The 449003-nt window shown below is 70.7% G+C and carries 437 protein-coding genes, 5 tRNA genes, 1 pseudogene and 1 riboswitch (1 of these 444 running past the window's edge); of the genes and pseudogenes, 270 read left to right on the plus strand and 173 right to left on the minus strand.

Annotated elements, in window-relative coordinates:
• Positions 1-41: 41 nt before the first annotated feature.
• The 4 genes from ACY34M_RS06235 to ACY34M_RS06250 are packed head-to-tail and all read right to left on the minus strand — an operon-like array spanning position 42 to position 3749.
• Entirely contained in the window at positions 42-713 is a 672-nt protein-coding gene (locus ACY34M_RS06235) for a response regulator (RefSeq protein WP_462716589.1), read from the minus strand.
• Positions 710-2020: a sensor histidine kinase gene (locus ACY34M_RS06240; protein ID WP_462716588.1), complete on the minus strand. Its 1311-nt coding sequence runs from the start codon at positions 2018-2020 to the stop codon at positions 710-712. Before ACY34M_RS06240 ends, ACY34M_RS06235 begins: the two co-directional genes overlap by 4 nt.
• On the minus strand, positions 2017-2820 hold the full coding sequence (locus ACY34M_RS06245) for an ABC transporter permease (RefSeq protein ID WP_462716587.1): 804 nt from the start codon (positions 2818-2820) through the stop codon (positions 2017-2019). Before ACY34M_RS06245 ends, ACY34M_RS06240 begins: the two co-directional genes overlap by 4 nt.
• Positions 2817-3749 (minus strand): ATP-binding cassette domain-containing protein, encoded by a 933-nt coding sequence (locus ACY34M_RS06250; RefSeq protein ID WP_462716586.1) that lies wholly within the window; start codon positions 3747-3749, stop codon positions 2817-2819. Before ACY34M_RS06250 ends, ACY34M_RS06245 begins: the two co-directional genes overlap by 4 nt.
• Positions 3750-3854: 105 nt before the next feature.
• Here ACY34M_RS06250 and ACY34M_RS06255 point away from each other — a divergent pair, with 105 nt between their 5' ends.
• Complete coding sequence (locus tag ACY34M_RS06255) at positions 3855-4403, plus strand: GNAT family N-acetyltransferase (protein ID WP_462716585.1); 549 nt, start codon at positions 3855-3857, stop codon at positions 4401-4403.
• Here ACY34M_RS06255 and ACY34M_RS06260 read toward each other — a convergent pair.
• Together ACY34M_RS06260 and ACY34M_RS06265 are read right to left on the minus strand one after the other, a co-directional pair.
• Entirely contained in the window at positions 4400-4996 is a 597-nt protein-coding gene (locus ACY34M_RS06260; RefSeq protein WP_462716584.1) for an NADPH-dependent FMN reductase, read from the minus strand. The two genes, ACY34M_RS06255 and ACY34M_RS06260, sit on opposite strands and share 4 nt — an antisense overlap.
• Positions 4997-5023: 27 nt before the next feature.
• Entirely contained in the window at positions 5024-6577 is a 1554-nt protein-coding gene (locus ACY34M_RS06265) for an MFS transporter (RefSeq protein ID WP_462716583.1), read from the minus strand.
• 104 nt (positions 6578-6681) lie between these two features.
• Here ACY34M_RS06265 and ACY34M_RS06270 point away from each other — a divergent pair, with 104 nt between their 5' ends.
• The gene (locus ACY34M_RS06270) at positions 6682-7329 is read left to right on the plus strand and encodes a TetR/AcrR family transcriptional regulator (RefSeq protein WP_462716582.1); all 648 of its coding nucleotides are present in this window, start codon (positions 6682-6684) and stop codon (positions 7327-7329) included.
• Here the strand turns inward: ACY34M_RS06270 and ACY34M_RS06275 are convergent.
• The 6 genes from ACY34M_RS06275 to ACY34M_RS06300 all read right to left on the minus strand — a co-directional run bounded on the left by ACY34M_RS06275 (position 7326) and on the right by ACY34M_RS06300 (position 14459).
• Positions 7326-8837, minus strand: coding sequence for a type IV secretory system conjugative DNA transfer family protein (locus ACY34M_RS06275; RefSeq protein ID WP_462716631.1), 1512 nt, complete (start codon positions 8835-8837; stop codon positions 7326-7328). The two genes, ACY34M_RS06270 and ACY34M_RS06275, sit on opposite strands and share 4 nt — an antisense overlap.
• Positions 8838-8842: 5 nt before the next feature.
• Positions 8843-10255, minus strand: a complete 1413-nt coding sequence (locus ACY34M_RS06280; protein ID WP_462716581.1) for an ATP-binding protein — start codon at positions 10253-10255, stop codon at positions 8843-8845.
• Positions 10256-10315: 60 nt separating this feature from the next.
• Positions 10316-11875 (minus strand): SCO6880 family protein, encoded by a 1560-nt coding sequence (locus ACY34M_RS06285; protein ID WP_462716580.1) that lies wholly within the window; start codon positions 11873-11875, stop codon positions 10316-10318.
• Positions 11872-13236: a hypothetical protein gene (locus tag ACY34M_RS06290; RefSeq protein ID WP_462716579.1), complete on the minus strand. Its 1365-nt coding sequence runs from the start codon at positions 13234-13236 to the stop codon at positions 11872-11874. Before ACY34M_RS06290 ends, ACY34M_RS06285 begins: the two co-directional genes overlap by 4 nt.
• The gene (locus ACY34M_RS06295; RefSeq protein WP_462716578.1) at positions 13226-14032 is read right to left on the minus strand and encodes a hypothetical protein; all 807 of its coding nucleotides are present in this window, start codon (positions 14030-14032) and stop codon (positions 13226-13228) included. Before ACY34M_RS06295 ends, ACY34M_RS06290 begins: the two co-directional genes overlap by 11 nt.
• A 118-nt stretch (positions 14033-14150) precedes the next feature.
• The gene (locus tag ACY34M_RS06300; RefSeq protein ID WP_327662290.1) at positions 14151-14459 is read right to left on the minus strand and encodes a hypothetical protein; all 309 of its coding nucleotides are present in this window, start codon (positions 14457-14459) and stop codon (positions 14151-14153) included.
• Between the two features lie 345 nt (positions 14460-14804).
• On the opposite strand from ACY34M_RS06300, the gene ACY34M_RS06305 reads away from it, so the two are divergent.
• Positions 14805-15815: a C40 family peptidase gene (locus ACY34M_RS06305; RefSeq protein WP_462716577.1), complete on the plus strand. Its 1011-nt coding sequence runs from the start codon at positions 14805-14807 to the stop codon at positions 15813-15815.
• 196 nt (positions 15816-16011) lie between these two features.
• Positions 16012-16737 (plus strand): phosphatase PAP2 family protein, encoded by a 726-nt coding sequence (locus tag ACY34M_RS06310; protein WP_462716576.1) that lies wholly within the window; start codon positions 16012-16014, stop codon positions 16735-16737.
• A gap of 124 nt (positions 16738-16861) precedes the next feature.
• Here the strand turns inward: ACY34M_RS06310 and ACY34M_RS06315 are convergent, their stop codons facing one another.
• Complete coding sequence (locus ACY34M_RS06315; protein ID WP_462716575.1) at positions 16862-18448, minus strand: FAD-binding oxidoreductase; 1587 nt, start codon at positions 18446-18448, stop codon at positions 16862-16864.
• Positions 18449-18801: 353 nt separating this feature from the next.
• On the opposite strand from ACY34M_RS06315, the gene ACY34M_RS06320 reads away from it, so the two are divergent.
• Entirely contained in the window at positions 18802-19650 is an 849-nt protein-coding gene (locus ACY34M_RS06320; RefSeq protein WP_462716630.1) for an SCO4651 family lipoprotein, read from the plus strand.
• Between the two features lie 149 nt (positions 19651-19799).
• Entirely contained in the window at positions 19800-19988 is a 189-nt protein-coding gene (locus ACY34M_RS06325; RefSeq protein ID WP_462716574.1) for a hypothetical protein, read from the plus strand.
• 96 nt (positions 19989-20084) lie between these two features.
• Here ACY34M_RS06325 and ACY34M_RS06330 read toward each other — a convergent pair whose 3' ends face one another.
• Positions 20085-20444, minus strand: a complete 360-nt coding sequence (locus ACY34M_RS06330) for a metal-sensitive transcriptional regulator (RefSeq protein ID WP_462716573.1) — start codon at positions 20442-20444, stop codon at positions 20085-20087.
• 207 nt (positions 20445-20651) lie between these two features.
• On the opposite strand from ACY34M_RS06330, the gene ACY34M_RS06335 reads away from it, so the two are divergent.
• On the plus strand, positions 20652-21272 hold the full coding sequence (locus ACY34M_RS06335; RefSeq protein ID WP_306321513.1) for a DUF47 domain-containing protein: 621 nt from the start codon (positions 20652-20654) through the stop codon (positions 21270-21272).
• A 9-nt stretch (positions 21273-21281) separates the two neighbouring features.
• Entirely contained in the window at positions 21282-22280 is a 999-nt protein-coding gene (locus ACY34M_RS06340; protein WP_462716572.1) for an anion permease, read from the plus strand.
• A 204-nt stretch (positions 22281-22484) separates the two neighbouring features.
• On the opposite strand, the gene pstB is transcribed toward ACY34M_RS06340, so the two are convergent.
• The 12 genes from pstB to mshD all read right to left on the minus strand — a co-directional run bounded on the left by pstB (position 22485) and on the right by mshD (position 36487).
• Positions 22485-23261, minus strand: a complete 777-nt coding sequence (gene pstB / locus ACY34M_RS06345) for a phosphate ABC transporter ATP-binding protein PstB (protein ID WP_462716571.1) — start codon at positions 23259-23261, stop codon at positions 22485-22487.
• A 46-nt stretch (positions 23262-23307) separates the two neighbouring features.
• A complete protein-coding gene (pstA, locus tag ACY34M_RS06350; protein WP_462716570.1) occupies positions 23308-24390 on the minus strand; it encodes a phosphate ABC transporter permease PstA in 1083 nt (360 codons plus the stop codon).
• Positions 24387-25397, minus strand: coding sequence for a phosphate ABC transporter permease subunit PstC (gene pstC, locus ACY34M_RS06355; protein WP_462716569.1), 1011 nt, complete (start codon positions 25395-25397; stop codon positions 24387-24389). The genes pstA and pstC overlap by 4 nt, the downstream gene beginning before the upstream one ends.
• Before the next feature lie 120 nt (positions 25398-25517).
• The gene (pstS, locus tag ACY34M_RS06360; RefSeq protein ID WP_462716568.1) at positions 25518-26648 is read right to left on the minus strand and encodes a phosphate ABC transporter substrate-binding protein PstS; all 1131 of its coding nucleotides are present in this window, start codon (positions 26646-26648) and stop codon (positions 25518-25520) included.
• 224 nt (positions 26649-26872) lie between these two features.
• The gene (locus ACY34M_RS06365; RefSeq protein ID WP_462716567.1) at positions 26873-27313 is read right to left on the minus strand and encodes an NUDIX hydrolase; all 441 of its coding nucleotides are present in this window, start codon (positions 27311-27313) and stop codon (positions 26873-26875) included.
• Positions 27310-28347: a CHAD domain-containing protein gene (locus tag ACY34M_RS06370; RefSeq protein WP_462716566.1), complete on the minus strand. Its 1038-nt coding sequence runs from the start codon at positions 28345-28347 to the stop codon at positions 27310-27312. The genes ACY34M_RS06365 and ACY34M_RS06370 overlap by 4 nt, the downstream gene beginning before the upstream one ends.
• Positions 28328-30745 carry an RNA degradosome polyphosphate kinase gene (locus ACY34M_RS06375; protein WP_462716565.1) on the minus strand — a complete coding sequence of 806 codons (2418 nt, stop codon included), beginning with the start codon at positions 30743-30745 and terminating at the stop codon, positions 28328-28330. Before ACY34M_RS06375 ends, ACY34M_RS06370 begins: the two co-directional genes overlap by 20 nt.
• Positions 30746-32199: 1454 nt before the next feature.
• Positions 32200-33144 carry an ABC transporter permease gene (locus ACY34M_RS06380; RefSeq protein WP_462716564.1) on the minus strand — a complete coding sequence of 315 codons (945 nt, stop codon included), beginning with the start codon at positions 33142-33144 and terminating at the stop codon, positions 32200-32202.
• Positions 33141-34145, minus strand: coding sequence for a hypothetical protein (locus ACY34M_RS06385; protein WP_462716563.1), 1005 nt, complete (start codon positions 34143-34145; stop codon positions 33141-33143). The genes ACY34M_RS06380 and ACY34M_RS06385 overlap by 4 nt, the downstream gene beginning before the upstream one ends.
• Complete coding sequence (locus ACY34M_RS06390) at positions 34142-35038, minus strand: ABC transporter ATP-binding protein (protein ID WP_462716562.1); 897 nt, start codon at positions 35036-35038, stop codon at positions 34142-34144. Before ACY34M_RS06390 ends, ACY34M_RS06385 begins: the two co-directional genes overlap by 4 nt.
• A complete protein-coding gene (locus tag ACY34M_RS06395) occupies positions 35035-35445 on the minus strand; it encodes a GntR family transcriptional regulator (RefSeq protein ID WP_462716561.1) in 411 nt (136 codons plus the stop codon). Before ACY34M_RS06395 ends, ACY34M_RS06390 begins: the two co-directional genes overlap by 4 nt.
• Before the next feature lie 106 nt (positions 35446-35551).
• A complete protein-coding gene (gene mshD / locus ACY34M_RS06400; RefSeq protein WP_462716560.1) occupies positions 35552-36487 on the minus strand; it encodes a mycothiol synthase in 936 nt (311 codons plus the stop codon).
• 203 nt (positions 36488-36690) lie between these two features.
• On the opposite strand from mshD, the gene ACY34M_RS06405 reads away from it, so the two are divergent.
• The 3 genes from ACY34M_RS06405 (at position 36691) to ACY34M_RS06415 (ending at position 42398) form a co-directional block, all read left to right on the plus strand.
• Positions 36691-38505, plus strand: coding sequence for a bifunctional metallophosphatase/5'-nucleotidase (locus tag ACY34M_RS06405; protein ID WP_462716559.1), 1815 nt, complete (start codon positions 36691-36693; stop codon positions 38503-38505).
• Between the two features lie 108 nt (positions 38506-38613).
• Entirely contained in the window at positions 38614-41094 is a 2481-nt protein-coding gene (locus ACY34M_RS06410; RefSeq protein ID WP_462716558.1) for an LPXTG cell wall anchor domain-containing protein, read from the plus strand.
• A 107-nt stretch (positions 41095-41201) separates the two neighbouring features.
• The gene (locus ACY34M_RS06415) at positions 41202-42398 is read left to right on the plus strand and encodes an LmeA family phospholipid-binding protein (RefSeq protein ID WP_462716557.1); all 1197 of its coding nucleotides are present in this window, start codon (positions 41202-41204) and stop codon (positions 42396-42398) included.
• A 6-nt stretch (positions 42399-42404) separates the two neighbouring features.
• Here ACY34M_RS06415 and ACY34M_RS06420 read toward each other — a convergent pair whose 3' ends face one another.
• From ACY34M_RS06420 to ACY34M_RS06440, 5 genes are all read right to left on the minus strand, one after another.
• Positions 42405-43805, minus strand: coding sequence for a sensor histidine kinase (locus ACY34M_RS06420; RefSeq protein ID WP_462716629.1), 1401 nt, complete (start codon positions 43803-43805; stop codon positions 42405-42407).
• 17 nt (positions 43806-43822) lie between these two features.
• Positions 43823-44560, minus strand: coding sequence for a response regulator transcription factor (locus tag ACY34M_RS06425; RefSeq protein WP_462716556.1), 738 nt, complete (start codon positions 44558-44560; stop codon positions 43823-43825).
• Between the two features lie 85 nt (positions 44561-44645).
• Positions 44646-45662: a S1C family serine protease gene (locus ACY34M_RS06430; RefSeq protein ID WP_462716555.1), complete on the minus strand. Its 1017-nt coding sequence runs from the start codon at positions 45660-45662 to the stop codon at positions 44646-44648.
• Positions 45663-45806: 144 nt separating this feature from the next.
• The gene (locus ACY34M_RS06435) at positions 45807-46829 is read right to left on the minus strand and encodes a LacI family DNA-binding transcriptional regulator (protein ID WP_462716554.1); all 1023 of its coding nucleotides are present in this window, start codon (positions 46827-46829) and stop codon (positions 45807-45809) included.
• A 53-nt stretch (positions 46830-46882) separates the two neighbouring features.
• A complete protein-coding gene (locus ACY34M_RS06440) occupies positions 46883-47710 on the minus strand; it encodes a response regulator transcription factor (RefSeq protein ID WP_462716553.1) in 828 nt (275 codons plus the stop codon).
• A gap of 250 nt (positions 47711-47960) precedes the next feature.
• Between ACY34M_RS06440 and ACY34M_RS06445 the strand changes: the two genes are divergently transcribed.
• The 11 genes from ACY34M_RS06445 (at position 47961) to ygfZ (ending at position 55360) form a co-directional block, all read left to right on the plus strand.
• Complete coding sequence (locus tag ACY34M_RS06445; RefSeq protein ID WP_462716552.1) at positions 47961-48788, plus strand: alpha/beta hydrolase; 828 nt, start codon at positions 47961-47963, stop codon at positions 48786-48788.
• Positions 48789-48825: 37 nt separating this feature from the next.
• Positions 48826-49080: a MoaD/ThiS family protein gene (locus tag ACY34M_RS06450; protein WP_462716551.1), complete on the plus strand. Its 255-nt coding sequence runs from the start codon at positions 48826-48828 to the stop codon at positions 49078-49080.
• A gap of 7 nt (positions 49081-49087) precedes the next feature.
• Entirely contained in the window at positions 49088-50266 is a 1179-nt protein-coding gene (locus ACY34M_RS06455) for a hypothetical protein (RefSeq protein WP_462716550.1), read from the plus strand.
• A 107-nt stretch (positions 50267-50373) separates the two neighbouring features.
• Complete coding sequence (locus ACY34M_RS06460) at positions 50374-51111, plus strand: LmeA family phospholipid-binding protein (RefSeq protein ID WP_462716549.1); 738 nt, start codon at positions 50374-50376, stop codon at positions 51109-51111.
• A gap of 202 nt (positions 51112-51313) precedes the next feature.
• A complete protein-coding gene (locus tag ACY34M_RS06465; RefSeq protein ID WP_350962106.1) occupies positions 51314-51394 on the plus strand; it encodes a putative leader peptide in 81 nt (26 codons plus the stop codon).
• Positions 51395-51512: 118 nt separating this feature from the next.
• Positions 51513-52358, plus strand: coding sequence for a sulfurtransferase (locus ACY34M_RS06470; protein WP_425831240.1), 846 nt, complete (start codon positions 51513-51515; stop codon positions 52356-52358).
• A gap of 32 nt (positions 52359-52390) precedes the next feature.
• The gene (locus ACY34M_RS06475) at positions 52391-52678 is read left to right on the plus strand and encodes a DUF1416 domain-containing protein (protein ID WP_306321487.1); all 288 of its coding nucleotides are present in this window, start codon (positions 52391-52393) and stop codon (positions 52676-52678) included.
• 75 nt (positions 52679-52753) lie between these two features.
• Positions 52754-53062 (plus strand): DUF3099 domain-containing protein, encoded by a 309-nt coding sequence (locus tag ACY34M_RS06480; protein ID WP_462716548.1) that lies wholly within the window; start codon positions 52754-52756, stop codon positions 53060-53062.
• A gap of 233 nt (positions 53063-53295) precedes the next feature.
• The gene (locus tag ACY34M_RS06485) at positions 53296-53868 is read left to right on the plus strand and encodes a heme-binding beta-barrel domain-containing protein (protein ID WP_462716547.1); all 573 of its coding nucleotides are present in this window, start codon (positions 53296-53298) and stop codon (positions 53866-53868) included.
• A gap of 39 nt (positions 53869-53907) precedes the next feature.
• Positions 53908-54345, plus strand: coding sequence for a Fur family transcriptional regulator (locus tag ACY34M_RS06490; protein ID WP_462716546.1), 438 nt, complete (start codon positions 53908-53910; stop codon positions 54343-54345).
• A gap of 34 nt (positions 54346-54379) precedes the next feature.
• On the plus strand, positions 54380-55360 hold the full coding sequence (ygfZ, locus tag ACY34M_RS06495) for a CAF17-like 4Fe-4S cluster assembly/insertion protein YgfZ (protein ID WP_462716545.1): 981 nt from the start codon (positions 54380-54382) through the stop codon (positions 55358-55360).
• Between the two features lie 23 nt (positions 55361-55383).
• Here ygfZ and dtd read toward each other — a convergent pair whose 3' ends face one another.
• The gene (dtd, locus tag ACY34M_RS06500; protein ID WP_462716544.1) at positions 55384-55809 is read right to left on the minus strand and encodes a D-aminoacyl-tRNA deacylase; all 426 of its coding nucleotides are present in this window, start codon (positions 55807-55809) and stop codon (positions 55384-55386) included.
• Between the two features lie 262 nt (positions 55810-56071).
• Between dtd and ACY34M_RS06505 the strand changes: the two genes are divergently transcribed.
• On the plus strand, positions 56072-56617 hold the full coding sequence (locus ACY34M_RS06505; protein ID WP_462716628.1) for an RsiG family protein: 546 nt from the start codon (positions 56072-56074) through the stop codon (positions 56615-56617).
• Between the two features lie 168 nt (positions 56618-56785).
• Positions 56786-58078: a GNAT family N-acetyltransferase gene (locus tag ACY34M_RS06510; protein ID WP_462716543.1), complete on the plus strand. Its 1293-nt coding sequence runs from the start codon at positions 56786-56788 to the stop codon at positions 58076-58078.
• Between the two features lie 49 nt (positions 58079-58127).
• Here ACY34M_RS06510 and ACY34M_RS06515 read toward each other — a convergent pair whose 3' ends face one another.
• A complete protein-coding gene (locus ACY34M_RS06515) occupies positions 58128-58313 on the minus strand; it encodes a hypothetical protein (RefSeq protein WP_462716542.1) in 186 nt (61 codons plus the stop codon).
• Between the two features lie 166 nt (positions 58314-58479).
• Here ACY34M_RS06515 and ACY34M_RS06520 point away from each other — a divergent pair, with 166 nt between their 5' ends.
• Positions 58480-59415, plus strand: coding sequence for a winged helix-turn-helix domain-containing protein (locus ACY34M_RS06520; RefSeq protein ID WP_462716541.1), 936 nt, complete (start codon positions 58480-58482; stop codon positions 59413-59415).
• Positions 59416-59440: 25 nt separating this feature from the next.
• Here ACY34M_RS06520 and ACY34M_RS06525 read toward each other — a convergent pair whose 3' ends face one another.
• Positions 59441-59632, minus strand: coding sequence for a hypothetical protein (locus ACY34M_RS06525; protein ID WP_462716540.1), 192 nt, complete (start codon positions 59630-59632; stop codon positions 59441-59443).
• Positions 59633-59845: 213 nt separating this feature from the next.
• Here ACY34M_RS06525 and ACY34M_RS06530 point away from each other — a divergent pair, with 213 nt between their 5' ends.
• From ACY34M_RS06530 to ACY34M_RS06565, 8 genes are all read left to right on the plus strand, one after another.
• The gene (locus ACY34M_RS06530) at positions 59846-60733 is read left to right on the plus strand and encodes a winged helix-turn-helix domain-containing protein (RefSeq protein WP_462716627.1); all 888 of its coding nucleotides are present in this window, start codon (positions 59846-59848) and stop codon (positions 60731-60733) included.
• Entirely contained in the window at positions 60682-61518 is an 837-nt protein-coding gene (locus ACY34M_RS06535) for an HAD family hydrolase (RefSeq protein ID WP_462716539.1), read from the plus strand. Before ACY34M_RS06530 ends, ACY34M_RS06535 begins: the two co-directional genes overlap by 52 nt.
• 97 nt (positions 61519-61615) lie before the next feature.
• Positions 61616-62503, plus strand: a complete 888-nt coding sequence (locus ACY34M_RS06540) for a winged helix-turn-helix domain-containing protein (RefSeq protein WP_462716538.1) — start codon at positions 61616-61618, stop codon at positions 62501-62503.
• A gap of 175 nt (positions 62504-62678) precedes the next feature.
• Positions 62679-64850, plus strand: a complete 2172-nt coding sequence (locus ACY34M_RS06545; protein ID WP_462716537.1) for a phosphotransferase — start codon at positions 62679-62681, stop codon at positions 64848-64850.
• Positions 64847-65479 carry a TetR/AcrR family transcriptional regulator gene (locus ACY34M_RS06550; protein ID WP_462716536.1) on the plus strand — a complete coding sequence of 211 codons (633 nt, stop codon included), beginning with the start codon at positions 64847-64849 and terminating at the stop codon, positions 65477-65479. Before ACY34M_RS06545 ends, ACY34M_RS06550 begins: the two co-directional genes overlap by 4 nt.
• A gap of 103 nt (positions 65480-65582) precedes the next feature.
• Entirely contained in the window at positions 65583-65993 is a 411-nt protein-coding gene (locus ACY34M_RS06555) for a helix-turn-helix domain-containing protein (RefSeq protein WP_462716535.1), read from the plus strand.
• Positions 65994-66015: 22 nt separating this feature from the next.
• Positions 66016-66642, plus strand: a complete 627-nt coding sequence (locus tag ACY34M_RS06560; protein WP_462716534.1) for a hypothetical protein — start codon at positions 66016-66018, stop codon at positions 66640-66642.
• Positions 66643-66780: 138 nt separating this feature from the next.
• The gene (locus tag ACY34M_RS06565; RefSeq protein ID WP_462716626.1) at positions 66781-67119 is read left to right on the plus strand and encodes a DUF2516 family protein; all 339 of its coding nucleotides are present in this window, start codon (positions 66781-66783) and stop codon (positions 67117-67119) included.
• A gap of 72 nt (positions 67120-67191) precedes the next feature.
• On the opposite strand, the gene ACY34M_RS06570 is transcribed toward ACY34M_RS06565, so the two are convergent.
• The 3 genes from ACY34M_RS06570 to ACY34M_RS06580 all read right to left on the minus strand — a co-directional run bounded on the left by ACY34M_RS06570 (position 67192) and on the right by ACY34M_RS06580 (position 71001).
• Positions 67192-68676: a PP2C family protein-serine/threonine phosphatase gene (locus tag ACY34M_RS06570; protein ID WP_462716533.1), complete on the minus strand. Its 1485-nt coding sequence runs from the start codon at positions 68674-68676 to the stop codon at positions 67192-67194.
• A gap of 300 nt (positions 68677-68976) precedes the next feature.
• Positions 68977-70038 carry a C40 family peptidase gene (locus ACY34M_RS06575; protein WP_462716532.1) on the minus strand — a complete coding sequence of 354 codons (1062 nt, stop codon included), beginning with the start codon at positions 70036-70038 and terminating at the stop codon, positions 68977-68979.
• Between the two features lie 153 nt (positions 70039-70191).
• A complete protein-coding gene (locus tag ACY34M_RS06580) occupies positions 70192-71001 on the minus strand; it encodes a class I SAM-dependent methyltransferase (protein WP_462716531.1) in 810 nt (269 codons plus the stop codon).
• A 169-nt stretch (positions 71002-71170) separates the two neighbouring features.
• Here ACY34M_RS06580 and mshA point away from each other — a divergent pair, with 169 nt between their 5' ends.
• Together mshA and ACY34M_RS06590 are read left to right on the plus strand one after the other, a co-directional pair.
• Complete coding sequence (mshA, locus tag ACY34M_RS06585) at positions 71171-72514, plus strand: D-inositol-3-phosphate glycosyltransferase (RefSeq protein ID WP_462716530.1); 1344 nt, start codon at positions 71171-71173, stop codon at positions 72512-72514.
• On the plus strand, positions 72507-73007 hold the full coding sequence (locus ACY34M_RS06590) for a type III secretion system chaperone family protein (RefSeq protein ID WP_462716529.1): 501 nt from the start codon (positions 72507-72509) through the stop codon (positions 73005-73007). The genes mshA and ACY34M_RS06590 overlap by 8 nt, the downstream gene beginning before the upstream one ends.
• Before the next feature lie 13 nt (positions 73008-73020).
• Here the strand turns inward: ACY34M_RS06590 and ACY34M_RS06595 are convergent, their stop codons facing one another.
• From ACY34M_RS06595 to ACY34M_RS06605, 3 genes are all read right to left on the minus strand, one after another.
• Positions 73021-73212, minus strand: a complete 192-nt coding sequence (locus tag ACY34M_RS06595) for a hypothetical protein (RefSeq protein WP_462716625.1) — start codon at positions 73210-73212, stop codon at positions 73021-73023.
• Between the two features lie 68 nt (positions 73213-73280).
• Positions 73281-73559, minus strand: a complete 279-nt coding sequence (locus tag ACY34M_RS06600; RefSeq protein WP_462716528.1) for a hypothetical protein — start codon at positions 73557-73559, stop codon at positions 73281-73283.
• 30 nt (positions 73560-73589) lie between these two features.
• Positions 73590-74849, minus strand: a complete 1260-nt coding sequence (locus ACY34M_RS06605; RefSeq protein WP_462716527.1) for an MDR family MFS transporter — start codon at positions 74847-74849, stop codon at positions 73590-73592.
• Positions 74850-74984: 135 nt separating this feature from the next.
• Here ACY34M_RS06605 and ACY34M_RS06610 point away from each other — a divergent pair, with 135 nt between their 5' ends.
• Positions 74985-75746, plus strand: a complete 762-nt coding sequence (locus ACY34M_RS06610) for a phosphoglyceromutase (protein WP_462716526.1) — start codon at positions 74985-74987, stop codon at positions 75744-75746.
• Between the two features lie 223 nt (positions 75747-75969).
• A pseudogene (locus ACY34M_RS06615) lies at positions 75970-76234 on the plus strand (NUDIX hydrolase); the annotation flags it as partial.
• 282 nt (positions 76235-76516) lie between these two features.
• Here ACY34M_RS06615 and ACY34M_RS06620 read toward each other — a convergent pair.
• On the minus strand, positions 76517-77044 hold the full coding sequence (locus tag ACY34M_RS06620; protein WP_462716525.1) for a hypothetical protein: 528 nt from the start codon (positions 77042-77044) through the stop codon (positions 76517-76519).
• Between the two features lie 437 nt (positions 77045-77481).
• Here ACY34M_RS06620 and ACY34M_RS06625 point away from each other — a divergent pair, with 437 nt between their 5' ends.
• Positions 77482-78027, plus strand: a complete 546-nt coding sequence (locus tag ACY34M_RS06625) for a GNAT family N-acetyltransferase (RefSeq protein ID WP_462716524.1) — start codon at positions 77482-77484, stop codon at positions 78025-78027.
• A 356-nt stretch (positions 78028-78383) separates the two neighbouring features.
• On the opposite strand, the gene phoU is transcribed toward ACY34M_RS06625, so the two are convergent.
• Positions 78384-79064 carry a phosphate signaling complex protein PhoU gene (phoU, locus tag ACY34M_RS06630; protein WP_462716523.1) on the minus strand — a complete coding sequence of 227 codons (681 nt, stop codon included), beginning with the start codon at positions 79062-79064 and terminating at the stop codon, positions 78384-78386.
• A 196-nt stretch (positions 79065-79260) separates the two neighbouring features.
• Here phoU and ACY34M_RS06635 point away from each other — a divergent pair, with 196 nt between their 5' ends.
• Positions 79261-80544, plus strand: a complete 1284-nt coding sequence (locus tag ACY34M_RS06635; protein WP_462716522.1) for a sensor histidine kinase — start codon at positions 79261-79263, stop codon at positions 80542-80544.
• Positions 80541-81221, plus strand: a complete 681-nt coding sequence (locus ACY34M_RS06640; RefSeq protein ID WP_306321454.1) for a response regulator transcription factor — start codon at positions 80541-80543, stop codon at positions 81219-81221. The genes ACY34M_RS06635 and ACY34M_RS06640 overlap by 4 nt, the downstream gene beginning before the upstream one ends.
• 68 nt (positions 81222-81289) lie before the next feature.
• Here ACY34M_RS06640 and ACY34M_RS06645 read toward each other — a convergent pair whose 3' ends face one another.
• On the minus strand, positions 81290-81943 hold the full coding sequence (locus ACY34M_RS06645; RefSeq protein WP_462716521.1) for a copper chaperone PCu(A)C: 654 nt from the start codon (positions 81941-81943) through the stop codon (positions 81290-81292).
• A 633-nt stretch (positions 81944-82576) separates the two neighbouring features.
• Between ACY34M_RS06645 and ACY34M_RS06650 the strand changes: the two genes are divergently transcribed.
• The 11 genes from ACY34M_RS06650 to ACY34M_RS06700 all read left to right on the plus strand — a co-directional run bounded on the left by ACY34M_RS06650 (position 82577) and on the right by ACY34M_RS06700 (position 94725).
• Positions 82577-83059, plus strand: coding sequence for a CarD family transcriptional regulator (locus ACY34M_RS06650; protein WP_266712542.1), 483 nt, complete (start codon positions 82577-82579; stop codon positions 83057-83059).
• A gap of 280 nt (positions 83060-83339) precedes the next feature.
• Positions 83340-84089 carry a 2-C-methyl-D-erythritol 4-phosphate cytidylyltransferase gene (ispD, locus tag ACY34M_RS06655; protein ID WP_462716520.1) on the plus strand — a complete coding sequence of 250 codons (750 nt, stop codon included), beginning with the start codon at positions 83340-83342 and terminating at the stop codon, positions 84087-84089.
• On the plus strand, positions 84079-84591 hold the full coding sequence (gene ispF, locus ACY34M_RS06660; protein WP_462716519.1) for a 2-C-methyl-D-erythritol 2,4-cyclodiphosphate synthase: 513 nt from the start codon (positions 84079-84081) through the stop codon (positions 84589-84591). Before ispD ends, ispF begins: the two co-directional genes overlap by 11 nt.
• A 185-nt stretch (positions 84592-84776) precedes the next feature.
• The gene (locus ACY34M_RS06665; RefSeq protein WP_462716518.1) at positions 84777-85346 is read left to right on the plus strand and encodes a GNAT family N-acetyltransferase; all 570 of its coding nucleotides are present in this window, start codon (positions 84777-84779) and stop codon (positions 85344-85346) included.
• On the plus strand, positions 85346-86809 hold the full coding sequence (locus ACY34M_RS06670; protein WP_462716517.1) for an ABC transporter substrate-binding protein: 1464 nt from the start codon (positions 85346-85348) through the stop codon (positions 86807-86809). The genes ACY34M_RS06665 and ACY34M_RS06670 overlap by 1 nt, the downstream gene beginning before the upstream one ends.
• A complete protein-coding gene (locus tag ACY34M_RS06675) occupies positions 86809-88527 on the plus strand; it encodes an ABC transporter permease subunit (protein ID WP_462716516.1) in 1719 nt (572 codons plus the stop codon). The genes ACY34M_RS06670 and ACY34M_RS06675 overlap by 1 nt, the downstream gene beginning before the upstream one ends.
• A gap of 119 nt (positions 88528-88646) precedes the next feature.
• On the plus strand, positions 88647-89933 hold the full coding sequence (locus tag ACY34M_RS06680) for an MDR family MFS transporter (RefSeq protein ID WP_462716515.1): 1287 nt from the start codon (positions 88647-88649) through the stop codon (positions 89931-89933).
• Positions 89934-89937: 4 nt separating this feature from the next.
• Complete coding sequence (locus ACY34M_RS06685; protein WP_462716514.1) at positions 89938-90342, plus strand: PPOX class F420-dependent oxidoreductase; 405 nt, start codon at positions 89938-89940, stop codon at positions 90340-90342.
• Positions 90343-90500: 158 nt separating this feature from the next.
• Positions 90501-91898, plus strand: a complete 1398-nt coding sequence (gene cysS / locus ACY34M_RS06690) for a cysteine--tRNA ligase (RefSeq protein WP_462716513.1) — start codon at positions 90501-90503, stop codon at positions 91896-91898.
• Positions 91899-91993: 95 nt separating this feature from the next.
• Positions 91994-92944 (plus strand): 23S rRNA (guanosine(2251)-2'-O)-methyltransferase RlmB, encoded by a 951-nt coding sequence (gene rlmB / locus ACY34M_RS06695; protein WP_462716512.1) that lies wholly within the window; start codon positions 91994-91996, stop codon positions 92942-92944.
• A 113-nt stretch (positions 92945-93057) separates the two neighbouring features.
• A complete protein-coding gene (locus ACY34M_RS06700) occupies positions 93058-94725 on the plus strand; it encodes a DoxX family protein (RefSeq protein ID WP_462716624.1) in 1668 nt (555 codons plus the stop codon).
• 95 nt (positions 94726-94820) lie between these two features.
• Here the strand turns inward: ACY34M_RS06700 and ACY34M_RS06705 are convergent, their stop codons facing one another.
• The 4 genes from ACY34M_RS06705 to ACY34M_RS06720 form a co-directional block, all read right to left on the minus strand.
• Positions 94821-95576 carry a nucleotidyltransferase family protein gene (locus ACY34M_RS06705; protein ID WP_462716511.1) on the minus strand — a complete coding sequence of 252 codons (756 nt, stop codon included), beginning with the start codon at positions 95574-95576 and terminating at the stop codon, positions 94821-94823.
• Positions 95577-95639: 63 nt separating this feature from the next.
• A complete protein-coding gene (locus tag ACY34M_RS06710) occupies positions 95640-96098 on the minus strand; it encodes a hypothetical protein (RefSeq protein WP_462716510.1) in 459 nt (152 codons plus the stop codon).
• Between the two features lie 261 nt (positions 96099-96359).
• Positions 96360-97496 carry an ABC transporter ATP-binding protein gene (locus ACY34M_RS06715; protein WP_462716509.1) on the minus strand — a complete coding sequence of 379 codons (1137 nt, stop codon included), beginning with the start codon at positions 97494-97496 and terminating at the stop codon, positions 96360-96362.
• Between the two features lie 361 nt (positions 97497-97857).
• Positions 97858-99264, minus strand: a complete 1407-nt coding sequence (locus ACY34M_RS06720) for an RNA-guided endonuclease InsQ/TnpB family protein (protein WP_462716508.1) — start codon at positions 99262-99264, stop codon at positions 97858-97860.
• A 184-nt stretch (positions 99265-99448) separates the two neighbouring features.
• Here ACY34M_RS06720 and ACY34M_RS06725 point away from each other — a divergent pair.
• A tRNA-Thr gene (locus ACY34M_RS06725) sits at positions 99449-99524 on the plus strand.
• Between the two features lie 234 nt (positions 99525-99758).
• Here the strand turns inward: ACY34M_RS06725 and ACY34M_RS06730 are convergent.
• Entirely contained in the window at positions 99759-101189 is a 1431-nt protein-coding gene (locus ACY34M_RS06730) for an NAD(P)/FAD-dependent oxidoreductase (protein WP_462716507.1), read from the minus strand.
• A gap of 117 nt (positions 101190-101306) precedes the next feature.
• On the opposite strand from ACY34M_RS06730, the gene ACY34M_RS06735 reads away from it, so the two are divergent.
• From ACY34M_RS06735 to ACY34M_RS06750, 4 genes are read left to right on the plus strand one after another with little or no spacing between them, the layout of a single operon-like run.
• A complete protein-coding gene (locus ACY34M_RS06735) occupies positions 101307-102065 on the plus strand; it encodes a DsbA family protein (RefSeq protein ID WP_462716506.1) in 759 nt (252 codons plus the stop codon).
• Between the two features lie 38 nt (positions 102066-102103).
• A complete protein-coding gene (locus ACY34M_RS06740; RefSeq protein ID WP_462716505.1) occupies positions 102104-102985 on the plus strand; it encodes an aminoglycoside phosphotransferase family protein in 882 nt (293 codons plus the stop codon).
• Between the two features lie 42 nt (positions 102986-103027).
• Positions 103028-103504, plus strand: a complete 477-nt coding sequence (locus ACY34M_RS06745; protein ID WP_462716504.1) for an N-acetyltransferase family protein — start codon at positions 103028-103030, stop codon at positions 103502-103504.
• A gap of 53 nt (positions 103505-103557) precedes the next feature.
• Complete coding sequence (locus ACY34M_RS06750) at positions 103558-104466, plus strand: bifunctional helix-turn-helix transcriptional regulator/GNAT family N-acetyltransferase (protein ID WP_462716503.1); 909 nt, start codon at positions 103558-103560, stop codon at positions 104464-104466.
• A 7-nt stretch (positions 104467-104473) separates the two neighbouring features.
• On the opposite strand, the gene ACY34M_RS06755 is transcribed toward ACY34M_RS06750, so the two are convergent.
• Both ACY34M_RS06755 and ACY34M_RS06760 read right to left on the minus strand, forming a co-directional pair.
• Entirely contained in the window at positions 104474-105481 is a 1008-nt protein-coding gene (locus ACY34M_RS06755) for a zinc-binding dehydrogenase (RefSeq protein ID WP_462716502.1), read from the minus strand.
• Positions 105482-105531: 50 nt separating this feature from the next.
• Positions 105532-106716 (minus strand): NAD(P)-binding protein, encoded by a 1185-nt coding sequence (locus tag ACY34M_RS06760; protein WP_462716501.1) that lies wholly within the window; start codon positions 106714-106716, stop codon positions 105532-105534.
• 208 nt (positions 106717-106924) lie between these two features.
• On the opposite strand from ACY34M_RS06760, the gene ACY34M_RS06765 reads away from it, so the two are divergent.
• The gene (locus tag ACY34M_RS06765; protein WP_462716500.1) at positions 106925-107590 is read left to right on the plus strand and encodes a pentapeptide repeat-containing protein; all 666 of its coding nucleotides are present in this window, start codon (positions 106925-106927) and stop codon (positions 107588-107590) included.
• A gap of 30 nt (positions 107591-107620) precedes the next feature.
• On the opposite strand, the gene ACY34M_RS06770 is transcribed toward ACY34M_RS06765, so the two are convergent.
• The 3 genes from ACY34M_RS06770 to ACY34M_RS06780 are packed head-to-tail and all read right to left on the minus strand — an operon-like array spanning position 107621 to position 110044.
• Complete coding sequence (locus ACY34M_RS06770) at positions 107621-108121, minus strand: hypothetical protein (protein WP_462716623.1); 501 nt, start codon at positions 108119-108121, stop codon at positions 107621-107623.
• A 35-nt stretch (positions 108122-108156) separates the two neighbouring features.
• The gene (locus tag ACY34M_RS06775; protein ID WP_462716499.1) at positions 108157-108792 is read right to left on the minus strand and encodes a response regulator; all 636 of its coding nucleotides are present in this window, start codon (positions 108790-108792) and stop codon (positions 108157-108159) included.
• Between the two features lie 16 nt (positions 108793-108808).
• Positions 108809-110044 carry a sensor histidine kinase gene (locus tag ACY34M_RS06780; RefSeq protein ID WP_462716622.1) on the minus strand — a complete coding sequence of 412 codons (1236 nt, stop codon included), beginning with the start codon at positions 110042-110044 and terminating at the stop codon, positions 108809-108811.
• A gap of 352 nt (positions 110045-110396) precedes the next feature.
• Here ACY34M_RS06780 and ACY34M_RS06785 point away from each other — a divergent pair, with 352 nt between their 5' ends.
• From ACY34M_RS06785 to ACY34M_RS06800, 4 genes are all read left to right on the plus strand, one after another.
• Positions 110397-110963: a GlcG/HbpS family heme-binding protein gene (locus ACY34M_RS06785; protein ID WP_462716498.1), complete on the plus strand. Its 567-nt coding sequence runs from the start codon at positions 110397-110399 to the stop codon at positions 110961-110963.
• Positions 110964-111176: 213 nt separating this feature from the next.
• The gene (locus ACY34M_RS06790) at positions 111177-111776 is read left to right on the plus strand and encodes an ankyrin repeat domain-containing protein (RefSeq protein ID WP_462716497.1); all 600 of its coding nucleotides are present in this window, start codon (positions 111177-111179) and stop codon (positions 111774-111776) included.
• On the plus strand, positions 111773-112906 hold the full coding sequence (locus ACY34M_RS06795; RefSeq protein ID WP_462716496.1) for a YncE family protein: 1134 nt from the start codon (positions 111773-111775) through the stop codon (positions 112904-112906). Before ACY34M_RS06790 ends, ACY34M_RS06795 begins: the two co-directional genes overlap by 4 nt.
• Before the next feature lie 51 nt (positions 112907-112957).
• Positions 112958-114367, plus strand: a complete 1410-nt coding sequence (locus ACY34M_RS06800; RefSeq protein WP_462716495.1) for a M1 family metallopeptidase — start codon at positions 112958-112960, stop codon at positions 114365-114367.
• A 37-nt stretch (positions 114368-114404) separates the two neighbouring features.
• Here ACY34M_RS06800 and ACY34M_RS06805 read toward each other — a convergent pair whose 3' ends face one another.
• Positions 114405-114980 carry a TerD family protein gene (locus ACY34M_RS06805; protein ID WP_462716494.1) on the minus strand — a complete coding sequence of 192 codons (576 nt, stop codon included), beginning with the start codon at positions 114978-114980 and terminating at the stop codon, positions 114405-114407.
• Between the two features lie 180 nt (positions 114981-115160).
• Between ACY34M_RS06805 and arfB the strand changes: the two genes are divergently transcribed.
• Entirely contained in the window at positions 115161-115586 is a 426-nt protein-coding gene (arfB, locus tag ACY34M_RS06810) for an alternative ribosome rescue aminoacyl-tRNA hydrolase ArfB (protein ID WP_462716493.1), read from the plus strand.
• Between the two features lie 92 nt (positions 115587-115678).
• Here the strand turns inward: arfB and ACY34M_RS06815 are convergent, their stop codons facing one another.
• Positions 115679-116269, minus strand: a complete 591-nt coding sequence (locus ACY34M_RS06815; protein WP_462716621.1) for a flavin reductase family protein — start codon at positions 116267-116269, stop codon at positions 115679-115681.
• 307 nt (positions 116270-116576) lie between these two features.
• Between ACY34M_RS06815 and cdgB the strand changes: the two genes are divergently transcribed.
• Positions 116577-118262: a diguanylate cyclase CdgB gene (gene cdgB / locus ACY34M_RS06820; protein WP_462716492.1), complete on the plus strand. Its 1686-nt coding sequence runs from the start codon at positions 116577-116579 to the stop codon at positions 118260-118262.
• 111 nt (positions 118263-118373) lie between these two features.
• Positions 118374-119312, plus strand: coding sequence for a carbohydrate-binding protein (locus tag ACY34M_RS06825; RefSeq protein WP_462716491.1), 939 nt, complete (start codon positions 118374-118376; stop codon positions 119310-119312).
• Positions 119313-119390: 78 nt separating this feature from the next.
• Here ACY34M_RS06825 and ACY34M_RS06830 read toward each other — a convergent pair whose 3' ends face one another.
• The 3 genes from ACY34M_RS06830 to ACY34M_RS06840 form a co-directional block, all read right to left on the minus strand.
• A complete protein-coding gene (locus ACY34M_RS06830; protein ID WP_462716490.1) occupies positions 119391-120308 on the minus strand; it encodes a 1-phosphofructokinase family hexose kinase in 918 nt (305 codons plus the stop codon).
• Positions 120309-120412: 104 nt separating this feature from the next.
• Positions 120413-121549, minus strand: coding sequence for an N-acetylglucosamine-6-phosphate deacetylase (gene nagA / locus ACY34M_RS06835; RefSeq protein ID WP_462716489.1), 1137 nt, complete (start codon positions 121547-121549; stop codon positions 120413-120415).
• Positions 121549-122502: an ROK family protein gene (locus ACY34M_RS06840; RefSeq protein ID WP_462716488.1), complete on the minus strand. Its 954-nt coding sequence runs from the start codon at positions 122500-122502 to the stop codon at positions 121549-121551. The genes nagA and ACY34M_RS06840 overlap by 1 nt, the downstream gene beginning before the upstream one ends.
• Before the next feature lie 168 nt (positions 122503-122670).
• Here ACY34M_RS06840 and ACY34M_RS06845 point away from each other — a divergent pair, with 168 nt between their 5' ends.
• From ACY34M_RS06845 to otsB, 3 genes are read left to right on the plus strand one after another with little or no spacing between them, the layout of a single operon-like run.
• Complete coding sequence (locus ACY34M_RS06845; RefSeq protein ID WP_462716487.1) at positions 122671-123915, plus strand: ABC transporter substrate-binding protein; 1245 nt, start codon at positions 122671-122673, stop codon at positions 123913-123915.
• A 10-nt stretch (positions 123916-123925) separates the two neighbouring features.
• Positions 123926-124153: a DUF3263 domain-containing protein gene (locus ACY34M_RS06850; RefSeq protein ID WP_462716486.1), complete on the plus strand. Its 228-nt coding sequence runs from the start codon at positions 123926-123928 to the stop codon at positions 124151-124153.
• Positions 124154-124201: 48 nt separating this feature from the next.
• Positions 124202-125032 carry a trehalose-phosphatase gene (gene otsB, locus ACY34M_RS06855; RefSeq protein WP_462716485.1) on the plus strand — a complete coding sequence of 277 codons (831 nt, stop codon included), beginning with the start codon at positions 124202-124204 and terminating at the stop codon, positions 125030-125032.
• Here otsB and ACY34M_RS06860 read toward each other — a convergent pair.
• From ACY34M_RS06860 to ACY34M_RS06870, 3 genes are all read right to left on the minus strand, one after another.
• Positions 125009-126394, minus strand: a complete 1386-nt coding sequence (locus tag ACY34M_RS06860; protein WP_462716484.1) for an alpha,alpha-trehalose-phosphate synthase (UDP-forming) — start codon at positions 126392-126394, stop codon at positions 125009-125011. The genes otsB and ACY34M_RS06860 overlap by 24 nt on opposite strands.
• An 86-nt stretch (positions 126395-126480) precedes the next feature.
• Positions 126481-128307 carry a DUF7927 domain-containing protein gene (locus ACY34M_RS06865; RefSeq protein WP_462716483.1) on the minus strand — a complete coding sequence of 609 codons (1827 nt, stop codon included), beginning with the start codon at positions 128305-128307 and terminating at the stop codon, positions 126481-126483.
• A 38-nt stretch (positions 128308-128345) separates the two neighbouring features.
• The gene (locus ACY34M_RS06870) at positions 128346-129293 is read right to left on the minus strand and encodes a glucosyl-3-phosphoglycerate synthase (protein WP_462716482.1); all 948 of its coding nucleotides are present in this window, start codon (positions 129291-129293) and stop codon (positions 128346-128348) included.
• Positions 129294-129454: 161 nt separating this feature from the next.
• A riboswitch (SAM riboswitch) is annotated at positions 129455-129609 on the plus strand.
• 18 nt (positions 129610-129627) lie between these two features.
• On the opposite strand from ACY34M_RS06870, the gene thrC reads away from it, so the two are divergent.
• From thrC to groL, 4 genes are all read left to right on the plus strand, one after another.
• A complete protein-coding gene (thrC, locus tag ACY34M_RS06875) occupies positions 129628-130935 on the plus strand; it encodes a threonine synthase (protein ID WP_462716481.1) in 1308 nt (435 codons plus the stop codon).
• A gap of 50 nt (positions 130936-130985) precedes the next feature.
• Positions 130986-131261: a MoaD/ThiS family protein gene (locus ACY34M_RS06880; protein ID WP_385770164.1), complete on the plus strand. Its 276-nt coding sequence runs from the start codon at positions 130986-130988 to the stop codon at positions 131259-131261.
• Positions 131262-131720: 459 nt separating this feature from the next.
• Complete coding sequence (locus ACY34M_RS06885; protein WP_030576453.1) at positions 131721-131927, plus strand: cold-shock protein; 207 nt, start codon at positions 131721-131723, stop codon at positions 131925-131927.
• 298 nt (positions 131928-132225) lie between these two features.
• Complete coding sequence (groL, locus tag ACY34M_RS06890; protein ID WP_462716480.1) at positions 132226-133851, plus strand: chaperonin GroEL; 1626 nt, start codon at positions 132226-132228, stop codon at positions 133849-133851.
• 155 nt (positions 133852-134006) lie between these two features.
• On the opposite strand, the gene ACY34M_RS06895 is transcribed toward groL, so the two are convergent.
• The 6 genes from ACY34M_RS06895 to ACY34M_RS06920 all read right to left on the minus strand — a co-directional run bounded on the left by ACY34M_RS06895 (position 134007) and on the right by ACY34M_RS06920 (position 140253).
• Positions 134007-134294 carry a hypothetical protein gene (locus ACY34M_RS06895; protein WP_462716479.1) on the minus strand — a complete coding sequence of 96 codons (288 nt, stop codon included), beginning with the start codon at positions 134292-134294 and terminating at the stop codon, positions 134007-134009.
• Between the two features lie 61 nt (positions 134295-134355).
• A complete protein-coding gene (locus tag ACY34M_RS06900) occupies positions 134356-135549 on the minus strand; it encodes a hypothetical protein (protein WP_462716478.1) in 1194 nt (397 codons plus the stop codon).
• 5 nt (positions 135550-135554) lie between these two features.
• Positions 135555-136409 carry a hypothetical protein gene (locus ACY34M_RS06905; protein WP_462716477.1) on the minus strand — a complete coding sequence of 285 codons (855 nt, stop codon included), beginning with the start codon at positions 136407-136409 and terminating at the stop codon, positions 135555-135557.
• A gap of 144 nt (positions 136410-136553) precedes the next feature.
• On the minus strand, positions 136554-138089 hold the full coding sequence (locus ACY34M_RS06910) for a PTS transporter subunit EIIC (RefSeq protein ID WP_462716476.1): 1536 nt from the start codon (positions 138087-138089) through the stop codon (positions 136554-136556).
• A 55-nt stretch (positions 138090-138144) separates the two neighbouring features.
• Complete coding sequence (murQ, locus tag ACY34M_RS06915; RefSeq protein ID WP_462716475.1) at positions 138145-139095, minus strand: N-acetylmuramic acid 6-phosphate etherase; 951 nt, start codon at positions 139093-139095, stop codon at positions 138145-138147.
• A gap of 228 nt (positions 139096-139323) precedes the next feature.
• The gene (locus ACY34M_RS06920) at positions 139324-140253 is read right to left on the minus strand and encodes a MurR/RpiR family transcriptional regulator (RefSeq protein WP_462716474.1); all 930 of its coding nucleotides are present in this window, start codon (positions 140251-140253) and stop codon (positions 139324-139326) included.
• 93 nt (positions 140254-140346) lie between these two features.
• Between ACY34M_RS06920 and ACY34M_RS06925 the strand changes: the two genes are divergently transcribed.
• On the plus strand, positions 140347-140727 hold the full coding sequence (locus ACY34M_RS06925; protein WP_462716473.1) for a hypothetical protein: 381 nt from the start codon (positions 140347-140349) through the stop codon (positions 140725-140727).
• On the plus strand, positions 140724-140990 hold the full coding sequence (locus ACY34M_RS06930) for a DUF4031 domain-containing protein (RefSeq protein WP_462716472.1): 267 nt from the start codon (positions 140724-140726) through the stop codon (positions 140988-140990). The genes ACY34M_RS06925 and ACY34M_RS06930 overlap by 4 nt, the downstream gene beginning before the upstream one ends.
• A gap of 3 nt (positions 140991-140993) precedes the next feature.
• Here ACY34M_RS06930 and ACY34M_RS06935 read toward each other — a convergent pair whose 3' ends face one another.
• Positions 140994-142229, minus strand: coding sequence for a Cmx/CmrA family chloramphenicol efflux MFS transporter (locus tag ACY34M_RS06935; RefSeq protein WP_462716471.1), 1236 nt, complete (start codon positions 142227-142229; stop codon positions 140994-140996).
• Positions 142230-142418: 189 nt separating this feature from the next.
• Positions 142419-143075, minus strand: coding sequence for an HD domain-containing protein (locus tag ACY34M_RS06940; RefSeq protein ID WP_462716470.1), 657 nt, complete (start codon positions 143073-143075; stop codon positions 142419-142421).
• A gap of 273 nt (positions 143076-143348) precedes the next feature.
• On the opposite strand from ACY34M_RS06940, the gene ACY34M_RS06945 reads away from it, so the two are divergent.
• Positions 143349-145406 carry a HelD family protein gene (locus tag ACY34M_RS06945; RefSeq protein WP_462716620.1) on the plus strand — a complete coding sequence of 686 codons (2058 nt, stop codon included), beginning with the start codon at positions 143349-143351 and terminating at the stop codon, positions 145404-145406.
• A 169-nt stretch (positions 145407-145575) separates the two neighbouring features.
• Here ACY34M_RS06945 and ACY34M_RS06950 read toward each other — a convergent pair whose 3' ends face one another.
• Positions 145576-146280, minus strand: coding sequence for a copper homeostasis protein CutC (locus tag ACY34M_RS06950; protein WP_462716469.1), 705 nt, complete (start codon positions 146278-146280; stop codon positions 145576-145578).
• A gap of 245 nt (positions 146281-146525) precedes the next feature.
• Between ACY34M_RS06950 and ACY34M_RS06955 the strand changes: the two genes are divergently transcribed.
• On the plus strand, positions 146526-148826 hold the full coding sequence (locus ACY34M_RS06955) for a heavy metal translocating P-type ATPase (RefSeq protein ID WP_462716468.1): 2301 nt from the start codon (positions 146526-146528) through the stop codon (positions 148824-148826).
• A gap of 70 nt (positions 148827-148896) precedes the next feature.
• Positions 148897-150027, plus strand: coding sequence for a glycosyltransferase 87 family protein (locus tag ACY34M_RS06960; protein ID WP_462716619.1), 1131 nt, complete (start codon positions 148897-148899; stop codon positions 150025-150027).
• A gap of 78 nt (positions 150028-150105) precedes the next feature.
• On the opposite strand, the gene ACY34M_RS06965 is transcribed toward ACY34M_RS06960, so the two are convergent.
• Entirely contained in the window at positions 150106-151749 is a 1644-nt protein-coding gene (locus ACY34M_RS06965) for a DNA repair helicase XPB (protein ID WP_462716467.1), read from the minus strand.
• Positions 151750-151812: 63 nt separating this feature from the next.
• On the minus strand, positions 151813-154269 hold the full coding sequence (locus tag ACY34M_RS06970; RefSeq protein WP_462716466.1) for a helicase-associated domain-containing protein: 2457 nt from the start codon (positions 154267-154269) through the stop codon (positions 151813-151815).
• A gap of 1192 nt (positions 154270-155461) precedes the next feature.
• Between ACY34M_RS06970 and ACY34M_RS06975 the strand changes: the two genes are divergently transcribed.
• Positions 155462-156580: a hypothetical protein gene (locus ACY34M_RS06975; protein WP_462716465.1), complete on the plus strand. Its 1119-nt coding sequence runs from the start codon at positions 155462-155464 to the stop codon at positions 156578-156580.
• A gap of 16 nt (positions 156581-156596) precedes the next feature.
• On the opposite strand, the gene ACY34M_RS06980 is transcribed toward ACY34M_RS06975, so the two are convergent.
• Entirely contained in the window at positions 156597-157559 is a 963-nt protein-coding gene (locus tag ACY34M_RS06980) for an ABC transporter substrate-binding protein (RefSeq protein WP_462716464.1), read from the minus strand.
• 99 nt (positions 157560-157658) lie between these two features.
• Between ACY34M_RS06980 and ACY34M_RS06985 the strand changes: the two genes are divergently transcribed.
• Positions 157659-158336 (plus strand): HAD family hydrolase, encoded by a 678-nt coding sequence (locus ACY34M_RS06985; protein WP_462716463.1) that lies wholly within the window; start codon positions 157659-157661, stop codon positions 158334-158336.
• Here ACY34M_RS06985 and ACY34M_RS06990 read toward each other — a convergent pair.
• Positions 158333-158593: a hypothetical protein gene (locus ACY34M_RS06990; RefSeq protein WP_462716462.1), complete on the minus strand. Its 261-nt coding sequence runs from the start codon at positions 158591-158593 to the stop codon at positions 158333-158335. The genes ACY34M_RS06985 and ACY34M_RS06990 overlap by 4 nt on opposite strands.
• Before the next feature lie 197 nt (positions 158594-158790).
• Here ACY34M_RS06990 and ACY34M_RS06995 point away from each other — a divergent pair, with 197 nt between their 5' ends.
• Entirely contained in the window at positions 158791-159174 is a 384-nt protein-coding gene (locus ACY34M_RS06995; protein ID WP_385769608.1) for a cold-shock protein, read from the plus strand.
• Positions 159175-159202: 28 nt separating this feature from the next.
• Here ACY34M_RS06995 and ACY34M_RS07000 read toward each other — a convergent pair whose 3' ends face one another.
• The 4 genes from ACY34M_RS07000 to ACY34M_RS07015 all read right to left on the minus strand — a co-directional run bounded on the left by ACY34M_RS07000 (position 159203) and on the right by ACY34M_RS07015 (position 162698).
• Complete coding sequence (locus ACY34M_RS07000; RefSeq protein ID WP_462716461.1) at positions 159203-160075, minus strand: 1,4-dihydroxy-6-naphthoate synthase; 873 nt, start codon at positions 160073-160075, stop codon at positions 159203-159205.
• On the minus strand, positions 160072-160728 hold the full coding sequence (locus tag ACY34M_RS07005; RefSeq protein ID WP_462716460.1) for a futalosine hydrolase: 657 nt from the start codon (positions 160726-160728) through the stop codon (positions 160072-160074). The genes ACY34M_RS07000 and ACY34M_RS07005 overlap by 4 nt, the downstream gene beginning before the upstream one ends.
• Before the next feature lie 8 nt (positions 160729-160736).
• Complete coding sequence (locus tag ACY34M_RS07010; protein WP_462716459.1) at positions 160737-161216, minus strand: DUF2771 domain-containing protein; 480 nt, start codon at positions 161214-161216, stop codon at positions 160737-160739.
• A gap of 78 nt (positions 161217-161294) precedes the next feature.
• Positions 161295-162698: an MFS transporter gene (locus ACY34M_RS07015; protein ID WP_462716458.1), complete on the minus strand. Its 1404-nt coding sequence runs from the start codon at positions 162696-162698 to the stop codon at positions 161295-161297.
• Positions 162699-163000: 302 nt separating this feature from the next.
• On the opposite strand from ACY34M_RS07015, the gene ACY34M_RS07020 reads away from it, so the two are divergent.
• From ACY34M_RS07020 to ACY34M_RS07030, 3 genes are all read left to right on the plus strand, one after another.
• On the plus strand, positions 163001-163927 hold the full coding sequence (locus ACY34M_RS07020; RefSeq protein ID WP_462716457.1) for a DUF3027 domain-containing protein: 927 nt from the start codon (positions 163001-163003) through the stop codon (positions 163925-163927).
• 171 nt (positions 163928-164098) lie between these two features.
• Positions 164099-167308, plus strand: coding sequence for a sacsin N-terminal ATP-binding-like domain-containing protein (locus ACY34M_RS07025; protein ID WP_462716456.1), 3210 nt, complete (start codon positions 164099-164101; stop codon positions 167306-167308).
• Positions 167309-167470: 162 nt separating this feature from the next.
• The gene (locus ACY34M_RS07030) at positions 167471-168376 is read left to right on the plus strand and encodes a DUF5707 domain-containing protein (protein WP_462716455.1); all 906 of its coding nucleotides are present in this window, start codon (positions 167471-167473) and stop codon (positions 168374-168376) included.
• A gap of 28 nt (positions 168377-168404) precedes the next feature.
• On the opposite strand, the gene ACY34M_RS07035 is transcribed toward ACY34M_RS07030, so the two are convergent.
• Complete coding sequence (locus ACY34M_RS07035; RefSeq protein ID WP_462716454.1) at positions 168405-170804, minus strand: HAD-IC family P-type ATPase; 2400 nt, start codon at positions 170802-170804, stop codon at positions 168405-168407.
• Positions 170805-170834: 30 nt separating this feature from the next.
• A complete protein-coding gene (locus ACY34M_RS07040) occupies positions 170835-171119 on the minus strand; it encodes a DUF2530 domain-containing protein (RefSeq protein WP_462716453.1) in 285 nt (94 codons plus the stop codon).
• A 241-nt stretch (positions 171120-171360) separates the two neighbouring features.
• On the opposite strand from ACY34M_RS07040, the gene ACY34M_RS07045 reads away from it, so the two are divergent.
• Positions 171361-172815: an NCS2 family permease gene (locus tag ACY34M_RS07045; protein WP_462716452.1), complete on the plus strand. Its 1455-nt coding sequence runs from the start codon at positions 171361-171363 to the stop codon at positions 172813-172815.
• A gap of 25 nt (positions 172816-172840) precedes the next feature.
• Here ACY34M_RS07045 and ACY34M_RS07050 read toward each other — a convergent pair whose 3' ends face one another.
• Positions 172841-173029 (minus strand): ribbon-helix-helix protein, CopG family, encoded by a 189-nt coding sequence (locus ACY34M_RS07050; protein ID WP_462716451.1) that lies wholly within the window; start codon positions 173027-173029, stop codon positions 172841-172843.
• Between the two features lie 176 nt (positions 173030-173205).
• Here ACY34M_RS07050 and ACY34M_RS07055 point away from each other — a divergent pair, with 176 nt between their 5' ends.
• The 3 genes from ACY34M_RS07055 (at position 173206) to thpR (ending at position 176036) form a co-directional block, all read left to right on the plus strand.
• Complete coding sequence (locus tag ACY34M_RS07055) at positions 173206-173643, plus strand: MarR family winged helix-turn-helix transcriptional regulator (protein ID WP_462716450.1); 438 nt, start codon at positions 173206-173208, stop codon at positions 173641-173643.
• A gap of 100 nt (positions 173644-173743) precedes the next feature.
• Positions 173744-175084, plus strand: a complete 1341-nt coding sequence (locus tag ACY34M_RS07060; protein WP_462716449.1) for an MFS transporter — start codon at positions 173744-173746, stop codon at positions 175082-175084.
• Between the two features lie 394 nt (positions 175085-175478).
• Positions 175479-176036 (plus strand): RNA 2',3'-cyclic phosphodiesterase, encoded by a 558-nt coding sequence (thpR, locus tag ACY34M_RS07065; RefSeq protein ID WP_462716448.1) that lies wholly within the window; start codon positions 175479-175481, stop codon positions 176034-176036.
• Between the two features lie 138 nt (positions 176037-176174).
• Here the strand turns inward: thpR and ACY34M_RS07070 are convergent, their stop codons facing one another.
• The 3 genes from ACY34M_RS07070 to ACY34M_RS07080 form a co-directional block, all read right to left on the minus strand.
• Positions 176175-177167, minus strand: a complete 993-nt coding sequence (locus ACY34M_RS07070; RefSeq protein WP_462716447.1) for an aldo/keto reductase — start codon at positions 177165-177167, stop codon at positions 176175-176177.
• Between the two features lie 61 nt (positions 177168-177228).
• Complete coding sequence (locus ACY34M_RS07075; RefSeq protein WP_462716446.1) at positions 177229-177822, minus strand: Uma2 family endonuclease; 594 nt, start codon at positions 177820-177822, stop codon at positions 177229-177231.
• Between the two features lie 72 nt (positions 177823-177894).
• A complete protein-coding gene (locus ACY34M_RS07080) occupies positions 177895-178599 on the minus strand; it encodes an SGNH/GDSL hydrolase family protein (RefSeq protein WP_462716445.1) in 705 nt (234 codons plus the stop codon).
• Between the two features lie 68 nt (positions 178600-178667).
• Between ACY34M_RS07080 and ACY34M_RS07085 the strand changes: the two genes are divergently transcribed.
• Entirely contained in the window at positions 178668-179669 is a 1002-nt protein-coding gene (locus ACY34M_RS07085; protein ID WP_462716444.1) for a YncE family protein, read from the plus strand.
• Positions 179670-179714: 45 nt separating this feature from the next.
• Here the strand turns inward: ACY34M_RS07085 and ACY34M_RS07090 are convergent, their stop codons facing one another.
• Positions 179715-180494 (minus strand): TetR/AcrR family transcriptional regulator, encoded by a 780-nt coding sequence (locus ACY34M_RS07090; protein WP_462716443.1) that lies wholly within the window; start codon positions 180492-180494, stop codon positions 179715-179717.
• An 85-nt stretch (positions 180495-180579) separates the two neighbouring features.
• Here ACY34M_RS07090 and ACY34M_RS07095 point away from each other — a divergent pair, with 85 nt between their 5' ends.
• Both ACY34M_RS07095 and ACY34M_RS07100 read left to right on the plus strand, forming a co-directional pair.
• Positions 180580-181521 carry an ATP-binding cassette domain-containing protein gene (locus ACY34M_RS07095; protein WP_462716442.1) on the plus strand — a complete coding sequence of 314 codons (942 nt, stop codon included), beginning with the start codon at positions 180580-180582 and terminating at the stop codon, positions 181519-181521.
• Entirely contained in the window at positions 181521-182321 is an 801-nt protein-coding gene (locus ACY34M_RS07100; RefSeq protein WP_462716441.1) for an ABC transporter permease, read from the plus strand. Before ACY34M_RS07095 ends, ACY34M_RS07100 begins: the two co-directional genes overlap by 1 nt.
• 127 nt (positions 182322-182448) lie before the next feature.
• Here ACY34M_RS07100 and serC read toward each other — a convergent pair whose 3' ends face one another.
• Both serC and ACY34M_RS07110 read right to left on the minus strand, forming a co-directional pair.
• Positions 182449-183567 (minus strand): phosphoserine transaminase, encoded by a 1119-nt coding sequence (gene serC / locus ACY34M_RS07105; RefSeq protein ID WP_462716440.1) that lies wholly within the window; start codon positions 183565-183567, stop codon positions 182449-182451.
• A gap of 77 nt (positions 183568-183644) precedes the next feature.
• On the minus strand, positions 183645-184547 hold the full coding sequence (locus tag ACY34M_RS07110; RefSeq protein ID WP_462716618.1) for a LysR family transcriptional regulator: 903 nt from the start codon (positions 184545-184547) through the stop codon (positions 183645-183647).
• Between the two features lie 195 nt (positions 184548-184742).
• Between ACY34M_RS07110 and ACY34M_RS07115 the strand changes: the two genes are divergently transcribed.
• Entirely contained in the window at positions 184743-185705 is a 963-nt protein-coding gene (locus ACY34M_RS07115) for an EamA family transporter (protein ID WP_462716439.1), read from the plus strand.
• Between the two features lie 6 nt (positions 185706-185711).
• Here the strand turns inward: ACY34M_RS07115 and ACY34M_RS07120 are convergent, their stop codons facing one another.
• Positions 185712-186368 carry a DUF4232 domain-containing protein gene (locus tag ACY34M_RS07120; RefSeq protein ID WP_462716438.1) on the minus strand — a complete coding sequence of 219 codons (657 nt, stop codon included), beginning with the start codon at positions 186366-186368 and terminating at the stop codon, positions 185712-185714.
• A 312-nt stretch (positions 186369-186680) separates the two neighbouring features.
• On the opposite strand from ACY34M_RS07120, the gene ACY34M_RS07125 reads away from it, so the two are divergent.
• Genes ACY34M_RS07125 through ACY34M_RS07160 form a run of 8 tightly spaced genes read left to right on the plus strand, consistent with a single transcriptional unit; the run spans position 186681 to position 196862 of the window.
• Positions 186681-187487 carry a TIGR03084 family metal-binding protein gene (locus tag ACY34M_RS07125; protein WP_462716437.1) on the plus strand — a complete coding sequence of 269 codons (807 nt, stop codon included), beginning with the start codon at positions 186681-186683 and terminating at the stop codon, positions 187485-187487.
• Entirely contained in the window at positions 187484-189304 is a 1821-nt protein-coding gene (locus ACY34M_RS07130) for an acyclic terpene utilization AtuA family protein (RefSeq protein ID WP_462716436.1), read from the plus strand. Before ACY34M_RS07125 ends, ACY34M_RS07130 begins: the two co-directional genes overlap by 4 nt.
• Positions 189301-190899 carry an acyl-CoA carboxylase subunit beta gene (locus ACY34M_RS07135; RefSeq protein ID WP_462716435.1) on the plus strand — a complete coding sequence of 533 codons (1599 nt, stop codon included), beginning with the start codon at positions 189301-189303 and terminating at the stop codon, positions 190897-190899. The genes ACY34M_RS07130 and ACY34M_RS07135 overlap by 4 nt, the downstream gene beginning before the upstream one ends.
• Before the next feature lie 8 nt (positions 190900-190907).
• Positions 190908-192770, plus strand: a complete 1863-nt coding sequence (locus ACY34M_RS07140; protein WP_462716434.1) for an acetyl/propionyl/methylcrotonyl-CoA carboxylase subunit alpha — start codon at positions 190908-190910, stop codon at positions 192768-192770.
• Complete coding sequence (locus ACY34M_RS07145) at positions 192767-193948, plus strand: acyl-CoA dehydrogenase family protein (RefSeq protein ID WP_462716433.1); 1182 nt, start codon at positions 192767-192769, stop codon at positions 193946-193948. Before ACY34M_RS07140 ends, ACY34M_RS07145 begins: the two co-directional genes overlap by 4 nt.
• A 36-nt stretch (positions 193949-193984) precedes the next feature.
• Positions 193985-195547, plus strand: coding sequence for a 4-coumarate--CoA ligase family protein (locus ACY34M_RS07150; protein WP_462716617.1), 1563 nt, complete (start codon positions 193985-193987; stop codon positions 195545-195547).
• The gene (locus tag ACY34M_RS07155; RefSeq protein ID WP_462716432.1) at positions 195547-196296 is read left to right on the plus strand and encodes an enoyl-CoA hydratase family protein; all 750 of its coding nucleotides are present in this window, start codon (positions 195547-195549) and stop codon (positions 196294-196296) included. The genes ACY34M_RS07150 and ACY34M_RS07155 overlap by 1 nt, the downstream gene beginning before the upstream one ends.
• Positions 196284-196862, plus strand: a complete 579-nt coding sequence (locus tag ACY34M_RS07160) for a TetR/AcrR family transcriptional regulator (RefSeq protein ID WP_462716431.1) — start codon at positions 196284-196286, stop codon at positions 196860-196862. Before ACY34M_RS07155 ends, ACY34M_RS07160 begins: the two co-directional genes overlap by 13 nt.
• A 51-nt stretch (positions 196863-196913) precedes the next feature.
• On the opposite strand, the gene ACY34M_RS07165 is transcribed toward ACY34M_RS07160, so the two are convergent.
• A complete protein-coding gene (locus ACY34M_RS07165; RefSeq protein WP_462716430.1) occupies positions 196914-198026 on the minus strand; it encodes a citrate synthase 2 in 1113 nt (370 codons plus the stop codon).
• Between the two features lie 280 nt (positions 198027-198306).
• Between ACY34M_RS07165 and pdxH the strand changes: the two genes are divergently transcribed.
• Positions 198307-198945, plus strand: a complete 639-nt coding sequence (gene pdxH / locus ACY34M_RS07170; RefSeq protein WP_462716616.1) for a pyridoxamine 5'-phosphate oxidase — start codon at positions 198307-198309, stop codon at positions 198943-198945.
• An 81-nt stretch (positions 198946-199026) separates the two neighbouring features.
• Here pdxH and ACY34M_RS07175 read toward each other — a convergent pair whose 3' ends face one another.
• Complete coding sequence (locus ACY34M_RS07175; RefSeq protein ID WP_462716429.1) at positions 199027-199893, minus strand: alpha/beta fold hydrolase; 867 nt, start codon at positions 199891-199893, stop codon at positions 199027-199029.
• A gap of 549 nt (positions 199894-200442) precedes the next feature.
• Positions 200443-201135 carry a metal-dependent transcriptional regulator gene (locus ACY34M_RS07180; protein ID WP_462716428.1) on the minus strand — a complete coding sequence of 231 codons (693 nt, stop codon included), beginning with the start codon at positions 201133-201135 and terminating at the stop codon, positions 200443-200445.
• Positions 201136-201390: 255 nt separating this feature from the next.
• Here ACY34M_RS07180 and ACY34M_RS07185 point away from each other — a divergent pair, with 255 nt between their 5' ends.
• Positions 201391-202155 (plus strand): SIS domain-containing protein, encoded by a 765-nt coding sequence (locus ACY34M_RS07185; RefSeq protein WP_462716427.1) that lies wholly within the window; start codon positions 201391-201393, stop codon positions 202153-202155.
• A 57-nt stretch (positions 202156-202212) separates the two neighbouring features.
• Here ACY34M_RS07185 and ACY34M_RS07190 read toward each other — a convergent pair whose 3' ends face one another.
• A complete protein-coding gene (locus ACY34M_RS07190; RefSeq protein ID WP_462716426.1) occupies positions 202213-203586 on the minus strand; it encodes a PAS domain-containing protein in 1374 nt (457 codons plus the stop codon).
• A 140-nt stretch (positions 203587-203726) separates the two neighbouring features.
• Between ACY34M_RS07190 and ACY34M_RS07195 the strand changes: the two genes are divergently transcribed.
• The gene (locus ACY34M_RS07195) at positions 203727-204257 is read left to right on the plus strand and encodes a DinB family protein (protein ID WP_462716425.1); all 531 of its coding nucleotides are present in this window, start codon (positions 203727-203729) and stop codon (positions 204255-204257) included.
• 309 nt (positions 204258-204566) lie between these two features.
• Here ACY34M_RS07195 and ACY34M_RS07200 read toward each other — a convergent pair whose 3' ends face one another.
• The 3 genes from ACY34M_RS07200 to ACY34M_RS07210 all read right to left on the minus strand — a co-directional run bounded on the left by ACY34M_RS07200 (position 204567) and on the right by ACY34M_RS07210 (position 207760).
• The gene (locus tag ACY34M_RS07200) at positions 204567-206138 is read right to left on the minus strand and encodes a transporter (protein ID WP_462716424.1); all 1572 of its coding nucleotides are present in this window, start codon (positions 206136-206138) and stop codon (positions 204567-204569) included.
• Complete coding sequence (locus ACY34M_RS07205; protein WP_462716423.1) at positions 206135-207001, minus strand: ABC transporter ATP-binding protein; 867 nt, start codon at positions 206999-207001, stop codon at positions 206135-206137. The genes ACY34M_RS07200 and ACY34M_RS07205 overlap by 4 nt, the downstream gene beginning before the upstream one ends.
• Before the next feature lie 72 nt (positions 207002-207073).
• On the minus strand, positions 207074-207760 hold the full coding sequence (locus ACY34M_RS07210; protein ID WP_462716422.1) for a bifunctional DNA primase/polymerase: 687 nt from the start codon (positions 207758-207760) through the stop codon (positions 207074-207076).
• A gap of 302 nt (positions 207761-208062) precedes the next feature.
• Here ACY34M_RS07210 and ACY34M_RS07215 point away from each other — a divergent pair, with 302 nt between their 5' ends.
• The gene (locus ACY34M_RS07215) at positions 208063-209451 is read left to right on the plus strand and encodes a transcriptional regulator (RefSeq protein ID WP_462716421.1); all 1389 of its coding nucleotides are present in this window, start codon (positions 208063-208065) and stop codon (positions 209449-209451) included.
• A gap of 176 nt (positions 209452-209627) precedes the next feature.
• Positions 209628-211226 (plus strand): hypothetical protein, encoded by a 1599-nt coding sequence (locus tag ACY34M_RS07220; RefSeq protein WP_462716420.1) that lies wholly within the window; start codon positions 209628-209630, stop codon positions 211224-211226.
• Between the two features lie 43 nt (positions 211227-211269).
• Here the strand turns inward: ACY34M_RS07220 and ACY34M_RS07225 are convergent, their stop codons facing one another.
• Positions 211270-212553: an ABC transporter substrate-binding protein gene (locus ACY34M_RS07225; RefSeq protein WP_462716419.1), complete on the minus strand. Its 1284-nt coding sequence runs from the start codon at positions 212551-212553 to the stop codon at positions 211270-211272.
• Positions 212554-212670: 117 nt separating this feature from the next.
• Here ACY34M_RS07225 and ACY34M_RS07230 point away from each other — a divergent pair, with 117 nt between their 5' ends.
• Together ACY34M_RS07230 and purU are read left to right on the plus strand one after the other, a co-directional pair.
• Positions 212671-213171 carry an SCO4402 family protein gene (locus tag ACY34M_RS07230; RefSeq protein WP_462716418.1) on the plus strand — a complete coding sequence of 167 codons (501 nt, stop codon included), beginning with the start codon at positions 212671-212673 and terminating at the stop codon, positions 213169-213171.
• 81 nt (positions 213172-213252) lie between these two features.
• The gene (purU, locus tag ACY34M_RS07235) at positions 213253-214125 is read left to right on the plus strand and encodes a formyltetrahydrofolate deformylase (protein WP_462716417.1); all 873 of its coding nucleotides are present in this window, start codon (positions 213253-213255) and stop codon (positions 214123-214125) included.
• 74 nt (positions 214126-214199) lie between these two features.
• Here purU and ACY34M_RS07240 read toward each other — a convergent pair whose 3' ends face one another.
• Entirely contained in the window at positions 214200-215468 is a 1269-nt protein-coding gene (locus ACY34M_RS07240; RefSeq protein WP_462716416.1) for a maleylpyruvate isomerase N-terminal domain-containing protein, read from the minus strand.
• Positions 215465-216043: a sigma-70 family RNA polymerase sigma factor gene (locus ACY34M_RS07245; protein WP_462716415.1), complete on the minus strand. Its 579-nt coding sequence runs from the start codon at positions 216041-216043 to the stop codon at positions 215465-215467. The genes ACY34M_RS07240 and ACY34M_RS07245 overlap by 4 nt, the downstream gene beginning before the upstream one ends.
• A 412-nt stretch (positions 216044-216455) precedes the next feature.
• Here ACY34M_RS07245 and ACY34M_RS07250 point away from each other — a divergent pair, with 412 nt between their 5' ends.
• Positions 216456-216836: an STAS domain-containing protein gene (locus ACY34M_RS07250; protein WP_462716414.1), complete on the plus strand. Its 381-nt coding sequence runs from the start codon at positions 216456-216458 to the stop codon at positions 216834-216836.
• A 134-nt stretch (positions 216837-216970) separates the two neighbouring features.
• Positions 216971-217468 carry an EF-hand domain-containing protein gene (locus ACY34M_RS07255; protein WP_462716615.1) on the plus strand — a complete coding sequence of 166 codons (498 nt, stop codon included), beginning with the start codon at positions 216971-216973 and terminating at the stop codon, positions 217466-217468.
• A gap of 96 nt (positions 217469-217564) precedes the next feature.
• Here the strand turns inward: ACY34M_RS07255 and ACY34M_RS07260 are convergent, their stop codons facing one another.
• Positions 217565-219118 (minus strand): class I adenylate-forming enzyme family protein, encoded by a 1554-nt coding sequence (locus ACY34M_RS07260; protein WP_462716413.1) that lies wholly within the window; start codon positions 219116-219118, stop codon positions 217565-217567.
• A 147-nt stretch (positions 219119-219265) separates the two neighbouring features.
• Between ACY34M_RS07260 and ACY34M_RS07265 the strand changes: the two genes are divergently transcribed.
• The 4 genes from ACY34M_RS07265 (at position 219266) to ACY34M_RS07280 (ending at position 223420) form a co-directional block, all read left to right on the plus strand.
• Complete coding sequence (locus ACY34M_RS07265) at positions 219266-220468, plus strand: amidohydrolase family protein (RefSeq protein WP_462716412.1); 1203 nt, start codon at positions 219266-219268, stop codon at positions 220466-220468.
• 10 nt (positions 220469-220478) lie between these two features.
• Positions 220479-221618 (plus strand): acyl-CoA dehydrogenase family protein, encoded by a 1140-nt coding sequence (locus ACY34M_RS07270; RefSeq protein ID WP_462716411.1) that lies wholly within the window; start codon positions 220479-220481, stop codon positions 221616-221618.
• A 2-nt stretch (positions 221619-221620) separates the two neighbouring features.
• Entirely contained in the window at positions 221621-222478 is an 858-nt protein-coding gene (locus ACY34M_RS07275; RefSeq protein WP_462716410.1) for an acyl-CoA dehydrogenase family protein, read from the plus strand.
• Positions 222479-222964: 486 nt separating this feature from the next.
• A complete protein-coding gene (locus tag ACY34M_RS07280) occupies positions 222965-223420 on the plus strand; it encodes an ATP-binding protein (RefSeq protein ID WP_462716409.1) in 456 nt (151 codons plus the stop codon).
• Between the two features lie 82 nt (positions 223421-223502).
• Here ACY34M_RS07280 and ACY34M_RS07285 read toward each other — a convergent pair whose 3' ends face one another.
• Positions 223503-224429, minus strand: coding sequence for a cyclase family protein (locus ACY34M_RS07285; RefSeq protein ID WP_462716408.1), 927 nt, complete (start codon positions 224427-224429; stop codon positions 223503-223505).
• Between the two features lie 101 nt (positions 224430-224530).
• Between ACY34M_RS07285 and ACY34M_RS07290 the strand changes: the two genes are divergently transcribed.
• The 5 genes from ACY34M_RS07290 to ACY34M_RS07310 all read left to right on the plus strand — a co-directional run bounded on the left by ACY34M_RS07290 (position 224531) and on the right by ACY34M_RS07310 (position 229250).
• Entirely contained in the window at positions 224531-225445 is a 915-nt protein-coding gene (locus ACY34M_RS07290; RefSeq protein WP_462716407.1) for an SDR family NAD(P)-dependent oxidoreductase, read from the plus strand.
• Between the two features lie 15 nt (positions 225446-225460).
• On the plus strand, positions 225461-226657 hold the full coding sequence (locus ACY34M_RS07295) for an acyl-CoA dehydrogenase family protein (RefSeq protein ID WP_462716406.1): 1197 nt from the start codon (positions 225461-225463) through the stop codon (positions 226655-226657).
• Entirely contained in the window at positions 226654-227703 is a 1050-nt protein-coding gene (locus tag ACY34M_RS07300; RefSeq protein WP_462716405.1) for an alcohol dehydrogenase catalytic domain-containing protein, read from the plus strand. The genes ACY34M_RS07295 and ACY34M_RS07300 overlap by 4 nt, the downstream gene beginning before the upstream one ends.
• A gap of 157 nt (positions 227704-227860) precedes the next feature.
• Complete coding sequence (locus tag ACY34M_RS07305) at positions 227861-228502, plus strand: SnoaL-like polyketide cyclase (RefSeq protein WP_462716404.1); 642 nt, start codon at positions 227861-227863, stop codon at positions 228500-228502.
• A gap of 124 nt (positions 228503-228626) precedes the next feature.
• The gene (locus tag ACY34M_RS07310; protein WP_462716403.1) at positions 228627-229250 is read left to right on the plus strand and encodes a flavin reductase family protein; all 624 of its coding nucleotides are present in this window, start codon (positions 228627-228629) and stop codon (positions 229248-229250) included.
• Here the strand turns inward: ACY34M_RS07310 and ACY34M_RS07315 are convergent.
• Positions 229239-230618 (minus strand): MFS transporter, encoded by a 1380-nt coding sequence (locus tag ACY34M_RS07315; protein ID WP_462716402.1) that lies wholly within the window; start codon positions 230616-230618, stop codon positions 229239-229241. The two genes, ACY34M_RS07310 and ACY34M_RS07315, sit on opposite strands and share 12 nt — an antisense overlap.
• 19 nt (positions 230619-230637) lie before the next feature.
• On the opposite strand from ACY34M_RS07315, the gene ACY34M_RS07320 reads away from it, so the two are divergent.
• Entirely contained in the window at positions 230638-231636 is a 999-nt protein-coding gene (locus ACY34M_RS07320) for a GlxA family transcriptional regulator (protein WP_462716401.1), read from the plus strand.
• 78 nt (positions 231637-231714) lie between these two features.
• Here the strand turns inward: ACY34M_RS07320 and ACY34M_RS07325 are convergent, their stop codons facing one another.
• Both ACY34M_RS07325 and ACY34M_RS07330 read right to left on the minus strand, forming a co-directional pair.
• Complete coding sequence (locus ACY34M_RS07325) at positions 231715-231996, minus strand: hypothetical protein (RefSeq protein ID WP_462716400.1); 282 nt, start codon at positions 231994-231996, stop codon at positions 231715-231717.
• Positions 231993-232289: a hypothetical protein gene (locus ACY34M_RS07330; RefSeq protein WP_462716399.1), complete on the minus strand. Its 297-nt coding sequence runs from the start codon at positions 232287-232289 to the stop codon at positions 231993-231995. The genes ACY34M_RS07325 and ACY34M_RS07330 overlap by 4 nt, the downstream gene beginning before the upstream one ends.
• 167 nt (positions 232290-232456) lie before the next feature.
• On the opposite strand from ACY34M_RS07330, the gene ACY34M_RS07335 reads away from it, so the two are divergent.
• Positions 232457-232741, plus strand: a complete 285-nt coding sequence (locus tag ACY34M_RS07335) for a GntR family transcriptional regulator (RefSeq protein ID WP_462716398.1) — start codon at positions 232457-232459, stop codon at positions 232739-232741.
• 75 nt (positions 232742-232816) lie between these two features.
• Here ACY34M_RS07335 and ACY34M_RS07340 read toward each other — a convergent pair whose 3' ends face one another.
• From ACY34M_RS07340 to ACY34M_RS07350, 3 genes are all read right to left on the minus strand, one after another.
• Positions 232817-233656 carry an enoyl-CoA hydratase/isomerase family protein gene (locus tag ACY34M_RS07340; RefSeq protein ID WP_462716397.1) on the minus strand — a complete coding sequence of 280 codons (840 nt, stop codon included), beginning with the start codon at positions 233654-233656 and terminating at the stop codon, positions 232817-232819.
• 28 nt (positions 233657-233684) lie between these two features.
• Positions 233685-235907, minus strand: coding sequence for an acetate--CoA ligase family protein (locus ACY34M_RS07345; protein ID WP_462716396.1), 2223 nt, complete (start codon positions 235905-235907; stop codon positions 233685-233687).
• A 192-nt stretch (positions 235908-236099) separates the two neighbouring features.
• Positions 236100-237272, minus strand: a complete 1173-nt coding sequence (locus ACY34M_RS07350) for a flavin-containing monooxygenase (protein ID WP_462716395.1) — start codon at positions 237270-237272, stop codon at positions 236100-236102.
• A gap of 197 nt (positions 237273-237469) precedes the next feature.
• On the opposite strand from ACY34M_RS07350, the gene ACY34M_RS07355 reads away from it, so the two are divergent.
• The 3 genes from ACY34M_RS07355 to ACY34M_RS07365 all read left to right on the plus strand — a co-directional run bounded on the left by ACY34M_RS07355 (position 237470) and on the right by ACY34M_RS07365 (position 239311).
• Positions 237470-237922 carry a DoxX family protein gene (locus ACY34M_RS07355; protein ID WP_462716614.1) on the plus strand — a complete coding sequence of 151 codons (453 nt, stop codon included), beginning with the start codon at positions 237470-237472 and terminating at the stop codon, positions 237920-237922.
• Positions 237919-238341 carry a Zn-ribbon domain-containing OB-fold protein gene (locus ACY34M_RS07360; protein ID WP_462716394.1) on the plus strand — a complete coding sequence of 141 codons (423 nt, stop codon included), beginning with the start codon at positions 237919-237921 and terminating at the stop codon, positions 238339-238341. Before ACY34M_RS07355 ends, ACY34M_RS07360 begins: the two co-directional genes overlap by 4 nt.
• Positions 238342-238420: 79 nt before the next feature.
• Positions 238421-239311, plus strand: coding sequence for a GNAT family N-acetyltransferase (locus tag ACY34M_RS07365; protein WP_462716393.1), 891 nt, complete (start codon positions 238421-238423; stop codon positions 239309-239311).
• 94 nt (positions 239312-239405) lie between these two features.
• Here ACY34M_RS07365 and ACY34M_RS07370 read toward each other — a convergent pair whose 3' ends face one another.
• Positions 239406-240071: a pyridoxine/pyridoxamine 5'-phosphate oxidase gene (locus ACY34M_RS07370; RefSeq protein WP_462716392.1), complete on the minus strand. Its 666-nt coding sequence runs from the start codon at positions 240069-240071 to the stop codon at positions 239406-239408.
• Between the two features lie 23 nt (positions 240072-240094).
• Positions 240095-241264, minus strand: a complete 1170-nt coding sequence (locus ACY34M_RS07375) for a thiolase C-terminal domain-containing protein (protein ID WP_462716391.1) — start codon at positions 241262-241264, stop codon at positions 240095-240097.
• Between the two features lie 104 nt (positions 241265-241368).
• Between ACY34M_RS07375 and ACY34M_RS07380 the strand changes: the two genes are divergently transcribed.
• Positions 241369-242568, plus strand: a complete 1200-nt coding sequence (locus tag ACY34M_RS07380) for an acyl-CoA dehydrogenase family protein (RefSeq protein WP_462716390.1) — start codon at positions 241369-241371, stop codon at positions 242566-242568.
• Positions 242568-243050: a nitroreductase family deazaflavin-dependent oxidoreductase gene (locus tag ACY34M_RS07385; protein WP_462716389.1), complete on the plus strand. Its 483-nt coding sequence runs from the start codon at positions 242568-242570 to the stop codon at positions 243048-243050. The genes ACY34M_RS07380 and ACY34M_RS07385 overlap by 1 nt, the downstream gene beginning before the upstream one ends.
• 107 nt (positions 243051-243157) lie before the next feature.
• Here the strand turns inward: ACY34M_RS07385 and ACY34M_RS07390 are convergent, their stop codons facing one another.
• Positions 243158-243805 carry a TetR family transcriptional regulator gene (locus ACY34M_RS07390; protein WP_462716388.1) on the minus strand — a complete coding sequence of 216 codons (648 nt, stop codon included), beginning with the start codon at positions 243803-243805 and terminating at the stop codon, positions 243158-243160.
• A gap of 163 nt (positions 243806-243968) precedes the next feature.
• On the opposite strand from ACY34M_RS07390, the gene ACY34M_RS07395 reads away from it, so the two are divergent.
• The 3 genes from ACY34M_RS07395 (at position 243969) to ACY34M_RS07405 (ending at position 247879) form a co-directional block, all read left to right on the plus strand.
• Positions 243969-244730, plus strand: a complete 762-nt coding sequence (locus ACY34M_RS07395; protein ID WP_462716387.1) for a VOC family protein — start codon at positions 243969-243971, stop codon at positions 244728-244730.
• 158 nt (positions 244731-244888) lie between these two features.
• Positions 244889-247288, plus strand: coding sequence for an outer membrane protein assembly factor BamB family protein (locus ACY34M_RS07400; RefSeq protein WP_462716386.1), 2400 nt, complete (start codon positions 244889-244891; stop codon positions 247286-247288).
• Between the two features lie 81 nt (positions 247289-247369).
• Positions 247370-247879, plus strand: coding sequence for a hypothetical protein (locus ACY34M_RS07405; protein WP_462716613.1), 510 nt, complete (start codon positions 247370-247372; stop codon positions 247877-247879).
• A 1-nt stretch (position 247880) separates the two neighbouring features.
• Here ACY34M_RS07405 and ACY34M_RS07410 read toward each other — a convergent pair whose 3' ends face one another.
• The 3 genes from ACY34M_RS07410 to ACY34M_RS07420 form a co-directional block, all read right to left on the minus strand.
• On the minus strand, positions 247881-248657 hold the full coding sequence (locus ACY34M_RS07410; protein ID WP_462716385.1) for an enoyl-CoA hydratase/isomerase family protein: 777 nt from the start codon (positions 248655-248657) through the stop codon (positions 247881-247883).
• Entirely contained in the window at positions 248654-249112 is a 459-nt protein-coding gene (locus tag ACY34M_RS07415; RefSeq protein WP_462716384.1) for a Zn-ribbon domain-containing OB-fold protein, read from the minus strand. Before ACY34M_RS07415 ends, ACY34M_RS07410 begins: the two co-directional genes overlap by 4 nt.
• Positions 249113-249194: 82 nt before the next feature.
• Positions 249195-250343 (minus strand): lipid-transfer protein, encoded by a 1149-nt coding sequence (locus ACY34M_RS07420; protein ID WP_462716383.1) that lies wholly within the window; start codon positions 250341-250343, stop codon positions 249195-249197.
• A 111-nt stretch (positions 250344-250454) separates the two neighbouring features.
• Here ACY34M_RS07420 and ACY34M_RS07425 point away from each other — a divergent pair, with 111 nt between their 5' ends.
• Positions 250455-252035, plus strand: a complete 1581-nt coding sequence (locus tag ACY34M_RS07425) for a FadD3 family acyl-CoA ligase (RefSeq protein ID WP_462716382.1) — start codon at positions 250455-250457, stop codon at positions 252033-252035.
• 37 nt (positions 252036-252072) lie between these two features.
• Here the strand turns inward: ACY34M_RS07425 and ACY34M_RS07430 are convergent, their stop codons facing one another.
• Both ACY34M_RS07430 and ACY34M_RS07435 read right to left on the minus strand, forming a co-directional pair.
• On the minus strand, positions 252073-252438 hold the full coding sequence (locus ACY34M_RS07430; protein ID WP_462716381.1) for a PH domain-containing protein: 366 nt from the start codon (positions 252436-252438) through the stop codon (positions 252073-252075).
• Positions 252439-252517: 79 nt separating this feature from the next.
• Positions 252518-253951 carry an MFS transporter gene (locus ACY34M_RS07435; RefSeq protein ID WP_462716380.1) on the minus strand — a complete coding sequence of 478 codons (1434 nt, stop codon included), beginning with the start codon at positions 253949-253951 and terminating at the stop codon, positions 252518-252520.
• Between the two features lie 119 nt (positions 253952-254070).
• Here ACY34M_RS07435 and ACY34M_RS07440 point away from each other — a divergent pair, with 119 nt between their 5' ends.
• Positions 254071-254664, plus strand: a complete 594-nt coding sequence (locus ACY34M_RS07440) for a TetR/AcrR family transcriptional regulator (protein WP_462716379.1) — start codon at positions 254071-254073, stop codon at positions 254662-254664.
• Positions 254665-254736: 72 nt separating this feature from the next.
• On the opposite strand, the gene argS is transcribed toward ACY34M_RS07440, so the two are convergent.
• Positions 254737-256497: an arginine--tRNA ligase gene (gene argS, locus ACY34M_RS07445; protein WP_462716378.1), complete on the minus strand. Its 1761-nt coding sequence runs from the start codon at positions 256495-256497 to the stop codon at positions 254737-254739.
• Between the two features lie 192 nt (positions 256498-256689).
• Between argS and lysS the strand changes: the two genes are divergently transcribed.
• A complete protein-coding gene (gene lysS, locus ACY34M_RS07450) occupies positions 256690-258456 on the plus strand; it encodes a lysine--tRNA ligase (RefSeq protein ID WP_462716377.1) in 1767 nt (588 codons plus the stop codon).
• A 57-nt stretch (positions 258457-258513) separates the two neighbouring features.
• On the opposite strand, the gene ACY34M_RS07455 is transcribed toward lysS, so the two are convergent.
• From ACY34M_RS07455 to ACY34M_RS07465, 3 genes are all read right to left on the minus strand, one after another.
• Entirely contained in the window at positions 258514-259842 is a 1329-nt protein-coding gene (locus ACY34M_RS07455; RefSeq protein ID WP_462716376.1) for a DUF2637 domain-containing protein, read from the minus strand.
• Positions 259843-260003: 161 nt separating this feature from the next.
• Positions 260004-260810 carry a DUF3558 family protein gene (locus tag ACY34M_RS07460; RefSeq protein ID WP_462716375.1) on the minus strand — a complete coding sequence of 269 codons (807 nt, stop codon included), beginning with the start codon at positions 260808-260810 and terminating at the stop codon, positions 260004-260006.
• Positions 260811-260958: 148 nt separating this feature from the next.
• Positions 260959-261861, minus strand: a complete 903-nt coding sequence (locus ACY34M_RS07465) for a DUF3558 domain-containing protein (protein WP_462716374.1) — start codon at positions 261859-261861, stop codon at positions 260959-260961.
• Between the two features lie 201 nt (positions 261862-262062).
• On the opposite strand from ACY34M_RS07465, the gene ACY34M_RS07470 reads away from it, so the two are divergent.
• Positions 262063-263256 (plus strand): RtcB family protein, encoded by a 1194-nt coding sequence (locus tag ACY34M_RS07470; protein ID WP_462716373.1) that lies wholly within the window; start codon positions 262063-262065, stop codon positions 263254-263256.
• Between the two features lie 68 nt (positions 263257-263324).
• On the opposite strand, the gene ACY34M_RS07475 is transcribed toward ACY34M_RS07470, so the two are convergent.
• On the minus strand, positions 263325-264950 hold the full coding sequence (locus tag ACY34M_RS07475) for a recombinase family protein (RefSeq protein WP_462716372.1): 1626 nt from the start codon (positions 264948-264950) through the stop codon (positions 263325-263327).
• 203 nt (positions 264951-265153) lie between these two features.
• Here ACY34M_RS07475 and ACY34M_RS07480 point away from each other — a divergent pair, with 203 nt between their 5' ends.
• Together ACY34M_RS07480 and ACY34M_RS07485 are read left to right on the plus strand one after the other, a co-directional pair.
• A complete protein-coding gene (locus tag ACY34M_RS07480) occupies positions 265154-265924 on the plus strand; it encodes an SDR family NAD(P)-dependent oxidoreductase (protein WP_462716371.1) in 771 nt (256 codons plus the stop codon).
• The gene (locus ACY34M_RS07485; protein ID WP_462716370.1) at positions 265911-266096 is read left to right on the plus strand and encodes a hypothetical protein; all 186 of its coding nucleotides are present in this window, start codon (positions 265911-265913) and stop codon (positions 266094-266096) included. The genes ACY34M_RS07480 and ACY34M_RS07485 overlap by 14 nt, the downstream gene beginning before the upstream one ends.
• A 1-nt stretch (position 266097) precedes the next feature.
• On the opposite strand, the gene ACY34M_RS07490 is transcribed toward ACY34M_RS07485, so the two are convergent.
• Positions 266098-266901 carry a DUF6597 domain-containing transcriptional factor gene (locus ACY34M_RS07490; protein ID WP_462716369.1) on the minus strand — a complete coding sequence of 268 codons (804 nt, stop codon included), beginning with the start codon at positions 266899-266901 and terminating at the stop codon, positions 266098-266100.
• Between the two features lie 89 nt (positions 266902-266990).
• Between ACY34M_RS07490 and ACY34M_RS07495 the strand changes: the two genes are divergently transcribed.
• From ACY34M_RS07495 to ACY34M_RS07505, 3 genes are all read left to right on the plus strand, one after another.
• The gene (locus tag ACY34M_RS07495) at positions 266991-267644 is read left to right on the plus strand and encodes a TIGR03086 family metal-binding protein (RefSeq protein WP_462716368.1); all 654 of its coding nucleotides are present in this window, start codon (positions 266991-266993) and stop codon (positions 267642-267644) included.
• A 65-nt stretch (positions 267645-267709) separates the two neighbouring features.
• Complete coding sequence (locus ACY34M_RS07500; RefSeq protein ID WP_462716612.1) at positions 267710-268801, plus strand: LLM class flavin-dependent oxidoreductase; 1092 nt, start codon at positions 267710-267712, stop codon at positions 268799-268801.
• On the plus strand, positions 268798-269442 hold the full coding sequence (locus ACY34M_RS07505; protein ID WP_462716367.1) for a CE1759 family FMN reductase: 645 nt from the start codon (positions 268798-268800) through the stop codon (positions 269440-269442). Before ACY34M_RS07500 ends, ACY34M_RS07505 begins: the two co-directional genes overlap by 4 nt.
• Before the next feature lie 98 nt (positions 269443-269540).
• On the opposite strand, the gene ACY34M_RS07510 is transcribed toward ACY34M_RS07505, so the two are convergent.
• Both ACY34M_RS07510 and ACY34M_RS07515 read right to left on the minus strand, forming a co-directional pair.
• Positions 269541-270755, minus strand: a complete 1215-nt coding sequence (locus ACY34M_RS07510; RefSeq protein WP_462716366.1) for a glycosyltransferase family 4 protein — start codon at positions 270753-270755, stop codon at positions 269541-269543.
• Positions 270756-270872: 117 nt separating this feature from the next.
• A complete protein-coding gene (locus tag ACY34M_RS07515; RefSeq protein WP_462716365.1) occupies positions 270873-271439 on the minus strand; it encodes a hypothetical protein in 567 nt (188 codons plus the stop codon).
• A gap of 206 nt (positions 271440-271645) precedes the next feature.
• Here ACY34M_RS07515 and hemL point away from each other — a divergent pair, with 206 nt between their 5' ends.
• The 7 genes from hemL to ccsB all read left to right on the plus strand — a co-directional run bounded on the left by hemL (position 271646) and on the right by ccsB (position 279360).
• A complete protein-coding gene (hemL, locus tag ACY34M_RS07520) occupies positions 271646-272971 on the plus strand; it encodes a glutamate-1-semialdehyde 2,1-aminomutase (RefSeq protein ID WP_462716364.1) in 1326 nt (441 codons plus the stop codon).
• Positions 272968-273660, plus strand: coding sequence for a histidine phosphatase family protein (locus ACY34M_RS07525; protein WP_462716363.1), 693 nt, complete (start codon positions 272968-272970; stop codon positions 273658-273660). Before hemL ends, ACY34M_RS07525 begins: the two co-directional genes overlap by 4 nt.
• 166 nt (positions 273661-273826) lie before the next feature.
• On the plus strand, positions 273827-275074 hold the full coding sequence (locus ACY34M_RS07530; protein WP_462716362.1) for a polysaccharide deacetylase family protein: 1248 nt from the start codon (positions 273827-273829) through the stop codon (positions 275072-275074).
• A 66-nt stretch (positions 275075-275140) separates the two neighbouring features.
• Complete coding sequence (locus ACY34M_RS07535) at positions 275141-275761, plus strand: TlpA family protein disulfide reductase (protein WP_462716361.1); 621 nt, start codon at positions 275141-275143, stop codon at positions 275759-275761.
• A gap of 6 nt (positions 275762-275767) precedes the next feature.
• The gene (locus ACY34M_RS07540; protein ID WP_462716360.1) at positions 275768-276532 is read left to right on the plus strand and encodes a cytochrome c biogenesis CcdA family protein; all 765 of its coding nucleotides are present in this window, start codon (positions 275768-275770) and stop codon (positions 276530-276532) included.
• A gap of 3 nt (positions 276533-276535) precedes the next feature.
• Entirely contained in the window at positions 276536-278275 is a 1740-nt protein-coding gene (gene resB / locus ACY34M_RS07545) for a cytochrome c biogenesis protein ResB (RefSeq protein WP_462716359.1), read from the plus strand.
• Complete coding sequence (gene ccsB / locus ACY34M_RS07550) at positions 278272-279360, plus strand: c-type cytochrome biogenesis protein CcsB (RefSeq protein ID WP_462716358.1); 1089 nt, start codon at positions 278272-278274, stop codon at positions 279358-279360. Before resB ends, ccsB begins: the two co-directional genes overlap by 4 nt.
• A gap of 57 nt (positions 279361-279417) precedes the next feature.
• Here ccsB and ACY34M_RS07555 read toward each other — a convergent pair whose 3' ends face one another.
• From ACY34M_RS07555 to ACY34M_RS07565, 3 genes are all read right to left on the minus strand, one after another.
• Positions 279418-280011 (minus strand): TetR/AcrR family transcriptional regulator, encoded by a 594-nt coding sequence (locus tag ACY34M_RS07555; protein ID WP_462716357.1) that lies wholly within the window; start codon positions 280009-280011, stop codon positions 279418-279420.
• 149 nt (positions 280012-280160) lie between these two features.
• Entirely contained in the window at positions 280161-280619 is a 459-nt protein-coding gene (locus tag ACY34M_RS07560; protein ID WP_462716356.1) for a nucleoside deaminase, read from the minus strand.
• Between the two features lie 5 nt (positions 280620-280624).
• A complete protein-coding gene (locus tag ACY34M_RS07565) occupies positions 280625-280906 on the minus strand; it encodes a PLD nuclease N-terminal domain-containing protein (protein WP_462716355.1) in 282 nt (93 codons plus the stop codon).
• An 87-nt stretch (positions 280907-280993) separates the two neighbouring features.
• On the opposite strand from ACY34M_RS07565, the gene ACY34M_RS07570 reads away from it, so the two are divergent.
• Entirely contained in the window at positions 280994-282451 is a 1458-nt protein-coding gene (locus tag ACY34M_RS07570) for a menaquinone biosynthesis decarboxylase (RefSeq protein WP_462716354.1), read from the plus strand.
• A complete protein-coding gene (mqnP, locus tag ACY34M_RS07575) occupies positions 282451-283356 on the plus strand; it encodes a menaquinone biosynthesis prenyltransferase MqnP (RefSeq protein WP_462716353.1) in 906 nt (301 codons plus the stop codon). Before ACY34M_RS07570 ends, mqnP begins: the two co-directional genes overlap by 1 nt.
• Here the strand turns inward: mqnP and ACY34M_RS07580 are convergent.
• On the minus strand, positions 283353-283973 hold the full coding sequence (locus ACY34M_RS07580; RefSeq protein WP_462716352.1) for a rhomboid family intramembrane serine protease: 621 nt from the start codon (positions 283971-283973) through the stop codon (positions 283353-283355). The genes mqnP and ACY34M_RS07580 overlap by 4 nt on opposite strands.
• A gap of 81 nt (positions 283974-284054) precedes the next feature.
• On the opposite strand from ACY34M_RS07580, the gene ACY34M_RS07585 reads away from it, so the two are divergent.
• Complete coding sequence (locus ACY34M_RS07585) at positions 284055-284738, plus strand: UbiX family flavin prenyltransferase (protein ID WP_462716351.1); 684 nt, start codon at positions 284055-284057, stop codon at positions 284736-284738.
• A gap of 11 nt (positions 284739-284749) precedes the next feature.
• Here the strand turns inward: ACY34M_RS07585 and ACY34M_RS07590 are convergent, their stop codons facing one another.
• Complete coding sequence (locus ACY34M_RS07590; protein ID WP_462716350.1) at positions 284750-284884, minus strand: hypothetical protein; 135 nt, start codon at positions 284882-284884, stop codon at positions 284750-284752.
• A 148-nt stretch (positions 284885-285032) separates the two neighbouring features.
• Between ACY34M_RS07590 and ACY34M_RS07595 the strand changes: the two genes are divergently transcribed.
• Both ACY34M_RS07595 and mqnE read left to right on the plus strand, forming a co-directional pair.
• Positions 285033-285488: an Lrp/AsnC family transcriptional regulator gene (locus tag ACY34M_RS07595; protein ID WP_462716349.1), complete on the plus strand. Its 456-nt coding sequence runs from the start codon at positions 285033-285035 to the stop codon at positions 285486-285488.
• 72 nt (positions 285489-285560) lie between these two features.
• Complete coding sequence (mqnE, locus tag ACY34M_RS07600; RefSeq protein WP_462716348.1) at positions 285561-286724, plus strand: aminofutalosine synthase MqnE; 1164 nt, start codon at positions 285561-285563, stop codon at positions 286722-286724.
• Positions 286725-286860: 136 nt separating this feature from the next.
• Here the strand turns inward: mqnE and ACY34M_RS07605 are convergent, their stop codons facing one another.
• Positions 286861-287397, minus strand: a complete 537-nt coding sequence (locus ACY34M_RS07605; protein WP_462716347.1) for an N-acetyltransferase family protein — start codon at positions 287395-287397, stop codon at positions 286861-286863.
• A 180-nt stretch (positions 287398-287577) separates the two neighbouring features.
• Between ACY34M_RS07605 and ACY34M_RS07610 the strand changes: the two genes are divergently transcribed.
• From ACY34M_RS07610 to ACY34M_RS07625, 4 genes are all read left to right on the plus strand, one after another.
• Positions 287578-288156 carry a DoxX family protein gene (locus tag ACY34M_RS07610; protein ID WP_462716346.1) on the plus strand — a complete coding sequence of 193 codons (579 nt, stop codon included), beginning with the start codon at positions 287578-287580 and terminating at the stop codon, positions 288154-288156.
• A gap of 101 nt (positions 288157-288257) precedes the next feature.
• A complete protein-coding gene (locus ACY34M_RS07615) occupies positions 288258-288563 on the plus strand; it encodes a DUF4229 domain-containing protein (RefSeq protein WP_462716345.1) in 306 nt (101 codons plus the stop codon).
• A gap of 383 nt (positions 288564-288946) precedes the next feature.
• Positions 288947-290266 carry a dicarboxylate/amino acid:cation symporter gene (locus ACY34M_RS07620; RefSeq protein ID WP_462716344.1) on the plus strand — a complete coding sequence of 440 codons (1320 nt, stop codon included), beginning with the start codon at positions 288947-288949 and terminating at the stop codon, positions 290264-290266.
• Positions 290267-291188: 922 nt separating this feature from the next.
• A complete protein-coding gene (locus ACY34M_RS07625; RefSeq protein WP_462716611.1) occupies positions 291189-291803 on the plus strand; it encodes a TetR/AcrR family transcriptional regulator in 615 nt (204 codons plus the stop codon).
• Positions 291804-291815: 12 nt separating this feature from the next.
• Here ACY34M_RS07625 and ACY34M_RS07630 read toward each other — a convergent pair whose 3' ends face one another.
• The gene (locus ACY34M_RS07630; RefSeq protein WP_462716343.1) at positions 291816-292676 is read right to left on the minus strand and encodes a MaoC family dehydratase; all 861 of its coding nucleotides are present in this window, start codon (positions 292674-292676) and stop codon (positions 291816-291818) included.
• A gap of 280 nt (positions 292677-292956) precedes the next feature.
• Entirely contained in the window at positions 292957-294279 is a 1323-nt protein-coding gene (locus tag ACY34M_RS07635) for a 3-oxoacyl-ACP reductase (protein WP_462716342.1), read from the minus strand.
• An 88-nt stretch (positions 294280-294367) separates the two neighbouring features.
• Between ACY34M_RS07635 and ACY34M_RS07640 the strand changes: the two genes are divergently transcribed.
• A complete protein-coding gene (locus ACY34M_RS07640) occupies positions 294368-295681 on the plus strand; it encodes an acetyl-CoA C-acetyltransferase (RefSeq protein ID WP_462716341.1) in 1314 nt (437 codons plus the stop codon).
• Positions 295682-295749: 68 nt separating this feature from the next.
• On the opposite strand, the gene ACY34M_RS07645 is transcribed toward ACY34M_RS07640, so the two are convergent.
• On the minus strand, positions 295750-296589 hold the full coding sequence (locus tag ACY34M_RS07645; RefSeq protein ID WP_462716340.1) for a helix-turn-helix domain-containing protein: 840 nt from the start codon (positions 296587-296589) through the stop codon (positions 295750-295752).
• A gap of 221 nt (positions 296590-296810) precedes the next feature.
• Between ACY34M_RS07645 and ACY34M_RS07650 the strand changes: the two genes are divergently transcribed.
• On the plus strand, positions 296811-298223 hold the full coding sequence (locus ACY34M_RS07650) for an MFS transporter (protein ID WP_462716339.1): 1413 nt from the start codon (positions 296811-296813) through the stop codon (positions 298221-298223).
• A 130-nt stretch (positions 298224-298353) separates the two neighbouring features.
• On the opposite strand, the gene ACY34M_RS07655 is transcribed toward ACY34M_RS07650, so the two are convergent.
• Positions 298354-299166 carry a helix-turn-helix domain-containing protein gene (locus ACY34M_RS07655; RefSeq protein ID WP_462716338.1) on the minus strand — a complete coding sequence of 271 codons (813 nt, stop codon included), beginning with the start codon at positions 299164-299166 and terminating at the stop codon, positions 298354-298356.
• 49 nt (positions 299167-299215) lie between these two features.
• Here ACY34M_RS07655 and ACY34M_RS07660 point away from each other — a divergent pair, with 49 nt between their 5' ends.
• A complete protein-coding gene (locus tag ACY34M_RS07660; protein ID WP_462716337.1) occupies positions 299216-299665 on the plus strand; it encodes a DUF2000 family protein in 450 nt (149 codons plus the stop codon).
• A 34-nt stretch (positions 299666-299699) separates the two neighbouring features.
• On the opposite strand, the gene ACY34M_RS07665 is transcribed toward ACY34M_RS07660, so the two are convergent.
• Both ACY34M_RS07665 and ACY34M_RS07670 read right to left on the minus strand, forming a co-directional pair.
• Complete coding sequence (locus ACY34M_RS07665; RefSeq protein WP_462716336.1) at positions 299700-300014, minus strand: AzlD domain-containing protein; 315 nt, start codon at positions 300012-300014, stop codon at positions 299700-299702.
• A complete protein-coding gene (locus ACY34M_RS07670) occupies positions 300011-300742 on the minus strand; it encodes an AzlC family ABC transporter permease (protein ID WP_462716335.1) in 732 nt (243 codons plus the stop codon). Before ACY34M_RS07670 ends, ACY34M_RS07665 begins: the two co-directional genes overlap by 4 nt.
• 97 nt (positions 300743-300839) lie before the next feature.
• Between ACY34M_RS07670 and ACY34M_RS07675 the strand changes: the two genes are divergently transcribed.
• Positions 300840-301442, plus strand: a complete 603-nt coding sequence (locus tag ACY34M_RS07675; RefSeq protein WP_462716334.1) for a helix-turn-helix domain-containing protein — start codon at positions 300840-300842, stop codon at positions 301440-301442.
• A 152-nt stretch (positions 301443-301594) separates the two neighbouring features.
• On the opposite strand, the gene ACY34M_RS07680 is transcribed toward ACY34M_RS07675, so the two are convergent.
• Positions 301595-301798 (minus strand): cold-shock protein, encoded by a 204-nt coding sequence (locus tag ACY34M_RS07680; protein ID WP_003998944.1) that lies wholly within the window; start codon positions 301796-301798, stop codon positions 301595-301597.
• A 312-nt stretch (positions 301799-302110) separates the two neighbouring features.
• On the opposite strand from ACY34M_RS07680, the gene ACY34M_RS07685 reads away from it, so the two are divergent.
• The 7 genes from ACY34M_RS07685 (at position 302111) to ACY34M_RS07715 (ending at position 309296) form a co-directional block, all read left to right on the plus strand.
• Positions 302111-302962: a menaquinone biosynthetic enzyme MqnA/MqnD family protein gene (locus ACY34M_RS07685; protein ID WP_462716610.1), complete on the plus strand. Its 852-nt coding sequence runs from the start codon at positions 302111-302113 to the stop codon at positions 302960-302962.
• 236 nt (positions 302963-303198) lie between these two features.
• On the plus strand, positions 303199-304875 hold the full coding sequence (locus ACY34M_RS07690) for a serine/threonine-protein kinase (protein WP_462716333.1): 1677 nt from the start codon (positions 303199-303201) through the stop codon (positions 304873-304875).
• A 3-nt stretch (positions 304876-304878) separates the two neighbouring features.
• Positions 304879-305553, plus strand: coding sequence for a prepilin peptidase (locus tag ACY34M_RS07695; RefSeq protein ID WP_462716332.1), 675 nt, complete (start codon positions 304879-304881; stop codon positions 305551-305553).
• Positions 305554-305631: 78 nt separating this feature from the next.
• The gene (mqnC, locus tag ACY34M_RS07700) at positions 305632-306831 is read left to right on the plus strand and encodes a cyclic dehypoxanthinyl futalosine synthase (protein ID WP_462716331.1); all 1200 of its coding nucleotides are present in this window, start codon (positions 305632-305634) and stop codon (positions 306829-306831) included.
• 14 nt (positions 306832-306845) lie between these two features.
• On the plus strand, positions 306846-307442 hold the full coding sequence (locus ACY34M_RS07705) for an imidazolonepropionase-like domain-containing protein (RefSeq protein ID WP_462716330.1): 597 nt from the start codon (positions 306846-306848) through the stop codon (positions 307440-307442).
• Positions 307443-307600: 158 nt separating this feature from the next.
• Positions 307601-308296, plus strand: coding sequence for a demethylmenaquinone methyltransferase (locus ACY34M_RS07710; RefSeq protein WP_462716329.1), 696 nt, complete (start codon positions 307601-307603; stop codon positions 308294-308296).
• Between the two features lie 145 nt (positions 308297-308441).
• A complete protein-coding gene (locus ACY34M_RS07715; protein WP_462716328.1) occupies positions 308442-309296 on the plus strand; it encodes a hypothetical protein in 855 nt (284 codons plus the stop codon).
• 19 nt (positions 309297-309315) lie between these two features.
• Here the strand turns inward: ACY34M_RS07715 and ACY34M_RS07720 are convergent, their stop codons facing one another.
• Positions 309316-309618 carry a PASTA domain-containing protein gene (locus tag ACY34M_RS07720; protein WP_462716609.1) on the minus strand — a complete coding sequence of 101 codons (303 nt, stop codon included), beginning with the start codon at positions 309616-309618 and terminating at the stop codon, positions 309316-309318.
• A 159-nt stretch (positions 309619-309777) separates the two neighbouring features.
• Entirely contained in the window at positions 309778-310281 is a 504-nt protein-coding gene (locus tag ACY34M_RS07725) for a GNAT family N-acetyltransferase (protein ID WP_462716327.1), read from the minus strand.
• A 96-nt stretch (positions 310282-310377) separates the two neighbouring features.
• Here ACY34M_RS07725 and ACY34M_RS07730 point away from each other — a divergent pair, with 96 nt between their 5' ends.
• Both ACY34M_RS07730 and ACY34M_RS07735 read left to right on the plus strand, forming a co-directional pair.
• Positions 310378-311670 carry a geranylgeranyl reductase family protein gene (locus ACY34M_RS07730; protein WP_462716326.1) on the plus strand — a complete coding sequence of 431 codons (1293 nt, stop codon included), beginning with the start codon at positions 310378-310380 and terminating at the stop codon, positions 311668-311670.
• A gap of 74 nt (positions 311671-311744) precedes the next feature.
• Complete coding sequence (locus tag ACY34M_RS07735; protein WP_462716325.1) at positions 311745-312071, plus strand: putative quinol monooxygenase; 327 nt, start codon at positions 311745-311747, stop codon at positions 312069-312071.
• 167 nt (positions 312072-312238) lie between these two features.
• Here ACY34M_RS07735 and ACY34M_RS07740 read toward each other — a convergent pair whose 3' ends face one another.
• Positions 312239-313072, minus strand: coding sequence for a C40 family peptidase (locus ACY34M_RS07740; protein ID WP_462716324.1), 834 nt, complete (start codon positions 313070-313072; stop codon positions 312239-312241).
• 710 nt (positions 313073-313782) lie between these two features.
• On the opposite strand from ACY34M_RS07740, the gene ACY34M_RS07745 reads away from it, so the two are divergent.
• The 16 genes from ACY34M_RS07745 (at position 313783) to recQ (ending at position 332996) form a co-directional block, all read left to right on the plus strand.
• Entirely contained in the window at positions 313783-314142 is a 360-nt protein-coding gene (locus tag ACY34M_RS07745) for an NADH-quinone oxidoreductase subunit A (protein ID WP_007383963.1), read from the plus strand.
• Between the two features lie 34 nt (positions 314143-314176).
• Positions 314177-314731 (plus strand): NuoB/complex I 20 kDa subunit family protein, encoded by a 555-nt coding sequence (locus ACY34M_RS07750; RefSeq protein ID WP_462716323.1) that lies wholly within the window; start codon positions 314177-314179, stop codon positions 314729-314731.
• A complete protein-coding gene (locus ACY34M_RS07755) occupies positions 314728-315480 on the plus strand; it encodes an NADH-quinone oxidoreductase subunit C (protein ID WP_462716322.1) in 753 nt (250 codons plus the stop codon). Before ACY34M_RS07750 ends, ACY34M_RS07755 begins: the two co-directional genes overlap by 4 nt.
• A complete protein-coding gene (locus ACY34M_RS07760; protein WP_462716321.1) occupies positions 315480-316814 on the plus strand; it encodes an NADH-quinone oxidoreductase subunit D in 1335 nt (444 codons plus the stop codon). The genes ACY34M_RS07755 and ACY34M_RS07760 overlap by 1 nt, the downstream gene beginning before the upstream one ends.
• Positions 316811-317671 (plus strand): NADH-quinone oxidoreductase subunit NuoE, encoded by an 861-nt coding sequence (gene nuoE / locus ACY34M_RS07765; protein ID WP_462716320.1) that lies wholly within the window; start codon positions 316811-316813, stop codon positions 317669-317671. The genes ACY34M_RS07760 and nuoE overlap by 4 nt, the downstream gene beginning before the upstream one ends.
• Positions 317671-319038 carry an NADH-quinone oxidoreductase subunit NuoF gene (gene nuoF / locus ACY34M_RS07770; protein ID WP_462716319.1) on the plus strand — a complete coding sequence of 456 codons (1368 nt, stop codon included), beginning with the start codon at positions 317671-317673 and terminating at the stop codon, positions 319036-319038. Before nuoE ends, nuoF begins: the two co-directional genes overlap by 1 nt.
• Positions 319035-321536: an NADH-quinone oxidoreductase subunit G gene (locus tag ACY34M_RS07775; RefSeq protein ID WP_462716318.1), complete on the plus strand. Its 2502-nt coding sequence runs from the start codon at positions 319035-319037 to the stop codon at positions 321534-321536. Before nuoF ends, ACY34M_RS07775 begins: the two co-directional genes overlap by 4 nt.
• Positions 321533-322921 (plus strand): NADH-quinone oxidoreductase subunit NuoH, encoded by a 1389-nt coding sequence (gene nuoH / locus ACY34M_RS07780; protein WP_462716317.1) that lies wholly within the window; start codon positions 321533-321535, stop codon positions 322919-322921. Before ACY34M_RS07775 ends, nuoH begins: the two co-directional genes overlap by 4 nt.
• The gene (nuoI, locus tag ACY34M_RS07785; protein ID WP_462716316.1) at positions 322914-323549 is read left to right on the plus strand and encodes an NADH-quinone oxidoreductase subunit NuoI; all 636 of its coding nucleotides are present in this window, start codon (positions 322914-322916) and stop codon (positions 323547-323549) included. Before nuoH ends, nuoI begins: the two co-directional genes overlap by 8 nt.
• The gene (locus ACY34M_RS07790) at positions 323546-324382 is read left to right on the plus strand and encodes an NADH-quinone oxidoreductase subunit J (RefSeq protein ID WP_462716315.1); all 837 of its coding nucleotides are present in this window, start codon (positions 323546-323548) and stop codon (positions 324380-324382) included. Before nuoI ends, ACY34M_RS07790 begins: the two co-directional genes overlap by 4 nt.
• The gene (nuoK, locus tag ACY34M_RS07795; protein ID WP_462716314.1) at positions 324379-324678 is read left to right on the plus strand and encodes an NADH-quinone oxidoreductase subunit NuoK; all 300 of its coding nucleotides are present in this window, start codon (positions 324379-324381) and stop codon (positions 324676-324678) included. Before ACY34M_RS07790 ends, nuoK (ACY34M_RS07795) begins: the two co-directional genes overlap by 4 nt.
• A 13-nt stretch (positions 324679-324691) precedes the next feature.
• Positions 324692-326611: an NADH-quinone oxidoreductase subunit L gene (nuoL, locus tag ACY34M_RS07800; RefSeq protein ID WP_462716313.1), complete on the plus strand. Its 1920-nt coding sequence runs from the start codon at positions 324692-324694 to the stop codon at positions 326609-326611.
• Between the two features lie 5 nt (positions 326612-326616).
• Complete coding sequence (locus ACY34M_RS07805; protein WP_462716312.1) at positions 326617-328215, plus strand: NADH-quinone oxidoreductase subunit M; 1599 nt, start codon at positions 326617-326619, stop codon at positions 328213-328215.
• Positions 328212-329861 carry an NADH-quinone oxidoreductase subunit NuoN gene (nuoN, locus tag ACY34M_RS07810; protein ID WP_462716311.1) on the plus strand — a complete coding sequence of 550 codons (1650 nt, stop codon included), beginning with the start codon at positions 328212-328214 and terminating at the stop codon, positions 329859-329861. Before ACY34M_RS07805 ends, nuoN begins: the two co-directional genes overlap by 4 nt.
• Positions 329862-330041: 180 nt before the next feature.
• Positions 330042-330848, plus strand: coding sequence for a dioxygenase family protein (locus tag ACY34M_RS07815; RefSeq protein ID WP_462716310.1), 807 nt, complete (start codon positions 330042-330044; stop codon positions 330846-330848).
• 171 nt (positions 330849-331019) lie between these two features.
• Positions 331020-332996, plus strand: a complete 1977-nt coding sequence (gene recQ, locus ACY34M_RS07820) for a DNA helicase RecQ (RefSeq protein ID WP_462724107.1) — start codon at positions 331020-331022, stop codon at positions 332994-332996.
• Positions 332997-333105: 109 nt separating this feature from the next.
• Here the strand turns inward: recQ and fahA are convergent, their stop codons facing one another.
• The gene (gene fahA / locus ACY34M_RS07825) at positions 333106-334389 is read right to left on the minus strand and encodes a fumarylacetoacetase (protein WP_462716308.1); all 1284 of its coding nucleotides are present in this window, start codon (positions 334387-334389) and stop codon (positions 333106-333108) included.
• 279 nt (positions 334390-334668) lie between these two features.
• On the opposite strand from fahA, the gene ACY34M_RS07830 reads away from it, so the two are divergent.
• The 3 genes from ACY34M_RS07830 to ACY34M_RS07840 all read left to right on the plus strand — a co-directional run bounded on the left by ACY34M_RS07830 (position 334669) and on the right by ACY34M_RS07840 (position 338148).
• Positions 334669-335937, plus strand: a complete 1269-nt coding sequence (locus ACY34M_RS07830; protein WP_462716307.1) for a carboxylate--amine ligase — start codon at positions 334669-334671, stop codon at positions 335935-335937.
• A gap of 49 nt (positions 335938-335986) precedes the next feature.
• Complete coding sequence (locus ACY34M_RS07835; protein ID WP_462716306.1) at positions 335987-337189, plus strand: FAD-dependent oxidoreductase; 1203 nt, start codon at positions 335987-335989, stop codon at positions 337187-337189.
• Between the two features lie 158 nt (positions 337190-337347).
• A complete protein-coding gene (locus ACY34M_RS07840; protein WP_462716305.1) occupies positions 337348-338148 on the plus strand; it encodes an HAD family hydrolase in 801 nt (266 codons plus the stop codon).
• Between the two features lie 101 nt (positions 338149-338249).
• Here ACY34M_RS07840 and ACY34M_RS07845 read toward each other — a convergent pair whose 3' ends face one another.
• Both ACY34M_RS07845 and ACY34M_RS07850 read right to left on the minus strand, forming a co-directional pair.
• Entirely contained in the window at positions 338250-340256 is a 2007-nt protein-coding gene (locus tag ACY34M_RS07845) for a CocE/NonD family hydrolase (RefSeq protein ID WP_462716304.1), read from the minus strand.
• 9 nt (positions 340257-340265) lie between these two features.
• Positions 340266-341762, minus strand: a complete 1497-nt coding sequence (locus ACY34M_RS07850; RefSeq protein ID WP_462716303.1) for a peptide MFS transporter — start codon at positions 341760-341762, stop codon at positions 340266-340268.
• A 215-nt stretch (positions 341763-341977) separates the two neighbouring features.
• Here ACY34M_RS07850 and ACY34M_RS07855 point away from each other — a divergent pair, with 215 nt between their 5' ends.
• The 4 genes from ACY34M_RS07855 (at position 341978) to ACY34M_RS07870 (ending at position 346368) form a co-directional block, all read left to right on the plus strand.
• Positions 341978-342988: a polyprenyl synthetase family protein gene (locus ACY34M_RS07855; RefSeq protein ID WP_462716302.1), complete on the plus strand. Its 1011-nt coding sequence runs from the start codon at positions 341978-341980 to the stop codon at positions 342986-342988.
• A gap of 253 nt (positions 342989-343241) precedes the next feature.
• Positions 343242-344483: a LolA family protein gene (locus ACY34M_RS07860; RefSeq protein ID WP_462716301.1), complete on the plus strand. Its 1242-nt coding sequence runs from the start codon at positions 343242-343244 to the stop codon at positions 344481-344483.
• 66 nt (positions 344484-344549) lie between these two features.
• A complete protein-coding gene (locus ACY34M_RS07865) occupies positions 344550-345503 on the plus strand; it encodes an ABC transporter ATP-binding protein (RefSeq protein ID WP_462716300.1) in 954 nt (317 codons plus the stop codon).
• Complete coding sequence (locus ACY34M_RS07870) at positions 345490-346368, plus strand: ABC transporter permease (protein ID WP_462716299.1); 879 nt, start codon at positions 345490-345492, stop codon at positions 346366-346368. Before ACY34M_RS07865 ends, ACY34M_RS07870 begins: the two co-directional genes overlap by 14 nt.
• 19 nt (positions 346369-346387) lie before the next feature.
• On the opposite strand, the gene ACY34M_RS07875 is transcribed toward ACY34M_RS07870, so the two are convergent.
• From ACY34M_RS07875 to ACY34M_RS07910, 8 genes are all read right to left on the minus strand, one after another.
• Positions 346388-347995, minus strand: a complete 1608-nt coding sequence (locus ACY34M_RS07875) for an SLC5/6 family protein (RefSeq protein WP_462716298.1) — start codon at positions 347993-347995, stop codon at positions 346388-346390.
• A gap of 229 nt (positions 347996-348224) precedes the next feature.
• Complete coding sequence (locus ACY34M_RS07880) at positions 348225-348674, minus strand: VOC family protein (protein ID WP_462716297.1); 450 nt, start codon at positions 348672-348674, stop codon at positions 348225-348227.
• Positions 348671-349693 (minus strand): EamA family transporter RarD, encoded by a 1023-nt coding sequence (gene rarD / locus ACY34M_RS07885; protein WP_462716296.1) that lies wholly within the window; start codon positions 349691-349693, stop codon positions 348671-348673. The genes ACY34M_RS07880 and rarD overlap by 4 nt, the downstream gene beginning before the upstream one ends.
• Before the next feature lie 126 nt (positions 349694-349819).
• The gene (locus ACY34M_RS07890) at positions 349820-350917 is read right to left on the minus strand and encodes a 2-oxoacid:ferredoxin oxidoreductase subunit beta (RefSeq protein WP_462716295.1); all 1098 of its coding nucleotides are present in this window, start codon (positions 350915-350917) and stop codon (positions 349820-349822) included.
• A complete protein-coding gene (locus tag ACY34M_RS07895; protein WP_462716294.1) occupies positions 350910-352856 on the minus strand; it encodes a 2-oxoacid:acceptor oxidoreductase subunit alpha in 1947 nt (648 codons plus the stop codon). The genes ACY34M_RS07890 and ACY34M_RS07895 overlap by 8 nt, the downstream gene beginning before the upstream one ends.
• A gap of 254 nt (positions 352857-353110) precedes the next feature.
• Positions 353111-353770: a LuxR C-terminal-related transcriptional regulator gene (locus ACY34M_RS07900; protein WP_462716608.1), complete on the minus strand. Its 660-nt coding sequence runs from the start codon at positions 353768-353770 to the stop codon at positions 353111-353113.
• A 199-nt stretch (positions 353771-353969) separates the two neighbouring features.
• A complete protein-coding gene (locus ACY34M_RS07905) occupies positions 353970-355388 on the minus strand; it encodes a sensor histidine kinase (RefSeq protein ID WP_462716293.1) in 1419 nt (472 codons plus the stop codon).
• A gap of 168 nt (positions 355389-355556) precedes the next feature.
• Positions 355557-356750 carry a sensor histidine kinase gene (locus ACY34M_RS07910; RefSeq protein WP_462716292.1) on the minus strand — a complete coding sequence of 398 codons (1194 nt, stop codon included), beginning with the start codon at positions 356748-356750 and terminating at the stop codon, positions 355557-355559.
• Positions 356751-356967: 217 nt separating this feature from the next.
• On the opposite strand from ACY34M_RS07910, the gene ACY34M_RS07915 reads away from it, so the two are divergent.
• From ACY34M_RS07915 to ACY34M_RS07975, 13 genes are all read left to right on the plus strand, one after another.
• Positions 356968-357366, plus strand: a complete 399-nt coding sequence (locus tag ACY34M_RS07915; protein ID WP_462716291.1) for an NADH-quinone oxidoreductase subunit A — start codon at positions 356968-356970, stop codon at positions 357364-357366.
• A complete protein-coding gene (locus tag ACY34M_RS07920; RefSeq protein ID WP_462716290.1) occupies positions 357357-358007 on the plus strand; it encodes an NADH-quinone oxidoreductase subunit B in 651 nt (216 codons plus the stop codon). The genes ACY34M_RS07915 and ACY34M_RS07920 overlap by 10 nt, the downstream gene beginning before the upstream one ends.
• Positions 358004-359014, plus strand: coding sequence for an NADH-quinone oxidoreductase subunit C (locus tag ACY34M_RS07925; protein ID WP_462716289.1), 1011 nt, complete (start codon positions 358004-358006; stop codon positions 359012-359014). The genes ACY34M_RS07920 and ACY34M_RS07925 overlap by 4 nt, the downstream gene beginning before the upstream one ends.
• The gene (locus ACY34M_RS07930) at positions 359011-359979 is read left to right on the plus strand and encodes a complex I subunit 1/NuoH family protein (RefSeq protein ID WP_462716288.1); all 969 of its coding nucleotides are present in this window, start codon (positions 359011-359013) and stop codon (positions 359977-359979) included. The genes ACY34M_RS07925 and ACY34M_RS07930 overlap by 4 nt, the downstream gene beginning before the upstream one ends.
• A complete protein-coding gene (locus ACY34M_RS07935) occupies positions 359979-360674 on the plus strand; it encodes a NuoI/complex I 23 kDa subunit family protein (protein ID WP_462716287.1) in 696 nt (231 codons plus the stop codon). Before ACY34M_RS07930 ends, ACY34M_RS07935 begins: the two co-directional genes overlap by 1 nt.
• On the plus strand, positions 360671-361306 hold the full coding sequence (locus ACY34M_RS07940; RefSeq protein ID WP_462716286.1) for an NADH-quinone oxidoreductase subunit J family protein: 636 nt from the start codon (positions 360671-360673) through the stop codon (positions 361304-361306). Before ACY34M_RS07935 ends, ACY34M_RS07940 begins: the two co-directional genes overlap by 4 nt.
• Positions 361306-361701: an NADH-quinone oxidoreductase subunit NuoK gene (nuoK, locus tag ACY34M_RS07945; RefSeq protein WP_462716285.1), complete on the plus strand. Its 396-nt coding sequence runs from the start codon at positions 361306-361308 to the stop codon at positions 361699-361701. Before ACY34M_RS07940 ends, nuoK (ACY34M_RS07945) begins: the two co-directional genes overlap by 1 nt.
• A complete protein-coding gene (locus ACY34M_RS07950) occupies positions 361698-363725 on the plus strand; it encodes an NADH-quinone oxidoreductase subunit 5 family protein (RefSeq protein WP_462716284.1) in 2028 nt (675 codons plus the stop codon). Before nuoK (ACY34M_RS07945) ends, ACY34M_RS07950 begins: the two co-directional genes overlap by 4 nt.
• Before the next feature lie 6 nt (positions 363726-363731).
• Positions 363732-365306, plus strand: a complete 1575-nt coding sequence (locus tag ACY34M_RS07955) for a complex I subunit 4 family protein (protein ID WP_462716283.1) — start codon at positions 363732-363734, stop codon at positions 365304-365306.
• Positions 365303-366838, plus strand: a complete 1536-nt coding sequence (locus ACY34M_RS07960; RefSeq protein WP_462716282.1) for an NADH-quinone oxidoreductase subunit N — start codon at positions 365303-365305, stop codon at positions 366836-366838. The genes ACY34M_RS07955 and ACY34M_RS07960 overlap by 4 nt, the downstream gene beginning before the upstream one ends.
• Before the next feature lie 83 nt (positions 366839-366921).
• Entirely contained in the window at positions 366922-367377 is a 456-nt protein-coding gene (locus ACY34M_RS07965) for a large conductance mechanosensitive channel protein MscL (protein ID WP_425830677.1), read from the plus strand.
• A 186-nt stretch (positions 367378-367563) separates the two neighbouring features.
• Positions 367564-368427, plus strand: coding sequence for a zinc metalloprotease HtpX (htpX, locus tag ACY34M_RS07970; protein WP_462716281.1), 864 nt, complete (start codon positions 367564-367566; stop codon positions 368425-368427).
• Positions 368424-368816 (plus strand): YccF domain-containing protein, encoded by a 393-nt coding sequence (locus ACY34M_RS07975; protein ID WP_462716280.1) that lies wholly within the window; start codon positions 368424-368426, stop codon positions 368814-368816. Before htpX ends, ACY34M_RS07975 begins: the two co-directional genes overlap by 4 nt.
• Here ACY34M_RS07975 and ACY34M_RS07980 read toward each other — a convergent pair.
• A complete protein-coding gene (locus tag ACY34M_RS07980; RefSeq protein ID WP_462716279.1) occupies positions 368813-370072 on the minus strand; it encodes an APC family permease in 1260 nt (419 codons plus the stop codon). The two genes, ACY34M_RS07975 and ACY34M_RS07980, sit on opposite strands and share 4 nt — an antisense overlap.
• Positions 370073-370267: 195 nt before the next feature.
• On the opposite strand from ACY34M_RS07980, the gene ACY34M_RS07985 reads away from it, so the two are divergent.
• Entirely contained in the window at positions 370268-370540 is a 273-nt protein-coding gene (locus ACY34M_RS07985; RefSeq protein WP_327666150.1) for a GlsB/YeaQ/YmgE family stress response membrane protein, read from the plus strand.
• Between the two features lie 95 nt (positions 370541-370635).
• Here ACY34M_RS07985 and ACY34M_RS07990 read toward each other — a convergent pair whose 3' ends face one another.
• Complete coding sequence (locus ACY34M_RS07990; RefSeq protein ID WP_462716278.1) at positions 370636-371124, minus strand: YajQ family cyclic di-GMP-binding protein; 489 nt, start codon at positions 371122-371124, stop codon at positions 370636-370638.
• A 226-nt stretch (positions 371125-371350) separates the two neighbouring features.
• Between ACY34M_RS07990 and ACY34M_RS07995 the strand changes: the two genes are divergently transcribed.
• A tRNA-Tyr gene (locus tag ACY34M_RS07995) sits at positions 371351-371432 on the plus strand.
• 128 nt (positions 371433-371560) lie between these two features.
• Here the strand turns inward: ACY34M_RS07995 and ACY34M_RS08000 are convergent.
• Both ACY34M_RS08000 and ACY34M_RS08005 read right to left on the minus strand, forming a co-directional pair.
• Positions 371561-373591: a hypothetical protein gene (locus ACY34M_RS08000; RefSeq protein WP_462716277.1), complete on the minus strand. Its 2031-nt coding sequence runs from the start codon at positions 373589-373591 to the stop codon at positions 371561-371563.
• Between the two features lie 50 nt (positions 373592-373641).
• Positions 373642-374883 (minus strand): ATP-grasp domain-containing protein, encoded by a 1242-nt coding sequence (locus ACY34M_RS08005; RefSeq protein WP_462716276.1) that lies wholly within the window; start codon positions 374881-374883, stop codon positions 373642-373644.
• A 268-nt stretch (positions 374884-375151) separates the two neighbouring features.
• On the opposite strand from ACY34M_RS08005, the gene ACY34M_RS08010 reads away from it, so the two are divergent.
• From ACY34M_RS08010 to ACY34M_RS08020, 3 genes are all read left to right on the plus strand, one after another.
• Complete coding sequence (locus ACY34M_RS08010; protein ID WP_462716275.1) at positions 375152-377107, plus strand: RiPP maturation radical SAM C-methyltransferase; 1956 nt, start codon at positions 375152-375154, stop codon at positions 377105-377107.
• Positions 377104-377667 (plus strand): DUF5825 family protein, encoded by a 564-nt coding sequence (locus ACY34M_RS08015; RefSeq protein WP_462716274.1) that lies wholly within the window; start codon positions 377104-377106, stop codon positions 377665-377667. Before ACY34M_RS08010 ends, ACY34M_RS08015 begins: the two co-directional genes overlap by 4 nt.
• A gap of 120 nt (positions 377668-377787) precedes the next feature.
• A complete protein-coding gene (locus ACY34M_RS08020) occupies positions 377788-378000 on the plus strand; it encodes a hypothetical protein (RefSeq protein WP_462716607.1) in 213 nt (70 codons plus the stop codon).
• A 35-nt stretch (positions 378001-378035) separates the two neighbouring features.
• Here ACY34M_RS08020 and ACY34M_RS08025 read toward each other — a convergent pair whose 3' ends face one another.
• A complete protein-coding gene (locus ACY34M_RS08025; protein ID WP_462716273.1) occupies positions 378036-378692 on the minus strand; it encodes an SDR family oxidoreductase in 657 nt (218 codons plus the stop codon).
• A 117-nt stretch (positions 378693-378809) separates the two neighbouring features.
• Positions 378810-380060 (minus strand): amidohydrolase family protein, encoded by a 1251-nt coding sequence (locus ACY34M_RS08030; protein WP_462716272.1) that lies wholly within the window; start codon positions 380058-380060, stop codon positions 378810-378812.
• A gap of 261 nt (positions 380061-380321) precedes the next feature.
• Between ACY34M_RS08030 and ACY34M_RS08035 the strand changes: the two genes are divergently transcribed.
• The 9 genes from ACY34M_RS08035 to ACY34M_RS08075 all read left to right on the plus strand — a co-directional run bounded on the left by ACY34M_RS08035 (position 380322) and on the right by ACY34M_RS08075 (position 385480).
• A tRNA-Thr gene (locus ACY34M_RS08035) sits at positions 380322-380394 on the plus strand.
• A gap of 34 nt (positions 380395-380428) precedes the next feature.
• A tRNA-Met gene (locus ACY34M_RS08040) sits at positions 380429-380501 on the plus strand.
• A gap of 93 nt (positions 380502-380594) precedes the next feature.
• The gene (gene rpmG, locus ACY34M_RS08045) at positions 380595-380759 is read left to right on the plus strand and encodes a 50S ribosomal protein L33 (RefSeq protein ID WP_003948671.1); all 165 of its coding nucleotides are present in this window, start codon (positions 380595-380597) and stop codon (positions 380757-380759) included.
• A gap of 96 nt (positions 380760-380855) precedes the next feature.
• Positions 380856-381308, plus strand: a complete 453-nt coding sequence (locus tag ACY34M_RS08050) for an FAS1-like dehydratase domain-containing protein (protein WP_462716271.1) — start codon at positions 380856-380858, stop codon at positions 381306-381308.
• Between the two features lie 5 nt (positions 381309-381313).
• Positions 381314-381742, plus strand: a complete 429-nt coding sequence (locus ACY34M_RS08055; protein ID WP_462716270.1) for a MaoC family dehydratase — start codon at positions 381314-381316, stop codon at positions 381740-381742.
• Between the two features lie 138 nt (positions 381743-381880).
• Positions 381881-382435, plus strand: coding sequence for a TetR/AcrR family transcriptional regulator (locus ACY34M_RS08060; RefSeq protein WP_462716269.1), 555 nt, complete (start codon positions 381881-381883; stop codon positions 382433-382435).
• An 81-nt stretch (positions 382436-382516) separates the two neighbouring features.
• A complete protein-coding gene (locus ACY34M_RS08065; protein ID WP_462716268.1) occupies positions 382517-383953 on the plus strand; it encodes a DHA2 family efflux MFS transporter permease subunit in 1437 nt (478 codons plus the stop codon).
• Between the two features lie 28 nt (positions 383954-383981).
• Positions 383982-384362 carry a DUF3291 domain-containing protein gene (locus ACY34M_RS08070; RefSeq protein ID WP_462716267.1) on the plus strand — a complete coding sequence of 127 codons (381 nt, stop codon included), beginning with the start codon at positions 383982-383984 and terminating at the stop codon, positions 384360-384362.
• 62 nt (positions 384363-384424) lie between these two features.
• Positions 384425-385480: a UDP-N-acetylmuramate dehydrogenase gene (locus tag ACY34M_RS08075; RefSeq protein ID WP_462716266.1), complete on the plus strand. Its 1056-nt coding sequence runs from the start codon at positions 384425-384427 to the stop codon at positions 385478-385480.
• 17 nt (positions 385481-385497) lie between these two features.
• On the opposite strand, the gene ACY34M_RS08080 is transcribed toward ACY34M_RS08075, so the two are convergent.
• On the minus strand, positions 385498-386130 hold the full coding sequence (locus ACY34M_RS08080) for an NAD(P)-dependent oxidoreductase (protein ID WP_462716265.1): 633 nt from the start codon (positions 386128-386130) through the stop codon (positions 385498-385500).
• 108 nt (positions 386131-386238) lie between these two features.
• Here ACY34M_RS08080 and ACY34M_RS08085 point away from each other — a divergent pair, with 108 nt between their 5' ends.
• Positions 386239-386844, plus strand: a complete 606-nt coding sequence (locus tag ACY34M_RS08085) for a TetR/AcrR family transcriptional regulator (RefSeq protein WP_462716264.1) — start codon at positions 386239-386241, stop codon at positions 386842-386844.
• A 40-nt stretch (positions 386845-386884) separates the two neighbouring features.
• Here the strand turns inward: ACY34M_RS08085 and ACY34M_RS08090 are convergent, their stop codons facing one another.
• Positions 386885-387907: an adenosine deaminase gene (locus ACY34M_RS08090; protein WP_462716263.1), complete on the minus strand. Its 1023-nt coding sequence runs from the start codon at positions 387905-387907 to the stop codon at positions 386885-386887.
• Positions 387908-388030: 123 nt separating this feature from the next.
• Complete coding sequence (locus tag ACY34M_RS08095; RefSeq protein WP_462716262.1) at positions 388031-389278, minus strand: pyridoxal phosphate-dependent aminotransferase; 1248 nt, start codon at positions 389276-389278, stop codon at positions 388031-388033.
• A 201-nt stretch (positions 389279-389479) separates the two neighbouring features.
• On the opposite strand from ACY34M_RS08095, the gene ACY34M_RS08100 reads away from it, so the two are divergent.
• The 3 genes from ACY34M_RS08100 to nusG all read left to right on the plus strand — a co-directional run bounded on the left by ACY34M_RS08100 (position 389480) and on the right by nusG (position 390883).
• Positions 389480-389552, plus strand: a tRNA-Trp gene (locus ACY34M_RS08100).
• A 107-nt stretch (positions 389553-389659) separates the two neighbouring features.
• Entirely contained in the window at positions 389660-389938 is a 279-nt protein-coding gene (gene secE, locus ACY34M_RS08105) for a preprotein translocase subunit SecE (RefSeq protein WP_399227942.1), read from the plus strand.
• Positions 389939-390016: 78 nt separating this feature from the next.
• Positions 390017-390883 carry a transcription termination/antitermination protein NusG gene (nusG, locus tag ACY34M_RS08110; RefSeq protein ID WP_462716261.1) on the plus strand — a complete coding sequence of 289 codons (867 nt, stop codon included), beginning with the start codon at positions 390017-390019 and terminating at the stop codon, positions 390881-390883.
• 75 nt (positions 390884-390958) lie between these two features.
• Here nusG and ACY34M_RS08115 read toward each other — a convergent pair whose 3' ends face one another.
• Genes ACY34M_RS08115 through ACY34M_RS08135 form a run of 5 tightly spaced genes read right to left on the minus strand, consistent with a single transcriptional unit; the run spans position 390959 to position 394578 of the window.
• The gene (locus tag ACY34M_RS08115) at positions 390959-392218 is read right to left on the minus strand and encodes a tyrosine-type recombinase/integrase (RefSeq protein WP_462716260.1); all 1260 of its coding nucleotides are present in this window, start codon (positions 392216-392218) and stop codon (positions 390959-390961) included.
• Positions 392218-392412, minus strand: coding sequence for a helix-turn-helix domain-containing protein (locus ACY34M_RS08120; RefSeq protein ID WP_462716259.1), 195 nt, complete (start codon positions 392410-392412; stop codon positions 392218-392220). Before ACY34M_RS08120 ends, ACY34M_RS08115 begins: the two co-directional genes overlap by 1 nt.
• The gene (gene repSA, locus ACY34M_RS08125; RefSeq protein WP_462716606.1) at positions 392409-393782 is read right to left on the minus strand and encodes a replication initiator protein RepSA; all 1374 of its coding nucleotides are present in this window, start codon (positions 393780-393782) and stop codon (positions 392409-392411) included. The genes ACY34M_RS08120 and repSA overlap by 4 nt, the downstream gene beginning before the upstream one ends.
• A 47-nt stretch (positions 393783-393829) precedes the next feature.
• The gene (locus ACY34M_RS08130; protein WP_462716258.1) at positions 393830-394039 is read right to left on the minus strand and encodes a hypothetical protein; all 210 of its coding nucleotides are present in this window, start codon (positions 394037-394039) and stop codon (positions 393830-393832) included.
• Complete coding sequence (locus ACY34M_RS08135; RefSeq protein ID WP_462716257.1) at positions 394036-394578, minus strand: hypothetical protein; 543 nt, start codon at positions 394576-394578, stop codon at positions 394036-394038. The genes ACY34M_RS08130 and ACY34M_RS08135 overlap by 4 nt, the downstream gene beginning before the upstream one ends.
• Before the next feature lie 165 nt (positions 394579-394743).
• Here ACY34M_RS08135 and ACY34M_RS08140 point away from each other — a divergent pair, with 165 nt between their 5' ends.
• The 15 genes from ACY34M_RS08140 (at position 394744) to tuf (ending at position 414633) form a co-directional block, all read left to right on the plus strand.
• The gene (locus ACY34M_RS08140) at positions 394744-395514 is read left to right on the plus strand and encodes a GntR family transcriptional regulator (protein WP_462716256.1); all 771 of its coding nucleotides are present in this window, start codon (positions 394744-394746) and stop codon (positions 395512-395514) included.
• Positions 395515-395527: 13 nt separating this feature from the next.
• A complete protein-coding gene (locus ACY34M_RS08145; protein ID WP_462716255.1) occupies positions 395528-396049 on the plus strand; it encodes an N-acetyltransferase family protein in 522 nt (173 codons plus the stop codon).
• Positions 396050-396851: 802 nt separating this feature from the next.
• Entirely contained in the window at positions 396852-397286 is a 435-nt protein-coding gene (gene rplK, locus ACY34M_RS08150) for a 50S ribosomal protein L11 (protein WP_040252631.1), read from the plus strand.
• Positions 397287-397363: 77 nt separating this feature from the next.
• On the plus strand, positions 397364-398095 hold the full coding sequence (gene rplA / locus ACY34M_RS08155; RefSeq protein ID WP_306320947.1) for a 50S ribosomal protein L1: 732 nt from the start codon (positions 397364-397366) through the stop codon (positions 398093-398095).
• A gap of 176 nt (positions 398096-398271) precedes the next feature.
• The gene (locus tag ACY34M_RS08160) at positions 398272-398970 is read left to right on the plus strand and encodes an SCO4651 family lipoprotein (RefSeq protein WP_462716254.1); all 699 of its coding nucleotides are present in this window, start codon (positions 398272-398274) and stop codon (positions 398968-398970) included.
• A 74-nt stretch (positions 398971-399044) separates the two neighbouring features.
• The gene (locus ACY34M_RS08165; protein WP_462716253.1) at positions 399045-400004 is read left to right on the plus strand and encodes an SCO4651 family lipoprotein; all 960 of its coding nucleotides are present in this window, start codon (positions 399045-399047) and stop codon (positions 400002-400004) included.
• 266 nt (positions 400005-400270) lie between these two features.
• Positions 400271-400801, plus strand: coding sequence for a 50S ribosomal protein L10 (gene rplJ / locus ACY34M_RS08170; RefSeq protein WP_462716252.1), 531 nt, complete (start codon positions 400271-400273; stop codon positions 400799-400801).
• Positions 400802-400918: 117 nt separating this feature from the next.
• A complete protein-coding gene (rplL, locus tag ACY34M_RS08175; RefSeq protein WP_385755860.1) occupies positions 400919-401308 on the plus strand; it encodes a 50S ribosomal protein L7/L12 in 390 nt (129 codons plus the stop codon).
• A 585-nt stretch (positions 401309-401893) separates the two neighbouring features.
• The gene (rpoB, locus tag ACY34M_RS08180; RefSeq protein WP_462716251.1) at positions 401894-405379 is read left to right on the plus strand and encodes a DNA-directed RNA polymerase subunit beta; all 3486 of its coding nucleotides are present in this window, start codon (positions 401894-401896) and stop codon (positions 405377-405379) included.
• Between the two features lie 96 nt (positions 405380-405475).
• Positions 405476-409375, plus strand: a complete 3900-nt coding sequence (locus ACY34M_RS08185; protein WP_462716250.1) for a DNA-directed RNA polymerase subunit beta' — start codon at positions 405476-405478, stop codon at positions 409373-409375.
• 118 nt (positions 409376-409493) lie between these two features.
• Positions 409494-410015 (plus strand): DUF1707 and DUF4190 domain-containing protein, encoded by a 522-nt coding sequence (locus ACY34M_RS08190; RefSeq protein ID WP_462716249.1) that lies wholly within the window; start codon positions 409494-409496, stop codon positions 410013-410015.
• 261 nt (positions 410016-410276) lie between these two features.
• Positions 410277-410648, plus strand: a complete 372-nt coding sequence (gene rpsL / locus ACY34M_RS08195) for a 30S ribosomal protein S12 (RefSeq protein WP_003948652.1) — start codon at positions 410277-410279, stop codon at positions 410646-410648.
• A 2-nt stretch (positions 410649-410650) separates the two neighbouring features.
• Positions 410651-411121, plus strand: a complete 471-nt coding sequence (gene rpsG / locus ACY34M_RS08200; RefSeq protein WP_111663838.1) for a 30S ribosomal protein S7 — start codon at positions 410651-410653, stop codon at positions 411119-411121.
• Between the two features lie 39 nt (positions 411122-411160).
• A complete protein-coding gene (gene fusA / locus ACY34M_RS08205) occupies positions 411161-413287 on the plus strand; it encodes an elongation factor G (protein WP_462716248.1) in 2127 nt (708 codons plus the stop codon).
• Between the two features lie 152 nt (positions 413288-413439).
• Positions 413440-414633 carry an elongation factor Tu gene (tuf, locus tag ACY34M_RS08210; RefSeq protein ID WP_399227927.1) on the plus strand — a complete coding sequence of 398 codons (1194 nt, stop codon included), beginning with the start codon at positions 413440-413442 and terminating at the stop codon, positions 414631-414633.
• Between the two features lie 114 nt (positions 414634-414747).
• Here the strand turns inward: tuf and ACY34M_RS08215 are convergent, their stop codons facing one another.
• From ACY34M_RS08215 to ACY34M_RS08230, 4 genes are all read right to left on the minus strand, one after another.
• Positions 414748-416736, minus strand: a complete 1989-nt coding sequence (locus ACY34M_RS08215; protein WP_462716247.1) for a PIG-L family deacetylase — start codon at positions 416734-416736, stop codon at positions 414748-414750.
• 115 nt (positions 416737-416851) lie between these two features.
• A complete protein-coding gene (locus ACY34M_RS08220) occupies positions 416852-418345 on the minus strand; it encodes an ADP-ribosylglycohydrolase family protein (protein ID WP_462716246.1) in 1494 nt (497 codons plus the stop codon).
• 109 nt (positions 418346-418454) lie between these two features.
• Positions 418455-419801: a carbohydrate-binding protein gene (locus tag ACY34M_RS08225; protein WP_462716245.1), complete on the minus strand. Its 1347-nt coding sequence runs from the start codon at positions 419799-419801 to the stop codon at positions 418455-418457.
• Positions 419802-419869: 68 nt separating this feature from the next.
• Complete coding sequence (locus ACY34M_RS08230; protein WP_462716244.1) at positions 419870-420877, minus strand: LysR family transcriptional regulator; 1008 nt, start codon at positions 420875-420877, stop codon at positions 419870-419872.
• Positions 420878-421391: 514 nt separating this feature from the next.
• On the opposite strand from ACY34M_RS08230, the gene rpsJ reads away from it, so the two are divergent.
• The 31 genes from rpsJ to truA all read left to right on the plus strand — a co-directional run bounded on the left by rpsJ (position 421392) and on the right by truA (position 438927).
• A complete protein-coding gene (gene rpsJ, locus ACY34M_RS08235; RefSeq protein WP_003948644.1) occupies positions 421392-421700 on the plus strand; it encodes a 30S ribosomal protein S10 in 309 nt (102 codons plus the stop codon).
• A 17-nt stretch (positions 421701-421717) separates the two neighbouring features.
• Positions 421718-422362, plus strand: coding sequence for a 50S ribosomal protein L3 (rplC, locus tag ACY34M_RS08240; RefSeq protein ID WP_422408941.1), 645 nt, complete (start codon positions 421718-421720; stop codon positions 422360-422362).
• An 8-nt stretch (positions 422363-422370) separates the two neighbouring features.
• Positions 422371-423024, plus strand: a complete 654-nt coding sequence (rplD, locus tag ACY34M_RS08245; protein WP_462716243.1) for a 50S ribosomal protein L4 — start codon at positions 422371-422373, stop codon at positions 423022-423024.
• Positions 423024-423443, plus strand: a complete 420-nt coding sequence (gene rplW / locus ACY34M_RS08250) for a 50S ribosomal protein L23 (RefSeq protein ID WP_462716242.1) — start codon at positions 423024-423026, stop codon at positions 423441-423443. Before rplD ends, rplW begins: the two co-directional genes overlap by 1 nt.
• A gap of 38 nt (positions 423444-423481) precedes the next feature.
• A complete protein-coding gene (rplB, locus tag ACY34M_RS08255; RefSeq protein WP_306320967.1) occupies positions 423482-424318 on the plus strand; it encodes a 50S ribosomal protein L2 in 837 nt (278 codons plus the stop codon).
• 12 nt (positions 424319-424330) lie between these two features.
• Positions 424331-424612, plus strand: a complete 282-nt coding sequence (gene rpsS, locus ACY34M_RS08260) for a 30S ribosomal protein S19 (protein ID WP_018528354.1) — start codon at positions 424331-424333, stop codon at positions 424610-424612.
• Between the two features lie 42 nt (positions 424613-424654).
• The gene (gene rplV, locus ACY34M_RS08265) at positions 424655-425002 is read left to right on the plus strand and encodes a 50S ribosomal protein L22 (protein ID WP_385755885.1); all 348 of its coding nucleotides are present in this window, start codon (positions 424655-424657) and stop codon (positions 425000-425002) included.
• Positions 425002-425838: a 30S ribosomal protein S3 gene (gene rpsC, locus ACY34M_RS08270; protein ID WP_306320969.1), complete on the plus strand. Its 837-nt coding sequence runs from the start codon at positions 425002-425004 to the stop codon at positions 425836-425838. The genes rplV and rpsC overlap by 1 nt, the downstream gene beginning before the upstream one ends.
• Before the next feature lie 5 nt (positions 425839-425843).
• Positions 425844-426263, plus strand: a complete 420-nt coding sequence (gene rplP / locus ACY34M_RS08275; RefSeq protein ID WP_306320970.1) for a 50S ribosomal protein L16 — start codon at positions 425844-425846, stop codon at positions 426261-426263.
• Positions 426263-426487, plus strand: coding sequence for a 50S ribosomal protein L29 (gene rpmC, locus ACY34M_RS08280; RefSeq protein ID WP_017949657.1), 225 nt, complete (start codon positions 426263-426265; stop codon positions 426485-426487). The genes rplP and rpmC overlap by 1 nt, the downstream gene beginning before the upstream one ends.
• The gene (rpsQ, locus tag ACY34M_RS08285) at positions 426487-426771 is read left to right on the plus strand and encodes a 30S ribosomal protein S17 (RefSeq protein WP_266713085.1); all 285 of its coding nucleotides are present in this window, start codon (positions 426487-426489) and stop codon (positions 426769-426771) included. The genes rpmC and rpsQ overlap by 1 nt, the downstream gene beginning before the upstream one ends.
• Before the next feature lie 103 nt (positions 426772-426874).
• On the plus strand, positions 426875-427243 hold the full coding sequence (rplN, locus tag ACY34M_RS08290) for a 50S ribosomal protein L14 (protein WP_003974257.1): 369 nt from the start codon (positions 426875-426877) through the stop codon (positions 427241-427243).
• A 2-nt stretch (positions 427244-427245) separates the two neighbouring features.
• On the plus strand, positions 427246-427569 hold the full coding sequence (gene rplX, locus ACY34M_RS08295) for a 50S ribosomal protein L24 (protein ID WP_016645174.1): 324 nt from the start codon (positions 427246-427248) through the stop codon (positions 427567-427569).
• Positions 427569-428126, plus strand: coding sequence for a 50S ribosomal protein L5 (gene rplE, locus ACY34M_RS08300; protein WP_306320972.1), 558 nt, complete (start codon positions 427569-427571; stop codon positions 428124-428126). Before rplX ends, rplE begins: the two co-directional genes overlap by 1 nt.
• Positions 428127-428131: 5 nt before the next feature.
• Complete coding sequence (locus ACY34M_RS08305; RefSeq protein ID WP_003948630.1) at positions 428132-428317, plus strand: type Z 30S ribosomal protein S14; 186 nt, start codon at positions 428132-428134, stop codon at positions 428315-428317.
• Positions 428318-428528: 211 nt separating this feature from the next.
• Positions 428529-428927, plus strand: a complete 399-nt coding sequence (rpsH, locus tag ACY34M_RS08310) for a 30S ribosomal protein S8 (RefSeq protein ID WP_018528360.1) — start codon at positions 428529-428531, stop codon at positions 428925-428927.
• Between the two features lie 24 nt (positions 428928-428951).
• Entirely contained in the window at positions 428952-429491 is a 540-nt protein-coding gene (rplF, locus tag ACY34M_RS08315; protein WP_450816576.1) for a 50S ribosomal protein L6, read from the plus strand.
• Between the two features lie 3 nt (positions 429492-429494).
• Positions 429495-429878 (plus strand): 50S ribosomal protein L18, encoded by a 384-nt coding sequence (gene rplR / locus ACY34M_RS08320; RefSeq protein ID WP_326020847.1) that lies wholly within the window; start codon positions 429495-429497, stop codon positions 429876-429878.
• Between the two features lie 68 nt (positions 429879-429946).
• A complete protein-coding gene (gene rpsE, locus ACY34M_RS08325; RefSeq protein WP_306320975.1) occupies positions 429947-430549 on the plus strand; it encodes a 30S ribosomal protein S5 in 603 nt (200 codons plus the stop codon).
• Positions 430549-430731 (plus strand): 50S ribosomal protein L30, encoded by a 183-nt coding sequence (rpmD, locus tag ACY34M_RS08330; RefSeq protein WP_030567278.1) that lies wholly within the window; start codon positions 430549-430551, stop codon positions 430729-430731. Before rpsE ends, rpmD begins: the two co-directional genes overlap by 1 nt.
• A 2-nt stretch (positions 430732-430733) precedes the next feature.
• The gene (gene rplO, locus ACY34M_RS08335; RefSeq protein WP_462716241.1) at positions 430734-431189 is read left to right on the plus strand and encodes a 50S ribosomal protein L15; all 456 of its coding nucleotides are present in this window, start codon (positions 430734-430736) and stop codon (positions 431187-431189) included.
• Positions 431190-431431: 242 nt separating this feature from the next.
• Positions 431432-432745: a preprotein translocase subunit SecY gene (gene secY / locus ACY34M_RS08340; RefSeq protein ID WP_462716240.1), complete on the plus strand. Its 1314-nt coding sequence runs from the start codon at positions 431432-431434 to the stop codon at positions 432743-432745.
• A complete protein-coding gene (locus tag ACY34M_RS08345) occupies positions 432745-433392 on the plus strand; it encodes an adenylate kinase (protein ID WP_462716239.1) in 648 nt (215 codons plus the stop codon). The genes secY and ACY34M_RS08345 overlap by 1 nt, the downstream gene beginning before the upstream one ends.
• Positions 433393-433512: 120 nt before the next feature.
• On the plus strand, positions 433513-434349 hold the full coding sequence (gene map, locus ACY34M_RS08350; protein ID WP_462716238.1) for a type I methionyl aminopeptidase: 837 nt from the start codon (positions 433513-433515) through the stop codon (positions 434347-434349).
• A gap of 356 nt (positions 434350-434705) precedes the next feature.
• Positions 434706-434927 (plus strand): translation initiation factor IF-1, encoded by a 222-nt coding sequence (infA, locus tag ACY34M_RS08355; RefSeq protein WP_003948620.1) that lies wholly within the window; start codon positions 434706-434708, stop codon positions 434925-434927.
• Positions 434928-434985: 58 nt separating this feature from the next.
• Positions 434986-435099, plus strand: a complete 114-nt coding sequence (rpmJ, locus tag ACY34M_RS08360) for a 50S ribosomal protein L36 (protein WP_003974245.1) — start codon at positions 434986-434988, stop codon at positions 435097-435099.
• A 209-nt stretch (positions 435100-435308) separates the two neighbouring features.
• Complete coding sequence (rpsM, locus tag ACY34M_RS08365) at positions 435309-435689, plus strand: 30S ribosomal protein S13 (RefSeq protein WP_306320981.1); 381 nt, start codon at positions 435309-435311, stop codon at positions 435687-435689.
• A gap of 65 nt (positions 435690-435754) precedes the next feature.
• On the plus strand, positions 435755-436159 hold the full coding sequence (rpsK, locus tag ACY34M_RS08370; RefSeq protein ID WP_003948617.1) for a 30S ribosomal protein S11: 405 nt from the start codon (positions 435755-435757) through the stop codon (positions 436157-436159).
• 159 nt (positions 436160-436318) lie between these two features.
• A complete protein-coding gene (locus ACY34M_RS08375) occupies positions 436319-437341 on the plus strand; it encodes a DNA-directed RNA polymerase subunit alpha (protein WP_003966937.1) in 1023 nt (340 codons plus the stop codon).
• A gap of 167 nt (positions 437342-437508) precedes the next feature.
• Positions 437509-437994, plus strand: a complete 486-nt coding sequence (gene rplQ / locus ACY34M_RS08380; RefSeq protein ID WP_462716237.1) for a 50S ribosomal protein L17 — start codon at positions 437509-437511, stop codon at positions 437992-437994.
• Between the two features lie 78 nt (positions 437995-438072).
• Positions 438073-438927, plus strand: a complete 855-nt coding sequence (gene truA / locus ACY34M_RS08385) for a tRNA pseudouridine(38-40) synthase TruA (protein ID WP_462716236.1) — start codon at positions 438073-438075, stop codon at positions 438925-438927.
• A gap of 21 nt (positions 438928-438948) precedes the next feature.
• Here the strand turns inward: truA and ACY34M_RS08390 are convergent, their stop codons facing one another.
• Entirely contained in the window at positions 438949-439800 is an 852-nt protein-coding gene (locus tag ACY34M_RS08390; RefSeq protein ID WP_462716235.1) for a hypothetical protein, read from the minus strand.
• A 297-nt stretch (positions 439801-440097) separates the two neighbouring features.
• Here ACY34M_RS08390 and rplM point away from each other — a divergent pair, with 297 nt between their 5' ends.
• From rplM to glmM, 3 genes are all read left to right on the plus strand, one after another.
• Positions 440098-440541: a 50S ribosomal protein L13 gene (gene rplM, locus ACY34M_RS08395; RefSeq protein ID WP_356374853.1), complete on the plus strand. Its 444-nt coding sequence runs from the start codon at positions 440098-440100 to the stop codon at positions 440539-440541.
• Between the two features lie 42 nt (positions 440542-440583).
• On the plus strand, positions 440584-441099 hold the full coding sequence (gene rpsI, locus ACY34M_RS08400; protein WP_462716234.1) for a 30S ribosomal protein S9: 516 nt from the start codon (positions 440584-440586) through the stop codon (positions 441097-441099).
• A 100-nt stretch (positions 441100-441199) separates the two neighbouring features.
• On the plus strand, positions 441200-442558 hold the full coding sequence (glmM, locus tag ACY34M_RS08405; RefSeq protein ID WP_462716233.1) for a phosphoglucosamine mutase: 1359 nt from the start codon (positions 441200-441202) through the stop codon (positions 442556-442558).
• 4 nt (positions 442559-442562) lie between these two features.
• On the opposite strand, the gene ACY34M_RS08410 is transcribed toward glmM, so the two are convergent.
• Both ACY34M_RS08410 and coaA read right to left on the minus strand, forming a co-directional pair.
• Positions 442563-443513 carry a DUF389 domain-containing protein gene (locus tag ACY34M_RS08410; RefSeq protein ID WP_462716232.1) on the minus strand — a complete coding sequence of 317 codons (951 nt, stop codon included), beginning with the start codon at positions 443511-443513 and terminating at the stop codon, positions 442563-442565.
• Positions 443514-443529: 16 nt separating this feature from the next.
• A complete protein-coding gene (coaA, locus tag ACY34M_RS08415) occupies positions 443530-444543 on the minus strand; it encodes a type I pantothenate kinase (RefSeq protein ID WP_462716231.1) in 1014 nt (337 codons plus the stop codon).
• A gap of 175 nt (positions 444544-444718) precedes the next feature.
• Between coaA and ACY34M_RS08420 the strand changes: the two genes are divergently transcribed.
• On the plus strand, positions 444719-444964 hold the full coding sequence (locus ACY34M_RS08420) for a hypothetical protein (RefSeq protein ID WP_462716230.1): 246 nt from the start codon (positions 444719-444721) through the stop codon (positions 444962-444964).
• Positions 444965-445002: 38 nt separating this feature from the next.
• Positions 445003-445374 (plus strand): holo-ACP synthase, encoded by a 372-nt coding sequence (locus ACY34M_RS08425; RefSeq protein ID WP_462716229.1) that lies wholly within the window; start codon positions 445003-445005, stop codon positions 445372-445374.
• A 59-nt stretch (positions 445375-445433) separates the two neighbouring features.
• On the opposite strand, the gene infA (ACY34M_RS08430) is transcribed toward ACY34M_RS08425, so the two are convergent.
• The 3 genes from infA (ACY34M_RS08430) to ACY34M_RS08440 form a co-directional block, all read right to left on the minus strand.
• A complete protein-coding gene (gene infA / locus ACY34M_RS08430; protein WP_462716228.1) occupies positions 445434-445661 on the minus strand; it encodes a translation initiation factor IF-1 in 228 nt (75 codons plus the stop codon).
• Positions 445658-446452 carry a GNAT family N-acetyltransferase gene (locus ACY34M_RS08435; protein WP_462716227.1) on the minus strand — a complete coding sequence of 265 codons (795 nt, stop codon included), beginning with the start codon at positions 446450-446452 and terminating at the stop codon, positions 445658-445660. The genes infA (ACY34M_RS08430) and ACY34M_RS08435 overlap by 4 nt, the downstream gene beginning before the upstream one ends.
• 168 nt (positions 446453-446620) lie before the next feature.
• Positions 446621-448066: an NAD(P)H-hydrate dehydratase gene (locus ACY34M_RS08440; protein WP_462716226.1), complete on the minus strand. Its 1446-nt coding sequence runs from the start codon at positions 448064-448066 to the stop codon at positions 446621-446623.
• Positions 448067-448234: 168 nt separating this feature from the next.
• Between ACY34M_RS08440 and alr the strand changes: the two genes are divergently transcribed.
• Positions 448235-449003 carry the 5' portion of an alanine racemase gene (gene alr, locus ACY34M_RS08445; protein ID WP_462716225.1) on the plus strand. The gene runs 398 nt beyond the window's last position, so the window shows 769 of its 1167 coding nt (coding positions 1-769); it begins with the start codon at positions 448235-448237; the stop codon falls past the right edge of the window.

A 449003-nucleotide genomic window follows, 5' to 3' on the forward strand; every position in this document is an offset into this window, starting at 1 on the left:
ATGGGAAACCCCCGTGCTTTCGAGCACGGGGGTTTTCTGCGTTATGCAGGTTCCACAAGCTTCGCGTCGTACGCCATGATCACCGCTTGGACCCGGTCCCGTGCTCCCGTTTTCGCCAGGATGCGGGAGACGTGGGTCTTCACCGTCGATTCGGCGAGGTGGAGGCGTTCGGAGATTTCGGTGTTGGTCCAGCCTTGGGCGATGACCGTGAGGATCTCGCGTTCGCGCTCCGTCAGGGAGGCGATACGCGGATCCGGTTCCGGGGGAGTGGCCGCAGCTGCCGGGAGATGGTGGACGTATGCGTCGAGGAGGCGGCGGGTGAGGCTTGGGGCGACGATCGCGTCGCCGGCCGCCACCGCCCGGATGCCGGCGAGGAGCTCCTCCGGCAGCGCGTCCTTGACGAGGAAGCCGGAGGCGCCCGCGCGCAGGCCCGCGTAGGCGTACTCGTCCATGTCGAACGTGGTGAGGATGAGGATGCGCGGGCCGTCGCCGGGGGCGTCCGTGATGATGCGGCGGGTGGCCTCGATGCCGTCCATGCCGGGCATGCGGATGTCCATCAGGACCACGTCGGGGGCGAGTTCGGCCGCGAGGCGGACCGCTTCCGTGCCCGTACCGGCCTCGCCCGCGATCCGTAGGTCGTCCTGGCTCTCCAGGAGCATGCGGAAGCCGAAGCGCTGCATGGGCTGGTCGTCGACGATGAGCACGCTCGTCACGGGGTGGGGCCTTCCGGGATCGGGATGCGGAGGTGTACCCGCCAGCCGCCGGCCGGGCGTGGTCCGGCCTCAAGTGTGCCCCGGTAGAGGGCCGTTCGCTCCCGCATGCCGGAGATTCCTCGGCCGCCCGCGTCCGGGGCGGGGGTGCCGCCGAGGCCCGTGTCGGTGATCGTCACGGTCACCGTGCCGCTCGCGTACGAGACGAGCACCTCGGAGGTGGCCGAAGGGCCGCCGTGCTTCAGGGTGTTGGTGAGCGCCTCCTGCACCACGCGGTACACCGTGAGCTCCAGACCTGCGGGCAGGGGCGCCGGTTCGCCCTCGACCTTCTTCAGTACGGGAAGGCCCGCCGAACGTACGCCTTCGATCAGGGAGTCCAGGTCGTGGAGTGCGGGGGCGGGGGACAGCTCGGCCGTAGGGGATTCCTCGCCCAGTACGTCCAGCAGGCGGCGGAGTTCGGTGAGGGCGTGGCGGCTGGTGGTGGCGATGGCGGTGAGGGCCTGGCCCGCGCGCTCCGGGTTGCGGGCTGCGGCGTACGAGCCGCCGTCGGCGAGGCCGGTGATGACGGAGAGGTTGTGTCCGATGATGTCGTGCATCTCGCGGGCGATGCGGGCGCGTTCGGCGGCCGTCGCGAGCCGGGCCTGCTGGTCGCGTTCGACTTCGAGGCGGTGTGCGCGGTCGACCAGCGCCGCCAGGTGCTCCTTGCGCGAGCGGACCGCGATGCCGAGGAGTGCGGTGAGGGCGAATCCCCAGACGGCCGGGCCGAGGGCCGCGTCCCAGGCTGCCAGCGGGTAGCGCAGGGCGCCCGGTACCAGCGGTACGAGGACGATCAGCGCCGCGGGCGCGAGCTGCTTGAGGGGCCGGTGCAGGGAGAGGCTGAACACCGCGATCAGCTGGGCGAGATGGGCCTGGAGGATCGCGCCCGACCAGCTGTTGGCCAGCGCCAGGGGCGCGGTCACCAGCAGTACGGCCATGGGGTGCCGCCGACGCCAGTAGAGCGGGACGGTGAAGCCGAGGCTGAGGGTGAGCAGCAGCCAGTCCGGCACGTCCAGGTTCTGGGCGACGGAACGCCAGCCGCTGCTCGCGTAGTCCGTGAGCGCCGCGGTCACCCAGAACAGGGTGACGACGAGGTCCCACACCCAGCGGTGGCGCTGGTCGAAGGCGCGTACGGACTGCAGCCACAGCTGGAGCCGGCCGGGAAGCGAGAGGGCACCCGCGGCGCGGACGGCGCGGGTGCCCTTTCGCTGATGCTCGGTCACGGCACCATCCTCCGCCACAGGCATGCTCCGGCGCAGCGGGTCACCGGTCATACGTCCCGTCGCTTGAGGAAGAGCGAGGCGAGGGCGACCGAGCCCAGCGCCCAGAGGATCAGGGCGACGAGGGAGGCGAGCGGTGAGGGGCCGCCCGCGATCGCGTCGAGCGCGGAGGCGTTGCCCGCGGCCTGCGCCGGGAAGTACTCGACCGCGGTGTCCACGGCGTCGACCGGAATCATGGAGACGACCTCCGGCAGGATCATGACGCCGCCGACGAAGAACGCGATGCCGCCCGCGACCGAGCGCAGGACCGCGCCGAGCCCGAGGGCGAAGACCGAGAGTGCTGTGATCCCGGCGGAGGTGCCGGCGATCGCCGCGAGGATGCCGGGGTCGGTGAGCGCGGCCTCCTGGTCGGTGCCGGACAGGAAGATCTGGGCCAGCGGGTACGTGATCAGGCAGGCCGCGAAGGTCAGGGGGAAGACGATGGCCGCGAGGACGGCGGCCTTGGACCACAGGAGGGACACCCGCCCGGGCACCGCGGTGAGCGAGGCGCGGATCATGCCGGTCGTGTACTCGCCCGCGATGAACAGGACGCCCAGTACGGGCAGGGAGATCTGCGCGATCTGGCTGCCGGACAGGCCGAGTTGGACCGGGTCGACGAAGTCGCGGCTGCCGGTGTCGTAGTTGGCGGCGACGAGGAGGCCGAGACCGATGATCAGGACGGCCGAGGAGAGCAGCGTGATCCAGGTGGAGCGGACCGTCCAGAACTTGTGCCACTCGGAGCGCAGCACACGGGCTGGTATCACGGCGTACGAGGACGTGGTGCGCGTCGGGCGCGCGGTCGTGGCGGTGGTCATGCCGCGGTTTCCTTCCGGTGGGCGGTGTACTCGACGGAGTCGCGGGTCAGGTCCATAAAGGCCTGCTCAAGGGAGGCCGTCTGCGGGGTGAGTTCGTGGACCGGGATGGCGTGCGCGGCCGCGGTGCGGGCGATGTGCTCGGCGTCGGTGCCGTGCACCAGGAGCGTTCCGCTGCTTTCGCTGGTCACGGTCACGGACGGGCCGGTCAGGAGCGCGGCGAGTTCCGTGCCCGAGGGGGTGACGACCTTGACGGCTGCGGCGCCCGATTCCCGTACGAAGGCGTCCACCGTCGTGTCCGCGAGGAGTCTGCCGCGGCCGATGACGACCAGGTGGTCGGCGGTCAGGGCCATTTCGCTCATGAGGTGCGAGGAGACGAGGACCGTACGGCCCTGCTGGGCGAGGGACTTGAGGAGCGTGCGGATCCACAGGACGCCCTCGGGGTCGAGGCCGTTGGCCGGCTCGTCGAGGACGATCGTGGCCGGGTCGCCGAGGAGCGCCGCCGCGATGCCGAGGCGCTGGCCCATGCCGAGGGAGAAGCCCTTGACCCGCTTGCCCGCCACGTCGGTGAGGCCCGCGAGGTCGAGGACGTGCTCGACGCGGGAGCGCGGGATGCCGTGGGTGAGGGCGAGTGCCATGAGGTGGTGGAATGCGGTGCGGCCGGGGTGGACGGCCTTCGCCTCCAGGAGCGCGCCGGCCTCGGTGAGCGGGGCCGGGTGGGTGGCGTAGGCACGGCCGCCGATCGTGGCGTGGCCGGAGGTCGGGGTGTCCAGGCCGAGCAGCATGCGCATGGTCGTGGACTTGCCCGCGCCGTTGGGGCCGAGGAAGCCGGTGACCGTGCCTGGTTCGACGGTGAAGGTGAGGTCTTCGACGACTGTCTTGGCGGTCTTGCCGCCGTAGCGTTTCGTGAGGCCGTGGGCTCGGATCGTCATGTGAGTACGGTGCCGTGGGCGGGGTCGCGCGGGCGTCGGACCGGGGCATCGAGCTGCGGAAATGCCGTAGTACCGAGGTACTACGGGCCCTTAGGGTGCGGATGCATGGACTACGTGATCAGACCTGTGCGGGCCGACGAGTGGCGTGCCGCGAAGGAGCTGCGGCTCGCCGCGCTGCGGGATCCGGCGGCACCGCTCGCGTTTCTGGAGACGTACGAGGAGGCGGCGGCGCAGCCGGACGAGTTCTGGCAGGGGCGGGCCGAGCGTGCCGCGCACGGGACGACGGTCCTGCAGTTCGTCGCGGAGGCCGGCGAGGGCGGGCGCTGGGACGGCAGCGTGGTGGTGCTCGTGGAGGAGGCGGGCGCCCTGGACTTCTTCGGGCAGCCCGTCGAGCGGCGGCAGGCGCAACTCGTCGCGGTGTTCGTGCGGCCGGAGGCGCGGGGGAGCGGGGTGACGGAGGCGCTGTTCTCCGCCGCCGTGGAGTGGGCGTTCGCCCTGGACGGCGTGGTGCGGGTGCGGTTGTACGTCCATGAGGACAATGGGCGGGCCGAGGGCTTCTACCGGAAGTTCGGCTTCGTCCGCACGGGAGGGGCCGTCCCGAATCCGGGCGACCCCTCCAAGGTGGAGCGCGAGATGGAGTTCAAGCGGGGCTAGCCGTACGGGTGTTGTGCGCGGGCCGTCCGCAGGGCGTGGGCCCACCAGGACAGTTGGTCGAGCATGACCTTGGCGGCGCCGGCCGCGCCCTGTTCGTCGTGGGCCGGGCCGTCCTCCGTGAAGAGGCCGCCGTGGGCCTTGTGGAAGCTGACGCCGTCGCGGATCGTCGCGCAGTGCAGTTCGGCGAAGACGAGGCGGAGTTGTTCCACGGCGCGCAGGCCGCCGCCCACGCCGCCGTACGAGACGAAGCCGACCGGCTTGGCCTTCCACTCGTCGCGGTGCAGGTCGATGAAGTGCTTCAGGTGGGCCGGGAAGCTGTGGTTGTACTCGGGGGTGATCACGACGTAGGCGTCGGCGGCGTCCACGCGGGAGGCCAACTCGGTCTGGGCCGCGGTGGGTTCGTGGCCCCAGTCGGGGTGGGTGTCGGGGAGGTCCAGGTCGGTCAGGTCGATGACGTCGTAATGGGTGTCGGGGGAGTGGCGCTCGGCCCAGGTCGTGAACCAGGTGGTCACCGTGGGGGCGAGGCGGCCTTCCCGGGTGGAGCCGACGATGACGGCCACGCGGAGTGGGGGTGTGGTTGCGGTCGTGGTCATGGTTTCGGTCCTCCGTGGTTGGGGTGATCAGGTCGTCTTGGTGTGCGTCGTGGTTTCGCTGCGCGGCGACGGGGGCTGTGCCCACCCGTTCCGCCGTGCGGAACGCCTGCCCACAGCCGGGGCAGGACTTCTCAGTAGCCCGTAAACCGCGGCTGCCAGTGCCGTCATCAAGGCCGTCACCGACCAGAGCGTCACCTGCCACGCCTCCGTGAATTCGGGGGCGTGGCCGGGTGTGCCAGCCGTGATGCGCGCCGCCAGCCCCGCCGAGCCCACTCGGGGTTCGAGGGTGGCCAGGAGGAGGGCGCCGAAGAGGGTGAGCATGACGGCGCCGGTGGCGCCGCGGACCGTGTTGAGGAAGCCGGAGGCCATGCCGACCTCGGACGGGGTGACCATCGACATGGCTTGGGCGTCGATGATGCCGATGGAGAGACCCTGGCCGGCGCCGATGGTGAGCAGCGGGCCCGCGAGCGCCGTCACGGGGATGCCGGGGTGCAGCGTCGTGAGCCAGGCGTTGCCCGCCGCGAGCAGGAGCAGGGAGAGGACCAGGAGGTGCCGGGCGGGCACGCCCCGGTTGACGAGGCGGGCGCCGAGCGGGGGCAGGGCCAGGATCGGCACCGTCATCAGCAGCAGCGTGAGACCGGCCGCGCGGGCGGTCGTGCCGCTCGCGCCCTGGAGGTAGGTCGGCAGGAAGGCGAGGACGCCGGTGGTGCCCGCGCCGAGCCCGAAGGAGCCGACGGCCCAGCCGAGGAACGCCGGGTTGCGGGCGAGCCGCAGGTCGAGGATCGGGCGGCCCGCGCCGGTGCGGACGAGGCGCCGTTCGACGCGTACGAAGGTGAGCAGGAGGGTGAGCGAAAGGGCTGCGGGGGCCAGGGTCGAGGGTGCCGTCCAGCCGGACTTCGAGCCCTGCGTGATCGCGTACAGGGCCAGCGCCAGGCCCGCGATGAACGTCGCCGCGCCCGCCTTGTCCACGCCCGGCCGGTCGTCCGCCCGCGACTCCGCCATGAGGCGGGTGCCGACGAGGACGACCGTGCCCACGGCGACGTAGGTCAGGAAGGTGGCGCGCCAGCCGAGGGCGTCGATCAGCCAGCCGGAGAATGTCGGGCCGAAGGCGAGGCCGAGGCCCGCCGTGGTGCCGAGCGAGGCGAAGACGCGGGTGCGGGCGGGGCCGGTGAAGGTCGCGGCGAGCAGGGAGCCGCCGCTCGCCATCACGCCCGCGGCGCCGATTCCGGACAGGATGCGGGCCGCGTCGAGGACCAGGATGTTCTGGGCGAGGGCCGAGCCGAGGGTGCCCGCCGTGTAGAGGGCGGCGCCGGCCGTGAGGATCCGGCGGCGGCCGTAGAGGTCGCCGAGCGAGCCCGCGACCAGCATGAACGAGGACGCGGCGAGGAAGTAGCCGACGACCACCCACTGCAGCGCGGGGCCCGAGGCATGGAGGTCGGCTCCGATGCGGGGGAGCGCGACGGTGGTGCCGGACATGGCCATCGGCAGGGTCAGCATGCCGAGGAGGACGACGAGGAGGGTGATGGTGGAGCGGCTGCCGCCGACTTCGCGGGCCGCCGAAGCCAGGGGTTCGGTTGCCATGCCGGTAAAGTACAACGACGGTTGTAAGAAGTGCAACCATCGTTGTACCTAGGGCTCTGTGCCTAGGCTGGACAGGCACGACGGAGGACGGAGGGCGGAGCCGCATGACACAGGAGTCGGGGCGCGTACCGCGCAAGGGCACGGTCGAGAAGCGCCAGGCGCTGCTGCGCGGGGCGCGGACGGTGTTCGGGCGCGAGGGGTACGCGCGGGCGGGCATCGACGAGATCGCCGCGGAGGCGGGCGTCTCCACCCGCACGCTCTACAACCACTTCGGGGGCAAGGAGAACCTCTTCCGTGAGGTCCTGATCGACAGCGCCCGCAATGTGACGACCGCTCATGTCGTGCTCATCGAGCGTCACTTGAGCAAGGTGACGGACGTGGAGAAGGATCTGCTCGCGCTCGTCCGGGAGTGGGTGGGGCGGCGCGGCGACCACGAGCCGCACATGCTCCTCGTCCGGCACATCATCACCGAGGGGGCGCATCTGCCCGCCGACGTCATCGAGGAGTGGCAGCGGATCGGGCCGCGGGCGACCGAGGACGCGATGCGCCAGGCACTGCTTCGCCTCGGCGAACAGGGCCTGCTGGCGGTCGACGAGGGCAACTCTGCGGAAGCCGCCCGGTACTTCATGCTGCTGCTCCCCGGAGCCGTCTCCATCGACACGTTCTTCGGGGTGGTGCCGATCTCCGCCGCCGAGATCGACGCGCGGCTGTCCGGCGGGCTCGCGGTGTTCCTGAAGCTGTACGGCCTTTAGCCCAGCGGGAGTTCCGCGTCCGGCCAGCGTGTGCGGCCCTGTTCCCTGGACCGGAGCAGGGCCAGGGTGACCAGACCCTGGTCCGCTCCGGTGGACAGCAGCTCCGGCAACTGGGGAAGCGGAGCCACCGCCGCGACGTCGTCGAGGACGAACGTCATTGGTGGGTCGAGCCGGCCGGCAGGTGACCGTGCGGCCACGCGGCGGCCGTGCTCGACCACGCTCGAGGCGAGGGCCGTGAGGAGGGGCATCGCACCGGGCTGTCCCTTCGGGTCCTCGATGGGTTCACCGACCACATACAGCGTGCCCCCTTCGTTCACGAAGGAATCCAGGGTGAGTGCATCGGTTCGGTTTGGCGTGCAGGCCTCACGGATGTTCACCGAGAACAGTGAGGACAGGGCGCGGGCGGTCAACTCCTGAGCCATGTCGCGGCGTTCGGGGTGCGAGGTGAGGGCCGCCTCCAGCTCGCCCGCGGTGCCGGCGGCCGCCTTCGGGTTCGTACGGAGGATGCGTACGGCGTCCTGGACCTGGGTGCCCTGGGACCAGCGGTGGACGTGGCGGAACGGTTTGCCGTCGACGGCCGCCGCGTGCAGATAGCTGCGCAGCAGGGTCTCCGCGGCCTCGGCGAGGGCCGAGTCCAGCTTTGCCGTGGGTCGTATCGGGGCGAGCAGGGCGGTGGCGCGTGCGGCGGCGGTCTCCTTGTCGGTGCAGCCTGCGGCCGGGTTCCAGTGCATGCGGGCCGGGGTGTCGCAGCGGTGCGTGGGGTCGTAGAGGAGGACGGGGCCGAGCTTGGCGCGGGCGTCCTTGGTTTCCGACCAGACGTCCGCGGAGGACGTGATCACGAGGACCGGGCCCTCGGCGTCCTGGATCGCCTCTATGGCGAGGGGGTGGCGGTCGGCCGGGGGGCCGAGGTGGATCGGCCCTCTGGGTGAGGGGACGGTGGGGGTGGCGGGTGCGGGTGCCGTTACGGGAGGCGTGGTTGCGCTCGCGGGGCTCTGCCCCGGACCCCGCGCCTCAATCGCCGGCGGGGCTTGAATGACCGCCGTCTCCCGCTCGACCGGCTCGGGCTCCGGCTCCGGCTCCGGTGAAGGGACGTCCTCGCGGCGCTGTCTTCGGACCGCGCGCCAGCGGGTGAAGGTTCCCGCGATGAAGATAGTCAGGACGACCAGGACCATCAGTTGGCCGATGACCAGGCCCCAGACGAGGCCGTAGCCGGAGAGTTCGGTGGCGGGGGTGCCCGGCCAGGCGCCGGGGATGTCGTGCGGGCGGGTGATCAGCGAGCGCAGTGCCAGCGGCGTATTGCCGAACGTCACGCCCGTCGGCCACGCGCCCTTCGCGAAGAGCCCCGCGAGGCCCGTCGCCGTCCACGTCAGCACCGTCATGCCCAGCAGGAACGCGAGGACACCGATCAGCAGCCCGTCGGGCACCCCCCGGCCGCCGCGCTGCTCCTCCCGGTGAGCCTTGTGCTCCCGGTAACCCCGCTCCATCCGGCGCCCCCGCTCGTCCCGCATTTCCGTCATGCCACCGTGGACTCGGAGCCGCCCAGGCGCTGCTCCACGAACGCCGCGGCCCGCTCCTCGGCCTCCAGCTCCGCCGCGTGCAGGGCGTCGTCAACGACCGGCTCGGCGGACGCCTCCGTCATGGCGCGGTCGGTGAAGACCAGCGGCCGTTCGGTCTCGGTGACGAGGTGTTTGACCACCTGTACGTTGCCGTTGACGTCCCAGACGGCGATGCCGGGGGAGAGCGTCGGGATGATCTCGACGGCCCAGCGGGGCAGTCCGAGCACCCGGCCCGTGGCTCTCGCCTCGTCGGCCTTCTGGGCGTAGATCGTTCTCGTGGAGGCCATTTTCAGGATCGCCGCCGCTTCCTTCGCGGCGGCCCCGTCGACCACGTCGCTCAGGTGGTGGACGACCGCCACGAAGGACAGACCGAGCCGCCGCCCGAACTTCAGCAGACGCTGGAACAGCTGCGCCACGAAGGGCGAGTTGATGATGTGCCAGGCCTCCTCGACCAGGAAGATGCGCTTCTTCCGGTCGGGGCGGATCCAGGTGTGCTCCAGCCACACGCCGACGATCGCCATCAGGATCGGCATCGCGATCGAGTTCCGGTCGATGTGCGAGAGGTCGAAGACGATCAGCGGGGCGTCGAGGTCGATGCCCACCGTCGTCGGTCCGTCGAACATGCCGCGCAGGTCGCCGTCGACGAGCCGGTCGATGACCAGCGCCACGTCGAGACCCCAGGCCCGGACGTCCTCCAGGGCCACGTTCATGGCCTCCGCCGACTCCGGTTCCGGGTGGCGGAGCTGCTCGACGATGTCGGTCAGGACCGGCTGCCGCTCGACGATCGTCTCGTTCACGTACGCGTGCGCGACCTTCAGCGCGAAGCCCGAGCGCTCGTCGAGACCGTGGCCGAGGGCGACCTCGATGATGGTGCGCAGCAGCGCCAGCTGCCCCGTCGAGGTGATCGCCGGGTCCAGCGGGTTGAGCCGGATCCCCATGTCCAGGGCGGCCGTCGGGTCGAGCCGGATGGGAGTTATGCCCAGCTCCTCGGCGATGAGGTTCCACTCGCCGACGCCGTCCTCGCCCTGCGCGTCGAGGACGACGACCTGACGGTCCTTGAACCTCAGCTGCCGCAGTACGTACGTCTTCTCCAGCGCCGACTTGCCGTTTCCGGACTCGCCGAGGACCAGCCAGTGGGGGGCCGGGAGCTGCTGACCGTAGAGCTGGAAGGGGTCGTAGATGTAGCCCTTGCCGGAGTACACCTCGCGGCCGATGATCACGCCGGAGTCGCCGAGGCCCGGCGCGGCCGTCGGGAGATAGACGGCCTGCGCCTGCCCCGTCGACGTACGCACCGGAAGCCGGGTCGTCTCCACCTTCCCGAACAGGAACGCGGTGAAGGCATCGGTGAGAGCGGACAGCGGATCCCGCATAGTGCAGCGCCTACCTTCCGGCCGTGTCGGCGGACATCAGGAACATCGGGATCGTCGGGGTCATCGGCGGATGCCGGTGGCGAACGGCAGGGTGTTCACGAACGCCCGGTGGTGCTCGCGGTCGCACCACTCCAACTTCAGGTACGACTTGCCCGCGGATGCGCGGATGGTGCGCTTGTCGCGGGCGAGCGAGTCGGGATTGCGGGAGGAGACCGTGATGTAGCCGACGAGATTGACGCCGGCCGCGCCGCTCGCCAGGTCCTCGCCGCGCTGGTCGAGGCGGCCGTGGGCGGCGATGTCGCGGGGGTCGACGGTCCGGTTCATCTTGGCGGCGCGGGACGCCTCCGCCTCGTCGTTGGTCTTCTCGGTGAGCATCCGCTCGATGGCGACCTCGGTGGGTTCGAGGTCCATCGTCACGGCGACGGTCCGGATCACGTCCGGGGTGTGGACCAGCAGCGGCGCCAGGAAGTTGACGCCCACCGGAGTCATCGGCCACTCCTTCACCCAGGCCGTGGCGTGGCACCAGGGCGCGCGGGTCGTCGACTCGCGCGTCTTGGCCTGGAGGTACGTGGGCTCCATGGCGTCGAGCTCGGCCGGCCAGGCGTTGCGCTTCGACATCGCCTGGATGTGGTCGATGGGGTGGTCCGGGTCGTACATGGAGTGGATCAGGGACGCGAGCCGGCCCTGCCCGAGCGGCTGCCGCACCCGGATGTCCGCCTCCTGCAAACGGGAGCAGATGTCGGTCAGTTCGCGCGCCATCACGACGGCGAGACCGGCGTCGCGGTCGACCTTCTTGCCGCCCTTGGGACGGGTTGCGCGGGCCATCGCGTTGGCCTCGGCGGCCAGGTCGCGCGTGTAGTGCATGCAGGCCACGAGGTACGCGCGGTGCTGCTCGCTGCTCGTCGACACCATGGACTGCAGCTGGTCGTACGACTTCTGCAGCCAGCCCAGCGAGCGGTCGTCGCCGCGCACCGCGACGTCCTTGGCGTGGGCGTCGGGGTCGGCGGGCAGGGTGCGGGCGAGCATCTGGAGCCGGGTCACGAACCCGTCGCCGTTCGCGACGTGCTTCAGCAGCGTCCCGAACCGGTCGACGAGCGCCTCCTGGTCCTCGGAGTCGCGCAGGCCGACGCCGGGGCCCTCGATCTCGATGGCCGCCGTCACGGTGCGCCGGTCGGCGTGCAGCAGCACGGCGATCTCGTCGGGCCCGAACGGCGCGGCCAGCCACGTGAGCCGGCCGATGCCGGGCGGCGGGCCGATCTCGACCTCACGCCCGTCGAGCCGGGTGCCGGCCTCCATGGTGTGCGAGCGGTAGGCGGTGCCGCGCTTGAGGGAGCGCTTGTAGCTGCGGTTGATCTCGAACCATTTGTAGAAGGTGCGGCCCTTGTACGGGACGTAGACCGCGGCCAGCGCCAGCATCGGGAAGCCCGTGAGCAGCACGATGCGCAGCGACAGCACGGGGACGAGCAGTCCGCACATCATGCCGAGGAACGCGCCCACCACGATCATGGCGATCTCGCCGGACTCGCGGTTCTTGCCGACGATCGCGTTCGGCCGGGCGCGGCCGATCAGATATGTACGGCGGGGCGTGACCGGAGGGGACACGTGGGACTGGGTCGTCAACGCCCTGCACCTCCTTGCCAGTTGCCGTTCTTGCCGGTGTTACCGCTGTTGCCCCCGCGGTCGTTGCTCGCGTGCGGGGTCTTCGACGGGCTCGTACGAGGCGGGGGTGCGGCGGAGGGGACAGTTCCGCCGCCTCCCCCTGACGCGGCCGGGCGCGAACTGTGCGCGGCCACACCGCCGGACGCGGGGTTGGCGGGACGGGCCCGGGAGGCTCCGCCGCCGCCCGAACCCCCGCTGTCCTGGCGGCTGCTGTGTGTCTTGATGCCCTGCGAGACGAGCGCCGCGGGGGAACTGATCACGGCGGCCGCCTTGCCCTCGGCGCCCTGCATGAGCCGGTTCTTGCGCACGTTGGCCATCTCGTCGCCGAAGCCGGGCACGAAGCGGTAGATCATGCCGCTCGCGAAGATGGCGAGCAGCACGATGGCGAGGCCGGAGACGACCGCGGCGAGGGAGTCGGGCCCCTTGTTGCTGCTGGACAGGGCGCCGGCGAGACCCAGCACTATGACGATGACCGGCTTCACGAGGATGACCGCGACCATGATCCCGGCCCAGCGGCGGACATGGCCCCACAGATTCTTGTCGACGAGCCCCGCGTAGACGACGACGCCGAGCAGGGCGCCCACGTAGAGCAGCACGGCGCGCAGATACAGCTCCAGGTAGAGCACGCCCGCCGCGAGGATCGACACGAGCGACACGACGATCAGCATGATCGGTCCGCCGCCGATGTCGTCGCCCTTCTTGAGCGCCTCGGAGAACGTCCCGAAGAACGTGTCGGTCTGGTTCCCCGTCGCCTTCGCCAGTACGTCGCTGACTCCGTCGGCCGCGGACACCACCGTGTAGAGGATCAGCGGGGTGAACGCCGAGGCGAGCACCGTGAGCCAGAGGAATCCCACGGCCTCCGAGATCGCGGTCATCAGCGGTACGCCGCGCACGGCGCGCTTGGCCACGGCGAGCAGCCACAGCACCAGCGTGAGGATCGTCGACGCGGCGAACACCACGGCGTACTGCTGAAGGAACTTCTGGTTGGTGAAGTCGACGTTGGCCGTCTTCTGCACGGCGTCGCTGAGCTGGTCGACGGTCCAGGAGGCGGCCTCCGCGCAGCCCTTGGCGAGGCTGGAGAGGGGGTCGAGGGGGTTGGAGACGTCGGGCGTCGACCCGCCGCCTCCGGTGCTCTTGCTGCTGGATTCGTTGCCGCGCTCGCAGTACTTCCTGGCGGCGCCGCGGATGAGGTCGCAGGGGTTGTCGTCCGGCTCGGGGTCCGGGGCGGCCCAGGCCCGGGAGGCCAGGAGGACCGCAGTGGTCTGCACGCCGGTGGCCACGGCGGCGAAGGACAGGGCCCGGCGTCGCCGGTTAGCGGGCATAGCTGAACCCTCCGTACTCCTTCACGGCCTTCGCCATGTCGTCGGCTGTGGAGGCCCGCTGGTCGCGGCCGACCGGGACGGGGCCGTCCTTCTGGGAGAAGTCCTCGACCTTCCAGTCGCCGTCCACCCAGCGCAGCTTGTAGCTGTTGGTGTACCAACTCTCGGAGACCGGGTTCTGCGCGGCCTCGCCGGCGAGGCCGAACAGCGACGAGTACCAGATCGACACGGTCGCCGTGTCGCCCTTGTAGGCAGTCGCCTTGGTGCCGACCGGAATGACCCGGGAGACGAACGTGGTCCCCTTCGGCGCGGTGCCGTCCTCGGCGAGGCCGATGCCCGTCAGGAAACTCTTGCTGGAGTACACCTTGTCGAGGTCGCCGCGCCGCGCGTCGGCGGCCTTCGGCGTATAGACGTCGTCGACGATCCGGTCCCGCTCGACCTTGTCGAACATGTCGGCGCTGCCCAGCTGAACCGCATAGTTCGCGGCAGCGGACTGCGCCCCCTGTTCGTCGTGGGCGAAGCCGGAGGACACCGGTTTCGTGCCCGTGGGAGACGTGGGGGACGCCTCCGGCTTCGATCCGGAGGAACCGGATCCGCCGGAGGCGTCCTCGCCACGGTTCGCGAATGCGATCGCCGCGATCAGGAGCACCACCACGCCGACCACGGTCACCAGGGACCGGGACGGCGAACGTCCCGGTCTGCGGGCGCTCCCGTAGCCGTCGGAACCCTCCGGGAGCCGCGTCCGGGTCTGCCCGGACCCCCCGTACAGCTCGTCGTCCTGTGGACCGTCCGGACTCATTGCGCGCACGCCCCCTCAACCTCTCGCCGAACCACCGCATACGACGGTAGCCCGGCTGTTTCGCGCGTGGGCGCGGTGTGGTGACTCGACATCAGGGAGACGCAACCTCAGCCGGTAGCTAGACGGCCATGCCGTACACGATGGTGAAGAGCGTGCCGAGTGAGCCGATGATGAACACCCCGGTCAGGCCCGCGATGATCAGGCCCTTGCCCTGTTCGGCGCTGAAGGTGTCCCGCAGGGCCGTCGCCCCGATTCTCTGCTTGGCCGCGCCCCAGATCGCGATGCCGAGGCACAGCAGGATGGCCACCGCCATCACCACCTCGATCATCACGCGTGCCTCGTTGCCCAAGCTCCCGAACGGGCCCCAGTCCGGGGCGATCCCGCCGATGATGGTGGAGATATCGCCCTTTTCGGCTGCCAGCAGCATGTGTAACTCACCGCCCCATGTGGGTAGTTCTGTCGCCCCTGCCGCAGCGCAGAGGTCAGACCCATTCTTGCCCAGATTGGCTCAGGTGCCTGCACACTTGGCGCCATTCCTTGGCCGAGTTTCTACGCTCCCATGGCTGAGGAACCGCCGGCGGCGGCGGTTCCGGATCCGAAGGAACGTACGGTTACTCTGTGTATCATGCCTGGTCACGCCGGGCAATGAAGCCTGGTCGACGACAGTTCGGCACAGTCGCGGACGGCGTAGCGGGCCCGCCCGTAAACTGGGCGATCGTGTGTCCGGCCGTGGGTCGCGCCCGGACTCCCCGGTGGCGAAGGGCGGTTGACGGTGCGTAAGGCATGGATGCTCGCGGGGGCTGCCGCCACCGGTGGCACCGGGTTCGTGGCGCTGCTCGTCTTCGGGACGTACATGGCGGCCGGGAGCCTGAGCAGCGGGGCGGGCCAGGGGGCCGTGGGGCTCGCGAAGGGGGCCGTGCCCGCCGCGTACCAGCCGCTCGTACAGAAGTGGGGCAATCTCTGCCCCGCGATCAATCCGGCGCTGCTCGCGGCCCAGCTGTACCAGGAGAGCGGGTTCAACCCGAAGGCCTCGTCGCCGGCCAAGGCGTACGGCATCGCGCAGTTCATCGGCGGGACCTGGGCCGCGCACGGCGTGGACGGGGACGGTGACGGGGACAAGGACATCTGGGACCCGAACGACGCGATCCCGTCCGCCGCCTCGTACGACTGCAAGCTCGCCTCGTACGTGAAGGACGCGCCCGGCGACCAGACCAAGAACATGCTCGCCGCCTACAACGCGGGCGCGTACGCCGTCATCAAGTACGGGGGCGTGCCGCCGTACCGCGAGACGCAGAACTACGTGAAGGTCATCACGACCCTGGAGAAGTCCTTTGCGAAGCCCGTCGGGCGCGTGCAGCCCTCGCAGCAGGCGGCGGCCGCCATCTACTTCGCGCAGAAGAAGCTCGGCACTCCCTACCTGTGGGGCGGCAACGGCACATCCGACCAAGATGGCCGATTTGATTGCTCGGGGCTGACCAAGGCCGCGTACGAGACGGTGGACATCGAGCTGCCCCGTGTGGCCAACGATCAGTACAACGCGGGGCCGCATCCGAAGCGGGACGAGCTGCTTCCGGGAGACCTCGTGTTCTTCTCCGACGATCTCCAGAACAGCCGGGCCATTCGTCACGTGGGCATTTACGTGGGCGGCGGATACATGATCGACGCGCCGCGCCCCGGTGCCGTCATTCGCTTCGACCCCATCGACACCCCTGACTACTTCGGCGCGACCCGTGTCACAGAGGACGGCGCGCAGGCGCTCCCGACCGAGTCGCCGGAGGTGTGAGACCGGCGTCCGCGGCCCGGGTTGGCTGGAACTCTCTGTTATTCACTGGCCCTGAGCTGCGGGTTTGTATCTCTCTTCGATAACGTCTGCGTGATCGTTCGGTGGATTGCGGAACGTAGGAGGACGGACTGTGCGTTCCTCTATCTGAACCGAAAACAACCACGGGGGTGGCTGAAGACGAAGGGGCCGCTGAACTATGGCTGGACTCGTGGCACTCGATGCGCCCGCGACATCCGGATCCAACCCCGACGTCACGCTGCTCTACGACATCAACGGCCTCGGCGCCGACGCTCCCCACTGGTTCGACCGGACCATGAAGTTCGTCGGGGAGTACGGGATCCTGATCGCCCTCGTGCTGCTCGTGCTGTGGTGCTGGTGGGGTGCCAGGAAGCGCGGGGCGCTCGATGACGCCGCGTCCGCCGTGGCCGCCGTCGTGTGGGCGCCGCTGGCCGCCGCTCTCGCCGTGCTCGTGAACGTGCCGATCCGGTCCTTCGTCGAGCGGCCCCGGCCCTTCATGGACCACGAGGGGCTCAACGTCCTGATCAAGGGGAAGACGGACTTCTCGTTCGTCAGCGATCACGCGACGCTGGCGATGGCCATCGGGGCGGGGCTCTTCATCGCGCACCGCAAGCTCGGGCTCGCCGCCATAGGGCTCGCCGTGCTCGAAGGGTTCTGCCGGGTCTTCATGGGGGTGCACTACCCGACGGACGTCGTGGGCGGGTTCGCGCTCGGTACGGCTGTCGCGCTGCTGCTCTCGCCGCTGGCCTCCGCGCTGCTCACTCCGCTGGCGCGGGCGATCGGGCGGGCGTCCGGGTGGGTTTCGCGGCTCGTGTGGGCGCCGGGGGCGGTGGCCTCCGCGGTGGAGTTCCCCGAGTCCCGCGACTCGGCGGAGTCCCCGGAGGAACGCGACTTGGCGGCGTAGCGCTCCGCGGGGCCTGCGGCGTGGGGCGCCGTGCCCGGGGTCGTCCGTAGCGGCGCGCGGCACCGGGGGCCGCCTTGCCCACCCTGCCGCCCAAGGCGGCAGATTGCCCAGGGCAACGGCGGCCTTACAGGGCCTGCGGGAACGTGAAGAAGCCCGTCGGGTCGTACGTGCGCTTCACCTTGGTCAGGCGGGTCGCCGCAGGGCCGTAGTACGCCTGCTTCCAGTTCTTCAGGGTGGCGTCCGTGTAGTTCTGGTAGGCCGATCCCGAGGCGTACGGGCGCATGGAGGCGTGGGCCGAGGAGAGCCAGTCGCGGGCCGCGGAGCCGGACGTGTTCGGCTGCCACGACACGATGTACTGCGCGAGCATCCGGGAGCTGCGGTGCACGAACGCCGTCGCCGTCGGGTCGACGCGGTTGATCGCGCCGCCGAGCGCCGTGAGCGCCACGGAGCCGGCGCCGGACGTGACGTTCTCCAGCTGCTTCAGGAGCGTGCGCACCCCCGCGTCGGACAGGTCGTGGTCGAAGAAGTCGGAGGCGGCCGCGTACGTCTCGCGCTGCAACGCGCCCGCCGAGTCGCGGCCGGGCGTCGCGCCGGGGAGGTGGCACTGGGCGTCGTCCGCGAAGGACGAGCAGCCCGCGTACACCTCCATCGACTCCTCGTACGAGCGGCGCTTGAGGGAGACCGAGGTCGCCGGGCCGGGGCCGCCGGCGCCGTCGGCGAGTTTGTCGACCGCGTTCTGGAGTTCGGTGTACGTGCCGAGGGAGAACGCCGAGACCGAGACCGTCGGGTTGCCGCCCCGCGCGCCCGCGATGTGCAGCGAGGACCAGATCTCGTCGGCCTGGTCGGGGCCCCACTTCTGCCAGGCCTTGAGCACCGTCGCCGCCTTCGACCAGGGCCAGCTCATGTACGCGGAGACGGCCTGCGGCGCGGGGTGGGTCTTGAAGCGGAGCTCCGTCACGACACCGAACTGGCCGTTGCCCGCGCCTCGCAGCGCCCAGAAGAGGTCCTTCTCCGACGTCGCGTTCGCGGTCAGTTCCCTGCCGTCGGCCGTGATGACGGTGGCCTGCGTGAGGCTGTCGCAGGTGAGTCCGTAGGCCCGGGAGACGACGCCGTGGCCGCCGCCGAGCGTGAGGCCGGAGACGCCGACCGTGGGGCAGGAGCCCGCCGGTATCGTCACGCCCTTGGCGGCCAGCGAGCGGTAGACGTCGATGAGTTTCGCGCCAGCGCCGACCACCGCCTCGGATCCCGACGCGCGGACGGTCTTCATCCGGGAGACGTCGAGTATCAGTCGGCCGTTGCCGGAGGACCAGCCCGCGTACGAGTGGCCGCCGTTGCGTATGGCGAGCCGGACCTTGTGCGCGCGGGCGTACGCGAGGGCCGTCCGTATGTCGTCGGGCCCCGCGGCGTACGCGACGGCGCTCGGCTTCAGGGAGTCGTAGCGGGTGTTGTAGAGCTGGCGGGCGGCCGCCCAGGACGACTCTCCGGGGCGTATGAGGGAGCCGTCGAGGTCCTTGGCGAGCCCGTCGAGGTTCGCCGCCGCCCGCACCGTGCCGGACGCGCTCGCGCTCGTGGAGCGGAGCGGGGTCGAGGACGTGGCGGAGGGGGACGCCGAGGAGTGTCCGCTCGCGGAGCCCGAACCGGAGCAGGCGCTCAGCACGCCGCCCGCCGTGATGGTCGCGGCCGAAGCCGTGATGAACGTGCGCCGTTCCATGCCGTTGTCCCCTTCGGCCACCTGTCGCTTCCCGAGGTACGAGACGTCGTACGGGAGCCACGGGTTCCGTCAGGCGGCCGGTCCCGCCGATCCGAGGTGGTCATCGGCGTCCGAACGGGCCTTGCTGCGCGCTCTTCTGGCCGGCCCCCGCCAGCCGCAGCTGCAGCGGGCCAGACAGAAACGTCCCTGTTCCACGACGGTGATCGTGTGCGAATGCTGCTGTTGTGCCACGCGGCCACGGTAGCGGCCCCATGTAAACCCCCCGTTCGCGTGACGCTCGACCCTACTCGTCGTTAACCCCGACGACAGGGGTGGCCGCACACGCACGGACAGGCTTGGGGGTCGGACCAGCGATGGTGGCGCAGCAGCACGGGAGCGCGTCCGCTTCGGCACGGGCGGCGGTGGCTGCCGTCGCGGTGGCCTCGGTGGTGGCGGGTGTCGGCGGGTGCGCCGCGGGCGCCGAGGGCGGGGAGCGGAACGCGGATCCGACGCAGACCGTGCGCGGGGCGGCCGACCGCCTGGTCCGCGAGGGCACGTCACAGGCGCGTACGTCGATGGAGATGGCCAGCGGCGGGACCCGCGTCACCATCCATGGCGAGGGCGTCTACGACTACCGCGAGGGCCTCGGCAGGCTCCGGGTGCGGCTTCCGCAGGACGCGGCGGGCGACGAGGAGCACGACCCGATCACCGAACTCCTCGCGCCGGGAGCCCTGTACATGAAGAACCGGGGCGCGGGCGTCCCCGCCGACAAGTGGGTGCGCGTCGACGTGGCGGGGCTGACGGACGGGAACCTGGTCACCGGCGGCGCCACCGATCCGCTCGCGGCGGCCGAACTGCTGCGCGGGGCGCGGGATGTGACGGAGCGGGGCGAGACCGACATCGCGGGCGTGCCCACCACGCACTTCAAGGGGATCGTGGAGCTGCGCGCCGCCGCGAAGGCCGCGTCCAAGGTGCACAAAGGGGCGCTCGCCGCGGCGGCGAAAGGGTTCCGCAAGGAGCGGGTGCCGTTCGACGTCTACCTCGACGACGGTGGCCTGATCCAGAAGGTCGTGCACCGCTTCAGCTTCGCCAACGGGCAGCCGAAGCAGGATGTCGACGTCACCTCGACGACCCTGTACCGCGAGTTCGGCAAGCCGGTGAAGGTGGGACTTCCGGCCAAGAAGGACATCTACGCGGGGAAGGTCGCCGAGCCCGGACCGTGAGGTCCACCGCCCGTTCCGCCGACAGACCCTAGGCCTGTCGGGGGCCGGAAATGGTTCTTCCGTGCCATGCGCGGGGCGTGAGCCGGTCCCTACTCTAGGAAGTCGGCCCTTGCGGCCATCGGCTGTTGGTCACGCGGCAGGAAGAGGTGATGAACGTGGCTCCCGTGGGTGGTACGGCGGTGCAGGACCACGTCGCCCTCGCCGAGATCGAGCTGTGCGGTGAGTTGATCATCGCGGCGTCCGCCGTCGCCGAGGGGCGGCTCAGTGTGGACCGGATCGACGAGGTGCTCAGGGTCGCCGAGCCGTTGCCCGGCGGCCCGGAAGACGACCGGGAGTAGAACGAAGGGTGGGGACGCCGGATCCGGCGTCCCCACCCTTTCGTATGCGGGTTCTCAGGTACGGGATGTCACGCGTGGGTTCTCACGTGCGGGTTCTCACGTGCGCAGCAGGCGCGCGATCGCCTTCGTGGCTTCCTCGACCTTCTCGTCGATCTCGTCGCCGCCCTTGAGGGCGGCGTCGGCGACGCAGTGCCGCAGGTGCTCCTCCAGAAGCTGGAGCGCGAAGGACTGCAGGCCCTTCGTGGAGGCCGACACCTGCGTGAGTATGTCGATGCAGTAGACGTCCTCGTCCACCATCCGCTGCAGGCCGCGGATCTGACCCTCGATCCGGCGCAGCCGCTTGAGGTGCTCTTCCTTCTGATGGTGGTAACCGTGGATGCCGCGGTCGTGGTCGGTCACGATCTCGGCCTTTTCCGGCACAGCCGGCTGATCCGTCTGCGTCGCGTCAGTCGTCATCGCGTCCGTCCTCCCGTGGTGTCCTATACCCCCTGCGGGTATATGGTACCGGATTTTCAGCGGATCCGACCGGTTCGTCCCGCCTTGGTCGGGCCCCGTGCTGATCACTGTGCCTGATGGGCGACACTGGGGAGACGCCGGTTAGCCGTGGCCGGATGATGCGCCTAGCATCAGCCTGACCGAATCCAAGCACCCCGAGGACCCCACGTGCGCTTTCGTCTGACCCCCAGGGAGACGAGCTTCTACGACATGTTCGCCGCGTCCGCGGACAACATCGTCACGGGCTCGAAGCTCCTGATGGAACTGCTCGGGGCGGATTCCTCCGCCCGGGCCGAGATCGCGGAGCGGATGCGGGCAGCCGAACACGCCGGTGACGACGCTACGCACGCGATCTTCCACCAGCTCAACTCCTCGTTCATCACGCCGTTCGACCGCGAGGACATCTACAACCTCGCCTCGTCCCTCGACGACATCATGGACTTCATGGAGGAGGCCGTCGACCTGGTCGTCCTGTACCAGGTCGAGGAGCTCCCCAAGGGTGTCGAGCAGCAGATCGAGGTGCTGTCGCGTGCGGCCGAGCTGACCGCAGAGGCCATGCCGAACCTGCGGACGATGGACAACCTCACCGAGTACTGGATCGAGGTCAACCGCCTGGAGAACCAGGCCGACCAGATCCACCGCAAGCTGCTCGCACAGCTCTTCAACGGCAAGTACGACGCCATCGAGGTGCTGAAGCTCAAGCAGATCGTCGATGTGCTGGAAGAGGCGGCCGACGCCTTCGAGCACGTGGCCAACACGGTGGAGACCATCGCCGTGAAGGAGTCCTGAGGCCGGCTCATGGACACCTTCTCCCTGATCGTGACGATCGGCGTCGCGCTTGGATTCACGTATACGAACGGTTTCCACGATTCCGCGAACGCCATCGCCACTTCCGTTTCCACGAGAGCACTGACGCCTCGTGCGGCACTCGCCATGGCCGCCGTCATGAACCTCGCCGGTGCCTTCCTCGGCAGCGGTGTCGCCAAGACGGTGAGTGAGGGGATCATCGCGACCCCGGTCGGCGACAAGGGGATGGGAATTCTCTTCGCCGCGCTCGCGGGCGCGATCGTCTGGAACCTCATCACCTGGTACTTCGGGCTTCCCTCGTCCTCCTCGCACGCCCTGTTCGGTGGAATGGTGGGTGCCGCCCTCGCGGGCGGGACCACCGTCTACTGGTCCGGGGTGTGGGAGAAGATCGTCATCCCGATGTTCACCTCGCCCGTGATCGGACTTGTCGTCGGCTACCTGGTGATGACCCTCATCATGTGGCTCTTCCGGCGCTCCAACCCGCACAAGGCCAAGCGCGGCTTCCGTATCGCGCAGACCGTCTCCGCCGCCGGAATGGCGCTCGGCCACGGTCTTCAGGACGCGCAGAAGACCATGGGCATCGTGGTCATGGCGCTCGTCATCGGCGGCCACGAGTCCTTCGAGGACCCGATTCCGGTCTGGGTCAAGATCGTCTGTGCCGTGATGCTGTCCGCCGGTACGTACGCGGGTGGCTGGCGGATCATGCGGACGCTCGGCCGCAAGATCATCGAGCTGGACCCGCCGCAGGGCTTCGCGGCCGAGACGACCGGTGCGTCGATCATGTTCGGTTCGGCGTTCCTGTTCCACGCGCCGATCTCCACGACTCACGTGATCACCTCGGCGATCATGGGTGTGGGCGCCACGAAGCGCGTGAACGCGGTTCGCTGGGGTGTCGCCAAGAACATCGTCGTGGGCTGGTTCATCACGATGCCGGCGGCCGCGCTTGTCGCTGCCGCGGCGTACGGGGTGGTTTGGCTGGCGTTCGGTTAGGCGGCGCCGGGGGTGGAAGTCGCCCCCGCCGCCCCTTCCCGTCCCGTCCCGTCCCCGGGGGCTGCGCCCCCGGACCCCCAAAAGATTGCGCAGTTCCCCGCGCCCCTGATCAAAAGATCGAAGCCCCGCCTTCCTCCCGGAAGGCGGGGCTTCTCTCGTTCCCCGTGGTGGCACCGCCATGCAGCACCGCGGGGAGATCGGATGTCAGCCGAAGCGGCCCGAGATGTAGTCCTCCGTGGCCTGGACGGACGGGTTGGAGAAGATGCGCTCCGTCTCGTCGATCTCGACGAGCTTGCCGGGCTGGCCGACCGCCGCCAGGTTGAAGAACGCGGTGCGGTCCGAGACACGGGCCGCCTGCTGCATGTTGTGCGTCACGATGACGATCGTGAAGCGCTCCTTCAGCTCCCCGATCAGGTCCTCGATCGCGAGGGTGGAGATCGGGTCGAGCGCCGAGCAGGGCTCGTCCATGAGCAGCACGTCCGGCTCGACCGCGATGGCGCGGGCGATGCACAGGCGCTGCTGCTGACCGCCGGAGAGGCCCGAGCCGGGCTTGTTCAGGCGGTCCTTGACCTCGTTCCAGAGGTTGGCGCCCTTGAGGGACTTCTCGACGACGTCGGAGAGCTCCGACTTCTTGTACTTGCCGTTGAGCTTCAGGCCCGCCGCCACGTTGTCGAAGATCGACATGGTGGGGAAGGGGTTGGGGCGCTGGAACACCATGCCGACCGTGCGGCGCACGGCGACCGGGTCGACGTGGGATCCGTACAGGTCCTCGTCGTCCAGGAGCACCTTGCCCTCGACGCGGCCGCCGGGGGTGACCTCGTGCATCCGGTTGAGGGTGCGCAGGAAGGTCGACTTGCCGCAGCCGGAGGGGCCGATGAAGGCCGTCACCGAACGGGGCTCGACGGTCATCGAGATGTCTTCGATCGCCTTGTGGGCGCTGTAGTAGGCGGTGAGTCCGCTTACGTCGATTCGCTTGGCCATAACTACGTCACTACTTCCGATACGTCGCTGAGCGGGGAAGGTCGCGTCAGCGACCGGCCTTCGGGGCCTTCCAGCGGGCTACGCCGCGGGCCGCGAGGTTGAGGATCATGATGAAGGCGATGAGCACCAGGGCCGCGGCCCAGGCGCGGTCGTACGCCGCCTGGCTGCCGCCGCTGCTCGCGTACTGCTGGTAGATGTACAGCGGCAGCGAGGCCTGGGGGCCTTCGAAGGGGTTGCCGTTGATCAGCGGGTTGCCGAAGACCAGCAGCAGCACGGGGGCGGTCTCGCCGGCGATACGGGCGATGGCCAGCATCACACCGGTCGTGATGCCGCCGATCGACGTCGGCAGGACGACCTTGAGGATCGTGCGCCACTTCGGGACGCCGAGGGCGAGGGAGGCCTCGCGCAGCTCGTTCGGGACGAGCTTGAGCATCTCCTCCGTGGAGCGGACCACGACCGGGATCATCAGGATGGACAGGGCCATCGAGCCGGCGAAGCCGGAGAATCCGAAGCCGAGGATCAGGATCCAGAAGGACAGGATGAACAGGCCCGCCACGATGGACGGGATGCCGGTCATCACGTCGACGAAGAACGTGACCGCCTTGGCGAGCTTCCCGCGGCCGTACTCGACCAGGTAGATCGCCGTGAGGATGCCGATCGGCACCGAGATCACGGTGGCGATGCCGACCTGTTCCAGCGTGCCGAGGATGGCGTGGTAGATGCCGCCGCCCGGCTGGTACGAGGTGATGAAGCCCATCGAGTGGGTCAGGAAGTACGGGTCCAGGACCTTGATGCCGCGCGCGATCGTCTCGTAGACGAGGGACGCGAGGGGGATCACGGCGAGGATGAACGCGACCCAGACGACGCTGGTCGCGAGGCGGTCCTTCGCCTGGCGCCGGCCCTCGACCTTGGCGGCGAGGCCGTACGAGGCGAGGACGAAGATCAGGGCCGCGATCAGGCCCCACTGGATGCGGCTGGCGAGCCCGCCGCCCAGGCCGATGGCGCAGCCCGCGGCGACCGAGCCGATGGCGATGGCCCAGGGCGACCAGCGGGGCAGGCGCGCGGCGCTCAGCGTGCTCGGCGGCTTCGGCGCGTCCGGCTTCTGGGTGGGAACGGTTGCGTTGCTCATGCGTTGGCCCCCGAGTACTCCTTGCGGCGGGCGATGATCAGGCGGGCCGCGCCGTTCACCAGGAGGGTGATGACGAAGAGGACCAGACCCGAGGCGATCAGGGCGTCGCGGCCCTGGTCGTTGGCCTCGGAGAACTTCGCGGCGATGTTCTGCGCGAAGGTGCCGCCGCCTGGGTCGAGCAGGCTGGTGTGGATCAGGAAGTCGGGGGAGAGGACCGTGGCGACGGCCATCGTCTCGCCGAGCGCGCGGCCGAGGCCCAGCATCGAGGCGGAGATGACGCCGGAGCGGCCGAAGGGGATCACCGACATCCGGATGACCTCCCAGCGGGTCGCGCCGAGCGCGAGGGCCGCCTCCTGGTGCATCTGGGGCGCCTGCCGGAAGACCTCACGGGAGACGTTGGTGATGATCGGCAGGATCATGATCGCCAGCAGGATGCCGACGGTGAGCAGGGTGCGCGGGGCGCCGCCCTGCCACTCGAAGATGCCGGTCCAGCCGAAGTACTGGTCGAGCCAGCCGAACAGTCCGGTCATGTGCGGCACGAGGAAGAGCGCGCCCCACAGGCCGTAGACGATCGACGGCACGGCGGCCAGCAGGTCGATGACGTAGGCGATGATGCCGCTCAGCTTCTTCGGCGCGTAGTGCGTCAGGAAGAGCGCGATGCCGACGGCGACGGGGACCGCGATCACCATGGCGATGATCGAGGTGACGATCGTGCCGAAGGCGAGGACAGCGATGCCGAAGACGGGCGGGCTCGCCGTCGCGTTCCACTCGAAGGTGGTGAGGAAGTTGCCCTCGTTCTTCGAGAGGACCAGCGAGGCCCGGTAGGTCAGGAAGACCGCGATCGCGGCCATGATCACCAGGAGCAGGATGCCCGAGCCGCGCGAGAGGCCGAGGAAGACCCGGTCTCCGGGGCGGGTGGCGCCGCGGGCGGCGCGCTTCTGCTCGGAGGGCGAGGGGCGATCGGAGGGCGCCGGTGGCGGCGCCGGTGCTTGCGTGGTTATGTCCATGGAGTTCTCCGGTCTGCGAAGTCCCGTCCCGGTCGGGGGCGTTGCGGGACTTCTGGCGGCGGTGCACCGGACGGTGCGGGCCACCCGGGATCAGTACCGGTGGGTGGCCCGCACGCTGGCTCAGCTGATGCTCGCGACGGTCTCGCGGACCTTCTTGTTGATCTCGGCCGGGATCGGGGCGTAGCCCAGGTCGGCGAGGACCGCCTGGCCCTCCTCGGACGAGGTGTAGTTCAGGAAGGACTTGGTGGCGGGCAGGCTCTCCGCCTTGTTGCCCTTGTCGCAGACGATCTCGTACGTGACCAGGGTGATCGGGTACGCGCCCGGCGACTTGGTCGCGTAGTTCAGGTCCAGGGCGAGGTCCTTGCCGGTGCCCACGACCTTGGCGTCGGCGATCGCCTTCGAGGCGTTCTCCGTGGTGGCCTTGACGGGCTGGTCGGCGCCGGTGTCGATGTCGACGGTCTTGACGCCGTCCTTGGCGTAGGAGAGCTCGACGTACGTGATGGCGCCGTCGGTCTGCTTCACCTGCTGGGCGAGGCCGGAGGAGCCCTGCGCGGACTGGCCGCCCTTGGCCTGCCAGGCCTTGCCGCCCTCGTACTTCCAGTCGCCCGGGGCGGCGGCCTTCAGGTACTTGGTGAAGTTGTCCGTGGTGCCGGACTCGTCGGAGCGGTGGAACGCCTGGATCTTGGTGGACGGCAGCTTGGCGTCCGGGTTCAGCTTCTTGATCGCCGGGTCGTTCCACTTGGTGATCTTCGAGTCGAAGATCTGGGCCAGCGTCTTGGCGTCAAGCGTCAGGTTGTCGACGCCCGAGACGTTGAACGCGACGGCGATCGGGCCGCCGACCATCGGCAGGTCGATGCCCTGGCCGCCCTTGCAGACCTTCTTCGACGCGGTGACCTCTTCGGGCTTGAGCGCCGAGTCGGAGCCCGCGAAGGCGACCTGGCCCTGGTTGAAGGCGGTCACGCCGGCGCCGGAGCCGTCGGGCTTGTAGTTGAGCTGCACGCCGGAGCAGGCCTGCGCGTAGGCCTGCCGCCAGGCGTCTATGGCGTTGGCCTGGGCGGACGAGCCGATGCCGAGAAGCTGGCCCTTGGCGTCGTCGCACTTGATGTTGCCGGCCTTGGCGGCGCTGCTGCTGCCACCGCCGCCCGTGCTGCTGGTGTCGTCGGAGCCGCACGCCGTGAGGGCCAGGGCGCCGGAGACGGCGAGAGCGCCGAGGGAGAGGGCGCGGAGCCGGTTCTTGCGCTGAAGCTTCACCTTCGGATGTTCCTTCCAGGAGCCGCCGGCCTTCTCTTTCTGGGGCGGCGTGCGATGTCTGCGGTTGGTTTCAGTCGAGCGGCGGGTCGTTCCCGGGTGTCGGGGACTCACCGCGTAAGGCTGAAATTAGGCAGATCAGGTGAAGCGGCCGATGGACGCGAGTGAACGCGGGGTGAACCTAAGCGGGCGGCACGGTTAGGTCACGGTACGACTACGGTACGTGGTCATCCGGTTGTGTGCAGGGCTTCCAGCAGGGCGTCGACGAGGGGGCGGTCCCTCGGCTGCGTGAGGCGGGAGCGGGCCTCCGTGGGGGTGAGCCAGCTGATGCGGTCGACCTCGCGGTTCGGCGTGAAAGTGCCGGTGGTCGCTTCCGCGGCCCAGTAACTGACCTGCTTGGGACGGCCGCTCACCACGTAGTGGGAGGTGGGCAGCGCGGGACCCGGCACGCAGTCGTGGCCGGTCTCCTCGCGGACCTCGCGCAGGGCCCCGGCGAGCGGGTCCTCGCCGCGCTTGAGCTTGCCCTTGGGATGCGACCAGTCGTCGTACTTTGGGCGGTGGACCAGGCAGATCTCAATTCCCTGTCCACCGGCCCGGTTTGCCGCGCGCCGCCACAGGACGCAGCCTGCCGCGAGGATCGTGCGGGGATCGTCCTGCTGCACGGTCATGGGGTGCCCACCGCCTGTCGTTGCCATGCCTGTCCGAACGCGATTCTGGCGGCCGCGACCTCGTGGCGTTGGTCGGCGTGGAGCACGCCGAGGGCGTACGCGGTCGTGGGCGCGATGCGCGGGGTGCGGGCCGCGTGGGCCGCCGCGGCGGCGGCCTCTGCGGCGTCCCTGTGGGCGTTCAGGGCATCGGCCGCTTCGAGGAGCCGTACGTCCATGGGGGTGCCCGGCACCACCTCGCGCGCGTACCGGTGCAGGCGCAGCAGGAGGCGTACGTGGTGCCAGGCCGCGTCGGCGTCCGCGTTGTACGGATGGCTGGTGTGGTGGAGGGTCGTGGCGGCCTCGGTGAGGCGGCACTCGGCCTCCGCGGCGAGTTTCTCCAGCTCGGTGTCGGCGGTGGTGAGAGGGACGTCGCTGGCGAGCACCGCGACGTTGTCCGCGACCGCGTGGAAGCGGGCGGAGCCGAGGGCCTGGAGGGCGGTGCTGTGGGCGCGGGTCCTCGCGAGGGTGAGCTGGCGGTCGAGCAGGGCCGATGCCTTTGCGGCGCCGAGGGTGAGGGTTTCCCTGGCGGGGGCGGGAGGCGGGGTGTCGGCGTGCCGCTCCGGGGCCGGGGCCGTTGAATCGGCGCGCGGCGCCGGGGGCCGCCTTGCCCACCCTGCCGCCCCTGGCGGCAGATTGCCCAAGTCGGACGTGGGCGGCGTTGTCAGGGTGTGCAGGGCCGAGGTCAAGCGGTCCAGGCGGTCGGCGTAGGCGTGCTCTCGGGCCAACGTGCCGGACAGCCACGCCAGTTCGGGGCGCAGCGCGTCCGACCAGTCCGTGTCGAGCAAGGGGCGAAAGGTGTGCAGGGTCCCGCTGATGCGGCGCGCGGCGCGGCGCAGGGCGCGGGCCGCATCCGCCGTGTCCCCCGCCGCGCCGCTCTCGCGGTGCTGCCGCAGCGCACGAAGGAACTCGGTGGCCCGGGAGCGGAGATAGCACCCCAGGACATCGACCTCGTTCCCGCTCAGCGGGTCGCTGGACTCAAGGTGTCGCTGTGCCACGCCGGCGCCTCCGGGCGTCTATGAGCATCTCCTGTACGTTGCGCAGGGGGCGGCCGTCCGCGTCGGTCGCGTGCCGGGTCCAGTCGCCGTCCGGGCCCAGGTGCCAGGACGAGGTGGTGTCGGACATCCCCGTTTCGAGCAGTCTGTTCAGCGCCGCGCGGTGGGCCGGGTCCTCGACGCGGACCAGGGCCTCGATGCGGCGGTCGAGATTGCGGTGCATCATGTCGGCGCTGCCGATCCAGACCTCCGGCTCGCCGCCGTTGCCGAAGGCGAAGACGCGGGAGTGCTCCAGGAAGCGGCCGAGGACCGAGCGGACCCGGATGTTCTCGGACAGGCCCACGACGCCGGGGCGCACGGCGCAGATGCCGCGCACCCAGATGTCGACGGGGACGCCCGCCTGCGAGGCCCGGTACAGCGCGTCGACGACGGCCTCGTCGACCATCGAGTTGACCTTGATGCGGACGTAGGCGGGACGGCCCGCACGGTGGTGCTGGACCTCCTTCTCGATCCGCGTGATCAGGCCCGTACGAAGGGACTTGGGGGCGACGAGCAGGCGGCGGTACGTCTCGCGCCGCGAGTAGCCGGACAGCCGGTTGAAGAGGTCGGAGAGGTCGGCCCCGACGTCCTGATTGGCCGTCAACAGGCCCAGGTCCTCGTACAGTCGGGCCGTCTTGGGGTGGTAGTTGCCCGTGCCGACGTGGCTGTAGCGGACGAGCTGATCGCCCTCCTGCCGTACGACGAGCGAGAGCTTGCAGTGTGTCTTCAGGCCGACGAGACCGTAGACGACATGGCAGCCGGCCTCCTCCAGCTTGCGGGCCCACTTGATGTTGGCCTGCTCGTCGAACCGGGCCTTGATCTCGACCAGGACCAGCACCTGCTTGCCGGCCTCGGCCGCCTCTATCAGCGCGTCCACGATGGGCGAGTCGCCCGAGGTGCGGTACAGCGTCTGCTTGATGGCGAGCACGTCCGGGTCGGCGGCGGCCTGTTCCAGGAAGGCCTGCACGGAGGTGGAGAAGCTGTCGTACGGGTGGTGGAGCAGGACGTCGTGGCTCTTCAGCGCCGCGAAGATGTCGGGCGCCGAGGCCGACTCGACCTCCGCCAGATCGCGGTGCGTGCCCGCGACGAACTTCGGGTACTTCAGCTCGGGCCGGTCGATGCCCGCGATGGAGAAGAGTCCGGTGAGGTCCAGGGGGCCCGGCAGCGGGTACACCTCGGCCTCGCTGATCTTCAGCTCCCGGACGAGGAGGCTGAGGATCTCCGAGTCGATGGTCTCCTCGACCTCCAGGCGCACCGGCGGCCCGAAGCGGCGCCGCATCAGCTCCTTCTCCAGGGCCTGGAGCAGGTTCTCGGCGTCGTCCTCCTCCACCTCCAGGTCCTCGTTCCGGGTCAGGCGGAACATGTGGTGCTCCTCGACCTTCATGCCGGGGAACAGCTCGCCCAGGTGCCGGGGCGCGGCGATGACGTCCTCGATCGGGACGTAGCGCTGCGGCGAGGCCTCCAGGAAGCGGGAGAGCAGCGGCGGGACCTTGACGCGGGCGAAGTGGCGGTGGCCGGAGACCGGGTTCGACACGACGACGGCGAGGTTGAGGGAGAGCCCCGAGATGTACGGGAACGGGTGCGCGGGGTCGACGGCCAGCGGGGTCAGGACCGGGAAGATCTGCTGCATGAACAGCGTGTAGAGCCGGGCCTGCTCCTTCTCCGTCAGCTCGTTCCACCGCACGACGTGGATGCCCTCGTCGGCCAGGGCCGGGGCGACCTCGTCCTGGTAGCAGGCGGCGTGCCGGGCCATGAGCTCGCGCGAGCGGTTCCAGATCAGCTCCAGCACCTCGCGGGGCTGCAGCCCTGAGGCCGAACGGGTGGCGACGCCCGTCGCGATACGGCGCTTCAGGCCCGCCACCCGGACCATGAAGAACTCGTCCAGGTTCGAGGCGAAGATCGCCAGGAAGTTCGCGCGCTCAAGGAGCGGGGTGTTCGGGTCCTCGGCCAGCTCCAGGACCCGCTCGTTGAACGCGAGCCAGCTGCGCTCCCGGTCCAGGAAGCGGCCCTGGGGCAGCTCGGCGCCCTCCCGTGGCGCGTACTCCTCCGCGTAGTCGTCCGGATCCGCGTCGATGTCGGCTACGATCCCGGCGAGCTTCGCGGCGGCGAGATCGTACTCGCCGCCCGCCACGGGGTGCGGCCGGTGCGCGGCGAGCGATCCCACGGACGGCTGGGGCTGTGCGGCCGAGGGGGCCGGAGCAGCGTCGGTCGTCTGGTCCTGTGCGGCGTTCGGCTGGCTCATGGCCCCATTCTTCCGCGTGGATGCCGACCGGGGCGCGCCGACGGTGTCGGAGAGCGCGGGCGCGAGCGCGAGGCTTGCGCGACGGGTGGGCTCGGCGGGTTCGGGGGCGGGGGGCTGCATTCCGTGAGCGTCGCAAGTCCGTCTGAATCGACGGTTACGGCGACATGACGTACGGGCTATGTCAGCGAGGCCCGCCGGGGGTTTGGGGGGTCTGTTGCGCGGGACCGGGGGGCCGGGGCGGTGCCCCGCCGTCGTCGATACGCGGCACCGGGGTTCATCCTGCGCCGGTCGTCCGCGTATCGCTGCGCCGGGGGGGCGGGGTCTGCGCCGGGGTTCGTGGTGGTCGTCTGTGGCGCGCGGCGTCGGGGCCGGGGGCTGAACCGGGGTTCGAGGTGGTCGTCTGCGCTGCGCGGCGCCGGGGTTCTGGGGTGGTGCCGGGCTCGGTGCGGGTGCTTTGTGTGGCGCTGCGCCGGGGGCCGGGGGCCGGGGGCTGAACCGGGGGTTCGCGGTGGTTGCCCGTGGCGCGCGGCGCCGGTCGCCGGGCTCGGCTGTGCCGGTGTCGGCCCCGTTCCTCGCCCTTCTCCCTCCCGCCCGCCCCCTCCGGGGGCTTGGCCCCGCGGGGGCAGGGGTGGGTGGATCGGGGTTCGGCGCGACCGGTGCGCGGCGCCGGGGTTCTGGGGTGGTGCCGGGCTCGGCGCCGGTCCTTTGCGTAGTGCTGCGCCGGGCTCCGGGGCCTTATCCGGGGTTCGCGGCGGTCGTCTTTGGCGCGCGGCGCCGGAGGCTGGGCTCGGCTGTGCCTGTGTCGGCCCCGTTCCTTGCCCTTCTCCCTCCCGCCCGCCCCCTCCGGGGGCTCGGCCCCGCGGGGGCAGGGGTGGGTGGATCGGGGATCGGCGTGATCGGGTTGCGGCGTCGGGGTTCTTGCCGTGGTCGGCGCTGGATGTCCGTTGCATCGCTCCGGAAGCCGGAAGCCGGAAGCCGGAAGCCGGAAGCCGGAAGCCGGAAGCGGGAAGCCGGAAGCCGGAAGCGGGAGGCCGGAAGGCGGATGGTGCGGTTCGGGCGGTACCGGGCTGCCCAGGCCTGGCGGCACGCCGTCTGACCGACGCCCCCGGAGGGGGCGGGTGGGTGGGCGAGGGGCGCGGGGGAGGGAGGAAGGCGGCTGGGCAGTCGCGGGGAGCGTCGGACGGCTTGGGTGGGGTCCCGGGCCTGGTGGGGCGGTTAACCGGCGCGGGGCGTCTCCGTGGGAGCCGTTCTCGTGATGGGTCGCCCGGTGCGGCGGCGTTTGCCGTATTGGGCGAGGCGCCGGGCCGGGCAGCCGATCATCCACGGCTCGGTTGGATCGGTACCGGACTGTTCAAAGCCTGGCGGCACCCCGTCTAACCGACGCCCCCCGAGGGGGGCGATGGGGCGAGGGAAATGTCATGCGGCCGGGCGAGGGGAAACGTGATGGGGCGGAAGGGGCTCGGGGCAGGCTCGGTAGGCATGCCCACCACGCCCGCCGACCCACCCAGTGGGCCTCACTCCGGACCCCGACCCCGGCTCCCGGCCTGGGCCCCCGGCTCCGGCCCCCCGCAGGGCTATCGCGTGCGGCGGTGGAGGAGGTGGAAGGCGGTGGCTGTGGCGGCTGCGGTCAGGGTCAGGGTGACGGTCGTTTCGACGAGCTGGAGGGGCCAGAAGTGGGACGGGGGGTGGCCCTCCCGGTAGAAGCCCGTGATGTTGTGCGAGGTCAGGCAGGCGCGGTCGTCCACGCACATGGGGTCGGAGACATGCGCCCCGGAGCCGGTGACCGCGCCTTCGGAGGTCATGGACCCCGCGAAGTACGGGTAGCCCTCCCGGACGTCCCCCGTCACCGTCACCCCGGGCCACAGCAGGTCCCGGACCGAGTCGAGCACGCCGATCACGACGGCCGTGGCGATCAGGGAGTAGGTCGCCCCGGGCAGCGTCCGCCGCGTCAGGAGCGCCACCGCCGCGCCGATGGCAAGGCCGAGCAGCGGCGTGACCACGGCCGTCGGGCCGAGGGCGTCGTAGATCTGCGTCCCGTCGTGCCAGCGGTTGCCCGAGAGGCCGGGGGCCGCGGAGGCGACGAGGCGGCGCAGGAGCACCAGGACGGTCGTGCCGACGACGAGGAAGGTCGCGGGCACGGCCAGCTTCATGGCGAGCCAGCGGACGGGGGACACGGACTGCGTCCACATCAACTGGGCCGTGCCCCGCCCCAGTTCACGCCCGATGAGCAGCCCGCCCGCGAACACCGCGGCGATCACGGGTACCAGCGCGATCAGCATGTCGGTGAGGGTGAGGACGTAGTGGTACGAGTCCGCGGTCGCGCCCTTCGCGACGCAGCCGTTCGCCACGGCGGGGTCGCAGTGCCCGGTGATGTCGAGCCCGGCCGTGCCGGGTCCCCACAGCCACAGGAGCAGCGCGGCGGTCACGGCGACGTAGGCGATCCAGAGCCAGGTGGCGATGCGGTGCAGGCGCAGGACCGTGCCGGTCAGGCCCGAGGGGAACGTGGTGGCGGCGCTCATACGGCGACCTCCTTCGCGGGCGCGGCGGCCGGCGGCTCCGGCTGGAACCGGCGCAGGACGAGGAACGCGGCGACGACGGCCAGCGCGGCCAGGCCGAGCATGATGCCGGTCTCGGCGAGCTGGCGCGGCCAGTAGTCGGGCGAGGGGAGGTAGTGGCGGGTGAAGCCGGTGATGTCGTGCTGGTCGAGGCAGCGCTGCGTCATGCAGCCGGGGTCGCGGATCTCCGCCCCCGTGGACGTGATCGCCTTGCTGTGCACGGGGATCTCCGGCTGCTGGTAACTGCCCTGGAACGGCCAGGAGTTGCCGCGGAACGCGCCGACCAGGTACAGCGCGACACCGGAGACGACCGCCGCGGGCAGCGTGCGGCGCAGCACCAGGGCGGCCAGTACGCCGACGGCCAGGCCGAGCAGCGCGTTCGCCACCGTCGCGGGGCCCACGGAGAAGTCGAAGTCGCGCGGTCCGATGCCGGCGACGAGCAGATGGTTCCGGCCGTCCCACACCAGGCGGTAGAGGAGCACGACGAGCGTCGTGCCGACGGTGACGAGCAGTGCGGGCACGGTCAGCTTCGCGGCCAGCCAGCGGGCCGGGGACACGGACTGCGTCCAGGCCAACTGGGCGGTGCCCTGCTCCAGTTCGCGGGCGATCAGCGGGCCCGCGGCGAAGACGGCGATGACGCACGCGGCGATCCGGGTGAGCGTCAGCGGGTGGTAGAAGACGGAGTCGAAGTCGGTGCCGACGGACAGCAGGAAACTTCTGAGCCCCTGCCACGCGTTGTTCTGTGCTCCGCTGTAGCCGAACTTGTCGAACGCCTCTTGGACGTCGGAGGAGCCGGGTCCCCACAGCCACAGGAGCAGGCCGAGGCTGATCGCCACGTAGCCGGTCCAGACCCACATCGCACTGCGGTGCAGGCGCAGGACCGTCCAGACCAGGCCGTCGGAGCCGGGCTTGGTGCGGCGCACGGTGGCCGTCCCGTTCTCCTTGTCGAGGGTCGCGGCGCTCATGCGGTCACCTCCGTGCGGTGCGGGGCCGCCGTGGTGCTCGGCGTGAGCAGCGGCGGGGCTTCGGGGGAGCGGAGGTGGGCCAGGAGCAGCTCCTCCAGGGAGGGCTCCTGGACCTGCCAGCCCTCGCCGACCGGTCCGTCCCGGCGGATCAGGGCCGTGACCCCGCGGCCGGAGGCGCGCTCCTCGACCACGGTGTGGCCCGACAGGTCGCCGCGGCCGGTGACCAGGCTGTGCGCGCCGAGCAGGTCGTCGATGCCGCCGCCGAGCCGGATCCGGCCTGCGCCGAGCAGCAGCAGGTGGTCGCAGGCGTCGGCCAGCTCGGTCACGATGTGCGAGGACATCAGGACGGTCGTGCCGTGCTCGGCCGCGTCCGCCATCAGCGTGCCCATCAGCTCGTGCCGGGCCAGCGGGTCGAGGTCGGCCATCGGCTCGTCGAGCAGCATCAGCTCGGGGCGCTTGCCGAGGGCGAGGGCGAGCGCGACGCGGGTGCGCTGGCCGCCGGAGAGCGTGCGGACCTTCGTCTTCGGGTCGAGTGCGCCCTGCTCGACGATCTTCGACGCGTAGCCGGCGTCCCAGCGCTCCGGGTTGAGCGCGGCGCCCATCCGCAGGGTGTCCGCGACGGACAGCTGCGGGTACAGGGGCTTGCTCTGGGAGAGGTAGGAGACCTTGGCGCGGTGTGCGCCGGGGGCCGCGCCCAGTACGGAGATGCTCCCCGAGGTGGGCCGCGCAAGGCCGGCCGCGATGGTCAGCAGCGTCGACTTGCCCGCCCCGTTGGGCCCGACGAGTGCGCTGATCCGGCCCGCGGGCAGTCGGAACGAGCAGTCGTCCAGGGCTGCGGCGGCGCGCCGGCCGTAGCGCTTGACGAGGCCGTTGGCCTCGATGGCCGTGGTCATGAAGTCCCCTTGGGTTTGGTGCCGAAATGCGCCTCCAGGGCGCTGCCGAACAGTGCCGCCACGTCCTCGCGGTCGAGGCCGGACTCCTTCGCCCGGTGCGTCCAGTCGTCGAGCTCCGCCCTCAGCGGGGAGTCGGCGGAGCCGGAGCCGAGCGTCGCGCGGACGAACGTGCCGAGCCCTCGCCGGGCCTCGACGAGTCCGGAGCGCTCCAGCTCGCGGTAGGCCTTCAGCACGGTGTTCGGATTGATCGCCGTCGCCTCGACGACCTCGCGCGCGGTGGGCAGCTTGTCGCCCGGCTCGAGCAGACCGAGCCGCAGCGCGTGCTCGGTCTGGTGGACGATCTGGAGGTAGGTGGCGACGCCTGTGTGGCGGTCGATGCGGAATTCGATGACCGGTTCGTGTGCCACGGCGTACCCCCTTTCACTAATCAAGTAGTGAAAGGGTGATGCAAGAGAGGGGGCGGCGTCAAGCGACGCCGCCCCCTCGTCTCCGTACTCTTGAGAAAACCCCAGGTCAGGACTCTGTTCGGTACATCAGGTCCGTCTCGTACGTAGTGAAACCGAGCCGCTCGTACACGCTCACCGCCGCCTTGTTGTCGGCGTCGACGTAGAGCATCGCGGTCGGCAGACCGGCCGCCGCGAGGTGGCGCAGGCCCGTCGCCGTGAGCGCCTTGCCGAGGCCGCCGCCCTGGCCCGCGGGCGCCACCCCGACGACGTAGACCTCGCCGAGCCGCTCCTGCGCGTGCACCTTCGTCCAGTGGAAGCCGACCAGCTCGTCGCCGCGGAAGGCCAGGAAGAAGCCCGCCGGGTCGAACCACGGCTCGGCCTTGCGGTCGTCCAGGTCGCGCTGGGTGAGGGAGCCCTGCTCGGGGTGGTGGGCGAAGGCCGCGGCGTTCACCGCGAGCCACGCCGCGTCGTCCTGGCCGGGCACGAACGTACGGATGCGGACGCCCTCGGGCAGCGCCGGCTCCGCGAGCTCCAGGTTCTCCAACGGCCTGCGCATCTGCCGCAGTTCACGGAACAGGGTCAGGCCGAGCACCTGCGCCAGGTGCCGCGCCGCACTGTGCCCGCCGTGCGCCCACACCCGCAGCCGCTTCCCGGAGGCGGCGAGCAGCGCGGTGCCGAGCGCCCGCCCGTGCCCGTGCCCGCGGTGCGCCGGGTGCACGACCAGTTCGGCGGCCGGGGCCTCCACGGGGTCGGCGCCCTCCAGCTGCGCGTAGCCGACCAGCCCGTCGCCGGTGCTGAGCAGCAGATGGCGTACGCCCTCCCGTTCCCCGCCGCGCAGTTGCAGGCGGCCCTGCTCGGACACGGCCTGCTGGCCGTCCTCGCGGGCGGCCTCGTCCAGCAGGGCGAGCACCTCGGCGGACTGCTCGGCGGAGAGGGTGGTCAGGGTGTCGATCCGGCGGCTCTGGAGGGCGGGATCGCTGGCGGGGGCGGGGTCCGTGGTCATGGATACGAGGGTACGACCGGGCTCCGCCGGGGCGGGTGGCTGTTGCGCGGTACCGGGGTTGACGTCTCGGGGCTCCGCCCCGGACCCCGCGCCTCAATCGCCGGCGAGGCTTGATTCTACTCGCCCGATTTCGCTTACCAGCTACGCGCGTTGACCATAAGCTGCCCCCGCATTTGCTTCGCACTGCATCCCCAGGGGGCCACATGCACGTATCGAGCAGGACCAAGAGACCGGGGCGTCGCCTGCGGACGGCGTTCGCCGCCGCCGCGACCCTCGCCACCGCGGGCGCCCTGATGGCCGCGCTGCCCGCCGGCGCGGCGCCGCAGAAGGAAGCGGGCGGCGGCCGCTACCAGGACGTACAGCTGCTGTCCTTCAACGACTTCCACGGGAACCTGGAGCCACCCGCCGGGTCCTCCGGGCAGGTCACCGAGGACCAGGCCGACGGCAGCACCAAGAAGATCGACGCGGGCGGCGTGGAGTACCTCGCGTCCTCGCTGCGCACGGCGCGCAAGGGGCACCCGTACAGCATCACGGCCGCCGCGGGCGACGTGGTCGGCGCGAGTCCGCTGCTGTCCGGCCTGTTCCACGACGAGCCGACCGTCGAGGCCATGAACAAGCTGGACCTGGACGTGACCTCGGTCGGCAACCACGAATTCGACGAGGGCTCGGCGGAGTTGGCGCGGCTCCAGAAGGGCGGCTGCCATCCGAAGGACGGCTGTTACGAGAAGGGCCGCACCTTCGAAGGCGCCGACTACCCCTACCTCGCCGCGAACGTCACCGACGAGAAGACCGGCAAGCCGGTACTCGCGCCCTACTGGGTGTGGAAGCACAAGGGTGTGAAGGTCGGCTTCATCGGCGTCACCCTAGAAGGCACCCCGGACATCGTGTCGGCCGACGGGGTCAAGGGGCTGAAGTTCCACGACGAGATCGAGACCGTCGACAAGTACGCGAAGATCCTCGACAAGCAGGGCGTGAAGTCGATCGTCGCGCTGATCCACGAGGGCGGCGCCCCGGCCTCGGCCTCGTACAACTACGACTGCGACTCCCCGGGCGCGGGCGGCGGCGTCTCCGGGCCGATCGTCGACATCGCCAAGGGCATCACGCCGAAGGTCGACGCCCTGGTCACCGGGCACACCCACAACGCGTACGCGTGCACGATCCCGGACCCCGCCGGCAAACCGCGCATGGTCACGTCCGCGTCCTCGTACGGGAAGCTCTACACCGACACGACCCTGACGTACGACCGCGCCACCAAGGACGTCGTCCGGACCTCGGTGAAGTCGCCCACCTCCGCGAACCACGTCGTCACGCGGACGCAGGAGAAGGCCGCCGACATGACGGCGCTGATCGGCCGGTGGAACAAGCTGGCCGCGCCGATCGCGAACCAGCCCGTCGGCTACATCTCGGCGGACCTGCCGGGCCGGGGCGCCACCACGCCCGAGTCCCCGCTCGGCGACGTGATCGCGGATGCGCAGCTCGCGCACGCCAAGTCCCTCGACCCGAAGGCGAGCGTGGCCCTGATGAATCCGGGCGGGGTCCGCTCCGACCTGGTGTTCAAGGCGAGCGGCAGCGAGGGGGACGGGGTGGTGACGTACGGGGAGGCGTTCGCCGTGCAGCCGTTCAGCAACACCGTGAATCTGGCCGACCTGACCGGCGAGCAGCTCGTCACCGCGCTCAAGCAGCAGGTCAGCGGGGCGAACGCGGCCTCGCCGAAGATCCTTCAGCCCTCGGCGGGGCTCACGTACACGCTGGACATGACCAAGTCCGGGGCCGACCGGGTCGTCACCGACTCGATCAGGCTGAACGGGGCGGCCGTCGACCCGGCCGCCACCTACCGCGTCGCGATGAACTCCTTCCTCGCGGGCGGCGGCGACGGCTTCGCGGCGCTCGGGGCGGGCAAGAACCCGCTGGTCGGCAGCGACGACCTGAAGGCGTTCAACGACTACCTGACCGCCAACTCCTCGGCCGCCGACCCGATCGAGCCGCCGAAGGCGGACCGGATCACGGTCGTGAAGTGACGGGCCGTCCCGCGTTCGCCACGCCGGACGCGGAGATGAGACGGGCCATAAAGGGTTAATCGGATAAATTCGGGCATCCGTGTGCTCGTTCTTTCCGGGAGCCTGATGATGCGTCAACGTCTTCCAGCGGCTCGGCTCAAGGGGGTCTGCGTCGCGATCGCGCTCGCGCTCGGCGCGGTCGCGGCGGGCCCCGGCACCGGTCTCGCCGACACCCCGGGCCGGGTCCGCGCCTATGTGCCGGGCCCGGCCGCGGGCGAGGCCGTCATCACCGTGAAGACCGGCGGCGACCGCGACGGCGACGCCTCCGTGGCCCCGCTCGCCGGCGTCCGGCTCGCCCTCTACGACAGCGAGGACGCGACGACGCCGGTCTCCGGCGCCTGGGCGCAGTGCACCTCCGACGGCGACGGCGACTGCAACTTCGTCGTGCCGGACGTGGCGGGCGGCGGCGCCAACGAGGGCAAGCGGTTCTGGGTACGGCAGGTCGAGGACGGGGTGCCGGCCGGCTGGTACACGAACCCGACGCTGCGCACCGGCAACGGCAGCGGCTCCAACTCGGTCGAGTCCACCTACCAGTTCGAGACGCCCGCCCTTGCGGACGGCCGGACGTACTCCTCGACCAGCGACTTCATGGCGAGCACGGACTATGCGTCGAGCCCGTACGTCGCCTCCGGCGGCGTCTGGCAGCAGTCCCGTACGAACCCGGAGATGCCCGAGTCCTGCGGCCTCGACGTCGGCGTGGTGCTCGACCTGTCCGCGTCGGTGGGCAGCGCGCTGCCGCAGCTCAAGTCCGCCACCGACAAGCTGACGGACACGCTCGCGGGGACGCCCTCGCGGATGTCGCTGTTCTCCTTCGACAAGAACTCGCCGAGCACCGGCACCACCAACCACCCCGACCTCGTGCCGGTCTCCACGCAGGCCGGGGCGGACTCCTTCAAGAATCTCTACAAGGACTGGACGCTGGGCTCGGGGACCAACTGGGACCAGGGGCTCAACGCGGTCGCGCAGGCCGAGTCCAAGTACGACATGGTCGTCGTGCTCACCGACGGCAACCCGACCCGCTTCAGCAAGCCCTACAAGGGCGACGGCTCGCACACCCACTTCGCCGACGTCGAGGGCGGCATCTTCGCCGCCAACGCGGTCAAGGCGAAGGGTTCGCGCGTCGTCGCGGTCGGTGTCGGCAAGGGGGTCGAAGGGGTCTCCGGGCTCAATCTGCGGGCGATCTCGGGTCAGGAGGCGTTCACCGGCTCCAACCCGACGACCGCCGACTACTACCAGACCGACGACTTCGCGGCGGCCGGTGAGGCGCTGCACAACCTGGCGCTGACGCACTGCGACGGCACCCTGTCGGTGATCAAGCAGATCGTGCCGTCCGGCAACACGGGGGAGGACGTGACCGGCGCCGAACCGGCCGGTCCCGGCTGGCAGTTCAGCGCGTCCTCCACGACTCCGGGCATGGGGAACCTGCCGGACACGCAGGTCACCGAGGACGACAGAACCGGCGGCGTCGTCTTCCACCCGACGTATCCCTCGGGCACGACCGACGCGGACATCGACGTCGCGGAGACGCAGCAGCCGGGGCACACGCTCGTCACCCAGGACGGGCAGAACGCGGTGTGCACCAACCTCGACGACGGCGAGAAGGTGGACGTCGTGAACGCCGGGACGGCGGCGGCGCCCGCGTTCAAGGTGAACGTGCCGAGCCTCGCCGCCGTCAGCTGCGTCGTCTACAACCGGCCCGACCAGGCCGCGGACGTGACCGTCCACAAGCAGTGGAAGATCGACGGCAAGGAGTACGACCACGCCGACAGACCCGACGGTTTCGACGCGACACCGAGCCTGACCGGCCCGTCCGGCGCGGGCGCGAGCCCCCAGGCCTGGGACACCCCGCGCGAGGGCTACACGGTCGGCGACACCACGACCCTCGACGAGACCCCCGGGCTGCCGGACTCCTGCACGCTCGACGACCGCCATGTCGTCGACGTCAACGGGGACGCGGTCGACAAGGCGCTGCCCTACGAAGGGGAGCTCACGCGGGAGCACAACTCGTTCACCGTGGAGAACGAGGTCACCTGCAAGGCCCGGCTGACCCTGGTCAAGAAGGTGGTGAACGAGCACGGCGGCACCGCCGCCCCCGGTGACTGGACCCTCGCGGCGGACGGACCGAGCGATGTGTCGGGTGTCACAGGCGCCGACGAGGTGACGGACGCCGACGTCGACGCGGGCGAGTACGCGCTCTCCGAGTCGGCGGGCCCCGACGGGTACGACGCCGGTGACTGGGCCTGCGAGAACGCGCAGGGCGCGCTGCCGGTGACCGACGCGAAGGTGCGGGTCGCGGCGGGCTCGTCGGTGACCTGCACCGTCACCAATACCGACCGGGCGGGCACGACGCCTTCACCTGCACCCACGCCCACACCGACGGCGACACCGGAGCCCACCCCCACGCCGACGCCCCCGCAGGGCGGCGGTGGGGAGCTGGCCGACACCGGTGACACGGGCCCGCTGTGGGCGGGACTCGCCGCCGCGCTGCTGGTGGCGGCGGGGACGGTGCTGGTGACCCGGCGGCTGCGTCGTGATGTAGGCGACAAGTAACTGAAACACGACTGGCGTTGAGGTGGCCTACGGTTGAAGCGTGGGCCACCTCGCTGTATGTGAAGGATGTTTGTGTAAATGGTGGGGGTGTGTGATGGAATCGGTCGATGCGTACCCCCCACCGCATATCCAACGCCCGTAATCCGTACGACGAGTTGGCCGCTCTGGCCGACGACCCGCTGGACGAGTTTCCCTACCGGGAGCCTTACGGGCCCGACGAGGACCACTCGTGGGAACCGCCCGACCACGGGCGCCGCAGCCGGCGCCGCCGCGGCCGCTTCGCCGGACTCTCGGTGTTCCTCAAGGGCCTCGTCGCGGTCGTCGTCCTCTGCGCCTTCCTGGCCCTCGCCGACCGGTGGGCGGTGCTCTACGCGGAGAACAAGGCCGCGGAGCAGATCAAGAAGCAGCTGAAGCTGGCGGCGGCCCCCGAGGTGGAGATCGGCGGTTTCCCGTTCCTCACCCAGCTCGCCGACCGCCGCATCGGCGAGCTGAAGGTGACCGTGCCCGACGTCGCCGCGGACCGCGTCACCCTCGCCAAGGTCTCCGCGACCGCGCACAACGTACGCATCAAGGGCTCGGGCCTCACCGACATCAGCGGCGCCTACGCCGACACGATGAACGGGCAGGTGCTGGTCAGCTTCGCCGACCTGAACCGTGAACTGGGCGCGTCCCAGGTCACCTTCACCGGGCACGGAAAGAACAAGGTGCTCGCGCGCGGCACCCTGCCCGTCGCCGGGCACGAGGTGAAGGTGCAGGCGGACGCCGACATCCAGCGGCTCGGCGCGTCCGGGATCTCCACCGACATCGACAACATGCGCCTCGACATCGGCAACCTCGCCACCTACCGGCCCGGCACCCGCGCCACCGAGGGCCTGCACCTGACGCGCGAGTCCGTGGACCGGCTCACCAAGGAGGCCGACAAGGCGCGCCAGTTGCTGGCCGTCCCGGCGGTGGTGAAGCGGCTCGGCGTGCCGGACAGCGCGGTGCAGCAGGCGCTGAACAGCGACGCGAAGCTGCGCGAGCTGACCGGGACGCCGCGCTTCGTGAAGCAGCTGATGAGCACGAACCTGATCGACATCGCGCTCGCGCACCCCGCGGTCCTGAAGAAGATCGGCCTCGACCCGGCGCTGCTCGACGGCCTCACCCGCCTCACCCGGCCCGAACTCGCCGACCGCCTCTCCCTCGCCTTCCGGCTGCCGCAGGTGCCGGACGACCGGGGCTACGTGCGACTGCGCGATGTGACCGTGGAGAAGGAGGGCATCCGGGTCGACCTGTCGGGCGGCGGTCTCTCGGTGGGCGGCTGACGGGGGTTACGGGATCTCCGGCGGCGGCGTCGGCGCGCCGGGCAGCGTCAGCGTGGCGACCGTGCCACCGCCGTCTGCGGCCGAGAGCCCGACGGTGCCGCCGCTGGCCTCGACCGTGCGCGCCACGATCGACAGGCCGAGCCCCGAGCCCGGCAGGGCGCGCGCGGTCGGCGAGCGCCAGAACCGGTCGAAGACGTGCGGCAGTTCATCGTCCGGGATGCCGGGGCCGTGGTCGCGCACGGTGAGCGTGCCGCGCATCAGCCGGACCTCGATCCGCCCCTTCTCCGGGCTGAACTTCACGGCGTTGTCCAGCAGGTTCACCACCGCCCGCTCCAGCGCGGCCGGCTCCGACCGTACGTACCAGGGGGCCAGCTCCGCGTCGAAGGTCAGCTCCGGGCCGCGCAGCCGGGCGCGCTCGATGGCGCTGCGCACCGTGTCGTGCAGCGGGACGACCTTCAGCGGGCCCTCCGTGGCGGCCAGACCCGTACGCGACAGTTCCTGAAGGTCGCCGATGAGCGCGGCCAGCTCCGTCATCTGCGCCTTCACCGACGCCATCAGCGCCTTGCGGTCCTCCGCGGGGATGGTGCGGCCGGTCTCCTCGATCCGGTTGAGCAGCTCGATGTTGGTGCGCATCGAGGTCAGCGGTGTCCGCAGCTCGTGGCCCGCGTCGGCGATGAGCTGCTGCTGGAGCTCCCGGGACGACGCGAGGGAGGCCGTCATCGAGTTGAAGGACTCCGAAAGGCGCGCGATCTCGTCGTCGCCCTCGACCGGGATGCGGACGCTGAGGTCCTCGGTCCTGGCCACGTGCTCGACGGTCTCGGTGAGCTGGTCGACGGGGCGCAGCCCGGTGCGGGCGATCCACAGGCCGGCGGCCGTGGAGCCGAGGACACCGACGCCGCCGACGAGGAGGAGCAGCCAGGCCAGGGTGGTCAGCGGCTGGGTGATCTCGGCGAGGGGCGTGGCGACGGAGGTGGCGACGCCGGGGATCGGGGTGCCGTCCTGCTCGATCCGGACCGTGAGGACCCGCATCGACCGGCCCTTGGCGTCCTCCGTGGTGTGCAGAGCGTGGTCGGAGGTGCCCTCCGCGACGGCCAGGTCCGAGGACTCGACGGGAATCTTGGGGTCGCCCTGCGAGGTGCAGACGCTGCCGTCGGACTTGATGATCTGGATCGTGGGGCCGGGGAAGGGGTGCTGGGCCGCGGAGTTGCCGGACTGACAGCCCGACAGGACGTAGTTCATCTGGTCGAGCTTCACGGAGTGCGCCTGCTGCACGAGGTCGTTGTCCAACTGCGCGTACAGCTGCTTCTGCGTGATGAACCAGCAGGTCACCGCCACCGCGGCGACCGCCGCGGCGACCGCCGCCGCCACCAGGAGCGCGATGCGCGAGCGCAGCGGCAGCGACCGCATTCTGCGGACGAGCTTGTTCACTCGGACGCTCCGTCGGATCGCAGGACGTACCCCACGCCCCGCACGGTGTGCACGAGGCGGGGCTCGCCGCCCGCCTCGGTCTTGCGGCGCAGGTACATCACGTAGACGTCGAGGGAGTTCGAGGACGGTTCGAAGTCGAAGCCCCAGACCGCCTTGAGGATCTGCTCGCGGGTGAGGACCTGGCGCGGGTGGGCCAGGAACATCTCCAGGAGCGTGTACTCGGTGCGGGTCAGCTCGACCGTCCGCCCGCCGCGCGTGACCTCGCGGGTCGCGAGGTCCATGCGCAGGTCGGCGAAGGAGAGGGCGTCCGAGTCCTCGGCGGTGTCCCCGCCGGCCGTGGCGTACGAGCTGCGCCGCAGCAGGGCCCGGACGCGCGCGAACAGTTCGTCGAGCTCGAACGGCTTGACCAGGTAGTCGTCGGCGCCCGCGTCGAGTCCTGTGACCCGGTCGCCGACCGTGTCGCGGGCGGTGAGCATGAGGATCGGCGTGGTGGAGCCGGTGGCGCGCATCCGGCGGGCCGCGGTGAGACCGTCCATGCGCGGCATCTGGATGTCGAGCACGACCAGGTCGGGGTGGTACGAGGCGACCTTCTCCAGCGCGTCGGCGCCGTCGACCGCGACCTCGGTGGCGTAGCCCTCGAAGGCGAGGGAGCGCTGGAGCGCCTCCAGCACGGCGGGCTCGTCGTCGACGATGAGGATCCGGTGCGGTTCGCGGTCGCCTTCGGCGGGGCTCATGGGCTGTGGCTTCCTGTCGGTGGGTACGGGGGGACGGTCGCTGGACATCAGCCATCAGCCTCGCACGGCGGACCTGCGCCCGCCGTCAGCTGTCGGAGCCGCCCGCGCGCAGGGTGTCGAGGTCGGCCTTGACCGTGTTGATCGGGATGGCGAAGCCGAGGCCCACGCTGCCGGCGCTGGACGAGGAGCTGGAGGAGTCCGAGCCGGACGAGTACATCGCCGAGTTGATGCCGATGATGTTGCCGTTCATGTCGATGAGGGCGCCACCGGAGTTGCCGGGGTTGAGGGAGGCGTCGGTCTGGATCGCCTTGTACGTCGTCTTGGACGAGCCGGTGTCGCCGTTGAACTCCTGGCCGCCGAACTCGAACGGCCACTGGCTGCTGCCGCCGCCCTGCTGCTGTTGCTGCTGCTGGCCCTCGTCGGTGGAGACGGTGACATCGCGCTGGAGCGCGGAGACGATGCCGCTGGTCACGGTGCCGGTCAGGCCCTCGGGGGAGCCGATCGCGACGACGTCGTCGCCGACCTTGACGCCCTCGGAGTCGCCGAGCGTGGCGGCCTTGAGACCGGAGGCGTTCTTCAGCTTGATGAGCGCGAGGTCCTTCTTCGCGTCGGTGCCGACGACGTCCGCGGTGTACGTCTTGCCGTCGCTCGTCGAGACCTTGACGGAGGTGGCGCCGGACACGACGTGGTTGTTGGTGACGATCTCGCCGTCGCTCGTGATGATGACGCCGGAGCCGGTCGAGGAGCCGGAGCCGAGCTCCGCGTTGATCTCGACTATCGACGGGCTGACCGCCTCCGCGACGCCGGACACCGTGCCCTTCTTGCTGCTCGCCACGACGTTCGTGCTGGTCGAGCTCGCGGAGACGCTGTCGCCCGAGCCGGTCAGCTGCTGGATGCCGTACGCGGTGCCGCCGCCGACGGCCGCCGCCGCGATCGCCACGGCCGCGATCAGCCCGGTCGGGCCGCGCAGCCGCTTCTTCTTCGGGCTGCCGTGCTGGGGCTGCTCGTGCGTCTGCTCGGAGAGCACTACGCCCGGCAGGTACGGAGGCTGCGGGGGATAGGGCTGGGGGTCGTCGCCGCTTCGGCGGTAGCTCTCGGTCATGACACTCAGCTTGTGGCGCGTACATGAGAGCCGGCTGAGTGCGCCCTGAGAGTGCCAACAGAACCCTGTTTGCCCGAAATAAAGGTCGGTCCCGACCAATAATCCGGCTGAGCGCAGCGCGCTTGCGTGCAGCCGCAGGACTGCTTACGCGCAGCCGCAGGACTGCCGGACGACCAGCCGCGAGGGGAACAGCTTCAGCCGCTCGCGCCGCGACCCGGCCACCCGCAGCGAGTCGTCGAGTACGAGGTCCACGGCGGCCCGCGCCATCGCGGGGCGGTCCGCGGCGACGGTGGTCAGCGGCGGATCGGTGAGCCCCGCCTCCTTCACGTCGTCGAACCCGGCCACGGCCAGCTCGCCCGGCACGTCGATGCGCAGCTCGCGCGCGGCCCGCAGCACGCCGATGGCCTGGTCGTCCGTGGAGCAGAAGATCGCCGGCGGCCGGTCGGGCCCGGCCAGCAGGTCGAGCGCCACCTTGTACGCGTCGTAGCGGTTGTACGGCGCCTCGAAGAGCCGGCCCTCGGTCTCCCGGCCGGCCTCCTTCATGGCGCGACGCCAGCCCTCGACGTGGTCGGAGACCGGGTCGCCGACGGACGGGGTGTCCGCGGTGCCGCCCACACAGGCGACGTACTCGTGCCCGTGCTCCAGGAGGTGCCGGGTGGCGAGCTGGGCGCCGCCGATGTCGTCGGTGACGACCGCGACGTCGTCGATCGCCTCGGGCCGCTCGTGCAGCAGGACGACACGGGCGTCCCAGGCCTCGATCTCGTTGGCCGCCAGGTCGTTGAAACCGTGGCTGACGAGGATCAGGCCCGAGACCCGCATGCCGAGGAACGCGCGGACGTAGTGGACCTCACGGTCGGGCACGTAGTCCGAATTGCCGACCAGGACCATTTTCCCGCGCTCCGACGCCGCCTGTTCGACGGCGTGCGTCATCTCCGCGAAGAACGGCTGGCGCGCGTCCGGCACGATCATGCCTATGAGGTCGGTCCGCCGCGAGGCCATGGCCTGGGCGACCCGGTCGGGCCGGTACCCCAGCTCCTTGATCGCGGCGAGCACCCGCTCGCGCGTGGCCGGGGCGACCGGCCGGGGTCCGTTGTTGATCACGTAGGACACGACGGCGGTCGAGGTACCCGCCAGTCGCGCCACATCGTCCCGAGTCACCTTGGCCACGCGCGGAGTCTACGCGGATGGACCACCCTCTGGGCAGGGCGTGAGCCGCACTGCTAGCGGCGCACAGGGGCCGGGCGGCCCACTCCGTCCACGGGGGACGGGACCTTGTCCGTGTTTTCTGCCTTATCCGCCTTCTTCGCGGCGGCGGCGCGCTCCTCGGCCCGCTGCTCCGCCCGCTTCTCGGCGTTCTTCTCCGCCTTCTTCTCCGGCTTCTCCGGAGTGACGAAGCGGTAGCCGACGTTGCGCACGGTGCCGATCAGCGACTCGTGCTCGGGGCCGAGCTTGGCGCGCAGCCTTCGCACGTGCACGTCCACGGTCCGGGTGCCGCCGAAGTAGTCGTAGCCCCAGACCTCCTGGAGCAGCTGGGCGCGCGTGAACACGCGACCGGGGTGCTGCGCCAGGTACTTGAGGAGCTCGAACTCCTTGAAGGTCAGGTCGAGGACCCGGCCCTTGAGCTTCGCGCTGTACGTCGCCTCGTCCACGGACAGATCGCCGTTGCGGATCTCCATGGGGGAGTCGTCGGTGACGATCTGCTGGCGGCCCATGGCGAGCCGGAGACGTGCCTCGACCTCGGCGGGGCCCGCCGTGTCGAGGAGTACGTCGTCGATGCCCCAGTCCGCGGTGACGGCGGCGAGGCCGCCCTCCGTCACGACGAGCACCAGCGGACAGCCGGGTCCGGTGGAGCGGAGCAGCTGACAGAGGCTGCGGACCTGGGGAAGATCGCGGCGCCCGTCGATGAGGATGACATCGGCGCCGGGGGTGTCGACGAGTGCGGGGCCCTCCGCGGGAGCCACTCGCACGTTGTGCAGGAGCAGGCCGAGAGCGGGAAGCACCTCCGTCGACGGCTGGAGGGCATTGGTGAGGAGCAGCAGAGAGCTCATCGGTCCCCACCTGCCCCGGGGGTCGTCATACGTTCGTGCACGGTTCGCTCGCCCATAACGTCTGGTTCCTCCTCGGTCCCTGCGAGGACGTTTGCGGCACTGCTTCGTACTGTGGTCGAGGCCTCGCGCCCTGAGGCACCTGACCTGCGGTTATGCCGGTGTTTCCGGGGGTCGTATACAAAGCCCCAGAAAGCACAAAAGGACCCGGGGGCTGCATTGCCCGAGTCCTCTTCCCAGCAGAATAGCCCACATGAGTTGGGGTCCGGCAGGTGACGAGCGTGGATCTTCTGTGTGGCCGATCACGGAACGGAGACGGCGCGTGATGCTCCGAACACGCGACGGAGTCGCCATCGAGGCCGAGTACGAGCCCGGTCCCGGCGGCCCCGACACCCCCGCGATCGTGCTCGCGCACGGCTTCACCGGCGATCTGGAGCGGCCCCACGTGCGCCGCGCGGCGGCGGTGTTCGCCCAGCGTGCGGCCGTGGTCACGTTCTCGTTCCGGGGCCACGGACGCTCCGGCGGGCGCTCCACGGTCGGCGACAAGGAAGTGCTCGATCTCGCGGCGGCGGTCGAATGGGCGCGCTCGCTCGGCCACGCGCGCGTGGTGACGGTCGGCTTCTCCATGGGCGGATCCGTGGTGCTGCGACAGGCCGCGCTGCACAGGGGGCGCACGGAAGCGCGCGTTGACGGGGTCGTCGCGGTGAGCGCTCCCGCCCGCTGGTTCTACCGCGGCACCGCCCCGATGCGTCGGGTGCACTGGGCGGTGACCCGGCCCGCGGGCCGCCTCGTCAGCCGCTTCGGGCTGCGCACCCGGATCCACCCCTACGACTGGGACCCCGTCCCGCTCTCCCCGGTCGAGTCGGTCCCGCTGCTCGCACCGACCCCGCTGCTCGTGGTGCACGGCGACCGCGACCCGTACTTTCCCGTGGACCATCCCCGGATGCTGCTCGCCGCGGCGGCCGAGGGCGGCGCGGAGCTGTGGCTCGAACCGGGGATGGGCCACGCCGAGAACGCGGCGAGCGACGAGCTGATCGAGCGGATCGGGGCGTGGGCCGCCGCGACGCTTGGCGCACAATAGGACGCCGTAGAGCAGCGGGACCGAGAGAGGAGCCGGGATGGCGCAGGGCACGATCCGCTACTGGGCCGCGGCCAAGGCCGCCGCGGGCGTCGCCGAGGAGCCGTACGACGCCGAGAACCTGGCGGTGGCGCTGGAGGCGGTGCGGACGCGGCACCCCGGTGATCTCGTCCGGGTACTCCAGCGTTCCTCGTTCCTGATCGACGGTGACCCCGTCGGGACCCGCAGCCATGAGACGGTACGGCTGGCCGAGGGCGGCACGGTCGAGGTGCTCCCGCCGTTCGCAGGAGGATGACACCCCGATGAGCAACAACCAGCAGTACCCGCATCAGTACGACCCGCAGTACGGGTCGGGCCACGACGGGCAGTACGACCCGTACGCCCAGCAGCAGCCCCCGCCTCAGCAGCAGTACCAGCAGCAGTACCAGGCCGAGCCGACGCAGCAGTGGCAGAGCAGCACGTGGGACACCCAGGTGCAGCCCCCGCCGGTGCCGCAGCAGGGCTATGACTACGGGGCGCCCCAGCATCACCAGCCTCAGCCCCAGCCCCAGCCTCAGCCCCAGCACCAGCAGCCGCAGCACTCTCAGCAGCAGGCGCCGCAGCAGTGGTCGTACCAGGCCCCGCCGCAGGGCCCCGCGACAGCCCCTGCGGCTCCCGCCCCGCAGGCGGCCGAGGAGCCCGGCGCGCCCGCCTACAGCGCTCCCACCACCACCGGCAACACCCGCGTCACCGACGCCCAGCGCGCCCGCGCAGAGGGCCGCTCGCCGGTCATCGAGCCGGGGATGCAGCCGGCCGGTCTCACCGCGCTGCTCGCCCTGCTGCTCGCGGGCGGCGCCGCCGTCGGCTCGTACGCCCTGCTCGTGCCGCTGCTGGTGCTTCAGGCGGTCACGGCCGCGGGCTGGTTCCGGCTCAACGGGATGTGGCCCGCGCGCCAGGGCATCGCGCTCGCCTTCGCGGGCGGTGTCGTCGCCGATGTCGCGCTCCTCGTGGCGGGCCGGGACAACGGCCCGGCCGCGATCCTCGGCACGCTCGGTGTCTGGGTGCTGCTCACCCTGGTCCTCCAGCTGCGTTCGCACGCCGATCCGGACGAGCGGATGTACGGCCTGATGGCGACCGTCGCCTCCGCGGCGCTCGCGATCGTGGCTGCCGGACACCTGGCGGCCCCGGCCGACGCGGTGACCGTCGGCGGGGTGGCCGTGGCCGTGGCGATCGTGGCCCGTGCGCTGCCGCTGCCGACGATCGCGTCCGTGGTCGTGGCGCTGCTCGCGGCGGCCGGGGCGGGGATCGCCGCGGGCGGGGCGACCGACCTGGGTTCGGGTGGGGCGTTCCTCGGGCTCGGGGCGGGGGCGTGTGCGCTGATCGGGCACCGGGTTGCGTCGTACGACTATCCGTCGCGGTTTGTGCACATGACCGCGGGTGTTGCGCTTCCGTTGGCCGCGGCGGCGCCGGCCGTGTGGGTACTGGGCCGCGTTCTCGGCTAGGCCGGTTGAGTTCTTGCGGTCAGCCGGCGTTGCGGTCTCGGGGCTCTGCCCCGGACCCCGCGCCTCAATCGCCGGCGGGGCTTGATAGGTCGCGTACGCTCCGGGCCATGCGCGCACTGCGAATACTGTTGATATGTGTCGTCGTCATCGGGGGGCTCTTCGTGGCGGCCGACCGGCTCGCCGCCCACTTCGCCGAGGGCAAGGCCGCCGACAAGATCCGCACGAGCGAGGGGCTCGGGCAGACCCCCGACGTGTCGATCAACGGCTTCCCGTTCCTGACCCAGGTCGCGGACGGCACCCTGGACGACGTCGAGATCGGCATCCAGGACTTCGAGGCGAAGAGCGACAAGGGTGACGGCGCGGGCATCCGGATCGCCGACCTCAAGGCCCGGATGCACGGCGTGAAGTTCGACAGCAGCTATAGCTCCGCCACCGCCGACTCGGCCACCGGCACCGCCCGCATCGACTACGCCGACCTCCTCAAGGCCGTGAAGAAGCAGGGCAAGGCGCAGGTCGCCCCCGGCGTCACCGCGTGGATCGACGGTCTCGCGTACGGCGGTGACCACAAGGTCAAGGTCACGGTCGCCGTCAAGACGCCGCTCGGCACGGTGCGGCCCACGGTGCGCAGCACCGTCGACATCAGCGGCGGCCAGGTCTCCGCGCACGCCGACAGCCTGCCGGAGATCGCCGCGCTCAAGCTGGCGGACAGCCGGATCCGGGACGTCGTCGACTTCCGGCAGGCGCTCGACGACCTCCCCGCAGGCATCAAGCTCGACCGGGTGCAGGCCGTCGATCAGGGCATGGAGATCACTGTGCGGGGTTCGGACCTCGACCTGGTCGGGTAGGTGCGGATACGGGCCGCGGAGACCGCTGGTCCGAACTGCGAGACAACGGCGTCCGCAGAGTAGAAACGGGAGGAGCCCCGGCGGCGCGGGAAGCGGGCGCCCGGCCCATGGAGCCGCGATCGTTCTCACATTCCGGACGATCGTGTCTCATCATCCGACACGCCGGTGACACGGCCGTGCTTGCGTCCTTACGATCGGACTCATGAAGCGACAGGCGGATCTCACGAAGCGGCGGGCAGTAGACCTGTGCCGCGTCGCCGCCATGCTCTGTCGCGCCGTCTGAGCGGGACGGCTCACCTCCCGCTTCCCCCCGACCCCTTGAGGCACTCGACTCGGGGTCTCCGTGCACCCAGGCACACCCATTTCGCATGCCCGCCGCAACTGCCCCGGAGGAACACAGCATGAGCCGCAGCGACGTCCTGGTAGACGCCGACTGGGTCGAGGCCAACCTCGACAACGACAACGTGGCGATCGTCGAGGTGGACGAAGACACGTCCGCGTACGACAAGAACCACATCAAGAACGCGATCCGCATCGACTGGACCAAGGACCTTCAGGACCCGGTCCGCCGTGACTTCATCGACCAGGCCGGCTTCGAGGAGCTGCTGTCGAAGAAGGGCATCGGCAACGACACGACCGTCGTCCTCTACGGCGGCAACAACAACTGGTTCGCCTCCTACGCGTACTGGTACTTCAAGCTCTACGGCCACCAGGACGTGAAGCTCCTCGACGGCGGCCGCAAGAAGTGGGAGCTCGACTCCCGCGACCTGGTCGACGGCTCGCAGGTCCCGAACCGCCCGGCCACGCAGTACAAGGCCAAGCCGCAGGACACGTCGATCCGCGCCTTCCGCGACGACGTCGTGAACGCGATCGGCAACCAGAACCTCGTCGACGTGCGCTCGCCCGACGAGTTCTCCGGCAAGCTGCTCGCCCCGGCCCACCTGCCGCAGGAGCAGTCGCAGCGTCCGGGCCACGTCCCGTCCGCGCGCAACATCCCGTGGTCGAAGAACGCCAACGACGACGGCACGTTCAAGTCGGACGACGAGCTCAAGGCGCTCTACGCCGACGAGCAGGTCGACCTGGCGAAGGACTCCATCGCCTACTGCCGCATCGGTGAGCGCTCCGCGCTCACCTGGTTCGTCCTGCACGAGCTGCTCGGCCAGGAGAACGTCAAGAACTACGACGGCTCGTGGACCGAGTACGGCTCCCTCGTCGGCGTGCCGATCGAGCTCGGCGCCAACAAGTAACCCCAGCGACCTTTACTTCCTAGGAGAGCGACATGTGCGGAGCGAAGGCCGGCGGCCCCGACGCCTCGACGATCAAGCCCGGTGAGACCACCATCCAGGGCCAGGTGACCCGCGACGGCGAGCCCGTGACCGGCTACGTCCGGCTCCTCGACTCGACCGGCGAGTTCACCGCCGAGGTCCCCACCTCGGCCACGGGCCAGTTCCGCTTCTACGCGGCCGAGGGCACGTGGACCCTGCGCGCCCTGGTCCCCGGCGGCCAGGCCGACCGTACGGTCGTCGCCCAGACCGGCGGGCTCGCGGAGGTCGCGATCGCCGTCTGAGCGGTCGCACACGGCGGCTGAAGGGCCGCACCCCCCTGGGTTGGACGCCACGGGTAAGGGGTGCGGTCCTTCGGCATGCGCGTGGCCGGGCCCCGGCCGCCCCCACGGGCTTACGCTGAAGACATGTACGCACGGCGGAAGCACGTCTACTTCGCCATGATGGGCGTCTGCATCGGCCTGTTCGTCCTGGCCTGGGGCGTCGTGCGGCTCTGGTCCGTGCCGGCCGCCGTCGCCATGTGCGTCGTCGCCATGGTGATCCCGCCCTTCGCCGCCATCGTCGCCAACCGGCGCGGTCCCGAGGACCGCTGGTGGGACGATCCGTCCGGCGACCCGAAGTCCGACGAGTGGTGGGACGAACTGGACGGCAAGAGGCGTCGCCGGTGACACCCGCTGTGACCGACCTCGCCGAGAGAGCTGGTGCCCGGACGACTACAGTGGGGCCCGGCTCTGTTGTCCGCATACGTTCCGCTCACCGAGGAGCACCCCGTGCTTGAGGCCTTCTTCTCCACCCTTCTCGTCCTGGTCTGCGTCGGCGTCGTCGCCTTCGCCGGTCTGACCGTGAAGAAGCTGTACCAGGGCCAGCGCTGACCCCCCACTGAGAGACGTCTGAACCGCTCATGATCCAGATCCCGTCCGACCTGAACCCCAAGCTCGTCCCCCTTGCCTTCCTGCTGGGCACCTGGGAGGGCGCGGGCGTCCACGACTTCCCCGGCTCCGAGAAGTGCAACTTCGGCCAGGAGGTCTCCTTCACCCACGATGGGCGGGACTTCCTCGAGTACCAGTCGCACACCTGGGTGCTCGACGAGAAGGGCGAGAAGGTCCGCGCCCTGGAGTCGGAGTCCGGCTTCTGGCGGATCGACGACGACCGCAAGGTCGAGGTCGTCATGGTCCGTGACGACGGCGTCGTCGAGGTCTGGTACGGCGAGCTCGCCGACCAGAAGCCGCAGATCGACATCGCGACGGACGCGGTGGCCCGCACCGCGGCCTCCGGCCCGTACAGCGGCGGCAAGCGCCTCTACGGCTACGTGAAGAGCGACCTCATGTGGGTCGGCGAGAAGCAGACCCCCGAGGTCCCGCTGCGCCCCTACATGTCGGCCCAGCTCAAGAAGGTCGTCTCGCCCGAAGAGGTCGCCGAGATGGCCCGCAACCTGCCGGACATGCCGGACGACGGCATCGCGTTCTTCAAGTAGGTCGAACCGCTTTCTCCAAGTGGTTCTAGACTCGTTGGTGTGGTGAGCACCGACTGGAAGAGCGATCTGAGGCAGCGCGGCTACCGGCTGACGCCGCAGCGTCAGCTGGTCCTGGAAGCCGTGGACACCCTCGAGCACGCGACCCCCGACGACATCTTGTGCGAAGTGCGCAAGACGGCGTCGGGGGTCAACATTTCGACCGTGTACCGGACCCTGGAGCTCCTGGAGGAGCTCGGTCTCGTCTCGCACGCCCATCTCGGGCACGGCGCGCCCACGTACCACCTCGCCGACCGGCACCACCACATCCACATGGTGTGCCGCGACTGTACGAACGTGATCGAGGCGGACGTGGACGTGGCGGCGGAGTTCACCGCGAAGCTGCGCGAGGAGTTCGGCTTCGACACGGACCTCAAGCACTTCGCCATCTTCGGCCGGTGCGAGAACTGCGCGCGGGACAGGCGGGAGACGCAGGAATAAGCGCGTCCGCCCACTCGTCGTAGTGTGTGTGAACATGCAGCGACATTCAACGAGCAGCCCTCTGCTGACCCTGCCCGGCGCCGTCCCCGGTGAGGGCGTGGACGAAGGTGTCGCCGCGCACTACGGCGACCTGTTCCGCGAGCAGCGCTCCCTCGCCGACGGCGCGGGCGTCGTCGACCTCTCGCACCGCGGAGTGCTCACCGTCACCGGCGACGACCGGCTGAGCTGGCTGCACCTGCTGCTCACGCAGCACGTCGAGCAGCTGCCGCCGGAGCAGGCCACCGAAGCACTGATCCTTTCCGCCAACGGACACATCGAGCACGCCCTGTACCTCGTCGACGACGGCACGACGACCTGGGCGCACGTCGAGCCGGGCACGCAGGAGTCCCTCCTCGCGTACCTGGAGTCCATGAAGTTCTTCTACCGCGTCGAAGTCGCCGACCGGACCGACGAGTTCGCCGTCGTGCACCTGCCGGCCGGATCGATCGCCCCGGTGCCGGACGGCGTTGTCGTGCGCGAGACGCCGCACGGCCGCGATCTCTTCCTGCCGCGCGCCGACCTGGAGTCGTACGCGAGTGAGAACGGCCCTGCGGTCGGCCTGCTCGCCTACGAGGCGCTCCGTGTCGAGCAGCACCGGCCGCGCTTCGGCTTCGAGACGGACCACCGCACGATCCCGCACGAGCTGGGCTGGATCGGCTCGGCCGTGCACCTGCAGAAGGGCTGCTACCGGGGGCAGGAGACCGTCGCCCGCGTGCACAACCTGGGCAAGCCGCCGCGGCGGCTGGTCTTCCTGCACCTGGACGGCAGCGAGGTGCACCTGCCGCCGCACGGCGCCGAGGTGCGGCTCGCGGCCGACGGCCCGGAGGGCCGGAAGATCGGCTTCGTGACGACGTCCGTACGCCACCACGAGCTGGGCCCGATCGCGCTCGCCGTCATCAAGCGGAACGTGCCGACCGACGCGGAGCTCCTGGCGGAGACCACGGCGGCGGCGCAGGAAGTCGTCGTGGAGCCGTAGCAACTCCCGTCTTCCGTACGGGGCTACATCTCCAGCAGCACCGTGAACGGGCCGTCGTTCGTCAGGGACACCCGCATCTGCGCCCCGAACCGGCCCGTCGCCACGGTCGCGCCGAGCGCCCGCAGCTGCGCCACGACCTCGTCGACCAGCGGCTCGGCGACCGGTCCTGGCGCGGCGGCGTTCCAGGTGGGGCGGCGGCCCTTGCGGGCGTCCCCGTAGAGCGTGAACTGGCTGATCACGAGGAGTGGCGCGTCGATGTCGCTGCACGACTTCTCGTCCGCCAGCATCCGCACCGACCAGAGCTTGCGGGCCAGTTGGGCCGCCTTCTCCTCGGTGTCCTCGTGCGTGACGCCGACGAGGACGCACAGGCCCTCGCCCTTGATCTCGCCGACGACCTCGTCCTCCACGACGACGCTCGCGCCGTCCACCCTCTGCACCACTGCTCGCATATGACCATCATGCCGTGCGCCGATTTCGTGCCCCGTAAGGGGTTTGAGCATGTTCGCCAACCCCCCATCCGGGGCGGATCTGGGGCACTCGGGCCCTAAGCGGCCACTGGGAGTGGCACCATGCTGACACGCGGTGCGTCGGTGGCGTGCGGCGCGGTCCGGTCGAGGGGACGGTAAGCAGACCATGGATACCCATGCCATGAGCCACACAACGAGTACGGGGCTGCCCGGGCAGCCCGTATCGCTGACGCACACGGAACGGATGGCGCCGCTGGCCCGCCCGCCCGCCCAGCGCACCGAAAGCCCGGAGCTGCCCGCCGTGCCCGCTCAGGACCTGACGACGCTGCGCCTGCCGGAGCTGCGCACGCTGCGCCGCGAGGCCCAGCAGAACGAGGCGGACCTGAGCTACGTACGCCGCCTGCTCCAGGGCCGGATCGACATCCTGCGGGCCGAGCTGGACCGGCGCAAGGACCCCGAGGCACCGGTCGTGGACCGGCTCTCGGAGATCCTGCGGGACCAGCCGGCGAGCCAGCGCTCCTCCGCCCGGCACGTCACGCTCGGCACCCCGCACAGCGAGGAGTCCCGGCGCCTGGCCCAGGAGATGCTGTCCGAGGTCGAGCTCTCCGACCTGGCGGCCCGCACGGACGACGAGCTGCACACGGCGATGGGCCGCCTGGTCCGCTACGAGCAGCAGGTCTCGCGCCGCCGCCACCAGTTGCAGCGCACGGCGGACGACTGCAGCGCGGAGATCGCCCGCCGCTACCGCGCCGGCGAGGCCCAGGTGGACGACCTCCTGGGCGGCACGTAAGGGGGGCGACTCAAGCCCCTCCGGCGATTGAGGAGCGGGGGTCAGTGGGCGGGTGGCCGCGGTACATCGAGCCCCGCCGGCGATTGAGGCGCGGGGTCCGGGGCGGAGCCCCGCGGCATGGGAAGAACCCGGGCGACACGGACATCCGCCCCCGCATAGCGTGGACGCATGAGTAGCCGCCCCGCCCACACCGATGACCGCGAAGCGATATCCGTACGGGCCGTGACCGAGGACGAGGTCGCCGACTGGACCCGCACCCTCAACACCGGTTTCCTGCGCCCCCCGACCCCCTCACCGCAGACGGTCGCCAAGCGCCGCGCCCACTACGACCTCGCCCGCACCCGCGCCGCCTTCGCCCCGGCCGGCGGCGGCGGGACCCGGCAGGTCGCCACGTTCCGCTCGTTCGCGCAGGAGATCACCGTGCCGGGCGGCGCCACCGTCCCCACGGACGCGGTCACCAACGTCACCGTCAGCCCCACGCACCGCCGCCGCGGGCTGCTCGGCCGCATGATGGCCACCGACCTCGCCGAGGCGAAGGAGCGCGGCGACGTCGCGGCGACGCTGATCGCGGCCGAGTACCCGATCTACGGCCGGTTCGGTTTCGGCGTCGCGACCACCGCCACGACGTGGGAGATCGACGTGGCGCGGGCCGGTCTCGACGCGCGCTGGTCGGGTCCGGGCGACGGCGGCCGGGTGGACCTGGCCGACGCCGAGGAGATCCGCAAGGTGGGCCCTGAGCTGCACGGGCGGCTGCGCGAGCGGGTCGCCGGGATCGTCTCGCGCGGCGACCACTGGTGGCAGGAGGAGACCGGCCTGTGGGCCACCCCCGAGGATCCGTGGGCCGAACCGTTCTACGCGGTGTACCGCAATGCGCGCGGCGAGGTGGAGGGCTACGTCGCCTACCGCACGGAGAACCGGTTCAACGACAACGTGCAGCCGACGTGCACGGCGAAGGTGCAGGACCTGCTCGGCCTCACGCCGGCCGCCGAGCGCGCCCTGTGGCACTTCGTCTGCTCGGTCGACTGGGTCACCACCGTGGAGAGCGGCTCCCGCGCCCCCGACGACCTGCTGCCCGACCTCTTCCCGGACTCCCGCGCGGCCCGCGTCCTGCGGCAGGCCGATTCGATGTGGGTGCGGATCCTGGACGTCGTACGGGCCATGGAGGCGCGCGGTTACGAGACGAGCGGCGAGGTCGCCTTCGAGGTGGTCGACCCCGCGGGGCTCGCGGGCGGGCGGTTCACGTTGACGGCGACGCCCGGCGGGGCGGCCTGCACGCCGGGCGCCGCCTCCCCGCAACTCACGCTTGACGTGCGCGAGTTGGGGGCGCTGTGGCTGGGTGACGAGTCGGCGGTGCGGCTCGCCGCCCTGGGGCGGCTCGTGGAGCACGAGGCGGGCGCCGCCGCCGGCTTCGGCGCCCTGCTGCGGACGTCGCGGCGGCCCTGGTGCCCCGACGTGTTCTGACGTTTTCTGACCGACCGGGCTCCCGGCTCCCCTCCGGAAGGGAGCCCGGTCAGCCGCTCTGGGCCAGCAGCATGACGAGGGCGACGGCCCCGATGCCGCTGATCACGGTGTTCTTGGCCTTGAGGCCGACGGAGAGAACGATGAAGGCGATGATGCCCATCGGCCCGTACTTCCACTGGATGAGCTGCTCGAACCCGATGGCGAGTGCGGCGACGACGATGGCGAAGAGCGGCATGGTCTTACCTCCTTCAGGACCGTGAGGTCCTCGTGGTGACCAACTTCAGGTCCCCCGACCATGTCCGGGAAGTTGGTCACCAACTCATAGGTACTTATCTCCCTTGAAGGGCGTCTCATAACCACCTTCACGTCAACTCCCCAAAGATGGCGGGAAGTTGTAGTGTTTGGTTGTGAGTGGGGAGCAGGCCGCCGTCAACGGACGGACCGGGCCGCCGCGGGAGCGCATCTCGTACCGCGAAGTGGCCGATGAGCTGCGCGTCCGGATCACATCAGGACGCCTGAGTCCCGGCCAACGGATGCCGACACAGGCACAGTTGGCGGGCGAATTCGGTGTGGAGCGCTCCGCCGTGCGTCAGGCGCTGCGCATTCTGCAGTCCGAGCATCTGTTGGAGGACGCCTCGAAGGGCAGTCCGGCCAGGGTCGCGGCGAACACCCGGCCCGCGCTGCTCGGCCCCGAGGCGCCGCCGCAGCCGACCATGGTGGCGCTCGCCCCGCGGATCGCGGAGGCCTTCGAGCAGGGGCAGGTGGAGATCGACGCCCTGTGCCTGACGGCGGTCTCGCTGACGCTCGCGATGGGCGAGCCGCTGCGCCTCATCCACGAGGGCCGTCTGAAACCGGCCAAAGTGCGGGTTCGGGTCATGCTCCCCAGCCGGGACATCGATCTCGCGTTCCCCACGCCCGCGCCGGCCGCCGAACCCGAGTCGCGGGTGGAGGCGGCGATGGGCGGCAGGCTGCGGCGCGACTGGCTGGCGCAGCGCAACGCGCAGGGCCAGGTGCTGCGGCACAATCTGCAGGCCCTGCGCACGACGCACGGCATGGACGTCACGGTGGAGTTCCGCGCCCTGCCGTTCACGCCCCCGGTCAAGCTCTACCTGCTCAACGGCGTGGAGGCGCTGTTCGCCTACTACACGCTGACCCGCCGCGGCGAGCAGATCGACGAGGAGCGGGTCGACGTGTTCGACGCGCAGGGCGTGCGGCAGATGCTCTTCGCGTTCGCGCACGGGGCGGGGCTGCGCGACACCACCTTCGTGGAGCAGTCCCACCTGTGGTTCAACGGACTGTGGAACACGATCAGTCAGGACCTGACGCTGAGTTCGTGACCCCGGATCCGGCCAACGGGGCTTGTCAGTGCAGGGCGGGCCCGGCGACCGTGAGCGCGAGCAGTACGCCGCCCAGCGAACTGCACGTGGCGTTCCTGGCTCTCGCCCCGATGGCGAGGAGGAGCAGGCCCGCGAGCCCCGCAGGTCCGTAGTGCCACTGGACGAGCTGCTCGAAGGTGATCACGACCACCGCGGAGAGGAGGCTCAGGACGGGCATGGTGGTTCCTCCTGCTTCGGAGTGACGTCGCCTGTGGGCCTTACTTGGTCTCCTTCGCTGCCACCATTGGCCACCTTCTCGGAAGTTGGCGACCAACTGTATTGGAGTTGTCCCCACTTGGTCGTGGTATATAAACAGCAGGGCTACAACTAGCGCCAAATCTTGGCGAGTTGTGTCGTTTGGTTGGAATCAGGGGAGCAGGGCGTGGCGGACATGGCAGACGCGACACTGAACGGCAGGAGAAGGCTCACGGCCCAGGAGATCGCCGACCAGCTCCGCGAGCGCATCAGGGAGGGCGCGCTGCGGCCGGGCGACCAACTTCCCACCCAGGCCACGCTCGCCGGGGAGTTCGGGGTCGAGCGCGGCACGGTCCGTCAGGCGCTCCAGATCCTGGAGTCGGACGGACTGCTGAGCAAGCGCAGCAAGGGCAGCCCGCCGCGCATCGCCCCGGCGACCGCCGCGCGCGACGAGCCGCAGCCCTCCATGGTCGCCCTCGCCCCCCGCCTGGTGGAGGCGTTCCACGCGCCGCGCGTACGGATCGACGCGGTCTGCATGACCTCCGAGACCCTGATGCTGGCCCTCGGCGAGCCGCTGCGCCTCATCCACGAGGGCCGGATCACCCCGCACTCCCTCGACGTACGCATCCTGCTGCCCAGCCGCGACATCGACCTCGCCTTCCCGGTGCCGGTCCCGGACGACAGCGACGGCACCGACCGCGCCGACGAGGTCGCGGTGCACTCCCGCTGGCTCGCCATGCGCAACGCGCAGGGGCAGGTGCTGCGCCACAACCTGCGCTCGCTGCGCTCCTCGCACGGCATCGACGTCCGGGTGACCTTCCGGGCCCTCCCGTTCACCCCGCCGGTCAAGCTGTATCTGCTGAACCAGTCCGAGGCGCTGCTCTCGTACTACATGGTCACGCGGCGCGAGGAGGAGATCGACAACGACACCAGGGTGGAGATGTTCTCGGCCACCGGCACGCAGGCCCTGCTCTTCTCCTTCGAGGAGCGGGCGGGCCACCGGGACCGGACGTTCGTGGAGGAGTCGCAGAAGTGGTTCGACGCCCTCTGGGAAACCATCACCTCCGACCTGACACTCTCCTAGTGACTTCAGAGATGACGAAGCAGACTGTTCCGGTGGCAGACGAGACCGAATCAAGCCGGGAAACGATCGAACCGGGCGACGCGCGCGAGTCGGGCACCCTCGAAGAGCTGATCAGGGGAGTACGCCATGTGCTCTTCGACTTCGACGGGCCGATCTGCCGGCTGTTCGCGGGCCTCTCGGCGGCGGGGATCGCGCGCGAGCAGGTGGAGTGGCTGGACGCGCAGGGCCTCGGCGACGTGCTGACGGCCGAGGAGCGTCTTGACGACGACCCGCACACCACGCTGCGCAGACTGGGCCGGGAACGGCCGGACAGCGATCTGGTCGTGGAGATGGAGGAACGACTCACCGCGCAGGAGCTGCGCGCCGTGAGCACCGCCTGGCCCACGCAGTACGCGGACCCGCTGATCCGCACCTGGGCGGCGTCCGACGCCCGACTCGCCATCACCACCAACAACTCGGCCGAAGCCGCCCGCCGCTACATCGCGAGCCGCGGCCTGTCCGACTGCTTCGAACCGCACATCTACGGCCGCACCCAGAACCTGGCCCTCCTCAAGCCGGACCCGTACTGCCTCAACCGCGCCATGTCGGCGATGGGGGCGGCGGCGGGGACGACGCTGATGATCGGCGACACCCCGACGGACCTGGCCGCGGCGCGCGAGGCCGGCGTCGCGTTCCTCGGCTACGCGCGTCATGAGGCCAAGCGGGCCGTGCTGCGGGAGGCCGGGGCGCGGCAGGTGATCGACTCCCTGGAGCCGGTGATCCGCATTCTGCGGGGCCTCGGCTGACCTGCGCGTTCCCCGAACCTGGCGCACAACGGGTGGAGTTGGCTGCCAACTGCCGTAGAGTTGTACGGACTTGGCAGGGGGGCAAGAGGAGATCGTCGTGGCGAACGAAAGCACCGGCAGCGCCCCCAGACCCACTCCCGAAGCCATCGCCGACACCCTGCGCCGGCGCATCCTCGACGGAGAACTTCCGCCGGGCGCCCGGCTGCCGACCCAGGCCGCGCTCGCCCGCGAGTTCGGCGTGGAGCGGGGAACGGTCCGCAACGCGCTGCAACTGCTCCGGGCGGACGGACTGTTGAAGAACCTGGGCAAGGGAAGCCCGCCCACGGTGTCCAACCCGGAGGAGCAGGATCCGCCGGGCGCACAGACGGCGATGAGCATCCTGGGCCCCCGCCTTGTGGAGGCGTTCAAGGAGCCGAAGGTTCGGATCGACGTGGCCAGCCTGACCGGCGAGACGCTGATGACGGCGCTGGGCGAACCGCTGCACAAGGTGTACGCGGGGAAGCTGCGGCCGAAGTCCGTGCGGGTGCGCCTGGTGGTGCCGAAGCTGGACGGAAACGTCGACTACCCCGCTCCCTCGGACGGTTGGGGACACGACGAGAAGCTCGACGCGGCGGTCAAGCAGCGCAGGCGAATCCAGTGGGAAGCGCAGCGCACGGTGCTCGAAAGCCACTTCAAGCGCCTGCGTGACCACGGCGTCGAAGCGAACTTCGAGGTCCGCTTCGTCTCCGGCGTCCCGACGCGGAAGGTCTACCTCCTGAACCGGGAGGAGGTGCTGGTCGGGCACTACGTTCCGGTGCGGATCCAGCGGGAGATCGACGACTACGAAGGCGCGGCCACGGTGGAACTCGTGGACGTGGAGGGCTACGAGACCGGAATGTTCCGCTTCGTCCGCTCCAGGAGCCGGGATCAGGCCGACTTCGTCGACGGGGAACAGGCAATGTTCGACGGGCTGTGGAAACACGCTGCGTCACGCTCCGGGAGCTGAGCAGTCCGTCCCGCACTCGACACAGAGTCGATCGCGTTCGATCCCGTTACCCCTGCGCGTGTCTTTTTACACCTCTGAACCACCCACTCCGCCCACTCCAGGTCGTCAGTGCCGCGCGCGGCCACTACTGTGTGGGCCTGTTACGGCCCGTTGCATGAATATTCAGGAGCGGCCTGTGGGCGCTGCGGATGCCTGGCGCCGAGTCACGGAGCGTGCGGAGCGCGACGGCGACACGATGGGCGGTCAGCACAACGTCAACCACGTGGTGCGACTGACCGCCGAGGAGGCGCACGCTCTCGACCTCCCGGACGGTGAGCCGGTGGTGGTCCGGCGACGCCGACCGGACGTGCGCCCCGTGGTGATCAGGACCTGGGACGAGGAGTCGGAGATCCTGGCGGCGTTACGGGGGCGGGTCCGGCTCGCACCGCGGTGCCTGGCCCGGTTCGACGACGTGGCCGTCCACAGCTACGTGGGCGGCACACACCTTCCACGTCCGAGCCGCGGCGACGGGGCGGCGAGCGCCACGTCCGCGGCCGACCAGCCGGTCGACGCGTGGCTGATCGACGCCTTCGCCACGTCGCTCGCGAACCTGGCACGCGTGCCCGGCCGGTGCCTGCCGCCCCGCCCGGAGTCCTGGCCGAGGGACGGGGACGGCCGGGGCTTCCTGCGGACGCTCCTGAACCGGGCGGAGACGCAGATCCGTGAGGCCAACTGGCCTGTGTTCGGCGGACTCTTCACCGCGCTGGGAGTGCCGGAGAACGCCCTGCGCCTGTACCAGCGCCGGGTGCCCGCGTTGACGTCCCGGCCCTTCCAGCTCCTCCACGGCGATCTCCACCGGGGGAACGTGCTGGTCACACCCGACGGTGAGCCGCCGCTGGCCCTCGTCGACTGGGAACTCGCCTCCTACGGCGACCCGTTGCACGACCTGGCCGTGCACCTCGTGCGCATGAACTACCCCCTCGATCAGCGGAACGAAGTGATCGAGCGGTGGCACAAGGCGATGTGGGGGGTGCGGTTCGAGGCGGTCGCGGGACTCGACGCCGACCTGCCGCACTACATCGACTTCGAGCACGCGCAGTCCGTGTACCCGGACGTGATCCGGGCGGCCGACTCCCTCGACGAGGACTTCGACCAGAGCGACCTGGCAGCGGCCGCCGCCGAGATCCACCGCGCCCTCAAGGCGGCTTCGCGCCCGCTGGAGCTGCGCAACGTGCTGACGCCTGCCGCGATCGAACCGCTGCTCCACCGGTGGCGGACGGCCAGGAGCAGGCACCGGAGCGGCGGGGTCTTCTCGGTGCCCGTCCGATGGGAGCGGGACGAGCGGCTCGACCTGCCCGCGGACTTCGGTGCCGAGCGGGTCGAGGAGGCGCTGCGGGCCGAGGGCGTGGCACCGGCGCGGCACGTCTTCAAAGGGACCGCGCACCTCGGTACGTTCGTCGAGGTCCAGGGCTTCGGGCGGGTCATGGTCCGGCGCAAGGTGGGCACGGCCAACCCCATCGAGCCCAGGCTCCTCGCCGAGCACGCGGTGCTGCGGGCGATCGAGGAGTCGGGGGCCCGGGTCAGCGTGCCCCGGGTGCTCGCGCTGGGCACGAGCGACCCGGGCGACCCCTTCACCATCCAGTCGTACGCGGGCCACCACCGCGACCGCGGCGGACCGCAGCATCCGGAGCACGGGCTGCTGGCGGGTGAGGTGACCGATCTGGTCGACCAGTTGTGCCGGCTCGCCGAGACCCGGATCAAGGTGCGGCCGCAGCCCATGGGCGGGCTCGACTTCTATCCGTGGCTCTGCCGCCAGCTCGCGGTACTCGTAAGGGAGTTGTCGCCCTCGGCCAGGAACATGGCGGCCCTGCTCGGCCTGCCGGACGAGGTCGAGCTGGAGGAGCGGCTGCTCCGCCATGAGGTGCACCGGCGTGCGCACGGGCTGCTGCACGGCGATCTGAACCCCTGGAATCTGGTGCGGCGCGAGGGCAGGACCGGCCTCACCCTCATCGACTGGGAGATGGCCGTGGTCGGCGATCCCCTCTACGACCTCGTACGGCACATCCACCTCACGCCGACCACCAGGGAGGTCCGGGACCGGATGTACGCCCGCTGGTCGCTGGGGCTGTCGGCGGAGTTCACCGAGGGCTGGGAGGTCGACGTCCCCGTGTACCGGGGCCTCGAACTGGTCCGTTCCGCCTATGTCGATCTGGAGCGCGTGGTCACCGGATCCGGCCTGGACGCTCCGAATGTGCGGCGGGCCGTCGGCTCGTACACGACGACGCTCCGCAAGGCACTCGCCTGGCTGTCCATGCCCTCCGACACGTCGCGGGCGGCCCGCGTGCCGGCCCGTACGCTCGGGGCATGAGCAGCTCCGCCCCCGCACCAGGCCTGCGTGAACTGAAGAAGCGGCGTACCCGGCAGAACCTCTCCGACACCGCCGTGCGCCTCTTCATGGAGAAGGGGTACGACAACGTGTCCGTGGCCGAGGTGGCGGCCGCGGCCGAGGTGTCGAAGCCGACCCTGTTCCGGTACTTCGCCGCGAAGGAGGACCTCGTGCTGCACCGCTTCGCGGACCACGAGGACGAGGCGGCGCGGGTCGTCGCCGGGCGCGCTGCGGGGGAGGCACCGCTCGGGGCGCTGCGGCGGCACTTCCTGGAGGGGTTGCGCCGCCGTGACCCGGTGACCGGCCTGTGCGACCACCCGTCGGTGCTCGCGTACCAACAACTGCTGTACGGGACGCCCCAGCTGGTGGCACGCCTGTACGGATACCGGGCGCGCTCGGAGCGGGCCCTCGCCGAGGCGCTCGGCGGCTCCGCGGTGCAGGCGCGGATCGCGGCCGGGCAGATCGTCGCGGTGCAGCGCATCCTCGCGGAGGAGACCGGCCGCCGGATCGCGGCGGGCGAATCGGCCGACGAACTCGAACCCGAGGCCGTACGCACGGCAGAGCTGGGCTTCCGGCAACTGGGGGAGGGGATCGGACAGTGGTACGGGTGACGTGTCCCGACAGAGCCCGGTTCCGCGGGTGCCGGGTGTAGCGTGGAACACTATTGCAAGCAGCTGCTTGCAATAGTTAGCGCGGATGGTGCACCATCTACGCATGGCATCGCTCAACGTCGGAAGTCTCGGCGAATATCTGCGCGAGCAGCGTCGCAACGCGCAGTTGTCGCTCCGTCAGCTCGCCGACGCCGCCGGAGTCTCCAACCCGTACCTGAGTCAGATCGAGCGCGGGCTCCGCAAGCCGAGCGCGGAGGTGCTGCAGCAGGTCGCCAAGGCGCTGCGGATCTCCGCGGAGACGTTGTACGTGCACGCCGGCATTCTCGACGCCGAGCGGGAGCGGGGAGAGGTGGAGACGCGCGCCGTCATCCTCGCCGACCCCTCGCTCAACGAGCGTCAGAAGCAGGTGCTGTTGCAGATCTACGACGCGTTCCGGCATGAGAACGGCGACGCGGACGGCGGCAGTGACGACGAGCGCGACAGTGGCGATGCCGAGCCCTCAAGCAGCAGTTGATGTGATCCGGGAGGACCACGCCATGGCCATCAAGGACGACCTGCGCAAGACCCTCACCGACCCGACCCCCCTCTACTTCGCCGCCGGCACCGCCGAGTTGGCGTACCAGCAGGCCAAGAAGGTGCCGGGGATCGTCGAGCAGCTGCGGAGCGAGGCGCCCGCCCGCTTCGAGTCCGTGCGCCAGACCGACCCCAAGCACGTGCAGGAGAAGGCGACGAGCCGCGCCAAGGAGGCGCAGGCCACCCTCACGGCGAAGGTGAACGAGATCGTCACCACCCTCGACACCGACCTGAAGAAGTTCGGCGAGAGCGCCCAGGAGTTCGCGCTCCGCGGTGTCGGCTACGCCGCCGAGTACGCCGTCAAGGCGCGCGAGACGTACGAGAAGGTCGCCGAGCACGGCGAGGAGGCCGTGAAGGCCTGGCGCGGCGAGGCAGCCGACGAGATCGTCGAGCTCGCCGAGGTCGTCGAGCCCGAGCCGGCGACCGAGTCGAAGCCGGAGTCGAAGCCGGAGACCAAGGCGGCGCCGGCCGCCGCCGAGGCCAAGCCGGCCGCCGCCAAGAAGCCCGCGGCGAAGAAGGCCCCCGCGGCCAAGAAGACGGCTCCTGCCGCGAAGAAGACCAGCGGCGGCTCGACGCCGCCGGCCAAGTAGGACCGAGCACACAAGGCCCTGCAAGCAGGGCTTGCGTCGACGGGCCGGGCACCTTTGGAGTGTCCGGCCCGTTGTACGGGTACCGTGGCCCGTGGTGGGAAGCTCCCGTAAGTCGATTCTGGTGGTGGCGTTGTGCTGATGCAGGGGTTCGCCAATGTGATGTGGCTGCTGAGCATGGCGTTGATCGTCTTCAGCGGCTTCGCGCTCGTCGACGCCGCCATCCGGCGCGAGGACGCCTACCGCGCGGCCGACAAGAAGACCAAGCCGTTCTGGCTGATCATCCTCGGGATCGCGTTCGTCGTGAACCTGCTGTTCCCGATCCTGTCGTTCCTGCCGATCATCGGGCTCATCGCGACCATCGTGTACATGGTGGACGTGCGGCCCGCCGTCCGGCAGATCAGCGGTGGCGGCGGGGGCCGCAAGGGCCGCGGCTCCAGCAGCGACGGACCGTACGGTCCCTACAACGGCGGCCGCTGACCTTCCCGCCCGGTCCCACCGCCCGGCCTCACCCGCCCGGTTCCACCCGGCCGGTCCCGCCTGCCCGGTTTCTCACCGGTCGAGCAGCAGTATCGCCACGTCGTCCGTCAGATCGCCCCCGTTGAGATCGCGGACCTCGTTCATCGCGGCCTCCAGCAGCCCCTCGCCGGACAGGCCCTGCGCCCGCTGGCGGCGGATCATCTCCACCATCCCCTCCTGGCCGAGCCGCTTCCTGCCCTCGCCGATCCGGCCCTCGATCAGTCCGTCCGTGTAGAGCATCAGGCTCCACGAAGGACCCAACTCCACCTGCATGCGCGGCCACCGGGCCTTCGGCAGCAGACCGAGCGCCGGGCCGTTGTTCTCGTACGGGAGCAGCACCGCCGGGCGGCCGGGGGTGGCTATCAGCGGTGACGGATGGCCCGCCAGGCACAGGCCCGCGCGCCGGCCGTCCGGCGCGATGTCGACCGTGCACAGCGTCGCGAAGATCTCCTCGTCCGCGCGCTCGTGCTCCAGGACCTGCTGGAGCGTGGAGAGCAGTTCGTCGCCGCACAGGCCCGCGAAGGTCAGGGCCCGCCAGGCGATGCGCAGCTCCACGCCGAGCGCCGCCTCGTCGGGCCCGTGGCCGCAGACGTCGCCGATCATCGCGTGGACCGTGCCGTCGGGCGTGCGCACCGTGTCGTAGAAGTCGCCGCCGAGCAGCGCACGCGAGCGGCCGGGGCGGTAGCGCGCGGCGAAGCGCAGCGCCGAGCCGTCGAGCAGCGGCCTCGGCAGCAGGCCGCGCTCCAGGCGGGCGTTCTCCTGCGCGCGGATCCGGGACTCGGTGAGCCCCTGCTGCGCGATGTCGGCGCGCTTGCGCTCGACCGCGTAGCGGATGGCCCGGCCGAGCAGCCGGGAGTCCAGCTCGTCGCGGAACAGGTAGTCCTGCGCGCCGACGCGGACCGCCTCGGCGCCGCGCTCGGCGTCGCCGGACGTGGTCAGCGCGAGCACGGCGCGGCGCGGGGCCAGGCGCAGCAGGTGCCGCAGCGTCCCCAGCTCGTCGTGGTGCTCCGGCTCCGACCGGTCCGGCTTCGCGCCGGGCAGCGCGAGGTCCAGCAGGATGCAGTTGACGTCGTCGGTGAGCAGCCGCTCGGCCTCGGTGAGGTTGCGCGCGGTGCGCACGCGGATCGGCTTGCCCGCGGCGTCGGGCACCTCGGGAATGCTGAGGGAGCCCGCCGGGTCGTCCTCGATGACCAGAAGCGTCAGGCCGGTGTCGGCACGCTCGGCGCGCGACGGCTCGTCGTCCAGGTCCGGGTCCAGGTCCGGGTCCTTCTCGTCGGCCGGCGTCTGCTGCTCGCGCTCGGCGCTCGGTATGTCGTTGGTACCCGGCTTCTCGGTCTGCCGCCGGGTGTCCTGCGGGTCGTGCGCGTCGGTCGGTCCGTACGTGTCGGTCGCGTCGTACGTGTCGGTCGCGTCGTACGTGTCGTTCGGGTTGTACGTCTCGGTCGTGGTGTGCGCGTCGTGAGCCTGACCACTTTCCACGGCCGGGATGGCTCTCTGCCGCGGTACGGGTACGGGCATCGCTTCGGTTTCCTTCCCTCCCCCCGAGGGCACGGTGGGCCGAAGGTCCTCGGTCCACCGTCGGGGACCTTAGCGGTAGCCGACGGCCGAACGGAATGGTGAGCGGCGAAGGGCCCGCGTCATATGCCGTCCCTCATACCGGAATTGAGTGGGTTCCGTCCCTGGTCGGACGCGTCGCGGATGACGAACATCACGCCGCGCCGCCGGAACCGCAGGGCCCCACGTGCTGTGCGTCACGTGGGGCACATCACCCGTCCGGCGCCCATTTCGGGCACCCGCCGCGCGGCGTCCCGCGATGTCTCACGCGTCGGGGCGGACCACCCCGAGCATCGCCATGGAACCGGCGCCCGCGACCGTCACGTCACGCCCGGGGCGGGGTGCGTGGATGATCGCGCCCTGGCCTATGTACATCCCGACATGGCTGGCGTCGTCGTGGTAAATGATCAGGTCGCCGGGCCGCATGTCCTTGATGTCGATGTGCTTGAGCTGCTTCCACTGCTCCTGCGACGTGCGCGGGATCGGGTTCTTCGCCGCCGCCCACGCCTGCGAGGTCAGCCCCGAGCAGTCGAACGACTTCGGGCCCTCGGCGCCCCACACGTACGGCTTGCCCAACTGATCCGAGGCGTAGCGCACGGCCTTCTTGCCGGCCGCGGACGCCTTGCCGTCGATCTCGTCGAGGACGCCGGAGGAGAGCCATTTGGTCTGCGCCTTCTGCTCGGCCGCCTCCTCCAGCTGCCGCAGCTGCTCGCGCTCCTTCTTGGCGAGCTTGTCCTCGATCTTCTGGGCCGCCTTGATCTGCTTCTCGATGTGCTTCTTCGCGGCGGCCTTCTTCTTGCGCCCCTCGTCCAGGGCCTTCCACTTGGCGGCCGCGGCGTCCGCGTACGACTCCAGGTCGTCCTGCGTGCTGACCAGACGTGACATCAGGTTCCGCGTGGCCTGCTGGCCCTGGTAGGCGCGGCCCGCGTTGTCGAGGAAGCGGCTCGGGTCGCCGGACAGCATGAACTGGGTCTCCTGCGAGATCCCGCCGTTGCGGTACTGCTCGCGGGCCGCGGCGCCCGCCCGGCCCTTGAGGCGGTCGAGCTCCGCCTGGCCCGCGGCGATCTTCCGGGCCAGCTTCACGATCTGGTCGGACTGGTCGGCTGCCTTCTCCTCCGCCGCGTTGTACTCGTCGGTGGCGACCGCGGCCTGGTGGTACAGCTTGTCGATTTTCTTGCGGACGGCCTCGAGGTCCTCGGTCTTCGGGGAGCTCGATGGGGACGGCTCGGGGCCGGGCTTCGCGTACGCCGCACCCGCCGGCGTCAGTACGGTCACGGCGCACACCAGCGCCAGGGCCGTCATCGTCGTCGTGCTCCGCTTGCTCATCCGCTCCGCCCCCACACCCGAGACAAATCTGATTCCACGTCAGTAAGTCACGCACGTTCGGGGGATGGTGCCACGCGCGCCGCGAATACGACAGACCCGTACGCAGTCCCCGACCCTCCGACGAACGGGACGCCGGGATCGTTCCCCTGATCCTCAGGCGCCCGACAACACCTGTCGCGGCGCCAACGCCCCCCACGCCACGGTCACTTCACCCTGTCGCCAGCGCCCCGGCCGGTCCACCACCGGCCAGTCCGCCGCGAGCTCCCGCACCGCCCGCATCCAGCGCTGCCGCGCGCCGTACGAGGCGTAGGGCGCGGCAGCCGCCCACGCCCGGTCGAAGTCGCGCAGGAAGGCGTGCACCGGTTCGCCGGGGACATTGCGGTGGATCAGCGCCTTGGGGAGGCGCTCGGCGAGGTCGGACGGGGTGTGCAGGGAGCCGAGCCGGGTCGCGAACGTCACCGTGCGCGGGCCCTCGGGGCCGAGCGCGACCCACACGTGCCGCCGCCCGATCTCGTCGCAGGTGCCCTCCACGAGGAGGCCGTCCGGCGCGAGCCGCGCGCACAGCCGCTCCCACACGGCGGCGACCTGCTCCTCGTCGTACTGGCGCAGCACGTTCGCGGCGCGGATCAGGACCGGTGGGGCCTCCAGGGGCAGCTCGAAGCCGCCGTGCCGGAAGCTGAGGCCCTCCCGCTCGTACGGCTTCGCGGCGGCGACCCGCGCCGGTTCGATCTCGATGCCGACCACGCGCGCGTGCGGCGCCGTCCCCCGCAGCCGGGCCAGCAGCTCCACCGCGGTCCAGGGCGCCGCCCCGTAGCCGAGGTCCACCGCCACCGGGTCGTCGGCGCGGCGCAGCGCGGCGCCGTGGGTGGCCGCGATCCAGCGGTCCATGCGGCGCAGCCGGTTGGGGTTGGTGGTGCCTCGCGTCACGGTTCCCACGGGGTGGGAGGAGGGGCGCGGGCTCATGGGTAAGAGGGTATGCGCTGTGCCGATCGTGGCTTTGGTTGAGATCCGCACGGTAATGATTCGGCAAAGTGGAAATGGAGTGGCCGACTCCGGCGTTGCCCCCTTGGAAGAGGGCCTGTGCCCTCCGGTCGTCGTGCCCGCAGTACGCCCACCAAGGAGGGCCCGCCACGTGAGCCAGTACGTGACAAGGTTCCGCCGCTCCGGGGCTGCTCCGTCCCTGCTGCGGTTCCCCGGTGCGCATCGCCGCCCCCGCCGCATCGCGATGCTCAGCGTGCACACCTCGCCCCTCCACCAGCCCGGCACGGGCGACGCGGGCGGCATGAACGTCTACATCGTCGAGCTGGCCAAGCGGCTCGCGGCGATCAACATCGAGGTCGAGATCTTCACCCGCGCCACCGCCGGCGGCCTGCCGCCGGAGGTCGAGCTCGCGCCGGGCGTCCTCGTCCGGCACGTGGACGCGGGCCCCTACGAGGGCCTCGCCAAGGAGGACCTGCCCGCCCAGCTCTGCGCCTTCACGCACGGCGTCATGCAGGCGTGGGCGGGCCACCGCCCCGGCTACTACGACCTCGTCCACTCCCACTACTGGCTGTCCGGACAGGTCGGCTGGCTGGCCGCCGAGCGCTGGGGCGCGCCCCTCGTGCACGCCATGCACACCATGGCCAAGGTCAAGAACGCGGCGCTCGCCGAGGGCGACACCCCCGAGCCCGCAGCCCGCGTCATCGGCGAGACGCAGATCGTGCGCGCCGCCGACCGCCTCATCGCGAACACCGCGGAGGAGGCCGACGAGCTGGTCCGGCACTACGAGGCGGACCCCGGCAGCGTCGCCGTCGTGCACCCCGGGGTGAACCTGGACCGCTTCCGCCCCGCCGACGGCCGGGCCGCCGCCCGCGCCCGCCTCGGCCTGCCGCAGGACGCGCTGGTCCCGCTCTTCGCGGGCCGCATCCAGCCCCTGAAGGCGCCCGACATCCTCCTGAAGGCCGTCGCGGTGCTGCTCGACGAGCGCCCCGAGCTGCGCTCCCGCATCGTCGTCCCCGTCGTCGGCGGCCCCAGCGGCAGCGGCCTCGCCAAGCCGGCGGCGCTCCAGAAGCTCGCCGCGCGGCTCGGCGTCGCCGACGTGGTCCGCTTCCACCCGCCGGTCGGCCAGGAGGAGCTCGCCGACTGGTTCCGCGCGGCATCCGTCCTGGTCATGCCCTCGTACAACGAGTCCTTCGGGCTCGTCGCCATAGAGGCCCAGGCCGCCGGCACGCCGGTGCTCGCCGCGTCCGTGGGCGGCCTCCCCGTGGCCGTACGCGACGAGAAGACCGGCTTCCTGGTCGACGGCCACGAACCTGCCCGCTACGCGCGCGTGCTGCGGGAGTTCGCCGACCATCCACACCTTGTGGACACCATGGGCGACGCGGCCGCCCGGCACGCCCTCTCCTTCGGCTGGGACACCGCCGCCTCCGCCACGGCGGACGTCTACACGGCCGCGATGCAGGCCAGGCGCCGTAACGTACCCTCGCACCATGGCTGACCAGCGACAGGCACACGACGTCATCGAGTCCACGCTGAAGGACGCCGAGCTGGAGTGGGAGAGCCCGGAGCCGGGCAGTTACGTCGTGAAGCTCCCCGGCACCCGCAAGCTCTCGACGACCCTGTCGCTGCGCGTGGGCCGGCACAGCCTCTCCCTCAACGCCTTCGTGATCCGTCACCCGGACGAGAACGAGGCGGGGGTGCACCGCTGGCTCCTGGAGCGCAATCTGCGCCTGTACGGCGTGAGTTACGCGGTCGACCAGCTCGGCGACGTCTACGTCACCGGCAAGCTCCCGCTCGCCGCCGTCACCCCCGACGAACTGGACCGCCTGCTCGGCTCGGTCCTGGAAGCGGCGGACGGCGCCTTCAACACACTCCTCGAACTCGGCTTCGCGAGCGCGATCCGCAAGGAGTACGAGTGGCGCGTCGCGCGCGGCGAGTCGACGCGCAACCTGGACGCGTTCACGCATCTGACCCAGCGCCCCGCGAAGTAGCGGCGCCGCCGGGTCAGCCGAGCGACACCATCCGCACCACGGTCACGGTCAGCACGGACCCGGAGACGTAGTAGAGGACTATCGCCCCACCGACGGTCGCCTCGCGGCGGTCGCGCTCTCCGGAGACCGTGGTGGAGCCATGGCCGTACGGGTCGTGGGAGAGGGTGCGGGCCATCTCGTCGCGGAAGGCGTCCGGGTTCGCCATCTTGGCGAGGGTGTCGTCGGCGGGCGGCGCGTAGGCGATGCGGCAGGCGCCGCGCCTGCGTCTGCGGCTCACGCCGGGCCCCGCCTCTCCGCCTCGTCGCGGGCGAGCCGGGCCAGGATCGCGTCGGCCTCCGGGTCGGGAACCGCCTCCAGCATCCAGTGCCGCATGACGGCGTGGATCTCGCCGACCCCCGCGGCGTTGATCGCCAGGTCGAACTCGCCGCGCCGCTTCGGGTCGAGCGCGGCGCGGATCGCCGGAATGCTGTTGGGGACGTCGACCTCGACGCCGCCCACCAGCGTTCTGGGCGGTTCGTCAGTTCTGGAGGAGGTCCTTGGGGGTTCGGCCATGTACGGTCACGTACCCGCCGAACTGCCCCGTCAAGCCGGGCTGTTCTCGGTCTGCGCCGCAGCCGCCGCGACCTTGGTCGACGCCGCCTCCGGCAGCCCCCGCAGCAGCGCCCAGTAGCCAACCGCCGTCACCGTGCCGAGGATTGCGCACCCCGCCCACAGCCACCCGGCACCCACCGAGTCGATCACCCAGCCGCCCGCGAGCGGGGCGACGAGGGCCGCCGCCGACCACGACATGGCGTAGACGCCCTGGTAGCGGCCGCGCCCCTCGGTGGGGGAGAGCCGGGCCACGAGCCCCGACTGCGTAGGGGCGTTGATCATCTCGCCGAGCGTCCAGACGACGACCGTGAGCGCGTACGCGGCGATCGACCCGGCGAGGGCGGTGAGCGCGAACCCGTACCCGATGAGCAGCGAAGAGACCGTCAACAGGCGCCCCGGATCGCGCCGCTCGATGAACCGGGTCAGCGGAATCTGCAGCGCGACGATCACGACACCGTTGACGGCGGCGACCAGCCCCACGTCCGAACTGCTCAGCCCGTTCTCGCCCATGACGATCGGCAGCCCGACCGAACTCTGCGTGAAGATGACGGCTACCAGGAACGAAAGCCCCACCATCACCATGAAGCGCCCGTCCCGCAGCACCGTCCCCATGGTGACCACCGGGCTCGACGGCGCGCCGGGCACCACCGTGCTCGTCGGCCGCGACTCCTTCACCTTCACGAAGACGACGACGGCGCAGGTCAGCGTCATCCCCGCCTCGACGAGGAAGCCGAGGGTGTAGCTCTGTGCGACGAGGAAGCCGGCGTACACGGACGAGACCGCGAACCCCAGGTTGATCGCCCAGTAGTTGAGCGAGAACGCGCGGACCCGGTCCTCGGGGCGCACGATGTCCGCCATCATCGCCTGGATCGCAGGCCGCGAGGCGTTCGACGCGAGACCGAGCGCGAAGCCGGTGACCGCGATCCACACCGGGTCGCGGACGAAGGCGAGCGCGGCGACCGTCGCCGAGGTGGCGAGCTGCGCGCCGAGCAGCGTCGGCCGCCGCCCGAGCCGGTCGGCGAGCACGCCGCCGAGCACCGACGCGATGACCCCGCCGAGCCCGATCAGCGAGGCGACGAGACCGGCGTACGCGGCCGAGAAACCGCGCGAGGCGGTGAGGTACAGGGCGAGGAAGGTGAGGACGAAGTTGCCGAGCCGGTTGACCAGCGTGCTGGTCCACAGCCACCAGAATTCGTTCGGCAGGCCGGAGACGGACTCTCTGGCGGCACGTCTGAGCGAGGCGACTGACATAGGTGCATCCCCCGAGTCCTGCGTAAGTGGTGTGGAAGGTTTTCGAAACTTACGCACCGGGTAGAAGTGCACGCCACTCAATTGACGGGGACCGTCAATCGGCGGCGCCCGGGCGGGTCGATTAGGCTCGGCCCCATGGCCGACGCACCGTACAAGCTGATCCTCCTCCGCCACGGCGAGAGCGAGTGGAACGCGAAGAACCTGTTCACCGGATGGGTGGACGTCAACCTCAACGAGAAGGGCGAGAAGGAGGCGGTCCGCGGCGGTGAGCTGCTCAAGGACGCCGGCCTGCTCCCCGACGTGGTCCACACGTCGCTCCAGAAGCGCGCGATCCGCACCGCCCAGCTCGCGCTGGAGTCCGCGGACCGCCACTGGATCCCGGTCCACCGCAGCTGGCGCCTGAACGAGCGCCACTACGGCGCCCTCCAGGGCAAGGACAAGGCGCAGACCCTCGCCGAGTTCGGCGAGGAGCAGTTCATGCTGTGGCGCCGCTCGTACGACACCCCGCCGCCGGCGCTGGACCGCGACGCCGAGTACTCCCAGTTCTCCGACCCGCGCTACGCGACGCTCCCGCCGGAGCTGCGCCCGCAGACGGAGTGCCTCAAGGACGTCGTCGTCCGCATGCTCCCGTACTGGTTCGACGGCATCGTCCCGGACCTCCTGACGGGCAGGACGGTCCTGGTGGCGGCCCACGGCAACAGCCTGCGCGCCCTCGTCAAGCACCTCGACGGCATCTCCGACCCCGACATCGCGGGCCTGAACATCCCGACGGGCATCCCGCTCGCCTACGAACTGGACGCCGACTTCAAGCCGGTGAAGCCGGGCGGCACGTACCTGGACCCGGACGCGGCCGCGGCGGCCATCGAGGCGGTCAAGAACCAGGGCAAGAAGAAGTAAGACGCTACGAAGAAGCCCCCTACCTGCGGTTTTCCCGCTGGTAGGGGGCTCTTTTCTGCCCTGGGGCCGTCGCTGGGCCGTCAGGTGCTTGATCGGGTCGGGTCGAAGATGGCGGCCACAGCCTTGCGGGTCCGCTCCTGGCCCCACGGCGACAGATGCGCGTACACGCGGAGGGTGAGTCCCAGGGCAGAGTGCCCGACGTACTCGGCGACGGCTTTGAGGGACCTGCGTCCACTTCGAGGTGGACGAGCTGACCGGCGTCTACAAGAACACGCCCCGAGGCGTCGTGGCGTTGGTCTTCCGCTGCAAGCCCGCGGGAGGCGAGGAGCGCACGTCGAGCGAGTCCATGGCCGTGGAGTGGCTGACCGTCCGAGGAGGTCTCGGAGTACATGTCCGAGGCCTACTCGATCCGGCTCCTGGACGCCCTCGACGGAGCGGGCCCACATGTCCGAAGCCATGACGACAAGCTGCTGACGCCAGCGCGATAGAACTTTTCCCACTTCATCAAGACCGGCTGCGCTCCGCTCCGCCGGGCGCGCTTCCCGGCTCCGCTGCCCTTCGCGCTCATGCCTCCGGCCCGCGCTACGGGCGCTGCGCCGACGCGCGCCCACGTGGTTGAGCCGGGCTATGAAGCGGGCAACCGCACTGCTCAACTCACCGTCAAAGACGATGCCTCCGGCGGGGGATCGGCCGGCACCGGGAGCCGGGGGAAACGCTGCCGGGTGCGGGGCCGTCCGAGGTCATTCGGCTCCACCTCTTCGGGGCAGCCGTTAGCTGCTAGCCGCCGTCAGGTGGTAGCTGGTGTCTACCCAGAAGCCGCCTGTGGTCTGAGCCTTGATTTCGAGCACGTACTGCCCTGCCGGGAGGGGCTCAAGTCCGCACCACAATCCCCAGGCAACACGCCGGGACAGACCCACGCGAAATGGCTTCGACGTGAACTCCTGCAGTGGCAGCGGCAGGCCGTTCAGGAACACTTCAGCCTTGGCGACGTCGACGAGCATGGGAGCAGGGGCAACAAGCCCACCCTGCTGAGTGTTGAAGACAGGGAAGAAGACCCGTTGCTGCGCAGGTATCTGGCACCGTCGTACCACGCGTCCGCCGTAGGTTCCGGCTAGGAACCACACGTCCTCCGGTTGCTTCCAGTCGGCGAACTCACCGGTCGTATCCATGACCGGGCTCCGATCGTCTGGCGCCGACAACGCCCACTTCCACCATCTGGCGGCCAGCTCTCCGCCCTCCTGCGGTGTCAGCTTCCAGATGCTGCCTTCGCCGAGCGCATTCCCGCTCACGATCCCCACCCCAAAGTCCTGAAGTTGCTGTCTGATCGGAATGGCGAGACCTTACAGCGGCTGGGCAGTGTCCATGGGCTTCCACCTGTCCTACCGTCCTGCGCGTTCCGCTTACTTGATCGGCAACGCCACGTGGCGGGACACCATCTCCGGTGTCGGCCTCGGGGCCGTCCCTGGGCCGTCCAATGCCGCTCAACACCGGCCGACAACGACCAATGACGACCAGTCAGGCGGCCGTGGCCAGGCCCCGGAGCTGCAAAAACGCAGGTCGGCAAGATCCCCAGTAAGCCCCCGGGGCAAGAAGAAGTAACAGCCCACGAAGAGTCCGAAGAGCCCACTACCTGCGGGGAGGCCGCTGGTGGTGGGCTTCTTTGGGGCTTGCGTGGGGGCGGGGTCCGGTCGTGGTTATGCTGCGTTCCTCTGAACTGACCGGGGGGTTCGTCGTCATGAGTGGTGTCAATTCGTCCTTTCCCGTGCGGATGGAGATTGCGGGGGAGGGGCTCGTCCTGCGCGACTGGTCGGAGGCGGACCTGGGCGCGATGCCGGAGCTGTTCGACCACCCCGACATCGCCTACTGGACGCCGATGGCCTCCCCCTTCGACGACGCGGCCGCCATCGCCCAACTGGAGCTGAGCCGAAAGCGGCGGGCCGAAGGCGTGTCGATCCTGCTCGCCATCACCGTCGACGGCGGCGCACCTCTCGGCGAGGTGATGCTGCGGCGCGCCGCCGAGGGCATGGAGATCGGCTACGCGGTCGGCCCGGCGCACCGTGGTCAGGGGCTGGCGGGCCGGGCGGCGCGGGTGATGGCCGCGTACGCCTTCAAGGAGCTGGGCGCGGACCGCGTGATCCTGGAACTGGAGGCCGAGAACGCCGCCAGCGTCGCCGTCGCCACCAAGAACGGCTTCCGCCTGCTCACCGACGTCCCCCTGATCAAGGGCGAGGAAAAGGGCCGCCCCTACGTCCTGCAGACCTGGGGACTCGACCGCCCCTGAGAACGATCACTTGAAGCGTGCCGGTGGGCCGTGCGGCAACTGCCGCGCTTGTGTGCGCCGTTGATGCGCCCGCCTCGATGGGCATGCAATGGGGGAAGGTCTCCACCGCGGAGCCACGTCGAGGAGGGAAAACCATGGCAGCCGACTCCCCGAAGCCGAACCCGACCCCCGAAGTGCCGGTCGAAGTGGGCCGGTCCGTACCGAAGTTGGTGCTGCTCGGAGCCTGCGGATGCGGCTCCGGCTGCGGTTGCGGCTGCCAGTCGGGCGCGCCGTGCCAGTGCGGGGGTTCCTGCTGACCGAACGACAGGAGGGCCCTCGCGCGAGCGAACTGCGCGGGGGCCCTCCTCCTCGTACGGTCAGGACGTCTCGACCGGCTGGGGCTGCGACTGGACCTCGTCCGCGTGCTCGCCCGTCACCAGGTAGACGACCCGCTTCGCCACCGACACCGCGTGGTCCGCGAAGCGCTCGTAGTAGCGGCCGAGCAGCGTCACGTCGACCGCCGTCTCGATGCCGTGCTTCCACTTCTCGTCCATCAGGTGCTGGAAGAGCGTGCGGTGCAGCAGGTCCATCTCGTCGTCGTCCTGCTCCAGCTGCATCGCCAGATCGACGTCCTTGGTGATGATGACCTCCGCCGCCTTCGCCATCAGGCGCTGCGCGAGCTGACCCATCTCCAGGATCGTCGCGTGCAGGTCGTGCGGGACCGCCCGCTCCGGGAAGCGGAGGCGGGCCAGCTTGGCGACGTGCTGCGCCAGGTCACCGCTGCGCTCCAGGTCCGCGCTCATACGGAGCGAGGTGACGACGATCCGCAGGTCGGTGGCGACCGGCTGCTGGCGGGCCAGCAGGGCTATGGCCCGCGCCTCCAGGTCGTGCTGCAGATCGTCCACCTTCTGGTCGGCGGCGATCACGGACTCGGCGAGCTTCAGGTCGGCGTCGAGCATGGCCGTGGTGGCGCGCCCGATCGCCGACCCGACAAGGCGGGCCATCTCGACCAGGCCCTCGCCGATCGAGTCAAGTTCCTCGTGGTACGCGTCACGCATACGGCGTTCCCTCTCTGTACCTGGCTACGTATGGAACCCGTTCGGCCCCACGCTCCCACGTTCCGTCCTGTACGCGTCCGAATCCGGCACCACAAGTGAATCGACCCCGTACCCAAGGTGAACTCTGGGCGACGAGTGTTCGAGGTGCCACTCGGATGGCTGTGGAGGACTGGTCAGTGCCGCATAACCTGAAGACATGGACGTGAACGCGGCGGTCGCCGCAGCGGCAGCGATCGCCGGAGTGTGCACCGGTGTCATCGCCATGCTGGCGTTCCGCTGGAGCGAACGCGACCAGAAGCGCCCCACCCGCACCTCTCTGCACACGGACCCCGTCCTGCCGCCCGGCGTCGACACCGTGCTCTCCGTGCTCCGCTCCTCCGCCGTCGTCCTCGACGAGGCGGACAGCGTGGTCAAGGCCAGCTCGGCGGCGTACGCCCTCGGTCTCGTACGCGGCGGGAAGCTCGCGGTCGAACCGATGCTGCAGATGGCCCGCGACACCCGGCGCGACGGCGAGATACGCCAGGTCGAGCTGGATCTGCCACGGCGCGGCACGGGACGCGGCGACGCGCTCGCCGTGTCCGCCCGCGTCGCCCCGCTCGGCTCCCGGCTCGTCCTGCTGCTCGTCGAGGACCTCACCGAGGCCCGGCGCATAGAGGCGGTACGGCGCGACTTCGTCGCGAACGTGAGCCACGAGCTGAAGACGCCGGTCGGCGCCCTCTCGCTGCTGTCGGAGGCCGTCATGGACGCCTCCGACGACCCGGAGGCCGTCGAGCGGTTCGCCGGCCGCATGCAGAACGAGGCGACCCGGCTCACCAGCCTCGTACAGGAGCTCATCGACCTGTCGCGGGTGCAGAACGACGACCCGCTGGAGGACGCCGAGCCGGTGCGCGTCGACGAACTCGTCGCCGAGGCCATCGACCGCTGCCGGCAGCCCGCCGCCTCGAAACAGATCACCATGGCCGCCGGCGGCACCGCCGACCTGCGCGTATGGGGAAACCGGGGGCAGCTCGCCGCCGCCCTCGGAAACCTCGTCGAGAACGCCGTCAACTACTCGCCGGCCCGTACGCGCGTAGGCATAGCCGCCCGCCGCGTCTCCGCCGGCGGCGGCGACCGCATCGAGATAGCCGTCACCGACCAGGGAATCGGCATCTCGGAGAAGGACAAGGAGCGCGTGTTCGAGCGCTTCTACCGCGTCGACCCGGCCCGCTCCCGGGCGACCGGCGGCACGGGCCTCGGCCTCGCCATCGTCAAGCACGTGGCTGCCTCGCACGGCGGGGAAGTCACCGTGTGGAGCTCCGAGGGACAGGGCTCCACCTTCACGCTCCGGCTGCCCGAGGCGGCCGCGACCCGATCATCCAAGAACTCCCGCACCAGTGGCCCCGGAGACGTACGCGACGAAGACGACGCACACGGGCCCGACGACACAACCGCATACGAATCCATTCCTGCCACTCCTGCCGCCCCGGAGGTCCTTCCGTGACCCGAGTGCTTGTCGTAGAGGACGAGGAGTCCTTCTCCGACGCCCTTTCCTACATGCTCCGCAAGGAGGGTTTCGAGGTCGCCATCGCGGCCACCGGGCCCGACGGACTCGACGAGTTCGAGCGCAACGGCGCCGACCTCGTCCTGCTCGACCTGATGCTGCCGGGCCTGCCCGGCACCGAGGTCTGCCGCCAGCTGCGCGGCCGTTCCAACGTCCCGGTCATCATGGTGACCGCCAAGGACAGCGAGATCGACAAGGTCGTCGGGCTGGAAATAGGAGCCGACGACTACGTCACCAAGCCGTTCTCCTCGCGCGAGCTGGTCGCCCGTATCCGGGCCGTCCTGCGCCGCCACGGGGAGCCGGAGGAGGTCGCGCCGCAGGCCCTGGAGGCCGGGCCCGTCCGCATGGACGTGGACCGTCACGTGGTGACGGTGGGCGGCGGCAAGGTCGACCTGCCGCTCAAGGAGTTCGACCTCCTGGAGATGCTGCTGCGCAACGCGGGCCGCGTGCTGACCCGTATGCAGCTCATCGACCGGGTCTGGGGCGCCGACTACGTGGGTGACACCAAGACGCTCGACGTCCACGTGAAGCGCCTCCGCGCCAAGATCGAGCCGGACCCGGGTGCGCCGCGCTACCTGGTCACGGTGCGCGGCCTCGGCTACAAGTTCGAGCCGTAAACCGCGGACTGCGCCATACGAGGAGGGGCGGAACCCGATCGGGTTCCGCCCCTCCTCGTACGCGTGCGTCAGTGGCCCGCCGCGTGCTCCGACTCGGAGGCCGTGGCGGAGGTGGAGGCCCCCGTCGAGGCCGAGGCCTTGTCGTCCGGCTTCACGGACGTGGAGGCCGACGTGGACGGGTTCGCGGAGGCGCCCGGCACGGCCGGCACCTCGCTCGGGCCCCACTTCTGGAAGTAGCTGTCGGCCGGCACCACGAACGCCTTCAGCTTCACGTCTCCGGCCTTGCTGAAGGAGAACGTGATCGGCTGCGCGTTGCCGTCGAGAACGGCGGTGCGGCTGTTCGGCAGCTCGGCGGAGGCGTTGCCCTTGCCACCGAGGATGACGGAGCCGCCGGCCGGGACGGTGATCTTCGAGCCGCCCTTGGCGTCCGAGAGCTTCGCGGTCTTGCCGACGCCGTCGACGGTGATCCCGTCGAGCGTCTGGGCGGTGCGCCCGTTGTTGAAGATCGTGCCCGTGACGACGGCCGGGCCCTTGGACTTCAGGTCCGGCTGGGTGATCACGGTGGCGTTCTGGATCTTGATGTCGCCGACCGAGGTCGCGGCGTTGTCCGGCTTGACCTCAAGTGTCTGCGCGTTGTTGCCGGCGCCGCACGCGGCGAGCGAGGCGATCGAGAACGCGATGGCGGCGGCGGCGAGGGCGCCGCGTCGAAGGCTGCTGCTCACGGCGGCGGCAACTCCTTGAACGTGGGCGGGCAAGGACGGCGGGGTGTAAAGCCGTCCTAAGGGTCTGTCAGCGGCCTTAGGTTACCGAGCCGTTCCCGCGCCGCCGCACCCGACCCGCCCCTCGGGTGCGCGGCCCGTCGGTTGCACGTGATCCTCGCGACCTGATCACCCCACGTTCCGCCCCACGTTCCCCACGGTCACCATTGGTGTGCGAAGACCTCTTGTTCACCATTCACATAAGGCCTGTCCAGGCCGTGGGGCGGATATCCGGTGGGGAATGCGCGGGGGTCCGGAAAAACGATCACGTCGGACCGTGATTGGCGAAGATCAATTCCGGATTCGACTCGAACGTGTCTCCGGGACCCTGAACGGAGTAGCGAAAGTTCATCGCTTCGAAGCACGCAAACCGGGACTTTCAGCCCCTGGAGGCCTCGCCCGAGGGGCGGTAGCGTACCTGTTTCCGCTTCCCTGGAGAACGGCTCCCACCTGCGAATACCCGCCTCCACTACCCCTTCGCAGCACGTTCCCGAGGGAGTTGTCAAGCCCCGAGATATGCCCTGACCTGCGAAAACGCCATTCAGAACCCGCAGTTTCCGTGTTACCCTGGATAGCCACGGAAGGGGTACCTGTCACATGACGTTCAAGGTTGGCGACACCGTGGTCTATCCCCATCACGGGGCCGCGCTGATCGAGGCTATCGAAACTCGCCAGATCAAAGGCGTGGACAAGACCTACTTGGTGCTGAAGGTCGCCCAGGGCGACTTGACGGTACGTGTGCCAGCGGACAATGCGGAGTTCGTCGGCGTGCGTGATGTGGTCGGTCAGGACGGGCTCGACCGGGTCTTCGAGGTGCTGCGCGCGTCGTACGCCGAGGAGCCCACGAACTGGTCGCGCCGTTACAAGGCAAACCTGGAGAAGCTCGCCTCTGGCGATGTCATCAAGGTCGCGGAAGTGGTCCGTGACCTGTGGCGTCGTGAGCGTGAGCGCGGACTGTCCGCGGGCGAGAAGCGCATGCTCGCCAAGGCTCGCCAGATTCTGGTGAGCGAGCTCGCGCTCGCGGAGAACACGAACGAGGACAAGGCCGAGGCCCTGCTCGACGAGGTTCTCGCGTCCTGATACGCGCTGCTGCGATGTCGCCGCCGTCATGTACGTAACGGTCATGCACGTCACGACTGCTGTCGCGTAAAGATCAATGCCGTGGTGCCCGCTGACCCTGATGGTGTCGCCGGGCGCTGCGGCATGTTCGTACCCATACACGCCCCGCGTGATCCGCTGGGTGTGCCGGGCCCGGGCAGCTGGCTCGACCAGTGTCACGGAAGGGTCCGGTCAAGGCGTCGCGCCCGGCACGCTGTGGCCATACCCACCTCTCCCGAGAGCACAAACCTGAACGGAACCGATGTCTGACGAAACGCGTCCCGTAGGCAGCGCAGTTCGCACCGCGGCCGTGATTCCGGCCGCCGGACGGGGCGTGCGCCTCGGTCCGGGCGCCCCCAAGGCCCTGCGCGCGCTGAACGGCACTCCGATGCTGATCCACGCCGTCCGCGCGATGGCGGCGTCCCGCGCCGTCTCCCTCGTCGTGGTCGTCGCCCCGCCCGAGGGCGCCAACGAAGTGAAGTCGCTGCTCGCCGATCACGCGCTGCCGGAGCGCACCGACTTCGTCGTGGTGCCCGGCGGGGAGAGCCGGCAGGAGTCCGTGCGGCTCGGTCTCGAGGCGCTGCCGTCCGGCATCGACATCGTGCTCGTGCACGACGCGGCCCGCCCCCTCGTGCCGGTCGACACGGTCGACACGGTCATCGAGGCGGTACGGGACGGGGCTCCGGCCGTCGTCCCGGCGCTGCCGCTCGCGGACACGGTCAAGGAGGTCGTGCCGACGACGGACGGTTCGCCGGAACCCGTCGTCGCGACGCCCTCGCGGGCCAGGCTGCGGGCCGTGCAGACGCCGCAGGGGTTCGACCGGGAAACGCTCGTGCGGGCGCACGAGAGCGTCACCGAGGACGTGACGGACGACGCCGGGATGGTCGAGCACCTCGGCCACCAGGTGGTGCTCGTGCCGGGGCACGAGGAGGCGTTCAAGGTGACGCGGCCGCTCGATCTCGTGCTTGCCGAGGCCGTGCTCGCGCGCAGGAGGGCCAACGATGGGTTCTGAGACGTCCGCGGTTCCCGGATTCGTGCTGCCGCAGGTCGGTATCGGGACCGACATCCACGCGTTCGAGGACGGGCGTGAGCTGTGGTGTGCCGGGCTGAAGTGGGAGGACTCCGGGCCGGGGCTCGCGGGGCACTCCGATGCGGATGTCGTCGCGCATGCCGCCTGCAACGCGTTGTTCTCGGCTGCCGGGCTCGGTGACCTTGGGCAGCACTTCGGGACCGGGCGGCCCGAGTGGTCCGGGGCGAGTGGGGTGGTGCTGCTGGCCGAGGCGGCCCGCATTGTGCGCGAGGCCGGGTTCGTGATCGGGAACGTGGCGGTGCAGGTCGTCGGGCCGCGGCCCAAGATCGGTAAGCGGCGGGACGAGGCGCAGAAGGTGTTGTCCGAGGCGGCGGGGGCGCCGGTGTCCGTGTCGGGCGCGACGACGGACGGGCTCGGGTTCCCTGGCCGTGACGAGGGCCTGATGGCGGTGGCGACGGCCCTGGTGGCCCGCACCGGCGGCTGACCGGGCGGTTCGGCACCGGCCGGTGCCGGTAGATCAAGCCCGCCTTTCGGACGAGAGCCCGCGGGGTCCGGGGTGGAGCCCCGTGGGCGTCACCACGGTGCCGGGGGACTGACCCCGGGGCTTATTGCGACTGTGTTGCAGTTAGCATGGCTGGGCAAACGGTTCGGTCGGGGCTAGGGCAGGCGATGGGTGAATATGTGATTCGCGTGGCCGAGGGCGGCGACGTGGACGAGGCCCGCGCCGTCATGCTGGACACCGTGTACCGCGACCTGCGCTCCGGCTACGTGCCCCGCTGGCACGCCGACATCATCGACCCGGTCACCCACTACCTCCGCCCCGCACGCTGCACCCTGCTCGTCGCCGAGCACCGCCGGAGCGGCGAGATCGTGGCGACCGGCGCGGTGCGCGACCGCGGCCCCGCCGCCCCGCCCAACCCGCAGTGGGTCGCCGACCGCTTCCCCTCCGGTTCCACCGCCCAGCTGTGCCGGATCTACGTACGCCCCGAGCACCGCAGGCACGGTCTCGCGCGGGCCCTCGTGCGGGAGCTGAGCGACTTCGTGGTGGGCGTCGGCGGCTACGAGGCGCTCTATCTGCACACCGACCCCGCCGTACCGGGCGCCGAGCCCTTCTGGCGCTCGATCGCCCAAGAGGTGTGCGACGAGCGGGCGCTGCCGGGCGGCGGCCAGGGCATCGTGCACTTCGAACTCCCGCTGCCCGCGCCCGTCCCCGCACACGCGCCCGTGCCCGTCGGCTGATGCGGCGCCGCGGCTTTCTGCTGGCGGCGGCGGGCATCGGCCTGACATCCGCGTGCGGCTCCTTCACCGGGACCGCCCGCCGTGGCCGGCTCGCCGTCGACCTCGCCTTCGCGCCGACCCGGGGACTGTCCCCGTACAGCGACGACGGGCTGCTGCTCAGCCGGCTCGCCGTCGTCGACGGGCTCACCCGCATGGACACCGACGGCGTCGTGCACCCGGCGCTCGCCGGGAAGTGGACCCGCACCTCCGCCACCACCTGGGAATTCACGCTGCGCGAGGCCCGCTTCCAGGACGGCGGGCGGGTCACCGCCGACGCCGTCGAGGAGGCGCTGACGCGGGCCGGGCGGGCCAAGACGCAGCCGCGCGTGCTCAGCGACATGCGGCTCACCGCGCACGCCGCGGGGGAGCGGACCGTACGGATCACGACGGGCGCCGCCGACCCGCTGCTGCCCGCACGGCTCGCGAACCCGTCGCTCGCGATCTTCTCCCCGGCCGCGTACCGGAAGGACGGCGAGGTCGATCCCGTCGGAACCGCCACCGGCCCCTTCGCGCTCACCGAGGTGAACGGCGCCGTGTCCGCGTCGCTCGACCGGTTCGATGGGCACTGGCGCGGGAAGGCCGCGGCGCGCGGCATCGACGTCAGCTTCGTCGCCGACAACAACGCCCGCGCCAACGCCCTGCGCTCCGGCCAGATCGAGATCGCCGAGTTCGTGCCCGCCGCGCAGGCGCTCGTCCTCGGCGACCGGGCCCGCAAGGTCGCCACCGTACGCACCACGACCCTGTACCTGAACACGCGGACCGGACCCCTCGCGGACGCGGGACTGCGGGCCGCCGTGCGGGAGTCCGTCGACACCTCCGCGCTCGCGCGCAGCGTCTACGAGGGGTACGCGACGCAGGGCGCGGGACTGCTCGGCCCCGGTTTCGCCTGGGCCAACGGGAAGCGGCTCCCCGTCACGGGCCGGGCGAAGGCGGGCAGGCCGCACGGGCAGGCGCTCACCCTCGCCACGTACACGAACCGGGCCGAGCTGCCCGAGGTCGCCGCCGCGCTCCAGCAGCAGCTGCGGCGCGCCGGATTCGCGGTGCGGCTCGTCGTGAAGGACTACGCGCGCCTCGAATCGGGCGCCCTGGACGGCGAGTACGACGCGTTCCTGATGTCCCGGTCCACCGCCCTCGACACCGGCGACCCGGTCTCGTACCTCGCCTCCGACTTCACCGGCGACGGCAGCTTCAACATCTCGCAGCTCAGCGACCGCCGCGTGGACGACCTCGTGCGCGAGGCCGCCGGGCTCGAAGGGGCGGCGCGGCACCGGGCCACGCTGCGCGCCGAGGCCGCGATCCTCGGCACCGACGCGGCCGTGCCGATCGTCCACGAACAGCATCTGCAGGGCGTCGGGGCCGGGGTGCGCGGGGTCGTCCTCGACCCCTACGAGCGACAGTTCGTCGGTCTGGAGACGCGCGCCTGATGCCCCGTGTCGGCAAGAACCTGTCCGTGACGGCGGGCCGGGTCGGAGCGGCCGCCGGACTCCTCGTGCTCACCGCGCTGCTGCCGTGGCTGACCCGCACCGACCCCGCGCTCACCGTCCTGCACGCGCGCTACGGCGACGCGCCCACGACGCCGAAGCAGCTCGCCGAGGTGCGCGGGCAGCTCGGCCTCGACCAGGGCCCCTTCACGTTCCTCGGGCAGTGGGTACGGGGGCTCGCGCACGGGGATCTCGGCACGTCATGGGTGACGGGTGCCGATGTCGGCTCCGACGTGGGCTCCGCGTTCTGGGTGTCCGTGTCCCTCATGGCGTACGCGATGGTGGTCGCGGTCGTCCTCGCGGTGGCGCTCTGCCTGCCCACGCTCCGGCGCGCGCGGCCCGAGCCCGCGCACGGAGTGGGCGCGGGGATCCTCGCCGCGCTCCCCGAATTCCTGCTCGCATCCGTCCTCGCCACGCTGTTCGCCGTGCGCCTCGGCTGGTTCCCCGCACAGGGCTGGGCCTCCCCGGCCTCCGCCGTGCTGCCCGCGCTCGCCCTCGGCATCCCGGCGGGCGCCGTGCTCGGGCGGCTCGGCCAGGACGCGCTGCCCGCCGCGTTCGCCGAACCGTGGGTGCGCACCGCGCGCGCCAACGGCATGCCGCGCCCGCGCATCGCCCGGCACGCGGCCCGGCGCGCGCTGCCCGCGGTGCTGCCGCAGGCCGGGCTGACCGTGGTCGGGCTCACCGGCGCCGCCGCCGCGGTGGAGGCGGTCTTCGCGATTCCGGGGCTCGGCGGCACGGCCGTCGCCGCCGCGCTCGACCTCGACCTGCCGCTGCTCCAGGGCTGCCTGCTGGTGCTGCTCGCGCTGGGCGTGGCGGCGGCCGTGGTCGTCGGGCTCGTACGGCGCCGGCTGCTCGGCCCCGCCCTCGAAGCGGGCGCGCTGCCGGGGCTCGCGCGGGCGAGCGGGGGCGGACGCGGACGGCTGTACGCCGCCGGGGTGCTGGCCGCCGGGCTGCTCGCCGTCATCGTGTGGGGGCTCACCCGCGATCCGCTCCAGGTCGATCTCGCCGCCAGGCTCGCGGGCCCCTCGGGCGCGCACCCCTTCGGCACCGACGCGCTCGGGCGTGACGTCCTCGCGCGGCTCGGCCACGGGGCGCTGCGCACGCTCGCCGTGGCGGCGGCCGTCTGCGCCGTGTGCTTCGTGGTGGGCGTCGGCCTCGGGCTGCTGCGGTGGACCGCGGGCCTCACCGAGGTAGCCAACGCCATGCCCGCGATCCTGGCGGGCCTCCTTGTCACCGGCCTGTTCGGGGCGGGCGTCGCGGGGGCGGCGGTCGCCGTCGCGGCGGTCGGCTGGGCGCCGCTCGCCGCGCACACGGCGGCCGTCGCCGAGGCGGAGCGGGGGGCCGGGTACGTCGAGGCGGCGGTGGCCTCCGGCGCGGGGCGGTGGCAGGTGCTGCGGTGGCACGTGTTGAGCGCGGTCGTGCCCACGGTGGGGCGGCACGCGCTGTTGCGGCTCGCGCCGACGACCCTGGCGCTGGCGTCCCTCGGTTTTCTCGGGCTCGGTACGCAGCCGCCCACGCCCGAGTGGGGGCGGCTGCTGATGGAGAACCTGCCGTACGCGGAGCGGGCGCCGTGGTCGGTCCTCGCGCCCGCGGCGGCGTTGGCGTGCGTGGGGGCGTTGGTGGTGCTGGCGTCCGCGGGTGGCCCCGGGCGGCGACGGTGACCGGCCGCGGGGCCCCGCCCCGGACCCCGCTGCTCAATCGCCGCAGGGGCTTGAATCGGCTGCGCCGGACCCGTCAAGCCCCGCCGGCGACTGAGGCGCGGGGCCCGGGCCGGAGCCCCGTGGGCGCGACGACGGTGCTGCGGGGGCTGCCGGGGTACCTCCGGCTCCTCACCCTCACCCAGCTCGCCTTCAACATCGGCTTCTACGCCGTGCTGCCCTACCTCGCCACGCACCTCGCCGACACCATCGGGCTCGCCGGGTGGGCCGTGGGGCTTGTGCTGGGGCTGCGTACGTTCAGTCAGCAGGGGCTGTTCGTGGTCGGGGGCGCGCTCACCGACCGGTTCGGGCCGCGGCCCGTCGTGCTGGCCGGGTGTGTGCTGCGGATCGCCGGGTTCGTGTGGCTCGCCTTCGCGGGCAGCACGGCCACCGTCGTCGCCGCGGTCGTCCTCGTCGGGTTCGCCGCCGCGCTGTTCTCGCCCGCCGTCGAGTCCGAGACCGCCCGCGAGGCCGTCCGCCACGAGCAGGCCACCGGCACCCCGCGCGCCCAGGTGCTCGGCGTCTTCTCGGCGGCCGGGCAGGCGGGCGCCTTCCTCGGCCCGCTGCTCGGCACCGCGCTGCTGTACGCCGGGTTCCGGGCCGCGTGCCTGGCGGGCGCGCTCGTCTTCGTAGGAGTGCTCGCCGGGCACGCCCGCCTGATGCCGCGCCGGGAGCGCGCCCCCGGCACGCGTCGGCTCCAGGGCGCCAGGACCGTCTTCGCGAACCCCCGCTTCCTCGCGCTCTGCCTCGCGTACAGCGGCTACCTCATCGCCTACAACCAGCTCTATCTCGCACTGCCCGTCGAGATCACCCGCGCCACCGGCGGGCAGGACGCGGTGGGCCTGCTCTTCGCGCTGTCCTCGCTGCTCGTCGTCGGCGCCCAGCTGCCGGTCACCCGCTGGGCGGCGGACCGGCTCGCGCCGCGGACCGCGCTGACCGCGGGCCTGCTGCTCGTGACGGCGGGCTTCGCGACGGTCGCGGCCACGGCCCCGTACCTCCCGGCGCACACCCCGTACGCGCTGCTGCCCGCCTGCGCGCTCGTCGTGCTGCTCACGCTCGGCCAGATGCTGCTGGTCCCGGCGGCGCGCGGGCTCGTCCCCGACCTGGTGGACGAGCGGCACCTGGGTCTCGCCACGGGGGCGCTGTCGTCCGTGTCGGGGCTCGCCGTACTGGCCGGGAGCGCCGGAACGGGGGCGCTGCTCACCCTGCCCGCGCCCGCCCTGTGGTCGGCTCTCGCGGTGGTGCCGCTGGTGGCGGCGGGGCTCGCCCGCTTCGTGACACCCGTGCGAACAGAGCGCCGAAATACTGGCCCGCTCGGGTGCGTTGCCCGAGGATCGGGTACGCGCCAACCGTCCCCCGAGAAGGAGTGAGGCCATGTCAGCCCAGCTGTCCGACGAGCTCAAGGCACTGCTCGACAGCAAGGTCTTCATTGCAGTCGCCACCATCCAGCCCGACGGGAGCCCGCAGGTCTCCCCGGTGTGGGCGAAGCGCGACGGCAACGACGTCCTGTTCTCCACGACCGTCGACCGCCGCAAGACGAAGAACCTCCAGGCCGACCCGCGCGTGACGGTGATGGTGCAGCCCGCCGACAACCCGTACGCGTACGCCGAGATCCGCGGCACCGTGGAGATCACGACGGAGGGCGGCCAGGACCTCATCGACGAGCTGTCGCTGAAGTACACCGGCAAGAAGTACGCAGAGTTCAACCCGACGTCGGGCCAGGACGCCGAACGGGTCGTGGTCCGCGTACACCCGCGCAAGGTCGTCGGCCGGGTCTGACCAAATAAAGCCCCTGCGGCGATTGAGCAGCGGGGTCCGGGGCGGAGCCCCGCGGCCGCATCCCCGTGTGGGGCCGCAGGGGCGCAGCCTCACCCGGCCGAGGACCCCGTACCGGCCGGAGGCCCATGGCACACCTTCGGGCCTACTACCCTGGAGGGGTGACTATTCGCCTGTACGACACCAGCGCCCGGCAGATCCGTGACTTCACCCCGCTCATTCCGGGCTGTGTCTCGATCTACCTGTGTGGCGCCACGGTGCAGGCGGCCCCGCACATCGGGCACATCCGGTCGGGGCTGAACTTCGACATCATGCGCCGCTGGTTCGCGTACCGCGGCTACGACGTCACGTTCGTGCGCAATGTGACGGACATCGACGACAAGATCATCACGAAGGCCGGGGAGCAGAACCGGCCCTGGTGGTCGATCGGGTACGAGAACGAGCGGGCGTTCAACGACGCGTACACCGCGCTCGGTTGCCTCCCCCCGACCTACGAGCCGCGCGCCACCGGGCACGTGACCGAGATGGTCGAGATGATGCGCGGGCTCATCGAGCGCGGACACGCGTACGAGGCCGACGGGAACGTGTACTTCGACGTCCGGTCGTTCCCCGGCTACCTGGAGCTGTCCAACCAGGAGCTCGACAACCTGCTCCAGCCCTCCGGCGAGGGCGAGACCGGAAAGCGCGACTCCCGCGACTTCGCCATGTGGAAGGCCGTCAAGCCCGGCGAGCCCAGCTGGGAGACGCCGTGGGGCCGGGGCCGCCCCGGCTGGCACCTGGAGTGCTCGGCCATGGCCCACAAGTACCTGGGCTCCGCCTTCGACATCCACGGCGGCGGCATCGACCTGATCTTCCCGCACCACGAGAACGAGATCGCGCAGGCCAAGGCCTTCGGCGACGAGTTCGCGAAGTACTGGGTGCACAACTCGTGGGTCACCATGAGCGGCGAGAAGATGTCGAAGTCGCTGGGCAACAGCGTGCTGGTCGCCGAGATGGTCAAGAACTGGCGGCCCATCGTGCTCCGCTACTACCTCGGTACCCCGCACTACCGCTCCACGATCGAGTACAGCGAGGATGCGCTGCGCGAGGCCGAGTCGGCGTTCGCCCGGATCGAGGGCTTCGTGCAGCGGGTGAGCGAGCTCGCCGGCGGCACGGTCGCGCCCGCCGACGAGGTGCCGCCCGCCTTCGCCGAGGCCATGGACGACGACCTCGGCGTCCCGCAGGCCCTCGCCATCGTGCACACCGCGGTGCGGCAGGGGAACTCCGCGCTCGCCGCCGACGACAAGGAAGCCGCCGTCGCCCGCCTCGCCGAGGTGCGCGCCATGCTCGGCGTCCTCGGACTCGACCCGCTCGACGAGCAGTGGGCCGCCGCCTCCGCCGGTGGCGGCGAGGACCTGCACGGCGTCGTCGACCACCTCGTACGGCTCCTCCTGGAGCAGCGCGAGGCGGCCCGCGCCCGCAAGGACTGGGCCACCGCCGACGCCATCCGCGACCGCCTCAAGCAGTCCGGGCTGACCATCGAGGACAGCCCGTCCGGGCCGCGCTGGACGCTCGGCTGATTACGGCCGAGCAGCCAAATGTGCCGCCCGACGCTCCGGGCGGCACACTTCATAGACGTACGCATCCACTGATTCACGTAAGAGACAGGTAGGTCATGGCCGCCAACAGCAACCGCCGCATGTCCGGCAAGAAGGGCGCGCAGGTAGGCAGCGGTGGCAACCGGCGCCGCGCCCTCGAGGGCAAGGGCCCGACCCCGCCCGCCGAGATGCGCAAGGGCCACGCCAAGCAGCGCGCCGCGCAGGCCAAGGCCAAGCGCTCGCAGGGCCGCCCCACCAGCCGCACCGGCGGCCCGCGCGGCAAGTCCACCTCCGAGATGGTGGTCGGCCGCAACTCGGTCGTCGAGGCGCTGCGCGAGAACGTGCCCGCCACGACGCTGTACGTGCAGCAGTTCATCGACAACGACGAGCGCGTGCGCGAGGCACTGCAGCTCGCCGGCGAGCGCGGCGGCATCCACCTCATGGAGGCCCCGCGCCCCGAGCTCGACCGCATGACCAACGGGCTGAACCACCAGGGCCTCGTCCTCCAGATCCCGCCGTACGAGTACGCGCACCCGGAGGACCTCGTCGCCGCCGCCCACGACGAGGGCGCCGACCCGCTGATCGTCGCGCTCGACGGCGTGACCGACCCGCGCAACCTCGGCGCCGTCGTCCGTTCCGTCGCCGCCTTCGGGGGCCACGGCGTCGTCGTGCCCGAGCGGCGCGCGGCCGGGATGACGGCCGGTGCGTGGAAGACGTCGGCCGGGGCCGCGGCCCGTACGCCGGTCGCGCGCGCCGCGAACCTGACCCGCGCCCTGGAGCAGTACAAGAAGGCGGGCGTCGTCGTGGTCGGCCTCGCCGCCGACGGTGAGCACGCGGTCGGCGACCTCGACGCCCTCGACGGACCGGTCGTCATCGTCGTCGGCAGCGAGGGCAAGGGCCTGTCCCGCCTCGTCGGCGAGACCTGCGACTTCCGCGTCCGCATCCCGATGCCGGGCGGCTCCGAGTCGCTCAACGCCGGTGTCGCCGCGGGCGTCGTGCTGTACGAGGCGGCCCGCCGCCGCGCCTGATCCGCGCCCCGCTGTCCGGGCCCGAAGGGGACCCGCTGGATCCTTGACGGGGCCCGGACATTTCGGTGGGGCCGAGGCAGTGTCCTAAACACACATCACTCGGTTAGATGAGTGTGGACACCAGAACGCCCCGCACACCCTCGGGTGACCGCACGTCGGGATTCGAGGACGGTCCCGCGCTGAGCATGGTGAAGGTTCCGTGCGATCCGGCGCAGGTCGTCGTCAACCACGCGAGTTTCCGCGTACAGCTCCCCTCGGCGCAGCGGTCGCAACTCCCGCGTATCTCACGGCACTTGAGCGCCACGGGCGTGGCCGGAGCCGACGCGAGGACCGCCCGCATCCCCGTCATCACCGCCGCAGGCACCCCCGGCGCCCGGCGCCGCCGCCCCGTCGTCATGGACGGCGGAGGGCTCGACACCAGCGGACTCCTGCAGGGCGCCCGCCGCGCCGGCGAGCCGGACGAAGGCCTCGCCACCCAGGTCATCCCGCGCGTCGACGTCGACCGCGGCTTCGCCGACGACCTCGGTCTCTACCGCGACTCGCCCGGCGACCCGCCCACTCAGGAGACGCCCACCGTCGGGCCCTGGCAGGGCGAGACCGAGAACCCGCCGCGGATCCTGCCGCGCATGCGGCAGTCCGGCAGCGCCTTCGAGGACAGCGGCGAACTCGACCAGGTCCCGCACGGGGACGACGAGTTCGACGTACGGATCGGCTCGGCGGACGGCGGTTCCGACGGCGAGACCACCGCCGCCCGCCGCTACGGCCCGGTCCGGCACGCCTACTACCCCGGCCGCCGGATGAACCTCGGCGTCGTGCTGCTCCCGCTGCGCGTCTTCCTCGGCTTCATCTCCATCTACGCCGGGATGGGCAAGCTCTGCGACCCCGTCTACTTCGACGGCGGCGAGCGCGGCTCGATGGTCAAGTGGCTGAACTCGCTGCACCCCTGGGCCCTCGCCGAACCGATGCGCGACTGGGCGCTCCAGCACCCCGTCGGCGCCGGACTCGTGATCGCCTTCCTCCAGGTCATCGTCGGCGTCCTCACGGTCCTCGGACTGTGGCAGCGGCTCGCCGCAGGCGTCGGCGCGCTGCTCTCCGCCGCGCTGCTCGTCACCGTCAGCTGGAAGACCGTCCCCGCCTACGACGCGCCGGACATCATCTACCTCGCCGCCTGGTCCCCGCTGATCATCGCCGGTGCCCCCGTCTACTCCGTCGACGGAAAGCTCGCGGGCGGCGCCTGGCGGCGGCTCGGACCGCGCGCCGCGCTGTGGGACCTGCGCGGCTACGTCCTGCGCCGCGGCACCGTCGTCGCGACGCTCGTCATCGGCGGCACGCTGCTCATCGGCTCGGTGCTCGGCGGCGCCGTCCGCGACGCCGACCGGGTCACGGCGCCGGGTCCGGGCGACGCTCCCCGCAACGAGGTGCCCGGCTCCCCGCTCCCCTCCGAGCCCGGCAGCAGTGCCTCGCAGCGTCAGCACACCAGGAGCCCGTCGGCCTCGACCTCCAACTCGCCGACGCAGGGCGCCGGCACCGGCACCACGTCGAGCCCCTCCGGAGCCCCCAGCTCCGCCGGCGCGACGGCCGGCGCCACCAACGGCAACGGCACGACGACGACGCCGACGCAGGGCACCACCGCGGGCCAGGCCCCGCCGCAGGAGTCGGCGCCGCAGGAGCAGCAGCCGCCGCCCGCGAGCACCGGTGGCTCGCCGAGCTCGGGCGGATCGTCGTCCGGCGGCGAGAACAGCAAGAAGCCGGGCCTGGTGGGCGGCCTGCTCGGCGAGTAGCGCTCCCTTCCTCCCCCCCGGTACACCGATGGGCCCCGCACGATCCTCGTGCGGGGCCCATCGACGTAACAGGAAGCAGCAGGGGGGCAGGGTGCTCAACGGCCCTGCGCGGCAAGCTCCTTCGCGGCCTCCGTGAGGTCCTTCGCCGTGTCGATCGCCCGCCAGTACGCGCCCTGCGGGAGCTGGAAGCCCGCCAGCCGCTTGCCGCGGGCCAGGCGCGGGAACGTGGCCCGCTCGTGGTCCCCGAGGTCCGGAAGCAGGGAGGCGAACTCGGCGGAGAAGACGTACACACCCGCGTTGATCAGGTACGGGGACGGCGGCGCCTCGATGAAGTCGGTGATGTGGCCGAACGCGTCGGTCTCCACGGCGCCCCACGGGATGCGCGGGCGGGCCAGTGCGAGGGTCGCCGTCGCCTCTCGCTCGTGGTGGAAGTCGGCCATCTCGCGCAGCGAGAACCGCGTCCAGATGTCGCCGTTCGTGGCGTACCAGGGCTGTTCCTGATGCGGCAGATGGGAGGCCGCGAACTTCAGGCCGCCGCCGCGGCCGAGCGGCTCCTTCTCGACGACGGTGGTGACCCGCAGCGGCAACTCCGTCTCGTCGAGCCACTCCTGGAGCACCTCGGCGAGATGCCCGCACGAGACGACGGCGTCGGTGACGCCCTCCTCGGCGAGCCAGGTCAGCTGATGGCCGATGATCGGCGTGCCCGTGCCGGGGATCTCCACCATCGGCTTGGGCCGGTCGTCGGTGTACGGGCGCAGCCGCGAGCCCTGACCGCCCGCCAGGACCACGGCCTGGGTGGGACGGTGGGGATAGCGGTTCGGGCCGTGCGCGGACGGTTCAGCGGTCGTCATAACCGGAACCCTACGTGCGCACGGCCCGAGGGGACGTCAGTGGCTCGGCGGTCGAGCGCCGGCTCAGGCCCTGAAGCCGGCCACCCCCGAGGCGAACGAGGTGTCGCAGACGGGGCGGGCGAAGGACTGCGCGCGGGCCGGACCGTACGTCTCCACGGCGGCGCGGCCGAGGGCCTTGGCGATGGCCATGCAGTGCCGGGCCAGCGAGGGGCGGCGGTCGATCTCCTGCTGGAGGTGGGTGAGTGCCACGCCGGGGTTGTCCTCCTGGAGTTCGAGGAGGAGACGGTCGCGCAGCACATCCTGGGGGGCGCGCGTCTTGGCGCGCTTGGAGACGTCCTGTGAGGAGGCCGTGAGTACCGATTCCGAGGAACCCCCGGACCAGTTGACTCGGGTGACCGCGAGCGTCCCGGAGAGCACCAGCATCACCGGCAGGACGAAGGCGAGCGTGCGGGCGGCGCGGCGGGCGGGGCCCTGGCCCCGAGCTCGGCGCGACTTCTGGGTGTAGTTGGCAGAGTGCGTCACGTCAGTGAGCGTAGCGCTCGGTGATGATTTGGCGACATTTGGTCACTCTGATGAGGGACGAGCAAAGGGGTTTTGTTGCATACGCGTTGACGTTGCTGGGCCAAATGCCCGAGTTGTCGGGGTATTTGTCGACAATCGCGAGCGTACGCGCGAGGGCCCCGCACCGAAGTGCGGGGCCCTCGCGGCCGGTTGTGCGGTGATGCGGTTAAGCGCTTGTACGGCTGCGCGGCGTCAGTCGACGTCAGCCGGTGTCAGTCGGCGTCAGTCGGAGAGGCGCTCGCCCGTGGAGGACGAGAACACGTGGGTCTCACCGGCGCGCGGCACGACGTGCAGCTGGGCGCCCTTCTCCGGCACCTGACGGCCGTTCACGCGGACGACCAGGTCCTTGTGCTCGCCGCCGACCTCGGCAGCGCCGTAGACGTAGCCGTCGGCGCCGAGCTCCTCGACCACGTTCACGGAGACCGCGAGGCCGGCCGGGGCGTCCGAGACGTCCTTGGCGAGGGACTTCGCGGCCTCGCCGTTCGTCTCGACGATGTCGAAGTGCTCGGGGCGGACACCGACGTGGACCGTGCGGTCGCCCTTGTCGGAGGCGGCCTTCAGGGCCTCGCGGCTGACCGGCACGACCGAGTTGCCGAACTTCACGCCGCCGTCGGTGATCGGGACCTCGACCAGGTTCATGGCCGGGGAGCCGATGAAGCCGGCGACGAAGAGGTTGGCCGGGCGGTCGTACATGTTGCGCGGGGTGTCGACCTGCTGCAGCAGACCGTCCTTGAGGACCGCCACGCGGTCGCCCATCGTCATGGCCTCGACCTGGTCGTGGGTGACGTAGACGGTGGTGATGCCGAGGCGGCGCTGGAGCGACGCGATCTGCGTACGCGTGGACACACGGAGCTTGGCGTCGAGGTTCGACAGCGGCTCGTCCATGAGGAACACCTGGGGCTCACGCACGATGGCGCGGCCCATCGCCACACGCTGACGCTGACCACCGGAGAGCGCCTTCGGCTTGCGGTCCAGGTACTCGGTGAGGTCGAGGATCTTCGCGGCCTCTTCGACCTTGGTCCGGATCTCCGCCTTGTTCACGCCGGCGATCTTGAGCGCGAAGCCCATGTTGTCGGCGACGGTCATGTGCGGGTACAGCGCGTAGTTCTGGAACACCATGGCGATGTCCCGGTCCTTCGGAGGCAGGTGCGTGACGTCGCGCTCGCCGATGCGGATCGCACCGCCGTTGACGTCCTCGAGACCCGCGAGCATCCGCAGGGAGGTCGACTTTCCGCAGCCGGACGGGCCGACGAGGACGAGGAACTCGCCGTCCTCGATCTCGATGTCCAGGCCGTCGACCGCGGGCTTGGTGGACCCGGGATAGACACGGGTCGCCTTGTCGAACGTGACAGAAGCCATGGCTGTGAAGCCCCCTTCACCGGCAGGAACGTGCCGGACGATCCGTTGTAAAGAAGGTGAACCGCCATGGCGGTGCCACGGCGGTGAAGCACTGGTGTAGTCCACACGGGTGAACTGCTCGGACTTTAAGCGGCGCGCAATGTGTTTGTCAGTACCCGGGACCAAGTGACCTTCGAGGAAATTTTCGAGGGGGCCGAGTAACGCACTTTTGACCTCGCCATATGGCTTCCTGCTTCACAGCCCGCCGCCGACGGACAACGGGCTACCCCGCCGCACCGCACGGTCTTACGCAGGCTCCACAGGCATTCCGGCCGACGGCCCATCGGTCCGTACTGCGCAGAACAACAACCACAGCCGCCCCCTACGCGGCCGCCACGACCCCCTCCGGCAACTCCGACGCCCGAATCACCGACGGCACCGGCCGCCCCGGTGGCAGCGCCGACGCCACCAGCCAGTACAGGCGCATCCCCTCGTCCCGGAGGTTCACCGCCGCGTTCACATCACGGTCGTGCACCGCACCGCACTCGCCGCACGCCCACTCCCGCACCGACACATCCAGCTTCGGGCCCTTCGCGTGACAGGCCGAGCAGCGCCGCGTCGACGGAAAGAACCGGTCCACGACCACCAGAGTCCGCCCGTACCACTCGCACTTGTACTTCAACTGCCGCAGCAGTTCGCCCCAGGACGCATCCCGCAGCGAGTCATTGAGCCGCGCCTTGCGCCGCCGCCCCTCTCCCTTCACCGCAGCCATCAGGGTCACGATCGACAGATCCTCCACCACGAGCACTTGGTTCTCGCGCACGAGGCGGGTCGTCAACTGATCCAACATGTCCCTGCGGACATCCCCCATCAGGGCGTACAGCCGGGCGATCTTCCGGCGCACCTTCTCCCGGTTCCGCGAACCCCGCTTCTTACGATGCAACTCACGCTGCAGTCGGGCGAGTTCGGCCGCATAACGCCGCAGCAACCTCGGATGATCCACCTTCGTGCCGTCATCCAACGTCACCAACGACACCAAGCCCAGGTCCAACCCCACCGCCCGCGGCTCCCGCGACCCGGCCACAAACGCCGCGGGCAACGCCTCGATGACGTCCTCCACGAGAAACGCCACAAAGAACCGCCCAGCCCGATCCCGCGACACCGTCACCCGTACCGGCACCACACCCACCGGCAACGGCCGCGACCACCGCACCTCCAGCGGCGCGCTCTGCAACGCCAGCTTCAAGGCCCCCGTACCCGGCCGCTCCGCGTCCTCCCGCCAGCTGAAACCCGTTCGCGCATACGTCGCCGCATCCCGAGACCGGCCCTTCTTCTTGCGCTTCGGATACTTCGCCCGACCCTGAAAGAACGCCTGGAACGCCGCCTGCAAATGCCGCAACGGCTGCTGCAGCACCGTCGACGACACCTCCCCCAACCACGCCGACCCCTCCGCCCGACGCCACCCCGTCAACGCCCGACACGTCTCCGCGAACCCCACCGACACCTGATGCTCACGCCACGCCCTCGACCGCAGCGCCAACCCCTCGTTGTAGACCCAACGACACGCGCCGAAAGTCCTCACCAACTGCTCGGCCTGCGCCTCGGTCGGATAACAGCGATACCGGTAGACCCGCTCCCGCGCCCCCGCCTCCTTGGCCCGGCGCTTCACCGGGCCTCCCGGACCGCTCCGGGGCCTGCTGCTGTCGGCGATCCCCAGCGTCTCGCGCTTGACCCGCTTGGCCTCGGCACCGGTCACGGACCGTGGCTTCTCCGCCGGAACGTCCCCCATGAGCCCCCCGCCCACTTCCCGCGATCCGATAGTCGGAACAGTGTGTTCGTACGGTCAACGAACGGGTGCTCGGGAGGTTACGCACGTAGGTCCGACGCCAGGATGTGCGGGAACTTCTTGGCCTGGGTCAAGGGCGGCTGTGTAAGGTGGTGAAGCCTTTGCGTACGGCGTTGTGGTGCGCGGTGCCGCCTTAGCTCAGTTGGTAGAGCGCCGGCTTTGTAATCCGAAGGTCGTCGGTTCGATTCCGACAGGCGGCTCCAGAAAAGCCCAGGTCACACCTAGTGTGCCTGGGCTTTTTGCTGGGCCCGGAGGGCTGTCGAGGTTCAGTGGTTCCCCCTGGTGCCGGCATTCCGACATGATGTTGTGCGGGGCTGTCACACCGAGTACGAGCTGCAGGTCCGTGCCAAGGGCGGGGACCGGGAAGAGGTCGACGTCAGTCTCGGCGACTACAACCAGTGTGCCGAGGGGGCCAAGTACCCCAAGTGCACGCGGGGCTAGCGGCCCGCGACTCGGTCCGCCCATTTCGCCAGGCGTGAGGAGTCCGCCGTGTGGGTGGTCAGTTCGCGGCGGTCGGCCGCGTAGTACGTGGCGTACATGCCGTGCACGCCGAGCCAGCGGAAGGGTTCCGGTTCCCATTTGCGGACCTTGTGGTTGGCCCAGGGGAGCGCGGTGAGGTCGGTGGGGCCGGACTGGCCGGAGTCCTGTTGGACGAGGTCGCGGAGGGTGCGGGCGGCCAGGTTCGTCGTGGCGACGCCCGAGCCGACGTAGCCGCCGGCCCAGCCGAGGCCCGTCGAGCGGTCCAGGGTGACGGTGGCGCACCAGTCGCGGGGGACGCCGAGGACGCCCGACCAGGCGTGGTCGACGCGGACGCCGGCGAGCTGGGGGAAGAAGCGGGTCAGGATCTCGCGGAGGGCCTCGACGGTCTTGGGCTGGGTGCGGCCGTCGTTGTCCGTCTTCGAGCCGTAGCGGTAGGGGACGCCGCGGCCGCCGAGGGCGATGCGGTCGTCCGCCGTGCGCTGGGCGTACATGTAGGCGTGGGCCATGTCGCCGAGGGTTTCGCGGCCCTCCCAGCCGATCGTCTCCCACTGCTCGGCGGTCAGCGGCTCCGTGGCGATCATGGAGGAGTTCATGGGGAGCCAGGTGCGGCGCTGGCCCTTGAGGGAGGCCGTGAAGCCTTCCGTGCAGCGCAGGACGTAGGGGGCGCGGACCGTTCCGTAGGGCGTGATGGCGTGCTTGGGCTTGATCTCGGTGACCGGGGTCGATTCGTGGATCGTGACGCCGAGGGACTCCACCGCGGCGGCCAGGCCCTTGACGAGCTTCACCGGGTGCAGGCGGGCGCCGTGCGGGGTCCAGGTCGAGCCGACGGCGCCGGCGACGCGGATGCGGTCGGCGGTCTCGCGGGCGCCGTGCAGGGTGCGGTCCTTCTCGCCGTAGGTGAGTTCCGTTTCGTGGAAGGACTTCAGGCGGGTCAACTGGGCCGGGGTGTAGGCCACTTCGAGTACGCCGCCGTGGTGGATGTCCGCGTCGATGGACTCGGCGCGGGCCACGTCGATGACCTCGGTGACCGTCTCGTTCATCGCCTGCTGGAGGCGGACCGCCGCGTCGTGGCCGTGGAGTCTGGCGTAGCGGTCGCGGCCCGCGATGCCGTTGTAGAGCCAGCCGCCGTTGCGCCCCGAGGCTCCGTAGCCGCAGAACTTCTGCTCCAGGACGGTGATGCGCAGGAACGGGGCGGCCTTCTTCAGGTAGTAGGCCGTCCACAGGCCCGTGTAACCGCCGCCCACGATGACGACGTCCGCGCTCGCGTCGCCGGGCAGGGGGTCGCGGGTGAGCGGGATGCCGTCGTCCGCGTACCAGAACGATATGCCGCCGTTGACCGTGCCGGTGGTGTCGCGGGCGTCGCCGCTGCCGCTGATGCCGTTGCTCATGGCCCGGGACGTTACTGGGCGGCGACGGAATGCGGGAGGGGTGAGGTGATGGTTTCGTGGCATATGTCGCCTGTGAGGTGATCGCTGGACGAGCGCACGGCGAGTGGGAGCCGGATCGTGAACGTAGGAGCGAAGGGTTCGGGGCGGTTGCGGGCCGCGGCGGTGGCTGCCACCGTCCTGCTCGGTGTGACGGCCACGGCGTGCGGGGACTCCGGCGACGGCGGCTCCGGTGCCTCGGCCTCGCCCTCCGGCGCGGCCACCCCCTCCGTGCGGCCCGCCGAGGACGCCGACGACCTGGCGAAGCTGGACGCGCGCATGGACGGCGACGACGTGATCGTCGTGGGCGACGCGAAGGCCCGGCACACGGTCAAGGTGTACGAGGACCCGCGCTGCCCGTACTGCAAGAAGTTCGAGCAGGGCGGCGCGCGGGCGCTGACCGGCCCGGTGGCCGACGGCGACGTGAAGGTCGAGTACACGATCGCCTCGTTCCTCGACGAGAACCTCAACGGCCACGGCTCGGTGAAGGCGGCGAACGCGCTGCGAGCCTCAGTGGAGGCCGGGAAGTTCCCCGAGTACCACTCGGCGGTCTACGCGAACCAGCCCGCCGACGAGACCACGGACGCGTACACGGACGCCTTCCTACTGAAGATCGCCGACACGGTCGACGGGCTGCGCTCCACCACGTTCGACAAGGCCGTGAAGGACATGAAGTACCGGGACTTCGTGGACGCGGCGATGAAGAAGTTCCGCGCCGACGGCATCGAGGGCACGCCGACCGTCTACGTGGACGGCGAAAAGGTGACTCCCGAGAAGACGATGTACGACGAGGACGCGTTCGAGAAGGTGCTCGCGGACGCGGGCGTTCCCGATAATTGACGGGCCCCGAGGGGCGGGCAGGACTTAGGGTCGCGGGCGTGATCGACGTACCGGTGGGCCTTGTTGAGTCGCAGCACGCGTACGCGGGGGAGGCGGGCCGCGCGTTCGTCGCGGCGCTGCCCGCGCGGGTCGAGGAGTTCCTGGAGCGCTGGGGGCTGACGGTCGACGGGCCGCTGATGCACGGGATGGCGGCGCTCGTCGTGCCCGTGGTGCGCGGGGGGCGGCCCGCGGCCCTCAAGTTCCAGGTGCTCGACGAGGAGACCGAGGGCGAACCGGTCGCGCTGCGCGTGTGGGACGGCGACGGCGCCGTGCGGCTCCTCGCGTACGACGACGCGACCGGCACGATGCTGCTCGAACGGCTCGACTCGGCCCGGATGCTGAGCGACGTGGCGGACTCGCGCGAGGCGGTCCGGGTGATCGCCGAACTGCTGGCAAGGCTGACGGCGGGGCCCGCCCCTGAGGGCATGCGCAGGCTGTCCGACATCGCCGCGCGGATGCTCGCGGACGCCCCGGACGCGCTGCGCCGCGTGGCCGACCCGGCCGAGCGCGCGCTGCTCGCGGACTGCGCGGCGGCGGTGCGGGAGGTCGCGGACGAGGCGGGGGACCGGCTGCTGCACTGGGACCTGCACTTCGAGAACGTGCTGGCCGCCGGGCGCGAACCGTGGCTCGCGATCGACCCGAAGCCGCTGGCCGGGGACCCCGGCTTCGACCTGTGGCCCGCGCTGAACAACCGCTTCGAGCCGCAGGAGACGCGGTGGCGGTTCGACGCGATGAGCGGGGTCCTCGGGCTCGATCGGGAGCGGGCGCGGGCGTGGACGCTCGGCCGGGTGCTGCAGAACGCGCTGTGGGACATCGAGGACGGGCGGGAACTCGGCGCGGTGGACCTGGAGATCGCGCGGCGGCTGCGCGCCAGGCCCTAGCCCCGGGCGGTCCGTGTCAGTGCCGCGGATTAGTCTGCCGCCATGATTCGTACCGCCACCCCTGCCGACGTCCCCGTCATCCACGCCATGATCCGCGAGCTCGCCGACTACGAGAAGGCGCTGCACGAGGCGCGGGCGAGCGAGGAGCAACTGCGCGAGGCGCTGTTCGGCGAGCGGCCGGCGGCGTATGCGCACATCGCCGAGGACGCGGAGACCGGCGAGCCGGTCGGCTTCGCGCTGTGGTTCCTGAACTTCTCCACGTGGCGCGGCGTGCACGGCATCTACCTGGAGGACCTGTACGTGCGTCCCGCGGCGCGCGGCGGCGGCCACGGCAAGGCGCTGCTCACGGAGCTTGCGCGGGTCTGCGTGGAGCGCGGCTACGAGCGCCTGGAGTGGTCGGTGCTGAACTGGAACACCCCGTCGATCGAGTTCTACGAGGCGATGGGCGCGCGACCGCAGGACGAGTGGACGGTGTACCGGCTGACGGACGAGGCGCTGAAGGCGGCCGGGACGGTGTAGCCGGACAGCCGGGCGGCTGGCGTTCACGCTCCTTGTCTGACTAAGGTCAGAGAATGAGTGAGGACGGTCGTGACGAGGTCGCGCAGGTGCGGCGGTTCAACCGCGTGGTCGGCGAGCGCGTCGGCGTGCTCCAGGAGCGGTTCCACGGCACCGACCGGCCCTACGGGCAGGCCCGGCTGCTGTGGGAGATCGGCGAGTCCGAAGCGCCGCTCGACGTACGGCGGCTGAGGGAGCGGCTCGGGCTCGACTCCGGTTACGTCAGCCGCCTGCTGCGCGCCCTGGAGGCGGACGGACTCGTGGCGGTGGAGCCGCTGGAGCGGGACCGGCGGGTGCGCACGGCGCGGCTCACCGAGCGGGGGCGCGAGGAGTGGGCCCTGCTCGACCGGCGCAGCGACGAGGCCGCTGACTCGCTGCTCGCCCCGCTGAGCCCCCGCCAGCGCGGCCGCCTGGTCGCCGCGATGGCCGAGGTGGACCGGCTGCTCACGGCCGGCACGGTCACCCTGGACGACGTGCCCCCCGACCATCCCGACGCCGAGCTGTGTCTGCGTGGCTACTTCGCCGAGCTTCAGGAGCGGTTCGACACGGGCTTCGACCCGGAGCGCAGCCTCCTGCCCGACGCCGGTGAACTGCGGTCGCCGCACGGCCGGTTCGTCGTGGCGCGGCTGCACGGGGAGCCGGTCGGCTGCGCCGGGCTCAAGCTGCCGCCGGGCGGGGCGGCCGAGGTGAAGCGCATGTGGGTGGCGCCGCGGGTCAGGGGCCTCGGCCTCGCCCGCCGCTTCCTGGCGGAGCTGGAGGCGCGGGCCGCCCGGCACGGCGCCGAACTGCTGCGCCTGGACACCAACAAGGCGCTGAACGAGGCGATCGGCCTCTACCACGCGTTCGGCTTCGAGGAGGTCGCGGCCTTCAACGACGAGCCGTACGCGCACCATTGGTTCGAGAAGCGGCTGCGTCCCGCCTCCTAGGTGCGGCTCACGGTTCCAGGACCACTTTGCCCGTCGTGCCGCGCGTCTCCAGGGCGTGGTGCGCGGTGGCCGCGTCGGCGAGCGCGAAGCGGTGGACGGTGGGGGTGAGGACGCCGCGGGCCGCGTGGTCGAGGGCGGCGAGTTCGAGGGTGCGCAGGGGGTTGTCGCCGCCTGCCCTGCGCATCATCGGCGGGCCGAGGACATGCTCCTGGGTGATGCCGCGGCGGGCGCGCTCGGCCTCGTCGAGGAGGTGCGGGCCCTCGTCGGCGCCGATGCCCTGAGCGGACCAGCCGAAGACGAGGTGGTGCCCGCCGGGGCCGAGGAGGTCGAGGGCGCGTTCGGTCGTGGGGCCGCCGACTCCGTCGAAGAGGACGGTGGCGTCCCGGTCTCCGAGGAATTCGCGCGCTGCCGCGGGCCAGCCGGGATCGTCGTAGTCGAGGGCGAGGTCGGCGCCGTTCGCCCGGGCGGCCGCCGTCTTCGCCGGGCCGCCCGCCAGGCCGATCACGGTGCCGCCCGCGTGCTTCACGTACTGGACGAGGAGCGTGCCGATGCCGCCCGCGGCGGCGGGGACGAGCGCGACCGTGTCGGGGGTGACGGTGGTGAAGTTCAGGATGCCGAGCGCCGTGCGGCCCGTGCCGATCATGGCGACGGCGTGCGCCGGGTCCAGACCGGCCGGGAGTTCGTGGAGGCGGTCCGTGTCCGTGACGGCGAGCTCGGCGTAGCCGCCGGGGACCGTGCCGAGGTGGGCGACGACCTGCTTGCCGAGCCAGGCGGGGTCGGTGCCCGCGCCGAGCGACTCGACGGTGCCCGCGACCTCACGGCCGGGGATCGTGGGCAGCTCGGGCAGGGCGGGCAGCGGCCCCCGCACGCCGGAGCGGATCGCGGTGTCCAGCAGGTGCACGCCCGCGGCCGCGACCGCGATCCGCACCTGTCCGGGGCCCGGTTCGGGATCCTCGGCCTTCTCGTACGTGAGGTTCTCGGCGGGGCCGAAGGCGTGCAGGCGGACGGCGTGCATGGTGTCTCCCCGTGGATCCGTGGCGGTGGCCGGACCGCCAGTCTTCGACCTCAAGCACGGTTGAGGTCAAGGCCGCGGGTGAGGGCGGGCCGCCGCAGCGCCAGCGTCGTCGCCTCGATGGCGCTGGTGAAGGAGACCTCGGAGAGCACGCCGGGCGCCGCCACCATGTCGCCCGCCAGGTAGACGCCGTCGCCGCGGTCGATCGAGGGGCGGTCGCGCCACGTCGTGCCGGGGCGGTCGAGCGCTCCGGTCCGGCCCCGGGCGAGGGAGTCGCGGCGCCAGGTCGTGCGCTCGCGCCAGCCGGGGAACGCGAGGTCGAGCAGTCCGTCGGCGCGCGCGGAACCGGCCGCCCTGGACTCGTCGGGCGCGATCGGCACCTGCCCCTGGATCAGGCTCTCGCCGCGCGGGGCAAGGGACTTGTCCTGTGCCGTGAACCGTTCGAGCCATGCGGGGAAGTCGAGTCCCGACACCGCGAAGGCGTCGCCGCGCCGGGTCCGCACGGCCAGGTCGATCAGCGTCGTACGGCCGCTTTGCCAGGTCAGCGAGGGGTCCTTGAGGAGTCCGCGGGCCGCGTCGAGGGAGGTCGCGACGACGACGGGCGTGTCGGTGGGCAGCGTGTCCACCCGGCTCAGCGTCTCCATGCGCACGCCGAGGTTCCAGGCGCGGGACGCCATCCGGTCGACGACCGAGGACCAGCCGCCGACCGGGTAGTGCGCCTCGGGCGGCACCTTGGCGGTGCGGCGCAGGCGTTCCTGGACGAAGCGGGCCGAGAGCGATCCGGGGTCGTGGTGGAACAGGGCGACGGCCGTGTAGTGCGCGGCGGCGCGGGCCGCGTCGGGGCCCGCGGTGCGCGTGGCCCAGGTGGTGAAGTCCTCGTCCACGGGGGCGTTTTCGGGCTTGTGGCGCAGGAGGCGGAGGAGGCCTGCGGGCGGGGTGCGGCGCAGCGCGCCGTCGCGGTGGAAGCGCAGCCGGGCGCCTTCGAGCGGCGGGACCGGGGCGAGCGGGCCGAGCAGTTCGCGCTGCCGGAGCCAGGTCCAGTGCGGGCCGCCGTTGTAGAGGGCGTGCGGGCCCTCGTGGGTGAGGTAGGGGCCCTCTGCGGTGCGGGCCCGGCCGCCGAGGGTGTGGTGCGCTTCGTGCACGGTGACGCGGGCGCCCGCCTCCGCGGCGGTGATCGCGGCGGTCAGCCCGGCGAGACCTCCGCCGATGACGGTGAGGGCGGGGGTGGTGTGGCGCATGGGGTACTCCGTACGTCGTCGGGTCTCTTGCCGTCGGGTCTCTCGCCGTCGGGCGCCTGCCGTCGGGCGTCTCGTCTCGTCGTCGGGTGCCGCGGGGCGGCCTTCGCGAGTACGACGTACGGGGCGGGCCCGGATGTGACATCGGGGCGTCGGCGCAGGTCGCGGGCGTGCGGGCGGGATTGTCAGTGGCGGCGTGCAGCATGGGGTCATGGCGAAGCAGGCGGCGAAGGTGAAGCAGGCACGGCGGCCTCAGGTACGGCTGCCTCCGTTGGCGCCGTGGGAGGGACGTGGTCTCGAACCCGACGGGGACTACGACGGGTTGGAGTTCCGGGGCGTGGACCTCGCCGGTCAGGAGGGGGTCGGGGCGCGCTTCATGGACTGCGCGCTGACGGGGTGCGGGCTCGACGGGACGGGCCTGGGGCGGGCCAGATTCATCGACTCCGTGCTGACCGACGTGCGGGGCGTGGGGACGGACCTGGCGGAGGCGACGCTGCGGGACGTCGAAGTGGTCGACGCCCGGCTCGGCGGGGTGCAGTTGCACGGGGCGGCGCTGGAGCGGGTGGTGATCAGGGGCGGGAAGATCGACTACCTGAACCTGCGGAAGGCGCGCCTCAAGGACGTCGTGTTCGACGGATGCGTGCTGGTGGAGCCGGACTTCGGGGGCGCGCGCCTGGAGCGGGTCGAGTTCGCGGGCTGCGTGCTGAAGGGCGCCGACCTCTCGGCGGCGACCCTCACGGACGTCGACCTGCGGGAGGCGGCGGAGCTGGGGTTCGCGCGGGGTGTGGACCGGCTGGGCGGCGCGGTGATCTCACCGGCCCAGCTCATGGACCTGGCCGGGGTGTTCGCGGCGGAGCTGGGGGTGCGGGTGGAGTAGATCCTGCCCCTTGGCGGGGCCCGGTCCTGCTTACGGGAGGCGGGGGAAGCGGGCCTGGAGGTCCCACAGGGCCGGGTTGTCCGCCAGGTCCTCGTGCATGTCCGTGAGGTCGGCGAGCAGATCGTGCAGGAAGTCCCGTGCCTCGCGGCGCAGTTCGGAGTGGGAGAAGGTCAGCGCGGGCTCCTCGGCCGGCATCCAGTCGGCCTCGATGTCCACCCAGCCGAAGCGGCGCTCGAAGAGCATCCGGTCGCTCGACTCCGTGAAGTCCAGCTCGGCGTACTGGGGAGTGGCGGAGCGGCTGCCACGCGGGTCCTTGTCCAGCTGCTCGACGATGTCGCACAGCGCCCACGCGAAGTCCAGCACGGGCACCCATCCCCAGGCTGTGGACAGCTCCCGGTCGGCCTTGGTGTCGGCCAGGTACACGTCGCCGCTGAACAGGTCGTGGCGCAGCGCGTGGACGTCCGCGCGCCGGTAGTCCGTCTGCGGCGGGTCCGGGAAGCGGCGGGAGAGGGCGTAACCGATGTCGAGCACGTACGTGATGGTGTCACGGGTGGGGCCGCCGGTCCTCACGGGAGCAGGCGCTGCTCCTTCGCCACCGCGACCGCGCCGGCCCGGGTGTCCACGCCGAGCTTGTCGTAGATCCGGCCCAGGTGCGTCTTGACCGTGGCCTCGCTGATGAACAGGGCCTTGGCGATCTCCCGGTTGCCGAGTCCGTGCGCCAGCTGCGCGAGGATGTCGCGCTCGCGGTCGGTGAGGGTGGGCCGCGGCTTGCGCATATTGGCCATGACCCGGCTGGCCACCGGGGCGGACAGGGCGGTGCGGCCCTCCGCGGCGGCGTGGATCGCGGCGAACAGCTCCTCGGGCCGCTCCGCCTTGAGCAGATAGCCCGTGGCACCGGCCTCGATGGCGCGGGTGATGTCGGCGTCGGTGTCGTACGTGGTCAGCACCAGCACGTGCGGCGTGGGCGCCGCTCCCGTCGTGAGCCGGCGGGTCGTCTCCACGCCGTCCATGCCCTCGCCCAGCTGCAGGTCCATCAGCACGACGTCGGGCCGCAGCTTCGCGGCGGTCGCGATCGCCTCCTCCCCGGTCCCGGCCTCGCCGACGACCTCGATGTCCGGGGCACTGTCGAGCAGCGCGAGCAGCCCGGCACGGACGACGACGTGATCGTCGCAGAGGAGGAGGCGGATGGGGTGCTGGGTCATGTCGGCTCCGGTTTCATCATTCAAGCCCCTGCGGCGACTGAGCAGCGGGGTCCGGGGCGGAGCCCCGTGACGTCGCCCCCGTCACCGGTGACAGCGGAATCGCGGCGGAGACCACCGCTCCCTCACCCGGCGCCGACTCGAGGCTGAGCGTCCCATCCAGCTGCCGGACCCGCGCCCGGATCGCCGGAATCCCGTGCCCTCGCACCCCCGACGCCCCCGCGGGCAACGCGGACGGATCGAACCCCCGCCCGTCGTCGGCGACGTCCAGCACGACCTGGTCGTCGAGCAACGTCAGCGTGAGCACGGCCCCACCCGCCCCGGAGTGCTCCCGTACGTTGGCCAGCGCGCCCTGCGCGATCCGCAGCAGCGCCGACTGCACCCGGTCGGGCAGCCGGTCCGCGCGCCCGTCGTCGTCCACCCGGACCTGGACGGTCAGCCGGTCGCCCGACTCCCGCGCGGCCACGGCCCGCAGCGCCTCCGCCAGACCGCCCGCCAGGTCGGCGGGGGCCAGATCGTGCACGAAGCGGCGCGCCTCGGTGAGGTTGTGCTCGGCGATCGACGCGGCCGTGCCGACGTGGGCGCGGGCCTTGTCGGCGTCGGCGTCCCACACCCGCTGCGCCGCCTGAAGCAGCATCCGCTGGCTGGACAGGCCCTGCGCCAGCGTGTCGTGGATCTCCATGGAGAGCCGCTGCCGCTCGGCGAGGGTGCCCTCGCGGCGTTCGGAGGCGGCCAGTTCGCGGCGGGTGCGGATCAGGTCGTCGATGAGCCTGCGCTGCCGCGCCGCCTGCCGCTTCATCTGCAGGAACACGGCGGTGGCGATCACCACGACGGCCGGCGGGCCGAGCACCAGGTCCGGGTCGAGGCGGCCGGCGAGCCGCAGCTGGGCCAGGATGACGAGGACCGTCAGGAGCCCCACGAGGACGAGCGCGGCGCGGGTCGGCAACGTCCGCAGACCCGTGTAGAAGAGCGGCACCGCGCACCAGGCGAAGCTCGGCGCGAGCACCGTGAGCACCACCCACACCACGACCACCAGCGTCAGCCACACCCTCCCCCAAGCTCTCGATGAACTCGAGCAGGGGGGACCCCCTTCGGCCGTGGCCCGCTCGGCGACGCCCCGTACCAGCCCGGTCCCGTAGACCAGGGCCAGTACGGCGGAGAGCGCGACGATCCACGGGGTGCGCCCGTCGTGCGAGTGGCGCAGCAGGAAGCGGGCCAGGGCCACGGCGAGCAGCAGGAAGAACGAGGCGTGCATGACCGCGGTGAGGCGGCGGGTGTCGGCTTCGTAGCCGTCGCCGTGGTGGACGTCGTTGTCGGCGGGCTCCGGCCGGTTCCTGATCACGGTCGTCTGCACCTCCTCACGGCGTCGACCTGGGCAAACAATCCCATTGTCGCCGGGTTGTACGCCCCCGGGGTCAACCGATCGGATGACACCGGCGTCGACCGCTCGGCGCGCCGCGTCCAGCCGCTCCGTCGACGGGTGGGGGCCGGTTGCGGACCCAGGATTGAAGGCAGAGCGGGACGGCAGAACGGCAATCGCCGCCCCGGTCCACCTCTCCTCCCTCTACTCGTACTCGCACCTCCCCCTTCACTCAGGAGCACTCCCCATGCAGCACGCCAAGAAGATCTCGAAGCGCACCCGCATCGTCACCGGCACCACGCTGGCCGCCGCCATCGCCGTCGGCGGGTTCGGCGCGTACTCGGCGAGCGCCGCGGACTCGGCGCCGGCCGCGCAGGCCGCCGCCAAGCCCGCCGCCGCGAAGGCCGGCAACACCTTCGAGTCCAAGCACCTCACCGTGGGCGCCGCCACCGACGCCGCCGAGGCCGTCCTGAAGGCCGCGAAGAAGGAGAACCAGAAGGTCTCCGTCGCCGTCGTCGACCGCAACGGCAACACGATCGTCGAGCTGCGCGGTGACGGGGCGGGGCCGCAGTCGCCGGAGTCCGCCGTGAAGAAGGCGTACACCGCGGTGTCCTGGAACGCGCCGACGTCCGAGCTGACGAAGCGGCTTGAGCAGACGCCGAACCTGAAGGACATTCCCGGCACGCTGTTCCTCGCCGGTGGGGCGCCGGTCGCCGCCGACGGTGCGCCGATCGCGGGGATCGGTGTCGCCGGTGCGCCCTCGGGTGACCTGGACGAGAAGTTCGCGCAGGCGGGTGTGGCTGAGCTCGGCTAACACGTGGCGCGCCCCGAGGACTGTGTCACCGGTGACGGTGTTGCGGCCTCGGGGCTCTGCCCCGGCCCCCGCGCCTCAATCGCCGGCGGGGCCTGAAAATGCCCACCCGGCGGACGAGTCCGTTCCGGCACGGAGTGACCAGGCACGATGTATGCGCAACTGATCTCGAACGGCACGATCCTGCGGCGCGCAGGGATGATTTGGAGCCGCACCATGCAGCACACCGAGAACCGCACGCTCCTCACCGCCGCCGCCCACGGCGACGCCGACACCGTCCGCGCCGCCCTCACCGCAGGCGCCGACATCGAGGCCCGCGACGCACACCGCCGCACGCCCCTCCTCCTCGCCTCCCTCGGCGACCACGTGGCCGCCGCCGAGGCGCTCGTCGCGGCCGGCGCCGACCCGAACGCTCAGGACGACCGGGAAGACAGCCCGTGGCTCGCCACCGGCGTCACCGGCTCCGTGGCGATGATGCGGGCCCTGCTGCCCGCCCACCCCGACCTGAAGGTCACCAACCGGTTCGGTGGCATCTCCGTCATCCCGGCCTCCGAACGCGGCCACGTCGACTACGTACGGGCCGTGCTCCGCGAGACCGACATCGACGTCGACCACGTCAACCGGCTCGGCTGGACCGCCCTGTTGGAGGCCGTGATCCTCGGCGACGGCGGCCGCGCGCACCAGGAGATCGTCGAGCTGCTCATCACGGCGGGCGCCACCCCCGACCTGCCGGACGGCGACGGCGTCACGCCCCTCGAACACGCCGAGCGCCGCGGATTCACGGAGATCGCCGAGCTGTTGAGGGCCGTACGGTGAGGCGCGCGGTCCTCGCGGCCGTGGCGGTCGCCGTGCTCGCCACCGGTTGCGCCGCGACGCAGGACACCACCGACGCGCCGTCCAGCAAGGCGAGTTCGCCCGCGAAGAAGGCTCCCGAGGCCGACCGGACCCCGAAGTCCGCCACGACCCCCGGCGGCACCCTCCTCGTCGCCGACTTCGGCGCCGACACCGTCTCCTTCGTCGACCCGGCCCCCGGCAAGGGCGCCTTCGACTCGGTGAAGGTCGGCCGCGCCCCGTACGGGCTCGTCGTCGGGGACGACGGGCGGGCCTGGGTCGCGACCGCCGAGGGCGTCGCCGTCGTCGACACGGACAGCCGTGAGCGCGAGGCTCTGATCCCGTACGAGACCGACGGCCTCGGCCCGTTCACCGACGGCGAGTACCGCGGCGGCGGCATGGGCATCGCCCTCGCGCCGGACGGAAAGCACGCGTACGTGGGTGTCAACGTCCCCGACGGGAACGGGACGGTGGAGACCATCGACACCAGGACCAGGAAGGTCGTCGACACCGCCGACGTCGGCCGACGCCCCTTCGACGTCGACGTGTCGAAGGACGGCCGCCAGGTGTACGCGACCGACCACGACTCCTTCGACGTCACCGTCCTGGACACCCGCAGCGGCGACACCCGCCGCATCGAGGTCGCCCCGTACGGCACCGAGGGCGGACTCGGCTCGTGGCTGAAGCCGCACTACGCCGCCGTACGCCCCTCGGACGGAAAGCTGCTGTTCCCCTTCGAGGGCGAGAAGCTCGTGGTCGTCGACCCGGACACGGGGCGCTCCACCGTCCAGCGGATGACCGCCAACACCCATCAGCACGGCGTCACCGTCACCGACGACGGAACCCTCTTCGCCGTCGGCACCGGGCCCATCGACCCGGCCGAGGACGAGGGTCCCTCGCTGACCGTCCGGACGCCGGGCGGCAAGGAGAAGGTGATCCCGCTCGACGGTCCGCACGAGGACGTCGCCGTCTCCGACGACGGCGGGACCGCGTACGTCACCGGCGGCTTCACCCGTGACGGCTACTGGAACGGCATCACCGTCGTCGAAGTCGACAGCGGCGACACCCGTCGACTGGCCGCGGGCGAGCGGCCGTTGGGGATCGCCGTTCTGTGAGCAGGACCGTCGGGCGCCCGTAACCGGACATTGGGGTCATAGGATCTCGGCGTGCGCCGCCGAATCCTCCCCTCCGCCCTCCTCCTCACGGCCCTCACCGTCCTGACCGCCGCCGTCGCCGGGTGCGACGGCGGCGTCAACGGCACTCCCGGTGCCTCGGGCCTGCGCGACCCGTACTTCCCGAAGCTCGGGAACGGCGGCTACGACGTCGGCCACTACGCCCTCGACCTCGACTACGACCCGGACACCCACCGGCTCTCCGGCACCGCCGACATCACCGCGACCGCGGACCAGGCACTCAGCGCCTTCAACCTCGATCTGAAGGGGTTGACGGTCGACAAGGTCACCGTCGACGGCGAGAAGGCCGTGGCAAGCCGCGCAGGGCACGAGGTGACCGTGCGCCCGCACGACGAGCTCGCCGAGGGGCACACCTTCCGTACGACCGTCCGCTACAGCGGCGAACCCGTCACGGTCACCGATCCCGACGGCACGGGCGAGGGCTGGCTGCGCACCGCCGACGGCGCGCTCGGCCTCGGCGAACCCACCGGCTCCATGGCCTGGTTCCCCGGCAACCACCACCCCTCGGACAAGGCGACGTACGACATCCGGATCAGCGCCCCCGTCGGCGTACAGGCGGTGTCCAACGGCGAGTTGAGGAGCGCGCGGCGCTCCTCCGACGGGCGGCGCACCGCCTACGACTGGCGGGTGCGGGAGCCGATGGCGAGCTATCTGGCGACCGTCGCCGTCGGACGGTTCGAGATCGAGCGGGGGCGCACGCCCGGCGGGATTCCCGTGTACACGGCCGTCGACCCGGCCGAGGCGAAGGCGAGCGCGAAGGCGCTCGACCGGCTGCCGAAGATCGTCGAATGGGAGACGGAGAAGTTCGGCGCCTACCCGTTCTCGTCCACGGGCGCGATCGTCGACCAGGCCGGTGACATCGGCTACGCCCTGGAGACCCAGAACCGGCCCGTCTTCCCCGGCGCCCCCGATGTCGGCCTGCTCGTCCACGAGTTGGCGCACCAGTGGTACGGCGACTCGGTCACCCCGAAGTCCTGGCGGGACATGTGGCTGAACGAGGGTTTCGCGACGTACGCGGAGTGGCTGTGGGACGAGGAGCACGGCGGTGACACGGCGCAGCAGACCTTCGACGCGGTGCTGAAGCGGCCGGAGAGCGACGGCGTCTGGGCCTTCCCGCCCGCGCAGCCGCCGAACTCCGCGCACCTCTCCGACTCCCCGGTCTACGAGCGCGGCGCGATGGTGCTGCACCGGGTCCGCCGCACGATCGGCGACGCGAAGTTCTCCGAGCTGCTCAAGGGGTGGGCCGCCGAGCACCGGCACGGCAACGCCGACACCGACGAGTTCACCGCGTACGTGGAACAGCAGAACCCCGGCAAGGAGAAGGCCCTTGCCGGGGTCTGGGAGAACTGGCTGCGCGGGAGCGGAAAGCCCCCGCTCAGCTAGGTCCTGTGTCCCGAGAGCTCGGGACCCGGACCGTGACTCAGACGTTCACGCCGAAGTCCTGCGCGATGCCGACGAGGCCCGAGGCGTAGCCCTGGCCCACGGCGCGGAACTTCCACTCCGCGCCGTTGCGGTACAGCTCGCCGAAGACCATCGCCGTCTCGGTCGCGGCGTCCTCGGAGAGGTCGTAGCGGGCGATCTCGGTGCCGCCGGCCTGGTTCACGATGCGGATGTACGCGTTGCGGACCTGGCCGAAGTTCTGCGAGCGGGACTCCGCGTCGTAGATCGAGACCGGGAAGACGACCTTGTCGACGTCGGCGGGGAGCGCCGCGAGGTTCACGTTGATCGCCTCGTCGTCGCCCTCGCCCTCACCGGAGCGGTTGTCACCGGTGTGGACGATCGACTGGTCCGGCGTCTGCTTGTTGTTGAAGAAGACGAAGTGACCGTCCGAGTAGACCTTGCCCTCGGGGTTGACCGCGATCGCCGAGGCGTCGAGGTCGAAGTCGGTACCCGTGGTGGTGCGGACGTCCCAGCCGAGGCCCACGGTGACGGCGGTCAGGCCCGGAGCCTCCTTGGTGAGCGAGACGTTGCCACCCTTGGACAGGCTTACAGCCATGGTTTGGGAGTCCTTCCCTCGTTTTAAGAGTGCGTGCGTGTGCAGCCGAAGCTACTCGTACCCGTAGGAACGCCGTGAGGGGTCGGGAAGGTTCCAGGTCTCTTTACTTTCTTTACCCGGCCCCCGCGGCTCCGGGAAATGCGGGTGACGCGGACCGGACGGACGCGCGACCATGGACACATGTCCGGTCCTTATCCCATCCGCGGTTCGGTCGTCCTCCCGGAGGCCGAGCTCGTCTGGCGTTTCTCGCGGTCGTCCGGGCCGGGCGGTCAGCATGTGAACAGCAGCGACTCCCGCGTGGAGTTGCGCTTCGACCTCGCGGCGACGGAAGCGCTGCCGCCCGTGTGGAAGGAGCGGGCCCTGGAGCGGCTCGCGTCCCGTCTGGTGGACGGGGTGATCTCCGTACGGGCCTCGGAGCACCGCTCGCAGTGGCGCAACCGGGAGACGGCGGCGGTGCGCCTCGCGGCGCTGTTGGCGGAGGCGAGTGCGCCGCCGCCGAAGCCGAGGCGTGCCACGCGGGTTCCGCGGGGCGTCAACGAACGCCGCCTGCGCCAGAAGAAGGCGCGCTCCGACACGAAACGCGGCCGCTCGGGTCGGGACTGGTAGTTCCCCGTCGGCGGCGCCGCTGTTGACGCCTCGGGGCGCTGCCCCGGACCCCGCTGCTCAAACGCCGCAGGGGCTTGATTGTGGGGCTCGGATCAGCCCAAGTTCCTGTACTTCCCACGGAAATACATCAGGGGACCGCCCTCCGCGCTCGGGAGGGCCGCGCTCAGGACGCGGCCGATCACCAGCGTGTGGTCGCCCGCCGGCACCCGGTTCTCCGTGCGGCACTCGAGCGTCGCCAGCGCCCCGCCCACCAGCGGCGCGCCCGTGTGCTCGCCGCGTACGTACGGGATGTCCTGGAACAGGAGGCGGTCGCTGAGGCGGCCCTTCATGGCGAAGCGGCCGGCGATGTGGCTCTGGGACTCCGACAGGACCGAGACCGCCCACAGCGGCTGCTCGTCCAGGAGGTCGTCCATGCGGGAGCTGTTGCGCAGCGACACCATCACCAGGGGCGGGTCGAGGGAGACGGACATGAAGGCCGTCGCCGTCATGCCCGCGTCCTCGCCCGCGGGCCCGTCTTCGGCCAGCGGCGGCTCGTGCGCGGTCAGCAGGACGACGCCTGCGGCGAGGCGGGACAGGGCGGCGCGGAACTGATCGTTGCTCACCCCCTCAGCATGCCCGGCGTCGGGCGGGGGAGGCGTGGGAGCCGAGGGGGAGGGTACGGAAGTGGCAGGGGACGTCTTCAACACGCCTTAGACGCTAGCCGCGCCCCTCGGCGCCGCGCATCGGGCTGATGACCGAGGCCGGTCCTAGGACCATAGGTGCGATTCGCGTTCAGGAAACGCACAGAACCCGTCCAGGAATCCGCCCCAATCCTTCATCTTCTGCTGTGACTTGAGTCACAGGAGCCATAATTTGTTGACCCTGTGTACCGGGTGCACAGCTCGCTGTGATTCAGTGGCGGTCGACACTGCGGATGAACGTGCTGCTGCACGTGCGAAGCGAACCGATCAGAATTCTGGAGTGCTGTCGAGGTCTCGGGGAGAGCTGAGCATGGAGACCGAGTCGGAGCCGTACGTCCGTCTTGCGACCCTGCGCCAGCTGCATCAGGTGATGGCGGACATGAACACCGCCCGCAGTCTGGCCGACACACTGCAGACCGTCGCGGACGGGGTCGTGAGCGGACTCGGCTACGAGCTGGCGTGCGTGAACCTCGTACGTCCCGACGGTGACCTCGTCGTCGCCGCGTTCTCCGGGAACTCCGCGGCCGAGGCCCTGATCACCGGACGCGTCGGCTCCCGCGACTCCTGGGACCGCCGCCTCGCCATGGGCAAGCAGTGGGGCGAGCTGCGCTTCATACCGCACACCGAGGGCTGGATCCTCGACGAGGACGACGTCCCGCAGTGGTTCACCGCCGGACCGCCGCCCCGCTTCGAGGACGAGTGGCACCCCGCCGACCGCCTCTTCGCCCCCATGTACGCGACGGGCTCCTCCTCCGGCGAGCTCCTCGGCGTGATCTCCGTCGACCGCCCGCGCAACGGCCGGATCCCCGGCGCCTGGGGCCGCGAGGCCCTGCAGATGTACGCGTTCCAGGCCGCCATCGCGATCAGCAACGCCCGGCTGCGCTCCAACATGCAGCGCGCCCTGGTTCGCCTGGAGCGCGAGCAGCAGGCGCTGCGGGCCAGTGAGGAATCCTTCCGGCAGGCCTTCGAGTACGCGCCCTCCGGGATGGCCATCGCCGAGATGGGCGGCGACCAGCACGGCCGGATCCTGCGGACCAACGACGCGCTGTGCCGCCTCCTCGGCCGCCCCGCGTCGGCCATGCGCCGCTACTCGTTCTCCGACCTCGTGCACCCCGAGGACATCGGCACGCTGCTGCGCACCTCCGCCGAGGGCGGCCGCGCCGAGCTGCGCCTCGCCCGCCGCGACGGCACGTACGTCTGGGTGTCCCTGCGCAACTCGGTGGTCGCCGACGCCGCCGACGGGCCGCGTTTCCTGCTCACCCACGTCGAGGACATAGAGGAGCGCAAGCGCCGCGAGCTGCAGCTCGCCCACCGCGCCTCGCACGACTCGCTCACCGGCCTGCCGAACTCGGCGGAGCTGCGCTCCCGCCTCTCCGCCCGCCTGTGCCGCCGCCCGCAGGAGCCGGGCCCCAGCGCCATCGACTCGCTGGACGCGGCGTACGGCGACCACCGCGGCTTCGACGCGGGCGGCATCGGCTACGACTTCGGCGCCCCGGTCCCGCACCAGTCGAACCTGTACGAGGGCTTCGACGGCTTCGACCACCACGTGCACGTCGTCGCGCCCGAGCCCGACGCGGCGTCCGGCGCCGACAACGGCACGAAGGGCCTCGCCGTCCTCTTCTGCGACCTCGACGGCTTCAAGTCGATCAACGACAGGTTCGGGCACAACGCGGGCGACGCCGTCCTCATCGAGGTCGCCCGCCGCCTCACCAGCGTCGTACGGGACGGGGACACGGTCGCGCGGCTCGGCGGCGACGAGTTCGTGGTGCTGGCCGACGGCCTGGGCCGCGACGACGCCCAGGACCTCGCCGTCAGGTTGCGGAACGCCATCATTCCGCCGATTCGGGTGGACGGTCGTGCGGTCCGTGTGGGGGCCAGTTTCGGCATCGGCTGGGCCCACTGCGGTATGACGGCCGAGGAAGTGCTGCAATCCGCTGACCAGCGGATGTACGTAGAGAAAAGATCGCGTAGTAAGCAGGCCAGGCGGGCCGGATAACCCCTACATTGGGCGCGGTTCCGCGCCCCCGGTGAGGTCAAGGACACGCCGGGGGGTCACTCGCAGCGGGTACCCTCGCCGAGGTAAGCAACGTGTAGGGAGTGATCTGGGATGGCGCCCGGCAACAACGGCGGGAGCACCACGCCCGAGGACGACGATCCGTTCGGCTACCTGTATGCCGACGGACAGGCGGCCGGGGCGACCCCGCCCGAGGGTGCGGGCGGTGGCTACGGCTACCCGAATCCGCGGTCCTCCTACAACCCCGTCCGGGCCAATCAGGTCCGCGCGGTGGGGGAGCGCCGGTACGGGCAGACCCAGCCCGCCCAGGCGTACCAGCAGCCGAACGCGCACTACCAGGCTCCGGAGACGATGCCCGGCGGCGTTCCCAGCCAGCCGGGTCCGCCGACGGCGCCCATCCGCGGCGGCGGCCGGGGCCGGGGTCCCAACACGAAGGCGCTGCTGATCGGCGCGGTCGCCGTGGTCGCGGCCGTCGTCATCGGCATCGGCGTCGCCATGCTCAGCAACGACTCCTCGGACGACAAGGGCGAGGCCGGCGGCAAGCCGGACGGCGGCTCCCAGTCGGTGCAGCCGAGCCAGACGCCCTCGAAGTCGGCGTCCGCCGCTCCGGTCGACCTGCCGAAGACCGACGCGAAGACCCTGAAGCTGGCCGGTGGCACGTCCACCGCGTCGGACGTGAAGGGCGCGAAGGCCGACGGCGGGGTGTACGTCGCCGGGTTCAACCAGGTGGGCGCGAGCCTGACCTGGACCGTCAACGACATCCCGAAGGACGGCGCGTACAAGCTGCACGTCGACTACGGGGTGCCCGGCAAGAAGTCCGACGCCACGATCGACGTCAACGGCACGAAGCAGACCCGCCCGCTGAACATGGGGAACTTCGCCGGCGCCAAGGAAGGCGACTGGGCGAAGGGCTGGACGAACACGTGGGCCATCGTCCAGCTCACCAAGGGCACGAACGCGATTACGGTCTCCTGTGAGCAGGGGAACCAGTGCGATGCCAACTTCGACCGGATGTGGCTCACCCGGGGGTGAGGTCCTTCCGCGGCAACGGGGGTGCGGTCGCGGGGCTCTGCCCCGGACCCCGCGCCTCAATCGCCGGCGGGGCTCGGATTACGCTGCCGCGACCGTGACGCGGTTGACCAGGTCCTCGTAGGTCTTCGCGTCGAACTCGCCCGCCACCGGTGACACCACTGTCGCGGCGGAGAGCGCCACCGCCCTGGCCAGGCGCTGGGGCCACGGCAGGTGGTCCACGTGGCCGGAGAGCAGCCCCGCCACCGCCGAGTCGCCGGCCCCCGTGGGGTTGCCCGCCAGGCGGTCGGGGGTCGGGGCGCGCCACTCGCCGTCCGGGGTGAGGGCGCACAGCCCCTCCGCCCCCAGTGAGGCGACGACCGCGTGCGCGCCGCGCCTGCGGGTGTCCTTCATCGCCTGCAACGGCTCGTGGGAGCCCGTGAGTTCGGCCAGCTCGTCCGCGTTCGGCTTCACCAGGTCGGGGCGGGCCGCGACGCCGCGGCGCAGCGGTTCGCCGCTGGTGTCGAGCAGGACGGGTACGGAGGCGGCCCGCGCGGCCCGGACGAGCGTCGCGTAGGCGCCGACCGGGACGCCCGGCGGCAGGCTGCCGCACAGCGCCACCGCGGAGGCCGAGCGCAGCAGGTCCCCGTACGCCTCCTGGAAGGCCGTCCACTCGGCGGGCGTGATCGTCGGGCCCGGCTCGTTGAGCTGTGTCGTGTCGCCGGTCGACGCGTCGACGACGGCGACGGTGCGCCGGGTCGCCCCGGAGACGGGGACCAGTGCGTCCGCGACGCCGGGGGTCTCCAGCAGCTGGTCCTGGAGCGTGCGGCCCGTCGCGCCGCCCACGAATCCCGTCACGGCCACCTCGTGCCCGAGTGCGGCCAGTACCCGCGCCACGTTCAGCCCCTTGCCGCCGGGCCGCTCGGTGACCTCGGTGACGCGGTGCGTGGCGTGCGGGCGCAGGGAGCGCACCCGGTACGTGATGTCGAGTGCGGTGTTCAGCGTGACCGTGAGGATCACAGGACCTCACCCCCCTTACGTACTGTCAGTAACGGGGGTCGATCATGCCAAAGTCAAGGCGGTTGGCCCAGAGCGCGGGGCAACCGCCTCGTATCGGCCGGGAGTTACGGCTTGACCAGCCACTCGCCCTTGCGGAGCACGCCCTTGACCTCGAACTCCGCGTCCAGGACCACGAGATCGGCGTCCTTGCCGGGCTCCAGCGAGCCGACCTTGTCGTAGATGCCCAGCAATTGGGCCGGGTTGGCGGAGATGGCCCGTACGACGTCCTCGACGGGCAGTTGGTCGACGGTCACGGACCGCTTGAACGCACGGTCGAGGGTCAGCGTCGAGCCCGCGATGGAGCCGCCCTCGACGAGCCGCGCCACGCTGTCCTTCACCTCGACCTCCAGCGTGCCGAGCATGTAGCGCCCGTCGCCGAACCCGGCGGCGTCCATCGCGTCGGTGATGAACGCGACCTTCTCGGCGCCCTTGTGATGGAACGCCAGCTCCAGGGAGGCCGGGTGCAGATGCGTGCCGTCGTTGATCAGCTCGACGGTGATCCGGTCGTCCTCGAGCAGCGCCGCGATCGGCCCCGGCTCGCGGTGGCCGAGCTGCGGCATCGCGTTGAACAGGTGGGTGGCGACCGTGGCGCCCGCGTCGATGGCCGCCACCGTCTGCTCGTACGTCGCGTCGGTGTGCCCGATCGCGGCGAGCACGCCGTGCTCGGCGAGCAGCCGTACGGAGTCGACGCCGCCGGGGAGTTCGGTGGCGAGGGTGACCATCCTGGCCTGGCCGCGGGCGGCGTCGATCAGCTTGCGGACCTCGGCCGGGTCGGGGTCGCGCAGCAGCGTCTCGTCGTGGGCGCCCTTGCGGCACGGCGAGATGAACGGGCCCTCGAAGTGGATGCCCGCGATCTCCCCGTGCTCGGCCAGCTCGGAGAGCAGCCCCGCCCGCTGGACGAGGAAGTCCATGTCGCCGGTGACGAAGGACGCGACGGCGGTGGTCGTGCCGTGCAGCCGGTGCGTGCGCAGGCCCTTGAGGATGTCGTCGATGGAGCCCGAGGTGAAGGAGGCGCCGCCACCGCCGTGGTTGTGCATGTCGACGAAGCCGGGCACCACCCAGTGGCCGCTCAGGTCGACCGTCTCGGCGTCGTCCGGGGCCGCTCCGACGATCTTCGTGCCGTCGACGAGGACGCGTCCGTCGGCGACGGTACCGGTGGGCAGCACCACCTTGGCGCCGGTGAGCACCTTTGCTGTGGCCATCAGGCGGTTACCTCCGAGGATCCAGTGGCTGCGGTGTTGGTGAGCAGGTCCCAGGCGAGCAGCCCCGCGCCCAGGCATCCGGCGCTGTCCCCGAGGACGGCCGGGACGATCGTGGGGAGCGTCTGGAAGGTCACGCGCTCCGCGACGGCCGCACGCAGGGGTGAGAACAAGGTTTCCCCGGCCTCGGCGAGCCCGCCACCGATGATGAGCGTGCGCGGGTCCAGCAGAGTGAGTGCGAGGACGAGCCCGTCGGCGAGCGCGGCCACCGCGTCCTGCCAGACCTCGGCGGCCCTCGGGTCCCCCGCGTCGACGGCCGCCGCGCAGTCCGCCGCGGTCGCCTTCTCCTCGCCGCTCGCCTCCTGCCAGGCCAGGGTGACCGCGGAGGCGGAGGCGTACCGCTCCAGGCAGCCGCGCTGACCGCAGCCGCAGGGCACGCCGCCGGGGCGCACTACGACATGGCCGATCTCGCCCGCCGAGCCGTGCGCGCCGGGCTCGATGCGCCCGTCGATGCCGATGGCGCCCGCGATGCCGGTACCCAGCGGCATGAAGAGGAACCGGTCGGCGTCCTTGCCGGCGCCGAGCCGCCCCTCGCCGAGCCCGCCGGTGCGCACGTCGTGGCCGAGCGCCACGGGGATGCCGCCGAGCCGCTCGCTGAGCAGGGACCGCATGGGGACGTCGCGCCAGCCGAGGTTGGCCGCGAACAGGGCCACACCGGCCTGCTCGTCGACGACGCCGGGGACCGCGACCCCGGCGGCGCACGCGGGCTCGCCGAGGTGCTTCTCGCCGTACGCGCGCAGGTCGGCGGCGAAGCCGAGGATCGACTCCACGACGGCGTCGGCGCCGCGCTCGCGCTGGGTGGCCCGGCGCGCCTGGTGCAGCAGAGTGCCGTCGGCCCCGACCAGGGCGGCCTTCATCCCGGTGCCGCCCACGTCCAGGGCGATGACATGTTTCACGGGGGACAGTGTCGCGCGTCCACCCGTGAGAGGTCTAGTCCATTCGCCCCCTCGTTTCCGCTCCGGCGCCCATGTGGTGTAGACCTTCCAGGTGACCATGGGGCAGGCCTGTGGCGATCAGGACAAGGGTGGAGTGCGGCAGTGCGCAAGGGGAGGACGACTCTGACCGTGGCGGCCGCTCTCGGAGTGGTGACCGCGTCGTCGCTGCTCACAGCCTGTGGAAGCGGAGGCTCCGACGACGCCGTGACCCTGAAGCTGGTCGCCGCCGACTACGGCGACTCCAAGGCGAACAGCTCCCAGAAGTACTGGGACGACCTCGCCGCCGCCTTCCACGAGAAGCACCCGAACATCAAGGTCGACGTCGACGTCCACTCCTGGGACGTCGTCGACAAGAAGGTCAAGGACATGGTCGCGGCGGGCCACGCGCCCGACATGGCGCAGATCGGCGCCTACGCCGACTACGCCGCCGCGGGCAAGCTGTACTCCGTCGACAAGCTGCTCTCCGTGCCCGTCCAGGCCGACTTCGTCGGCCAGATGAGCGAGGCAGGAGAGATCAAGGGCGCCCAGTACGGCATGCCGTTCGCCGCGTCCACGCGCCGCCTGTTCTACAACAAGAAGCTCTTCACGAAGGCCGGCATCACGCCGCCGAAGACCTGGTCCGACCTGGTGTCCGACGCCAAGGCGCTCAAGGCGCAGGGCGTGCGCTACCCCTTCGCGCTGCCGCTCGGCACCGAGGAGGCGCAGGCCGAGACGCTGATCTGGACGCTCAGCAACGGCGGCGGCTACACCGACAACGTCGGCAGCTACGCCATCGACGACAAGAAGAACGTCGAAGCGCTGTCCTGGCTCAAGGACGACCTGGTCGGCAAGGGCCTCACCGGGCCGACCGCGCCCGCGGAGCTCAACCGCACGCCCGCGTTCCAGGCCTTCGCCAAGGGGCAGGTCGGCATGCTCTCCGGCCACCCCACGCTGATGAACATGGCGAAGGCCAAGGGCGTCGACTACGGCGACGTGGCGATCCCCGGGCCCGACGGCACGCCCAAGTCCACGATGGGCGTCACCGACTGGATGATGGCGTTCAAGCAGGGCGGCCACCCCAAGGAGACCGGCGAGTTCCTGAACTTCGCCTACGACAAGAAGAACGTCCTCGACTTCTCCCGCAAGTACACCGTCGCGCCGGTCACGGTCTCCGCGTCCAACGCGATGACGTCCTCGGCGAAGGACAAGGCGCTGCGGCCCTTCATCGACGAGCTCGCGGGCGCCACGTACTACCCGGCCAACAAGACGTCCTGGCCCGAGGTCAGCGCCGAGATCAAGAAGCAGATCGGCTCCACCGTCACGCCGCGGGGCAGCGCGGCGGGCACCCTCGGCGCGATCCAGAACGACGCGGCGGCCGCGGAATCCGCCGAGTAGCGTGACGCGCATGGAGTCCCTGGGCGACCGCGAGCGCGCGGTACTCACGTTCGAGGGCCGGTCCTGGTCCTCGCCGGGCGCCAAGGAGCGCGCGATCCGCGAGGAACTGGACCTGGCCCCGGTCCGCTACTACCAACTCCTGAACGCCCTCCTGGACGACCCGAGGGCCCTGGAATTCGCCCCGGTGACGGTGAACCGCCTGCGCCGGGTACGCGAAGCCCGCCGGTCCGAACGCTGACCGTTCCGGCCCCACCGGCGATTGAGGGATACGGCTATCGTCAACGGCATGGCCAGCCACGAGCACGCCCCCCGGACGACCGCCGGCCGCGAGGCCCTCGCCGCGATCGAGTCCCGCCCCGAGCGGAGCGTGATCGGCCTCGACTTCGACGGCACACTCGCCCCCATCGTCCCGGACCCCGACCAGGCCCGCGCCCACCCCGACATCGTCCCGGCCCTCGCCGCCCTCGCCCCCAAGGTCGCCGCGATCGCGGTCGTCACCGGCCGCCCCGCAGGCGTCGCCGTCCGCCACGGCGGCTTCGCCGGGGTCCCCGGACTGGAACACCTCGTCGTCCTCGGGCACTACGGCGCCGAACGCTGGGACGCCGTCACCGGCACGGTCACCGCCCCCGCCCCGCACCCCGGCGTGGCCACGGTCCGGGCCGAACTCCCCGGCGTGCTGGCCGAGTCGAACCTCTGGCACGACACGTACATCGAGGAGAAGGGCCGTGCCGTTGCGGTCCACACCCGCCGCGCGCACGACCCGCAGGCCGCCTTCGACACCCTCCGCGAGCCGCTGTCGGAGCTCGCCGCCCGGCACGGCCTGATCGTGGAGCCGGGCCGCCTGGTCCTGGAGCTGCGCCCGCCCGGCGTCGACAAGGGCGTGGCGCTCACCGAGTACGTACGGGAGGTCGGCGCGGGGTCCGTCCTCTACGCGGGGGACGACCTCGGCGACCTCCCGGCCTTCGCGGCGGTGGAGAAGCTGCGCTCCGACGGGCTGCCGGGACTCCTGGTGGCGGCGGACTCCGTCGTGCCGGAACTCGCCGAGAGGGCCGACCTGTTGGTGGCGGGCCCCGCGGACCTGGCGGCCTTCCTGTCAGTCCTGGCGCAGCGCCTCTAGCTGGTCGAGGAACCACTGCCCCGGCGGCAGCGCGGTCGCCGCGGCGGCGAGCCGCTTCGTGCGCTCCGCCCGCTCGTCCCGCGGCATGGCGAGCGCTTCGGCGAGGGCCCGCGCCGTCCCGCTCACGTCGTACGGGTTCACGGTCAGCGCGTCGTCGGCCAGCTCCTCGTACGCCCCGGCCTCCCGCGAGAGCACCAGCGCGCACCCGTCGTCGGAGACGACCGGCACCTCCTTGGCGACCAGGTTCATGCCGTCCCTGATCGGGTTCACGAGCGCCACGTCGGCGAGCCGGTACGCGGCCAGCGAGCGCGCGAAGTCGTCCTTCACGTGCAGCACGACCGGAGTCCAACCCTCCGTACCGAAGCGCGTGTTGATGGACTCGGCGACCCGCGCCACCTCGTCGGTGTAGTCCCGGTACACGGCCAGGTCCTGGCGCGACGGGTAGGCGAACGCGACGTGCACGACCCGCTCCCGCCACTCGGGCCGGGTCTCAAGCAGCAGCTCGTACGACCGCAGCCCGCGCACGATGTTCTTCGACAACTCCGTCCGGTCCACCCGCACGATCACCTTGCGGTCCTCGCCCACCTGCGCGCGCAGCGCCGAGAGCCGCTCCTCCACATCGTCCCGGTGCGCCCGCTCGCGCAGGAAGTCCGCGTCGGCGCCGAGCCCGTGCACCCCGATCCGCGTCCCGGACGTGCCGCCCACGAGATGCGTACAGCAATCGGTGAAGGCGTCCGCCCAGCGCCGGGTCAGGAACGCACAGCGGTCGGCGCCGAGCATGCCCTTGAGCACCTGCTCGGCGATGTCGTCGGGCAGTATCCGGAAGTAGTCGACGGGCGCCCAGGGCGTGTGCGAGAAGTGCCCGATCCGCAGGTCCCCGCGCAGCTCGCGGAGCATCCCCGGCACCAGCGTCAGGTGGTAGTCCTGCACGACCACCGTCGCGCCCGCCGCCGCCTCCTCGGCGAGAGCCTCGGCGAAGGCCCGGTTGTACGCCTCGTAGGCCGCCCACCGCCGGCGGAACTCCGGGCCGAACGACGGCTCCAGAGGCGTCTGGTACAGCATGTGGTGCACAAACCACAGCACCGAGTTCGCGATCCCGTTGTACGCGTCCGTGTGCACGTCGGCGTCGATGTCGAGCATCCGCACGCCCGGTTCGGTGACGCCGCGGCGCACCGCCTCCCGGTCGCCCTCGCCCATCGCCGAGCACACCCACAACTTGTCCTCGACGACGCTCAGCGCCGACACCAGACCGCCTCCGCCGCGCCGCGCCTCGATCCCTCCGGCGTCGTCGACGGCGTACGTGACCGGGCCGCGGTTGGACGCGACGAGAACCTCAGCAGCACCATGCGTCGTGGAACTCATACGGGCACGCTAGCCCGGCCCGGAAACGTTCAAACGTACGGCCGGGCCCCTGTCGGAGCCCGGCCGTATACGAGTCCGCGCTCAGGTCACTGCCTGCGGCCGCGGACCGCGGCGACGAGCAGCGCGCCGAGCCCGCACAGCGCGACCGCGAGCCCGCCGTACAGCGGCAGGTCCGAGCGGGAGCCGGTCTCGGCCATCTCGCCACCGCTCGGCGGGTTCGGCGGGGCGGGCCGGGCCTGCTGGCTCCCGCCGCCCGTGGACGCGGTGGGCTCGGGCTTCGGGGTGTTCCCGCCCGGCTGGTCCGACGGTGCGGGCGTCGGGTCGGTCGGGGTCTGCGTGGGGCCGGTCGGCGACGGCGACGGCGCCCCCCGCCCGATGACGGGCGAGATGCCGCACCGCACGTCGGTGGAGCCCTCCTCGCAGTTGGTGCGCGGAGTGTCGGCGGTGACGCTGTTCGTGAGCCTGCCGTCCCCGCTCACCGGGTCGTTGACCTTCACCGAGTACGTGACGGTCGCGGTCTCGCCGGCCGGGATGTCACCGGTGTAGTTGATCTTCGGCTCGGTGTAGGAGACGTCCCCGGTGCTCGCCTTCGCGTCGTTGTTGTACGTCGCGTCGTCGAGGTTCTCGGTGAGGTCGTCGGTGAACTTGGCGTTCGGGTACGGCAGCCGGCTGACGTTCTTCGCCTTCACCGTGTACGTGACGGTGTCGCCGGGCTCGACCTTCGCCGGGCTCGCCGTCTTGGTGATCTCCAGGTCTGGCACCGGGACGGACAGGGCGAGCGCCGAGGGGACGTAGGTGTCGCCCTTGGTGGAGAAGTCCAGGGTGGTGGAGGTCGAGCCGACCGGGATCGGTTCGTCACCCGCGGCCCGCGTGGTGCCGCTGCTCGTGACGTCGAACTCCTTCGCGTCGATGCTCAGGTTGTTGCGCATCTTCGGGTCGAGGGCGCCGTCGTCCTCGGAGATGAAGAAGTTGTTGGTGTTGCCGGTGTGCGTCTCCCGGATGTTCTTGCCGCCCACGGCGAACCGGTCGCCCGCCGTGTTCCAGTCGCCCTCGTACGCGGTGACGCTGGCCCGCGGGGTGCCCGAGGTGCGGTAGAAGCCGTCGACCGTGACGCGGGTGGCCGGGGAGGTGGAGCGCTGCAGGACGTGGCCGCCGTAGATGTAGACGTTGCGGCGGTCCGGCGCGTAGTCGTCGTTCGGGCCGTCGTACTTGTAGACGACGGTCATCGACCAGCCGCCCACACAGCCCTTGCCGGTGGGCGCCCAGACGTCGCCGACGGAGACCGGGATGTCGTTTCCGGTCCCGATGATGGCGCTGAAGCGGTCCGTGACGTCCGCTTCGCCCGTGTAGTAGTGCGGTCCGCTGGTCGAGGCGGGGTCCCGCACCACGTTGGTCGGGGAGACCTTCGTCGGCGTCGCGCCGCCGATGCCGACCACGGGCGCCGCGTCCTGCGGCTCACCGGGCGAGGGGTCGACGTCGGCGCCGGAGATGTCGCAGCGCTTGAGCTGGGCGCCGCTCGGGCCCTTGTACGTGCCGTCGTTGCCGCCGTAGAAGAGGCGGGCGTAGGCGACCCTGGCGCCGGGCGGGATGGCGACCCGGCCGGTGCTGGAGCCGTAGCCGTCCGTCGTCCCGGCCTTGTTGATCCGTTCCATGACGAACGTGTTGTTGTTGTCCCGGCCCTCGCCGTTCGCGGCGACCGCGCAGCGCGCGGCCATGTCGGCGTCGCCCGTCGGGCAGCCCATGACCGTGTTGCCGATGGTCTTGAAGTCGCCGTAGATCGATTCGTCGTAGCGCTTGGCGAAGGGGGAGACCACGTCGGCGGACGCGGAGCTCGGGGCGAGGCCGGCCAGGGAGGCCGTGAGGACGGCGGCGACGGCGACGGCCGCCCTGCCCTTTACTTGTCTAATCCGCATAAAGGGCAAGCTAGACAAAACATATGATTATGCCGCGCTTATGCGACGCGACGCTCCGTGTACTCACTGATTTCGATCATCGGAGGGCGTTCCTCCGTGTCGACCGCGTGCGTGCGCGGCTCGAAGCCGTCCGCACCCCGCTCGAACTGCGTGAGCACCGGCCGCACCAGATGTCCGCGCGCGAGCCGCAGCTGCGCGGTGCGGTAGATCGCCGCCGCCATCCGGCCCAGCGCCTGCCCGTCCTGGTGCCGGTGCTTGCGCACCCCCACGTCGACCTGGGCGAGCCCGTCCAGGCCCACGGTGTGCAGCGCGTCCACGAGCAGGCCCAGCTCGACCCCGTACCCGACGGGGAACGGGAGGCGCTCAAGGAGCGAGCGGCGGGCCGCGTACTCGCCGCCCAGCGGCTGCACGAACCCGGCCAGTTGCGGCCAGTGCAGATTCAGGATCGGGCGGGCCATCAGCTCGGTCACCCGGCCGCCCTGACCCGCGGCCCCGTCCAGCGGACGGTCGTACATCGCCTTCACGAAGTGCACGCCGGGCTCGGTCAGCAGCGGACCGACGATCCCGGAGACGAAGTCCGCCGAGAACTCCTTCAGATCGGCGTCGACGAAGCACACGATGTCACCGGAAGTGACGAAAAGGGAGCGCCACAGCACCTCACCCTTGCCGGGCCCGACCGGGACCCGCGGCAGGATCGTGTCCCGGTGCTCGACGCGCGCCCCGGCCGCCGCCGCGACCTCGGAGGTGCGGTCGGTGGAGCCGGAGTCGATCACCACGAGCTCGTCGACGAGCGGCACCGCCTCCGTCATCAGCGTGCGCCGGATCTCGGCGACGATCGCACCGACCGTCGCCTCCTCGTTCAGCGCGGGCAGTACGACACTCACCGTCTGACCCGAGGCGTGCTTGGCGGCGACCAACCGGTGCAGCGGATGATCGTCCACGGACCAGGAGCGCCGCTCAAGCCAGCGCTCGACCTCTTCCAGCACGGTCTGGGTTCCTTCCCTCAGGATCCACATGTGATCCATCTCGCGGTTCGGACGACTATCTCAAGGGTCCGGGCCTTCGGTTACAGTCTTGAACAACGCCGGTGACCATCGCATGTCGGGGGTCGCCTGCCGTAGACAACTGAATCCACACAATCGAATACCGCTCATCCAGAGGGGCAGAGGGAAACGGCCCGTTGAAGCCCCGGCAACCCTCCAGCCGGTCTCGTCCGCACACCGCAGTGCGCCCGCGAGGCTCCCGGCTAGGGAAGGTGCCAAATCCGTCTCGTGGCGAGATGCGTCACGAGAAAGATGAGGAGAAAGGGCCTCGCCTCTCATGGCTGTACAGACTGTCGCCACCGAAACCGCCGCCGCCGTCGACGCTGTTGATCTGGGGCCGGCTTCCGGCCTCTCCTGCCGCGAGTGCGGCGCCGTCGTCCCGCTCGGCCCCGTCTTCGCCTGTGCCGAGTGTTTCGGGCCGCTCGAAGTCGCGTACGACCTGCCCACCGGTGACCCCGAGGCGCTGCGCAAGCAGATCGAGGCCGGTCCCGCCAACATCTGGCGCTACGCCCCGCTGCTGCCCGTCCCGGCCGACGTCGCCGAGAAGCCGAACCTGAACCCCGGCTGGACCAAGCTCGTCAAGGCCGACAACCTCGGCCGTGAACTGGGCGTCGCCGAGGGCAAGTTGTTCGTCAAGGACGACTCCGGCAACCCCACGCACTCCTTCAAGGACCGCGTCGTCGCGCAGGCCATCGAGGCCGCCCGCGCCTTCGGCTTCACCACGCTCTCCTGCTCCTCCACCGGCAACCTGGCCGGCGCCGTCGGCGCCGCGGCCGCCCGCGCCGGCTTCCGCTCCTGCGTGTTCATCCCGCACGACCTGGAGCAGGGCAAGGTCGTCATGGCCGGTGTCTACGGCGGTGACCTCGTCGCCATCGAGGGCAACTACGACGACGTGAACCGTTTCTGCTCCGAGCTCATCGGCGACCCGCTGGGCGAGGGCTGGGGCTTCGTGAACGTGAACCTGCGCCCGTACTACGGCGAGGGCTCCAAGACGCTCGCGTACGAGATCTGCGAACAGCTCGGCTGGCAGCTCCCCGACCAGCTGGTCATCCCGATCGCCTCCGGCTCGCAGTTCACGAAGATCGACAAGGGCCTCAAGGAGCTGATCAAGCTCGGCCTCGTCGAGGACAAGCCCTACAAGCTCTTCGGCGCCCAGGCCGAGGGCTGCTCCCCGGTCTCCGTCGCCTACAAGGGCGGCCACGACGTGGTCCGCCCGCAGAAGCCGACGACCATCGCCAAGTCCCTCGCCATCGGCAACCCCGCCGACGGCCCCTACGTCCTCGACATCGCCCGCCGCACCGGCGGCGCCGTGGAGGACGTGAACGACGAGCAGGTCGTCGACGCGATCAAGCTGCTCGCGCGCACGGAGGGCATCTTCGCGGAGACGGCCGGCGGTGTGACGCTGGGCGTCACCAAGAAGCTCATCGAGGCGGGCCAGATCGACCCGTCGCTCACCACCGTCGTCCTGAACACCGGTGACGGCCTCAAGACGCTGGACGCGGTCGCCGAGTCCTCGCAGGCCACCGCCACCATCCGGCCGAGCCTGGACGCGTTCCGCGACGCCGGTCTCGCCGCCGACCACTGAGCCCAGCCGACCACTGAGCCAACCGAACTTGTAGCACCGGGAGTCACCGCATGAGCGTCAACGTTCGCATCCCCACCATCCTGCGCACCTACACGGGCGGCCAGTCCGAGGTCGCCGCCGAGGGCGCCACCCTCGCCGACGTCATCGCCGACCTGGAGAAGAACCACACCGGCATCGCCGCCCGCGTCCTCGACGACCAGGGCAAGCTGCGCCGCTTCGTGAACGTCTACGTCAACGACGACGACGTCCGCTTCGAGCAGGGCCTTCAGACGGCGACGCCGGACGGCGCCGGCGTCTCGATCATTCCGGCCGTCGCCGGAGGCTGACCGTCCGGCACAGTGCCGACGGCTGATCTTCCGTAGGTCTACACAGAGTTATCCGAATTGCCCCCTCCGCGAGAGAAGCGGAGGGGGCAATTCTGCATGGTTGAGCGCGGTACAGTTGGGGAAGCTGCTGCGATTCCGATACGCGGTGCATGACGGGTGCATATGAGTTCTCGCCCGCTGCCCGACAAGAAGCAGCCAAAGTGTCCAGCCCTTTCGGGCCTTTTACGGCATTTACGCGGCCCGAGTTGCCCGCACATCCGGTGAGTTGACCCGGTTTCCCCGATCTGGCGTGCCCAGAATTCTCGTCCGATTGACCTGTTGCAGACGGCAGTTGGGCAGATACATTCAGCCGCGGTCGACGCGTTCCGGCGCACACCCCCATATCCCATGGGGCGTGAGGTCTGACCCGGGTCCGCGAAGTGCGGTCCTGCGCAAGGGCCAGTAATAGGGGAGTTAGGCATGGCTCAGGGCACCGTCAAGTGGTTCAACGCGGAGAAGGGGTACGGCTTCATCGCGGTCGACGGTGGTGCGGATGTTTTCGTCCACTACAGCGCGATTCAGATGGACGGCTACCGCACCCTCGAAGAGGGTCAGCGGGTCGAGTTCGAGATCTCGCAGGGCCAGAAGGGGCCGCAGGCCGACATGGTCCGCGTGGCCGCCGGCTGAACGCGCGCGTCAGACTGCAAGCTTGCACGTCGCACGTCATGGAGGGCTCGTCTCCCGGTCGACCGGGGGCGGGCCCTTCGTGCTACCTGCACCTTTGGAGGACGGCCTTGCACTCGTGGGGGTCGAGTGCTAATCATTGGGCTTAGCACTCTCCGAGTGAGAGTGACAGAACTTGGATCGGGTCGGTGAGGCCCGCAGACCGGGTGGTGCAAGGAACCACAAGGTGTGCAGGCCGTCCGTCGCGGGCACCTGCACGGTCCGTTTGCGTTAGCCACCCCGTCCGGGAGGACCACTTCACATGGCCAAGATCATCGCGTTCGACGAGGAGGCACGGCGCGGCCTCGAGCGCGGCATGAACCAGCTCGCCGACGCCGTCAAGGTGACCCTGGGCCCCAAGGGTCGCAACGTCGTCCTCGAGAAGAAGTGGGGCGCCCCCACGATCACCAACGATGGTGTGTCCATCGCCAAGGAGATCGAGCTCGAGGACCCGTACGAGAAGATCGGCGCCGAGCTGGTCAAGGAGGTCGCGAAGAAGACGGACGACGTCGCCGGTGACGGCACGACGACCGCGACCGTCCTGGCCCAGGCGCTCGTTCGCGAAGGCCTTCGCAACGTAGCCGCCGGCGCCAACCCGATGGCCCTCAAGCGCGGCATCGAGCGCGCCACCGAGGCCGTCTCCGCCGCCCTGCTCGAGCAGGCCAAGGAGGTGGAGACCAAGGAGCAGATCGCCTCCACCGCCTCCATCTCGGCCGCCGACACCCAGATCGGCGAGCTCATCGCCGAGGCCATGGACAAGGTCGGCAAGGAAGGCGTCATCACCGTCGAGGAGTCCCAGACCTTCGGTCTGGAGCTCGAGCTCACCGAGGGTATGCGCTTCGACAAGGGCTACATCTCGGCGTACTTCGCCACCGACATGGAGCGTATGGAGGCCTCGCTCGAGGACCCGTACATCCTCATCGTCAACTCGAAGATCGGCAACGTGAAGGACCTCCTTCCGCTGCTCGAGAAGGTCATGCAGTCCGGCAAGCCGCTGCTGATCATCGCCGAGGACGTCGAGGGCGAGGCCCTGTCGACCCTGGTCGTCAACAAGATCCGTGGCACCTTCAAGTCCGTCGCCGTCAAGGCCCCGGGCTTCGGTGACCGCCGCAAGGCCATGCTCGGCGACATCGCCATCCTCACCGGTGGCACCGTCATCTCCGAGGAGGTCGGCCTCAAGCTCGAGAACGCCGGTCTCGACCTGCTCGGCCGCGCCCGCAAGGTCGTCATCACCAAGGACGAGACGACGATCGTCGACGGCGCCGGTGACAGCGACCAGGTCCAGGGCCGCGTCAACCAGATCCGTGCCGAGATCGAGAACAGCGACTCGGACTACGACCGCGAGAAGCTCCAGGAGCGCCTGGCGAAGCTCGCCGGTGGCGTCGCCGTCATCAAGGCCGGTGCCGCGACCGAGGTCGAGCTCAAGGAGCGCAAGCACCGCATCGAGGACGCCGTTCGCAACGCGAAGGCGGCCGTCGAGGAGGGCATCGTCGCCGGTGGTGGCGTGGCCCTGCTCCAGGCCTCCGCGGTCTTCGAGAAGCTGGAGCTCGAGGGTGACGAGGCGACCGGCGCCAACGCCGTGAAGCTCGCCCTGGAGGCCCCGCTCAAGCAGATCGCCGTCAACGGTGGTCTCGAGGGTGGCGTCGTCGTGGAGAAGGTGCGCAACCTGACCGTCGGTCACGGTCTGAACGCCGCCACGGGTGACTACGTCGACATGATCGCCGAGGGCATCATCGACCCGGCGAAGGTCACGCGCTCCGCGCTGCAGAACGCCGCGTCGATCGCCGCGCTGTTCCTCACCACCGAGGCCGTCATCGCCGACAAGCCGGAGAAGGCCGCTGCCGCGGGTGCTCCGGGTGGTATGCCGGGCGGTGACATGGACTTCTGAGCCGGTCGCGGTTCAGCTCGTCTGTAACCCGAGGGCGGCACCGTCTCCACGTGAGACGGTGCCGCCCTCGGGCGTTTTCGCCTGCCCACCCGTGGTTGACGCCTCGGGGCTCCGCCCCGGACCCCGCTGCTCAATCGCCGCAGGGGCTTGATGTGTCAGGCCGCGTTCTCCTGGTACGACTTCCAGGTGTCGCGGCCCGCGCGGGTCGCGCTGGTGGCCACTGCCTGGGCCTGGTGGAGGGCGCGCTGGGCCATTTCGGCGGGCGGGACGTCCCACGTGCCGGTCCAGCTGCGGCCCGCGCGGGTCAGTTCGTAGACGAGGACGCCGGCCCCGGCCATCGCGGTGAGCGTGCCGACACCGGTGAGCACGGCCCCGGCGGTCAGCATGCGCCGGTCCGGGCGGAACTCGGTCCAGGAAATCTTCGAAAGGGTGCTGTCAGCCATGCGCTCAGGATGCGCGAGCCCCGGGCCCGCCGCATGTGGAGAAGTGACCGCCGGGTGACACCTACGAGTCGCTCCCGGCGCCGTGACGGCGGGAGATCCGGGCGGCGGTCAGGATCGTGACGGCCACCGCGGCGGCCGTCACCGGGGCCACGTAGCGGGCCAGGTCGAAGCCCGGCGGTGGCAGCAGGTAGGTCGGCAGGGCGCTGTACGGCACGGCCCCGGACGCCGAGTCCGCCGAATCGGCGCCGATCCGCAGCACGGTCGCGTACAGGACGATGCCCGCCGTGCCGCCGCACCAGCTGCTGAACGCCGCGCCCGCGGCGCGCGGCAGATGCGGGGTCGTGCGGCGCACCATCAAGTAGACGACGGTGGAGACGATCGCGAAGGACTGCCAGGCGTAGAGGTGCACGAGCCGGTTCAGCAGGGGCTGCACGTCGAGCGCCGATGCCTTCGGCAGTCCGCTGTGGAGCTGCGCCTGCAGCTGGGGGAGGCAGATCCCGGGATGTTCCGTGGGGCCGCACCAGAGCCGCAGCAGCGGGCTGACGATCCGGCCGGGAAGCTCGGCGTCGAACAGTGCGAGGACCAGCGCCGCGACGGCCGTGGCGGCGAGCGCCGCGCCGATCCGGGGCCGCAGCGTGTCCAGCGGACCCACGAGCTGACGCAGCGCGAGGCGGCGGGCCTGCGCCTTGGTCGACACCTCGGCGGCGAGGGCCGTGGCGGCCCGCGTCATGTCCGGGAGCCCGCGCAGCCCGGCGGCCAGTGCCCCGACCGCGCCCAGCAGCAGCGCGTGGCCGATGCCGGCCGTCGCGTCCCACCACAGTTGGTACGCCGCGTCGCCCCGGTCCAGAGGGTTGCCGGAGAGCTCGGGCAGGCGCAGACACGCGAGGGCGAGGAACTGCGCGAGCGGCGCGAAGGCCAGGAACGCGGCGCCGGCCAGCGGCATCCGGTGCGCGGCCCGCGCCCGGTTCGTGAGGGCCGCGGCGGCCGTGACCAGCAGAAAGAGGAAGATGCCGGTCCACAGGGTCTCCTGCAGCACGGCGGTGGCGCCGTCGGCGCTGCTGAACCGCAGGACCGGCGACACGGTCAGCAGCCGGAGCCGGTCCGCGGCGCCGTCCGGCGACTGCTCGTCGGCCCGGGCGACCTGCGCGGGCAGACAGCCCGCGAGATGGACGAGCAGGACGGCGGCGACGGGGGCCGTGAGCGGCTCGCGCCACAGCGTCCGCACGCGCCGCACCGCCGTGAGGTGTCCGCTCACCGCGCTCACCGTGCCGCCGAGACCCGGAAGGGCCGGCCGTCGTTGTCGATCGTCGACGTGTGGGTCTCCTCGCCGTCCCACCAGGTGACGGTCGCCTTCCACTCGCTGTAGTAGCGGTGGGTGCGGCCGACGAGTTGCAGGCTGTAGGCCCGCTTCATGGTGACGCTCCTGGGCAGCTCCATGGGGGCCCCGTCGTGGACGAGGGCGTCCTTGCGGGCCTGCGCCTGCTGCGGGCTGGTCATCAGGTACCGGCCCGGTACGGCCTGGTTCAGGGGAAGCGTGTCGAGGTCGACGTAGAGGATCTCCGGCCCGTCCCCGCCACCGCAGCCCTTCACCGGGGACACCTTTCCGGCGAGCGGCTTCGTGCGGCGGGTCACGGTGATCGACACATCGCGGATCTCCACGGCCGCTGCCGTATTGCCGCGGATGCTGACGGTGGCGTCCACCGTGCCGTGATGGGTGATCCTCCGGTCGCGCTCCCAGCGGGTGAGGGCGCGCTCGTCCATGTTGCCCACCTTGGACAGCAGGTCGGGACGGTTCGGGTCGACGAGCCACTGGGAGATGCAGGCGTTGTCGGGCTGCTGGACGTCCAGCCTGATCGGCACGTCGTCGCCCGTCAGCCTGCCGTACGCGGCGGTCACCCACGGCGTGACGATCGGTAAGCAGGCCACGACGAGACCGGCGACGGTGAGTTTGTTGGCCAGGCTGAGCGCACGGTAGCGCTGCCACAGCCGGCGCACGCGGCCGGGCCTCGGCGGGTCCGGTGCGGGGTCGGGCGAAGGGTCCGCGGGAGCCGCGGCCGGTGCGGCCGATGTCGTGGGCATGTCGCCCTCGGGCGTCGCACTTGTCTCGCTGCTCATCGAATCCCCCGGGTCCCGCGTGCGGTGCGGAAGCGATCATACGAGGTGAACGTGTCGGTGAGCGGCGGGAGTTGTGGGTGGGTGGTCATGCGAAGAGGGCGGCACCCCCGTGTCGTGGGGTGCCGCCCTTCGGGGTGACCGGGGTCAGACCTTCGCCGGTTCCTTCGGTTCGTGGGTCTTGGTGTCCGGGGCCGGGGCCGCTTCCGCGTGGGCCTCGGGGGACTCGCCCGCGTCGACGTCCTGGTTGAACTCCACGAGCATGTCCTTCGTGAAGCCGAAGTAGTACGTCGCCAGGAAGCCGACGACGTAGCCGACGAGCAGGCCGACGCCGTAGATCGCGGCCGTGGTGCCGAGACCCTTGTTGCCGTCGAGGAGCGGGAAGAGCGCCCAGCCGGACGGGCCGATGGCCGTGGAGCCGACCTTGTCGCCGAGCATGGAGAACAGGCCGACGAACGCGCCGCCCGCCGCGCCGCCGACGCACGCCGTGATGAAGGGGCGGCCCAGCGGCAGCGAGACACCGTAGATGAGCGGCTCGCCCACGCCCAGGAAGCCCGCCGGGAGCGCCGACTTGATGGTCTTGCGGATCGACGTGTTGTGCTTGAGCTTCTTGAAGACGGCGATCGCCGCACCGACCTGGCCCGCGCCCGCCATCGCGAGGATGGGCAGGAGAACTGTGTAGCCCTGCTGCTCGATGAGCGTGGTGTGGATCGGGATCAGGGCCTGGTGCAGGCCCAGCATGACCAGCGGCAGGAAGAGGCCGCCGAGGACCAGGCCCGCGAACGCGCCGGTGTTGTCCAGGAGCCAGTTGGCCCCCGTGCCGATGCCGGTGGAGACCTCACCGGCGACGTACATCAGGCCGAAGATCGTGACCAGGCCGGAGATCAGGACCGTGAGCGTGGGCGTGACCAGGACGTCGACCGCCTCGGGCACCCACTTGCGGCACCACTTCTCGACGTACACGGCGAGCACCGCCGCGCCCAGCGCGCCGAGGACACCGCCCTGGCCTGGGGAGAGCTTCTGGCCGAACGCCGTGATGTCCGCGACGCCCGGGTACACGATGATCGCCGCGACCGCGCCGCCCAGGATCGGCGTGCCACCGAACTCCTTCGCCGTGTTGTAGCCGACGAAGACCGCGATCAGCGCCATGAAGCCGGAGGCCATGGCGGCCAGGGCCGGGGTGACGGCCGGCAGCCACTCCAGGTTGATCAGCAGGCCGTTGATGCCGGCGATGATGCCGCAGCCGATCAGGGCCGGGATCAGCGGCACGAAGATGTTGGCGATCTTGCGCAGGAACAGCTTGAACGGGGTGGCGTTCCGCGCCTTCTGCTGCGCCTTGATCGCGGCGCCCTGGGCGGCGAGGTCGTCGGCGCTGTGCCCGGCGGCCGCGGGCTCGGGCGCCGGGGCGGCGGCCTTCCCCTCTTCCACGAGCGTCTCGAACTCGGGTGTGACCCTGGCGACCTTCCCCGGCCCGAGCACGATCTGGTACGTCTCGTCCTCGACGACGCCCATGACGTCGGGAAGCGCCTTGAGCGCCTCGTCCTGGACGAGCGAACGGTCCGCGAGGCCCAGCCGGAGCCGGGTCATGCAGTGGACCACGGAGGTGACGTTCGCTGCGCCGCCGACGAGCGGGAGGATCGCGGCGGCGACGGCGCGGTTCTTGTTCTCGGCGTTATCGGCCATGGTGCGTTGTGCCTTGCTGTGCAGGTGGTGCTCGGGGGCGGATGGGTGCGGGGGGCTACTTGGCGGCGGCCGCGAGCGCGGCGCGCAGGTGACCGTCGGACTCCGTGAGGAGCCGGTCGGCCGTGGGGCCGTCGACGTCGCCGAGGACGACGAGGATGGCGTTCTTGACCTCGCCGTCGGTCGCGGCGAGCGCGGCCTCGATGGCGGCGTCGTCGGCGCCGGTGGCGAGGGAGACGATGCGGCGGGAGCGGGCCCGCAGCTTCTCGTTGGAGGCACGCACGTCGACCATGAGGTTTCCGTACGTCTTGCCGAGCCGGATCATGGAGATCGTCGACAGCATGTTGAGCACGAGCTTCTGGGCCGTGCCCGCCTTCAGCCGGGTCGAGCCGGTGAGCAGTTCGGGGCCGACGACGACCTCGATGCCGTGGTCCGCGGCGGCGCCGAGCGCGCTGTCCGCGTTGCAGGACAGGCCGACGGTGAGCGCGCCGTACCGGGCGCGGGCGTGCTCGACGGCGCCGATCGCGTACGGGGTGCGGCCCGAGGCCGAGATGCCGACGACGATGTCGTTCTCGGTCAGGTCGATGCCGTCCAGGTCGGCGGCCGCGAGCTCCTTGGAGTCCTCGGCGCCCTCGACGGCCTTGACCATGGCGGACGGGCCGCCCGCGATCAGGCCGACGACCTGGCCGTCCCGGGTGTTGAAGGTGGGCGGGCACTCGGAGGCGTCGAGCACGCCCATCCGTCCCGCGGTGCCGGCGCCCGCGTAGACGAGGCGGCCGCCGCGGGCCATGCGCTCGGCGATGCCGTCGATCGCGGCGGCGATGTGGGGGAGCTGGGCGGCGACGGCGGTGGGCACGGTGGCGTCCTCGCCGTTCATCAGCTTCGCGATCTCCAGCGTGGAGAGCTGGTCGATCTCGGCGAGTTCCGGGCGGAACGCCTCCGTCGTGAGGGTGGCCAGTTGGGCGCGGAGGTCGGCGTAGGTGGCGTCGGCGTCGGGGGTGGCGGTCATCGGGGGCGCCTTCTGTGCGGTGGGCGGGATTCCGGTTCGCGGTGACGGGGGCACGGTCGCGGGGCTCTGCCCCGGACCCCGCGCCTCAATCGCCGGCGGGGCTTGAAGGGTCAATCGCCTGCGGGGCCGAAAGCTCAAGTCCCGGCGGGCCTGGTAGATCAAGCCCCTGCGGCGATTGAGCAGCGGGGTCCGGGGCGGAGCCCCGAGGCGTGGGGAGCGGTGGGGCGATCATTGGCGGCCGCCCCGCGGAGAGGACTGGTGGCGGTGGGCCAGCGCCTCGTAGGAGGCGGCCAGGGCCGGGGCCGCGGTGTCGTAGGTGCGCTGGGCCACGCCCACGAAGAGGCAGTCCACGACCAGGAGCTGGCTGGTCCGGGAGGACATCGCGGCGGGGCGCAGCTCGCTCTCGCGGGCGATGGACGTGGTCAGTATGTGGTCGGCGTACTGGGAGACCGGGCTGCCGGGGCGGCCGGTGATCGCGATCGTGGTGGCGCCGTGCTCGAAGGCGACCCGCAGCGGTTCGATCACGTCGCCGGTCGTGCCGGAGTGCGTGATGGCGACGGCGACGTCCCCGGAGCGCAGCGTGACCGCGTTGTGGACGGCCAGGTGCGGGTCGGAGTGCGCGTACGCGTGCATCCCGATGCGCAGCAGCTTCTGCGCGAGGTCCTGGGCGACGAGGCCGGAGGCCGCCATGCCGTAGATCTCGACGCGGCCCGCGCCCGCGAGGGCGGTCACGGCGGCGCCGAGCTGCGTGGTGTCGAGTGCGGCGGCGGTGTCGGCGAGGGTCTGCTGCTCGTCGTAGGCGAGCTTGGCGACGACGTCGGTCAGCGGGTCGTCGACGGCGATGTCGGCGGTCACGGCGGGCGCCCGGCCCGACTGCTGCTGGGCGGCGAGCCCGGCGAGCGCCAGGCGCAGGTCCCGGTAGCCGGGGTAGCCGAGGATGCGGGCGGTGCGCACCACCGTGGCCTCGCTGGTGCCGGTGAGCTCGGCGAGTCCGGTGACGGTCAGGGCGGCGCAGCCGGCCGGGTCCCCGGCGACCGCCTCGGCGACCCGCTGCATGGACCGGGTCATGGACGGCGCGAGGGTGCGCACCTTGGCGGCGAGGGCCGCGGGGGCCGGGGGCGCATCGCCTGCGAAACTTTCCTTCACGTCATTGCTCACATGATGAAAGATATTTTCGGAGGCGGAATCGGTCAAGGGTCCTTCGGCCCCATGCGTCCCGGGCGTGCGGCCGACGGGCGCACAATTGGCTGTATGGACACCATCAGCCCCTTGGAGCAGGCCCTGCACGCGGCCCGCGCGCTCGTGCTCGCGGATCTGAAGGCGGGCGACGTCGCGGATTCCGACATCGTCTCGCTGGTGGAGGAGTCGATCGCCTCGCGGCGCTGGTGGGTGGAGCAGTGGCCGGAGGGGGTGGAATTCGTGACCGGGCTCGTCGCCCAGGACGTCAAGGACGGGATCCTGGAGCGGCACGGCCGCTGGCCGCTGTGCCCGGTGTGCGTCCCCGGCTCGGCCGCGGAGGCCCCGCACGCGCTGGACGTCGAGCCCGAGCTGGGCGCCGACCCGCACTGGGTCTGCTCGGAGGCGGGCGTCGACGTGGCGCCGGTCGGCGGCCTCGGGTCGGTGACCGGGTGACGGTCTACATCGACCCGCCGAACTGGCCGGGGCACGACCGCATGTGGTCGCACCTGGTCAGCGATGTCTCGTACGCGGAACTGCACGCGTTCGCCGAGCGACTCGGGATGCCGGAGCGGGCCTTCGAGCGCGACCACTACGACCTCCCCTCGCACCGGTACGCGGACGCGGTGCGCGAGGGGGCCGTGGAGATCGGCTCGAAGGAACTGGTGCGCAAGCTCACGGAGGCGGGCCTCCGCAGGCCGAAGGGGCGGCCCTGGTGAAGATCAGGCCTCTCCGGCGACCGAGGAGCGGGGTTCGGGGCGGAGCCCCGCGGCGTCGGGCACGGTCCCGGAACCCGTGACGACCTTCGACGCCGTACGCCGGTGCAGCCGCAGCGACACCGCCGTCAGCGCGAGGGCCACCACCGTCATCGCGCCGCCGGCCCACGCGGTGGCCGGGTAGCCGAGGTCGAGATCGATGACCGTGCCGCCGAGCCAGGGGCCGCCCGTGTTGCCCAGGTTGAAGGCGGCGGTCGTGGTGGCGCCCGCCAGGGTGGGGGCGGCGCCCGCGACGTTGAACATCCGGGCGTTCAGGGCCGGCGCCGTGTAGAACGCGGAGAAGCCGAGCAGGAACGAAAGGACTACCGCCGCGACCGCGAAGTGACCGAGCACGGCGAGCGCCGCGAGGAAGACGGTGGACGCGGTGATGCCGGTCAGCAGCACCCCGAAGAGGTGCGCGTCCGCGATCCGTCCGCCCAGCGTCGTACCGGCGAGGGCGCCGATCCCGAACAGGGCGAGGACGGCCGGGACCCAGCTCTCCGGCAGGCCCGCGACGTCCGTCAGCAACGGCGAGAGATAGCTGAACGCGCAGAAGACGCCGCCCGCGGCGAGCGCCGTGACGGCGATGGACAGCCACACCTGGCGGTCCGCGTAGATGCTCAACTCGCGCTTGAGACGCGGCCGTTCGGCGGGCAGCGGGATCTTCGGGACGAGCGTCATGATGCCGACGAGGGCGATCGCGGAGGCGACGCCCACCGCCCAGAACGCGGCGCGCCAGCCGAGCCCTTCACCGAGGAACGCGCCCGCCGGGACGCCCAGCACGTTCGCGATCGACAGTCCGCCGATCATCACGGCCATCGCGCGGGCCCGCTGGTTCACCGGCACCATCGCGATGGCGACCGCAGCGCCGACCGCCCAGAACCCGGCGCAGGCGAGGGCCGAGACGACACGGGACGCGAACAGGACCGCGTACGTCGGGGCGAGGGCGCCCGCGACCTGGCCGAGGCCGAACACCGAGATGAGCGAGATCAGGGTGGTCCGGCGCGGCAGGCGCAGCGTCGCCACCGCGAGCAGCGGGGCGCCGACCACCATGCCGATGGCGAAGGCCGAGATCAGCAGCCCGGCCTGCGGGATCGTGACGTCCATGTCGTCGGCGACCGCGGGAAGGATCCCGGAGAGCATGAACTCGCTGGTCCCGAGGGCGAAGACGCTGAGGCCGAGCATGTAGACGGCCAGGGGCATACGGGTGTTCGGTCGGGGGGCTGGGGACGCGGGTGCGTCTGGGCTGGGCTGTGGGGACATGTAAGGAGCCAACCGGGGCGTGAGAGGTGGCATTCCCGGCCCGGCGGGCCGTGGCGCATCGTTCGTACGCCGTTCACATGCGCCGCTCCACGCCGGGTTCCGCGCCGCTCAGCGAGGGTCAGGGAGTCGTCAGGGAGTCAGCAGGTCCAGCTCCGCCGTCAGGTTCTCGCGGGCGGCGGACTCCCAGCGGGCCCTGCCGTGCGGGGTCCTGAACAGCCTCGGCAGATCCAGGAGTTGACGCAGCACCCCGGCCCGGCCGTCCCGGAACGCCTCGTCCGGCACGAAGGCGTACTCCTCGCGGACGGCCTTCGTGTACGCGGCGTACGCGGGCGTCGGCGCGGCCAGGATCGCCAGGTCGGCATCGCACAGCGCCTCACCGTTCGCGTCTCCCTCCGCCGGGTCGTGGCTGACGGTGAGGCGGACGAGCCGGGCCACCTCGGCGACATGCGCGGGGGCGAGGCCCGCCTCCGTCAGCGCGCGTTCGGCGAGGGCGGCGGACCGCTCCTCGTTCTCCGAGCGGTCCGGCCGGTACACCGCGTCGTGGAACCAGGCCGCGAGCCGCACGAGCTCGGGCCGCTCCGCGTGCTCCTCCAGTACGTCGATGTGGTCGAGCACCGCCGTGAGGTGGTCGACCGTGTGGTACTTGCGCTGCGGTTCGGACCACCGGGCCAGCAGGTTGTCGGCGTACGGATACGGGTCGATGCCGTCGTCCGCCGTCACCGCGCGCAGGGTACGGGCCCAGCGTTCACGCAGGTCCCCAGTGGCCGTGGAGTCGTGGTCCGTCATGAGGTCGACCCTAGGCCCTGCGGGCCGCCGCCCCGGAAAACCGTTGGCCCCCCACAGAAGCCGTCCCGTACACTCGCCCGTCTGCCCGCCTCCCTGCGCCGACGTCCCGTGTCCACGGCCGTCGCCCAGCCGGAGCGCCGCCGACCGGACGGAAACCGGCCGGGACCTTCCCCAAGCTCTCGACTCCGCTCGAGCAGGGGAGACCCCATCCAAACGCGTACCTGGATCCGGAGGCAGAACCCCGTGAGCACGTCACCGTCGCCGTCCTCGCCCATGTCCACGTCCTCGCCCTCGCCGCTCGACCGCGAGCGCGATCACCTGGTCTCGTCCCGCTCCGCCCTGCGGGCGATGCGCGAGGACGCGCAGGCGCTCGACATCCGCGACGTCACCGCGAACTGGGTCAACGCCGAGGTGCTCCAGCACCAGATCGACGCGCGCATCAAGGCGCTCGCCGACCTCAGCCACACCCCGCTGTTCTTCGGACGCCTCGACTATCTGCGCTCCCCCCATGGTCCCCGCCCGGACGCAGCGGAGGCGGCCGAGGGCGGCGAGGGCGAGAAGTTCTACATCGGGCGGCGGCACGTGCACGACGCCGACGGCGACCCCATGGTCATCGACTGGCGCGCCCCCGTCTCCCAGCCCTTCTACCGGGCCTCCAAGAAGAACCCGATGGACGTCGCGCTGCGCCGCCGCTTCGGATACACGGGCGGCGACCTCACCGCGTACGAGGACGAGCACCTCACCGACCCGGCCGAGGCCGAGAAGACCAGCCAACTGCTCCAGCAGGAGATCGAGCGGCCGCGCGTCGGTCCCATGCGCGACATCGTCGCCACCATCCAGCCGGAGCAGGACGAGATCGTCCGCAGCGGGCTCGCCGGATCGGTCTGCGTCCAGGGCGGCCCCGGCACCGGAAAGACCGCCGTCGGCCTGCACCGCGTCGCGTACCTCCTCTACGCGCACCGGGAGCGGCTCGCCCGCACCGGCACGCTCGTCATCGGGCCGAACAGCTCCTTCCTCCACTACATCGAGCAAGTCCTGCCCGCACTCGGCGAGTTGGAGGTCAAGCAGGCGACCGTCGACGACCTGGTCGCGCACGTCGAGGTGCGGGGCACCGACGATCCCGCCGCCGCCCTGGTCAAGGGCGACGCACGGCTTGCCGATGTGCTGCGGCGCGCCCTGCGCTCGCACATCACCGTCCCCACCGAGGGCGTCGTGGTCGTGCGCGGATCGCGCCGCTGGCGCGTTCCCTCGTACGAACTGGCGGAGATCGTCCAGGAGTTGATGGGACGCGACATGCGGTACGGGGCCGCGCGCGAGGCCCTGCCGCAGCGGGTCGCGCACGCCGTGCTCGTCCAGATGGAGCGGGCGGGCGAGGCGCCCGACGACCGGGTGCAGAACGCGGTGGCGCGCAACACCGCAGTGAAAGCGCTGGTCAAGGAGGTCTGGCCGGCCGTCGACCCGGCGAAGCTGGTGCTGCGGCTGCTGTCCGACGGCGACTTCCTGGCCGAGCACGCGGAAGGCGTGCTGAGCGAGGACGAGCAGAAGACACTGCTCTGGGCCAGGCCCGCGCGGAGCGTGAAGAGCGCCAAGTGGTCCGTCGCCGACGCCGTGCTGATCGACGAGGCGACCGATCTGATCGAGCGGACGCACTCGCTGGGGCACGTGGTGCTCGACGAGGCGCAGGACCTGTCGCCCATGCAGTACCGCGCCGTGGGGCGGCGCGCCACGACCGGTTCGGTGACCGTGCTCGGGGATCTCGCGCAGGGTACGACGCCGTGGGCGACGCGGAGCTGGGACGAGGCGCTGGGGCATCTGGGCAAGGCGGACGCGGTGGTGGAGGAGCTCACGGCCGGGTTCCGCGTCCCGGCGGACGTCATCACGTACGCCTCCCGGTTGCTTCCGGACATCGCGCCGGGGCTCACGCCGGTGGCGTCGGTCCGAGAGAACCCGGGGGCGTTCGAGGTGCGGGCGGTGGCCGGGGAAGGGGACGTGGTGGCGGCGTGCGTCGAGGCGCTGTGCAACGAGGGCTCGGTGGGCCTCATCGCGGCGGACGCGCGCTGCGAGGTGCTGGCACCGGCCCTGGCGGAGGCGGGGCTGGGGTATCTCGCCCCCGGCGAGGAGACGACGGCGCAGGCGCGGCTGACGCTGGTCCCGGCGTCGCTCGCCAAGGGGTTGGAGTACGACTACGTGGTCCTGGACGAACCGGCGGCGGTGGTCTCCGCGGAGCCGGACGAGCGGACGGGACTGCGGCGCCTGTACGTGTCGCTGACGCGGGCCGTGTCCGGCCTGCTGGTCACGCACGCGGCGCCGCTGCCGACGCAGTTGAGGTAACGGGGTGGGCGCCCGCCGTTCCTGTTGCGCGGCACCGGGGGCCGCCTTGCCCGCCCTGCCGCCCAAGGCGAGACGGCATCGGCCGGTGCCGGTAAATCAAGCCCCTGCGGCGATTGAGCAGCGGGGTCCGGGGCGGAGCCCCGTGGCGTAGGACGCCGGACGTTCCCGGTCAGGCGTCCAGGGCCGCGCGCCAGAGGCGCACCGCCTCCGCCGACACCGGCCCCGACCACCCCGCGGGGCGACTCGCTCCGCCGATGTGGAAGGCCGAGACACCGGCCGCCCGCAGGGCCGGGACGTGCTCGAGGCGCAGGCCACCGCCCACCAGGATCTGCTGGGTGTAACCGGGATCGCCGGCGGCCGACCGCGCCGCCTCCGCGAGCAGGACGTCGAGCCCCGCGTCCACCCCGTCCGCCGACCCGGCGGTGAGGTACGTGTCGAGCCCCGGCAGATCGGCGAGCTGCTTGCGCAGCGCGTCGCGGTCGGTGGTCCGGTCGATGGCCCGGTGGAACGTCCACCGGCAGCCGACCAGTTCGGCCACGAGCCGCTCCACGACGGCCAGGTCCGGCCCGCCGTGCTCGTCGAGGAACCCGAGGACGAACTCGTCCGCCCCCGCCGCCCGCAGCTCCCGCGCGGCACGGACCAGCGTGGCCACGTCGTCGGCGGAGCCCGCCGCGAACCCGTCGGTGAGCCGCAGCATCACGCGCAGCCGGATGTCCACGGCGGCGCGGATGGCCGTGAACGTCTCGACGGACGGCGTGAGCCCGTCCGCGGCCATGTCCGTGACCAGCTCGAGCCGGTCCGCACCTCCGGCCTGAGCGGCGACCGCGTCCTCGGCGTCGAGGGCGATCACCTCCAGGACTGCACGCTCGCTCATGAGGCTCCAGACAGGTCTAGTCCAATGGTCCGCCCGCTCACTTTACGCCGCGCGCACCGCGAGCGCGACTCCTGATCGCGTATCCGAATTGCTTGCCCCAGGTACCCCCAGGGGGTATAACTGGATCAGGTGAGAAGGTACCCATAGGGGGTACTCGGAACGACGGTACGTCCATGGCACACCAAACGGTGGACCATGGAAGTGCCGGAACGTTCCCGACCACGTCCCGCGATCGAGGAGGCACCATGTCGGCGCACACCGTCGTCCCGCCCGCACAGGTTGAGCTCGCCATCGGCGGCATGACCTGCGCGTCGTGCGCCGCCCGCGTAGAGAAGAAGCTGAACCGCATGGACGGCGTCGAGGCGACCGTCAACTACGCGACCGAGAAGGCCAAGGTCAGCTACGCGGACGGGGTCGAGGTCGCGGACCTCGTCGCCACCGTCGAGGCCACCGGATACACGGCGCGGCCGCCCGCGCCCCCCGCCGCCCCCGCGTCCTCGTCCGCGTCGTCCACCGAGGGCGGCGACGAGGACGAAAGCGAGCAGGAGGACGGCCGGGCGCTGCGTTCGCTGCGCGAGCGGCTGATCACCGCCGTCGTGCTCGCCGTACCCGTCGTCGCGATGTCGATGATCCCGGCCCTCCAGTTCGAGTACTGGCAGTGGCTGTCCCTCACCCTCGCCGCGCCCGTCGTGGTGTACGGGGCCTGGCCCTTCCACAAGGCCGCCTTCACCAACGCGCGGCACGGCGCCGCGACGATGGACACCCTGGTCTCGGTCGGCGTCTCCGCCGCGTTCCTGTGGTCGCTGTGGGCGCTGTTCTTCGGCACGGCCGGCATGCCCGGCATGACGCACCCCTTCGAGCTGACCATCGCCCGTACCGACGGCGCCGGGAACATCTACCTGGAGGCCGCCGCGGGCGTCACCGCGTTCATCCTCGCGGGCCGCTACTTCGAGGCGCGCTCCAAGAGGAAGGCCGGCGCCGCGCTCAGGGCGCTGCTGCACCTGGGCGCCAAGGACGTCACCGTCGTACGGGACGGTGGGCGCGAGGAGACCGTTCCCGTGGGCGAGTTGAAGGTCGGCGACCGCTTCCTCGTACGCCCCGGGGAGAAGATCGCCACCGACGGCGCCGTCGTCGAGGGCACCTCCGCCGTGGACGCCTCCATGCTCACCGGTGAGTCCGTGCCGGTCGAGGTCGCGGCGGGCGACGCCGTCACGGGCGCCACCCTGAACGTCGGCGGGCGGCTCGTCGTCGAGGCCACCCGCGTCGGCGCCGACACCCAGCTCGCCCGCATGGCGAAGCTCGTCGAGGACGCGCAGAACGGGAAGGCCGCGGCCCAGCGCCTCGCCGACAGGATCTCCGCGGTGTTCGTGCCGGTCGTCATCGCGCTCGCCCTCGCCACGCTCGCCTTCTGGCTGTTCAAGGGGGAGGGGCTCACGGCCGCCTTCACCGCCGCCGTCGCCGTACTGATCATCGCCTGCCCGTGCGCCCTCGGGCTCGCGACGCCCACCGCCCTCATGGTCGGCACCGGCCGCGGCGCCCAGCTCGGCATCCTGATCAAGGGCCCGGAGGTCCTGGAGACGACCCGCAAGGTCGACACGATCGTCCTCGACAAGACCGGAACCGTCACCACGGGACGTATGACCCTGCTCGGCGTGCACACCGCCGAAGGTGTCGGGCGGACCGAGGCGCTGCGCCTCGCCGGGGCGCTCGAGCACGCGTCCGAGCACCCGATCGCGCAGGCCGTGGCGGCGGGAGCGGCGGCCGAGGTCGGCACCCTGCCGGCGCCCGAGGACTTCGCGAACGCCGCCGGGCTCGGCGTCCAGGGCGTCGTGGACGGACACGCGGTGCTCGTGGGGCGCGAGCAGCTGCTGAAGGACTGGGAGATCCGGCTCCCGGAGGGGCTCGCGAAGGCGAAGGCCGAGGCCGAGCAGGCCGGGCGTACGGCGATCGCCGTGGCCTGGGACGGGGAGGCGCGCGCGGTCCTGGAGGTGGCCGACGCGGTGAAGGAGACCAGCGCGGAGGCCGTCGGGCGACTGCGCGGACTCGGCCTGCGCCCGGTGCTGCTGACCGGGGACAACGAGGCCGTGGCCCGTTCCGTGGCGGCCGAGGTCGGCATCACGGACCCGGCGGACGTCATCGCGGAGGTCCTCCCCCAGGACAAGGTCGACGTCGTCAAGCGGCTTCAGGCCGAGGGGCGTTCGGTGGCCATGGTCGGCGACGGCGTCAACGACGCGGCGGCGCTCGCGCAGGCCGACCTCGGGCTCGCGATGGGCACGGGGACGGACGCGGCGATCGAGGCCGGCGACCTCACCCTCGTACGGGGCGACCTGCGGGCGGCGGTCGACGCGATCCGGCTCTCGCGCCGGACCCTGGGCACCATCAAGGGCAACCTGTTCTGGGCCTTCGCCTACAACGTGGCGGCGCTGCCGCTCGCCGCGGCGGGGCTGCTCAACCCGATGATCGCGGGGGCGGCGATGGCCTTCTCCTCGGTGTTCGTGGTCGGCAACAGCCTGCGGCTGCGCCGGTTCAAGGGGCAGGTGTCGTAAGCCGGAGTGACGCCGTAAGGGGCGGTACAGTCGCCGGACTGTGACCGCCCCTTCACGCTGTGCGTACGCCCTGCTGTCCCTGTCCGCCGTCGCGCTGACCGCCCTGTGCGTAGGGCAGGGGATGCCGATGGCGGACGTGCTCGTCTACCGGGCCGAGGGCGCCGCCGTCCTCGCCGGTGGCGGCGATCTGTACGGGTTCGCCGTCACGGAGTGGCAACTGCCCGCCACCTACCCGCCGTTCGCGGCGCTGCTCTTCGCGCCCGCGGCATGGATCCCGCTCCCGGCCCTCAAGGCCGCGTTCCTCCTCGGCAACATCGCGCTGGTCGTCGTCCTGGTCCGGCAGTCCTGCCGCCTCGCCGACCTGCGGGTGTCGCGGGCGGCGGTGTGCGGGCTCGCCGCGCTCGCGCTGTGGCTCGAACCGGTCTTCCAGACGATCCTGTTCGGCCAGATCAACCTCGCCCTCGCGTGCCTGGTCCTGTGGGACCTGACACGCCCGCCCGGCGCGCGCGTCAAAGGCCTCGCACTCGGCATCGCCACCGGCATCAAGCTCACGCCCGCCGTCTTCATCGTCCACCTGTTCCTCACGGGGCGGCGGCGGGAGGCGGGACACGCGGTGGCCGGGTGCCTCGGCACGGTGGCCGTGGGGGCGCTCGTCCTGCCGTACGCGAGCTGGGAGTTCTGGACGCGGCGGCTCTACGAGACGGGGCGGGTCGGCAAGGCGTGGATCGTCGACAACCAGTCCTTGCAGGGGCTGGTCGCGCGCGTGCTGCACACCGCTGAGCCGGGACTCGTGTGGGCCGTGCCGGCCGGCCTTGTCGCGGTGCTCGGCCTGTACGCGGCGGTGCGGTGGGCGCGGCGCGAGTCCCACGGGGTGGTGCTCACGGCGCTCACCGCGCTGCTCGTCTCGCCCATCAGCTGGTCGCACCACTGGGTGTGGTGCGTGCCGCTGATCGCGGTGGTGTGGGCGGAGGGGTGGCGTCGCACGGCGTGGTGTCTCGCGCTCCTCTTCACGGCCCGCACCATGTGGCTCCTGCCGCACGAGGGCAACCTGGACCTCCACTTCCCCTGGTGGCAGCAGCCCCTGGCCTCCCCGTACGCCCTGCTCGCCTGCGCCGCACTCTGGGCCAGTCAAGCCCCTGCGGCGATTGAGCAGCGGGGTCCGGGGCGGAGCCCCGAGAGCGCAACGCCGGTTCGGCAATGACAGCCCCGCCGGCGATTGAGGCGCGGGGTCCGGGGCGGAGCCCCGTGGCGTGGGGACGGTCGACCGCAACCGCCCCGGTCAGCTCTCCGCGAGGAGGTCGTCCGCGTCGACGATCCGGTAGGCGTACCCCTGCTCCGCCAGGAACCGCTGGCGGTGCGCCGCGAAGTCCTGGTCGATCGTGTCCCGCGCGACGACGGAGTAGAACCGCGCCTCGTGCCCGTCGGCCTTCGGCCGGAGCACGCGCCCCAGCCGCTGCGCCTCCTCCTGACGCGAGCCGAACGTACCGGACACCTGGATCGCGACCGTCGCCTCCGGCAGGTCGATGGAGAAGTTCGCGACCTTCGACACGACGAGGACGGAGATCTCGCCCTCCCGGAACGCGTCGAAGAGCTTCTCGCGCACCGCGTTCGTCGTCTCGCCCTTGATGACCGGCGCGTCGAGGTGCTCGCCCAGCTCGTCGAGCTGGTCGATGTACTGGCCGATGACGAGCGTCTGCTCACCCGCGTGCTTGCGGACCAGCGCCTCCGTCACCTTCTGCTTCGTGGCCGTCGTCGCACAGAACCGGTACTTCTCCTCGGCCTCCGCGGTGGCGTACGCGAGCCGCTCGGAGTCCGTCAGATTGACCCGCACCTCGACACAGTCGGCGGGCGCGATGTACCCCTGCGCCTCGATCTCCTTCCACGGAGCGTCGAACCGCTTCGGCCCGATGAGCGAGAACACGTCGGACTCCCGCCCGTCCTCACGCACCAGCGTCGCCGTGAGACCGAGCCGCCGCCGCGCCTGGAGATCGGCGGTGAACTTGAAGACCGGCGCGGGCAGCAGGTGCACCTCGTCGTACACGACGAGGCCCCAGTCGCGGGAGTCGAACAGCTCCAGGTGCGGGTAGACACCCTTCCGCTTCGTCGTCAGCACCTGGTACGTGGCGATGGTGACCGGGCGGATCTCCTTCTTCGTACCGCTGTACTCGCCGATCTCGTCCTCGGTCAGCGACGTCCGCTTCACCAGCTCGTGCTTCCACTGGCGGGCCGAGACGGTGTTCGTGACGAGGATCAGCGTGGTCGCCTTCGCCTCGGCCATGGCCCCGGCGCCGACGAGCGTCTTGCCGGCGCCGCACGGCAGCACGACGACACCGGACCCGCCGTGCCAGAAGTTCTCCACCGCCTGCTTCTGGTACGGGCGCAGTGACCACTCGGCCTCGTCGAGCGCGATCTCGTGCGCCTCGCCGTCCACGTAACCCGCGAGGTCCTCGGCGGGCCAGCCCAGCTTCAGCAGCGTCTGCTTGATCTGGCCGCGCTCCGAGGGGTGCACGGCGACGGTGTCGGCGTCGATGCGGGCGCCGACCAGCGGCTGGATCCGCTTCGAGCGGAGGATCTCTTCAAGGACCGGCCGGTCGGTGCTCGTGAGTACGAGCCCGTGCGCCGGGTGCTTGCTCAGCGTGAGGCGCCCGTAGCGGTCCATCGTCTCGGCGATGTCGACGAGCAGCGCGTGCGGCACGGGGTAGCGGGAGAACTCCACGAGCGCGTCCACGACCTGCTCCGCGTCGTGCCCGGCGGCCCGCGCGTTCCACAGCCCGAGCGGCGTCACCCGGTACGTGTGGATGTGCTCGGGCGCGCGCTCGAGCTCGGCGAACGAGGCGATCGCCCGGCGGCAGTCGTCGGCCCGCTCGTGGTCTACCTCGAGGAGCAGGGTCTTGTCGCTCTGGACGATGAGTGGACCGTTCACCTACGCACTTCCCTTCAGCACGGCCAAACGTCCAGTGTGCCGCATCCCGGCAAGCGCGTGGCGTCACTGATCGGAGAGCTCCGCCACCCCCGTCACCCGGTGCAGGGGGTAGGTGCGGACCTCGTCGGCCGTGTGGTCGTAGGCCGTGACGAAGCCGCCCTCGACGCGGATGGGGGCGATGACGCGCTGGCTCGCGGCGCCCTCCGCGTTGACGTAGCCGATCCAGAGGGCCTCGCCGGTCATGACGGCGGCCTGCATCGTGGCGAGGGTCTCGGCGGACGTGGTGCGGGGCAGCTCGCCGGTGCCGGGGTGGGCCGGGGCCTGCTTGCGCGGGGCGGTGGAGGCGGCGTCGCCCGCGCGGATCGCACGGAGGGCCGCGTCGACGAGGGTGTCGTCGGGCAGCGGCGGGCCGTCGGGGACCGGGTCGGGGGCGGTGCGGGGCGGGGTGCGGTGGGCGTGCGCGCGGGCGATCAGGACGTCGCCCTCCGGGGTCTCGGCGGCCGGGGCGAAGCCCATGGAGCGCAGGCCTTCGAGGAGCGTGCCGGGGTCGGCCTGCGCCGCGAGGACGGTCGGCGCGAGGCGGCGCAGGCGCAGCGGCGCGGACCGCTTGTCCGCCAGGATCTCGCCGAGTACGGCGTCGTCGTCGCAGCGCACGTACGCGGAGGCCGCGCCGATCCGCAGATGGCCGTGGCGGCGGGCGATGTCGTCGATGAGGTAGGCGAGGGGCTGCGGGACGGGCGTACGGGAGTGCTGGGTGAGGAAGGTCTGCAGGTCGGACGCCGTGCGGCCGGCGTCGAGTGCACGGCGCACCGAGCCGGGCGTGAAGCGGTAGACCGTCGCGCCGCCCTTCGACTCGACGTCGGCGATGACGGAGAGGGCGTCCGCGAGCGGCCGTTCCAGGGGGCCGGGGGCGACCGCCGTGAGGTCGGCCTGGAGGAGGACGTGGTCGAGCGGTTCGGGGAGCAGGGGCGCCAGCAGCTTCGCGGCGCGGGCGGCGGTGAGGGCCGCTTCGGCGGGGGTGAGGGGGTGCGGTGCGGCGTGGTTCTCGTCGGGGGCCTGGAGCAGCGCTCTGCCGTGCGCCGAGAGGGCGCCGCGGCCCGTGAGGCCGAGCAGTTCGGCCTCCGCGAGGGTCCACTGGGCGAGGCGGGTGCGCAGGTCGAGCGCGGCGGGGGAGGGGCGCTCCCAGGTGAGGCGTTCCGTGACCGAGTGGGGCTCGGGGGCGGCGCCCTCCGGCAGCTCGGTGAGGAGGAGGGCGAGGACCCGGTGGCGTACCTCGGGAGCCGCCGAACGGTCCAGGTGCGGGCCGAGCGCGGACAGCGTTCTGTCCTTGCCGTCCCGGCCGCCGACGAGTCCCGCCGTGCGGGTCGCCGGGAGCCAGGCCGCGGCAAGCCGCTCCCAGCGCTCGGCCGGGGGCAGCAGCACCCACTCGTCGTACGCGGGGGTCGCCGCGTACCGCTCGTCGGCCTCGCCGTCGGACGCCAAAAGCCCTGCCGCGTAGGCGAGTTCGACCCAGAAGGCGGCGGTCGGCTCGGTCGTGTCGAGGGCGGCGGCGGTGCGCTTGAGGTCGCGGACGCTCAGGCCGCCCGCGCGGAGCACGGCGGGCCCGCCCTCGTCCCAGTCCTTCAGCAGCTCCTCGACCGTCGTCACCGCCGTGTACGCCTCGGCCGCGGCGGTCGCGTCCACAACCTGTGGACGGTGCGCCGCCTTCTCCCGTACGGGAGGGGCCACGGGCTCCAGCTCACGGTGCGCACGGCCGCCGCGCAGGTGCAGGGCCGCCTCGCGGGGCAGCACCACGGTGCCGGGGGTGGTCGGCACGAGCAGCCCGCGGTCGAGCAACCACCGCAGGTGCGCCGCCGGTTGGGCCGTGACCTGGCCGTACGGCGGGCCCCACACGAGGCGGTTCAGTACGTCGACGGATTCGGCCGGGGCCTCGTCGAGCAGCGCCGACATCCGGGTCGGGTCGGTGAAGAGGGAGGTGAGCGCGGCGATGGCCGACACGGGGTCGTGCGTGGAGGGCAGCCCCGCCGCCGCGACGATCTCCTGTACGCGGCCCGGCGACATCCCCGACGTGGCCTCCGCGACGGTCGGGCCGAGGCCCGTCGGGGACGGGTGCTGCGGGGTGGGCGCGAGGAGTTCGCGGGCCGTGCGGACGAGGCGCAGCTGGTCGTCGCCACCCCAGACGAGGGCCTGGCCGCGCAGGGCGGTGACGGCGCGGGGGAGCGCGGCGACGGAGTCCTCGCCGGGGAGGAGGGTCTGCAACGTCTCGTACGTCGTCGGGTCCGGGGCCACCGCGAGGGCCTGCGCCACCTGAAGTGTGTACCGGTCCAGGCGGTCGAGCGCGCGGATCACCGAGGCGCGGGTGCCGGCGCGGGTGGCGAGCTGCGTCATGTCGTTCGGCACGGGGCCGAGCAGGTCGGGGCGTACGCGCAGGAGTGCCGCGAGGGACCCGTCGTCGCGCGCGCGGAGCGCTTCCGCGAGGGAGCGGGGGGCTGCCGCGGGCGTCTGCTCGTCGCTGCTCATCCCACCCACGGTAGCGGGTGTGTTTCGGTCGGCCCGTGGTTGAGCGGTTCCGGGGCGGGTGCCGATTGCGTCCATCCGCGCCGTGGCTGGTGCCCGCGCCATCGCTGCGCGGCACCGCCCCTGCCCGGCCGCGCCGATGCCGATGCCGACGCCGCCCTTGGCCCTTCTCCCTCCCACCCGCCCCCTCCGGGGGCTTCGCCCCCGCGGGGTGGGGGGTGTTGGTCCGGGCCTGCCGTGACCGGTACGCAGCACCGTGTTCCTCGCCGCACCGCGGCCGGGGCCGCTGGTTCGCGCTGCGCGCCACCGCTCCTGCCCCGAGGCCGTTCCTGGCCCTTCTCCCTCCCACCCGCCCCCTCCGGGGGCTTCGGCCCCACGGGGCGTGGGTGTTGGTCCGGGCCTGCCGTGACCGGTACGCAGCACCGTGTCCCTCGCCGCACCGCGGCCGGCGCCACCGTGATCGTTGCGCGGCACCGGGGTGCCGCCTTGCCCACCCTGCCGCCCAAGGCGGCAGATTGCCCAGGACGAGGTGGGCCCGACCGTCACGGGTGGGGAGCCGTCTCGGTGGCTGATTGCCAAGGCGGGGTGGGCCCGACCGTCGCGGGTGGGGAGCTGTTCCGGTGGCTGATTGCCCATGGCGGGGTGGGGCCGGACCGCTACGGGTGGGGAGCCGTTCCGGCGGCGGGTTGTCCGAGTCGGGTGGGGGGGCGATCGTCACGGATGGGGAACCGCCCCGGGCGGTGGATTGCCCGAGGCGGGTGGGCCCGATCGTCGTGGGTGGGAGTCGTTCGTGCGGCAGGGTGTCCGAGGTGGGTGGAGGTTGACCGGCACGGGTGGGGAGTTGTTCCGGCGGAGGGGCGTCCACGGCGGACCGGCATGGGTGGGGGGCGTTGCGGGGGTGGGTGGTGCCGGGAATTTGAGCCCCTGCGGCGATTGAGCAGCGGGGGCCGGGGCGGAGCCCCGTGGCTGTAACGGCGGTGCGGCGTCCGGTCGGCGGGGCCAGGTCATTCGAGCCCCGCCGGCGATTGAGGCGCGGGGGCCGGGGCGGAGCCCCGTGGCCCGGGGGCGGCTGGGTGGGAGATGACGCAGAGGGACTCGGACGGGTGGCGGGGAACCGGCGGGGAGGGGCCCGGGCCGGGGCGGGGGATTCGCGATACCGTCGACGAGTCAACAGCGCCACCCCGGAGGGGACTTCGTGGGGATCGAGAGTGATCAGATCGTCTTCGACTACCTGAGCAAGGTCGGAGACCTGGCCCAGTCGCGGCAACTGCCGTCGGCGACCAGAATGCGCCTGGTCGCGGACCTGCGCAGTGAGATCGACCGGCGCCGCGCAGCTGGTGGCACGGACAGCCCGGCCGCCGTGCGCAAGCTGATCGGCCGGATCGGCACCCCGGACGAGATCGTCACCGGGGCGAAGGACGGCGACGGCAGCTACGACTTCGGTGACCCGGGCGAGGAGCCCGAGCAGGGCAAGGGCACGCTCGGCCGCATCGTGCCGAAGGCCCGCGTACCCCGTATACCCGGCGCGCCCGGCACACCCCGCACGCCTCGCACGCTCCGCACACCCCGCACGCGCCGCAAGGCCGTGGCGGACGAGCCGCCCGGGGACGTCGACGACGGACCGGCGCCCGTGCACCTCGCCGGCACCGACGAACTGGGCACGATCGAGGCCGCCGACTGGTGGCGCGCCGGGGGCGGCGGCATACCGGGCACCGAGATCGACGACGTACCGGGGTTCGTCGGAGGCATAGAGATCCCGGACATACTCAAGCCGCCCGGCGAGGGCAGCCGCCGCGGCCCCGATCTCCGTAAGCGCCCGCCCGCCCCCAAACCCGCCGAGGACGAGTTCGACGAGGGCGAGGGCGAGGACGACAGCGAAGAGGAAGGGGGTGCGGAGGGGGGCTCCGCGAAGGTCCGCCGGCTGCTCCGGCCCCGCCGCGCCGTCGGCCGCGTACCCCGCGCCTCCTTCGGACGCTCCTTCACCCAGCCCTTCCTGCTGCTGGCCGCCGTCGCCCTGGTCGTCGGCGCCGTACTGGGCAACATCCTCGTACTGCTGATCGGTTGGGCCGTCGTCTACCTGTCGCGGCAGCTGACCGTCGGGCAGAAGAAGTGGGCGGTGTTCGGTCTGCCGGGGCTCGCCGCGATCACCGGCCTGGTCTGGTTGTGGGGCCGTGGCGACGGTCGTTGGGGCGATCCGATAGCCGACGGCAAGTTGAGCGGCGCGCTCGACGAGACGTGGCCGTGGGTGCTGCGCGGCGCGGCGTTCGCCTCCGCGCTGTACCTGGTGTGGCGCGCACGCTCCCCCAGAGTCTGAGCCTCACCCCCGAAACTCACTCCGCGAGGTCCGACTCCAGCTCCGACAGGATCTGGTTCGCCGCCGTGTAGCCGACGCCCTGCATCCACAGTTCGTCGTCGACGTTGTAGACCCGGCTGTCCCGTACCGCCCTGATGCCGCGCCACTGGCCGCTCGTGGTCGCCTCCGTGACCTGGGCCAGGCCCGGATTCCCGTACGTGGACGTGAAGATGGCGTCCGCGTCCGCCGCGCCGATCTGCTCGGCGCCCACTCCGTACGAGACGCCGTTTCCGGCCCGGGCCGTGAACGCGGGGCGGCCGAGGCCGACGTCGGCCAGGATCGTGCCGACGGGGTTCCGCTTGCCGTAGACGCGGATGTCGGAGTTCGCGACGAACCGGATGACGTTGACCTCGGTCCGCGCCGCCGCGCGCGCCCCGCCGACGGCCTTGGTGACGGCGGCGACGTGGTCCTTGTACGTGGCGGCCACCTGCTTGGCCCGCGCCTGCTCGCCGAGCGCGTCGGCGTGCACGAGGAAGTTCCGCTTCCAGGCGTGGTCCGCGGCCCCGGTCAGGACGGTGGGGGCGAGGGCGCTGAGCTGCTTGTAGAGCCGGCCGTCGTGGGCCTTGTCGCCGAGGATCAGGTCGGGCTCGAGCGCGGCGATCTTCTTGAGGTCGGGTTTGTCCGCCTCGCCGACCCGGGTGATGCCGCGGGTCTTCGACGCGGGCAGGTACGAGAGGAAGGCCTGCTCGGCGCCGGCCCCGGTCGCCCCCACGGGCCGTACGTCGAGGCTGATCGCCGAGTCGAGCCCGGCGGCGTCGAGGACGACCACCCGCTTCGGAGCGTTCTTGACCTTTACGTCGCCCATGGCGGTGTTCACCGTGTGGCTGCCGGTGGCCTTGGCGGCGGGCTTGGCGGCGCTTCCGTCGTCGTCCGCGCCGCAGGCGGAGAGGGTGAGCGCGAGGGCGATCACGGCACCGAGGGTGAGGCGGGTGTGGTTCATGAGCGCCCATGGTGCCCTTGGGACCGCCTGCGGGGAACCCGTCACCGCGCAGGGCCCCGTACGGATCGGCTTCGAGGCGGCCGAGGCCGTGGAGGCAGAATGAATCCCATGGCTCCCCACGAAGACCCCACGTCCCCGTCCCCTGCCCCGGCCTCCGGCCCCACGGTCGGCTTCGATCTCGACATGACGCTGATCGACTCGCGGCCCGGCATCCGCGCCACCTGGGTCGCGCTGTCCGAGGAGACCGGGATGCGGATCGACGCGGACCTGATCGTCTCGCGTCTGGGGCCGCCGCTGACCGACGAGTTGGCGCACTGGTGCCCGCCGGAGCAGATCCCGGCCATGGCCGACCGCTACCGTGAGATGTATCCCACATACGGGATCGAGCCGACGCTGCTGATGCCGGGCGTGCGCGAGACCATCGCGGCCGTGCACGCGGCGGGCGGCCGGGCCATCGTCGTCACCGCCAAGTACGAGCCGAACGCCAAGCTGCACCTGGCCCACCTCGGCATCGAGGCGGACGCCGTGATCGGCGACCTGTGGGCGGAGGGCAAGGGCCACGCGCTGCGCGAGCACGGCGCGAGCGTCTACGTCGGAGACCACACCGGCGACGTACGCGGGGCACGCACCGCGGACGCGCTGTCCGTGGGCGTGACGACGGGTCCGTGCGACGCCGCCGAACTGCGGGAGGCGGGCGCCGACGTGGTGCTGAAGGACCTGACCGCGTTCCCGGCCTGGCTGGCGGCTTACGTCAAGGACCGGGCCGACCAGGCCTAGGTCGCCGAGCGCGCCGCACGGCGCTGCGCCGCGACGCCGCGCAGCACCCCGGCCGCGGCGATGAGGAACCCGACGCCCATCAGCATGCACACCGCGTACGCGATGGGCGGGAACGGGTCGGTGTGGAGGAACAGCGGGGCCACCGTGACGAGGGTGGCGATCGCCCCCACGATGAAGACGATGCCGCCGGCTTTCACGAGGCCGTCGCCGGGGCCGGTCTCGGCCGCCGCGGAATCGGCTTGGGTTTTGTCGCGCACCCAGCCAGGGTAGTTCCCAGCGCAGAGAGACAAACAGGGGCCAAGCACGGAGCGGAGAGCGAACCCTCAGGCGACATCTTGTCACCGGCCCCGAGAGCAATAGTCTTGGTGACGGCGGGTCGGACCACGGCCCGCTGTCCTGCTATCCAGACCCTGTATCCCAGCGTTTTCTTCAGTTTCGAGGACGAGGACTTCACGTGCCTACCGGCAAGGTCAAGTGGTTCAACAGCGAGAAGGGCTTCGGCTTCCTCTCCCGCGACGACGGCGGTGACGTCTTCGTGCATTCCTCCGTACTTCCCGCAGGCGTGGACGCCCTCAAGCCCGGCCAGCGGGTGGAGTTCGGGGTGGTCGCCGGTCAGCGCGGCGACCAGGCGCTCTCCGTCACCATTCTCGACCCGACGCCGTCGATCGCGGCGGCGCAGCGCCGCAAGCCGGACGAATTGGCTTCGATCGTCCAGGACTTGACGACGCTGCTGGAGAACATCACACCGATGCTGGAGCGCGGCCGCTACCCGGAGAAGACGGCGGGCAAGAAGATCGCCGGTCTGTTGCGGGCGGTGGCGGACCAGTTGGACGTCTGAGTCCGGGTCCGCCGACCGCGGCCGACCACTAAGGGAAGGACAGCGCGTCCGGCGCGAGCGCCGGTACCAGGCCCTCGGCGGCGGCCCGGGTCAGCAGACCGCGGATCGCCGCATAGCCGTCCTCGCCGAGGTCGGCCGTGAACTCGTTGACGTACAGGCCGATGTGCTGGTCGGCGACGGCCGGGTCCATCTCCTGCGCGTGGTCCATGACGTACGGGCGGCTGGTCTCGGGGTCGTCCCAGGCCATCCGTACCGAGGTGCGCACGGCGTCCGCGTAGGCGCGCAGCGTGTCGGCGCCCAGCGAGCGGCGGGCGATGATCGCGCCGAGCGGGATCGGCAGGCCCGTCGTGGCCTCCCAGTGCTCGCCCATGTCGGCGAGCTTGTGCAGGCCGTAGTTCTGGTACGTGAAGCGGGCCTCGTGGATGACGAGCCCGGCGTCGATCTTGCCGTCGCGCACGGCGGGCATGATCTCGTGGAACGGCATGACGACGATCTCGCCGACCCCGCCGCCGGGCACGACGTCGGCCGCCCAGAGCCGGAACAGCAGATAGGCGGTGGAGGTCTCGCTCGGCACCGCGACGCGCTTGTCGGAGAGGTCCACGCCCGGCTCGCGGGTCAGGACCAGCGGGCCGCAGCCCCGGCCGAGCGCGCCGCCGCACGGCAGCAGCGCGTAGTCGTCGAGGACGTACGGCAGGACCGCGTAGCTCACCTTCAGGAGGTCGTACGTGTCCTCGCGGCGCTCGGCGACGCCGTTGGTGATGTCGATGTCGGCGAACGTCACGTCGAGCGCGGGGGCGCCGGGGACGCGGCCGTGGGCCCAGGCGTCGAAGACGAAGGTGTCGTTCGGGCAGGGCGAGAAGGCGATGCGGGTGGGCTCGGCCCCCGCTGCGGTGTCGGTCATGTGTTCTTCCAACTCTCCAGTACGGGCGCCGTCTTCCCGAAGGCGGAGGCCAGCGCGGCGAGCGCGTCAGCGATCCGCCAGGCGTCGCGGTCGCGGGGGCCGACGGCGTTGGAGACGGCGCGTATCTCGGCCACCGGGATCCCGTGCGCGGCGGCGGCCTCGGCGACGCCGAAGCCCTCCATCGCCTCGGCCACGGCGCCGGGGTGGCGCTGGGCGAGCAGCGCGGCGCGGTCGGCGGTGCCGGTGACCGTGGAGACGGTGAGTACGGCGCCGACGGCGGCGGAGGAGGCGGTGGCCAGCTCTCGTACGAGGGACTCGGGCGGCGTGTGGGTGACGGTGCCGAAGCCGAGCTCGGTGACCGGGACGAAGCCCTCGGCGGTCTCGGCGCCCAGGTCGGCGACGGTGATCGCGTCCGCGATGAGGACCGTGCCGGGCGGGGCCGTGAAGCCGCCGCCGATGCCGGCCGAGACGACCAGCGTGTACGGGGTGCCCGCGAGTTCGGCCCTGGTGAGCGCGGTCGCGGTGCCGGCCGCTGCCGCGGCGGGGCCCACGCCGACCGCCACGACATCAAGCGTGGGGTGGTTCTGCAGCGCGCCCGCCACCGCGTCCCGTTCGGCCGGGACGGCGGTGGCGATCAGTACGCGTGGAGCCATGGTGCGGGTCAGGAGTCCTTCTCGAGCTTGAACGACCACATGCCGTACGCCTTGGAGTTGCCGCCCGACAGGATCGTGACGGTCGTCGCGGAGCCGGAGGCGCCGTACTGCTGGTTGAAGAAGACGCTGCCCGGAACGGTGCGGTAGGTCTTCTTGCTGGAGTCCGTGAGCGGCTGCCCGTTCATCAGGAGCGTCCAGCCCTTGTCCGCGATCTCCGGGTCGACACCGAAGCGGACCGTGGCGTCCGGGTCCACCTTGATGGACTCGGCGTCCTTGGCGTCCTTCAGGCAGTCCTGCAGCGCGGACGGCTTCAGGGCGTCGCCGTCGTTGTAGCAGGTGGCCTCGGAGTTCACCGAGTTGCGGTCCACCGTGACGGTGGCCAGCGGAGTCGGCTTGTCGCAGGCGGAGAGGACGAGCAGTCCGGCGCCGACGACACCGACGGCGGCAGCGGCGCGGCGGTGGCGCTGGGCGAAACGCTGGGAGGTCATGGCGGAAGGCTATCTGGCCCCACCGGTCCCGCTCCGAGTGGGGGAGCGGGTGTCGCGTTTGCGCCGTGAAGACAGTGCCTACGCAACGCGTGCCCGGTGCGAAGGCCCGGAGTGCCGTGCCGACGACAGCAGGCCGCGTACCGTGGACAGCCAGCCCGCCGCCACGATCGCCGCCGCGACACTCAGCCCCAGCACCCCGTTCAGCGGCAGCGCGATCCCGATCGCCCCGCCCAGCACCCACGCCATCTGCAGCAATGTCTCCGAACGGGCGAACGCCGAGGTGCGCACCGCCTCCGGTACGTCCCGCTGGATCGTCGCGTCGAGCGACAGCTTGGCCAGCGCCTGCGCGAACCCGGCGACCGCGGCCAGGCACGCCGTCATGAACGCGCTGAAGAAGACGGCCGAGACGACCGCCACGCCGAGCACCACCGCCACCACCGTCACGATGATGACCTCGGGGGCCCGCGCCTTCAGCCACGCCCCGACCGCCGTGCCCAGCGCGTTCCCCGCCCCCGCCGACACGCCCACAAGGCCGAGCGAGACCGCCGCGCTCTGCCCCGTCAGCGGGTGCTCGCGCAGCAGAAACGCCAGGTAGAAGATGAGGAAGCCGGACAGACAGCGCAGCGTGGCGTTGGCGGCGAGCGCGTGGGTGACGGCCGGGCCGACCGTCCGCAGTCCTGGTCTCCGCCGCCGCTTCACCGGCCCGTGCAGATGCGCCTCGTCCGCCGCGAGCAGCGCCTTGCTCTCGCCCCGCGCCGAGTCCACCTTGTGCGGCATCGAGTACGACAGGAGGGCCCCGCACACGTAGAGCACGAAGGCCCCGTACAGCGGCCAGCGCGGCCCGATCGCCTGGAGGCCCGCCCCGACCGGCGCCGCGGCGCCCGTGGCGAGGAGCCCGCCGAGCGTGACCCGCGAGTTCGCCTTCACCAGGGAGAAGCGGGGTGGGAGCAGGCGCGGCACGACCGCCGAGCGCACCACCCCGTACGCCTTGGATGCGACGAGGACGCCGAGCGCCGCCGGATACAGCTGGAGGCCGCCGCCGGCCACGGCGCCCGCGAGGACCAGCGCGAGCAGCGCCCGCGCCAGCATCGACGCGGACATCGCGGCACGCCGCCCGTGCGGGACCCGGTCGAGCAGCGGGCCGATGACGGGGGCGAGGAGGGCGAACGGGGCCATGGTGATCGCCAGGTACAGCGCGACCCGCCCGCGCGCCTCGTCCGTCGGCACGGAGAAGAACACCGTGGAGGCGAGGGCGACCGTGATCATGACATCGCCGGCGCCGTTCACCGCGTGCAGCTCGATCAGCTTTCCGAGCCCCGACTCGCCCGCGCCGTGCGCGTGCGTCGCTTTGCGGATACCGCGTGCGGTGCCGGTGAAAGGGAGGTGCAGGGCCCGGCCGATTTTGCGAACGAGTGTCGGCGAGTCCGACGCGCGCGACGACGAACCCGACGACGACTTGAACGACGACCTACCGGCAGCCACGCAGCCATGGTGCCCCTTGTTCGGGGGTACTAGTGCCGTTATGGACACTCCGGTCGGCTTTCCGGCCAGGTGCGCCTCGTACGTCGGTGTGGGCGCAGGGCGTCAGACGAGGTAGCGTGCGTAGCGCGCCCGCGGCGGTTGTTCTCGGCCGCGCGCCTCTCGGCCATCCCGCAGAATGGATGGCGTAGGTGCGCCCGGAACGTCGGGCGCGGACGTCGACGCGGCCCTCCGGTCCGCTCCGCCCGCGCTCCCGCACACAGGACGGCGCACTCGTGAGACGGCGTAGGAGAGAAGCGATACCTGTGAGCGCAGCGACAACGCGAAGCCGCACCCCGGACCGCCTGTGCGCCGAGGCGGTGGACATCGCCCGGGCCGCGGCCGAGGAGGCCGCGGCACCCGGTGTGGTCGGCGAGCACGTCGAGATGGTCGTCGAGGGCGACCGCGTCGTCACGCATCTTTTCGAGTGCAAGGAGTTCGGCTACAGGGGCTGGCGCTGGGCCGCGACGGTGGCCCGCGCCTCCCGTGCCAAGTACGTGACGCTCGACGAGGTCGTCCTGCTGCCGGGCCCCGACGCCCTCCTCGCGCCCGAGTGGGTGCCGTGGAGCGAGCGGCTGCGCCCCGGCGACCTCGGGCCGGGCGATCTGCTGCCGACCGAGGCCGACGATCTGCGCCTGGAGCCCGGCTACACCGGCGACGACGGGCCGCCGCCGAACTCTCCCGTGTCCGAGGACATGGCCGAGCTCGTCGAGGCGGAGGACGCCGAGGTCACCGAGGGACCGGTCGGGACGCTGCCGGTCGCCCCCTCCCGTGGCTCGATCGCGTCGGTCGCCGAGGAACTGGGCATGCGCCGGGCGCGGGTGCTCTCCCGGTACGGGCTGCATGTCGCGGCCGACCGCTGGGAGGAGTCCTACGGGTCGAAGACCCCCATGGCGCAGGCGGCCCCCGCCACCTGTGTCTCCTGCGGTTTCCTCGCGAAGATCGGCGGTTCGCTCGGCCAGGCCTTCGGTGTCTGTGCCAACGAGTTCTCGTCCGCGGACGGGCATGTCGTGTCCCTGTCGTACGGGTGCGGGGGCCACTCCGAGGCGGCCGTCATGCCGAAGGCGCCGCGGCCGGCGCCGCCGGTGATCGACGAGACGGTGGTCGACGTCCTCCCCCTGCGCCCCGACGCGGACGCCGGTTCGGTAGGAGCGGTTGCCTCCGGCGACGCGGACGACCTGGGCCACTCGTAGGTCCCTTCGGGCCCGGGTGGGCAAAATCAGCCCCTGCGGCGTTTGAGCAGCGGGGTCCGGGGCGGAGCCCCGGGGCGTCGACCACGGTGCGGTGCATGCTGACGGCTCCGCTGGGAACCCTGCGCGATACGGTTCGGCCGATCACGCCCGCCCGCCCCAGAGGAGTCACCCGTGAGCGTCAGCAGAATCGCGCGCCCGGCACCGGAGGGTGTCGACCCCTTCGACACCGCGCGGCTGCGCCACACCGTGCTGGAGGCGTGGGCCGGCAGCGCCGCCCGGTTCCGGGAGGACGCCAACGCCGAGGAGGACCTCGCACTCGGCGGCTACCGCGACCGCCTCGTCGTCGAACTCGCCCAGAACGCGGCGGACGCCGCCGCGCGGGCCGGTGTCGAGGGCCGTCTCGCGCTCACCCTGAAGGACGGCGTGCTCGCCGCCGCCAACACCGGCGCCCCGCTGGACGAGGCGGGCGTCGAATCGCTGTCCACGCTGCGGGCGTCCGCCAAGCGCGAGGACACGGACGGCGCGGTGGGCCGGTTCGGCGTCGGCTTCGCCGCCGTGCTCGCGGTCTCCGACGAGCCCGCGGTGGTCGGCAGGACCGGTGGCGTGCGCTGGTCGCTGACGGACGCGCGGCTCGCCGCGTCCGACACCGCGCTGCGCAGCCCCGGCCTCGGTGACGAGCTGCGCCGCCGGGACGGTCATGTGCCGCTGCTGCGGCTGCCCTTCGCGGCGGAGGGCTCCGCCCCTGAGCCGTACGACACGGTGGTCATCCTTCCGTTGCGGGATGCCGCGGCGGAGGCGCTGGCCGCGCGGTTGTTGGACGGGGTGGACGACACGCTTCTCCTCGCGCTGCCGGGGTTGACGGAGGTCGTGATCTCGACGGAGGCCGGTACGCGGACCTTGCGTCGCTCTGACGAGGCGCCCTATGTCGTGATCGCCGACACGGGGTTGCGCTCTCGGGGCTCTGCCCCGGACCCCGCTGCTCAATCGCCGCAGGGGCTTGAAGGGGGGCGTGAAGGCGGCTCGTCTGCGGGGCTTGAAGGGCGCTACCGCATCGTCACCCGGAGCGGGCCTCTCGCTCCCGCCCTGCTCGTCGACCGGCCCGTCGAGGAGCGGCTGCGGCCGCACTGGTCCGTGACCTGGGCCGTTCCGGTCGGCGCCGACGGGGCTCCGCAGCGGCCGCGCAGCGAACCCGTCCTGTACGCGCCCACGCCGAGCGACGAGGCGCTCGGGGTGCCGGCGCTGCTCATCGCCTCGTTCCCGCTGGACACGGCGCGGCGGCACGTCGCGCCCGGACCGCTCACCGACTTCCTCACCGAACGCGCCGCCGACGCCTACGCCGAACTGCTCGAAGGCTGGCGCCCGGTCGGCACCGGCATCCTCGACCTCGTACCCGGACCGCTCGGCAAGAGCGAGCTGGACGGGGCCCTGCGCGCCGCCGTCCTGGAGCGGCTGCCGCGCACCGCGTTCCTGCCCCCGGCCGTCGAACCGGGCGACGACGAGGACCGGCCCGCCGTCCTCAAGCCGCGCGACGCCGAGGTCGTCGAGGGCGCGGGCGCCGACACCGTACGGGTCCTCGCCGACGTGCTGCCGAGCCTGCTGCCCGCGGGGCTCGAACGGCGCGTGGAACTCCGGACGCTGGGCGTCGCCCGCGTCCCGCTGACCGAGGCGATCGACCGGCTCGCCGGTCTGGAGAAGGAGCCGGGCTGGTGGCGGCGGCTGTACGAGTCGCTCGCCGGTGTCGACCCGGACCGGCTCAGCGGGCTGCCCGTGCCGCTCGCCGGTGGCCGCACCACCATCGGTCCGCGCCAGGTCCTCCTGCCCTCCGCCGAGGCCTCGGCCGTCGCGGGCGACGCGCTCGCCCGGCTCGGCCTCAAGGTCGCGCACGCCGACGCCGCCCACCCGCTCCTGGAGAAGCTGGGCGCCCTGCCCGCCACCCCGAGGTCCGTCCTGCGGACCCCGCAGGTGCGCGCCGCGGTCGCCGCCTCCCTCGACGACGAGGCGGCCGCCTGGGACGACGAGAACGCCCTGGACGCCGACGAACTGGCCGACGTCGTCCTCACCCTCGTCCGCGACGCCCACCTCGACGTCGGCGACGAGCCGTGGCTCGGTGCCCTCGCCCTCCCCGACGACGAGGGCGAACTCGCCCCCGCCGCCGAACTCGTACTCCCCGGCAGCCCCATCGCCGACGTCCTGCGCGAGGACGAACTGCCGTACGTGGACGCGGACGTGGCCGAGCGCTGGGGACAGGCGCCGCTCGCCGCCTGCGGTGTGCTCGCCACCTTCGCCCTCGTCCGCGCCACCGACGTCGTCCTCGACCCGGACGAACTCGAACCGCGCGACAGCGACTTCCCCGAGCCGGACGACGCGGGGCTCCTCGACGCCGTCGACGTGTGGTGCGAGGACGTGCTCGACCAGCTGCCGGACACTCCCGTACCGCCGGTCGCCACCGAGCTGATCGCCGTACGCGACCTGGACCTCGTCGACGAGGACCGCTGGCCGCAGGCGCTCGCCCTGCTGTCGCAGCCGCCGCTGCGCGACGCGCTCACCCAGCCGGTCCGCATCCTGCTGCCCGACGGCACGCACGAGCTCGTCCGCCCGTACACGGCCTGGTGGCTGCGCGGGAACCCGGTCCTCGACGGCCGCCGCCCGGCCGGACTGCGCGCCGAGGGCGGGGACCCGCTGCTCGTCGGCCTGTACGAGCCCGCCGACGCGGCCGGCTTCGACGACGAGCAGGTGCTGCGTGCCCTCGGCGTCCGCACCTCGGTGGCCGCGCTGCTCGACGAGCCCGGCGGCGCCGCCGAACTCCTCGACCGTCTCGCCGACCCCGACCGCCCGGTCGACGCCGCTCAACTGCACGCCCTCTACGGCAGGTTGGCCGATCTCGACCCCGAACAGGTCACCCTGCCCGACGAGCTGCGCGCCGTCCGGGACGGCGAGGTGGTGGTCGTCGACGCCCGCGACGCCGTCGTCGCCGACGCCCCCGACCTGATCCCGCTCACCGAGGGCCGCGCGCTCCTCCCGGTCGCCCCGGCGAAGGCCGCGCACCTCGCCGAGCTGTTCCAGGTGCGCCGTCTCGGCGAGGTCGTGGACGCCGGGGCGATCGAGGGCGGCGACGTGCACGACGTGCCCGAATCCGTCCGCGTCCTGCTCGGACCCGCGACCCCGGCCTCGTACGTCGAGCACGAGGAGCTGTACGTCTCCGACGTGGAGGTCGACTGGCGGCGCGGGCCCGACGGGGTCGTGCACGCGGCGACGCTGGAGGGGGTCGCGGCGGGGCTTGCGTGGGCGGCGGGGCAGTGGCCCCGGCGGTTCGAGGTCGCGGCGCTCCTCGAGGACCCGTCGCGGACGGCGGAGCTGGCGCGGGACCGCTGGTTCGACTGACCCGCACACGCGGGCTCCGCGAGTCGCCCACAGAAAAGTCAACTTCTGTACAACCAGTCACGCGGGTCGGTGGTCTATCTGGCGGGTCAACAGACCCCTAGACCACTTGGGCCCGCGTGACATCACCAGTACCGAGGGCCCCTTCTCCACCATGGGGAACACATGCGCATTCGTGCCACCGCGGCCGCCGTGACGGTTTCCGGCGCCCTGGCCCTCACCGCATTCGCCGTGCCTGCCGCGCAGGCGGCCGAGAACCCGCTGAGCACCGCGGCCGCTCAGCAGGCCGCCGCGTTCAAGGCCGGCCACGCGGCCCCGCGTGCCTCCACGTTCGCCGCCACCTCCGGCTACGACGATCAGGTCGGCGACACCAAGATCTCGAACGTCGTCGTCCACGGCGGCAAGGACGTCGTCCTCGGCATCTCCGCCAAGGCCAACTTCAAGGTGACCTTCACGGCCACCGACGACTCCGGCATCGACAACACCTCGGCGTACGCGCTCGTCTACCACGGCGCCGACCTGGACTCCTCCAACACCGGCGCCCTGCCGAACGAGGCGGAGGGCGCCACCGTCTGCAAGACCGTCAGCGCCACCACGTCGACCTGCACCCAGAGCTTCACCGTCGACCCGCTGAACCTGTTCAACACGGACGCCGGCTCCTGGAAGGTCTACGCGGGCGTGCAGGCCAAGGACTACGACTACACGATCCGGGAGAAGGCCAAGAGCTACAGCACCAAGCGCTACGCGAAGCTCACCACCAACGCCACCCCCGAGCCCGTCAAGAAGGGCAAGACCCTCACGGTCAAGGGCCTGCTGAGCCGCGCCAACTGGGACACCGGCAAGTACATGGGCTACACCAAGCAGGCGGTGACCCTGCAGTACCGCAAGAAGACGGTCAGCACGTACTCCAACGTCAAGACCGTCACCACGCAGTACCGGACCTCCTCGGTCTACGGCCAGCTCTCGACCACGGTCACGGCGTCCGCCGACGGCTACTTCCGCTACAAGTTCGCGGGGACGTCCACGACCCCGGCCGTGACGTCGACGAGCGACTACGTCGACGTGAACTGACCCCGTAGGCCCCGGAGCGACGTACGCGTCACGCCGGGAAGCGGCGGCCGACCGACTTCCACAGGAACTCCAGGACGACCGCCGCGACCACGGACACCCCGACTGCCGTCCACGGCATCACGGACCCCACCAGCTTCAGCGCGAAGAAGTCCTGCAGCCACGGCACGACCAGGACCAGCAGGAAGCCGAACGCCATCGCCGCCACGAGCCCGATCCGCCACCACGTGTACGGCCGGGCGATGATCGCGAGCACCCACATCGAGATCAGGAACAGCGTCAGCGTCGCCGAGCTGGTCTCGGCGGAGAGCGCGTCCGAACCCGCGTAGTAGTGCCGGGCGATCAGGTACATCACGAACGTGGCGATCCCGGCGACGCCCCCGCCGGGAATCGCGTACCGCATCACCCTGCGGACGAAGTGCGGGCGGGCCCGCTCCTTGTTGGGCGCGAGGGCCAGGAAGAACGCGGGGACGCCGATCGTCAGGGTGGACAGGAGCGTCAAGTGCCTTGGCAGGAAGGGGTATTCGACCTGGAAGCAGACCACGAGCAGGGCGAGCAGCACCGAGTAGACGGTCTTGACCAGGAAGAGGGTCGCGACGCGCGTGATGTTGCCGATGACGCGGCGGCCCTCGGCGACCACTGAGGGCAGCGTCGCGAACGAGTTGTTGAGCAGCACGATCTGGGCGACCGCACGGGTGGCCTCCGAGCCCGAGCCCATCGACACCCCGATGTCGGCGTCCTTCAGCGCCAGCACGTCGTTGACGCCGTCGCCGGTCATCGCGACGGTGTGGCCGTGGGCCTGGAGCGCGCCCACCATGTCCCGCTTCTGCTGCGGCGTCACACGGCCGAACACGGTGCCCTCGTCGAGCGCGTCGGCCAGTTCGGCCGGTTCCTTGGGCAGCGTGCGGGCGTCGACGGTGTTCTCGGCGCCCGTGAGCCCCAGTTTCGCGGCGACGGCGCCCACCGACACCGCGTTGTCACCGGAGATGACCTTGGCCCGGACGTCCTGCTCGGCGAAGTAGTGGAGGGTGTCGCCGGCGTCGGGGCGCAGGCGCTGTTCGAGGACGACCAGGGCGGTCGGTTCGGCGCCGGCCACCACGCCCTCGCCCTCCAGGCCCTCGGGTGCGCGGGCGAGCAGCAGGACGCGCAGCCCCTGCTGGTTGAGCTCCTCGGTGTCGGCGAGGGCCGGGTCGCCCGCGGGCAGCAGCACGTCCGGCGCCCCGAGCAGCCACGCGCTGCCCGTCCCGTTGCCCTCGCTGAACGCGGCGCCGCTGTACTTGCGGGCGGAGGAGAACGGCAGCGCCTCGACGCAGCGCCAGTCCTCGCTGTCCGGGTAGGCGTCGATGATCGCCTGGAGGGAGGCGTTGGGCCGCGGGTCGGACTCGCCGAGGGCGCCGAGCACCTTCCGTACGTACGTCTCGTCGCTGTCGTCGAGCAGCCGCAGCTCCTGGACGTCCATGCCGCCCTCGGTGAGCGTGCCCGTCTTGTCGAGGCAGACCGTGTCGACGCGGGCCAGGCCCTCGATCGCGGGCAGCTCCTGCACCAGGCACTGTTTGCGGCCGAGCCGGATGACGCCGATCGCGAAGGCGACGGAGGTGAGCAGGACGAGGCCCTCGGGGACCATCGGCACGATGCCGCCGACGGTGCGGGCGACGGAGTCCTTGAGGTCGTTCTCCTTGACGACGAGCTGGCTGACGACCAGGCCGAGCGCGGTCGGGATCATCATCCATTGGACGTACTTGAGGATCGTGGAGATGCCGCTGCGCAGCTCGGAGTGGACGAGCGTGAACCGGCTCGCCTCCTCGGCGAGCTGCGCCGCGTACGCCTCGTGCCCGACCTTCGTCGCGGTGAACGCGCCGCCGCCCGCGACCACGAAGGAGCCCGACATGACCTGGTCGCCCGGCTGCTTGAGGACCGGGTCGGCCTCGCCGCTCAGCAGCGACTCGTCGATCTCCAGGCCGTCGGCCTCGGCGCAGCTCCCGTCCACGACGATCTTGTCGCCGGGGCCGATCTCGATGAGGTCGCCGAGCACGATCTCGGAGGTGGAGAGGGCGACGGCGACCCCGTCGCGGCGCACCGTCGGCCGGGCCTCGCCGATCACGGCGAGCGAGTCCAGGGTCTGCTTGGCCCGCCACTCCTGGATGATGCCGATCCCGGTGTTGGCCAGGATCACGAAGCCGAAGAGGCTGTCCTGGATCGGCGCGACGCAGAGCATGATCACCCAGAGCACGCCGATGATCGCGTTGAACCGGGTGAAGACGTTGGCCCGCACGATGTCCGCGACGGACCGCGAGCTGCGCACGGGGACGTCGTTCACCTCGCCGCGCGCGACCCGCTCGGCGACCTCGGCCCGGGTGAGGCCCGCCGCCCGCGCCGGCACCGGTTCCGGCTGGGCCGGATCGAGTTCGGCTCCCGCGTCGATGTGCGTCATGAAAACGACGGTACGGGCGATTTCGGGGTATTACCCCTCGGGGGTCGGAACCTCACGGTCCGTGGCCGCCTCCGCGGCGGCCCGCTTGAGCGCGGCGTCGCGCCCCCGGACGTACCAGATGCCGATGAGGCCGAGTCCGGCGCCGGCCAGGCAGCACCACACCCACCAGGTGGTCCCGTGGTCCTCGAACCAGCCGTAGAACGGCAGCTGCACGAGGAAGAGGACGAACCAGAGGATCGTGCCACCGGTGATGGTGGCGACCACGGGCCCCTCAAGGGGTTCGGGTGCCTCGTGCTTCGGGATCCACTTCGCCATGTGCACAGCTTACGAGGGCCCACCGACAATCCCTCACAAGCCCCGCACCACACGGGTCTACGCGCGGAGATAGCAAATTCGGCCTCATATGTTCATACTGAAACAGCCTGAGTCTGGCCACTTCTGTTCGTATGAAACACCAGCGGAACACCGGGGAAACCCGCGAGTGACCATCCGACGACCAGACTCGATCACGAATCCCCCGCCCGCATTTCACTGCTGAATACCGCTGAGGTCATCCATGTCCACTTCGGCCACCACCCCGGTCGATGTCAACGACTCGCCGCCGCCGGCCCCGAAGAACGGCTTCGACCGGTTCTTCAAGATCACCGAGCGCGGCTCGACCGTCCCGCGTGAGATCCGTGGCGGTTTCGCCACGTTCTTCGCGATGGCCTACATCATCGTGCTGAACCCGATCATCCTCGGTGGCGCGAAGGACATGTACGGGCATCAGCTCGACAACGGCCAGCTGGTCACCGCGACCGCGCTCACTGCCGCGTTCACCACGCTGCTCATGGGCGTCATCGGCAATGTGCCGATTGCGCTCGCCGCCGGCCTCGGTGTGAACACCGTCGTCGCCCTGCAGCTCGCGCCGCGCATGTCGTGGCCGGACGCGATGGGCATGGTCGTCCTCGCGGGCTTCGTCGTGATGCTGCTCGTCGCGACCGGTCTGCGCGAGCGCGTGATGAACGCCGTGCCGCTCGGCCTGCGCAAGGGCATCGCGATCGGTATCGGCCTGTTCGTGATGCTGGTCGGCCTCGTCGACTCCGGCTTCGTGACCCGGATGCCGGACGCCGCGCAGACCACGGTCCCGCTGCAGCTCGGCACCGGCGGCCATCTGCTCGGCTGGCCGGTTCTCGTCTTCGTGCTCGGGGTGCTGCTCACGCTGGCCCTGATGGTGCGCAAGGTGCCCGGCGCGATCCTGCTCGCGATCGTCGTGATGACGGTCGTCGCGGTGATCATCAACGCCTTCGCGGACATCGACCCGATGTCGTGGGGTCTGACGGTGCCCGAGTGGCCCGGCAACCCGGTCTCCACCCCGGACTTCAGCCTGGTCGGACAGGTCAGCCTGTTCGGCGGCTTCCACAAGGTCGGCATCCTCACCGGCGTGCTGTTCGTCTTCACCGTGCTGCTGTCGTGCTTCTTCGACGCGATGGGCACGATCATGGGCATCAGCGACGAGGCCAAGCTGACCGACGAACACGGTCAGATGCCCGGCATGAACAAGGTGCTGTTCATCGACGGCATCGCCGTCGCCGCCGGTGGCGCCTCGTCCTCCTCGGCCACCACCTGCTTCGTGGAGTCCACGGCCGGCGTCGGCGAAGGTGCCCGTACGGGCTTCGCCAACGTCGTCACCGGCGCGCTCTTCGCGGTCGCGCTGTTCCTCACGCCGGTCGCCACGATGGTCCCGTCCCAGGCGGCCACGCCCGCGCTCGTCGCGGTCGGCTTCATGATCCTGTCCGGCAGCATCCGGGCCATCGACTGGGGCGACTGGACGATCGCCATCCCGGCGTTCATCACGATGCTGATGATGCCGTTCACGTACTCGATCACGAACGGCATCGGCATGGGCTTCATCGCCTTCACCGTGCTGCGCGTCGTCGCGGGCCGGGCCAAGGAGGTGCCGGTCGCGATGTACGCGGTCTCCGCCGTCTTCGTCTTCTACTACCTGATGCCGGCTCTCGGCCTCACGTAGTCACGGCCCGAGGCGGTCCGCGGTACTACGTGGTCACGTCCCCGTAGAACCGCTCCGTCTCCTCGACGGCCGTTTTGAAGCGTTCGTCGAAGTCGTCTCGAATGAGCGTCCGGACCACATAGTCCTGGACGCTCATTCCCCTTTTCGAGGCATGGACCTTGAGCCGGTCGAGCAGCTCACCGTCGATCCGCAGACTGAGCACTGTCGATCCCATACGGACAGGGTTGCGGGCCCCCGTGACCCGTTGCGTCACTTTCCGCATCCGCCTCACTCATATGGGTGATGAAACTTTTCTGCACCCTCGGTGCCGCCGCGGACGTGGTCGGGATCACGGACTCGCCGTGTCCCCCCGGTAGTCGTTAGACATGGTAATGAGTTACGCTAACGAACATGCCAGACCTCACCCATGGCGACGATGCAGCCGCCGTGAACTCCCTGCGTTCCGCAGTGATGCGCCTGTCGCGTCGGCTCAAGCACCAGCGGGTCGACGAATCGCTGAGCCCCACCGAGATGTCGGTGCTCGGCACCCTGGCCGGATGCGGCTCCGCGACGCCGGGTGAGCTGGCTCGCAAGGAGCATGTGCAGCCGCCGTCGATGACCAGAATCGTCGCGCTCCTGGAGGCCAAGGGACTGGTCCGCCTGGAGCCTCACCCCGAGGACCGCCGGCAGAAGGTCGTCACCTCCACCGAGCAGGCCGAGACCATGCTCGCGGAGAGCCGCCGCAAGCGGAACGCCTGGCTGGCCAACCTCGCCGAGAACCTCGACGAGACCGAGTGGGCCAAGCTCCGCGAGGCGGCACCCGTCCTGGAGAAGCTCGCCCACCTCTGAGCCCCACCAGCACGACCAGCACGCACGACGAGTACGCACGACGAGTACGACAACCGAGCCGACGCCGACGCAGGACGACCGCCGAGGAGGCGAACCCACTTTGAGTACGGGATCCGGAGCAGACTCCGCCCCCGCACCAGCCGCCCACGACACCCCCGCCCGCCCACGCAAGCCCTCGATGTTCGCCAGCCTGAAGGTACGCAACTACCGGCTGTTCGCGACCGGGGCCGTCGTCTCCAACACCGGCACCTGGATGGCCCGCATCACCCAGGACTGGCTGGTGCTCTCCCTCACGGGATCCTCCGCCGCCGTCGGCGTGACGACGGCCATGCAGTTCCTGCCGATGCTCCTCTTCGGCCTCTACGGCGGTGTGATCGCCGACCGCTTCGCCAAGCGCAACCTGCTGTTCTGCACGCAGGGCGCGATGAGCCTGTCCGGCCTCTTCCTCGCGACGCTCACCCTCACGGGCAACGTCGAGGTGTGGCACGTCTACCTCGCGGCCTTCTTCACGGGTCTCGTCACGGTCGTCGACAACCCGACCCGGCAGTCGTTCGTGTCCGAGATGGTCGGCCCCGACCAGGTCCGCAACGCCGTCTCCCTCAACTCCGCGAACTTCCAGTCCGCCCGCCTCATCGGCCCGGCCGTCGCCTCCGCGCTGACCGCCGCCGTGGGCCCCGGCTGGGCGTTCCTCGCCAACGGCCTGTCCTTCCTCGCCCCGCTCACCGGCCTCATGCTCATGCGCACGCACGAGCTGCACGAGATCAAGCGCGCGCCGCGCGGCAAGGGCCAGCTGAAGGAGGGGCTGCGGTACGTGTCGCGGCACCCCGACCTGATCTGGCCGATCGTCCTCGTCGGGTTCGTCGGCACCTTCGGCTTCAACTTCCCGATCTGGCTGAGCGCGTACGCCGACGACGTGTTCCACGGCGGGGTCGGACAGTACGGCCTGTTCAACACGCTCATGGCGATCGGCTCGCTGGCCGGCGCGCTGCTCGCGGCCCGGCGCCGCTCGACCCGGCTGCGGGTCCTGGTCGGCGCGGCGATCGGCTTCGGTGTCCTGGAGGTCGCGGCGGCGTGGGCGCCCGGCGTCTGGGCGTTCGCCCCGCTGATCGTGCTGCTCGGCATCCTCGGCCTGACGGTCAACGTGACCGCCAACTCCACGGTCCAGATGGCCACGGATCCGGAGATGCGGGGACGTGTGATGTCCCTGTTCATGATGGTGTTCACCGGTGGTACGCCGCTGGGCGGACCGCTCTTCGGCTGGCTCGCCGACCAGTACGGGGTGCGGGTCAGCTTTGCCCTGGCCGGGGTGATCTGTGCGGTGGCCGCGGTCGGGGTCGGGTTGATGCTGGCCAGGGCGGCCAACCTCCGCCTGAAGGTGGACCTGCGGCGGGGCGAGCGCCATGTCCAGTTCGTCCCGCGTGAACTGGCCCCGGCGGCGTGAGCCACTCAAGCCCCTGCGGCGCGTGAGTCGCTCAAGCCCTCCGGGCGCGTGAGCCATTCAGGGCCCGCGGCGGGCGAGCAAATCAAGCCCCTGCGGCGCGTGAGCCATTCAGGGTCCGCGGTGGGCGAGCAAATCAAGCCCCTGCGGCGATTGAGCAGCGGGGTCCGGGGCGGAGCCCCGAGGCGTCACGACCGGCGCCGGTGTTGCGGTCCCGGGGCTCTGCCCCGGACCCCGCGCCTCAATCGCCGCAGGGGCTTGATGGGCCGGATCCCGCGCTTTAATCGCCGGCGGGGCTTGATGGGCCGGACCCTGCGTCTCAATTGCCGGCGGGGCTTGAACGGCTCACCCGCCGCGTGAGGTGCCGGAGCCGCCCGGTGGGCGCGACACTGGCCCGGTGAGACTCTTCGCGGCTGTGCTGCCGCCGGACACGGCACTCGCCGAACTGGGCCACGCCATCGCCACGTTGCCCCCCGGCGACGGGATCCGCTGGACCGAGCACAGCGGCCGCCACCTCACGCTCGCGTTCTACGGCGACGTACCGGAGGACACCGTTCCCGAGCTGACCCGACGGCTCGCCCGCGCAGCGTCCCGCACGGAGGCGTTCGACATCGCGCTCGGCGGGGGCGGGCACTTCGGTGGGCGCGCCCTGTGGACGGGCGTCAGCGGCGACGTACCGGCGCTGCGCACACTCGCGGAGCGCGCGGAGGCGGCGGGCCGCAGATCCGGGCTGCCCGGGGAGCACCGGCGCTACCGCCCGCACCTGACGCTTGCGCGCAGCCGTGATCCGCTCGACTTCGGTCCGCACGTCGCGGCCCTCGACGCCTTCGCGGGCAGCCCGTGGACCGTGGCGGAGCTGACGCTCGTACGGAGCCTGCTGCCGAGGTCCGGGGTCGCGGGGGAGCGGCCCCGCTACGAGAAGGTCGCCGCCTTGCCGTTTTCGGGGTCGGGTTAGTCTCGATGTGTGGACCCGAAGACCCGTAACCGGATCATGGCCGGTGTGCTTGTGCTGATGTTCTTCGTCGTGGCCGTCGCGGCGGCCCTCGGCCAGTAGTCGACCGAAGGACGCCGCGTACCCGCTGCTGGGCGGGTGTTACCAGGCGAACGCCTCGGGGGACGGGCCGGGGCCGGGGAAGATCTCGTCCAGGCCGGACAGGACCTCCTCGCTCAGCTCCAGCTCGACCGCGCGCAGCGCCGAGTCCAGCTGCTCCTGCGTGCGCGGGCCGACGATCGGGCCCGTGATGCCGGGGCGGGTGAGCAGCCAGGCCAGCGCCGCCTCGCCGGGCTCGATGCCGTGCTTGTCGAGCAGGTCCTCGTACCGCTGGACCTGCTCGCGCACCGTCGTGTTCTCCAGGGAGCTCGCGCTGCGCCCGTCCCTGCGGCGCTTGCCCTCGCTCTCCTTCTTGAGCACGCCGCCGAGCAGTCCGCCGTGCAGCGGCGACCAGGGGATGACGCCGAGTCCGTAGTCCTGCGCGGCCGGGATGACCTCCATCTCGGCGCGGCGCTCGGCGAGGTTGTAGAGGCACTGCTCGCTGACGAGGCCGACGCGGCCGTGCCGGGCGGCGGTCTCGTTGGCCTGGGCGATCTTGTAGCCGGGGAAGTTCGACGAACCCGCGTAGAGGATCTTGCCCTGCTGGACGAGGACGTCGATGGCCTGCCAGATCTCCTCGAAGGGAGTGCGGCGGTCGATGTGGTGGAACTGGTAGATGTCGATGTAGTCGGTCTGCAGGCGCTTGAGCGAGGCGTCGACGGCGCGGCGGATGTTCACCGCGGAGAGCCGGTCGTGGTTGGGCCAGGGGGCTCCGCCGTCGCCCGCCATGTTCCCGTACACCTTGGTGGCCAGGACCGTCTTGTCGCGCCGCTCGCCGCCCTTGGCGAACCAGGTGCCGATGATTTCCTCGGTACGGCCCTTGTTTTCGCCCCAGCCGTACACGTTCGCGGTGTCGAAGTAGTTGATGCCGCTCGCCTGCGCCGCGTCCATGATGGCGTGGCTGGCGGCCTCGTCGGTCTGCGGACCGAAGTTCATGGTGCCGAGGACGAGTCGGCTGACCTTGAGTCCCGTGCGTCCGAGCTGTGTGTACTTCATGGTTGTACAGCCAATGACGTGGAGTGCGCTCCAGGCAAGTGGGCCGGGAGGGATCGGTGGGTCAGTCGCGGGGGAACTCGGTGGTGTCGAGGGCGAGGCCGACGGGGGTGTCGGTGAGGTCGACGGTCTCACCGAAGTCGTACCTCGACTCGGTGGTGTACTCGTCGTTCTTCGGGTGGGTGTGGACGACGATCCGGCCCACGTACGGGTCGGCGATCAGATACACGGGGACGGAGGCCCGGGCGTAGGCGGTCTTCTTGGGGCCGTAGTCGTTCATGCCCGTGCTCCTGGAGATCACCTCGGCGACGAACTCGACGTCCTTGCACAGCCACAGGCCCTTGTCGTTCTTCCGGGCCGTCTCGGACACGAGGGTCACGTCGGTCGCGAACCCGTTGAGCTTGCCGGGGTAGTCGATGCGGACGTCGGACTTGATGCGCTTGCGCGGGTACTTGGTCCTCAACTGGTCGTAGACGTCGGCGATGATTTCCCAGTGCGTGTCCCGCTGCGGCGACATGAAGATGTGCCCCCCGACGATCTCGGTCTTGATTCCCTCGGGGACGGGCATCTTCTCGAGCCACTCGAACATCTCGTCCAGAGTGCGCTCATCGTTGTTGTCGGCCATGGCGATCCTGTCGTCGGTCGTTACGACGGTCATCGTGGCGCTCCTCCCCGGCCACCCGGCGGATGCGGGCAGCCGCGCACTTCAACGATACGCAGAGTGCCCCGGTCACACGCCCGCGGAAAACCCCGCAGGAGGCCGAACAGTCGTCCGGTAGCGCCCTTGTTCGTAGGGCCCGCCCACACCCCACGCCTGGTGCAGCGCGTCCGCGTACGCGGCGGCCAGTTTGTGTTCGCCGGAGGCGTTCGGGTGCGTGCCGTCGTACGTGTCCTGGTGGATGTCGTACGCGTCCGGGACCGAGGCGAGGAGCAGGGACGAGCGGGGTTCGTCGAGGTCGGCGACCGCCTTGGCCAGCAGGGTGTTGAAGTGGGCGACCTCGGCGGCGAAGGGCGCGTCCGTCTCGGCGCGGATGTTGGGGATCACGGGGAGCAGGACCATGCGGACGGCCGGGTTCGCGCGGCGGGCCTCGGCGACGAAGCGGCGCATGTTCCGCGCGGTCTGCGCGGCGTCGGTGTAGAAGCCGAGGTCTATCAGGCCGAGGGAGACGAGGAGGACGTCGGCCTCGGCGGCCGTGACCGCGTCGGCGATCAGCGGCGCCATGTGCTGCCAGCCCTCGCCCCAGCCGGCGAGGTGGTACTGCGGAAAGTCCGGGTCCGCGTACGCGTGGCTGTCGCCGTGCAGCGCGGTGCGGGGGCCGACCAGCGTGTGCGGCGTCGAACGGGCGCGCAGGTGCTGCCAGAAGCGGTGGCGCCAGGTGTGCTCACCGGCGCTCCCAATGGTCATCGAGTCGCCGACCGGCATGAACCTGAGCATCCGCTCATCATCGTCGATGACGCCGGGTGCGTGCGTGTGAGCCCCAACACGCCTGGCAAGCTGGGGGCATGCGTGCGTATGTGGGGGCGGCCGGGGTCGCCGCAGTCCTGTTCGTCGGTGCGGCCGGCGGGCCCGCCGTGGCCGACTCCCGCTCCGTCGGCTCCGACGGGTTCACGATCCAGGATCCGCGGATCACCGAGTCCAGCGGTCTGGCCGCCTCGCGCGCCCACCCCGGCATCTACTGGACGCACAACGACAGCGACGACGGGGCGTACCTGTACGCGATCGACGGCAGGACCGGGAAGACCGTCGCCACGATCACCATGAGCGGCATCGGCAGCCCGCGCGACGTCGAGGCGATCTCGATCGGCCCCGACGGCAACCTCTACGTCGGCGACATCGGCGACAACCTCGGCGGCAAGTGGGACCACGTGTGGATCTACAAACTGCCCGAGCCGAAGAAGCTCGTCGACCAGACGGTGCGGGCCACCCAGTACGTCGTGAAGTACACGGACGGGCCGCGCAACGCCGAGTCGCTGATGGTGCACCCGAAGACGGGCCGGGTCTACATCGTGGAGAAGGGCGACGACGGCGGCGGCCTCTACGAGGGCCCGGCCACGCTCGACCCCTCGGCCACCAACACCTTCCGCCGCGTCTCCGAAATCGACCTGTGGGCGACGGACGCCGCGTTCTCACCCGACGGCAAGCAGCTGTCCGTACGCGGCTACTTCGGCGGCATCGCCTACAAGTGGAACGACGGAAAGCCCGAGCGGCAGAGCCAGTTGCACGTACCGATGCAGCCGCAGGGCGAGTCGCTGACGTACACGCCGGACGGCAGGACGCTGCTCTACGGGAGCGAGGGGCGGCAGAGCCCGGTGGAGCCCGTGGAGGTCGAGGGCGCCACGGGATCCGGCGACAGCTCGAACTCCTCTACGGACCAGGGAGGTTCGGGCAGCGACGACAGCGGCGACAACCCCTTCGCGGGCAAGGCCGGCGCGGTCGGCGCCGTGGTCGTCGTCATCCTGCTGTTCGGCATCGGCCGACTGCTGCGCCGCCCCAAGGACCGCTGAACCACACGCCCGGGAAACGCGCCGGCGCGCCGTCGCTTCTTGCCGTCACTTCTCGCCGCGCGCCGCGACGAGGACGTCGAGGCCGTCCAGGATCCGCTGCAGGCCGAACTCGAAGTGGTCGAACCCGGCCGCGAACGTGTCCTCGGACAGGGACGCCATCACCGGGTACCGGCCGCTGGCCATGGCGGCCTCCAGGGTGGGGTGCTGCGCCTCCCAGAACGCGGCGTCCGTCATCCCCGACGTCGTCTCCGCCTCCTGTTCGTAGATGCGCGTGCGCGCGACCCCGGACACGTACCCGTCGACCATGATCAGGACGGAGAGCAGCTCCGGATCCGTGAGGCCCATGGACTTGATGCGGGCCATCATCTTCTCCATGGAGGACATGGCGCCGGGGCCGATCACGGGGCGGGCCTGGTTGACCTGGAGCAGCCAGGGGTGGCGCTGGTAGAGGGCGAGGGTCTCGCGGGCCATCGTGGCGACGGCGTCCCGCCACGTCCCGTCGACGAGCGCGGCCGGGTCCTCGTGCGGGGTCTGCACCCGGTCCAGCATCAGGTCGAGCAGCTCGGCCTTGCCCGGCACGTACCGGTACAGCGACATGGTGCCGGTGCCCAGGTCGGTGGCGAGGCGGCGCATCGAGACGGCGCCGATGCCCTCGGCGTCCGCGACCTCGACGGCGACCTCGACGATCCGGTCGAGCGAGAGCGCGGGCTTCGGCCCCCGGCTCGGCCGGGACCCCGTGCCCCACAGCAGCTCCATGCTGCGCCGGATGTCGCCGCTGCCGCTGGTCTCGGCGCTGCTGTTCGTGCCCTGGGTGCCGCTGGTCATGGGGCTCAGCGTAAACCTCTGGCGGAAAACTGAGTACGGTGTACTCTCATTTGAGTACGGTGTACTCGGTTTGGGAGGGGTGGCGATGGACGGGGAGCACGCGGTGCGGGCGGAGGCGCTCGTGAAGCGGTACGGGGACAAGCGCGCGCTGGACGGGTTCGACCTCACCGTGCGCCGCGGCACGGTGCACGGACTGCTCGGGCCGAACGGCGCGGGAAAGACGACCGCCGTGCGCGTGCTCAGCACTTTGCTGCGGCTCGACGGGGGCCGGGCCGAGGTCGGCGGCGTGGACGTCGCGGACCGGCCCCGGCAGGTGCGTCGCCGTATCGGGCTCACGGGTCAGTACGCGGCGGTGGACGAGGTGCTGACGGGCCGGCAGAACCTGGAGATGTTCGGCCGGCTCTTCCACCTCGGCGGACGCCGGGCGCGGACGCGGGCGACGGAGCTGCTCGACCAGTTCGGGCTCGCCGACGCGGGCGGCAAGGGCGTCGGCGAGTACAGCGGTGGCATGCGGCGCAGGCTCGACCTCGCGGCGTCCATGATCCTCACACCGGACGTGCTGTTCCTGGACGAGCCGACGACCGGCCTCGATCCGCGCGGCCGGGGCGAGGTGTGGGAGAGCGTGCGGGAGCTGGTGGCGGCGGGCACGACGGTGCTGCTGACCACGCAGTACCTGGAGGAGGCCGACAAGCTGGCCTCCCGCATCACCGTCATCGACCAGGGGCGGGCCATCGCCGACGACACCCCCGAGGGGCTCAAGCGGTCCGTCGGCGGGGACCGGATCGAGATCGTCGTCACCGAGAGCGCGGACCTGCCGCGTGCCGCGAAGATCGTCGCGCGGGGCGGTGGTGACCCGGTCGTCGACGAGGAGGCGCTGCGGGTGCACGCGCCGGTCGCCGACCGGGTCGCCGCGCTCACGGACGCCGCGCGCACGCTCCAGGACGAGGGCGTCGCGGTCGAGGACATCGGGCTGCGCAGACCGAGCCTCGACGATGTGTTCCTGCGCCTGACGGGGAGGGCCGCTTGATGAGTGCTGGTACGGCTGTGTACTGGGCGGTGTCCGACTGCTGGAACGTTGTGCGCCGCGGGCTCACCCACTATCAGCGCCAACCGGTCAACATCGCCTGGCAGCTGGGCTTCCCGATCCTGTCCGTGCTGCTGTACGGGTACGTCTTCGGCAGCGCGATGACCGTGCCGGGCGGCGGGGACTACCGGGACTTCCTGATGCCGGGGATGTTCGTGATGACGATGGCGTTCGGCTTCATCAACACGGCGACGCTCGTCGTGCACGACGCCACCAAGGGGGTCATCGACCGGTTCCGCTCGATGCCGATGGCGCCGTCGGCGGTGGTGTCGGGGCGCGGGGTGACCGATCTCCTGGTCGCCTGCGCGGAGTTGGCGATCCTGATGCTGACCGCCCTGGCGATCGGCTGGCGGCCGGACGGCGGGATCGGGGGCGGCCTCGCCGCGTTCGCGCTCCTGCTGTGGCTGCGGTTCGCGCTGATCTGGCTGGGGGTGTGGCTCGGCCTGATGGTCCCCAACCCGGAGGCGGCGGGCGGTCTTTTCGCGGTCGCCTTCCCGCTGACGATGATCTCCAGCATCTTCGTCGCGCCGCAGCTGATGCCGGACTGGCTGGGGGCGGTGGCGGCGTGGAACCCGATCTCGTCGACGGTGGCCGCGACGCGGGAGCTGTTCGGTACGCCGGTGGGGGCGGGGGGTTCCTGGGTCGAGCAGCACGCGGTGCTCATGGCCGTGGGCTGGCCGGTGGGGCTCACGGTGCTCTTCCTGCCGCTTGCCGTCCGGCGGTTCCAGCGCTTGAGCCGTTGACCTGCACCGTGGTTGCGGCCTCGGGGCTCCGCCCCGGCCCCCGCGCCTCAATCGCCGGCGGGGCTTGAAACATCAAGCCCCGCCGGCGATTGAGCAGCGGAGCCCCGGGACTGTCACCACGGGTGGGTCAGAGCTGGCCGATGACGTAGTCGATGCAGGACGTCAGGGACTGGACGTCGGCCGGGTCGATCGCCGGGAACATCGCCACGCGCAGCTGGTTGCGGCCGAGCTTGCGGTAGGGCTCCGTGTCGACGATGCCGTTGGCGCGCAGCACCTTGGCCACAGCGGCCGCGTCCACGCTGTCGTCGAAGTCGATCGTGCCGATGACCTGCGAGCGCTTCGCGGCGTCGGTGACGAACGGCGTGGCGTGCTTCGACTCCTCGGCCCAGGAGTACAGGCGCGAGGACGAGTCCTTCGTGCGGGCCGTGGACCAGGCCAGACCGCCCTGGCCGTTGATCCAGTCCAGCTGCTCGGCGAGCAGGAAGAGCGTGGCGAGGGCCGGGGTGTTGTACGTCTGGTTCTTGCGGGAGTTGTCGATCGCCGTCGGCAGGGAGAAGAACTCCGGGACGTGGCGGCCGGACGCGTGGATGCGCTGGGCGCGCTCGATCGCGGCGGGGGAGAAGACGCCGACCCACAGGCCGCCGTCGGAGGCGAAGGACTTCTGCGGGGCGAAGTAGTAGACGTCCGTCTCGGCGATGTCGACCGGGAGGCCGCCCGCGCCGGACGTGGCGTCGACGAGGACGAGGGAGCCCTCGTCGGCACCGGCCACGCGCTTGATCGGGGCGGCGACACCGGTGGAGGTCTCGTTGTGGGTCAGGCCGTAGACGTCGACACCGGCCTCGGCGACCGGCTCCGGGTGCGTACCCGGGTCGGAGGAGATCACGGTGGGCTCGGCGAGCCAGGGGGCGAGCTTCGAGGCCTTCGCGAACTTCGAGGAGAACTCGCCGAAGTTCAGGTGCTGCGACTTGTTCTCGATCAGGCCGTGCGTCGCCACGTCCCAGAACGCGGTGGAGCCGCCGTTGCCGAGCACGACCTCGTAGCCCTCGGGGAGCTGGAAGAGGTCCTTGACCCCTTCGCGCACGCGCCCGACGAGGTTCTTCACGGGCGCCTGGCGGTGCGAGGTGCCCATGAGGGAAGTGCCGGTGGCGGCCAGGGCGTCCAACGCCTCCGTTCGCACCTTGGAGGGGCCAGCGCCGAAACGTCCGTCGGCGGGCTTGATGTCAGCGGGAATCTGGATCTCAGCCACGCAAGGGAGGGTAGCCGCTGGGGTTTCGCCGACCGCAAGGTGTTCGGTGGGTGAGATGCCCGGTCTCGCCCGCCGCCTCAGGGCGCCGCGGGGCCCGCGATCTCGTGGGCCAGCGCGATCAGGGCCGGGGCCGAGGGATGGCCGGGGCCCTGTCGGCGGGCCAGCAGGACGGGGAGGTCGGGGGCGTCCGTCAGCGGCACGTAGGTGACGCCGGGGTACGGGTGCAGGTCCGCGGTCGCCGTCGACGTCACGCCCACCGCCCGGTCCGCGGCGATCGCGGCGAGCCAGTCGTCGGTGTTGGCGACGGTCAGGGTGGCGGTGGGCCGGACGGCCGGCGGCCACAGGGCGAGCGAGGTGGTGCCGGAGACGGTGTTCAGGGCGATCACCTGGCCGCTGAGGTCGCCGAGTGCCAGGCGCGGGCGGCGGGCGAGCGGACTGTCCGAGGGCACCGCCGCGACCCGCGCCTCCTCGTGCAGCAGCTCGGTGATCAGACCGGGCGTCTCGACGGGGCCGCGCAGCACGGCGAGGTCGACGGCGCCGCGGGCGAGCCCCGCCGTGCGGTCGTCGATGCGCAGCAGTTCCAGCGGTACGTCCGGGTGGGCCCGGCGCCAGCGGCGCAGCAGCGGGGTGGTGAACGGGCCCGCGGCCGACCAGGCGTGGCCGAGGCGGAGCGGCCGGTGCGGGGTGCGGGCGGCGGCCAGCGCGTCCTCGAACGCGGCGACGGCGACGGCCGCCTTCTCGCGGAACGAGTGCCCCTCGGGGGTGAGGTCGAGGTGGTGGGTGGAGCGGTCGACGAGCCGTACGCCGAGCGCGTCCTCCAGGGCCGCGAGTGTGCGCGAGACGACGGGCTGGGTGAGACGCAGCCGGACGGCGGCGCGGGTGACGCTGCGTTCCTCGGCGACGGCGAGGAAACAGCGCAGGTGGCGCAGCTCCGGTTCCCTGGTCATGTCCGTGGAGCATAACGGTGGCGCATTGGGCATTTCACGGGGCATGCCGGGCGGCTCTAGCGTGGAGTGTCACTTCGGGCACCCCGTTTATCAGGTTGACCCGCAGGGTCTAATACATTGGACTGTCCAGGACAGTCTCCCTCGCGCTCGCACTCGCACCGCAGTCGAAGCGCATGCGCACTGCACGCGCAGTGCGCTCAGAACATTGCCCTCAGAAAGGGGTGGACCGTGAGCGGCCCGCAGACCGAACCCGTGGCCGCGGCGCAGGACGCCGCCCCGGCCGTGACCGCGAGCCCCGGCGCGGAGCCGCGGCGCCGTCGCGGCTCGCTGGGCCCGGTCGGCCTGGTCCTCGCGGGCTGCGTCTCGGTGCAGTTCGGTGCGGCGCTCGCGGTGAGTCTGATGCCGCGCGCCGGGGCGGTCGGCGTCGTCACCCTCCGCCTCGTCGTGGCGGCCGTGGTCATGCTGGTCGTCTGCCGCCCCCGGCTGCGCGGGCACTCGCGGGCCGACTGGGGCACGGTCGTCGCCTTCGGCATCGCCATGGGCGGCATGAACCTGCTCTTCTACCAGGCGGCGGCCCGTATCCCGCTCGGCATCGCGGTCACCTTCGAGGTGCTCGGCCCGCTCGCCCTCTCCGTCTTCGCCTCCCGCCGCCTCGTCAACGTGGTGTGGGCGGGTCTCGCCCTGTGCGGCGTCTTCCTGCTCGGCGGGGCGGGGGACGGGCTCGGCGGGCTGAACCTGGTCGGTGTGGGCTTCGCGCTCGCGGCCGGCGCCTGCTGGGCGACGTACATCATCTTCAGTGCCCGTACGGGCCGCCGCTTCCCGCAGGCCGACGGGCTGGCGCTCGCGATGGTGGTCGCGGCGGTGCTCTGCCTGCCGCTCGGCATCACGACGGCGGGTACGAAGCTGATCGACCCGGTGACCCTCGGCCTCGGCGCGGCCGTCGCGATCATGTCCTCGGTGCTCCCGTACACCCTCGAACTCGTCGCCCTGCGCCGCCTGCCCGCGTCCACGTTCGCGGTGATGATGAGCCTCGAACCGGCGGTCGCCGCGCTCTCCGGCTTCCTCGTCCTCAGCCAGGATCTGGCCTGGGCGGAGGTCCTGGCCATCGCCCTGGTGATCGCGGCGAGCATGGGCGCGGTGCGGACGCAGGTGGGCCGCAGGAAGGACCCCGCCGTCCTCCTGAACGACTGACCGCGGTCACTGCTTGCCGGTGCCGACCGGGTCCACGTAGACCTTCGGGTCCGTGGTGGTGGAGACCGGGAGGGAGAAGGCGGCCTTCAGGTTCGTGGAGTGGGTCTCGTTGGGCGGCGTGATGTCGAGGGAGCTGATCTTCACGCCGGAGCCGCCGGAGTTGTTCGGCGGGAAGTGCAGGGTGAAGCGGGTCGTCTCGCCGTTGGCCAGCACCACGCTCGGCGCGGAGAGGCTGCTGCGGTGGGCGCTCAGCGGGCCGGAGGCCTCGTCGGAGCGGAGGTCGACGCCCGGGAAGCCCTTGAGCGAGCAGGCGTCGCTGGTGTTGCGCATGCTGATTATGAGCGTGCCCTCGCCCATGCCGTGCGCGGAGTCGAACGCGAGGTTCGCGGTCTTGCACGGGCCGGTGTTGATCTGCCCCTTGCCGCTGCCCTCGGCGGCCCGCGCGGCGTCCGGGTCGTCGGGGGTGTCCGAGCCGGTGGTGTTCGAGGCGTTCTTGCCGGTGGCGTCGCTGTTGCCGCCGGAGGACGACGAGGACGAGGACGAGGAGGCGGCCGAGGAGTCGTCGCTCGCGCCGGCGGCGGAGTCCTCGTTGCCCTGGCAGGCGGTGAGCGAGAGGCCCGCGGCGAGGGCGACGGCGGCGAGGGTGAGCTTGCGAGCGCGCATGGTGTTCGTCCTTGTCTCTTGATCGTTTCGGCGTTCGGATCATTCGTACCGCGTTACTGATCTTCAGGACTCACCCGTCTCGCGAACCGTTCCGCCTCTCCGCCGCCTTGTACATGCCTGTTACACACGACTGTTCCGCCGTCACCGCTGGGACAGAGCCGTGACTTGGCGGATCTTGAACTCGCCCGTCGGCACGTCTATTTCGCGCGCGCCGGTCGGCATGTTTTTCATGCAAGCACGCTTGCTTGTTTCTGTGTCCGCTGCCATGCTCCAGGCACGCCGCACACCGCCGTGCCCCGAGGGGAGCGCACCGTGTCCGAACCGTCCGCCGTGTTCGACGCCTTGCAGGACGAGGGCGACGAACTGGAGGAGCTCATCCGGCAGTTGACGCCAGAGCAGTGGGTGCTGGCCACCCCGGCGCCCCGCTGGACCGTCGCCCACCAGATCGCCCACCTCGCGTGGACCGACCGCGCCGCGCTGCTCGCCATGAAGGAGCCGGACGCGTTCGCCGGCGAGGTCGAGAAGGCGCTGGCCGAGCCGGACACGTTCGTCGACGAGGGGGCCGAGGCCGGGGCGGCGCAGGGCCCCGCCGCCCTGCTCGCGCAATGGCGCTCCGGGCGCGAGGAGTTGGACCGGGTGCTGCGGGCCGCCGCCGAGTCCAGGACCAGGTTCCCCTGGTACGGGCCGCCGATGTCGGCCCTCTCGATGGCCACCGGGCGGCTCATGGAGACGTGGGCGCACGGGCAGGACATCGCCGACGCGCTCGGGGTCACGCGTGCGGCCACCGACCGCCTGCGGCACATCGCGCGGATCGGCGTACGCGCCCGTGACTTCGCCTTCGCGGTGCGGGGCCTTCCGGCGCCGGCCGAGGAGTTCCACGTGGAGCTGGAGAGTCCGGACGGGGCGCTGTGGACGTACGGCCCCGAGGGCGCCGCCCAGCGGGTCACCGGCACCGCCCTCGACTTCTGCCTCCTCGTCACCCAGCGGGCACACCGCGACGACGTCGACGTACGGGCCGAGGGCCCCGACGCCGACCGCTGGCTCGACATCGCGCAGGCCTTCGCCGGTCCGCCCGGCGCCGGTCGCGCACCGAAAGGGCCCGGGGGAGGCGCCGCGTGACGGGGCGTCCTCCGCTGCGGATCGGCAACGCGTCCGGCTTCTACGGCGACCGGTTCGACGCCATGCGGGAGATGCTGAGCGGCGGCGAGCTCGACGTGCTCACCGGGGACTACCTCGCCGAGCTGACCATGCTGATCCTCGGCCGCGACCGGCTGAAGGACCCGGACCGCGGCTACGCCCGCACCTTCCTGCGCCAGTTGGAGGACTGCCTCGGCCTCGCCGTCGAGCGCGGGGTACGCCTCGTGGCCAACGCGGGCGGGCTCAACCCGGCCGGACTCGCTGCGCAGATACGGGCGTTGGCGGACCGGCTCGGCGTCGACGTGCGGGTCGCGCACGTCGAGGGCGACGACCTGCTCGGCACCGGCCGCTTCCCCGGCGCCCTCACCGCCAACGCCTACCTCGGCGGCGCCGGCATCACCGCCTGCCTCGACGCGGGCGCCGGCATCGTGGTCACGGGACGCGTCACCGACGCGGCGCTGGTGACCGGTCCTGCCGCCTGGCACTTCGGCTGGGACACCCGGTCTTCAGAGTCGTACGACCGGCTCGCTGGCGCCGTGGTCGCCGGACACGTCCTCGAATGCGGGACGCAGGCGACCGGCGGCAACTACTCACGGTTCGCCGCCCACCGCGCGCGCCTCGGCCGCCCCGGCTTCCCCCTCGCCGAGATCCACGAGGACGGCTCCTGCGTCATCACCAAGCACCCCGGCACCGGCGGCACCGTCGCACTCGGCACCGTCACCGAACAGCTCCTGTACGAGACCGGTGGCGCCCGGTACGCCGGACCCGACGTCACCGCCCGCCTCGACACCGTCCGTCTGACGCCGGACGGGCCCGACCGGGTGCGGATCGACGGCGTACGCGGCGAGGCCCCGCCGCCCACCCTCAAGGTCGGCCTCAACCGGCTCGGCGGCTTCCGCAACGAGGTCGTCTTCGTCCTCACCGGCCTCGACATCGAGGCCAAGGCCGACCTCGTACGCGAGCAGATGGACGACGCGCTCGGGAAGGCGCCGAAGCCGCCCGCCGACATCCGCTGGGAACTCGCCCGCACCGACCGGCCCGACGCCGACACCGAGGAGACCGCGAGCGCGCTGCTCCGCCTCGTCGTGCGCGACCAGGAGGAAGCGGCCGTCGGACGGTCGCTGAGCGGCGCCGCGGTGGAACTGGCCCTCGCCTCCTACCCCGGCTTCCACGTCACGGCCCCGCCCGGAAAGGGCGCCCCGTACGGGGTGTTCGAGGCGGCGTACGTGGAGCGCTCGCAGGTCCCGCACGTGGCGGTGCTGCCGGACGGGGAGCGGCGGGAGATCCCCGTACCGGCCGGCCCGACCCGCCCCCTGGCGACGGTGACCGAACCCGCGCTTCCCCCACCGCTCCCGCCTGGCCCGACCCGCCGCGCCCCGCTCGGCGTCGTCGCGGGCGCCCGCAGCGGCGACAAGGGCGGCGACGCGAACGTCGGCGTGTGGGTGGAGACGGACGAGGCATGGCGCTGGCTGATCCACACCTTGACGGTCGACCGCTTCCGCGCCCTCCTGCCGGAGACGCATCAAGCTCAAGTGGCGTCCTTTCAAGCCCCTGCGGCGATTGAGCAGCGGGGCCCGGGGCAGCGCCCCGCGACCGCAACACCGTTGCCGCGAACCGGCACCGGAACCGGCCTGACCGTAACCAGACACCCGCTCCCCAACCTCCGCGCGCTCAACTTCGTCGTCGAGGGAATCCTCGGCGAGGGCGTCGCCGCGCAGGCCAGATTCGACCCGCAGGCCAAGGGCCTCGGCGAATGGCTGCGCTCCCGCCACCTCGACATACCGGAGGCCCTCCTATGACGGTCCTGGCCAGCGCCCTGGACACCCGGTCCGACGACTACGCCGCCCACCGCACCGCGCTCCTCGACAAGCTCGCCGCGCTCGACGCCGAGCACGCGAAGGCCGTCGCGGGCGGCGGCGAGAAGTACGTCCAACGGCACCGCAAGCGCGGCAAGTTGCTCGCGCGGGAGCGAATAGAGCTGTTGCTCGACCCGGACACCCCGTTCCTCGAACTGTCGCCGCTCGCGGCCTGGGGCAGCGAGTACGCCGTCGGCGGCTCCCTCGTCACCGGCATCGGCGTCGTCGAGGGCGTCGAGTGCCTGATCACCGCCAACGACCCGACGGTGCGCGGCGGCGCCAGCAATCCGTGGTCCCTGAAGAAGGCGCTGCGCGCCAACGAGATCGCCCACGTCAACCGGCTGCCCTGCATCTCGCTCGTCGAGTCCGGGGGCGCCGATCTGCCCTCGCAGAAGGAGATCTTCATCCCCGGCGGCGGGATCTTCCGGGACATCACGCGGCTCTCCGCCGCCGGGATCCCCACCGTCGCCGTCGTCTTCGGCAACTCCACGGCCGGAGGCGCGTACATCCCCGGCATGTCCGACCACGTGATCATGGTGAAGGAGAAGGCGAAGGTCTTCCTCGGCGGTCCGCCGCTGGTCAAGATGGCGACCGGCGAGGAGAGCGACGACGAGTCGCTGGGCGGCGCCGAGATGCACGCCCGCACCTCGGGGCTCGCCGACTACTTCGCCCACGACGAGCAGGACGCGATCCGCCAGGCCCGCCGCGTCGTCGCCCGCCTCAACCACCGCAAGGCGTACGCCGATCCACAGCCTGTGGAGCCGCCGAAGTACGACCCCGAGGAACTCCTCGGCATCGTGCCCGAGGACCTGAAGGAGCCCTTCGACCCCCGCGAGGTCATCGCCCGGATCGTCGACGGCTCGGACTTCGACGAGTTCAAGCCGCTGTACGGGGCCTCGCTCGTCACCGGCTGGGCCGCGCTGCACGGCCACCCCGTCGGCATCCTCGCCAACGCGCAGGGCGTGCTCTTCAGCGAGGAGTCCCAGAAGGCCGCGCAGTTCATCCAGCTCGCCAACCAGCGCGACATCCCGCTGCTCTTCCTGCACAACACCACCGGCTACATGGTCGGCAAGGAGTACGAGCAGGGCGGCATCATCAAGCACGGCGCGATGATGATCAACGCGGTCTCCAACTCCCGCGTCCCGCACCTCTCCGTCCTCATGGGTGCCTCGTACGGCGCCGGGCACTACGGCATGTGCGGGCGCGCCTACGACCCCCGGTTCCTCTTCGCCTGGCCCAGCGCCAAGTCCGCGGTCATGGGGCCGCAGCAGCTCGCGGGCGTCCTGTCGATCGTGGCGCGCCAGTCCGCCGCCGCGAAGGGACAGCCGTACGACGAGGAGGCCGACGCCGGTCTGCGCGCCATGGTCGAGCAGCAGATCGAGGCCGAGTCGCTGCCGATGTTCCTGTCCGGGCGGCTCTACGACGACGGGGTCATCGACCCGCGCGACACCCGGACCGTGCTCGGCATCTGCCTGTCCGCGATCCACACCGCACCGTACGAGGGCGCCCGCGGCGGCTTCGGCGTCTTCCGGATGTGAGGCCGAACATGATCACTTCTGTCCTTGTCGCCAACCGCGGCGAGATCGCCTGCCGCGTCTTCCGCACCTGCCGTGACCTGGGCATCCGTACGGTCGCCTTGCACTCGGACCCGGACGCCGACGCCCTGCACGTCCGCGAGGCCGACCTCGCCGTACGGCTCCCGGGGGCCACGCCCGGCGACACGTATCTGCGCGGCGACCTCGTCGTGAAGGCCGCTCTGGAGGCGGGGGCCGACGCCGTGCACCCGGGGTACGGCTTCCTCTCCGAGAACGCGGGGTTCGCCCGCGCCGTCGTCGACGCCGGGCTCGTCTGGATCGGTCCTTCGCCGGAGGCGATCGAGGCGATGGCGTCCAAGACGCGCGCCAAGGAACTGATGGGCATCGCGCCGCTGGGCGAGGTCACCGAGGCCGATCTGCCGGTCCTCGTGAAGGCGTCCGCGGGCGGTGGCGGGCGCGGGATGCGGGTCGTCCGCGAACTCGCCGCGCTGGAGGAGGAACGGGAGGCCGCGCGGGCCGAGGCGCTGTCCGCCTTCGGTGACGGCGAGGTGTTCGTCGAGCCGTATGTCGAGGGCGGTCGGCACGTGGAGGCGCAGGTCCTCGCCGACGCGCACGGCACCGTGTGGGTCCTCGGCACACGCGACTGTTCGTTGCAGCGGCGCCACCAGAAGGTGATCGAGGAGGCGCCCGCGCCGGATCTCGCCCGCGACGTGTCGGACGCCGTGCACGAGATGGCGGAGCGCGCGTGCCGGGCCACCGGATACGTCGGCGCCGGCACCGTCGAGTTCCTCGTCGCCGACGGGCGCGCCCACTTCCTGGAGATGAACACCCGGCTCCAGGTCGAACACCCCGTCACCGAGGCCGTGTTCGGCATCGACCTCGTCGCGCTCCAGCTCCGGATCGCCGAGGGTGACCGCCTCGATCCCGAGCCCCCGGCCCCGCACGGCCACGCCGTCGAGGCCCGGCTCTACGCCGAGGACCCGGCCGCCGGCTTCGCCCCGCAGACCGGCACCCTGCACCGCCTCACCGTCCCCGAAGGCGTCCGCCTCGACACCGGGTACACCGGCGGCGACACCATCGGCGTGCACTACGACGCCATGCTCGCCAAGGTCGTCGCCCACGCCCCCACCCGCGCCGCCGCCGTCCGCGCCCTCGCCGGGGCCCTGGAGCGGGCCGCCGTGCACGGCCCCGTCACCAACCGCGAGCTGCTCGTCCGCTCCCTGCGCCACCCGGAGTTCACCGCCGGGCGCATGGACACCGGGTTCTACGAGCGGCACCTCGACGAACTGACCGCCACCGCCGACGACCCGCTCGCCCCGCTGGCCGCCGCGCTCGCCGACGCCGCCGCGCACGGCCACCGCTTCGGCGGCTTCCGCAACGTCGCCTCGCAGCCCCAGGTCAAGCGCTACCGCGCCGAACCCTCCGGCACCGAGCACGAGGCCCGCTACCGGCACACCCGCGCGGGCCTCGCCGCCGACGGCGTCCACGTCGTCGGCGCCGCACCGCATCTCGTCGTCCTCGAAACCGGCGGCGTACGCAGGAAGTTCACGGTCGCCGCCTACGACGACGGCCGGGTGTACGTGAACGGGCTCGCGCTCACCGCCCTGCCCCGCTTCACAGACCCCAGCGAGCAGCGCGCCCCCGGCTCCCTGCTCGCCCCCATGCCCGGCACCGTCGTCCGCGTCGCCGAAGGGCTCGCCGAAGGCGCCGCCGTCACCGCCGGGCAGCCGCTGATCTGGCTGGAGGCGATGAAGATGGAGCACCGCATCGTCGCCCCCGCCTCCGGAACGCTCACCGCTGTGCACGCCGCCGTCGGCCGTCAGGTCGAGGTCGGCGCCCTGCTGGCCGTCGTACAGGAGGAAACACCCGCATGAGCACCAGCACCGTCACCGGCGCCGCCCTCGAGACCGAGGAGCAGCGGGCGCTGCGCGCCGCCGTCGCCGCGCTCGGCAAGCGGTTCGGCCGCGACTACATGACCCGCGTCACCGCCGCCGAGGACCACCCCGAGGAGCTGTGGGCGGAGGCCGCGAAGCTCGGCTACCTCGGCGTGAACCTGCCCGAGGAGTACGGGGGAGGGGGCGGCGGCATCGCCGAACTCTCCATCGTCCTGGAGGAGCTGGGGGCCGCCGGGTCGCCGCTGCTCATGATGGTCGTCTCGCCCGCGATCTGCGGCACCGTGATCTCCCGCTTCGGCACCGAGGAACAGAAGCGGGCCTGGCTGCCCGGACTCGCCGACGGCAGCCGCACCATGGCCTTCGGCATCACCGAACCCGACGCCGGATCCAACTCGCACCGCATCACCACCACCGCCCGCAAGGACGACGACGGCTCGTGGGTGCTGAACGGGCGCAAGGTGTTCGTCTCCGGCGTCGACATCGCGGACGCCACCCTGATCGTCGGCCGCACCTCCGACGCCCGCACCGGCAGGCTCAAGCCCTGCCTCTTCATCGTGGACAGGGACGCCGAGGGCTTCGGCCGCCGCCGCATCGACATGGAACTCCAGGCTCCGGAGAAGCAGTTCGAGCTGACCCTTGACGAGGTGCGGCTGCCCGCCGACGCTCTCGTGGGTGACGAGGACGCAGGACTGCTCCAGCTCTTCGCCGGGCTCAACCCGGAGCGCGTCATGACCGCCGCCTTCGCCATCGGCATGGGCCGGTACGCGCTGCACCGGGCCGTCGAGTACGCCAAGGAACGCACCGTCTGGCAGGCCCCCATCGGCTCCCACCAGGCCGTCGCGCACCCGCTCGCACAGATCCACATCGAGCTGGAGCTGGCCCGCCTGATGATGCAGAAGGCGGCCCGGCTCTACGACGCGGGCGACGACGCCGGGGCGGGCGAGGCCGCCAACATGGCCAAGTACGCCGCCGCCGAGGCCTGTGTGCGCGCCGTCGACCAGGCCGTGCACACGCTCGGCGGCAACGGCCTCACCCGCGAGTTCGGCCTCGCCTCGCTCATCACCGGCTCACGGGTGGCGCGCATCGCCCCGGTCAGCCGGGAAATGATCCTCAACTACGTGTCCCACCAGAGCTTGGGTCTCCCCAAGTCGTACTGACCCCAACTGCCCTTTTGCAGCGAGGAGTTCGGCATGGTGTACGTGAGTGAGTACGCGGACGTCGCGGTCGTCGACGAGCCCATCCACGACGCCGTGCTCGGGGGCGCGGCTGCCCGCGGCGACGCCCCCGCCCTCGTCGACGCGGCGTCCGGCACCACCCTCTCCTACGCGGCGCTCGACATGCTCCACCGCAAGGTGGCGGCCGGGCTCGCCGACGCGGGTGTGCGCAAGGGCGACGTCGTGGCGCTGCACAGCCCCAACACGATCGCCTACCCGGTGGCGTTCTACGGCGCCACCCGCGCGGGCGCCTCCGTGACCACCGCGCACCCGCTGTCGACGCCGCAGGAGTTCGCCCGGCAGCTGCGCGACGCGGGCGCCAACTGGATCGTCACCCTCACCCCGCTCGTCGAGGTGGCCCGCGCCGCGGCCGAACTCGCGGGCGGCGTACGGGAGATATTCGTCTGCGACCCGGCGGGGGACTCCGGACACCGCTCCCTGATGGACATGCGGCACACCACCGCGCCCGAACCCTCCGTGCCGTTCGATCCCGCCGAGGACGTGGCGGCGCTCCCGTACTCCTCCGGCACCACCGGCACGCCCAAGGGCGTCATGCTCACCCACCGCAACATCGCCACGAACCTCGCCCAGCTCCAGCCCGTCCTCCCGACGGGCCCCGGCGACCGCATCCTCGCCGTCCTGCCCTTCTTCCACATCTACGGCCTCACCGCACTCATGAACGGCCCGCTGCGGCAGGGCTCCACCGTCGTCGTCCTGCCCCGCTTCGACCTCGACACGTTCCTCGCGGCGATCCAGAGACACCGCATCACCCACCTGTACGTCGCCCCGCCGATCGTCCTCGCCCTCGCCAAGCACCCGGCCGTGGAGGGCTACGACCTGTCGTCGCTCCGGCACGTCATCAGCGCCGCCGCGCCCCTCGACGGCGAACTCGCCCGCGCCTGCGCGCGCCGCCTCGGCCTGCCGCCCGTCGGCCAGGCCTACGGAATGACGGAGCTCTCGCCCGGCACGCACGTCGTCCCGTACGACGCGAAGAACCCGCCGCCGGGCGCCGTCGGACGGCTCATCCCGGCCACCGAGATGCGGATCGTGTCCCTCGACGACCCGGCGAAGGACGTGGCGCCCGGCGAGCCCGGCGAGGTCCTGATCCGCGGGCCGCAGGTCATGAAGGGCTACCTCGGCCGCCCCGACGCGACCGCCGACATGATCGACGAGGGCGGCTGGGTGCACACCGGGGACGTCGGACGCGTCGACGCCGACGGCTGGCTGTTCGTCGTCGACCGGGTCAAGGAACTCATCAAGTACAAGGGCTTCCAGGTCGCCCCCGCCGACCTGGAGGCACTGCTGCTCGGCCACGAGGGCATCGCCGACGCGGCCGTCGTCGGCGTCGTCGACGACGAGGGCAACGAGGTGCCGAAGGCGTTCGTCGTCCGCGCCGACCCCGCGCTCGGCGCCGCCGACGTCATGGCGTACGTCGCCGAACGCGTCGCCCCGTACAAGAAGATCCGCCGCGTCGCGTTCGTCGACGGGGTGCCGCGGGCGGCGTCGGGAAAGATCCTGCGCCGCGAACTGAGGGAGCATTGATGGTCATTGGGGACACGCCGCTGGTCGCGCACGCCCACGAGCGGGGCGTCACCACCCTCGCCCTCGACTCGCCCGGCAACCGCAACGCCCTGTCGGCGGCCCTCGTCGGCGAGCTGGGGGAGCGGCTGCGGGAGGCGGACAAGGACCGCGACGTGCGCGCCGTCGTCCTCACCCACACCGGCGGCACGTTCAGCGCGGGCGCCGATCTGAAGGACCCGCCGGACCCGGCCGCGCTGGTGGGACTGCTGCGGCAGATCGTGGCGCTGGACAAGCCGGTGGTGGCGCGGGTCGCGGGGCACGTACGGGCGGGCGGGCTCGGCCTGCTGGGGGCGTGCGACATGGCGGCGGCCTCCACGGCCTCCTCCTTCGCCTTCACCGAGGTACGCATCGGGGTCGCGCCCGCCGTGATCTCCATGCCGCTGCTGCCCCGGCTCGACCCGCGCGCGGTGGCCCGCTACTACCTGACGGGCGAGCGGTTCGACGCGGCGGAGGCGGCGCGGATCGGGCTCGTCACGGTGGCCGGGGACGAGGTTGACGAGGCGCTCGAACCGGTCCTCGCGGGGTTGCGGAAGGCGTCCCCCGAGGCCCTGGCCGAGACGAAGAAGCTGCTCACGGTTAAGGTCCTGGAGGCCTTCGACCGGGACGCGGAGTCGCTCACGGCGCTTTCCGCGCGGCTGTTCGGCTCCCCGCAGGCACGCGAGGGCATGACCGCCTTCCTCGAACGACGGGACCCCGCATGGGTGTTGTGACGCTGCCGAAGCAGGACCGTTCCCGGGTGACGCGGCAACGGCTCCTGGAGTCCGCCGTCGCCTGCCTCGCCGCGCACGGCTGGTCCGGCTCCACGGTCTCCGTCGTCGCCGAGCACGCCGGCGTCTCGCGGGGCGCCGCCCAGCACCACTTCCCGACCCGCGAGGACCTGTTCACCGCGGCCGTCGAGTACGTCGCCGAGGAGCGCTCCGAGGCCCTGCGGGCGCTGCGGCCGCAGGGGCGGGCGGAGGCGGTGGCGGCGCTCGTCGACCTCTACACGGGGCCGTTGTTCCGGGCGGCGCTGCACCTGTGGGTGGCCGCGTCGAACGAGCCGCAGCTCGGGGGCCGGGTGACCGAGCTGGAGGCCCGCGTCGGCCGCGAAACCCACCGGATGGCGGTGGAACTCCTCGGCGCGGACGAGTCGGTCCCCGGGGCCCGCGAGGTGGTCCAGGGCCTCCTCGACATGGCCCGCGGCCTGGGCCTCGCCAACCTCCTCACGGACGACCGGGTACGGCGGGACCGAGTGGTGGCGGAGTGGGGGGTGCTGGTCGACCGGGTACTGGGGTGAGCGCCCGGTGCCGCGCAACGGGAACGGCGGGCGCCCAGCCCGGCGCGGCGACTAGCGCGCGATGTCCGCGTAGCCCCCGATGGACTGCGGCGGACGGGACTCCGGGCCCACGTAGCGGGCCGAGGGCCGCACAAGCCGCCCCGTGCGCTTCTGCTCAAGAATGTGCGCGCTCCACCCGGCGGTCCGCGCACACGTGAACATCGACGTGAACATGTGCGCCGGCACCTCGGCGAAGTCGAGCACGATCGCCGCCCAGAACTCCACGTTCGTGGCGAGCACCCGGTCCGGACGCCGCGCGTGCAACTCGGCAAGCGCCGCCTTCTCCAGCGCCTCCGCCACCTCGAAGCGCGGCGCCCCCAGCTCACGCGCCGTCCTGCGGAGCACTCGCGCCCGCGGGTCCTCCGCCCGGTACACCCGGTGCCCGAAGCCCATCAGCCGCTCACCCTTGTCGAGCGCCTTGCGGACGTACGCGTCGGCGTCCCCCGTCCGCTCGATCTCCTCGATCATGCCGAGCACCCGGGACGGCGCACCCCCGTGCAGCGGCCCGGACATCGCACCGACCGCCCCGGACAGCGCCGCCGCCACATCGGCCCCGGTGGACGCGATGACGCGGGCCGTGAACGTAGAGGCGTTCATGCCGTGCTCGGCGGCGGACGTCCAGTACGCGTCGACGGCCGCGACATGCTTCGGGTCCGGCTCCCCGCGCCAGCGCTTCATGAACCGCTCGACGACGGTGTCCGCCTTGTCGATCTCCCGCTGCGGCACCATCGGCAGGCCCTGCCCGCGCGCGGACTGCGCGACGTACGACAGGGCCATGACGGCGGCGCGCGCGAGGTCGTCGCGGGCCTTCTGCTCGTCGATGTCGAGCAGCGGCTTCAGGCCCCACACGGGGGCGAGCATGGCGAGCGCCGACTGCACGTCCACGCGGATGTCACCGGAGTGCACGGGGATCGGGAACGGCTCGGCGGGCGGCAGGCCGGGGTTGAAGGCCCCGTCGACCAGCAGGCCCCATACGTTGCCGAACGACACGTGGCCGACCAGATCCTCGATGTCGACGCCCCGATAGCGCAGGGCGCCGCCTTCCTTGTCCGGTTCGGCGATCTCGGTCTCGAACGCGACGACACCTTCGAGGCCGGGGACAAAGCCGGAGGTGAGATCGGACATCGGGCGGCTCCTCTGGATGCGTGGACTGGGCGGACGGTGCGCGTGGACCGGGCGGATGCGCGGTCGCGTGCGACTCGCGCTCCGGTTCGGTACACCCGTGATGCCCCGTACGGCAGGCGGCTCAACCGTTTCGGCACTTGGAACATAACCCTGCGTGCCACGGTTGGCGAGGGCTCGCGGCACTCAGTGCCATGTCTCACCCTGCGTGCGCCCGTACCCGTCCTTCCGGCAGGATGACGCCGTGAGCGCCCACGACGATCCCGAACTCGACCTCGCCGACATGCGCGAGCAGTACCGCGCCCCGGACGGCGGCCTGCTGGAGGGCGACCTCGCCCCGCATCCGATGGAACAGTTCACGCGCTGGTTCAAACAGGCGGCGGCCCCCGGCTCCCCGCTGCCCGAACCCAACGCGATGGTCGTCTCCACCGCCGACACCGAGGGCCGCCCCAGCTCCCGCACGGTGCTGCTCAAGTCGTACGACGAGGCGGGCTTCGTCTTCTACACCAACTACGGCTCCCGCAAGGCGCGGGACCTCACCGGGAACCCGCACGTCGCGCTGCTCTTCCCGTGGCATCCGATGGGACGTCAGGTGCTGGTCACCGGCACGGCCGAGCGGACGTCGAGGACCGAGACGGAGACGTACTTCCACTCCCGTCCGCACGGCTCCCAACTGGGCGCGTGGGCCAGCGCCCAGTCGTCCGTGGTCACCCGGGCGGAACTCGACGCGCGGTACGCGGAGCTCGCCGCCCGTCACCCCGAGGGCACCGCGGTCCCGGTGCCACCGCACTGGGGCGGCTACCGGATCACCCCCCGCACGGTCGAGTTCTGGCAGGGCCGCGAAAACCGCCTCCACGACCGCCTCCGGTACGTGCGTGGCCCGGTGCCGGACGCCTGGCTCGTGGAACGCCTCAGCCCCTGACCGGTCAAGTCGACCATTTTCAAGCCCCGCCGGCGATTGAGGCGCGGGGTCCGGGGCAGAGACCCGCGACCCCGCCCCCGCTCACAGTTCCGCCAGGACCCCGTCCAGGAACGGCTCCAGCGCGGAGCGCCACGCCTCCGGCTGGTCGTAATGCACAAGATGCCCGGCGTCGGCCACCTCCGCGTACACCCCGCGGGGAAGGACCCGCACCATCTCCTGCGCCTCCGCCCGCCCCAACTCCCCGTCCAGGCCGCGCAGCACGAGCGCCGGGCACTGGACGGCGGCGAGCTCCTCCCAGTGCGCGTCGTAGACCCACGTGGAGCGCGCCTCCAGCATCTGGCGCCGTGAGAACACGGGCCGCCAGCCGTCCTCGGTCTCCGTCATGACCTCGGCGTAGAACTCCCCGCGCGCCGGGTTGGGCCGCTCCACCCACGGGTCGTCCTCCCCGAACCACTTCCGGACGTCCGCGAGTGTCGCGAACGGCAGCGGCCAGGACTTGAACCAGTCCTCCCACTCCCGCTGGGAGGCCGCCCCGAGGGCGGAGGCCCGCATGTCGCAGACGACGAGGCCGCGGACGAGATCGGGGCGGCGGGCGGCGAGCTGCCACGCTGTGAGCGCTCCCATGGAGTGTCCGATGAGGACGGCCGGTTCGAGGCCCAGCTGGACGAGCGCCGCCTCCGCGTCCAGGACGTACGCGTCCCGGTCGAACGGGCCCTGCGGCGGCTTGTCGCTCTGCCCGTGCCCGCGCTGGTCGAGCGCGACCGCCCGATGTCGCTCGGAGAGCCAGCGGGCCGTCCCCGCCCAGTGGGAGGCCCGGCCCATGAGCCCGTGCAGCAGCAGGACTCCGGGGTTGTTGTGGCCGGCCTCGCCCGTCTTGGGCGGGTCGGCGAACTCCCAGGCGGCCAGGCGGATACCGCCTGCTCCGGTCACGTCGATGCGCCGCGCCATAGGCCCTGGCACCCCCTCGTGGTCGCGCCTGCAGTCGCGTACCTCTTCACGCTATCGAACCTGTTTTCGAAAGCGTGGTGCTCTCGGACTACACCCCTCGTTTGAGTGACAGGCCTCAAGGAATGACCGGCGCTGTCGAGGGGATCTCTTCAGCGGGAGGCGGACCGCTCGGGGAAAACGGTCCGAGGGGATCGACCTTGGGAGCTCGGGGCTCCGGGTCGGAACAGGGGAGGACAGGCCCCGGCGCCGCGAGGCGCCGGGGCCCTCTGTATGTGGGTCCCGCCGCGCTCCCCGGTCCCCTCGCACCATGATCGGCCGGTCCATGTGCGGCCCCCTCTGGTCATATGCCTCACGCGACAGCCTTGCACGCCGAGCGTCCGATCGCTGCGGTTCCGCACAGTGAATCTTGTTTTCTGCGCGGAAGTGCAGCATGTGCGGATAGAAGTCAACTTAATCGCACGACACGGAAGTTGACGCCTGCCCCGCAGGGAGTCGCTCGACTCTGCTCTCGGCTCTGCGCCCGGCTCTACGCCCGGGTCGGCGCTCGGCTCAGCGCTTGGCCACGAAGACGTGCGAGGCGATGTCCGCCTCCAGCTCCGCCGCCTCACCGCTGCTGCCGACGAGCACCCCGCCCGGCGACTGCGTCACGCTGACCACCGCACCGGGCTGCACGCCTGCCCGGCGAAGCGTGTACATCAACTGCGCGTCCGTCTGGATCGGCTCGCCGATCCGGCGCACCACGACCGTCTTCCCGTCGGACCCCGGGTCGAGGTCGGACAGCGAGACCATCCCCTCGTCCAGGAAAGGATTCGCCCCGTCCTTCTCGCCCAGCTCCTCGAGGCCCGGGATCGGGTTGCCGTACGGCGACTCCGTCGGGTGGCGGAGCAGCTCCAGAACGCGGCGCTCCACGGCCTCGCTCATCACGTGCTCCCAGCGACAGGCCTCCGCGTGCACCTGCTCCCACTCCAGGCCGATCACGTCCACGAGCAGACACTCCGCGAGCCGGTGCTTGCGCATCACGCGCGTCGCGAGCCGCCGGCCCTCGTCGGTCAGCTCCAGGTGTCGGTCGGCGGCCACGGCGACCAGGCCGTCCCGCTCCATGCGCGCCACGGTCTGGCTGACCGTCGGCCCGCTCTGGTCGAGCCGCTCGGCGATCCGGGCGCGCATGGGGACCACACCTTCCTCCTCCAGCTCGAGGATGGTGCGGAGGTACATCTCCGTGGTGTCGATCAGTCCGGACATACGTGCCCCTCGTGTAGCTCTCTAGCTTCGCGACAGCTCCGCTGGCTGACCGCGCAGCGTGTGCGCTGGCCCTGGAACCCAGAACTCAATTCTGACGCATACCGCTGACAACCGTGACGCGCCAGGGAAACGCCGGGCACGGCGGGGCCGTAAGGCGTATTGACAGAGCACTGGTCCAGACCGCACCGTGATCCGCGAACGCGCCACGCACCGCCGCGACGCGACCCGACTCACCAGGACCCAAGGGGCACGCCGATGAGCGAGAGCAAGCTGGCCGCGCAGTACCTCGACGCCTCCATCGGACTCCTGACCAGGATCCGGGACGAGGAGGCCGACAACATCGCCGCGGCCGGCACCCTCCTCGCCGACACCGTCGCCGCGGGCGGCCGCCTCTTCGCGTTCGGCGCTGGCCACTCCGGGCTCGCCGCCCAGGACGTCGTCTACCGGGCGGGCGGCCTCGCCCTCATGAACCTGCTGTCGGTGCCCGGCACCGTGGGCGTCGACGTGATGCCCGCGACGCTCGGCTCCGCCCTCGAACGGGTCGACGGGCTCGCCGCCGCGGTCCTGGAGGCCAGCCCCGCGCAGGCCGGCGACGTACTGGTGATCATCTCCCTGTCCGGGCGCAACGCGCTCCCCGTCGAGATGGCCCTCGGCGCCCGCGCGGCCGGCATCAAGGTCATCGGCGTCACCTCGCTGTCGTACGCGACCGGGCCCGACGCCCCCACCTCCCGGCACGCCTCGGGCAGCTATCTGCGCGACCACTGCGACATCGTCCTGGACTCCAAGATCTCGATCGGTGACGCCGAGCTGACCCACGAAGGCGTCGACACGCCCTTCGGCCCCGCCTCCACGGTCACCGCCAGCGCCCTGATGCAGGCGACCCTCGCCACCTGCGCCGCGTCCCTGGCCGACCGCGGCATCCAGCCCCCGCTGCTGCGCTCCGGCAACGTGGACGGCGGCCTGGAGTGGAACGCGCGGGTCTTCGACGAGTACGGGGACCGGATCTACTACCGGCGCTGAACCGGCCCGCTGGGGCGCTACCGGCCGGTCGTGGGCGCTACCGGCCGGTCGTAGGCGCTACCGGTCCGCCGCCAGCGCCCACGCCAGATCCACCGCACCCGCGATCCGCACCGCGACACTCTCCGCGTACACGGCGTCCCCGCGCTCGAAGCCGACCCGGCTGGCGCCCCGCAGGAACGTCACCACGCCCACGGTCCGCCCCCGGCTGCGCAGCACCGCGCACAACGCGTACACCGTGCCCTCCGGCCACTGCCGCTCCAGCGCCCACTCACCACCGGCCGCCCCCGCGTCGGCGGCGGCCCGCACCGAGCCCGCCCGCTCCACGCACTGCAACGCCGGATGTCCCGCCGCGTACCGCACCGGCAGCGCGCCCCGCGACACCAGCAGGCTCGGACCCGGCGCCCCCGAAGGCGTGGTCGCGGCGCGGACGAGCCGCAGCGGCTCCTCGCTCGCCACCAGATCGATCACCGCGTGGTCGGCGAACCCGGCGAGCGCGAAGTCCAGGTGCACGGTCGCCGCCTCCGCCGGGTCCTCGCACTCGGCGGCGGCCCGCGCCGCACGCTGCAGCTGCTGCGAGCGGAACCGGAGCTGGGCGGCCTCCTGCTCGCTCTGCTTCGCCTCGGTCACGTCCTGGAACAGCCAGCCCACACCCAGCGGCACCGGCTCCTCCGTGAGCGGTGACGCGAGCCGTACGAAGCCGCTGCGCCAGCACCTGCGCTCGGTGCGCCCGCCGCCCTCGCCGGGCCGCCGCAGCGTCACCCACACCTCCGTCGGAGTCGGCGGCGGGCCCTCGGCGAGCACATGGGCGAGCGCGCTCTCCAGCTCCTCCACGCCCTGCCCGACCAGATCCCCGAGCGGCCGCCCGAGGACGGCGTTGCGCCCGGCGCCCAGGGCGCGCGCCGCATGCCCGTTCACCACGGCGGGCCGCAGATCCGCGTCGACCAGCACGACACCCCACGCGGCGTCCTCGAACAGGGCCTCGCTGAGCGCGATGGACCGCTCCAGGTCGATCTGCGCGTGCACCTCGCTGAACGCGCAGTACACCCCCGCGGGCTTGCCGTCGGCCCCGCGCACGGCGGCGGACTGAGTCCGTACGAGCACCCGCCCGCCGTCCTTCGTCAGCAGCGCGAACTCGTGCACCTGCCGACCCGGGGCGTGCATCGCGGCCATCAGCCACCCCTGCACCTCCTCCGCGTCGGCGGGCCGCACGGCCCACCCCGCGAACCCGCGCCGGCCCACGGCCTCCTCGGCCGTCCAGCCGAGCACCCGCTCGGCCTCCCGGTTCCAATGGGTCACGACCCCATCGGCGTCAAAGGCGCACAACGCGGCGTCCATGCCGTCCAACAACGCGGCCAAGAGATCGGCCCCGTCCGGCTCCGGCTCCTCGGGCCCGAGCGCATCAGTGGTCCCACTACGCCGGGAAGCACTCACCTGGCACCCCCTGCAGGCTGTGTCGGCGCGACGAATTCCTCGTACTGCTCCAGATCATTCAACTCGAACGTGACGCATCCCACACGGACTTCAGGCAAGTTCGAAGAAACCCAAGAGCACATACGTCCAGCATGCAACGCATGACGACATTGCCCGACGGCCGCCCCGTCCCGCCCCCGGCCGCCGACGAACGCAGCACCCTCGAAGGCTGGTTGGACTTCCACCGCGAGACGCTGGCCGTCAAGTGCGCGAACGTGACGGACGCACAGGCACGCGCGCGTGCGATCCCCTCGTCGTCCCTCACCCTCCTCGGCCTGGTCCAGCACCTGGCCGAGGTCGAACGCAACTGGTTCCAGCGCGTCTTCGCGGGCGCCCACGACACCCCACCGGTGTACGAAACGGCAGGCCCGGACGCCTTCACCCTCACACCGGACCGCACCCTCCAGGACGCCCTCGCCCAGTGGCGCACCGAAATCGCCCGCGCCCGCCAACTCACCGCGACCGCCGCCCTGGACACCACCGGCACCCTCTCCCCGCGGGAAGCCGCTTTCACCGGCGACCCCCAGGTCTCCCTCCGCTGGATCCTCACCCACCTGATCGAGGAATACGCCCGCCACAACGGCCACGCGGACCTCCTCCGCGAGGCAATCGACGGCACCACCGGCTCCTGAGGACCGGCCTCGGCCCGTGGGTCCCCTCAACGCCGCGTAAAACCGGTTGAAGGGGGCCAGGGACCTTCCTAAGGTGGCAGGCACACAGAAGGGAGGTGGTTCGGCAGATGTATGACAACCGGACGCGTGAGGTGACTGCGGGCTAGAGGCCCGACGTCGCATCTCGAATTCGGCGCCGGACCAGCGCGTGTCAGTGCGCGCAGCCGGCCCAATCCCAAGCAGTCACCCGACCCGCGAGCCGCCGGTACGTCCGGCCGGCTTCCGACCGTCTCGTACGGGAGGAACCACGGCTCGCGGGTCGTCTGCGTTTCAGCCCTTGCTCACCGCCAGCAGGATCTCCGGCAGACGGTCCGCCGTGCGCGGGGCCGCGAGGCGCAGGCCCAGGAACGTCGCCGCCGCCCCGTACACCGCGCCGACCGGCAGCAGGATCCAGTTCCAGGACGCGGAGTCCGTCGCGTGCAGCGCGATCGTCAGGGCGAGGACGGGGGCGCAGACCAGGGCCGCCGCGACCATGCCGCCGAAGATCGATATCCAGGCGAGGCCCGCCTGCCCCGGCGCCACGTTCTTGTAGCCCTCCTGCGGGATCGAGTACGGGAACCGGGCCGAGGTCCACGCGCCAGTCGCGAGCATCGCGCCGAGCAGCGCGAAGGACAGGCCGAGGACTTCCGGGAGGTCCGCCCAGGAGTCCAGCAGGACCGTGGTGACGAGGACGACGAGCGTCGCGTACGGGAGGGTGATCAGCAGCAGTGCGTAGGCACGCGCGCGTAGTTCGACGTACGCGTCCCGTGGCGACGCGATCGTCGCGGCCACCATCCAGAACGCCGAGGTGTCCTGGCCGAACTGGTTGTACATCTGGATGCCGAGCATCCCGGACGCGAAGCACGCGAAGTAGACGGTGCCGGTGCCCTGGAGCGCGTTGAAGACGGGGACGATGAGGCCGATCGCGAGGGATGTGACCCAGGCCGCCTTGGTCTTCGGGTCGCGCCACACGTAGCGGAGGCTGCGCTCCATGACCGTCCCGGTCCGGCCCTCCGGCAGCAGGCGGGGGCCGGTGCGGGTGCGACGGCGGCCGGGGGTCGCGGCCTCGATCGTGGAGCCGTCGGGCGCCGTCATCAGGCGCGTCAGGGCGCGCCGCCAGAGGGCCAGGAGGGCCAGCAGAGCCACCGCGCAGAGCGCGATCCGCGCGAGCGCCGTGCCGTACGACCCCTTGCTCGTCGCGTCGACCGCCGCGATCGCCGACGCCGGGGGGATCCAGCCCAGGACCTTCGCCACCGGGTCGAGCGCGCCCACGCCGCCCGCCGCGCCGAGCCGCTGCACCCCGAAGTTCACGAGCTGCGCGCCGACGGCGATGACGAGCCCGCTCAGGACGGCGAGGTCGCGGCCCTTGCGGCTGGTGAGCAGGCGGATGTTGGCCGCCGCCACGGTCCGGGCGAGGGCGACGCAGGTGAGGACGGTGAGCGGCACCGCGAGCACCGCGACGACCGTGGCCGCCGCTCCGTGCGCCACCGCGTACGCGGCGCCGAACGCGAGGCAGAGGGTGAACAGCGGTCCGATGCCGACCAGCGACGCGACCAGGAGGCCGCGGACCAGTGGGTCGGGGCGCAGCGGGAGCATCGCGAGGCGGGTGGGGTCGAGGGTTTCGTCGCCGCTGGGGAAGAACAGCGGGAGCACGGCCCAGCCGAGGGCGAGGAGCGTGGTGAGGGGGATGCCGACGGTTGCGGCGTGCGCGTTGCCGTGGAGGAGGATCAGGCCGAGGAGCTGGAGCGCGCCGACGAGTGCGGCGGCGAGGAGCGAGGCGATGTAGGCGGCTCGCCTGCCGGCGGATTGGCGGAGGCCGTTGCGCAGGAGCGCGAGCTTGAGCTGTACGAGGACGGCTGTCATGGGTGGGTCCGCTTGGTGTGCTGTGACGTGGTTGCGGACTCGGGGCCCTGCCCCGGACCCCACGCCTCAATCGCCGGCGGGGCTTGATTGTTGCCCAGCCAGTCCAGCGTCCCTCCACTGTCCCGTCCGTGCGCTCCCACGAGGTTGAGGAACGCCTCCTGCAAGGAGTTCGCCTCGCCGCGGACCTCCGCCAGCGGGCCCTGGGCGCGGATGCGGCCGGCCGCCATCACGGCCACCCAGTCGCACAGGGACTCGACCAGTTCCATGACGTGGGAGGAGAAGACGACCGTCGCGCCGGAGCGTGTGTAGCGTTCCAGGACGCCGCGGATGGTCTGGGCCGAGACCGGGTCGACGCCTTCGAAGGGTTCGTCCAGGAACAGGACTTCGGGGTTGTGGAGGAGCGCCGCGGCGAGGCCGATCTTCTTGCGCATGCCGGTCGAGTAGTCGACGACGAGCTTGTTGGCGGCCCCGGCCAGGTCCAGTACGTCGAGGAGTTGGGCTGCGCGCTTGTCGACCTCGGCGCCGGGCAGGCCGCGCAATCTGCCGGTGTACGCGAGGAGTTCCCGGCCGGAGAGGCGCTCGAAGAGGCGCAGCCCTTCCGGGAGGACGCCGATGCGGGCCTTGACCTCGGCGGGGTCGGCCCAGACGTCGTGGCCCGCGACGTGCACGGTTCCCTGGTCGGGGCGGAGCAGGCCGGTGACCATGGAGAGCGTGGTGGTCTTGCCCGCCCCGTTCGGCCCGACGAGGCCGATGAACCGTCCTGCGGGCAGCGTGAGGTCGATGCCGGCGACGGCGGTCTGCTGCCCGAACGACTTCCATAGGTCGTGTACGCGTACGGCTGCGGTTTCCTCGGCCGAGGTCAACTGTGCCCGCCCTTCCTCGTCTTCGTCCGTCCGGGCACGATACGTCGGCCGTGGGCGGGCCACCGGGAGGCGCTACCTGCGTCGGCCTTCGCGCCCGCACGCGTACGCCAGCGGGGAGACGATCTCCTCCGCGTCGGGGAGCCAGCGGTTCGCGGCGGTCGGGCGGCAGGCCCACTGGGCGGCGCCCTGGCTGCCGAAGCGGGTCGGGGGAGCGGCGACGTACTGGCCCTCGCCGAGCGCGAGCAGGTCGAGGGAGGCCGGGGGCCAGCCCAACTTCCGTACGAGGTCGGGGACCTTGAGGGCGGCGCCGGGCAGCACGAAGAACTGCATGCGGCGGTCCGGGGTGCAGGTGACGGGGCCGAGCGTGAGCTCCATCCGCTCCATGCGGGCGAGGGCGAGGAACCCGGCGGTCTCCGGCACGTCGATCGCGTCGAAGGTGCGGCCCGTGGGGAGGAGGATCGACGCGTTCGGCTGCTTCGACCACAGGCGGCGGGCCACGGTCGCGCTGCCGGTCGCCTGGTTCGCCCAGTCGGGGCGGGCGGGGTGTGCGCCGGGGGCGGGGCACTGCGGGGAGCCGCACGAGCAGCGCTGGACGCCGTCGCCGATCTCCAGCCAGGTGCCGGGGAACACGTCCCAGTGGCGCTCCTCCGCGTAGCGGACGGCGGTGTCCAGGAGAGAGTCGCCGCGCTGTTGCGGGATCTGCCCGGCGGCGGTGACGGGTGAGGTGACGTCCGAGGTGCCTGCGATGGTCTCTTCCACGTCGTTCTCAACTCCCGCCGCCACGGAGGGTTACGGGCGCGGGTGCCGGTAGGGCGGGGGCATCGTTCTCGCACGTGGGGCGCATGGGTGCATGGGCGGGGGCGCGCGGGCGAGGCGGCAGCGGGTCGTGGGTAGTGCGGGGAGGTACCGAGAACGTCGACGCGGCGGGGAAGCGTCATGCGGGCGTGTGTTTGGCACCCGTTTGTGGTGCATCTTCCGTTTCCGCACAGGGCAGTGATGATCCAACGACCGGCTGTTGACCTGCAGTCGGACACCCGGACGGGCACAGCAGGGGGTACGTCATGGCCGCACGGCCTCTCGTAGCGCGACAGCCCAACGAACGGCTGCAGGCGCTCATTCAGGAAGCGGGCTGTTCGAACGCGGGGCTCGCGCGCCGGGTCAACATGTGCGGTGCGGAGCACGGGCTCGATCTGCGCTACGACAAGACGTCCGTGGCGCGTTGGCTGCGTGGGCAGCAGCCGCGCGGCCGGGCGCCGGGCATCATCGCGGAGGCGCTGGGCCGCAAGCTGGCGCGCACGGTGACCATCGACGAGATCGGGATGGCCAACGGCAAGAACCTCGCCTCCGGTGTCGGACTGCAGTTCTCGCCCACCGTGCTCGGCGCCATCGAGCAGGTCTGCGAGCTGTGGCGCAGCGACGTGGGGCGCAGGGACTTCCTCTCCGGTTCGACCGTCGCGTCGTCCGCGCTGGTCGAGCCGAGCAGGGACTGGCTGATCTCCGTGCCGGACTCGCAGGTGGCGCGCTCGGCCGGGCCACGGGTCGGGCCTTCGGACGTCGCGGCGGTGCGGGCGATGACGCAGGCGCTGACCGATCTGGACCACCAGTACGGGAGCGGGCACGTGCGCCCGGTGCTCGTGCACTATCTGAACAGTGTGGTGAGCGGGTTGCTCGCCGGCTCCTACCGGGAGGCGGTGGGGCGTGAACTGTTCTCCGCCGTCGCGCGGTTGACGGAGCTCGCCGGGTACATGGCGATCGACACCGGGCAGCCGGGTCTCGCCCAGCGGTACTACATCCAGGCGCTGCGTCTGGCGCAGGCGGCGGGTGACCGTGGCTACGGCGGGTACGTACTGGCCGCGTCGATGAGTCACTTGGCGGCGCAGCTCGGCAATCCGCGTGAGATCTCCCAGCTCGCCCGCGCGGCTCAGGAGGGGGCGCGCGGGCGCGTGACGCCGCGCGCTGAGGCGATGTTCCACGCCGCCGAAGCGCGCGGCCATGCACTCCTCGGGGACGCGAGGTCGGCGCAGTCCGCCTCCAGCCGTGCGGTTTCCGCCATGGAACAGGCGGACGGGCGGACGGACTCGGGGGACGATCCGGTGTGGATCGCCCACTTCGACCATGCGTATTTGGCCGATGAACTGGCGCACTGCCACCGGGATCTGGGGCAGTCGCGGGACGCGGCGCGGTGCGCGCAGGAGTCGTTGGACGGGCATCCGCCGTCGCGCGCCCGCCGCCGCGCGATCGGTCTGGTGCTGCTCGCGACGGCGCAGGTGCAGCAGCGCGAAGTGGAACAGGCCTGTCATACGGGACTTCGGGCCGTCGAACTGCTCGGCACGGTGCGTTCGAACCGGGGCATGGAATATCTGGACGATTTCAAGGAGCGCCTCGATCCGTTCCGGGAGGAGCCCGTGGTGCGGGAGTTCGGGGCGCGCATGGAGCTTCGGGCGGCGTGAGCGGCGTACTTGTCTGGCGTGGGAGGCGTGAGCTGTGTCATAACGGGCAAGCCGGTGGCCGGTTTTGTTAGTCGCGTCACTGGGGAGGCTTTGGGGATTTGAGGTGCGTAGCACGGGCGTACGAAGACCCGGTAGCGTGAGCCGACGATTCCGACCCCCTACGTAGGAGTCTTACGGTGACGGAGCAGAGCGGGCAGAGCGGGCAGGGCGAACGTCCGCACCTTCCGCAGGCGCGGCAGGCGCACGAAGGTGTCGTGCTGCCCGCCGACGGCGGCGAGCCCCTGTTGCCCGGTACGTTCGGCGACCAGGCGGGCCCCGCGAGCGCGAGCCCGTGGGGGCAGCCCTGGGGGCCCGAGTCCCAGCAGGCGCACAACGCCGGGCCGATGCCGACCTACGACGGGGCCATGCCCACGTACGAGTGGGGCCAGCCGCAGGGCGCCGCGCCGATGCCGCCCGCGCCGCAGCAGGACTACGGTGCGCTGCCGCCCCAGTCGTACGGCGGCGCCCTGCCGCCGCAGCCGCCCGCGCAGGCGCTGCCGCAGCAGTACGCGGAGGCCGGACCGCTGCCGCCCGCGGCGCCCTCGGGCCCCGCTCCCGGTGCCTACGACGGGGACGCCACGCAGTACATACCCCCGGCGGCCCAGCACCAGGCCGCCCAGCACCAGGCCGCCCACCACGCGGCCGGTCCCGCCCTGCCGCCGGAGGCTCCCGCCCCCGACGCCACCCAGTTCCTGGGCCGCGCGCAGCCGCTGCCCGACGCGGCGCCCGGCGCCCACGCGGGCCAGCCCGACAGCGAGGCCACGCAGTACATCCCCCCGGTGCCCGGCCAGCAGATGCCGGGTCAGCCGATGCCCGGCCAGCCCATGCCCGGCCAGCAGGCGCAGGGCCAGCCGATGCCCGGCCAGGAGCAGGCCTACGGCGTACGCCCCGGAACGCCCGGCGAGCGGCAGCCGCCGGCCGAGTTCGACGCCCTGTTCCGCACGGAGCCGGACGGCGGCAGCGGCGCGACACAGCAGATGCCGCGCTTCGACCCGCACGCGCAGGGCGGTCACGGAGGCCACGGAGGCCACGGCGGTCCCGGCATGACGCCGCCCCCGCAGCAGTACGGCTACGAGCCCGAGCCCCCGCGCGGCGGCAAGGCCCGCACCGGCTCCAAGGCGCCCCTCATCGCTGCGGTCGGCGTGGCCATCCTCGTCGTCGGCGTCGGCGCGGGTGCCCTGATCGGCGGCGGGGACGACGACAAGAAGACGGACGCGACGAAGAACGTGTCGAACGAGGCGTCCAAGTCCGCGTCGCCCTCTCCGTCCGTGGACCCGGCCAAGGCGCAGGCCGTCGAGCTCGACAAGCTGCTCGGCGACTCCAACAACAGCCGCTCCGCCGTGGTCCGCTCGGTGGCGAACATCGGCAGCTGCAAGGCGCTGCCGCAGGCCTCCAAGGATCTTCGTGGCGCCGCGCAGCAGCGCAACGACCTGGTGACGCGTCTGGGCACGCTGTCCGTGGACCAGCTGCCCGAGCACTCCACGCTCACCACCGCCCTCACCGCCGCCTGGAAGGCGTCCGCGTCGGCGGACAACCACTACGCCGCCTGGGGCGACCAGGTCGCCGCCAAGAAGAAGGCGCTGTGCAAGAAGGGCCACGCGCGCCCGACGAACGAGCGCAGGTCCGGGGACGCGGCGAGCGGCACGGCGTCCAAGCAGAAGCAGCAGGCTTCGAAGCTGTGGAACCAGATCGCGAGCAAGTACGGCCTGACGCAGCGCTCGGCCGTCCAGCTCTGATCCGACTCCGATCCGGCTCTGATCCGAAGCGGTCCCCTAGGACTTAGGGGACCTTGGCGAGCGTGTCCGTCACGTCCACCGAGGACTTCTGGGTCGCCTTGAGCCGCCCGTCGACGACCTTCTGGAAGGTGACCCGCGCATTGACCAGGCGCGGGAAGTCGCCGACCGCGGACATGTGGGTGTAGCCCCAGCGCAGTGGCGGGGTGAGCCCGCCCGTCGTCACCTTCAGGTCGTCGTCGAGGGCGGTGCGCACGGTGCGCGCCGTGACCGCGCCGTCGCCCACCGACTCGACGACCTGCCGCAGCACCTCGTACGCGATCCAGGTCGTCTGCACGCCCGCGTCCGTCGGGTCGATCCGGTTGTCGCCGAAGGCCTGCTCCTTGATCGCCCGGTTCATCGGGTCCCAGCGTGCGTCGTTCGCCGCCGGGTACCAGCTGGTGACGTAGGCGCCTTCGTACGGGCTCTTCGGGCCGCCGGTGCGGTCGACGACGGACTGGTCGAGGCTGCCGAGGACGGTGGCGGTGCGCACCGAGGGGTAGTCGTCGCGCAGCCGCCGGAACGAGTCGAAGAACGTGTTCGTGCGCTCGCCGAGCACCGCGGCGACACAGCCCTCGCCCTGCGGCGCCCGGCTCGCGGCGTCGAGCGCGCGGCGGGCCTGGTCGGCGTAGTCGGTGGCGTCGTCGGCGGCGAGCATGTCGACGGCGGCGGGGCGGTGGCGCAGCGCGAGACCGGCGTCGAGCAGCGGTGCCAGCTGGTCGCCCGCGATGGAGTCGGGGCGGATCAGGACGGTGCGGGCGCACGGCCCGGACAGCTGGCGACCGTTGCCGGCGAGGAGGGCGGGCTGCCCGCCGTTGACCGGGTACGACAGCGGGCTGGTGAACTCCGCCTCGGTGGCGCCGTAACCGCCGATGTACGGGATGCCCGCGGACTCCAGCGGGGGCAGGAACGCGTTCGAGTGCTGGCTGTACGAGCCGACGACCGCCACGACGTCGTGCTCGGCGGCGGAGCGGGCGCACTTGGCGGCGCCCACGCTGTCGTTGTGGTCGTTGCAGGTGAGGACCTTCAGGGTGCGGCCGCCGATACCGCCGTGGGCGTTGATCCAGCGCGCGTAGGCCCGCGCCATGGCGGGCATTCCCGGCATGTTCGTCGCCCCGGTCTTTTCGGAGGCCCAGGTCATCACCGTCACCGACGGGGGTTTGGCGCCCTTGGCGTCGCCGGGGACGAGCCCGCACCCGGCGAGGAGGGCGGCGCCGAGGAGAGCGGCCGCGGTGCGTATGTGGCTTCGGGGGATGCTGCGCTTACGGGTGCTGGGGCGCCTGCCGGTCATGTCCCCGCACGATTCCGCCGCGTCGCCAACGGTCGAGTGACCCGCGGTCAACGCGTGGTGACCATGAGGTGAATTGCGGGGGTCGTGCGGGGTCCGAGGGGTCGGGACGTACGATCGATGACCGTGCAAACCTCGGACAAGTCTTCCCGTCGCGGCCGTCGCTCAACGAAGATGGGCGGCATGCCACTCAACGACATGCCGTGGTGGCGCTGGCGCAGCAACGTGCGTTCCGCGCTGCACATGCTCTCCGACCCGTCGTTCCAGAGGGACGTCTGGCAAGCAGGCGTTGACGGGTACGGGGACGTGACCGACGCCGTGTACCGCCTCGTCGAGGACACCTGGCTGGACAACTGGTCCGCCGAGAAATACGTCGGGACGATCTTCCGGGACTCGCAGGAGGCGGCGCTCGTCGACTCCGCCGTGCTCCGGGTCCTGCGGATCATGCACCAGGTGGGCCCCGACGCCCCCGTCGCCGCGTACCTGAACCACGAGGGCTGGCCGGAGGCGGTCCGTGCGGCCCGCGACGCCCATGTGAGGCTCGCCACGAGCGACGGCGAGGACCCGGAGGGCTCCCCGCAGACCCTTGAGGTGCTGCAGATCATGACGAGCGCGGCCTAGCCCCACCCATCGGGCCCCTGCGGGGTCCCGGCCCGTGGGACGCGCGAGGGCCGGGGCCACGGGTGTGGGACCCTTGGCCCCATGAACGCGCAGTCCGCAACCGGCCCCGATCAGTACGTCCTCACCCTCTCCTGCCCCGACAAGCAGGGCATCGTGCACGCCGTGTCGAGCTATCTCTTCATGACCGGCTGCAACATCGAGGACAGTCAGCAGTTCGGCGACCACGACACAGGACTGTTCTTCATGCGCGTCCACTTCAGCGCGGACGCCTCCGTCACCGTGGAGAAGCTGCGCGCCAGCTTCGCCGCCATCGGCGACTCGTTCCACATGGACTGGCAGATCCACCGGGCCTCGGACCGGATGAAGGTCGTCCTGATGGTCAGCAAGTTCGGCCACTGCCTGAACGACCTGCTCTTCCGGGCCCGGATCGGCGCGCTGCCGGTCGACATCGCCGCGGTCGTCTCCAACCACACGGACTTCGCCGAGCTGGTCGCCTCGTACGACATCCCCTTCCACCACATTCCGGTGACGAAGGAGACGAAGGCGCAGGCCGAGCAGCAGGTGCTCGATCTGGTGCGGGACGAGGGCGTCGAGCTGGTCGTGCTCGCGCGGTACATGCAGGTGCTCTCGGACGACCTGTGCAAGCAGCTCAGCGGGCGGATCATCAACATCCACCACTCGTTCCTGCCGAGCTTCAAGGGCGCGAAGCCGTACCACCAGGCGCATGCCCGTGGTGTGAAGCTGATCGGGGCGACCGCGCACTATGTGACCGCCGACCTCGACGAGGGGCCGATCATCGAGCAGGAGGTCGAGCGGGTCGGGCACGATGTCACGCCCGACCAGCTGGTGGCGATCGGGCGTGACGTGGAGTGCCAGGCGCTGGCGCGGGCCGTGAAGTGGCATGCGGAGCGGCGGATTCTTTTGAACGGTCGGCGTACGGTCGTCTTCGCGTAGCGCCCCGCCGGGGTTGCGCTCTCGGGGCTCTGCCCCGGACCCCGCTGCTCAATCGCCGCAGGGGCTTGATTTGCCTACATCCGGCTCAGGCCCGCCGTCGCCGCCAGGACGTCCCTGATGGCCTCCCGGTCGCCCACCTGGCCCGCCGCGGCTTCCTCCGGGAGTACGTGGCCCGCGGCCAGGCGGCAGAATTCGACGCCGTCGAGGGCCACGTGTGCCACCTCCCGCTCGTCGGAGCCGACGGCCGCGGGGGAGTCGAGGGCGATCAGCCACTCGCCGCCGCCCGCGCCCTCGACCTCCAGGCGCAGGCTGCGGCCGGGGCGGCCCGCGGTGACCAGTTCCTTGGCGGGGGCCGCGAGGCCGCGGCGGCGGCGTGCCGCCAGGGAGGCGGGGAGCAGCCGGGCGGCGAGGTCGATCATCCGGTTGAGGTGGCGCGGGGCCGGGGCCTCGTACGGGTAGTCCACCGCGTCGGCGATGTCGCCCGCGTGGATCCAGCACTCGAAGGCCCGGTCGATCATGGCGTCGCGCAGCGCCAGCTCGAAATTGCCGTACGACACCGGGAGCTGGCCGGAGCCGCCGGAGCGGCCCTCGTCCGAGCCCGCGAAGGACACCGTGCGGATGACGGAGTGCGACTGCTCGCGCCAGGGCGCCCGCACCGCGCGGGTGGGCGGGAAGTAGGACGACTTCCAGTACGCCTTCGTGCGCGCGGTGGGGTCGAGGACCGCCGGTACGGGGTCCTCCAGGCCGATGGCGCGGGCGACCAGGCCGTCGACGCTGGTGAGGTGGGAGATCACCCCGGCGACCGTGGTCTTCTTGCCGACCTGTTCCGCGCCCTCGAACCAGCGCAGCCGCACCGGCGCGTGCCACTCGCCGTCGCCGATGTCCTGGAGCAGCGCGTCGAGCCGGGCGGTCTCGGCGTCGAACGGGGTGGCCCAGCCGGGGACGGGGATACGGGCGGGGCGCCGGCTGAGGCAGCCCTCCAGGACGCGGGAGCGCAGCATCGGGTCGAGGTCGAGGCTCTCCTCGGCGTGCAGCAGGCCCACGGCGTCGCGCAGCCGCAGCGCCTCCTCGGCGCAGGTGCCGCAGCCGCCGAGGTGGAGCTCGACGGCGGCGGCCTCCTCGGCCGAGCAGGCGGCCAGCGCCCAGGCGCCGAGCAGCGACTTGAGGACGCGGTGCTCCAGGACCGGCGGCTCGCTCGTCGGCACCGGAGGCAGCGGGCGGCCGGTGTCCTCGACGGAGGAGCGGGGAGTCGGTATCCAGGGCCGGTCGGCCGGGGGCTTTCCGGTTCCCTCGGGCTCCTCCTCGTAGGGATCGAACCTGTCCGGTCCGTTCGCCGCGCTCACGCCGGCCTCCCGTATCCGCGGCCGGGTGGCGCGCCCGCGTCGTGCGTCGCCGTCGACAGGAGCTGCAGGCCGAGGCGGAGCCTGCGGCGGGCCTCGTCCTCGGTGACGCCCAGGTCGGCGGCGGTCTGGCGGTAGTCGCGGCGCTGGAAGTACGCGAGGTTGAGCGCTTCGCGCAGCGGTGCGGGCATCGATGTCACGATGTAGTCGGCGCGGGCCGCCGCGGAGGCGTGCCGCACCTTGCGCTCCAGGTCCTCGGTGGTGCCCTGTCCGGTGCGCACGAGGGCGGCGGACTCGGTCTGGCGCAGGCGCTGCACCGCGTGCCGGTGCGTGAGCGTCGCGATGAAGGAGCGCAGCGGGCCCTGCTTGGGGTCGTAGGAGTCCGGGTTCTCCCAGATCTGGGTGAAGACGTCACGGGTGATCTGGTCGGCCGCCGTCTCGTCGTCGAGGACGCGGTGCGCCAGTCCGTGCACCAGTGAGGCGAACCGGTCGTAGAGCTCGCCGAGCGCCGCCGCCTCGCCGTGCGCCAGGCGCTGCTGCATTCTGCGGTCCCAGCGGGACGGGGTGTCCTTGGGCATGGGGCCCCCTCACCGACTGCCCGAACTTCTTGCCTCGTACTGCCTTGCCTTGTACTGCCTGTTGGGTACTGCCTGTTGGTGAACTGCTTGTCGTGTACCCGAATGTAGCCTTCGCCACCGGAAACGCACTCCCCTTTACGGCATTGTGCGCCCCCGAAGGGCAGTGGGTGATAAAGGCCATCCGGTCACAAAGACCAGACCGTGACAGAAACCATCCGGTCGTAAAGGACGCCTTGCCATAACGGCTTGGTTGCCCGGGGTGAGCGATTTGGTTCACATGTGACCGGCCAGGGCTTAACCAGGCCATATGTGATAGGTCTGCGGGAGTGTTTCATCCCAGTGCGGCAGGGCAGCCGCGCAGAAGAAACGTAGGGACAGATTCCGGATCGTCGATATTCCCGAACGAGAGGCGTTGCGCGTGGCGCTCAAGGTGACCGAGTCAGGGCAGGGCGACTGGGCCGTCGTGTGCGCGTCGGGCGAGATGGACCTCGTGACGTCCCCGGCGCTGCGCCAGCAGGTGCACGAGGCGGTGGCCGACGGCCGCCGCAGTGTCGTGCTCGACCTCTCCGACGTGCTGTTCTGCGATTCCAGCGGCGTCGGCGTGCTGATCGCCTCGCGCCGTCTGATGCGCTCCTGCCAGGGCCGGCTGCGGCTGATCCTGCCGGCACAGGGCGCGGTCGACGGCTCGCACGTGAACCGGGTCCTCGGCGCCCTCGGCGTCCGCCGCCTCTTCGACGTCTACCCGGACGTCGCCTCCGCGGTGGACGAGAACGCGGAGCCGATGTCCGCGTAAGCCCCTTCCGGGTAACGGCATGTACCGGATTTTCACCGGCCTTGACACAATCGCCGCAGTTCGGGGCGTGCGCGCGCGGGACCGTCGTACGCTCCGATGCGTACCACCATCGACCCGAGAGGCGGCCCATGAGCATGGACGAGCGGAGGATCGCGGCCCGGTTCGCCGGCTTCGACCAGGACGGCAACGGATACATCGACCGCGAGGACTTCTACGTCGCGGCGAAGGCGCTGCTCACCGAGTTCGGTGTCACGGCCCGCTCCGAGCGGGGCCAGGCGCTGTTCGCGGGGGCCGAGGCGTTCTGGCAGGGCATGGCCGGGATCGCGGACGTGGACGGGGACCAGCGGGTGACCCGTGAGGAGTTCGTGACCGGCGCCGTGAAGCGGCTGCGGGACAACCCGGACCGGTTCGCCGAGATCGCCCGTCCGTTCCTGCGCGGCGCCCTCGCGGTGGCCGGTGCCGAGGAGGCCGGGGTCGACACGGAGACCGCGCGGCGGGTGCTCGGGGTGCTCGGCGTCGAGCCCGATGTGGCGCGGGCCGCGGCCGCCGCGCTTGACGCCGATGGGTCCGGCCGGATCTCGGAGGATGCGGCCGTCCGGGCCTTCGCCCGGTACTTCACCGTCCCGGAATAGCCGCACCGGCGTTGCGGTCCCGGGGCTCTGCCCCGGACCCCGCGCCTCAATCGCCGGCGGGGCTTGGTTTTGCCGCTCCGCCCCGGGCCCCGCTGCTCAATCGCCGCAGGGGCTTGGTTGGGTCCCGTAGCGCTCGCGGAGTTTGTACTTCAGGACCTTGCGCAGTGTTTCGTTGCGGGGGAGGGCCTCCAGTACTTCCAGTTGCTCCGGGAGCTTGAACGTGGACAGGCCCTGTTCGCGCAGGTACCCGCTGAGTTCGGGCAGGGACAACGGGGCCTGCCCCGGCCGTAGTTCGAGCACCGCGCACACCCGCTCCCCGCGCTCCGCGTCCGGCAGGCCGATCACCGCCGCGTCCTGGACCGCGGGGTGCTCGTGCAGCAGGTCCTCGATCTCCTTCGCGGAGATGTTCTCGCCCTTGCGGATGATGACGTCCTTGGCGCGGCCGGTGAGTACCAAGTGCCCCTCCGGCAGCAGGTGTCCCAGGTCGCCGGTGATCAGGAAGCCGTCCGCGTCGAAGGCGTCCGCGGTCTGGCGCGGGTCCAGGTAGCCCTGGCAGACGGCCTCGCCCCGCAGCCGTACGTCGCCGTCGACGCCCGGCGGCACCTGTTTGCCGTCGGCGTCGACGACGCGGATCTCCATGCCCTCGGGCGGGCGGCCCTCCGTCGTCGCCAGGTTCTCCGCGGTGTCGTCCGGCGCCCCCATCGTGATCATCGGCACCTCTGTCATGCCGTATCCGTGGGTGAGTTGGACGTCCATCTCGCGGACGACCGAGTGGTAGACCTCCGGCGGTTTCGGGGCTCCGCCGCCCGCGAGCAGCCGCAGCGTGGGGATCAGCTTCGCGTCGGGCTGCTTGCGCTGTTCGGTCAGGAACATCGAGTAGAAGGCCGTGGAGCCGCCCGCCACGGTGACGCCGTGCCGCCGGTACTCGTCCAGTGAGTCCGGCATCGCGAAGTGCTCGAACATCGCCGCGGGGAAGCCGTACAGGAGCAGCATCACCGTGTAGTCGGGGCCCGCTATGTGCGCGTACGGGAACGCCATCGAGCCGACGTCGGAGGCGGACAGGTGCAGCGCGTGGGCGAGGCAGGAGCCGCCCGCGATGAGGGAACGGTCCGTGTGCAGCACGCCCTTGGGGTCGGACGTCGTACCGGACGTCCAGTAGATCCAGCGGACGTCCGTACCGGACGCGGGCGGCGGGGGCAGGACGGCCGGGTCGCCCTCCGGGAGGTCCTCGTAGGCCTCGAAGATGCCCCGGGCGCCGAGCCGCCGCGCCATCCCGGTGTGGTCGAAGCCGCGCCAGACGCCGGGTGTCGCGAAGAAGTCGGCCTTCGACTCCCGCAGCGCGAAGCCGACCTCGCGGTCCCGGTAGAAGGGGATGACCGGCGACTGCACCGCGCCGATGCGGGCGAGCGCGAAGGAGAGCAGGGCCGTCTCGATACGGGTCGGCAGCTGCCAGGCGACCACGGTGCCGGGGCGGATGCCGAGGCCGTACAGGCCCGCCGCCACGCGCTCGCCGCGGTCGCGCAACTCGCCGAAGGTCAGGGTGCGTTCGCCCTGCAGCAGCACCGGATGGTCGGGGGTCAGTTCGGCGCGGCGCTCGACCAGCTCCCAGAGCGTGCGGGAGGCGCCCAGGGCGTGTGCGGTGTCGGTCATCTCCATACCCCTTCACGGCAACTGCCGTTAGCTGACGGCATGTCAGATCTGGCTGAGAGCGTAAGACCGTGCTCCTTGTCGGTCCAGGGGTGCGGGGCTAGCCTGCTTTCTGACGGGTCATCAGATACGGCGAGGGGCTGAACACTCATGACGGAACTGCCGCGCATCGTCAGCGTCGACGACCATGTGATCGAACCGCCCCATCTCTTCGAGACCTGGCTGCCGGCCAAGTACCGGGACAAGGGGCCGAAGCCACTGACCGAGGGGATCGGCGAACTCGCATACGTGGCGGGCAAGTACCAGATCACGATGGACCCGGCGGGGCCGCCCACGGACTGGTGGATCTACGAGGACCTCAAGTTCCCGTACAAGCGCAACATCGCGGCCGTCGGCTTCGACCGCGACGACATGACCCTGGAAGGGATCACGCGGGCCGAGATGCGCCGCGGCTGCTGGGACCCCAAGGCCCGCCTCGCCGACATGGACCTCAACCACGTCGAGGCCAGCCTCTGCTTCCCGACCTTCCCCCGCTTCTGCGGGCAGACCTTCGCGGAGGCGCACGACAAGGAGGTCGCGCTCGCCTGCGTGCGCGCCTACAACGACTGGATGGTCGAGGAGTGGTGCGGGGACAGCGGCGGCCGGCTCATCCCGCTGTGCATCATCCCGCTCTGGGACGTCGAGCTGGCCGTCGCGGAGATCATGCGCAACGCCGCGCGCGGCGTGAAGGCCGTGACGTTCTCCGAGATCCCGACGCACCTCGGGCTGCCGTCCATCCACTCCGGGTACTGGGACCCGTTCTTCGCGGCGTGCCAGGAGACCGGGACCGTCGTCAACATGCACATCGGCTCCAGCTCCCAGATGCCGGCCGCGTCCCCGGACGCGCCGCCCGCCGTCCAGGCCTCGCTCAGCTTCAACAACGCGATGGCCTCGATGATGGACTTCCTGTTCAGCGGCGTGCTGGTGAAGTACCCGCGGCTCAAGCTCGCCTACAGCGAGGGCCAGATGGGCTGGGTGCCCTACGCCCTGGAGCGGGCCGACGACGTGTGGGAGGAGCACCGCGCGTGGGGCGGCGTCCGGGACCTGATCCCCGAGCCCCCGTCCACGTACTACTACCGGCAGATCTTCTGCTGCTTCTTCCGCGACAAGCACGGGGTGGCGTCCATCGACACCGTCGGCCGGGACAACGCGACGTTCGAGACGGACTATCCGCACGTCGACTCGACCTTCCCGAACACCAAGGAGGTCGCCCTCGACCACGTGAAGGGCCTCGACGACGAGACGATCTACAAGCTGATGCGCGGCAACGCCATCCGCATGCTCGATCTGGACCTCGACAAGCCCGGCAAGTAGGGCGTCCGGCATGGACCTCACGTACACGGACGAAGAAGAGGAGTTCCGGGCGCGGCTGCGGGAGTGGCTGGGCGGCGTGCTGCCCACGCTGCCCCCGAAGCCCTCGCCCGACGACTGGCCCGGCAGACGCACCTACGACATGGGCTGGCAGCGGCGCCTGTACGACGCCGGGTACGGGGACGTGCACTGGGACGCCTCGCCGACCAAGCGGCTCATCTTCCTGGAGGAGACCGAGAAGGCGGGCGCCCCCTACGTGGGCGCGAACTTCGTCGGGCTGCTGCACGCCGGGCCGACCGTCGCAGCCGAGGGCGACCCCGCGCAGCGCGACCGCTGGCTCGCGCCGATCCTGCGCGGGGACGAGGTGTGGTGCCAGGGGTTCAGCGAACCGGACGCGGGCTCCGACCTCGCCTCCCTGCGCACGCGCGCGTGGCGCGACGGGGACTCCTACGTGGTCAGCGGCGCCAAGATCTGGACCTCGCACGCCGAGGTCGCCGACTGGTGTGAACTCCTGGTGCGCACGGACCCGGACGCCGCCAAGCACCGCGGCATCACCTGGCTCGCCATGCCGATGGACGCTCCGGGAATCACGGTGCGGCCGCTGCGCACGCTGGCCGGGTCGACGGAGTTCGCCGAGATGTTCCTCGACGAGGTGCGCATCCCCGTCGGCAACCGGGTCGGGGCGGAGAACGACGGCTGGCGGGTGACCATGGTGACCCTGTCGTTCGAGCGCGGCACCGCGTTCGTCGGCGAGGTCGTCGCCTGCCGGCGGGTGCTCGGCGAACTGGCCGCGCACGCGCGCAAGACCGGCCGCTGGGACGACGCCGTGCTGCGGCGCGAACTCGCCCTGCTGTCCGCGGAGTTCGGCGCTCTGTGGCGGCTCACCCAGTGGAACGTGAGCGAGGCGCAGGCCACCGGTGGCGTGCCGGGGGTCGGCGGGTCCGTGTTCAAGCTGCGGTACTCGCACGCGCGCCAGCGCCTGTACGACGTCGCGGCGCAGGTGCTCGGCGGGGCGGGCGCGCTCGACGTCGGGCAGCAGTGGACGCTCGACCGGCTGTCGTCGCTGTCGTACACGATCGCCGCGGGCACCTCGCAGATCCAGCGCAACATCGTCGCCGAGCGGATCCTCGGGCTGCCCAAGGGGGGAAGGTAGGCGTGCATTTCCAACTGACCGAGGAACAGCGGGCGTTGCGCGAGGGGACCCGCGACCTCCTTGAGGGGCGGTTCGGGCGCGAGGCGCTGCGGGCCGCCCTCGACCGGGACACGCTCGACCGGGAGCTGTGGCGCGAGCTCGGCGAGGCCGGGCTGTTCGCGCTGTGCCTGCCGGAGCGCGACGGCGGCGTCGGACTCGGGCTCCCGGAGGCCGTCGTGGTGTTCGAGGAGTGCGGGCGCGCGCTCCTGCCCGGCCCGCTGGTGGCGACGTTCCTCGCGGCGGGCGAGGTGCCGGGCGCCGCGGCGGGCGAGACGGTGGTGACCGCGCCGTACGGGGCCCTGCTGCCGTGGCGGGACGAGGCGGACGTGGTGCGCGGTGACGCGGGCGCTGCCCGGCCGATCGCCTCGGCCGACCCGCTCACCCCCCTGCACGCCCTCGCCGGGCCCGCCCCCGTCCCCTTCGAGGCGACGCTCCTGTACGCGGCCGAACAGCTCGGCTCGGCCGGCCGCACACTCGACATGGCGGTCCAACACGCGCGAGAACGTGAGCAGTTCGGTCGCCCGATCGGGTCGTTCCAGGCGGTGAAGCACCTGTGCGCCGAGATGCTCGTACGGGTGGAGGTGGCCCGCGCCGCCGTGTACGCGGCGGCCGTCACCCGCGACCCGGTGGAGCTCGCGGCGGCCGAGCTGCTCGCAGACGAGGCCGCCGTGCAGGGCGCCCGCGACTGCCTCCAGGTGCACGGCGGAATGGGCTTCACCTGGGAGGCGGACGTGCATCTGCACCTGAAGCGGGCCTGGGTGCGGGCCGAGTTGGGCGGCAGCGCGAGGGGCGCGGAGGAGGTGCTCGCCGCCGCGCTCTGACCCCCGTACGAAGACGGCCGCGCGTCCGGAAAACGGACGCGCGGCCGTCTGAGCGGAGAGCCTGAGCAAGGGTGCACGGACAGTGACCGAGCGTGGTTATCGGGTTGTGTCCTGTACGAGGCTCGTCACGGCACGGAGTCGGCGTCCGGCTCCGGTACCTTGTGGCAGATGCGAGTGGTGCTGAACCCGGGCGACGGCGCCGGTGTTGCCTCCGAGGCAACTCCGGGGCCCGCGATGTGCGCCGCACACTGCGCAGGGCGGGGTTTCGCACCCGTCTGTTCGACCCCCGGCGAGGCGCGTCGCACAGTATGCCGTACGCGTACTCCTTCGCGCTGGAATATGCCCGAAGCGCTTGTTGGGGTGACTGTACGTCAACCATGCTGTGCCTCATGGGGTTCACGTTCCGTGATCCCTCTCACTGGACAGCACGGTAAGTGGCGCGAGGCAGTACTCCAGCGGTCCCGCCGGATTCGGATGGTGTGAGCGGTGCAGGTGCTTCAGGTTCAACTGGAGGTCGGGGCCGACCCCGCGGAGGTGGGGCGTGCTCGCAGGTGGGCGCGCTCGCGTCTCGCCGGTTCGGGCATAGAGACCGATGAGTCCTTGGCGGAGACGCTGATTCTGATCGTCTCCGAGCTGGTCACCAACGCCGTGGTGCACACGGGGCATCCCGCCGTGCTGCGCATGGCGCTGCCCAGCGGTGTCCCCGCGGCGTGCCTCGGCACGGTCCGCGTGGAGGTCGCCGACACCTGCGAGCGGCCGCCGACGCCGCGGCACGCGGACGGCGACGAGACGAACGGGCGGGGGCTCGAACTCGTCGACGGGCTCGCGGACCGCTGGGGCTGGCGCCGGGAGGGCGCGGGCAAGGCGATCTGGTGCGAGATCGACCAGTGTGCGGCGGTGTCGAGCGGCGCGCTTCAGGGTGTCACGTTCGAAGCGGTGTGACCGCGCAGGGAAGCGGCGCGGGCCCCTCGGCCGGGCCCGCGCCGCTTCCCGTGTCCGTGCAAAAGGCCGTGCGGAAGGCCGTTCAGAAGACGGCGACCGGGGCCACCGGTGTTCCCGTACCGCCCTTGAAGGGTTCCGGCATCGCCGACAGCAGGAACGAGTAGCGCTTTTCTTGTCCACAGGCTGTGGACAGAGATTCCAGATTCCAGTTCTGGCCCTGGAGCATCCCCATCTCGACCAGGTCGAGGGCGTGCACCGGCAGCCACAGGTTCTCGATCTCCGGCGGGAAGATCTCGAACGTCAGGGTGTCGTTGGCGACGGCCGCCACGTCCCGCGCGTGGAACCACTCGGGCGTCCGCACCGACAGGCCGGGTGACGGATAGCCGTACCCGTGCTTGTCCCCGGCCAGGTACACCTGGATCTGCCCGGTGCGTACGAGCACGATGTCGCCGGCCCGCACCGTCACCCGGCCGAACTCGGCCGCCTCGTCGAGGTCTTCCGGGGTGACGGCGTGGTCTCCCGGCAGCCGGTCGAGCCCCTTCGCCGCCGCCACGTCGAGCAGCACGCCGCGCGAGACGATGTACGGCGCCTTGTCGATGCCGCTGAACTGGGCGCCGTGGTGCGCGGTGATGGTGTCGGCGGCGCGGCCGTTGTAGAGCTTGCCGGAGTGCGAGACGTGCGTGAGGGCGTCCCAGTGGGTGGCCGCCTGGAGGCCCATCGTCACGGCGTCGTCGCTGGTGGCAACGGTCTCCGGGCCGAAGATCTCCTGGTTGATCTGCACCATCGTGTGGAACGGGTTGATGCGGCCGGGGATCAGGCCCGACTGCACGCCGTCCTCCTTCAGCGGCAGCGCGAGGGCGACGCGGCGGCCCGTGCGGACCTCGGCGGCGGCCTCGCGCACACAGTCGTCGGTGACGAGATTCAGGGTGCCGATCTCGTCGGCCTCCCCCCAACGCCCCCAGTTGTTCACGCGTTTGGCGATGTCGTGGAACTCGGCGGGCAGGGGCATCGGGTCCTCCCGGGTCTTGTGTTCCGGTATCTGACGGGTCGTAGAATCCGACCGGACTTGAAATCTAACGGGTCGTCAGAAACCGCGGGAAGGGGCCGGGCATGGGGAACTTCTTGGCAGGCAAGGTCGTCGCCGTGACGGGGGCGGGACGTGGCATCGGCCGGGCGGTGGCGCTCGCGTGCGCCGCCGAGGGCGCCAAGGTCGTCGTCAACGACTACGGGGTGTCGATGGAGGGCGGCGAACCCACGTCGGAAGTGGCGCAGGGCGTCGTCAAGGAGATCGAGGCGGCGGGCGGCACAGCGGTCGCCGTGGCCGACGACGTGTCCACCATGGCCGGTGGGCAGCGCATCGTGGACACCGCCGTGAACGAGTACGGGCGGATCGACGGGGTGGTGTGCGTCGCCGGGATCCTGCGCGAGCGGATGCTGTTCAACATGTCCGAGGACGAGTGGGACCCGGTCATTCAGACGCACCTCAAGGGCACCTTCACCGTCTTCCGTGCCGCGTCCGCCGTCATGCGCAAGCAGAAGGCCGGCACGCTCATCGGCTTCACCAGCGGAAACCATCAGGGATCCGTGGCGCAGGCCAACTACAGCTCCGCGAAGGGCGGCATCATCTCGCTCGTGCGCAGCGCGGCCCTCGGGCTCAACAAGTACGGGGTGACCGCGAACGCCGTCGCGCCCGTGGCCCGTACCCGGATGTCGGCCAATGTGCCGATGGAGCTGAAGGAGATCGGGGAGCCGGAGGACGTCGCGGCCTTCGTCGTCTATCTGCTCAGCGAGCGGGCCCGCGAGGAGAAGATCACCGGCCAGGTGTACACCGTGGCCGGGCCGAAGATCGCCGTGTGGGCGCAGCCGCGCGAGCTGCGCGCCGGGTACGCCGAGGGCGGCCCCTGGACGCCGGAGAAGATCGCCGACTTCCTGCCGGGAACGGTCGGCACCGACCCCATGCCCCTGCTGGAGCAGTTGCAGGAGATGGCGCGGGCCGCGGCCGCCAAGGAACGGCCCAACCAGTAACGGGGGTGGCGGGTCGTGGAGTTCGGCTTCGACAAGGCGGACAACGAGGACGCGGCCTTCCGCGGTGAGGTGCGGGAGTGGCTCGGGAAACATCTGGACGAGCGGTTCACGGCCGTCGTGGGGCGCGGAGGGCCCGGCAGTGAGCACGAGGGCGGCCCCGAGCGGCGCGCCTGGGAGCGGGAGCTGGGCAAGGGCGGCTGGATCGGCATCGGCTGGGACAGGGAGGGCTTCGGCAACCGGGTCGCCACGCTCACCCAGCAGGTCGTCTGGGCGGAGGAGTACGCGCGCGTCCGGGCGCCGGGCCGCTGGGGCCACATCGGCGAGAACCTCCTCGCGCCCACCCTGCTCGCGTACGGCACCGAGGAGCAGCAGCGCCGCTTCCTGCCCGGCATCGCACGCGGCGAGGAACTGTGGTGCCAGGGCTACAGCGAGCCGGGGGCGGGCTCCGACCTGGCGTCGCTGCGCACCTCCGCGACCCGCGACGGGGACGGCCGCTGGCGGGTGACCGGCCAGAAGATGTGGACGTCGCTGGCGCACGAGGCCGACTGGTGCTTCGTGCTGGCCCGCACCGACCCGGACGCGCGCCGCCACCGGGGCATCTCGTTCCTCCTGGTCCCCATGGACCAGCCGGACCACATCGACGTACGGCCGATCCGGCAGCTCACCGGGACCAGCGAGTTCAACGAGGTGTTCTTCGACGGCGCCGTCGCCGAGGAGCTCGTCGGCGGCGAGGGCGAGGGCTGGAAGGTGGCCATGGGGCTGCTGGCCTTCGAGCGCGGCGTCTCCACCCTCGCCCAGCAGATCGGCTTCGACGAGGAGCTGCGGCAGGTCGTGCGCACGGCCACTGCCGACGGAGCGATCCGGGACCCGCTCGTACGCGCCGGGCTCGTCCGCCTGTGGGCCGAGCTGCGCACCATGCGGTGGAACGCGCTGCGCACCCTCGGCGGCGCTCCCGACGCCGGTGCGCCGAGCGTGGCCAAGCTGCTGTGGGGCGGCTGGCACCAGCGGCTCGGGGAGCTGGCCCTGCGGGTGCGGGGCGCGGAGGCGTCCGTGGGGCCGCAGGACTGGACGCCCGACGCCCCGTACGAACTCGACGAACAGCAGCGCCTGTTCCTCTTCAGCCGGGCCGACACGATCTACGGCGGCTCGGACGAGATTCAGCGCACCATCATCGCCGAGCGGGTGCTCGGCCTGCCCAGGGAGGCCACGTGAGGGGTGTTGTGTTCGACGGCCAACAGGCCGTCGTCGTAGATGACTTGGGAGTACGGGATCCGGGACCGGGCGAGGTGCTCGTCGGGGTCGCGGCGGCGGGTCTGTGCCACAGCGACCTGTCGGTGATCGACGGGACGATCCCGTTCCCGCGCCCCGTGGTCCTCGGGCACGAGGGCGCGGGCGTGGTGGAGGCGGTGGGGGCAGGGGTGACGCATGTGGCGCCCGGCGACCACGTGGGGCTCTCCACGCTCGCCAACTGCGGGGCCTGCGCGGAGTGCGACCGGGGCCGGCCGACGATGTGCCGCAAGGCGATCGGCATGCCGCAGAAGCCGTTCGAGCGGGGTGGCAAGCAGCTGTACCAGTTCGCGTCGAACTCGGCGTTCGCCGAACGGACCGTGGTGAAGGCCGTGCAGGCGGTGAAGATCCCGAAGGAGATCCCGCTGACGTCGGCGGCCCTGATCGGCTGCGGGGTCCTGACGGGGGTCGGGGCCGTGCTGAACCGGGCGCGGGTCGACCGCGGCGACACGGTCGTCGTCATCGGCACCGGGGGAGTCGGTCTCAACGTGCTCCAGGGGGCGCGCGTCGCGGGCGCCCTGCGGATCGTCGCGGTGGACTCCAACCCGGCGAAGGAGGACGCGGCGCGACAGTTCGGCGCCACCGACTTCCTCACCGACGTGGGGGCGGTACGGGAGGTGCTGCCGAACGGCGCCGACCACGTCTTCGAGTGCGTGGGCCGGGTCGAACTCGTCCGGGCCGCGATCGACCTGCTCGACCGGCACGGCCAGGCCGTGCTCCTCGGGATGCCGGCGGCCGACGCGGAGGCGTCCTTCGTGCCCGCCGAGCTGTTCCTCGACAAGTCGGTGCTCGGCTGCCGCTACGGCTCCTCGCGCCCGCAGCGCGACATCAAGCTGTACGCGGACCTGTACGCGCAGGGCCGGCTGCTGCTCGACGAGCTGGTCACGCGGACGTACCCGGTGGAGGACTTCGGGAAGGCGGTCGAGGACGCGGAGGCGGGGAAGGTGGCGCGCGGAGTCCTGACCTTCTGAGCCTTCCGACGGACCTTCCGGCCGGGGCCTGAGACAACAACTGGACACTGTCGTACGTAAGTTGGTCACATGGGTGCGATGTGGACAACTTGTGTTAAAAGTGTGAACGAACAACTATGGGGTCCTCGTTCCCTCTCGCTCACGAAAGGGGCCCCACATGTCAGAAGCTCCGCCTCCCCTCTGGCTCCAGGGCCGGTCCGCGGTGATCGCGGCCGCGGAACCGGCCCACTGGCGCGAGGGCGTGCCGGACTACCACCTCTCGCACACGGTGATGCCGGGGCGGCGCACCACGCGGCACGCGCCCGGCTCCCTGGAGGCCGTCGTCGAAGGCGTGGTGCAGGTCTTCGAGATGGAGGTCTCGCACAAGCGCGACCCCGCGACCTGGGTGTCCATGGTCGCCGACCGCTTCCGTACGCGGATCAACGGCGGCCCGTGGGCCGACTCCGCCGAGATCGTCGAGCGCGGCAGCTACAACATCCTGATCGGGGACAGCGTCTTCTACGGCGCCGAGTCCTTCGAGTCCTCGCACGACCTGTTCCACGGGGCGTTCCCCGGCGGCTTCTTCTGGGAGGTCACCGAGGTGCTGTCCGGGCCGCCGACGATCGCCTTCAAGTGGCGGCACTGGGGCGTGTTCGAGGGCGAGTACAAAGGGTTCGCGGCGACCGGCGAGAAGGTCGAGATGTTCGGCATGAGCGTCGCCGGGGTCGACGACGAGTTGCGCCTGCTGGAGGTCGAGCACTTCTACGACCCCAACGCCTTCCTGGGGAAACTGACCGGAGGCTGCCCGGTGGCGCATTGAGGGCGGTGCCCGCGAGTGTGGGGTGCGGTGTCCCGGGGGTCCGGAGGGTGCGGTGCCCGCGAGTGGGGGGTGCGGTGTCCGGGGGGTTCCGCACCCCTTCCAATCTGACGGTGTGTCAGCTTCAATGGATCGCATGATGGGACACGCAGGGATGGCGGCCACCGTCGTCCGCTACCTCAGGTCGGTCGGTGCTCCCACCGCGGAGTCACCGGTGGAGGCGTTGCCGCGCCCGGATCTCCGGGCCGTCGGCGACGACGAGCGCGCGCCTGTGGACCCGGCCGAATTCCGCCGTGTCATGGGCGAGTTCGCCAGCGGGGTGACCGTGGTGACGGCGGCCGAACCGGACGCGGGACCCGCCGGCTTCGCCTGTCAGTCCTTCGCCTCCCTCTCCCTCGACCCGCCGCTCGTGGCGTTCATGGTGGCGCGCACCTCGACGACGTGGCCGCGGATCGCGCGGGCGGGCGCGTTCTGCGTGAACGTACTCGGGGCGGACCAGGGCGAGTTGTGCCGGGGCTTCGCGGTCAGCGGGGCGGACAAGTTCGCCGGTGTCGCGTACGACGAGGCGCCGACGTCCGGGGCGCCGCGGCTGGACGGCGCCGCCGCGTGGATCGACTGCGCCATCCACGCGGTGCACACGGGCGGGGACCACCTGATCGTGGTGGGGCGGGTGACGGGTCTTGGCGCCGCGGACGGCGGCGCGGGCCCCCTGCTCTTCCACCGGGGCGCCTTCTCGGCCCTACGCGACTGACGGAGCGGGGGCGGCGGCGGTGTCCGCCCGCCCGCGCCGGATCACCAGCGACATCAGCGCGGCCGCGGCGCACAGCGCACCCGAGGCGTACCAGACGACGTCGTACGAGCCGAAGACGTCCCGCGCCACACCCCCGAGGAAGGCCACGACGGCGGCCCCCACCTGGTGCGAGGCGAGCACCCAGCCGAACACGATGGCGCTGTCGTCGCCGTAGTGCTCACGGCACAGCGCGATCGTCGGCGGCACCGTGGCGACCCAGTCCAGACCGTAGAAGACGATGAAGAACAGCATCGGCGGCCGGACGTCGGGCGCCAGCAGCATCGGCAGGAAGAGCAGCGAGACGCCGCGCAGCGCGTAGTACACGGCGAGCAGCCGACGCGCCTCGATCCGGTCGGTGAACCAGCCCGACGCGACCGTCCCCACGACGTCGAAGACGCCGATGACGGCGAGCAGCGAGGCGGCCGTGGTCACGGGCATGTGGTGATCGTGGGCGGCCGGTACGAAGTGCGTCTTGACCAGGCCGTTCGTCGAGGCGCCACAGATCGCGAAGGTCCCTGCGAGCAGCCAGAACGGCCCGGTGCGGGCGGCCCTCGCGAGCACGGTCACCGCCCGCTTCCCCGCTCCCCGCACGGGCGCGGGCTTCGGCACGAACTCCTTCGCCCCGTACGGCTCCACGCCCGCGTCGGCCGGATGGTCGCGCAGCAGCAGCCACACCAGCGGGACCACCGCGAGCGCCGACAGCGCCACGGTCACGGCGGCGGGCCGCCAGCCGTGCCGGTCGACGATCCAGGACAGCAGCGGCAGGAAGACCAGCTGGCCCGAGGCGCCGGCCGCGGTCAGGAACCCGGTGACGAGCCCGCGCCGCGCGACGAACCACCGCTGGGTGACGGTGGCGGCGAAGGCGAGCGCCATCGACCCGCTGCCCAGCCCCACCAGCACGCCCCAGTAGAGGACCAGTTGCCAGGCGGCCGTCATCCACACGGTGAGCAGCGACCCGGCGGAGATGACGGTCAGCGCGACGGCGACGACCTTCCGTATCCCGAACCGGTCCATGAGCGCGGCGGCGAACGGGGCCGTGACCCCGTACAGCGCCAGATTCACCGACACGGCGAAGCCGATCGTCCCGCGCGACCAGCCGAAACCGCTGCCGGGATCGTGCAGCGGCTCGATCAGCAGCCCCGGCAGCGAGGCGAAGGCGGCGGCGCCGACGATCGTCACGAAGGTGACGGCGGCGACGGCCCAGGCGCGGTGGGGGCGGCGTCTTTGGCGGTCGCCCGGCTGCGGCTCCGCCTGCGTCGGTATCTGCGTCTCGGTCACTTGAAAAGCTTCTGGGATCCCCGGGCCCCGAACGAGTGGCCCGAATGCCATTGTTCGCTAGGATCGGGCCATGGCCTCCCGCACTGAACGGCACGCCCCGCACCGCGTCGCGGTGCTCGCGCTCGACGGCCTCATCCCCTTCGAGTTCGGCATCCCGCAGCGCATCTTCGGCCGCGCCCGCGACGCCGCGGGGGAGCGGCTGTACGAGGTGGTGACCTGTGCCGTCCGCGAGCCGGGCCGGGTGCAGACCGACGCCGACTACGCGATCCACGTCGAGCACGGCCCGGACGCCCTGGCCACCGCGGACACGGTCATCGTCCCGGCCTCGTACGAGATGGGCCCCGTCTACGAAGAGGGTGTCCTCACGCCGGAGCTGGAGGCGGCACTCGGGTGGATCAGGCCCGGTACGCGCATGGTGTCCATCTGCACCGGAAGCTATGTCCTCGCCGCGGCCGGGATCCTCGACGGGCGGCCCGCGACCACCCACTGGGCGGACGCGGACCATTTCCAGCGGACCTTCCCCGACATCAAGGTCGACCCGAACGTCCTGTTCATCGACGACGGCGACGTGCTGTCGTCGGCGGGCGTCGCGGCCGGCATCGACCTGTGCCTGCACCTGGTGCGGCGCGACCACGGCGCCGCCGTCGCCAACGACGTGGCCCGCCGCACCGTCGTCCCGCCGCACCGCGACGGTGGCCAGGCCCAGTACATCGAACGCCCGCTGCCGGAGCCGCAGTTGGCATCCACCGCGCGCGCCCGGGCGTGGGCCCTGGAGCACTTGGGCGACCCCATCCAGCTCCGCGACCTCGCCGCCCGCGAATCCCTCTCCGTCCGCACGTTCACGCGCCGCTTCCGCGAGGAGGTCGGCGCGAGCCCCGGCCAGTGGCTGACGGCCCAACGGGTGGAGCGTGCACGGCGCCTCCTGGAAACGTCGACCTCCTCCATGGACGAGATCGCCCACCGGTCCGGCTTCGGCACGGCCCAGTCCCTGCGCCAGCACTTCCACGCGTCGGTGGGGGTGACGCCGACGGCGTACCGCCGCACGTTCCGGGCGGGGGCGCCGGCTTGAGGCGCCGGCGTTTCGCCGGAGCGCGCCGGTCGCCCGTCCTTGCGGCACGGGGCTCTGCCCCGGCCCGGAGGCCGGTGGTTACGGGAGGCGGGCGCCCCGGGAATCTGCGATGCGCAGGGTCTGCGTCAGAGACTCGCTCAACCTCCGCGCGATGAAGCGCAGTTCGACGGCAGCCGTGTCCGCGTCGACCAGCAAGCCCCGAGACAGCGCCAGCACCTCACGCGCGTCCGCCAGTTGCTCGTACTCGATGCGGTCCGCCAGGCGCGAAAGGTGGCCGTCCGGGTTGTAGGTCACCAGATAGGCGGAGCGCCCGTTCTCGCCCGGCCAGGGCAACAGCCGCGCGGGTGCGGTGTCGCTCATCGCGCGCCTCCCGCCGCCGGGACGCGGATGCCGTGGATGTGGCGGGGGCCGGCGTCGATGCCCAACGTGGCGAGATAGAGGGCCCGGCGGCGTTCGCGTTGGCGGCGACGTTCCTCAGGCGTCATGACGTAGGGGCGTACGAGAGCGTGCGCCGCGGCGTCGAGCGGTTCGGTGTGGCGGGGCGGCGGCACCGATACGGCGGGGGTGGGGGTGGCGAGGCGGTGGCGGCCTCGGGGCGGTGGGGCGCAGTGACTCAGCACCCAGGCCAGTAGTCGGAGAGTAAGGTCCAGCATGTTGACGCTCCTAGACAGCGTTGACCGCGCCCCGGGGGCCCTGCCAGGCCTGCCGGGGTCTGTACTTTCCGCACTCTACGCACCTCGCTGCGGTTAACGGCGCTTGTTTCAGTTATTGTCGCTTTACCGCAGATGCTCGAATAGTTCTGAACAGATACGGTCAGTGTGTGGACTTCGAGATTGACCGCACCCGCATCGTCTGGCGGCAGATCGCCGTAATCCTGGCGCATCGCATCGCCACCGGCGAGTACAAGCTGGGGCAACGCTTCCCCTCCGTGGCGGATGTTGCGGCAGAGTTCGACGTGGCTACGAGTACCGGCCAAAAGTCCCTGTACGCACTCCGTGACGCCGGACTCGTGCGCATGGAGCGCGGCCTGGGCACCTTCATCGCCGACGACGGCCCCGAGCTCGCCAAGAACGCGCCCTTCGGCCCGCTCCCGCGCACCAAGTAGCGGGGCCGCACCGGACTGTGGCGGGCAAAGACGGCCCCGTCGTCTTTTCCCGCCACAGTCACACGCTCAACCGCCTCAGCGGCCCCGGAACTCCGGCCGGCGGCGCTCCACGAAGCTCGCAACGCCCTCGTTCGCGTCGTGGGTGGACATGTTGAGTTCCTGGGCTGTCGCCTCCGCTGCGAAGGCTGTGGGGCGGTCCGAGTCGAGGCTCGCGTTGACCAGTGACTTGGTCAGTGCGAGGGCGCGGGTCGGGCCCGCCGCCAGGCGTTCGGCCCACTCGCGTGCCACCTTCGGCAGTTCGCCGTCCGGTACGACCCGGTTGACCAGGCCGAGCCGCTCCGCGTCGGCCGCGCCCACCGCGTCGCCGAAGAACATGAGTTCCTTGGCGCGTTGCGGGCCGATCAGGCGGGGCAGAAGGTACGCGCCGCCGCCGTCCGGGACCAGGCCCCGGCGGACGAACACCTCGATGAACCGTGCCGACTCGGCCGCGAGGACCAGGTCGCAGGCCAGCGCGAGGTGGGCGCCGATGCCCGCCGCCGTTCCGTTCACCGCCGCGAGCACCGGCTTCTCGCAGTCCTGGACGGCGGCGATCAGGCGCTGCGCGCCGAGCCGGATCATCCGGGCGACGTCGCCCACGACACGTTCCCCGGCGTCGGAACCGCCGCCGCCCCGCAGGTCCGCTCCCGCACAGAAGCCCTTGCCCGTCGCGGTGATGACGACGGCCCGTACACCCGGGTCCGCGGAGGCCTCGGCGAGCAGCGCGATGACGCGTTCGCGCTGGTCCCACGTGACGGCGTTCATCGCTTCCGGCCGGTTGAGGGTGATCCACGAGACGCCGTTGTCAGTGGCGTGCAGTACCAATGAGTCCAGGGAGTCCACGGACTTTTCGGCTTCTTCGGGGGAGGGCTGAGGCATGGGGGAGCTCCGTCTTGTCGGTGAGGGGTCAGCGGCACACGGCGAGCGCGTCGAGGGCGACGGCGCCCTGGCCGCGCGGCAGCACCATCAGCGGGTTGATGTCCAGCTCGGCGAGTTCGTCGCCGAGTTCGAGCGCCATGCGCTGCACGCGCAGGATGACCTCGACCAGCGCGTCGATGTCGACGGGCGGCGCCCCCCTGACCCCGTCGAGCAGGGCCCGCCCGCGCAGTTGGTCGAGGACCGCCCGCGCCTGGGTCTCGCCGAAGGGCGGGACGGCGACGGCGGTGTCCCGCAGCACCTCCACCAGTACGCCGCCCAGACCCACGGTCACGGTGGGGCCGAACAGGTCGTCGCGGGTGACGCCGACGACCATCTCGACGCCCCGCTCGACCATCTGGCAGACCAGCACGCCGTCGAGCTCGATGCCTTCGTAGCGGGCGATGTCGGTGAGCTCCCGGTACGCGTCCCGCACTTGGCTGGCCGAGGTCAGTTCGACCTTGACCAGGCCGAGTTCGGACTTGTGGGCGAGGTGCGGGGCCGAGGCCTTCATCACCACGGGGTAGCCGACGAGCGACGCGGCCCGCACCGCCGCGGCGGCGCTCGTCACCAGCTGCTCGCGCGGCACCCGGATCCCGTACGCCCGCAGCAGTTGCTTCGCCGCGTGCTCGCTCAGCTGGTGGCCGGGGCGCAGCAGGGCCTGCGCCTTGCGGAAGGAGGGCGAGGGCGTGCGCGGCGCCTCGTCGAAGGGGGAGACGTAGGAGGCCGTGAAGCGGTGGTGGTCGAGGTAGGCGCGGACCGCGGTGATGCAGTTGGAGAAGGTGCGGAAGGTGGCCACGCGGGAGGAGCCGAGGAGCGTCGTGCGGTAGGCGTCCTCGGTGCCGACGGGGGAGCCCCACACCACGCACACCAGCTTGTCCGTCTGCTCGGCCGCGTCCACCAGGTCCTGGGCCAGCTTGTCGCTCATGGGCGGGAAGGGTCCGGTGATCGGGCAGATCAGCACGCCCACGGAGGGGTCGGCCAGGATCGCGTCGATGATCTTGCGTCCGCGCCAGTCGCCGACCGGGTGCCCGCCGTTGTCGACGGGGTTCGCCACGCTCAGGTACTCCGGTATCCACTGGTGCAGTTCGTCCTGCTTCTCCTGCGGCAGGGTGGGCAGTTCGAGGCCCGCCTCCGTCGCCAGGTCGGAGAAGTGGGCGCCGGTGCCGCCGGAGATCGAGTAGACGACGACGCCGTCGGCCTGCGGCGGCCGGGCGCGGGCGAGGAGGGCGGCGGTGTCCTGGAGCTCGTCGAGCCCGTCGACGCGGATGACGCCGAACTGCCGCATGGCGGCGTCGACGACGGTGTCGGCGCCGGTGAGCTTGCCGGTGTGCGAGGCCGCGGTGCGTGCGCCGGTCTCGGTCCGCCCCACCTTCACGGCGACGACGGGCACGCCCTCGCGGGCGGCCCGGTCGGCGGCGAGGAGGAAGGAGCGGCCGTCCTTGAGGCCTTCCACGTAGCAGGCGATGGCGCCGACCTCGGGCCGCTGCGCGAAGTAGGAGATGAAGTCGGCGGTCTCCAGGTCGGCCTCGTTGCCGGTCGGGGCCCAGTGGGAGAGCCGGATGCCGAGCTCCTGGAGGGCGAAGACCGGTCGGCCCTGGTGGCCGGACTGGGTGATCAGCGCGATGGCCGGACCTTCCAGGTCCTCGCGGAAGCGCTCGAAGGCGTTGAGGTTGGTGTTCGGGCCGAGCAGCCGCATCCCGGACCGCTCCACGGCGGCGCCGAGCCGGGCCTGCGCGGCGGCGCCCTCGCCGCCCGTCTCCGCGAAGCCGGACGCGAAGGCGACGGCGAACTTCACCTTGGTGTCCGCGAGTTGCTCGATGACGGGCAGCGGATCGGCGACGAGGAGCACGGCGAGGTCCACCTGCTCGGGCAGCTCGGCGACCGAGGGGGAGCAGGGGAGGCCGAAGACGGTCTCGCGGGTCGGGTGCACCGGATACAGGCGGGCGCCGACCCGCTCCGCCCAGCCCATCAGCTGCCGGGTGATGCCGGTGTTGGGCCGTCCTTCCGCGTCGGACGCGCCGACGACGGCGACGGACTCGGGCCGGAAGAACCGGTCCAGGTCCGGCACGTCGGCGTGCAGCGGTCGCCCGCCGACGTCCAGTTCCTCGGTGCCGGCCCGCCCGTGCACGGCGGGTCCGGGCTGCTCACCGCAGGCGATCACGCGGGCCCGGCGGGAGTCGGTGGTCAGGGTGCCGTACGTCGATCCAAGCATCGGTCCGCCCGCTCCTGTGTGTCAGCGACATCTCTTGCCTGTGCAGTGCCTTGCAGTCCCCGAAGTCCCCCCAAGAAAGAACTGACGCATAGTCAGATTACTGAACTGACACTGTGTCAGGAACAGGGCTGCAGGCAAAGAGATGGGGCGAATGTTCCGCCCGGCGGGCTCGCGTGGCGGGTTCCGTGGCGCCTACGCGGGGACGTGCGCCGCCACTGCCTTGCCGATGCGTCCGGCGTCCAGGGACATTTCGCGGAGCATGCCGCTGATCGGGTTCGTGTAGCCGGTGAAGTGCAGGCCGGGGGCGGCAGGGGTGCGCTTGTGGTGGGCGAGCGGGCGCCCTGTGGCGGGGTCGAGGACGCCCAGGTGGCCCACGAGATTCTCGAGACCCTGCCGGTATCCGGTGGCCGCGATCACCGCGTCCGGGGTGAGGCGGGTGCCGCCGGAGAGGACCGCCGCGTCCGCGTCGAAGGAGGCGACGGCGGCCACGGGCTCGACCTTCCCGGACCGCACGGCGTCGACGAAGCCGACGTCCTGCACCGGGATCGCGCCCTCGCGCACCCTCGAATAGAGCCCGGTGTCGGGGCGCGGCAGGCCGTGCGCCGAGAGGTCGGGCACGCTCAGCTTCCCGAGCGGTGCGGCGAGCCGGTCGACGAGGCCGACCGGGAGGCGGCGGCAGAGGATGCCGGTGCGCTGGGCGGGCCAGCCGAGTGTGGAGCGGCGCACGATGTGGGGGGTGGTGCGGATGGCGATGCGGACGCGCGCGGCGCCGCCCTCGACCAGGTCGACGGCTATCTCGGTGCCCGTGTTGCCCGCGCCGACGACGAGGACGTCCTGGCCGGCGAAGGGGGCCGGACCGCGGTACTCGCCCGCGTGCAGCAACTGCCCCGGATACGAGGAGGCGCCGGGCCAGTCGGGCAGGTACGGGGTGTGGTTGTAGCCGGTGGCGACGACCACGGCGGCCGAGGTCAGCTCGCGGCCACCGGTGGCCCGCAGCAGCCAGCCCGAGTCGTCGGGGGTGCGGTCGACGCGGGTGACCTCGACGCCGGTGACGACCTCGAGGTCGTGGTGCTCGGCGTACTTCTCCAGGTAGCGCACGACGTCGTCGCGGGCGACCCAGCGGCCGAAGCGGCGCGGCATCGGCAGTCCGGGCAGTCCGGAGAGGCGGCGCGTGGTGTGCAGGTGGAGGCGGTCGTAATGGCCGCGCCAGGAGGTGCCGACGCGGTCGGACTTCTCCAGGACGACGGCCCGTACGCCGTGCGCCTTCAGTCCGACGGCCGTGGCGAGTCCAGCGGGTCCGCCCCCGATGACGTACACGGGTGGACGTTCGTGACTGCGTGCCGGTGCTTGTGGGGAGTCGGCCATGCACGGAGCGTATTCCGGCGCCGGATTGAACGGGTCCGGTCAAGGAGGAAACCGGTTGCGAATTGATCACGGGCCGCGGCCGGGGTGCCCGGACGTTGCTGCGTGCGGGGCTCTTGCGAAGGCGGTGCCGGATGCGTTGAACTGACCTACCCAAGTAACTGACGTACCGTCAGAAAATGGAGGAGGGGCCGGACTTCATGGACGCGATAGGGCTCAGCGGCGCCGAATGGCTCGCCGTGCTGCGCATCGGGCTCGGCCTGTGGTGGCTGGAGAGCTGGCGGCACAAGGACAAGAAGGGCTGGTTCGAGCGCGGCACCGGCATCGCGTGGGCCGCGGACGTCGCGGGCAAGCACAAGTGGAACGCGGTGCGCAGCGGATTCGAGGTCGTCGTGAAACCGCGGCCGAAAACGATGGCGTACATCGTCGTCTACGCCGAACTCGCCCTCGGGCTCGGCCTGATCCTCGGCTTCCTCACGCCGATCGCGCTGGTCGGCGGCCTGCTGCTCAATCTCCTCTACTTCACGCTCATGATCCACGACTGGGCCGAGCAGGGGCAGAACGCGATGATGGGGCTGATCTCGCTCGTCGCGCTGTTCGCCATGTCCTGGCAGGCCTGGTCCCTCGACCACGCGATCGGACTGTTCTCGTGAGTGCTGCTTCCGCCGACGTACGTTTCGACGTTCCCGAGCCCGACGCCTTCACCCGGCCGTACTGGGACGCGGCCACCGAGGGGCGACTGCTGCTGAGGCACTGTGCGGCGTGCGGGCGTGACCACCATTATCCGCGCGAGTTCTGCCCGTTCTGCTGGAGCGAGGACGGCCGGTGGCGGGACGCGAGCGGCCGGGCCACGCTCTACACGTGGTCCGTCGTGCACCGCAACGACCTGCCGCCCTTCGGGGGCCGCACCCCGTACGTCGCCGCCGTCGTCGACCTCGCCGAGGGGCCGCGGATGATGACGGAGATCGTGGAGTGCCCGGAGGCCGACCTGCGGGTGGGCATGGAGCTGACGGTCGACTTCCGGGAGGGCGGGGACGGCTTCAGCGTGCCGGTGTTCAGGCCCGCGCCGTAAGCCGTAACCGGGCGGCGATGCGCCGGTCCGCGCCGTAATCCGGTGGTCGGCCGGCCACGGGCGCGGCCATCATGAGCCGATGAGGACCTCACGGGCACGCACGGGCGAGTGGCTGCTGACGTCGGCGCTCGCCGAATTCGATGACCGGACCGGTGCGCTGCTGGCCTCCGACCCGGCCCTGCACACGGTGGCGCTCAGCGTCACCGCGCGCATACGGGCGTCGGGGTGGGCGTCCGACGGCGCGCGCTTCGGGGTGTGGACGGGGCCCGGCGGCCGGACGGAGGGCTACTTCTTCTGGACGCCGCCGCACTCCCTGTACGTGGCGCTGCCCGGCGAGGAGGCGGGCCGTGCGGAGGCGGCGGGCGCCCTGGTCGACGCCCTCGCCGGACTGCCGGTCGACGGTGCGAACGGCGCGGTGGAGTCGACGGCCGCCCTTGCCGAGGCCTGGCGCGAACGGCATCCCGGCGGGCGGGCCGAGCGCGTGATGCGGCAGCGGCTGTTCCGGCTCGGCGAGCTCACGCCGCCGCGGAGCCTGCCCGAGGGCGGGGCCCGGATCGCGGGCGAGGCCGACCGCGGCCTCCTCGCGGACTGGAACCTGGCCTTCCACGCGGAGGCGCACACGCGCGACGCCGCGACGCGGGAGCAGGCCGAGGCCTGGGCCGACGAGCGCCTCGCCTACGGCGGCATCACCCTCTGGGAGGACGCCGACGGCGCCCCCGTCTCGATGGCGGGCCTCACCCGCGGGTCGCTGAGCACCGTCCGGGTCGCCCCCGTCTACACACCGCCCGCGCTGCGCGGCCGGGGGTACGCGGCCGCCGTCACCGCCGAGGTCAGCCGGGCCGCGCGGGCCGAGGGCGCCGAAGAGGTGCTGCTCTTCACGGACCTGGCCAACCCGACGAGCAACGCCCTCTACCAGCGCCTCGGCTACCGGCCGGTGCGGGAGTTCGCGGTGTGGGAGTTCACGGCCTGAGCGGCCCGGCCGGCCTGAGCGGCGCGGCCGGACCGGCGGACCCGGCCGGACCGGCGGACCCGGCCGGCCCGGCGGACCCGGCCGACCCCCGTGGTCACGGGTACAGCAGCTCCTTGGTCCAGCCGTCCGGCGTGCGCCGGTACCTGAGGCGTACGTGCCGTCGGCGGGCGTCGCCCTGGAAGAACTCCACCTCGTCAGGGGCCAGCTCGTAGACGGTCCAGGACGGGGCGGCGGCGTCCGGTTCGCGCTGCGCGCGCTCCCACGCGGCGTCCGAGGCGCGCTCCAACTCCTCGTAGGAGTCGAGCGGTTCGCTCTGGTGGCCGACGAGGGCCGAGGCGAGCGCGCCGGTCGAGCGGGCGTGCAGATCGGCGTGGGCGACCTCGGGCGGGGCTGTGCGGACGGGGCCGCGGACCCGGATCTGGCGGCCCTGCGCCGGCCAGTAGAAGCCCAGCGCCGCGTACGGGTGCGCGGCGAGCTGGCGGCCCTTCGCGCTGCCCGCGTGCGAGGCGAAGTGCCAGCCGTGCGCCTCGTCCGCGCCGTGCAGCATCACGGTCCGGACATCCGCGTGGCCCTCGGCGTCCGTCGTCGCGAGCGAGGGGGTGTGCGGCTCGGGCTGACCCGCCGCCACGGCCGCGGCGAACCACTGCGTGAACAGGGGGAGGGGCGCGGCGGGGGCGTCCCGCGGGTCGAAGGCGGGCAGCTCGGTGTCCCATACGCGCAGGGAGCGCAGCAGGGCGTGCAGATCGGGTTCCGGTTCCATCCTCCGATTCTCGCTCCCGCCCCTCAGTCCCGTCCCAGCACCACCGTTCCCGCCGAGCAGAACCACCCGCCCGTCCCCGACGCCACCGCCAGCCGGGGCAGCGAACCGTCCGCCCGCCGCACCTGATGGCCGCCCGCCTCGCCGCGCAGCTGCCGCGCCGCCTCCACCAGGAGGAACAGCCCGCGCATTCCGGGGTGCTGGGCGGACAGGCCGCCGCCGTCCGTGTTCGTGGGGAGTTCGCCGTCGTGCAGGAGGCGGCCCTTCTCGACGAAGGCCCCGCCCTCCCCCTTGGCGCAGAAACCCAGGTCCTCCAGGGTCACGAGCGTCATGTACGTGAAGGCGTCGTAGATCTCCGCGATGTCGATCTCGTCCGGCCGCACCCCGGCCCGCTCGAACGCCAGGCGCCCGCTCACCGCCGCCGGGGAGACCGTGAAGTCGTCCCACTCGGACATCGTGGTGTGCGAGACGTGCTCGCCGGACCCCAGCACCCACACCGGCGGCTTCGCGCAGTCGCGCACCAGGTCCTCGGCCACGAGCAGCACCGCCGCGCCGCCGTCCGAGCGGATGCAGCAGTGCAGCTTGGTGAACGGGTCGGCGATCATCGGCCCGTCGAGGACTTCGTCGACCGTGATCGGGTCGCGGAACATGGCGTCCGGATTGCGCGACGCGTTGGCGCGGGCCTGGACCGCCACCTGCGCCAGCTGGTCGAGCGTCGTGCCGTACTCGTGCATGTGGCGGCGGGCCGCCATCGCGTACTTGGCGATCAGCGAGTGGCCGTACGGCACCTCGAACTGGAGCGGGCCGCGCGCGCCGAAGGAGAGGTTCGACGTGCGGCGCTTCGCCTTGATGTCGGCGCGGGCCGTCGAACCGTAGACGAGGAGGACGGCGCGCGCGTGGCCCGCCCGGATCGCGTCCGCCGCGTGCGCCGCCATGACCTCCCAGGTGGAGCCGCCGACCGAGGTGGAGTCGACCCAGCGGGGTTTGAGTCCCAGGTACTCGGCGACCTCGACCGGGGCGAGCGTGCCGAGGCCCGCGCTCGCGAAGCCGTCGACGACGTCGGGGGTGAGCCCCGCGTCGGCGAGCGCCCGGCGGGCGGCCTGGGCGTGCAGGGCGTACGGAGTGGCTTCGTCGACGCGGCCGCAGTCGGAGAGGGCTATGCCTGTGATGGCGACCTTGCTTCCGGTCTCAGTCATGAATCTGACGGTACATCAGATACGGAGGTGTGGAGGAGTGTGCGTGCCTCTGGGCATCCGGCGGCCGCCGTCCTAACATGACGCCCCGTCAGAAAGGGGCCCACATGGACGCCAGGTTCACCGAGGAACAGCAAGAGATCCGCCGTACCCTGCGCGAACTCGCCACCAAGCGCTGCACCCCGGACGACGTCAAGGCCGCCACCCGCACCCCCGCCGGCCATGACCTCGCCCTGTGGGGCACCCTCAGTGCCGAGCTCGGACTGCCGGGGCTCGCGCTGCCCGAGGAGCGCGGAGGAGTGGGTGGATCCTTCGTGGAACTCGCACTTGCGGCAGAGGAGTTGGGGCGCGCCCTCGCGCCCACACCGCTGCTCGCCACCAGCGGGCTCGTGGCCCCGCTGATCTCCGCCCTCGGCAGCGAGGCGCAGCGCTCCACCCTGCTGCCGAAGATCGCCGAGGGCTCCCTGACCGCGACCCTCGCCGTGCCGGGCACCGGCCTCGCCACCGCCCTCGGCCTCGTCGCCGACAACGCGGGGGACTGGGCGGGCGGCGGCCGGGCCGGCGGCGTACAGGCCAGCCGCTCGGAGGACGGGTGGCGGCTGTACGGGCAGGCCGAGCAGGTGCTCGACGGGCACAGCGCGGGGCTGCTCCTGGTCGCCGCGCACACCGGAGGCTTCGCCCGCTCCCGCACGCTCCTGTTCCTGGTGCGCGCGGACGCCCCCGGCCTCGTCCGCGTACGGCAGACGGCGATGGACGAGACGCGGCCGCAGGCACGTGTCGAACTCCGCAATGTGGACGCCGAGTTGCTGGGCGAGGAGGACGGCGACGTGAACGGCGCACTGGCCGCCGTCGGCGACACCGTCGCCACCCTGCTGGCCGCCGAGGCCGTCGGCGCCGCCGACCGTGCTCTTGAGCGGACCGTCGAGTACGTCAAGGAGCGCGAGCAGTTCGGCCGGCCCGTCGGGTCCTTCCAGGCCGTGAAGCACCGGCTCGCCGACGTGTACGTACAGGTGCAGGCGGCGCGCTCGGCCGCCTACTACGCGGCGTGGGCGGCGAGCACCACGGACGAGGCGGCCGTCGGCGGGCTCGCGCTCGCCCAGGCGCTCGAAGCGCTGCGGACCGGGGCCGGGGAGGCCGTGCAACTGCACGGCGGCATCGGATTCACCTGGGAGCACGACGCACACCTGTACCTGAAGCGGGCCACCGGCGACGAGCTGCTGTTCGGCCCCGTGCACCTGCTGCGCGACCGGGCCGCGCAGGCCGCCGAGCTGTTCGCGCCGGGACCGGATCTGGAGGTGGCGGTCTGATGGCGCCGCCGGGCATCAAGGTGGTGCAGAAGGTGTCGTCGACGCGCGCCTTCGCCCGCGTCGCGCCGCACGTCATCCCCGCGCTCGACCGCGCCGTGCACCGGCTGACGCGCGGAAAGGTGCTGCTCAGCGCGCAGATGCTGCCGGGGGTGATCCTCGCCGTGCGGGGTGCGAAGAGCGGGATCGAGCGGCGTACTCCACTCGCGTGCATGCCCGAGGAGGCGTCGGGGACGTGGCTGCTGATCGGGTCGAACTTCGGGCGGCCCGGACACCCGGCCTGGACGGCGAACCTGCTCGCGCATCCGGACGCCGAGATCAACTGGCGCGGTGCGGACATCCCGGTGACGGCCCGGCTCCTCAAGGGCCGTGAGCGGGAGGAGGCCTGGGCGACGGCGCTGACGTTCTGGCCGCCCTACGCCACGTACCAGCGGCGGGTGGAGCGGGAGATCCGGCTGTTCCGCCTCGAGCGGCGGGCGGCCTAGGCGCTCGGCGCGCACCTGCGACACCCCGGCGCGCAACTGCAACAGCGGCGGCTCACGTATCACCACGCGAACCGCCGCTGCACGACAGGACCAGGAGAGTTACAGGGTTACTTGGTGGGCTTCTTCCCTGTCACGCCCAGGTGCACCAACAGCGCGAGGTTCGGCTTCAGTTCGGCCTGTTTGACGCCCCAGGTCTGGAAGCCCTTCTGGTGCGAGGCGACCGCCGCGAGCATCGCGACCAGTGAACCGGCGACCGCGGCCGGGCTCACGTCCTTGTCGACCTTGCCCTTGTCCTGAAGCTCCTTGACCGCCTCCGCGAGGGAGTTGTTCACCGAGTTCAGGATCTTCATGCGGAGCTTGTAGAACCGCTTGTCGCCCTCGGCCGCACCGAGGTCGACGACGCGCAGGATCGCGTCGTTCTTGCGCCAGAACTCCAGGAACCCGTCCACGAGTTCCTGAGCCGTGGCCCAGCCGGCCTTGCCCACCCAGGAGCGGTCCGCGACGAGCTCGGTCAACCCGGCGCCCTCGGTGGCCATTTGCTCGGCGATCTCCAGGACGGCGCCCTCGACGTCCGGGAAATACTGGTAGAAGGTCGCGGGCGAAGTGCCCGCCTTTCGCGCGACATCAATGACTTTGACGTCCCGATAGGGCGAGGAGCTGAGCATCTCGCCGAGGCAGTCCAGCAGCTTCTGACGTGTTGCCTGACCACGCCGCCCGGCCACACGGCCGTCGACGGTCCGTACTTGTCCTGTCATGCCGTCAGCTTACCGAGGGGTGATCGGAGCGCGATCTGGCCGACTGCAAATGGGGTTGGGGGTTACGGCCGCCGGTCAAATGACGCGCCGTGAGCGACCACAATTGGCCAAACGTTCGAATTTCAATCATCCCGCCTCGTTCGGCCTGGTTAGCGTGACGCGCATGCGCCCCGCCCGCTCCCGCGTCCCCGAATTCCCCGGCTTTCCCGAAGGGGCTCCGTGCTGGGCCGACGTACGGCTCGCGGACGTCGAGGCGGGCAAGCGGTTCTACGGCGATCTCCTCGGCTGGACCTTCGACGAGGGCGCGGGCGCCGAGCGTGACTACTACACGGCGGCCTACAGCGAGGACCGCGCCGTCGCCGCTCTCGCCCCGGCGAACCGGGGCGTCCAGTGGCGGGTCCACTTCGCCGTGCGCGACGCGTACGCGTCCGCCGAACGGGTCTCCGGGGCGGGCGGGCACATCGTGGCGGGACCGCTGTCCGGGGGCACAGAGGCGACCGTGGCGCTCGTGCGGGGGCCGGAGGGGGCCGTGTTCGTGCTGCGGCAGGCGGGCAGCCATCTGGGTTTCGAGCGGGTGGGCGGGGCCGGCGCGTTCTGCGGAGCCGAGCTGCTCACACCGGACGCCGCATTGAGCGATTCCTTCTACGCGGCCGTATTCGAAGAGGGCGGCTTCGAGACGGCGGCCTCCGAAGAGACCGCTTTCCCGCAGCCCACCTCCCGGGCGGCGGTCCGCCGTAGGGTCGTCCTCGGGGAGCCCGGCCGGTTCCTGCTCCACTTCGGCTGCGCCGACGCCGCCGCCACCGCGGAGGCCGCGGTCCGGCTGGGCGGGCGGGTGCGGGTGGGGCCGCACCCCACGGCGTACGGACACGCCGCCGTGATCGAGGATGATCAAGGGGCGTTGTTCGCGGTGTGCGAGCAGGCCTGAAGGGGCCCGAATACTCCGAGACACCCCGTTTTGACCCGAGGTTCGCAACTGAGGGCCGAGACAGGAAGAATCGGGGTGCGTGCCGCCGTGGCGCTTCGGTGGTGAGACGCTGACGGGGGCCGTGAGTGCGGTGGCCCGCACGGGGAGGTGGCAGGCAAGTGGATCAGCTGACGCAGCACGATCCGAGGCGGATCGGTCCGTTCGAGGTCCTTGGACGGCTCGGAGCGGGCGGCATGGGTCTGGTCTATCTGGCGCGCTCGGCTTCGGGCCGACGCGTGGCGATCAAGACGGTGCGTACGGAACTCGCCGAGGACCAGCTGTTCCGGGTCCGTTTCACGCGCGAGGTCGAGGCGGCCCGGGCGGTGTCCGGTTTCTACACGGCCGCCGTCGTCGACGCCGACCCGCGCGCGGCCGTGCCCTGGCTCGCCACCGCGTACGTACCGGCGCCCTCCCTCGAAGAAATAGTGAACGAGACCGGGCCGCTGCCCGCCCAGGCCGTCCGCTGGCTCGCCGCGGGCGTCGCCGAGGCGCTTCAGTCGATCCACGGCGCGGGCCTGGTGCACCGCGACCTCAAGCCGTCGAACGTGCTGGTCGTCGAGGACGGACCGCGCGTCATCGACTTCGGCATCGCGTCCGGCGTCTCCAACACCCGCCTGACCATGACCAACGTGGCGGTGGGCACCCCCGCGTACATGTCGCCGGAGCAGGCGAAGGATTCGCGGAGCGTCACCGGCGCCTCCGACGTCTTCTCGCTCGGCTCCACCCTCGTCTTCGCGGCGACCGGGCACGCCCCCTTCCACGGCGCCAACCCGGTCGAGACCGTGTTCATGCTGCTGCGCGAGGGCCCGGACCTGGAGGGTCTGCCGGAGGAGCTGCGGCCGCTGCTCGAAGCGTGCATGCAGATGGAGTCGGCCCAGCGGCCCTCGCCCGCGGACCTTCAGGCCCAGCTCGCCCCGCACCTCTTCGGCGCCGGAAGCGACGACAGCGGCACCGCGTCCGCCTGGCTGCCCGAGCGCTCCGTCGCGCTGATCGAGTCGCGCCGCGGCGGCCGCCCCGCCCCCAAGCCGTCGATGAACCGGGCGCCAGGCCCCGGCGCGCACGCCGCCCCGAACGGCCGGAACGGCCCGATCCCCGCCATGCCGTCGCAGCCGCCGATGGCCGCCCCTGCCCCGTCAGGACCTCCCGGCCCGGCGGACGGCTGGCGGCACTCGCCCGTACCGGCGGGGCAGAGCCTCGTCGCCGACGGGCCCGTGCACCTCGCCGGGGCGCAGGTGCCGATCGGCCCCGGACCGCGGGTCGCCGACGCGCGGGCCGCCGCCGTGAAGGCGCCGCCCGCCGAATCGGGCCTCGCCGGATCCTGGTCCCGCGCCAAGCCCGCTGTGAACGGCACGCACGAACCGGTCGTGCCCGCGCCCGCCGCGGCCGAGGGCGCGCCCTGGCGGCCCTGGCGGTTCCGCATGTCGAACGACGTGTGGGGCACGCCCACGGTGGCCGGCGACCTCGTCTACGTCACGTCGTTCGAGGTGCACGTCCTGGACGTGGCCACCGGGCGGCGCCGCTTCAAGACGCGTGACGTCGCCTGGTCCATGGCCGTCGCCGACGGCTGTATCCACGCCTCCGACGGCCCGACGCTGTGGGCGCTCGACGCCCGCGACGGCAGCGACCTGTGGCGGTTGCAGACCGACGCCTGGGTGTACGCCCTTCAGGCCGGGTACGGCACCGTCGTCACCGCGACCCGCGGCGGCGGAGTCCAGGCCCGCGAGGCCGTCAGCGGAGACCTCCTGTGGGAGATCACCGGCTGTCAGACCGACTTCGAGGCGGCCGAGGCCGGTCCCGTCGTGCACGAGGGCACGGTCTACGTGTGGCAGGACGCGCGCCTGCGCGCCCTCGACATCCGCAGCGGCGACGAGCGCTGGTCGTACCCGATCGGCGACGCCGCCTCCTGCGGCGGTGTCCCGATGCGTCTGACGCCCGCCTCCGACGGCCATGTGTACGTCTCGGCGGGGACGCGGGTCCTCGCCGTCGACGCCGGTTCGGGTCATGTCCGCTGGCACTTCGAGGCGCCCGCGGTGTTCCTGTCCCCGCCCGCGTTCGCCCCCGGCGCCGCGGTGGCCGGTGGCGGCGTCTACCTCGTCGACCACCTCGGCACGGTGTACGCGCTCGACGCCAACGACGGCCGCGACCGCTGGCGCATCGCGACCGAGGCCCGGCCCTCGTCGGTCGACCCGGTCCTCGTCGCGCAGGGCCATGTGCACGTCGGCAGCGGCCAGGGCCTCTACACGCTGGACGCCGTGACCGGCACTCCGAAGTGGCGGTTCCAGGCGGGCGGCGAGATCGTCGGGGCGCCCGTGGTGGCGGACGGGCGCATCCACTTCGGCTCCACGGACCACCTGCTGTACACGCTGAAGGCCGACGACGGCCGCCTGCGCTGGAAGCTCGCCACGGGCGGCGAGATCACCGGCACACCCGTCGTCAGGGACGGCGTCGTCTACGCATGCAGCAAGGACCGCTGCGTGTACGCGCTGGACGCGGAGAAGGGGACCGGGACCAGCCGTTAGGGGCGACCGCGTTTCCCGGCGCTGCGCCGAACGGGGGACCCCTGCCGCGCGACGCCCGCCGCCGATAGGGTGCCCCGCGTGATGACACGGGGACTGAAACTGACAGCGGTGGCGACGATGGTGGTGGTGGCCCTCACGGGGTTCACCACCGGCCGGAGCCACGGACACTCCAAGAGTCGCGGCGGCAGCGGGGGCGGGTGCAGCAGCTCCTCGCAGAAGCACGACTCGTCGTCGTCCGGTTTCTCCGGGAGCGGCAGCGACTACAGCCGGCGCACCCGGCACGGCTCCACCACGCACTCCACGTCCTCCGCGAGCACGCTGCGCAACGGCAGGGCGAAGCTGGTCACGTGCGCCGACGCGCGGCGGGCGTACGCCACCGTCGAGGTCACCAATCCCAACGGCGAGCGCGCGCGGTTCGACGTCCGGGCCACCTTCCTCGACGCGAGCGGTGCCAGGGTGACCTCCGTCGGCCACGAGGTCGAGGTCCCCGCGAAGGGCAGGGTCACCGCCAGGGTGCCGGTCGGCAGCGCGGACCTCGCCGCCGGGGTCGACCACTGCGACATCGCTCCCGACGCCTTCGTGAAGCGCTGACTCAGCGCACCGTGAAATCCCGTTTCTGGGTACGGGAGTTGAACAGTTCCGCCTGCCGCTCCGGCGGCAGGTTGCCCAGCTTGATCAGGTCCGGGGCCTGTGCGAAGGCGCGGGCCCTGGTGGCCTCGGTGGCCGTCCAGACCGCCTTCACCGTGCCCTGGACCGCCTCCGTCGGATACGAGGCGATGGTGGCGGCGCACCGCAGCGCGGCCTCCAACGCCCCACCGGCGTCGGTGACTTCCGACACGAGCCCCACCTCGTACGCCCGCCGCGCCGACATCCGCTCCGCCGAGCCCATGAGGGCGAGCCGGGCCACCTCGCCGGGCGGCATCCGCTGGGCGAGGTACATCGACTCGAAGGCGTTGACCATGCCGTACGTGGTGTGCGGGTCGAAGAACGTCGCGCTCTCGTCGGCGACCACGAACTCCGACTCCCCGATGAGGTAGAACGCCCCGCCGCACGCCATGCCGTTGACCGCGGCGATCACCGGTTTCCACAGGTCGTTGGCCTTCGGCCCGACCGTGGGCAGCGGATCGTCCGCCGAGTACGGGGAGCCGGGCTGCGGCACGTCCCAGCCGCGGTCGATGCCCGTGCAGAACGCCCGGTCGCCCGCCCCGGTCAGGACGACCGCCCGCACGGTGTCGTCGAAGCGGAACTCCCGCCAGGCGGATCCCAGTTCGGCGACGGTCTCCTGGTCGAGCGCGTTGTGCCGGTGCGGGCGGTCGAGGGTGACGGTGGCGACGCCCGTGCCCTTGTCGATCTCCGTGCGTACGCTCATGAGCGCTCCAGCACCCAGCGCGGCACGGTCACCCCGTCGACGTCCGCGAACGCCACCTGCACCCGTGCGCCGATCTTGATGCGGTCGGGGTCGACGGAGTTGAGCGCGGCGTCCGGGCCGGAGACCAGATTGCCGACGAGCCGGATCCGGGGCGCCTCCGCGAGTTCGACGACGATCGCGTTGTACGGGGCCTGCGCGGCGTAGGCGGGCAGCAGCGGCGGGTGCGGGATCACGTAGGACCAGATCCGCCCGCGCCCGCTCATGCGGCGCCATTCGCTGTCGAAGGACTGGCAGTGCGGGCAGCAGGGCCGCGGCGGGAACCGCAGTTCCCCGCAGTCCGGGGCGGCGCAGGCCTGGATCCGCAGCTCGCCGCTTGCCGCGTAGTCCCAGAAGGGCGCGCCGTCGTCGTCGAGGGTGGGGGTGAGAAGTTGGGAGGTCGTCGTCGCGTCTGCCATGAGGCTTTCCTTCGCTCAAGACGGGTTGCGGACTCGGGGCTCCGCCCCGGACCCCGCTGCTCAATCGCCGCAGGGGCTTGAACTAGGCGCGCAGCAGAAGCGCCGAGGTCGGCACCCCCTCGCCCGCCGTCACCAGGCAGGTTTCCGCATCGGGCACCTGCGCCGTACTGACGCCCCGCAACTGCTTCACGCCCTCGTTGATGAGGTTGAAGCCGTGGACGTACGCCTCCGAGAGCCCACCGCCCCCCGTGTTGATGGGCAGCCGCCCGCCGATCTCCAGGGCCCCGCCCTCGGTGAACGCCGCCCCCTCGCCGCGCCCGCAGAACCCGTACCCCTCCAGGGAGAGCGGGATGAGCGGGGTGAACGCGTCGTAGATCTGGGCGACGTCGACGTCCTCGGGGGTGACGTCGGCGTTCTTCCACAGGTGGCGGGCGGCCGTCCAGGCCGGGCCCGTCAGCGGGTCGTCGTTCCAGTAGTTGACCATGCCGTGGTGCTGCGCGGGCAGCCCCTGCGCCGCGGAGTGGACGTAGACCGGCTTCTGCCGGCAGTCGCGGGCGCGCTCGGCGGAGACGATGACGCAGGCCAGCGCCCCGTCGGTCTCCAGGCAGTTGTCGAAGAGGCAGAGCGGCTCGCTGATCCACCGCGAGGTCATGTACATGTCTCGGGTCATGGGGCGCTCGTACATCATCGCGGCGGGGTTCTGGTTGGCCCGGTTCCGGCAGGCCAGGGCCACATTGAACAAGTGGTCCCGGGTCGCGCCGTACTCGTGCATGTAGCGGCGGGCCAGCATGCCGATCTCGTCGGCCGGGCGGAGCAGCCCGTACGGCCGTGTCCACTGGGCGGGCGTGGGGAGTTGGACGGCGGTGTTCTTCCAGGGGCGCGGCCCCGAACCGCGCTTGCGGGACCGCCACGCGATGCCGACGCTCGCCTGTCCGGTGGCGATCGCGGCGACCAGGTGGGCGACGGTCGCGCACGAACCGCCGCCGCCGTAGCCGACCTTGGAGAAGAAGGTGACGTCCCCGGCGCCGATGGCCTTGGCCACCTCGACCTCGTCCGTCTCCTCCATCGTGTACGAGGCGAAGGCGTCCACCTCGGAGGGGGATATCCCCGCGTCGTCGAGCGCGTCGATGATCGCCCGGCACGCCAATGTCTTCTCGGATTCCGGGAGTTGCTTGGCGAAGGCCGTCTGTCCGATGCCGACGATGGCCGTCGCGTCCTTGAGTCCCGCCATGGGCACGCCCTCACAAGGTTGTCGTCTGCCGCCTGTTCGCTCTGCTGACAGCGCGTCAGGCTACAGCTAATCTGACGGATAGTCAGCTACGGCGTTGTGGGAGGTCGTTCGATGCGTACGGATGGCGGCGAGTGGGGAACGGTCCCGGAGCTGGTCCGGGACGCGGCCGAACGGTACGGCGAGCGGGAGGCCGTGGTCGAGGGCCGGACCCGGATCTCTTACGCGGAACTCGGCGAGCGCGTCGAGCGGGCCGCGGCGGCGTGCATGGCGGCGGGCGTATCGGCGGGGGACCGGGTCGCGGTCTGGGCGCCGAACACCCTGGACTGGATCGTCTCGGCGCTCGGCGCGGTGAGCGCGGGAGCCGTCCTCGTACCGCTCAACACCCGCTTCAAGGGCGGCGAGGCCGCCGACATCCTCGCCCGCTCGCGGGCCCGGCTGCTGTTCGTCACCGGCACCTTCCTCGGCACCTCGTACGTGGCGTCGCTGCGCCGCGCGCAGGAGGCGGGCGCCGAACTGCCCTCCCTGGAGCAGGTGGTGGTGTTCGGCGACGGCGCGCCGGAGGCACCGGGCTACCGGAGCTGGAAGGAGTTCCTGGCCGCCGGGGACAAGGTCACGGCCGCCGAGGTGCGCGAGCGCTCCGCCGCGGTCGACCCCGCCGCGGCCTCGGACATCATCTTCACCTCGGGCACGACAGGACGCCCCAAGGGCGCCGTCATCACCCACGCCCAGACCCTGCGCGGCTACGAGATCTGGGCCGACCTCGCGGGCCTGCGCGAGGGCGACCGCTATCTGATCGTGAACCCGTTCTTCCACACGTTCGGCTACAAGGCGGGGGTGCTGGCCTGTCTGATGCGGGGCGCGACGATGGTGCCGCAGCCGGTCTTCAACGTGGACACGGCGCTCGCCAACATCGCGTCCGAGCGCATCTCGGTGCTGCCGGGGCCGCCCACCCTCCACCAGTCGCTCCTCGACCACCCCTCGCGCGACACCCACGACCTGTCGGCGCTGCGGCTCGTCGTGACGGGGGCGGCGGTCGTGCCGTTGCAGCTGGTGGAGCGGTTGCGCGGGGAGCTGGGCGTGGGCACGGTGCTCACCGCGTACGGGCTCTCCGAGGCCAGCGGCATCGTCACGATGTGCCGCCGCGGAGACCCGGCCGAGGTGATCGCGGAGACCTCGGGGCGGGCGATACCCGGCACCGAGGTCCGCGTCGAGTCGTCGGCCCCCGGCGAGCCGGGCGAGGTCCTGGTCCGCGGCTTCAACGTCATGCGCGAGTACTTCGAGGACCCCGCCGCCACGGCCGGGGTGATGACCGAGGACGGCTGGCTGCGCACGGGCGACGTCGGGGTCATGGACGAGGCGGGCAACCTCCGGATCACCGACCGCATCAAGGACATGTTCATCGTGGGCGGCTTCAACGCCTACCCGGCCGAGATCGAGCAACTGCTCGGCCTGCACCCGGCGGTGGCCGACGTCGCCGTCGTCGGCGTCCCGGACGGCCGGCTCGGCGAGGTCGGCAAGGCGTACGTGGTGCGCAGGCCCGGCGGCGTCCTCACCGAGGACGACCTGATCGCCTGGTCGCGGCGGGAGATGGCGAACTACAAGGTGCCCAGGACCGTGCAGTTCGTGCCGGAGCTGCCGCGCAACGCCTCAGGGAAGGTGGTGAAGGGGGAGCTGCGGGCCGCGCGCGGCTGACGCTCCCGCGTCGGCCCACGCGCTGCCCGCCGCGGCGTCAGTGTGCGACGAACTGCGTCAGAATCGCCTGCACCTCGTAGATGTCGACGCCCTTGGTGAAGGTCTTCTCGATCGGCACCGAGTTCCCCGAGATCCAGATCTTGAGTTCGGCGTCCAGATCGAAGTGGCCGGCCGTCTCCACGGCGAAGTGGGAGATGCTGCGGTACGGCACCGAGTGGTACTCGACCTTCTTGCCCGTCATCCCCTGCTTGTCGATGAGGATCATGCGCCGGTCCGTGAGCAGGATCGCGTCACGGATCAACTGGTAGGCGCCGTATATCTGTTCACCCTGGCCGAGCAGCCGCCCGTAGTCCTGCGCGGCCTTGGCCGGGTCGATCGGATGTGCGTTGCCGAACAGTGCCATGAGGATCCCCGTCCCGTCGTGTTCCTTGGTCGTTCCGAGAACGGGCGAAATCGTACGAGGGTTCCCCGGCGCTCTGCGGTCAGTGCCCGTGCGACTCCTCCGGCGCCCTGCGCGGCAGCAGCCGCACGACCGGGAGGCAGACGGCCGTCACCACGAGGACCACGGTCAGCGAGACCGTCATCGCGTGGGCGGGGGCGCCCGCGTGGAAGTACACGGTCGTGACGATCGCCGAACCGAGGCCGTTGGCCAGCTGCTGGATCGCGGTGAGCGAGCCGGACGCGCTGCCCGCCTCGTCCGCCGACACGTCGCCGAGGGCGAAGTCGAAGACCGTGCCGAAGCAGCAGCCCATGCCGAGACCGGTGAGGAACACCGCCGGGGCCATGGCCCAGAGGGAAAGCCCGGTGCCCTGCGCGAGGACCAGGACGAGCAGCCACGCGCCGCCCGCGAGGGTGAGGAGCAGGCCGAGCGTCACCACGCCCCGGCCGAGCTTCTTCGTCAGCCCGCCCATCGTGGCGAACGCCGAGACGATGATGCCGAGGGTGAGCGGAAGCAGTCCGAGCGCGGCGTCCGCGGGGGCCGAGCCCAGCGCCTGCTGCATGAACAGCGAGATCACATAGATCAGGCCCGAGGTCACCGCGAAGAACAGCAGGCCGAGGAAGAGGGCCGAGGTGAAGCCTTTGTTGTGCAGCAGCGACGGCTTGATCAGCGGCTCGGACGCGGTGCGCTGGCGGCGCAGGAACAGCACCAGGAACACCAGCCCCGCGGCCAGCGAGCCGAGGGCGAGCGGGCCCCAGCCGGCCGACGACCCCTCGATCAGGCCCAGCATCAGGCCGAACATCGTCGCCGCGAGCAGCACCGAGCCGCGGGTGTCGACGGTGACCGTGCGGTCTCCCTCGTCGCGCGGCAGCAGTTTCGCCGCGGCGAGGACGCCGACGGTGCCGAGGATCAGGTTGATCAGGAAGATGGGCCGCCAGGTCAGGCCCGCGACGTCGGCGTCGATCAGGAATCCGGCGAGGATCGGGCCGCCGACGGAGGAGAGTCCGAGGAGCGGGCCGAACAGGGCGAACGCCTTGCTCATCTGCTCCCGTGAGAAGTTCCGCGTCATGATCGCCATGCCCTGCGGGATCAGCAGCGCGCCGAACGCGCCCTGGAGGACGCGGGCCACGATCAGCAGCGCCGGGTCGGGGGAGAGCCCCGCGAGCGCGGAGGCGAGCGTGAAGCCCGTCATGCCGAGCAGGAACAGGCGGCGCTGACCGTACTTGTCGCCGAGCCGCCCGCCGATGACGAGCAGGACCCCCATCGCCAGGGCGTACGCGGAGCCGAGCCACTTGACCAGGGCCTCGCCGCCGCCGATGTCGCCGACGATCGTCGGCGCCGCGATGTTGGTGACCGTCGAGTCGATCATGTCGAGCGCGTCGGCCAGCAGGACGAGCGCGAGCACCACCCAGAAGGCGGCTTTCGGGAGCGTGCCCGCTCCCGTCGTGTGCGTGGGTGCTGTGTCTGTGGACGTCATGGCGGGCTCCTTCCGGTGTGCTGACGACCGTTCTCTCCATTCGAGAAAACCATAGTGACTATGAAAACGCAATCGCTACGACTTTGAAGTGAATAGGAGACGGCGGGTATCGTGGAGCCATGACGCAGACGCAAGCGACACCGGGCCGCCGCGAGCGCAAGAAGGCCGCGACCCGCAAGGCGCTCTCCGACGCGGCCCTGCGGCTCTTCCTGGAACGCGGCTACGACAACGTCAAGGTCGCCGAGATCGCGGCCGCCGCCGACACCGCCCTGACCACGCTGTTCGCCCACTTCCCCGGCGGGAAGGAGGCGCTGATCCTCGGCGACAGCGAGGAACGCAGGGCATCGATCACCGCCGCCGTACGCGAGCGCGCCGACGGCGTCCCCGTCCTCGACGCGCTGCACGACTTCCTGGCCGGACGCGGCATGTTCGCCGACGACCTCGACAACGAGTTCCGGCGCAGGCTCGACCTCGTCGTCGGCACCCCCGCGCTGCGCCGCTACGCCCGCACGCTGTGGGTCGACTGCGAGGACGACCTCGCCGCCGTCCTCGCGGAGCAGACGGACGGCATGACCGCGGACGACGTGTCACTGCGGATCCTCGCCCGCTACGTCCTCGAACTCCCCGACCTCGTCGCCATGGACCCCGCCCCGCGCGAGTCACTGGCCGCCGCGTTCGACCGGTTCCGGCGCGGCTGGCCCGAGCTGGCCTGACCCGGACCCACAACACACCGCGGCCCGCCCTCCCACACAAGGGAGGACGGGCCGCGGCGCACGTACGACAGGTCAGAGCTTTTCGGGCGTGCGGATGCCGAGCAGCGCCATGCCCTGGTGCAGCGTCCGCGCCGTCAGGTCGCACAGGAACAGCCGGTTCTCCACCTGCTCCGCCGAATCCGCCTTCAGGACCGGGCACTTGTCGTAGAACGACGTGTACAGCGAGGCCAGCTGGTACAGGTACGCCGCCAGCTTGTGCGGCGCGTACTCCGCCGCCGCCTCGAAGACGAGATCGCCGAACGCGTCCAGGTGCAGGCCGAGCGCCCGCTCCGCCGGAGCCAGCTCCAGCTCGGCGTGCGCGGCCGGCTTCGCCTCGCCCGCCTTGCGCAGGATCGACTGGATACGGGCGTACGCGTACTGGAGGTACACCGACGTGTCACCGTGCAGCGACACCATCTGGTCCAGGTCGAACTTGTAGTCACGGTTCGCCGACGTCGACAGGTCCGCGTACTTCACGGCCCCGATGCCGACCTGCGCGGCCCGCTCCTGGATCTCGTCCTCGGTCAGGTCCCGCGCCTTCTCCCGCACGACCTCCGCGGCACGCTGCACCGCCTCGTCGAGCAGGTCCTCCAGACGCACCGTCTCGCCCGCACGCGTCTTGAACGGCTTGCCGTCCGCGCCGAGCACCGTGCCGTACGCCATGTTGTGCGCCGTCACGCCGTCCGACAGCCAGCCCGCCCGCCGCGCCGTCTCGAAGACCATCTTGAAGTGCAGCGACTGCCGCACGTCCACGACGTAGAGGAGCGACGTGGCGTCCAGGTCCTGCACGCGGTTGCGGATCGCGGTGAGGTCGGAGGCCGCGTAGCCGAAGCCGCCGTCTGCCTTCTGCACGATCAGCGGTACCGGCTGGTCGTCCTTGCCCTTGATGTCGTCGAAGAAGACCACGAGCGCGCCCTCGGAACGCTCCGCGACACCCATCTCCTCCAGGAGGCGGGCCGTCTCGGGCATCCCGTCGTTGTACGCCGACTCACCGACGATCTCGTCGTCCCTGATCTCCATGTCGAGCTTCTCGAAGACCGAGTAGAAGTAGACCTTCGACTCGTCGACGAACCGCTGCCACAGCTCCAGGGTCTCCTTGTCACCGGACTGGAGCGCCACGACCCGCTTGCGGGCCCGCTCCTTGAACTCCTCGTCCGAGTCGAAGACCGCACGCGACGCCTTGTAGATCCGGTTCAGCGTCGACATGGCCTGCTCGCCGTCGGCGTCCGCACCGGCCGCCGGCAGCTCGTCCGGGTGCTCGATCACGTACTGGATGAGCATGCCGAACTGCGTGCCCCAGTCACCGATGTGGTGGCGGCCGATCGTCTTCTCGCCCGTGAAGTCGAGCATGCCGCGCAGCGCGTCACCGATCACGGCGGACCGCAGGTGGCCGACGTGCATCTCCTTCGCCACGTTCGGCTGCGCGTAGTCGATGACCGTGACGCCCGGCTCGGCCTTCGTCGGCACGCCGAGGCGGTCCGGGTCGGCGGCGCGCGCCGCGAGCGTGTCGACGATCGCCCTGTCGGTGACCGTGATGTTCAGGAAGCCGGGGCCCGAGACCTCGACGTCGGCGATCAGCCCGCCGTTCGTGATCTTCTCGACGACCTGCGTGGCCAGCTCCCGCGGGTTCGCCTTCGCCTTCTTGGCGAGGGCCAGGATCCCGTTGGCCTGGTAGTCGGCCCGGTCGCTACGTCGCAGCAACGGGTCCGCGCCGCCGGCCTCCGGCAGGGCGGAGGTCAGGGCGTCGGCGAGGCGTGCGTTGACGGAAGCGGTGATGGACGGGACCGGGGCCATGGGTATGGGCTGCCGTTCTGGTCGGGGCTGGGTTGAGTCCCGGCCAGTATCCCACGGGGCCGCAAAGCGATTTTTCGGCGCGTACCCACCCCACTGATAACGCGTTTTTCCCCAGCAGGCAGGAGCTGGGACAATGGCAGCGCGCGGAGAGCACCCGCGTACCCCGAATCAGGAGAGAAGGACGAGCCGACCGTGGCCCAGAGCACCGGAGCGGAACCCACCGAGAACGCGGACTGGGTTTCCCGATACGCGGACGATGTCATCGCCGAGTCCGAGCGTCGTGCCCCGGGCAAACCGGTCGTCGTCGCCTCCGGACTCTCCCCGTCAGGACCGATCCACCTCGGCAACCTCCGCGAGGTCATGACCCCGCACCTGGTCGCCGACGAGATCCGCCGCCGCGGGTACACCGTGCGGCACCTCATCTCCTGGGACGACTACGACCGCTACCGCAAGGTCCCCAACGGCGTGCCCGGCACGGACCCGTCCTGGGCCGAGCACATCGGCAAGCCGCTGACCTCGGTCCCGGCCCCCGCCGGATCCGCGTACCCGAACTGGGCGGAGCACTTCAAGGCCGCCATGGTCGAGGCGCTCGGCGAGATGGGCGTCGAGTTCGACGGCATCAGCCAGACCGAGCAGTACCAGGCCGGTACCTACCGCGAGCAGATCCTGCACGCGATGAAGCACCGCGCCGACATCGACGCGATCCTCGAGCAGTACCGCACCAAGAAGGACCCGGCGAAGGCCGGTAAGAAGCAGCAGCAGAAGAACCAGAAGCCGGTCGACGAGGCCGAGCTGGAGGCCGCCGAGGGCTCCGGTGCCGCCTCCGAGGACGACGGGTCCAGCGGCTCCGCCGGCTACTTCCCGTACAAGCCGTTCTGCGGCGAGTGCGGCAAGGACCTCACCACCGTCACGTCCTACGACGACGAGACGACGGAGCTGTCCTACACCTGCACGCTCGACGGCTTCACCGAGACGGTCCGGCTCAGCGAGTTCAACCGCGGCAAGCTGGTCTGGAAGGTCGACTGGCCGATGCGCTGGGCCTACGAGGGCGTCATCTTCGAGCCCTCCGGCGTCGACCACTCCTCGCCGGGCTCCTCGTTCCAGGTCGGCGGCCAGATCGTCGGCATCTTCGGCGGCAAGCAGCCCATCGGCCCGATGTACGCCTTCGTCGGCATCAGCGGCATGGCCAAGATGTCGTCGTCGAAGGGCGGCGTCCCCACCCCCGGCGACGCGCTCCAGATCATGGAGCCGCAGCTGCTGCGCTGGCTGTACGCCCGCCGCCGCCCCAACCAGTCGTTCAAGATCGCCTTCGACCAGGAGATCCAGCGGCTCTACGACGAGTGGGACAAGCTGAACGCGAAGGTCGCCGACGGCACCGTGCTGCCCGCCGACGCCGCCGCCCACAGCCGCGCCGTCGGCGTCGCGGGCCGCGAACTCCCGCGCACCCCGCGCCCGCTGCCGTACCGCACGCTGGCGTCCGTCGCCGACGTGACGGCAGGGGACGAGGAGCAGACCCAGCGGATCCTCTCCGAGCTGGACCCGGCGAACCCGGTCACCGACCTGGACACCGTCCGCCCCCGGCTCGACAAGGCCGAGGCCTGGATCACCAAGTACGTACCCGCCGAGTCCCGCACCATCGTGCGCACCGAGCCCGACACCGAGGCGCTCGCCGCGCTCGACGAGCAGGGCCGCGAATCCATCCGCCTCCTCCTGGAGGGCCTGGACGAGCACTGGTCGCTCGACGGTCTGACCCACCACGTGTACGGCGTTCCGAAGGTGCAGGCCGGCTTCCCCGCCGACGCCACCGCCAAGGAACTCCCCGCCGAGATCAAGGTCGCCCAGCGCTCGTTCTTCGCGCTGCTCTACCACCTGCTCGTCGGCCGTGACACCGGGCCGCGACTGCCCACGCTGCTCCTCGCCGTCGGCGCGGACCGCGTGCGCAAGCTGCTCGGCGCGTAACCGGACACACATGAGGGGCGGCACCGGATCGCATCCGGTGCCGCCCCTCACGCATGCCTACGCGTAGTCGCCCATCAGGTCCTGATCGAAGCGGACCGCGAACTGACCCAGGTACCGCTCCGCGTCCTCCCGCGAAATCCGGTGCCCGTACTGCGCCTCCACGTTCGTCGCGAACGCCTGCGGCGTCGGCAGCTCACCGTCTATCGAACTGCGGAACACCTGATAGAGCTCGTCGTCCGAGGGCTCGGCGGGGCCGGCCTCCGGGACGCCGTCGCCCAGCGGACGCGTGCCGCCCGCCCCGGTGGGCACCGGGAAGTCGGGCTCGGGCTCCGGCCCCGGCTGCGGCTCGGACCGGAACTGCGGCTGTGTCTGCGCCGGGGGCTGCGCCTGCGCCTGTGCATACGCCTGCGGCTGGACCCGGGCATCCGGCTGCGGCCCGGGCTCCGGCTGCGGATGCGGCTGCGGCCGGGCCTCCGGCTCAGGACCACGCGGCGCCGGGACCGGCATCTGCTGCGGCGACTCCAAGGCCGGGTCGAAGGCCGGATCGAAAGTCGGATCGAAAGTCGGGTCGTAATCGCCCCGGTACTCCTTCGGCCGCGGCTCGGCGAACCACTGGCTCGGCGCCTCGGCCGGACCCGCCTCCGCGGGAGCCGCCTCGACCGCCGCCGGCGCAGGACGCGGCGGCAGCAACTGCGGCTCGATCCCCGCCGCCGCAAGACCCTCCGGCGCCGTCTGCGCCAACGGCACCCCGTACCGCGCCAGCCTCAGCGGCATCAGCGACTCCACCGGAGCCTTCCGCCGCCACGCCCGCCCGAACCGCGAACGCAGCCGCGCCTGATACACGAGCCGCTCCTGCTCCAGCTTGATCACCTGGTCGTACGAGCGCAGCTCCCACAGCTTCATCCGCCGCCACAACAGGAACGTCGGCACCGGGGACAGCAGCCAGCGCGTGATGCGCACGCCCTCCATGTGCTTGTCCGCCGTGATGTCCGCGATCCGCCCGATCGCATGCCGGGCCGCCTCCACGGCCACCACGAACAGCACCGGGATCACCGCATGCATACCGGTGCCCAGCGGGTCCGGCCACGCCGCAGCGCCGTTGAAGGCGATCGTCGCCGCCGTCAGCAGCCACGCCGTCTGCCGCAGCAGCGGGAACGGGATCCTGATCCACGTCAGCAGCAGATCCAGCGCCAGCAGCACACAGATACCGGCGTCGATACCGATCGGGAAGACGTAACTGAAGTTCCCGAAGCCCTTCTCCAGGGCCAACTCCCGCACAGCGGCGTACGAACCGGCGAAGCCGATCGCGGCGATGACCACCGCACCCGCGACGACCACCCCCACGAGTATCCGGTGCGTCCGTGTCAGCTTCAGTGGCGCGGCCACTCCACTTCCCCTCCAAGTTCCGGCTGTTGCGGCAAACAGAGTGGCACACGCATGCGACGGGGCGCGGGCCGGTACATGCGGAAGCCCGGCCCCACCGAGGGGACCGGGCTTCCGACAGGCGCTTCGGCCAGGGGCTGGCCAGGGGTTTCAGAGGGCCGCGCTCACGCGCCCTTCTTCGACTCCTTGGACTCCGAGGCCGAGGCCGACGGCTTCGCGGAACCGGACGAGTCCGAGGAGGCGCCGCCCTTCGCGGACTCGATGACCTTGGCCACCGCCTCCTTCGCCGCCTTCTGCGCGTCCTTCGACAGCGAGCTCGCGGTCGGGGCGTCCTCGCCCGCCAGACCCGAACCGTTGTAGTCGACCGTCACCACGACGTTGTCCACGCGCGAGACGATCGTCTGCTGCTTGGACGTGACCTCGTCCTTCTTGTCCTTGTACTTGCGGTCGTAGCTGATCTGCGTCGCCGCGTCGCCCGTCTTGGACACCGACGCCGTCTTGAGATCCTTCGCGTCCTTGGTCGCCTTGGCGTCCTTGATCTGCTTCGCGTAGTAGGCCTCGGCCAGCTTGTCGCCGCTGCCCCGGTTCACATCCGAGTCGAAGCGGACCAGCGACACGTTGAGCCAGCGGAACTGCGAGCCCTTCACGCCGTTGTTGTCCAGGCTGGACCAGGAGCAGCTGGCGCGCGTCGACTCGTCGTCGGAGGCGCCGGCCTTGCTCTCGCCCTTCGGGACCAGATCGCCCAGCGTGCTCTTCGAGAACGCCGAGCACGCCTGCGGCAGCTGCTTGTACGTCGCGGGCGCGACCTTCTTCGCCTTGGCGCCCGAGGTCGAGGCCGAGGCCTTCGCCTGCGAGTCGTCCTTCGCGCTGTCGGAACCGGAACCGGACGAGCAGCCGGCTACGACGAGAACCGCCGGCACGGCGGCCGCGCAGACAAGGGTGCGGGTAAGTCGCTTGGTCGGACGGTGCATGGTTCCTTCACTAGGACGCTGACAGGGCCACGGTCCCGCCACGTGACGACCATTCGACCTTCACGAGTGGGCCCGATGGGTCACCGTACGCCGAAGCCGACGCAGGCGTCTCGCCTTCACCATGCCATCGGGCTGTGCCCGAATGCCCCTAATCGCCGAACTTGCCGACCAGGCTTCCGGCCAGATTTCGCGCTGTGTCCTGCATTTCCTTGCTGTCCGGCACCTTCGAGACGGTCGCCGGCTGCACCTCGTACCGGACGGTCACCACCACGTTCGACGTGCGGAACGCCACAATCACCGTGCGGTGCCGAGCGCTCGTCGGACCCGCGAGCGCGTCGTCGACGAACGCCTCGTCGCCGAGGTCCTCGAGGAGCCGCGGCTGAAGATCATCCGCCTCCGCGGACGTGGACGTGGACGGGGACTTCGACGGAGACGTGGACGAGGAGTCGGAGGACGACGTGGAGGAGGGCTTGGTGGACGACTTGGTGGAGGACTTGGCCGGAGAACCGGCAGCGCCCTCCGACGGCTCGCCAGAGGCGGACGCGGACCCCGAGGCCGTCGCGGACTCCGAATCCTCGACGGACGGCGACGGGTCCGGCAGATGCGCCGCGTCCACCTTCGCCGCGAACACCGCCGCCGCGCGGTCCTCGTCACTCACCGACGAGTCGTACGACACCACCCGCTCGAAGTCCAGACTCAGCCGATGCATCCCGCTACGTGCCGAATCGTCCTTCCAACGGCATCCGACCCGACGGTCCGTGTCGTACGTGACCGTGGCCACACCCTCGTACGCCTTCTCCCGCTGCTCCGCGTCCGGGAGCTTGCGGACGCCGGGGAGCATCTCGTCCAGCGTGGCCTGATCCGGCTGGCCGCACGGCTCGGGGAGCGTCTGGTACTTGCCCGGCTCCGCGGTCGAGGCGGTCGCGCTCGGTTCGCCGGGCTTGGAGTCGTCGGCCCCGCTGCCGTCGTCGGAACCACTGGTGCAGCCGGCGAGCAGCGCCGCAAGGAGCGCGGCGACACCCGGCACGAACGCATACGACTTCCGCTGCACCCTGAGGCTCCTCTCGGCGCCTTGCGCCTGGTTAATCGGTTGCCGCAACAGGGCGGCCAATGCGCACTATGTGTATCGCACGCGCCGCCGTGGACGCCGGTCCGGCATCCGATTTGCCACCGTGAGCCCGGTATTTGCGCTACACCCATTTCCTTTGTTTCAGAGCCGATTAACCAACTCATCCGATCCTCGGGGGATTTCATGTCATACGTAGAGGTTCCGGGCGCCAAGGTCCCGATCCGCATGTGGGCCGATCCGGCCACGGTCGAGGGCGCCGCGATGCAGCAGCTCCAGAACGTGGCGACGCTTCCCTGGATCAAGGGCCTGGCCGTCATGCCCGACGTCCACTACGGAAAGGGCGCCACGGTCGGCTCGGTGATCGCGATGCAGGGCGCGGTCTGCCCGGCGGCGGTCGGCGTCGACATCGGCTGCGGAATGAGCGCGGTCAAGACGTCCCTGACGGCCAACGACCTCCCGGGCGACCTCTCCCGCCTCCGCTCGAAGATCGAGCAGGCGATTCCGGTGGGGCGGGGGATGCACAACGACCCGGTGGACCCGAGCCGCCTGCACGGGCTGGCCACGGCGGGATGGGACGACTTCTGGGGCCGGTTCGGCGGGGTCGCCGATGCGGTGAAGTTCCGGGAGGGGCGGGCCATCAAGCAGATGGGAACGCTCGGCTCGGGGAACCACTTTGTGGAGTTTTGTGTAGATATGTCCGATTCGGTCTGGCTCATGCTGCACTCCGGCTCCCGCAACATCGGCAAGGAGCTGGCGGACCATCACATCGGTGTCGCGCAGGGCCTGTCGCACAACCAGAACCTCGTCGACCGCGACCTCGCCGTGTTCATCGCGGAGACCCCGCAGATGGCGGCGTACCGCAACGACCTGTTCTGGGCGCAGGAGTACGCCAAGTACAACCGCACGATCATGATGGCGCTCTTCAAGGACGTGGTCCGCAAGGAGTTCAAGAAGGCGAAGCCGACCTTCGAGCCGGAAATCAGTGCTCACCACAACTACATCAGTGAAGAGCGGTACGACGGTACGGATCTCCTGGTGACCCGCAAGGGGGCGATCCGCGCGGGCTCCGGCGAGTACGGGATCATCCCCGGCTCCATGGGTACGGGCTCGTACATCGTGAAGGGCCTCGGCAACGCGGCGTCCTTCAACTCCGCGTCGCACGGCGCGGGCCGGAAGATGAGCCGGAACGCCGCGAAGAAGCGCTTCTCGATGCGTGACCTGGAGGAGCAGACGCGGGGCGTGGAGTGCCGCAAGGACTCCGGCGTCGTGGACGAGATCCCGGGCGCGTACAAGCCGATCGAGCAGGTCATCGATCAGCAGCGGGATCTTGTCGAGGTGGTCGCCAAGCTGAAGCAGGTGGTCTGCGTCAAGGGGTGACCGTAGGTGTGCGCCGGGACCGACCGCAGGGGCGGTCCCGGCACACAGCCCGGCGATTGCGGGAGGCCTTACGGCCGGTCCCGCCAGACCGGCACGATTCGCGACGAGTCGAAGTGATGGGATCCCTTGAGCGCGGGCAGAACCACCACGGCGGCGAGCAGGCTGTGCAGCAGCTCCTGCTGTTGTGCGTGAGGCAAGTTCATCCAGGCTGACGGGAGTTCACCAAGCGCTTGTGGTCGATGGATGGACAATTGGGTGCACCATGTGTTGCAGGCGGTCACGAGGCGCTTGATGTCTTCTTCAAGAGCGCGGAGCCGGGTGAAGTACTGAGTGTCCGTGATCTCCTGTGAGTGCCATTGCCCTTCGAGTGCGGCTCGTCGTCGGCGAGCGAGTTGTAGATCGTGCTCACCCGGCCAGGTTGCTGGCTTGTCCCCGAGCAGTCCGGCTTCGAGGGCTTTGTGGATCGACCATTCCGTGACGAGTCGATCGACAGCCCTTCCCTGTCGGCTGGTACGACCACAGCCGCCGTCCATGCCTGACCGGCATCGATAGATATGGGTCGCCCCGTAGGGGGCCCCATGCATCTGGGCACCGCACTGACTTCCATCGAGCAGCTCGGCTCCGCACCGAAGAAGACTCGTGAGCAGATACTTGCCCTGAGGGCTTGGAACGGGGGCATTTCCGTTCCAGCCTCCGGCACGGCGTTGCGCCGAGAGTCTGTCGCTGGCTGCGCGCCACTCGTCGGGCGAGACGATGGGCTCCCACTGGCCGATGACGGGCAGGCCCCTGTCGTCCGCCAACAACTTTCCCCGAAGCGTGCGGTAACCGCAGATTCGGGGGTTTCTGAGGATCTGTTTGACCGTCTGTCGTTGCCACGTATTGCCGAGTGAGGTCGGGTAGCCGGAAGCGGTGAAGTCTCGCGTGACAGCGCTCAGCGTGCTCCCGTTGATCAGGTCCCGGACTCCCTGTCGTACAACGGCGGATTCGCCTGGATGCAGCGTGACCTTGTCCTCGTTCCAGCCGAAGGGGCGATGGACGCTGATGGGTTCGCCGCGTTCGGCGCGGGCACGGTGGTTCATCTGCGCCCGTTGTTGCTGCTTCAGGCTCTCCGCTCGCGCTGCGAGAGCAGCCTCCGCTGCTCGGGCGGCAATTGCCTCGTCGTAGAGGTCGCGTTGCCCCAGGGCATCAACGTAGATCCGCTCCGGGTGGGCGCTGAAAGCGGCCCGAAAACGTTCGAAGGTGTGCGGGTCTCGGTAGAGCCGGTCGTCAGCCGTACACACGATGCCGTCGACGGGGTATCCGGAAGTGGTGGCGCCCAATCGAAGAGCCTCGAGCATTTCCTCGAAGTCGGGGCGCCAAATGCCCGGTTTGGAGGCCGACTTGTGGTTGTCGATGTAGCGATGAACGATCACTAGGCCCTGAGCGATGGCGATACGGCCACAGTGGGTTGCCTGATCTCGTGCTGCATGCCCGTCGCGCTTGTGCGCGTCCGTGGAGACCCTGCAGTAGACGACGACCAGTCGACGGCCCGTTTCCCTGAGAGACAGCGCGTCGTCCAGTGAGGGGGCGTCGGCGGGAGTGCCGCGGAGATCCTCCACAGCGCGCTGCGCCCAGGGATGCGGAGTGATTCTCTTCGTCGGGTAGGTGGGAGCCGACGTCGATGTGGGCGGAGCACTAGGCTCGCGTTCAGCCATGGGAAGTGTTGCCTTCCTCTTGGTCAGGCCTCCGGTCGGGACTGCAATCCCGCCGGGGGCCGTTCTGTTTTCGGTTGTCGTGGCTGAACCTAGCCAGCGCGTTCCCGTCCCGTCCTGGCGATCGAGCGGCGTCACCCGTGTGAGTGCCGCGCGTACCCTGGGCCTGGTTCAGTGGATCGTCGCCGAAAGGTAGGGCCCAGGTCATGGCACCCGCTCCCGCGTCCCGTATTGCCGTTGTCACCGGTGCGAGCAGCGGTATTGGTGCCGCTACTGCTCGGCAGCTGGCGGCCGCCGGGTATCGGGTGGTGCTGACCGCTCGGCGCAAGGACCGGATCGAGGCGGTCGCCGAGGAGATCTCGGCGGCCGGGCACGATGCCGTCGCGTACGCGCTGGACGTGACCGACCGGGCCGCTGTCGACGAGTTCGCTTCGGCGTTCAAGACCATCGGGGTGCTCGTGAACAACGCGGGCGGCGCGCTCGGGGCCGATCCCGTCGCCACCGGGGATCCGGAGCAGTGGCGGCAGATGTACGAGACGAACGTCATCGGCACGCTCAATGTCACGCAGGCGCTGCTGCCCGCGCTCACCGCGAGTGGGGACGGGACTGTTGTCGTTCTGTCGTCGACCGCTGGGCATGGGACCTATGAAGGCGGGGGCGGGTACGTCGCCGCCAAGCATGGGGAGCACGTGCTCGCCGAGACGCTGCGGCTGGAGATCGTCGGGACGCCGGTGCGGGTGATCGAGGTCGCGCCGGGGATGGTGAAGACGGACGAGTTCGCGCTGACCCGGTTCGGCGGGGACGAGGAGAAGGCCGCCAAGGTGTACCAGGGCGTCGCCGAGCCGCTGACCGCGGACGACGTCGCCGACACGATCAGCTGGGCTGTGACCCGGCCGCCGCACGTGAACATCGACCTGCTGGTGGTGCGGCCGCGGGCTCAGGCGTCCAATACCAAGGTGCATCGTGAGCAGTCCTGAGCACCCCGGCGCACCCGATCCGCTCGTCGAGCTTCAGCGGGAGTACGACGACCGGCGGCTCGCCGAGGAGAAGCGCGGCGAGCGGTACATGTGGTGGTACCTGGCGTACTTCCTGTTCGGCATCCACATCGTCGCGTTCGTGATGATCTACGCGATCAAGCACGCCAACTAGCTCAGCCGGCGTACGCCGTCGGTGGCACCCCCACCGTCGCCGTGAAGTCGCGGACGAGGTGGGCCTGGTCCGCGTAGCCGAGGTCGGCGGCGAGGGTGGCCCAGTCGATGTCGTCGCGCGTCGCCGCGGTTTCCACGGCCTCGTGGATGCGGAAGCGCAGGATGCACCACTTGGGGCTGACGCCCACGTACGCGTGGAAGAGGCGCTGAAGCGACCGCACCGTCATGTCCTCGGCGCGCGCGAAGTCGGCCACGCGGCGCACCCCGCGGTCGGCCCGGATCCGGTCGACGAGGCCGGTCGCGAGCTCGGCCTGCGGGTCGGGTTCGGCGGGGGCCAGCGGCAGCAGGTACGCGTCGAGGGCGGCGATCCGGTCGCTGTCGTCGGCGGGGGAGAGGACGGCCGCGGGGTCCGTGGCCGGGAAGACCTCCTCGTACGGCAGGACCCGGCCCGTCCACCGGGAGACCGGCGCCTGCGGGGCGAACGGCCGGAACGCGCCCGGCCGGAACTTCGCCCCGCACACCTTCCCGCGCCCGTGCAGCTTGCGCGTGTAGAGGCCGGGCGCGGCGACGCCGGTCAGCTCCCCGTACGGCGGCTGGTCGATGTCGTCCTGCTGGAAGGTGAGGTGTACGGACGGGTGGGGCAGCACGTTCGACACGAACGGCTCCGGCAGGTCCCAGTCGATGAACCAGTAGTGCTCGACGTACTGGCGCAGCGGCTCGGCGGGCTCGTGCCGGCGCAGCCGCACGCGGGTGAGCAGTGCGGTCGGGTCGACGATCCCGCGGGTGTCGGGGCGCTCCGGTGACATGGGGAGAGCGTAGGGCGGGGCACCGACAGCGGGCCGTGGCGTCGTGTTTCTTCAAGAGGGGGCGGGGCCTTTACTCGTAGCGTCGGAGTATGGACACGAACAAGAAGGACACGAACAAGAGGGACACGGATACGCAGGACCCGGGCACGCAGGGCGCGAAGCCGTTGGGGGCGCTGATCGCCGCGGCCGTCTCCCGTGCCGTCCCCGTCGTCGCCGGGATCGAGGACAAGACCCTCGACGCCCCCACGCCGTGCGCGGAGTACGACGTGAGGACCCTGGCCAATCACCTGTTCCACGTGGTCGTCGAGTTCCAGAAGCTCGCGGTGAAGCAGGACTCCGACTTCTCCTCGCCGCCGGACCACGTGGCGCGGTCCGGCTGGCGGGAGCGGTTCGCGCGGGAGGCGGAGGCGCTGGTCGAGGCCTGGTCCACGCCCGGCGCGGAGGAGGGGACGACCGGGGCGCTGGGCATGCCCGCGCGGCTCGTGGGCGGGATGGCGCTGCTGGATCTGACCGCGCACGCGTGGGATCTGGCGTGTGCGACGGGCCAGGAGTACGTGGCCGATCCGGTGGTGGTGGCGGAGCTCACGGCGGTGGTGGAGCGGCTGGCGCCGACGGGCCGGGAGATGGGGGCGTTCGGGGCGCCGGTGACGGTGGGCGCGGAGGCGGATCCGTTCGCGCGCGTGCTCGCCGCCACGGGCCGGGATCCGCACGCCGATCGATTCGGGGACCGGTCCGGGGAATAGCTCGCGGCGGCGCACCGTTCCGGAGGTATAGTTGAAGCATCAACAACCTGCGGAAGGTGAGCAGAATGCAGTTCGGGATCTTCACCGTCGGCGACGTCACCGTCGACCCGACGACCGGACGCGCGCCGAGCGAGCACGAGCGCATCAAGGCGATGCTCGCCATCGCGGAGAAGGCGGAGGAGGTCGGTCTCGACGTCTTCGCCACCGGTGAGCACCACAACCCGCCGTTCGTCCCGTCCTCGCCGACGACGATGCTCGGCCACATCGCGGCCCGCACCGAGAACCTGATCCTGTCCACGTCGACGACGCTGATCACGACGAACGACCCGGTGAAGATCGCCGAGGACTTCGCGATGCTCCAGCACGTCGCGGACGGCCGGGTCGACCTGATGATGGGCCGCGGCAACACCGGCCCGGTCTACCCGTGGTTCGGCAAGGACATCCGCGACGGCATCGACCTCGCCATCGAGAACTACGCGCTGCTGCGTCGCCTGTGGGACGAGGACGTCGTGACGTGGAAGGGCAAGTTCCGCACGCCGCTCCAGTCCTTCACCTCGACCCCGCGCCCGCTCGACGGCGTCGCGCCGTTCGTCTGGCACGGCTCCATCCGCTCGCCGGAGATCGCCGAGCAGGCCGCGTACTACGGCGACGGCTTCTTCCACAACCACATCTTCTGGCCCGCCAGCCACACCAAGCAGATGGTGAACCTGTACCGCCAGCGCTACGCCCACTACGGGCACGGCACGCCGGAGCAGGCCATCGTCGGCCTCGGCGGCCAGGTCTTCATGCGCAAGAACTCGCAGGACGCGGTGCGCGAGTTCCGTCCGTACTTCGACAACGCGCCGGTGTACGGCCACGGGCCCTCGCTGGAGGAGTTCACCTCGCAGACGCCGCTGACGGTCGGTTCGCCGCAGGAGGTCATCGAGCGGACGCTGTCCTTCCGGGACTACGTGGGTGACTACCAGCGCCAGCTGTTCCTCATGGACCACGCGGGGCTGCCGCTCAAGACGGTCCTGGAGCAGCTCGACCTGCTGGGCGAGGAGGTCGTGCCGGTGCTGCGCAAGGAGTTCGCGAACAAGCGGCCGGCGAACGTGCCGGACGCGCCCACCCACGCCGCCCGTGTCGCCGCCAAGAACGAGGAGGTCAAGAGCGCATGAAGCTCGTCGTCGTGTCGGCGGGGCTGAGCGCCCCGTCGTCCACCAGGCTCCTGGCGGACCGGCTGGCCGCCGCGACCACGGAGCGCGTGGACGCCGAGGTCGAGGTGCTGGAGCTGCGTGACTACGCCACGGAGATCGCCCAGCACTTCGTCACCGGGTTCCCGCCCGCACGGCTCGCCGCCGCGCTCGACGCGGTGGCGGCCGCGGACGGCCTGATCGCGGTCACTCCGGTGTTCTCGGCGTCGTACAGCGGTCTGTTCAAGTCGTTCTTCGACCTGATCGACAAGGACGCGCTGACCGGGAAGCCGGTGCTCGTCGGGGCGACGGGCGGCACCGCCCGGCACTCCCTGGTCACCGAGCACGCGCTGCGTCCGCTGTTCACGTACCTGCGGGCCGTGGTCCTGCCGACGGCCGTGTACGCGGCGTCGGAGGACTGGGGCGAGGAGGGCCTCGCGGCGCGCATCGCCCGTGCGGGCGGTGAGCTGGCGCGCATCATGACGCCGTCGGTGAACGTGGACGTGGACACGACGGCGGCCATCGCCCCCCGCTCCCTCCACGGAGCGGTCACCTCGGTCGACCCGACCGACGGCTTCGAGGTCACCCCCTTCGCGGAACGCCTGGAAGCCCTCCGCGTCGGCTGAGGTGCGGGCCGGTATTTCAAGCCCCTGCGGCGCTTGAGCAGCGGGGGCCGGGGCGGAGCGCCGAGGCCGTCACGCCGGTTCGGTGAATCAAGCCGGATTCACCGGGCCAGGCGCCGCACCCGGTTCGCCGCGCGAGCGACAAGTTTGCGCCCGGTGCGTCTGCGGTGGGAGGCGCGGAGGTCCGTGAAGAGGGCGTCGTAGCGGGCCACGATCGGCTCCGGGTCGTAGCGGTGCGCGGAGAGCAGCGCCGCCTCCCCCATCGCCCGGCGCAGCCGCTCGTCCTCGATGAGGTCCATGATCGATTCGGCGAGCGCGCTCGCGTTCCCCACCGGCACGAGCCGCCCGTCGACCCCGTCCGTGATGATCTCCGCGGGCCCGAGCGGCGCATCCGTGGACACGACGGGCACCCCGCACCGCATCGCCTCGACCAGTGTCATCCCGAAGGACTCCGCGTCGGAGGCGCTCGCCACGATCGACGCCCGCGCGAACTCCGGCTCGATCGGCGACACCGTCCCCATCAGCCGGGCCCTGCCCCGCAGCCCCAGCCCGTCCACGAGGGCCCGCAGGCGCGGCTCCTGGGTGCCGCCGCCGTAGATCCGCAGCTCCCAGTCCGGATGCTGCGCCGACACCGCGGTGAACGCCTCAAGGAGCAGGTCGTAGCGCTTGCCGGGCGCGAGCCGCCCGGCCGCGGCGATGATCTTCGTGGTGCCGTTCGACGGCGGTACGGAGGCCGGCGGCACGATGTTCGGCACGCTGAGGATCCGCACGCCGGGCAGCCGCATCCGTTCCCGGTAGACCTGCGCGTCCTCCTCCGTCACCGTGACGAGGGCGTCGAGCGCCCGGTAGTGCCGGGCGACGGTCTTGAGCAGGCTCGCGCTGTGCGCGTCGTGCCGCAGGTGTTCCTGGGCGATCCGCAGCGCCCGCCGCGGGCCCCACTGGGCGAGGTAGACGTTGAGCCCGGGACGGGTCCCGATGACGACGTCGGCCGTGCAGCTCCCCTCCAGGTATTCACGGGCGCGGATGTCGTGCAGGAGCGTGTACTGCCGGTGGCGCTTGTCGGCTGCCGGGAAGATCCGCGCCCGCCTGTCGTACGTGGGCTGTCGCGTGTCGGGCGTCCCGGCGCGCAGATCCACCAGCGGGACGAGGCCGATCCGCGGGTCGACGGGGAACCGTGGGGACTCCCGGTGTCGGGAGAGCGACACGATCTCCACCTCGTGGCCGCCGTGCTCGACGAGCGCGGCGGCGAGGTTGAGCGTGGTGCGCACGGTGCCACCGACGGCGTACGCGTTGTGCAGCAGGAACGCGATCTTCATGTGCGCATGACTTCCCCGGCAGCCGCGCGGGCCGGGCGTGAGCCCGGTAAGAAGCCCTTCGGTGGACCACCGAACAGGCGATCCGACGAGATCAGGGGCGGAAGGGGTGGGCTGCGGCTACGGCCAGACCAGGCAGTACGCCTGATGTCCCGCGTCGTGCAGGCGGTGGCTGAAGTCCTGCCACTCGTGCAGCAGTTGGTACACGTTGAACGCGTCGCGCGGGCCGCCGCGGTCGGGGACCGTGGACCAGATGAACGCCGCGGCGCCGACGGACTCCTCGCCGACCCCGCGCAGCGGGTCGACGACGGTCATGGGGAGCTTGACCACCGCGTAGTCGGGGTGGAGGACCACCAGCTCCAGGGGCGGGACCTTGTGCAGGGGTATGCCTTCGATGCCGGTGAGGACCATCGCGGCCATCGTCTCCGGCTTGATCTTGGTGAACATGCCGCCCATGCCCAGCTCGTCACCGCCGAGCTCCTCGGGGCGCATGGAGATCGGGACGCGGGCTGCCGTGGCGCCGTCGGGCGCGCCGAAGTATTTGTAGGTCACCCCCACCCGGCCACCATTCCCGATGTCCCCGTCCCTGCCGTCCACGCCCTCTTCGCGCCGGTGCTTCCCCCGCCGGGCACGCCGGGGGCCCAGGTCACCGGTCCCCTCGCCCAGTCCGCCGCCACCGCGATGCATATCTCCACCCGACTGCTGTTCCCCGGGCCGCGCAAGCCCTGTTGTAGGCCGCGCGACCGCCTACGCGCAACCCGATCATCGTGTCAGTGACCTCCCCCACGGTCCCCCGCCGAAACGTGTCGGCGAGGTGTGGCGCGAGGCAGAGTCTAGGTGGCCCGCGGGTCCACGCGCTGGGGCGCGCGAGTGTGGGCCGTACGCTGAGAGGCATGGCAGAGGCGAACAACACTCCCTATCCCTATGAGGCACCCGCGTCGCAGGGGCTTTTCGACCGCGCGGAGGCGGTGACGCCCGGTGGCGTGAACTCGCCCGTGCGCGCATTTCGCGCGGTGGGCGGAACGCCCCGTTTCATGGTGTCCGGTAACGGTCCGTATCTCACCGATGCCGACGGGCGTGAGTATGTCGACCTCGTGTGCTCGTGGGGGCCGATGATCCTCGGCCATTCCCACCCCGAGGTCATGGCGGCCGTGCGGGAGGCCGTCTCGCGCGGCACCTCCTTCGGTACTCCGGGCGCGGGCGAGGTCGAGCTGGCCGAGGAGATCGTGCGGCGGATCGACCCGGTCGAGCAGGTGCGGCTCGTGTCGTCCGGCACCGAGGCGACCATGTCGGCGATCCGGCTGGCCCGCGGCTTCACCGGCCGCGCGAAGGTCGTCAAGTTCGCCGGCTGCTACCACGGGCACGTCGACGCGCTGCTCGCCGCCGCGGGCTCCGGCGTCGCCACGCTGGGCCTGCCGGACACCCCGGGTGTCACGGGCGCGCAGGCCGGCGACACGATCGTGCTGCCGTACAACGACATCGAGGCCGTGCGGGCCGCGTTCGCCGCGCACCCCGGCGAGATCGCCTGCGTCATCACGGAGGCCTCGCCCGGCAACATGGGCGTCGTGCCGCCGAAGGCCGGTTTCAACCAGGGGCTCAAGGACGTGTGCGCCGAGAACGGCGCGCTGTTCATCTCCGACGAGGTGATGACCGGCTTCCGTACGTCGAAGGCCGGCTGGTTCGGCGTCGACGGTGTGGTGCCCGACCTGATCACGTTCGGCAAGGTGATGGGCGGTGGCTTCCCGGCCGCCGCGTTCGGTGGCCGCGCCGATGTGATGGCGTACCTCGCCCCGGCGGGCCCCGTCTACCAGGCGGGCACGCTGTCCGGTAACCCGGTCGCCACCGCCGCGGGCGTCGCCCAGCTGCGGCTGCTCGACGACGCCGCGTACGCGAAGGTGAACGCGACGAGCGAGCAGTTGCGTTCGCTGGTCTCGGAGGCGCTCACCGAGGAGGGCGTCGCGCACCGCGTGCAGAACGCCACCAACATGTTCACCGTGTTCTTCACGGAGAACGAGGTGACGAACTACGAGGACGCGAAGGGGCAGGACGCCTTCCGTTTCGGCCCGTTCTTCCACTCGATGCTGGAGCAGGGCGTGTACCTGCCGCCGTCGGCCTTCGAGTCCTGGTTCGTCTCGACGGCCCACGACGAGCGGGCGATCGAGCGCATCGCGGCCGCGCTTCCCGCCGCCGCCCGCGCCGCCGCGGAGGCCACGGCATGAGCGCCCCGAAGTCGAACGACGACATCACCGTCGTCCATCTGATGCGCCACGGCGAGGTGCACAACCCGGAGGGGATCCTGTACGGGCGGCTGCCCGACTATCACCTCTCCGACCTCGGCCGGCAGATGGCCGACCGGGTCGCCGAGCACCTCTCCACCCGTGATGTCACGCATGTCGTGGCGTCCCCGCTGGAGCGGGCGCAGGAGACGGCGACGCCGATCGCGAAGGCGCACGGCCTCGACCTGGACAGCGACGAGCGGCTCATCGAGGCGGACAACGTCTTCCAGGGCAAGACCTTCGGTGTCGGCGACGGCGCGCTGAAGAACCCGGACAACTGGAAGCACCTGGTCAACCCGTTCAGGCCGTCCTGGGGCGAGCCGTACATCGACCAGGTCGTGCGGATGATGGGCGCGCTCGACGCCGCGAAGGACGCGGCGCGCGGGCACGAGGCGGTGTGCGTCAGCCACCAGCTGCCCATCTGGATCGTGCGCAGCTACGTGGAGAAGCGGCGGCTGTGGCACGACCCGCGCAAGCGGCAGTGCACGCTCGCCTCGCTGACCACGTTCACGTACCGGGGCGACAGGATCGTTTCCGTCGGGTACACCGAGCCGGCCCGCGATCTCGTGCCCGCTCATCTCCTGGCGGGCGCCAAGCCGGTGAAGGGGAAGGACAAGGCCTTCGGGGCCTGATCCGGGGCACGACTCCAGCGAAGGGCCGCCGTCAACTCGGCGGCCTTTCGCTTACCCCTTCAAACCACCGCAAATCAGGACCGTTTAGTCGGAACCCGCGTGTTCCTCACTCCCTCTTCAGGGGCGCCCCTGTGAATGGGGCAGCGTGAGGATTGGGGACGACACGATGCGGGACGTGAGTCGCAGGGGGCTGCTCGGGCTCGGTGCGGGCGCGGCGAGCGGCGCGCTGCTCGCCGGGTGCGGTGCGGGCGGCGCGACGGTGACGACGGAGCGGCACGGCAGGCCGGGCTCGGCGGGCCGGGCGCGGGTCCGGCCCATCGGGGACGGTTCGACGGCGCACACCGGAAGGCAGCCGCGGCAGCCCGCGGCGCCCGAGCGCCTCGAACCGGGCCAGAAGCCGCCGCAGTTCGTCGTCTTCTCCTGGGACGGCGCGGGCGAGGTGGGCAACGGCCTCTTCCCGCGCTTCCTGAAGCTCGCCGAGGACCACGGCGCGCACATGACGTTCTTCCTGTCCGGGCTCTATCTCCTGCCCGAGTCGAAGAAGCGGCTCTACCGCCCGCCGAACAACCCGGTCGGCGCCTCCGACATCGGCTATCTGACGGACGCCCACATCAAGGACACCTTGAAGTACGTCCGCAGGGCCTGGCTCGAAGGGCACGAGATCGGCACGCACTTCAACGGGCACTTCTGTGCGGGAACGGGCTCGGTCGCTGGCTGGACGCCCGCGCAGTGGCGCGACGAGATCGACCAGGCCACGTCGTTCGTGCAGCGGTGGCGCACGAACACGGGCTGGACCGAACTTCCCCCGCTGCCCTTCGACTACGACAAGGAGCTGGTCGGCGGGCGCACCCCGTGCCTGCTCGGCCAGGAGAACCTGCTGCCCACCGCCCGCGAGCTCGGCTGGCGCTACGACGCCTCCTCGCCCGGCGGCCGGCAGCGCTGGCCGGAGAAGCGGCTCGGGGTGTGGGACCTGCCGCTGCAGGCCGTCCCGTTCCCCGGCCGTTCCTTCGAGGTGCTGTCGATGGACTACAACATGCTGGCCAACCAGTCCCTCAACTCCACGCGCGCGCCCGCCGCCAACCATCCGGGCTGGCGCGAGCAGTCGGCGCAGGCGTACATCCAGGGATTCAAGCGGGCATACGAGACGAACCGGGCGCCGTTCTTCATCGGCAACCACTTCGAGGAGTGGAACGGCGGCATCTACATGGACGCCGTGGAGGAGGCGTTGAAGCACATCGCGGCGACCGCCGAGAAACACCGTGACGTGCGGCTCGTCTCGTTCCGGCAGTTCGTCGACTGGCTCGACGCGCAGGACCCGAAGGTGCTTGCCGCACTGCGTACGCTCGACGTGGGACAGCGGCCTGCCGACGGCTGGCGGAAGTTCCGTGCGCAACACCCCGCAAACCCCTCCTGAAGTGGGCTTTTCCCGGCGTGAGGGGGGTGCGGAAGATCCCCTAAACAGACATGCGAAACTTTTCACATGAGTGCCGCCTTCCGCGTTCCCCACGTCTCCGCGACGAAGCGCCGCGCCGCCCAGCTGACCGTAGGAGCCGCCGTGGCGGCCCTCGCGCTGACGGCGTGCGGCTCCGGCGGTACGTCCGGCGGCGGCAACAACACGAACTTTGTGACCGGGTCCGGCGGCATCGCCACCGTCAAGAAGGGCGAGCGGCACAACGCCCCCGCCCTGACGGGCAAGGACCTCGAGGGCAAGAAGATCGACATGTCCGACTACAAGGGCAAGGTCGTCGTCCTCAACGTCTGGGGCTCCTGGTGCCCGCCCTGCCGCGCCGAGGCGCCGAACTTCGTGAAGGTCGCCAAGGACACCGAGAAGCAGGGCGTCCAGTTCCTCGGCATCAACACCCGCGACACCAGCACCGACCCGGCGAAGAAGTTCGAGGAGAGCTACGGGGTCCCGTACCCGAGCTTCTACGACCCGACGGGCCGACTGCTCCTCAAGTTCGAGAAGGGCACGCTGAACCCGCAGGCCATCCCCTCGACGATCGTCGTCGACCGCGAGGGGAAGATCGCCGCGCGCTCGCTCAAGCCGCTCAGCGAGAAGGCCCTGCGCAAGATGGTCGCGCCGGTCGTCGCGGAGAAGTGAGCGACGGTGAGCGCCTCTCTCGTCACGCTCGCCGCCGGTGACACCGTCACCGACGGCGCCCTGCTCCTGGCCGTACCGGTCGCCCTGCTCGGCGGCCTCGTCTCGTTCTTCTCGCCGTGCGTGCTGCCGCTCGTCCCCGGCTATCTGTCGTACGTGACCGGTATCACCGGCACCGACCTGATGGAGCAGCGGCGGGGCCGGATGGCGGCGGGCGCCAGCCTGTTCGTCCTCGGCTTCACCGCCGTCTTCGTCTCCGGCGGCGCGCTGTTCGGCTTCTTCGGCCAGACGCTCCAGGAGTACCAGGGGGTGCTGAGCAAGGTGCTCGGCGGCCTCATGATCCTGATGGGCGTCTTCTTCATGGGGTTCATGCCCTGGATGACGCAGCGGGAGTTCCGCTTCCACCGGAAGCCCGCCGCCGGTCTGGCCGGCGCCCCGGTCCTCGGCGCACTGTTCGGCATCGGCTGGACCCCGTGCATCGGCCCGACCCTCGCCTCCGTGATCGGCCTCTCCTCGGTGCAGAGCACCGCCGGCCGCGGGGCCATACTGACCATCGCGTACTGCCTCGGCCTCGGCGTGCCGTTCGTGCTCGCCGCGATCGCCTTCCGCAAGGCGCTCGGCGCGTTCGGCTGGGTCAAGCAGCACTACACGTGGGTGATGCGCATCGGCGGCATCATGATGATCCTGACCGGAGTTCTTCTGCTCACGGGCGCGTGGGACGCCCTTGTCGGGCAGATGCGGACCTGGTCCACCGGCTTCCAGGTGGGAATCTGATCCATGAGCAAGACGACCGACGACGTGCAGAGCGGTGGCGGCGACGCCACTGACCTCGAAGCCGCGTCCCAGCTGAGCACGGCCCCTCAGGAGGACCGTGCGCCCAACCTGCCCAAGCTCGGCGTCATCGGCTGGGTCCGCTGGTTCTGGCGGCAGCTCACCTCGATGCGGGTCGCCCTGATCCTGCTGTTCCTGCTCTCGCTCGGCGCCATCCCCGGTTCGCTGATCCCGCAGGAGGGCACCGACCCGACCAAGGTCGACACCTTCCGCAAGGCGCACGAGACGCTGGCGCCGATCTACGACAAGATCGGCTTCTTCCACGTCTACGGCTCGGTGTGGTTCTCCGCGATCTACCTGCTGCTGTTCATCTCCCTCATCGGCTGCATCGTGCCGCGCACCTGGCAGTTCGTCGGGCAGCTGCGTGGCCGTCCGCCGGGCGCGCCCAAGCGGCTGACCCGGCTGCCCGCGTACGCGACGTGGCGCACCGAGGCGGACCCGGAGCAGGTGCGCACCGCCGCCCTCGCGATGCTGAAGAAGCGCCGCTTCCGCGCGCACGTCGCCGGGAGCGCGGTCGCAGCCGAGAAGGGCTATCTGCGCGAGGTCGGCAACCTCGTCTTCCACATCGCGCTGATCGTGATGCTGGTCGCCTTCGCCTGGGGGCAGCTGTTCAAGTTCGAGGGCGGCAAGCTCGTCGTCGAGGGCGACGGCTTCGCCAACACGCTCACCCAGTACGACGACTTCAAGTCCGGCAACCTCTTCGACAGCGACCGCGACCTGTCGCCGTTCAGCTTCACGCTCGACAAGTTCACGGCGACGTACGAGCGCTCGGGACCCGAGAAGGGGACCCCGCGTACGTTCCGCGCGAACGTCAGCTACACCGAGGGCTCGGGCGACAAGACGAAGCAGGGCAAGATCGAGTCCAACCACCCGCTGGACATCGACGGCACCAAGATCTTCCTCAACGGTCACGGCTACGCGGTCCCCGTCACGGTCCGCGACGGCAAGGGCAAGGTCGTCTCCAAGCAGACCGTGCCGATGCTGCCGATCGACTCCAACATCTCCTCGCAGGGCGCCATCAAGGTGATGGACGGCTACCGCGACGCCAAGGGCAAGAAGGAGCAGCTGGGCTTCGCCGCCTGGTTCGTGCCGACGTTCGCGGGCGCGGGCAAGGGCACGATGCTCTCCCAGTTCCCCGCGCTCGACTTCCCCGTCCTCGCGCTCAACGCGACGCACGGCGACCTCGGCGTGGACGCCGGCCTTCCGCAGAACGTGTACCAGCTGGACACCTCGCACATGAAGGCCTTCAAGGACTCCAAGGGCAAGGCGCTCAAGCAGCGGCTGCTGCCCGGCGAGACGATGAAGCTGCCGAACGGGGCGGGCTCCATCACGTTCGACAAGGACATGAAGGAATGGGTCACCTTCCAGATCTCCCACCAGCCCGGTGACATCTGGGCCCTGGGCGGCGCGATCGCCGCGATCGGCGGTCTGGCCGGCTCCCTGTTCATCCAGCGCCGCCGCGTCTGGGTGCGCGCGGTCGAGGGTCCCGACGGGGTGACCGTCGTCGAGCTCGTCGGCCTCGGCCGCAGCGAGTCCGCGAAGCTGCCGGAGGAGCTGGGCTCCCTGGTCGACCAGCTGCACTCCGAGGTGCCGAGCGCACCCGACCCGGACCCGGACACCTCCGACTCCACCGAATCCTCCGCAACCACCACTGCTGTTCCTGCCGCCGAAGGGGCTGAGAAGTGAATCTCGCCGCCGCAGTCAACGAGAACCTGGCTCACACCAGCAACGTCCTCATCTACTCGTCGATGGCCGTGTACCTGCTGGCGTTCTTCGCGAACATGGCCGAGTGGATCTTCGGCAGCCGCAGCAAGGTCGGCCGAACCGCCGCCGCGCTGACCGGCAAGGCCGAGGAGAAGCCGGGCGCCGCGGCGCCCGCCGTCACGGTCAAGCAGAAGGGCGGCACGGCCGTCATGGAGCGGCCGAAGGTCGTCACGCGGGCCGCGGCCGGCGCGCGCGACGTGCCGGACGGTCCGGGCGCCGCCGCCGGTGACGAGCAGGGCGACCTGTACGGCCGGATCGCGATCTCCCTCACGGCCCTCGCCTTCATCATCGAGTTCGGCGGCGTGCTCACGCGCGCGCTCTCGGTGGAGCGGGCCCCGTGGGGCAACATGTACGAGTTCAGCATCACCTTCTCCACCGTCGCCGTCGGCATCTACCTCGTGCTGCTGGCGCTGAAGAAGAACGTGCGCTGGCTCGGCCTGCCGCTGGTCATCACGGTCCTGCTCGACCTCGGTCTCGCCACCACCGTCCTGTACACGTCCAGCGACCAGCTGGTGCCCGCGCTGCACTCGTACTGGCTGTACATCCACGTCTCGACGGCGATCTTCTGCGGCGCGGTCTTCTACGTCGGCGCGGTCGGCACGCTCCTGTACCTCTTCAAGGACAGCTACGAGAGCAAGCTGGCGGCGGGCGGCCAGCCCGGCCGGTTCGCGACCTCCGTCATGGAGCGGCTGCCTGCCTCGCAGTCCCTCGACAAGTTCTCCTACCGCGTGAACGCGGCCGTCTTCCCGCTGTGGACGTTCACGATCATCGCGGGCGCCATCTGGGCGGGCGACGCCTGGGGCCGCTACTGGGGTTGGGACCCCAAGGAGACCTGGTCGTTCATCACCTGGGTCGCCTACGCCGCGTACCTGCACGCCCGCGCGACGGCCGGCTGGAAGGGCCGCAAGGCCGCCTACCTGGCGCTGATCGCGTTCGGCTGCTGGATCTTCAACTACTACGGCGTGAACATCTTCGTCACGGGCAAGCACTCGTACGCCGGGGTGTAGTTCCCCGTCACCGCTGTGGTGGAAGGCCGGTCCCTCGGGGCCGGCCTTTCGCGTGGGTCAGGGCTCCAGGGAGCGCCAGATCCGGTCGGGCAGGACGCGCCTTGCCTCGTCGAGGTCGACGTCGCGGGCTCCGGCGAGCCAGCCGCGCGCGGTGCCGATGACCGGGCCGAGGACCAGGGCCTCGATGAGCGGCGCGGACAGCGGTGCGATCGCGCCGGACTCGATGTGCACCTGCAGCCACGCGGCCAGCGGTGAGAGCCGCGCCTCCTGGGTGTCGCGCAGCTGCTGCGCCTGTTCCATCGTGAGCCGGTCGGCATACGAGGAGTGCAAGAGGCGGGCGGCGTCCGGGTGTTGCTCGATGAAGCCGAGGTACGTCTCGACGAGCGCGCGGATGCCGGTGTGCGGCGTGCGCGAGCGCTCCAGGGCCGCGGTGAGCTCTTCGAGGAGCCGGCCGAGCCAGCGCAGCAGCAGCTCCCGCATCAGCCCGTCGACGCTGCCGAAGTGGTGGTAGAGGCTGCCCGGGCTGGCCCCGCTCGCGCCCGTCAGGGAGCTGACGGTGACGCCCTGTTCGCCCGCGTCCGCGTACACGCGCAGCGCGGCGTCGAGGAGTCGGTCGACGGTCTCGGCACCACGCAGTTGTTTGGGGCTCATGTCGACCACCAGCGTAGGGCACTCTCCCACCTGTGTTTCTATAGTGAATTTCTAGAAATTCACTCCAGTTCAGTAGGGTGCTGAGCCACACTGATCTCCGCCTGGGGGTCGTCGAGCGGCACGGGGGACCGCTCGACGACCCCGGCGGTTCATTCGCCGATGTCCCCGATGTCTTCGTGCCACAGGTCGGGCCTCGCCGCGACGAACTCCTCCATGAGGCCGAAGCACTCGGCGTCGTCGAGCAGCACGATCTCGACGCCGTGCTCGGCGAGCCAGTCGTGTCCGCCGTGGAAGGTGCGCGCCTCGCCGATGACGACCCGTGAGATGCCGAACTGCCGCACCAGGCCCGAGCAGTACCAGCAGGGGCTGAGCGTGGTCACCATCGTGGTGCCCTGGTACGTGCGCTGCCGGCCGGCCCTGCGGAAGGCGTCGGTCTCCCCGTGCACGGACGGGTCGGCGTCCTGCACGCGCCGGTTGTGGCCGCGGCCGAGCACCTGGCCGTCGGCGGAGTAGAGGGCGGCGCCGATCGGGATGCCGCCCTCGGCGAGGCCGGCCCTCGCCTCCTCGACGGCGGTGGCGAGCCAGGTGCGGGCGAGGTCGGGATCCATGGTGCTTATTCGTCCTTTTTGTCGTCGTCCCTCAGGGACCGCAGGAACTCGGGGTTGTCGTCGGGCGCGACGAAGCGGGTGCCGCCACCGCCCGCGGGAGCGCGGCGCGGCCTGCCCACCGCCAGCCAGGCGATCGGACCGAGGAGCACCTCGCCGAACAGCAGGATGATGAAGACCCAGGCCAGCTTGGGCAGCTTGCGCACCTCTTTCTCCGGCGTGTTCAGGCAGTCGATGAACGCGTAGATCCAGAGCGCCAGGACCAGCAGGAACGGCAAGTAGCGCAGCATGGTGTCGCGATCCCCCAAGGAGCGGAACGGGGCACATCGGGCCCCCGGTGACCTGGCCAGCGTAGCCCGTGCCGGATACTGGAACGCATGGCTTACGACGATCTTCGCTCCCTGCTCAGGGCTCTGGAGCGCGAGGGCGACCTGAAGCGCATCAAGGCCGAGGTCGACCCGTACTTGGAGGTCGGTGAGATCGTCGACCGGGTGAACAAGGCCGGCGGCCCCGCCCTCCTCTTCGAGAACGTGAAGGGCGCGTCGATGCCCCTCGCGATGAACGTGTACGGCACCGACCGGCGACTCCTCAAGGCGCTCGGGCTCAAGTCGTACGACGACATCAGCGACAAGATCGGCGGGCTGCTGAAGCCGGAGCTGCCGCACGGGTTCGTCGGCATCCGCGAGGCGTTCGGCAAGCTCGGCGCGATGACGCACGTACCGCCGAAGAAGGTGAAGTCGGACGCCGCCCCCGTGCAGGAGGTGGTGCTGCGGGGCGAGGACGTCGACCTCGACAAGCTGCCCGCGCTGTTCACCTGGCCCGAGGACGGCGGCTCCTTCTTCAACCTGGGGCTCACCCACACCAAGGACCCCGAGACGGGCGTCCGCAACCTCGGGCTCTACCGCCTCCAGCGCCACGACAAGCGCACCATCGGGATGCACTGGCAGATCCACAAGGACAGCCGCAACCACTACCAGGTGGCCGCCAAGCGCGGCGAGAAGCTGCCCGTCGCGATCGCCTTCGGCTGCCCGCCGGCCGTCACGTACGCGTCGACGGCGCCGCTGCCCGGCGACATGGACGAGTACATGCTCGCCGGGTTCATCCAGGGCAAGCGCGTCGAGATGGTCGACTGCAAGACGGTGCCGCTGCAGGTCCCGGCCAACGCGGAAGTCGTCATCGAGGGCTGGCTGGAGCCCGGCGAGATGCTCCCCGAGGGGCCCTTCGGCGACCACACCGGTTTCTACACGCCGCAGGAACCCTTCCCGGCGCTGACGATCGACTGCGTGACGATGCGCAAGCGACCACTGCTCCAGTCGATCGTCGTGGGCCGCCCGCCGACGGAGGACGGGCCGCTGGGCCGCGCCACGGAGCGCTTCTTCCTGCCGCTGCTCAAGGTGATCGTCCCGGACATCGTGGACTACCACCTGCCCGAGTCCGGCGGCTTCCACAACTGCGCGATCGTCTCGATCGACAAGAAGTACCCGAAGCACGCCCAGAAGGTGATGAGCGCGATCTGGGGCGCGCACATGATGTCGCTGACCAAGCTGATCGTCGTCGTCGACTCGGATTGCGACGTACATGATCTTCATGAAGTCTCGTGGCGAGCGCTCGGGAACACGGACTACGCCCGCGACCTGACCGTGGCCGAAGGCCCCGTCGACCACCTCGACCACGCCTCGTACCAGCAGTTCTGGGGCGGCAAGGCGGGCATCGACGCGACGAAGAAGTGGCCCGAGGAGGGCTACACGCGGGACGGAGGCTGGCCCGAGATGGTCGTCTCCGACCCCCGTACGGCGGCCCTCGTGGACCGCCGCTGGAAGGAGTACGGACTCTAGTGAGCAGCGCCTCAGCAGCAATCCCGCAGCAGCCGGGACGGACCAAGGCCTTCCTGCGCCTGGTCATGATCGAGCACTCGGTGTTCGCGCTGCCCTTCGCCTACATCGCCGCGCTGACGGCGATGTTCGAGTGGGACAAGAACATCCACTGGGGCCGGCTGCTCCTGGTCACGATCTGCATGGTCGGACTGCGGACGTTCGCGATGGCGGCGAACCGGATCATCGACCGGGAGATCGACGCCCGCAATCCGCGCACCGCGCACCGCGAACTGGTGACGGGCGCGATGTCGGTGAAGTCGGCGTGGACCGGCGCGCTGATCGCCCTGGTGATCTTCCTGGCGTCGGCTGCGCTCCTGAACCCGCTCTGCCTGGCGCTCGCGCCCATCGCGGTGATCCCGATGGTGGTCTACCCCTACGGCAAGCGGTTCACGAACTTCCCGCAGGCGATCCTCGGCCTCGCCCAGGCGATCGGCCCGATCGGCGCGTGGATCGCGATCACCGGCGAGTGGTCCTGGACGGCCGTCATCCTGGGTCTCGCGGTCGGCATCTGGATCGGCGGCTTCGACCTGATCTACGCCTGCCAGGACGTGGAGACGGACCGTGAGGTCGGCGTGAAGTCGGTCCCGGCCCGCTTCGGCATCCCCGGCGCGATCTGGGGCGCCCGCGCCTGCCACTTCGTCACCACGGCCCTGTTCGTCTGGTACGCGCTGGCCACCGACGCCGGCACGTTCTTCTGGGTCGGCCTCGTGATCGTCGCGGGCGCCTTCCTCTACGAGCACACGATCGTGAAGCCCCACGACCTGTCCCGCCTGAACCGGGCGTTCTTCCAGGTCAACGGATTCATCGGCATCGCGCTCTTCGTGTGCGCGCTGCTGGACCTGCTGGTGCGGGGACTGACGGTCTAGGACGCGCCCCGGGGCGACGGGCGGCGGCGGAAGACGAACGCCGCCGCCACACCCGCGGCAAGCCCGATCAGGTGGCCCTGCCAGCTCACCCCGTCGTTCGTGGGGGAGAGGCCTGCCAGGAACGACGTGCCCCAGTACGCGGCGATGACGAGGCCGACGACGATGCCGAGCGGGCGGCGCTCCACGAAGCCGGACAGGACGACGAAGGCGAACAGGCCGAATATCAGGCCCGATGCGCCCGCCGTGTTCGTATGCGCCGGGGCCACCAGCCACACCCCGAGTCCGTCCGCGACGACGATCAGGGCGCAGGCCAGGAAGAAGCGGCGCAGTCCGCCGAGCGCCGCGACGAAGCCGAGGACCAGCAGAGGTATCGAGTTCGCCGCGACGTGCGCGAAGCCGAAGTGGATGAAGGACGCCGGGACGACGTCGACCAGCTCGGAGGCCTCGCGCGGCTGAATGCCGAAGGTGTCCAGGGCGTGGCCCGAGGCCACGTCGACCACTTCGAGGAGCCAGAGCAGGGCCACCCAGGCGAGCATCACCTTGCCCGCCGTCAGCGCCCCGGCACGTGCCGGCCGACGCCGAACCGCCGCTCGACCCGATCCGTCGTCGTACGTCATCCCAGCCCCCGCCCGTCGAGGAAAGAACGCTCACCGCCCCTGCTCAAGTTCCCCCGCCGGGGTGCCGGATAGGCTCGTGGTGTGGAGCACGTCGAAGCAAGCAGCCGCAAGCCCTGGGTCGTCGGGGTCTCCGGAGCGTCAGGTACCCCGTATGCCGCCTCCGTGCTGCGCGCGCTGCTCGCGGCCGGCGAGTCCGTGGACCTTGTGGTCTCGCGGGCCTCGCGGCTCACGCTGCTCGACGAGACGGGCATCCCCTTCCGGGACGCGCACTGGCGCGAGGACCTCGGGGAGTGGCTGGCGCGCGGCGCCGACGGGAAGCCGGACACGTTCGGCGGCCTCGACCTGGACGACGTGCGGTACTGGCCCTCCGGTGATCTCGCGGCGGGCCCCTCGTCCGGCTCGTACGCGGTCAAGGGCATGATCGTCGTGCCCGCGTCGACGGCGTGCGTGGCGGGCGTCGCGCTCGGCCTCTCGAAGGATCTTTTGCAGCGTGCGGCGAGCGTGACGCTCAAGGAGCGGCGGCCGCTGATCGTCGCCGTACGCGAGACACCGCTGAACGGGCAGACGCTGAAGCATCTGGTGACGCTCGACGAGGCGGGCGCCGTGGTGCTGCCCGCCTCACCGGCGTTCTACGCGGGGGCGACGCACATCCAGGATCTCGTGGACTTCGTCGCGGGGCGGACGCTCGACGCGGCGGGGGTGTCGCACACGCTGTACCGCCGCTGGGAGGGAGAGCTCGGGGGAGGCTCCCGTGATACGGAGTGACGCGGTGCCGCTCAGCGCTTCCTGGCGGGGCGGGCGGCGTGCCGGCCCTTCGCGCGGCGCTCGGGGGCGGACTGCTGGGCACGCGAACGAACGGCCTCGGCCTGCATCTCGCGCATGCGGGCGTACGCCATCTCGATCGTGAACACGCTGACACTCTCCTGGGGGTTCGGTATCCGATGGATCTTCGCTGATCCGAGGGATGGACTTTAGATTTTGCGGGGCTAAACCCTAGCGCGCCTTCGATCGTACACATAAGCTCGCGTCAACGCTGAATAATGAAAGGCATTGGACCTTATGGACGCCGTGGACAGGCAGCTCATCCAGGCCCTGCGCGAGAACGGCCGCGCCTCGTATGCGGAGTTGGGCCGGCTCGTCGGCCTGTCCGGACCCAGCGTCACGGACCGCATCAACCGCCTCGAGGCGGCCGGCGTGATCACCGGCTACCGCGCCACCGTCGACTCCGCCTCGCTCGGCCTCGGTGTCACCGCCCTCATCGGCATCTCGCTCTCCGACGCGGCCGACCACGAGGACGTGGCGCACCGCCTGCGCGATCTGCACGAGATCGAGGACTGCTGGTTCATCGCGGGCGACGACTCGTACATGCTGAAGGTCCGCGCGGGCGACGTGGACAGCCTGGAGCGGACCATCCGACGGCTGAGCGGCACGAAGGGTGTCTCCCGGACCCGCACCACGATCATTCTCTCCACCAAGTGGGAGAACCGGGTGGGAGAGCTCCCCGACGAGGTGTGACGGGCCCAGCCGGGGCTTGTCGGTGCGACGGCGTACGGTGGGGACGGTCGTTGAGCGAGGAGAGGTACGGGCATGGACGCAAGGCTCAAGCGCGAGCTGGAGCAGAAGGTCAGGGACGGTGAGCGGCTGTCCCGCGAGGACGGCATCGCGCTCTACGAGTCGGACGACCTGGCCTGGCTCGGCGGCCTCGCCCACGAGGTGCGCACGCGCAAGAACGGCGACGTCGTGCACTTCAACGTCAACCGTCATCTGAACATGACGAACGTGTGCACCGCGTCGTGCGCCTACTGCTCCTTCCAGCGCAAGCCCGGCGAGAAGGACGCCTACACGATGCGCATCGAGGAGGCCGTCGAGCTCGCCAAGGCGATGGAGTCGGAGAACCTCACCGAACTGCACATCGTCAACGGCCTGCACCCGAACCTTCCGTGGCGCTACTACCCGCGCTCGCTGAAGGCCCTCAAGGAGGCGCTGCCGGACGTCGGCCTGAAGGCCTTCACGGCGACCGAGATCCATCACTTCGAGAAGATCTCCGGGCTGAGCGCGTCCGAGATCCTCGACGAGCTGATCGACGCGGGCCTGGAGTCGCTCACCGGCGGCGGCGCCGAGATCTTCGACTGGGAGATCCGCCAGCACATCGTCGACCACGACACCCACTGGGAGGACTGGTCGCGGATCCACCGGCTCGCGCACGAGAAGGGCCTCAAGACCCCGTCCACGATGCTGTACGGGCACATCGAGGAGCCCCGGCACCGCGTCGACCACGTGCTGCGGCTGCGCGAACTGCAGGACGAGACCGGCGGCTTCCAGGTCTTCATCCCGCTGCGCTACCAGCACGACTTCGTCGACATGAAGGACGGCAAGGTCCGCAATAAGCTGCAGGCGCGGACGACGATGGCCACGGGCGCGGAGGCGCTGAAGACCTTCGCCGTGTCCCGGCTCCTGTTCGACAACGTCCCGCACGTGAAGTGCTTCTGGGTCATGCACGGACTGCACACCACGCAGCTCGCGCTCCAGCACGGAGCGGACGACATGGACGGGTCCGTCGTCGAGTACAAGATCACGCACGACGCGGACAACTACGGGACGCCGAACAAGCTGACCCGTGAGGATCTGCTCGACCTCATCCGCGACGCCGGGTTCCGTCCGGTCGAGCGGAACACCCGGTACGAGATCATCCGGGAGTACGAGGGGGCGGACCCGGGGCGGCGGGACGAGCCTCAGCCGATGAGGGTTTGATCTTCTACGGGTCCCGGTTCCGCCGGGGCCCGTTTTCGTTGCGGTGGCCGTTCCCTCGCTCGCGGGGCGCTGCCCCGGACCCCGCTGCTCAATCGCCGCAGGGGCTCCAAATGATCACCCGTCGCGGGGGCCCGGGTCAGGTGAGCGGCAGCATCATGTGGACGTCGTCGCGGTCGTCGCCCGGTGCCACGCGGATCCCGCCGGGGACCCGGCCCACCTCCTTGTAGCCGCACGCCGCGTAGAAGGCGTCCGCGCCCGTGCCCCCGCGGCACGTGAGGCGCAGGGCCTCTATGCCCTCGAAGGTGCGGGCCGCGTCGGCGGCGGCCGTCATCAGGGCGCGGCCGTAGCCCTTGCCCTGGTGCCCGGGGTGGACCATCACCGTGTAGAGCCACAGATGGTGCTTCATCAGGCGGTGCTGGTTGTACGTGAGGAAGGCCGACGCCGCGACGCGGCCGTCCTCGTCGCGGCCCACGAGGAGCCGGGTCCGGCCCTCGGCGAGATCGGCGAGGCGCTTGACGAGTTCGGGGCGTATGTCGTCGGGCGTGACCGGCGGGACGAAGCCGACCGCGCCGCCGGCGTTCGTGACGTCCGACCACAGCGTGAGCAGTCCGTCGCGCAGCTCGGGGTCGATCGCGGGGTCGAGTTCGAAGGCCGGGGGAGTGGTGGTGCGCATGAGCCCGAGGGTAACCAGCGGTGGCCTCGTGACGTTCGGACGTCCATATCGGGACCTTCGACCGTAGGAGAGGGCTAAGCGCCGGACGTAGCTTGTGAATGTATTCACGAGCGGGTCGCACCGCAGGAAGCACCCGGAAGCACCCGGAAGCGCAAGGAAGCAAGGAAGAAGGCAACGGTCATGGCTCTCCACGCATCGGACAGTCCCGCCCGACACGACGCCACCGGCGCCCTGCGCCGCGACGCCGGCAGCCAGGACGACGTCGTCGTCCGCGCGCCCGCCGCCCGCGCCGTCCTCGCCGCGTCCCGCGTCCTGGTCGGCTTCTACTTCCTGTGGGCCTTCCTGGACAAGACCTTCGGCTTCGGGAAGGCGACGCCCTCCGGCGGAAGCTGGCTCAACGGCGGCAGCCCCACCGAAGGCTTCCTGCTGCACGGCACGACCGGCCCCTTCGCCCACATGTTTGACTCCGTGGCCGGCACCTGGTGGCTCGACACCCTCTTCATGGTGGGCCTGCTCGGCATCGGCCTCGCCATGATCCTCGGCATCGGCATGCGGATCGCCGCCGTCGCGGGCACGCTCATGATGGCCTTCATGTGGCTCGTCACACTGTGGCCGGACAGCAACCCGTTCATGGACGACCACTGGATGATCGCCCTCGTCCTGCTGATCACCGCGGCGACCGGCGCGGGCCGTTACTACGGCCTCGGCGGAGCGTGGGCCCGGCTGCCCCTCGTCCGCAAGAACCGGTGGCTGATCTGACGCCACGCGCCCCCGCTGAAATCGAGCGTCCCTCCCCGTGCTTCACTGGAGGGACGCTCGTCCTGTAAGGGCATCATTTCGGAACGGAAGAGTGGATTGACATGCTCCGCTACACGCTGATGCGGCTCGGGATCTTCGTGGGCTGTTTCCTCGTCGTCTGGGGTCTCGTCGCCACGGGCATCGTGCCGGCCGGCATCGGAGGCTCCTACTGGCTGTGGATCGCCCTGCTCGGCCTGGTGATCTCCGCCCCCATCAGCTACGTCGTGCTGCGCGGCGAGCGCGACCGCGCCTCCAAGAAGGTCGTCGCCCGCGTGGACCGCGCCAAGGCGAACATGGCGGCCAACCGCTCCATGGAGGACGAGGCGGACGACGCCGCCCGCTCCCGCGCCCACACGCAGGAGGCGTAGGGCCCGCGTAAGCTTCCTCACAGTCAGCACGACCCCGGCACCGGATCAGGTGCCGGGGTCGCCTGCATTTTCAAGGTAAATGCCGCTTTGAGCCCGTACGGGCACCACATCTGCCCAAAGAAGCCCTTTGATGTTCTCAAAGTTGCGGTGTTAACGTTCCTGTCATGAAGACATCAGTTGCGCCTCGAACCGCCATGAGCACTGCGCTCGTGGAGCGCCTGCATGTCGATCTCTGCCGCTGCATGTCCGCGGCCTGTCGCGCCTGATCGCAGTTTCGACTTCTCTGGCCGAAGCGATGCAGCGGCGCCGTTGACCCGTCTCGCGGTCGCCGCTCCTGTACGCCCCCCTGTCTTGTCCCCGCGCGTCTTCACTGGAGTGCCTCCGTGTCCGCGAACACCCCCGCAGCCGAACAGAAGTCCGGCTTCCGCATACCCAAGATCCCGTTCTGGGCGCAGATCCTGGGCGGTCTCGTCCTGGGTGTGCTGCTCGGCTGGCTGGCCCGCAGCCAGGACATATCCTGGCTCGTCACCACCCTGCAGAAGGTCGGCGACACCTTCATCCAGCTTCTGAAGCTGGCCGTCGCCCCGCTCGTCTTCTTCGCGATCCTGGTGTCCATCACCAACCTTCGCAAGGTCAACAACGCCGCCCGGCTCGCCTCGCGCACGCTGCTCTGGTTCATGATCACGTCGCTGATCGCGGTCGTCATCGGCCTCGCCATCGGCCTGCTCACCAACCCGGGCGCCGGCACCGGCCTGACCGCGAAGGACGGCGCCAAGCCGGAACAGGCCGGATCCTGGATCGACTTCCTCACCGGCATCATCCCGACGGACATCATCACGCCGTTCACCGAGCTGAACGTGCTGCAGATCGTCTTCATGGCCGCCGTCGCCGGCATCGCCATCCTGAAGGTCGGCGAGAAGGCCCAGCCGATCCTCACCCTCTCCGAGTCCGTTCTGGAGCTGCTCCAGAAGGCCCTGTGGTGGGTCATCAAGCTCGCCCCGATCGGCACCATCGGCCTCATCGGCAACGCGATCGCCACGTACGGCTGGAACCTCATCAGCAAGTACGCGACGTTCACCGCCGACATCTACGTCGGTTGCGCCCTGGTCCTCTTCGGCGTCTACCCGCTGCTGCTCGCCACGGTCGGCAAGCTGAGCCCGCTCCAGTTCTTCAAGGGCGCCTGGCCCGCAATCCAGCTGGCCTTCGTCTCCCGCTCCTCCGTCGGCACGATGCCGCTCACGCAGCGGGTCACCGAGCGCCTCGGTGTTCCGAAGGAGTACGCCTCCTTCTCCGTGCCGTTCGGCTCGACGACCAAGATGGACGGTTGCGCCTCGATCTACCCGGCGATCGCCGCGATCTTCGTCGCGCAGATCTTCGGCATCGACCTGAACGTCGGTGACTACCTGCTCATCGCCTTCGTGTCGGTGATCGGTTCCGCCGCCACCGCCGGTCTGACGGGCGCCACGGTCATGCTGACGCTGACCCTGTCGACGCTCGGCCTCCCGATGGAGGGCGTCGGCCTCCTCCTCGCGATCGACCCGATCCTGGACATGATGAGGACGGCGACGAATGTTGCCGGTCAAGCTCTCGTCCCGGTGATCGTCTCGGCGCGCGAGAAGATTCTCGACCGCGACGCCTACAACAGTGCGACGTCCTCCCCGGTGGACGAGCCGCAGGAGGTGGCCGTGTCGGCCGCCGCCTGACGTCCCCCGGCTCGCCCCACACACGAAGTCCCGCCCCCGACTCTCGGGGGCGGGACTTCGTACGTCTGGCCTGCGGCGGAGCCGGATTCCGGTTGCGCGGCGACGGGGGGCGGGGCTTTGCCGGGGTCGGCGCCCGGGTCTTGCTTGCACGGCATCGGGGTTCGCCGACGCCGACGCTGCTCCCAGCCCATCTCCCTCCCACCCGCCCCCTCCGGGGGCTTCGGCCCCACGGGGCCAGGGTGTTGGTCAGGCGTCTGCCGTGATCGGTGTGCGGCACCGGGGTTTTGGGCCGTGCCGGGGTCGGCGCCCGTGGAAATGGATCCGCGGCACCGTGCGCCGCCTTGCCCACCCTGCCGCCCAAGGCGGCAGATTGCCCAAGGCGGGGGTGGCGTCGGCCGTCTCGGGTGGGAGCCGTGGCTGACGGCGGATTGCCCAAGGGGGTGGCGGCGCACCGCAACGGGTGGGGAGCCGCCCTTGCGGCGGAGTGCCCAAGGCGAGGTGACGGCCGGACGCCATGCGTGGGGAGCCGTCGCGGTGGCGGGCGGTGCCGGTGGATCAAGCCCCTGCGGCGATTGAGCAGCGGGGTCCGGGGCGGAGCCCCGTGGCCGTCTGCCCGGTTGGGTGCCACGTCAGCGGTGGGCTGGCCCTGCGGGGGCGAAACCCCGGCGGACCGACGTCCCCGGAGGGGGCGGGTGGGAGAAGGGCGGGGCGCTGGGCCGTAAGGGGAGGTGGGCGAGATCAGGCGGAGGGCCGGCGGGGAGTGAAGCCCGTTCCGGGGCGGAGCCCCGTGGCCGTTTGACCGCAGGGTGCAGCGCCTGGTCCGGGGCGGAGGCTGGTGGGGGAATGCGTACGCTGAAGGGTGGAGATTGGGCGAGGAGAGGTGGCCGGGGTGGGCGGCGAGGGGCAGGTGCGGCAGAAGAGGATGCCGCGGGCCGAGCGGGAGCGGCAGATGCTGGACGCCGCGGTCCGGGTGTTCGGGAAGCGGGGCTACCGGGCCGCTTCGATGGACGAGATCGCCGAACTGGCCGGTGTCTCCAAGCCGTTGGTGTATCTGTACCTGAATTCCAAGGAAGACCTGTTCAGCGCCTGTATTCGCCGGGAGGCGGCGGCCCTGGTCGACGCGGTCCGCGCCGGCGTACGCACCGACGTGGCCGCCGACCGCCAGCTCTGGGAAGGCCTCACCGCCTTCTTCGCGCACACCGCCGAGCGCCCCGACGGCTGGGCGGTGCTGCACAGCCAGGCCCGCTCGGGCGGCGACCCGTTCGTCGCGGAGGTCGTCGCGATGCGCGAGGAGATCGTGGCGTTCGTGACCGGCCTCATCGCGGAGGCGGCACGCGCGGCGCACGACAACCCCGAGCTGGCCGAACGGGAGGTCGTGGGCCTCGCCCAGGCCCTGGTCGGTGCGGCGGAGGCGCTGGCGGGCTGGGCGAACGGCGACGCCTCCGTGTCCGCGAAGGAGGCCGCCACCACCATGATGAACTTCGCCTGGTCCGGCCTCGGCAACCTGATGAACGGGCAGCGCTGGTCGGACGGTTAGTGGTCCCGCCGCTCAGCCGGTCAGCGCGTGCACCTCGCCCGTCAGATGCACCCGGTCACCGTCCGCCGACCGCAGTTCGAAGGCCGGGCCCTGCGCCGCGTACACCACCTTGCCGGGCAGCAGCACCGGCGCCTTGAAGCGGGCCTGTACGTGGACGGGCCCGTGCGCCTTGTACTCCGCGAGGCAGCGGGCCACCGTCCACATGCCGTGGGCGATCGCGCGCGGGAAGCCGAAGAGGCGGGCCGAGAGCGGGTGCAGGTGGATGGGGTTGCGGTCGCCGGACGCGGCGGCGTAGCGGCGGCCGAGGTCGTCGCAGAGCCGCCAGTCGGCCTGCTGGGGCAGCGGTTCGGCGGGGGTGTCCAGCGCGGGCGCGTCGCCGTCGGCCGGGGCGGAGGTCTTGTGCCGGGCGAGGTACGTGCTGGTCGACTGCCAGACCGGTGCCCCCTCGGCGAGCAGCTCGGTGACGACGACGGCCTCGGTGCCACGGCGGTGCGGCTGCAACTCCTTGACATGCACGCTCAGTTCGAACGATTCAGTGGGGGTCAGGTCGCGCTGCTGCGTGATCGCGATCGACGTGTGCACGAGGCCGAGCAGCGGCAGCGGGAACGCGCGCTCCGACATCAGCCGCATGGCGAGCGGGAAGCCCAGGACGTGCGGGTAGGTGACGGGCAGCTCGGGTCGCTCGGTCGCGAACCCGCAGGCGCGTTCGTACGCGGTGAGGTGTTCCTGGGTGATGTGGAGGTCGGGGACGGTGAGGCGGGTGTCGGGGACGGGGGCGTCCGGGCGGGGGCGCTTGAGGGGGGAGAGGGCGGCGCCGCGGAGCATGAGGGGGAGCAGGGAGGGGGTGGCGTCGAGGGTGAGTGTTCGGGTCATGACTGGTCCTCGGGAGGGTGTGCGGGTGGCGGTGCCGGGTGGGGTTGATTGCGGTGGCGTGGTGCTGGTCTGCGACGGGGTGGGCGCCTCCCGTTCTCGTTGCGCGGCACCGGGGGCCGCCTTGCCCGCCCTGCCGCGCAAGGCGGCAGATTGCCCAAGGCGAGACAGCTCAAGCGCCGCCGGCGGTTGAGGCGCGGGGTCCGGGGCGGAGCCCCGGGGCGTGGGGGCGGCTCGGCGCAACAGGGACCGGCCGCCCCGGAGGGTCACGCGCCCCGGAGGGTCACGCCCCCAGGAGCGACTGCCCGCACACCCGGACCACCTGCCCGTTCACCGCCCCGGATCCCGGTGACGCGAACCAGGACGTCGTCTCCGCCACGTCCACCGGCAGCCCGCCCTGTCCGAGGGAGTTCATGCGCCGCCCGGCCTCCCGGATGAACAGCGGGACGGCCGCCGTCATCTTGGTCTCGATGAATCCGGGGGCCACCGCGTTCACCGTCACCCCGTGCTCGGCGGCGGCGCGCGGCGCGAGCGACCGTACGAGGCCGACGATGCCCGCCTTGCTGGCCGCGTAGTTGGTCTGCCCCGTGTTGCCCGCGATCCCGGCGATGGAGGCGGTGGCGACGATCGACCCGCCGCGCCGTACGGCACCGGCCTTGAGCAGCGCGTCCGTGGTCCGCAGCACGCTCGTGAGGTTGACGTCGAGGACCGAACTCCAGCGTTCGGCGGGCATGTTGGCGAGGCGCCGGTCGCGGGTGATGCCCGCGTTGTGCACGAGCACGTCCAGGCCGTCGGGCACGAACTCCGCGATCCGCTCGCCCGCGTCGTCGGCCGTGATGTCCAGCGGCAGCGCGCGCCCGCCGAGCCGCTCCGCGACCTTCGTCAGGTCGGCCTCGGCGGACGGCACGTCGAGGAGGACGACTTCGGCCCCGTCGCGTACGAGGGTCTCGGCGACGGCCTCGCCGATGCCGCGGGCGGCGCCGGTGACCAGCGCGGTGCGCCCGGCGAGCGGGCGGTCCCAGTCGCCGGGGACGGCCGGCTCGCCCTGCGGCGAGCCCACCTGGACGACCTGCCCGCTCACGAACGCCGACTTCGGCGACAGCAGGAACCGCAGGGTCGACTCGGCGGCGGCCACCGGGCCCGCGACGCGCACCAGGTTCACGGTGCGGCCGCGCCCGATCTCCTTGCCGAGCGAGCGCACGAAGCCTTCGAGGCCCTGCTGGACGGCCGCCTGGTGGTGGTCGTCGGGCGACGGCGGGGCGCCCAGGACGACCACGCGCCCGCCCGTCGCGAGGGAACGGACGACGGGGTGCAGCGCGGCGTGCACCTCGGCGAGGGTGTCGGGTCCGGTCACGGCGGTGGCGTCGACGACCGCCGCGGCGGGCCGCTCGGCGGAGGGCACGACGTCGAGTCCGGTGTCCGCGAGCAGCTTCGCGAGTTCCTCGCGGTGGGGGGACTCGCCGGCCGTGAGGTGCAGCAACGCACCTTCCAGGCGCGGGTGTTCGGCGCTCCAGCGGTGCAGTTGCGCGGGCTGCGGCAGGCCGAGGCGGCGGGTCAGGAAGCGGCCGGGGGCCGTGCCGGTGAAGTTCAGATAGCGGTCGGCCATTGTCCAGCTCCCAGCTCGGTCGTAAATTTACTAGAGAGTAAGGTTACTCAATGGTCAGTACTTGTCGAGAGCTCAGGAGCTGCCGAACATGGCGCGAACCCCGAAGGGCCCTGCCGCCCCCGTCGTAGGAAAAGCCCCGCGCCGCGTCGCCGTCGTCGCCGGCAGCCGCATTCCGTTCGCGCGCTCCGACGGGCCGTACGCGACCGCGTCCAACCAGCAGATGCTGACCGCCGCGCTCGACGGACTCGTCGGCCGGCACAAGCTCTACGAGCCGGGCGCCGTCGGCGAGTTCGTGGCGGGCGCCGTGCTCAAGCACAGCCGCGACTTCAACCTGGCGCGCGAGACCGTGCTCGGTTCGATGCTGGACGCCCGCACCCCCGCGTACGACATCCAGCAGGCCTGCGGCACCGGTCTGCAGGCCGTGATCGCCGCCGCCAACAAGATTGCGCTCGGCCAGACCGAGAGCGCGATCGCGGGCGGCTCCGACACCGCGAGCGACGCCCCGCTCGGCGTCAACGACGAGCTGCGCACGATCCTGCTGGAGGCGCGCCGGGCCAAGTCGACGGGCGCCCGGATCAAGGCCCTCGCCAAGGTCAGGCCGGGCCACCTGGTCCCCGACATCCCGCGCAACGCCGAGCCGCGCACCCGCCGCTCGATGGGGGAGCACGCCGCCGTCACCGCGCGGGCGTGGGGCATCGGGCGCGAGGCCCAGGACGAGCTCGCCGCCACCAGCCACCAGCGGCTCGCGGCGGCGTACGAGCGCGGTCTCCTGGACGAACTCGTCGTCCCCTACCGGGGTCTTGAGCGCGACCAGAACCTCCGGCCGGGCTCGACGGTCGAGAAACTCGCCGCGCTGAAGCCGGTGTTCGGGGCCGAGCACGCCGACGCCACGATGACGGCGGGCAATTCGACGCCGCTCACCGACGGCGCGGCGGTGGTGCTGCTCGCGAGCGAGGAGTGGGCGGCCGAGCGTGGCCTCGAACCGCTGGCGTACCTGACCGCGTACGAGACGGCCGCCGTCGACTTCGTGAACGGGGACGTCACGGGTGGCGAGGGCGACGGGCTGCTCATGGCGCCCGCGTACGCCGTCCCGCGGATGCTGGAGCGGGCCGGGCTCGGGATCGAGGACTTCGATCTGGTCGAGGTGCACGAGGCGTTCGCCTCACAGGTGCTGGCCACGCTCGCGGCATGGGAGAAGGCGGGCCTCGCGCCGGTCGACCGGGACCGGCTGAACGTGGCGGGCTCGTCCCTCGCGACCGGCCACCCGTTCGCGGCGACGGGCGCGCGGATCGTCGCCACGCTCGCCACGTTGCTCGCGGAGCGCGGTGGTTCGGGCCGCGGCCTGATCTCGATCTGCGCCGCGGGCGGTCAGGGGGTCACGGCCGTCCTCGAACGGGCCTGAAGGTCTTTCCGGCCCCTGCGGCGCTTGAGCGGCGGGGGCCGGGGCGCAGCCCCGAGACGTCGACCACGTCAGGGCGAGGCGGGATCCAGCCGCAACACCGCTTCCTCGTCCGGTGACCCCGCGGGCGCCTGGTACACCACCATGCGCTGGCCCCCCGTCCGCGCCAACTGCATCACCTCGAACGTGAGCGTCATCGCGCCCACCTTCGGATGGTCGAACGACTTCGTGCCGCCGCTGCGCTCATGGACGTCGTACCGGTCCCAGATCCGGGCGAAGTCCGGTGACTTCAGCAGGAGTTCCCCGACCAGCGCCGCCATCCGCGGGTCGTCGGCTTCCGTGCCGCCGATGGCCCGCAGATGCGCGACCGACGCGGTCACCGTCTCCTCCCACGGCACGTACAGCTCCCGGCCGACCGGGTGCAGGAAGAGGTAGCGGGTGATGTTGCGCTGCTCGGCGGGCAGGTCCCACAGGCCGGGCAGCAGGCGGCGGCCCGCCGGGTTCGCCGCGAGCACGTAGTTGAAACGGCTCACCACGTACGCGGGCAGCGGCCGCAGCGCCTCCAGCATCCGGAGCACCGAATCGCGCACGGTGTCGTCGGTGGTGGGGCGGGGTTCGGTGTGCCGGCCCGAGGCCATCTCGGCCAGGTCGTGCAGCCGCTCGTGGGCGTCGCCGCGCAGCCGCAGCGCGTGGGCGATGGCGTCGATCACGGCGGGGGAGGGGTTGGTCTCGCGGCCCCGCTCCAGGCGCGTGTAGTAGTCGACGCTCACCCCGGCGAGCGTCGCCAGCTCCTCGCGCCGCAGACCCGGCGTGCGCCGCAGGCCCGTGCCCGCGGGCAGGCCCGCGTCGGCCGGTGTCACCTGCCCCCTGCGGGCCCGCAGATAGCGGCCCAGTTCCGTGGTCTCAGCCATACGTGCATTGTCCATGGTCCTCCGGGGCGGTGGGGGGCCGTGTCAGGGCCAGGAACGCGGCACCCCGGTGGAGCGCGGCCTGCCACCTTCCGCCGCGCGGCCGCAGAGTTGTCCTCGCTGCGGGTGGCCGGCAGGCAAGGGCCCAGGGAGTGCGTGTCACAGGGCCGCGGCCCGTGCCTGCCGCCCACCCGCACTTCGAACACTGCGCCCAGGAGGACAGCGTGACCACCGTCGCCGCCAGAGCCCGTACCCGTACCCACCCCGTACGCGAAGTACCCGAGGCCGCACCCCGCCGCACCACCGGCACCGCCGCCCTCCTGGCCGCGCTGCTCGGCTTCGCCGTGATCACCATCGACGTGTCGGCCGTGAACATCGCCCTGCCGGGCATCCGCGCCGACCTGCACGGCGGAATGACCGGGCTGCAGTGGGTGGCGGACGCGTACACGCTGATGTTCGCCGGGCTGATGCTGTCGGCGGGCGCCCTCTCCGACCGCACGGGCGCCCGCCGCGCCTACGTCCTCGGCACCGCCCTCTTCACCCTCGCCTCCCTGGCCTGCGCCGTCGCGCCCGGCCTCGGTGCGCTGATCGTGGCCCGTGTCGTCCAGGGCGGGGCGGCGGCGGTGCTGATGCCGGCGTCGCTCGCGCTGATCCGGGAGGCGTACGACGACGCGCGGCGGCGGGCGCGGGCCATCGCCCTGTGGACGGTGGGCGGCTCGGTGTCGATGGCGGCGGGCCCGGTGCTCGGCGGCGTACTGACCGAACACGTCGGCTGGCGTGCGGTGTTCTTCCTCAACCTGCCCGTCGGCGCGGCGATCCTGGTCCTCCTCGCGAAGGTCGCCCCCTCGCCCCGCCGCCCGGCACCGCTCGACATCCCCGGCCAGACCACCGCGGTCCTCACCCTCGCGGGACTGACCTTCGCGGTGATCGAGGGCGGCCGGGCGGGCCTCGCGGCGTTCGCCGTGGCGGTGGTCTCCGCGCTCGTCTTCTACGTGACGGAGCGGCGCCACCGCGCCCCGATGGTCCCGCTGAGCATGGTGCGCGACCGCACGGTGTCGGTGTCGCTGGCGGTGGGCTTCGCCATCAACGCGGGCTTCTACGGAGTGGTGTTCCTGCTGGGCCTCTACCTGCAGCAGCTGCGCGGCATGACGGCGACGGCGGCGGGCCTGGTCTTCGTGCCGCTGGCCGTACTGATCACCGCCACGAACCTGGTCTCGCCCCGCGTGGCCGAACGCTTCGGCCGCCGCCCGGTCGTCGTCATCGGCCAACTCGTCCTGGCCCTGGCGATGTTCGCGCTGCTCCCCCTGACGGCGCACACCCCGACCTGGCTGCTCCTGCTCCTCCTCGTCCCCACCGGCCTCGGCGGCGCGTTCGCGATCCCGGCGGTGACGGCGATGCTGATGGACGCGGTCCCCGGCCCGCGCGTCGGCACGGCCTCCGGCCTCCTCAACGCCCTCCGCCAAACCGGCGGCGCCCTCGCGGTAGCCCTCTTCGGCACCCTCCTCGCGAGCGGGGGCGACCACACCTTCTCCCTGAGCGGTATGCGGGTGAGCCTGATGGTGGCGGGCGCGCTGCTCCTGGCAACGGCGGGGCTGAGCGCCGCACTGCTGCGTACCTCAAGCCCCGCCGGCGATTGAGGCGCGGGGGCCGATCCTTCAAGCGAGGCGCGAGGTCCGGCGCGGGGTCCGATCTTTCAAGCCCCTGCGGCGATTGAGCAGCGGGGTCCGGGGCGGAGCCCCGAGGCGTCAACCCCGGCCCACCGCACCATCACCGGCCCCGCGCATAGCGCCCCGGCGGAACCCCCACCACCCGCTTGAAGTGCCGCGTCAAATGCGACTGGTCGTAAAACCCACACGCCTCCGCCACCTCGACGGGCGCCTGCCCACCGAGCAGCAGCCTCCGCGCCCGGTCCACCCGCCGCGCCATCAGGTATTGATGCGGAGCAATCCCGTACGCCGCACCGAACGACCGCACCAGATGCGCAGGATGCGCGTGCACCAGGGAGGCGGCCTCCTTGAGGTCGACGCCGTCGGTCAGCCGCGCGTCGAGCAACTCCCGCAGGGAGGCCGCGACCCGACGGTCCGGCAGGGGCCTGCGGGCCTCGGCGAGGGCCGGCCGCAGCCGCTCACGGAGCCGCTCCCCGACGAGGGCGAGCCGGGCCGCGCCCTCCAGCTCGTCGCCGGGGTGCGCGAGCGCGGCGTGCAGCTGCCCGATACGCCGCCGCAGCAGCGGATCGATCAGGTCGGGGGTGTCCACGGCGGCCCCGATGAAGGAGGCGTCGAGGGGCCCGTCGTCGCCCACCGCGTCCAGGTAGAGGACCCGCTTGCGGAACCCCTCGGGCGTGGCGGCCTGCCCGTTGTGCGGAACGTGCGGCGGCAGCAGCGAGACCGTGCCGAGCGGCGTCCCGTGCTCGTGCCGCTCCAGGTCGTAGCGGACCGCGCCCTCGTCGACGATGAGCAGCGTCCAGGTGTCGTGCACGTGCATCGGGTACGCGTGCCGCGTGAAATGGGCGTGGAAGACCTCCGTGACGCCCGGTACGCGGGGCTGCCACGCGGTGATCTCCTCACTGCCGCCGGGCATGCAAAAAACGTACAAGACCGGGCGCCGGGCGGCCCGGCAGTCTCAAGGCATGAGCACCGAGACCACCACCCCTGCCGCCCCGGCCCCCGTCCGCTTCGACACCAAGATCGCCGTGCTGCTCCGCGACGACCTGGAGACCTGGCAGCGCCTGAACGTCACGGCCTTCCTGGTCAGCGGCCTCGGCACCCAGCTGCCCGAGGTGATCGGCGAACCGTACGAGGACGCGGACGGCACCCCGTACCTGCCGATGCTGCGGCAGCCGGTGCTGGTCTTCGAGGGCGGCAAGGACCTCCTGAAGACCGCCCACGAACGCACCCTGCGCCGCGCCCTGCCCCGCGCCGTCTTCACCTCCGACCTGTTCTCCACCGGCAACGACAGGGACAACAGGGCGGCCGTCCGCTCCGTGTCCGCCACGGAACTCGACCTGGTGGGCCTCGCGGTGTACGGCCCGCGCAACGCGGTGGACAAGATCCTGAAGGGCGCCCGCATGCACCCGTGACCCGCCGCCCCGCCGGGAGGACGGGGCGGTGCGTCTACTGGACCCCCGCCAGTCGCAGCAGTCCGGTGACCGCCGCCGCGCCCACGACGACCACCGCGAACGGTGCCCGGCGCCACGCCAGGACCCCGCCCACCAGCACCCCGGCGGGCCGCGCCCAGCCGGCGAACTCCTGGCCCGCCATGAGGGCTCCGGTGGCGAGCAGCGCGACGAGCAGCACGGTCGCGCCGTCGGTGAGCAGTTCCTGTACGCGTACGGGGAGTTGGACCCGGCCGTGCAGCAGCGGACCGGCAAGACGGAAGGCGTAGGTGCCCGCCGCGAGGACGAGCACGGCGGTCAACTGGGCGTTCACGCGGGCCTCCTGGAGAACAGCAGCCCGGCGAGGGCGAGCAGTACGGGCACGCCCGCGGGCAGGAACGGGGTGGCGGCGACCGCGATCACGGCGCCCGCCGCCGCGGCCCGGCGCGCCCCCTGTCCGTCCCGCAGCGCGGGCAGCACCAGGGCGAGCAGTACGGCGGGGAACGCGGCGTCGAGGCCGAACCGGTCGGTGTCGCCGAGTGCGGACCCGGCGAAGGCGCCCAGCGCGACGCTCACGTTCCAGGCCACGAAGAGGCCGATGCCCGAGACCCAGAAGGCGGTGCGCCGACGGGCCGGGTCCTTCTCCGCCATCACGAACGCGGCCGTCTCGTCGGTCACCAGATGTGCCCCGACGAGCCGCGCGGGCCAGGACGGCCCGAGCGCGTCGGACACGGCCAGGCTGAAGGCGGCGGTGCGGGAGTTGAGCACAAGGCCGGTGGCGGCCGCGGCGAAGGGCCCGCCCCCGGCGGCGAACACGCCCACGGCGCTGAACTGCGCGGACCCCGCGAACACCAGCAGCGACATCACGACGGGCAGCCACATGGGCAGCCCGCTCGCGACCGAGACGGCGCCGAAGGACAGGCCGACGACCCCGTCGGCGAGCCATACGAGGGCGCAGTCGCGGAGCAGGCGGGGGTCCACAACGGGTACGGCGGGTACGACAGGTATTCGCAGCCGTGTCGTTCGGTGTGGCGTGCTGAGTGTTCGGTGCGGCGAACGCATGACAGGAGCATGCGCGCGCCCCTGGGCGTTCGTCAAGCCGAACGTTAGGCTCGCTACAGCGAACGACATGGAAGCCGGGCAACGAACGGGAGCACACATGGCCGAGCCGACCGCCGCGGGCGCCCCCGCCTCCGCCCCTGCCCCGTCCCCCGCCCGCCTCCCGCTCGACCGCATCGCCGCGGCCCTGCGTCGCGAGCGCACCCGCGCCGGGCTCTCCCTCTCCGAGCTGGCCAAACGGGCCGGCATCGCGAAATCCACGCTGTCCCAGCTGGAGGCCGCGCACGGCAAGCCGGGCCTGGAGACGATGTGGGCGCTGAGCGTCGCCCTGGACGTCCCGCCGAGCGTCCTGCTCGACCCGCCGCGCGCCGCCGTCCACGTCATCCGCGCGGGACAGGGCCCGGCCGTCCCCTCCGAAGTGGCCGACTACGCCGCGACGCTGCTCTCCGCGAGCCCGCCGGGCGCCCGCCGCGACCTGTACTTCCTCCAGGTCGAACCGGGCAGCCCGCGCGACTCCGAGCCGCACATGGCGGGCACCACGGAACACCTCGTCGTCGGGACCGGCCGCGCCCTCGCGGGCCCGACGGAGGACCCCGTCGAGCTGGCCTCCGGCGACTACCTCTCGTACCCCGGCGACGTACCGCACACCTTCCGGGCGCTGGAGCCGGGCACCACCTGCGTGCTGGTGATGCAGCACTCGTAGCCCCCGTACGGCCCGTACGGGGGCTGCTTCTTCACGTGGAAAGCACCCGGAAAAAGGCAGGAGCCCCGCTGCCGTGAGGCGCGGGGCTCCTTGGGTACTGCACTAGGTTCCGGATCAGATCACGGCAACTACCACCGTGTGATCGCGAAGGATCAGACGGGGGTGACGTTCTCCGCCTGCGGGCCCTTCGGGCCCTGCGTGACGTCGAAGCTCACGGCCTGGTTCTCCTCGAGGGAGCGGAAGCCGCTTGCGTTGATCGCGGAGTAGTGGACGAAGACGTCCGGGCCGCCGCCTTCCTGGGCGATGAAGCCAAAGCCCTTTTCAGCGTTGAACCACTTCACGGTTCCGGTAGCCATAAGCCCTCCTATGGGCCATAGGGTCGCCCTGCTCCAGAACCTGCAAATGCACTTGCGAACAACTGCAAAAGTCTGAAAACGACGAGAGCCCGCGGTCACATGCTCCGCAGGCTCTGTACTGCAAGGGAAACCAAACTGCAACTTGCGGTGGAGCCTAGCACGCAGGCAGCGGAAAGCGATAGAGGCCAAGATCACGTCACCCACAGGTTTGACGGGGCCTCGCGAAGGGTTGACCGGCGCCGTGCCGGACCCGGATCCTGCACCGTATCGCATGGGGTTTAGTCTCGCGATGTGGACAATTCTCCCGAGACCCTGAAGGCCGCGCGGCGCACTCGTCCGCGAGTGGGCCACATCCAGTTCCTGAACTGCATGCCCCTGTACTGGGGACTCGCCAGGACGGGCTCGCTCCTCGACTTCGAGTTGACCAAGGACACGCCGGAGAAGCTCAGCGAGCAGCTGGTCAACGGCGACCTCGACATCGGCCCGATCACCCTCGTCGAGTTCCTCAAGGCGGCCGACGACCTCGTCGCCTTCCCGAACCTCGCGGTCGGCTGCGACGGCCCCGTGATGTCCTGCGTGATCGTCTCGCAGGTCCCCCTCGACCAGTTGGACGGCCGGCGTGTCGCCCTCGGGTCCACGTCCCGTACGTCGGTCAGGCTGGCGCAGCTGCTGCTGGCCGAGCGCTTCGGTGTGCAGCCGGACTACTACACCTGCCCGCCCGACCTCGGCCTGATGATGCAGGACGCGGAGGCGGCCGTGCTCATCGGCGACGCCGCGCTGCGGGCCAATCTGCACGACGCCCCGCGGCTCGGCCTCCAGGTGCACGACCTGGGTGCGCTGTGGAAGGAGTGGACGGGGCTGCCGTTCGTCTTCGCGGTGTGGGCGGCGCGCAAGGAGTACGTGGAGCGCGAGCCGCTGATCACGCAGAAGGTGCACGAGGCGTTCCTCGCCTCGCGCGATCTGTCCCTGGAGGAGGTCGCCAAGGTCGCCGAGCAGGCGGCGCGCTGGGAGGTCTTCGACGAGAAGATCCTCGAGGAGTACTTCACGACGCTCGACTTCCGCTTCGGCCCCGCGCAGCTGGAGGGCGTCACGGAGTTCGCGCGGCGGGTCGGGCCCACGACGGGATTTCCCGCGGATGTACGGGTCGAGCTGCTGATGTCGTGAATTCCCCCGATGCCGCCGATCCCCTCGGCGCATCCCGACGCGGGATTTCCGGAACCTTGTACGGGAATTCCGCGTCGCGTGAGGTGAATTCGACATGAATTCGCGGTGATTCACCCAGTGGTTCCGATGTGCTCCCGGTGTGTTCCTGAGCGTTCTCGGGCCGTGTGCGCGGGCGTGGCGCGGAGCTAGGGTGCTGGTGCGTGCGCACAGGGGGAGGACAGGGGGAGGTCCGCATCATGCAGCCGCTTCAGACCGGCGAACCCACGACGGTGGGGCCCTACCGCCTGCTCGGCAGGATCGGTTCGGGCGGCATGGGCCGGGTCTACCTCGGCCGCAGCGCCGGGGGCCGCACCGTCGCCGTGAAGATCGTGCACCCGCATTTCGCGCTCGACGACGAGTTCCGGGAGCGCTTCAAGCGCGAGGTGCAGGCGGCCCGCCGGGTGGGCGGGGCCTGGACGGCGCCGGTGCTCGACGCCGACCCGGACGCCGAGGTGCCGTGGGTGGCCACGGGCTACGTCGCGGGCCCCTCGCTCACCGGCGCGGTGGGCGACGGCGCGGGCCTGCCCGAGCACTCCGTACGTGTCCTGGGCGCCGGCCTCGCCGAGGCGCTCGCGGCCGTGCACGGTCTGGGGCTCGTGCACCGCGACGTCAAGCCGTCGAACGTACTGCTCACCCTGGACGGGCCGCGGCTCATCGACTTCGGCATCGCCCGCGCGACCGACGGCACGGCCTCGCTCACCTCCACCGGCGTCTCCATCGGCTCGCCCGGCTACATGTCGCCCGAGCAGATCCTCGGCAAGGGCGTCACGGGCGCCGCCGACGTCTTCTCGCTCGGCGCCGTCCTTGTGTACGCGGCGGTGGGGGCGTCCCCCTTTCCCGGTGATTCGTCGGCCGCGCTCCTCTACAAGGTCGTCCACGAGGAGCCCGAACTGGGCTCGCTGACCGGCGGGCTGCGCGAGGTCGCGGCGGCCTGCCTCGCGAAGGATCCGGCCGCGCGCCCGACTCCCGGTGAGGTCGCACGGCGGCTCGCCCCGGAGGGGGCGGCGCGTCTCGTGCGGGCCGGGTGGCTGCCGGGCCCGCTCGTCGAGGAGGTCTCGCGCGGCGCGGTGCGGCTCCTGGACCTGGAGGGCGCCCCCGCCGACGCCGACGCCCCGGCCCCGGATCCGGTCCCGCACTCGGGCCCCATGGAGTTCAGCAGCCCGGCCGTCGGTGTCTTCGGCCCGCCGGACCCCTCGTACGCGGCCGTGCCCCCGGCGCGTACGGAAGGGCCGCCCGCCGAAGCGCCCACCGAAGCACCCGCCGAAGCGCCCAAAGAAGCGCCCAAAGAAGACGCCTCGCCGGGGCGTCTGTCGCTGTCCGTGTCCGCGACCTCGACCCGCGACACCCCGAACGGCCGGGGCCGCCGCGTCAGTTGTTCGGTGGCGCTCGCCGTGGCGGGCGCGCTCGCGGCGGTGACCGTCGGCGGAGTGGTGCTGTTCGACGTGCTGCCCGGACGGGGCGGCGGGGACGGCACCGACGCGGGCGCCGCCAGGCCCTCGGCGTCCGCCGCGGACGAGCGGCCGACCGTGCCGGACTTCTACATCGGGACGTGGAAGGGGCCGGTGAAACAGGCGGGCCTCGACGGCGGCACGTTCCGCGTCGAACTGAAGCAGACCGCCGTCGGCAAGCAGGTCGGCACGGTGACCTCGACGGATCCGCTGGGCATCCTGCGCTGCGTCGACGTCCTCACGCTGAAGTCCGCGAACGGCAAGGTGCTGGAGGCCAAGGGCAGGGCCGCGCCGGACAATCCGGGGGCCTGCGCGAAGGGACCGCACACCGTGCACCTCACCCGGCAGGGCGAGAACCTGGAATACACGTCCCGGTATCCGGACGCCGGTGATCCCGTGGCGGACCTCAAGCGGGTGGAGAACTAGGGCATGGCCGTCGAGACCGTGCTCGCCGCGCTGTGGGGCGCCCTCACCGGGCTGCTCCTGCCCCGGGCCGCGTACCGCCTCTCCGTCGAACCGGGCGAGCCGTGGCGGGCCGCCCGCGGCTGGGTCGGAGTCCGGCCGGGGCCGCGGGCCGCCGGGCTCGCAGCCGTCACCGCGCTCGTCTGCGCGCTGCTCGCCGCCGCCACCGGCACCCGCCCCGAACTCGCCGCGTGGCTGCTGCTCGCGCCGCTCGGTGTGCTCCTGGCCACCGTCGACTTCGCGGTGAAGCGGCTGCCGGACGTGCTCACGCTGCCGCTCGCCGGGCTCGCCCTGCTCGCGCTCGGCGGGGCTGCGCTGCTGCCGGAGGCGGGCGGGTCGTGGCCCGGTGCGCTGGGGGGCGCGCTCGGCCTCGGCGGCGGATATCTGCTGCTCCTGCTCGCCTACCCGAAGGGGATGGGCTTCGGCGACGTGAAGCTGGCGGTGGGGCTCGGGGCGGCGCTCGGCTGGTACGGCTGGGGCGTGCTGTTCATCGGGGCGTTCGCCGGCGTGCTGTTCAACGGCCTGTACGCGCTGGCCCTGGTGGTGACGCGGCGGGCCGGGCGGGGGACCGAGATCCCCTTCGGCCCCTTCATGATCCTGGGCGCCCTCGCGGGGGTTCTGCTGGGCGCCACGGGCACCTGACGTACGCTGAGATTCCAGCTCAGACTCGTCGAGATTCCAGCTCGGACTCGTCAGAATCCTCCGAAAGGGGCTCGCCCGGTGACCGAGAAGGCCGCGCTTCAGTCCGTCCTCGACCGCGCCGCCGACGGTGGGCGGATCACCCCCGAGGAAGCCGTCGCCCTGTACCGCGACGCCCCGCTGCACGCGCTCGGCGCCGCCGCCGACGCCATCCGCCGCCGCAAGTACGCGGGCATCGAGCACATCGCGACGTACATCATCGAGCGGAACATCAACTACACGAACGTGTGCGTCACGGCGTGCAAGTTCTGCGCCTTCTACGCGGCCCCCAAGGACACCAAGAAGGGCTGGACGCGCGAGCTCGACGACATCCTGCGGCGCTGCCAGGAGACCGTCGAGCTGGGCGGTACGCAGATCATGTTCCAGGGCGGGCACCACCCGGACTACGGCGTCGAGTACTACGAGAAGCACTTCGGGGCCATCAAGGAGGCCTTCCCGCAGCTGGTGATCCACTCGCTGGGCGCGTCCGAGGTCGAGCACATGGCCCGCATCTCCAAGGTGTCGGTCGAGGAGGCCATCCAGCGGATCCACGCCGCGGGCCTCGACTCCTTCGCGGGCGCCGGTGCCGAGCTGCTGCCCGCGCGGCCGCGCAAGGCGATCGCCCCGCTCAAGGAGTCCGGCGAGCGCTGGCTGGAGATCATGGAGACGGCGCACCGCCTCGGTGTGGAGTCCACGTCCACGATGCTCATGGGCACGGGCGAGACGAACGCCGAGCGCATCGAGCACCTGCGCATGATCCGTGACACGCAGGACAAGACGGGCGGCTTCCGCGCCTTCATCCCGTACACGTACCAGCCGGAGAACAACCACCTGAAGGGCCGCACGCAGGCGACGCTCTTCGAGTACCTGCGGATGATCGCGATCGCCCGGATCTTCCTGGACAACGTCCAGCACATCCAGGGCTCCTGGCTGACCACCGGCAAGGAGGTCGGCCAGCTGTCCCTGCACTACGGCGCCGACGACCTCGGCTCGATCATGCTGGAGGAGAACGTCGTCTCCTCGGCCGGTGCCAAGCACCGCTCCAACCGCATGGAGATCATCGAGCTGATCCGCAAGGCCGGCCGCGTTCCCGCGCAGCGTGCCACGACCTACGAGCACCTCGTCGTGCACGACGACCCGGCGAACGACCCGGTCGACGACCGGGTCACCTCGCACATCTCGTCGACGGCGATCGAGGGCGGCACGGCGCACCCCGAGCTGAAGCTCGTCTCCACCAACTAGGGCTTCAGGCTTACGTGCTGACACTTCACGCCACCGACGCCGACGGGGCGGCCGTCCTCGTCGAGGGCGAGACCGTCAAGGCGCTCGGACCGTACGAGGAGCTGGCCGAGGCGCATCCGGGGGCCCGGGTGCGGCGCTGGCCCGGCATCCTCACGCCGGGGCTCCTCAATCCGTACGGTCCCGAGATCCTGGAGCACACGTACCACCCGGATCCGCGTGAGGCGGACACGTACGGGACGGTGCCGATCGGCGGGGAGCGGGCGCGGGAGATCTTCCGCGCGGATCCGTCGCGGCTCGGTGCGAGTGCGCGGCGCGGGGTGCAGCGGCTGTTCGCGCACGGGACGGTGGCGCTCGCGGGTGAGCTCCGCTCCAAGCCGGTGCTCGAGGTGGCGCGGCGCTCCGGCCTCGCGTTCGGCGCGCGGCCCGAGCGGTTGCCGGGGCCGGTGTCGTTGTCGCCGAGGCCGATGGTGTTGTTGCCGCCGCTCGTGGTGGGCGGGGCGGCGCGCCTCGCGGTGTTCGACGTGGTGGACCGGGCGGAGCTGGTGGCCAAGGGGGCGTCGACGTGTGTGGCGACGGTGGTCGGCGGCCGAATGGTGTACCGCGCCCGGTGACCACGCCACGGGGCTCCGCCCCGGACCCCGCTGCTCAAGCGCCGCAGGGACTTGAAATACCGGCATCGGCCGGTGCCGCGTAACAGGGACGACGGGCGTCGAGTACGGCACCCGGTACCGTCCGCCGGTGGGACAGGGGTGCCTGACACAATGGGCGGGTGACCCGTGCATCCCTGGACAAGCAGCCCCACGAAGTCGCTTCGATGTTCGACGACGTGGCGGAGAAGTACGACCTCACCAACGACGTGCTGTCCCTGGGACAGGCCCGCCTCTGGCGCAAGGAGGTCGCCAAGGCCGTCGACGCCCGCCCCGCGCAGAAGGTCCTCGACCTCGCCGCCGGGACCGCCACCTCCTCGCAGCCCTTCGTGCAGGCCGGTGCCTACGTCGTCCCCTGCGACTTCTCCCTCGGCATGCTCCGCGTCGGCAAGCAGCGTCACCCGTGGATGCCGTTCACGGCGGGCGACGGCACCAGGCTTCCGTTCAAGGACGACACGTTCGACGCCGTGACGATCTCCTTCGGGCTGCGCAACATCCAGGAGACCGAGACCGCGCTGCGCGAAATGAACCGGGTCACGAAGCCGGGCGGCCGCGTCGTCATCTGCGAGTTCAGCCACCCGACATGGGCCCCCTTCCGCACCGTGTACACCGAGTACCTGATGCGCGCCCTGCCGCCGGTCGCCCGCACGGTGTCCTCGAACCCGGACGCGTACGTCTATCTCGCCGAGTCCATCCGCGCCTGGCCCACGCAGCCCGAACTGGCCGCGCTGATGCAGGACGCCGGCTGGCAGCGGGTGGCCTGGCGCGACCTCACCGGCGGGATCGTGACGCTGCACCGCGGCTACAAGAAGGCGTGACGCGCACAGCGTGACCACGCGCGCGTAACGGTTCAACTGCGCCTGACGGCAAACCTGTTGAAGGGAACCGGGCGGCGGACAGGATAGGTCCGTTGAGGGTGACGGGGTATGCCCCGTCGTGCCCGACCTCACCGGGGGGACCACCATGCCGTCGTCGAACTGTCCGCACTGCGGGTCCGCCTCGCCCACGCAGGCCCGCTTCTGCATGAGCTGCGGCCGAGACCGCCTCTGCGCCGCGCCGCCCCCGCCCACGTACGGGCCGACGCCCGCCTGGGCCGCCGAGGAGCCCAGCCGCGCGGGCGTCTGGATCGGCACCATCGTCGGCGCCTTCGTCATCGGCGGCGGCGCGGCGGCCGGTGTGCTGCTGCTCCAGGACCACGGGGACGGGGGCGACGGGCCGCGCGCCAAGGACGACAGGCCGGTGGCCGCCGCGAGCAGCCGCGCCCCGTCCCCTTCGCCGAGCCCGTCCGAGCCCTTCTCCGACTCCGGGGCCACCGCCGAACTCCCGTCGGCACCCGCCCGGGCCCCCGCACAGGCAGCCGTCCCGGACGGCTACCACCAGGTCACCGACGGCCTCGGCTTCACGTTCGCCGTCCCCGAGTCCTGGTCCCGGCGCGGCGTCGAGAGCGGCAGCCAGGTCACGTACGCCGGCGGCACCGGCCTTGAGCACTACCTCGTCGGCGTCATCCCGAACGTCGACTACACCTCGTACGGCAACCTCCTGAACATGGAGAAGCACGCCGAGGCTGACCGGGACAAGGCGAACTACCAGCGGGTGCGCCTGGTGCGGAACGTCTTCCATGGGCGGCCCGGCGCGCTGTGGGAGTACACGTACGACAACGGCGCCGGGCAGACCGTCCACTGCGTCGACCAGTCCTACATCGCCGCCGACGGCACCGAGTACGCGATCCTGCTCACCGTCGACGCCGCCACGTGGGACGAGTCCGAGGAGATCTACCGGGTGGGGCTCGACACCTGGCGGCTCACGGACTCGTACTGAGCCACGGACGGGGGCCGGCTCACGGACACGGGCTGAACGAGCCGGTGCGGGTGGGCGGCTCGTCCGGTTCGCCGAGCTCCCTGCGCATGCCGCCGCCGCGCGGGCCGGGCGCCCGTGGCACGCGCACGCCCGCGCCGCCACCGCCCTCTCCCTCGCCGAGGTCGAACCAGACCGTGACGACGGCGTCCCGCGGCACCTCGACGCCGGGCAGCGGGTACTGGCGCACCACGTACTCCACCGTGACCCGGTCGAAGTCGTCCCGGTCGGCCGCCGAGATCAGCACGCCGTGCTCATGGGCGGCCTGCCGCGCGTCGACCGCCATCAGGCCGACGAGCTTCGGCACGAGGACTTCCGGGAACCCGGCATCGGATGTCGTGGGCGTCTTGGGTGTCTTCACCACAGATGTCACCCCCAGGAGGTACCGGAAGGGTAGCTCTTGGGGTGTGCTGTCCGGAAGGTCCGGTCACGGTCCGTGGCCGGGTCAGAGCTCCAGGCGAAAGCAGTGCCCCTGCTTCCCGTCCGGCGTCACGAACGTCTCCGCCAGCTCCATGCCGAGCCGCCGGGTCACCGCGATCGACCGCTCGTTGAGCGCGTAGACCATCGCGACGACGCTGCCGATCCCCGCCGCCCGCACCCGCTCCACCGTCTGGCGCGCGGCCGCCGTCGCGTACCCCTTGCCCCAGTGGTCGCGGCCCAGCCGCCAGCCGATCTCGATCTCGCCGACCGGGCCCCAGGCACCCGGCCAGGGCTGCGCGCCCGTGAACCCGATGACGTCCCCCGCGCCGTCGGTCATCGTCCACAGGCAGAAACCGTGCTCCGCCTCGTGTCTGCGCTGCCGCGCGGTCAGCTCCTCGTACACGGAGAGCTCCGCCGACGCGCCTCCGTGGAATTCCATGACATCGGGGTGGTCGAACACCCGGTGCCAGGCGAGCGCGTCCTCATGGGTGGGGACACGCAGATCCACGGCGGGCAGAACTCGACTCATGGGCTGGCCCTTCGGCTGGGTGATCACAGTCGCTGAATAGACTGCCCATGTCCGTGCCGGACGGCACACCGTTTTCGAGCCTGGGGAGAACCCGCCGTGACCGAGCAGCCCAAGCCCCTCTCCGAGCACAGCGCGGACGTGATCGTCGTCGGGGCCGGACCCGCCGGTTCGACGACCGCCTACTACCTCGCCAAGGCCGGCCTCGACGTCCTGTTGCTGGAGAAGACCGCCTTCCCGCGCGAGAAGGTCTGCGGTGACGGTCTCACCCCGCGCGCCACCAAGCAGCTCGTCTCCATGGGCATCGACATCTCCGAGGAAGCCGGCTGGCTGCGCAACAAGGGCCTGCGCATCATTGGCGGCGGCGTCCGCCTCCAGCTCGACTGGCCCGACCTCGCCTCGTACCCGGACTACGGTCTGGTCCGCAAGCGCGACGACTTCGACGAGCAGCTCGCGCGCCAGGCCCAGAAGGGCGGCGCCCGTCTCTACGAGCGGTGCAATGTCGGCGCCCCGATCATCGACGAGCGCACCGGCCGCATCACGGGCGTGCACGCGAAGCTGGGCGAAGAGAAGACCCCGGTGACCTTCCACGCCCCGCTCGTCGTCGCCGCCGACGGCAACTCCACGCGCCTGTCGCTCGCCATGGGCCTGCACCGCCGCGAGGACCGCCCGATGGGCGTCGCCGTCCGTACGTACTTCACCTCGCCCCGCCACGACGACGACTACCTGGAGTCCTGGCTGGAGCTGTGGGACCGGCGCGGCGCCGAGGACCGGCTGCTGCCCGGCTACGGCTGGATCTTCGGCATGGGCGACGGCACGTCCAACGTCGGCCTCGGCATCCTCAACTCCTCCAAGGCCTTCCGCGAATTGGACTGGCGCGAGGTCCTGAAGGCCTGGTGCGCCTCGATGCCCGACGACTGGGGGTACACCCCGGAGAACATGACGATGCCGATCCGCGGCGCCGCCCTGCCCATGGCCTTCAACCGTCAGCCGCACTACACCAAGGGCCTGCTCCTGGTCGGCGACGCGGGCGGCCTCGTCAACCCGTTCAACGGCGAGGGCATCGCGTACGCCATGGAGTCCGGCCAGATCGCGGCCGACGTCATCGTGCAGGCGCACGCGCGCGCCACCGACGCCCAGCGCGAACTGGCCCTGCAGCGCTACCCGAAGGTCCTCAAGGACACCTACGGCGGCTACTACACGATGGGCCGCGCGTTCGTGAAGCTCATCGGCAACCCGAAGGTCATGAAGATCGCGACGCAGCGCGGGCTCACCCACCCGATGCTGATGAAGTTCACGCTGAAGATGCTCGCGAACCTGACGGACCCGACCGGCGGCGACGCCATGGACCGCGTCATCAACGGACTGAGCAAGGTCGCGCCGAAGGCGTGAACCCGGCCGCCGCGACACCGTGAACCCAAAGGTCCGATTTGGCCGTAAGGCCTGGTCGGAGGGAGGCTGACCCCATGATTTTCATCGCCGTGAAGTTCACCGTCCGTCCCGAGCACGCCGACACGTGGCTGGAGAAGACCGCCGCGTTCACCGAGGCCACCCGCGCCGAGGAGGGCAACCTCTTCTACGAGTGGTCCCGCAGCGTCGACGACCCCAACCAGTTCGTCGTCATCGAGGGCTTCCGGGACGCCGCCGCGGGCGCCGTGCACGTGAACTCCGACCACTTCAAGGCGGGCATGGAGACCATGGCCCCGCTCATCGCGTCCACCCCGGAGATCATCAACGCCGACATCCCGAACGAGGGTTGGGGCGAGATGGGCGAGCTCTCCCCGCAGGCCTGAGCCGCAGGAATCACCGGTTTTCCGGACAAACACCGAAGGCCGCCGCACCCCGTGAGGGGAGCGGCGGCCTTCGCCTTGCGCGCGAGAGCCCGTGAAGGGCTTCAGGCGGCCGTGTGCGGCCTCAGCGGACCGCGGGGCCCCTGAGGGCCCGGAAGTTCACAGGAACCTCAGAGAACGCGCACCGCGCCGGTCGGCTGGTCGTAGGAAAGCGGCTGCTCGACGACGCCGGTGGAGGAGTTCTGCGCACCGACGAACTTGCCGCCGCCCACGTAGATCGCGACGTGGTAGGCGCTGCCGGAGCCACCCCAGTAGAGGATGTCGCCGGGCTGCAGGTTGTCGAGGCCGACCTGGGTGCCCTGCGTCGACTGGTCCTGCGAGACGCGCGGCAGGTCGACACCGGCCTGCTTGTACGCGGCCTGCACGAGACCCGAGCAGTCCCACGAGCTGGGACCCGTGCCACCGGACACGTAGGCGTCACCGATGTGCGACTTCACGAACGACACCACGGCGGCGGCGGAGCCGCTGGCCGGGGCGGAGACCTCGTCGGAGGAGGACGAGGACGCCGTCGCCTGGAGCGTGGTGCGCTCGCTGGAGCGGGAGGCGGCGGCCTTCTCGGCGGCCTCGCGCTTGGCGGCGGCCTCGGCCTTCGCCTTGGCTTCGGCCTTCTTCTGGGCCTCCGCCTTCTTCTCGGCGGCGACCTGGTCCTTCTTCGCCTGGTCCGCGGCCTTGTCGAACGCGGCGTCGCGCTCGGCCTGGACCTGGTAGTTCGCCGCGGCCTGCTGGGTGGCTTCCGCGGACTGGGCGACCTGGGAGGAGAGGTCGTTGGTGAGCGTGGGCATCTCGATGGTCTGCGTCACGGGCTCGGCGGCGGTTGCCGAACCAGCCGCACCAGCGACTGCCAGGGTGCTGAGGACGCCACCGGTAACTCCGGCGCGCAGGGCCCGCTTCGAGGCGCTGCGACGGGGCTTCCGGTGGCTGGGTATGTGAGCGGTGTGGGACATGAGACCAACCGGTATCAGGGCCTCCCCGATCCCTTCAAGAAACGTGTGGTGCGCCACAGTTGTGAAGCGGAGGGCCGAAACCGGGGCCCGACAGGCTTTATTGACGCCGTAACGGGCAAATTGGACAGCAGTCGGCGAGGCTCTGAGCACGTGTTTTCAGCAATACGCCCGAATTGCCCCACGCTTACCACCCGTTGAGGCCGTTGGCCAAGCCCGGTTTCTGACGGTGTGACTGATGCGTGACGCAGGTCACAAGCCGGCCCCTAGGGGGTGCGGTGCACACCGGATGAACACATCTCGCGTCCACCGCCGTTCACACCTGTCCCTCCAAGGTGTGAACGGGCTCCACTATCAGCCAACCGTGTCCAGCACCAATTTGCTTGCGATCTCCCCCTCTTGATAGAGGGCGCACCTCTCCGACCAGGGGTAACCCGGCAAGTTGTCACCACTGGTGATCACTCAGGTGCTTCGCGTGTGAAGATCACCGCTCATCCGACTTCATGATCCTTCGTCAGGTGGTGGAGATCACAAAGTAGTTGGCGTACCCCGTGTCGCAGATCACAGAGTTGCAGGCATAGGATGCGGGGCAAGTTGGGCTTGTGACCCGCTTCACATGTAAGCGATCTTCGACCGTTCGCAGGACGTGGGGCGCGGGGCGCGAGTTCATGCAACCGCCAGCAGTCAGCGCCGACTGAGAGGAGCGAGGAGCGGTGAACGCTTATGCGCCCATCCTCGTACTGGGAGCCCTCGGGGCAGGCTTTGCGATCTTCTCCGTGGTCATGGCCACGCTTATCGGTCCAAAGCGGTACAACCGGGCCAAGCTAGAGGCCTACGAGTGCGGGATCGAGCCGACCCCCACGCCGGCCGGTGGCGGGCGCTTCCCCATCAAGTACTACCTGACGGCGATGCTCTTCATCGTCTTCGACATCGAGATCGTCTTCCTCTACCCCTGGGCCGTCACCTTCGACGCCCTTGGGGTGTTCGGGCTCGTAGAGATGCTGCTCTTCGTGCTCACCGTCTTCGTCGCGTACGCGTACGTATGGCGGCGCGGCGGCCTGGAATGGGACTGAGCCCCGTATAGGGGAGACCGGGAGCCACAGACCAATGGGACTCGAAGAAAAGCTGCCGAGCGGATTCCTGCTGACCACCGTCGAGCAGGCGGCCGGCTGGGTGCGCAAGTCGTCCATGTTTCCCGCCACGTTCGGACTCGCCTGCTGCGCCATCGAAATGATGACGACGGGCGCGGGCCGCTACGACCTGGCGCGATTCGGCATGGAGGTCTTCCGCGGCTCACCCCGCCAGGCGGACCTGATGATCGTGGCCGGGCGGGTGAGCCAGAAGATGGCGCCCGTCCTGCGCCAGGTCTACGACCAGATGCCGAACCCGAAGTGGGTCATCTCCATGGGCGTCTGCGCATCCTCCGGCGGGATGTTCAACAACTACGCGATCGTGCAGGGCGTCGACCACGTCGTCCCGGTCGACATCTATCTGCCCGGCTGCCCGCCCCGGCCCGAGATGCTGATGGACGCGATTCTCAAGCTCCATCAGAAGGTGCAGTCCTCCAAGCTCGGCGTGAACGCCGAGGAGGCGGCCCGTGAGGCGGAGGAAGCGGCGCGCAAGGCGCTCCCGACGATCGAGATGAAGGGGCTGCTGCGGTGAGCGACGCGCACAGCGACAAGGGATCGAACGGGGTCAACCCCGAAAAGGACCTCAGCGCCTCCAACCTCCCGGGGCAGCGCGGCGACCAGGGCGAGGAGATCCGCGTACAGCGCGGCATGTTCGGCGCCAACAACGGCGGCGACACCTCCGGCTACGGCGGCCTCGTCCGCTCGATCCGGCTGCCCGGCGAATCCTCCCGCCCCTACGGCGGCTGGTTCGACGAGGTGGCGGACGAGCTGGAGGGCGCCCTGGAGGAGCAGGACCTCGTCCCCGAGAACGCCATCGACAAGACGGTCGTCGACCGCGGCGAGCTCACCTTCCACATCGAGCGCGAGCACCTGGTCCGCGTCGCCCGCACCCTGCGCGACGACCCGGCCCTGCGCTTCGAACTGTGCACGGGGGTCTCGGCGGTGAACTACCCCGAGGACAAGGGCCGCGAGCTGCACGCCGTCTACCACCTGCGCTCGATCACCCACAACCGGCTGATCCGCCTCGAGGTCTCCGTGCCCGACGCGGACCCGCACATCCCGTCCCTGGTCCCGGTGTATCCGACGAACGACTGGCACGAGCGAGAGGCGTACGACTTCTTCGGTCTCGTCTTCGACGGCCACCCCGCGCTGACGCGGATCATGATGCCGGACGACTGGCAGGGCTTCCCGCAGCGCAAGGACTACCCGCTCGGCGGCATCCCCGTCGAGTACAAGGGCGCCCAGATCCCGGCTCCGGACCAGCGGAGGTCGTACAGCTGATGTCTTCCACTTCTTCTGCCCCCTCCGCCTCGTCGCGCGAGACCACCGAAGGCACCGTCTACACGGTCACCGGAGGCGACTGGGACGAGGTCGCCCAGTCGGCGGCCAAGTCCGACGACGAGCGCATCATCGTCAACATGGGACCCCAGCACCCCTCCACGCACGGGGTGTTGCGCCTGATCCTGGAGATCGACGGCGAGACGGTCACCGAGGCCCGCTGCGGCATCGGCTACCTCCACACCGGCATCGAGAAGAACCTCGAATACCGCACGTGGACGCAGGGCACCACGTTCGTGACGCGCATGGACTACCTGACGCCGTTCTACAACGAGACGGCGTACTGCCTGGCCGTGGAGAAGCTCCTCGGCATCGAGGACGAGATCCCGGACCGCGCCAACATCATCCGCGTGCTCCTCATGGAGCTGAACCGGATGTCCTCGCACCTGGTGGCCATCGCCACCGGTGGCATGGAGCTCGGCGCGACCACGATCATGATCTACGGATTCCGGGATCGTGAACTCGTTCTCGATGTCTACGAGTTGATCACCGGCCTGCGGATGAACCACGCGTACATCCGGCCCGGCGGACTCGCCCAGGACCTGCCGCCCGGCGCGGTGGACGCGCTGCGCGAGTTCGTGAAGAAGATGAAGAAGAACCTTCCCGAGTACGACAAGCTCGCCACCGGGAACCCCATCTTCAAGGCCCGCATGCAGGACGTCGGCTACCTCGACCTCGCGGGCTGCATGGCCCTCGGCGCCACAGGACCGATCCTGCGCTCCGCCGGCCTGCCGCACGACCTGCGCAAGGCGCAGCCCTACTGCGGCTACGAGAACTACGACTTCGACATCCCGACCGCCGACACCTGCGACTCCTACGGACGCTTCCTGATCCGCCTGGAGGAGATGCGCCAGTCGCTGCGCATCGTCGAGCAGTGCCTGGACCGCCTGGAGCCGGGCCCGGTCATGGTCGGTGACAAGAAGATCGCCTGGCCCGCCCAACTGGCCCTCGGCCCGGACGGCCTGGGCAACTCGCTCGACCACATCAAGAACATCATGGGCACCTCCATGGAGGCCCTCATCCACCACTTCAAGCTGGTGACCGAGGGCTTCCGCGTCCCGCCGGGACAGGCGTACACCGCCGTGGAGTCGCCCAAGGGCGAGCTGGGTGTGCACGCCGTGTCCGACGGCGGCACCCGCCCGTTCAGGGTCCACTTCCGCGACCCGTCCTTCACCAACCTTCAGGCCATGGCGGCGATGTGCGAGGGCGGCCAGGTCGCCGACGTCATCGTCGCCGTCGCGTCCATCGACCCCGTGATGGGAGGCGTCGACCGGTGACCACCAGTTCTTCGGAGCAGGGCGTGAGTCTGGGCATGCCACAGCTGCCCGCGCCCGCGTACCCGGACGACGTCCGAACCCGCCTGGAGGCCGACGCGAAGGAGATCATCTCCCGCTACCCCGGCTCCCGCTCGGCGCTGCTCCCGCTGCTGCATCTCGTGCAGTCGGAGGAGGGCCATGTCACGCGCACCGGAATGCAGTTCTGCGCGGACATGCTCGACCTGACCACCGCCGAGGTCACGGCCGTCGCGACCTTCTACACGATGTACCGCAGGAAGCCGAGCGGCGACTACCAGGTCGGCGTCTGCACCAACACGCTGTGCGCCGTCATGGGCGGGGACGCCATCTTCGAGTCGCTCCAGGAGCACCTCGGCGTCGGCAACAACGGCACCACGGACGACGGCAGAATCACGCTGGAGCACATCGAGTGCAACGCCGCTTGTGATTTCGCTCCCGTGGTGATGGTCAACTGGGAGTTCTTCGACAACCAGACGCCCGAGACCGCCAAGCAGCTCGTCGACGACCTGCGCGGGGGCGCGCAGGTGTCACCCACGCGCGGCGCCCCTCTGTGCACCTTCAAGGAGACCGCGCGCATCCTGGCCGGTTTCCCGGACGAGCGCGAAGGCTCCGTCGAGGCGAGCGGCAGCGCAGGACCCGCCTCGCTGATCGGGCTGCGCCTGGCCAAGGGCGAGACGGAGCCCGCGCGCGTGGTCCACCCGCGCGGTGGCGGCGCCGAGGGCGACCAGCCCCACGACCCGTCGCCCACCGAGCACTTGAGCTCGCACGACGCGCCGCAGGACACGTCGGCCTCCGACCCCGCACACCCAGCGGGACCGACCGCCGAGGAGGGGGAGTGATGACCTTGGCAGCCGAGATCGACAACAACGACACCAGCCCGGAGAAGCTGCTCTCTCCGGTCCTGTCGGCCTTCTGGGACCAGGACAAGTCCTGGTCTTTGGATGTGTACCGCCGGCACGAGGGATACGAGGGGCTGCGCAAGGCCCTCGCCATGGAACCGGACGACCTGATCGCGTATGTGAAGGACGCGGGGCTCCGCGGGCGTGGTGGCGCCGGGTTCCCGACCGGGATGAAGTGGCAGTTCATCCCGCAGGGAGACGGCAAGCCGCACTATCTAGTTGTCAACGCCGACGAATCGGAGCCGGGGACCTGCAAGGACATCCCGCTCCTCTTCGCGAACCCGCACAGCCTCATCGAGGGCATCGTGATCGCCTGTTACGCGATCCGTTCCGAGCACGCGTTCATCTACTTGCGCGGTGAAGTGGTCCCCGTACTGCGGCGCCTGCACGAGGCCGTGCGCGAGGCCTACGCCGCGGGGTATCTCGGGCAGAACGTCCTGGGCAGCGGTCTCAACCTTGAGCTCACCGTGCACGCCGGCGCGGGCGCGTACATCTGTGGTGAGGAGACCGCACTCCTGGACTCGCTCGAAGGCCGCCGTGGTCAGCCGCGACTGCGTCCCCCCTTCCCTGCCGTCGCCGGCCTCTACGCCTGCCCCACTGTGGTGAACAACGTCGAGTCCATCGCGTCGGTTCCCGCGATCATCAATCGGGGCAAGGACTGGTTCAAGTCGATGGGCAGCGAGAAGTCCCCGGGCTTCACGCTGTACTCGCTCAGCGGCCACGTCGCGAGCCCCGGCCAGTACGAGGCCCCGCTCGGCATCACGCTGCGCCAGCTGCTCGACATGAGCGGCGGCATGCGTCCCGGCCACCGCCTCAAGTTCTGGACCCCCGGCGGCAGTTCGACCCCGATGTTCACCGAGGAGCACCTCGACGTCCCCCTCGACTACGAGGGCGTCGGCGCCGCCGGATCGATGCTCGGCACCAAGGCGCTGCAGTGCTTCGACGAGACGACCTGCGTCGTGCGCGCGGTCACGAGGTGGACCGAGTTCTACGCCCACGAGTCCTGCGGAAAGTGCACGCCGTGCCGTGAAGGAACGTACTGGCTGGTGCAGTTGCTGCGGGACATCGAGGCCGGCAAGGGCACGATGTCCGACCTCGACAAGCTGAACGACATCGCCGACAACATCAACGGCAAGTCGTTCTGCGCCCTCGGCGACGGCGCCGCCTCGCCGATCTTCTCCTCGCTCAAGTACTTCCGCGAGGAGTACGAGCAGCACGTCACGGGCAAGGCCTGCCCCTTCGACCCGGCCAAGTCCACGCTCTGGGCGGACCGGGGCGACAAGCACCGCACGGAGGTGAACGCGTGACCGTCACGACCAACGCTCCCTCCGGGGGCGGCGAAGCGGCCGTTCCGCCGGAGGACCTCGTCTCCCTCACCATCGACGGCATCGAAATCAGCGTCCCCAAGGGCACGCTGGTCATCCGGGCCGCCGAGATGCTGGGCATCGAGATCCCCCGGTTCTGCGACCACCCGCTGCTCGACCCGGCAGGCGCCTGCAGGCAGTGCATCGTGGAGGTGGAGGGCCAGCGCAAGCCGATGGCGTCCTGCACCATCACCTGTACCGACGGCATGGTGGTCAAGAGCCAGCTCTCCTCCCCGGTCGCCGAGAAGGCGCAGAAGGGGGTCATGGAGCTGCTGCTCATCAACCACCCCCTCGACTGCCCGGTCTGCGACAAGGGCGGCGAGTGCCCGCTGCAGAACCAGGCCATGTCGCACGGCCAGGCCGACTCGCGCTTCGAGGGCAAGAAGCGCACCTACGAGAAGCCGGTGCCTATCTCGAAGCAGGTGCTGCTCGACCGTGAGCGGTGCGTGCTGTGCGCCCGCTGCACCCGGTTCTCCAACCAGATCGCGGGCGACCCGATGATCGAGCTGATCGAGCGCGGCGCGCTCCAGCAGGTCGGCACGGGCGAGGGCGACCCCTTCGAGTCGTACTTCTCCGGGAACACCATCCAGATCTGCCCGGTCGGCGCGCTGACCTCGGCGGCGTACCGGTTCCGCTCCCGGCCCTTCGACCTCGTCTCGTCGCCGAGCGTGTGCGAGCACTGCTCGGGCGGCTGCGCGACCCGCACCGACCACCGGCGCGGCAAGGTCATGCGCCGCCTCGCGGCCAACGACCCCGAGGTCAACGAGGAGTGGATCTGCGACAAGGGCCGCTTCGGCTTCCGTTACGCGCAGAAGCCCGACCGGATCACCCACCCCCTCGTACGGGACGCGGAGAGCGGTGAACTGCGGCCCGCTTCCTGGCCGGAGGCGCTGGAGACCGCCGCGCGCGGGCTCGCCGCAGCCCGCGGCCGGGCCGGGGTGCTGACCGGTGGCCGGCTCACCGTCGAGGACGCCTACGCGTACAGCAAGTTCACCCGCGTCGCCCTCGACACGAACGACATCGACTTCCGCGCGCGCGTGCACAGCAGCGAGGAGGCCGACTTCCTGGCGGCGCGCGTCGCCGGTCGCGGTCGTGATCTGGACGGCCAGGGCGTCACGTACACCGCGCTGGAGAAGGCCCCCGCGGTCCTCCTCGTCGGGTTCGAGTCGGAGGAGGAGGCGCCCGGCGTCTTCCTCAAGCTCCGCAAGGCGTGGCGGAAGAGCGGCCAGAAGGTCTACTCGCTCTCCACGCATGCGACGCGCGGCCTGGAGAAGGCGGGCGGCACGCTGCTGCCCGCCGCTCCCGGCACCGAGCCCGAGTGGCTGGACGCGCTCGCCTCCGGGGTGGGTCTCGAAGGCGGGGGAGCGGACGCCGCGCAGGCGCTGCGCGGCGAAGGTGCCGTGATCGTCGTCGGCGAGCGGGTCGCGGCCGTGTCCGGTGGTCTCACGGCCGCCGTTCGGGCCGCGTCCGCGACCGGGGCCCAGCTGGTGTGGATCCCGCGCCGGGCCGGTGAGCGCGGCGCCGTCGAGGCCGGCGCGCTGCCGTCGCTGCTGCCGGGCGGGCGGCCCGCGACCGACCCGCGCGCGCGGGGCGAGGTGGCCGCCACCTGGGGTGTGGCCGACCTGCCGCACCGCCACGGACGCGACACCGGCCAGATCGTGGAGGCCGCCGCCACCGGCGAGCTGCTGGCGCTGGTCGTCGCCGGCGTCGAGGTCGCCGACCTGCCGTCCCCGGCGCGCGCACGTGAAGCCCTTCACGAGGTGGGTTTCGTGGTCTCCCTGGAGCAGCGGCCCAGCGAGGTCACCGACCACGCCGACGTCGTCCTTCCGGTGGCCGCGGTCGCGGAGAAGGCGGGCACGTTCCTCAACTGGGAGGGGCGCGCCCGGATGTTCGAGGCCGCGCTGAAGCCCGACCAGATGACGCGACGTGTCGCGCCCACGGACGCGCGCGTGCTGCAGATGATGGCCGACGCCATGGACGTCCACCTCGGTCTTCCTGATCTGCGCTCGCTGCGCCGCGAGTTGGACCGGCTCGGCAACTGGGACGGGCCGCACGCCACGGAACCCCTGGATACCGCGGGCCCGCTCCCGAAGCCCTCCTCCGGGGAGGCCGTCCTCGCCGGTCACCGGCTGCTGCTCGACCAGGGCCGCCTCCAGGAGGGCGACGACGCGCTCGCCGGGACTCGGCACGCCGCCCTCGCGCGCGTGTCCGCCGCGACCGCCGAGGAGGCGGGCGTGAAGGACGGTGACGTGCTGACGGTCACCGGGGCCAGGGGCAGCGTCGCGTTCCCCCTCCAGGTCACCGAGATGCCCGACCGCGTCGTGTGGCTGCCGCTCAACTCCGCGGGTGGCGGCGTTGCCTCGGACACGGGGGCCGTCCCCGGCGACCTGGTGAAGATCGGCCCGGCCGTCGCCGCCGGAGCCCCGGAGGTGCAGTCATGAGTCCAGCAGCGCTCAACACCATGGCGCTCGAAGACCTGTCCATGTTCGGTCGCGACCCCTGGTGGCTCGTCGTCATCAAGGCGGTCTTCTGCTTCGCCTTCGTGATGCTGACCGTGCTGTTCTCCATCGTGTGGGAGCGCAAGGTCGTCGCCTGGATGCAGCTGCGCATCGGCCCGAACCGGCACGGGCCCTGGGGCATGCTCCAGTCGCTCGCCGACGGCATCAAGCTGATGCTCAAGGAAGACGTCGTCGTCAAGCGCGCCGACAAGGTGGTCTACATCCTCGCGCCGATCGTCGCGGCGATCCCCGCCTTCATGGCGATCGCGGTGATCCCGTTCGGCCCCGCGGGCAACGAGATCTCGATCTTCGGCCACCGCACGACGATGCAGCTCACCGACCTGCCGATCGCGATGCTCTACATCCTCGCGGTCGCCTCCGTCGGCATCTACGGCATCGTCCTCGCGGGCTGGTCGTCCGGGTCGACGTATCCGCTGCTCGGCGGATTGCGCTCGTGCGCGCAGATGATCTCGTACGAGATCGCGATGGGCGCGTCCTTCGCCTCGGTGTTCCTGTACTCGGGCTCGATGTCGACGTCGGAGATCGTCGCCCAGCAGCACGACCGCTGGTACATCCTGCTGCTGCCGGTGTCGTTCCTGCTCTACATCGTGACGATGGTCGGCGAGACGAACCGCGCCCCGTTCGACATGCCGGAGTCCGAGGGCGACCTCGTCGGTGGCTTCAACACCGAGTACTCCTCCATCAAGTTCGCGATGTTCATGCTCGCCGAGTACGTGAACATGGTGACGGTCTCGGCGGTGTCCGTGACGCTCTTCCTGGGCGGCTGGCGCGCACCGTGGCCGATCTCCACGTTCTGGGAGGGCGCGAACCACGGCTGGTGGCCGATGCTCTGGTTCGTCGTCAAGGTCCAGCTGCTGCTGTTCTTCTTCATCTGGCTGCGCGGCACGCTGCCCCGCGTCCGCTACGACCAGCTGATGAAGCTCGGCTGGAAGGTCCTCATCCCGGTCTCCGTGGTGTGGCTGATGCTGGTGGCGACGGTGCGCACGCTGCGCAACGAGAACTACGACTTCGCCTCCATCGCCCTGTACGTCGGCGCCGCGATCCTTGTGGTCCTGATCCTGTCGTTCGTCGTCGACATGTTCCGCGACCGCGGGGCCAAGCAGCGGGAGGCCGCCGAGGAGCCCGCCGCCTTCGACCCGATGGCGGGCGGATTCCCCGTGCCGCCGCTGCCCGGACAGACCCTGCCGCCCGTGCCGCGCAGGCCCTCCCGCCGACAGCGGGAGCTGATTGTCAGTGGTGGCACCGATACTCAGAGTGACGAGTCGCTCGGTGGATCTCGCGAAGGAAAGGAGGCGTCCGATGGCTGACGAGACCAACTCCGGCCAGCAGAAGGACACCGAGCCGGGGTTCCAGAACCCCGTCGCCGGCTTCGGCGTGACCTTCAAGGCCATGTTCAAGAAGCGGCTGACCGAGCAGTACCCGGAGCAACCGAAGACCACCGCTCCCCGCTTCCACGGCAGGCACCAGCTCAACCGCCATCCGGACGGCCTGGAGAAGTGCGTCGGCTGTGAGCTGTGCGCCTGGGCCTGCCCGGCGGACGCGATCTACGTGGAGGGCGCGGACAACACGGAGGAGGAGCGCTACTCACCGGGTGAGCGCTACGGCCGCGTCTACCAGATCAACTACGCCCGCTGCATTCTGTGCGGACTGTGCATCGAGGCGTGCCCCACGCGCGCGCTGACGATGACGAACGAGTTCGAGCTCGCCGACAGCAGCCGCGCCAACCTCATCTACACCAAGGAGCAGCTGCTCGCCGGGCTCGACGAGGGCATGGTCGACAGCCCGCACTCGATCTTCCCCGGCATGGACGAGCAGGACTACTACCGGGGTCTGGTGACCGAGGCGGCGCCCGGCACCGAGCGCCAAGTGGCCGTCTCCAAGGGCGAGAAGCCCGAGGAGCCGGTCGCCGAGGGTGCAGAGGGGGCCGACGTATGAGCGCGCAGTTCGCGACGACGCTCGCCGCCAACACCTCGACGGGTGAGGCCTTCCAGTTCTGGATCCTCGGCACGGTCGCCGTCATCGGCGCCCTGTGCACGATCCTGATGAAGAAGGCCGTGCACAGCGCCCTCTGTCTGGCCGGCACCATGATCATCCTCGCGGTCTTCTACTTGGCCAACGGGGCGTACTTCCTGGGCATCGTGCAGATCGTCGTCTACACGGGCGCGATCATGATGCTGTTCCTCTTCGTGGTCATGCTCGTCGGCGTCACCGCGGCCGACTCCCTGAAGGAGACCATCAAGGGGCAGCGCTGGCTCGCCGCCCTGTGCGGGGTCGGCTTCGGGGTGCTGCTCATCGCGGGGATCGGCAACGCCTCGCTGAAGCAGTTCAACGGACTGGGCAAGGCGAACGCCGGGGGGAACGTGGAGGGCCTCGCGTCCCTCATCTTCACCAAGTACGTCTTCGCCTTCGAGATCACCGGCGCCCTGCTGATCACGGCCACCGTCGGCGCGATGGTGCTCACGCACCGCGAGCGCACCGAGCGGGCCAAGACGCAGCGCGAGATGGCCGAGGAGCGCGTGCGCGAGGGCAAGCACCTCCCGCCGCTGCCCGCCCCGGGCGTCTACGCCCGGCACAACGCGGTGGACATCGCCGGCCTGCTGCCCGACGGCACCCCGTCGGAGCTCACGGTCATGCAGACCCTGCGCGACCGCGGCCAGATCCGGGACGTCTCCGGTGAGGCGATGAGCGATCTGAAGGCCCTGGAGCAGCGGTCGGCCGACCGTCTCGAGCGTTCGGATCTCGACCGGGCCGAGGAGGCGTCGAAGTGAATCCGGTCAACTACCTGTATCTCGCCGCCCTGTTGTTCACGATCGGCGCCACCGGCGTGCTCATCAGGCGGAACGCGATCGTCGTGTTCATGTGCATCGAGCTGATGCTGAACGCGTGCAACCTCGCGTTCGTCGCGTTCTCCCGCATGCACGGCAATCTCGACGGCCAGATCATCGCGTTCTTCACGATGGTCGTCGCCGCCGCCGAGGTCGTGGTGGGGCTCGCGATCATCGTGTCGATGTTCCGTTCCCGCCACTCGGCCTCGGTCGACGACGCCAGCCTGATGAAGCTGTAAGGGGTCGTAACCAGTGGAGAATCTCATTGCGCTGCTGGTAGCGGCGCCACTGCTCGGAGCGGCCGTACTGCTGTGCGGCGGGCGGGCTTTGGACCGGGTGGGCCATCTGCTCGGCACGGTGCTCGCGGCCGCCTCCTTCGTGATCGCCGTCGTCCTCTTCTCGGACCTGCTCGGCAAGGGGCCCGAGGACCGCACGCTCAGCCAGCACCTGTTCAGCTGGATCCCCGTCGAGGGCTTCCAGGCGGACGTCGCGTTCCAGCTCGACCAGCTGTCGATGACGTTCGTGCTGCTGATCTCCGGCGTGGGCACGCTGATCCACCTCTACTCGATCGGGTACATGGAGCACGACGAGCGGCGCCGCCGCTTCTTCGGCTACCTGAACCTGTTCCTCGCGGCGATGCTGCTCCTCGTACTCGCCGACAACTACCTGCTGCTGTACGTCGGCTGGGAGGGCGTGGGTCTCGCCTCGTACCTGCTGATCGGCTTCTGGCAGCACAAGCCGAGCGCGGCCACCGCCGCGAAGAAGGCGTTCCTGGTCAACCGTGTCGGTGACATGGGTCTGTCCATCGCGATCATGCTGATGTTCACGACGTTCGGGACGTTCGCCTTCAAGCCGGTGCTCGACAGCGTCGGTGACACTTCCGAGGGCAAGCTCACCGCGATCGGCCTGATGCTGCTGCTCGCCGCGTGCGGCAAGTCGGCGCAGGTGCCGCTGCAGTCCTGGCTCGGGGACGCGATGGAGGGCCCGACCCCGGTCTCGGCCCTCATCCACGCCGCGACCATGGTGACCGCGGGTGTCTACCTGATCGTCCGCTCCGGCGCGATCTTCAACGGGGCGCCGGACGCCCAGCTCGTCGTCACCATCGTCGGCGCGGTCACGCTGCTGTTCGGTGCGATCGTCGGTTGCGCGAAGGACGACATCAAGAAGGCCCTCGCCGGCTCGACGATGTCGCAGATCGGCTACATGATCCTCGCCGCGGGCCTCGGCCCCATCGGCTACGTCTTCGCGATCATGCACCTGGTGACGCACGGCTTCTTCAAGGCGGGACTCTTCCTCGGCGCCGGTTCGGTCATGCACGGCATGAACGACGAGGTCGACATGCGGAAGTTCGGCGGCCTGCGGAAGTACATGCCGATCACCTTCGTGACGTTCGGTCTCGGCTATCTCGCCATCATCGGCTTCCCCGGCCTGTCCGGCTTCTTCTCCAAGGACAAGATCATCGAGGCGGCGTTCGCGAAGGGCGGGACGGAAGGCTGGATCCTCGGCTCCGTCGCCCTGCTCGGCGCGGCCATCACCGCGTTCTACATGACCCGCGTGATGATCATGACCTTCTTCGGCGAGAAGCGCTGGCAGCCGACAGCGTCCGACAGCGGCTCCGCCGCGGGCGAAGGACACGAGCCGCACCCGCACGAGTCCCCGTCGTCCATGACGATCCCGATGATCCTGCTCGCGGTCGGCTCGGTCTTCGCCGGTGGCTTCTTCTCCATCGGCGACCGCTTCCTGCACTGGCTGGAGCCGGTCACCGGGCACGACCACGGGCACGCGCCCATCAGCGCGGGCGCGGTCACCGGAGCCACCATGGTGTGCCTCGTGATCGGTGTGGCGCTCGCCTGGGTCCAGTACGGGCGCCGCGAGGTTCCCGTCGTCGCCCCGCGCGGCTCGCTGCTCACCCGCGCCGCCCGGCGCGACCTGCTCCAGGACGACTTCAACCACGTCGTCCTCGTGCGCGGCGGCGAGCACCTGACGCGCTCGCTCGTGTACGTCGACCACACCCTGGTCGACGGGGTGGTCAACGGGACGGCGGCCTCGGTCGGTGGCCTGTCCGGTCGGCTGCGCAAACTCCAGAACGGCTACGTGCGCTCGTACGCCGTCTCGATGTTCGGCGGCGCGGCGGTCATCGCCGCGGTGACCCTGCTGATGAGGGCGGTCTGATACCGATGTCCTTTCCTCTGCTGACAGCGACGGCGGTACTGCCGGCCGTGGGCGCGATCGCCACGGCCGCCGTACCGGCGAAGCAGCGCACCGCGGCCAAGTGGCTCGCGCTGCTGTTCTCGCTCGCCACCCTGGTCCTCGCGGCGGTGGTCGCGGTCCGTTTCGATCCGAGTGGCGGACGCTTCCAACTCACCGAATCGCACGCGTGGATCGCCGACTTCGGGGTCCGCTACGAGCTGGGTGTGGACGGCATCGGGGTGGCGCTGATCGCGCTGACCGCGCTGCTGATCCCGTTCGTGATCCTCGCGGGCTGGCACGACGCCGACCCGCAGGAGACCGGAGCCGAGTCCCTTGGCAGCTTCGCTGCGGGTCGGTGGCGGCCGACTCAGGGCTTCTTCGCCCTGATCCTGCTCGTCGAGGCGATGGTGATCATCTCCTTCGAGGCCACCGACGTCTTCGTCTTCTACATCTTCTTCGAAGCCATGCTCATCCCGATGTACTTCCTCATCGGCGGCTTCGGGGACCGGGCGGGCCCGCACGGCGAGAAGGAGGCGGCGACCCAGCGCAGTTACGCGGCCGTCAAGTTCCTCCTCTACAACCTGGTCGGCGGCCTCATCATGCTGGCCGCGGTCATCGGCCTGTACGTGGTCGCGGGGACGTTCTCGCTCTCGGAGATCGCGGAAGCCCGCGCGAGCGGCTCGCTCGACATGGCGACCAACACCGAGCGGCTGCTCTTCCTCGGCTTCTTCTTCGCCTTCGCGGTGAAGGCCCCGCTGTGGCCGCTGCACACCTGGCTGCCGAACGCGATGGGCGAGGCCACCGCCCCGGTCGCCGTGCTGATCACGGCGGTTGTGGACAAGGTCGGCACGTTCGCGATGCTCCGCTTCTGCCTCCAGCTCTTCCCGGAGGCGAGCAAGTGGGCGACGCCGGCGATCCTGGTGCTCGCCCTGATCAGCATCGTCTACGGGGCGCTGCTCGCGGTCGGCCAGCGCGACATCAAGCGCCTGGTCGCCTACGCGTCGATCTCGCACTTCGGCTTCATCATCATGGGCATCTTCGCGATGACCAGCCAGGGCCAGTCCGGCGCGACGCTCTACATGGTCAACCACGGGATCTCGACGGCGGCGCTGATGCTGGTCGCCGGCTTCCTGATCTCGCGGCGCGGATCGCGGCTCATCGCGGACTACGGGGGCGTGCAGAAGGTGGCCCCGGTGCTCGCCGGCACGTTCCTGATCGGCGGCCTCGCCACTCTCTCGCTGCCGGGCCTCGCGCCCTTCGTGAGTGAATTCCTGGTCCTGGTCGGCACGTTCACGCGCTACCCGGTGATCGGCATCATCGCCACCTTCGGCATCGTCCTCGCCGCGCTCTACACGCTGGTCCTCTACCAGCGCACCATGACGGGCCCGGTGAAGCCGTCCACCGAGGGCATCGCGGACCTGCGGGTGCGTGAGCTCGCGGTCGTGGTCCCGCTGATCGGCGTACTGATCTTCCTGGGCGTCTACCCGAAGCCGCTCACCGAGCTGGTGAACCCGGCGGTCAAGCACACCCTGTCCGACGTCCACAAGAAGGACCCGAAGCCGGAAGTGGAGGCGGCTCACAAGTGACTACGTCAGCCGTCCACAGTCTGTGGACAACCGCCGCCGGCCCGATCGCCAAGATCGACGCACCGAAGATCGAATACGGGCAATTGTCCCCGACCTTGATCGTCATCGGTGCCGCCGTCCTGGGGATCCTGGTCGAGGCCGTGGTGCCGCGCCGGTCGCGCTACTACGTGCAGGTGTTCCTCTCCGTCGTCGCGCTCGCGGCCGCCTTCGCGGCAGTCGTGGGGCTCGCGGCCGGCGGGTACGGGACGACGAAGGCGCACATCGCGGCCATGGGCGCGATCGCCGTCGACGGCCCCGCCCTGTTCCTCCAGGGCGTCATCCTGCTCTCCGGGCTGGTCGCGATCTTCACGTTCGCCGAGCGGCGGCTCGACCCGGAGGCGCACGGCAACCGCGTCGACTCGTTCGCCGCACAGGCCGCCTCCGTGCCCGGCAGCGACAGTGAGAAGGCCGCCATAAAGGCCGGGTTCACCACCACCGAGGTGTTCCCGCTGGCGCTCTTCGCGATCGCCGGAATGCTGGTCTTCCCCGCGGCGAACGACCTGCTGACGCTGTTCATCGCCCTGGAAGTCTTCTCGCTCCCGCTGTACCTCCTGTGCGCCGTGGCCCGCCGCAAGCGGCTCATGTCGCAGGAGGCCGCGGTCAAGTACTTCCTGCTCGGCGCCTTCGCGTCCGCCTTCACCCTGTTCGGCATCGCGCTCCTGTACGGCTACGCGGGCTCGGTCTCGTACGCCTCGATCGCGAGCGTCGTCGACGGCTCGGTGCAGAGCGTGGACCCGGCCCTCGCGGACACCATGGGCAACGACGCGCTGCTGCTCATCGGCATGGCGCTGGTCGTCATGGGCCTGCTGTTCAAGGTCGGCGCCGTCCCGTTCCACATGTGGACGCCGGACGTGTACCAGGGCGCGCCGACGCCGGTCACCGGCTTCATGGCGGCGGCCACGAAGGTCGCGGCCTTCGGTGCGCTGCTGCGCCTGCTGTACGTCGTACTGCCGGGGATGCGCTGGGACTGGCGGCCGGTCATGTGGGCCATCGTCATCGTCACGATGCTGGGCGGCGCGATCGTCGCGATCACGCAGACCGACATCAAGCGGCTCCTCGCGTACTCGTCGATCGCGCACGCCGGATTCATCCTGGCCGGTGTCATCGCGACGACGCCCGACGGGGTCTCGTCCGTCCTCTTCTACCTGGGCGCGTACTCCTTCGTGACCATCGGCGCCTTCGCCGTGGTGACGCTGGTGCGCGACGCGGGCGGCGAGGCGACGCACCTGTCGAAGTGGGCGGGGCTCGGGCGCAGGTCGCCGCTGGTGGCGGCCGTCTTCGCGGTGTTCCTGCTCGCCTTCGCCGGCATCCCGCTGACCTCCGGGTTCGCGGGCAAGTTCGCCGTGTTCAAGGCGGCGGCCGAGGGCGGCGCGGGCGCGCTCGTCGTGGTCGGTGTCGTGTCCTCGGCGGTCGCCGCGTTCTTCTACATCCGCGTCATCGTCCTCATGTTCTTCAGCGAGCCGAAGGCGGACGGCCCGACCGTGGCCGTGCCGTCGCCGCTGACCATGACGACGATCGGGGTCGGTGTGGCCGTCACGATCGTGCTGGGCCTCGCGCCGCAGTACTTCCTCGACCTGGCGAGCCAGGCGGGGGTCTTCGTGCGGTAGCCGCGGCCGACGCGGCGTCACGTGGGGCCCGGCATCCCGAGCGGGGGTGCCGGGCCTCTCGTATGCCGTCGGGCCCGGCCATGCGACGGTGGCAGGGGGTCTTTTGGTATGTCCCCGGCGAGGGCGGGGCGTGCCATCGTGGCGGCATGCGGGCGACCACGCCACCCCCCTGGAGTTGACATGGACGGAACATCAAGAGATCTCTCGCGCAAGACGGTCCTCAAGGCCGCGCTCGCGGCCGGCGCCACCCTCCCGGTGGCGGTGATGAGCGCGAGCGCACCCGCCCTCGCCCGCACGTCCCAAGAAGGCGTGCGGCCGCTGGAGCTCACCCCGATGTGCGACGACGGCGACGATCCGACGCCCGAGCAGATCGAGGGCCCCTACTTCAAGCCGAACTCGCCCCGGCGCACCTCGCTCGTCACCGCGGGCACCCCCGGCACCCGCCTCTCGGTCAGCGGCTACGTCTTCGGCCTCGCCTGGAAGCCGGTCGCGAACGCCCTCCTGGACTTCTGGCAGGCGGACGTCAACGGCGCGTACGACAACGTCGGCTTCACCTTCCGCGGCCACCAGTTCACCGACCAGCGGGGCGCCTTCACGCTCTCCACGATCGTGCCGGGCCTGTATCCGGGGCGCACCCGGCACATCCACGTCAAGGTGCAGGCGCCGGGTCGCCCCGTGCTGACGACACAGCTCTACTTCCCCGGCGAGCCGCGCAACAGCACCGACTCGATCTTCGACCCGCGCCTTCTGATGACGGTGCGGGACGCGGGCGCGGGCAAGGAGGCCGCGTTCGACTTCGTCCTGAACGTGGACCAGGGCGGCCCCACCGACCCGCCCGGCGGTGGCGGCACCTGGGCCGCGGGCACGGCGTACAAGGTGGGCGACAAGGTCACCTACGGCGGTGTGACCTACACCTGCCTCCAAGGGCACACCGCGCTGCCCGGCTGGGAGCCGCCGGGCACACCGTCGCTGTGGCGCGCGGGCTGAGTCGCGGGCCACGACGCGGTGGGGTGGGGTGCCGGCACGGGGGAGTCGGCACCCCACCGTGCGTCGTCCGTGCCTCCGCGTGCGTCCTGTGGATAACTTTCCGTGATGTCGGTGCGGACCCCTATCGTTGCTGAGGACGTCGAACCACGGCGTACGGGGGGAGCAGCGAAGATGGGGACGGAAGTCATGAGCGAGGCGACGGAGCGCGGGGCCATCGGAAGCGAGGCCCTCGCCACGCTCCACCGCGTATTCGGGTACGACGCTTTCCGCGGCGAGCAGGAAGCGATCATCGAGCACGTGGTGGGCGGTGGGGACACCGTCGTACTGATGCCGACCGGTGGCGGCAAATCGCTCTGTTACCAGATCCCGGCGCTGGTCAGAGCCGGTACGGGGATCGTGGTCTCGCCCCTGATCGCGCTGATGCAGGACCAGGTGGACGCGCTGCGGGCGCTCGGGGTGCGCGCCGGGTTCATGAACTCGACGCAGGACTTCGAGGAGCGCCGCCTGGTGGAGGCCGAGTTCCTCGCGGGCGAGCTCGACCTGCTGTATCTGGCGCCGGAGCGGCTGCGGCTCGACTCCACGCTCGAACTGCTCTCGCGGGGCAAGGTGTCGCTGTTTGCCATCGACGAGGCGCACTGCGTGGCACAGTGGGGGCACGACTTCCGCCCCGACTACCTGGCCCTGTCCGTGCTCGGTCAGCGCTGGCCCGACGTGCCGCGCATCGCGCTCACCGCGACGGCGACGCGGGCGACGCACCAGGAGATCACCCAGCGCCTCGGCATGCCGGACGCCAAGCACTTCGTGGCGAGCTTCGACCGGCCCAACATCCAGTACCGGATCGTCGGCAAGAACGACCCGAAGAAACAGCTGCTGTCCTTCCTCAAGCAGGAGCACGAGGGCGACGCGGGCATCGTCTACTGCCTGTCGCGCAAGTCGGTGGAGGCGACGGCCGAGTTCCTCAGCAAGAACGGGATCGAGGCGGTGCCGTACCACGCGGGCCTGGACGCGCGGGTGCGCGCGGAGCACCAGTCGCGGTTCCTGCGCGAGGAGGGCCTCGTCGTCTGCGCGACCATCGCGTTCGGCATGGGCATCGACAAGCCGGACGTCCGGTTCGTCGCCCACCTCGACCTGCCGAAGTCCGTCGAGGGCTACTACCAGGAGACGGGCCGCGCCGGGCGTGACGGTCAGCCGTCGACGGCGTGGATGGCGTACGGGCTGCAGGACGTGGTCCAGCAGCGGAAGCTGATCAACATGGGGGAGGGCGACGAGGCGTTCCGCCGCCGGGCCTCCGCCCACCTCGACTCGATGCTGGCGCTGTGCGAGACGGCGCAGTGCCGCCGGGCCCAGCTCCTCACGTACTTCGGGCAGGAGGGCGCCGAGGCCTGCGGGAACTGCGACACGTGCCTGTCGCCGCCCGAGACGTGGGACGGCACGGTCGCCGCGCAGAAGATCCTGTCCACCGTGGTGCGGCTCGAGCGGGAGCGGCGGCAGAAGTTCGGCGCGGGGCAGATCATCGACATTCTGCTCGGCAGGCGCAGCGCCAAGGTCATCCAGTTCGACCACGACCAGCTGTCCGTGTTCGGTATCGGCGCGGAGCTGGCCGAGGCCGAATGGCGTGGCGTGGTGCGGCAGTTGCTGGCGCAGGGGCTCATCGCGGTCGAGGGGGAGTACGGGACGCTGGTGCTGACCGAGGAGAGCGGGGCCGTGCTCGGGCGGCAGCGGGAGGTGCGGCTGCGCAAGGAGCCGAAGCCGGCGCCGCGGGCGGCGGGGGCCCGGGAGCGCAAGGCCAAGTCGCCGGCGGTCGAGCTGCCGCCGGAGGCGGCGCCGATCTTCGAGGCGCTGCGGGCCTGGCGCGGGGAGCAGGCGAAGGAGAACGGCGTGCCGGCGTACGTCATCTTCCAGAACGCGACGCTCAGCGAGATCGCGCTCCAGCGGCCCACGTCACTCGCCCAGTTGGGCACGATCGGCGGGGTCGGCGAGAAGAAGCTCGCGACGTGGGGGGAAGGGGTGCTCGGCGTTCTGGCGGGCCTGAGGGGCGAGCCCGCGGCGCCCTCCGGAGGGACCGGGGCGGCTGAGCCCTGGCCCGACTATGTGGGCCAGGAGCCGCCGCCCGAGGACGAGGTTCCTCCGGAGGACGTGGACTGGTAACTCACGGTGCCGCCGGTTCCGCTGCGGCGGGGTTGACGTCTCGGGGCTCTGCCCCGGACCCCGCTGCTCAATCGCCGCAGGGGCTTGAATGGCCGACGCCGGCACCGGTTCAGGCTGACGGCACGATTCGGCCTGTTACCTCGCCCAGTTGGACCCTCGCGCCGTCCGGGCCGGGGGCCCGGGCGGAGAGGGTCACCTCGTCGCCGTCCTCCAGGAATCCGCGCTTGCCGTCGGGGAGGTCCAGGGGCTCCTGGCCGTTCCAGGTGAGTTCGATCAGGGAGCCGCGTTCGTCGGGCTCCGTGCCGCTGATCGTGCCCGAGCCGTAGAGGTCACCGGTGCGCAGGGAGGCGCCGTTGACCGTCATGTGGGCGAGCATCTGGGCGCCCGTCCAGTACATGCCGGAGAACGGGGGCTCGGAGATCACCTGGCCGTTGAGGGTGACCGTGAGGCGCAGGTCGTAGCCGGCCGGTTCCTCGGCCACCTCGGGGACACCGTCGTCCAGGTACGGCAGCAGCGGCACCGTCCGCTCCGGCGGGGCCACGCGGGCCGCGTCCAGGGCCTCAAGTGGCGTGATCCACGCGGAGATCGACGTGGCGAAGGACTTGCCGAGGTGCGGGCCGAGCGGCACCGTCTCCCAGTTCTGGATGTCGCGCGCCGACCAGTCGTTGAGGAGGCAGAGCCCGAAGACGTGGTCCCTGTACCCCGTCAGCGGCACGGACGTGCCCTGCGGCGACGGCACGCCGACCACGTAACCGACCTCCGTCTCGATGTCGAGGCGGACGGACGGGCCGAAGACCGGGGCCGGATCGGCCGGGGCCTTGCGCTGGCCACAGGGGCGCACCACGTCCGTGCCGGAGACGACGACCGTGCCGGAGCGGCCGTGGTAACCCACCGGAAGGTGCTTCCAGTTGGGCTTCAGGGGCTCCTCGTCGGGACGGAAGAGCCGGCCGAGGTTCGAGGCGTGGTTCTCGGAGGCGTAGAAGTCGACGTAGTCCGCGACGTCGAACGGGAGGTGCAGGTCGACCGAGGAGAGGGGGTGCAGGAAGGGGCGGACGACCTCGCGGTGGGCCGGGACCGTGACCCAGCCCGTCAGCGCGCGGCGCACGTCGGACCAGGTCTGGCGACCGGCGGCCAGCAGGGAGTTGAGATTCGGGCGGTCCAGCACCGAGACGTAGGGGGAGCCGAGGGCCGCGGCGGCGGCGCCCGCGTCCAGGACGTGGTCCCCTATCCGGACGCCCACGCGGCGCTCGGCGCCCGCGGACGAGGCGGGGGAGAAGACGCCGTACGGAAGGTTGTGCGGGCCGAAGGGGTGGCCTTCGGGAAGGTCGAGTGGGTCGAGCCGGTCGAGCGGAGTGGGCTCGGACGCGGACTCCGAGGTGGCTGCGGGTGCCATGCCTGCGGGCCTCACTTTCCATTCGGGTGCGTGACACGTTACGTGGGAGGTACCGGTTTGTGGCAGTGTCTAAAGAGTTCGCAATGTCCGAATGACCCGTTGATGGAGTGATGGGTTCCGGCTTAGCGTCATTGTCCGGTGGGCACGGACGGGGCCACGGCCCTGTATTCAAGGTCCGGGTCCGAGGGGGGACGCGTGGGGGGACCCGTGGCCAGGAGTGCCAGCGCCGGGAGGGCCAGCGCCAGGAATGCCGGTGCCGGGAGTGTCGGCGCCGGAAGCGTGCCGTTGGCCGTGGACCGGGAAGTGCCCGGCCTGATCGTGAAGTTCGGCGACTACCCGCTGCACCACGGCGGGGTGGGCGCGATCCGCAGCCTGGGGCGCCTCGGTGTGCCGATGTACGCGATCACCGAGGACCGTCGCACACCCGCCGCGGCCTCGCGGTACCTGTCCCGTGCCTTTCCCTGGCGTACGACGGGGACGGAGGCGCCGGAGCGGCTCGTCGCCGGGCTGCTGCGCGTCGCCCGCCGGATCGGCCGCCCCGCGGTGCTGATCCCGACGGACGAGGAGGCCGCCGTCCTCATCGCCGAACACCAGGGGCCGCTCGCCGACGCGGGCCTGCTCTTTCCGCGTGTGGAGCGGGAGTTGCCCCGCCGCCTCGCCAGCAAGCAGGGGCTGCACGAGCTGTGCGTGGAGCACGGCATCCCGTCGCCGCCCGCCGTGTTCCCGGCGTCGTACGCGGACATCGAGGAGTTCGCGGCGAAGGCCCGGTTCCCGGTGGTGGCGAAGAACCGGGAGGCGTTCACGCGCCGCAGCAGCCCCGCCGTGAGCGGTACGACGCGGATCTCGACCCCCGAGGGCCTGCGTCAACTCGCGGGTGGCTGGGGCGAGAAGCCCGGCGTGATCCTCCAGGAGTACCTGCCGCGCGAGTACGCGGAGGACTGGATCGTGCACGCGTACTTCGACCAGGACTCCACGCCGCTCGCGATGTTCACCGGGGTCAAGGTCCGCTCCTGGCCGCCGCACGCGGGCATGACGGCGCACGCGTACGTCGTCGACAATCCGGAACTCGCGGACCTCGCCGCGCGTTTCATCAAACAGATCGGCTTCACCGGCATCATCGACCTGGATCTGCGTTTCGACCGGCGCGACGGGCAGTACAAGCTGCTCGACTTCAATCCGCGCATGGGCGCCCAGTTCCGCCTCTTCGAGAACGAGGCGGGGGTGGACGTCGTCCGCGCCATGCACCTTCAGCTCACCGGCCGCACCGTTCCGGAGGGGGAACAGCGGGCGGGGCACCGCTACGTCGTGGAGAACATCGACCTGCCGGCCCTGCTGGCGTACCGGCGCAGCGGCTATACGACCCCGCACGCCCCGCCCCGCGCGAGTGGCACGGAGCTCGCGTGGTGGGCGGCCGACGACCCGGCGCCGTTCTTCACGATGCTCGCCCGGTTCGTGCGGCCGGGGGCGAAGCATCTGTACCAGCTGTGGCGGACCAACCGCCGCTGCGGCACAACCGGTTCGGGCGGCGGACACGGCGGCCGGACCTGATCGAAGCAGGTGGAGCAGGTGACGCCGCGTCGTCCTGGGGAGGGGCTTCGTGAATCATCCGGTAGCAGTCATTGGGGCGGGGCCCTACGGCCTGTCCACCGCGGCCCATCTGCGGGCGCGCGGAATACCCGTACGGATCTTCGGGGATCCCATGGTGAGCTGGCGCTCGCACATGCCCGAAGGAATGATCCTCAAGTCGGTGCCGTCCGCGTCGAACATCGACGCGCCGCAGCGCGGCCACCGGCTCGTCGACTACTGCGACGCGGCCGGGATCAAGCGGCTCGTCACGGACGAGGACCTGATCACCGCCGAGACGTTCGTGGCGTACGGGGACTGGTTCCAGAAGAAACTGGTGCCGGACCTGGAGCGGGTCCGGGTCGTCTCCGTCGACCGGCGCAGGTCCGCGGGGTTCGAGCTGAAGCTGGACTCGGGCGAGCAGTTCACGGCGCGGGCCGTGGTCGTCGCCACGGGGCTGTCGGGCCTTGAGTACCTGCCGCCGGAGTTCGCCGCGGCCGTACCGGACGGACCCACCCCCACGGGCCCGGTCTCGCACAGCGCGCAGCACCACGACCTGTCCCGGTTCGCGGGCAAGGAGCTGATCGTCGTCGGCGCGGGCCAGTCCGCCCTGGAGACGGCGGCGCTCGCGGCGGAGGCGGGCGCGCGGGTGCAGGTGGTGGCGCGTGGCAAGGGCCGGGTCCGCTTCGGCGCGCCCCCGTGGGACCAGCCGAGGTTCCGTCCCGAGACCCCGTTCGGCAACGCGTGGTCGCTGTACGCGCTCACGTACTACCCCCACCCGTACCGCCACCTCCCGCCGCAGGCGCGGCACTTCCTGGTCAGGCGGGTGCTCGGGCCGCTGGGCGCGTGGTGGCTGCGGGAGCGGTTCGAGGGCAAGGTGGCGGTGCGCGACGTCGCCGGGATCGCGCTGGTGACCGCGTCCGGGGGCGCGCCCGTGCTGAGCGTGCGCACGCACGAGGGCACTGCCGCGGAGCTGACGGCCGACCATGTGGTCGCGGCGACGGGGTATCGGGTGGACCTCGCGGCGATGCCCTTCCTGGGGGATGGGCTGCGCACGCGGCTCGCCACCAGCCGGGGCACGCCACGGCTGGGCGCCGGCTATGTCTCGTCGGTCCCCGGCCTGTACTTCACGGGCATGCTGGGCGGGTCGTCGTACGGGCCGGTCATGCGCTTCGTCTGCGGCACCGAGTTCGCCTCGCCGCGGCTCGCGCGGCATCTGGCGTCGGCGCACGGTTGACCGCGTGGCCCCGGCAACTACCGGCGATTTCACGCCGGTTGACCGGGCCGGGGCATCACCCGAACTGATGAATCGACCCCGCCGTGACCGGCCGTACCCTGCCAGGGCGGCCGGTACTCGGCGGGTCGTGGACAGGGACGGTCCGTATTCTTCGGATCATGCCCGCACCCGCATATGCACTCATCGCCACGGACCTGGACGGCACGCTGCTGCGCGGCGACGACACGGTCTCGGACCGGACCCGCGGGGCCCTGGCGGCGGCCGTCGCCGCGGGCGCCCGGCACATCGTGGTGACGGGGCGGCCCGCGCCCCGCGTGAAGCCGCTCCTCGACGACCTCGGCGGCGGGCTCGCCGTGTGCGCGCAGGGGGCGCAGCTGTACGACGGCGCACGGGACCGGCTCGTGTGGTCCCTGACGCTCGACCGGGACCTCGCCGAGCAGGCCCTCGGCAAGATCGAGGCCGAGATCGGACAGGTGTACGCGGCCGTCGACCAGGACGGGGTGGAGGGCCTCACGCTCATCGAGCCCGGCTACCTCATGCCGCATCCGACGCTTCCGGCGGTACGGGTCGAGGGTCGGGCCGAGCTGTGGGAGCGGCCCATCAGCAAGGTGCTGCTCCGTCACCCGTCGCTGTCCGACGACGAGTTGGCGGCGGTGGCGCGGGCCGCCGTGGATCCGCTCGCGACGGTCACCATGTCGGGTCCCGGCACGGTCGAGTTGCAGCCGCGGGGTGTCACCAAGGCGACCGGGCTCAGTCTTGCCGCGGAGCGGCTGGGGGTCGGGGCCGCCGGCACGATTGCCTTCGGCGACATGCCGAACGATGTGCCGATGTTCGGGTGGGCGGGGTGGGGGGTGGCGGTGGCCAATGCGCATCCTGAGCTCAAGGCCGTCGCCGACGAGGTGACTTCGTCGAATGAGGAGGACGGGGTGGCGGTGGTCCTCGACCGGGTGTTCGCCTGAGCGCTCACCGGTCCCGTCGCGCCACCCCGTCCTCACGCCTCGGGGCTCCGCCCCGGCCCCCGCTGCTCAATCGCCGCAGGGGCTTGATGTGCCGATCCCGGTCAGCCCGACGTGCGGGGGATGCGCTTTTCCCAGGTGCGGTGGAAGACGACCTCGTCGCCGTCCCGGCACACCACCTCGCTCGACGTGATGAACTCGTCGGCCGTGCAGGTGATTTCGGACTGGGTGTCCACGCGCGCGTCCCAGCCCAGCTCCGGGCGGTGCAGCCGGATCGACCAGTCCGAGCGGGTGCGCGCCGACAGCGGGTCGCCCTCGTTGATGACGTACGTCTCCAGCGCGTCCTCCGTGAACTCCAGGCCGTCCGGGTACAGACGCGTGCCGCCGTACCGCGGGTCGACCTCAAGGCGCCACTCGCCCTTGGCCACGTCCCGTACGACGAGCCGCTCGGGGCGCGGCTCCTCCAGCGTCTCCGGGTAGACCACGCCGAGGGGTTCCGACTGCTCGGGAGCCTCGAAGGCGATCGAGCCGCCCGGTTCGGGGCCGCGTACCGGGAGTTCCAGGGCGCTGCCGACCGGGTCGAGCGTGAACCCGGCCTCGGACCCCGCCTGCGGCCAGATCCACGGCCAGTACGCCGAGGACACCGCGAGCCGGATCCGGTGACCGGCCGGGAAGGCGTGGCCGATGCCGTTCAGTTCGAAGGTGACGTCCTCCGTGGTGCCCGGCTCCCACGGCACGTTCTCCGCACGGCCGTGGCGGGAGGACAGGTTGAGGACGCCGCGCGTCACCAGCGTCGAGGAACCGTCCGGCGCCACGTCGCACAGCCGCGCCACGACCTGCCCGCGCGGCACGTCGGACGTGAGCCGGAGCCGGACGCGCGGTCTGCCGAGGACCCGTACCTCCTGCGGCACCTCGAACTCGAAGCACGCCGACTTCGCGTCCTCCTCGCGCTGGTCGGGCGGCAGGTCCGCATCGTTCCCGAACGGGAAGAAGCGGCCCGCGTCGAGGCCCGTGTGCTGCGGTGAGCGCACGATCTGGGGCGGGCCCTGGAGCTCGTACGCGAGAGGGGAGACGTTCGGCGACGGCCAGGACGGGTCGCCGACCCAGCGGCCCGGCAGCTCCGGGTAGACGGTCGCCGGCGGGTGCGAGTCGCTGATCCAGGAGCGCAGCTTCGGCTCCGCCATCACTCCCGTGTCCTCGCCCTTGAGCCAGTGGTCCCACCAGCGCAGCGTCTCCTGGAGGAAGCCGATCGCCGGGCCCGGCGGCAGTCCGCGGTCCGGGTACTGGTGCGACCACGGGCCGATGATGCCGCGCATCTGCTCGGCCGGGAGGTGCTCGGCGAGCCGCAGCACCGTGTCCCGGTACGGGTCGTGCCAGCCGCCGACCGCGAGCACGCCCGCCTTGATCGCGGAGTAGTCCTCGCAGACGCTGCCGTGGCGCCAGTAGTCGTCGCGGGTCTGGTGGCCGAGCCACGTGTGGATGAACGGGTCGACGGCGTCGAGCCGCTTCGTCCACATGTCCTTCCAGCCGTCGCCCACGAACTGCGGGTCCGGCGGACGGGACACGAACGCGAGCATCGTCGCCGCCCACGCGTGCATGTCCACGGCGAGCACGCTGCCGCCCATGTAGTGCACGTCGTTGTCGTAGCGGTCGTCCGCCGAGCAGACGGTCACGATCGCCTTGAGCGGCTCGGGCGCGAGGGCCGCGATCTGGAGGGAGTTGAAGCCGCCCCAGGAGATGCCGAACATGCCGACCTTGCCGCTCGACCAGGGCTGCGCGGCGAGCCAGTTCACGACCTCGACGCCGTCGGCGAGCTCCTGCTCGTCGTACTCGTCGCCGGGCATGCCCTCGGAGTTGCCGTGTCCGCGCACGTCCACGCGCACGGAGGCGTAGCCGTGGCCCGCGTACCAGGGGTGGCGCTGCCAGTCGCGCGGCGCCGTCCAGTCGGAGAGCCGGTAGGGGAGGTATTCGAGGAGCACCGGCACCGGCTCCTCGGTCACCGGCCGCCACACGCGGGCGAAGAGCGTCGTCCCGTCGGACAGGGGTACACGGATGTCCTCGCGGACCGTGCCGAACGGGAATTCGGTCCGGATGGTGGGAGTGGTCGTCATGGGAAAACCTCAGTGAACAGGGTGCATGGTGCGGCGCAGCCAGGGCGCCAGGGCGATGACGACGACACCGACCGCGACCGCGATCGCGCCGTTGACACCGAAGTAGGCGGGGTTGGAGACCTCGCCGTAGACCTTGACGACCTGGGCCTGGATCCCGTTCGCGAGTGCGAGCGAGAGGAACCACAGGGCCATGGTCTGGCTGGCGAAGGCCTGCGGGGCGAGCTTGGTCGTCGCGGACATGCCGGACGTCTCCACGAGGATGTCGCCGAGGCCGAGCAGCAGGTACGAGCCCACGATCCACCAGACCGCCATCTTGTACGTGTCGTCGCTGTGCCCGGACGTCGGCAGCGCCATCAGGAGGAACGACAGGCCGCCCAGGACCACGCCGATCGCGATCTTGTTGGAGGCGTGCGGCTGGCGCGGGCCCATCCGGGCCCAGACGGCGGCCACGACGGGCGCGAGGGCGACCTCGAAGGCGCCGAGCGCGGAGGCGTACCAGCCGGCCGGGAAGTCGAAGCCGAGGATGGTCGTCTCGGCGTTCGTCGAGGCCAGCAGGATCATCGTCGAGTACGCCTGGAACAGGATGAAGTTGAAGGCGACCGAGGCGAGGAAGAGCACCAGATAGGGCTTGAGGCGGCCGCGCTCCTCCGCCGTGACCCGCGGGCTCCTGAACATCACCACGAAGTACACGACCGGCGCGGCCACCGAGATGTACGTGAGGATGTCGACGAAGCGGCCCATGGTCAGCCAGCCGGCCAGCGCGAGGAGCACGGCGAGCGCGGCCACCACGACGGCGCCGACGACCATCAGCCGCACCGCCCGGCGCATCCCCTCAGGTGGCAGCGCGTACTCGGCGGCCTCGGTGCGTCCGGCCAGGTGACGCCGCCCGGCGACGTACTGGATCAGGCCGAACGTCATGCCGATCGCGGCGGCCGAGAAGCCCCAGTGCCAGCCCTTGTGGTCGCCGAGCCAGCCGGTGATCAGCGGTCCCGCGAAGGCGCCGATGTTGATGCCCATGTAGTACAGCGCGAAGCCGGCGTCGCGGCGCTCGTCGTCGGTCCGGTACAGCTTGCCGACCATCGAGGCGACATTCGGCTTGAGCAGCCCGGTACCGGCGCTGATCAGGCCGAGGCCGACCCAGGTCATCGTGGGTGTCGGCACCGCCATCGAGTAATGTCCGCAGGCGATGAGGATGCCGCCCCACAGGACGGCGCGGTACGAGCCGAGGATCCGGTCGGCGAGCCAGCCGCCCGCGACCGAGACGAGGTACACGAGCGTGCCGTACGCCGCCGAGACCGAGGCCGCGTTGCCGGGGTCCATGCCCATGCCGCCGTGCGCGACGGTGTCGGCGAAGTACAGGACGAGGATGGCCTGCATGCCGAGGAACGAGAACCGTTCCCAGACCTCCAGGCCGGAGAGGGTGAGCAGGCCCCTCGGCTGGCCGAAGAAAGCCGTGTCGTCACCAGGGGGCGGTGCGCTCCCCGTGTCGTTCTCGGTGCGGGACAAAGTGCGTACTCCAGGTCGTCTGTGCTGATCAAGAACATACCGGTGGTGTCGCGAAGCCGCCTGGTCCAGGGTGTTCGGGCGGGCGCCAGCTGTGATCGAAACGCGACCGGATACGCTGACTTGAGTGATGGCAGCGACACATCGACAAACCGTGTCATCGACCGAATGATCGACCGAGTTCGCCATGTGATCGTCAGCAGACAGGAGACCCACTCGTGACCGTCGTCGGGACTTTCGGTCTTAGCGTGCGGGACCAGGCTCTCGAAGCCGATGTCCAGGCCGGATTGGCGGCTGTCGAGGAGGGACTGCTCGAAGCCACCAAGAGCGAGGTTCCCTTCATCACGGAGGCCGCCCAGCACCTGGTGCGCGCCGGGGGCAAGCGCTTCCGGCCGCTGCTCGTGAGCCTCGCCGCGCAGTTCGGCGACCCCTACGCGCCGGGCATCGTGCCCTCCGCCGTCGTCGTCGAGCTCACGCACCTCGCGACGCTCTACCACGACGACGTGATGGACGAGGCGGACGTGCGGCGCGGGGTGCCGAGCGCCAACCAGCGCTGGGGCAATTCGGTGGCCGTGCTCACCGGTGACTTCCTCTTCGCCCGTGCCTCGCACATCCTCGCCGACCTCGGCCCGGACGCCGTCCGGATCCAGGCGGAGGCGTTCGAGCGCCTGGTCACCGGCCAGATCCTGGAGACCGCGGGCCCGGCCGACGGCCGCGACCCGGTCGACCACTACCTGGACGTGCTCAGCGGCAAGACCGGCTCGCTGATCGCCGTGGCGTGCCGCTTCGGCGCCATGATGTCCGGCGCCGACGAGACCGTCGTCGACGTGCTCACCCAGTACGGGGAGCGGCTCGGCGTCGCCTTCCAGCTCGCCGACGACGTCCTCGACATCGCCTCCGACTCGCACGAGTCCGGCAAGACGCCCGGCACCGACCTGCGCGAGGGCATCCCCACGCTGCCGGTGCTGCGGCTGCGCGAGCGTGCCGAGCGGCTCGGCCTGGCCGAGGACAGGGAGCTGGTCGAACTCCTGGAGTCCGACCTCTCGGACGACGCGCGGCTCGCCGACGCGGTCGCCCGGCTGCGCGCCCACCCCGCCCTGGAGCAGGCCCGCCGCGACACCGTCCGCTACGCGGAGGAGGCCAGGTCGGCCCTGGCCCCGCTCCCGGAGTGCGAGGCGAAGCGCGCGATGGTCGAGCTGTGCGACGCGGTGGTGCACCGCGCGGGCTGATCCCGTGCCACGAATGGCGTGACGAGGCGGCACCCACCCCCTACGGGTACGGGAGGGTGCCGCCTCTTCGTGTCATCCCGTAGACGTACGCGGAGTTGAGCCTGCGGTCTGACGCTTCCTTGTGGCCGGTTTGGTCGGATGGGGTACACCACTCCAGACCAATCCGGGTGAGAATGGCGGCTCGGAGTGGACGCAGACTGGACGAGCGCACAAGACGGTTAGCCGCCGCCGATCACGGAGGTAGGGCAAGGACATGGCACCGTACGCATCCGAAGACAGCGAGAGCGGCATGCGCCGCAAGACCGTGCGCTACGCGGTCCCCGTGGCCGTGGTGGGGGTGGCCGCGGCGACGATCGGACTCGTTCCGGCGCTCGCCGACTCCGGCGACCCGGACCTCCCCGACATCACCGCGCGCCAGCTCATCGAGAAGATCGCCGCGTCGGACACCGAGCAGCTCTCCGGCACCATGAAGATCCAGACGGACCTGGGCCTGCCCTCCCTCGGCGGCGCCGCGGGCGGCGGCCTCATGGGCGGCGACGGGCGCGGCGAGGGCGGCTCCTCGGCCGACCCGCAGTCGAAGCTGACCGAGCTGGCCTCCGGCACGCACACGCTGCGCGTCGCGGCGGACGGCCAGGACCGGCAGAAGCTGTCGATCCTGGACGACGCGTCGGAGTACAGCGTGATCCACAACGGCGACGACGTGTGGGCCTACGACAGCAAGTCCGACGAGGCGTACCACGCGCAGAAGAAGCAGGGCGCGGGCGGCGGCAGCCACGCCGAGAAGGCCCCGAAGGGCGTCCCGGCGACGCCCAAGGAGCTCACGGACGAGATCCTCAAGGCCGGCGGCGACACCACGTCGTTCACGGTCGACGGCACGTCGCAGGTCGCGGGCCGGGACGCGTACCGGCTGCAGATCAAGCCGAAGCAGTCCGGCTCGACGGTCGGCGCGGTCACCGTGGCCGTCGACGCCAAGACCGGTACGCCGCTGAAGTTCAGCCTGACCCCGGCGGGCGGCGGCGCGGCCGTGGTCGACGCGGGCTTCACCAAGGTCGACTTCTCGAAGCCGGCCGCGTCCACCTTCGACTTCAAGCCGTCCAAGGGCACGAAGGTCACCGAGGCGGACGAGGCGGCGAAGGCGCAGCGGGGTGAGCGCGGGGCGATGCCCGAAGGCATGAAGGGCAAGGCCCCCGGGGCCGAGGACCTCAAGGCCGGCGGTCTCGACGACCTGAACGTCATCGGCAAGGGCTGGACCTCGATCGCCGAGCTGAAGCTCCCCAAGGAGGCCAGTGGCCTGGCCGCGGGCAAGGGCTCGGCCGAGATGCCGCCCGACGCGCAGAAGTTCCTGAACTCCCTGGGCGACCGGGTGAAGGGCGACTTCGGCTCCGGCACCGTCTACTCGACCCGTCTGGTGAACGTACTGATCACCGAGGACGGGAAGGCGTACGCGGGCGCGGTCACCAAGGACGCACTGGTGAAGGCGGCCGACGCGGGCTGAGCCGACGGCTGTCCATGGTGAGGGGGTGGTGCGCACCACCCCCTCACCCGTTCGCGGAGGAGGGGCATGGAGGAGCAGCCGGACGATCCGGTCATCGAGACGCGTGGGCTCACCAAGCGGTACCGGGGCGGGCAACTGGCCGTCGACGGGCTCAGCCTGAGCGTCCCGCGCGGCGCCGTCTTCGGCTTCCTCGGGCCGAACGGCTCGGGGAAGACCACCACCATCCGGATGCTGATGGGCCTGATCGAGCCGACGTCCGGGTCCGCCCGCGTCCTCGGCCACCCCATGCCCCGCGCGACCAGGACCGTGCTGCCGCAGGTGGGCGCGCTGATCGAGGGGCCCGCCCTGTACGGCTTCCGGACCGGCCGGGAGAACCTGCTGCGCTACGACTCCGCCGACCCGACCGCCGACCCGCGCACCCGCAAGGAGCGGGTCGGGCAGGCGCTCGACCGGGTGGGTCTGACGGCCGCCGCGGGCAAGAAGGCCAGGGCGTACTCGCTCGGCATGAAGCAGCGGCTCGGCCTCGCCGCGGCCCTGCTCACGCCGCGCCGGCTGCTCGTCCTCGACGAGCCGACGAACGGGCTCGACCCGCAGGGCATGCGCGAGATCAGAACCCTGGTGCGGGAGCTGGCCTCCGACGGCACCACCGTCTTCCTCTCCTCGCACCTCCTCGACGAGATCGAGCAGGTCTGCACGCACGCCGCGGTGATGGCGAAGGGCCGCCTGCTCACCCAGGGCCCGGTCGCCGAGCTGGCCTCGGGGGCGCGCGGAAAGCTCGCCGTCACCACCCCGGACCCGGCCGACGCCGCCCGCGTCCTCAAGGAGCACGGGCTGACCGTCATCGGCGCGGAGGACGAGCTGGTCACGGCGGAACCGCCGCCGCCGGAGACGGATCTGGCGGATCTGAACACGGCGCTGGTCACCGCGGGCGTGCGCGTGCGCGGCTTCGGCGTCGAGCGGGCCTCGCTGGAGGACGCGTTCGTCGCGCTGACGGGAGAGGGCTTCGATGTCGCGGGTTGAGACGGCCGGGACGGTGGAGGCGCCGCGGGCGGCCCACCCCCTGTGGACGCTGGGTCTGCTGCGCAGCGAGCTGACCGTGACGCTGCGCCGCTGGCGCACGCTCGCGCTCCTCGCGGTCCTGGCCGGGGTGCCGGTCCTGATCGGCGTGGCCGTGAAGATCGAGACGAGCGGGGACGGGGCGGCCGGCGGGGGCGGCCCCGCGTTCATCGCGCAGATCACGAACAACGGCCTTTTCCTGGTGTTCACGGCGCTCGCCGCGACGCTCCCGTTCTTCCTGCCCATGGCGGTCGGTGTCGTCGCGGGCGACGCCGTCGCGGGCGAGGCGAGCGCGGGGACGCTGCGCTATCTGCTGGTCGCCCCCGCGGGCCGGACCCGCCTGCTGCTCACCAAGTACGCGAGCGTGCTCGCCTTCTGCCTGGTGGCGACGCTGGTGGTCGCGGTCTCCGCGCTGATCACCGGGGCGGTGCTGTTCCCGCTCGGCGACGTGATCACCATCTCCGGTACCCGGATCGGCTTCGGCGAGGGGCTGTGGCGGGCGTTCCTGATCGCGCTCGTGGTCGCGGCGTCGCTGGTCGGCATCGCGGCGGTCGGCCTGTTCGTCTCGACGCTCACCGGCAGCGGCATCGCGGCGATGGCGACGACGGTGGGCCTGCTGATCACCGTGCAGATCCTCGACCAGATTCCGCAGCTGCACGCGGTCCAGCCGTATCTGTTCTCCCATGAGTGGTTGTCCTTCGCCGACCTGATGCGGGAGCCCGTGTACTGGGACGACGTGATCAAGAACCTTGAACTGCAGGCCCTCTACGCGGCGGTGTTCGGCTCCGCCGCGTGGGCGCGGTTCACGGCGAAGGACATCACGTCGTGAACCGCGCCGGGGGCCGCGGTCAGCCGGCCCTCGTGGGGAACGGGGCCCCGGCGGGAGTGGCGCCCTGCCCGCGGTTCTGCTTCGGGTGGTCGCCGCGGCGCGGCCGGGCGAGCAGGAAGCCGACGGGGGCGCTCACCAGGACCGAGGAGTAGAACGGCCAGTAGCTCCAGTCCAGGCCGGGGAAGACCGCGTACGGGTTTCCCGAGACCGAGGGGGAGAAGAAGGTGGCGATCAGGATCGCCGCCGTGCTCCCGTAGACGCAGCGCTTCATGGCCGCCGCGGACATGGGGCGGTCGCTGCGCAGCGAGTGGATCACGAGCGGCAGGACCGACGAGGTGGTCACCGTGTAGGACAGGACCAGCCAGAACATCGGGCTGACGTCGGGAGTGAGGGCGGCGAGCAGAATGCTCACCCCGCCGACGATGCTCATGGTGAGGCGGGCGCGGCCCGCGCTGACGCTCATCGTGCCGTCGGCCTTGAGCCCCTCCGGCTTGGCCACCGGGCCGCCGGCGCCGAGGTCGCGGACGACGGAGGCGGCCGTGGACAGCAGGAGGACGGAGGCCGCCGCGAGGACCGTCAGGAAGGTGGTGCAGAGCCCGAACAGCAGCCACTTGCCGAGCCCGTCGTCGCCGTCCAGGGCGATGGCGAGGCGGGTGATGATGTTTCCGCCGAACTGCCCCTGGGACACGAGGTCCTTCTGGGGTACGAGGGCCGCCGCGCCGAAGCCGATGAGGGCCGCCAGGGCGCACAGCGGGGCGATGACGGCGAAGCCCACGCCCGCGACGCGGCGGGCGGCGCGCGGATGCGGAGCGTCGGTGAAGCGCGCGATGAGGTACGGCATGAAGGCCGCGCCCGTCAGTACGCAGGAGCAGAACGCGGCGAGGTCGATGAATCCGATGGGGCCGTTGCCGAAGAGCTGGCCCATCTCCAGAAAGCCGGCCGAGCCGGTCCTGTGCTGGTCGGCGGCGTGGACGAGCGCGCCGAAGTCCCCGCCGAACCTGATCACGACCAGGAGGGCGAGGATCGGGGCAATGAGCATCAGCCCGCCGATCTTGACGAGTTGCAGCACGGTCGCGCCCCGAGTGGCGCCGATCGCCGCGCAGGCGACGATCAGGGCGCCCATCAGCACGATGAGAATCTGCCGGGTCGCGAGGTCGTCGATGCCGACCATCCGGGCCGTGTCGCCGATGGGCTGCAACTGGGCGGTGATCAGCGGAACCGTCGCGGTGAGCAGGGCGACGCCGGCGGCGCGGCGGCCGGGCCCCGGGGGCAGATGACGGGTGACGGTCTCGCCGAACGACCGTCCGCCGATGCCCGCGAGGCGCTTCGCCAGCCACTGCCGCATCAAGAGCGGTGACAGTGCGGCGCACGTGGCGACGGCCACGCCGTCCCCGCCGGCCACGGCCACGACCCCGACGAGGAACATGACCGCGGCGGCGTTCGCGATGTCACCGGCGTAGGCGAGCCCGATCAGGCGGGCCCCGAGCCGGTTCCCCTCGCCGACGCGGAAGAACTCGTCGCCGACGCGGAGATCGGGGCTGGCCCACATCGACAGGAACAGGCAGGCGCCGATGAAGAGCAGGAACAGGAGCAGGGCGGCGGTGAGTCCGCCGTTGAAGTCCCCCATCAGGCACCGATCCGGTGGTCCGGGCGCGGGCCGGTGCAGGCGCCCGGGAGGCGTCCGTAGGTCAAGGCTCCTCCAGGAGCAGAACGTGTTGCTTCAGGCGCGGGCGGGACGCGACTTCGGCATCGACCGCCCGGACGGTCGCACACAAGTTACCGGCGGTTAGAGGGAGCGCTGGGAGGTGAACGGAGGTGATTCCGCGAAGAGTTGGTGACTTTCCACCCGAAGTGGATTACTGGAGGCAGAACTCGTTCCCCTCGGGGTCGGCCATCAGCAGCCACTCGCCGCCCTGCGCCTTGACCTCCTCCAGCACGCGCGCGCCGAGGCCGGTGAGCCGCTCGGACTCGGCCGCCCGCCGGCCGGGCCCGGCGTGCACGTCGATGTGCAGCCGGTTCTTGCCGCTCTTGGCCTCGGGCACCCGCTGGAACAGGATCCGGCGGCCGAGCCCGGTCCCGGAGTCCGCGTCCACCGGGTCGTCGGGGTGGCGCACGGCGACCAGGTCGCGGAAGGCCCGCCGCTCCCAGCGCGTCACGGTGTCCGCCTCGCTCAGCGCGCCGAATCCGAGGAGCCGCTCGATCAGGGCGGCGTTGTCCTCGACCTCGTAGCCGAGAGCGGCTCCCCAGAACTCGGCCTGCGCGTGCGGGTCGGTGGCGTCGACGACGAGCTTCCAGTGCAGTGTCATGCGCCAGTTATAGGCCGAACTTCGTCTGTTTGTTCGGAAGTTGGCGCATGTCGTGTCCCGTCCGCCGCTGCCGCCTCCGCCTCGGCCCGCGCGAGGCGTGCCCGGTTGGTCCGCGCGGTGCGCAGCGCGTCCCAGGTCAGCAGGATCAGCGCCAGCCAGACCAGCGCGAACCCGGCCAGCCGCTCGGCCGGCATCGCCTCGTGGAAGTACCAGACCCCGAGCAGGAACTGGAAGACGGGCGTCAGGTACTGCAGCAGCCCCAGCGTCGACAGCGGCACCCGGATCGCCGCCGCGCCGAAGCACACCAGCGGGATCGCCGTGATCAGGCCCGCCGACGCGAGCAGCGCGGCATGTCCCACGCCGTGCGTCTCGAACGTGGAGCGGCCCTGCGCCGCCAGCCACAGCAGATAGGCGAGCGCGGGCAGGAACTGCACGACGGTCTCGGCGGCGAGCGACTCCAGGCCGCTCAGGTTCACCTTCTTCTTCACGAGCCCGTACGTCCCGAACGAGAACGCGAGCACCAGCGAGATCCACGGCGGCTGCCCGTACCCGACGGCCAGCACCAGGACGGCGACGACGCCCGTCCCGACGGCCGCCCACTGCGCGGGCCGCAGCCGCTCCTTCAGGAGCAGGACGCCGAGCGCGATCGAGACGAGCGGGTTGATGAAGTACCCGAGCGAGGCCTCGACGACATGGCCCGAGTTCACGGACCAGATGTAGACGCCCCAGTTGATCGTGATGACGGTCGCGGCGATCGCGACGAGCCCCAGCCGCTTCGGCTGCCGGATCAGCTCGCGCGCCCAGCCCCACTTCCGTACGAAGAGCAGCGCGAGCCCCACGACGACCAGCGCCCACACCATCCGGTGGGCCAGGACCTCCACGGCTCCCGCGGGCTTGAGCAGTGGCCAGTACAGGGGGACGAGGCCCCACATCCCGTACGCCGCGAATCCGTTGAGGAGGCCGATGCGCCCCTCGCTCCGGCTCCGACGGCCCGGCTCCGCACCCGCCCCGTCCTGCATGGACCCTCCTCCTGACACACGGCAGCCCGGCGGCGGCCACCACGAAGGTAGCGCCGCCGGGCCCCGTACGTCATGCCCGTATCGCCATACGGTCCTGACGCTCGTACCGGTGCGCGGCGAGGAGACTCAGCCGACCACGGTCCAGGTGTCGCCGCCCGACAGCAGTGCGCCGAGGTCGCCCTTCCCGTTCTGTTCGATCGCGGCGTCGAGCTGGTCGCTCATCTGCACGTCGTAGACCGGGCGCTCGACGTCGCGCAGGACGCCGATGGGGGTGTGGTGCAGGGTGTCGGCGTCGGCGAGCCGGGAGAGCGCGAAGGCCGTGGTCGGGGACGCCGCGTGGGCGTCGTGGACCAGGATGTCGGCCCGGTTGTCGTCCGTGACCGGCACGACCTCCAGGTCGCCGGTGGCCGCGTCGCGCACGACGCCCTTCGACGCGTCGGGCCCGAAGGTGATGGGCTGACCGTGTTCGAGGCGGATGACCGCCTCCTCGGCCTGCTGCTTGTCCTTGAGGACCTCGAAGGCGCCGTCGTTGAAGATGTTGCAGTTCTGGTAGATCTCGACGAGCGCCGTGCCCGGGTGGTCGGCGGCCTGGCGCAGCACCGACGTGAGGTGCTTGCGGTCCGAGTCGACGGTGCGGGCCACGAAGGACGCCTCCGCGCCGAGGGCCAGCGACACCGGGTTGAAGGGCGCGTCCAGCGAGCCCATCGGCGTCGACTTGGTGATCTTGCCGACCTCGGAGGTCGGGGAGTACTGGCCCTTGGTGAGCCCGTAGATCCGGTTGTTGAACAGCAGGATCTTGAGGTTCACGTTGCGCCGCAGGGCGTGGATCAGGTGGTTGCCGCCGATGGACAGCGCGTCCCCGTCACCGGTCACGACCCACACGCTCAGGTCCCGCCGGGAGGAGGCGAGCCCGGTCGCGATGGCCGGGGCACGGCCGTGGATGGAGTGCATCCCGTACGTGTTCATGTAGTACGGGAAGCGGGAGGAGCAGCCGATGCCTGAGACGAAGACGATGTTCTCCTTCGCCAGACCGAGCTCGGGCATGAAGCCCTGCACGGCGGCGAGGACCGCGTAGTCGCCGCAGCCGGGGCACCAGCGCACTTCCTGGTCGGACTTGAAGTCCTTCATGGACTGCTTGCCCTCGGCCTTGGGGACGAGCGACAGAAGCGTCTCCCCGCTGTCCCCGGTCCCCTCCTTGGGCTCCTTGGTCTGCGTATCAGCCATCGATGGCCTCCTTGAGAGCCGTGGCGAGCTGCTCAGCCTTGAACGGCATTCCGTTGACCTGGTTGTAGCTGTGCGCGTCCACCAAGTACTTGGCCCGGACGAGCGTGGCGAGCTGACCGAGGTTCATCTCGGGGATCACCACCTTGTCGTAACGCTGCAAAACCGTGCCCAGATTCCGCGGGAACGGGTTGAGGTGGCGCAGATGGGCCTGTGCGATGTGCTCGCCGGCCGTGCGCAGGCGGCGGACCGCGGCCGTGATCGGGCCGTACGTCGAACCCCAGCCGAGGACCAGGGTGCGGGCCTCGCCGGTGGGGTCGTCGACCTCGATGTCCGGCACGTCGATGCCGTCGATCTTCGCCTGCCGGGTGCGCACCATGAAGTCGTGGTTGGCCGGGTCGTACGAGATGTTGCCCGTGCCGTCCTGCTTCTCGATGCCGCCGATCCGGTGTTCGAGCCCCGGCGTGCCGGGGACCGCCCAGGGGCGCGCGAGGGTCTGCGGATCGCGCTTGTACGGCTGGAAGACCTCGGTGCCGTCCTCGGCGGTGTGGTTCGGTCCCGAGGCGAACTGGACGCGCAGGTCAGGCAGTTCGTCGATCTCCGGGATGCGCCACGGCTCCGAGCCGTTGGCCAGGTAGCCGTCCGAGAGCAGCATGACCGGGGTGCGGTACGTGACCGCGATCCGGGCCGCCTCGAGCGCGGCGTCGAAGCAGTCGGCGGGCGTCATGGGCGCGACGACCGGGACCGGGGCCTCGCCGTTGCGCCCGTACATGGCCTGGAGCAGGTCCGCCTGCTCGGTCTTGGTCGGCAGCCCGGTCGAGGGGCCGCCGCGCTGGATGTCGATGACGAGCAGCGGCAGTTCGAGGCTGACGGCGAGGCCGACGGTCTCGGACTTGAGCGCGACACCGGGCCCGGAGGTGGTGGTGACGCCGAGGCTGCCGCCGAACGCCGCGCCGAGCGCGGCGCCGATCCCGGCGATCTCGTCCTCCGCCTGGAAGGTGCGTACGCCGAAGTTCTTGTGCTTGCTCAGCTCGTGCAGGATGTCGCTCGCCGGCGTGATCGGGTACGAGCCCAGGTACAGCGGCAGGTCGGCCTGCCGGGACGCGGCGATCAGCCCGTAGGACAGGGCCAGGTTCCCGGAGATGTTGCGGTAGGTGCCGGTGGGGAAGGCGCTGGCGGCGGGGGCGACCTCGTAGGAGACCGCGAAGTCCTCCGTCGTCTCGCCGAAGTTCCAGCCCGCGTGGAACGCCGCCAGGTTCGCCCGCATGATCTCGGGCTTCTTGGCGAACTTGGCCTTGAGGAACTTCTCCGTGCCCTCGGTCGGCCGGTGGTACATCCACGACAGCAGGCCGAGCGCGAACATGTTCTTGGAGCGCCCCGCGTCCTTGCGCGAGAGGTCGAACTCCTTCAGCGCCTCGACCGTCAGCGTGGTGAGCGGCACCGGGTGCACGTGGTACCCGTCGAGCGAGCCGTCCTCGAGGGGGCTCTCCGCGTAACCGACCTTCTGCATCGCCCGCTTGGTGAATTCGTCCGTATTGACGATCACTTCGGCGCCGCGCGGCACGTCCCCGATGTTCGCCTTCAACGCGGCCGGGTTCATCGCCACCAGCACGTTCGGCGCGTCGCCCGGCGTGAGGATGTCGTGGTCGGCGAAGTGCAGCTGGAAGGAGGACACGCCCGGCAGCGTCCCCGCGGGGGCGCGGATCTCGGCCGGGAAGTTCGGCAACGTCGACAGGTCGTTGCCGAAAGAGGCGGTCTCCGAGGTGAAACGGTCGCCCGTGAGCTGCATGCCGTCACCGGAGTCACCCGCGAACCGGATGATCACCCGGTCCACACGCCGTACGTCCTTGCTCGATTGTCCGGCCGATGTGCGCTGCCCGCCGACGACAGCGCTGTCGGTCCCGTCGTCCTGCTCGGTGGTGCTACTGACCTGGCTGGTCACTGAACTGGACCTCCCTCGAGGCGGCTGTGCGGGCACGGCCGTCCCACCGGCCATCCCAAGGCCCACCCTACGTCTGTAAGGGTCGCCTTCCTGGGGCGATTCGCATGGTGGACCAGGAAATGAGACGGCGGGTCGCCCCGATTTGTGTGGTGATTCCCTGCGGAAGACGCGCTTGCTCGGTCGGTGGTTCTTCGGTGGCTCGTCACTGCCTGCGGTGTTCGCTGCCCCGCATTATCTGACAGGGTGTCAGGTAATCAGGAGTTCAGGTAGGTCAGCACCGCCAGTACGCGACGGTGATCCCCGTCACTCTGGGACAGCCCCAGCTTCAGGAAGATGTTGCTCACGTGCTTCTCGACCGCGCCGTCGCTCACCACGAGCTGACGGGCGATCGCCGAGTTCGTCCGGCCCTCCGCCATCAGGCCCAGCACCTCGCGCTCACGCGGCGTCAGATTCGCCAGCACGTCCTGCTTGCGGCTGCGCCCGAGCAACTGCGCGACCACCTCGGGGTCGAGCGCGGTGCCGCCCTCGGCCACCCGGACCACCGCGTCCACGAACTCCCGCACCTCGGCGACCCGGTCCTTGAGCAGGTACCCGACGCCACGGCTCGACCCGGCGAGCAATTCCGTCGCGTACTGCTCCTCCACGTACTGCGAAAGGACCAGTACCCCGAGGTCGGGAAACCTCGCCCGCAACTGCACGGCCGCGCGCACGCCTTCGTCCGTGTGCGTGGGCGGCATCCGTACGTCCGCGACGACCACGTCAGGCAACTGCGCCTGTTCCCCCAGCTCGGTGATGGTCTTGACCAGTGCCTCCCCGTCGCCGACACCCGCGACGACCTCGTGCCCCCGGTCCGTGAGCAACCGGGTCAGGCCCTCCCTGAGCAGCACTGAATCCTCGGCGATGACGACCCGCACCTTGTCCTCCACGTTCCTGTACCCCCCATTCTGATGACCCCAGCATTCCAGGATCGGGGGGTGTGCGCGGGGGGAGCGGGGGAAGAGGCGGGACCTGAGCCGCCGACCGGCCGCCCCACGTCACGGGGCTCCGCCCCGGACCCCGCGCCTCAATCGCCGGCGGGGCTTGAATGACCGGCACTACGGCGTCAACCCCGGGTCACGCCCGCCGCCATGGCAATTCCGCCGTCACCCGCGTGGGCCCGCCCACCGGCGACTCGACCAGCAGGATCCCGTCGACCGCGTCGAGCCGCCCGGCCAGCGCCGCCAACCCGGACCTGCCCGCCCGTCGCCCACCACCGCCCTCAACCGAATCGCTGCGCGATGCCCCTCCCGCTCCAGCCACCGCTCCGCCGCCCCCGTTGTCGTACACCTGCACCATCAACCGGTCCCGCGCCCGCCACACATCGACCTCGGCACGCGTCGCCCGACTGTGCGCGCTCACGTTCCGCAGAAGCTCCGACACCGTGAAGTAGGCGATCCCCTCGATGGCCGGCGCCGGCCGCTCCGCCAGATCGACCTCCACCTGCACCGGCACCGCGCACCGCGAGGCCACCGCCGACAGCGCCGCGTCGAGCCCCCGGTCGGTGAGCACCGCCGGATGGATCCCCCGCGCCAGGTCCCGCAGCTCCTGCAGCGCCGTCTTCACCTCACCGTGCGCCTCGTCCACCATCCGCGCCGCCGTCGCCGGGTCCTCGCTCAGCTTCTCCTTGGCCACGCCGAGATCCATCGCCAGACCGACGAGGCGGGCCTGCGCCCCGTCGTGCAGATCCCGCTCGATGCGCCGCAGGTCGGCCGCCGCCGTGTCGACCACGACGCCCCGGTCCGACTCCAGCTCCACCACGCGCGACGCGAGCCGGGACGGGCCGAGCAGCCCGACCACCATCAGCCGGTCCACCGTCGTCAGCGCCCGGATCACCCACGGCGTGGCCAGCGTGACGAGCAGCCCGAGCGCCGCGGTCACCGTGATCTCGAAGGGGTTGTCCAGATACACGGCGTGGCCCGCGTCCCCGTACAGCTGAATGCCGTTCTGCCCCACGTACGCCGGGAACACCCAGCGCCACAGCGGATACGTGAGCATCGTCCAGCCGGTCGCCCAGAACGTCAGTCCCACGGAGAAGCCGAACACCGCCCACGGCAGGTGCAGCACCCCGTACAGCAGATGCCGCCACGAGACGCCGCTCTTGAGCGTCGCCCCGATCCACCCCATCGGCCCGCCCGTGCGCGGCCGCAGCGGCTCCGGCGTACCGACCTCCACGCCGAGCAGCCCGCGCGCCCGCACCCGCTCAAGCGCGCCGAGCCCGCGCGCCCCGGCGAGCGCCGCCGCGAGCACCGGGACCCCGATGAACGTGATCAGCAGGCCGACCCCGAGCGAGGTCATCGTCACGGCCCACACGAATCCGACGATGCCGAGCGGCAGGTTGAGCAGCAGATACCCGAACTCCCGCCAGGTCCGCCCCTCGACCGGCGCCCGCAGCCCGGCCGGCAGCCGGTTCAGACCCCGGTTCCCGGAGGAGGACGGGGGCGAGGGCGAGTACGCGTCGCTCTGCTCGCGATATCCGTACTGGTGCGTGGCCATCGGTGTCCGTCCGTTCTGCTCGGGTCCGCTGCCCGGGTCCGCCGCTCCGCCGCCGCTCGGGTCCGCCGGTTACCGGGGTGTCGTGGGGGTGCCGTTCTGCTTCAAGCCTCCTCGCGGGCGCGCCCCGCGACCATGCGGTGGGTCGGCGTCTTCGACCGGGGGTTTTCCCTACCTCTGCCGTACCGGCTCGGTCCGGTCGCGCCACGGCAGCTCCGCCGTGATCGTCGTCGGTCCGCCGTCCGGCGAGTCCACGACGAACAGCCCGTCGACCGCGTCGAGCCGCTCCGCGAGGCCCGCCATGCCGGTCCCCTTGGCGAGGCTCGCGCCGCCCCGGCCGTCGTCCCGCACCTGTATGAGCAGCCGGTCCTGCGAGCGCCACACATCGACCGAGGCCGAGCGCGCGCCGCTGTGCTTGCTCACGTTCTGGAGCAGTTCGGAGACCGTGAAGTACGCGATGCCCTCGATCGCCTCGGCCGGCCGGTCCGGCAGCTCGGCCGTCACCTTCACCGGCACGGTGCAGCGCGAGGCCACGGCGGACAGCGCCGCGTCGAGCCCCCGGTCGGTGAGCACCGCCGGGTGGATGCCGCGCGCCAGGTCCCGCAGTTCCTGAAGCGCGAGCTTCACCTCTCCGTGCGCCTCGTCGACCATCGCCGCCACCGCGTCGTCGGCCTGCCCCTCCAGGAGCTTCTCCTTCGCGAGACCGAGGCCCATGGCCAGGTTGACCAGCCGGGCCTGCGCCCCGTCGTGCAGATCGCGCTCGATGCGCCGCAGATCGGCGGCGGCCGTGTCGACGACGACACCCCGGTCCGACTCGAGCTGCTCGATCCGCCGCTCCAACTCGTCGGAGGGGGAGAGCAGCGCCCGCACCATCGCCCGGTCCGCGTTGCCCAGACCGCGCGCGATGAACGGCAGCACCGGCCACAGCACGAAGAGGCCGACCAGCGTGATCGTGAACGTCATGATGGCCCACGGCAACCGGATCACTTCGTACAGCACCGTGCGCCAGCCCACCGGGTCCTTGAGCCCGGTCCACAGCCAGCCGAAGAACCCGTCCGCGCGCCGCACCGGCAGCGGGCTCGGCTCCTCGATGCGCACACCGAGCAGCGCCCGCGCCCGCCCGCGCTCCGCCTTGCCGAGCAGCCGCGCGCCGCTGAGCCCGCCGGCGATCAGCGGCAGACCGATCACCGTGACGGTGAGCCCCGCGCCGAGGGCCACCATCGTGACCGCGTACACGAATCCGAAGACGGCCAGCGGGAAGCTGCTCAGGAGATAGGCGATCTCCTTCCACGTGGCGCTGTCGTATCCGATTCGGGGCGGAGGCAGCACCGGGTGGGCTTCGGGAGTGTCGAGTTGCTCGGTCATAGCGGCAAGAGTGCCCTGGCCCGACACGGGGCGCCATGAGGCCGACCGCCAAGTCGATCGGGGGATAACCCCACCACGAAACGCACCGTGAACCGGACCACGAACGGCGCTGCGCGAAAGCCCCCGACACCGGGCTGCTTACCGTCCCTTTAACAGGGCCTAGACTCCCGTGCGTACAGATCGTCGAACACAACGAACTCGCGAGGGGCGCAGGTACGTGACGGGATCGGACGTGACCGTCGGCGCGGCGGACTACTTCCATTCGTACTCGGTGGTCGGGCTGCTCGCCGTCGTCGGCGTGCTCTTCGTCGCCGTCGCCTTCGGCTCGGGCAAGCTGCTGCGGCCCGTGGTCCCCACCCGGGAAAAGTTCCTCACGTACGAATGCGGCGTCGACCCCGTCGGCGAGGGCTGGGCCCACACCCAGGTCCGCTACTACGTGTACGCCTTCCTCTACGTGATCTTCGCGGTCGACTCGATCTTCCTCTTCCCCTGGGCCACGGTCTTCGCCGCGCCGGGATACGGCGCGACGACCCTCGTCGAAATGTTCATCTTCCTCGGCTTCCTCGCCGTCGGCCTGCTGTACGCATACAAGAAGGGCGTCCTTACGTGGACGTGAGCGCCGTGACTCCTGCTCCCGAGACCCCTGCTCCCGTGACTCCTGCTCCCGTGGACCTGCCGGACCCCATCGGGCCGAAGAAGCTGGGCGTGCTCTCGCGGCTCGCCCCCGAGCCGATGAAGGTGGTCCTCAACTGGGGCCGCCGCTACAGCCTGTGGGTCTTCAACTTCGGCCTCGCCTGCTGTGCCATCGAGTTCATCGCCGCGTCCATGGCGCGCCACGACTTCATCCGGCTCGGCGTGATCCCGTTCGCACCGGGTCCGCGCCAGGCCGACCTGATGGTGGTCTCGGGCACCGTGACCGACAAGATGGCTCCCGCCGTGAAGCGGCTGTACGAGCAGATGCCCGAGCCGAAGTACGTCATCTCGTTCGGCGCCTGCTCCAACTGCGGCGGCCCGTACTGGGATTCGTACTCGGTCACCAAGGGCGTCGACCAGATCATTCCGGTCGACGTCTACGTGCCCGGCTGCCCGCCCCGTCCGGAGGCGCTGCTCCAGGGCATCCTCAAGCTCCAGGAGAAGATCGCCCGCGAATCGCTCGGCGAGCGGTACGCGTCCGCCGACGCGGCGGCGGGCCGGCCCTCGGCCGCGGCGCTGAGCAGCGGTCTCGTGCAGCCGCCGAAGCCGGGGGGCACGGCATGAGCGCGGGCTGGCTGCCGAGCCCCGTCGAGGAGCTGTTCGGCGCGGAGGCGACGGTCGAGGAGGCGTACGACCTGCTGACCGTCGACGTCCCGGCGGACGAGTGGATCGCTGCTCTGACGACGGCCCGTACGACCCTGGGGTGCACCTACTTCGACTGGCTGAGCGCCGTCGACGAACCGGAGTCCGGCTTCCGCGTGTGCGCGCACGTCGCCGCCGTCGCGCCCGGCTCCGTACGTCGGCTGCTGCTGCGCACGACGGTTCCGCACGCGGCTCCCGTGCTCGCGTCTGCGGTCGACGTGTACGCGGGCGCCGCCTGGCACGAGCGCGAGACCCACGAGATGTTCGGCGTCGACTTCACCGACCACCCGGGGCTCGACCCGCTCCTCCTCCCCGACGGCTTCGAGGGCCATCCGCTGCGCAAGGACTTCGTGCTCGCGGCGCGCGTCGCGAAGGCGTGGCCGGGTGCGAAGGAGCCGGGGGAGTCCGAGCACGGCGGCCCCAAGCGGCGCCAGATGCTGCCGCCCGGCGTCCCCGACCCGAACGAATGGGGGCCCCTGAAGGGCCAGTTGCCACCTGCCCCGGCCCGGCCCGCGCGGGGCGCGCGAGCGGCTGGTGCGGCCGGGCGTGCGGCGGGCGCGGCTGGTGCGGCGGGGGAGCGGCCGGCGCGGCGTACGCGGTCGGCGAGCCAGGGTTCGGCGAGTCAGGGCTCCGCGAGCCAGGCGGAGGCCGCTGCCGAGACCCCCGCCGAGACCCCGGAGACGCCGGCCCGTCCGGCGCGCCGCTCCCGCAGCGCCTCCCAGGGCTCCGCCTCGCAACGCCCGGCGACGCCCACCGAACCCCCGGCCAAGGCCCCGGAACCCCGCTCCAGCGACGCCCCCTGGCACCACGCCAAGCCCGCGTTCGACGAGGAGCCCCCGAAACCGGAAGCCACGCCGGAAGAGCCCCCGACGGACACCACCGAGACTCCGACGGACACCAAGACGGACACCAACGGAGGCAACGAGTGAACGACGCTCTCGACGTCGCCCTGCGCCTCGTCGTCGTCTTCGTCGCCTTCCTGGTGCTGCCCCTGGTCGTCGGCCAGACCGAACACAAGGTCATGGCCCACATGCAGGGCCGCCTCGGCCCCATGTACGCGGGCGGTTTCCACGGCTGGGCCCAACTGGTCGCCGACGGCGTCAAGTTCGCGCAGAAGGAGGACGTGGTCCCGGCCGACGCCGACCGCCGCGTCTTCCAGCTCGCCCCCGCTGTCGCCCTCCTCCCGTACCTCCTGGTGCTGCTCGCCATCCCGGTCGGCCCCGGCGACGGCGCGGCCGGCGCGGTCGTCGACGCGGGCATCTTCTTCGTCCTCGCGGTCATGGGCGTCGGCGTGCTCGGCTCGCTGATGGCGGGCTGGGCGAGCGCCAACAAGTTCTCCCTCCTGGGCGGCCTGCGCACGGCCGCGCAACTCCTGGCGTACGAACTCCCGATGCTGCTCGCCGCGGCCTCCGTCGCGATGGCCGCGGGAACGGTCTCCCTGACCGGCATCCTCGACGCCTTCGAGTGGTGGTGGCTGCCCTGGCAGATCGTCGGCGCCCTCGTCTTCTTCGTGGCGGGTCTCGCGGAGCTCCAGCGCCCGCCGTTCGACATGCCGGTCGCCGACTCCGAGATCATCTTCGGCGCGTACACCGAGTACACGGGGCTGCGCTTCGCCCTGTTCCTGCTCGCCGAGTACGCGGGCATCGTGGTGCTCTGCGGACTGACCACGGTGCTGTTCCTGGGCGGCTGGCACGGCCCCTGGGGCGCCGACGGCATGGGCTGGATCTGGACCCTGCTCAAGACCGCGATCCTCGCCTTCGTCGTCATCTGGCTCCGCGTCTCCTACCCCCGACTGCGCGAGGACCAGCTCCAGAAGCTCGCCTGGACGACCCTCGTCCCCCTCGCCCTCGCGCAGATCGCGCTCACCGGAATCGTGAAGGTGGCGATCAACTGATGCCCGCGAACTTCCCCGGCTCCGGCCTGGCCAAGGGCCTCGCCGTGACCCTGCGCACGATGACGAAGAAGACCGTCACCGAGCAGTACCCCGAGGCCCAGCCCGACCTCCCGCCCCGCACCCGCGGCGTGATCGGTCTGTTCGAGGAGAACTGCACGGTCTGCATGCTGTGCGCCCGCGAGTGCCCCGACTGGTGCATCTACATCGACTCCCACAAGGAGACGGTGCCGCCCGCCGCGCCCGGCGGCCGCGAGCGCAGCCGCAACGTCCTCGACCGTTTCGCCATCGACTTCTCCCTCTGCATGTACTGCGGTATCTGCATCGAGGTGTGCCCCTTCGACGCGCTGTTCTGGTCCCCGGAGTTCGAGTACGCCGAGACCGACATCCGCGAGCTCACCCACGAACGCGACAAGCTCCGCGAGTGGATGTGGACGGTCCCGTCCCCACCCGCCCTCGACCCCGCGGCCGAGGACCCCAAGGAACTCGTCGCGGCCCGCAAGTCCGCCGACAAGCTGGCGGCGGCCCGGGAGGCCGAGGCCACAGCCGAGGCCGGAGCCGGAGCCGGGGCCGGAGCCGGGGCCGGGGCCGGGGCCGGGGCCGGGGCCGGGGCCGGGGCCGGAGCCGAGGCCGGAGCCGAGGCCGAGGCGCCCCCAAAGCCCCGTCCCGCCGACCCCGGAGAGGAGCCCACCGCATGATCCTCGCCGTACCGGCGGCCGTCGCCACGGCGGCCGACAGCCACGGGTTCCTCTCCACGTCGGGCGTCGAGATCGCCTTCGTGCTCGTGGGCCTGGTGACCTTCGCCGCGGCGATCGTCACCGTCACCACGAAGCAGCTGGTGCACGCCGCTCTGTGGCTGGTCGTCGCCCTCGGCGGGCTCGCCGTCGAGTACCTCCTGCTCACCGCCGAGTTCATCGCCTGGGTGCAGGTCCTCATCTACGTCGGTTCCGTCGTGGTCCTCCTTCTGTTCGGACTGATGCTGACCCGCGCGCCCATCGGCCGCTCGCCGGACGCGGACAGCCCCAACCGCTGGGCCGCCCTGACCGTGGCCGTCGCCTCCGCCGCCGCCCTGGTCTGGGTCGTCGTCGACGCGTTCCGCACGACCTGGATCGACCTCGACGGCCCCGTGCAGGGCAGCACGGACGTCACCGGCTCGATCCTCTTCAAGCACTGGGTCCTGCCGTTCGAGGCGCTCTCGGTCCTCCTCCTCGCCGCCCTGGTCGGCGCGATCGTCCTGTCCCGCAGGAAGAACACCACCTCGGCCGCCGGAGCCACCCAAGCGCTCGCAGGTGAAGCCACCGAAGCGCTCGAAGGTGAGGGAACCCGCTGATGCACCTCGCCTACCCCGCCGTCCTCTCCTCCCTCCTCTTCTGCACGGGCCTGTACGGCGTACTGGCCCGCCGCAACGCGATCCTGGTCCTGATGTCGGTCGAGCTGATGCTCAACGCCGTCAACCTGAACCTCGTCGCCTTCGACGTCTGGCTGCGCGACACCTTGCACGCGGGCCAGGCCCTCACCCTGTTCACCATCGCCATCGCCGCCGCCGAGATCGGCATCGGCCTGGCGATCGTCCTGGCCGTCCACCGCGCCCGCGGCACGTCGGACATCGACAAGCTCCGCGACTCCGCCGAGCCGCACGACCCGGCCGACGACCCGCACGACCCGTCCGAGACCCCGGCGGCCGCCACCGCCGCCACGGACGAGAAGGCCGAGGCCACCGCGTGACCACCACGAACCTCGCCGTGCTCGTCCCCCTCCTGCCGTTCCTCGGCGCCGTCGCCGGCCTGCTGCTCGGCCGCACGGCGCCCGCGTTCGCCCGCCCGCTGGCCGTCCTGCCGACGCTGGCCGCGCTGGCCCTCGCCGTCGTCGTCGCCCTCGACCAGGGCGGCGGCACGGGCAACGGCACGGCCGCCCTCGACGCGCACACCCAGCTCGCCCCGACCGGCTCCGTGCCGATCGAACTCGCCCTGCACATCGACGGCTTCGCCGCCCTCGTCGCGATCGTGGTCGGCCTGGTCGCGACCTGCGTGCAGATCTACTCGACGGGCTATCTGCGCGACGACCCGCGCTACCCCTCGTACGCCGCGCTCGTCTCGCTCTTCACCTCCGCGATGTTCCTGGTCGTCTACTCCGGCGACCTGATGGTGCTGCTGGTCGGCTGGGAAGTCATGGGCATCTGCTCGTACTTCCTCGTCGGCCACTACTGGGAGACCCCCGAGGCACGGGCCGCGTCCCTCAAGGCGTTCCTGGTCACGAAGCTCGGCGACGTCCCCTTCCTGATCGGCCTGTTCGCGCTCGCCGTGGACGCGGGCTCGTTCCGCATCACGACGATCCTGGGCAAGGTCACGAGCGAGGGCGGCCTCGACCACCCGACCCTGATCGCCCTCCTGCTCCTCGCCGGTGTGGCGGGCAAGTCCGCGCAGTTCCCGCTGCACACCTGGCTGCCCGACGCGATGGCGGGCCCCACGCCCGTCTCCGCGCTGATCCACGCCGCGACGATGGTCGCCGCCGGCGTCTACTTCGTCGCCCGCCTCCTCCCGGTCTTCGCCGCCTCGCAGGCAGCGCTGATCGTGCTCGCCGTCATGGCCGCGGTGACCATGGCCGGCTCGGCCCTCGCCGCGCTCGCCCAGGACGACATCAAGCGCGTCCTCGCGTACTCGACCGTCGGCCAGCTCGGCTACATGACCGGCGCGCTCGCCGTCGGCAGCCGCGACGCCGCCGTCTTCCACCTCCTGTCGCACGGCGCCTTCAAGGCGCTGCTGTTCCTCGCGGCGGGCGTGATCATCCACGCCGCCGGCACCAACTCGCTGGCCGCGATGTCCCGCATGAAGGACCTGCGCGACCGCGTGCCCGACGCCTTCTGGACGATGACCGTGGCGCTGCTCGCGCTCGCCGCGATCCCGCCGTTCAGCGGTTTCTTCTCCAAGGAGGCCGTCCTCGGCGCCGCCGAGCGCACCGTCACCGGCCACGAGAACGCGGTGACCGCGCCGACCGCGGCCGGCTGGATCGTCCTCGTCGCGGGCCTGATCACGGCCCTGCTCACCGCCGCCTACGCGACCCGGCTGTGGCTCCTCACGTTCAAGGGCCGCGGTGGCGAGGCCCCCGACCACGGCAAGCAGCCGGTCGCGATGAACGCCGTCCTGTGGGTCCTGGCGATCCCCTCCCTCGCCTTCGGTCTGCTCGCGGGCGTGCTGCCCGACTGGTTCGACGGAACCTCCCTCACCCCGACGCTGACCACCTCCGTCCTCGGCACCGGCTTCGCGCTCGTCGGCGGCCTGGTCACCTATGCGGCCTGGCGGCACACCACCGCGATGGCGGACCGGGCCGCCGTCCCGATCGGCGCGGTCGCCGTCGACAGCGAGCGGGGCGACGGCGGTCTCGTCGAGGCCGAGGCGGTGGCCAGTCACGCCGCCGCGTACGGCGACGTCGCGAGCGCCCAGGACCCGGCCGACCCGAGCCGCCTCCTGCTCGGCCCGCTGCACCGGCACGCGGCTCTCGGCTTCCACCTCGACGCCGTGTACGCGGCGCTCTTCGTCCGCCCGGTGCGGGCCGCCGCCTCGCTGGTCGGCTTCCTCGACCGCGCGGTCGTCGACACCTACGTACGCGGGGCGGCCGAGGCGCCGAAGGCGCTGGGCTGGGCCGTGCGCAGGGCCCAGACCGGAAACGTGCAGACCTACCTCAGCGCACTGCTCGCAGGCACCGTCGTTCTGGTGGTCGCCGTCGTCCTCGTCGCCACCGCCGGAGCGTGAGCAGCCGTGATCGATATCAGCGAATCCGTGATGCAGTTCCTTCTCGCATTGATCGTCGTCGGCCCGCTCATCGGTGCCGTCGCCGCCCTTCTCCCGGCCCCGCCCGGACTGAAGGGGAAATCCCCCGACCAGGCCGTGCTCCGCCATGGTGTGACCGTGACCGGCGTGATCCTCATCGCCGCGATCGTTCTCGCGCTCGGCTTCGACCACGACCAGCCGTCGAAGATGCAGGCGACGACCGACATCAGCTGGATCCCGGCGCTCGACGTGCGTATCCACCTCGGCATCGACGGCATCTCCCTCCCCCTCCTGGTGCTCACGGCGCTGCTGACGTTCCTGTGCGCGCTGTACTCCTACTTCACGATGCGGTCGGGGCCTTCCCCCAAGGCATTCGTCGCCCTGATCCTGGTCCTGGAATCGGGCACACTCGCGACCTTCGCCGTCCTTGACCTCCTCCTCTTCTTCCTCGCGTTCGAGATGGTCCTCATCCCGATGTACTTCCTCATCGCGCGATGGGGCGGGGAACAACGGGCTCAGGCGGCCTGGAAGTTCATCCTCTTCACGCTGCTCGGCTCGGTCGTGATGCTCCTCGGCCTCCTCCTTATCGGCGTTAAGTCGGGCACGTTCGACATGATGGCACTGGCCACTGACAACGGCCGGGGTCTGAGCACGTCCGTGCAGGTCATCGCCGTTCTGGCGATCGGGATCGGGCTCGCTGTGAAGACCCCGATGTGGCCGCTGCACAGCTGGCTGCCGGACGCCCACACCGCCGCCCCGACCGTCGGCTCGGTGCTCCTCGCCGGCGTGCTGCTGAAGATGGGTACGTACGGGTTCGTCCGGATCCTGCTCCCCATCGCGCCCGACGGCATGCGGACCTTCGCCCCGTACCTCGCCGCACTCGCCGTCGTCGGGATCATCTACGGGTCCCTGGCCTGCCTGAACCTGGCGAAGCAGGGCGCGAAGGGCGATCTCAAGCGCCTCATCGCGTACTCCTCCGTCGGCCACATGGGCTTCGTGCTGCTCGGCATCGCGACGATGAGCCCGACCGGCGTGAACGGCGCGCTGTTCGCCAACATCGCGCACGGACTCATCACCGGCCTGCTCTTCTTCCTCGTCGGCGCGCTCAAGGACCGGACCGGCACCAGCGACCTCGACGCCCTTGCCGAGCAGGGCGGCATGGCCCTGTACGGCAAGGCGCCACGCCTCGGCGGCCTCCTCGCCTTCGGCGCCGTCGCCTCGCTCGGCCTGCCGGGCCTGGCCGGGTTCTGGGGCGAGATGCTCGCGCTGTTCGGCGCGTTCAAGCCCGCCGAAGGACTCAGCCGCCCCGCGTTCCTCGTCTTCATGGCGATCGCGGCCCTCGGCACGCTGCTCACCGCCGCGTACATGCTCATCGTGGTCCGCCGCGTCTGCATGGGCCCGCGCCCGGAGGAGACCGTCGCCGTCGCCGACGTACGCGGCTACGAGTTCGCCGCATGGACCCCGCTCGTCGCCCTCACCGTGCTCGCGGGTCTGTGGCCCGCCGCCCTGCTCGGCCTCACGAACCCAGCCGTGCAGAAGCTCCTCGCAGGAGGCCTCCAGTGATCGCCGTCGCCGCGCCCTCCGTGGCGTCCCTCGTCCAGTCCGTCGACTGGGTCGCCATCGCGCCGCCCACGATCGCGGCGGTCGTGGCCCTCGTCGTCCTGGTCGCCGACCTGTTCGTGGAGGAGCGCCGCAAGGCCGTCCTGGGCTGGATCTCCGTCGTGGGCCTGGCCGCCGCGGCCCTCGCGCTGCTGCCGCTGATCGGGGACGAGCGCTCCACGTTCTGCCTCAAGGGCGCGTCGTTCGACGCCTGCAGCTACACGGCCGACCGCTTCACGCTCGTGATCCAGTTCCTGGTCCTGGCCGGCGCCCTGCTCACCGCGCTGCTCTCGATCAGCTCCCTGAAGGACGCCAAGAAGGCGGGCAGGCCGCTTCCCGAAGGGGAGTTCTGGTTCCTCCTGCTGTCCTCGGCCGCGGGCGCGGCCCTGCTGCCCGCCTCCCGCGACCTGGCCACGCTCGTCGTCGCCCTGGAAGTCGCCTCGCTGCCCGCCTTCGCCCTCGTGGGCCTCAAGCAGGGCGACCGGCGCTCCTCCGACGCGGCCCTGAAGTTCTTCCTCTCCTCGGTCACCGCGACCGCCGTCACCCTGCTCGGCGTGAGCTTCGTGTACGCGTCCACGGGCACCCTGCACCTCACCCGGGTCGCCACCGAGCTGACCCACGTGGACGGCCAGCTCCACACCCTGGCGCAGACCGGTGTCGCGCTCACCCTCGTGGGCTTCGCCTTCAAGACGGCCGCCGTGCCGTTCCACTTCTGGGTACCGGACACCTACGTGGGCGCGCCGCTGCCGGTCGCCGCCTACCTGTCGGTCATCGGCAAGGCCGTCGGCTTCTCCGGCCTCATCCTCGTCACGGTCGTCGCGTTCCCCTCGTACGCCGACGTGTGGGGCCCTGCGCTGGCCGCGCTCGCCGCGCTGACCATGACCGTCGGCAACGTCGCCGCCATCCGCCAGCAGGCCACGCGCGCGTACAGCGCCGTCCGCCTGCTCGCCTGGTCCTCCGTCGGGCAGGCCGGCTACCTCCTGGTGCCGATCGCCGCGGCCGCGTACTCCGACGACCCCCAGAAGTCCATCGGCTCCACCCTCGCGTACGCCCTCATGTACGCCGCCGTGAACCTCGGCGCCTTCGCCGTGGCCGCCCTCGTCGCCCGTACAAAGCCGCTGAACCGCATCAGCGACTACCGGGGCCTGTACGCCTCGCACCCGGCCGCCGCGCTCGTCCTGGGCTTCTTCCTGCTGTGCCTTGCGGGGCTGCCGCCCGGCATCATCGGCCTTTTCGCGAAGGTCACGGTGTTCTCCGCGGCCGTCGACGCGGGGCTCGGCTGGCTCGCCGTCGTCATGGCCGTGAACGTCGTGATCGCGCTCTTCTACTACCTCCAGTGGACCGCGACGCTCTTCCGCGCCCCTGAGGGCGAGCCCGCCGTCCATCGCGCGTCCACCCCGCTCACAGCGGCGATCGCCGTCACCGCCGTCGTCGGAGTGGCGCTCTCCGGGGCACCGCAATTGGTCCTGCGTTTTGCCTCGACGGGCCTCTTCTAGGCACCCTCGTACGGCACACACGTGCGGGCCGCTCCCCGGCCCCCCACCAATGACCACAGCCCCACATCAAGGAGACAGGCGTCGTGCTGAGCGGGTTCAAGGACTTCATCCTTCGCGGAAACATCATCACGATGGCCATCGGCCTCGCGGTCGGAACCGCGTTCACGGCTGTGGTCACCGCACTCAGTACGGCGTTCATCGCGCCGCTCATCGGTATCGCCACGCAGTCCACCGGCGACTTCGGCGAGGCACACTTCACGGTCGAGGGCACCGACTTCCCGTACGGCAAGTTCGTCAGCGCGATCATCGCCTTCCTGATCACCGCCGCGGTGCTCTACTTCTGCATCGTCGTCCCGATGATGAAGCTCCAGGCGCGCCTGGACCGCGGCAAGCCCGTCGACATCAAGGCGGCCCTGCGCGACTGCCCGCGCTGCTACACCCAGATCCCCGGCATCGCCACCCGCTGCGCGCACTGCACCAGCGAGATCGAGGCGGACCCCGAGGCCCTGGAACTGGCGGGCCTGCCGCAGCAGCGCTGACCCGGTCGGCCTACAGGCGCACACCGGCCCGTCCCGTGCGGGCAAGGGAACTCGTCCTCCTCGTCTGGCGTTGACCAGTCAGGGAGGGTCCACTGGACGTGGAAACACGTACAGGCTCCAGACCCAGTGGAAGCAGTAGACAAGCAAGCAGTGGGTTCCCCTGCCGCACCATCAGGAGGACGTACCGTGCACCGCCGGCACAACGGGTTGAAGACCGCCGTACTCCTCGGGGGCCTGTCCGCCCTCATTCTCGTCATCGGAAGCTTCTTCGGCCGTACGGGGCTCCTCATCGGGCTCGTCATCGCCCTGGGGACGAACGCGTACGCGTACTGGAACAGCGACAAGCTGGCCCTGCGCGCGATGCGTGCCCGCCCGGTGAGCGAATTCGAGGCGCCCGCGCTGTACCGGATGGTGCGCGAGCTCTCCACGCAGGCGCGTCAGCCCATGCCGCGCCTGTACATCTCTCCCACGGAGGCGCCGAACGCGTTCGCGACGGGCCGCAATCCGCGCAACGCCGCGGTGTGCTGCACCGAGGGAATCCTGCGCATCCTGGACGAGCGCGAGCTCCGTGGTGTCATCGGGCACGAGCTCAGCCACGTCTACAACCGCGACATCCTGATCTCCTCGGTCGCCGGCGCCCTCGCCTCCGTGATCATGTTCCTGGTCAACTTCGCGTGGCTGATCCCGGTCGGCCGCTCGAACGACGACGAGGGACCCGGCATCTTCGGGATGCTCCTGATCATGATCCTGGGACCGCTCGCCGCGTCCCTGATCCAGCTCGCCATCAGCCGCTCCCGCGAGTACGAGGCCGACGCCTCGGGTGCCCAGCTGACCGGCGATCCGCTGGCCCTGGCGAGTGCGCTGCGCAAGCTCGACGCGGGGACGAAGCAGCTGCCCCTGCCGCCCGAGCCGCGCATCGAGACGGCGAGCCACATGATGATCGCGAACCCCTTCCGTCCCGGCCAGGGAATGTCGAAGATGTTCTCCACGCACCCGCCGATGGCGGACCGTATTTCCCGGCTCGAACAGATGGCAGGTCGCCAACAGTGAAGACAATCCTGAACCTCATATGGCTGGTCCTGAGCGGCTTCTGGCTGTTCCTCGGCTACCTTGCGGCCGGGCTTCTGCTGTGCATCACCATCATCGGGATCCCGTTCGGCATCGCCGCCTTCAGGATCGGTGTCTACGCCCTGTGGCCCTTCGGGAAGACGACGGTCGAGCGCAGGGACGCGGGCGCGCCCTCCTGCGTCGGCAACGTCCTGTGGCTGATCCTCGCGGGCTGGTGGCTGGCCCTCGCACACATCGTCACGGGCCTCGCCCTGTGCGTGACGATCATCGGGATCCCGTTCGGCATCGCCAACTTCAAGATGATCCCGGTCTCGTTGCTGCCGCTCGGCCGCGAAATCGTGCCCACGGACCAGCCGTTCGCAGCGCGCTAGGCCGCGCCGCCTCCGCCACCACGCGCGCGTAGCCGCACCGCGTAGGCCAGCGCCCCCAGGGCGACGACAGCCGCCCCCGTCGCCACGGACGACACGGGCAGCGAGCACGCCAGCGCCAGGCACCCCGCGGCCCCGAGGGCCGGCAGCACCCGCGCGCGTACCGCGGAACTCAGCGTCCACGCCGAGGCATTGGCGATCGCGTAGTACACCAGCACGCCGAACGACGAGAACCCGATCGCCCCGCGCACGTCCCCGAGAGCCGCCACGACGGCCACCACGGCCCCCACCGTCAGCTCGGCCCGCCGCGGCACCTGGAAGCGCGGGTGCACGGCCGCCAGGGCGCCCGGCAGATGCCGGTCCCGTGCCATCGCGAGCGTCGTCCGGGACACACCCAGGATCAGCGCCAGCAGCGAACCGAGCGCCGCCACCGCCGCGCCCGCCCGCACCACCGGCACGAGCCCCTCGCCGCCCGCGGCCCGTACGGCGTCCGCCAGCGGCGCCGAGGCCCGCGCGAGCCCGTCCACGCCGAGCACGGCGACGGCGGCGGCGCCCACGGCCGCGTACACGACCAGCGTGATCCCGAGCGCCACGGGGACGGCCCGCGGAATGGTGCGCGCCGGATCCCGCACCTCCTCGCCGAGCGTCGCCACGCGCGCGTACCCGGCGAACGCGAAGAACAGCAGCCCGGCGCCGCTCAGCACGCCGCTCACGCCCTCGGAGAGCCCGGGGGCGAGCCGGGCACCCTCGGCGGCGCCCGAGCCCGCACACGCCGCCACGACGGCCGCCAGGACGGCGAGCACCACCACGACGACGACCCGCGTCAGCCAGGCCGACTTCTGCACCCCGAAGCAGTTCACGGCGGTCAGCGCCACCACGGCCGCGACCGCCACCGCGTGCGCCTGCCCCGGCCACACGTACGTCCCCACGGTCAGCGCCATCGCCGCGCACGAGGCCGACTTGCCGACCACGAACGCCCAGCCCGCCAGATACCCCCAGAAGGGCCCGAGCCGCTCCCGCCCGTACACGTACGTGCCACCGGAAACGGGATACAGGGCCGCGAGCCGCGCCGACGACATCGCGTTGCAGTAGGCCACCACTGCCGCCACCACCAGCGCGTACAGCACGCCTGTACCGGCCGCCCGTGCCGCGGGCCCGAGCGCCGCGAACACGCCCGCCCCGATCATCGATCCGAGCCCGACGACCACGGCGTCACGCACACCCAGTGCCCTACGAAGGGGAGCCTGCGACTGTGTCATGTGCCGCACCCTAGAGGGCTCGTGCAACCACGCGATGCCTACCCGTCGTCCTTCTGGGCAGCAGGTCAGAGCAACGACCGGCAACAAGCAGCACCGAGCAACAAGGCGCCGCAGCACGGCATACAGGCGCCACAGCGCCACAGGCACTACAGGCACGACAGGCGCCACAGGCACTACAGAAGGGCAGAACGCGGCATGGGCATCATCGGCTGGATCATCCTTGGGCTGCTGGCTGGTGCCATCGCCAAGTTCCTGCTGCCGGGCCGGGATCCGGGCGGCTTGATCGGCACCACGCTCATCGGAGTCGCGGGCTCCTTCATCGGCGGCTGGATATCGTCCCGTTGGCTGGACCGCCCCATCTCCACCGACTTCTACGACGGGGCCACGTGGATCGCCGCGATCGGCGGCGCCCTCGTCCTCCTGATCGCCTACCGCATCTTCTTCGGCGACTCGCGCAGTCGCCGCTGAGCTGCAGCCGGCAGCAAGAAGGGGCGGCACCCGTCGGGTGCCGCCCCTTTCCTCTGTCCGCGCAAGGACGCGGTTCTCCTCGTCCTGCCGGTTCTCTACCGGTAGTTCACGAACTGCAGCGCGAAGTCGAAGTCCTTGCCCTTGAGCAACTGCTGGACCGTCTGAAGGTCGTCACGGCTCTTCGAGCTGACGCGCAGCTCGTCGCCCTGCACCTGCGCCTTGACGCCCTTCGGGCCCTCGTCGCGGATCGTCTTCGCGACCTTCTTGGCGTTCTCCTGGGAGATGCCCTCCTCGATGGAGGCGAAGATCTTGTACTCCTTGCCGGAGAGCTGCGGCTCGCCCGCGTCCAGCGACTTCAGCGAGATCCCGCGCTTGACCAGCTTGGTCTGGAAGATGTCGAGGATGGCCTTGACCCGCTCCTCGCCGTTGGCCTCCATCAGAATCTTCTCGCCGGACCAGGAGATGGAGGCGCCCACGTTCTTGAAGTCGTAGCGCTGCGAGATCTCCTTGGCGGCCTGGTTGAGGGCGTTGTCGACCTCCTGCCGCTCGACCTTCGAGACGATGTCGAAACTGGAGTCGGCCATGTCCTGTGGCTCCTTGTATCGGGGGTGGATCGGGTACTGGTCGGGGTCCGACCGGGTTCTGCTCGGGCTGCGCGTCGGGGCAGCCGCACCGTGTGCAAAGCCTAGCCACCGCGGTACGTACGGCCGCCGATCTATCGGGTGGCGAAGCACCCCTGTGCATCAGGTATTGTTTACGTCGTTGCCAGCGAGCACCGCCCACAAGCGGGGCCCGAGGCAGCGAACCCAAGGCGGTGTGCCCGAGCGGCCAAAGGGAGCAGACTGTAAATCTGCCGGCTCAGCCTTCCCAGGTTCGAATCCTGGCGCCGCCACACTTGGGGGAAGCCCCCTCTGAACTGCGGAAACGCAGTGCGGAGGGGGCTTCGTCGTGTTCGGGGGCGGTCTTGCGACCGCACCCGAACACGAGTGACCTACCTCACTCCGGATCCGCGTCGGCGCGTCACTGGATCGTCGGCCCCTCGGCGGCCTGCAGGGTCCCCGCGGGCAGCCGGTCGTTGCCCCAGCTGCGTTCTATGTAGCCGATGATCCGCGTGATGTCCTCGGCCGGCACCCGCTCCGGTTCGCCGTGTTCGAGCGGGTCGGCGTGGAAGATGTAGAGGCGCGAGGCGAACTGGTCGAAGGGGAGCGAGGCCTCGCCGAAGCGCTCGCCGTTGCCCGCGGTGGAGACGACCACGCCGTCGCCCCAGTCCTGGCCGCTGTCGTTGTTCGGGTTGAAGAAGTACACCCGCATGACGTCCTGCGGGTCCGGCGCGGCCCGCAGGATCGTGATCGCGTGCCAGCCGACGTACCGGGCGGCGCTGTCGGTGACGGCGACGCCCGCCGGCTGCGGATGGATCAGCGGCTGCTCGCCGTTGTAGAGCGGGTGGTAGCTGGCGTGGAACTGCCGCAGGAAGTCGTCGAGGTCCACCAGGTTGCCCGTCGCGACGTCGACGTTGATGTGGAACCCGCGGCAGGCCCACCAGCCGTGGAACTCGGGGTTGATCCACCGGTGCGGATCCCCCTGCCGCTCGACGCAGCGCCGCCCCATCTCGGCGTAGATCCGGTCCAGATGGGGGACCACGAGCAGCGACACGGGGTCCAGGTCGATCGGCAGCGTGGTGGCGACGCCGCCCGCACTCTCCTTCGACGAGATCGGCTGCCCTTCGAAGTGCATCAGCACCTCGTCGTCGCGGGCCGCCCACACCACCACTTGCAGCAGGTAGTCCGGGTCGTTGTAGGCCCACATCGACAGCGCGCGGGCCGACTGGCAGGTGGGGTTGTCGCCCTGGCCGACGCCGAGCGGCTGGCCCAGCATCGAGAGCACCCCGGCCACCAGTCGCGCCTGCGGCCCCGGCTCGTCGCCGAAGACCGAGGTCAACCGCTCCAGCGCGACAGGCGAGAGCTCGAGCGACAGCTGGCGCCACAGCGCGGGCACCACCGGAGGCTCGTAGAGGATGCCGCGGTCGAGCAGCAGCGCCAGCCCGTAGACGCTCTGCGCGGTCTGCGGGTGCACGGCCACCTCGATCAGCCGGTGCACCAGCTCGCTGAAGCGCAGCAGGCAGTTGCGGCCGGTGTCGGACAGTCCGAGCGCCTCACCGAGGAGATAGTCGCTCTCGCGCAGCAGGAACCTGAGCAGCTCCGCGTGGTACGGCGAGACCAGGCCGGTGTCGTGCATCGCCCGCGCGAACCCCGTCGCCTCGTACTGCAGGCCGCCGGCGTCCATCGCCTCCAGCCGGGAGCGGAACACCTCGATGCCCGGGTCCTCGCGGCACGCCTCGGTGGTCCCGAACAGGCTGGTGATGAGCCGGTCGACGCCCTGCCCCGACGTCACGCCGAGCGCGACGTCCGGGTCGTTGCGGTGGATCGCGATCCGGGTGATCAGGGCCTGCACCGTCTCGACCTGGATCGGACGCTGGCGCAGGATCCGCCAGATCTCGTCGACCAGGTTGTCCAGGACGCTGTCGTACCCGATCTCGTCGGCGAGGTGACGGAACAGGTCGCGGATGAGCTGCGCGGTCCTGCCCTGCTGGACCCGCTCCGCCTCGGTGGGCGGGGTGAACAGCAGTTCCAGGTTGGTCGCCAGCACGTGGGACAGGAACTGGCGTGCGTCCTCGGCGGGCAGCGTCGGGTGCGCGAAGTCGCCGCGGGCGACGGAGAGCATCCGCAGCTCGCTCGTCGCCTCCATGACGACGGTGTCCGCGTCCCCGCTGTGCAGGCTCGGGCCCACCAGCGAGGGGACGAGGATCTCCGGGGACGCCCAGTCCGTATCCAGAAAAAGCCCGGCTTCCTCAAGGGCCTGCGCCCTGGCCTGGACCGCCGCGGCGCCGCCCGGCTGCATGAGGACCCGCCGCAGGGCTTCCAGGACCCGCCGCAGCTTCGTGTGCTTGCCGAAGTCGCGGGTTTCGGCCATGGCATGGATGGCGTCGTCGAGCGAGGCCACGCGCTTGTCCAGCGTCGTGGCCCCGCCGTTGACGTCGACGGTCGGTTTCAAAGGCTTTCCCTCGGTTTGGCCTTCTGCGTCCACGGATCGTCGGGTGACCGTCAGACGTAGAAGTCGAGCTCTTCCTGCTTCTTCAACAACTCGCGCATTCGGTAGGGGTCTTCACCGAAGAAGTACACCAGGCCCCAGTGGGTTCCGAACGCGGTCCTCTTGGTGACGGTCTCCTCGAGCGGTGTCGAGAGGTCGTGGGACTCGTAGTAGTCGTCGTCCTCGGTCTCCTCCGGGATGTGCAGTTCGCTGACGACGCGCCGGCGCGGGTAGACCCCGAAGCAGCCGGCCACCCCGGACGCGTCGATGACCTCACGCGGGAAGAAGGCGTCGATCTCCTCCTCGGTCGTCTTCGGGTCGAAGGCCAGCACCAGCGCCTGATAGGCATTGAACCCGTAAGCGCGCTCCAGGAGTTCGAACACCTTGAAGCCCGGTGGCCGGTAGGCGACTTCGCCGAAGTACATCTCGCCGTCACTGGTGACGAAATACTCCGGGTGCACGAAGCCGAAATCGATGTCGAACGTCTTGATCAGTTTCTCGATCTGAGCCGTGATCTGTGGGCGGTACCGCTCCAGCTCCGGGGTCGCCGGAACGAACACCGAGTATCCCAGCGTGACGTACTCGGAGATGTTGAGGAATTTGATCTTCCCGTTGTGCACCCACGCCTCGACCGCGAACTCCCAGCCGTCGAGGTGGGATTCCATGAGAACCGGAAATTCCTCTTCCGGAATCATGTCGATCTCGTCCGGGGTCCGGATGACGCGGTGCCCGAGGCACCCTGCCTTGTCGAACGCCTTGAGATGGATCGGGTCGTTCGGGTCGCCGTCCAGCTTGAGCAGGGTCTGGTTGACCCGCTTGAGGAAGCGGATCACATCGTCCCTGTCGTGCGCCTCCTCGAAGATGCCGACCCGGATGCCGCCGAGCTGTGCGCGGCGCTTCATCAGTGCCTTGTCCCGCAGCAGCATGGCCTGACCGTACAGGCGCGGGTTGCCCAGCAGGACGGAATTGATCGCCCCCGCCCATTCGACCGTTTCCTCGTACAGCGGGATCGCGACGTCGACACCCTTCTCCTGAAGAGTCTCGGCGATCTCCAAGGAGCGGTCGTTGAGCCGCTCGAAATTCCATGGAACGTAGGGGATGTTGTGTTCCACGCAGTATTTTTCGGCCCATTCCGGGGCCACGACGACGTATCGCCGGTCGAATCGGTCTAGGGCTTCCACCGCATTGAGACTCCAGCCAAGTAGCGCTACGTAGCCCTTGTCCGGGTTCTTTGTGGCCGGTTCGCCCTGTGTCATAGGCCGTTTCTCCTTCGGCGTGTGCGCTCTTGGACGGCGTGACTGGCACGACCGTGCCCGGCGAGCTGCCGCGCAAGCTGCTCCTTCCCGACCACAGGCACCTCACTCCCGCTCACGGACACCTCGGCGCGGACGCGTGCCGCCGTGCGAACGCCCGTACGGCCTTGTGCGGCGGTGGGGACGCCCATAAGGTGAGCCGCCTTGTGAGCCGGGCGTGTTCGGGTCCGGGGTTCGAGGGGTGGGCAGCGGCAAGAAGAGGCGGGGCGGCATGCGCGTGGAGCTGGTGACCATGCCCTGGCACCCCATCGACCTGCCCTCCCTCCAGGTGGGCCTGCTGCACCAACTGCTGCGCGAGGTCCGACCGGACGACGAGGTGCGCGAGTTCCACGGCTCGCTGCGCTGGGCGGAACTGCTGCTCGAACGCTCCGGCGGTCGCCTCGGCCCCGCCGAGTACGAGGCGATCGGCAGCGACTCGATCTTCCACGGGATCGGCGACTGGGTGTTCTCCGGAGTCCTCTACGACGACGAGGACTGGGGCGCCGCACGGCTGCGGTCGTACGCGGACGAGCGGGGGGTGCGCGCCGACACCATCGACACGGCCTTCGAGATGCGGCGCCACGCCACCGCGTACATCGAGCGCTGCGCGGCCGAGGTGCTGGCGCACGAGCCCGAGGTCGTCGGGTTCACCAGTACGTTCATGCAGAACGTGCCGTCCCTCGCCCTCGCCAGGGAACTCAAGCGCCGCCGCCCGCGGCTGACCGTCGTCTTCGGCGGCAGCAACTGCGAAGGACCCATGGGCCACGCCCTGCACCGCAACCACCCCTACGTGGACCATGTCGTGCGCGGCGAGGGCGAGTACGCCTTCCCGGCCCTCCTCGCCCACCTGGACGCGGGCACGCCCCCCGACGACGTACCGGGGCTGTGCTGGTGGGACGGCGGCGTCTCCCGGGCCAACACCGCATCGCCCCGCACCGTGGCCCCGGCCCACATACCGTCGCCCGATTACGACCAGTGGCAGGCGGAGATCGAGGCATCACCCGTCCTCGAACACGTGTATCCGAAGCTGGTCGTCGAAGGGGCCCGCGGCTGCTGGTGGGGCGAGAAGCACCACTGCACCTTCTGCGGCCTGAACGGCAGCGCCATGGCGTTCCGCGCCAAGCCCGGCGAGCGGCTGTGGAGCGAGATCGAGCGCCTCGTGCGCCGGCACCGCATCCTCGACATCGTCACCGTCGACAACATCATCGACATGGCGTACTTCAAGGACTTCCTGCCGCTCGCCGCCGAGAGCGACTGGGACCTGCGGATCCACTACGAGGTGAAGTCCAACCTCAACCGGGAGCAGATCGCCGGGCTCGCCGCCGCGGGCGTCGTGCTGATCCAGCCCGGCATCGAAAGCCTCAGCAACCGTGTCCTCGACCTGATGGACAAGGGCGTCACCGGGGCCCGCAACATCCGCACCCTGCGCGAGTTCGACAACCACGAGATCACCTGCACCTGGAACTACCTCTACGGGTTCCCCGGCGAGACGGTGCGCGACTACGCGCGCGTGCTCGACCAGATGCCCGCCCTCGTGCACCTCCAGCCGCCGAGCGGCGCCTTCCGCATCCAGTTGGAGCGCTTCAGCCCGCACTTCACCGACCCCGCCCTGGGCTTCGGCAAGCGGCGCCCCGCCGACATGTACCAGCACGTCTACGAGCTGCCCGAGGCCGAACTCGCCGAGCTGGTCTACCTGTTCGACACCGAGGACGCCGGCATCGGCGGCGACACGGAGGACCGGCTGCAGCGGGCCGTGGCCCAATGGCGCGCGCAGCACGCCACGTCGACCCTCGTCATGGAGCAGGCGGGCGAGGACGAGAACACGCTTCTCGTACGGGACCGCCGCGAGGGCTGGCCGCGCCGCACCTACTGGTTCAACGGCTGGGAGGCGGCCGCCCTGCGCATCCTGGAGGAAGGCGCCGGGGAAGCCGCCCTGCACCGCAAACTCGCCGCCGCCGGACACGACATCGCGGCCGAGGAGGTGGGGGAGTGGGTCGCGCAGGCCGTCACGTTCGGCCTGCTGTTCCGCGACGCCGGGACCTATGTGTCGCTGCCCACCCGCACGGCGCCGATCCGCGTCGACCAGACCCCTCAGAACCTCCAGACCCCGCAGACCCCCCAGACCCCGCAGACCCCCCAGACCTCCCAGCCCCCTCAGCCCCCTTCCGGCCCCGAGGCCCCCGCATGACCGCGCCCCCGGGCCGCCCCGCACTCCCCGCCCTCGTCCCGCACCGCGTCATCGGCACCCGCGTCCGCGTGACCGAACCGCTGCCCCTGCACGGCGACGGCCGCGCCACCACTCGGGCCGTCCAGTTCCTGCGCGAGTGCCAGGCGTCGGGGCTGCGCACCCACTGGGAGGCGGACACGGCCGACCGTCATACGTATGACCTCCGCACCCTCCACCATCTCCCGCCCCCGGCCCAACACGCCGACGAACCGGACGAGTTGACCACCTGGCGCGCCGAACACGCCTACGGAATGCTCTACCACCGCCGGGGCCCGGGATTCGTCACCGTCATGGACCGCAGGGAGCGCCCCGCCTCGGCGCGGTTCACGCTCGACCACCCCGACCTGCTCGCCGCCTTCGACACGCTCGGCGACGCCGCACGGCTCGACACGCTCGCCCCCGCGCACCAGGAGGCGGCCCGCCACCTGGCGGACGAAGGGCTCGCGCTGATCGTGGACGGCTGGGCGGTGACGCTGCCCCCGCGCATGCGCCGCTGGCCCGTGCCGTGCATGGGGATCTGACGCCGCGTCGCAGGCGCGGGCCCAGCCGCGGTCACGGCGCAAGAAACCCCCTCAGGGTCCTTCCTGAGGGGGTTTCACCGTGTGCCCGTGACGATCACGACGCAGACTGAACCCATGCCGATGACATCCCGCCGCCGACACTGTCCCGAATGCCGCCGCGAGATCGCGGTCGTGGCGGGCCGCTTCGCCCGTCACGATCCGCCCGGCAACCACGCCGCGGGAGAGCTGATCTCCTGCCCCGGCTCCCGCCGCCCCGCCCAGCTCGGCGCCGTGCAGGACGCGCTGGACGGATACGCAGTCCCGCACGTGCCGGGCCAGCTGCCGCTGTTCTGAGGCGTACGCGCGAGCCGCTCGAAGGAGTACGCGGCTCAGTTGCCCGCTACCGACTTCACCGCCACCGTGACCGGCGTGGAGCCGGAGATCAGCTCCAGCGTCAGCCCCGCCGTGGCCGGCGTGTCCACCAGCTCCGCGAGGACGGCCGCCACGTCGTCGCGCGGCACCGGCCCGCGCCCGGTGGACGCCTCCAGGCGGACGAGCCCGTTGCCCGCGTCGTTCGTCAGCTGACCGGGCCGCAGGATCGTCCAGTCGAGTGCGGTACGGCGCCGTACGTCGTCGTCGGCCGCGCCCTTGGCCCGCAGATACACGTCGAAGACGTCGTCGCCCTGGTGCGCGGCGTCCGCCGCCATCGACGACACCACGATGTAGCGGCGCACCTTGGCCCGCTCCGCGGCGTCCGCGAACAGCACGGCGGCGTCCCGGTCCACGGTGTCCTTGCGGCCGGCGTCGCTGCCCGGACCCGCGCCCGCCGCGAAGACCGCCGCGTCCGCACCCTGCAGATGCGCCGCGACCTCCTCCACGGACGCCGACTCCAGGTCGCACAGAACGGGTTCCGCACCGGCGGACCGCAGGGCGTCACCCTGCTCCGACCTGCGGATGATTCCCGCCACTTCGTCCCCGCGCGCGGAGAGCAAGCGCTCGAGCCGCAGCGCGATCTGACCATGACCCCCAGCGATGACAATGCGCATGTCTTCGACGGTACGCCCGAGACGGACGGTTCACAGTGCAACCAAGCGTGCCCCGGCTCCGCCCACCCGTTCGATCCGCTCGCTCAAGCGATCCGCTCGCTCAAGCGACCCGCTCGCTCAAGCGGGCCCGCCGCCCCCGTACTTGGCAGCCCGCCCCTGCCGCGGCAGATCGAGCGCGACGGCGGCGGCCGAGTCGCAGTACTCCCGCACGGCACTGGTCCGCGCCACGATGCGCCCCCGATGCACGACGATCCGGCTGTACGCGAGGGAGAGCGCGCCCGCGAGCCGGTCGCCCCGCACGGCGAGCAGCTCCGCGGGGAACCCCGCCTCGACGCGCACCTCCGGCAGTCCGAGTGCCGCCCTGGCCGTCGAACTCACCGCTTCGTAGGCGTCCTCCGCGCGCATCCCGTAGCGCGAGGCCAACAAGTAGGCGGCCTCCAGCGGATCGCCGCGCCCCACGGGGTTCGACACGTCGCGCAGCGCCCCACTGCCCGCGGCGACCGGCACCCCGGCCGCCCGCAGCAGCCGCACCGGCGCGACGGCCCGGTCGTCCACGCCCGCGCACCCGCCCTGCGGCAGGCACGTCACCGTCACCCCGGCGGCCGCGAGCCGGTCCGCTGCCGACCGCGCCGCCTCCTCGGGCAGCCGGGAGAGCCCGCCCAGCGGTCCGACGGTGACGCCCGTGCGCAGCCCGCCGACCGCCGCCGCGAGCCGCCCGAGCCGCGCCGCGTCGGCCCCGTCCGTGTGCAGGTCGACCGGGCATCCGTGCTCGGCCGCGACCCCGAGCACCGCCTCCACGTACCCCGTCGGATCGGGGTCCAGGTCCGGGCAGCCGCCCACTACGGAGGCGCCCATCTTCACGGCGTCCCGCAGCATGGCGAGCCCGTCGGCCCCGGCGAGCCCGGTCAGCAGCCGGGGCATCGCCACCGTGCGCAGATCCGCGAGCCCCACCAGCGAACGCCGCGCCTGGAGGACCGCCTCCATCGAAGCGAGTCCCTCCATGTCGCCGATGCGCACATGGGAGCGCAGCGCGGTGGCCCCGTGGCCGAGCTGCAGCAGGGAGCTCTCGGTGGCCCGGCGCTGGACCTCCTCCGGGTCGTACGGGACCGGGCCCTCGCCGTCGGCCGACAGGGCCGTGTCGCCGTGCGCGTGCGCCTCGACGGGGGCCGGGAGCAGCAGGCAGCCGGTGAGGTCGATGCGCGTGCCGTGCGCGGTGAGGCTGCCGGCCGTGCCGACCGCCTCGATGCGTCCGCCGTCGAGCCGCACGTCCACGGCCCTGCCGTCGGTGAGCCGGGCGCCGCTCAGCAGCAGTCCGGAGCCCTCGGGCAGTCCGGGGGACGGTGGCTGCTGGGACGGGCTGTGGGGCATCGCGCTCCTGAGGGCTCGGCGGGGACGCGGATCGCGTGGGGGCGGACCGCCCGCAGGCGGATCACGCGGAACAAGATCACGCAGGGTGGGTCGAGCCTAGGACCGTGACAGGGGCGCTTCGAGGACCGCCGAAATAGTCGTACTGATGGGGTCCGAGAGGCGTACGGGCCTGTCGTGAGAAGGCCGCATCGTTCCCGGCGGACAGGGGCGCGAAACGGATTTGGGCGATCGGCGCGCGACCGTGTAATGTCTTCATCGCTCGCCCCAATAGCTCAGTCGGTAGAGCGTCTCCATGGTAAGGAGAAGGTCTGCGGTTCGATTCCGCATTGGGGCTCTGGTGCAGACGTCGTTCGCGTCGCTTGCATCACAGCGGTGTAGCTCAGTCGGTAGAGCAAGCGGCTCATAATCGCTGTGTCACCGGTTCAAGTCCGGTCACCGCTACTGACAGTAGCCGATTGTGGGGTCGGTCCTTCGATCGGCTACTCTTCTATGTGTTAAACCTTTTGTCCCATCCGTTCGTCAAGGAGCACTCACGTGGCTGCCACCGACGTCCGCCCGAAGATCACGCTGGCCTGCGTGGAGTGCAAGGAGCGGAACTACATCACCAAGAAGAACCGGCGTAACAACCCGGACCGTCTTGAGATGAAGAAGCACTGCCCGCGTTGCAACGCGCACACCGCGCACCGCGAAACGCGATAAATCAGGCTCGTACACGAGGCCGTCCCCATTAGGGGGCGGCCTCGTGTCGTTGCGTAGATCAGGCAGATCGAGAACACATCCAGGAGGTACCGAGCCATGGCGCTCGACCAGTCCTTCGTCGGGCGGAGCTATCCGCCCACCACCTCGTACGAGGTCGGCCGGGAAAAGATCCGTGAGTTCGCGGAGGCCGTCGGGGACTCGAATCCCGCGTACGTCGACCGCGCCGCCGCCGTGACGCTCGGTCACCCCGATGTGATCGCCCCGCCGACTTTTGTGTTTGCCATCACGTTCAAGGCGGCCGGTGAGGTGATCCACGACCCGGAGCTGGGGCTCGACTACAGCCGCGTCGTGCACGGCGACCAGAAGTTCGCCTACACGCGTCCGGTGCGGGCCGGCGACCGGCTGACCGTGACCTCGACCATCGAGGGCATCAAGTCGCTCGCGGGCAACGACATCATCGACGTGCGGGGCGAGGTGCACGACGAGGCCGGTGAGCACGTCGTGACCGCCTGGACCAAGCTCGTCTCGCGCGCCGCTGAGGAGGCCTGATCGCCATGGCGACGACCATCAAGTACGCCGACGTCGAGGTCGGCACCGAGCTGCCCGCGCAGACCTTTCCCGTGACGCGCGCCACGCTCGTGCAGTACGCGGGCGCCTCCGGTGACTTCAACCCGATCCACTGGAACGAGAAGTTCGCGGTCGAGGTCGGTCTGCCGGACGTGATCGCGCACGGCATGTTCACGATGGCCGAGGCGGTCCGCGTCGTCACCGACTGGGCCGGCGACCCGGCGGCCGTCATCGAGTACGGCGTGCGCTTCACCAAGCCGGTCGTCGTGCCGAACGACGACAAGGGTGCCGAGATCGAGGTCAGCGCCAAGGTCGCGGCCAAGCTCGACGACAACCGCGTACGGGTCGACCTGACCGCCACGAGCGCGGGCCAGAAGGTGCTCGGGATGTCGCGGGCGGTCGTTCAGCTCGTCTGATCGACGTCTACGTAGACGCGGGTCCAGTCGCAGGTAACGCAGGTAAGGGGTGCTCTCCATGGGGGAGTGCCCCTTACGTGATTCCGGGCCGCCGCAGCGGGGTTGACGTAGATAGTGATTGGCCACTAACTTCAGCGCATGGTCAGGATGAGTGCGGAGGAGCGGCGCGAGAGCGTCATCCGCGCGGCGATCACGGAGTTCGCCCGCGGCGGCTACAACGGCACGTCCACCGAGGCGATCGCCAAGCGTGTGGGCGTCTCGCAGCCGTATCTCTTCCGGCTCTTCCCGGGCAAGCAGGCCATCTTCCTCGCGGCCGCCGAGCGCTGCTGCCAGGACATCACCGAGCTGTTCCGGCAGGCGTCCGTGGGCGTCGAGGGGAAGGAAGCGGAGCACTGCCTGGGGGACGCGTACGTCGCGCTCATCACCGAGGACCCCGAGAAGCTGCTCATGCAGATGCAGATCTATGTCGCCGTGGCCGCCGCCGAGGCGGCGGGGGACCGGGAGTTCGGTGAGTCGCTGCGGGCGGCGTGGACGGAGATGTACGACGTGGCCAATCTGGCCATGGGTGCGGACACGGGCGTGACGCGGCAGTTCCTCGCCGAGGGAATGCTGATCAATGTCCTGGTCTCGATGGGCTTCCGGCCCGACCACCGTGTCTGGGCCGGCTTCGGTGAGGAGCCGAAGTCCGAGTGAGCGTGCGTGTGCTGCGCGGGTGCTTTTGTGCCCGCAAAAGTTAGTCATCAATAACTAACCAAAGGATCACTGGGGGAAGCGATGTCACAGCAGAAGGCGGCACCACCGCTACGGGAAGCCCTCTGGGCCCTCCTCATCACCAGCGTCGCCGGATTCATGGCGGCCCTCGACAACCTCGTCGTCACCACGGCCCTGCCGTCCATCCGCCAGGACCTCGGCGGCGCCCTCGACGACCTGGAGTGGACGGTCAGCGCCTACACGCTCACCTTCGCCGTCCTGCTGATGTTCGGTGCGGCGCTCGGCGACCGGTTCGGACGCAGGCGGCTCTTCCTGGTCGGCCTCACGGTCTTCACCGGGGCCTCCGCGGCCGCGGCCATGGCCTCCGGCATCGACGCCCTGATCGCCGCCCGCGCGGTGCAGGGCGTCGGCGCCGCGATCATGATGCCGCTCACCCTGACCCTGCTCACCGCGGCCGTCCCGGCGGCCAAGCGCGGCATGGCGTACGGGATCTGGGGCGCGGTCAACGGGCTCGCGGTCGCCGCCGGGCCGCTCATCGGCGGCAGCCTCACCGAGCACGTCTCGTGGCACTGGATCTTCTGGCTGAACGTTCCGCTGGGCCTCGCCCTGCTGCCGCTCGCCCGGCTCCGCCTGAAGGAGTCGTACGGCCCCGGCGCCCGGCTCGACGTCGTGGGCACCCTGCTCGCCAGCGGCGGTCTGTTCGGCATCGTGTACGGACTGGTGCGCGCGCCCGTCGTCGGGTGGACCGACACACTCGTCCTGACCGGCCTGTTCGCGGGCACGGCGCTGCTCGCCGGGTTTGTGCGGCACGGAATCCGCAACGAGAACTCCATGCTGCCCATGCGGCTCTTCCGCTCCCGCGCCTTCGCCGGGATCAACGCCGCGAGCCTGCTGGTGTTCCTCGGGATGTTCGGCTCGATCTTCCTGCTCAGCCAGTTCCTGCAAGGCGTACTCGGCTATTCGCCGACCGAGGCGGGCCTGCGGATGCTGCCCTGGACCGGCATGCCGATGCTCGTCGCGCCGATCGCCGGGATCCTCTCGGACCGCATCGGCGGCCGGCCCGTCGTCGCGGCGGGGCTGTTCCTCCAGGCTCTCGGACTCGGCTGGTTCGCCGCCGTGGTCGCCGCCGACGTCTCGTACGCCGCCCAGCTGCCCGCCCTGATCGTCAGCGGCGTCGGCATGGCCCTCTACTTCGCCCCGGCCGCCAACCTGGTCATGTCCAGCGTCCTGCCGCACGAGCAGGGCATCGCCTCCGGTGCCAACAACGCGCTGCGGGAGGTCGGCGGGGCGCTCGGCGTCGCGGTCATGTCATCGGTCTTCTCGGCGCAGGGCGGCTACGACACCGCACAGCACTTCGTGAACGGGATCGAGCCCGCCCTGTGGGTGGGCGCCGCGACGGTCGCCGTGGCCGGTGTCGCCGCCCTGTTCATCCCGCGGGCCGTCCGCACCGCACCCGTAGTGCGCGACGCCGAGCCCGAGCCCGTCCTGGAAAGTGCCTGACCGCTGAAGCCCATCCGGGAGGAACGCCGTGCCGACCCTGCCCTGGACCACCCCGAACACCCCGCCCGCGCGCGTGGAGGCCCATGTCTTCGCCTCCCGCTTCGAGACCCGCACCCTGTGGGGCGCCCTGAAGTTCTTCTTCCGTACGCCCGTCATCTGGCGCCAGGTGGGCCGGGCACCGGGCGCCTACGGGGCGACCCTCAAGGCGGCGCCCCTGCGCCGCACCTTCTGGACCCTGTCCGTCTGGGAGTCGCCCAAGGCCCTGCGTGACTTCGCGGTCACCGCGCCGCACTCGTCGATCTCCGCGGGCCTGCGCGGGCAGATGAAGGACTCGACCTTCCTCACCTGGGAGGCGTCGACCGACGAGCTGCCGCTCCGCTGGGAGGACGTGCTGCGGCGCTTCCAGTGAGCCCGGCCACGGCAACAACGGCCCCGTCCGAGCGGCGGGGCCGTTCTCGTACCCTTGAGCGCGTGCAGGAACTCCACGAAGCCCCTCTCGCCCCCCTGACCACCTTCCGGCTCGGCGGGCCCGCCGCCCGGCTGCTCACCGCGACCACCGACGCCGAGGTGGTCGACGCGGTGCGCGAGGCAGACGCCGCCGGTACGCCGCTGCTGATCGTCGGCGGCGGCAGCAACCTCGTCATCGGCGACAAGGGCTTCGCCGGCACCGCCCTGCGCATCGCCACCAAGGGCTTCGAACTTGATGGCACGACGCTGGAGTTGGCGGCCGGCGAGGTCTGGACGGACGCCGTCGCGCGCACCGTCGAGGCCGGGCTCGCGGGCATCGAGTGCCTCGCCGGGATCCCCGGCTCCGCGGGCGCGACGCCGATCCAGAACGTGGGGGCGTACGGCCAGGAGGTCTCCTCCACGATCACCGAGGTGATCGCCTACGACCGCACGACCGGCGAGACCGTGACGATCCCGAACGCCGAGTGCGCCTTCTCGTACCGGCACAGCCGCTTCAAGGCCGAACCCGACCGCTACGTAGTGCTGCGCGTGCGGTTCGAGCTGGAGGACGCCGGCGGCCTCAGCGCGCCTCTGAAGTACCCCGAGACCGCGCGCGCCCTCGGCGTCGAGGCGGGCGACCGGGTACCGGCCGCCCTCGCGCGCGAGACCGTCCTGAAGCTGCGCGGCGGCAAGGGCATGGTGCTCGACCCGGAGGACCACGACACCTGGTCGGCGGGCTCGTTCTTCACCAACCCGATCCTTGACGACGAGCAGTTCGCGGCCTTCCACGCGCGCGTGGTCGAGCGCCTGGGGCCGGACGCGAAGGCGCCCGCGTTCCCCGCGGGGGAGGGGCTCACCAAGACCTCCGCGGCCTGGCTCATCGACAAGGCGGGCTTCACCAAGGGCTACGGGTCGGGCCCCGCCCGCATCTCCACCAAGCACACGCTCGCCCTGACCAACCGCGGCGAGGCCACCACGGAAGACCTGCTCGCGCTCGCCCGCGAGGTCGTCGCCGGAGTCAGGGACGCTTTCGGGGTGACGCTGGTCAACGAGCCGGTGACGGTCGGCGTCAGCCTCTGAGCCGCGCGGGGAGCGGCCTAGTAGGCGACCCCGACCCCCTGCTTCACCGTCGCCGGGTCCTCCACCGCCGCCAGCATCGCGTGCGCCACGTCCGCGCGGCCGAGGAAGCGCCCCGCGCGCGGGAAGCTGCCCACGACCGTGCGGTACGCGCCGGTGAGTGGCTTGTCCTGGAGGCGGGGCGGCCGCACCGAGGTCCAGTCCGTCGCGCTGCGCGCCAACTCGGCCTCCATGGCGGTCAGGTCGACGTAGACGTCCTTCAGGACCGCGCCGACGATCCTGCGCGCGACGCGGTCGGAGAGCGGTGAGTGCTCCGGCAGCGGGCCCACCGGCGCCGCGCTGACCACCACCAGCCTGCGCACGCCCTCCGCGTCCATCGCCTTCAGGACCGAGCGCGTCAGCTCCGTGGCGACCCCGGCGTCCGCGCGCCTGCGGGCGCCCAGACCGGACAGCACGGCGTCCCGGCTCGCGACCGCCGGACGCAGCGACTCGGGGTCCTTCAGATCGGCGCGCACCACCTCCAGGCGCTCGCCGGTCACCGAGAGCCGCGCGGGGTCGCGGACCACCGCGGTGACCTCGTGTCCGGCCGCCAGGGCCTGCCCGACGAGCTCCTGGCCGACCCCGCCCGTGGCACCGAAAACCGTGAGCTTCATGCCGCACCTCCAGGTGTGGATCACGCGGTGGGTGAGTATTCACTCACCTTTCCTCACCTTTAGAGTGAGTGAGTACTCACCCCCGCGTCAAGCCTGGTTGGAGCCCGCATGGACCAGAAGCCGGCCCGTGTCCGCATCGTCGACGCGGCCCACGAACTCATGCTGAGCATCGGTCTCGCCCGCACGACCACCAAGGAGATCGCCAAGGCGGCGGGCTGCTCCGAAGCGGCGCTCTACAAGTACTTCGCCAACAAGGAGGAGCTCTTCGTGACGGTGCTGGGCGAGCGCCTCCCGAAGCTCGGCTCCCTGCTCGGGCGGCTTCTGACAGAGGGCGCAGGGGACCCCGGCCGCACGGTCGAGCAGAACCTCACGGAGATCGCCCACCAGGCGGCGCTCTTCTATGAGCAGACGTTTCCGATGGCCGCGTCCCTGTACGCGGAGCCCAAGCTCAAGCGCCGCCACGAAGAGGTGCTGCGCGAACTGGGCACAGGGCCGCACAAGCCGATCCAGGGACTCGACGCCTACTTGCGGGCCGAGCAGAAGGCGGGCCGCATCAGCGCCGAGGCCGACACCTACGCGGCCGCCTCGCTCCTGCTGGGCGCGTGCGCCCAGCGCGCCTTCGCCTACGAGATGTCCCCGGACGGCAGGCCGCCCCAGCCGACGGACGAGTTCGCGGCCCACATCGCGCGCACGCTGCTGGGCGGGATCGCCTGAGCCGCGGCCCCGCCGACCGGGCGGCGGGGCAGGCGGAGCGTCAGGCGGCCAGCCACTCGTCCACGCCGCTCAGCAGCTTCACCTTGACGTCCTCGGGCGCCGCGGAGCCGCGCACCGACTGCCGTGCGAGCTCGGCCAGTTCGGCGTCGGTGAAGGCGTGGTGGCGGCGCGCGATCTCGTACTGGTCGGCAAGGCGCGAGCCGAACAGGAGCGGGTCGTCCGCCCCGAGCGCCATCGGCACCCCTGCCTCGAACAGCGTGCGCAGTGGTACGTCCTCGGGCTTCTCGTAGACGCCGAGCGCGACGTTCGAGGCCGGGCACACCTCACAGGTGACGCCCCCGTCCGCGAGGCGCTTCAGCAGCCGCGGGTCCTCGGCGGCCCGCACGCCGTGGCCGAGCCGGGTGGCGTCCAGGTCGTCGAGGCAGTCGCGCACGGACGAGGGCCCGGTCAGCTCGCCCCCGTGCGGCGCCGAGAGCAGCCCGCCCTCCCGTGCGATGTGGAAGGCGCGGTCGAAGTCCCGCGCCATGCCGCGCCGTTCGTCGTTGGAGAGCCCGAAACCGACGATGCCCCGGTCCGCGTACCGCACCGCGAGCCGCGCCAGCGTACGGGCGTCCAGCGGATGCTTCATGCGGTTGGCGGCGACGAGGACCCGCATCCCGAGCCCGGTCTCCCGCGAAGCGCTGTCGACGGCGTCGAGGATGACCTCCAGGGCCGGGATGAGACCGCCCAGCATCGGCGCGTACGACGTCGGGTCGACCTGGATCTCCAGCCAGCCGCCGCCGTCCGCGATGTCCTCCTCCGCGGCCTCCCGCACCAGACGCTGAATGTCCTCGGGCTCCCGCAGACAGGAGCGTGCGGCGTCGTAGAGCCGCTGGAAGCGGAACCAGCCGCGCTCGTCCGTCGCCCGCAGCTTCGGTGGCTCGGCCCCGGTCAGCGCCTCGGGCAGGCGCACCCCGTACTTGTCGGCGAGCTCCAGCAGGGTCGTGGGCCGCATCGACCCGGTGAAGTGCAGATGCAGGTGGGCCTTCGGCAACTGGCGTACGTCACGTGCTACACGATCCATCCAAAGATCCTGCCGTACACACCTGTCGTACCGGTAGCGCCTTTCCACCTTTGGGGACGCGCCCGAACGAAGAAGCGGGCCGTCTCCCTTAGGGGACGGCCCGCTTCTTCGTGGGACGGCGAATCAGTCGCGCGCCTCGGCGAGCAGCTTCTGGACGCGCGAGACGCCCTCGACGAGGTCCTCGTCACCGAGCGCGTACGACAGGCGCAGGTAACCCGGCGTGCCGAAGGCCTCGCCCGGAACCACCGCGACCTCGGCCTCCTCCAGGATGAGCGCGGCCAGCTCGACGCTGTCCTGCGGGCGCTTGCCGCGGATCTCCTTGCCGATCAGACCCTTCACCGACGGGTACGCGTAGAACGCGCCCTCGGGCTCCGGGCAGACCACGCCGTCGATCTCGTTGAGCATCCGCACGATCGTCTTGCGGCGCCGGTCGAAGGCCTCGCGCATCTTCTCCACGGCCGTCAGGTCACCGGACACGGCGGCGAGCGCGGCCGCCTGCGCCACGTTGGAGACGTTCGACGTGGCGTGCGACTGAAGGTTCGTCGCGGCCTTCACGACGTCCTTCGGGCCGATGATCCACCCGACGCGCCAGCCCGTCATCGCGTACGTCTTCGCCACACCGTTGACCACGATGCACTTGTCGCGCAGCTCCGGAAGGATCGCGGGCAGCGACGTGAACTTCGCGTCTCCGTAGACGAGGTGCTCGTAGATCTCGTCCGTCATCACCCACAGGCCGTGCTCCACGGCCCAGCGGCCGATGGCCTCCGCGTCGGCCTCGCTGTACACGGCGCCCGTCGGGTTCGACGGCGACACGAACAGCACGACCTTGGTGCGCTCGGTGCGCGCGGCCTCCAACTGCTCCACGGAGACGCGGTAGCCGGTCGTCTCGTCGGCGACGACCTCCACCGGCACACCGCCCGCGAGGCGGATCGACTCCGGGTAGGTGGTCCAGTACGGGGCCGGGACGATGACCTCGTCGCCCGGGTCGAGGATCGCGGCGAACGCCTCGTAGATGGCCTGCTTGCCGCCGTTCGTCACCAGGATCTGCGAGGCCTCGACCTCGTAGCCGGAGTCGCGGAGCGTCTTGGCGGCGATCGCGGCCTTCAGCTCGGGCAGACCGCCGGCCGGGGTGTAGCGGTGGAACTTCGGGTTCTTGCAGGCATCGATGGCGGCCTCGACCACGTAGTCCGGCGTCGGGAAGTCGGGCTCACCGGCGCCGAAGCCGATCACCGGGCGACCTGCGGCCTTGAGGGCCTTGGCCTTGGCGTCGACGGCGAGGGTCGCGGACTCGGAGATCGAGCCGACCCGGGCCGACACCCGGCGCTCGGTGGGAGAGGAACCTGCGGACGGAGAAGGAGTTGCAGCGCTCATGGCCCCATCGTTCCAGACCGCAAAGCCGCCGGGCACACGGGTTTCGAAGACCGAGAAACGGCTCTTGATCCACAGGCGGATGTTGCTCGTTCGACCTGGCGCCCCGGAACACGTACACTCACTGCTCGTTGGCCTTCACCGGCCGCGTCTTCCGAGTGCACTCCGTGCGTCCGGTCCGATGCGGTACGTTGGGGGAGACAAAGGGTCGTAGCTCAATTGGTAGAGCACTGGTCTCCAAAACCAGCGGTTGGGGGTTCAAGTCCCTCCGGCCCTGCTACACACTCCTTCGCCAGGATGTGTGCGCATGTACGTACTGCATAGCACCGCCGTGCGGCTCCACCGGGCGCGGCACGGCCACGACCCGGAATCAGGTGAGGACGAGTGACGGACGCCGTGGGCTCCATCGACAAGCCTGATGCTGAGGCGCCGGAGTCCAAGAAGGCCCGCAAGGGCGGCAAGCGCGGAAAGAAGGGCCCCTTCGGCCGTCTCGCGCTCTTCTACCGCCAGATCGTCGCGGAGCTCCGCAAGGTCGTCTGGCCGACTCGCAGTCAGCTCTCGACGTACACCACAGTGGTGATTGTGTTCGTCGTCATCATGATCGGTCTTGTCACCGTGATTGACTATGGCTTCAACCACCTTGTCAAGTACGTATTCGGCTGAGCCGAAAAGCGGAGGGCGCCGTGTCCGGCGCCCCTTTCGCGCGTTCCACCCCTATGTATCCAGGAAGAAGCAGCCACAGTGTCTGACCCGAACCTGAACGAGGCGATCGAGCCGGTCGAGTCCGTTGAGGACGAGCTCGACATCGTCGAGGCGGCGGACGCCGAGGAGCCGGACCAGGCCGAGGCTGCCGACATCGCCGCCGGCGAGCCCGCCGAGGAAGCCGCGGTCGAGACCGTGGCCGACGATGCCGCCGAGGCTGAGGAAATCCAGGCCGAGGACGCCCCGGCCGAGGCCGAGGACGCCGCCGAGGCCGTCGAGGAGGAGCCGGTCGACCCGATCGCCGCGCTCCGCGAGGAGCTGCGGTTCCTGCCCGGCGACTGGTACGTGATCCACACCTACGCGGGCTACGAGAAGCGCGTGAAGGCGAACCTGGAGCAGCGCGCCGTCTCGCTCAACGTCGAGGAATTCATCTACCAGGCTGAAGTCCCCGAGGAAGAGATCGTCCAGATCAAGAACGGCGAGCGCAAGAACGTCCGGCAGAACAAGCTGCCCGGTTACGTGCTCGTCCGCATGGACCTGACGAACGAGTCCTGGGGCGTCGTCCGCAACACGCCCGGCGTCACCGGCTTCGTGGGCAACGCCTACGACCCGTACCCGCTGACCCTGGACGAGATCGTCAAGATGCTCGCCCCGGAGGCCGAGGAGAAGGCCGCCCGCGAGGCCGCCGAGTCCGAGGGCAAGCCGGCTCCGCAGCGCAAGGTCGAGGTCCAGGTCCTGGACTTCGAGGTCGGCGACTCGGTCACCGTCACCGACGGCCCGTTCGCGACGCTGCAGGCGACGATCAACGAGATCAACGCCGACTCGAAGAAGGTCAAGGGCCTCGTCGAGATCTTCGGCCGCGAGACCCCGGTCGAGCTGAGCTTCGACCAGATCCAGAAGAACTAGGTCAACTAGGCCACGAAAGAGCCCCTGACCAGCGGTTTCCCGTTGGCCAGGGGCTCTTTCCTGTGCTGGGGGCCGTCACGGGGCCGTCTGGCGCCTCCGGGCCTTGATCCGGGCCGTCAGTAGGGCCGAATCCACGGCCTTGCGGGTCCGGGTCTCGCTAGCTGGCATCAGGTGCGTGTACGTCCGGAGAGTGAACCCGGCGTCGGAGTGGCCCAGGTACGCGCTCAGGGCCTTGATGCTCTCCCCGGCGTCCAGGAGCACCGAGGCGTAGAAGTGCCTCAGCGCGTGCATGCCATCCTCGCGAGCCTCCTTATACCGCTCACCGGGGCCAGGTGTGGGAATTACACCGGCAGCCGCAAGCGCAGGCTTCCAGGCGTGGGCGTTGAAGTCGTTACGGCGGAGAGCGCCACCCGCCTCGGTCGTGAAGTACAGGAGTTTGGTCACCGGAGGCCCGTCCGTTCGGAGCCACGGAAGCGTGACCTCTACAGGCGGGAAGGCCGTCATGTGCTCCGCGAGCGCCGTGGCTACGGAGTCGGGGAGAGGCACGTCACGCATCTTGTTGTTCTTGGGCGGAGCGAAGATCAGACGCCCGTTCACCAACTTCACCTGAGCGGTGACGTGCATCACGCCTGCCAACGGATCTACCTCGTCCACGGCCAGGCCGAAGATCTCGCCTTGACGGAGGCCGCACCCCGCGCCCACGTCGATCGTGGCTTGAAGCCGAGCGGGCAACGCGGCCCGGACCTCGAAGACTCGATCAGCAGACCACGGTGCCACTCGACCGGGTGAGGGTTTGGGCGGCCGGACCGACCCGGCGCGGCAGGGGTTCCGGGCCAGGTACCCGTCATCGACGGCGGCCGAGAGCACAGCCGACACGTTCCCGAAGATCACACGACGGTACGAGCTGGCCGCCCCGGTGTCCTCCAGGAGCCGAGCCCACGAGCGGATGTGGGACGGCTGGAAGGAGGCCAAAGGCCGGTTCCCCAGGTAAGGGAAGGCGTGGAGCCGGAGGCGGCTCTCGACCGCGATCCGGGTAGCAGGATCGGTGGTCTGCGTGGCGAGCCAGTCTGTGACGTACTGCCTGAACGTAATCTTTCCGGCCTTGGGGTCGATGTACTGGCCGCGCGACATGTCGGCCTCAATGTGGGCCAGCCACTGGTCAGCCTCGCGCTTCTTGCGGTCCGGGAAGCTCTTGGACTTCTCGGAGCCATCCGGCGCGACGTAGCGGGCGCGGTAGCGCAGGCCCACGCCGAAGCGGTCGGTCTTGGTCTTGACGGGCTTGCCGTCCGGGCCATCCTCGATCTTGAACCAGCGGTCTTGGACGTGTCCGGCCATCAGGCAGCCTCTTCCATCTGGGACTCGACCCAGACGCGCACGTCTTCGGGGTCGAAGCGAAGGTGGCGGCCGACGCGGAAGCCACGGGGTCCGGTGTGCTTGCGGCGCCACTGGTAGACCGTCTCGACCGGCACGCCGAGGAGGTCAGCCAGGTCGATCGGGGTCAGGTACCGGGCGGGCAGCGGACGCTTCATGCCCACACCTCCATGTCGTCGAGGTCGGGCAGGTCTGCGAGCGCGTCACGGGCGATCTCGCGGTTCTCGCGGATCTCGCGAGCGATGTTCTGGGCGAGCCAGGACTCACCGGGGGTGTGCCCGTGACCGGCGTAGGTCCAGTGGGCGAGCACCAATGTGGAGCCCTCCGCGTCGTCGAGTTCCTCGGCGTAGCCGCGCTCTTGGCGTTCCTGGCGGGCGCGGTAGTCGGCGCGAACCTGGCGCAGTGCCCCGAGCGTCGTCGAGTAGCGACGAGACTTGGTGGAGAAGTGCCCGCGGAAGCCGAGCATGTGAGCCCAGCGCGCCAGCAGCCGCTCCGGATACGCGTCGTCGAGGTCCCAGCACGCCTCGATCAGGCGCCGGGTGTGCGCGGGCAGGCCCGGCAGCCCATCCAGCTCCGACAGCTCCCCGATCCGACGGTCGACCGTGCCCGTGGTCTCAGCCGCTTTGGTGGCGTACTTGGCCACGTAGGAGGCCACCGCCGCTTCGGTCAGTTCCTCGTGTCCGAGGGCGCCGATGGGCTGCACGTCGATCTGCGTTCCCCACCGCAGCGTCCGGGCCGGGAAAGCGCCGGCGGACGGGACCGGGACCGCGACCCGAGCGGCGGCCGAGCGGATCGCATCATCCAGGAGCGCGAGCGTGGCCCACGCGGGCGGAGCCGAGTCGGGACCGTCCGGCCCGTCGAAGCGGATCACGGCATGGAAGTGGATGGCGCCGCGCTTCTGGAACTCAGCGACCTTGCCGAAGGAGACCCGGCACGCCTCGCTCATCGCGGCTTGGGTCAGGCCCGCATGCGCGGCGATCTCACGGCGCAGGTAGATCGTGAACCGGCGCCACAGGTCACCCGCGTGGTTGTTCCACAGCACCGCGCCCGCGTAGTCGTACGAGGCAGGATCGAGCGCCGTGCCCAGCGCCGGATCGTGCTCGTCGTGGGAGCTCCCGCAGCGGCACCGGCCGGAGGCGGGCCGGTTGTGGACCGGGCCGAAGGAAGGCGCGGTCAGGGTCGCGAAGACGCGCGGGTGCTCGCGGACCGTGCCGGGCACCGTCTTGCCGCCCGTGATCCCGGAGCGGATCAGGTGGTAGGTATCCCCCGCGTACGTCCAGGCACACGATGGGCACTGCGAGGCCCTCCGGTTGCCGCACGCCACCCGCAGTCGTCCGCCCGGCTCAGCGTCAGTGCTGTAGGCGTAGAGCACGTCGCCGGACTTGGCGTCACGGGTGACCGTCGAGCCGACGAGGTGGATCGGGTTGGAGCAGCCGCCGGTACGGCGTACCTGATCCTGCCAGCGGTCGAAGCCCGGAGTGTTCGCCACCCGAAGCAGGTCCGCGAGGGTCAGGGGGTCGGTGCCCATGGAGGCCGCAGCACCGGCCACGGCCTCAGGGGCGACGGGGAAGACCGTCACGCGTCCTCCCTCGGGTAGCCGTGCCCGAGCGGCGGGTAGAGCCCGCGCACCTTCGCCTCTTCCTCCGCGTAGTGCGCGTCATCGACCACCGTGAAGAACTGCGTGCGGGGCCGTACGTCGTGGGCGTCGAGGTACGTGCCGATCAGCTCGGTGCGCTTCTCGTCCGCGATCTCGGCCGCGTGCAGGGCGTCGTCGAAGAAGCTCACGCGAACACCCCCACCGGGCGCGGCATCAGGGCGCCGGGGTTGTGGCCAGGGCAGTTCACCGCTGCGACCGCCGTGGGCTCGGCAGGGTCGTAGGAGAACTCGGCCCAGCCCGTTCCCCGGCAGTGGCAGGCCCCTTCGACCTGGGGGCGCGATCCTCGCTCACGGGCCGCACTGCTCACCTCGGTATTCAGGGCCGTCAGCGCCGCCAGCGACTCGGCACGCCGCAGACGGGGTGCCTTGGGGAACCGCCGCTGATGGGCGTTCTTCTGCTCGCTGGTGGCCACCTTGGCCAGCCTCCGGAAGCCGTTCAGGAAGGCGGCCGACCGGTACAGCTCATCCAGTCCGGTCCGGAGAGCGCCCTGGACGATCCACGCCTCGATCTGCGCGTCGTCGTCCCGCTTGTAGGCGTAGCGCGTGGGCATGTCCGAGGCGTACAGGGCCACCGCACGCTCATAGTTCGACAGATCCAGAACAGTGATGGGCTTCGGCAGAGACGGTACGGACTCAAGGTGCACAGCGGTCGTCGTCGCAGGCATCATGGAAGCTCCCTCAGTTGGGAAGCCGGGGTGGCGCGTCTGCTTGGCGGTAGGGTGCCGCCCCGGCGGGATCAACTGGCTTGAGCCAGTTACTGGCTTAAGCCAGTTGAGCACGCGGCGGCGCGCGGGTCAAGCAGGTGGCTTAAGCCAGTTGGTATGCTCGGAAGCATGACGACACCCGGAGCCCCGCAGCAGCCAGCCAGTAGGCGCATCGCTGAGGCTTTGCGGGACGCGATCGAGGCGGGACAGCTAGCGCCTGGTGACAAGTTGCCTTCAGAGCGGGCACTTGCCGAACAACACGGAGCCGCACGCAACACCGCTCGTGAAGCGATTCGGATTCTGGCGGAACAAGGATTGGTTACAGCCCGTCATGGGCGAGGCGTCTTTGTGCGAGAGCCGCAGCGGCTTTTCCGGTTCGGTAGTGACCGCTACTCACTCAAGAACCGGGAAACCGGACTTACGCCGTTCCGCCTCGAAGCTAAGCGGCAAGGGAAGGTCGCTCGCATCGAGGTTCCGAGCATTGCGCGAGAAGTGCCGCCGGGCGACATTGCAGATCGGCTTAACGTCCCTGCCAATGAGCCGAGCGTTATTCATCGCGAGAATCACTACTTCGCCGATGACGAACCTGTGCAGATCGTTTCGACTTACCTGCGGTGGGATGAAGCTCAAGGGACTCTCTTGATGCAGCCCAAGACCGGGAAAGACGGAATCTATGGGCGACTCGAAGAATTGGGTCACGTGATGACGCGCGTGCGAGACGAGATCAGTGCCCGCATGCCCACTCCGGGCGAGGCCGAGATCCTCAATCTCCTCCCTGGGGTGCCCGTGCTGGAGGTCCTGCACACCAGCTTGGATCAGGCGGGCGTGCCGTTCGAAGTCTCCCGCTACGTGCACCGCGCAGACCAGACTGGCTTGCTCTACGAACTTCCCGTCGAGTGACTAGGAGTCCGATATGGCAGATCTTGTTGTTCGCCCTTTCGAAAAAGGGGACATCCCTGGGGCGTCAGCAGCGCTAGTCGACGTGCACGCCACCGATGGTTATCCAGTCGAAGGCGTAGAGGACCCCGAAGCGTGGCTCACATCTGACGACGTGTTGATGGCCTGGGTTGCGGTAGAGGAAGGGGAAGTGGTCGGCCACGTCTCCGTTATGAATCCTCATGGGGAAGACGCTGTAGCCATCTGGAAAGAGCAGAGCGGTGATCCCGAAGAGGGTATCGCGGTATTGGCGCGGTTGTTCGTCGTTCGTGCAGCGCGGAAGCACGCCGCTGGCGAGCGCCTGATGCAGGCTGCTATGGAATACGGTCAGCGTCAGCAGCGACGCCTAGTGCTCGACGTTATGACGAAGGATGCCGCTGCCATGCGGCTCTACGAACGTCTGGGCTGGCGCAAGATCGGTAAGGCTGCCCACCAATACGGCGACGGCCAGACCATCGATGCCGTTTGCTACGTCTCTCCTGACCCTGAGCTGCGCTGAAGCCGTTACAGGTTTCTCTACCTCATCAAGCCCGGCTGCGCTCCGCTCCGCCGGGCGGGCTTCCCGGCTCCGCTGCCCTTCGCGCTCATGCCTTCGGCCCGCGCTACGGGCGCTACGCCGACGCCCGCCCACTGGTGGCTAGGCCGGGGCCATGGGGGCATCACCTTGACGCTCTCGCGCGGCCCGTGGTCAAAGACGATGCCTCCGGCGGGGGATCGGCCGGCACCGGGGGGAGGGGGCGCCGCTGCCGACTGCGGGCACGTCGTTGGTTGCGCAGAGAGCTCCCATCCCGTCCACCGTCGACCCAGGCAAAGCCGAGCAGACGTGGCCCATGGCGTCCAGGTCGTTCGTACAGTGGCGCGCTCCACCTGGACGCCATGGACCACGCCCGCTCCACATTCGTGTGGGTCGACGGCGGACGGGATGGGAGCTGGGGTTGGGTGGTGGGCTGAGTGTGGTGGGGAAGTGCGGGGCCGTCTGTGGGCCGTGCGAGGCGGACCGACGCTGACAGATGATGACAACTGGTCACACCGTTTAAGCTGGTCAACGGGACGTACTTCGAGGCAGGCCCACGTGAGAGACTTGGCTCATCACTTCCAGAAGAACTAGCCCTTCCGGCGCCTTCTGGGCACACGCTTCCGAACAGGTCAGACGGGCTGCAAAGCCTGTCTGACCTGCTCGGTTTTTAGCCGCGCATGGATACCCGTTATCGTTGTGCGGTATGCCTCCATCCGGATGATCTGGACGATCATCGATCAGGGTGGCGGCTGAACACTCTCACTAAGACCCGGAGAGAGAGCACATGCCTCCCAAGAAGAAGAAGGTCACGGGGCTTATCAAGCTCCAGATCCAGGCCGGCGCCGCCAACCCGGCCCCGCCTGTCGGCCCCGCGCTGGGCCAGCACGGCGTGAACATCATGGAGTTCTGCAAGGCCTACAACGCCGCGACCGAGTCGCAGCGCGGTTGGGTCATCCCGGTGGAGATCACGGTCTACGAAGACCGCTCCTTCACCTTCATCACCAAGACCCCGCCGGCCGCGAAGATGATCCTCAAGGCCGCTGGTGTCGAGAAGGGCTCCGGCGAGCCGCACAAGACCAAGGTCGCCAAGATCACCGAGGCGCAGGTCCGCGAGATCGCCACCACGAAGATGCCCGACCTCAACGCCAATGACCTGGACGCCGCGTCCAAGATCATCGCCGGCACCGCCCGTTCCATGGGCGTCACGGTCGAGGGCTGACCTCCACCTCGCAGATCCATCCGTGGCAGGGCCTGCTCGGCCCGCACCACGACTCCTCTAGAACTCAGGAGAAGCAAGTGAGCAAGCGCAGCAAGTCTCTCCGCGCTGCGGACGCCAAGGTCGACGGGGCCAAGCTCTACGCCCCGCTCGAGGCCGTCCGTCTCGCCAAGGAGACCTCCACGTCGAAGTTCGACGGCACCGTCGAGGTCGCCTTCCGCCTGGGCGTTGACCCGCGCAAGGCCGACCAGATGGTCCGTGGCACCGTGAACCTCCCGCACGGCACCGGCAAGACCGCCCGGGTCCTGGTCTTCGCGACCGGTGACCGTGCTGCGGCCGCGGAAGCCGCGGGCGCCGACATCGTCGGCTCCGACGAGCTCATCGCGGAGATCGCCAAGGGCGACCGCCTGAACGAGTTCGACGCCGTTGTCGCCACCCCGGACCTCATGGGCAAGGTCGGCCGCCTCGGCCGCGTGCTCGGTCCGCGTGGCCTCATGCCGAACCCGAAGACCGGCACCGTGACCCCGGACGTGGCCAAGGCCGTGACCGAGATCAAGGGCGGCAAGATCGAGTTCCGCGTCGACAAGCACGCGAACCTGCACTTCATCATCGGCAAGGTGTCCTTCGACGACGCCAAGCTGGTGGAGAACTACGGCGCGGCCCTGGAGGAGATCCTCCGCCTGAAGCCGTCCGCCGCCAAGGGTCGCTACGTCAAGAAGGCCGCCATCTCCACCACGATGGGCCCCGGCATCCAGCTTGACCCGAACCGCACCCGCAACCTCCTCGTCGAGGAGGACCCGGCCGCGGTCTGAGCCTCCCTGGCTCGCTGAAGTCGGCAATGGGCCCCGCACCTTTCGAGGTGCGGGGCCCATTCCTCTTTTTCCGGCCCCTCTTCCCCGGTTCCTCTTCCCGGTTCCGCTTTTCCTGTCCGTACGGTGCCGTGGCTGCGCTAGCTTCACGGTGACCGGAGGACCGACTGGGGGAGCGGATGCCGCGGTACGCGCGCGTGGTGGCCATGGCCGCCGTGGGGATGCTGTTGAGCGCCTGCGGTGGGATGCCGGAACACGACGCCCACCAAGCACGCGAGGCGCGCGAGGCCTTGCGCACGGCCCGGCAGCGGGTCGTCGCCGCGGGCTCGGCGCGCGTCGACGCGACGATGGCCACCGGCAAGCGGCTGACCTCGCGCAGCACCGGAGCGCTCGGCTGGTCGGACGGCGTCGAGGGCACCCTGACCGTGCGCGTCACGGGCGGTGAACTGGCCGCGTCCACGCGCGCGTGGGGCGGCGACCCCTCGCAGACCCGCTTCCTGCCGGACGCCCAGTACACGCGCATGAGCGACCGGTTCGCCGAGCGCCAGGGCGGCCGGCGCTGGATCCGCCGCCCGTACGACACCCGCAGCGATCTCACCCCGGCCGACTCGCTCAAGGACCTCATCGGGGCGAAGGACCTCCACCGGGTGGGGCGCGAGACCGTGCGAGGCGCCCGGGCCACGCACTACCGGGGAACCTCCGGCGACCGCCACATCGACGTATGGCTCGACGCCCGGCACTTTCTGGTGCGGCGCACGCAACACGTGGGTGATGTCACCGGGACCGTCCACTACCGCGACTACGGGGTCCGGGCCACCGCCGAACGCCCGCCCACACGCGAAACCGTCGACTTCGAGGACGTCACGGGCGCCGGATAAAGCTGTGGGCCGGCTGTCCGAGGCGTCCGATACTGTGCGGACAGATCAAGACGCTCCAAGGGGTGGGAATCGACATGACTGTTTCCGTACGACGTGTGGTCGGCGCCGCCGCCGTCACCGCGCTGCTGTGTTCCGCCGTCGCCGCGTGCAGTGGGGGAGACGACAAGGGCAGCGAGAAGAAGGCTTCCGGCTCGGGCTCCCAGTCGGTCGCGCAGGCCGTCACGGCCGCGTACAAGAAGACCTCCGCGGCCAAGTCCGCCAAGGTCGACATGACCATGAAGATGCCGTCCGCGGCCCAGGGCGGCGGCGACATGAAGATGTCCGGCACGATGGGCTGGGACCCGACCGTCATGGATATGACGATGTCGGGCTCCGCGCTCTCCGCCGGCGGCCAGGACGCGCCGAAGAACATCCGCATGCTCATGCAGGACAACGTGATGTACATGGACATGGGCGCCGCGGCGGCCAAGGACATGAACGGCAAGCGCTGGATGAAGATGGACCTCGCCGCCATGGCGAAGAAGTCCGGCGACGAGAAGCTGGCCGGCCAGATGACCGGCAGCCTGGACAACATGAGCCAGGACCCGTCCCAGCAGATCGCCGTCCTGCTCGACTCGCCGAACCTGAAGCACCTCGGCTCGGCCACCGTGGACGGTGCCGAGACGGAGCACTACAAGGGCAAGCTGACGGTCGACGAGATGCTGGCGAAGAACGACTCGCTGAAGGTCCTCAGCAAGTCCGAGCGCGACCAGCTGCTCAAGTCGGTCAAGAAGGCCGGTATCAAGACCTACGACACCGAGCTGTGGATCAACAAGGACGACCTGCCGGTCCGGCTCGACGTCACGATGGACAGCTCGCAGGGCGCCATCCAGATGTCGGAGAAGTTCTCCGACTACGGCGCCGCGGTGAAGGCCGACGTGCCGCCCGCGAGCCAGACCTTCGACATGATGCAGATGCTCAAGGAGCTCGGCGGGGCGTCCGGCGCCGGCGGTGCCACCGGTTCCTCCGCGTCGGGTATTGACAGCGGCGTCTGAGCGGATTTGCTCGACAGGCCCTGCTTCCCGTAATCTTCTACAGAAGCCAAAGACCGCTGGTCGTTGCCGTGCGCTCGCAAGAGAGTCCGGTGGCCGAAGGATCCGCTGAAACTGCGGACGACCCGCGCAGGTGACTGTGGAAGTGCTCCCTCAAGGATTCGTCCGTGATGGTCGAGCTCACGCCCCGTGCGCCTGCGCCGGGGCGTTTCGTTTTCCCCAGCCTCCTTGCGAGCGGTCCTCATCACCCGGAAGGAGGCTGACGCTCTATGCCGACGCCCGACAAGGCTGCCGCGGTAGCCGAGCTCACGGACAAGTTCCGCAGCTCGAACGCCGCTGTGCTGACCGAGTACCGGGGTCTCACCGTGGCCCAGCTCAAGCAGCTGCGCCGTTCGCTCGGTGAGAACTCCGAGTACGCCGTGGTGAAGAACACGCTGACCAAGATCGCGGCCAACGAGGCCGGGATCAACACGCTGGACGACCTGTTCAACGGTCCGACGGCGGTTGCCTTCGTCACCGGTGACCCGGTGGAGTCGGCCAAGGGTCTTCGTGACTTCGCCAAGGAGAACCCGAACCTCGTCATCAAGGGCGGTGTCCTTGACGGCAAGGCGCTGACCGCCGACGAGATCAAGAAGCTTGCGGACCTCGAGTCCCGCGAGGTTCTGCTCTCCAAGCTGGCCGGTGCCTTCAAGGCCAAGCAGTCCCAGGCTGCCTCGGTCTTCAACGCGCTGCCGACGAAGCTCGTCCGCACCCTGGACGCGCTCCGCGCCAAGCAGGACGAGCAGGGCGGTGCCGAGTAACTCGGCTCGCTTTCTGATCCTCGCCGCCTGAGAGGGCTGCAGGGATCACAGCGGGCCGGAACGCCCGCCTCACCCAGTACATCCGGCACCTGCCGATTTAGTGGAAGGACCGCCATCATGGCGAAGCTCACCCAGGACGAGCTGCTTGCGCAGTTCGAGGAGATGACCCTCATCGAGCTCTCCGAGTTCGTGAAGGCCTTCGAGGACAAGTTCGACGTCGAGGCTGCCGCTGCCGCCCCGGTCGTCGTCGCCGGTGGTGCCGCTGGTGGCGCCGCCGCCGAGGCCGCCGAGGAGCAGGACGAGTTCGACGTCATCCTCACCGGCGCCGGCGACAAGAAGATCCAGGTCATCAAGGTCGTGCGCGAGCTCACCTCCCTGGGCCTCAAGGAGGCCAAGGACCTCGTCGACGGCACCCCGAAGCCGGTCCTCGAGAAGGTCGCCAAGGACGCTGCCGAGAAGGCCAAGGAGCAGCTCGAGGGCGCCGGCGCGGCCGTCGAGGTCAAGTAAGACCTCTTCGAGTCTGTCGACTCCTCTTTCGGTGAAACTGCTCCCTCGGGAGCTGTAACGCCGAGGTACCGAAGGGCGATCACCCAACTGGGTGGTCGCCCTTCGGCGTTGTCTGAACCGCAGGCCGAGGGTGCCTTGCGCTGTCGGTCGTGCAGAGTATGGTGATCTTCGTTGTGCCTGGCGCCACCCCTGTTCGGCCAAGAGGGGGCCTTGACGAACAGCACGCAGCGCGCAATTCTCAGGACGCGTCGTCACAACGATCCGGATCCGAGGCATGGATCGACGGCGAAGAGGGCAGTAAGGATGTGCGCTCAGCGCACAGGGAACGCCGCAGACGGTGAACGGTTGAGAACAACGAGGGTCTCAAAAAACCCGCACTGGACATCAGTGGGCCTTCTGGCTACACTGTCCCTTTGCGCTGCCTGTTAGCTGCTCCCTGCCCGTCACCAGGGGCATGCCCTCGCCTCAGCACCGTGGATTGAACCGGCTCTGACCTGGCCTTACGCCAGATCAGGGGCTCTGTCCCGTGTATGGCTTGGGACCGGTACGCGCGTAGTGAGTCCGAGCCCTCGGAAGGACCCCCTCTTGGCCGCCTCGCGCAACGCCTCGACCGCGAATACGAACAACGGCGCAAGCACCGCCCCGCTGCGCATCTCCTTTGCAAAGATCAAGGAGCCTCTCGAGGTTCCGAACCTGCTCGCGCTGCAGACCGAGAGCTTTGACTGGCTGCTCGGCAACACCGCTTGGCAGAGTCGGGTCGAGGAGGCTCTGGAGTCGGGTCACGACGTCCCCACGAAGTCCGGTCTGGAGGAGATCTTCGAGGAGATCTCCCCGATCGAGGACTTCTCCGGGTCGATGTCCCTGACCTTCCGCGACCACCGCTTCGAGCCGCCGAAGAACTCGATCGACGAGTGCAAGGAGCGCGACTTCACGTACGCGGCTCCGCTCTTCGTCACCGCTGAATTCACCAACAACGAGACCGGCGAGATCAAGTCCCAGACGGTCTTCATGGGCGACTTCCCGCTCATGACGAACAAGGGCACCTTCGTCATCAACGGCACCGAGCGTGTCGTTGTCTCCCAGCTGGTCCGCTCGCCGGGTGTCTACTTCGACTCCTCCATCGACAAGACGTCCGACAAGGACATCTTCTCCGCCAAGATCATCCCGTCCCGGGGGGCCTGGCTGGAGATGGAGATCGACAAGCGCGACATGGTCGGTGTCCGCATCGACCGCAAGCGCAAGCAGTCCGTCACCGTTCTCCTGAAGGCTCTCGGTTGGACGACCGAGCAGATCCTCGAGGAGTTCGGCGAGTACGAGTCCATGCGCGCCACCCTGGAGAAGGACCACACCCAGGGCCAGGACGACGCGCTGCTCGACATCTACCGCAAGCTGCGTCCGGGCGAGCCGCCCACGCGCGAGGCCGCGCAGACGCTGCTCGAGAACCTCTACTTCAACCCGAAGCGCTACGACCTCGCGAAGGTCGGCCGCTACAAGGTGAACAAGAAGCTCGGTGCCGAGGAGCCGCTGGACGCCGGCGTACTCACCACCGACGACATCATCGCCTCGATCAAGTACCTCGTGAAGCTGCACGCGGGCGAGACCGAGACGGTGGGCGAGTCGGGCCGGGAGATCGTTGTCGAGACCGACGACATCGACCACTTCGGCAACCGTCGTATCCGTAACGTCGGCGAGCTCATCCAGAACCAGGTCCGTACGGGTCTCGCCCGTATGGAGCGCGTCGTGCGCGAGCGCATGACGACCCAGGACGTCGAGGCGATCACGCCGCAGACCCTGATCAACATTCGCCCGGTCGTGGCGTCGATCAAGGAGTTCTTCGGCACCTCGCAGCTGTCCCAGTTCATGGACCAGAACAACCCGCTGTCGGGGCTGACGCACAAGCGTCGTCTGAACGCCCTCGGCCCGGGTGGTCTGTCCCGTGAGCGGGCGGGCTTCGAGGTCCGAGACGTGCACCCGTCGCACTACGGCCGCATGTGCCCGATCGAGACGCCCGAAGGCCCGAACATCGGTCTGATCGGCTCGCTCGCCTCGTACGGCCGGATCAACCCCTTCGGTTTCATCGAGACGCCGTACCGCAAGGTCGTCGACGGTGTCGTCACCGACGACGTCGACTACCTGACGGCCGACGAGGAGGACCGCTTCGTCATCGCGCAGGCCAACGCGCCGCTGACGGAGGAGCTCCACTTCGCCGAGGCCCGCGTCCTGGTCCGCCGCCGTGGCGGTGAGGTCGACTACGTCCCCGGTGACGACGTCGACTACATGGACGTCTCGCCGCGCCAGATGGTGTCGGTCGCGACCGCGATGATCCCGTTCCTCGAGCACGACGACGCCAACCGTGCCCTCATGGGCGCGAACATGATGCGTCAGGCCGTGCCGCTGATTAAGTCCGAGGCGCCGCTCGTCGGCACCGGCATGGAGTACCGCTGCGCCACCGACGCCGGCGACGTGCTCAAGGCCGACAAGGACGGTGTGGTCCAGGAGGTCTCCGCGGACTACATCACGACCGCCAACGACGACGGCACGTACACCACGTACCGCCTGTCGAAGTTCTCCCGCTCCAACCAGGGCACTTCTGTCAACCAGAAGGTCGTCGTGGACGAGGGCGCGCGGATCATCACCGGCCAGGTGCTGGCCGACGGTCCCGCGACCGAAGAGGGCGAGATGGCCCTCGGCAAGAACCTGCTCGTGGCGTTCATGCCGTGGGAGGGTCACAACTACGAGGACGCGATCATCCTGTCGCAGCGCCTCGTGCAGGACGACGTCCTCTCCTCGATCCACATCGAGGAGCACGAGGTCGACGCCCGTGACACCAAGCTCGGCCCGGAGGAGATCACCCGGGACATCCCGAACGTCTCCGAGGAGGTCCTCGCCGACCTCGACGAGCGCGGCATCATCCGCATCGGTGCCGAGGTCATCGCCGGCGACATCCTCGTCGGCAAGGTGACCCCGAAGGGTGAGACCGAGCTGACGCCGGAGGAGCGCCTGCTGCGCGCCATCTTCGGTGAGAAGGCCCGCGAGGTCCGTGACACCTCCCTGAAGGTGCCGCACGGCGAGACCGGCAAGGTCATCGGCGTCCGCGTCTTCGACCGTGAAGAGGGCGACGAGCTGCCGCCGGGCGTGAACCAGCTGGTCCGCGTCTACGTGGCCCAGAAGCGCAAGATCACCGATGGTGACAAGCTCGCCGGCCGTCACGGCAACAAGGGCGTCATCTCGAAGATCAACCCGATCGAGGACATGCCGTTCCTCGAGGACGGTACGCCGGTCGACATCATCCTGAACCCGCTGGGTGTGCCGTCCCGAATGAACCCGGGACAGGTCCTGGAGATCCACCTCGGCTGGCTCGCCAGCCAGGGCTGGGACGTCTCCGGCCTGAGCGACCAGTGGGCCCAGAGCCTCCAGGCGATCGGCGCCGACCAGGTCGAGCCGCGGACGAACCTCGCGACCCCCGTCTTCGACGGTGCGCGCGAGGACGAGCTCGCGGGTCTGCTCGAGAACGCCCGGCCGAACCGCGACGGCGACCGCATGGTCCTCCCGTCCGGCAAGGCGAGGCTGTTCGACGGCCGCTCCGGTGAGCCGTTCCCGGACCCGATCTCGGTCGGGTACATGTACATCCTCAAGCTGCACCACCTGGTCGACGACAAGCTGCACGCCCGGTCGACCGGTCCGTACTCGATGATCACCCAGCAGCCGCTGGGTGGTAAGGCTCAGTTCGGTGGCCAGCGCTTCGGTGAGATGGAGGTGTGGGCGCTTGAGGCTTATGGCGCCGCTTACGCCCTCCAGGAGCTGCTGACGATCAAGTCCGACGACGTGACCGGCCGCGTGAAGGTCTACGAGGCCATCGTCAAGGGCGAGAACATCCCCGAGCCCGGCATTCCCGAGTCCTTCAAGGTGCTCATCAAGGAAATGCAGTCCCTGTGCCTCAACGTGGAGGTGCTGTCCTCGGACGGCATGTCCATCGAGATGCGCGACACCGACGAGGACGTCTTCCGCGCAGCGGAGGAGCTCGGCATCGACCTGTCGCGGCGCGAGCCGAGCAGCGTCGAAGAGGTCTGACGGGAGTCCGGTAGGGGCCCGGAAACGGGCCCCCGCCGACCCCTCGACCCCCGTTTCAGACCACAGACTTACAACCCTGAGAGGGATTGACGCATAGTGCTCGACGTCAACTTCTTCGATGAGCTCCGGATCGGTCTGGCCACCGCTGACGACATCCGTCAGTGGAGCCATGGCGAGGTCAAGAAGCCCGAGACCATCAACTACCGCACCCTCAAGCCGGAAAAGGACGGGCTCTTCTGCGAGAAGATCTTCGGTCCGACCCGGGACTGGGAGTGCTACTGCGGCAAGTACAAGCGCGTCCGCTTCAAGGGCATCATCTGCGAGCGCTGTGGCGTCGAGGTCACGCGCGCCAAGGTGCGTCGTGAGCGGATGGGCCACATCGAGCTTGCCGCTCCCGTCACCCACATCTGGTACTTCAAGGGCGTTCCGTCGCGTCTGGGCTACCTGCTCGACCTCGCCCCGAAGGACCTCGAGAAGGTCATCTACTTCGCGGCGTACATGATCACGTTCGTCGACGAGGAGCGTCGTACCCGCGACCTGCCCTCCCTCGAGGCGCACGTCCAGGTCGAGCGTCAGCAGATCGAGAACCGTCGCGACTCCGACCTGGAGGCCCGCGCCAAGAAGCTCGAGACCGACCTGGCCGAGCTCGAGGCCGAGGGTGCCAAGGCCGACGTGCGCCGCAAGGTGCGCGAGGGTGCCGAGCGCGAGATGAAGCAGCTGCGCGACCGTGCGCAGCGCGAGATCGACCGTCTGGACGAGGTCTGGTCGCGCTTCAAGAACCTCAAGGTCCAGGACCTCGAGGGCGACGAGCTGCTCTACCGCGAGCTGCGTGACCGCTTCGGCACGTACTTCGACGGCTCGATGGGTGCCGCGGCGCTGCAGAAGCGCCTGGAGACCTTCGACCTCGACGAGGAGGCCGAGCGCCTCCGCGAGATCATCCGTACCGGCAAGGGCCAGAAGAAGACCCGTGCGCTCAAGCGCCTCAAGGTCGTCTCCGCGTTCCTGCAGACCAGCAACAGCCCCAAGGGCATGGTGCTCGACTGCGTGCCGGTCATCCCGCCGGACCTGCGTCCGATGGTGCAGCTGGACGGTGGCCGCTTCGCGACCTCCGACCTGAACGACCTGTACCGCCGCGTCATCAACCGCAACAACCGCCTGAAGCGCCTTCTCGACCTCGGTGCGCCCGAGATCATCGTGAACAACGAGAAGCGCATGCTCCAGGAGGCCGTGGACGCCCTCTTCGACAACGGTCGTCGTGGTCGCCCGGTCACCGGTCCGGGCAACCGCCCGCTGAAGTCCCTCAGCGACATGCTGAAGGGCAAGCAGGGTCGTTTCCGTCAGAACCTTCTCGGTAAGCGTGTGGACTACTCCGCGCGTTCCGTGATCGTCGTCGGTCCGCAGCTGAAGCTGCACCAGTGCGGTCTGCCGAAGGCCATGGCGCTGGAGCTCTTCAAGCCGTTCGTGATGAAGCGCTTGGTCGACCTGAACCACGCGCAGAACATCAAGAGCGCCAAGCGCATGGTGGAGCGCGGCCGCACGGTCGTGTACGACGTCCTCGAAGAGGTCATCGCCGAGCACCCGGTTCTGCTGAACCGTGCTCCCACCCTGCACCGCCTCGGCATCCAGGCCTTCGAGCCGCAGCTGGTCGAGGGCAAGGCCATTCAGATCCACCCGCTCGTCTGCACCGCGTTCAACGCGGACTTCGACGGTGACCAGATGGCCGTCCACCTGCCGCTCTCCGCGGAGGCGCAGGCCGAGGCCCGCATCCTGATGCTGTCCTCGAACAACATCCTCAAGCCCGCCGACGGCCGTCCGGTGACGATGCCGACCCAGGACATGGTCCTCGGTCTGTTCTTCCTCACCACCGACGGTGAGCTCCGTGACGTCAAGGGCGAGGGCCGCGCGTTCGGCTCCACGGCCGAGGCGACCATGGCGTTCGACGCCGGCGAGCTGGCGCTCCAGTCGGCCGTCGACATCCGCTTCCCGGTGGGCACCATGCCGCCGCGCGGCTGGACCCCGCCGCCCGTCGAGGAGGGTGAGCCCGAGTACCAGCCGGGCGACAGCTTCCGGCTGCGCACGACCCTGGGCCGCGCGCTCTTCAACGAGCTGCTGCCCGAGGACTACCCGTTCGTCGACTACTCGGTGGGCAAGAAGCAGCTCGGCGAGATCGTCAACGACCTGGCGGAGCGCTACCCCAAGGTCATCGTGGCGGCGACGCTCGACAACCTGAAGTCGGCCGGCTTCTACTGGGGCACCCGTTCCGGTGTCACCGTGGCCATCTCCGACGTCGTCGTTCCCGAGGCGAAGAAGGAAATCGTCGCGGGCTACGAGGCGCAGGACGAGAAGGTCCAGAAGCAGTACGAGCGCGGTCTCATCACGAAGGAAGAGCGCACTCAGGAGCTCATCGCGATCTGGACCAAGGCGACCAACGAGGTCTCCGAGGCGATGAACGCGAACTTCCCGAAGACCAACCCCATCTTCATGATGGTTGACTCGGGTGCCCGAGGAAACATGATGCAGATGCGTCAGATCGCGGGTATGCGTGGTCTGGTGTCGAACGCCAAGAACGAGACGATCCCGCGTCCGATCAAGGCCTCCTTCCGTGAGGGCCTGTCGGTGCTGGAGTACTTCATCTCGACTCACGGTGCTCGTAAGGGTCTGGCGGACACCGCTCTGCGTACCGCCGACTCCGGTTACCTCACGCGTCGTCTGGTCGACGTCTCGCAGGACGTCATCATCCGCGAGGAGGACTGCGGCACCGACCGTGGCCTCAAGCTCCAGATCGCGGAGCGCGGCGCCGACGGTGTGCTGCGCAAGACCGAGGACGTCGAGACCAGCGTCTACGCCCGCATGCTGGCCGAGGACGTCGTCGTCGACGGCAAGGTCATCGCGCCGGCCAACGTCGACCTGGGTGACGTGCTCATCGACCAGCTGGTCGCGCACGGCATCGAGGTCGTCAAGACCCGCTCGGTCCTGACCTGTGAGTCGGCGGTCGGCACCTGTGCCTTCTGCTACGGCCGCTCGCTGGCCACCGGCAAGCTGGTCGACATCGGTGAGGCGGTCGGCATCATCGCCGCCCAGTCCATCGGTGAGCCCGGTACCCAGCTGACGATGCGTACCTTCCACACCGGTGGTGTGGCCGGTGACGACATCACCCAGGGTCTGCCCCGTGTCGTCGAGCTCTTCGAGGCTCGTACGCCGAAGGGTGTCGCCCCGATCTCCGAGGCCGCGGGCCGTGTCCGCATCGAGGAGACCGAGAAGACCAAGAAGCTCGTCGTCACCCCGGACGACGGCAGCGACGAGACGGCGTTCCCGATCTCGAAGCGTGCCCGTCTCCTGGTGGGCGAGGGCGACCACGTCGAGGTCGGCCAGAAGCTGACCGTGGGTGCCACCAACCCGCACGACGTGCTGCGCATCCTCGGCCAGCGTGCGGTCCAGGTGCACCTGGTCGGCGAGGTCCAGAAGGTCTACAACTCGCAGGGTGTGTCGATCCACGACAAGCACATCGAGATCATCATCCGGCAGATGCTGCGCCGCGTGACGATCATCGAGTCCGGCGACGCCGAGCTGCTGCCCGGCGAGCTGGTCGAGCGCTCGAAGTTCGAGGGCGAGAACCGTCGTGTGGTCACCGAGGGCGGTCACCCCGCCTCCGGCCGTCCGCAGCTGATGGGTATCACCAAGGCCTCGCTGGCGACGGAGTCCTGGCTGTCGGCCGCCTCCTTCCAGGAGACGACCCGAGTCCTGACGGATGCGGCGATCAACGCCAAGTCCGACAGCCTCATCGGCCTCAAGGAGAACGTCATCATCGGTAAGCTCATCCCGGCCGGTACGGGTCTGTCCCGCTACCGCAACATCCGGGTGGAGCCCACCGAGGAGGCCAAGGCCGCGATGTACTCGGCCGTCGGCTACGACGACATCGACTACTCGCCGTTCGGCACCGGCTCCGGCCAGGCCGTTCCGCTGGAGGACTACGACTACGGTCCGTACAACCAGTAAGCGAGCAGCTGCTTGAAACCGCAGGGCGGTCACTCCGGTGAGAACCGGGGTGGCCGCCCTGCGGCGTATTGGCGCATGATGGATGCCACTACATGTTCGGGTCCGGGGGAGTGGTCTTGTGTCGAATCCGTCGTGGCAGCCGGTCCCGTGGCCGGGGCAGCAGGGCCATCAGCCGTCGATGCTGGCCGCTCACGCCGACCGGGAGCGGGCGGTCGACGTGCTGCGGGCGGGCTTCGCCGAGGGGCGGCTGCAGCAGAGCGAGTACGAGCGGCGGATCGAGCGGGCCTACCAGGCGCGCACCGTGGGGGAGCTGAGCATGCTCGTCGCCGATCTGCCGCAGGGGCCGGCGCCTCAGCAGCAGCCGATGATGGGCGTGCCGCGGACCTTCCTGCCGCCGCCCCCGGCCACGAACGGCAAGGCGATCGGCGCCCTGGTCTGCGGTGTCGGCACGGTCTTCAGTGGCGGGGTGTCCGGTATCCCCGCGGTGATCCTGGGTCACATGGCGCGCAAGGAGATCCGGGAGCGGGGCGAGACCGGCGACGGCATGGCGGTCGCCGGGCTGGTGCTCGGGTGGCTGTCCATCGCGTTCTGGACCTTGATCATCCTCATGGCCGTGATCTCGGTGGCCGCCGGCAACTAGCGACGGCGCCCGGCGTGTCCTGGCTCCGGGGTATTTGTTTTGACCACAGCGTATGAGATAGGTACGCTCAGACCTTGTGCCTGGGGTGTGCCTGGGCTCGTGTGCGTGTCATCAGCCGCACGGCGAGTCCGATCATGGCCACCGCAATCTGCCGCCTTCCCGCCTCGAGCGGGGGTCTGCAGTATTCGACACACCCGACCGCGTGGGTCGGGAAAGTTCCAGGTTAGCTTTACTACTCGGCACACAGAAACCGGAGAAGTAGTGCCTACGATCCAGCAGCTGGTCCGGAAGGGCCGGCAGGACAAGGTCGAGAAGAACAAGACGCCCGCACTTGAGGGTTCGCCCCAGCGCCGTGGCGTCTGCACGCGTGTGTTCACGACCACCCCGAAGAAGCCGAACTCGGCCCTCCGTAAGGTCGCGCGTGTGCGTCTGACCAGCGGCATCGAGGTCACGGCCTACATTCCGGGTGAGGGACACAACCTGCAGGAGCACTCCATCGTGCTCGTGCGCGGTGGCCGTGTGAAGGACCTGCCCGGTGTTCGCTACAAGATCATCCGCGGTTCCCTCGACACCCAGGGTGTCAAGAACCGCAAGCAGGCCCGCAGCCGCTACGGCGCCAAGAAGGAGAAGTAAGAATGCCTCGTAAGGGCCCCGCCCCGAAGCGCCCGGTCATCATCGACCCGGTCTACGGTTCTCCTCTGGTGACCTCCCTCATCAACAAGGTGCTGCTGAACGGCAAGCGCTCCACCGCCGAGCGCATCGTGTACGGCGCCATGGAGGGCCTGCGTGAGAAGTCGGGCAACGACCCGGTCATCACGCTCAAGCGCGCGCTCGAGAACATCAAGCCGACCCTCGAGGTCAAGTCCCGCCGTGTCGGTGGCGCGACCTACCAGGTTCCGGTTGAGGTCAAGCCCGGCCGCGCCAACACCCTCGCGCTCCGCTGGCTCGTCGGCTACTCGCGCGCCCGCCGCGAGAAGACGATGACCGAGCGTCTGATGAACGAGCTGCTCGACGCCTCCAACGGCCTCGGTGCTGCCGTGAAGAAGCGCGAGGACACGCACAAGATGGCCGAGTCCAACAAGGCCTTCGCGCACTACCGCTGGTAGTCGCAACCCACATCGAGACCGAGAGAAGACTGAAGCCTTATGGCTACCACTTCGCTTGACCTGGCCAAGGTGCGCAACATCGGCATCATGGCCCACATCGACGCGGGCAAGACGACCACCACCGAGCGGATCCTGTTCTACACCGGCGTTTCGTACAAGATCGGTGAGGTCCACGACGGCGCCGCCACGATGGACTGGATGGAGCAGGAGCAGGAGCGTGGCATCACGATCACGTCTGCTGCCACCACCTGTCACTGGCCGCTCGAGGACAACGACTACACGATCAACATCATCGACACCCCGGGGCACGTCGACTTCACCGTTGAGGTGGAGCGCTCCCTGCGTGTGCTCGATGGTGCCGTGACCGTGTTCGACGGTGTCGCCGGTGTCGAGCCGCAGTCCGAGACGGTATGGCGTCAGGCCGACCGTTACGGCGTGCCGCGCATCTGCTTCGTCAACAAGCTGGACCGTACCGGCGCCGAGTTCCACCGCTGCGTGGACATGATCTCGGACCGCCTGGGCGCCCAGCCGCTCGTCATGCAGCTCCCGATCGGGGCCGAGGCCGACTTCCAGGGTGTCGTCGACCTCGTCACCATGAAGGCGTACGTCTGGTCGGCCGAGGCCGCCAAGGGCGAGGCCTACGACACGATCGAGATCCCCGACACGCACAAGGAGGCTGCGGACGAGTACCGCGGCAAGCTCCTTGAGGCCGTCGCGGAGAACGACGAGGACATGATGGAGCTGTACCTGGAGGGCACCGAGCCCACCGTGGAGCAGCTGTACGCCGCGATCCGTCGCATCACCATCGCGTCCGGCAAGTCCGCCGACACCACGGTCACCCCGGTGTTCTGCGGTACCGCGTTCAAGAACAAGGGCGTTCAGCCCCTGCTCGACGCGGTTGTGCGCTACCTGCCGACCCCCCTTGACGTCGACTCCATCGAGGGTCACGACGTGAAGGACCCGGAGAAGGTCGTCGCCCGCAAGCCGTCCGAGGACGAGCCGCTGGCGGCCCTCGCGTTCAAGATCGCGAGCGACCCGCACCTCGGCAAGCTCACCTTCATCCGGGTTTACTCGGGTCGCCTGGAGGCCGGCACCGCGGTGCTGAACTCCGTCAAGGGCAAGAAGGAGCGCATCGGCAAGATCTACCGCATGCACGCGAACAAGCGTGAGGAGATCGCGTCGGTGGGCGCCGGTGACATCGTCGCCGTCATGGGCCTGAAGCAGACCACCACCGGTGAGACGCTGTCCGACGACAAGAACCCGGTCATCCTGGAGTCCATGGACTTCCCGGCGCCGGTCATTCAGGTCGCCATCGAGCCCAAGTCCAAGGGTGACCAGGAGAAGCTGGGTGTCGCCATCCAGCGTCTCGCGGAGGAGGACCCCTCCTTCCAGGTGCACTCGGACGAGGAGACCGGCCAGACCATCATCGGTGGTATGGGCGAGCTCCACCTCGACGTCCTCGTCGACCGTATGCGCCGCGAGTTCAAGGTCGAGGCCAACGTCGGCAAGCCGCAGGTCGCGTACCGCGAGACCATCCGCAAGACGGTCGAGAAGGTCGACTTCACGCACAAGAAGCAGACTGGTGGTACCGGCCAGTTCGCCAAGGTGCAGATCTCGATCGAGCCGATCGAGGGTGGCGACGCGAGCTACGAGTTCGTGAACAAGGTCACCGGTGGTCGCATCCCGAAGGAGTACATCCCTTCGGTCGACGCCGGCTGCCAGGAGGCCATGCAGTTCGGCATCCTCGCCGGTTACGAGATGACCGGTGTGCGCATCACGCTGCTCGACGGTGCCTTCCACGAGGTCGACTCCTCGGAGCTGGCCTTCAAGATCGCCGGCTCGCAGGCCTTCAAGGAGGCCGCGCGCAAGGCCGGTCCCGTGCTCCTTGAGCCGATGATGGCCGTCGAGGTCACCACGCCCGAGGACTACATGGGCGAGGTCATCGGTGACATCAACTCCCGTCGTGGCCAGGTTCAGGCCATGGAGGAGCGGATGGGCGCCCGCCTCGTCAAGGGCCTGGTCCCGCTGTCGGAGATGTTCGGCTACGTCGGAGACCTCCGCAGCAAGACGTCGGGTCGCGCGAGCTACTCGATGCAGTTCGACTCCTACGCCGAGGTTCCGCGGAACGTCGCCGAGGAGATCATCGCGAAGGCCAAGGGCGAGTAACTCACTCGAGTTCACGCTTTAGGCTTGACTCCGGAGCTCTTGGGGCATTTCGCGGCAACAGCCGCGAAATGCCCCGGGAACCCGGCTTTCCAGCAAAGATCACCTGGCGCCGATGAAGCAAGGCGTACAGAACCACTCCACAGGAGGACCCAGTGGCGAAGGCGAAGTTCGAGCGGACTAAGCCGCACGTCAACATCGGCACCATCGGTCACATTGACCACGGTAAGACGACCCTCACGGCCGCCATTACCAAGGTGCTGCACGACGCGTACCCCGACCTGAACGAGGCCTCGGCCTTCGACCAGATCGACAAGGCTCCTGAGGAGCGCCAGCGCGGTATCACGATCTCCATCGCGCACGTCGAGTACCAGACCGAGGCGCGTCACTACGCCCACGTCGACTGCCCGGGTCACGCGGACTACATCAAGAACATGATCACGGGTGCCGCGCAGATGGACGGCGCCATCCTCGTGGTCGCCGCCACCGACGGCCCGATGCCGCAGACCAAGGAGCACGTGCTCCTGGCCCGCCAGGTCGGCGTTCCGTACATCGTCGTCGCCCTGAACAAGGCCGACATGGTGGACGACGAGGAGATCCTGGAGCTCGTCGAGCTCGAGGTCCGTGAGCTCCTCTCCGAGTACGAGTTCCCGGGCGACGACGTTCCGGTCGTCAAGGTCTCGGCGCTCAAGGCGCTCGAGGGCGACAAGGAGTGGGGCGACTCCGTCCTCAAGCTCATGCACGCCGTCGACGAGGCCATCCCGGCCCCGGAGCGCGACGTCGACAAGCCGTTCCTGATGCCGATCGAGGACGTCTTCACGATCACCGGTCGTGGCACCGTCGTCACCGGCCGCATCGAGCGTGGTGTCCTCAAGGTCAACGAGACCGTCGACATCATCGGCATCAAGACCGAGAAGACCACCACCACGGTCACCGGCATCGAGATGTTCCGCAAGCTGCTCGACGAGGGCCAGGCCGGTGAGAACGTCGGTCTCCTCCTCCGTGGCATCAAGCGCGAGGACGTCGAGCGCGGCCAGGTCATCATCAAGCCCGGTTCGGTCACGCCGCACACCGAGTTCGAGGCCCAGGCCTACATCCTGTCCAAGGACGAGGGTGGCCGCCACACGCCGTTCTTCAACAACTACCGTCCGCAGTTCTACTTCCGTACGACGGACGTGACGGGCGTTGTGACCCTCCCCGAGGGCACCGAGATGGTCATGCCGGGCGACAACACCGAGATGTCCGTCCAGCTCATCCAGCCGGTCGCCATGGAAGAGGGCCTGAAGTTCGCCATCCGTGAGGGTGGCCGGACCGTGGGCGCCGGCCAGGTCACCAAGATCAACAAGTAAGTCTCACTTACCTGTTGGGCTTGATGCCTGGTAGCTCATAGAGCACCTGAGAGGGCCCGTACGACTTCGGTCGTACGGGCCCTTTCTGCTGTCCGGACGCTTGTCCTGACGCTGTTACGCGCGCACCTGCGTCGGCCGCCACAGCCACGGCCGGGCGTCGGGGGAGAGGCCCGCGGCGGCCGGGCCTTTGGAGGTCAGGGCCAGGGCCGGGCCGTCCAGGGTGACCGGCGGCGTGCTCGGGCGCGTGGTGCGGCCCGCGTGGTGGAGCTGGATCCGGCCGCGCGTGTCACGGCCGAGGAGGTGCGCGCCGGCCGCGGCCACCGGACCGTAGCCGGGGAAGTCGACGCGCGGTCCGCCGGCGCTCAGCAGTTCGGCGGAGGCCGGCGGGCGGTAGTAGAGGCGGTCGCCGGACGCGGCGATCGCGTCGGCGGGGACGGCAAGGCCGCTCAGGGGCGCGGGGCCCCGAGGCGTCCAGTGGTGGACGGTGTCGCGGCCCGGCGCGTAGACGTGGACCTCGCCGTCGTCGCCGACGACCGCCGTGAGCCCGTCCTGGACCGGGCCCCCGCCGAGCCCGCGCCACGGGGACCAGGAGCCGGACGTCTCCCGCACCCGCGTGCTGACGCCCTGCCCCGCGTTGCGTACGAAGAGGTGGACGCGGCCGTCCGGGGCGGTGACCGCCACCGGGACACCGATGCGGCGGGCGCGGTCGGGGTCGGTCTCCGGGTTGCCGAGGCCCTTCCACACCCGCTGGTCAAGGGCCACGATCTCGCGCACGTCGGCGCCGTTCTCCACGGACGCGAGGCGCAGGCCGACGACGAGGTGGCGGCCGCCGGGGAGCACGACGGCCGCGAGGGACGGGGCGAGCGGGCCGCCGCCGAGGTCGACCGGGTCGCCGAACTCGCCGTCCTTCTCCGTGTACCGGACGGCGCGCAGGCCGAGCACGCCGTACGCGGTGAGCCGTCCTTCGCCGTCCGGGAGGAGGGCGAGCCGGGGGCCGGGGTAGCGGTAGTGGGTGGCGCGGACCCAGCCCTTGCGGTTGGTGAGGGGACGGTCGCCGCCGACGTTGTAGTCGCCGCAGCCCGACGGGTTGCCGCAGCTCCAGTCGGGGGCGGCGCCGTACGGGACGAGCTGGGCGGCCTTCGCCTCAAGGACCTGCGGCGGCAGGTTCTTCGGCCAGTGGTTGTTGTAGTAGCCGCGGAAGGCGGTGGCGGCGAACGCGGGCGGTCCGCCCTTGGACCGCTGCGCCCAGCGGATCAGCGCGGCCCAGCTGAAGCAGGCGACGGCCGTGTGGTCGGCGTGGTCGGAGTAGCCCGGCTGCTCGCTGTCGCGGATCTGCGTGAGCCGGTCGCTGTGCTGGATGTCGGGATCCGGGTCGAGGGTGTGCACGAGGGTCGGGCGGTACCGCTCGAAGAGCGCGACGAGCACGCCGATCAGGGACTCGTGGTCGTAGGCCTGGACGGCGCGCAGCGGGGAGCCCACGGGGACGAGTGTGCGCAGCCGCAGTCCGGGTTCGCGCCACAGGGCGGGGACGCCCATGTGGCCCTCGGGGGTGTGCATGCCGAGGTTCAGGTGCACCAATTCGACGCTGTGGCCGCGGTGTTGGAGCGAATCGACCTCGACCCGGAACCCACCGGGCAGTTGCACGGCGCTCGTGGTCCAGCGGGTGAAGAGGGGCAGGCCGAGCTGCTCCGCGTACGCCTGGCGCAGGCCCTGGTGGCGGGCCGAGGAGTAGGCCGCCTTGTCGGGGGCCGGTGCGCGGTCGGTGGCCGTCTTGTTGCGGCCGTCGGCCTCGCCCGCGGTGACGTACACGCAGACGACCGGGGTGCCCGCGTCGAGGGCCTGCCGGGTGTCAGGGTTCATGAAGTACAGGTCGTCGTCGGGGTGGGCGAGGACCTGGAGCAGCAGGGCGCGCTCGGCCTGTGCGGCGGCGCGGCCGGTGGCGGGCGCGGGGACGGTGGTGCGCGCCGGTGCGGGATCGGTGCGGGAGCAGGCGGTGAGGGTGCCCGCTGCGGCGAGCGCGGCGACGCTCAGGAGGGTGCCGCGGCGCGAGGGGCCGCGCCGGGCGGCTATGTCGGGCAGGGGTGTGGCAGGTCTTTCCCGCACGGTGGCGCTCACTTCCGTTCGCTGCCGAGGCAGCGGTTCGAAGGTGGTGCGCGCGCCTCTGTTCAGGTGGGTCACCTCAACAGAGGGGCAACGGGGTGGCCGGGTTCCGGTGACCTCAGTCTCTGTCCCAAGCCTTTGCCAGGGCGTCGAGGCGCTCGCGGTACTCGACGGCCTGCTGCCACTCCTGCGGCCAGTTCCCCTTTCCGCGGTGGGCGCCGGCGAAGGCTCCCGCCAGGGCGGCGGTCGCGGCGGAGGCGCCGGAGGTGTGCGCGGCGCGCCGCACGGCCCAGCGGGGACCGTCGGTGACCAGGAATGCGTACAGGGCGCCCGCGAGCACCCCGTCGGCGGTCCACGCGGTGCCGACGGCGGCGCCCGGCTCCCGGTCCGGATCCTTGGTGGCGAGGGCCGAGGCCACGGTGTCCAGGGCCGTCAGGCACTCGTCCCAGCCCTGCGCGACGTACGCGGCGGGGTTCTCGGCGCCCGCCCGCGCGGCCAGGTCGCCGAGCCAGTCCGTGCGGTACGTCCAGCGGGACGCGGCCGCGTGGGCGCGCAGCTCGTCGAGGAGCGCGGCCGGTTCGCAGCCGTGGGCGAGGAGGTGCACGGCGTGCGCGGAGAGGTCGCTCGCGGCGAGCGCCGTCGGGTGGCCGTGGGTGAGCGCGGACTGCAACTGCGCGATGCCCGACCGCTGTTCGGCGCTCACATACGGGGTGAGACCGACGGCGGCGGCCCGCACCACGGTGGCGCAGCCCTTGGAGTCGCGCGCGGAGGCCGCCTGCCAGGGGATCTGCCGCTCCAGCGCGGTGCACGCGTCGAGCGTGGTGCGGCCGGGCGCGCGGTCGTTGTCGGGTGCGCGCAGCCAGCGCACGAGGTGGGTGCGCAGCGCGGCGGCGACGGCCGCGGGGGTGAGCCAGGGCGGGGCGGGCAGCGCGCCGCGCGTGGTCAGGCTGTGCCGCGACTCCGCCTCGGTCAGCGGCGCCCGGACGGCGACCTCGGCGAGCGCCTCCGCGACCGCGAGGGTGAGCTGTGTCTGGTCGGACACCCGGACCGACTCGCCGTCGTACAGCGGGAGTTCCATCTGCCGCCAGCCGCCGTACGTCGCCGTGATCCGGTCCGGGCACAGGTTGGACAGCGGGCGGCCCATCGCGTCGCCGACGGCGAGGCCGACGAGGGCGCCGCGCGCGGCGGACCAGCGGCGCTCGGGGGCGTGCCGGTCCGCGAGCTCGTCCAGGACGCGCACGTGCGGGGCGGTGGCCACGGGGCCCGCCACCAGGTGGCCGGGGCCGGCGTCGGCGATCAGTTCCTGGAGGACCTGGGACGGGGTGCGGCCGCGGGCCTTGGCGTCGTCGAGCCGGGGCCGCAGGTTGACCGCCTTGTGCCGGGCGTCCCTGCGGTCGATCTGGCCGGCCGCCCCGTCCTCGTCGTTCGCCCACACGTAGCCGGTGACGGTGCCCTTGGCGTCGGCCACGGCGACGTAGCGGACGGGCAGTTCGGTCGTGGACGCGTACCGGTCGGGACCGCTCACGAGGTTGAAGGCCAGATCCTCCTCGAAGCGCGGATTGATGTACGCGCGCGGGACGAAGTGCGGGCCCGGACCGGCCGGTCGACTCACGTGGGCTTCTCCTCTGACGGCTCTCGCTTCAAGATCCGTCACAGACAAGCACACGCTTCCCCGTCGTCACCAGCCGCTCCGGGCCCTGCCCCGCGCTGTCGGGCCGGGGTCAGACGCGCTGCCAGAGGGCGGGCACGTTCGGCGGCTGCCAGCCGGCCTGCGCCTGGTGGGTCTGGAGGCAGCGGTAGGTGGCGCCGCCGTACGTCACCGTGGCGCCCGCCTGGTAGACGGTGCCTGCGGCCCAGGTGCCGCCCGGCTCGCCGGGCTCACCGGGGTTGCCCGGATCGCTGCCGCCCGCGGTCTTCAGCGTCAGACCGTAGTTCTGCAGGATCGGGTTGACCGGCTGGAAGTACGTGGTGCCGCCGCTGGTGCAGTTGCCCGAGCCGCCCGACGTGACGCCCTGGGCCTGGCTGCCGGAGATGAACGAGCCGCCGGAGTCGCCCGGTTCGGCGCACACCGAGGTGCGGGTCACGCCGGAGACGGTGCCCTCCTGGTAGGTGACGCTGGTGTTGAGCTGCTGGACGGTGCCGCAGTGCCAGCCGGTGGTGGAGCCCGAGCGGCACACGGAGGAGCCGACCGTCGCCTGCGTGGATCCGGCGACCTGCGCGCTCGAACCGTTCACGTTCGGGGTCGCGGTCCAGTTGGCGTTGGTGGCCACCCACGCCATGTCGTTGCCGGGGAAGATCGAGGCCTGGAAGGTGCCCTGGGCGACCCGGTTGGAGCCGCTGGTGGGTGTGCCCGCCTGCCCGCAGTGCCCGGCCGTGGCGAAGCCCTGCTGGGTGCCGCGGGTGACGGGGAAGCCGATGGAACAGCGGCCGCTGTTGTTCATGTAGTACGCGTCACCGCCGCGCAGGTCGTACAGCGGCCGCGGCCGCTCCTTCGACGCGACGACCCGTACGAGGCCGGGCTGAACCCCCGCCGCCTTCAGCAGCGCGTCCGCGGCGGAGCGCCGACTCGCCTCCACCACAAGGGAGTTGGAGGGCGCATCGACGTACCAGACCGGCGTCGCCGCGGTGTCGTGGTGCTTCGCGGCCCGGTCGACGCGGGCCTTCGCGGCGTCGAGCGCGGACAGTGTGTGCGCCGCGATCCGGGCGCGGGCGCCCGCCGCCTCGATGCGGGGGACGTCGGCCGCGTCGGTCGTCGCCACGGTCAGCACGTCGGACGCGGCGCCGCGCACCCAGGCGCCCGCGAAGTCCCGGCCGAGCGCGAGCCGCAGTCGGCCCGCGGCGGCGCCCGCGTCGGCCTCGTTGGCCAGCCGCTCGCGGGCCTGCGTGCGGTCGAGGCCGAGGTCCCGCTGCATGGCGCTCAGCAGGGCGGGCGGGGCCTCGTCGGTGCGGAGGGTGTCGGCCGGAGCGGGGGAGGGCGCGGCCGTCGCGGAACTGCCGAGCCCCGCGACGATCAGCGCGGCCGACGAGATCAGGGCCGCGTACACGGCCCTGGTGCGTCTGTGCAGCATGGCGTCTCCTCGGTGTCGGGTGGGGAGGTGCCGAAACCGTAGGAGGCCGGATCGGGCCGCATAAGACGTCAGCCGACCCCCGGGGCCGGTGTTATGGCGGCCCCGTCGGCCGGTGCGACGCCGTCGGCGGTGGCGTCGGTGGCGTCGGTGCCGTCGGTGGCGCTGTCGGCGGCCGTGCGGGCCGTGTCCGCGTGTGCGCCGCGCGCCTGCCTGAGGACGAGGTCGACGGTGTCCGGGTGCTGGGTGCCGGGGTGCAGCCCCAGCAGATGCCGCCACAGCAGCGGGGCCCCGGCGAGCGGGCGCACCGTGATGCCCGGCGTCGGCGGGAACGTGGCCCGGCACAGGCCCACCGCCCGGCCGACCTGCACCAGGTGCACGCAGGACGCGGTGTCCGTCTCGTACATGCGGCGCGGGGTGAAACCGGCGCGGGCGCACGCCGCGGTGAAGCAGTCGGCGAAGCAGCCGTCGCCGGGCACGCAGGCCCAGGCCTCACCGGCCAGCGCCGTCAGCTCCGCCTCGGGAGCGTCGACCAGCGGATGCCCGTCCGGCAGCATCACGCAGACCGGGTCCAGGGCGATCTCCCGCCACTCCAGGTGGGCGGGGCCCGGCGGGGGAGCGGAGCCGCAGGTGCCGAGCAGGGCGAAGTCGAGCAGCCCCTGGTCCACGTGGTCCGCCAGCTCCCGCTCGGACCAGGAGGCGCGGGTCGTCACGGCGGTGTCCGGCAGCTCCTCGGCGAGCCGGTCGACCAGGGCGCCGAGCAGCGGTCCGTGCGTCCCGCCGAGCCGCAGCCGCTCGCTGCCCCGGCGTGCGTGGGCGAACCGGGTCGCCTCCTGCTGCAGCTCGGACACGGCCGGCAGGACGATCCGGGCCCGCTCCAGGACCAGCTCGCCGAGGGCGGTGGCCCGCACCCCGTGCCGACCGCGCTCGAACAGTTCTCCGCCCAGGGCCCGCTCGATCCGTCTGAGCTGGGCGCTCAGCGCGGGCTGCGCGAGCCCCAGCACGGTCGCCGCCCTGGTGAGGCTGCCCGCATCGGCGATCGCCCGGACCGTCCTGAGATGCCGCAACTCCAGCTCCATGATGGGAGCTTGAGGCGTGTGGGCAGCGGGAGCAAGGGGCTGGTACGGGCCTTTGCGGTGGTAACCGGTGCGGAGCCGGGGAAGCGCGACACGGACACCCCTGGTTTGACCTTCGTCACTGAGGGGGTACTCTCTTCGGCTCGATTGGCCCCGGACGTGCCCTGTATGGCAGACTGTCGGGGTTGCTCGGTTGAGTGCCGATGCTGCGCGCCTCCCGCCGGGAGGACCGGAAGCGAGTCCCACAGTACTCGTCGCCCTATCTGTCGATTGCGGCAGCACTGGGGCGGACGTACGGGAATCTTCCGGGAAGCGTCAGCGCGGTTCCCCGACCAGGCGCTCGGTGGGTTTCTTCCCCCGTGCTTGCGGTCTTGGCCGCGGCCCCCTTAGCAGGGACATCCATGCGGATATTTCTGTCAGCGGGACTGCGACACGCCCGACCGCGTGGGGCGGAGGAAGTGTGAAACAGGGCCCCCGGGTTCCAGAGCGTTACGAGAGACAGGACTACTAAGTAGCCATGGCGGGACAGAAGATCCGCATCCGGCTCAAGGCCTACGACCACGAGGTCATCGACTCCTCGGCGAAGAAGATCGTCGAGACGGTGACCCGCACTGGTGCGTCGGTCGCGGGCCCGGTGCCGCTGCCTACCGAGAAGAACGTGTACTGCGTCATCAAGTCGCCGCACAAGTACAAGGACTCTCGCGAGCACTTCGAGATGCGCACGCACAAGCGCCTCATCGACATCCTCGACCCGACGCCGAAGACCGTTGACTCCCTGATGCGACTCGACCTTCCGGCCGGCGTCGACATCGAGATCAAGCTCTGAGGGCCGGTGATCTGAAGATGACTAAGCAGATCAAGGGCATCCTGGGCGAGAAGCTCGGCATGACGCAGGTGTGGGACGAGAACAACCGTGTTGTTCCGGTCACCGTCGTCAAGGCCGGTCCGAACGTGATCACCCAGGTTCGTACCAACGACGTCGACGGTTACGACTCCGTCCAGCTCGCCTTCGGCGAGATCGACCCGCGCAAGGTGAACAAGCCGCTCAAGGGCCACTTCGCCAAGGCCGATGTCACCCCCCGTCGCCACCTCGTCGAGATTCGTACGCCGGACGCGTCCGAGTACACCCTCGGCCAGGAGATCACCGCTGAGGTGTTCGACGGCGGCGTCAAGGTCGACGTGACCGGCCAGAGCAAGGGCAAGGGCTTCGCCGGTGGCATGAAGCGGCACAACTTCAAGGGCGGCAAGGCCTCCCACGGTGCCCACCGCATCCACCGCAAGCCGGGCTCCATTGGCGGTTGCGCCACCCCCGGCCGTGTGTTCAAGGGCACCCGCATGGCGGGCCGCATGGGCAACGAGCGGGTCACCACCCAGAACCTGACCGTCCACGCCGTTGACGCGGAGAAGGGTCTGCTGCTCATCAAGGGCGCGGTTCCTGGTCCGAACGGCGGCCTCGTCCTGGTCCGTACCGCGACCAAGGGGGCCTGAGGTAACCGATGAGCACTGTTGACATCCTTTCGCCGGTGGGCGACAAGGCCGGGTCCGTCGAGCTCCCCGCGGAGATCTTCGACGTTGAGAAGGTCAGCATCCCGCTGATCCACCAGGTCGTCGTCGCACAGCTGGCCGCTGCCCGTCAGGGCACGCACAAGACCAAGACCCGTGGCGAAGTCCGCGGCGGTGGCAAGAAGCCGTACCGCCAGAAGGGCACCGGCCGCGCCCGTCAGGGCTCGACCCGCGCTCCGCAGTTCGCCGGCGGTGGCATCGTCCACGGCCCCGTGCCGCGCGACTACTCGCAGCGGACCCCGAAGAAGATGAAGGCTGCCGCGCTGCGTCACGCCCTCACCGACCGGGCCCGCAACGCTCGCATCCACGTCGTCTCCGGCGTGGTCGAGGGCGAGGTCTCCACGAAGGCCGCCAAGACGCTGTTCGGCAAGATCTCGGAGCGCAAGAACGTGCTCCTGGTCGCCGAGCGTGCCGACGAGGCCGCGTGGCTCTCCGCCCGCAACCTGCCCCAGGTCCACATCCTGGAGCCGGGCCAGCTGAACACGTACGACGTTCTCGTCTCGGACGACGTGGTCTTCACCAAGGCCGCTTTCGAGTCCTTCGTGTCTGGCCCCAAGGCCGCTGACACCGAAGGGAGCGAGGCCTGATGGCTACGCGTCACCCGAGCATTGCCTCCAAGGCTGCGAAGGCCGCCAAGGCCGCGCGCGTCGCCAAGGCGAAGCGCATCGCGACCGAGGGCAAGGTCGCCGTTGAGCCGACCCCGCTGAGCAAGTCCTTCGCGGACCCGCGCGACGTCCTCGTCAAGCCGGTCGTCTCCGAGAAGTCCTACGCGCTTCTCGACGAGGGCAAGTACACGTTCGTCGTGGCCCCCGGCGCCAACAAGACCCAGATCAAGCAGGCCGTCGAGACGGTCTTCTCGGTCAAGGTCACCGGCGTCAACACGATCAACCGTCAGGGCAAGCGGAAGCGTACGCGCACCGGGTTCGGCAAGCGTGCCGACACCAAGCGCGCCATCGTGACCCTCGCTGAGGGCGACCGTATCGACATCTTCGGCCAGGCCTCCTAACGGAGACCCTGGTCCGAATATCGGACGAGGACTGAGAAATGGGAATCCGCAAGTACAAGCCGACGACGCCGGGCCGCCGTGGCTCCTCCGTCGCCGACTTCGTCGAGGTAACGCGGTCCACGCCGGAGAAGTCGCTGGTCCGCCCGCTGCACAGCAAGGGCGGCCGTAACAACGCCGGTCGGATCACCGTTCGCCACCAGGGTGGCGGACACAAGCGCGCCTTCCGCGTGATCGACTTCCGTCGTCACGACAAGGACGGCGTGCCGGCGAAGGTCGCTCACATCGAGTACGACCCGAACCGCACCGCGCGCATCGCGCTCCTGCACTACGCGGACGGCGAGAAGCGCTACATCTTGGCTCCGCGCGGTCTCGCGCAGGGCTCCAAGGTGGAGAACGGCCCCAACGCCGACATCAAGCCCGGTAACAACCTGGCGCTCCGCAACATCCCGGTCGGTACCACGATCCACGCGATCGAGCTCCGTCCCGGTGGTGGCGCCAAGTTCGCCCGCTCCGCGGGTGCCTCCGTGCAGCTGCTCGCGAAGGAGGGCTCGATGGCCCACCTTCGTATGCCCTCCGGCGAGATCCGCCTGGTCGACGTGCGCTGCCGCGCCACCGTCGGCGAGGTCGGCAACGCCGAGCAGAGCAACATCAACTGGGGCAAGGCCGGCCGCATGCGCTGGAAGGGCGTCCGCCCGACCGTGCGTGGTGTCGTCATGAACCCGGTTGACCACCCGCACGGTGGTGGTGAAGGCAAGACCTCCGGTGGTCGCCACCCGGTCTCGCCGTGGGGCCAGAAGGAGGGTCGTACTCGTGATCGCAACAAGGCGAGCAACAAGTACATCGTCCGCCGCCGCAAGTCGAACAAGAAGCGCTAGGAGCGGGTTTAGATGCCGCGCAGTCTCAAGAAGGGACCCTTCGTCGACGGCCACCTCGTGAAGAAGGTGGACGCTCAGAACGAAGCCGGTTCCAAGAACGTCATCAAGACCTGGTCCCGCCGCTCGATGATCATCCCCAGCATGCTGGGGCACACGATCGCGGTGCACAACGGCAAGACCCACATCCCGGTGTTCGTCACCGAGTCGATGGTCGGCCACAAGCTCGGCGAGTTCTCGCCGACGCGCACCTTCCGGGGTCACGTCAAGGACGACCGGAAGTCGAAGCGCCGCTAAGGCGGGGTGGAATCGACTATGACTAACACCGAAGGGACAACCATGGAAGCCAGGGCCCAGGCGCGGTACATCCGCGTCACGCCCATGAAGGCCCGCCGCGTGGTGGACCTCATCCGTGGCATGGACGCCACGGAGGCTCAGGCGGTCCTGCGATTCGCCCCGCAGGCCGCTAGCCAGCCGGTGGGCAAGGTGCTCGACAGCGCCATCGCCAACGCCGCGCACAACTACGACCACCCTGACGCCTCGTCGCTGTTCATCAGCGAGGCGTACGTGGACGAGGGCCCGACCCTGAAGCGGTTCCGTCCGCGTGCTCAGGGCCGTGCCTACCGGATCCGTAAGCGGACCAGCCACATCACCGTGGTCGTCAGCAGCAAGGAAGGAACCCGGTAATGGGCCAGAAGGTAAACCCGCACGGGTTCCGGCTCGGTGTCACGACCGACTTCAAGTCGCGTTGGTACGCCGACAAGCTGTACAAGGACTACGTCAAGGAAGACGTCGCCATCCGTCGGATGATGACGTCCGGCATGGAGCGCGCCGGCATCTCGAAGGTTGAGATCGAGCGCACCCGTGACCGCGTGCGTGTGGACATCCACACCGCTCGTCCCGGCATCGTCATCGGCCGCCGTGGCGCCGAGGCCGACCGCATCCGCGGTGACCTCGAGAAGCTCACGGGCAAGCAGGTCCAGCTGAACATCCTCGAGGTCAAGAGCCCCGAGACCGACGCTCAGCTGGTTGCTCAGGCCGTTGCCGAGCAGCTGTCCTCCCGCGTCTCCTTCCGTCGTGCCATGCGCAAGAGCATGCAGGGCACGATGAAGGCCGGCGCCAAGGGCATCAAGATCCAGTGTGGCGGTCGTCTCGGCGGTGCCGAGATGTCCCGTTCGGAGTTCTACCGCGAGGGCCGTGTGCCCCTGCACACGCTCCGCGCCAACGTGGACTACGGCTTCTTCGAGGCCAAGACGACCTTCGGCCGCATCGGCGTGAAGGTCTGGATCTACAAGGGCGACGTCAAGAACATCGCCGAGGTTCGCGCCGAGAACGCCGCTGCCCGCGCCGGCAACCGCCCGGCCCGTGGTGGCAACGACCGCCCGGCCCGTGGTGGCCGCGGTGGCGAGCGTGGCGGTCGCGGTCGTAAGCCGCAGCAGCAGCAGGCTCCGGCCGCCGAGGCCCCCAAGGCCGACGCGCCCGCCGCTGCCGCTCCGGCTGAGAGCACCGGAACGGAGGCCTGACCGAAATGCTGATCCCCCGTAGGGTCAAGCACCGCAAGCAGCACCACCCGAAGCGCAGCGGTATGTCCAAGGGTGGCACGCAGGTTGCGTTCGGCGAGTACGGCATCCAGGCGCTCAGCCCGGCGTACGTGACGAACCGTCAGATCGAGGCCGCTCGTATCGCCATGACGCGTCACATCAAGCGTGGCGGCAAGGTCTGGATCAACATCTACCCGGACCGCCCCCTCACCAAGAAGCCTGCCGAGACCCGCATGGGTTCCGGTAAGGGTTCGCCGGAGTGGTGGGTCGCCAACGTCAAGCCCGGACGCGTGATGTTCGAGCTGTCGTACCCCAACGAGAAGATCGCGCGTGAGGCGCTGACTCGTGCAGCGCACAAGCTGCCGATGAAGTGCAAGATCGTTAAGCGCGAGGCAGGTGAAGCGTGATGTCGGCCGGAACCAAGGCGTCTGAGCTGCGCGAGCTGGGCAACGAGGAGCTTGTCGCCAAGCTCCGCGAGGCCAAGGAAGAGCTGTTCAACCTCCGCTTCCAGGCGGCGACCGGTCAGCTCGAGAACCACGGCCGGCTCAAGGCCGTCCGCAAGGACATCGCGCGGATCTACACCCTCATGCGTGAGCGCGAGCTGGGCATCGAGACGGTGGAGAGCGCCTGATGAGCGAGAAGACTGTGACTGAAGAGACTGCCGCCCGCGGCTTCCGCAAGACCCGTGAGGGTCTCGTCGTCAGCGACAAGATGGACAAGACCGTCGTCGTCGCCGTCGAGGACCGCGTCAAGCACGCGCTGTACGGCAAGGTCATCCGCCGTACGAACAAGCTCAAGGCGCACGACGAGCAGAACGCTGCCGGTGTCGGCGACCGCGTCCTCCTGATGGAGACGCGTCCGCTGTCGGCGAGCAAGCGCTGGCGCATCGTCGAGATCCTCGAGAAGGCCAAGTAATTCTCTGAGGCATCCCTCAGAGTTCGTTCCGCCAGGCTCGGCAGGGGCCCTCTCGTAAGAGAGAAGCCCCTGCCGGGAACCGGCAGACAATCAGGAGATAGACGTGATCCAGCAGGAGTCGCGACTGCGCGTCGCCGACAACACGGGTGCGAAGGAAATTCTCACCATCCGTGTTCTCGGTGGCTCGGGTCGCCGCTACGCGGGCATCGGTGACGTCATCGTCGCCACCGTGAAGGACGCGATCCCCGGTGGCAACGTGAAGAAGGGTGACGTCGTCAAGGCGGTCATCGTTCGCACCGTCAAGGAGCGTCGCCGTCCGGATGGCTCGTACATCCGCTTCGACGAGAACGCCGCCGTCATTCTGAAGAACGACGGCGACCCCCGCGGCACCCGTATCTTCGGCCCCGTCGGCCGTGAGCTGCGCGAGAAGAAGTTCATGAAGATCATCTCGCTCGCGCCGGAGGTGCTGTAAGCATGAAGATCAAGAAGGGCGACCTGGTCCAGGTCATCACCGGTAAGGACAAGGGCAAGCAGGGCAAGGTCATTGCCGCTTACCCGCGCGACGAGCGTGTCCTGGTCGAGGGTGTCAACCGGGTCAAGAAGCACACCAAGGCCGGCCCCACCGCCTCCGGCTCGCAGGCCGGCGGCATCGTGACCACCGAGGCCCCGGTCCACGTCTCCAACGTCCAGCTGGTCGTGGAGAAGGACGGGAACAAGGTCGTCACGCGCGTCGGTTACCGCTTCGACGACGAAGGCAACAAGATCCGCGTTGCCAAGCGGACGGGTGAGGACATCTGATGACGACCACCACCACTCCGCGTCTGAAGACGAAGTACCGCGAGGAGATCACGGCGAAGCTGCAGGACGAGTTCTCGTACGAGAACGTCATGCAGATCCCCGGTCTCGTGAAGGTCGTCGTGAACATGGGTGTCGGCGACGCCGCCCGTGACTCGAAGCTCATGGACGGTGCCGTCCGTGACCTCACGACGATCACCGGCCAGAAGCCGGCCATCACCAAGGCTCGCAAGTCCATCGCGCAGTTCAAGCTGCGTGAGGGGCAGCCGATCGGTGCCCACGTCACGCTCCGTGGCGACCGCATGTGGGAGTTCCTGGACCGCACCCTGTCGCTCGCGCTGCCGCGCATCCGCGACTTCCGTGGTCTGTCCCCCAAGCAGTTCGACGGTCGTGGCAACTACACCTTCGGTCTCACCGAGCAGGTCATGTTCCACGAGATCGACCAGGACAAGATCGACCGCGTCCGGGGTATGGACATCACCGTGGTCACCACGGCGACCAACGACGACGAGGGCCGTGCCCTCCTTCGTCACCTCGGCTTCCCGTTCAAGGAGGCGTAAGCGAGATGGCGAAGAAGGCTCTTATTGCCAAGGCTGCTCGTAAGCCGAAGTTCGGTGTCCGGGGCTACACGCGCTGCCAGCGCTGCGGCCGCCCGCACTCCGTGTACCGCAAGTTCGGCCTGTGCCGCGTGTGCCTTCGTGAGATGGCTCACCGTGGCGAGCTGCCGGGCGTGACCAAGAGCTCCTGGTAGTCCCTTAGTTGGGATTGTCCGGATCTCTCGGTAAGTAGAGGGTCGGCAGGGACTCCAGCTCTCATGGCTTAGGCTAGGAGGGTTGGGCGTTTCTGCCGCCCTGACCGACTTACTACGCCGTAGGTCCCCGCGCCGCACCCGTCCCGCCCCTGTGTGGGGAGAGGGATGGCGCATACAGGAAACCCCGGCGAGAGAGGCCGAAGGCCAATTCATGACCATGACTGATCCGATCGCAGACATGCTTACGCGTCTGCGGAACGCGAACTCGGCATACCACGACACCGTGGCGATGCCGCACAGCAAGATCAAGTCGCACATCGCGGAGATCCTCCAGCAGGAGGGTTTCATCACCGGCTGGAAGGTCGAGGACGCCGAGGTCGGCAAGAACCTCGTCCTGGAGCTGAAGTTCGGCCCGAACCGTGAGCGTTCGATCGCCGGCATCAAGCGCATCTCCAAGCCGGGTCTGCGCGTTTACGCGAAGTCCACCAACCTGCCGAAGGTCCTCGGTGGCCTGGGCGTGGCGATCATCTCCACGTCGCACGGTCTCCTGACCGGCCAGCAGGCAGGCAAGAAGGGCGTGGGTGGGGAAGTCCTCGCCTACGTCTGGTAGCGGAAGGAATCGGAGGAAACAGCTATGTCGCGTATTGGCAAGCTCCCCATCACGGTTCCCGCCGGCGTGGACGTCACCATCGACGGCCAGACGGTCTCGGTGAAGGGCCCCAAGGGATCCCTGAGCCACACCGTTGCGGCGCCGATCGAGATCGCCAAGGGTGAGGACGGCGTTCTGGCCGTCACCCGCCCGAACGACGAGCGTCAGAACAAGGCCCTGCACGGCCTGTCCCGCACGCTGGTGGCGAACATGATCACCGGCGTGACCACGGGTTACGTGAAGAAGCTCGAAATCAGCGGTGTCGGTTACCGCGTCCTGGCGAAGGGCTCCAACCTGGAGTTCTCGCTCGGCTACAGCCACCCGATCCTGGTCGAGGCGCCCGAGGGCATCTCGTTCAAGGTCGAGGGTCCGACCAAGTTCTCGGTCGAGGGCATCGACAAGCAGAAGGTCGGCGAGGTTGCGGCCAACATCCGCAAGCTGCGCAAGCCCGACCCGTACAAGGCCAAGGGCGTCAAGTACGAAGGCGAAGTCATCCGCCGCAAGGTCGGAAAGGCGGGTAAGTAAGCCATGGCATACGGTCAGAAGATCGCTAAGGGCGACGCTTACAAGCGTGCGGCCATCAAGCGCCGCCACATCCGTATCCGCAAGAACATGTCGGGTACGGCCGAGCGTCCGCGCCTGGTCGTGACGCGCTCGAACCGGAACATCGTGGCGCAGGTCATCGACGACGTTAAGGGTCACACCCTCGCGTCGGCGTCGACCCTGGACACGTCGATCCGCGGCGGCGAGGGCGACAAGTCCGCGCAGGCCAAGTCGGTCGGCGCCCTGGTCGCCGAGCGCGCCAAGGCCGCCGGTGTCGAGGCTGTCGTGTTCGACCGTGGTGGTAACCAGTACGCCGGGCGCATCGCCGCCCTGGCGGACGCCGCCCGCGAAGCCGGACTCAAGTTCTGAGTCTTGCCCGTTCGCGCAGCGCCTTTTTGATGCTGCGTAGCTAGCGGAAACAGAGAGAGGTAATTCCAATGGCTGGACCCCAGCGCCGCGGTGGCGGTGCCGGTGGCGGCGAGCGGCGGGACCGGAAGGGTCGCGACGGTGGCAACGCCGCCGAGAAGACCGCGTACGTTGAGCGCGTAGTCGCGATCAACCGCGTCGCCAAGGTTGTGAAGGGTGGTCGTCGCTTCAGCTTCACCGCGCTGGTCGTGGTGGGCGACGGTGACGGCACCGTGGGTGTCGGTTACGGCAAGGCCAAGGAGGTGCCGGCCGCCATCGCCAAGGGTGTTGAGGAGGCCAAGAAGCACTTCTTCAAGGTCCCCCGTATCCAGGGCACCATCCCGCACCCGATCCAGGGTGAAAAGGCCGCGGGCGTCGTCCTGCTCAAGCCGGCTTCCCCCGGTACCGGTGTTATCGCCGGTGGCCCGGTGCGTGCCGTGCTCGAGTGCGCCGGCGTTCACGACATCCTGTCGAAGTCGCTCGGCTCCGACAACGCGATCAACATCGTGCACGCCACGGTGGAGGCCCTGCGTGGTCTGCAGCGTCCCGAGGAGATCGCGGCTCGCCGTGGTCTGCCCCTCGAGGACGTCGCTCCCGCGGCCCTGCTGCGTGCGCGTGCCGGGGCTGGTGCGTAATGGCGCAGCTCAAGATCACGCAGACGAAGTCGTACATCGGCAGCAAGCAGAACCACCGTGACACCCTGCGTTCCCTTGGTCTCAAGGGCATCAACACGCAGGTCGTCAAGGAGGACCGCCCCGAGTTCCGCGGCATGGTGCAGACCGTCCGCCACCTCGTGACGGTCGAGGAGGTCGACTGATCATGGGTGAGCAGAACCCGCTCAAGATCCACAACCTCCGTCCGGCCCCCGGCGCCAAGACCGCCAAGACCCGTGTCGGTCGTGGTGAGGCGTCGAAGGGTAAGACGGCAGGTCGCGGTACCAAGGGTACGAAGGCCCGTTACCAGGTTCCGGAGCGCTTCGAGGGTGGCCAGATGCCCCTCCACATGCGTCTTCCGAAGCTGAAGGGCTTCAAGAACCCGTTCAAGACCGAGTTCCAGGTCGTGAACCTGGACAAGCTGTCCTCGCTCTACCCCGAGGGTGGCGAGGTCACGGTCGAGGGTCTCGTCGCCAAGGGCGCCGTGCGCAAGAACAGCCTCGTCAAGGTCCTGGGCCAGGGCGAGATCTCCGTGGCGCTGCAGGTGACGGTCGACGCCGTCTCCGGCTCCGCCAAGGAGAAGATCACCGCCGCCGGCGGTACGGTCACCGAGCTCGTCTGAACTCAAGACGCTGCTCGATGACATGAGCGATCCCAACCGGGGATGCCCCACATAAGGGGCATCCCCGGTTGGTCGTTCCAAGGGGGGCAGTTACGCCGGTAAGGTGGCGTCCGCTGTTAAGTTCCGGGCTTTGTGTGCCCCCGGCACCAAACCCGGTTCTTGGCCGTTAGACCGTTTACGTATTTGTCGAACCTCAAGACCGTCACCTCTTGCGCATGCGCGCGGGGGTCGCAGGAGGCACCGTGCTCACCGCGTTCGCCCGGGCGTTCAAGACGCCCGACCTGCGCAAGAAGCTGCTCTTCACGCTGGGCATCATCGTGATCTACCGGCTCGGCGCCCATGTGCCGATCCCGGGCATCGATTACTCCAACGTCCAGACGTGCATGGACCAGGCCAGCTCCAGCTCGGGCCTGTTCGGTCTGGTCAACATGTTCAGCGGCGGCGCGCTGCTGCAGATCACCATCTTCGCGCTCGGCATCATGCCGTACATCACCGCGAGCATCATTCTGCAGCTGCTGACCGTGGTGATCCCGCGCCTCGAGGCCCTGAAGAAGGAGGGCCAGGCCGGCACGGCCAAGATCACGCAGTACACCCGTTATCTGACGGTGGCCCTCGCCATCCTTCAGGGCACCGGCCTCGTCGCCACCGCCCGCACCGGCGCCCTCTTCCAGGGCTGCCCGGTCGCCAGCGAGATCGTGCCCGACCAGTCGATCTTCGTCACCATCACCATGGTCATCGTGATGACCGCCGGTACCTGCGTGATGATGTGGCTCGGCGAGCTGATCACGGACCGCGGCATCGGCAACGGCATGTCGATCCTGATGTTCATCTCGATCGCCGCCACCTTCCCGTCCGCCCTGTGGTCCATCAAGAAGCAGGGTTCGCTGGCCGACGGCTGGATCGAATTCGGCACCGTCATCCTCGTCGGTCTGGTCATGGTCGCCCTGGTCGTCTTCGTCGAGCAGGCCCAGCGCCGTATCCCGGTGCAGTACGCGAAGCGCATGATCGGCCGTCGTTCCTACGGCGGTACGTCCACGTACATCCCGCTCAAGGTGAACCAGGCGGGTGTGATCCCTGTCATTTTCGCGTCGTCGCTGCTCTACATTCCGGCACTGGTCGCCCAGTTCGCCGGGGGCGATTCGCAGTGGAAGGTCTGGATCGACGACCACCTGACCAAGGGAAATCACCCGATTTACATCGTCACGTACTTCCTCTTGATCGTGTTCTTCGCCTTCTTCTACGTGGCGATCTCGTTCAACCCCGAGGAAGTCGCCGACAACATGAAGAAGTATGGTGGCTTCATCCCGGGCATCCGGGCTGGCCGACCGACCGCTGAGTACCTGAGTTACGTACTCAACCGGATCACCTGGCCGGGTTCGCTGTATTTGGGCCTGATCGCTCTCGTGCCGACGATGGCGTTGGTTGGTTTCGGGGCAAACCAGAACTTCCCGTTCGGGGGCACGAGCATCCTGATCATCGTGGGTGTCGGCCTGGAGACGGTGAAGCAGATCGAGAGCCAGCTCCAGCAGCGCAATTACGAAGGGTTCCTCCGCTGATGCGAATCGTCCTCGTCGGGCCGCCCGGTGCTGGCAAGGGAACGCAGGCCGCGTTCCTTGCCAAGAACCTGTCGATTCCGCACATCTCTACGGGCGACCTCTTCCGTGCCAACATCAGCCAGGGCACGGATCTCGGGAAGCAGGCCAAGTCCTACATGGACGCGGGCCAGCTGGTTCCGGACGAGGTCACCATCGGGATGGCCAAGGACCGCATGGAGCAGCCGGACGCCGTCAACGGCTTCCTGCTCGACGGTTTCCCGCGCAATGTCTCGCAGGCCGAGGCGCTCGACGTAGCCCTCAAGGCCGACGAGGTGACGCTGGACGCGGTCCTGGACCTGGAGGTCCCCGAGGACGAGGTGGTCAAGCGCATCGCCGGCCGCCGCATCTGCCGTAACGACTCGGCGCACGTCTTCCACGTCGCGTACAAGCAGCCCAAGACCGAGGGCGTCTGTGACGTCTGCGGCGGCGAGCTGTACCAGCGCGACGACGACAAGGAAGAGACCGTGCGCAAGCGGCTCGAGGTCTACCACACGCAGACCGAGCCGATCATCGACTACTACCGGGAGCAGGGGCTCGTCGTGACGATCTCCGCCCTCGGCAAGGTCGAGGAGGTCACGGCGCGGGCCATGGAGGCCCTGGAGCGCTGAGCGCTCCCCGCACCACGTGCCTGAGGCCGCGGTTCCCCGTCGGGGGGACCGCGGCCTTAGTGTTGGTGGGGACTGGACGTACGTAACCCTCGTACCGGATGACGGAGAGCGCAGGCCCCCATGGTGCAGATCAAGACCCCCGACCAGATTCGCAAGATGCGGGAGGCGGGGCTTGTCGTCGCGGCTATCCACGCCGCGACCCGTGAGGCGGCCGTGCCGGGCGCGACCACCAAGGACCTGGACGAGGTCGCCCGCAAGGTGCTCGCCGAGCACGGCGCGAAGTCGAACTTCCTCGGGTACGGAGGGTTCCCCGCGACCATCTGCACCTCCAAGAACGAGGTCGTGGTGCACGGCATCCCGAGCGACCAGGTCGTCCTGGAGGACGGCGACATCATCTCGATCGACTGCGGCGCGATCGTCGACGGCTGGCACGGCGACGCCGCGTACACCGCGTTCGTCGGCTCCGGTCACTCCCCGGAGCTGATCGAGCTCTCCCGGGTCACCGAGGAGTCGATGTGGGCCGGCCTGGCCGCCATGAAGCAGGGCAACCGGCTCGTCGACATCTCCCGCGCCATCGAGTCGTACATCCGCCGCCAGCCGAAGCCCGGCGGCGGCAAGTACGGGATCGTCGAGGACTACGGCGGCCACGGCATCGGCACCGAGATGCACATGGACCCGCACCTGCTGAACTACGTCGAGCGCCGCCGCGGCAAGGGTCCGAAGCTGGTCCCCGGCTTCTGCCTCGCCATCGAGCCCATGGTCTCCCTCGGTACGCCGAAGACGGAGACGCTGGCCGACGACTGGACCGTCATCACGACCGACGGCACCTGGTCCTCGCACTGGGAGCACTCGGTCGCCCTCACGGAGGACGGCCCACTCGTCCTGACCGCCCCCGACGGAGGCAAGGCGAAGCTCGCGGAGCTGGGCGTGACGGCGGCACCGGACCCGCTGGGCTGAGGCCGGGCCGTCGGCCGGAGGCCGGCGCAGCCGCCCGAAGCTTGTGAGGCGCCCTGGCGCCGAGCCCGCGAGGGCGGCGTTGGAGAGTGGGTCGGAGGCAAGGCGAAGCTCGCGGAGCTGGGCGTGACGGCGGCACCGGACCCGCTGGGCTGAGGCCGGGCCCGGGCTGAACCGGGTCTCCCCGGACCGCTCCGCGACGGGGTGGCGTGGGCTTATTGATCTCCCGAGTGGGGCAGAATCACGAGATTCGTCTTTCCGGGGGTACTGACGTAGACTGACTCGTCGGCTCTCGTGTATGCGCATGTCTCCATGCGTCCACGGAAGCTGATCAAGGTAGTCGATTCGAAGGGCGAAGCGTGGCCAAGAAGCAAGGTGCCATCGAGATCGAGGGCACTGTCGTCGAGTCTCTGCCGAACGCCATGTTCAAGGTCGAGCTCCAGAACGGCCACCAGGTCCTGGCACACATCAGCGGCAAGATGCGCATGCACTACATCCGTATCCTCCCTGACGACCGGGTCGTGGTGGAGCTGTCTCCGTACGACCTGACGCGTGGCCGGATCGTCTACCGGTACAAGTAGATCTTGCCCTAGTCCCGCCTCGGCGGGCCGCCGGCAACTGACCCGGAGAACCTCACCCATGAAGGTCAAGCCGAGCGTCAAGAAGATCTGCGACAAGTGCAGGGTGATCCGCCGTCACGGTCGGGTCATGGTGATCTGCGACAACCCGCGCCACAAGCAGCGCCAGGGCTGACGCAGACCCGTTCAACTGCAGTTCGTTCGCAGAGTTCGCGCGACGCAGCACATTGAGTAAATAAGCAGAGCCCGCCGGCGACGGTTCCGTCGTGGCGACACCTTCGGTCGGAGGCCGAGGACTCAGCACGTACCAACTCTTCGCACGAAGAGGACGGCGGCTGGGAGTGGTTCTGCTGCAGACCTCCGAAGAATCAACAGGAGCCATGAATGGCACGCGTTGAAGGTGTTGACCTCCCGCGCGAGAAGCGCATTGAGGTCGCCCTCACCTACGTGTTCGGCATCGGCCGTACGCGCGCCCAGCAGACGCTGGACGCCATCGGTGTCGACCGCAACATCCGCGTTCGCGACATCTCCGAGGAAGACCTCGTGAAGATCCGCGAGTACGTGGACCAGAACTTCCAGACCGAGGGTGACCTCCGTCGCGAGATCCAGGCCGACATCCGCCGCAAGGTCGAGATCGGTTGCTACCAGGGTCTCCGTCACCGTCGCGGCCTGCCGGTCCACGGCCAGCGCACGAGCACGAACGCCCGTACCCGCAAGGGCCCGCGTCGCGCCATCGCCGGTAAGAAGAAGCCGGGCAAGAAGTAGTCCTCAGCGGACGCTCACCAGCGGTCTTCGCTGTAGGACCGACCACCTCCCTGTAGGAGAACGACATGCCCCCCAAGGGTCGTCAGGGCGCTGCCAAGAAGGTGCGCCGCAAGGAAAAGAAGAACGTCGCTCACGGCCACGCGCACATCAAGAGCACGTTCAACAACACGATCGTGTCCATCACGGACCCGACCGGCAACGTGATCTCGTGGGCCTCCGCGGGCCACGTCGGCTTCAAGGGCTCGCGCAAGTCCACGCCGTTCGCCGCGCAGATGGCTGCCGAGTCGGCTGCCCGCCGCGCCCAGGAGCACGGCATGCGCAAGGTCGACGTCTTCGTCAAGGGCCCGGGTTCCGGTCGTGAGACCGCCATCCGCTCGCTCCAGGCGACCGGCCTCGAGGTCGGCTCGATCCAGGACGTCACGCCGACGCCGCACAACGGCTGCCGTCCCCCCAAGCGCCGTCGCGTCTGACCCTCGGGTCGTCGCAGACCGCTTGGTCTGAGTTTTTCGGGCGGTACGGCCTTTGTACTGGGCCGTACCGCCCGTACTCTTGACAGATACAACATCAGGCTCCGCCTGGTGGTCTCAGGGCATCAAATAGTGGGTGCCCCTGACTGAAGGATTCACTTCATGCTGATTGCTCAGCGTCCCTCGTTGACCGAAGAGGTCGTCGACGAGTTCCGCTCCCGGTTCGTCATCGAGCCGCTGGAGCCGGGCTTCGGCTACACCCTCGGCAACTCCCTCCGCCGCACCCTCCTCTCGTCGATCCCCGGCGCTGCTGTCACCAGCATCCGCATCGACGGTGTCCTGCACGAGTTCACCACCGTGCCGGGCGTCAAGGAGGACGTCACCGACCTCATCCTGAACATCAAGCAGCTGGTCGTCTCCTCGGAGCACGACGAGCCGGTCGTGATGTACCTGCGCAAGCAGGGCCCGGGTCTGGTCACCGCCGCCGACATCGCGCCCCCGGCCGGTGTCGAGGTCCACAACCCCGACCTCGTCCTCGCCACGCTCAACGGCAAGGGCAAGCTGGAGATGGAGCTGACCGTCGAGCGCGGTCGCGGCTACGTCTCCGCCGTGCAGAACAAGCAGGTCGGTCAGGAGATCGGGCGCATCCCGGTCGACTCGATCTACTCGCCGGTTCTCAAGGTCACGTACAAGGTCGAGGCCACGCGTGTCGAGCAGCGCACCGACTTCGACAAGCTGATCGTCGACGTCGAGACGAAGCAGGCCATGCGCCCGCGCGACGCCATGGCGTCCGCCGGTAAGACCCTGGTCGAGCTGTTCGGTCTCGCCCGCGAGCTGAACATCGACGCCGAGGGCATCGACATGGGCCCGTCCCCCACGGACGCCGCCCTTGCCGCCGATCTGGCGCTGCCGATCGAGGAGCTCGAGCTCACCGTTCGGTCCTACAACTGCCTCAAGCGCGAGGGCATCCACTCCGTGGGTGAGCTCGTCGCCCGCTCCGAGGCCGACCTGCTCGACATCCGCAACTTCGGTGCGAAGTCGATCGACGAGGTCAAGGCGAAGCTGGCCGGCATGGGCCTGGCCCTCAAGGACAGCCCGCCCGGATTCGACCCGACCGCCGCCGCCGACGCCTTCGGCGCCGACGACGACGCGGACGCCGGTTTCGTCGAGACCGAGCAGTACTGAGCCGCTCCGCTTCGGCGGTCGGATCACTTGCTGCGGAGCCGTGGTTGCGGTTGCGCAGTTCCCCGCGCCCCTTTCAGGGGCGTGGGGTCTCCGACGGGCAACCCCGCCCGCTCGGACACTGACCTTGGTACCTAGTACGGCCAGGGCAGACACCTAGGAGAAACATCATGCCGAAGCCCGCCAAGGGTGCCCGTCTGGGCGGCAGCGCCGCGCACGAGAAGCTGCTCCTCGCGAACCTCGCGAAGAACCTCTTCGAGCACGGCAAGATCACGACGACCGAGGCCAAGGCCCGTCGTCTGCGTCCGTACGCGGAGCGTCTGGTCACCAAGGCGAAGAAGGGCGACCTTCACAACCGCCGTCAGGTGCTCCAGGTCATCACGGACAAGGGCATCGTGCACACGCTCTTCACCGAGATCGCCCCGCGCTACGAGAACCGTCCGGGTGGTTACACCCGCATCACCAAGATCGGTAACCGCCGTGGCGACAACGCGCCCATGGCTGTCATCGAGCTGGTCGAGGCCCTGACGGTCCAGCAGCAGGCCACCGGTGAGGCCGAGGCCGCCACCAAGCGTGCCGCCAAGGACGCCGAGGCCGCCGAGGCGCAGACCGAGGCTCCGGCCGAGGCTGCCGCCGAGGAGTCGAAGGACGCCTGAGGCTGACGCCTTGTGTGTGAGCGGGTCCGCCCTTTCGGGGCGGGCCCGCTTTCCGTTTCTCCCTAAGGATTGTTTGTTGTGAGTGATGAGGTGGCCGACGGCTTCGTCCGGCTGCGGCTCGACGTGAGCTACGACGGCCGGGACTTCTCCGGGTGGGCCAAGCAGGCCTCCGGGCGGCGGACCGTGCAGGGGGAGATCGAGGACGCGCTCCGTACGGTGACGCGGTCCTCGCAGGGGTACGACCTGACGGTGGCCGGGCGGACCGACGCGGGGGTGCACGCGCGGGGGCAGGTCGCCCACGTGGACCTGCCGGCGGAGGTCTGGGCCGAGCACCGGGAGAAGCTGCTGAAGCGGCTCGCCGGGCGGCTGCCGAAGGATGTGCGGGTGTGGTCGGTGGCCGAGGCGCCGAGCGGGTTCAACGCGCGCTTCTCGGCGATCTGGCGGCGGTACGCGTACCGGGTGACGGACCATCCGGGCGGCGTCGATCCGCTGCTGCGGGGCCATGTGCTGTGGCACGACTGGCCGTTGGACGTCGACGCCATGAACGAGGCCGCCGAACGGCTGCTGGGCGAGCACGACTTCGCGGCGTACTGCAAGAAGCGCGAGGGCGCCACGACCATTCGTACGCTGCAGGAGCTGAGCCTCGTACGCGACGACGACGGCATCGTCACGGCGACCGTGCGGGCCGACGCCTTCTGCCACAACATGGTGCGGTCCCTGATCGGGGCGCTGCTGTTCGTGGGCGACGGACACCGGCCGGCCGACTGGCCCGGCAAGGTGCTCGCCGCGGGAGTGCGGGACTCCGCCGTGCACGTGGTGCGTCCGCACGGGCTGACCCTTGAGGAAGTCGGCTACCCCGCCGACGAGTTGCTCGCCGCGCGCAACAAGGAGGCGCGCAACAAGCGGACGCTCCCGGGCGCCGGATGTTGCTGAGGGCGGCGCCCGGGGCGGCAGTCAGCCGGACGTGGCCGCCGCGGACGCCTGGATTTCGCCGCGGCGCTTGATCTGCTGGAAGATGTATTCCTGCAGGTCGTCGCCGAGGGCGAAGACCGTGGTGTCCTTCTTGGTCGCGTCCTGGCCGTTGGTGAGGCCGCCGTTGGTGAAGTACGCGTAGCGGCCCACCGAGTTCGCCGTCTGGCGGCACGTCGTGGTGCGGCAGAACGTGGGCACGCCGGAGCCGGGCAGCGAGACGACCGTGCCGTCGAAGTCGTACTGGTCCTTGGCCTTCGCCGCCTGTGCCTTCGTCTTGAAGACCGCGACGCCCATGGTGACCGCGGAATCGCCCTTGAAGTACGTGGCGCGGATCATCTGGACGCAGTTGTTGCTGCTCAGCAACCCCTGGAGACCCTTCGTCGCGGCCGAGGAGCAGTTGGCGGTGCGGGCCGTGGCGCCCTTCGTGTAGACGCGGTCACCGATGGTGAGCTTCTTGATGGGGAAGAGGGTGTCCGCGGTCAGCGGGGCCGTGTCCTTGGCCGCGCTGTTGATGAAGTCGTTCGGGTCGAGCGGGGGCGGCGGGGTCGTCGCGTCGAAGGACGGACCTCCCGACTTGCCCTCGCTGGGGATGTCCGCCGTGCTCGGCAGCTGGTCGGCCGGCTTGTTCGCGGCATCGTTCTTGCTGTTCGTCGAGACGATGCCCCACGCGACCGCCGAGCCGACGGCGAGCGTGGCGACGATCGCACCGCCGATCACCATCCAGCGCTTCTTGCGCGCGCGTGCCTCCGACGCCTCCGCGAGCGATGCCCAGTCCGGGGTCGAATCGTCGTTGCTGTTGGGCCCCCACGGGGATCCCCCTTGCCCAAAACTCATGGGGCGCATCTTAGAGGTAGCGTGGGGGAGTACATGACTGTGGGATGCAGGGCCTCCGGTTCGCGGTGGCCCACGCGTTTTGACCCGTACAGGGCGGCGCGGGTATTCTCGACAGCTGTTATGCGTATTGGCCTGGTCGTTCTCACGCGCAAGGTCTTTACGTAGGTTCCCTGGAGCAGTTACCAGTGGCTCGCATACGGGTTAGCGTCCCCGGCTTCTGTGAGCCCCAGCTGCATGATCGCTTCAGCGGTGCCGTGTGTCAGCACCCCATTCACTGAGAAGCGAAGGCATACGACCGTGCGTACGTACAGCCCCAAGCCCGGCGACATCACTCGCCAGTGGCACGTCATTGACGCTCAGGACGTCGTCCTGGGTCGTCTGGCGACCACCGCTGCCAGCCTCCTGCGTGGCAAGCACAAGCCGATCTACGCGCCGCACGTCGACGCGGGCGACTTCGTCGTCATCATCAACGCCGACAAGGTGCACCTGTCCGGCAACAAGCGGACCCAGAAGATGGCCTACCGCCACTCCGGGTACCCGGGCGGTCTCCGTTCCGTCCGTTACGACGAGCTCCTGGACAAGAACCCCGAGAAGGCCATCGAGAAGGCCGTCAAGGGCATGCTCCCGAAGAACACGCTCGGCCGTCAGATGCTCTCGAAGCTGAAGGTCTACTCGGGCGACCAGCACCCGCACGCTGCCCAGCAGCCGGTGCCGTTCGAGATCACCCAGGTCGCGCAGTAAGTCCGGCCACCCCCTAAGACTGAAGAAAAGCTGAGGAGAATCGTGGCCGAGACCACTGCCGAGACGCCGGTCGAAGAGATCGTCGACGTCGAGAGCTACACCACCGAGTCCGACGCCCCCGTCGAGGGCGAGTACACCTCGGAGTCCAACCCGGCCCGCTTCGGCGACCCGCAGCCGGCCGCCGGCCTGGGCCGCCGCAAGAACGCCATCGCGCGCGTTCGCATCGTGCCCGGCACCGGCAAGTGGAAGGTCAACGGGCGCACGCTCGAGGACTACTTCCCGAACAAGGTCCACCAGCAGGAAGTCAACGAGCCCTTCAAGGTGCTCGAGCTCGACGGCCGCTACGACATCATCGCCCGCATCTCGGGCGGCGGCGTCTCCGGTCAGGCCGGTGCCCTGCGCCTCGGCGTGGCCCGCGCGCTGAACGAGGCCGACGTGGACAACAACCGCGGCGCCCTCAAGAAGGCCGGCTACCTCCGCCGCGACGACCGTGCGGTCGAGCGCAAGAAGGCCGGTCTCAAGAAGGCCCGCAAGGCCCCGCAGTACAGCAAGCGCTAAATTCCGCTGCCTGCTTGTTTTTCCCGTTCGCCCCGGCGGCACGTATCGTGCCGCCGGGGCGTTCGGCTTATGACGATGTGACGGTTCGGAGGACATCAAGGTGGGACGACTCTTCGGCACGGACGGCGTGCGCGGCGTCGCCAACGCGGATCTGACGGCTGAGCTGGCGCTCGGTCTGTCGGTCGCGGCGGCACATGTTCTGGGCGAGGCCGGCAGTTTTGAGGGCCATCGTCCGGTGGCCGTGGTCGGCCGTGATCCACGGGCCTCGGGCGAGTTCCTGGAGGCCGCAGTCGTCGCGGGCCTGGCCAGCGCCGGAGTGGACGTGCTGCGCGTCGGCGTGCTGCCGACGCCCGCGGTGGCGTATCTGACCGGCTCGCTCGGCGCCGACCTCGGTGTGATGCTCTCCGCGAGCCACAACGCCATGCCGGACAACGGCATCAAGTTCCTCGCCCGCGGCGGCCACAAGCTGGACGACGCGCTCGAGGACCGCATCGAGGCGATCTACGAGGAGCACAGCACCGGCGCCCCCTGGAACCGCCCGACGGGCGCCGGCGTCGGCCGCGTGAAGTCGTACGACGCGGGGCTCGACCAGTACATCGCGCACCTCGTGGGCGTGCTGCCGAACCGGCTCGAGGGCCTGAAGATCGTCCTCGACGAGGCGCACGGCGCGGCCTCCCGGGTCTCCCCGGAGGCCTTTACGCGCGTGGGCGCCGAGGTCGTCACGATCGGCGCCGAGCCCGACGGTCTGAACATCAACGACGGCTGCGGTTCGACCCACCTCGACCTGCTGAAGGCCGCCGTCGTCGAGCACAAGGCCGACTTCGGCATCGCGCACGACGGGGACGCCGACCGCTGCCTGGCCGTGGACCACACCGGCTCCGAGGTCGACGGCGACCAGATCATGGCGGTGCTCGCGCTCGACATGAAGGAGCGCGGGGTGCTGCGGGACAACACCCTCGTGGCGACCGTCATGTCGAACCTGGGCCTGAAGCTGGCGATGGAGCGCGAGGGCATCACCCTCGTCCAGACCGCCGTCGGCGACCGGTACGTCCTGGAGAACATGAAGGAGAACGGGTTCGCGCTCGGCGGCGAGCAGTCCGGGCACGTCATCGTTCTCGACCACGCGACGACCGGTGACGGCACGCTGACGGGTCTGCTGCTCGCGGCGCGCGTCGCGCAGACCGGGCGGGCGCTGAAGGACCTGGCGAGCGTGATGGAGCGGCTGCCGCAGGTGCTCATCAACGTTCCGGACGTCGACAAGTCCCGCGTCACCACGTCCGCGGAGCTGCAGTCCGCGGTGGCGGACGCGGAGCGTGAACTCGGCGCGACTGGGCGGGTGCTGCTGCGCTCCTCGGGCACCGAGCCGCTGGTGCGGGTGATGGTCGAGGCCGCGGACATCGGGCAGGCCCGGTCCGTCGCGGAGCGCCTGGCCGACGTCGTGAAGTCGGCGCTCGGCTAGAGCCCTAGTTCCCGGCGAGCTTCTTGGCGGTACGTTCGCGCTGCCTGGCCCAGAGGTACTTCTGGGCGAGGAGCGTGGCCGTACCGGCGAGGACGATCCCCAGCAGGTTCAGCAGGAGCTGCTGGGTCGAGCCCCACATCTGGCCCGCGTCGCCGTAGCTCAGCGCCACCGCGGCGTTCGCCGCCGCCGGGACCGTGGTCACCGAGATGGCGACGCCGACGAGCGCGCCGGACTTCGCCGATGTGAGCGAGAGGGTGCCGGCCGCGCCCGCGAGGACGGCCACCACGAACGAGAACCAGTCCGGCGCGTAGACGAACCCGGTGTTGGGTCGGTCCGCCTCCAGCTGGGCCTCGCTGAACAGGTGCACGGCGTCCATGAAGTAGCTGAAGCCCACCGTCACCGCCATCGCCACGGCGAAGCCGACGAGCAGGGCGACCAGGGAACGCCACGCCAGGCGCGGCGCCCGCCGCACCAGGGCCGTGCAGATCCCGGCGAGTGGCCCGAACTCCGGCCCCACCGCCATCGCGCCCACGATCAGAATCGCGTTGTCGAGCACGACACCGCACGCCGCGATCATCGTCGCGATCACCAGGAACGCCACGTACGTGATCGTGAGCGTGGACTCCTCGTGCGTGGCGTCCGACAGCTGCTCCCACAGGACCGCGTCCGCGCCCTCGCCCGGCGCGTCCTCCTCGGCCTTGTCGGCGCGCAGGGACAGCGACAGATCGATGCTCTCGACGGAGATCGAGCCCGCCCGGTCGAGCCCCAATTCCTTGAGTCCGCCGATGAGTTCGTCGCCGGCCTCGCGGGCGACGTCGCACATGACGACATCGCCCGAGGGGTCGCGGGCGGCGCCCGGCAGCACCACGAGGTGGGTGGTGCCGGTCGTCTTCTCGATCAGACGCACCACGTCGTCCGTGGTCCCGGGCGGCGTGATCAGGCGCAGATGCAGCATGCGCGCAGGGTAGTCGCTACAGCTTGCGCAGCCGCAGCCGCTGCACCTTGTGGTCGGGGCCCTTGCGGATGACGAGTCCGGCGCGGCCGCGGGTGGGGGCCACGTTCTCGAGGAGGTTGACCTTGTTGATGGTGCGCCAGGTGGTGCGCGCGTAGTCGAGGGCCTCCTCCTCGGAGACCTGCGTGTACTTCCTGAAGTACGAGGACGGGTCCTGGAAGGCCGTCGCGCGCAGCTTGCGGAAGCGGTTGAGGTACCAGGCCTCGATGTCCTCGGCGCGCGCGTCGACGTACACGCTGAAGTCGAAGAAGTCGGCGAGGCCGACGCGGGTGCGGCCGTCCTTGCCGGGCAGGGCGGGCTGCAGCACGTTGATGCCCTCGACGATGAGGATGTCGGGGCGGCGCACGACGAGCTTCTCGCCGGGCACGATGTCGTAGATCAGGTGCGAGTAGACGGGGGCGGTGACCTCGTCCTTGCCCGCCTTGATGTCGGCGACGAAGCGGGTCAGGGCGCGGCGGTCGTACGACTCGGGGAAGCCCTTGCGCGACATCAGGCCGCGGGCCTCCAGCTCCTTGGTGGGGAGCAGGAAGCCGTCGGTGGTGACGCGCTCGACGCGCGGGTGCTCGGGCCAGCGGGAGAGCAGCGCCTGGAGGAGGCGGGCGACGGTCGACTTGCCGACGGCCACCGAACCGGCGACCCCTATGACGAAGGGCGTGCCGGACTGGGCGGCCTTCTTGTTCGTCTCGCCGAGGAACGTGTTGAGCGCCCCGCGCAGGCCGTCGGTGGCGCCCACGTACAGATTCAGCAGGCGGGACAGCGGCAGATAGATGTCGCGGACCTCGTCCAGGTCGATCACGTCACCGAGGCCGCGCAGCCGCTCCAGCTCTTCCGCGGTCAGCGGCAGTGGCGTCTTGTCGCGCAGGGCGCTCCATTCGGTACGGGTGAGGTCGACGTAGGGAGTCACCTCCGGCTTCTGCCGGTGGGTGCTCCGGGAGGTCGCTTGTGCCTTGGACTCGGAGACCGGAGAGATCACAGTCCATTGTTACGGCTGTATGGCCCGCGGCGGCAGGTGGGGTGTGTCACGCACGGGACTCTGGGAACCCCGATCGTCACCGGTTCGCCACAGGTATGGACCTTGAGTGTGCGTGGCGATACATTCCGTGCACCCGTGGGGCTGAACGCTGCCCGCGGGCAGGAGGGGGATCGTGATGTCGGTGCTTCGTGTGCCGAAAATCGTCCGTCGCAGGTCGGCGGGCCAGTACGCGACGGACGACTGGGAGGATCACGTCCGCAGCGAGCTGGCGCTCGATCTGCCCGACGAGGACATCGTCGAGGATCTGGACGACTGCCTCGACCTCTACCGCGTGGGCAGCAAGCCGCGCTGCGAGGAGATCGAGTACCTGGCGCTCGTACGGGAGGCGCGGGACCGGATGGCCGGGGGCGGGCCCGCCTGACGCCGGATCGCGGGCGCGGCGACCGTAAGGTCTGCTGCATGAGCATCATCGGGGTCGGTATCGACGTGGCCGAGATCGAGCGGTTCGCGGCGTCGCTGGAGCGTACGCCGGGCATGGCCGGGCGCCTTTTCCTGGACGGCGAGCTGCTGCTGCCCAGCGGGGAGCGGCGCGGGGTCGCCTCGCTCGCCGCCCGGTTCGCCGCGAAGGAGGCCGTGGCCAAGGCGCTCGGCGCGCCGGGCGGGCTGCGCTGGACCGACGCCGAGGTGTGGGTCGAGGAGAGCGGACAGCCCCGGCTGCGGGTGACCGGGACGGTGGCCGCGCGGGCGGCGGAGCTGGGCGTGCGCGGGTTCCATGTGTCGCTGAGCCATGACGCGGGGATCGCGTCGGCCGTGGTGGTGGCCGAGGGGTAGGGGTCGAGGGGCAGGGGCCGACGCCGCTGCCCGTGCCCCTGCCCCTCGGCCGACAGGGCCTACGACCGGTGGCGGAACACGATGCGGCCCCGTGTCAGGTCGTACGGCGTGATCTCCACCTGGACCCGGTCCGCCAGCAGGATCTTGATGTAGTTCTTGCGGATCTTGCCGCTGACGTGCGCGAGTACCCGGTGCCCGTTGTCGAGCTCCACGGTGAACATCGCGCTGCGCAGGCACTCGACGACCGTGCCCTCGGCGTGCACGCCGCCTCCGGTGTGCCTCGTCATCGGACCAGCTCCAGAGCGCGGTTCACGCGCCGCGCGCCGATGCCGTCGAAGAGGGCCGCGGCCGCCTCGTTCGCCTCGTCGACCTCGGCCGACGCCGACCGCACGCCACCGCGGTGCAGGGTGTTCAGTACGTCGGCCAGCAGGGCCCGCGCGACGCCGCGGCGCCGTGCGTCGGTGCGGACCGCGAGCAGGCCGACACGGGGGCGCCGGGTGGCCGTCGCCAGGCGCAGGAGGCCCAGGTAGGCGCCGTCAGGGGCCTCGGCCACGGTGTACTTCGCCGGGTCGACGACCGTGACCCCCGGTGGCAGGGGCCGCACCTCGGCCGGCATGGTGCGCCAGCCGGCCGCCGCCTCGATCTCTTCGCGGACCGTACGGTCCAGGGTGCGCAGCCGCGCCCCGTCCGCCGCCCCGGCCGGGACGACGGTGACGCCGGTGGGCGGGCGCACCGCGCCGAGTCCCGTCACGGCGGGGTCGGTGGGCACCACGTACTCCCACTCGCCGCGGCCGACCGTGAAGCCGAACCCCTGCCATTTCGACGTCAGTTCGGTGTCGCTCTCGTCGACCACGGTGTGCAGCGGGCCCGGCAGGTCCGTGAGCAGCGCCCCGGCCAGGGCCGCGAACGCGGTGTCGTGCCAGGCGTCGACGCTGATGAAGAGGCGGCCGTCGGGCCGGTGCGCGGCGTGGCCGCGGCCGACCACCTCGTCGTCCTCCAGGACGTGCCACTGGTGGTCCGCCACGCGGGTGACGACGAGCGGGGGCGGGGCTGTGGGGCGGGTGCTTCGTGTGTTCATCGGTGTCTCCTTCGGGAGGCCCTCGATCCTGGGGCGCTCCCGGCGACACCTGCTGTCAGCCGCCGGACCGTGACGAGCTGAGGGAGCACCCATGGGTGACTGCGTTCACGGGTCTCACCTCCAAGCTGTGACTGCACGGCCGTCGGTGACGGTAGCAAGGGGCGGGCGTCAGGCGAAGCGGTTTTCCGTGACGTCCCGCCAGGCGGTGCGCACTGCTGCCGCCACGTCCTGCGCCGAGACCGGCGCGCCGTCCGCCGCGTGGCGTGCCGCGAGGCCGTGCAGATGGGCGCCGACCGAGGCGGCGTCCAGGGGGGTGAGGCCCGCAGCCAGCAGGGAGCCGGTGAGGCCGGAGAGGACGTCGCCGCTGCCGGCCGTGGCGAGCCACGGGGTGCCCGTGGGGTTCACGCGGGCCGGGCGGGTGTCGTCCGGCGGCGCGACCAGGGTCGTCGAACCCTTCAGGAGGACCGTGGCGGCGTAGCGGGACGCCAACTCCCTCACGGACGACAGGCGTTCGGCCTCCACCTCGTCACGCGTCACGCCCAGGAGCGCGGCCGCCTCCCCGGCGTGCGGGGTCAGCACGGTGGGCGCCGTGCGGGCGCGGACCGTCGCCGGGTCCGCGAGGCGCAGCCCGTCCGCGTCGATCAGGACCGGGACGTCCGCCGCCAGGACGTCGTGCAGGCCCGACGCGTCGTCGCCGAGGCCGGGGCCGATCACCCACGCCTGGACCCGGCCCGCCTTGGCCGGCGGCCCGGCCGAGACGAGCGTCTCCGGGAAACGGGCGAGCACCGCGTCGGCGGCCGGGCCCACATACCGCACGGCTCCGGCCCCGCCGTGCAGCGTGCCCGCCGTCGCCAGGACCGCCGCGCCGGGGTAGCGGGCCGAGCCCGCGACGAGGCCCACGACGCCGCGCCGGTACTTGTCGCTCTCGCCGGTCGGGCGGGGGAGCAGTGCGGCCACGTCCGCGTACTGGAGCGCCTCCAACCGGGCTTCCGCCTCCGTGAGTTCGAGGCCGATGTCGACGAGCCGGAGCGCGCCCGCGTACTCCCGCGCCGGGTCGACGAGGAGGCCCGGCTTGTACGTTCCGAAGGTCACGGTCGCGTCCGCGCGGACGGCCTCGCCGTGCACCGCGCCGGTGTCGGCGTCCACGCCGCTCGGGAGGTCGACGGCCACGACGGTTCCCCGTGCCGCGGCGGCGAGTTCGGCCGCGCGGGGGCGCAGGCCGCCCTTTCCGCCGATGCCCACGATGCCGTCCACGACGAGGTCGGCGCGGCCCACGAGTTCGGTGGCGCGCTCGTCCTGTGCGTCGAGGGGGGTGCCGCCTGCCGCGCGCAGTGCCGCGAGGCCTGCGGGGTGGGTGCGGTCCGGGGAGAGCAGGAGGGCCGTGACGCCCGCGCCGCGCCGTGCCAGGCGGGCGCCCGCGTACAGGGCGTCGCCGCCGTTGTCCCCCGAGCCGACGAGGAGGGTGACGCGGGAGCCGTACACCTTGCCGAGGAGGTCGGCGCAGGCGGCGGCGAGGCCGGCGGCGGCGCGCTGCATCAGCGCCCCTTCGGGCAGCCGCGCCATGAGGGCGCGCTCGGCGGTCCTGACCGTTTCTACGTCGTGGGCGAATCGCATACGTCGAGTGTCCCGCAGGGCACCGGGGGCGGGCCTGCTGCTGTGGCTGTGCGTGGCGCGGTGGGCCACGTGGCGAGGCGGCGCCCCGGGCCGGGTGGCCCGGTGTCCCCGGAGGGGAGGGGCGGCAACGGCCAAGGGTGTCGGGGGTTCTGAGAGACTGAGGGGACGATGAACGAGAACGTGACTGCCCCGCTCCGCGCCCGCGCCGAGATCGATCTGGCCGCCCTGAGGGCCAATGTGCGAGCCCTGCGTGCCCACGCTCCGGAGGCCGCGTTCATGGCGGTCGTGAAGGCGGACGCGTACGGACACGGCATGATTCCGGTCGCGCGGGCCGCCAAGGAGGCGGGGGCCGAGTGGCTGGGGGCCGCCACCGCCGAGGAGGCGCTGGAGCTGCGTGCGGCGGGGCTCACCGGGCGCATCATGTGCTGGCTGTGGGTGCCCGGCGGGCCCTGGCGGGAGGGGATCGAGGCCGAGCTCGACATGTCGGTGAGCGGGATGTGGGCGCTGCGGGAGGTCGTCGACGCCGCGCGCGGGACGGGCCGGGTCGCCCGTATCCAGCTCAAGGCCGACACGGGACTCGGGCGGAACGGCTGCCTGCCCGGCGACTGGCCCGAGCTCGTACGGGAGGCGCTGAAGGCGCAGCGGGACGGGTTCGTGAACGTCACCGGGCTCTGGTCGCACTTCGCGTGCGCCGACGAGCCGGGTCATCCGTCCATCGCCGCCCAACTGACCCGTTTCCGGGAGATGGTCGCGTACGCCGAAGGGGAGGGCGTCATTCCGGAAGTGCGGCACATCGCCAACTCGCCGGGGACGCTGACCCTTCCCGAGACGCACTTCGACCTCGTCCGCCCCGGCATCGCGATGTACGGGATCTCGCCGAGCCCCGAGGTCGGCGCGCCCGGCGACTTCGGCCTGCGCCCCGTGATGACGCTCAAGG

The sequence above is a fragment of the Streptomyces sp. EDA2-14 genome, from assembly GCF_054963755.1.

Bases quoted from the DNA above. Each gene is read 5' to 3' on its own strand.
- ACY34M_RS07435 (WP_462716380.1), bottom strand. From the start codon at position 253,951: ATGACGTCCACAGACACAGCACCCACGCACACGACGGGAGCGGGCACG.
- ACY34M_RS08160 (WP_462716254.1), top strand. From the start codon at position 398,272: ATGCCGCGGTACGCGCGCGTGGTGGCCATGGCCGCCGTGGGGATGCTG.
- ACY34M_RS06250 (WP_462716586.1), bottom strand. From the start codon at position 3,749: ATGACGATCCGAGCCCACGGCCTCACGAAACGCTACGGCGGCAAGACC.
- nuoK (WP_462716285.1), top strand. From the start codon at position 361,306: ATGCACCTCGCCTACCCCGCCGTCCTCTCCTCCCTCCTCTTCTGCACG.
- ACY34M_RS06790 (WP_462716497.1), top strand. From the start codon at position 111,177: ATGCAGCACACCGAGAACCGCACGCTCCTCACCGCCGCCGCCCACGGC.
- ACY34M_RS08230 (WP_462716244.1), bottom strand. From the start codon at position 420,877: ATGGAGCTGGAGTTGCGGCATCTCAGGACGGTCCGGGCGATCGCCGAT.
- ACY34M_RS08055 (WP_462716270.1), top strand. From the start codon at position 381,314: ATGGCGACGACCATCAAGTACGCCGACGTCGAGGTCGGCACCGAGCTG.
- ACY34M_RS06340 (WP_462716572.1), top strand. From the start codon at position 21,282: ATGGACACCTTCTCCCTGATCGTGACGATCGGCGTCGCGCTTGGATTC.
- rpsG (WP_111663838.1), top strand. From the start codon at position 410,651: ATGCCTCGTAAGGGCCCCGCCCCGAAGCGCCCGGTCATCATCGACCCG.
- ACY34M_RS07985 (WP_327666150.1), top strand. From the start codon at position 370,268: ATGGGCATCATCGGCTGGATCATCCTTGGGCTGCTGGCTGGTGCCATC.
- ACY34M_RS07580 (WP_462716352.1), bottom strand. From the start codon at position 283,973: ATGACGTACGACGACGGATCGGGTCGAGCGGCGGTTCGGCGTCGGCCG.
- ACY34M_RS07110 (WP_462716618.1), bottom strand. From the start codon at position 184,547: ATGCCCAATGCGCCACCGTTATGCTCCACGGACATGACCAGGGAACCG.
- ACY34M_RS06455 (WP_462716550.1), top strand. From the start codon at position 49,088: ATGAGCAACAACCAGCAGTACCCGCATCAGTACGACCCGCAGTACGGG.
- ACY34M_RS07290 (WP_462716407.1), top strand. From the start codon at position 224,531: ATGGGGAACTTCTTGGCAGGCAAGGTCGTCGCCGTGACGGGGGCGGGA.
- ACY34M_RS06480 (WP_462716548.1), top strand. From the start codon at position 52,754: ATGCGCGTGGCCGGGCCCCGGCCGCCCCCACGGGCTTACGCTGAAGAC.
- ACY34M_RS06755 (WP_462716502.1), bottom strand. From the start codon at position 105,481: ATGCACGCCGTCCGCCTGCACGCCTTCGGCCCCGCCGAGAACCTCACG.
- ACY34M_RS07860 (WP_462716301.1), top strand. From the start codon at position 343,242: ATGGCACCGTACGCATCCGAAGACAGCGAGAGCGGCATGCGCCGCAAG.
- ACY34M_RS07040 (WP_462716453.1), bottom strand. From the start codon at position 171,119: ATGGCGAAGTGGATCCCGAAGCACGAGGCACCCGAACCCCTTGAGGGG.
- ACY34M_RS07670 (WP_462716335.1), bottom strand. From the start codon at position 300,742: ATGCGTTCGCCGCACCGAACACTCAGCACGCCACACCGAACGACACGG.
- ACY34M_RS08120 (WP_462716259.1), bottom strand. From the start codon at position 392,412: ATGAAGCGTCCGCTGCCCGCCCGGTACCTGACCCCGATCGACCTGGCT.
- rpsK (WP_003948617.1), top strand. From the start codon at position 435,755: ATGCCCCCCAAGGGTCGTCAGGGCGCTGCCAAGAAGGTGCGCCGCAAG.
- ACY34M_RS06730 (WP_462716507.1), bottom strand. From the start codon at position 101,189: ATGAGCAACGGCATCAGCGGCAGCGGCGACGCCCGCGACACCACCGGC.
- ACY34M_RS07030 (WP_462716455.1), top strand. From the start codon at position 167,471: ATGCGCATTCGTGCCACCGCGGCCGCCGTGACGGTTTCCGGCGCCCTG.
- ACY34M_RS07635 (WP_462716342.1), bottom strand. From the start codon at position 294,279: ATGGCCGACCGCTATCTGAACTTCACCGGCACGGCCCCCGGCCGCTTC.
- ACY34M_RS06275 (WP_462716631.1), bottom strand. From the start codon at position 8,837: ATGCGGGACGAGCGGGGGCGCCGGATGGAGCGGGGTTACCGGGAGCAC.
- ACY34M_RS06515 (WP_462716542.1), bottom strand. From the start codon at position 58,313: ATGCCGCTCTTCGCCATCGTCGTCGCCGCACTCGCCATCGGGTTCGAG.
- ACY34M_RS06720 (WP_462716508.1), bottom strand. From the start codon at position 99,264: ATGGGGGACGTTCCGGCGGAGAAGCCACGGTCCGTGACCGGTGCCGAG.
- ACY34M_RS07680 (WP_003998944.1), bottom strand. From the start codon at position 301,798: ATGGCTACCGGAACCGTGAAGTGGTTCAACGCTGAAAAGGGCTTTGGC.
- ACY34M_RS07245 (WP_462716415.1), bottom strand. From the start codon at position 216,043: ATGCCCAAGGACACCCCGTCCCGCTGGGACCGCAGAATGCAGCAGCGC.
- ACY34M_RS06475 (WP_306321487.1), top strand. From the start codon at position 52,391: ATGTGCGGAGCGAAGGCCGGCGGCCCCGACGCCTCGACGATCAAGCCC.
- ACY34M_RS07570 (WP_462716354.1), top strand. From the start codon at position 280,994: ATGGCTTACGACGATCTTCGCTCCCTGCTCAGGGCTCTGGAGCGCGAG.
- nagA (WP_462716489.1), bottom strand. From the start codon at position 121,549: ATGGCCACAGCAAAGGTGCTCACCGGCGCCAAGGTGGTGCTGCCCACC.
- rplD (WP_462716243.1), top strand. From the start codon at position 422,371: ATGAGCACTGTTGACATCCTTTCGCCGGTGGGCGACAAGGCCGGGTCC.
- ACY34M_RS06595 (WP_462716625.1), bottom strand. From the start codon at position 73,212: ATGGCGAACCCGGACGCCTTCCGCGACGAGATGGCCCGCACCCTCTCC.
- ACY34M_RS07380 (WP_462716390.1), top strand. From the start codon at position 241,369: ATGGACGCCAGGTTCACCGAGGAACAGCAAGAGATCCGCCGTACCCTG.
- ACY34M_RS06675 (WP_462716516.1), top strand. From the start codon at position 86,809: ATGCCCCGTGTCGGCAAGAACCTGTCCGTGACGGCGGGCCGGGTCGGA.
- ACY34M_RS07010 (WP_462716459.1), bottom strand. From the start codon at position 161,216: ATGACCTCCCAGCGTTTCGCCCAGCGCCACCGCCGCGCCGCTGCCGCC.
- ACY34M_RS06775 (WP_462716499.1), bottom strand. From the start codon at position 108,792: ATGACCCAGCACCCCATCCGCCTCCTCCTCTGCGACGATCACGTCGTC.
- ACY34M_RS07165 (WP_462716430.1), bottom strand. From the start codon at position 198,026: ATGTCCGATCTCACCTCCGGCTTTGTCCCCGGCCTCGAAGGTGTCGTC.
- ACY34M_RS07080 (WP_462716445.1), bottom strand. From the start codon at position 178,599: ATGCTCAGGTTCATGCCGGTCGGCGACTCGATGACCATTGGGAGCGCC.
- ACY34M_RS07430 (WP_462716381.1), bottom strand. From the start codon at position 252,438: ATGGCACTGTTCGGCAACGCACATCCGATCGACCCGGCCAAGGCCGCG.
- rplO (WP_462716241.1), top strand. From the start codon at position 430,734: ATGGGTGAGCAGAACCCGCTCAAGATCCACAACCTCCGTCCGGCCCCC.
- ACY34M_RS06325 (WP_462716574.1), top strand. From the start codon at position 19,800: ATGAACGTGGCTCCCGTGGGTGGTACGGCGGTGCAGGACCACGTCGCC.
- fusA (WP_462716248.1), top strand. From the start codon at position 411,161: ATGGCTACCACTTCGCTTGACCTGGCCAAGGTGCGCAACATCGGCATC.
- rplR (WP_326020847.1), top strand. From the start codon at position 429,495: ATGGCATACGGTCAGAAGATCGCTAAGGGCGACGCTTACAAGCGTGCG.
- ACY34M_RS07690 (WP_462716333.1), top strand. From the start codon at position 303,199: ATGCAGCCGCTTCAGACCGGCGAACCCACGACGGTGGGGCCCTACCGC.
- ACY34M_RS06570 (WP_462716533.1), bottom strand. From the start codon at position 68,676: ATGCCCGTACCCGTACCGCGGCAGAGAGCCATCCCGGCCGTGGAAAGT.
- ACY34M_RS06310 (WP_462716576.1), top strand. From the start codon at position 16,012: ATGGCTGGACTCGTGGCACTCGATGCGCCCGCGACATCCGGATCCAAC.
- ACY34M_RS08390 (WP_462716235.1), bottom strand. From the start codon at position 439,800: ATGAGTTTTGGGCAAGGGGGATCCCCGTGGGGGCCCAACAGCAACGAC.
- ACY34M_RS07695 (WP_462716332.1), top strand. From the start codon at position 304,879: ATGGCCGTCGAGACCGTGCTCGCCGCGCTGTGGGGCGCCCTCACCGGG.
- ACY34M_RS06445 (WP_462716552.1), top strand. From the start codon at position 47,961: ATGAGTTGGGGTCCGGCAGGTGACGAGCGTGGATCTTCTGTGTGGCCG.
- ACY34M_RS06895 (WP_462716479.1), bottom strand. From the start codon at position 134,294: ATGGCTGACAGCACCCTTTCGAAGATTTCCTGGACCGAGTTCCGCCCG.
- ACY34M_RS07095 (WP_462716442.1), top strand. From the start codon at position 180,580: ATGGACGGGGAGCACGCGGTGCGGGCGGAGGCGCTCGTGAAGCGGTAC.
- ygfZ (WP_462716545.1), top strand. From the start codon at position 54,380: ATGCAGCGACATTCAACGAGCAGCCCTCTGCTGACCCTGCCCGGCGCC.
- rplK (WP_040252631.1), top strand. From the start codon at position 396,852: ATGCCTCCCAAGAAGAAGAAGGTCACGGGGCTTATCAAGCTCCAGATC.
- ACY34M_RS07815 (WP_462716310.1), top strand. From the start codon at position 330,042: ATGGACGGAACATCAAGAGATCTCTCGCGCAAGACGGTCCTCAAGGCC.
- ACY34M_RS06420 (WP_462716629.1), bottom strand. From the start codon at position 43,805: ATGCGGTCGCTGCCGCTGCGCTCGCGCATCGCGCTCCTGGTGGCGGCG.
- ACY34M_RS07045 (WP_462716452.1), top strand. From the start codon at position 171,361: ATGTCCACTTCGGCCACCACCCCGGTCGATGTCAACGACTCGCCGCCG.
- pstB (WP_462716571.1), bottom strand. From the start codon at position 23,261: ATGGCCAAGCGAATCGACGTAAGCGGACTCACCGCCTACTACAGCGCC.
- resB (WP_462716359.1), top strand. From the start codon at position 276,536: ATGAGCAAGACGACCGACGACGTGCAGAGCGGTGGCGGCGACGCCACT.
- ACY34M_RS06600 (WP_462716528.1), bottom strand. From the start codon at position 73,559: ATGGCCGAACCCCCAAGGACCTCCTCCAGAACTGACGAACCGCCCAGA.
- ACY34M_RS06880 (WP_385770164.1), top strand. From the start codon at position 130,986: ATGAGCGTCAACGTTCGCATCCCCACCATCCTGCGCACCTACACGGGC.
- ACY34M_RS07720 (WP_462716609.1), bottom strand. From the start codon at position 309,618: ATGGCGGTCGACGCGCGGCAGGCCGCCCATGAGCACGGCGTGCTGATC.
- ACY34M_RS07260 (WP_462716413.1), bottom strand. From the start codon at position 219,118: ATGACCGACACCGCACACGCCCTGGGCGCCTCCCGCACGCTCTGGGAG.
- ACY34M_RS06760 (WP_462716501.1), bottom strand. From the start codon at position 106,716: ATGCGCCACACCACCCCCGCCCTCACCGTCATCGGCGGAGGTCTCGCC.
- fahA (WP_462716308.1), bottom strand. From the start codon at position 334,389: ATGGCACCCGCAGCCACCTCGGAGTCCGCGTCCGAGCCCACTCCGCTC.
- ACY34M_RS07340 (WP_462716397.1), bottom strand. From the start codon at position 233,656: ATGCCTCAGCCCTCCCCCGAAGAAGCCGAAAAGTCCGTGGACTCCCTG.
- pstC (WP_462716569.1), bottom strand. From the start codon at position 25,397: ATGGACATAACCACGCAAGCACCGGCGCCGCCACCGGCGCCCTCCGAT.
- ACY34M_RS06525 (WP_462716540.1), bottom strand. From the start codon at position 59,632: ATGCCCGTCCTGAGCCTCCTCTCCGCGGTGGTCGTGATCACCTTCGAG.
- rplB (WP_306320967.1), top strand. From the start codon at position 423,482: ATGGGAATCCGCAAGTACAAGCCGACGACGCCGGGCCGCCGTGGCTCC.
- rplE (WP_306320972.1), top strand. From the start codon at position 427,569: ATGACGACCACCACCACTCCGCGTCTGAAGACGAAGTACCGCGAGGAG.
- ACY34M_RS07935 (WP_462716287.1), top strand. From the start codon at position 359,979: ATGCCCGCGAACTTCCCCGGCTCCGGCCTGGCCAAGGGCCTCGCCGTG.
- ACY34M_RS07865 (WP_462716300.1), top strand. From the start codon at position 344,550: ATGGAGGAGCAGCCGGACGATCCGGTCATCGAGACGCGTGGGCTCACC.
- ACY34M_RS07460 (WP_462716375.1), bottom strand. From the start codon at position 260,810: ATGCACCGTCCGACCAAGCGACTTACCCGCACCCTTGTCTGCGCGGCC.
- ACY34M_RS06425 (WP_462716556.1), bottom strand. From the start codon at position 44,560: ATGAGCCCCGCCGAAGGCGACCGCGAACCGCACCGGATCCTCATCGTC.
- ACY34M_RS07475 (WP_462716372.1), bottom strand. From the start codon at position 264,950: ATGGCTGAACGCGAGCCTAGTGCTCCGCCCACATCGACGTCGGCTCCC.
- ACY34M_RS07675 (WP_462716334.1), top strand. From the start codon at position 300,840: ATGGCCGAGCCGACCGCCGCGGGCGCCCCCGCCTCCGCCCCTGCCCCG.
- ACY34M_RS07715 (WP_462716328.1), top strand. From the start codon at position 308,442: ATGCCGTCGTCGAACTGTCCGCACTGCGGGTCCGCCTCGCCCACGCAG.
- hemL (WP_462716364.1), top strand. From the start codon at position 271,646: ATGGCAGAGGCGAACAACACTCCCTATCCCTATGAGGCACCCGCGTCG.
- ACY34M_RS07215 (WP_462716421.1), top strand. From the start codon at position 208,063: ATGGCCGCACGGCCTCTCGTAGCGCGACAGCCCAACGAACGGCTGCAG.
- ACY34M_RS07410 (WP_462716385.1), bottom strand. From the start codon at position 248,657: ATGAGCGTACGCACGGAGATCGACAAGGGCACGGGCGTCGCCACCGTC.
- ACY34M_RS06955 (WP_462716468.1), top strand. From the start codon at position 146,526: ATGTCGGCGCACACCGTCGTCCCGCCCGCACAGGTTGAGCTCGCCATC.
- ACY34M_RS07225 (WP_462716419.1), bottom strand. From the start codon at position 212,553: ATGACCGGCAGGCGCCCCAGCACCCGTAAGCGCAGCATCCCCCGAAGC.
- ACY34M_RS08005 (WP_462716276.1), bottom strand. From the start codon at position 374,883: ATGACACAGGGCGAACCGGCCACAAAGAACCCGGACAAGGGCTACGTA.
- groL (WP_462716480.1), top strand. From the start codon at position 132,226: ATGGCCAAGATCATCGCGTTCGACGAGGAGGCACGGCGCGGCCTCGAG.
- ACY34M_RS07440 (WP_462716379.1), top strand. From the start codon at position 254,071: ATGACGCAGACGCAAGCGACACCGGGCCGCCGCGAGCGCAAGAAGGCC.
- ACY34M_RS06450 (WP_462716551.1), top strand. From the start codon at position 48,826: ATGGCGCAGGGCACGATCCGCTACTGGGCCGCGGCCAAGGCCGCCGCG.
- ACY34M_RS06255 (WP_462716585.1), top strand. From the start codon at position 3,855: ATGGACTACGTGATCAGACCTGTGCGGGCCGACGAGTGGCGTGCCGCG.
- ACY34M_RS06270 (WP_462716582.1), top strand. From the start codon at position 6,682: ATGACACAGGAGTCGGGGCGCGTACCGCGCAAGGGCACGGTCGAGAAG.
- ACY34M_RS07375 (WP_462716391.1), bottom strand. From the start codon at position 241,264: ATGACTGAGACCGGAAGCAAGGTCGCCATCACAGGCATAGCCCTCTCC.
- ACY34M_RS07525 (WP_462716363.1), top strand. From the start codon at position 272,968: ATGAGCGCCCCGAAGTCGAACGACGACATCACCGTCGTCCATCTGATG.
- rarD (WP_462716296.1), bottom strand. From the start codon at position 349,693: ATGCAGGACGGGGCGGGTGCGGAGCCGGGCCGTCGGAGCCGGAGCGAG.
- ACY34M_RS06555 (WP_462716535.1), top strand. From the start codon at position 65,583: ATGGCATCGCTCAACGTCGGAAGTCTCGGCGAATATCTGCGCGAGCAG.
- ACY34M_RS06580 (WP_462716531.1), bottom strand. From the start codon at position 71,001: ATGAGCCCGCGCCCCTCCTCCCACCCCGTGGGAACCGTGACGCGAGGC.
- rpsH (WP_018528360.1), top strand. From the start codon at position 428,529: ATGACCATGACTGATCCGATCGCAGACATGCTTACGCGTCTGCGGAAC.
- ACY34M_RS07880 (WP_462716297.1), bottom strand. From the start codon at position 348,674: ATGACACTGCACTGGAAGCTCGTCGTCGACGCCACCGACCCGCACGCG.
- ACY34M_RS06860 (WP_462716484.1), bottom strand. From the start codon at position 126,394: ATGAGTTCCACGACGCATGGTGCTGCTGAGGTTCTCGTCGCGTCCAAC.
- ACY34M_RS08050 (WP_462716271.1), top strand. From the start codon at position 380,856: ATGGCGCTCGACCAGTCCTTCGTCGGGCGGAGCTATCCGCCCACCACC.
- ACY34M_RS07255 (WP_462716615.1), top strand. From the start codon at position 216,971: ATGGACGAGCGGAGGATCGCGGCCCGGTTCGCCGGCTTCGACCAGGAC.
- ACY34M_RS07145 (WP_462716433.1), top strand. From the start codon at position 192,767: ATGAGCACCAGCACCGTCACCGGCGCCGCCCTCGAGACCGAGGAGCAG.
- ACY34M_RS06665 (WP_462716518.1), top strand. From the start codon at position 84,777: ATGGGTGAATATGTGATTCGCGTGGCCGAGGGCGGCGACGTGGACGAG.
- ACY34M_RS07075 (WP_462716446.1), bottom strand. From the start codon at position 177,822: ATGACCGTCGTAACGACCGACGACAGGATCGCCATGGCCGACAACAAC.
- ACY34M_RS06885 (WP_030576453.1), top strand. From the start codon at position 131,721: ATGGCTCAGGGCACCGTCAAGTGGTTCAACGCGGAGAAGGGGTACGGC.
- ACY34M_RS07940 (WP_462716286.1), top strand. From the start codon at position 360,671: ATGATCCTCGCCGTACCGGCGGCCGTCGCCACGGCGGCCGACAGCCAC.
- ACY34M_RS07840 (WP_462716305.1), top strand. From the start codon at position 337,348: ATGCCCGCACCCGCATATGCACTCATCGCCACGGACCTGGACGGCACG.
- ACY34M_RS06625 (WP_462716524.1), top strand. From the start codon at position 77,482: ATGAGTGGTGTCAATTCGTCCTTTCCCGTGCGGATGGAGATTGCGGGG.
- ACY34M_RS07890 (WP_462716295.1), bottom strand. From the start codon at position 350,917: ATGGCTGATACGCAGACCAAGGAGCCCAAGGAGGGGACCGGGGACAGC.
- arfB (WP_462716493.1), top strand. From the start codon at position 115,161: ATGTCCGGTCCTTATCCCATCCGCGGTTCGGTCGTCCTCCCGGAGGCC.
- ACY34M_RS08085 (WP_462716264.1), top strand. From the start codon at position 386,239: ATGGACCAGAAGCCGGCCCGTGTCCGCATCGTCGACGCGGCCCACGAA.
- ACY34M_RS07175 (WP_462716429.1), bottom strand. From the start codon at position 199,893: ATGGCGCGGCGCATCGACGTGACCGGAGCAGGCGGTATCCGCCTGGCC.
- ACY34M_RS07320 (WP_462716401.1), top strand. From the start codon at position 230,638: ATGGCCTCCCGCACTGAACGGCACGCCCCGCACCGCGTCGCGGTGCTC.
- ACY34M_RS07660 (WP_462716337.1), top strand. From the start codon at position 299,216: ATGAGCACCGAGACCACCACCCCTGCCGCCCCGGCCCCCGTCCGCTTC.
- ACY34M_RS08165 (WP_462716253.1), top strand. From the start codon at position 399,045: ATGACTGTTTCCGTACGACGTGTGGTCGGCGCCGCCGCCGTCACCGCG.
- ACY34M_RS07610 (WP_462716346.1), top strand. From the start codon at position 287,578: ATGGCTCTCCACGCATCGGACAGTCCCGCCCGACACGACGCCACCGGC.
- ACY34M_RS08015 (WP_462716274.1), top strand. From the start codon at position 377,104: ATGACCGCGCCCCCGGGCCGCCCCGCACTCCCCGCCCTCGTCCCGCAC.
- ACY34M_RS08225 (WP_462716245.1), bottom strand. From the start codon at position 419,801: ATGCTGCACAGACGCACCAGGGCCGTGTACGCGGCCCTGATCTCGTCG.
- ACY34M_RS07120 (WP_462716438.1), bottom strand. From the start codon at position 186,368: ATGCGCGCTCGCAAGCTCACCCTCGCCGCCGTCGCCCTCGCCGCGGGC.
- ACY34M_RS07305 (WP_462716404.1), top strand. From the start codon at position 227,861: ATGTCAGAAGCTCCGCCTCCCCTCTGGCTCCAGGGCCGGTCCGCGGTG.
- ACY34M_RS08305 (WP_003948630.1), top strand. From the start codon at position 428,132: ATGGCGAAGAAGGCTCTTATTGCCAAGGCTGCTCGTAAGCCGAAGTTC.
- ACY34M_RS06945 (WP_462716620.1), top strand. From the start codon at position 143,349: ATGTCCACGTCCTCGCCCTCGCCGCTCGACCGCGAGCGCGATCACCTG.
- rpsS (WP_018528354.1), top strand. From the start codon at position 424,331: ATGCCGCGCAGTCTCAAGAAGGGACCCTTCGTCGACGGCCACCTCGTG.
- repSA (WP_462716606.1), bottom strand. From the start codon at position 393,782: ATGGGCACCGACCCCCTGACCCTCGCGGACCTGCTTCGGGTGGCGAAC.
- ACY34M_RS07100 (WP_462716441.1), top strand. From the start codon at position 181,521: ATGAGTGCTGGTACGGCTGTGTACTGGGCGGTGTCCGACTGCTGGAAC.
- ACY34M_RS06380 (WP_462716564.1), bottom strand. From the start codon at position 33,144: ATGAGCGCCGCCACCACGTTCCCCTCGGGCCTGACCGGCACGGTCCTG.
- ACY34M_RS07180 (WP_462716428.1), bottom strand. From the start codon at position 201,135: ATGTCCGGACTGATCGACACCACGGAGATGTACCTCCGCACCATCCTC.
- ACY34M_RS06385 (WP_462716563.1), bottom strand. From the start codon at position 34,145: ATGAGCGCCGCGACCCTCGACAAGGAGAACGGGACGGCCACCGTGCGC.
- rlmB (WP_462716512.1), top strand. From the start codon at position 91,994: ATGGCCGCCAACAGCAACCGCCGCATGTCCGGCAAGAAGGGCGCGCAG.
- rpsE (WP_306320975.1), top strand. From the start codon at position 429,947: ATGGCTGGACCCCAGCGCCGCGGTGGCGGTGCCGGTGGCGGCGAGCGG.
- ACY34M_RS06650 (WP_266712542.1), top strand. From the start codon at position 82,577: ATGACGTTCAAGGTTGGCGACACCGTGGTCTATCCCCATCACGGGGCC.
- ACY34M_RS07420 (WP_462716383.1), bottom strand. From the start codon at position 250,343: ATGGCGGGACTCAAGGACGCGACGGCCATCGTCGGCATCGGACAGACG.
- ACY34M_RS06605 (WP_462716527.1), bottom strand. From the start codon at position 74,849: ATGTCAGTCGCCTCGCTCAGACGTGCCGCCAGAGAGTCCGTCTCCGGC.
- ACY34M_RS06440 (WP_462716553.1), bottom strand. From the start codon at position 47,710: ATGAGCTCTCTGCTGCTCCTCACCAATGCCCTCCAGCCGTCGACGGAG.
- pdxH (WP_462716616.1), top strand. From the start codon at position 198,307: ATGCGCGAGCAGTACCGCGCCCCGGACGGCGGCCTGCTGGAGGGCGAC.
- ACY34M_RS07265 (WP_462716412.1), top strand. From the start codon at position 219,266: ATGACGGAACTGCCGCGCATCGTCAGCGTCGACGACCATGTGATCGAA.
- ACY34M_RS08345 (WP_462716239.1), top strand. From the start codon at position 432,745: ATGCGAATCGTCCTCGTCGGGCCGCCCGGTGCTGGCAAGGGAACGCAG.
- ACY34M_RS07990 (WP_462716278.1), bottom strand. From the start codon at position 371,124: ATGGCCGACTCCAGTTTCGACATCGTCTCGAAGGTCGAGCGGCAGGAG.
- ACY34M_RS07740 (WP_462716324.1), bottom strand. From the start codon at position 313,072: ATGTCCCACACCGCTCACATACCCAGCCACCGGAAGCCCCGTCGCAGC.
- ACY34M_RS06905 (WP_462716477.1), bottom strand. From the start codon at position 136,409: ATGAGCAGCGAGACAAGTGCGACGCCCGAGGGCGACATGCCCACGACA.
- ACY34M_RS06465 (WP_350962106.1), top strand. From the start codon at position 51,314: ATGAAGCGACAGGCGGATCTCACGAAGCGGCGGGCAGTAGACCTGTGC.
- thrC (WP_462716481.1), top strand. From the start codon at position 129,628: ATGGCTGTACAGACTGTCGCCACCGAAACCGCCGCCGCCGTCGACGCT.
- rplP (WP_306320970.1), top strand. From the start codon at position 425,844: ATGCTGATCCCCCGTAGGGTCAAGCACCGCAAGCAGCACCACCCGAAG.
- cdgB (WP_462716492.1), top strand. From the start codon at position 116,577: ATGGAGACCGAGTCGGAGCCGTACGTCCGTCTTGCGACCCTGCGCCAG.
- map (WP_462716238.1), top strand. From the start codon at position 433,513: ATGGTGCAGATCAAGACCCCCGACCAGATTCGCAAGATGCGGGAGGCG.
- ACY34M_RS08435 (WP_462716227.1), bottom strand. From the start codon at position 446,452: ATGAACACACGAAGCACCCGCCCCACAGCCCCGCCCCCGCTCGTCGTC.
- ACY34M_RS07845 (WP_462716304.1), bottom strand. From the start codon at position 340,256: ATGACGACCACTCCCACCATCCGGACCGAATTCCCGTTCGGCACGGTC.
- phoU (WP_462716523.1), bottom strand. From the start codon at position 79,064: ATGCGTGACGCGTACCACGAGGAACTTGACTCGATCGGCGAGGGCCTG.
- ACY34M_RS06240 (WP_462716588.1), bottom strand. From the start codon at position 2,020: ATGACCGGTGACCCGCTGCGCCGGAGCATGCCTGTGGCGGAGGATGGT.
- ACY34M_RS07655 (WP_462716338.1), bottom strand. From the start codon at position 299,166: ATGCCCGGCGGCAGTGAGGAGATCACCGCGTGGCAGCCCCGCGTACCG.
- ACY34M_RS08080 (WP_462716265.1), bottom strand. From the start codon at position 386,130: ATGAAGCTCACGGTTTTCGGTGCCACGGGCGGGGTCGGCCAGGAGCTC.
- rpsM (WP_306320981.1), top strand. From the start codon at position 435,309: ATGGCACGCGTTGAAGGTGTTGACCTCCCGCGCGAGAAGCGCATTGAG.
- ACY34M_RS06685 (WP_462716514.1), top strand. From the start codon at position 89,938: ATGTCAGCCCAGCTGTCCGACGAGCTCAAGGCACTGCTCGACAGCAAG.
- ACY34M_RS08440 (WP_462716226.1), bottom strand. From the start codon at position 448,066: ATGCGATTCGCCCACGACGTAGAAACGGTCAGGACCGCCGAGCGCGCC.
- purU (WP_462716417.1), top strand. From the start codon at position 213,253: ATGAACGCGCAGTCCGCAACCGGCCCCGATCAGTACGTCCTCACCCTC.
- ACY34M_RS07505 (WP_462716367.1), top strand. From the start codon at position 268,798: ATGAAGCTCGTCGTCGTGTCGGCGGGGCTGAGCGCCCCGTCGTCCACC.
- argS (WP_462716378.1), bottom strand. From the start codon at position 256,497: ATGGCCCCGGTCCCGTCCATCACCGCTTCCGTCAACGCACGCCTCGCC.
- nuoF (WP_462716319.1), top strand. From the start codon at position 317,671: ATGACCTTGGCAGCCGAGATCGACAACAACGACACCAGCCCGGAGAAG.
- ACY34M_RS07085 (WP_462716444.1), top strand. From the start codon at position 178,668: ATGCGTGCGTATGTGGGGGCGGCCGGGGTCGCCGCAGTCCTGTTCGTC.
- ACY34M_RS06715 (WP_462716509.1), bottom strand. From the start codon at position 97,496: ATGGCTTCTGTCACGTTCGACAAGGCGACCCGTGTCTATCCCGGGTCC.
- ACY34M_RS07270 (WP_462716411.1), top strand. From the start codon at position 220,479: ATGGACCTCACGTACACGGACGAAGAAGAGGAGTTCCGGGCGCGGCTG.
- ACY34M_RS07390 (WP_462716388.1), bottom strand. From the start codon at position 243,805: ATGACAGGACAAGTACGGACCGTCGACGGCCGTGTGGCCGGGCGGCGT.
- mshD (WP_462716560.1), bottom strand. From the start codon at position 36,487: ATGACCACGGACCCCGCCCCCGCCAGCGATCCCGCCCTCCAGAGCCGC.
- ACY34M_RS07405 (WP_462716613.1), top strand. From the start codon at position 247,370: ATGACACGGGGACTGAAACTGACAGCGGTGGCGACGATGGTGGTGGTG.
- ACY34M_RS07090 (WP_462716443.1), bottom strand. From the start codon at position 180,494: ATGACCAGCGGCACCCAGGGCACGAACAGCAGCGCCGAGACCAGCGGC.
- ACY34M_RS07565 (WP_462716355.1), bottom strand. From the start codon at position 280,906: ATGCTGCGCTACTTGCCGTTCCTGCTGGTCCTGGCGCTCTGGATCTAC.
- ACY34M_RS06670 (WP_462716517.1), top strand. From the start codon at position 85,346: ATGCGGCGCCGCGGCTTTCTGCTGGCGGCGGCGGGCATCGGCCTGACA.
- ACY34M_RS07035 (WP_462716454.1), bottom strand. From the start codon at position 170,804: ATGACGCACATCGACGCGGGAGCCGAACTCGATCCGGCCCAGCCGGAA.
- rpsQ (WP_266713085.1), top strand. From the start codon at position 426,487: ATGAGCGAGAAGACTGTGACTGAAGAGACTGCCGCCCGCGGCTTCCGC.
- ACY34M_RS06415 (WP_462716557.1), top strand. From the start codon at position 41,202: ATGCGTACCCCCCACCGCATATCCAACGCCCGTAATCCGTACGACGAG.
- rplC (WP_422408941.1), top strand. From the start codon at position 421,718: ATGACTAAGCAGATCAAGGGCATCCTGGGCGAGAAGCTCGGCATGACG.
- ACY34M_RS06410 (WP_462716558.1), top strand. From the start codon at position 38,614: ATGCGTCAACGTCTTCCAGCGGCTCGGCTCAAGGGGGTCTGCGTCGCG.
- ACY34M_RS07515 (WP_462716365.1), bottom strand. From the start codon at position 271,439: ATGCATCGCGGTGGCGGCGGACTGGGCGAGGGGACCGGTGACCTGGGC.
- ACY34M_RS06405 (WP_462716559.1), top strand. From the start codon at position 36,691: ATGCACGTATCGAGCAGGACCAAGAGACCGGGGCGTCGCCTGCGGACG.
- ACY34M_RS07555 (WP_462716357.1), bottom strand. From the start codon at position 280,011: ATGAGCCCCAAACAACTGCGTGGTGCCGAGACCGTCGACCGACTCCTC.
- ACY34M_RS07355 (WP_462716614.1), top strand. From the start codon at position 237,470: ATGGACGCGATAGGGCTCAGCGGCGCCGAATGGCTCGCCGTGCTGCGC.
- ACY34M_RS06985 (WP_462716463.1), top strand. From the start codon at position 157,659: ATGAATCCCATGGCTCCCCACGAAGACCCCACGTCCCCGTCCCCTGCC.
- ACY34M_RS07805 (WP_462716312.1), top strand. From the start codon at position 326,617: ATGTCCTTTCCTCTGCTGACAGCGACGGCGGTACTGCCGGCCGTGGGC.
- ispF (WP_462716519.1), top strand. From the start codon at position 84,079: ATGGGTTCTGAGACGTCCGCGGTTCCCGGATTCGTGCTGCCGCAGGTC.
- ACY34M_RS07195 (WP_462716425.1), top strand. From the start codon at position 203,727: ATGACGACATTGCCCGACGGCCGCCCCGTCCCGCCCCCGGCCGCCGAC.
- nuoH (WP_462716317.1), top strand. From the start codon at position 321,533: ATGAGTCCAGCAGCGCTCAACACCATGGCGCTCGAAGACCTGTCCATG.
- ACY34M_RS06780 (WP_462716622.1), bottom strand. From the start codon at position 110,044: ATGCACGCCTCGTTCTTCCTGCTGCTCGCCGTGGCCCTGGCCCGCTTC.
- ACY34M_RS08135 (WP_462716257.1), bottom strand. From the start codon at position 394,578: ATGATGCCTGCGACGACGACCGCTGTGCACCTTGAGTCCGTACCGTCT.
- ACY34M_RS07155 (WP_462716432.1), top strand. From the start codon at position 195,547: ATGGTCATTGGGGACACGCCGCTGGTCGCGCACGCCCACGAGCGGGGC.
- otsB (WP_462716485.1), top strand. From the start codon at position 124,202: ATGGCCAGCCACGAGCACGCCCCCCGGACGACCGCCGGCCGCGAGGCC.
- ACY34M_RS06750 (WP_462716503.1), top strand. From the start codon at position 103,558: ATGAGTGAGGACGGTCGTGACGAGGTCGCGCAGGTGCGGCGGTTCAAC.
- ACY34M_RS07385 (WP_462716389.1), top strand. From the start codon at position 242,568: ATGGCGCCGCCGGGCATCAAGGTGGTGCAGAAGGTGTCGTCGACGCGC.
- ACY34M_RS06320 (WP_462716630.1), top strand. From the start codon at position 18,802: ATGGTGGCGCAGCAGCACGGGAGCGCGTCCGCTTCGGCACGGGCGGCG.
- ACY34M_RS07415 (WP_462716384.1), bottom strand. From the start codon at position 249,112: ATGGCAGACGCGACGACGACCTCCCAACTTCTCACCCCCACCCTCGAC.
- ACY34M_RS07510 (WP_462716366.1), bottom strand. From the start codon at position 270,755: ATGAAGATCGCGTTCCTGCTGCACAACGCGTACGCCGTCGGTGGCACC.
- ACY34M_RS07000 (WP_462716461.1), bottom strand. From the start codon at position 160,075: ATGACCGACACCGCAGCGGGGGCCGAGCCCACCCGCATCGCCTTCTCG.
- ACY34M_RS07500 (WP_462716612.1), top strand. From the start codon at position 267,710: ATGCAGTTCGGGATCTTCACCGTCGGCGACGTCACCGTCGACCCGACG.
- ACY34M_RS07490 (WP_462716369.1), bottom strand. From the start codon at position 266,901: ATGTCACCGGAGCGCCCCGACACCCGCGGGATCGTCGACCCGACCGCA.
- ACY34M_RS07285 (WP_462716408.1), bottom strand. From the start codon at position 224,429: ATGCCCCTGCCCGCCGAGTTCCACGACATCGCCAAACGCGTGAACAAC.
- ACY34M_RS07560 (WP_462716356.1), bottom strand. From the start codon at position 280,619: ATGGATCCCGACCTCGCCCGCACCTGGCTCGCCACCGCCGTCGAGGAG.
- ACY34M_RS07330 (WP_462716399.1), bottom strand. From the start codon at position 232,289: ATGCTGGACCTTACTCTCCGACTACTGGCCTGGGTGCTGAGTCACTGC.
- ACY34M_RS07725 (WP_462716327.1), bottom strand. From the start codon at position 310,281: ATGAGTCGAGTTCTGCCCGCCGTGGATCTGCGTGTCCCCACCCATGAG.
- rpsC (WP_306320969.1), top strand. From the start codon at position 425,002: ATGGGCCAGAAGGTAAACCCGCACGGGTTCCGGCTCGGTGTCACGACC.
- recQ (WP_462724107.1), top strand. From the start codon at position 331,020: ATGGGGACGGAAGTCATGAGCGAGGCGACGGAGCGCGGGGCCATCGGA.
- ACY34M_RS06785 (WP_462716498.1), top strand. From the start codon at position 110,397: ATGCAGCACGCCAAGAAGATCTCGAAGCGCACCCGCATCGTCACCGGC.
- ACY34M_RS07370 (WP_462716392.1), bottom strand. From the start codon at position 240,071: ATGGAACCGGAACCCGATCTGCACGCCCTGCTGCGCTCCCTGCGCGTA.
- ACY34M_RS07630 (WP_462716343.1), bottom strand. From the start codon at position 292,676: ATGACCCGAACACTCACCCTCGACGCCACCCCCTCCCTGCTCCCCCTC.
- rpsJ (WP_003948644.1), top strand. From the start codon at position 421,392: ATGGCGGGACAGAAGATCCGCATCCGGCTCAAGGCCTACGACCACGAG.
- ACY34M_RS06865 (WP_462716483.1), bottom strand. From the start codon at position 128,307: ATGCGGATTAGACAAGTAAAGGGCAGGGCGGCCGTCGCCGTCGCCGCC.
- ACY34M_RS08025 (WP_462716273.1), bottom strand. From the start codon at position 378,692: ATGCGCATTGTCATCGCTGGGGGTCATGGTCAGATCGCGCTGCGGCTC.
- ACY34M_RS06910 (WP_462716476.1), bottom strand. From the start codon at position 138,089: ATGGCCGATAACGCCGAGAACAAGAACCGCGCCGTCGCCGCCGCGATC.
- ACY34M_RS06485 (WP_462716547.1), top strand. From the start codon at position 53,296: ATGATCCAGATCCCGTCCGACCTGAACCCCAAGCTCGTCCCCCTTGCC.
- ACY34M_RS06935 (WP_462716471.1), bottom strand. From the start codon at position 142,229: ATGCCCCTGGCCGTCTACATGCTCGGCCTCAGCGTCTTCGCCCTCGGG.
- ACY34M_RS06635 (WP_462716522.1), top strand. From the start codon at position 79,261: ATGGACGTGAACGCGGCGGTCGCCGCAGCGGCAGCGATCGCCGGAGTG.
- ACY34M_RS08020 (WP_462716607.1), top strand. From the start codon at position 377,788: ATGACATCCCGCCGCCGACACTGTCCCGAATGCCGCCGCGAGATCGCG.
- ACY34M_RS06390 (WP_462716562.1), bottom strand. From the start codon at position 35,038: ATGACCACGGCCATCGAGGCCAACGGCCTCGTCAAGCGCTACGGCCGG.
- ACY34M_RS07055 (WP_462716450.1), top strand. From the start codon at position 173,206: ATGCCAGACCTCACCCATGGCGACGATGCAGCCGCCGTGAACTCCCTG.
- ACY34M_RS07425 (WP_462716382.1), top strand. From the start codon at position 250,455: ATGCGTACGGATGGCGGCGAGTGGGGAACGGTCCCGGAGCTGGTCCGG.
- ACY34M_RS07645 (WP_462716340.1), bottom strand. From the start codon at position 296,589: ATGGCTGAGACCACGGAACTGGGCCGCTATCTGCGGGCCCGCAGGGGG.
- ACY34M_RS07395 (WP_462716387.1), top strand. From the start codon at position 243,969: ATGCGCCCCGCCCGCTCCCGCGTCCCCGAATTCCCCGGCTTTCCCGAA.
- ACY34M_RS06295 (WP_462716578.1), bottom strand. From the start codon at position 14,032: ATGAGTCCGGACGGTCCACAGGACGACGAGCTGTACGGGGGGTCCGGG.
- ACY34M_RS08030 (WP_462716272.1), bottom strand. From the start codon at position 380,060: ATGCCCCACAGCCCGTCCCAGCAGCCACCGTCCCCCGGACTGCCCGAG.
- ACY34M_RS06430 (WP_462716555.1), bottom strand. From the start codon at position 45,662: ATGACCGAGAGCTACCGCCGAAGCGGCGACGACCCCCAGCCCTATCCC.
- ACY34M_RS06280 (WP_462716581.1), bottom strand. From the start codon at position 10,255: ATGCGGGATCCGCTGTCCGCTCTCACCGATGCCTTCACCGCGTTCCTG.
- ACY34M_RS07200 (WP_462716424.1), bottom strand. From the start codon at position 206,138: ATGACAGCCGTCCTCGTACAGCTCAAGCTCGCGCTCCTGCGCAACGGC.
- ACY34M_RS06565 (WP_462716626.1), top strand. From the start codon at position 66,781: ATGCAGGGGTTCGCCAATGTGATGTGGCTGCTGAGCATGGCGTTGATC.
- ACY34M_RS07160 (WP_462716431.1), top strand. From the start codon at position 196,284: ATGGGTGTTGTGACGCTGCCGAAGCAGGACCGTTCCCGGGTGACGCGG.
- pstA (WP_462716570.1), bottom strand. From the start codon at position 24,390: ATGAGCAACGCAACCGTTCCCACCCAGAAGCCGGACGCGCCGAAGCCG.
- ACY34M_RS08095 (WP_462716262.1), bottom strand. From the start codon at position 389,278: ATGAGCGCTGCAACTCCTTCTCCGTCCGCAGGTTCCTCTCCCACCGAG.
- ACY34M_RS07535 (WP_462716361.1), top strand. From the start codon at position 275,141: ATGAGTGCCGCCTTCCGCGTTCCCCACGTCTCCGCGACGAAGCGCCGC.
- ACY34M_RS08060 (WP_462716269.1), top strand. From the start codon at position 381,881: ATGGTCAGGATGAGTGCGGAGGAGCGGCGCGAGAGCGTCATCCGCGCG.
- ACY34M_RS07905 (WP_462716293.1), bottom strand. From the start codon at position 355,388: ATGGCCACGCACCAGTACGGATATCGCGAGCAGAGCGACGCGTACTCG.
- ACY34M_RS08410 (WP_462716232.1), bottom strand. From the start codon at position 443,513: ATGCTGCATCTGCGCCTGATCACGCCGCCCGGGACCACGGACGACGTG.
- ACY34M_RS07925 (WP_462716289.1), top strand. From the start codon at position 358,004: ATGAGCGCGGGCTGGCTGCCGAGCCCCGTCGAGGAGCTGTTCGGCGCG.
- ACY34M_RS07870 (WP_462716299.1), top strand. From the start codon at position 345,490: ATGTCGCGGGTTGAGACGGCCGGGACGGTGGAGGCGCCGCGGGCGGCC.
- ACY34M_RS07735 (WP_462716325.1), top strand. From the start codon at position 311,745: ATGATTTTCATCGCCGTGAAGTTCACCGTCCGTCCCGAGCACGCCGAC.
- ACY34M_RS06950 (WP_462716469.1), bottom strand. From the start codon at position 146,280: ATGAGCGAGCGTGCAGTCCTGGAGGTGATCGCCCTCGACGCCGAGGAC.
- ACY34M_RS06745 (WP_462716504.1), top strand. From the start codon at position 103,028: ATGATTCGTACCGCCACCCCTGCCGACGTCCCCGTCATCCACGCCATG.
- rpmJ (WP_003974245.1), top strand. From the start codon at position 434,986: ATGAAGGTCAAGCCGAGCGTCAAGAAGATCTGCGACAAGTGCAGGGTG.
- ACY34M_RS08145 (WP_462716255.1), top strand. From the start codon at position 395,528: ATGGCAGATCTTGTTGTTCGCCCTTTCGAAAAAGGGGACATCCCTGGG.
- ACY34M_RS06970 (WP_462716466.1), bottom strand. From the start codon at position 154,269: ATGAGCAGCGACGAGCAGACGCCCGCGGCAGCCCCCCGCTCCCTCGCG.
- ACY34M_RS08090 (WP_462716263.1), bottom strand. From the start codon at position 387,907: ATGGATCGTGTAGCACGTGACGTACGCCAGTTGCCGAAGGCCCACCTG.
- ACY34M_RS07350 (WP_462716395.1), bottom strand. From the start codon at position 237,272: ATGGCCGACTCCCCACAAGCACCGGCACGCAGTCACGAACGTCCACCC.
- ACY34M_RS07595 (WP_462716349.1), top strand. From the start codon at position 285,033: ATGGACGCCGTGGACAGGCAGCTCATCCAGGCCCTGCGCGAGAACGGC.
- ACY34M_RS07310 (WP_462716403.1), top strand. From the start codon at position 228,627: ATGGATCGCATGATGGGACACGCAGGGATGGCGGCCACCGTCGTCCGC.
- ACY34M_RS06805 (WP_462716494.1), bottom strand. From the start codon at position 114,980: ATGGCTGTAAGCCTGTCCAAGGGTGGCAACGTCTCGCTCACCAAGGAG.
- ACY34M_RS06315 (WP_462716575.1), bottom strand. From the start codon at position 18,448: ATGGAACGGCGCACGTTCATCACGGCTTCGGCCGCGACCATCACGGCG.
- ACY34M_RS06940 (WP_462716470.1), bottom strand. From the start codon at position 143,075: ATGACGGACCACGACTCCACGGCCACTGGGGACCTGCGTGAACGCTGG.
- ACY34M_RS06330 (WP_462716573.1), bottom strand. From the start codon at position 20,444: ATGACGACTGACGCGACGCAGACGGATCAGCCGGCTGTGCCGGAAAAG.
- murQ (WP_462716475.1), bottom strand. From the start codon at position 139,095: ATGACCGCCACCCCCGACGCCGACGCCACCTACGCCGACCTCCGCGCC.
- ACY34M_RS06925 (WP_462716473.1), top strand. From the start codon at position 140,347: ATGGACACCATCAGCCCCTTGGAGCAGGCCCTGCACGCGGCCCGCGCG.
- rplJ (WP_462716252.1), top strand. From the start codon at position 400,271: ATGCCGACGCCCGACAAGGCTGCCGCGGTAGCCGAGCTCACGGACAAG.
- ACY34M_RS07365 (WP_462716393.1), top strand. From the start codon at position 238,421: ATGAGGACCTCACGGGCACGCACGGGCGAGTGGCTGCTGACGTCGGCG.
- ACY34M_RS06375 (WP_462716565.1), bottom strand. From the start codon at position 30,745: ATGCAGCCCCCCGCCCCCGAACCCGCCGAGCCCACCCGTCGCGCAAGC.
- ACY34M_RS06590 (WP_462716529.1), top strand. From the start codon at position 72,507: ATGGCTGACCAGCGACAGGCACACGACGTCATCGAGTCCACGCTGAAG.
- ACY34M_RS07615 (WP_462716345.1), top strand. From the start codon at position 288,258: ATGCTCCGCTACACGCTGATGCGGCTCGGGATCTTCGTGGGCTGTTTC.
- ACY34M_RS07625 (WP_462716611.1), top strand. From the start codon at position 291,189: ATGCCGCGGGCCGAGCGGGAGCGGCAGATGCTGGACGCCGCGGTCCGG.
- rplW (WP_462716242.1), top strand. From the start codon at position 423,024: ATGGCTACGCGTCACCCGAGCATTGCCTCCAAGGCTGCGAAGGCCGCC.
- ACY34M_RS06365 (WP_462716567.1), bottom strand. From the start codon at position 27,313: ATGACCGTGCAGCAGGACGATCCCCGCACGATCCTCGCGGCAGGCTGC.
- ACY34M_RS07790 (WP_462716315.1), top strand. From the start codon at position 323,546: ATGAGCGCGCAGTTCGCGACGACGCTCGCCGCCAACACCTCGACGGGT.
- ACY34M_RS07070 (WP_462716447.1), bottom strand. From the start codon at position 177,167: ATGAAGTACACACAGCTCGGACGCACGGGACTCAAGGTCAGCCGACTC.
- ACY34M_RS06550 (WP_462716536.1), top strand. From the start codon at position 64,847: ATGAGCAGCTCCGCCCCCGCACCAGGCCTGCGTGAACTGAAGAAGCGG.
- ACY34M_RS07315 (WP_462716402.1), bottom strand. From the start codon at position 230,618: ATGGCATTCGGGCCACTCGTTCGGGGCCCGGGGATCCCAGAAGCTTTT.
- dtd (WP_462716544.1), bottom strand. From the start codon at position 55,809: ATGCGAGCAGTGGTGCAGAGGGTGGACGGCGCGAGCGTCGTCGTGGAG.
- ACY34M_RS06575 (WP_462716532.1), bottom strand. From the start codon at position 70,038: ATGAGCAAGCGGAGCACGACGACGATGACGGCCCTGGCGCTGGTGTGC.
- ACY34M_RS06560 (WP_462716534.1), top strand. From the start codon at position 66,016: ATGGCCATCAAGGACGACCTGCGCAAGACCCTCACCGACCCGACCCCC.
- ACY34M_RS07750 (WP_462716323.1), top strand. From the start codon at position 314,177: ATGGGACTCGAAGAAAAGCTGCCGAGCGGATTCCTGCTGACCACCGTC.
- ACY34M_RS07495 (WP_462716368.1), top strand. From the start codon at position 266,991: ATGGACACGAACAAGAAGGACACGAACAAGAGGGACACGGATACGCAG.
- ACY34M_RS06765 (WP_462716500.1), top strand. From the start codon at position 106,925: ATGGCGAAGCAGGCGGCGAAGGTGAAGCAGGCACGGCGGCCTCAGGTA.
- ACY34M_RS06705 (WP_462716511.1), bottom strand. From the start codon at position 95,576: ATGACGACCGCTGAACCGTCCGCGCACGGCCCGAACCGCTATCCCCAC.
- ACY34M_RS08010 (WP_462716275.1), top strand. From the start codon at position 375,152: ATGCGCGTGGAGCTGGTGACCATGCCCTGGCACCCCATCGACCTGCCC.
- ACY34M_RS06290 (WP_462716579.1), bottom strand. From the start codon at position 13,236: ATGCCCGCTAACCGGCGACGCCGGGCCCTGTCCTTCGCCGCCGTGGCC.
- ACY34M_RS08115 (WP_462716260.1), bottom strand. From the start codon at position 392,218: ATGGCCGGACACGTCCAAGACCGCTGGTTCAAGATCGAGGATGGCCCG.
- ACY34M_RS08065 (WP_462716268.1), top strand. From the start codon at position 382,517: ATGTCACAGCAGAAGGCGGCACCACCGCTACGGGAAGCCCTCTGGGCC.
- ACY34M_RS06980 (WP_462716464.1), bottom strand. From the start codon at position 157,559: ATGAACCACACCCGCCTCACCCTCGGTGCCGTGATCGCCCTCGCGCTC.
- ACY34M_RS07480 (WP_462716371.1), top strand. From the start codon at position 265,154: ATGGCACCCGCTCCCGCGTCCCGTATTGCCGTTGTCACCGGTGCGAGC.
- ACY34M_RS07470 (WP_462716373.1), top strand. From the start codon at position 262,063: ATGTCATACGTAGAGGTTCCGGGCGCCAAGGTCCCGATCCGCATGTGG.
- ACY34M_RS07005 (WP_462716460.1), bottom strand. From the start codon at position 160,728: ATGGCTCCACGCGTACTGATCGCCACCGCCGTCCCGGCCGAACGGGAC.
- infA (WP_462716228.1), bottom strand. From the start codon at position 445,661: ATGACGAGGCACACCGGAGGCGGCGTGCACGCCGAGGGCACGGTCGTC.
- ACY34M_RS07530 (WP_462716362.1), top strand. From the start codon at position 273,827: ATGCGGGACGTGAGTCGCAGGGGGCTGCTCGGGCTCGGTGCGGGCGCG.
- ACY34M_RS08425 (WP_462716229.1), top strand. From the start codon at position 445,003: ATGAGCATCATCGGGGTCGGTATCGACGTGGCCGAGATCGAGCGGTTC.
- ACY34M_RS06825 (WP_462716491.1), top strand. From the start codon at position 118,374: ATGGCGCCCGGCAACAACGGCGGGAGCACCACGCCCGAGGACGACGAT.
- ACY34M_RS08140 (WP_462716256.1), top strand. From the start codon at position 394,744: ATGACGACACCCGGAGCCCCGCAGCAGCCAGCCAGTAGGCGCATCGCT.
- ACY34M_RS06530 (WP_462716627.1), top strand. From the start codon at position 59,846: ATGGCAGACGCGACACTGAACGGCAGGAGAAGGCTCACGGCCCAGGAG.
- rplQ (WP_462716237.1), top strand. From the start codon at position 437,509: ATGCCGAAGCCCGCCAAGGGTGCCCGTCTGGGCGGCAGCGCCGCGCAC.
- ACY34M_RS07760 (WP_462716321.1), top strand. From the start codon at position 315,480: ATGTCTTCCACTTCTTCTGCCCCCTCCGCCTCGTCGCGCGAGACCACC.
- ACY34M_RS07140 (WP_462716434.1), top strand. From the start codon at position 190,908: ATGATCACTTCTGTCCTTGTCGCCAACCGCGGCGAGATCGCCTGCCGC.
- ACY34M_RS06460 (WP_462716549.1), top strand. From the start codon at position 50,374: ATGCGCGCACTGCGAATACTGTTGATATGTGTCGTCGTCATCGGGGGG.
- rplV (WP_385755885.1), top strand. From the start codon at position 424,655: ATGGAAGCCAGGGCCCAGGCGCGGTACATCCGCGTCACGCCCATGAAG.
- nuoI (WP_462716316.1), top strand. From the start codon at position 322,914: ATGGCTGACGAGACCAACTCCGGCCAGCAGAAGGACACCGAGCCGGGG.
- ACY34M_RS07980 (WP_462716279.1), bottom strand. From the start codon at position 370,072: ATGACACAGTCGCAGGCTCCCCTTCGTAGGGCACTGGGTGTGCGTGAC.
- ACY34M_RS07605 (WP_462716347.1), bottom strand. From the start codon at position 287,397: ATGCGCACCACCACTCCCCCGGCCTTCGAACTCGACCCCGCGATCGAC.
- ACY34M_RS06470 (WP_425831240.1), top strand. From the start codon at position 51,513: ATGAGCCGCAGCGACGTCCTGGTAGACGCCGACTGGGTCGAGGCCAAC.
- ACY34M_RS07135 (WP_462716435.1), top strand. From the start codon at position 189,301: ATGACGGTCCTGGCCAGCGCCCTGGACACCCGGTCCGACGACTACGCC.
- rplX (WP_016645174.1), top strand. From the start codon at position 427,246: ATGAAGATCAAGAAGGGCGACCTGGTCCAGGTCATCACCGGTAAGGAC.
- ACY34M_RS07050 (WP_462716451.1), bottom strand. From the start codon at position 173,029: ATGGGATCGACAGTGCTCAGTCTGCGGATCGACGGTGAGCTGCTCGAC.
- ACY34M_RS07230 (WP_462716418.1), top strand. From the start codon at position 212,671: ATGACCGTGCAAACCTCGGACAAGTCTTCCCGTCGCGGCCGTCGCTCA.
- ACY34M_RS07185 (WP_462716427.1), top strand. From the start codon at position 201,391: ATGAGCGAGAGCAAGCTGGCCGCGCAGTACCTCGACGCCTCCATCGGA.
- ACY34M_RS07640 (WP_462716341.1), top strand. From the start codon at position 294,368: ATGGCGCGAACCCCGAAGGGCCCTGCCGCCCCCGTCGTAGGAAAAGCC.
- ACY34M_RS07875 (WP_462716298.1), bottom strand. From the start codon at position 347,995: ATGGGGGACTTCAACGGCGGACTCACCGCCGCCCTGCTCCTGTTCCTG.
- mqnE (WP_462716348.1), top strand. From the start codon at position 285,561: ATGGACGCAAGGCTCAAGCGCGAGCTGGAGCAGAAGGTCAGGGACGGT.
- rplF (WP_450816576.1), top strand. From the start codon at position 428,952: ATGTCGCGTATTGGCAAGCTCCCCATCACGGTTCCCGCCGGCGTGGAC.
- ACY34M_RS06850 (WP_462716486.1), top strand. From the start codon at position 123,926: ATGGAGTCCCTGGGCGACCGCGAGCGCGCGGTACTCACGTTCGAGGGC.
- ACY34M_RS07345 (WP_462716396.1), bottom strand. From the start codon at position 235,907: ATGCTTGGATCGACGTACGGCACCCTGACCACCGACTCCCGCCGGGCC.
- ACY34M_RS08420 (WP_462716230.1), top strand. From the start codon at position 444,719: ATGTCGGTGCTTCGTGTGCCGAAAATCGTCCGTCGCAGGTCGGCGGGC.
- ACY34M_RS06260 (WP_462716584.1), bottom strand. From the start codon at position 4,996: ATGACCACGACCGCAACCACACCCCCACTCCGCGTGGCCGTCATCGTC.
- ACY34M_RS07325 (WP_462716400.1), bottom strand. From the start codon at position 231,996: ATGAGCGACACCGCACCCGCGCGGCTGTTGCCCTGGCCGGGCGAGAAC.
- ACY34M_RS07910 (WP_462716292.1), bottom strand. From the start codon at position 356,750: ATGACCGAGCAACTCGACACTCCCGAAGCCCACCCGGTGCTGCCTCCG.
- rplL (WP_385755860.1), top strand. From the start codon at position 400,919: ATGGCGAAGCTCACCCAGGACGAGCTGCTTGCGCAGTTCGAGGAGATG.
- ACY34M_RS06505 (WP_462716628.1), top strand. From the start codon at position 56,072: ATGGCGCCGCTGGCCCGCCCGCCCGCCCAGCGCACCGAAAGCCCGGAG.
- rpmD (WP_030567278.1), top strand. From the start codon at position 430,549: ATGGCGCAGCTCAAGATCACGCAGACGAAGTCGTACATCGGCAGCAAG.
- ACY34M_RS06610 (WP_462716526.1), top strand. From the start codon at position 74,985: ATGGCCGACGCACCGTACAAGCTGATCCTCCTCCGCCACGGCGAGAGC.
- ACY34M_RS06245 (WP_462716587.1), bottom strand. From the start codon at position 2,820: ATGACCACCGCCACGACCGCGCGCCCGACGCGCACCACGTCCTCGTAC.
- ACY34M_RS06300 (WP_327662290.1), bottom strand. From the start codon at position 14,459: ATGCTGCTGGCAGCCGAAAAGGGCGATATCTCCACCATCATCGGCGGG.
- ispD (WP_462716520.1), top strand. From the start codon at position 83,340: ATGTCTGACGAAACGCGTCCCGTAGGCAGCGCAGTTCGCACCGCGGCC.
- ACY34M_RS06265 (WP_462716583.1), bottom strand. From the start codon at position 6,577: ATGGCAACCGAACCCCTGGCTTCGGCGGCCCGCGAAGTCGGCGGCAGC.
- ACY34M_RS08375 (WP_003966937.1), top strand. From the start codon at position 436,319: ATGCTGATTGCTCAGCGTCCCTCGTTGACCGAAGAGGTCGTCGACGAG.
- ACY34M_RS06510 (WP_462716543.1), top strand. From the start codon at position 56,786: ATGAGTAGCCGCCCCGCCCACACCGATGACCGCGAAGCGATATCCGTA.
- rpmC (WP_017949657.1), top strand. From the start codon at position 426,263: ATGTCGGCCGGAACCAAGGCGTCTGAGCTGCGCGAGCTGGGCAACGAG.